At 46.3% G+C, this 461,373-nt stretch carries 411 protein-coding genes, 21 tRNA genes, 9 rRNA genes and 1 other annotated feature (2 of these 442 cut by a window edge); of the genes, 169 read left to right on the top strand and 272 right to left on the bottom strand.

Annotated features, from left to right (window positions below; translation table 11 throughout):
- The 8 genes from hisS to ViNHUV68_RS03210 form a co-directional block, all read right to left on the bottom strand.
- Positions 1-474: the start of a histidine--tRNA ligase gene (gene hisS / locus ViNHUV68_RS03245; RefSeq protein ID WP_038174914.1), read on the bottom strand. The gene continues 795 nt to the left of window position 1, outside the view; 474 of the gene's 1,269 nt are visible here — the first part of the coding sequence; the start codon lies at positions 472-474; its stop codon lies beyond the left edge, outside the window.
- Between the two features lie 45 nt (positions 475-519).
- Positions 520-1,638, bottom strand: a complete 1,119-nt coding sequence (gene ispG, locus ViNHUV68_RS03240) for a flavodoxin-dependent (E)-4-hydroxy-3-methylbut-2-enyl-diphosphate synthase (RefSeq protein ID WP_038174916.1) — start codon at positions 1,636-1,638, stop codon at positions 520-522.
- Between the two features lie 8 nt (positions 1,639-1,646).
- The gene (gene rodZ / locus ViNHUV68_RS03235; RefSeq protein WP_391089289.1) at positions 1,647-2,618 is read right to left on the bottom strand and encodes a cytoskeleton protein RodZ; all 972 of its coding nucleotides are present in this window, start codon (positions 2,616-2,618) and stop codon (positions 1,647-1,649) included.
- A 325-nt stretch (positions 2,619-2,943) separates the two neighbouring features.
- On the bottom strand, positions 2,944-4,071 hold the full coding sequence (locus ViNHUV68_RS03230) for a bifunctional tRNA (adenosine(37)-C2)-methyltransferase TrmG/ribosomal RNA large subunit methyltransferase RlmN (protein WP_038174919.1): 1,128 nt from the start codon (positions 4,069-4,071) through the stop codon (positions 2,944-2,946).
- Between the two features lie 170 nt (positions 4,072-4,241).
- Positions 4,242-4,670, bottom strand: a complete 429-nt coding sequence (gene csdE, locus ViNHUV68_RS03225) for a cysteine desulfurase sulfur acceptor subunit CsdE (protein WP_038174920.1) — start codon at positions 4,668-4,670, stop codon at positions 4,242-4,244.
- A 19-nt stretch (positions 4,671-4,689) separates the two neighbouring features.
- Entirely contained in the window at positions 4,690-5,496 is an 807-nt protein-coding gene (gene tcdA / locus ViNHUV68_RS03220; RefSeq protein WP_038174921.1) for a tRNA cyclic N6-threonylcarbamoyladenosine(37) synthase TcdA, read from the bottom strand.
- 77 nt (positions 5,497-5,573) lie between these two features.
- Entirely contained in the window at positions 5,574-6,677 is a 1,104-nt protein-coding gene (gene mltA / locus ViNHUV68_RS03215; protein ID WP_391089286.1) for a murein transglycosylase A, read from the bottom strand.
- 69 nt (positions 6,678-6,746) lie between these two features.
- Positions 6,747-7,151: a DUF2850 domain-containing protein gene (locus ViNHUV68_RS03210; protein ID WP_038174923.1), complete on the bottom strand. Its 405-nt coding sequence runs from the start codon at positions 7,149-7,151 to the stop codon at positions 6,747-6,749.
- A 211-nt stretch (positions 7,152-7,362) separates the two neighbouring features.
- Here ViNHUV68_RS03210 and argA point away from each other — a divergent pair, with 211 nt between their 5' ends.
- Together argA and ViNHUV68_RS03200 are read left to right on the top strand one after the other, a co-directional pair.
- A complete protein-coding gene (gene argA, locus ViNHUV68_RS03205; RefSeq protein WP_038174924.1) occupies positions 7,363-8,700 on the top strand; it encodes an amino-acid N-acetyltransferase in 1,338 nt (445 codons plus the stop codon).
- A gap of 199 nt (positions 8,701-8,899) precedes the next feature.
- Positions 8,900-9,076 carry a hypothetical protein gene (locus tag ViNHUV68_RS03200; protein WP_169739012.1) on the top strand — a complete coding sequence of 59 codons (177 nt, stop codon included), beginning with the start codon at positions 8,900-8,902 and terminating at the stop codon, positions 9,074-9,076.
- A 26-nt stretch (positions 9,077-9,102) separates the two neighbouring features.
- Here ViNHUV68_RS03200 and recD read toward each other — a convergent pair whose 3' ends face one another.
- The 9 genes from recD to ViNHUV68_RS03155 all read right to left on the bottom strand — a co-directional run bounded on the left by recD (position 9,103) and on the right by ViNHUV68_RS03155 (position 24,790).
- Positions 9,103-11,208, bottom strand: coding sequence for an exodeoxyribonuclease V subunit alpha (recD, locus tag ViNHUV68_RS03195; RefSeq protein ID WP_391089284.1), 2,106 nt, complete (start codon positions 11,206-11,208; stop codon positions 9,103-9,105).
- Positions 11,209-11,210: 2 nt separating this feature from the next.
- Entirely contained in the window at positions 11,211-14,825 is a 3,615-nt protein-coding gene (recB, locus tag ViNHUV68_RS03190; RefSeq protein WP_391089282.1) for an exodeoxyribonuclease V subunit beta, read from the bottom strand.
- Positions 14,826-15,141: 316 nt separating this feature from the next.
- Positions 15,142-18,618, bottom strand: a complete 3,477-nt coding sequence (recC, locus tag ViNHUV68_RS03185) for an exodeoxyribonuclease V subunit gamma (RefSeq protein ID WP_391089280.1) — start codon at positions 18,616-18,618, stop codon at positions 15,142-15,144.
- Between the two features lie 160 nt (positions 18,619-18,778).
- Positions 18,779-20,497, bottom strand: coding sequence for an ABC transporter substrate-binding protein (locus tag ViNHUV68_RS03180; RefSeq protein WP_038174931.1), 1,719 nt, complete (start codon positions 20,495-20,497; stop codon positions 18,779-18,781).
- A 115-nt stretch (positions 20,498-20,612) separates the two neighbouring features.
- Complete coding sequence (locus ViNHUV68_RS03175; RefSeq protein WP_038174932.1) at positions 20,613-20,885, bottom strand: DUF2160 domain-containing protein; 273 nt, start codon at positions 20,883-20,885, stop codon at positions 20,613-20,615.
- Between the two features lie 12 nt (positions 20,886-20,897).
- A complete protein-coding gene (locus ViNHUV68_RS03170; protein ID WP_038175049.1) occupies positions 20,898-21,716 on the bottom strand; it encodes a carbohydrate ABC transporter permease in 819 nt (272 codons plus the stop codon).
- A gap of 16 nt (positions 21,717-21,732) precedes the next feature.
- Positions 21,733-22,596, bottom strand: a complete 864-nt coding sequence (locus tag ViNHUV68_RS03165) for a carbohydrate ABC transporter permease (RefSeq protein WP_038174934.1) — start codon at positions 22,594-22,596, stop codon at positions 21,733-21,735.
- Complete coding sequence (locus tag ViNHUV68_RS03160; protein ID WP_391089277.1) at positions 22,596-23,696, bottom strand: ATP-binding cassette domain-containing protein; 1,101 nt, start codon at positions 23,694-23,696, stop codon at positions 22,596-22,598. The genes ViNHUV68_RS03165 and ViNHUV68_RS03160 overlap by 1 nt, the downstream gene beginning before the upstream one ends.
- 5 nt (positions 23,697-23,701) lie before the next feature.
- Positions 23,702-24,790 carry an ABC transporter ATP-binding protein gene (locus ViNHUV68_RS03155; protein WP_038174936.1) on the bottom strand — a complete coding sequence of 363 codons (1,089 nt, stop codon included), beginning with the start codon at positions 24,788-24,790 and terminating at the stop codon, positions 23,702-23,704.
- 343 nt (positions 24,791-25,133) lie between these two features.
- Here ViNHUV68_RS03155 and ViNHUV68_RS03150 point away from each other — a divergent pair, with 343 nt between their 5' ends.
- The gene (locus tag ViNHUV68_RS03150; RefSeq protein WP_391089275.1) at positions 25,134-27,023 is read left to right on the top strand and encodes a sigma 54-interacting transcriptional regulator; all 1,890 of its coding nucleotides are present in this window, start codon (positions 25,134-25,136) and stop codon (positions 27,021-27,023) included.
- On the opposite strand, the gene ViNHUV68_RS03145 is transcribed toward ViNHUV68_RS03150, so the two are convergent.
- The gene (locus ViNHUV68_RS03145) at positions 27,020-27,994 is read right to left on the bottom strand and encodes a TDT family transporter (protein WP_391089273.1); all 975 of its coding nucleotides are present in this window, start codon (positions 27,992-27,994) and stop codon (positions 27,020-27,022) included. The two genes, ViNHUV68_RS03150 and ViNHUV68_RS03145, sit on opposite strands and share 4 nt — an antisense overlap.
- 104 nt (positions 27,995-28,098) lie before the next feature.
- Here ViNHUV68_RS03145 and ViNHUV68_RS03140 point away from each other — a divergent pair, with 104 nt between their 5' ends.
- From ViNHUV68_RS03140 to ViNHUV68_RS03130, 3 genes are all read left to right on the top strand, one after another.
- The gene (locus ViNHUV68_RS03140; protein ID WP_391089271.1) at positions 28,099-28,989 is read left to right on the top strand and encodes a LysR substrate-binding domain-containing protein; all 891 of its coding nucleotides are present in this window, start codon (positions 28,099-28,101) and stop codon (positions 28,987-28,989) included.
- 102 nt (positions 28,990-29,091) lie between these two features.
- Entirely contained in the window at positions 29,092-29,394 is a 303-nt protein-coding gene (locus tag ViNHUV68_RS03135; protein ID WP_038174942.1) for a YebG family protein, read from the top strand.
- 138 nt (positions 29,395-29,532) lie between these two features.
- Complete coding sequence (locus ViNHUV68_RS03130; RefSeq protein ID WP_038174943.1) at positions 29,533-30,288, top strand: copper homeostasis protein CutC; 756 nt, start codon at positions 29,533-29,535, stop codon at positions 30,286-30,288.
- A gap of 5 nt (positions 30,289-30,293) precedes the next feature.
- Here the strand turns inward: ViNHUV68_RS03130 and phoU are convergent, their stop codons facing one another.
- The 4 genes from phoU to ViNHUV68_RS03110 all read right to left on the bottom strand — a co-directional run bounded on the left by phoU (position 30,294) and on the right by ViNHUV68_RS03110 (position 35,852).
- Entirely contained in the window at positions 30,294-30,992 is a 699-nt protein-coding gene (gene phoU / locus ViNHUV68_RS03125; protein ID WP_038174944.1) for a phosphate signaling complex protein PhoU, read from the bottom strand.
- 181 nt (positions 30,993-31,173) lie between these two features.
- Positions 31,174-31,992 carry a phosphate ABC transporter ATP-binding protein PstB gene (pstB, locus tag ViNHUV68_RS03120; protein ID WP_038174945.1) on the bottom strand — a complete coding sequence of 273 codons (819 nt, stop codon included), beginning with the start codon at positions 31,990-31,992 and terminating at the stop codon, positions 31,174-31,176.
- Positions 31,993-31,994: 2 nt separating this feature from the next.
- A complete protein-coding gene (gene pstA / locus ViNHUV68_RS03115; protein ID WP_391089268.1) occupies positions 31,995-33,641 on the bottom strand; it encodes a phosphate ABC transporter permease PstA in 1,647 nt (548 codons plus the stop codon).
- A 27-nt stretch (positions 33,642-33,668) separates the two neighbouring features.
- Positions 33,669-35,852: an ABC transporter permease subunit gene (locus ViNHUV68_RS03110; RefSeq protein WP_391089266.1), complete on the bottom strand. Its 2,184-nt coding sequence runs from the start codon at positions 35,850-35,852 to the stop codon at positions 33,669-33,671.
- Between the two features lie 196 nt (positions 35,853-36,048).
- Here ViNHUV68_RS03110 and ppk1 point away from each other — a divergent pair, with 196 nt between their 5' ends.
- Complete coding sequence (ppk1, locus tag ViNHUV68_RS03105) at positions 36,049-38,166, top strand: polyphosphate kinase 1 (protein WP_391089264.1); 2,118 nt, start codon at positions 36,049-36,051, stop codon at positions 38,164-38,166.
- Positions 38,141-39,640, top strand: coding sequence for an exopolyphosphatase (gene ppx / locus ViNHUV68_RS03100; protein WP_391089262.1), 1,500 nt, complete (start codon positions 38,141-38,143; stop codon positions 39,638-39,640). The genes ppk1 and ppx overlap by 26 nt, the downstream gene beginning before the upstream one ends.
- Positions 39,641-39,678: 38 nt before the next feature.
- On the opposite strand, the gene ViNHUV68_RS03095 is transcribed toward ppx, so the two are convergent.
- Genes ViNHUV68_RS03095 through phoB form a run of 3 tightly spaced genes read right to left on the bottom strand, consistent with a single transcriptional unit; the run spans position 39,679 to position 42,657 of the window.
- On the bottom strand, positions 39,679-40,629 hold the full coding sequence (locus ViNHUV68_RS03095; protein WP_391090255.1) for a phosphate ABC transporter substrate-binding protein PstS family protein: 951 nt from the start codon (positions 40,627-40,629) through the stop codon (positions 39,679-39,681).
- 8 nt (positions 40,630-40,637) lie between these two features.
- Complete coding sequence (phoR, locus tag ViNHUV68_RS03090; RefSeq protein WP_038174952.1) at positions 40,638-41,936, bottom strand: phosphate regulon sensor histidine kinase PhoR; 1,299 nt, start codon at positions 41,934-41,936, stop codon at positions 40,638-40,640.
- A gap of 31 nt (positions 41,937-41,967) precedes the next feature.
- On the bottom strand, positions 41,968-42,657 hold the full coding sequence (gene phoB / locus ViNHUV68_RS03085) for a phosphate regulon transcriptional regulator PhoB (RefSeq protein WP_038174953.1): 690 nt from the start codon (positions 42,655-42,657) through the stop codon (positions 41,968-41,970).
- A 208-nt stretch (positions 42,658-42,865) separates the two neighbouring features.
- On the opposite strand from phoB, the gene rdgC reads away from it, so the two are divergent.
- From rdgC to ViNHUV68_RS03070, 3 genes are all read left to right on the top strand, one after another.
- On the top strand, positions 42,866-43,780 hold the full coding sequence (rdgC, locus tag ViNHUV68_RS03080) for a recombination-associated protein RdgC (protein WP_038174954.1): 915 nt from the start codon (positions 42,866-42,868) through the stop codon (positions 43,778-43,780).
- Positions 43,781-44,060: 280 nt separating this feature from the next.
- Positions 44,061-45,461, top strand: coding sequence for a tRNA 5-hydroxyuridine modification protein YegQ (gene yegQ, locus ViNHUV68_RS03075; RefSeq protein ID WP_038174955.1), 1,401 nt, complete (start codon positions 44,061-44,063; stop codon positions 45,459-45,461).
- Between the two features lie 2 nt (positions 45,462-45,463).
- Complete coding sequence (locus tag ViNHUV68_RS03070; protein WP_038174956.1) at positions 45,464-45,718, top strand: YfhL family 4Fe-4S dicluster ferredoxin; 255 nt, start codon at positions 45,464-45,466, stop codon at positions 45,716-45,718.
- 57 nt (positions 45,719-45,775) lie between these two features.
- Here the strand turns inward: ViNHUV68_RS03070 and ViNHUV68_RS03065 are convergent, their stop codons facing one another.
- The 10 genes from ViNHUV68_RS03065 to queA all read right to left on the bottom strand — a co-directional run bounded on the left by ViNHUV68_RS03065 (position 45,776) and on the right by queA (position 56,018).
- Complete coding sequence (locus ViNHUV68_RS03065; RefSeq protein ID WP_038174957.1) at positions 45,776-46,768, bottom strand: cytochrome d ubiquinol oxidase subunit II; 993 nt, start codon at positions 46,766-46,768, stop codon at positions 45,776-45,778.
- Positions 46,765-48,102 carry a cytochrome ubiquinol oxidase subunit I gene (locus tag ViNHUV68_RS03060; protein ID WP_038174958.1) on the bottom strand — a complete coding sequence of 446 codons (1,338 nt, stop codon included), beginning with the start codon at positions 48,100-48,102 and terminating at the stop codon, positions 46,765-46,767. Before ViNHUV68_RS03060 ends, ViNHUV68_RS03065 begins: the two co-directional genes overlap by 4 nt.
- A gap of 321 nt (positions 48,103-48,423) precedes the next feature.
- Positions 48,424-49,278, bottom strand: coding sequence for a penicillin-insensitive murein endopeptidase (gene mepA / locus ViNHUV68_RS03055; protein ID WP_084185956.1), 855 nt, complete (start codon positions 49,276-49,278; stop codon positions 48,424-48,426).
- Between the two features lie 25 nt (positions 49,279-49,303).
- A complete protein-coding gene (locus ViNHUV68_RS03050) occupies positions 49,304-49,636 on the bottom strand; it encodes a DUF1904 domain-containing protein (RefSeq protein ID WP_038174959.1) in 333 nt (110 codons plus the stop codon).
- 96 nt (positions 49,637-49,732) lie between these two features.
- Positions 49,733-50,236: a hypothetical protein gene (locus ViNHUV68_RS03045; RefSeq protein ID WP_038174960.1), complete on the bottom strand. Its 504-nt coding sequence runs from the start codon at positions 50,234-50,236 to the stop codon at positions 49,733-49,735.
- Positions 50,237-50,318: 82 nt separating this feature from the next.
- Positions 50,319-51,266 (bottom strand): protein translocase subunit SecF, encoded by a 948-nt coding sequence (gene secF / locus ViNHUV68_RS03040; RefSeq protein WP_038174961.1) that lies wholly within the window; start codon positions 51,264-51,266, stop codon positions 50,319-50,321.
- A 14-nt stretch (positions 51,267-51,280) separates the two neighbouring features.
- The gene (gene secD, locus ViNHUV68_RS03035; RefSeq protein ID WP_084185957.1) at positions 51,281-53,137 is read right to left on the bottom strand and encodes a protein translocase subunit SecD; all 1,857 of its coding nucleotides are present in this window, start codon (positions 53,135-53,137) and stop codon (positions 51,281-51,283) included.
- Between the two features lie 21 nt (positions 53,138-53,158).
- Entirely contained in the window at positions 53,159-53,488 is a 330-nt protein-coding gene (gene yajC / locus ViNHUV68_RS03030; protein WP_391089257.1) for a preprotein translocase subunit YajC, read from the bottom strand.
- Positions 53,489-53,656: 168 nt separating this feature from the next.
- Positions 53,657-54,793 carry a tRNA guanosine(34) transglycosylase Tgt gene (gene tgt / locus ViNHUV68_RS03025; protein WP_391089255.1) on the bottom strand — a complete coding sequence of 379 codons (1,137 nt, stop codon included), beginning with the start codon at positions 54,791-54,793 and terminating at the stop codon, positions 53,657-53,659.
- 163 nt (positions 54,794-54,956) lie between these two features.
- Complete coding sequence (queA, locus tag ViNHUV68_RS03020; protein WP_391089253.1) at positions 54,957-56,018, bottom strand: tRNA preQ1(34) S-adenosylmethionine ribosyltransferase-isomerase QueA; 1,062 nt, start codon at positions 56,016-56,018, stop codon at positions 54,957-54,959.
- A gap of 387 nt (positions 56,019-56,405) precedes the next feature.
- Here queA and ViNHUV68_RS03015 point away from each other — a divergent pair, with 387 nt between their 5' ends.
- On the top strand, positions 56,406-56,846 hold the full coding sequence (locus tag ViNHUV68_RS03015; protein WP_038174967.1) for a CBS domain-containing protein: 441 nt from the start codon (positions 56,406-56,408) through the stop codon (positions 56,844-56,846).
- Between the two features lie 54 nt (positions 56,847-56,900).
- Here the strand turns inward: ViNHUV68_RS03015 and ViNHUV68_RS03010 are convergent, their stop codons facing one another.
- From ViNHUV68_RS03010 to ViNHUV68_RS02990, 5 genes are all read right to left on the bottom strand, one after another.
- A complete protein-coding gene (locus tag ViNHUV68_RS03010; protein WP_391089251.1) occupies positions 56,901-58,034 on the bottom strand; it encodes a diguanylate cyclase in 1,134 nt (377 codons plus the stop codon).
- Positions 58,034-58,501, bottom strand: coding sequence for a hypothetical protein (locus ViNHUV68_RS03005; RefSeq protein WP_391089249.1), 468 nt, complete (start codon positions 58,499-58,501; stop codon positions 58,034-58,036). Before ViNHUV68_RS03005 ends, ViNHUV68_RS03010 begins: the two co-directional genes overlap by 1 nt.
- A gap of 270 nt (positions 58,502-58,771) precedes the next feature.
- Complete coding sequence (gene aceA / locus ViNHUV68_RS03000) at positions 58,772-60,085, bottom strand: isocitrate lyase (protein ID WP_038174968.1); 1,314 nt, start codon at positions 60,083-60,085, stop codon at positions 58,772-58,774.
- A 123-nt stretch (positions 60,086-60,208) separates the two neighbouring features.
- On the bottom strand, positions 60,209-61,852 hold the full coding sequence (gene aceB / locus ViNHUV68_RS02995) for a malate synthase A (RefSeq protein WP_391089247.1): 1,644 nt from the start codon (positions 61,850-61,852) through the stop codon (positions 60,209-60,211).
- A 622-nt stretch (positions 61,853-62,474) separates the two neighbouring features.
- Entirely contained in the window at positions 62,475-63,380 is a 906-nt protein-coding gene (locus tag ViNHUV68_RS02990) for a hydrogen peroxide-inducible genes activator (RefSeq protein WP_038174970.1), read from the bottom strand.
- A gap of 199 nt (positions 63,381-63,579) precedes the next feature.
- On the opposite strand from ViNHUV68_RS02990, the gene ViNHUV68_RS02985 reads away from it, so the two are divergent.
- Complete coding sequence (locus tag ViNHUV68_RS02985) at positions 63,580-64,191, top strand: peroxiredoxin C (protein WP_038174971.1); 612 nt, start codon at positions 63,580-63,582, stop codon at positions 64,189-64,191.
- Between the two features lie 422 nt (positions 64,192-64,613).
- Entirely contained in the window at positions 64,614-65,645 is a 1,032-nt protein-coding gene (dapD, locus tag ViNHUV68_RS02980) for a 2,3,4,5-tetrahydropyridine-2,6-dicarboxylate N-succinyltransferase (protein WP_038174972.1), read from the top strand.
- 83 nt (positions 65,646-65,728) lie between these two features.
- Here the strand turns inward: dapD and ViNHUV68_RS02975 are convergent, their stop codons facing one another.
- On the bottom strand, positions 65,729-65,926 hold the full coding sequence (locus ViNHUV68_RS02975) for a hypothetical protein (protein ID WP_038174974.1): 198 nt from the start codon (positions 65,924-65,926) through the stop codon (positions 65,729-65,731).
- A 117-nt stretch (positions 65,927-66,043) separates the two neighbouring features.
- Here ViNHUV68_RS02975 and ViNHUV68_RS02970 point away from each other — a divergent pair, with 117 nt between their 5' ends.
- From ViNHUV68_RS02970 to glpD, 4 genes are all read left to right on the top strand, one after another.
- Entirely contained in the window at positions 66,044-66,577 is a 534-nt protein-coding gene (locus ViNHUV68_RS02970) for a TetR family transcriptional regulator (RefSeq protein ID WP_391089244.1), read from the top strand.
- Positions 66,578-66,791: 214 nt separating this feature from the next.
- On the top strand, positions 66,792-68,312 hold the full coding sequence (glpK, locus tag ViNHUV68_RS02965) for a glycerol kinase GlpK (RefSeq protein WP_391089242.1): 1,521 nt from the start codon (positions 66,792-66,794) through the stop codon (positions 68,310-68,312).
- 181 nt (positions 68,313-68,493) lie between these two features.
- The gene (locus tag ViNHUV68_RS02960) at positions 68,494-69,261 is read left to right on the top strand and encodes a DeoR/GlpR family transcriptional regulator (protein WP_038174977.1); all 768 of its coding nucleotides are present in this window, start codon (positions 68,494-68,496) and stop codon (positions 69,259-69,261) included.
- A 187-nt stretch (positions 69,262-69,448) separates the two neighbouring features.
- Positions 69,449-71,002 (top strand): glycerol-3-phosphate dehydrogenase, encoded by a 1,554-nt coding sequence (gene glpD, locus ViNHUV68_RS02955; RefSeq protein WP_391089240.1) that lies wholly within the window; start codon positions 69,449-69,451, stop codon positions 71,000-71,002.
- Between the two features lie 57 nt (positions 71,003-71,059).
- Here glpD and ViNHUV68_RS02950 read toward each other — a convergent pair whose 3' ends face one another.
- Complete coding sequence (locus ViNHUV68_RS02950; protein WP_391089239.1) at positions 71,060-72,244, bottom strand: NnrS family protein; 1,185 nt, start codon at positions 72,242-72,244, stop codon at positions 71,060-71,062.
- A 241-nt stretch (positions 72,245-72,485) separates the two neighbouring features.
- On the opposite strand from ViNHUV68_RS02950, the gene ViNHUV68_RS02945 reads away from it, so the two are divergent.
- Positions 72,486-73,046: a gamma-glutamylcyclotransferase gene (locus tag ViNHUV68_RS02945; protein ID WP_391089237.1), complete on the top strand. Its 561-nt coding sequence runs from the start codon at positions 72,486-72,488 to the stop codon at positions 73,044-73,046.
- A gap of 131 nt (positions 73,047-73,177) precedes the next feature.
- The gene (locus ViNHUV68_RS02940; protein ID WP_038174981.1) at positions 73,178-74,176 is read left to right on the top strand and encodes a substrate-binding domain-containing protein; all 999 of its coding nucleotides are present in this window, start codon (positions 73,178-73,180) and stop codon (positions 74,174-74,176) included.
- 61 nt (positions 74,177-74,237) lie between these two features.
- Here the strand turns inward: ViNHUV68_RS02940 and ViNHUV68_RS02935 are convergent, their stop codons facing one another.
- The gene (locus ViNHUV68_RS02935; RefSeq protein WP_038174982.1) at positions 74,238-75,119 is read right to left on the bottom strand and encodes an aldo/keto reductase family oxidoreductase; all 882 of its coding nucleotides are present in this window, start codon (positions 75,117-75,119) and stop codon (positions 74,238-74,240) included.
- Positions 75,120-75,312: 193 nt separating this feature from the next.
- Between ViNHUV68_RS02935 and ViNHUV68_RS02930 the strand changes: the two genes are divergently transcribed.
- A complete protein-coding gene (locus ViNHUV68_RS02930) occupies positions 75,313-76,203 on the top strand; it encodes a LysR family transcriptional regulator (RefSeq protein WP_038174983.1) in 891 nt (296 codons plus the stop codon).
- 48 nt (positions 76,204-76,251) lie between these two features.
- Here ViNHUV68_RS02930 and ViNHUV68_RS02925 read toward each other — a convergent pair whose 3' ends face one another.
- Together ViNHUV68_RS02925 and ViNHUV68_RS02920 are read right to left on the bottom strand one after the other, a co-directional pair.
- Entirely contained in the window at positions 76,252-77,640 is a 1,389-nt protein-coding gene (locus ViNHUV68_RS02925) for a glycoside-pentoside-hexuronide (GPH):cation symporter (protein ID WP_391089234.1), read from the bottom strand.
- 71 nt (positions 77,641-77,711) lie between these two features.
- Positions 77,712-78,782 carry a cellulase family glycosylhydrolase gene (locus ViNHUV68_RS02920; RefSeq protein WP_038174986.1) on the bottom strand — a complete coding sequence of 357 codons (1,071 nt, stop codon included), beginning with the start codon at positions 78,780-78,782 and terminating at the stop codon, positions 77,712-77,714.
- Between the two features lie 213 nt (positions 78,783-78,995).
- Here ViNHUV68_RS02920 and ViNHUV68_RS02915 point away from each other — a divergent pair, with 213 nt between their 5' ends.
- Positions 78,996-80,003: a substrate-binding domain-containing protein gene (locus ViNHUV68_RS02915; protein WP_391089231.1), complete on the top strand. Its 1,008-nt coding sequence runs from the start codon at positions 78,996-78,998 to the stop codon at positions 80,001-80,003.
- Positions 80,004-80,037: 34 nt separating this feature from the next.
- On the opposite strand, the gene galM is transcribed toward ViNHUV68_RS02915, so the two are convergent.
- The 4 genes from galM to galE form a co-directional block, all read right to left on the bottom strand.
- Positions 80,038-81,102, bottom strand: a complete 1,065-nt coding sequence (gene galM / locus ViNHUV68_RS02910; RefSeq protein WP_391090253.1) for a galactose-1-epimerase — start codon at positions 81,100-81,102, stop codon at positions 80,038-80,040.
- A gap of 4 nt (positions 81,103-81,106) precedes the next feature.
- On the bottom strand, positions 81,107-82,267 hold the full coding sequence (galK, locus tag ViNHUV68_RS02905; protein WP_038174988.1) for a galactokinase: 1,161 nt from the start codon (positions 82,265-82,267) through the stop codon (positions 81,107-81,109).
- Between the two features lie 75 nt (positions 82,268-82,342).
- Positions 82,343-83,398, bottom strand: coding sequence for a UDP-glucose--hexose-1-phosphate uridylyltransferase (locus ViNHUV68_RS02900; RefSeq protein ID WP_391089229.1), 1,056 nt, complete (start codon positions 83,396-83,398; stop codon positions 82,343-82,345).
- A gap of 54 nt (positions 83,399-83,452) precedes the next feature.
- Complete coding sequence (gene galE, locus ViNHUV68_RS02895) at positions 83,453-84,463, bottom strand: UDP-glucose 4-epimerase GalE (protein ID WP_391089227.1); 1,011 nt, start codon at positions 84,461-84,463, stop codon at positions 83,453-83,455.
- A gap of 512 nt (positions 84,464-84,975) precedes the next feature.
- On the opposite strand from galE, the gene ViNHUV68_RS02890 reads away from it, so the two are divergent.
- Together ViNHUV68_RS02890 and ViNHUV68_RS02885 are read left to right on the top strand one after the other, a co-directional pair.
- On the top strand, positions 84,976-85,332 hold the full coding sequence (locus ViNHUV68_RS02890; protein WP_391089225.1) for a DUF5329 family protein: 357 nt from the start codon (positions 84,976-84,978) through the stop codon (positions 85,330-85,332).
- Positions 85,333-85,482: 150 nt separating this feature from the next.
- On the top strand, positions 85,483-86,826 hold the full coding sequence (locus ViNHUV68_RS02885; RefSeq protein WP_038174993.1) for an MATE family efflux transporter: 1,344 nt from the start codon (positions 85,483-85,485) through the stop codon (positions 86,824-86,826).
- Positions 86,827-86,871: 45 nt separating this feature from the next.
- Here the strand turns inward: ViNHUV68_RS02885 and ViNHUV68_RS02880 are convergent, their stop codons facing one another.
- From ViNHUV68_RS02880 to ViNHUV68_RS02860, 5 genes are all read right to left on the bottom strand, one after another.
- Complete coding sequence (locus ViNHUV68_RS02880; protein ID WP_391089223.1) at positions 86,872-88,986, bottom strand: alpha-galactosidase; 2,115 nt, start codon at positions 88,984-88,986, stop codon at positions 86,872-86,874.
- Positions 88,987-88,998: 12 nt separating this feature from the next.
- Complete coding sequence (locus ViNHUV68_RS02875) at positions 88,999-92,097, bottom strand: beta-galactosidase (RefSeq protein ID WP_038174996.1); 3,099 nt, start codon at positions 92,095-92,097, stop codon at positions 88,999-89,001.
- Between the two features lie 133 nt (positions 92,098-92,230).
- Positions 92,231-93,457, bottom strand: a complete 1,227-nt coding sequence (locus ViNHUV68_RS02870) for an extracellular solute-binding protein (RefSeq protein ID WP_391089221.1) — start codon at positions 93,455-93,457, stop codon at positions 92,231-92,233.
- Between the two features lie 96 nt (positions 93,458-93,553).
- Entirely contained in the window at positions 93,554-94,405 is an 852-nt protein-coding gene (locus ViNHUV68_RS02865) for a carbohydrate ABC transporter permease (RefSeq protein ID WP_038174998.1), read from the bottom strand.
- Complete coding sequence (locus ViNHUV68_RS02860) at positions 94,405-95,217, bottom strand: ABC transporter permease subunit (protein ID WP_391089219.1); 813 nt, start codon at positions 95,215-95,217, stop codon at positions 94,405-94,407. The genes ViNHUV68_RS02865 and ViNHUV68_RS02860 overlap by 1 nt, the downstream gene beginning before the upstream one ends.
- Before the next feature lie 449 nt (positions 95,218-95,666).
- Here ViNHUV68_RS02860 and ViNHUV68_RS02855 point away from each other — a divergent pair, with 449 nt between their 5' ends.
- Positions 95,667-96,749 (top strand): sn-glycerol-3-phosphate ABC transporter ATP-binding protein UgpC, encoded by a 1,083-nt coding sequence (locus tag ViNHUV68_RS02855; RefSeq protein WP_391089217.1) that lies wholly within the window; start codon positions 95,667-95,669, stop codon positions 96,747-96,749.
- 31 nt (positions 96,750-96,780) lie between these two features.
- Here the strand turns inward: ViNHUV68_RS02855 and ViNHUV68_RS02850 are convergent, their stop codons facing one another.
- Positions 96,781-97,689: a LysR substrate-binding domain-containing protein gene (locus ViNHUV68_RS02850; protein ID WP_391089215.1), complete on the bottom strand. Its 909-nt coding sequence runs from the start codon at positions 97,687-97,689 to the stop codon at positions 96,781-96,783.
- A 106-nt stretch (positions 97,690-97,795) separates the two neighbouring features.
- On the opposite strand from ViNHUV68_RS02850, the gene chrA reads away from it, so the two are divergent.
- A complete protein-coding gene (gene chrA / locus ViNHUV68_RS02845) occupies positions 97,796-98,932 on the top strand; it encodes a chromate efflux transporter (RefSeq protein ID WP_391089213.1) in 1,137 nt (378 codons plus the stop codon).
- A gap of 49 nt (positions 98,933-98,981) precedes the next feature.
- Here chrA and ViNHUV68_RS02840 read toward each other — a convergent pair whose 3' ends face one another.
- The 15 genes from ViNHUV68_RS02840 to ViNHUV68_RS02770 form a co-directional block, all read right to left on the bottom strand.
- A complete protein-coding gene (locus tag ViNHUV68_RS02840; RefSeq protein ID WP_391089211.1) occupies positions 98,982-99,989 on the bottom strand; it encodes a tetratricopeptide repeat protein in 1,008 nt (335 codons plus the stop codon).
- Positions 99,990-100,000: 11 nt separating this feature from the next.
- Positions 100,001-100,945, bottom strand: coding sequence for a type II secretion system F family protein (locus tag ViNHUV68_RS02835; RefSeq protein ID WP_391089209.1), 945 nt, complete (start codon positions 100,943-100,945; stop codon positions 100,001-100,003).
- Positions 100,946-100,947: 2 nt separating this feature from the next.
- On the bottom strand, positions 100,948-101,916 hold the full coding sequence (locus tag ViNHUV68_RS02830; protein WP_038175006.1) for a type II secretion system F family protein: 969 nt from the start codon (positions 101,914-101,916) through the stop codon (positions 100,948-100,950).
- Between the two features lie 9 nt (positions 101,917-101,925).
- Entirely contained in the window at positions 101,926-103,398 is a 1,473-nt protein-coding gene (locus ViNHUV68_RS02825) for a CpaF family protein (protein ID WP_038175007.1), read from the bottom strand.
- Positions 103,399-103,426: 28 nt separating this feature from the next.
- Positions 103,427-104,650 carry an AAA family ATPase gene (locus ViNHUV68_RS02820; RefSeq protein ID WP_038175008.1) on the bottom strand — a complete coding sequence of 408 codons (1,224 nt, stop codon included), beginning with the start codon at positions 104,648-104,650 and terminating at the stop codon, positions 103,427-103,429.
- 12 nt (positions 104,651-104,662) lie between these two features.
- Positions 104,663-105,145 (bottom strand): TadE/TadG family type IV pilus assembly protein, encoded by a 483-nt coding sequence (locus ViNHUV68_RS02815; RefSeq protein ID WP_391089206.1) that lies wholly within the window; start codon positions 105,143-105,145, stop codon positions 104,663-104,665.
- Positions 105,142-105,597, bottom strand: coding sequence for a TadE/TadG family type IV pilus assembly protein (locus tag ViNHUV68_RS02810; RefSeq protein WP_038175011.1), 456 nt, complete (start codon positions 105,595-105,597; stop codon positions 105,142-105,144). The genes ViNHUV68_RS02815 and ViNHUV68_RS02810 overlap by 4 nt, the downstream gene beginning before the upstream one ends.
- Positions 105,597-106,841, bottom strand: a complete 1,245-nt coding sequence (locus ViNHUV68_RS02805) for a pilus assembly protein TadG-related protein (RefSeq protein WP_391089204.1) — start codon at positions 106,839-106,841, stop codon at positions 105,597-105,599. Before ViNHUV68_RS02805 ends, ViNHUV68_RS02810 begins: the two co-directional genes overlap by 1 nt.
- A gap of 15 nt (positions 106,842-106,856) precedes the next feature.
- A complete protein-coding gene (locus ViNHUV68_RS02800; protein WP_038175014.1) occupies positions 106,857-107,123 on the bottom strand; it encodes a hypothetical protein in 267 nt (88 codons plus the stop codon).
- Between the two features lie 8 nt (positions 107,124-107,131).
- Positions 107,132-108,610, bottom strand: a complete 1,479-nt coding sequence (locus ViNHUV68_RS02795) for a type II and III secretion system protein family protein (protein ID WP_038175015.1) — start codon at positions 108,608-108,610, stop codon at positions 107,132-107,134.
- Positions 108,611-108,618: 8 nt separating this feature from the next.
- Positions 108,619-109,362, bottom strand: coding sequence for a Flp pilus assembly protein CpaB (cpaB, locus tag ViNHUV68_RS02790; RefSeq protein WP_038175017.1), 744 nt, complete (start codon positions 109,360-109,362; stop codon positions 108,619-108,621).
- Positions 109,359-110,705 (bottom strand): AAA family ATPase, encoded by a 1,347-nt coding sequence (locus ViNHUV68_RS02785; RefSeq protein WP_391089202.1) that lies wholly within the window; start codon positions 110,703-110,705, stop codon positions 109,359-109,361. Before ViNHUV68_RS02785 ends, cpaB begins: the two co-directional genes overlap by 4 nt.
- A 25-nt stretch (positions 110,706-110,730) precedes the next feature.
- Positions 110,731-111,243 (bottom strand): prepilin peptidase, encoded by a 513-nt coding sequence (locus ViNHUV68_RS02780; RefSeq protein ID WP_038175019.1) that lies wholly within the window; start codon positions 111,241-111,243, stop codon positions 110,731-110,733.
- Between the two features lie 24 nt (positions 111,244-111,267).
- Complete coding sequence (locus ViNHUV68_RS02775; protein WP_038175020.1) at positions 111,268-111,432, bottom strand: Flp family type IVb pilin; 165 nt, start codon at positions 111,430-111,432, stop codon at positions 111,268-111,270.
- Between the two features lie 145 nt (positions 111,433-111,577).
- Positions 111,578-111,757, bottom strand: a complete 180-nt coding sequence (locus ViNHUV68_RS02770; RefSeq protein WP_038175022.1) for a Flp family type IVb pilin — start codon at positions 111,755-111,757, stop codon at positions 111,578-111,580.
- A 441-nt stretch (positions 111,758-112,198) separates the two neighbouring features.
- Between ViNHUV68_RS02770 and ViNHUV68_RS02765 the strand changes: the two genes are divergently transcribed.
- The 3 genes from ViNHUV68_RS02765 to ViNHUV68_RS02755 all read left to right on the top strand — a co-directional run bounded on the left by ViNHUV68_RS02765 (position 112,199) and on the right by ViNHUV68_RS02755 (position 115,761).
- Positions 112,199-112,936, top strand: a complete 738-nt coding sequence (locus tag ViNHUV68_RS02765) for an AraC family transcriptional regulator (RefSeq protein ID WP_038175023.1) — start codon at positions 112,199-112,201, stop codon at positions 112,934-112,936.
- A gap of 127 nt (positions 112,937-113,063) precedes the next feature.
- On the top strand, positions 113,064-114,749 hold the full coding sequence (locus tag ViNHUV68_RS02760) for an AMP-binding protein (RefSeq protein ID WP_038175025.1): 1,686 nt from the start codon (positions 113,064-113,066) through the stop codon (positions 114,747-114,749).
- A 112-nt stretch (positions 114,750-114,861) separates the two neighbouring features.
- Entirely contained in the window at positions 114,862-115,761 is a 900-nt protein-coding gene (locus tag ViNHUV68_RS02755; RefSeq protein WP_391089199.1) for a LysR substrate-binding domain-containing protein, read from the top strand.
- A gap of 2 nt (positions 115,762-115,763) precedes the next feature.
- On the opposite strand, the gene ViNHUV68_RS02750 is transcribed toward ViNHUV68_RS02755, so the two are convergent.
- A complete protein-coding gene (locus tag ViNHUV68_RS02750) occupies positions 115,764-115,970 on the bottom strand; it encodes a DUF1127 domain-containing protein (RefSeq protein WP_391089197.1) in 207 nt (68 codons plus the stop codon).
- A 96-nt stretch (positions 115,971-116,066) separates the two neighbouring features.
- On the opposite strand from ViNHUV68_RS02750, the gene ViNHUV68_RS02745 reads away from it, so the two are divergent.
- Entirely contained in the window at positions 116,067-116,999 is a 933-nt protein-coding gene (locus ViNHUV68_RS02745; RefSeq protein ID WP_038175029.1) for a LysR substrate-binding domain-containing protein, read from the top strand.
- A 75-nt stretch (positions 117,000-117,074) separates the two neighbouring features.
- Here the strand turns inward: ViNHUV68_RS02745 and fusA are convergent, their stop codons facing one another.
- The 12 genes from fusA to trmJ all read right to left on the bottom strand — a co-directional run bounded on the left by fusA (position 117,075) and on the right by trmJ (position 127,773).
- A complete protein-coding gene (gene fusA / locus ViNHUV68_RS02740) occupies positions 117,075-119,162 on the bottom strand; it encodes an elongation factor G (RefSeq protein ID WP_038175031.1) in 2,088 nt (695 codons plus the stop codon).
- A 226-nt stretch (positions 119,163-119,388) separates the two neighbouring features.
- Positions 119,389-119,814 (bottom strand): nucleoside-diphosphate kinase, encoded by a 426-nt coding sequence (gene ndk / locus ViNHUV68_RS02735; RefSeq protein ID WP_038175032.1) that lies wholly within the window; start codon positions 119,812-119,814, stop codon positions 119,389-119,391.
- Positions 119,815-119,871: 57 nt separating this feature from the next.
- A complete protein-coding gene (gene pepB, locus ViNHUV68_RS02730; RefSeq protein WP_391089194.1) occupies positions 119,872-121,170 on the bottom strand; it encodes an aminopeptidase PepB in 1,299 nt (432 codons plus the stop codon).
- 147 nt (positions 121,171-121,317) lie between these two features.
- A complete protein-coding gene (gene iscX / locus ViNHUV68_RS02725; RefSeq protein WP_038175034.1) occupies positions 121,318-121,512 on the bottom strand; it encodes a Fe-S cluster assembly protein IscX in 195 nt (64 codons plus the stop codon).
- Between the two features lie 50 nt (positions 121,513-121,562).
- Positions 121,563-121,901 carry an ISC system 2Fe-2S type ferredoxin gene (gene fdx / locus ViNHUV68_RS02720; RefSeq protein WP_038175036.1) on the bottom strand — a complete coding sequence of 113 codons (339 nt, stop codon included), beginning with the start codon at positions 121,899-121,901 and terminating at the stop codon, positions 121,563-121,565.
- Between the two features lie 11 nt (positions 121,902-121,912).
- Positions 121,913-123,766, bottom strand: coding sequence for a Fe-S protein assembly chaperone HscA (gene hscA, locus ViNHUV68_RS02715; RefSeq protein WP_391089191.1), 1,854 nt, complete (start codon positions 123,764-123,766; stop codon positions 121,913-121,915).
- An 18-nt stretch (positions 123,767-123,784) separates the two neighbouring features.
- A complete protein-coding gene (gene hscB, locus ViNHUV68_RS02710; RefSeq protein WP_038175038.1) occupies positions 123,785-124,300 on the bottom strand; it encodes a co-chaperone HscB in 516 nt (171 codons plus the stop codon).
- A gap of 56 nt (positions 124,301-124,356) precedes the next feature.
- Positions 124,357-124,680: an iron-sulfur cluster assembly protein IscA gene (iscA, locus tag ViNHUV68_RS02705; protein WP_038175041.1), complete on the bottom strand. Its 324-nt coding sequence runs from the start codon at positions 124,678-124,680 to the stop codon at positions 124,357-124,359.
- Between the two features lie 64 nt (positions 124,681-124,744).
- On the bottom strand, positions 124,745-125,128 hold the full coding sequence (iscU, locus tag ViNHUV68_RS02700; RefSeq protein ID WP_038175042.1) for a Fe-S cluster assembly scaffold IscU: 384 nt from the start codon (positions 125,126-125,128) through the stop codon (positions 124,745-124,747).
- 49 nt (positions 125,129-125,177) lie between these two features.
- Complete coding sequence (locus ViNHUV68_RS02695; protein WP_038175043.1) at positions 125,178-126,392, bottom strand: IscS subfamily cysteine desulfurase; 1,215 nt, start codon at positions 126,390-126,392, stop codon at positions 125,178-125,180.
- Between the two features lie 29 nt (positions 126,393-126,421).
- Entirely contained in the window at positions 126,422-126,928 is a 507-nt protein-coding gene (gene iscR, locus ViNHUV68_RS02690; RefSeq protein ID WP_038175044.1) for a Fe-S cluster assembly transcriptional regulator IscR, read from the bottom strand.
- Positions 126,929-127,050: 122 nt separating this feature from the next.
- Positions 127,051-127,773, bottom strand: coding sequence for a tRNA (cytosine(32)/uridine(32)-2'-O)-methyltransferase TrmJ (trmJ, locus tag ViNHUV68_RS02685; RefSeq protein ID WP_038175045.1), 723 nt, complete (start codon positions 127,771-127,773; stop codon positions 127,051-127,053).
- Positions 127,774-127,951: 178 nt separating this feature from the next.
- Between trmJ and suhB the strand changes: the two genes are divergently transcribed.
- Positions 127,952-128,755: an inositol-1-monophosphatase gene (suhB, locus tag ViNHUV68_RS02680; protein WP_391089187.1), complete on the top strand. Its 804-nt coding sequence runs from the start codon at positions 127,952-127,954 to the stop codon at positions 128,753-128,755.
- Positions 128,756-129,099: 344 nt separating this feature from the next.
- Here suhB and ViNHUV68_RS02675 read toward each other — a convergent pair.
- The 10 genes from ViNHUV68_RS02675 to rluD all read right to left on the bottom strand — a co-directional run bounded on the left by ViNHUV68_RS02675 (position 129,100) and on the right by rluD (position 139,517).
- A tRNA-Trp gene (locus ViNHUV68_RS02675) sits at positions 129,100-129,176 on the bottom strand.
- A 34-nt stretch (positions 129,177-129,210) separates the two neighbouring features.
- Positions 129,211-129,287 (bottom strand) — tRNA-Asp (locus ViNHUV68_RS02670).
- Positions 129,288-129,360: 73 nt separating this feature from the next.
- A 5S ribosomal RNA gene (gene rrf / locus ViNHUV68_RS02665) occupies positions 129,361-129,477 on the bottom strand.
- A gap of 88 nt (positions 129,478-129,565) precedes the next feature.
- Positions 129,566-132,456, bottom strand: a 23S ribosomal RNA gene (locus ViNHUV68_RS02660).
- A 314-nt stretch (positions 132,457-132,770) separates the two neighbouring features.
- Positions 132,771-132,846: transfer RNA gene (locus ViNHUV68_RS02655), tRNA-Glu, on the bottom strand.
- 23 nt (positions 132,847-132,869) lie between these two features.
- Positions 132,870-132,945 (bottom strand) — tRNA-Ala (locus ViNHUV68_RS02650).
- Positions 132,946-133,005: 60 nt separating this feature from the next.
- Positions 133,006-134,558 (bottom strand): 16S ribosomal RNA (locus ViNHUV68_RS02645).
- Together the 16S, 23S and 5S rRNA genes with 4 tRNA genes alongside form the textbook arrangement of a ribosomal RNA operon.
- A gap of 562 nt (positions 134,559-135,120) precedes the next feature.
- Complete coding sequence (gene clpB / locus ViNHUV68_RS02640; protein WP_038173966.1) at positions 135,121-137,694, bottom strand: ATP-dependent chaperone ClpB; 2,574 nt, start codon at positions 137,692-137,694, stop codon at positions 135,121-135,123.
- A 111-nt stretch (positions 137,695-137,805) separates the two neighbouring features.
- The gene (pgeF, locus tag ViNHUV68_RS02635; protein WP_038173963.1) at positions 137,806-138,534 is read right to left on the bottom strand and encodes a peptidoglycan editing factor PgeF; all 729 of its coding nucleotides are present in this window, start codon (positions 138,532-138,534) and stop codon (positions 137,806-137,808) included.
- Positions 138,535-138,536: 2 nt separating this feature from the next.
- Entirely contained in the window at positions 138,537-139,517 is a 981-nt protein-coding gene (rluD, locus tag ViNHUV68_RS02630; protein ID WP_391089185.1) for a 23S rRNA pseudouridine(1911/1915/1917) synthase RluD, read from the bottom strand.
- A 134-nt stretch (positions 139,518-139,651) separates the two neighbouring features.
- Between rluD and ViNHUV68_RS02625 the strand changes: the two genes are divergently transcribed.
- The 6 genes from ViNHUV68_RS02625 to yjjX all read left to right on the top strand — a co-directional run bounded on the left by ViNHUV68_RS02625 (position 139,652) and on the right by yjjX (position 146,731).
- Entirely contained in the window at positions 139,652-140,377 is a 726-nt protein-coding gene (locus ViNHUV68_RS02625) for an outer membrane protein assembly factor BamD (protein ID WP_038173961.1), read from the top strand.
- 570 nt (positions 140,378-140,947) lie between these two features.
- Positions 140,948-141,286: a ribosome hibernation-promoting factor, HPF/YfiA family gene (gene hpf, locus ViNHUV68_RS02620; RefSeq protein WP_038173959.1), complete on the top strand. Its 339-nt coding sequence runs from the start codon at positions 140,948-140,950 to the stop codon at positions 141,284-141,286.
- Between the two features lie 111 nt (positions 141,287-141,397).
- Positions 141,398-141,518: a sequence feature (Phe leader region), on the top strand.
- A gap of 13 nt (positions 141,519-141,531) precedes the next feature.
- Complete coding sequence (gene pheA, locus ViNHUV68_RS02615) at positions 141,532-142,710, top strand: prephenate dehydratase (protein ID WP_038173957.1); 1,179 nt, start codon at positions 141,532-141,534, stop codon at positions 142,708-142,710.
- 155 nt (positions 142,711-142,865) lie between these two features.
- Positions 142,866-143,906 (top strand): extracellular solute-binding protein, encoded by a 1,041-nt coding sequence (locus ViNHUV68_RS02610; RefSeq protein ID WP_391089182.1) that lies wholly within the window; start codon positions 142,866-142,868, stop codon positions 143,904-143,906.
- Positions 143,890-146,226: an EAL domain-containing protein gene (locus ViNHUV68_RS02605; RefSeq protein WP_391089180.1), complete on the top strand. Its 2,337-nt coding sequence runs from the start codon at positions 143,890-143,892 to the stop codon at positions 146,224-146,226. Before ViNHUV68_RS02610 ends, ViNHUV68_RS02605 begins: the two co-directional genes overlap by 17 nt.
- Positions 146,192-146,731 (top strand): inosine/xanthosine triphosphatase, encoded by a 540-nt coding sequence (gene yjjX / locus ViNHUV68_RS02600; RefSeq protein WP_391089178.1) that lies wholly within the window; start codon positions 146,192-146,194, stop codon positions 146,729-146,731. Before ViNHUV68_RS02605 ends, yjjX begins: the two co-directional genes overlap by 35 nt.
- 21 nt (positions 146,732-146,752) lie before the next feature.
- Here the strand turns inward: yjjX and trpR are convergent, their stop codons facing one another.
- Together trpR and sltY are read right to left on the bottom strand one after the other, a co-directional pair.
- Complete coding sequence (gene trpR, locus ViNHUV68_RS02595) at positions 146,753-147,049, bottom strand: trp operon repressor (RefSeq protein ID WP_038173953.1); 297 nt, start codon at positions 147,047-147,049, stop codon at positions 146,753-146,755.
- A 14-nt stretch (positions 147,050-147,063) separates the two neighbouring features.
- The gene (sltY, locus tag ViNHUV68_RS02590) at positions 147,064-149,019 is read right to left on the bottom strand and encodes a murein transglycosylase (protein WP_391089175.1); all 1,956 of its coding nucleotides are present in this window, start codon (positions 149,017-149,019) and stop codon (positions 147,064-147,066) included.
- Positions 149,020-149,283: 264 nt separating this feature from the next.
- Between sltY and ettA the strand changes: the two genes are divergently transcribed.
- The 3 genes from ettA to ViNHUV68_RS02575 all read left to right on the top strand — a co-directional run bounded on the left by ettA (position 149,284) and on the right by ViNHUV68_RS02575 (position 152,475).
- Complete coding sequence (gene ettA / locus ViNHUV68_RS02585; RefSeq protein ID WP_391089173.1) at positions 149,284-150,951, top strand: energy-dependent translational throttle protein EttA; 1,668 nt, start codon at positions 149,284-149,286, stop codon at positions 150,949-150,951.
- A 164-nt stretch (positions 150,952-151,115) separates the two neighbouring features.
- A complete protein-coding gene (locus tag ViNHUV68_RS02580) occupies positions 151,116-151,487 on the top strand; it encodes a PilZ domain-containing protein (RefSeq protein ID WP_038173948.1) in 372 nt (123 codons plus the stop codon).
- Positions 151,488-151,497: 10 nt separating this feature from the next.
- Positions 151,498-152,475, top strand: coding sequence for a peptidoglycan DD-metalloendopeptidase family protein (locus ViNHUV68_RS02575; RefSeq protein ID WP_391089171.1), 978 nt, complete (start codon positions 151,498-151,500; stop codon positions 152,473-152,475).
- 52 nt (positions 152,476-152,527) lie between these two features.
- Here the strand turns inward: ViNHUV68_RS02575 and tyrA are convergent, their stop codons facing one another.
- Complete coding sequence (gene tyrA / locus ViNHUV68_RS02570; RefSeq protein WP_391089169.1) at positions 152,528-153,655, bottom strand: bifunctional chorismate mutase/prephenate dehydrogenase; 1,128 nt, start codon at positions 153,653-153,655, stop codon at positions 152,528-152,530.
- A 22-nt stretch (positions 153,656-153,677) separates the two neighbouring features.
- Positions 153,678-154,751: a 3-deoxy-7-phosphoheptulonate synthase gene (locus ViNHUV68_RS02565; protein ID WP_100752428.1), complete on the bottom strand. Its 1,074-nt coding sequence runs from the start codon at positions 154,749-154,751 to the stop codon at positions 153,678-153,680.
- 237 nt (positions 154,752-154,988) lie between these two features.
- On the opposite strand from ViNHUV68_RS02565, the gene ViNHUV68_RS02560 reads away from it, so the two are divergent.
- Both ViNHUV68_RS02560 and btsR read left to right on the top strand, forming a co-directional pair.
- The gene (locus tag ViNHUV68_RS02560; protein WP_391089167.1) at positions 154,989-156,662 is read left to right on the top strand and encodes a LytS/YhcK type 5TM receptor domain-containing protein; all 1,674 of its coding nucleotides are present in this window, start codon (positions 154,989-154,991) and stop codon (positions 156,660-156,662) included.
- 12 nt (positions 156,663-156,674) lie between these two features.
- The gene (gene btsR / locus ViNHUV68_RS02555; RefSeq protein ID WP_038173943.1) at positions 156,675-157,394 is read left to right on the top strand and encodes a two-component system response regulator BtsR; all 720 of its coding nucleotides are present in this window, start codon (positions 156,675-156,677) and stop codon (positions 157,392-157,394) included.
- Positions 157,395-157,438: 44 nt separating this feature from the next.
- Here btsR and nagZ read toward each other — a convergent pair whose 3' ends face one another.
- The gene (gene nagZ / locus ViNHUV68_RS02550) at positions 157,439-158,425 is read right to left on the bottom strand and encodes a beta-N-acetylhexosaminidase (RefSeq protein ID WP_038173941.1); all 987 of its coding nucleotides are present in this window, start codon (positions 158,423-158,425) and stop codon (positions 157,439-157,441) included.
- Positions 158,426-158,526: 101 nt separating this feature from the next.
- Between nagZ and ViNHUV68_RS02545 the strand changes: the two genes are divergently transcribed.
- Complete coding sequence (locus ViNHUV68_RS02545; protein ID WP_391090251.1) at positions 158,527-159,639, top strand: anhydro-N-acetylmuramic acid kinase; 1,113 nt, start codon at positions 158,527-158,529, stop codon at positions 159,637-159,639.
- Positions 159,640-159,647: 8 nt separating this feature from the next.
- Positions 159,648-160,580, top strand: coding sequence for an N-acetylmuramic acid 6-phosphate etherase (murQ, locus tag ViNHUV68_RS02540; RefSeq protein WP_391089165.1), 933 nt, complete (start codon positions 159,648-159,650; stop codon positions 160,578-160,580).
- 86 nt (positions 160,581-160,666) lie between these two features.
- Here murQ and ViNHUV68_RS02535 read toward each other — a convergent pair whose 3' ends face one another.
- Positions 160,667-160,993 (bottom strand): DUF2799 domain-containing protein, encoded by a 327-nt coding sequence (locus tag ViNHUV68_RS02535; protein ID WP_391090249.1) that lies wholly within the window; start codon positions 160,991-160,993, stop codon positions 160,667-160,669.
- 219 nt (positions 160,994-161,212) lie between these two features.
- On the opposite strand from ViNHUV68_RS02535, the gene ViNHUV68_RS02530 reads away from it, so the two are divergent.
- Positions 161,213-162,697, top strand: a complete 1,485-nt coding sequence (locus tag ViNHUV68_RS02530) for a carbon starvation CstA family protein (protein WP_391089163.1) — start codon at positions 161,213-161,215, stop codon at positions 162,695-162,697.
- A gap of 105 nt (positions 162,698-162,802) precedes the next feature.
- On the opposite strand, the gene ispH is transcribed toward ViNHUV68_RS02530, so the two are convergent.
- The 6 genes from ispH to murJ form a co-directional block, all read right to left on the bottom strand.
- Positions 162,803-163,768, bottom strand: a complete 966-nt coding sequence (gene ispH / locus ViNHUV68_RS02525; RefSeq protein WP_391089161.1) for a 4-hydroxy-3-methylbut-2-enyl diphosphate reductase — start codon at positions 163,766-163,768, stop codon at positions 162,803-162,805.
- 23 nt (positions 163,769-163,791) lie between these two features.
- On the bottom strand, positions 163,792-164,223 hold the full coding sequence (gene fkpB, locus ViNHUV68_RS02520; protein WP_038173935.1) for an FKBP-type peptidyl-prolyl cis-trans isomerase: 432 nt from the start codon (positions 164,221-164,223) through the stop codon (positions 163,792-163,794).
- 138 nt (positions 164,224-164,361) lie between these two features.
- Positions 164,362-164,871 (bottom strand): signal peptidase II, encoded by a 510-nt coding sequence (gene lspA / locus ViNHUV68_RS02515; protein WP_391089159.1) that lies wholly within the window; start codon positions 164,869-164,871, stop codon positions 164,362-164,364.
- Positions 164,872-164,935: 64 nt separating this feature from the next.
- Complete coding sequence (gene ileS, locus ViNHUV68_RS02510; protein WP_391089157.1) at positions 164,936-167,764, bottom strand: isoleucine--tRNA ligase; 2,829 nt, start codon at positions 167,762-167,764, stop codon at positions 164,936-164,938.
- A gap of 55 nt (positions 167,765-167,819) precedes the next feature.
- On the bottom strand, positions 167,820-168,767 hold the full coding sequence (gene ribF / locus ViNHUV68_RS02505; RefSeq protein ID WP_038173930.1) for a bifunctional riboflavin kinase/FAD synthetase: 948 nt from the start codon (positions 168,765-168,767) through the stop codon (positions 167,820-167,822).
- 91 nt (positions 168,768-168,858) lie between these two features.
- Positions 168,859-170,421: a murein biosynthesis integral membrane protein MurJ gene (gene murJ / locus ViNHUV68_RS02500; RefSeq protein WP_391089155.1), complete on the bottom strand. Its 1,563-nt coding sequence runs from the start codon at positions 170,419-170,421 to the stop codon at positions 168,859-168,861.
- A 247-nt stretch (positions 170,422-170,668) separates the two neighbouring features.
- On the opposite strand from murJ, the gene rpsT reads away from it, so the two are divergent.
- Positions 170,669-170,929, top strand: coding sequence for a 30S ribosomal protein S20 (rpsT, locus tag ViNHUV68_RS02495; RefSeq protein ID WP_038173928.1), 261 nt, complete (start codon positions 170,669-170,671; stop codon positions 170,927-170,929).
- A gap of 104 nt (positions 170,930-171,033) precedes the next feature.
- Here rpsT and ViNHUV68_RS02490 read toward each other — a convergent pair whose 3' ends face one another.
- Together ViNHUV68_RS02490 and nhaR are read right to left on the bottom strand one after the other, a co-directional pair.
- A complete protein-coding gene (locus ViNHUV68_RS02490) occupies positions 171,034-171,327 on the bottom strand; it encodes a metalloregulator ArsR/SmtB family transcription factor (protein WP_100752441.1) in 294 nt (97 codons plus the stop codon).
- Positions 171,328-171,504: 177 nt separating this feature from the next.
- Entirely contained in the window at positions 171,505-172,395 is an 891-nt protein-coding gene (nhaR, locus tag ViNHUV68_RS02485) for a transcriptional activator NhaR (protein WP_038173925.1), read from the bottom strand.
- Positions 172,396-172,806: 411 nt separating this feature from the next.
- On the opposite strand from nhaR, the gene ViNHUV68_RS02480 reads away from it, so the two are divergent.
- The gene (locus ViNHUV68_RS02480; protein ID WP_038173924.1) at positions 172,807-173,952 is read left to right on the top strand and encodes a Na/Pi symporter; all 1,146 of its coding nucleotides are present in this window, start codon (positions 172,807-172,809) and stop codon (positions 173,950-173,952) included.
- Between the two features lie 138 nt (positions 173,953-174,090).
- Here the strand turns inward: ViNHUV68_RS02480 and ViNHUV68_RS02475 are convergent, their stop codons facing one another.
- From ViNHUV68_RS02475 to rppH, 5 genes are all read right to left on the bottom strand, one after another.
- Positions 174,091-174,942: a thymidylate synthase gene (locus tag ViNHUV68_RS02475; protein ID WP_391089152.1), complete on the bottom strand. Its 852-nt coding sequence runs from the start codon at positions 174,940-174,942 to the stop codon at positions 174,091-174,093.
- A 9-nt stretch (positions 174,943-174,951) separates the two neighbouring features.
- Positions 174,952-175,773: a prolipoprotein diacylglyceryl transferase gene (gene lgt / locus ViNHUV68_RS02470; protein ID WP_038173922.1), complete on the bottom strand. Its 822-nt coding sequence runs from the start codon at positions 175,771-175,773 to the stop codon at positions 174,952-174,954.
- 63 nt (positions 175,774-175,836) lie between these two features.
- A complete protein-coding gene (locus tag ViNHUV68_RS02465; protein WP_157631146.1) occupies positions 175,837-176,601 on the bottom strand; it encodes a sulfite exporter TauE/SafE family protein in 765 nt (254 codons plus the stop codon).
- Between the two features lie 35 nt (positions 176,602-176,636).
- Positions 176,637-178,883: a phosphoenolpyruvate--protein phosphotransferase gene (gene ptsP, locus ViNHUV68_RS02460; protein WP_391089150.1), complete on the bottom strand. Its 2,247-nt coding sequence runs from the start codon at positions 178,881-178,883 to the stop codon at positions 176,637-176,639.
- A 2-nt stretch (positions 178,884-178,885) separates the two neighbouring features.
- The gene (gene rppH, locus ViNHUV68_RS02455) at positions 178,886-179,404 is read right to left on the bottom strand and encodes an RNA pyrophosphohydrolase (RefSeq protein ID WP_038173918.1); all 519 of its coding nucleotides are present in this window, start codon (positions 179,402-179,404) and stop codon (positions 178,886-178,888) included.
- Positions 179,405-180,023: 619 nt separating this feature from the next.
- Here rppH and mutH point away from each other — a divergent pair.
- On the top strand, positions 180,024-180,689 hold the full coding sequence (gene mutH / locus ViNHUV68_RS02450) for a DNA mismatch repair endonuclease MutH (RefSeq protein ID WP_391090247.1): 666 nt from the start codon (positions 180,024-180,026) through the stop codon (positions 180,687-180,689).
- Here the strand turns inward: mutH and ViNHUV68_RS02445 are convergent.
- Positions 180,686-180,997 carry a DUF6482 family protein gene (locus ViNHUV68_RS02445; protein ID WP_391089148.1) on the bottom strand — a complete coding sequence of 104 codons (312 nt, stop codon included), beginning with the start codon at positions 180,995-180,997 and terminating at the stop codon, positions 180,686-180,688. The two genes, mutH and ViNHUV68_RS02445, sit on opposite strands and share 4 nt — an antisense overlap.
- Before the next feature lie 129 nt (positions 180,998-181,126).
- On the opposite strand from ViNHUV68_RS02445, the gene ViNHUV68_RS02440 reads away from it, so the two are divergent.
- Positions 181,127-182,161, top strand: a complete 1,035-nt coding sequence (locus tag ViNHUV68_RS02440; protein ID WP_391089146.1) for an NADP(H)-dependent aldo-keto reductase — start codon at positions 181,127-181,129, stop codon at positions 182,159-182,161.
- Positions 182,162-182,198: 37 nt separating this feature from the next.
- Here the strand turns inward: ViNHUV68_RS02440 and ViNHUV68_RS02435 are convergent, their stop codons facing one another.
- The 5 genes from ViNHUV68_RS02435 to brnQ form a co-directional block, all read right to left on the bottom strand.
- Positions 182,199-182,450 carry a DUF1127 domain-containing protein gene (locus ViNHUV68_RS02435; RefSeq protein ID WP_391089144.1) on the bottom strand — a complete coding sequence of 84 codons (252 nt, stop codon included), beginning with the start codon at positions 182,448-182,450 and terminating at the stop codon, positions 182,199-182,201.
- 502 nt (positions 182,451-182,952) lie between these two features.
- A complete protein-coding gene (vpsR, locus tag ViNHUV68_RS02430) occupies positions 182,953-184,287 on the bottom strand; it encodes a cyclic-di-GMP-binding transcriptional regulator VpsR (RefSeq protein ID WP_038173912.1) in 1,335 nt (444 codons plus the stop codon).
- 328 nt (positions 184,288-184,615) lie between these two features.
- Positions 184,616-186,148, bottom strand: a complete 1,533-nt coding sequence (lysS, locus tag ViNHUV68_RS02425; RefSeq protein ID WP_038173910.1) for a lysine--tRNA ligase — start codon at positions 186,146-186,148, stop codon at positions 184,616-184,618.
- Positions 186,149-186,188: 40 nt separating this feature from the next.
- Positions 186,189-187,287, bottom strand: a protein-coding gene (gene prfB / locus ViNHUV68_RS02420) for a peptide chain release factor 2 (RefSeq protein ID WP_157631141.1) whose coding sequence is annotated in 2 segments (ribosomal slippage) — positions 186,189-187,211 and positions 187,213-187,287 — 1,098 coding nt in all. Because the reading frame shifts where the segments join, the coding sequence is not laid out codon by codon here.
- 172 nt (positions 187,288-187,459) lie between these two features.
- Positions 187,460-188,773 (bottom strand): branched-chain amino acid transport system II carrier protein, encoded by a 1,314-nt coding sequence (brnQ, locus tag ViNHUV68_RS02415; RefSeq protein WP_391089141.1) that lies wholly within the window; start codon positions 188,771-188,773, stop codon positions 187,460-187,462.
- Between the two features lie 317 nt (positions 188,774-189,090).
- Here brnQ and ViNHUV68_RS02410 point away from each other — a divergent pair, with 317 nt between their 5' ends.
- Both ViNHUV68_RS02410 and srmB read left to right on the top strand, forming a co-directional pair.
- On the top strand, positions 189,091-189,798 hold the full coding sequence (locus ViNHUV68_RS02410) for a tRNA1(Val) (adenine(37)-N6)-methyltransferase (RefSeq protein WP_038173907.1): 708 nt from the start codon (positions 189,091-189,093) through the stop codon (positions 189,796-189,798).
- Between the two features lie 88 nt (positions 189,799-189,886).
- Complete coding sequence (gene srmB, locus ViNHUV68_RS02405) at positions 189,887-191,125, top strand: ATP-dependent RNA helicase SrmB (RefSeq protein WP_391089139.1); 1,239 nt, start codon at positions 189,887-189,889, stop codon at positions 191,123-191,125.
- A gap of 207 nt (positions 191,126-191,332) precedes the next feature.
- Here the strand turns inward: srmB and prfC are convergent, their stop codons facing one another.
- A complete protein-coding gene (prfC, locus tag ViNHUV68_RS02400) occupies positions 191,333-192,922 on the bottom strand; it encodes a peptide chain release factor 3 (RefSeq protein WP_038173904.1) in 1,590 nt (529 codons plus the stop codon).
- A 216-nt stretch (positions 192,923-193,138) separates the two neighbouring features.
- Between prfC and ViNHUV68_RS02395 the strand changes: the two genes are divergently transcribed.
- The gene (locus ViNHUV68_RS02395) at positions 193,139-195,190 is read left to right on the top strand and encodes an EAL domain-containing protein (protein WP_391089137.1); all 2,052 of its coding nucleotides are present in this window, start codon (positions 193,139-193,141) and stop codon (positions 195,188-195,190) included.
- A 5-nt stretch (positions 195,191-195,195) separates the two neighbouring features.
- Here the strand turns inward: ViNHUV68_RS02395 and rimI are convergent, their stop codons facing one another.
- The 6 genes from rimI to rlmE all read right to left on the bottom strand — a co-directional run bounded on the left by rimI (position 195,196) and on the right by rlmE (position 201,097).
- Positions 195,196-195,648 (bottom strand): ribosomal protein S18-alanine N-acetyltransferase, encoded by a 453-nt coding sequence (gene rimI / locus ViNHUV68_RS02390; protein WP_391089135.1) that lies wholly within the window; start codon positions 195,646-195,648, stop codon positions 195,196-195,198.
- A 2-nt stretch (positions 195,649-195,650) separates the two neighbouring features.
- The gene (locus tag ViNHUV68_RS02385; RefSeq protein WP_391089133.1) at positions 195,651-196,049 is read right to left on the bottom strand and encodes a DNA polymerase III subunit psi; all 399 of its coding nucleotides are present in this window, start codon (positions 196,047-196,049) and stop codon (positions 195,651-195,653) included.
- 112 nt (positions 196,050-196,161) lie between these two features.
- Positions 196,162-197,502 carry a phosphoglucosamine mutase gene (gene glmM / locus ViNHUV68_RS02380; RefSeq protein ID WP_391089131.1) on the bottom strand — a complete coding sequence of 447 codons (1,341 nt, stop codon included), beginning with the start codon at positions 197,500-197,502 and terminating at the stop codon, positions 196,162-196,164.
- A gap of 27 nt (positions 197,503-197,529) precedes the next feature.
- A complete protein-coding gene (gene folP / locus ViNHUV68_RS02375; protein ID WP_391090244.1) occupies positions 197,530-198,360 on the bottom strand; it encodes a dihydropteroate synthase in 831 nt (276 codons plus the stop codon).
- Between the two features lie 50 nt (positions 198,361-198,410).
- Positions 198,411-200,360, bottom strand: coding sequence for an ATP-dependent zinc metalloprotease FtsH (gene ftsH, locus ViNHUV68_RS02370; RefSeq protein ID WP_038173896.1), 1,950 nt, complete (start codon positions 200,358-200,360; stop codon positions 198,411-198,413).
- 107 nt (positions 200,361-200,467) lie between these two features.
- Entirely contained in the window at positions 200,468-201,097 is a 630-nt protein-coding gene (gene rlmE / locus ViNHUV68_RS02365) for a 23S rRNA (uridine(2552)-2'-O)-methyltransferase RlmE (protein ID WP_038173895.1), read from the bottom strand.
- A gap of 113 nt (positions 201,098-201,210) precedes the next feature.
- On the opposite strand from rlmE, the gene yhbY reads away from it, so the two are divergent.
- Entirely contained in the window at positions 201,211-201,510 is a 300-nt protein-coding gene (gene yhbY / locus ViNHUV68_RS02360) for a ribosome assembly RNA-binding protein YhbY (RefSeq protein WP_038173894.1), read from the top strand.
- Positions 201,511-201,580: 70 nt separating this feature from the next.
- Here the strand turns inward: yhbY and greA are convergent, their stop codons facing one another.
- Positions 201,581-202,054, bottom strand: a complete 474-nt coding sequence (greA, locus tag ViNHUV68_RS02355) for a transcription elongation factor GreA (protein ID WP_038173893.1) — start codon at positions 202,052-202,054, stop codon at positions 201,581-201,583.
- Positions 202,055-202,610: 556 nt separating this feature from the next.
- Here greA and ViNHUV68_RS02350 point away from each other — a divergent pair.
- A complete protein-coding gene (locus tag ViNHUV68_RS02350) occupies positions 202,611-203,672 on the top strand; it encodes a porin (protein WP_391089128.1) in 1,062 nt (353 codons plus the stop codon).
- A gap of 101 nt (positions 203,673-203,773) precedes the next feature.
- Positions 203,774-205,204: a serine-type D-Ala-D-Ala carboxypeptidase gene (dacB, locus tag ViNHUV68_RS02345; RefSeq protein WP_391089126.1), complete on the top strand. Its 1,431-nt coding sequence runs from the start codon at positions 203,774-203,776 to the stop codon at positions 205,202-205,204.
- On the opposite strand, the gene ViNHUV68_RS02340 is transcribed toward dacB, so the two are convergent.
- On the bottom strand, positions 205,183-206,028 hold the full coding sequence (locus tag ViNHUV68_RS02340) for a magnesium transporter (RefSeq protein ID WP_391089124.1): 846 nt from the start codon (positions 206,026-206,028) through the stop codon (positions 205,183-205,185). The genes dacB and ViNHUV68_RS02340 overlap by 22 nt on opposite strands.
- Positions 206,029-206,470: 442 nt before the next feature.
- A complete protein-coding gene (gene tyrS, locus ViNHUV68_RS02335; protein WP_391089122.1) occupies positions 206,471-207,658 on the bottom strand; it encodes a tyrosine--tRNA ligase in 1,188 nt (395 codons plus the stop codon).
- 129 nt (positions 207,659-207,787) lie between these two features.
- Between tyrS and ViNHUV68_RS02330 the strand changes: the two genes are divergently transcribed.
- Positions 207,788-209,074 (top strand): peptidoglycan DD-metalloendopeptidase family protein, encoded by a 1,287-nt coding sequence (locus ViNHUV68_RS02330; protein WP_391089120.1) that lies wholly within the window; start codon positions 207,788-207,790, stop codon positions 209,072-209,074.
- A 57-nt stretch (positions 209,075-209,131) separates the two neighbouring features.
- Here ViNHUV68_RS02330 and ViNHUV68_RS02325 read toward each other — a convergent pair whose 3' ends face one another.
- From ViNHUV68_RS02325 to erpA, 3 genes are all read right to left on the bottom strand, one after another.
- Positions 209,132-212,251 carry an efflux RND transporter permease subunit gene (locus ViNHUV68_RS02325; protein ID WP_391089118.1) on the bottom strand — a complete coding sequence of 1,040 codons (3,120 nt, stop codon included), beginning with the start codon at positions 212,249-212,251 and terminating at the stop codon, positions 209,132-209,134.
- A gap of 10 nt (positions 212,252-212,261) precedes the next feature.
- Complete coding sequence (locus ViNHUV68_RS02320; RefSeq protein WP_391089116.1) at positions 212,262-213,341, bottom strand: efflux RND transporter periplasmic adaptor subunit; 1,080 nt, start codon at positions 213,339-213,341, stop codon at positions 212,262-212,264.
- 255 nt (positions 213,342-213,596) lie between these two features.
- Positions 213,597-213,938: an iron-sulfur cluster insertion protein ErpA gene (gene erpA, locus ViNHUV68_RS02315; RefSeq protein ID WP_038173884.1), complete on the bottom strand. Its 342-nt coding sequence runs from the start codon at positions 213,936-213,938 to the stop codon at positions 213,597-213,599.
- 256 nt (positions 213,939-214,194) lie between these two features.
- Between erpA and hemL the strand changes: the two genes are divergently transcribed.
- Positions 214,195-215,487, top strand: a complete 1,293-nt coding sequence (gene hemL, locus ViNHUV68_RS02310) for a glutamate-1-semialdehyde 2,1-aminomutase (protein ID WP_038173883.1) — start codon at positions 214,195-214,197, stop codon at positions 215,485-215,487.
- Positions 215,488-215,547: 60 nt separating this feature from the next.
- On the opposite strand, the gene ViNHUV68_RS02305 is transcribed toward hemL, so the two are convergent.
- Positions 215,548-215,715 carry a hypothetical protein gene (locus tag ViNHUV68_RS02305; protein ID WP_157631140.1) on the bottom strand — a complete coding sequence of 56 codons (168 nt, stop codon included), beginning with the start codon at positions 215,713-215,715 and terminating at the stop codon, positions 215,548-215,550.
- Positions 215,716-215,764: 49 nt separating this feature from the next.
- Between ViNHUV68_RS02305 and ViNHUV68_RS02300 the strand changes: the two genes are divergently transcribed.
- From ViNHUV68_RS02300 to ViNHUV68_RS02240, 13 genes are all read left to right on the top strand, one after another.
- Positions 215,765-216,850, top strand: a complete 1,086-nt coding sequence (locus ViNHUV68_RS02300) for an AI-2E family transporter (protein WP_038173984.1) — start codon at positions 215,765-215,767, stop codon at positions 216,848-216,850.
- A gap of 72 nt (positions 216,851-216,922) precedes the next feature.
- Positions 216,923-217,945, top strand: coding sequence for a 16S rRNA (guanine(1207)-N(2))-methyltransferase RsmC (gene rsmC, locus ViNHUV68_RS02295; RefSeq protein WP_038173882.1), 1,023 nt, complete (start codon positions 216,923-216,925; stop codon positions 217,943-217,945).
- Between the two features lie 209 nt (positions 217,946-218,154).
- Positions 218,155-221,538 (top strand): response regulator, encoded by a 3,384-nt coding sequence (locus ViNHUV68_RS02290; RefSeq protein ID WP_391089112.1) that lies wholly within the window; start codon positions 218,155-218,157, stop codon positions 221,536-221,538.
- A 654-nt stretch (positions 221,539-222,192) separates the two neighbouring features.
- Positions 222,193-223,875, top strand: coding sequence for an ABC transporter substrate-binding protein (locus tag ViNHUV68_RS02285; protein WP_391089110.1), 1,683 nt, complete (start codon positions 222,193-222,195; stop codon positions 223,873-223,875).
- 172 nt (positions 223,876-224,047) lie between these two features.
- Positions 224,048-225,034 carry an ABC transporter permease gene (locus ViNHUV68_RS02280; RefSeq protein ID WP_038173879.1) on the top strand — a complete coding sequence of 329 codons (987 nt, stop codon included), beginning with the start codon at positions 224,048-224,050 and terminating at the stop codon, positions 225,032-225,034.
- A gap of 2 nt (positions 225,035-225,036) precedes the next feature.
- The gene (locus ViNHUV68_RS02275) at positions 225,037-226,065 is read left to right on the top strand and encodes an ABC transporter permease (protein ID WP_038173878.1); all 1,029 of its coding nucleotides are present in this window, start codon (positions 225,037-225,039) and stop codon (positions 226,063-226,065) included.
- Between the two features lie 2 nt (positions 226,066-226,067).
- A complete protein-coding gene (locus ViNHUV68_RS02270) occupies positions 226,068-227,051 on the top strand; it encodes an ABC transporter ATP-binding protein (protein WP_038173877.1) in 984 nt (327 codons plus the stop codon).
- Positions 227,052-227,093: 42 nt separating this feature from the next.
- Positions 227,094-228,089 carry an ABC transporter ATP-binding protein gene (locus ViNHUV68_RS02265; RefSeq protein ID WP_038173876.1) on the top strand — a complete coding sequence of 332 codons (996 nt, stop codon included), beginning with the start codon at positions 227,094-227,096 and terminating at the stop codon, positions 228,087-228,089.
- Between the two features lie 65 nt (positions 228,090-228,154).
- The gene (locus tag ViNHUV68_RS02260) at positions 228,155-229,873 is read left to right on the top strand and encodes a glycoside hydrolase family 9 protein (RefSeq protein WP_391089107.1); all 1,719 of its coding nucleotides are present in this window, start codon (positions 228,155-228,157) and stop codon (positions 229,871-229,873) included.
- Complete coding sequence (locus ViNHUV68_RS02255; protein ID WP_100752479.1) at positions 229,870-230,745, top strand: N-acetylglucosamine kinase; 876 nt, start codon at positions 229,870-229,872, stop codon at positions 230,743-230,745. Before ViNHUV68_RS02260 ends, ViNHUV68_RS02255 begins: the two co-directional genes overlap by 4 nt.
- A gap of 11 nt (positions 230,746-230,756) precedes the next feature.
- Positions 230,757-232,670 carry a family 20 glycosylhydrolase gene (locus ViNHUV68_RS02250; protein WP_391089105.1) on the top strand — a complete coding sequence of 638 codons (1,914 nt, stop codon included), beginning with the start codon at positions 230,757-230,759 and terminating at the stop codon, positions 232,668-232,670.
- Between the two features lie 90 nt (positions 232,671-232,760).
- Entirely contained in the window at positions 232,761-235,166 is a 2,406-nt protein-coding gene (locus tag ViNHUV68_RS02245) for a GH36-type glycosyl hydrolase domain-containing protein (protein WP_391089104.1), read from the top strand.
- 56 nt (positions 235,167-235,222) lie between these two features.
- Entirely contained in the window at positions 235,223-236,635 is a 1,413-nt protein-coding gene (locus tag ViNHUV68_RS02240; protein WP_038173983.1) for a phosphoglucomutase/phosphomannomutase family protein, read from the top strand.
- 86 nt (positions 236,636-236,721) lie between these two features.
- Here the strand turns inward: ViNHUV68_RS02240 and ViNHUV68_RS02235 are convergent, their stop codons facing one another.
- From ViNHUV68_RS02235 to hrpB, 10 genes are all read right to left on the bottom strand, one after another.
- The gene (locus tag ViNHUV68_RS02235; protein WP_038173871.1) at positions 236,722-237,753 is read right to left on the bottom strand and encodes an ABC transporter ATP-binding protein; all 1,032 of its coding nucleotides are present in this window, start codon (positions 237,751-237,753) and stop codon (positions 236,722-236,724) included.
- Positions 237,753-239,378: an iron ABC transporter permease gene (locus tag ViNHUV68_RS02230; RefSeq protein ID WP_038173870.1), complete on the bottom strand. Its 1,626-nt coding sequence runs from the start codon at positions 239,376-239,378 to the stop codon at positions 237,753-237,755. Before ViNHUV68_RS02230 ends, ViNHUV68_RS02235 begins: the two co-directional genes overlap by 1 nt.
- Positions 239,379-239,542: 164 nt before the next feature.
- Entirely contained in the window at positions 239,543-240,559 is a 1,017-nt protein-coding gene (locus ViNHUV68_RS02225) for a Fe(3+) ABC transporter substrate-binding protein (protein WP_038173869.1), read from the bottom strand.
- A 161-nt stretch (positions 240,560-240,720) separates the two neighbouring features.
- Positions 240,721-241,950, bottom strand: coding sequence for an ammonium transporter (locus tag ViNHUV68_RS02220; protein WP_038173868.1), 1,230 nt, complete (start codon positions 241,948-241,950; stop codon positions 240,721-240,723).
- Between the two features lie 26 nt (positions 241,951-241,976).
- A complete protein-coding gene (gene glnK / locus ViNHUV68_RS02215) occupies positions 241,977-242,315 on the bottom strand; it encodes a P-II family nitrogen regulator (RefSeq protein WP_038173867.1) in 339 nt (112 codons plus the stop codon).
- A 186-nt stretch (positions 242,316-242,501) separates the two neighbouring features.
- Positions 242,502-242,873 (bottom strand): YacL family protein, encoded by a 372-nt coding sequence (locus ViNHUV68_RS02210; RefSeq protein ID WP_038173865.1) that lies wholly within the window; start codon positions 242,871-242,873, stop codon positions 242,502-242,504.
- 127 nt (positions 242,874-243,000) lie between these two features.
- Positions 243,001-245,589 (bottom strand): bifunctional aconitate hydratase 2/2-methylisocitrate dehydratase, encoded by a 2,589-nt coding sequence (gene acnB / locus ViNHUV68_RS02205; protein WP_391089103.1) that lies wholly within the window; start codon positions 245,587-245,589, stop codon positions 243,001-243,003.
- A gap of 276 nt (positions 245,590-245,865) precedes the next feature.
- Positions 245,866-248,151, bottom strand: a complete 2,286-nt coding sequence (locus ViNHUV68_RS02200; RefSeq protein ID WP_391089102.1) for a patatin-like phospholipase family protein — start codon at positions 248,149-248,151, stop codon at positions 245,866-245,868.
- Positions 248,152-248,235: 84 nt separating this feature from the next.
- Entirely contained in the window at positions 248,236-250,596 is a 2,361-nt protein-coding gene (gene mrcB / locus ViNHUV68_RS02195) for a penicillin-binding protein 1B (protein ID WP_391089100.1), read from the bottom strand.
- A complete protein-coding gene (gene hrpB, locus ViNHUV68_RS02190; RefSeq protein WP_391089098.1) occupies positions 250,593-253,046 on the bottom strand; it encodes an ATP-dependent helicase HrpB in 2,454 nt (817 codons plus the stop codon). The genes mrcB and hrpB overlap by 4 nt, the downstream gene beginning before the upstream one ends.
- A gap of 61 nt (positions 253,047-253,107) precedes the next feature.
- On the opposite strand from hrpB, the gene sfsA reads away from it, so the two are divergent.
- From sfsA to panC, 7 genes are all read left to right on the top strand, one after another.
- The gene (gene sfsA, locus ViNHUV68_RS02185; RefSeq protein WP_038173858.1) at positions 253,108-253,815 is read left to right on the top strand and encodes a DNA/RNA nuclease SfsA; all 708 of its coding nucleotides are present in this window, start codon (positions 253,108-253,110) and stop codon (positions 253,813-253,815) included.
- A gap of 139 nt (positions 253,816-253,954) precedes the next feature.
- Complete coding sequence (gene dksA / locus ViNHUV68_RS02180) at positions 253,955-254,401, top strand: RNA polymerase-binding protein DksA (RefSeq protein WP_038173856.1); 447 nt, start codon at positions 253,955-253,957, stop codon at positions 254,399-254,401.
- Positions 254,402-254,473: 72 nt separating this feature from the next.
- The gene (gene gluQRS, locus ViNHUV68_RS02175) at positions 254,474-255,364 is read left to right on the top strand and encodes a tRNA glutamyl-Q(34) synthetase GluQRS (protein ID WP_038173855.1); all 891 of its coding nucleotides are present in this window, start codon (positions 254,474-254,476) and stop codon (positions 255,362-255,364) included.
- A gap of 81 nt (positions 255,365-255,445) precedes the next feature.
- Positions 255,446-256,810, top strand: a complete 1,365-nt coding sequence (gene pcnB, locus ViNHUV68_RS02170; RefSeq protein ID WP_038173854.1) for a polynucleotide adenylyltransferase PcnB — start codon at positions 255,446-255,448, stop codon at positions 256,808-256,810.
- The gene (folK, locus tag ViNHUV68_RS02165) at positions 256,807-257,292 is read left to right on the top strand and encodes a 2-amino-4-hydroxy-6-hydroxymethyldihydropteridine diphosphokinase (RefSeq protein ID WP_038173853.1); all 486 of its coding nucleotides are present in this window, start codon (positions 256,807-256,809) and stop codon (positions 257,290-257,292) included. The genes pcnB and folK (ViNHUV68_RS02165) overlap by 4 nt, the downstream gene beginning before the upstream one ends.
- 22 nt (positions 257,293-257,314) lie before the next feature.
- Complete coding sequence (panB, locus tag ViNHUV68_RS02160) at positions 257,315-258,109, top strand: 3-methyl-2-oxobutanoate hydroxymethyltransferase (protein ID WP_100752495.1); 795 nt, start codon at positions 257,315-257,317, stop codon at positions 258,107-258,109.
- 11 nt (positions 258,110-258,120) lie between these two features.
- Positions 258,121-259,020, top strand: coding sequence for a pantoate--beta-alanine ligase (panC, locus tag ViNHUV68_RS02155; protein WP_391089094.1), 900 nt, complete (start codon positions 258,121-258,123; stop codon positions 259,018-259,020).
- Between the two features lie 94 nt (positions 259,021-259,114).
- Here the strand turns inward: panC and ViNHUV68_RS02150 are convergent, their stop codons facing one another.
- The 3 genes from ViNHUV68_RS02150 to ViNHUV68_RS02140 all read right to left on the bottom strand — a co-directional run bounded on the left by ViNHUV68_RS02150 (position 259,115) and on the right by ViNHUV68_RS02140 (position 262,643).
- The gene (locus ViNHUV68_RS02150; protein ID WP_038173850.1) at positions 259,115-259,885 is read right to left on the bottom strand and encodes an ABC transporter permease; all 771 of its coding nucleotides are present in this window, start codon (positions 259,883-259,885) and stop codon (positions 259,115-259,117) included.
- A 1-nt stretch (position 259,886) separates the two neighbouring features.
- On the bottom strand, positions 259,887-260,804 hold the full coding sequence (locus tag ViNHUV68_RS02145) for an ABC transporter ATP-binding protein (protein ID WP_038173849.1): 918 nt from the start codon (positions 260,802-260,804) through the stop codon (positions 259,887-259,889).
- A gap of 162 nt (positions 260,805-260,966) precedes the next feature.
- Complete coding sequence (locus tag ViNHUV68_RS02140; RefSeq protein WP_391090242.1) at positions 260,967-262,643, bottom strand: SulP family inorganic anion transporter; 1,677 nt, start codon at positions 262,641-262,643, stop codon at positions 260,967-260,969.
- A gap of 400 nt (positions 262,644-263,043) precedes the next feature.
- On the opposite strand from ViNHUV68_RS02140, the gene can reads away from it, so the two are divergent.
- A complete protein-coding gene (can, locus tag ViNHUV68_RS02135) occupies positions 263,044-263,712 on the top strand; it encodes a carbonate dehydratase (protein WP_038173847.1) in 669 nt (222 codons plus the stop codon).
- Between the two features lie 78 nt (positions 263,713-263,790).
- Here can and hpt read toward each other — a convergent pair whose 3' ends face one another.
- Positions 263,791-264,321: a hypoxanthine phosphoribosyltransferase gene (gene hpt, locus ViNHUV68_RS02130; RefSeq protein WP_038173846.1), complete on the bottom strand. Its 531-nt coding sequence runs from the start codon at positions 264,319-264,321 to the stop codon at positions 263,791-263,793.
- Between the two features lie 318 nt (positions 264,322-264,639).
- On the opposite strand from hpt, the gene ViNHUV68_RS02125 reads away from it, so the two are divergent.
- Entirely contained in the window at positions 264,640-265,260 is a 621-nt protein-coding gene (locus ViNHUV68_RS02125) for a LuxR/HapR/OpaR family quorum-sensing transcriptional regulator (protein ID WP_038173845.1), read from the top strand.
- Between the two features lie 115 nt (positions 265,261-265,375).
- On the opposite strand, the gene lpdA is transcribed toward ViNHUV68_RS02125, so the two are convergent.
- The 7 genes from lpdA to xerD all read right to left on the bottom strand — a co-directional run bounded on the left by lpdA (position 265,376) and on the right by xerD (position 276,507).
- A complete protein-coding gene (gene lpdA, locus ViNHUV68_RS02120; RefSeq protein WP_038173844.1) occupies positions 265,376-266,803 on the bottom strand; it encodes a dihydrolipoyl dehydrogenase in 1,428 nt (475 codons plus the stop codon).
- 267 nt (positions 266,804-267,070) lie between these two features.
- Positions 267,071-268,996, bottom strand: coding sequence for a pyruvate dehydrogenase complex dihydrolipoyllysine-residue acetyltransferase (gene aceF, locus ViNHUV68_RS02115; RefSeq protein WP_391089091.1), 1,926 nt, complete (start codon positions 268,994-268,996; stop codon positions 267,071-267,073).
- 12 nt (positions 268,997-269,008) lie between these two features.
- Positions 269,009-271,672 carry a pyruvate dehydrogenase (acetyl-transferring), homodimeric type gene (aceE, locus tag ViNHUV68_RS02110; RefSeq protein ID WP_038173842.1) on the bottom strand — a complete coding sequence of 888 codons (2,664 nt, stop codon included), beginning with the start codon at positions 271,670-271,672 and terminating at the stop codon, positions 269,009-269,011.
- Between the two features lie 55 nt (positions 271,673-271,727).
- On the bottom strand, positions 271,728-272,495 hold the full coding sequence (gene pdhR, locus ViNHUV68_RS02105; RefSeq protein ID WP_038173839.1) for a pyruvate dehydrogenase complex transcriptional repressor PdhR: 768 nt from the start codon (positions 272,493-272,495) through the stop codon (positions 271,728-271,730).
- A gap of 553 nt (positions 272,496-273,048) precedes the next feature.
- On the bottom strand, positions 273,049-274,785 hold the full coding sequence (recJ, locus tag ViNHUV68_RS02100) for a single-stranded-DNA-specific exonuclease RecJ (protein WP_038173982.1): 1,737 nt from the start codon (positions 274,783-274,785) through the stop codon (positions 273,049-273,051).
- Between the two features lie 42 nt (positions 274,786-274,827).
- Positions 274,828-275,571 (bottom strand): thioredoxin fold domain-containing protein, encoded by a 744-nt coding sequence (locus ViNHUV68_RS02095; protein ID WP_038173838.1) that lies wholly within the window; start codon positions 275,569-275,571, stop codon positions 274,828-274,830.
- A 39-nt stretch (positions 275,572-275,610) separates the two neighbouring features.
- Positions 275,611-276,507, bottom strand: a complete 897-nt coding sequence (gene xerD / locus ViNHUV68_RS02090) for a site-specific tyrosine recombinase XerD (RefSeq protein ID WP_038173981.1) — start codon at positions 276,505-276,507, stop codon at positions 275,611-275,613.
- 164 nt (positions 276,508-276,671) lie between these two features.
- Here xerD and fldB point away from each other — a divergent pair, with 164 nt between their 5' ends.
- Positions 276,672-277,193, top strand: a complete 522-nt coding sequence (gene fldB, locus ViNHUV68_RS02085) for a flavodoxin FldB (protein WP_391089088.1) — start codon at positions 276,672-276,674, stop codon at positions 277,191-277,193.
- Here the strand turns inward: fldB and ampD are convergent.
- Positions 277,190-277,741 carry a 1,6-anhydro-N-acetylmuramyl-L-alanine amidase AmpD gene (gene ampD, locus ViNHUV68_RS02080; RefSeq protein ID WP_391089086.1) on the bottom strand — a complete coding sequence of 184 codons (552 nt, stop codon included), beginning with the start codon at positions 277,739-277,741 and terminating at the stop codon, positions 277,190-277,192. The genes fldB and ampD overlap by 4 nt on opposite strands.
- Before the next feature lie 131 nt (positions 277,742-277,872).
- Here ampD and nadC point away from each other — a divergent pair, with 131 nt between their 5' ends.
- The 8 genes from nadC (at position 277,873) to yacG (ending at position 284,856) form a co-directional block, all read left to right on the top strand.
- A complete protein-coding gene (nadC, locus tag ViNHUV68_RS02075) occupies positions 277,873-278,760 on the top strand; it encodes a carboxylating nicotinate-nucleotide diphosphorylase (protein ID WP_038173834.1) in 888 nt (295 codons plus the stop codon).
- A 212-nt stretch (positions 278,761-278,972) separates the two neighbouring features.
- Complete coding sequence (locus ViNHUV68_RS02070; RefSeq protein ID WP_391089084.1) at positions 278,973-279,377, top strand: pilin; 405 nt, start codon at positions 278,973-278,975, stop codon at positions 279,375-279,377.
- Positions 279,377-281,068 (top strand): type IV-A pilus assembly ATPase PilB, encoded by a 1,692-nt coding sequence (gene pilB / locus ViNHUV68_RS02065; protein WP_391089082.1) that lies wholly within the window; start codon positions 279,377-279,379, stop codon positions 281,066-281,068. Before ViNHUV68_RS02070 ends, pilB begins: the two co-directional genes overlap by 1 nt.
- Before the next feature lie 9 nt (positions 281,069-281,077).
- Complete coding sequence (locus ViNHUV68_RS02060) at positions 281,078-282,304, top strand: type II secretion system F family protein (protein ID WP_391090239.1); 1,227 nt, start codon at positions 281,078-281,080, stop codon at positions 282,302-282,304.
- Positions 282,305-282,341: 37 nt separating this feature from the next.
- Positions 282,342-283,211: a prepilin peptidase gene (locus ViNHUV68_RS02055; RefSeq protein ID WP_391089080.1), complete on the top strand. Its 870-nt coding sequence runs from the start codon at positions 282,342-282,344 to the stop codon at positions 283,209-283,211.
- Between the two features lies 1 nt (position 283,212).
- Positions 283,213-283,821 carry a dephospho-CoA kinase gene (gene coaE, locus ViNHUV68_RS02050; protein ID WP_038173829.1) on the top strand — a complete coding sequence of 203 codons (609 nt, stop codon included), beginning with the start codon at positions 283,213-283,215 and terminating at the stop codon, positions 283,819-283,821.
- Positions 283,822-283,855: 34 nt separating this feature from the next.
- Complete coding sequence (zapD, locus tag ViNHUV68_RS02045; protein ID WP_391089078.1) at positions 283,856-284,596, top strand: cell division protein ZapD; 741 nt, start codon at positions 283,856-283,858, stop codon at positions 284,594-284,596.
- Positions 284,597-284,661: 65 nt separating this feature from the next.
- A complete protein-coding gene (gene yacG, locus ViNHUV68_RS02040; protein WP_391089076.1) occupies positions 284,662-284,856 on the top strand; it encodes a DNA gyrase inhibitor YacG in 195 nt (64 codons plus the stop codon).
- Between the two features lie 106 nt (positions 284,857-284,962).
- On the opposite strand, the gene rplS is transcribed toward yacG, so the two are convergent.
- From rplS to ffh, 5 genes are all read right to left on the bottom strand, one after another.
- A complete protein-coding gene (gene rplS, locus ViNHUV68_RS02035) occupies positions 284,963-285,316 on the bottom strand; it encodes a 50S ribosomal protein L19 (RefSeq protein ID WP_038173824.1) in 354 nt (117 codons plus the stop codon).
- Positions 285,317-285,364: 48 nt separating this feature from the next.
- Complete coding sequence (trmD, locus tag ViNHUV68_RS02030; RefSeq protein ID WP_038173823.1) at positions 285,365-286,114, bottom strand: tRNA (guanosine(37)-N1)-methyltransferase TrmD; 750 nt, start codon at positions 286,112-286,114, stop codon at positions 285,365-285,367.
- 25 nt (positions 286,115-286,139) lie between these two features.
- The gene (rimM, locus tag ViNHUV68_RS02025; RefSeq protein ID WP_038173822.1) at positions 286,140-286,688 is read right to left on the bottom strand and encodes a ribosome maturation factor RimM; all 549 of its coding nucleotides are present in this window, start codon (positions 286,686-286,688) and stop codon (positions 286,140-286,142) included.
- 25 nt (positions 286,689-286,713) lie between these two features.
- On the bottom strand, positions 286,714-286,962 hold the full coding sequence (gene rpsP / locus ViNHUV68_RS02020) for a 30S ribosomal protein S16 (protein ID WP_004742593.1): 249 nt from the start codon (positions 286,960-286,962) through the stop codon (positions 286,714-286,716).
- A 207-nt stretch (positions 286,963-287,169) separates the two neighbouring features.
- Positions 287,170-288,558, bottom strand: a complete 1,389-nt coding sequence (ffh, locus tag ViNHUV68_RS02015; RefSeq protein WP_038173821.1) for a signal recognition particle protein — start codon at positions 288,556-288,558, stop codon at positions 287,170-287,172.
- Between the two features lie 209 nt (positions 288,559-288,767).
- On the opposite strand from ffh, the gene ViNHUV68_RS02010 reads away from it, so the two are divergent.
- Together ViNHUV68_RS02010 and ViNHUV68_RS02005 are read left to right on the top strand one after the other, a co-directional pair.
- The gene (locus ViNHUV68_RS02010; RefSeq protein WP_391089073.1) at positions 288,768-289,562 is read left to right on the top strand and encodes a cytochrome c biogenesis protein CcsA; all 795 of its coding nucleotides are present in this window, start codon (positions 288,768-288,770) and stop codon (positions 289,560-289,562) included.
- 137 nt (positions 289,563-289,699) lie between these two features.
- Entirely contained in the window at positions 289,700-290,980 is a 1,281-nt protein-coding gene (locus ViNHUV68_RS02005) for an HlyC/CorC family transporter (RefSeq protein WP_038173819.1), read from the top strand.
- Between the two features lie 92 nt (positions 290,981-291,072).
- Here ViNHUV68_RS02005 and rpoS read toward each other — a convergent pair whose 3' ends face one another.
- The 11 genes from rpoS to folB form a co-directional block, all read right to left on the bottom strand.
- Positions 291,073-292,053, bottom strand: a complete 981-nt coding sequence (rpoS, locus tag ViNHUV68_RS02000; RefSeq protein ID WP_038173818.1) for an RNA polymerase sigma factor RpoS — start codon at positions 292,051-292,053, stop codon at positions 291,073-291,075.
- Positions 292,054-292,126: 73 nt separating this feature from the next.
- Entirely contained in the window at positions 292,127-293,026 is a 900-nt protein-coding gene (locus ViNHUV68_RS01995; RefSeq protein WP_391089071.1) for a peptidoglycan DD-metalloendopeptidase family protein, read from the bottom strand.
- Between the two features lie 2 nt (positions 293,027-293,028).
- On the bottom strand, positions 293,029-293,655 hold the full coding sequence (locus ViNHUV68_RS01990; RefSeq protein WP_038173815.1) for a protein-L-isoaspartate(D-aspartate) O-methyltransferase: 627 nt from the start codon (positions 293,653-293,655) through the stop codon (positions 293,029-293,031).
- A gap of 2 nt (positions 293,656-293,657) precedes the next feature.
- Entirely contained in the window at positions 293,658-294,416 is a 759-nt protein-coding gene (gene surE, locus ViNHUV68_RS01985) for a 5'/3'-nucleotidase SurE (protein WP_038173814.1), read from the bottom strand.
- Positions 294,416-295,459 carry a tRNA pseudouridine(13) synthase TruD gene (truD, locus tag ViNHUV68_RS01980; protein WP_391089069.1) on the bottom strand — a complete coding sequence of 348 codons (1,044 nt, stop codon included), beginning with the start codon at positions 295,457-295,459 and terminating at the stop codon, positions 294,416-294,418. Before truD ends, surE begins: the two co-directional genes overlap by 1 nt.
- A gap of 37 nt (positions 295,460-295,496) precedes the next feature.
- Positions 295,497-295,973 (bottom strand): 2-C-methyl-D-erythritol 2,4-cyclodiphosphate synthase, encoded by a 477-nt coding sequence (gene ispF / locus ViNHUV68_RS01975; RefSeq protein WP_038173812.1) that lies wholly within the window; start codon positions 295,971-295,973, stop codon positions 295,497-295,499.
- Positions 295,974-295,976: 3 nt separating this feature from the next.
- Positions 295,977-296,678 (bottom strand): 2-C-methyl-D-erythritol 4-phosphate cytidylyltransferase, encoded by a 702-nt coding sequence (ispD, locus tag ViNHUV68_RS01970; RefSeq protein ID WP_391089067.1) that lies wholly within the window; start codon positions 296,676-296,678, stop codon positions 295,977-295,979.
- Positions 296,679-296,957, bottom strand: a complete 279-nt coding sequence (gene ftsB / locus ViNHUV68_RS01965) for a cell division protein FtsB (protein WP_038173810.1) — start codon at positions 296,955-296,957, stop codon at positions 296,679-296,681.
- Positions 296,958-297,057: 100 nt separating this feature from the next.
- Positions 297,058-297,861 (bottom strand): undecaprenyl-diphosphate phosphatase, encoded by an 804-nt coding sequence (locus ViNHUV68_RS01960; protein WP_038173809.1) that lies wholly within the window; start codon positions 297,859-297,861, stop codon positions 297,058-297,060.
- 14 nt (positions 297,862-297,875) lie between these two features.
- Positions 297,876-298,364 carry a 2-amino-4-hydroxy-6-hydroxymethyldihydropteridine diphosphokinase gene (gene folK, locus ViNHUV68_RS01955; protein WP_038173807.1) on the bottom strand — a complete coding sequence of 163 codons (489 nt, stop codon included), beginning with the start codon at positions 298,362-298,364 and terminating at the stop codon, positions 297,876-297,878.
- Positions 298,361-298,714, bottom strand: a complete 354-nt coding sequence (folB, locus tag ViNHUV68_RS01950; RefSeq protein ID WP_038173803.1) for a bifunctional dihydroneopterin aldolase/7,8-dihydroneopterin epimerase — start codon at positions 298,712-298,714, stop codon at positions 298,361-298,363. Before folB ends, folK (ViNHUV68_RS01955) begins: the two co-directional genes overlap by 4 nt.
- A gap of 156 nt (positions 298,715-298,870) precedes the next feature.
- Between folB and plsY the strand changes: the two genes are divergently transcribed.
- On the top strand, positions 298,871-299,482 hold the full coding sequence (gene plsY, locus ViNHUV68_RS01945) for a glycerol-3-phosphate 1-O-acyltransferase PlsY (protein ID WP_038173801.1): 612 nt from the start codon (positions 298,871-298,873) through the stop codon (positions 299,480-299,482).
- A 28-nt stretch (positions 299,483-299,510) separates the two neighbouring features.
- Here plsY and ViNHUV68_RS01940 read toward each other — a convergent pair whose 3' ends face one another.
- The gene (locus ViNHUV68_RS01940; protein ID WP_038173800.1) at positions 299,511-300,326 is read right to left on the bottom strand and encodes an alpha/beta fold hydrolase; all 816 of its coding nucleotides are present in this window, start codon (positions 300,324-300,326) and stop codon (positions 299,511-299,513) included.
- An 85-nt stretch (positions 300,327-300,411) separates the two neighbouring features.
- Entirely contained in the window at positions 300,412-301,428 is a 1,017-nt protein-coding gene (gene tsaD, locus ViNHUV68_RS01935) for a tRNA (adenosine(37)-N6)-threonylcarbamoyltransferase complex transferase subunit TsaD (protein WP_038173799.1), read from the bottom strand.
- 231 nt (positions 301,429-301,659) lie between these two features.
- On the opposite strand from tsaD, the gene rpsU reads away from it, so the two are divergent.
- From rpsU to ViNHUV68_RS01910, 5 genes are all read left to right on the top strand, one after another.
- The gene (rpsU, locus tag ViNHUV68_RS01930; RefSeq protein WP_001145625.1) at positions 301,660-301,875 is read left to right on the top strand and encodes a 30S ribosomal protein S21; all 216 of its coding nucleotides are present in this window, start codon (positions 301,660-301,662) and stop codon (positions 301,873-301,875) included.
- Positions 301,876-301,901: 26 nt separating this feature from the next.
- Positions 301,902-302,345 (top strand): GatB/YqeY domain-containing protein, encoded by a 444-nt coding sequence (locus tag ViNHUV68_RS01925; protein ID WP_038173798.1) that lies wholly within the window; start codon positions 301,902-301,904, stop codon positions 302,343-302,345.
- 107 nt (positions 302,346-302,452) lie between these two features.
- The gene (gene dnaG, locus ViNHUV68_RS01920; protein ID WP_038173796.1) at positions 302,453-304,210 is read left to right on the top strand and encodes a DNA primase; all 1,758 of its coding nucleotides are present in this window, start codon (positions 302,453-302,455) and stop codon (positions 304,208-304,210) included.
- A 98-nt stretch (positions 304,211-304,308) separates the two neighbouring features.
- Positions 304,309-306,162: an RNA polymerase sigma factor RpoD gene (rpoD, locus tag ViNHUV68_RS01915; RefSeq protein WP_038173794.1), complete on the top strand. Its 1,854-nt coding sequence runs from the start codon at positions 304,309-304,311 to the stop codon at positions 306,160-306,162.
- A 153-nt stretch (positions 306,163-306,315) separates the two neighbouring features.
- Positions 306,316-306,391 (top strand) — tRNA-Ile (locus tag ViNHUV68_RS01910).
- Positions 306,392-306,516: 125 nt separating this feature from the next.
- Here ViNHUV68_RS01910 and djlA read toward each other — a convergent pair.
- Positions 306,517-307,368: a co-chaperone DjlA gene (gene djlA / locus ViNHUV68_RS01905; RefSeq protein ID WP_038173712.1), complete on the bottom strand. Its 852-nt coding sequence runs from the start codon at positions 307,366-307,368 to the stop codon at positions 306,517-306,519.
- 147 nt (positions 307,369-307,515) lie between these two features.
- Between djlA and lptD the strand changes: the two genes are divergently transcribed.
- From lptD to apaH, 6 genes are read left to right on the top strand one after another with little or no spacing between them, the layout of a single operon-like run.
- Positions 307,516-309,882, top strand: coding sequence for an LPS assembly protein LptD (lptD, locus tag ViNHUV68_RS01900; RefSeq protein ID WP_391089063.1), 2,367 nt, complete (start codon positions 307,516-307,518; stop codon positions 309,880-309,882).
- A 53-nt stretch (positions 309,883-309,935) separates the two neighbouring features.
- Positions 309,936-311,228, top strand: coding sequence for a peptidylprolyl isomerase SurA (gene surA, locus ViNHUV68_RS01895; RefSeq protein WP_391089061.1), 1,293 nt, complete (start codon positions 309,936-309,938; stop codon positions 311,226-311,228).
- Positions 311,218-312,210 (top strand): 4-hydroxythreonine-4-phosphate dehydrogenase PdxA, encoded by a 993-nt coding sequence (pdxA, locus tag ViNHUV68_RS01890; RefSeq protein ID WP_038173708.1) that lies wholly within the window; start codon positions 311,218-311,220, stop codon positions 312,208-312,210. The genes surA and pdxA overlap by 11 nt, the downstream gene beginning before the upstream one ends.
- A gap of 12 nt (positions 312,211-312,222) precedes the next feature.
- A complete protein-coding gene (gene rsmA / locus ViNHUV68_RS01885; RefSeq protein ID WP_391089059.1) occupies positions 312,223-313,026 on the top strand; it encodes a 16S rRNA (adenine(1518)-N(6)/adenine(1519)-N(6))-dimethyltransferase RsmA in 804 nt (267 codons plus the stop codon).
- A 58-nt stretch (positions 313,027-313,084) separates the two neighbouring features.
- The gene (gene apaG / locus ViNHUV68_RS01880) at positions 313,085-313,462 is read left to right on the top strand and encodes a Co2+/Mg2+ efflux protein ApaG (RefSeq protein WP_038173705.1); all 378 of its coding nucleotides are present in this window, start codon (positions 313,085-313,087) and stop codon (positions 313,460-313,462) included.
- A gap of 9 nt (positions 313,463-313,471) precedes the next feature.
- Positions 313,472-314,278: a bis(5'-nucleosyl)-tetraphosphatase (symmetrical) ApaH gene (gene apaH / locus ViNHUV68_RS01875; RefSeq protein ID WP_038173704.1), complete on the top strand. Its 807-nt coding sequence runs from the start codon at positions 313,472-313,474 to the stop codon at positions 314,276-314,278.
- 94 nt (positions 314,279-314,372) lie between these two features.
- Here the strand turns inward: apaH and folA are convergent, their stop codons facing one another.
- The 7 genes from folA to rplU all read right to left on the bottom strand — a co-directional run bounded on the left by folA (position 314,373) and on the right by rplU (position 319,448).
- Positions 314,373-314,864, bottom strand: a complete 492-nt coding sequence (folA, locus tag ViNHUV68_RS01870) for a type 3 dihydrofolate reductase (protein ID WP_391089057.1) — start codon at positions 314,862-314,864, stop codon at positions 314,373-314,375.
- Between the two features lie 18 nt (positions 314,865-314,882).
- Positions 314,883-315,356, bottom strand: a complete 474-nt coding sequence (locus ViNHUV68_RS01865; RefSeq protein WP_391089055.1) for a threonine/serine exporter family protein — start codon at positions 315,354-315,356, stop codon at positions 314,883-314,885.
- Positions 315,353-316,120, bottom strand: a complete 768-nt coding sequence (locus tag ViNHUV68_RS01860) for a threonine/serine exporter family protein (RefSeq protein ID WP_038173700.1) — start codon at positions 316,118-316,120, stop codon at positions 315,353-315,355. Before ViNHUV68_RS01860 ends, ViNHUV68_RS01865 begins: the two co-directional genes overlap by 4 nt.
- Before the next feature lie 107 nt (positions 316,121-316,227).
- On the bottom strand, positions 316,228-317,295 hold the full coding sequence (locus tag ViNHUV68_RS01855) for an FUSC family protein (RefSeq protein ID WP_391089053.1): 1,068 nt from the start codon (positions 317,293-317,295) through the stop codon (positions 316,228-316,230).
- A 111-nt stretch (positions 317,296-317,406) separates the two neighbouring features.
- A complete protein-coding gene (gene cgtA / locus ViNHUV68_RS01850; protein ID WP_038173698.1) occupies positions 317,407-318,579 on the bottom strand; it encodes an Obg family GTPase CgtA in 1,173 nt (390 codons plus the stop codon).
- A gap of 279 nt (positions 318,580-318,858) precedes the next feature.
- On the bottom strand, positions 318,859-319,116 hold the full coding sequence (rpmA, locus tag ViNHUV68_RS01845; RefSeq protein WP_004409945.1) for a 50S ribosomal protein L27: 258 nt from the start codon (positions 319,114-319,116) through the stop codon (positions 318,859-318,861).
- 20 nt (positions 319,117-319,136) lie between these two features.
- Positions 319,137-319,448, bottom strand: coding sequence for a 50S ribosomal protein L21 (gene rplU, locus ViNHUV68_RS01840; protein WP_038173696.1), 312 nt, complete (start codon positions 319,446-319,448; stop codon positions 319,137-319,139).
- A 268-nt stretch (positions 319,449-319,716) separates the two neighbouring features.
- Here rplU and ispB point away from each other — a divergent pair, with 268 nt between their 5' ends.
- From ispB to ViNHUV68_RS01815, 5 genes are all read left to right on the top strand, one after another.
- A complete protein-coding gene (ispB, locus tag ViNHUV68_RS01835; protein ID WP_391089050.1) occupies positions 319,717-320,688 on the top strand; it encodes an octaprenyl diphosphate synthase in 972 nt (323 codons plus the stop codon).
- Between the two features lie 748 nt (positions 320,689-321,436).
- On the top strand, positions 321,437-322,513 hold the full coding sequence (locus ViNHUV68_RS01830; RefSeq protein ID WP_038173692.1) for a TRAP transporter substrate-binding protein: 1,077 nt from the start codon (positions 321,437-321,439) through the stop codon (positions 322,511-322,513).
- A 495-nt stretch (positions 322,514-323,008) separates the two neighbouring features.
- Positions 323,009-324,958: a PTS mannitol transporter subunit IICBA gene (locus ViNHUV68_RS01825; protein WP_391090237.1), complete on the top strand. Its 1,950-nt coding sequence runs from the start codon at positions 323,009-323,011 to the stop codon at positions 324,956-324,958.
- Positions 324,959-325,052: 94 nt separating this feature from the next.
- The gene (locus ViNHUV68_RS01820) at positions 325,053-326,201 is read left to right on the top strand and encodes a mannitol-1-phosphate 5-dehydrogenase (RefSeq protein WP_391089048.1); all 1,149 of its coding nucleotides are present in this window, start codon (positions 325,053-325,055) and stop codon (positions 326,199-326,201) included.
- A gap of 57 nt (positions 326,202-326,258) precedes the next feature.
- A complete protein-coding gene (locus tag ViNHUV68_RS01815; RefSeq protein ID WP_038173688.1) occupies positions 326,259-326,789 on the top strand; it encodes an MltR family transcriptional regulator in 531 nt (176 codons plus the stop codon).
- A 61-nt stretch (positions 326,790-326,850) separates the two neighbouring features.
- Here ViNHUV68_RS01815 and glmS read toward each other — a convergent pair whose 3' ends face one another.
- Together glmS and ViNHUV68_RS01805 are read right to left on the bottom strand one after the other, a co-directional pair.
- The gene (gene glmS / locus ViNHUV68_RS01810) at positions 326,851-328,683 is read right to left on the bottom strand and encodes a glutamine--fructose-6-phosphate transaminase (isomerizing) (RefSeq protein ID WP_038173672.1); all 1,833 of its coding nucleotides are present in this window, start codon (positions 328,681-328,683) and stop codon (positions 326,851-326,853) included.
- An 82-nt stretch (positions 328,684-328,765) separates the two neighbouring features.
- Entirely contained in the window at positions 328,766-329,527 is a 762-nt protein-coding gene (locus ViNHUV68_RS01805) for a DeoR/GlpR family DNA-binding transcription regulator (protein ID WP_038173671.1), read from the bottom strand.
- A gap of 431 nt (positions 329,528-329,958) precedes the next feature.
- Between ViNHUV68_RS01805 and pykF the strand changes: the two genes are divergently transcribed.
- Positions 329,959-331,371 (top strand): pyruvate kinase PykF, encoded by a 1,413-nt coding sequence (pykF, locus tag ViNHUV68_RS01800; RefSeq protein WP_038173670.1) that lies wholly within the window; start codon positions 329,959-329,961, stop codon positions 331,369-331,371.
- A gap of 74 nt (positions 331,372-331,445) precedes the next feature.
- Here pykF and ViNHUV68_RS01795 read toward each other — a convergent pair whose 3' ends face one another.
- Both ViNHUV68_RS01795 and ViNHUV68_RS01790 read right to left on the bottom strand, forming a co-directional pair.
- On the bottom strand, positions 331,446-332,141 hold the full coding sequence (locus tag ViNHUV68_RS01795; protein ID WP_391089045.1) for an oxidative stress defense protein: 696 nt from the start codon (positions 332,139-332,141) through the stop codon (positions 331,446-331,448).
- A 109-nt stretch (positions 332,142-332,250) separates the two neighbouring features.
- Complete coding sequence (locus ViNHUV68_RS01790) at positions 332,251-333,147, bottom strand: ArgP/LysG family DNA-binding transcriptional regulator (RefSeq protein ID WP_391089043.1); 897 nt, start codon at positions 333,145-333,147, stop codon at positions 332,251-332,253.
- 114 nt (positions 333,148-333,261) lie between these two features.
- Between ViNHUV68_RS01790 and ViNHUV68_RS01785 the strand changes: the two genes are divergently transcribed.
- Both ViNHUV68_RS01785 and ViNHUV68_RS01780 read left to right on the top strand, forming a co-directional pair.
- Entirely contained in the window at positions 333,262-333,888 is a 627-nt protein-coding gene (locus tag ViNHUV68_RS01785; RefSeq protein ID WP_391089041.1) for a LysE family transporter, read from the top strand.
- 7 nt (positions 333,889-333,895) lie between these two features.
- Entirely contained in the window at positions 333,896-334,390 is a 495-nt protein-coding gene (locus tag ViNHUV68_RS01780; RefSeq protein WP_038173665.1) for a YbaK/EbsC family protein, read from the top strand.
- A 63-nt stretch (positions 334,391-334,453) separates the two neighbouring features.
- Here ViNHUV68_RS01780 and mscS read toward each other — a convergent pair whose 3' ends face one another.
- The 5 genes from mscS to tkt all read right to left on the bottom strand — a co-directional run bounded on the left by mscS (position 334,454) and on the right by tkt (position 341,338).
- Entirely contained in the window at positions 334,454-335,317 is an 864-nt protein-coding gene (gene mscS, locus ViNHUV68_RS01775) for a small-conductance mechanosensitive channel MscS (protein ID WP_038173663.1), read from the bottom strand.
- A gap of 303 nt (positions 335,318-335,620) precedes the next feature.
- Positions 335,621-336,697, bottom strand: coding sequence for a class II fructose-bisphosphate aldolase (fbaA, locus tag ViNHUV68_RS01770; protein WP_038173661.1), 1,077 nt, complete (start codon positions 336,695-336,697; stop codon positions 335,621-335,623).
- A gap of 169 nt (positions 336,698-336,866) precedes the next feature.
- Positions 336,867-338,027, bottom strand: coding sequence for a phosphoglycerate kinase (locus tag ViNHUV68_RS01765; RefSeq protein ID WP_391089039.1), 1,161 nt, complete (start codon positions 338,025-338,027; stop codon positions 336,867-336,869).
- Positions 338,028-338,181: 154 nt separating this feature from the next.
- A complete protein-coding gene (gene epd / locus ViNHUV68_RS01760) occupies positions 338,182-339,222 on the bottom strand; it encodes an erythrose-4-phosphate dehydrogenase (RefSeq protein WP_391089037.1) in 1,041 nt (346 codons plus the stop codon).
- Between the two features lie 121 nt (positions 339,223-339,343).
- Positions 339,344-341,338, bottom strand: a complete 1,995-nt coding sequence (gene tkt / locus ViNHUV68_RS01755) for a transketolase (RefSeq protein WP_391089035.1) — start codon at positions 341,336-341,338, stop codon at positions 339,344-339,346.
- A 318-nt stretch (positions 341,339-341,656) separates the two neighbouring features.
- Here tkt and metK point away from each other — a divergent pair, with 318 nt between their 5' ends.
- The 7 genes from metK to ruvX all read left to right on the top strand — a co-directional run bounded on the left by metK (position 341,657) and on the right by ruvX (position 347,460).
- Positions 341,657-342,811, top strand: a complete 1,155-nt coding sequence (metK, locus tag ViNHUV68_RS01750) for a methionine adenosyltransferase (RefSeq protein ID WP_038173656.1) — start codon at positions 341,657-341,659, stop codon at positions 342,809-342,811.
- A gap of 273 nt (positions 342,812-343,084) precedes the next feature.
- Positions 343,085-343,882 (top strand): DUF2189 domain-containing protein, encoded by a 798-nt coding sequence (locus ViNHUV68_RS01745; protein WP_391089032.1) that lies wholly within the window; start codon positions 343,085-343,087, stop codon positions 343,880-343,882.
- A gap of 77 nt (positions 343,883-343,959) precedes the next feature.
- Positions 343,960-344,457 (top strand): SprT family zinc-dependent metalloprotease, encoded by a 498-nt coding sequence (locus ViNHUV68_RS01740; protein ID WP_391090235.1) that lies wholly within the window; start codon positions 343,960-343,962, stop codon positions 344,455-344,457.
- 236 nt (positions 344,458-344,693) lie between these two features.
- Positions 344,694-345,425: a 16S rRNA (uracil(1498)-N(3))-methyltransferase gene (rsmE, locus tag ViNHUV68_RS01735; RefSeq protein ID WP_391089031.1), complete on the top strand. Its 732-nt coding sequence runs from the start codon at positions 344,694-344,696 to the stop codon at positions 345,423-345,425.
- Positions 345,426-345,441: 16 nt separating this feature from the next.
- A complete protein-coding gene (gene gshB, locus ViNHUV68_RS01730; protein WP_038173651.1) occupies positions 345,442-346,392 on the top strand; it encodes a glutathione synthase in 951 nt (316 codons plus the stop codon).
- Positions 346,393-346,440: 48 nt separating this feature from the next.
- On the top strand, positions 346,441-347,004 hold the full coding sequence (locus ViNHUV68_RS01725; RefSeq protein ID WP_038173650.1) for a YqgE/AlgH family protein: 564 nt from the start codon (positions 346,441-346,443) through the stop codon (positions 347,002-347,004).
- Positions 347,005-347,037: 33 nt separating this feature from the next.
- Complete coding sequence (gene ruvX, locus ViNHUV68_RS01720; RefSeq protein WP_038173649.1) at positions 347,038-347,460, top strand: Holliday junction resolvase RuvX; 423 nt, start codon at positions 347,038-347,040, stop codon at positions 347,458-347,460.
- Positions 347,461-347,548: 88 nt separating this feature from the next.
- On the opposite strand, the gene ViNHUV68_RS01715 is transcribed toward ruvX, so the two are convergent.
- Positions 347,549-348,655 carry a PilT/PilU family type 4a pilus ATPase gene (locus ViNHUV68_RS01715; protein ID WP_391089028.1) on the bottom strand — a complete coding sequence of 369 codons (1,107 nt, stop codon included), beginning with the start codon at positions 348,653-348,655 and terminating at the stop codon, positions 347,549-347,551.
- Between the two features lie 11 nt (positions 348,656-348,666).
- Positions 348,667-349,704 (bottom strand): PilT/PilU family type 4a pilus ATPase, encoded by a 1,038-nt coding sequence (locus ViNHUV68_RS01710; RefSeq protein ID WP_391089026.1) that lies wholly within the window; start codon positions 349,702-349,704, stop codon positions 348,667-348,669.
- 25 nt (positions 349,705-349,729) lie between these two features.
- On the opposite strand from ViNHUV68_RS01710, the gene ViNHUV68_RS01705 reads away from it, so the two are divergent.
- Genes ViNHUV68_RS01705 through hemW form a run of 7 tightly spaced genes read left to right on the top strand, consistent with a single transcriptional unit; the run spans position 349,730 to position 354,495 of the window.
- Positions 349,730-350,446, top strand: a complete 717-nt coding sequence (locus ViNHUV68_RS01705) for a YggS family pyridoxal phosphate-dependent enzyme (protein WP_038173645.1) — start codon at positions 349,730-349,732, stop codon at positions 350,444-350,446.
- Positions 350,447-350,506: 60 nt separating this feature from the next.
- Entirely contained in the window at positions 350,507-351,325 is an 819-nt protein-coding gene (proC, locus tag ViNHUV68_RS01700; protein ID WP_391089024.1) for a pyrroline-5-carboxylate reductase, read from the top strand.
- 38 nt (positions 351,326-351,363) lie between these two features.
- Entirely contained in the window at positions 351,364-351,921 is a 558-nt protein-coding gene (locus tag ViNHUV68_RS01695; protein ID WP_038173643.1) for a YggT family protein, read from the top strand.
- On the top strand, positions 351,921-352,211 hold the full coding sequence (gene yggU / locus ViNHUV68_RS01690) for a DUF167 family protein YggU (protein ID WP_038173640.1): 291 nt from the start codon (positions 351,921-351,923) through the stop codon (positions 352,209-352,211). Before ViNHUV68_RS01695 ends, yggU begins: the two co-directional genes overlap by 1 nt.
- A 49-nt stretch (positions 352,212-352,260) precedes the next feature.
- Positions 352,261-352,692 carry a DUF4426 domain-containing protein gene (locus tag ViNHUV68_RS01685; RefSeq protein WP_038173639.1) on the top strand — a complete coding sequence of 144 codons (432 nt, stop codon included), beginning with the start codon at positions 352,261-352,263 and terminating at the stop codon, positions 352,690-352,692.
- A gap of 28 nt (positions 352,693-352,720) precedes the next feature.
- On the top strand, positions 352,721-353,317 hold the full coding sequence (locus ViNHUV68_RS01680; RefSeq protein WP_391089021.1) for an XTP/dITP diphosphatase: 597 nt from the start codon (positions 352,721-352,723) through the stop codon (positions 353,315-353,317).
- A complete protein-coding gene (gene hemW / locus ViNHUV68_RS01675; RefSeq protein WP_391089019.1) occupies positions 353,317-354,495 on the top strand; it encodes a radical SAM family heme chaperone HemW in 1,179 nt (392 codons plus the stop codon). Before ViNHUV68_RS01680 ends, hemW begins: the two co-directional genes overlap by 1 nt.
- Positions 354,496-354,552: 57 nt before the next feature.
- Here hemW and glsB read toward each other — a convergent pair whose 3' ends face one another.
- A complete protein-coding gene (gene glsB, locus ViNHUV68_RS01670) occupies positions 354,553-355,473 on the bottom strand; it encodes a glutaminase B (protein ID WP_391089017.1) in 921 nt (306 codons plus the stop codon).
- 139 nt (positions 355,474-355,612) lie between these two features.
- Positions 355,613-356,332, bottom strand: a complete 720-nt coding sequence (trmB, locus tag ViNHUV68_RS01665; RefSeq protein ID WP_391089015.1) for a tRNA (guanosine(46)-N7)-methyltransferase TrmB — start codon at positions 356,330-356,332, stop codon at positions 355,613-355,615.
- Positions 356,333-356,544: 212 nt separating this feature from the next.
- Between trmB and mutY the strand changes: the two genes are divergently transcribed.
- The 13 genes from mutY to ViNHUV68_RS01600 all read left to right on the top strand — a co-directional run bounded on the left by mutY (position 356,545) and on the right by ViNHUV68_RS01600 (position 362,219).
- A complete protein-coding gene (gene mutY, locus ViNHUV68_RS01660; RefSeq protein ID WP_391089013.1) occupies positions 356,545-357,600 on the top strand; it encodes an A/G-specific adenine glycosylase in 1,056 nt (351 codons plus the stop codon).
- Between the two features lie 18 nt (positions 357,601-357,618).
- On the top strand, positions 357,619-357,891 hold the full coding sequence (locus tag ViNHUV68_RS01655) for an oxidative damage protection protein (RefSeq protein WP_038173630.1): 273 nt from the start codon (positions 357,619-357,621) through the stop codon (positions 357,889-357,891).
- A gap of 71 nt (positions 357,892-357,962) precedes the next feature.
- Complete coding sequence (gene mltC / locus ViNHUV68_RS01650; RefSeq protein ID WP_038173627.1) at positions 357,963-359,096, top strand: membrane-bound lytic murein transglycosylase MltC; 1,134 nt, start codon at positions 357,963-357,965, stop codon at positions 359,094-359,096.
- A 106-nt stretch (positions 359,097-359,202) separates the two neighbouring features.
- Positions 359,203-359,278 (top strand) — tRNA-Phe (locus ViNHUV68_RS01645).
- A gap of 56 nt (positions 359,279-359,334) precedes the next feature.
- Positions 359,335-359,410: transfer RNA gene (locus ViNHUV68_RS01640), tRNA-Thr, on the top strand.
- A gap of 7 nt (positions 359,411-359,417) precedes the next feature.
- Positions 359,418-359,493, top strand: a tRNA-Phe gene (locus tag ViNHUV68_RS01635).
- A gap of 12 nt (positions 359,494-359,505) precedes the next feature.
- Positions 359,506-359,581, top strand: a tRNA-Asn gene (locus tag ViNHUV68_RS01630).
- A gap of 293 nt (positions 359,582-359,874) precedes the next feature.
- The gene (locus ViNHUV68_RS01625) at positions 359,875-361,500 is read left to right on the top strand and encodes a methyl-accepting chemotaxis protein (protein WP_038173626.1); all 1,626 of its coding nucleotides are present in this window, start codon (positions 359,875-359,877) and stop codon (positions 361,498-361,500) included.
- Positions 361,501-361,721: 221 nt separating this feature from the next.
- Positions 361,722-361,797: transfer RNA gene (locus tag ViNHUV68_RS01620), tRNA-Phe, on the top strand.
- Positions 361,798-361,850: 53 nt separating this feature from the next.
- Positions 361,851-361,926 (top strand) — tRNA-Thr (locus ViNHUV68_RS01615).
- 18 nt (positions 361,927-361,944) lie between these two features.
- Positions 361,945-362,020, top strand: a tRNA-Asn gene (locus ViNHUV68_RS01610).
- 10 nt (positions 362,021-362,030) lie between these two features.
- Positions 362,031-362,106, top strand: a tRNA-Thr gene (locus tag ViNHUV68_RS01605).
- Between the two features lie 37 nt (positions 362,107-362,143).
- Positions 362,144-362,219: transfer RNA gene (locus ViNHUV68_RS01600), tRNA-Asn, on the top strand.
- Positions 362,220-362,493: 274 nt separating this feature from the next.
- Here ViNHUV68_RS01600 and ViNHUV68_RS01595 read toward each other — a convergent pair.
- The 8 genes from ViNHUV68_RS01595 to mlaF form a co-directional block, all read right to left on the bottom strand.
- Positions 362,494-363,234, bottom strand: coding sequence for a 1-acylglycerol-3-phosphate O-acyltransferase (locus ViNHUV68_RS01595; protein ID WP_038173625.1), 741 nt, complete (start codon positions 363,232-363,234; stop codon positions 362,494-362,496).
- A 114-nt stretch (positions 363,235-363,348) separates the two neighbouring features.
- Positions 363,349-364,608, bottom strand: a complete 1,260-nt coding sequence (gene murA / locus ViNHUV68_RS01590) for a UDP-N-acetylglucosamine 1-carboxyvinyltransferase (protein WP_391089010.1) — start codon at positions 364,606-364,608, stop codon at positions 363,349-363,351.
- 9 nt (positions 364,609-364,617) lie between these two features.
- The gene (gene ibaG / locus ViNHUV68_RS01585) at positions 364,618-364,872 is read right to left on the bottom strand and encodes a BolA family iron metabolism protein IbaG (protein WP_038173622.1); all 255 of its coding nucleotides are present in this window, start codon (positions 364,870-364,872) and stop codon (positions 364,618-364,620) included.
- Positions 364,865-365,194, bottom strand: coding sequence for a lipid asymmetry maintenance protein MlaB (locus ViNHUV68_RS01580; RefSeq protein WP_038173620.1), 330 nt, complete (start codon positions 365,192-365,194; stop codon positions 364,865-364,867). Before ViNHUV68_RS01580 ends, ibaG begins: the two co-directional genes overlap by 8 nt.
- Complete coding sequence (gene mlaC / locus ViNHUV68_RS01575; protein WP_391089007.1) at positions 365,187-365,831, bottom strand: phospholipid-binding protein MlaC; 645 nt, start codon at positions 365,829-365,831, stop codon at positions 365,187-365,189. Before mlaC ends, ViNHUV68_RS01580 begins: the two co-directional genes overlap by 8 nt.
- 10 nt (positions 365,832-365,841) lie before the next feature.
- Positions 365,842-366,321 (bottom strand): outer membrane lipid asymmetry maintenance protein MlaD, encoded by a 480-nt coding sequence (gene mlaD, locus ViNHUV68_RS01570; protein ID WP_038173616.1) that lies wholly within the window; start codon positions 366,319-366,321, stop codon positions 365,842-365,844.
- A gap of 2 nt (positions 366,322-366,323) precedes the next feature.
- On the bottom strand, positions 366,324-367,112 hold the full coding sequence (gene mlaE, locus ViNHUV68_RS01565; RefSeq protein WP_038173615.1) for a lipid asymmetry maintenance ABC transporter permease subunit MlaE: 789 nt from the start codon (positions 367,110-367,112) through the stop codon (positions 366,324-366,326).
- Positions 367,112-367,909 (bottom strand): phospholipid ABC transporter ATP-binding protein MlaF, encoded by a 798-nt coding sequence (gene mlaF, locus ViNHUV68_RS01560; protein WP_391089005.1) that lies wholly within the window; start codon positions 367,907-367,909, stop codon positions 367,112-367,114. Before mlaF ends, mlaE begins: the two co-directional genes overlap by 1 nt.
- 242 nt (positions 367,910-368,151) lie before the next feature.
- Between mlaF and ViNHUV68_RS01555 the strand changes: the two genes are divergently transcribed.
- The 12 genes from ViNHUV68_RS01555 to mgtE all read left to right on the top strand — a co-directional run bounded on the left by ViNHUV68_RS01555 (position 368,152) and on the right by mgtE (position 377,323).
- Entirely contained in the window at positions 368,152-369,123 is a 972-nt protein-coding gene (locus ViNHUV68_RS01555) for a calcium/sodium antiporter (protein ID WP_038173613.1), read from the top strand.
- Between the two features lie 19 nt (positions 369,124-369,142).
- Positions 369,143-370,108, top strand: coding sequence for a KpsF/GutQ family sugar-phosphate isomerase (locus ViNHUV68_RS01550; RefSeq protein ID WP_038173612.1), 966 nt, complete (start codon positions 369,143-369,145; stop codon positions 370,106-370,108).
- Positions 370,108-370,665 (top strand): 3-deoxy-manno-octulosonate-8-phosphatase KdsC, encoded by a 558-nt coding sequence (gene kdsC, locus ViNHUV68_RS01545; RefSeq protein ID WP_391089003.1) that lies wholly within the window; start codon positions 370,108-370,110, stop codon positions 370,663-370,665. The genes ViNHUV68_RS01550 and kdsC overlap by 1 nt, the downstream gene beginning before the upstream one ends.
- The gene (gene lptC, locus ViNHUV68_RS01540) at positions 370,662-371,225 is read left to right on the top strand and encodes an LPS export ABC transporter periplasmic protein LptC (protein ID WP_391089001.1); all 564 of its coding nucleotides are present in this window, start codon (positions 370,662-370,664) and stop codon (positions 371,223-371,225) included. The genes kdsC and lptC overlap by 4 nt, the downstream gene beginning before the upstream one ends.
- Positions 371,206-371,703, top strand: a complete 498-nt coding sequence (gene lptA, locus ViNHUV68_RS01535; RefSeq protein WP_038173609.1) for a lipopolysaccharide transport periplasmic protein LptA — start codon at positions 371,206-371,208, stop codon at positions 371,701-371,703. Before lptC ends, lptA begins: the two co-directional genes overlap by 20 nt.
- Positions 371,704-371,705: 2 nt before the next feature.
- Positions 371,706-372,431: an LPS export ABC transporter ATP-binding protein gene (gene lptB / locus ViNHUV68_RS01530; RefSeq protein ID WP_038173607.1), complete on the top strand. Its 726-nt coding sequence runs from the start codon at positions 371,706-371,708 to the stop codon at positions 372,429-372,431.
- Between the two features lie 50 nt (positions 372,432-372,481).
- Positions 372,482-373,948, top strand: a complete 1,467-nt coding sequence (locus ViNHUV68_RS01525) for an RNA polymerase factor sigma-54 (protein WP_391088998.1) — start codon at positions 372,482-372,484, stop codon at positions 373,946-373,948.
- 24 nt (positions 373,949-373,972) lie between these two features.
- Entirely contained in the window at positions 373,973-374,260 is a 288-nt protein-coding gene (gene hpf, locus ViNHUV68_RS01520) for a ribosome hibernation promoting factor (RefSeq protein ID WP_038173605.1), read from the top strand.
- A gap of 5 nt (positions 374,261-374,265) precedes the next feature.
- Positions 374,266-374,712, top strand: coding sequence for a PTS IIA-like nitrogen regulatory protein PtsN (gene ptsN / locus ViNHUV68_RS01515; RefSeq protein WP_038173604.1), 447 nt, complete (start codon positions 374,266-374,268; stop codon positions 374,710-374,712).
- Positions 374,712-375,575, top strand: coding sequence for an RNase adapter RapZ (rapZ, locus tag ViNHUV68_RS01510; RefSeq protein WP_038173603.1), 864 nt, complete (start codon positions 374,712-374,714; stop codon positions 375,573-375,575). The genes ptsN and rapZ overlap by 1 nt, the downstream gene beginning before the upstream one ends.
- Positions 375,576-375,579: 4 nt before the next feature.
- Positions 375,580-375,855, top strand: coding sequence for an HPr family phosphocarrier protein (locus ViNHUV68_RS01505; protein ID WP_038173602.1), 276 nt, complete (start codon positions 375,580-375,582; stop codon positions 375,853-375,855).
- A gap of 112 nt (positions 375,856-375,967) precedes the next feature.
- The gene (gene mgtE / locus ViNHUV68_RS01500; RefSeq protein WP_391088995.1) at positions 375,968-377,323 is read left to right on the top strand and encodes a magnesium transporter; all 1,356 of its coding nucleotides are present in this window, start codon (positions 375,968-375,970) and stop codon (positions 377,321-377,323) included.
- 69 nt (positions 377,324-377,392) lie between these two features.
- Here the strand turns inward: mgtE and metH are convergent, their stop codons facing one another.
- Positions 377,393-381,070 carry a methionine synthase gene (gene metH, locus ViNHUV68_RS01495; protein ID WP_391088993.1) on the bottom strand — a complete coding sequence of 1,226 codons (3,678 nt, stop codon included), beginning with the start codon at positions 381,068-381,070 and terminating at the stop codon, positions 377,393-377,395.
- A gap of 169 nt (positions 381,071-381,239) precedes the next feature.
- Between metH and ViNHUV68_RS01490 the strand changes: the two genes are divergently transcribed.
- From ViNHUV68_RS01490 to ViNHUV68_RS01480, 3 genes are all read left to right on the top strand, one after another.
- Positions 381,240-382,520, top strand: a complete 1,281-nt coding sequence (locus ViNHUV68_RS01490) for a cation:proton antiporter (RefSeq protein ID WP_391088991.1) — start codon at positions 381,240-381,242, stop codon at positions 382,518-382,520.
- 155 nt (positions 382,521-382,675) lie between these two features.
- Positions 382,676-383,824 carry a diguanylate cyclase gene (locus ViNHUV68_RS01485; RefSeq protein ID WP_391088989.1) on the top strand — a complete coding sequence of 383 codons (1,149 nt, stop codon included), beginning with the start codon at positions 382,676-382,678 and terminating at the stop codon, positions 383,822-383,824.
- A gap of 338 nt (positions 383,825-384,162) precedes the next feature.
- Positions 384,163-385,274, top strand: a protein-coding gene (locus tag ViNHUV68_RS01480) for an IS3 family transposase (protein ID WP_391090223.1) whose coding sequence is annotated in 2 segments (ribosomal slippage) — positions 384,163-384,415 and positions 384,415-385,274 — 1,113 coding nt in all. Because the reading frame shifts where the segments join, the coding sequence is not laid out codon by codon here.
- A gap of 180 nt (positions 385,275-385,454) precedes the next feature.
- Here the strand turns inward: ViNHUV68_RS01480 and ViNHUV68_RS01475 are convergent.
- The 20 genes from ViNHUV68_RS01475 to dusA all read right to left on the bottom strand — a co-directional run bounded on the left by ViNHUV68_RS01475 (position 385,455) and on the right by dusA (position 404,239).
- A tRNA-Asp gene (locus ViNHUV68_RS01475) sits at positions 385,455-385,531 on the bottom strand.
- Between the two features lie 73 nt (positions 385,532-385,604).
- Positions 385,605-385,721 (bottom strand): 5S ribosomal RNA (gene rrf / locus ViNHUV68_RS01470).
- Positions 385,722-385,809: 88 nt separating this feature from the next.
- A 23S ribosomal RNA gene (locus ViNHUV68_RS01465) occupies positions 385,810-388,700 on the bottom strand.
- Between the two features lie 297 nt (positions 388,701-388,997).
- Positions 388,998-389,073 (bottom strand) — tRNA-Val (locus ViNHUV68_RS01460).
- 13 nt (positions 389,074-389,086) lie between these two features.
- A tRNA-Ala gene (locus ViNHUV68_RS01455) sits at positions 389,087-389,162 on the bottom strand.
- 15 nt (positions 389,163-389,177) lie between these two features.
- Positions 389,178-389,253: transfer RNA gene (locus tag ViNHUV68_RS01450), tRNA-Lys, on the bottom strand.
- Positions 389,254-389,255: 2 nt separating this feature from the next.
- Positions 389,256-389,331 (bottom strand) — tRNA-Glu (locus ViNHUV68_RS01445).
- Between the two features lie 89 nt (positions 389,332-389,420).
- Positions 389,421-390,973, bottom strand: a 16S ribosomal RNA gene (locus ViNHUV68_RS01440).
- Positions 390,974-391,403: 430 nt separating this feature from the next.
- A 5S ribosomal RNA gene (gene rrf, locus ViNHUV68_RS01435) occupies positions 391,404-391,520 on the bottom strand.
- A gap of 87 nt (positions 391,521-391,607) precedes the next feature.
- Positions 391,608-394,498: ribosomal RNA gene (locus tag ViNHUV68_RS01430) — 23S ribosomal RNA — on the bottom strand.
- 297 nt (positions 394,499-394,795) lie between these two features.
- Positions 394,796-394,871, bottom strand: a tRNA-Ala gene (locus tag ViNHUV68_RS01425).
- A gap of 43 nt (positions 394,872-394,914) precedes the next feature.
- Positions 394,915-394,991, bottom strand: a tRNA-Ile gene (locus tag ViNHUV68_RS01420).
- Between the two features lie 65 nt (positions 394,992-395,056).
- Positions 395,057-396,609, bottom strand: a 16S ribosomal RNA gene (locus ViNHUV68_RS01415).
- Positions 396,610-397,268: 659 nt separating this feature from the next.
- Positions 397,269-398,045 (bottom strand): phosphoadenylyl-sulfate reductase, encoded by a 777-nt coding sequence (locus ViNHUV68_RS01410; protein WP_038175225.1) that lies wholly within the window; start codon positions 398,043-398,045, stop codon positions 397,269-397,271.
- Positions 398,038-399,774, bottom strand: coding sequence for an assimilatory sulfite reductase (NADPH) hemoprotein subunit (gene cysI, locus ViNHUV68_RS01405; protein WP_038175223.1), 1,737 nt, complete (start codon positions 399,772-399,774; stop codon positions 398,038-398,040). The genes ViNHUV68_RS01410 and cysI overlap by 8 nt, the downstream gene beginning before the upstream one ends.
- Positions 399,774-401,627, bottom strand: a complete 1,854-nt coding sequence (locus ViNHUV68_RS01400; protein WP_391088987.1) for an assimilatory sulfite reductase (NADPH) flavoprotein subunit — start codon at positions 401,625-401,627, stop codon at positions 399,774-399,776. Before ViNHUV68_RS01400 ends, cysI begins: the two co-directional genes overlap by 1 nt.
- Before the next feature lie 126 nt (positions 401,628-401,753).
- Positions 401,754-401,984, bottom strand: coding sequence for a hypothetical protein (locus tag ViNHUV68_RS01395; protein WP_038175219.1), 231 nt, complete (start codon positions 401,982-401,984; stop codon positions 401,754-401,756).
- A gap of 151 nt (positions 401,985-402,135) precedes the next feature.
- Positions 402,136-402,783, bottom strand: a complete 648-nt coding sequence (locus ViNHUV68_RS01390) for a TIGR04219 family outer membrane beta-barrel protein (RefSeq protein ID WP_038175218.1) — start codon at positions 402,781-402,783, stop codon at positions 402,136-402,138.
- Between the two features lie 115 nt (positions 402,784-402,898).
- The gene (pspG, locus tag ViNHUV68_RS01385) at positions 402,899-403,108 is read right to left on the bottom strand and encodes an envelope stress response protein PspG (RefSeq protein WP_391088984.1); all 210 of its coding nucleotides are present in this window, start codon (positions 403,106-403,108) and stop codon (positions 402,899-402,901) included.
- A 159-nt stretch (positions 403,109-403,267) separates the two neighbouring features.
- The gene (dusA, locus tag ViNHUV68_RS01380; protein ID WP_038175234.1) at positions 403,268-404,239 is read right to left on the bottom strand and encodes a tRNA dihydrouridine(20/20a) synthase DusA; all 972 of its coding nucleotides are present in this window, start codon (positions 404,237-404,239) and stop codon (positions 403,268-403,270) included.
- Positions 404,240-404,667: 428 nt separating this feature from the next.
- On the opposite strand from dusA, the gene zur reads away from it, so the two are divergent.
- Entirely contained in the window at positions 404,668-405,129 is a 462-nt protein-coding gene (zur, locus tag ViNHUV68_RS01375) for a zinc uptake transcriptional repressor Zur (protein ID WP_038175214.1), read from the top strand.
- Positions 405,130-405,146: 17 nt separating this feature from the next.
- Positions 405,147-405,608: a chemotaxis protein CheX gene (locus ViNHUV68_RS01370; protein ID WP_004748296.1), complete on the top strand. Its 462-nt coding sequence runs from the start codon at positions 405,147-405,149 to the stop codon at positions 405,606-405,608.
- A 48-nt stretch (positions 405,609-405,656) separates the two neighbouring features.
- Here the strand turns inward: ViNHUV68_RS01370 and cysC are convergent, their stop codons facing one another.
- The 5 genes from cysC to cobA are packed head-to-tail and all read right to left on the bottom strand — an operon-like array spanning position 405,657 to position 411,331.
- Positions 405,657-406,274 (bottom strand): adenylyl-sulfate kinase, encoded by a 618-nt coding sequence (gene cysC, locus ViNHUV68_RS01365; protein WP_391088982.1) that lies wholly within the window; start codon positions 406,272-406,274, stop codon positions 405,657-405,659.
- Between the two features lie 12 nt (positions 406,275-406,286).
- Positions 406,287-408,011 carry an SLC13 family permease gene (locus tag ViNHUV68_RS01360; protein ID WP_391088980.1) on the bottom strand — a complete coding sequence of 575 codons (1,725 nt, stop codon included), beginning with the start codon at positions 408,009-408,011 and terminating at the stop codon, positions 406,287-406,289.
- Between the two features lie 24 nt (positions 408,012-408,035).
- Positions 408,036-409,463, bottom strand: coding sequence for a sulfate adenylyltransferase subunit CysN (gene cysN / locus ViNHUV68_RS01355; RefSeq protein WP_038175208.1), 1,428 nt, complete (start codon positions 409,461-409,463; stop codon positions 408,036-408,038).
- A gap of 31 nt (positions 409,464-409,494) precedes the next feature.
- On the bottom strand, positions 409,495-410,403 hold the full coding sequence (cysD, locus tag ViNHUV68_RS01350) for a sulfate adenylyltransferase subunit CysD (protein ID WP_038175207.1): 909 nt from the start codon (positions 410,401-410,403) through the stop codon (positions 409,495-409,497).
- Positions 410,404-410,461: 58 nt separating this feature from the next.
- Entirely contained in the window at positions 410,462-411,331 is an 870-nt protein-coding gene (cobA, locus tag ViNHUV68_RS01345; RefSeq protein ID WP_038175206.1) for a uroporphyrinogen-III C-methyltransferase, read from the bottom strand.
- A gap of 257 nt (positions 411,332-411,588) precedes the next feature.
- On the opposite strand from cobA, the gene cpdB reads away from it, so the two are divergent.
- From cpdB to ViNHUV68_RS01325, 4 genes are all read left to right on the top strand, one after another.
- On the top strand, positions 411,589-413,550 hold the full coding sequence (cpdB, locus tag ViNHUV68_RS01340; protein WP_391088977.1) for a 2',3'-cyclic-nucleotide 2'-phosphodiesterase: 1,962 nt from the start codon (positions 411,589-411,591) through the stop codon (positions 413,548-413,550).
- 106 nt (positions 413,551-413,656) lie between these two features.
- Complete coding sequence (locus ViNHUV68_RS01335; protein WP_038175203.1) at positions 413,657-414,220, top strand: Crp/Fnr family transcriptional regulator; 564 nt, start codon at positions 413,657-413,659, stop codon at positions 414,218-414,220.
- Between the two features lie 70 nt (positions 414,221-414,290).
- Complete coding sequence (locus ViNHUV68_RS01330; RefSeq protein WP_038175201.1) at positions 414,291-414,743, top strand: GNAT family N-acetyltransferase; 453 nt, start codon at positions 414,291-414,293, stop codon at positions 414,741-414,743.
- The gene (locus ViNHUV68_RS01325; protein ID WP_391088975.1) at positions 414,733-415,635 is read left to right on the top strand and encodes an EamA family transporter; all 903 of its coding nucleotides are present in this window, start codon (positions 414,733-414,735) and stop codon (positions 415,633-415,635) included. The genes ViNHUV68_RS01330 and ViNHUV68_RS01325 overlap by 11 nt, the downstream gene beginning before the upstream one ends.
- Here ViNHUV68_RS01325 and ViNHUV68_RS01320 read toward each other — a convergent pair.
- Positions 415,581-416,156, bottom strand: coding sequence for a LysM-like peptidoglycan-binding domain-containing protein (locus ViNHUV68_RS01320; protein ID WP_038175198.1), 576 nt, complete (start codon positions 416,154-416,156; stop codon positions 415,581-415,583). The two genes, ViNHUV68_RS01325 and ViNHUV68_RS01320, sit on opposite strands and share 55 nt — an antisense overlap.
- A gap of 230 nt (positions 416,157-416,386) precedes the next feature.
- Between ViNHUV68_RS01320 and ViNHUV68_RS01315 the strand changes: the two genes are divergently transcribed.
- Positions 416,387-417,007, top strand: coding sequence for an FKBP-type peptidyl-prolyl cis-trans isomerase (locus ViNHUV68_RS01315; RefSeq protein ID WP_038175196.1), 621 nt, complete (start codon positions 416,387-416,389; stop codon positions 417,005-417,007).
- Positions 417,008-417,107: 100 nt separating this feature from the next.
- Positions 417,108-417,611, top strand: a complete 504-nt coding sequence (locus tag ViNHUV68_RS01310) for a DUF2780 domain-containing protein (RefSeq protein ID WP_038175194.1) — start codon at positions 417,108-417,110, stop codon at positions 417,609-417,611.
- 108 nt (positions 417,612-417,719) lie between these two features.
- Here ViNHUV68_RS01310 and rplQ read toward each other — a convergent pair whose 3' ends face one another.
- The 37 genes from rplQ to kefG form a co-directional block, all read right to left on the bottom strand.
- Positions 417,720-418,100, bottom strand: a complete 381-nt coding sequence (gene rplQ / locus ViNHUV68_RS01305; RefSeq protein WP_004410405.1) for a 50S ribosomal protein L17 — start codon at positions 418,098-418,100, stop codon at positions 417,720-417,722.
- Positions 418,101-418,126: 26 nt separating this feature from the next.
- Positions 418,127-419,119: a DNA-directed RNA polymerase subunit alpha gene (locus ViNHUV68_RS01300; protein WP_038175193.1), complete on the bottom strand. Its 993-nt coding sequence runs from the start codon at positions 419,117-419,119 to the stop codon at positions 418,127-418,129.
- A 23-nt stretch (positions 419,120-419,142) separates the two neighbouring features.
- Positions 419,143-419,763: a 30S ribosomal protein S4 gene (rpsD, locus tag ViNHUV68_RS01295; protein ID WP_038175192.1), complete on the bottom strand. Its 621-nt coding sequence runs from the start codon at positions 419,761-419,763 to the stop codon at positions 419,143-419,145.
- Positions 419,764-419,790: 27 nt separating this feature from the next.
- Positions 419,791-420,180 carry a 30S ribosomal protein S11 gene (gene rpsK, locus ViNHUV68_RS01290; protein WP_001118870.1) on the bottom strand — a complete coding sequence of 130 codons (390 nt, stop codon included), beginning with the start codon at positions 420,178-420,180 and terminating at the stop codon, positions 419,791-419,793.
- A gap of 20 nt (positions 420,181-420,200) precedes the next feature.
- Positions 420,201-420,557: a 30S ribosomal protein S13 gene (gene rpsM, locus ViNHUV68_RS01285; RefSeq protein ID WP_005435100.1), complete on the bottom strand. Its 357-nt coding sequence runs from the start codon at positions 420,555-420,557 to the stop codon at positions 420,201-420,203.
- A gap of 148 nt (positions 420,558-420,705) precedes the next feature.
- Positions 420,706-420,819 (bottom strand): 50S ribosomal protein L36, encoded by a 114-nt coding sequence (gene rpmJ / locus ViNHUV68_RS01280; RefSeq protein WP_000868186.1) that lies wholly within the window; start codon positions 420,817-420,819, stop codon positions 420,706-420,708.
- Positions 420,820-420,858: 39 nt separating this feature from the next.
- Positions 420,859-422,193, bottom strand: a complete 1,335-nt coding sequence (gene secY, locus ViNHUV68_RS01275; RefSeq protein ID WP_038175190.1) for a preprotein translocase subunit SecY — start codon at positions 422,191-422,193, stop codon at positions 420,859-420,861.
- 20 nt (positions 422,194-422,213) lie between these two features.
- Positions 422,214-422,648 (bottom strand): 50S ribosomal protein L15, encoded by a 435-nt coding sequence (rplO, locus tag ViNHUV68_RS01270; RefSeq protein ID WP_038175188.1) that lies wholly within the window; start codon positions 422,646-422,648, stop codon positions 422,214-422,216.
- A gap of 5 nt (positions 422,649-422,653) precedes the next feature.
- Positions 422,654-422,830, bottom strand: coding sequence for a 50S ribosomal protein L30 (rpmD, locus tag ViNHUV68_RS01265; protein ID WP_000201159.1), 177 nt, complete (start codon positions 422,828-422,830; stop codon positions 422,654-422,656).
- Between the two features lie 7 nt (positions 422,831-422,837).
- Complete coding sequence (rpsE, locus tag ViNHUV68_RS01260; protein ID WP_038175186.1) at positions 422,838-423,341, bottom strand: 30S ribosomal protein S5; 504 nt, start codon at positions 423,339-423,341, stop codon at positions 422,838-422,840.
- Positions 423,342-423,355: 14 nt separating this feature from the next.
- Complete coding sequence (rplR, locus tag ViNHUV68_RS01255) at positions 423,356-423,709, bottom strand: 50S ribosomal protein L18 (protein WP_391088968.1); 354 nt, start codon at positions 423,707-423,709, stop codon at positions 423,356-423,358.
- 9 nt (positions 423,710-423,718) lie between these two features.
- Positions 423,719-424,252 carry a 50S ribosomal protein L6 gene (rplF, locus tag ViNHUV68_RS01250; protein WP_038175184.1) on the bottom strand — a complete coding sequence of 178 codons (534 nt, stop codon included), beginning with the start codon at positions 424,250-424,252 and terminating at the stop codon, positions 423,719-423,721.
- A gap of 13 nt (positions 424,253-424,265) precedes the next feature.
- A complete protein-coding gene (rpsH, locus tag ViNHUV68_RS01245; RefSeq protein WP_038175182.1) occupies positions 424,266-424,658 on the bottom strand; it encodes a 30S ribosomal protein S8 in 393 nt (130 codons plus the stop codon).
- 29 nt (positions 424,659-424,687) lie between these two features.
- On the bottom strand, positions 424,688-424,993 hold the full coding sequence (gene rpsN, locus ViNHUV68_RS01240; protein WP_038175180.1) for a 30S ribosomal protein S14: 306 nt from the start codon (positions 424,991-424,993) through the stop codon (positions 424,688-424,690).
- Positions 424,994-425,010: 17 nt separating this feature from the next.
- Positions 425,011-425,550: a 50S ribosomal protein L5 gene (gene rplE, locus ViNHUV68_RS01235; RefSeq protein ID WP_038175178.1), complete on the bottom strand. Its 540-nt coding sequence runs from the start codon at positions 425,548-425,550 to the stop codon at positions 425,011-425,013.
- Between the two features lie 23 nt (positions 425,551-425,573).
- A complete protein-coding gene (gene rplX / locus ViNHUV68_RS01230) occupies positions 425,574-425,891 on the bottom strand; it encodes a 50S ribosomal protein L24 (RefSeq protein ID WP_038175177.1) in 318 nt (105 codons plus the stop codon).
- 12 nt (positions 425,892-425,903) lie between these two features.
- Positions 425,904-426,275: a 50S ribosomal protein L14 gene (rplN, locus tag ViNHUV68_RS01225; protein WP_004410450.1), complete on the bottom strand. Its 372-nt coding sequence runs from the start codon at positions 426,273-426,275 to the stop codon at positions 425,904-425,906.
- A gap of 163 nt (positions 426,276-426,438) precedes the next feature.
- On the bottom strand, positions 426,439-426,693 hold the full coding sequence (gene rpsQ / locus ViNHUV68_RS01220; RefSeq protein WP_038175176.1) for a 30S ribosomal protein S17: 255 nt from the start codon (positions 426,691-426,693) through the stop codon (positions 426,439-426,441).
- On the bottom strand, positions 426,693-426,884 hold the full coding sequence (rpmC, locus tag ViNHUV68_RS01215) for a 50S ribosomal protein L29 (RefSeq protein WP_011078825.1): 192 nt from the start codon (positions 426,882-426,884) through the stop codon (positions 426,693-426,695). Before rpmC ends, rpsQ begins: the two co-directional genes overlap by 1 nt.
- Positions 426,884-427,294, bottom strand: a complete 411-nt coding sequence (gene rplP / locus ViNHUV68_RS01210) for a 50S ribosomal protein L16 (protein ID WP_038175174.1) — start codon at positions 427,292-427,294, stop codon at positions 426,884-426,886. Before rplP ends, rpmC begins: the two co-directional genes overlap by 1 nt.
- Before the next feature lie 11 nt (positions 427,295-427,305).
- Positions 427,306-428,004: a 30S ribosomal protein S3 gene (rpsC, locus tag ViNHUV68_RS01205; protein WP_038175172.1), complete on the bottom strand. Its 699-nt coding sequence runs from the start codon at positions 428,002-428,004 to the stop codon at positions 427,306-427,308.
- Between the two features lie 17 nt (positions 428,005-428,021).
- Complete coding sequence (gene rplV / locus ViNHUV68_RS01200; RefSeq protein WP_038175171.1) at positions 428,022-428,354, bottom strand: 50S ribosomal protein L22; 333 nt, start codon at positions 428,352-428,354, stop codon at positions 428,022-428,024.
- Positions 428,355-428,364: 10 nt separating this feature from the next.
- Complete coding sequence (gene rpsS / locus ViNHUV68_RS01195) at positions 428,365-428,643, bottom strand: 30S ribosomal protein S19 (RefSeq protein WP_004745876.1); 279 nt, start codon at positions 428,641-428,643, stop codon at positions 428,365-428,367.
- A 21-nt stretch (positions 428,644-428,664) separates the two neighbouring features.
- Positions 428,665-429,489, bottom strand: coding sequence for a 50S ribosomal protein L2 (rplB, locus tag ViNHUV68_RS01190; RefSeq protein WP_038175170.1), 825 nt, complete (start codon positions 429,487-429,489; stop codon positions 428,665-428,667).
- A gap of 16 nt (positions 429,490-429,505) precedes the next feature.
- Positions 429,506-429,808: a 50S ribosomal protein L23 gene (rplW, locus tag ViNHUV68_RS01185; RefSeq protein ID WP_038175168.1), complete on the bottom strand. Its 303-nt coding sequence runs from the start codon at positions 429,806-429,808 to the stop codon at positions 429,506-429,508.
- Positions 429,805-430,407 carry a 50S ribosomal protein L4 gene (gene rplD / locus ViNHUV68_RS01180; RefSeq protein WP_038175167.1) on the bottom strand — a complete coding sequence of 201 codons (603 nt, stop codon included), beginning with the start codon at positions 430,405-430,407 and terminating at the stop codon, positions 429,805-429,807. Before rplD ends, rplW begins: the two co-directional genes overlap by 4 nt.
- 17 nt (positions 430,408-430,424) lie before the next feature.
- Complete coding sequence (gene rplC, locus ViNHUV68_RS01175) at positions 430,425-431,054, bottom strand: 50S ribosomal protein L3 (protein WP_038175166.1); 630 nt, start codon at positions 431,052-431,054, stop codon at positions 430,425-430,427.
- Between the two features lie 14 nt (positions 431,055-431,068).
- On the bottom strand, positions 431,069-431,380 hold the full coding sequence (gene rpsJ / locus ViNHUV68_RS01170) for a 30S ribosomal protein S10 (protein WP_004410492.1): 312 nt from the start codon (positions 431,378-431,380) through the stop codon (positions 431,069-431,071).
- A 542-nt stretch (positions 431,381-431,922) separates the two neighbouring features.
- Positions 431,923-432,660, bottom strand: a complete 738-nt coding sequence (gene rlmB, locus ViNHUV68_RS01165) for a 23S rRNA (guanosine(2251)-2'-O)-methyltransferase RlmB (RefSeq protein WP_038175165.1) — start codon at positions 432,658-432,660, stop codon at positions 431,923-431,925.
- A 34-nt stretch (positions 432,661-432,694) separates the two neighbouring features.
- Entirely contained in the window at positions 432,695-435,157 is a 2,463-nt protein-coding gene (gene rnr / locus ViNHUV68_RS01160) for a ribonuclease R (protein WP_391088962.1), read from the bottom strand.
- Positions 435,158-435,382: 225 nt separating this feature from the next.
- On the bottom strand, positions 435,383-436,021 hold the full coding sequence (gene motX / locus ViNHUV68_RS01155; RefSeq protein WP_038175162.1) for a flagellar protein MotX: 639 nt from the start codon (positions 436,019-436,021) through the stop codon (positions 435,383-435,385).
- Positions 436,022-436,300: 279 nt separating this feature from the next.
- Positions 436,301-437,617: an adenylosuccinate synthase gene (locus tag ViNHUV68_RS01150; RefSeq protein ID WP_038175160.1), complete on the bottom strand. Its 1,317-nt coding sequence runs from the start codon at positions 437,615-437,617 to the stop codon at positions 436,301-436,303.
- Positions 437,618-437,758: 141 nt separating this feature from the next.
- Positions 437,759-438,700 carry an isoaspartyl peptidase/L-asparaginase family protein gene (locus ViNHUV68_RS01145; protein ID WP_038175159.1) on the bottom strand — a complete coding sequence of 314 codons (942 nt, stop codon included), beginning with the start codon at positions 438,698-438,700 and terminating at the stop codon, positions 437,759-437,761.
- Positions 438,701-438,795: 95 nt separating this feature from the next.
- Complete coding sequence (gene slyD, locus ViNHUV68_RS01140) at positions 438,796-439,383, bottom strand: peptidylprolyl isomerase (protein WP_038175157.1); 588 nt, start codon at positions 439,381-439,383, stop codon at positions 438,796-438,798.
- Positions 439,384-439,472: 89 nt separating this feature from the next.
- Positions 439,473-439,667, bottom strand: coding sequence for a YheV family putative zinc ribbon protein (locus tag ViNHUV68_RS01135; protein WP_038175155.1), 195 nt, complete (start codon positions 439,665-439,667; stop codon positions 439,473-439,475).
- A gap of 20 nt (positions 439,668-439,687) precedes the next feature.
- On the bottom strand, positions 439,688-441,484 hold the full coding sequence (kefB, locus tag ViNHUV68_RS01130; protein ID WP_038175154.1) for a glutathione-regulated potassium-efflux system protein KefB: 1,797 nt from the start codon (positions 441,482-441,484) through the stop codon (positions 439,688-439,690).
- Positions 441,468-442,058 carry a glutathione-regulated potassium-efflux system ancillary protein KefG gene (gene kefG, locus ViNHUV68_RS01125; RefSeq protein WP_038175153.1) on the bottom strand — a complete coding sequence of 197 codons (591 nt, stop codon included), beginning with the start codon at positions 442,056-442,058 and terminating at the stop codon, positions 441,468-441,470. The genes kefB and kefG overlap by 17 nt, the downstream gene beginning before the upstream one ends.
- 157 nt (positions 442,059-442,215) lie before the next feature.
- Here kefG and ViNHUV68_RS01120 point away from each other — a divergent pair, with 157 nt between their 5' ends.
- The 6 genes from ViNHUV68_RS01120 (at position 442,216) to crp (ending at position 447,693) form a co-directional block, all read left to right on the top strand.
- Complete coding sequence (locus ViNHUV68_RS01120) at positions 442,216-444,138, top strand: ABC transporter ATP-binding protein (protein ID WP_038175151.1); 1,923 nt, start codon at positions 442,216-442,218, stop codon at positions 444,136-444,138.
- Positions 444,135-444,614 carry a TIGR02444 family protein gene (locus tag ViNHUV68_RS01115; protein ID WP_391088959.1) on the top strand — a complete coding sequence of 160 codons (480 nt, stop codon included), beginning with the start codon at positions 444,135-444,137 and terminating at the stop codon, positions 444,612-444,614. Before ViNHUV68_RS01120 ends, ViNHUV68_RS01115 begins: the two co-directional genes overlap by 4 nt.
- 9 nt (positions 444,615-444,623) lie before the next feature.
- The gene (locus ViNHUV68_RS01110; protein ID WP_391088957.1) at positions 444,624-445,601 is read left to right on the top strand and encodes a hydrolase; all 978 of its coding nucleotides are present in this window, start codon (positions 444,624-444,626) and stop codon (positions 445,599-445,601) included.
- Positions 445,602-445,644: 43 nt separating this feature from the next.
- Positions 445,645-445,857, top strand: coding sequence for a YheU family protein (locus ViNHUV68_RS01105; RefSeq protein WP_038175146.1), 213 nt, complete (start codon positions 445,645-445,647; stop codon positions 445,855-445,857).
- 90 nt (positions 445,858-445,947) lie between these two features.
- Positions 445,948-446,817, top strand: a complete 870-nt coding sequence (locus tag ViNHUV68_RS01100; protein ID WP_038175145.1) for a phosphoribulokinase — start codon at positions 445,948-445,950, stop codon at positions 446,815-446,817.
- A 243-nt stretch (positions 446,818-447,060) separates the two neighbouring features.
- On the top strand, positions 447,061-447,693 hold the full coding sequence (crp, locus tag ViNHUV68_RS01095; RefSeq protein ID WP_004410522.1) for a cAMP-activated global transcriptional regulator CRP: 633 nt from the start codon (positions 447,061-447,063) through the stop codon (positions 447,691-447,693).
- 205 nt (positions 447,694-447,898) lie between these two features.
- Here crp and ViNHUV68_RS01090 read toward each other — a convergent pair whose 3' ends face one another.
- The 5 genes from ViNHUV68_RS01090 to ViNHUV68_RS01070 form a co-directional block, all read right to left on the bottom strand.
- Positions 447,899-448,690 (bottom strand): DUF1338 domain-containing protein, encoded by a 792-nt coding sequence (locus ViNHUV68_RS01090; RefSeq protein ID WP_038175143.1) that lies wholly within the window; start codon positions 448,688-448,690, stop codon positions 447,899-447,901.
- A 162-nt stretch (positions 448,691-448,852) separates the two neighbouring features.
- Complete coding sequence (astD, locus tag ViNHUV68_RS01085) at positions 448,853-450,310, bottom strand: succinylglutamate-semialdehyde dehydrogenase (protein ID WP_038175142.1); 1,458 nt, start codon at positions 450,308-450,310, stop codon at positions 448,853-448,855.
- A 15-nt stretch (positions 450,311-450,325) separates the two neighbouring features.
- Positions 450,326-451,345 (bottom strand): arginine N-succinyltransferase, encoded by a 1,020-nt coding sequence (gene astA, locus ViNHUV68_RS01080; protein ID WP_038175141.1) that lies wholly within the window; start codon positions 451,343-451,345, stop codon positions 450,326-450,328.
- A gap of 126 nt (positions 451,346-451,471) precedes the next feature.
- Entirely contained in the window at positions 451,472-452,686 is a 1,215-nt protein-coding gene (locus ViNHUV68_RS01075) for an acetylornithine/succinyldiaminopimelate transaminase (RefSeq protein WP_391088954.1), read from the bottom strand.
- Between the two features lie 401 nt (positions 452,687-453,087).
- Complete coding sequence (locus ViNHUV68_RS01070) at positions 453,088-453,675, bottom strand: aminodeoxychorismate/anthranilate synthase component II (RefSeq protein WP_391088952.1); 588 nt, start codon at positions 453,673-453,675, stop codon at positions 453,088-453,090.
- A 225-nt stretch (positions 453,676-453,900) separates the two neighbouring features.
- Between ViNHUV68_RS01070 and ViNHUV68_RS01065 the strand changes: the two genes are divergently transcribed.
- Positions 453,901-454,269, top strand: coding sequence for a hypothetical protein (locus tag ViNHUV68_RS01065; RefSeq protein ID WP_391088950.1), 369 nt, complete (start codon positions 453,901-453,903; stop codon positions 454,267-454,269).
- A gap of 409 nt (positions 454,270-454,678) precedes the next feature.
- Here ViNHUV68_RS01065 and ViNHUV68_RS01060 read toward each other — a convergent pair whose 3' ends face one another.
- The gene (locus ViNHUV68_RS01060; RefSeq protein WP_391088948.1) at positions 454,679-457,276 is read right to left on the bottom strand and encodes an ExeM/NucH family extracellular endonuclease; all 2,598 of its coding nucleotides are present in this window, start codon (positions 457,274-457,276) and stop codon (positions 454,679-454,681) included.
- 351 nt (positions 457,277-457,627) lie between these two features.
- Positions 457,628-458,149: an FxsA family protein gene (locus ViNHUV68_RS01055; RefSeq protein WP_038175119.1), complete on the bottom strand. Its 522-nt coding sequence runs from the start codon at positions 458,147-458,149 to the stop codon at positions 457,628-457,630.
- 327 nt (positions 458,150-458,476) lie between these two features.
- On the opposite strand from ViNHUV68_RS01055, the gene aspA reads away from it, so the two are divergent.
- The gene (gene aspA, locus ViNHUV68_RS01050; protein ID WP_038175118.1) at positions 458,477-459,928 is read left to right on the top strand and encodes an aspartate ammonia-lyase; all 1,452 of its coding nucleotides are present in this window, start codon (positions 458,477-458,479) and stop codon (positions 459,926-459,928) included.
- Between the two features lie 163 nt (positions 459,929-460,091).
- A protein-coding gene (locus tag ViNHUV68_RS01045) for an anaerobic C4-dicarboxylate transporter family protein (protein WP_391088945.1) crosses the window boundary here: on the top strand, positions 460,092-461,373 show its 5' portion. It continues 26 nt past the right edge of the window; only the first 1,282 of its 1,308 coding nucleotides appear in the window; its start codon is at positions 460,092-460,094; the stop codon falls past the right edge of the window.

Raw genomic sequence — 461,373 nt, 5'->3', positions numbered from 1 at the left:
GTCGATGCCAAGCTCACGCCATAAGCGCGCAGTCATCATAATGAGTTCTGCATCAACGTCAGGCCCATTGAGGCCAAACACCTCAACACCACATTGATGGAATTGACGGTAACGCCCCTTTTGCGGACGCTCATGACGGAACATTGGTCCCATGTACCATAGACGCTGTTCTTGGTTGTACAGAAGACCGTTTTCGATCCCTGAACGCACACAGCCTGCCGTACCTTCTGGGCGCAGCGTTAAGCTGTCACCGTTACGGTCTTCGAAAGTGTACATCTCTTTCTCAACCACATCGGTGACTTCACCAATCGCACGACTAAATAGATGAGTCATCTCAACGATTGGCATGCGCACTTCGTTATAACCGTAAGCGCTCACCACATTTTTTACTGTGTTTTCTAGCTTTTGCCACAGTGGTGATTGAGTTGGGAGACAATCGTTCATGCCTCGAATTGCTTGAATTGTTTTTGCCACAATATTTACCGTAATGTTAATTACTTACCGTAATCTGGGTTGAGATTAATCTTGAACTTTAATGTCGATGCGGTTTTGCTCGTCCATCATTGCTGCTTTGGCGCGAATTCTAGCTTCTAGCTGCGTCACAAGATCGTCATTATCAAAACGCTCTTTCTGACGTTTGCCGTCTTCGTAAAACGCACTTTTTTTATTGCTTCCCGCTAAACCGAGGTGAGAGACTTCAGCTTCACCAGGGCCATTAACCACACAGCCAATAATAGATACGTCCATCGGTGTAATGATGTCTTCTAAACGCTCTTCAAGCGCATTAACTGTGCTAATTACATCGAACTCTTGACGAGAACAGCTTGGACACGCGATAAAGTTTATCCCGCGTGAGCGGATGCGCAGTGACTTGAGAATATCAAAGCCAACTTTGATCTCTTCGACAGGATTAGCCGCCAATGAGATACGTAATGTATCGCCAATACCTTCCGCAAGTAGCATACCAAGGCCAACCGCAGATTTAACCGAGCCTGCGCGTGCTCCGCCCGCCTCAGTAATACCAAGGTGCAGAGGTTGATCAATTTTCGTCGCCAGCAGGCGGTATGAGTCAACCGCAAGAAATACATCCGATGCTTTTACGCTAACTTTGAACTGGTCAAAGTTAAGGCGATCGAGAATATCGACATGGCGCATTGCTGACTCAACGAGTGCTGCTGCTGTTGGCTCACCGTATTTCATCTGGATGTCTTTCTCCAGAGAACCACCGTTAACCCCAATCCGAATCGGAATGTTGTTATCACGGGCACAATCGACAACCGATCGAATGCGCTCTTCGTTACCAATATTGCCAGGGTTGATCCGCAGGCAGTCAACGCCATACTCGGCAACTTTTAATGCAATACGGTAGTCAAAGTGGATATCGGCCACTAGCGGAATGTTGACTTGCTGCTTAATTTGCTTAAAGGCTTCTGCCGCGTCCATCGTGGGTACTGAGACACGCACAATGTCTGCGCCGACATTTTCCAACGCTCTAATCTGCGCAACAGTCGCAGCAACGTCTGTTGTTCGGGTGTTTGTCATTGACTGCACCGCTATTGGTGCACCGTCACCAATAGGCACATCGCCCACGTAAATACGAGTCGATGGGCGACGTTTGATAGGAGATTCGTGTTGCATAGTAATGTCTAAGGTAAGTTGAATCTTGCGACTTTGCCCGAAGTATACCCAGAAAGGTCGACAGGTTCACTCGCTAAAATCATTGAAACGTTTTCAGGGGCACCTAAAATCACGCTGTACGGCATTTCGCCTTCTAAACTAAGTGCTTGACCACCCTTCTTCACGCCAGTTGATAATGTTTTTCCACTGGCATCTTTAACTTGAATCCAGCAATCGTCGCTGAATGTCATTTGTAGTCGATTAGATACACTAACCGCTTGCTCGACCGGCGCGACCACAGATGGCTCGTCAACCTCTACCGGTTGAGGCTCGATGACAGGTTCAGGCTCAACCGATTCGTTGATGATTTCGGTTTCCTGAGGCAATAGCTCATCGTTTTGCTGATCAGCGTCAAGCAGGCTTGGCTCAGCATCAATTGTCGTTTGTGGCTGTTCGCTCTGCTGTGGTTCTTGTTCAGCAAGCGTGGTGAAATTGAGTTCTTGATCAGCTTGCTGTTCAAGCTGCTGCTCTTGTTCGCTAATGGTGGTGAGATCTGTCATCTCTATATCTTGGTTTTGCCACCACCAGACCGACGATATCCCCAGAATAACCAGAAAGATGCCCCAGGTTAGAGTCATGATACGGCTATCGTGTTTTTCCTGTTTTGTTTGACGAGAAAAGCTTTTCATTTGTTGAGGTTGCGGTTGCGTTTCTTGGCAATCGCCAAGCGCCGACAATATCAAGGCTTCATCAAGGTTGACCGCTTTGGCATAAGAACGTAAGTAACCACGAGTAAATGTCGCAACTTGCTCAAAAGAAAAATCATTGTTTTCAATATTTTGGATAATCGAAATGCGTAAACGAAGACGATCAGCAATTTGCTTTTGACTCAAACCGAGCGCTTCACGCTGGTTTTTAAGCAAAGTGCCCGCTTGTACTTGTTCTGCGTCTGCTTGTTTTACGTTCTCGTCGCTGTCTTGAATTGGTTGTTCAGCTGTCATGATTAATATAAATCTCTTCTTGAATAAGCTTGGTTTACCTGACGCTTAATTATGTATTCTTCGTAGTTTGCTCGATAACCAAGGTCTTTAAAAACGAGGAAAATTCCTCATACGATGCAAAAAATCACGCTCCACTTAATAACAGAGAATATTCCCTAAAGCGTTAACCCTTAATTCTAATAGATATCATAGATGAAACAACATAGTGAAAGTGCATAATTTACAGTCAGCTCAAGGTTTTTCACTATTTTGACCAAGAGATCGCTACAAGATGTAAGAAAAAAGCCAGAGCAATGCTCTGGCTTAGACTGAATTGAGATAAAGATTATGAAACTGCTTTAACTTCAATAGTGTCGCCTTTAGAGGCACGTAACACCGCCGTCCGTTTTGTGCGGTCGATCACATCTCCGACTAACTGCCCACATGCCGCATCAATGTCATCACCGCGAGTTTTACGCACTGTGACCGTATGTTCGTATTGCATCAAGGTTTTCTGGAAGCGATCAATACGAGAGTTACTTGGCTTCTTATACGGAGAACCTGGATACGGGTTAAAGGGAATCAAGTTAATCTTGCACGGCGTTCCTTTCATCAACGCCGCCAATTCACGTGCATGGTCCATATCATCATTGACATGGTCAAGTAGAACGTACTCGACGGTTACTTTACCACGGTTAGCGTTTGAAGACGCGATGTAACGACGTACAGAGGCTAAGAAATCTTCGATATCCCAGCGGTCATTGATTGGCATAATTTCACTGCGCAGTTTGTCGTTCGGCGCATGAAGCGAGATAGCCAAAGCTACATCGATTTTGCCAGTCATCTGGTCAAGGCCTGAGACCACACCAGAAGTCGATACCGTAACACGACGTTTCGACAAACCAAAGCCTAAGTCATCGAGCATGATTTCAAGCGCTGGAATCAAGTTTTTCATGTTCAGTAGCGGCTCACCCATCCCCATCATGACCACATTGGTGATAGGACGACGACCGGTCTCTTTCTCTAGGCCAATTTCACGCGCGGCGCGCCATACCTGACCAATGATCTCGGATACTTTTAAGTTACGGTTAAAACCTTGTTGCGCTGTCGAGCAGAATTTACATTCAAGGGCACAGCCAACTTGCGATGAAACACACAAGGTCGCACGATCCTCTTCTGGGATATAGACGGTTTCAACGTCTTGATCGCCGACTTTCATCGCCCACTTAATCGTGCCATCTGAAGAGTGCTGAGCTTGCGCTACCGTAGGTGCTTTAATCTCACAGCGATGCAGAAGTTTTTCACGCAACTTTTTGTTAATGTTGGTCATGTTTTCGAAGTTATCCACACCGAAATGGTAGATCCACTTCATGACCTGATCCGCACGGAATGCCTTTTCGCCGAGCTCATCGGCAAAAAACTTACGCATACCTTGACGATCAAAGTCGAGTAGATTGATTTTTTCAGTGGTCATGTGGCCTCTCAAGCGACGGAACATTAATTAAGGGCGCGAATTGTACAGCCTTTGCGCATTCACAACAAGCGTTGTAAAGCCCTGTCTTTTCTAAGGCGTTAATATCGCAATGGTTATTTTTTAAACAAACTTTCTAGCCGCTAAAATAGCGAAAATGATGGTTAATAAGACTAGACTGCAGTGTGCTTTATTTGCTCAACAATAGCCTTAAGACCGTTGCCACGTGATGGGCTTAAATGCGCGATTAGGCCAAGTTTGTCGAAATAATCATCGACATCAAAATCTTGGATCTGCTGACTGGTTTTGCCATTGAATGCCGCCATCACTAAAGCAATTAAGCCACGCACAATGCGAGCATCAGAGTCGGCGCAAAAGAACCACTTGCCATCAATAAGTTGACTAACTAACCAAACCTGACTTTCACACCCAGCGACGATAATTTGCTCTGATTTGAACGATTCAGGCATTTGAGGCAACTGCTTACCCCACACAATAACCTGACGATAACGGTCTTCCCAACCATGAAAGCCTTGCATGATTTGAGTGATCTCTTCAGCGCAGATCTCGTGACCGAATGGCGAGTGAGGAAATGGTAACATCTTGAACTCCAAATCGTTATTAGCGGTATTTCTGAATCAGTTTTTCGACAATACGCGACACAGCGACAAAACCGAAAGTAGCCGTCACAACCGTTGCTGCGCCAAAACCACTGGCACAATCCATCCGTTTTGGCCCTTCTGCGGTTGATTTCACACCACAGACACTACCATCGGGTTGTGGGTATTTTAACTGCTCCGTTGAGAACACGCAGTCAATGCCAAACTTACGCGCAGGATTGGTCGGGAAGTTGTGGTGACGACGCAGGGTATCTTTAATTTTCTTTGCCAGAGGGTCTTGAATAGTCTTGGTTAAATCCGCGACTTTTATCTGCGTCGGATCAACCTGTCCACCAGCACCACCCGTCGTGATCACTTTGATTTTATTACTACGGCAATAAGCCAATAGCGATGCTTTCGCTTTCACGCTATCAATCGCGTCGAGCACGTAGTCATACTCTTTGCTAAGGTATTCGTGTTGATTATCGGGCGTAATAAAGTCATCAATCAAATTGACCTGACACTCTGGATTGATCAATTTGACTCGCTCTGCCATCACTTCGATTTTGCTTTGACCAACGGTTCCTGACATCGCATGTATCTGACGGTTAATGTTGGTCACGCACACATCGTCCATATCAATCAACGTCAGTTCACCAACCCCAGTACGGGCTAATGCTTCTACTGCCCACGATCCAACGCCACCAATACCAATCACACAAACGTGTGCCCTGCGTAAAATCTCTACCTCACTATTGCCATAGAGACGACGCGTACCGCCAAAACGTTGGTTGTAGTTATCAGAAGCAGGAGTATCAAATTCACGCATATCGGTTTTCCGCTTGGTACAAAAACAAAGAGTGCGATTTATACGCACTCTTAATTAAAAAGTCTAGCTGTGAAGCGCTATTGTAACTTCTCGGGTGGCAACGCCCAAGGTGCTTGCGTTGCACTGCCTTCAAGGCCCAATTTCCATACCCGACCAAAGTGTTTGTAGTGACCAGCTTCAGTGCCAGCGCGCGGTCCCATACCATGATAGAGATCGAGGTGATTCTGCTTCACTGCGCCACCGGTATCTAACACGATCAACAAGCGCAACTGGTGCGCGCCACTCCAAGTGCCATCGGGATTCAGTAACGGAACCTCGGCCAAAATCGGAGTCCCCATCGGGAAAATTGAGCGATCGCCAGCGACCGACGCCATCGCTAACAAAGGTATACCAGCCGAGCCCGTCACGGGGGCATCCGCACGTGGCTCAAAGAACACAAACGAGGGATTTTGTTCCAACAATTCACGCACCGTTTGTTCGTCGTTAGTTAGTACCCAATCTTTAATCGCTTTCATCGACATTTTTTCGCGTGACACTAAGTCTCGCTCGATCAAAACACGGCCAATACTGACGTAGGCTTTGTTGTTCTTACCGCCATAAGCAAAGTACTCTAATGTATCGTCATCTTCAAAATGAACGAATCCACTGCCCTGCACTTCCATCAAAAATGGGTCAATCATGTTGGCAGCAAAGCCGAGCTCTAAGCCCAAACCGTTCAGTGCTCCATCGTAAATTTGCGCACGTGTTGGGCAATCCGCTTCACACTCAGGCTTGGCGTAAACGGGGTATTTAAATGTCTCGTTTGGCTCGTGGCGCAGCTCCATCACAGGCGAGAAATACCCGGTGAAGAGAACATTACCTTGTTTGTCGCCCCCGCCTAACTGCGCGGCTTGAATGCCATAGTTTGCCAACTCGGTCGGTTCACCACTTTGCAATACCCACTCATTAAGTTGCTCATACAGAGGTTGATAGATTCTGGCCATCGAAGGTGAGTTGACCACGACCTGCTCTGCTTGACGATGAAACTCGGTAAAATCGCGGGTTTTATCTGATTCAACAAGTGACGATTTATTCAAAATAGCGTTGAATTCTTGATCACCATATTGCTGCGCGCGATCGGTCGGCTGAGCACAGCCAAACAAAACGCTGGCTGCCGCGAGAGGAAGATATTTTTTAAACACTGATTAGATCCCTGATAAGCGATGTAATGAGGATGACAAACTTAAGCGTATAGCGCAATAACACAGTCGTTAATGGATGTTATCTTGATATTTTCCTGACAAACGAAAAACAGGTCGATAGTGCGGTTCAGAGACCAACTGAATTTCGGTCATTTGCTCGTTAAGAACTTTATAACGGCGAACTTTATCGCCGACATTATATTCAAGGTACGAGCCATTCCAGTCAAAGTGAGTGTCAACCACGCCACCATCGACCGCAACACCTGAAGAGCTAAGCACAAACTTATCGGTGGAATACGCCGCAACGTTCTGCTCGACCCAAATGCCATAGATTGTCGATTTAGGGTAGGCTTTTGCCAGATAGAGATCATATAACTTGTCTGCTAGAACAACCGCCACAACAGCAAAAACCAACGCCACTATCACTATGGTTCGCTCAATGATTTTCTTGTTACTGCGGCTTATAGCGCTCATTTATCTGATACCAATGAACTCGTGAGAATCTCACCTGCTTATTGAGTAATTGTTAACTAAGATGAGCGATTACGCGAGTTTGATTTTATCTCACCAAATTGTCCCCAGCGAAATCCCCACTGCAGCAAGCTATAGATAACGAAAAACACTTGCCGAACAAAGAATAAAATTGCAGTATATTCACATATAAATTCAATCAACGGTCATCAATGTGAAACTCAGAAGTACCGCGCTTGTTAAAGGCTTTAGGCAGTCGGCCCCTTATGTGAACGCTCACCGTGATAAAACCATGGTGATAATGCTAGGTGGAGAAGCGGTTGCTGATGAAAATTTTGCCAATATTATCAGTGATCTAGCATTATTACATAGCTTAGGCGTAAAAATTGTTTTGGTTCATGGCGCACGGCCACAGATAAATCATCTGTTAGATCAGCATCAGTATGCGAGCCCTTATCACAAAGGGGTTCGCGTTACCGATGAAACCTGCCTGAGTTACGTCATGCAAGCCGCAGGACGGTTACAATTAGCCATCACTGCGCAGTTATCGATGAGCCTGAGCAACACACCAATGGCAGGCACTCAACTGAATGTCGTCAGTGGCAACTTTATTATTTCACAGCCTCTTGGTATTGATGACGGCGTTGACTATTGCCACAGTGGAAAAATTAGACGTATTGATACTCAGGGTATCAATCGTATGCTCGATCAAGGCTCAATTGTGCTGCTCGGCCCCATTGCCAGCTCGGTCACTGGTGAATCGTTCAATCTTCTCTCTGAAGAGGTAGCAACTCAAGTCGCGATCAAATTAAAAGCCGATAAACTGATTGGTTTTTGTTCTGAGCAAGGGGTTATTGATCAACATGGCGACGTCTTTGCTGAACTGTTTCCTAAAGAAGCGGAAAAACTGCAAGCGGAACTTGAAAGCGAGAAAACCACCAACTGTGAAAACTCTTCTGGCACGTTACGCTTTTTACGCGCCGCGACCGCCGCCTGTCGTGCGGGAGTGCCACGTAGCCACCTAATCAGTTACAAAGTCGATGGGGCTTTAATTCAAGAGCTTTTCTCGCTTGATGGCATAGGTACACAAGTGGTGAAAGCAAGCTCAGAGCAGGTCAGAGTGGCCGAAATTGATGATATTGGTGGCATTCTTGATTTGATTGAGCCACTTGAACAACAAGGCGTATTGGTGCGCCGCTCTCGTGAACAGCTTGAACAAGAGATCCATCAGTTCACCATCATCGAAAAGGATGGCCTAATCATTGGTTGTGCCGCGCTTTATCCTTATCCCGATGAGAAAATGGCCGAGATGGCGTGTGTCGCCATTCACCCTGAATATCGTGATGGCAACCGCGGCTTGCTGTTGCTCAACCATATGCGCTTACAGTCTAAAGCTCAGGGGATTGAACAAATATTTGTTCTAACTACCCATAGCCTGCACTGGTTCAGAGAGCAGGGTTTTCATGAGATGGAGGTTGAGTCTCTTCCATCGCATAAGCAGAACCTTTACAACTATCAACGTAAGTCAAAAATTCTGGCACTTGAGCTTTAGGTCAATTATTTATCTCATAAATGAGAACAGATTGCAGAAATTTTCTTAAATAGTCGCTTTATTTCATAGTTTAAATTGGTTAAAATTCGAGCTCCTCATTAAAGTGAGGAGCTAGGAATTATTTCTCGACTTAACTGTTTCAGTTAAGCTGCAAGGATTGCTTGAGGTTACTAACAACGTCACTAAGAGCAAACTCTCAATGAAAACAATTATCTGTAACTCTGTTCAGAGTTTTTGGGACATGGCAGACAACGAACTACTAGAAAATCTCGACGTACACTGCGTATTCCCTGTTACAGAAGGCTTAAAAGCGTTCATTTTGAACTATCAAGTGAAATACCGCATCCGCAGTATCTCTTTTTCCACCGCGCTTTAATCATTACCACAGACGGCCACGGAAGGTCATCTGCTACTGGTCAAACGTTGAATCAACCCACTCGCTCGCTGAGTGCGAATCTTAATCGCTCGTTTCAACCCTCGCTCATCGGCATACAAGGTCAAATGCTTTTTGGCGCGAGTAATTCCGGTGTAAATCAGCTCTCGGGTTAAAATTGGCGTAAAGTCTGGTGGCAGGATCATCAAGGTATGTTCAAACTCGCTGCCCTGCGATTTATGAATGGTCATGGCATAAGCCGTTTCATGCTCTGGTACACGACTGGGTAAAACCGCTTTGACGCTACCATCAGGCAGTTCAAAAAACACTTTAAGCTTAGACTCCTGATGTGAATCATCACGTACACACAGACCAATATCGCCGTTATACAGCCCTAACCCGTGATCATTACGCGTCACCATGACAGGGCGGCCGTGATACCAAAGCTCGTCTTGAGTTTTAATCAGTTTACGTGACGCCAGCGCCCGTTCAATTCGCTGATTTAGCCCTTTAACACCAAAATCCCCTTCTCGAATCGCACATAACAATCGACATTGAGCAAACAGGTCGAGGGCGGCTTTGGCTCGTTGTGACAAGCTTTCAGGTTGCTCCTGGTTGTGCTGTGGCTGACGAAGTCGCTGCAGATAATGCTGATATTCCGAGACTAACGTCTGGATCATCTGGTTGTAAGTTTGGCTGTCAATTGGATACTTAGCGATATCAGGAAAATCTCGCTTCCAAACCGCGTCGACTCGAAGCCCGTCCCCCGAGTTAACCGCTTGCGACAGCTGACCTATCCCTGAGCGCGCATCAAAACGGTAACTCTTTTTCAGCATACACAAACTATCTGCAATCGAAGGGTGGGCATTGGCACTGTGAGTCAGACTCGTAAAACCAGTCAAACGCGCAATCTGCCCTGCATGTGCCTGACTAAAACCTTGCGCATTGAAAGAACAGATATCACCAAGCACCGCCCCTGCTTCAACCGAGGCCAATTGATCTTTATCACCGAGTAAAATCAAGCGCGCCTTCTTCGGCAGCGCATCAATCAATTTATACATCATCGGCAAATCAACCATGGAAGCCTCATCAACCACCAAAATATCGACGTGGAGCGGGTTATCATGATTGTGCCGAAACTCGGCACTGTTAGGAATCGCACCAAGCAGACGATGCAACGTACTGGCATCGGTTGGTATCGATTGTTTCAGTTCTGGGCTGACTGGCAGCGCAGACACCGCTTTGCCGATTGATTCCGTTAAGCGTGCCGCGGCTTTTCCAGTCGGAGCGACCAGTTTAATCGTCGGTTGTTGATCATTGGCTTGCGCTTGTTCGATTAAAGCGGCGAGCAATTTAGCCACTGTGGTGGTTTTGCCGGTACCAGGACCACCTGAGATCACCGCAAAACGGCGACTCAGTGCTACCGCAGCCGCGACTTTCTGCCAGTTGATACACGCCGCCAGTGGGACCTGCTCATCAAGTGGGGCTAATTGCTCAATACTTTTGGCCTTGAGAAGCGTTTGGTCTATGGTAGGCCAATCGAGATTATCGTCTGACACGACATCTAAATGATCACAAACCATGCGCTGACGAAGCACCGCTGTGCTAACGCCATCACTGATTGATTTTTCTATATCTTCAAATAGATAGCGGTAGTTTCTTGCAAAAAGATGATCGAGTAACTGGGCCAATTTCTGTTGCTGATCGAGCTTTAGGATCATCGGTGACCCAAAGCTGTTTAAGCGTTCAGCCACCACCACTTCGTAGTGCCAGTAACGATGTAGATACAATCGCTCACCATCGAAAATTAATGGTACAGGTTCACCATTGCGGCCAACTAAATCACTGGCGCTAAGCAGTGCCAACCAATCAATACTGAGTAGTTGTTGCGTTAATTCGCTGGCCTCCTCACCAAACAAACCTAATTTAGCCGCTAAATCTACTGGTTGTCCCTGAGCGTCGAGCAGAGGTAAACAAATATGGCCCTTAGCCAACTCATGGCTCACCACACCAGCAATAAAGGCCAATTCACTGTTTTGAGATTGGCTTTCGATAAAACGCGCAAACTGATAATCAAGCTGTCTAACTTGACCTTTGCTCGCCAGTTGCTTGAGTGTCGAAATAAGAGTATTCATCGCTACAATAACTCCATCTGGCCGGCACTGTTTTGTTTCACATCGATGGCTTGTCCATCAATCAATTTATCCATATCGCTGAGCAACTCTAGACTTGGTTTAGCAGAAAAAATACCGTGTTCGCTGGCGCCGTCCATTCCGCGTAAAAACAGGTAATAGACCCCACCAAAATGAGTATTGTAGTTATAGTTGGCCAAACGACTGCGTAAGAATCGGTGCAGGGCGAGTGCATAAATTTGATATTGCAGATCGTAGCGATGCTCGGCCATCGCCGCCTTGAGTGCATCGCCGTGGTAAAAGCTGACCTCATCGCCAAGATGGTTGGATTTCCAATCGAGGACATAGTATTTGCCTTGATGTTCAAACACTAAATCGATAAACCCCTTCAACATCCCTTGCACCGTATAAAAGCCGAGATCGCCGGCTTTCGCCGACAAAGGATCATGCCGCTGAATAACTCGGTTTAAGGCAGCAGCAGAAAGCACTTCAATCGGCAGCATAAATTCCATTTCGACCAAGCGCTGGCTTGGACTTTTCTGATTGAGTCGCAGCTGCTTTCCGTCGAGCGGGGTATCAAGCACGGTATCAATCAACTGTTGTAAAATACCCAGCCAACTTAGGTCTAATTGTTCACTTTCAAGCAAGCGCGTGATGATGGCTGTATTCTCTTCACTGGTGGCTGACTCAGTAAACTCGACTTCTTCAAACAAGCTATGCAGAAATGTACCTGGCCGAGCACCGCGCGGAAACGTAAAAATTGAAGCTTGCGGCTCATTTTCTTGTTGCTCGTCATGCTCTTGCGAAGAGTCAATATCAAGGTGCATTAAGTCGGTAAAATCATCACCGTGGTGAGCGCCTTGTTTAACCAGTCCAGAGTAACTGGTGATCCGCCAGTTGCGATCAATGGTTTGGCTTAACTCACTGGCGCTTAGCACTTGTTGTTCGCCTGCCTCAGTAATAAGCGGCGCATCGTAGGACTCCGGCAGAGCGGTCAGTTGCACGCACTCAAGCCGCTTCACTTGTTGTTCGATGGCAAGGGTGAGATCGTCAATGCCACCAGGCTGTCCATCTTGTAACAGATAGCCCATCGCACTGTGATGAACTCCGGTGGGCTCTTTGGTTGAGCGACCATTTCGTAGCGGCGCCGCACCAATAAAACAGCCATACACGGCGCGGGTGAGTGCCACGTAGATAAGACGTAAATCTTCCGCCAAGCGCTCTTTGTCGGCCGCCGCGAGCGCAGCATCTTGTCCGGTTATATCGAGAATGGTTCGGTCTTGCTCTGCATCATAGTACTTCGCCTCGCTCGCTTGACGGTAACTCAACACAAATGGCAGAAAGACTAAATCATACTCAAGCCCTTTAGATTTATGAATAGTGACGATTTGCACCAGATTACGTTCAGACTCCAAACGTTGGATCTCGTCATCGCTGCCACCAAGGCCATTTTCAGCGTCGCTGATCGCTTGAGCCAACCAGCGCAATAAGCCATGGTCACTATCAAGTTCAATACTGGCTTGCTGTAATAACTCACCAATATGCATTAAGTCGGTCAATTGGCGCTCACCACCCAGATCGGCCAACAAGCGCTCGGCAATGTGACGTTTACTTATCACGCTGCGTAGCATTGGCAGCACGCCACGTTCAGACCACAGCTTACGATACTCTTTAAACTCATTGATGGCCGCTTCCCACTCATTTTCATCGTTGTTGAGCTTATCGAGTGTGCCCGCATCTAACGCAAAGATCTCTGAGGCCAAACTGGCACGCAGGGCGCGATCATTTTCAGGTGTCAGCACAGCTTGCAGCAAGCGTTGCACGTCTTGCGCGACCGATGAGGTAAAAACACTATCACGATTAGAGAGATAGACGCTGGCAATACCTTGCTTAGCTAATGCGTCTTTGACCAGTCGGCCTTCGCTACCAGTACGGACCAAAACTGCGATATCACCTGCTTGGATAATTTGCTGGCCCTTGTCATTGACGAAGTGTGCTTGCTGGTGCTGCGCGGCAGTCAAGATGGTTTGAATTTGATCCGCAGTGGCCTGCGCCATCGCGTTAAGGTACTCCCCTTTCGCTAGCGGTTTCTCTTGCGTTTCCTGCAGCCAATAGGTCAGCGCGGGTTGCGTTTGGCCTGCCATAGTCCAAATGCGTTGTTCAGCTTTCGGGCTATGTGCTACGGGTAGAAATGGAATATCTTGGTCATAAATAAAAGGGCTTTGCGGCAATTCGAACACTTGGTTGACTGCCGCTACCATCGCCGCGCTGGAGCGCCAATTGGTGCCTAAGGTGAAATGCGAATTGACCTGAGTTCGCGCCTTAATGTAAGTAAAAATATCGGCACCGCGAAAACCATAGATCGCTTGCTTAGGATCGCCAATCATAAACAAGCCGCATTGAGGATTGTTTAAGTAAATACGACTAAAAATGCTGTACTGCAGTGGATCGGTATCTTGGAATTCGTCGATCATCGCGACCGGATATAACGTCCGAATCCGCTCTGCCAGTTGTTCACTATCATCATTGTCTATAGCGGCAGAGAGCTGAGTCAACAAATCATCAAATGACAACCACTGCTTTTGCTGTTTCGCGTTGGCTAGCATGGTTCGACAGTGTTCAATCGCGTGCGCCAACAAGGGCGCTTTAAGGCTAATCGGATCAGTAATAAACTCATCAATCACGCTAAACACCGCATGGGTTGGCGGCGTTCCTTGTGGCGTTTTTTCAATTAACGCTGTCTGAGCAAATTTTTCTAACTGATCTGGATAAGCATAATCGAGGGTTTCACTCGCCGCCCAAGCGTTGACCGTTTCAAGCCAAACTGGTAAAGACTTTTTACTGTAACTGCGTTTATTCACATCAGAGTCACTGATAAGTGCAGGTAAATCATCTTGGTGCTCACGCCATAACGCTTTAAGCTGGTCAATCTGTTGAAGGTTTTGTTGGTGCAACTCACTTAACGACCCACTCATGGCTGGGACTGATAAACTGACTGGCGATCCCGTCAAATAGCGTGATATATCACCGAGTAGCGTGGCGGGAGCACTCCACAATCGACGCACTTCTGCCGCTAAATGAACCGGCAACGGGTAGAAATTACGTCGCCAGTAATCGGCCACTACTTGGGCTTTTAAGTGACTCTCGTCAGTGACAAATTCGTTGTTAAAACGACTACCTGATTCGAACGCATTTTGCGTCAGCATACGTTGGCAAAAACCATGAATGGTGTAGACCGCCGCTTCATCCATCTGGCGTTCCGCTTGGAGTAAGATCTCGGCCGCTTGTTTGTGATCGACCACCTCTGCCAACAGCGGCTTAATGACAGGATCATGGCTTTGACCACGGGCAAATGCCAAGCGCGCATCATGAATCCGAGCTCGAATTCGATCGCGCAGTTCTGCGGTAGCCGCCTCAGTAAAAGTAACCACCAAAATCTGGTCGACCGTTAATGGCACCTGATGCTTGGTTTGTTGGCTGCCATGACCCAATAACAGTCTCAGGTACAATCCGGCAATGGTGAACGTTTTGCCTGTCCCGGCCGATGCTTCAATTAATCGCGCACCGTGCAAAGGAAAAGTCATCGCGTTAAGTGCGGTAACCGTAGACGTTGATGTCATAAAAAATTTGCCCTTTTACTGAAAAACTTAAATCCAAATGTGATCCAGAGTTTAAAACGCTTGTTACTCAGATAAATCGATAAAAAAGTTAGAACTTTCTGCGATCTTTCTCACGGCGCGCCGCTCGTCAAGCCGATAGTATGCGCGCCATGCGTTGAGCAACTGTGGCGAACTATCGCTAATCGCACTTGCAATAGACCAACCCAATTATGGTCCCTCTGACCTCTGGCCGTACAGCGAACGCCCTACACAATAATGATTTACTGGCGGCCAACTACCTTTGCTTATTCTCTGTGTCTATCAAGCAACCCAACCTTTACTGTTTTTCATCGTCACTTGCGACCATCGCTAAACGTGGCGCTTGGATAACTAAGTTGCTCAGCGTGCGGACTTCAGCGGCCAGTTGTTGATTCCAATTTGGCCAGATCCGCGCGATATACGCATTAGTTCCCTCGCCCGCAGCCATGAAGCTATCGTTAAAGGTATCGGCCATTTTCTTCGATGATTTCTCTTCATCATCGACCCAACGACCGCGATTAAACCCAGCCTCAATATTCGCTAATGCCGTTTTGGGGAAATAAGGCAGTGGTTGTGTCATGCCCTGATAAAACAGGCCAACGAGCTCACTGAGTAAAGATTTCGCCGTGGCACTGTCATCCATAGCAGGATAAATCATATGGACAATGCCTTCTTTACGGTCATAACCAATCATATGAGTGCGTTTACTTACGCCCATCGCCGACATGGCTAGATGATCAATCCACGCTGCCAGATAATCTTGAGCGCGCAGCTTGCCCGTGCGAAAACGCACCAATCCCGAGCGGTAATATTGGGTTAGCCATCCACTAAGATGGATCGGCTTTTGTTCACCGAGCAGATCAAAGCTCAGTTTGATTTCCAGATCCTCTTCGCTCGCCGAGCAGACAAACGTTAATCTCTCGACCAACTCTTGAGCCTGAGTACGGTTAGTTGCAAATTCAATATCACCAAACGCACCAACCGGCAGTTTGCCTTGAGCACGTTGATACTCGACGAAGCGCTCAATAACCGCTTGCGCGTCTTGTTCACCGCTCAGTTGATGCTTGAGTAACTCATTCAATAACGCATCACGCATCTGATAGCTTTCTAGCCCATCAAGAACGAACGGCTCATCATCTTGCATCACAGGCAATGGCGGCTCAAAGACCACTTTAAGGCGACGGTTGAAGAAATACTGCACTGGCAAGCGCCAAAAACGTTGCAGTTCGACCAGATCCAATTCGAGCGGATAACTGGCATCAAGTAAGTAGTCAGCTAACTGACGATTAAAGTCGCCACTCCTCTCACCTTGTCGATTGGCCGCCGGTAACCACTCTTTGGCGTAGCTCGGCCGATTGCCGCTAAACGCCAGCTCACTAAAGGGCACCATAGGGTGAGTGCTAAGCAACAGCTCGGTTAATCTCTGGCCAGACTCATCCACCGAGTGGTCTTTGTCCTCTTCGAGACAATAGTTTTGATGGCAATACTCCATCAACTCAGAAACCAGAACTGACGGCACGCGTTCGGTATTGTCTTGAATCGAGCGACCAACATAACTGATGTACAGCGTCTGTTGCGCAGAGAGTAACGCTTCTAAAAATAGATAACGGTCATCATCACGACGCGAGCGATCCCCGGGTTTAGTGCGACCATTCATCAAGTCAAAGCCCTCTGCTGGCATAGAGCGAGGATAAATCCCGTCGTTCATCCCAAGCAGACAGACAGTGCGAAACGGAATCGAACGCATCGGCATCAAGGTACAGAAGTTCACTTGTCCGGCTAAAAAGCGCTGACTAACGCGAGTGCCGGACAGTTTATCTTGTAAATATTGCGTCATGATCGCAGCAGCCAGCGGCTGTTCAAATGTGGCATCGGTCAGTTGTTCTTTGAGGTTGGCTAACGTATCTCGAATCGATTTGAGTACCGCTTCACCTTCAAGCTCGACGGTAAAAAAATCATCCAACAGTGCGGTTAATACTTCACGCCAACTCTCGATCAATTGAGTTTGCGCTAAACGCTGGCGATAGTCGCTCACCGTCTGAATAAAGTGCGCCAGTTTACCCGCCAGTTCAGCGCTAAAGCCTTGCACCTGATTGTATGGCGCTAACTTGCCACTATTAGCGCTAAACAGCCCCGCCGATTCCGACATCGCATAACCAAGTAGCATGCGTTCAATTCCGAATTGCCAGGTATTTTGACCATTTTCTGGTAGATCAAACTCACGACTGGTTTCTGCGTTGAGCCCCCAACGAATGCCCGACTCTTCCACCCACTGTTTGGCCACAATAAACTCCTCTTCGCTCAACTCAAAGCGCGCCAAAATGGCGGGCGTTTCGAGCAATTCAAGCAATTCGGTGGCCAAGCAACGCGTGTTAGGCAAATTCACCAACTGGATAAAGGCATTGAGGATCGGGCTTTCTTGGTCAGCGGTACGGTCTGAAATTGAGTAAGGGATGAAACGTTCCCCAGGAGCATTGCCAAACACTGCCTGAATGGCTGGGCTGTAGGCATTGATATCTGCAACCATGACGATAATATCGCGCGGTTTTAGGCTCGCATCAGCATCAAACATCGCCAGCAATTGATCGTGCAACACTTCGACTTCACGCATCGGGCTGTGGCAGGCATGCAGTGTCAATGAGTGATCATCTCGCTGAACAGTCTTTTTATGCTGACTGCTTTCAAGCTGTTGATCGTCTTGATGTTCTTCGAGATTTAGAATATCAGCCTGCAATTGATGTAGCAGCGAGTCACGCTCAACATCGACAAAGGCTTCAATTTCATGAGACTCAAGTTGCGACAGCAGATACATATTATCGCGCCCCAACTTACCCATCGAGGCCAGTAAACTGTTTCCCACAGCATCAGTATGAAGCTCATCGACCAAATTATCTTCCAGTGTGCCTTTGAGCTGCTCGCTCTCGCCATGCGCTTGTGAATGATCTTGATGCCATACCACATGCTGGCGATGTTTGGCGGCCAGACGAGCAAGAAACTTACGATCGCGCACATCCCCCCAGTAGTAACGACATGGGTTAGTAAACATCAGGTGAACATCAATGTGCTCACCAATGGCTTTTAGCGCATCCATATAACGTGGTGGCAATGAGGTGATACCGAACACAAACAATCGCTTAGGTAGATGTCTAAAGCCGCTTTGATCACCTGTCGACACGACATTCTCTAGTGCATCGATAAAGTGTTGGTAGAGGTTGGCCCTGTGATAAGGCGACTGACCAAGTGCCAGAGTATGATCATACAGTGCCTGCCATAGGATCGGTTGCCATGGGTGTTCGCCTTCGAGTTCAGCGACACTTTGTCCCGCTTCCCAACTGGCGATCCATTCAGGGCGATAGACTAAGTAACCGTCAAATATATCAGCGATTTTTTCTGCGAGTTGATACAGTTTTGAACTGTCGTCGTCATGCTCAAGATAACGCTTCAGAGGAGCAAATTCGTCATGATCGAGTAAGCTTGGCAAAATGAGCATTAACTTCCAAGTCATCGACTCTTTATTAAACGCACTGCGCTGAGGCACATCAGGCAGCACCTCGGTAAACATGTTCCAAATAAAGGTCGCCGGCAGAGGAAATTCGATGTTTGCTGCCACGCCAAACGCTTGGGCCAACTCCATCTTCAGCCACTGAGACATCCCCGGGCTTTGCACTAAGATCTGCTCCGCTTCAAACGGGTTTTCTAGTGGGTTGAGCCGAACCAGCTCAACAAGCAATGATTTTAATACATCGACTTGATTGGAATGGTAGACAGTAAACAAAATGCACTCACGCTATCGTTGCCACAATTAGCCTGAGACTAGCACAACCTGAGCGGTTAGCAGAGCAATATAAGCGCATGATTTGGCTCGAATCAAAATACCCGCTCAAGGGTTGAGCGGGTATGGCTAAGCGTTTATCAATTAGGCGTTAGTGGCCCAATTATTGCGCGATAAGATCTTGGTAGGCGATGGTTTTTCCTTGCGGTTTTTCGTTAGCCAATTTGGCTTTCGGCGCACCCGGCTGTGACAACCAGTATTCGCGATCTTTCTTCGGATTGAGTTTAGGACCACACTCACCTTGCGCACCACTACGCTCTAAACGTTGCATTACACGATCTTGAGCTTGGGCCAACCCATCCAGAGCTTGCTGCGGGGTTTTCTCACCACTGGCTGCTTCCGAAACGTATTGCCACCATAGTTGGGCAAGTTTTGGATAATCTGGCACATTGGTACCGGTTGGCGTCCACTGTTTACGCGCATCACTGCGGTAGAATTCGACCAATCCACCCAGCTTAGGCGCAACATCTGTCATCGCTTGAGAGTTGATATCTGACTCACGAATTGGCGTTAAGCCGACCAAGGTTTTCTTCAAACTGACCGATTTTGAGACCACGAACTGAGCGTAAAGCCAAGCAGCCTGACGACGATCAAGTGGCGTACTGTTGAGGAAAGTCCATGAACCGGCATCTTGGTAACCCAGTTTCATCCCATCTTCCCAGTAAGGGCCGCGTGGTGAAGGTGCCATACGCCATTTTGGTGTGCCATCTTCGTTAACAACTGGCAGGCCAGGTTTGGTCATGTCAGCAGTAAAAGCGGTGTACCAGAAGATTTGCTGAGCAATAGAACCTTGCGCCGGGACTGGGCCCGCTTCACCAAACGTCATACCTTGAGCTTCTGGTGGCGCGTATTGCTTTAACCAATCAACGTATTTGGTTGTGGCGTAGACAGCCGCAGGTCCGTTGGTAGCACCACCACGGGCAACATCCGAACCGACTGGCTTACATCCTTCAATACGAATGCCCCACTCATCAACCGGCAAACCGTTTGGAATGCCTTTATCGCCTGCACCCGCCATCGAGAACCAAGAGTCGGTGAAACGCCAGCCCAATGATGGATCTTTTTTACCGTAGTCCATGTGACCATAAACTGGCTCGCCATCAATCGTTTTTACTTTGTTAGTAAAAAATTCAGCGATGTCTTCATAAGCTGACCAGTTCAACGGAACACCAAGCTCATAGCCATACTCTTTTTTGAACTTCGCTTTCAGATCGGCGCGCTCAAACCAGTCGGCGCGGAACCAGTAAAGGTTGGCAAATTGCTGATCGGGTAACTGATAAATCTTACCGTCTGGACCAGTGGTAAAGTCCAAACCGATAAAATCAGGCAGATCCAAATAAGGGTTGGTGACGCTTTTGCCTTCGCCTTTAATGAAATCTGAAATAGGCACAACTTTACCGTAACGAACATGAGTACCAATCAAATCAGAATCATTGATGTAACCATCATAAATATTACGACCGGTTTGCATCTGAGTTTGCAATTTCTCCACCACGTCACCTTCTTGAATTAGGTCATGGTTGACCTTAATCCCAGTAATGTCATAGAAGGCTTTGGCCAGTACTTTTGCTTCGTACTCGTGAGTGGTGATGGTTTCTGACGCGACATTGATTTCCATGCCTTGAAATGGCTTAGCCGCATCGATAAACCACTGCATCTCTTGCGCTTGCTCTTGCGCTGACAAGGTCGATGGCGTGAACTCTTCACTCATCCATTTCTTCGCCGCGGCCATATCAGCCAGCGCCGCCGGTGAAAGTGCAGCCAGTGCAAAGCTCAACGCTAAGCTACGTGCAAGGTAAGACTTTTTGATATCCTTTTTCATTCTTGTCTAACTCCAGTTGTGAGTATTCTGTTTCTTACGTTATTGATTACACTCATTGCCTAGCGACTATGGCATCCTGTCGAACTCGGCCTGAGTAGATGTCATTCAGTTGTTGTTATCCCCATTTCAAAACCGTACCTAGCCAAATTACCGAGAGGGTAAATGGCACCCAAATAGTCAGTTCAGAGAGCCCAACAAAGCCTAAGTGGATATAAGCCGAGCTCAACAAACCGATAAATAGCCGATCGCCACGTGTGGTGGTGATCGGTAAAAAACCTTTACGCTCAATACACGGTGTGCGTATTTCTCGAATTGTCATTGTTAATAAAATCAACGCAATGCCGAGAAAAAACAGCGCTGAAGGGGTAGTCCATGCCATCCAAGCCATGATTATTTCTCCTTAAACTCGACCTAACGCGAAACCTTTCGCGACGTGATTTCTGACAAACCAGATAACTAAAATGCCCGGTAAAATGGTCAACACACCTGCGGCCGCTAACACGCCCCAATCAATACCTGACGCACTTACGGTCCGAGTCATAACGGCCGAAATGGGCTTGGCATCCACCGAGGTCAGCGTACGCGCCAGCAGCAGCTCGACCCAACTGAACATGAAGCAGAAAAAAGCCGAGACCCCAATCCCCGAACGGATCATCGGCAAAAAGATTTTGATGAAAAACTTAGGAAAGCTGTAACCATCAATGTAAGCCGTTTCATCGATTTCACGCGGAACACTCGACATAAAGCCTTCGAGAATCCATACCGCGAGTGGCACGTTGAACAGACAGTGTGCTAAGGCCACCGCGATATGAGTATCGAACAGGCCCACTGATGAGTAGAGCTGGAAAAAGGGCAGCAAGAAGACCGCCGGCGGCGCCATACGGTTAGTGAGCAGCCAAAAGAACAAGTGCTTATCGCCAACAAACTTAAAACGAGAGAAAGCGTAAGCCGCTGGCAGGGCGACACTCAGGGTGATCACCATGTTCATTGCGACATAGATGATGGAGTTAACGTAGCCCATATACCAACTTGAGTCTGAAAAGATGGTTTGGTAATTCTTAAAGGTCCATTGCTCAGGGAAAAAGCTTAAGCTACCTAAGATCTCTTGGTTCTCTTTAAACGACATATTGAGCAGCCAATAAATTGGCAACATCAAGCAGACAATGTAGAACGCAAGCCCCACTATCTGCGTGTAACGTGTGTATTTTGATTTAGTCATCGCCATGGTTATGTCCTTACTTATTTTCACCGTGGGTCATTGCGGTGTAGAACACCCAACTCACTAAGAGGATGATCAAGAAATAGATGATCGAGAACGCCGCAGCCGGACCGATATCAAACTGCCCCACCGCCATTTGGGTTAAGGTTTGGCTGAGAAACGTCGTCGAGTTGCCTGGTCCACCACCGGTAAGAACGAACGGTTCGGTGTAGATCATAAAGCTGTCCATAAAGCGGATAAGAATACCGATCAAAAGCACGCTTTTGAGTTTGGGCAATTGGATATAGCGAATGATTGACCAAGTTGAAGCACGATCGATATTCGCCGCTTGATAGTACGCATCTGGAATCGCACGTAAGCCCGAGTAACACAGCAACGCAATCAGCGATGTCCAGTGCCACACATCCATAAGGATCACGGTTAGCCACGCATCAAGTGGATTACCCGCGTAGTTGTAATCAACCCCCATGCCATTGAGTGCCCAACCAAATAGACCAATATCAGCACGACCGAAAATCTGCCAGATGGTTCCGACCACGTTGAGGGGAATAAGCAGTGGAATCGCCAGCACAATCAAACAAAATGCTGACCACTTGCCTTTGGTCGGCATCGTCAATGCGACGATGATGCCGAGCGGTACTTCAATCAATAAAATGGTGAAGGTGAAACCGAACTGACGCAGTAACGCTCCGTGTAACCGCTCATCATTTAAGATCTCTCGATACCATTCCGTGCCCACAAAATAGGCGGTATTGGAGTCAAAGATGTCTTGCAGCGAGTAGTTCACCACCGTCATCAGCGGCACAATGGCACTGAACGCCACCAGCGCAAAAACCGGCAGGACTAAAAACCAAGCGCGATTATTAGCAACTTTATCCATTACTCTTCTCCCACATTGACAAGGAATTCATCGACATAAAGCATGGTCCATTGCTCTGGGAAGCTGATGTAAGCTTGATGTTGTGGCACAACTTGGTCCTCCTGAAGACGTGCTTTAATCGGTTTATTGCCCAGTTGCAGCGTGACGATTTTATAAGTGCCTAAATCCTCGACATGCAGCACATCACACAAAAGCGCTGACTCATTGCCCTTCTCCCACACATGGACAAACTCCGGGCGAATACCGATTTTAATATTGCGGCTTTGCGCGTTGGCAATCGCATGGCGGTATGACTCAGAGAGCGGGATTTCGACACCTTCAAATTCAACGCCATGATCTGTGGGCGTCACTTCAAGCAGGTTCATTCCCGGGCTACCAATGAAGTAGCCGACAAAGGTGTGATTTGGCCTTTCGAACAGTTCACGTGGGGTGCCAAACTGAACAATCTGGCCGTTGTACATCACCGCAATTTCATCAGCGAAAGTGGAAGCCTCAAGCTGATCGTGAGTGACGTAAACCATGGTGATATTGAACTGCTGGTGGATCTGTTTAAGCTTGCGGCGCAATTTCCATTTCAGTTGCGGGTCGATAACCGTCAGCGGCTCATCGAACAAAATCGCCGAGACATCGTCACGTACCAGCCCGCGTCCCATCGAGACTTTCTGTTTCTCATCGGCACTCAAGTGTTGTGCCTTTTTCGACAGCACGTTGGTCAGTTCCAAGATTTCAGCGATCTCAGTCACCTTGGAATGGATCTTCGCCTTGTGCACTTTCATGTTACGCAATGGAAAGGCCAGATTGTCATACACCGTCATGGTGTCGTAGATCACTGGAAACTGGAAAACCTGAGCAATGTTACGATCTTGAGGACGGAGCTCATTGACGCGCATATCGTCAAACAGAACCTCCCCTTGAGATGGACTCATCAGGCCTGAAATAATATTCAGCAGGGTCGACTTACCACAACCAGAAGGGCCAAGCAGTGCATACGCGCCGCCCTGCTTCCAGACATGATTCATCTCTTTGATGGCATAAGCCGATGATGAGGTTGGTTTTTTATCATAGGTATGCGCGAGCGAGTTGAGTGTAATTTGAACCATGAGCGCTACCCTCTTACATCACGAGTCGGGGCATGGATAAGCTGGTGATCCATACCGAAGACATAAAATTTGTGGATTGGAATATAGATTTTGATGGTTTCATCAACGTTGTAGCTGTGTACACCAGGCAGATGAAGCACCATCTCAAGATGGGCATTACGCACATGCAGGAAGGTCTCTGAACCACTGATTTCCGCCACTTCAACTTGCACGGTTAACTCAACATCATCATCGTTCTTTGGCAATAGGCTAAGGTGGCTCGGACGAATGCCAAATTGGTACTCACCTTTGCTCAACTTGCTTAAAGACTGATTGAGTGGAAAATGGGCACTTTGATCAAACGTCACTTCATTACTGTTGATATTGCCTGAGATAAGGTTAATCGGCGGCTCACTGAATAACGTTGCGGATTCAACATTATCGGGATGATGATAAACCGCGGCGGTTGGCCCAGATTGAATCACTCGACCTTGGTGTAAAATGGTCGTGGTACCGCCAAGCGCCAACGCTTCATTTGGTTCCGTAGTGGCATAAATTGCGATGGTGTGGCGAGTTTTGAATAGCTCGCGCATTTCTTGGCGTAGCTCTTCACGCAATTTGTAGTCAAGGTTAACCAATGGCTCATCAAACAAGATGATCTCGGCATCTTTGACCAATGCTCGCGCCATGGCAGTACGTTGCTGCTGACCACCAGAAAGCTCTAAAGGGTGCTTTTTAAGGTGTTCAGTGATGCGTAGCATTTCTGCGGTAGCATGCACGCGTTCTTGGATCTCTTTGTTCGCCATCCCTGCCAAACGCAGTGGCGAAGCGATGTTTTCAAATACCGTTAGATTGGGATAGTTAATAAACTGCTGGTACACCATAGAGATGTTGCGATCCCGTACTGAAACGCCCGTCACATCCAAACCGTTAACGAGAATTTTCCCTGACGTAGGGCGATCAAGCCCAGCAATCAGCCTCATCAATGAAGTCTTTCCCGCCAATGTGCGTCCTAGCAACACATTAAACGAGCCGGGCTCAAAGGTGAGATTGACGTCAGAGATATGCATCTCACCGTCAATATATTTGCTTACCTGCTCAAGTGTTAATGACACTAAAAACTCCTTACCATTCGAACTATTATATTTTTTCGATATTGTTCGATAGAGCGAGAGTCGTGCCAAGTTTGTATTTTGTTAACAAATAATTTACAGAACAGTTTCCCAAGCCTGATCCAGTAAGGCAATGTTGACTAAATACTCAGAAAACCTAGGTTATCTCAGCAAATCAACATGTGAGACCAAGCTAACATTTGTTAACAAAATGTGTTCAAAAGATGTTCAAGGTGTTCAGAAGAGTGTTATGTTAATTGAGCGTTTGTGATCATTAACGTTCATTCGCGCAATTAGAATAATAACTTAATTTTATAAAATTTTATCGCTGCCGCTGACCAAAACTATGAATAATAAACACCTATCAATGATCGAAAATTCTTGGCAACGCTGCCGAGAAGCAGGGCTTGTGCATCACAGTCAGCCCATTATCGAAGTCGAAACAGGCCAAGCGTTTCATCACACGCTTGAAGAGCACGCTGGGCTATTGACCACCACCCAACAAAAAGTGTTGCCCTTTTACGACAGTCTTTTGGCTAACAGTAACTGCTTGATCACTTTGGCCAACACTCAAGGTCAAGTATTGAACAGTTGGGGGGAACAGCGCTTTTTCTCTCAAAGACAACCCGACGTTTTTCAAAATGGGGTTCACTGGCAAGAGAGCCTGATAGGCACCAATGCGATTGGGACTGCCTTAGAGACAGGGTCAATTGTTCAGGTGTTTCATGATGAACACTTCTTAACCTCGAACCGTTTTATGACTGGCTCTGCGGCTCCCCTGTTTGATGCCGAACGAAAACTAGCTGGCGTACTGTCTATTTCAAGCGACGCCTATATGCCGACATCGCATACCTTAGGCATGGTCAAGTTGATGTCGCAAGCGATAGAGAATCAACTGATAGTGTCTCGCTTTCAGGCTAACCACTACCTACTTTGGTTTAACACTTCGCCAGAGAACATTGACAGTCAGTGGTCATCAATATTGGTATTTAATGAACACGGCGTTATTGTCTCGGCCAACCGCCGTGCAGAAGTCGTGCTGGGCCAAGAGCTTGCCCTGCAACGTATTGAGCAGGTGTTTGATGTCAAGTTGGATCAGCTGTTATCACATCCGCCATTTAACCCCACGGCACTAACAACCCATTCACGTTTCAATTTCTATGCGTTAATTACCCCACCGAGCACTGCTAAAGGTCGGCAAATCGACTATCGCCAATCCACTGCGAAACCAGCCAATCCAAATAGCAAAGCCCCGCTTGATTTAGAGCGCTTAAATATGGGAGATGAACGACTAGCGAAAGCGATTAATCAGGCCAGCCGAATTCTTAATAGTGATATTCCGATTCTGATTCATGGTGAAACTGGAGTGGGAAAAGAGGTATTCGTTAATGCACTGCATCTGTCTAGCCAACGTAAACACGCCCCTATGATCGCGGTGAACTGCGCCGCCATTCCTGCCGAACTGGTCGAGTCTGAGTTATTTGGTTATGAAAAAGGCGCATTTACTGGAGCAAGCAACAAAGGTTATATCGGTCTAATCCGTAAAGCTGACAAAGGGACCCTATTTCTTGATGAGTTAGGCGATATGCCGCTTAACGTTCAGGCGCGTTTACTACGAGTATTGCAAGAGCGCAAAGTCACCCCGCTCGGATCAACCACCTCATACCCTGTCGACTTTAAACTCGTTTCAGCCACCAACCGCAATTTAAAACAAGATGTGGAACGTGGGACCTTTCGCCAAGATCTTTACTATCGTGTCACTGGCCTTAATCTTTCACTCCCTGCTCTGCGTGATCGAACCGATAAAGAAGCCCTTGTGAGCTACCTGCTGACCAAGTATGCACTCGGCGAGCAAGCGCCAAAAATGAGCCTTGATGTTCTGGCGATGTTTAATACTCACCCCTGGCCGGGTAATATCCGCCAAATGGTGAGTGTGATTCAGATTGCGATAGCGATGGCGGGAGATGAAACGATTCAAATTGAGCATTTGCCTGATGATTTTTTGCATGATCTTGAACAGCATCAACCTACGTTGACGCAATCCTCAAGTCACTCTATTACTCTGGTGTCGCAACAGTCAGCGAAAAGCGTCGGTGGTTTATCACCGAGCGTTCCTGATGAGGATTGGTTGGATGTGTATGAGCAAAGCGGTCGCAATGTTTCAGCGACCGCGAAAGTGCTCAATATTAGTCGTAATACCTTGTATAAACGACTCCGAGAACAGGGATTACGTTAGTGAGAAAGCACCCCTAACCCACGGCTGAATGGTCGGTAGTAAGCAAGGTAACGCAGCGCGACATAGCTAACCACTAGGCTGGCAATGATAAGCTCAAAACCTGCCAACCACTCAACTTGGCTGATGTACTCGCTTGCCATACCAATGCTCTCCATCCAGGCCACTAACTTATACAGTGCCGTTGCACCGATCACCATTGGAAAGGTGAACGCCGCATAGCCGGGACTAAATGGCAATCTTAACAGTTTAAAAAACGCCAAATAGATAATCGCGGTCATCAACACGGCAATGCCGAACAATAAGCCAATAATCACTGGCGATGGCTCAGCCACTACCGTCAAATACCCAGCTAACGATAGGCTTGCTGGCGCGGCCATGATCGCCATGGTCGGTTTTGCCGCATCAGGAATTTGCTCAGTAAACATAAAGCGGTAGATCATCATCGGTAGCATGAGCGCGTAAGCGGTCATACCGAACATTAAGGCAGCATCAGCGACCAGACTGAGCCACGGATTGCCCGAAAACGACACATCCGCCACGATAATCCCCACCGGTGGTACAAACCAACTTGGCACCATGTGGTGTAGTTGAAAGTCTTTAACTCTGTGGTACGCAAAGCTGACTAAGAACAGCAGATGCAAAACCACCGCGAACAGCCACAGACTATCGCCAATCATCGGCCAAAACTGCCCAAGCGAGTTCGACACCACCATGGTCGCCATGGCAAAGGTCGGCACCACACTGCCCACCACCGGATGAGCTAAATCTTCACGTAGTAGATGGCGATGGAACAGAAATTTCACCGCCAGTATTGAGAGCAATACACTTGCAATCGCGGCTGCGCTCCACTGCGCGTAGCCATTAAACTGTGCGGCATTTTCCCAACACCATCCAAGACTGGCAATCCCTAGCGCTAAGCCGGCCATCGGAGTCGGCGCTCCCATCACTTTTGCTTTTGCTGTTCTAATCATAACTGCCTCACAATGTCTCAACTTCACTGCAGTTTACGCTTGCTATTTGTTCAAGAATATCCAATTATTTAAAACACTCGTTCAGTTAATCTAAACAATGAATCATGGCGTCTAATATCTCGTTGAAACAGCTGAAAGTCTTTATTGCCATCACTCAGCATGACACCTTAACCGCAGCGTCAGAAGCGCTGTTTCTTTCTAAAGCAGCGGTGAGTATGGCGTTATCTGAGCTCGAAAAGCAGATCGGTCATTCACTGTTTGATCGGGTCAACAATCGGCTTATTCTCAATCAAGAGGGGCAGAAGTTACTGCCTTTGGCCGATGAACTCATTGAGCGGGCGCAAGATATTGAACAGTTGTTCGATAATGACCAAACGCTATCCGGACTGCTGCGCATTGGTGCCAGTGATACCATTGGCAATCAAGTCGCGCCCTATCTATTGAGTGATTTTCGCCGTGAGACACAACACACCGCGCAAAGTTTGTTGATCTCTAACTCGGCGCTGATTTGCGAAAAACTGGTCGACTATCAGCTCGATCTGGCGCTTATCGAAGGCAAAACCCTCCATCCACAGCTTATTTCAACTCCGTTTAACCAAGATGAAATGTGTGTCGTATGCTCGCCTAACTCTGCGCTATTACAGCAAGCTTTTTCGATGGAGAATTTAGAACGTAGCGAATGGATCTTGCGTGAACCGGGGTCTGGCTCACGGGAATTCTTTTTACGTGTGATCGCGCCACGCATTGAGCAGTGGCACGAAGCCTTTCAGCTCAACACCACCGAATCATTAATTAACAGTGTCTCTGCGGGGCTTGGGTTAGGTTGCCTATCTAAACTCGCCGCACAACCCGCGCTCAATGATGGCCGCATCGTTGAGCTTACGTTGCCGCTCGATATGAAGCGCCGCTACTGGCTTTTAGTTCACAAAGAAAAGTACCAAAGCCCGCTACTGAAGCGCTTCATCGACTATTGTCAGCAATGGCGTAAAGACTAGCCACTTAAGTCGCAGATTGATCTCCTCGCCTAGACTTTAGTGGTTAAAAACTGTATAAAAAGACAGTAAATCCATTCAATAATTTGAGTTAGAGGACCAACCATGGCTGTAATCGTCAAGTACGTGGTAGAACGCAACGGAGAAGAGAAAATGACTTTTACCTCTAAAGCGGAAGCTGACGCATATGACAAAATGCTCGATATGGCAGATGAGCTTTTTGTGCTACTAGGTAAAAGTGAATTGCTAGAGGAAGAAGGCAAGCAAGAAGACTTGGCGATGTTCCTAGCACAAAACAAAGAAGAGGTGCTATACGCACTGGGGGCTAAGCGCAAGCCTGCACCGAAGAAGTCGAAAAAAGTTGCAGCGGTCGAAGACGCTGAACAAGCGCAAGATGACGCGGCTTAATCTAGCACCAGTTCAACACGAAACCTCAGCAACATGCTGAGGTTTTTTTTACGGAAATAAATATTGTTATATTTACCCTTATATCTCATCACCTGACTGCTAGAATAGTTCATCATTCCCCCTAATTAGGCTTAGCGCATGAAATATCATGTTGAAGTTTGTATCGATAACTTAGAATCTCTGCACAATGCCATTGCTGGCGGTGCGACTCGGATTGAACTTTGCTCTTCACTGGCACTCGGCGGCTTAACGCCTAGTTTTGGTTTAATGAAAAAGGCGCGCCAGATTTCAGATCTTGCCATTTATGCAATGATTCGCCCTCGTCAAGGTGACTTCCTCTATTGCCAAGATGATATTGATTCGATGTTGCTCGATATTGAAGCCGCCGCCGAAGCCGAGTTACAAGGCGTCGTTTTGGGCGCTTTAACCGCTGCCGGTGATGTCGATCTAGTCGCGATGCAGCAGTTAACCGAGCGTGCCAAACTGTACGGATTAGGCGTAACATTTCACCGCGCCATTGACCAGTGCCGTGATTGGGTAAGTGGATTAGAACAGGTCATTTCGCTAGGTTGTGAACGTGTATTGAGTTCAGGACAAGCGGCCAATGTTACTCAAGGAAGTGGAACATTAGCCCAAATGGTCACCCAAGCCGATGGACGTATTTCGATAATGGCGGGAGCAGGCTTAAATGACGAAAACGTCGTTGCAATCATCACTCAGACTGGCGTGCGTGAGGTTCATCTCTCAGGTAAAACCACTCGTGCCAGTTTAATGCACGGCGTAAGCCAACAAGCAAAAATGGGCAGTGACGCGATTGATGACTTAGTGATTCCCGTGACCAATCCAGATGCGATTGAGCAGGTGGTAAAAAAGATTAACCAGTGCTGGGATTAAGCGATTTAACGCAGCGCATCATCAATACTTTGTTCGCCCAAGTGGCGAACATCTTTACCTTTCACAAAGTAGATGATGTATTCGCAAATATTTTGACAGCGATCGCCAACACGCTCTATCGCACGCGCAGACCACATCACTTGTAAAATATTGGGGATATTTTTCGGGTCTTCCATCATATAGGTCATTAACTGGCGAATGACAGCCTCGTATTCCGCATCAATTTTGTCATCCAGCTTATGCACTTCTGCAGCGGCATCAACATCCATGCGAGCAAACGCATCTAACACTTTATGCAGCATATCAATCGCTTGTCGACACAGAGGTTGTAACGACACTTGGAACTGACGCTCCTGCGGCGATGGGCTTTCGATCGCCACATAAGCAATCTTGGTCGCGACGTCGCCAATCCGCTCTAAGTCGGTAATGGTTTTGATTATCGCCATAATCAGGCGTAAATCTTTCGCCGTCGGCTGCCTTTTGGCGATAATACGCGTACAGGCTTCATCAATCGACACTTCCATTGCGTTGACTTTATGATCATCACGCACCACCTTTCTTGCCAACTCAATGTCATCATGGTGCAGCGCTTGCATTGCAAACGACAGTTGCTGCTCGACCAATCCACCCATGGTAAGTACGTGGGTACGGATCGACTCTAGCTCGACATTAAACTGGCCTGAAATATGGCGTCCAAAATTCATAGATGAAGTGACTCTCTTTTTTCTGAACAATAGGAAAAAATTAGCGCAATGATTTGTTCTAACTAGTTGGAATTGTAACAAGGCAACAAGAAATTTCAGCCCTATGAGCATAGTTCGTCTATGTGATGAGGGGCAACTTCCACCGTTAACGACGCTACAGTTTCAAATATGACGAAGAAATTTAACCGTATCTACCTGTAATATAGTCTTCGGTCTGCTTTTTCAATGGCGATGTAAAAATAGAATCGGTATCTGAGTACTCGATCAACTTCCCCATATGGATAAAGGCGGTATGGTCACTCACCCTCGCGGCTTGTTGCATATTATGCGTTACGATCACCACGGTATACTTGGTTTTCAGTTCATTGATCAACTCTTCAATCGTAAGCGTCGAAATCGGATCAAGTGCTGAAGTTGGTTCATCAAGAAGTAATACCTCAGGTTCGATGGCTATCGCACGCGCAATCACCAATCGTTGCTGCTGGCCCCCCGACAAACCAAAGGCATTTTCATGCAGACGATGTTTAACCTCATCCCATAGTGCTGCGGCGCGCAATGAACGCTCAACCGCATCGTCTAATGCGCGACTGTTGTTAATGCCTTGCAAGCGCAAACCATAAACCACGTTTTCATAAATCGATTTAGGAAATGGGTTAGGACGCTGAAACACCATCCCTACTCGGCGACGCAGTGTCGCCACATCAACCTTAGGGTGGTAAACGTTTTTAGCGTGCAATTTAACCTTTCCTGCAACCCGACATCCTTCAACTAAATCATTCATTCGGTTGATACAGCGCAGCAAGGTTGATTTGCCACACCCAGATGGGCCGATAAACGCCGTCACCTGTCCTTTGGGGATACGCATTGAAATGTCGTGTAGCGCTTGGGTATTTTGATAGAACAAGTTAAGCCCCTCGATGGCAATCGCGGTTTGCTCATCACTGAGGTTGTTGACATCTAATGGCGCTGGATAGCCCAAGGTTTGGTTGACAGAAAACATGCTTAATCTTGTCCTAGTGTTCGATATTTTTCGCGCAAATTGTTACGGATACTGATCGCAGTTAAGTTAAGCCCAACAATGACAGTAACAAGTAAAAACGAGGTGGCATAAACCAAAGGTCTGGCACTTTCAATATTGGTGGTTTGAAAACCAACATCATAAATATGAAAGCCTAAATGCATAAACTTACGCTCAAGATGCAAGAACGGAAATTGACTGTCAATCGGTAAGCTTGAAGTGAGTTTGACCGCCCCCACTAACATCAAAGGCGCGACCTCTCCCGCCGCACGAGCAATCGCTAAGATCAATCCGGTGATCATCGCAGGGCTTGCCATCGGCAAAACAATCCGCCACATGGTTTCAAATTGCGTGGCGCCAAGTGCCAATGAGCCATGACGAACCGAGTTAGGGATGCGCGTTAATCCCTCTTCGGTGGCAACAATCACCACGGGTAATGTCAATACGGCGAGCGTCAAGGCTGACCATAACAGGCCTGGTGTACCGAAGGTTGGCGCGGGCAGTTGCTCTTGGTAAAACAGCGTATCAATCGAGCCGCCCAAGGTATAAACAAAAAAACCTAAGCCAAACACGCCGTAAACAATCGAAGGTACCCCGGCTAGGTTTATCACCGCGACACGAATCAGCCGAGTAAAGGCGTTATTACCCGCATACTCGTGCAAATAGATCGCAGCAATAACACCAAGTGGCATCACAATCACCGACATAATCAGTACCAACAATACCGTACCAAACATCGCCGGAAACACACCACCTTCAGAATTAGACTCACGGGGGTTTTCAGACAAAAATTTCCACGCCTGTTGCCCCCAGCGCAGTAGCTTTTCTGCGTTGCTCATTTGATTGGGATACCATAAATCCAAAATTTGACTAAGTGGAATCGTAACCCGTTGCCCTGTCATCTCTTCGACCTGCAACCCTTGCCGCGTCAGTTGATCACGAAGGCTGTCCAGTTTGGCTTCTGCGTTAATCAAAGCTTGGCGATATTGCTTACTTTGCTTTTGATATAAATCGCTAAAGGCATCATCTAGAGTGCCATTTAAGCTGTGCTTTCGATGCTCTAATCGCAACCGCTGCGCTTGGGCATTAATGGTACGAATATCGCCTTCAATCAAGTCTTCAATTTGTTGGCGAATCTGTTTGGCAAAGGCTAAACCTTGCGCTAAGTTTTGCTCCACCTCGCGACTAATTTGGCCATTTTCCTTTACGTAACCAATCGGTCGACCAAAAAAGTCACCATCTCGGGTACGCTCAATCACAGCCCAACCCTGTGGGCGCGTCGGTGGATTAAGGTTCACTTCCAGCAACGACACAAAATCGGCAGAATAGAGCTCACGATTGGCCACTTTGATGCTCACTCGCTCAACTAAACCTCTTGCAACGATCTCTTCAGGCAGCTCGACATCCATTTCACGCAAATGGCTGATAGGGATAGATTGCTGCTCATAAATTTGACCAATTAACACCTCACCTTGATCGGTTTGCCATTGATACAGTGGCGCAGGCCAAAAGTAAGAGAGCCCTTTCCAACCGATAAGCAGCAACAGGCCAAGTACAGAAAGCAAGCTGATACTGACCGCACCGCCTGTTAACCATATCCATGGGGAGCCTGATTTAAACCACTTAAACACGTTGTCAATTTCCTACTGTAGAGAGCATTAGAGTGAGCGATACTTTTCGCGTAGGCGCTGACGTACCCACTCGGCTAACGAGTTAACCGCAAAAGTAAACATCAGCAGCAGCAGTGCCGCTAAGAACAAAATTCGATAATGTGAGCTGCCGACTTCTGATTCGGGCATCTCCACCGCAATGGTCGCCGAAAGGGTACGCATCCCTTCGAGAATATTCCAGTCCAGAATCGGGGTATTACCAGTCGCCATTAACACGATCATGGTCTCTCCAACCGCACGGCCGAGCCCCATCATGATCGCAGAGAAAATGCCCGGGCTTGCGGTAAGCAGTACCACATACAATAAGGTTTGCCATTGCGTCGCGCCAAGCGCAAGTGATCCATCAGAAAGGTGTTTGGGCACCGAGAAAATTGCATCTTCCGCAATGGTGAAAATGGTAGGGATCACGGCAAACCCCATCGCAAAACCAACCACAAGGGCATTACGCTGGTCAAAATCGATGCCGTGCTCGGCCAGATAAACCCGCACGTCTCCTGCAAAGAATAACGCTTCGATATTACCGCTTTGCGACAAGATTGCCACACTCACCAAAGCGATACCGGGAATTAAGATAACGGCATGCCAACCATTGGCAAAACGCCCCGTCCATCGGCTAGGCAGCAGATGCCACATCAAACCAATCAGCACAATAGAAAGCGGCATAAATAGCATCAAAGCAACAATCGCTGCTAAATGACTTTCAACGATCGGCGCAAACCACAATCCGGCTAAAAAACCAATAATAACCGTGGGTAAGGCTTCCATCAGCTCAATCGATGGCTTAACCACTCGACGCATACGAGCCGTCATAAAATAAGCGGTGTATATGGCACCAAATACCGCTACAGGAACGGCAAATAACATCGCGAAAGCCGCGGCTTTTAGGGTACCAAAAGCAATGGGAATAAGACTAAACTTGGCTTCAAACTCATCGCTGGCTGAGGTGGTTTGCCACACATAACGCGGCTCTGGGTAGCTTTCGTACCACACTTTTTTCCACAGCGAAGACAATGACACTTCCGGATAAGGGTTATCGACAACCGCAACATTCACTAGGCCATCATCAAACGCGAGTAAATAGGACTCATTGCTCGACATGGCTGCCAATGAAGGCGCTTTGTCGTAAGCACGCTCGAATAGTGCCAATTTCTCACTGGTGGTGTAGTGACTTTGCACCGTGCCATTAATGTAGAAACTGTAAAAGCCTTTACGGTAGGTGTCAGGTAATAAAAATTGCAATTGTGATGCAAGCTTAAACTGACGAATTGGAGTTAATTGGCGCTGATCTTGATTGAGCACATCAAACCATTGCGACACCAAGCCATCTTGATGAGTCACCAGCAGTGAATAGGCACCTGACAGCAGATCGATATGCCAAACGCTGTGCTCTGTGCGCCCTTGGCTTAAATCGACCACCTCTCGCACATCAAATCGCTGCGCACTTTTAGTGGCAATAATCAGTTCTGAACCCGAACGCAAATACAGTGTTTGTCCATCGGGAGTAAGAAGCAACTGGTCAAGCTGGGGAAAACGCTGGGCAAAGGTATAGCTTTTGACGTTGTCGGCTTGCTGCCAACGCACGGTTATCGAACCATCTTGATACCAGCCCACTAGGGTTAAATTCTTTTGCTGGGCAAACGCAAACTGCTTGAGCTGGCTATTGGGTTTATCTAAGCCAAATGACGGCGAAAACTCCAACACTTTCGGTGCAAAATCACGCTGATCTTTATTCAGTGCCGTGGCCAGTTGCGGTTTAAATAAATGGATGGCTCCCTCAGGTGAGGCAAAACCATACCAACCTTGCGCGGCCACCGATTGAGCGAATAGACGATTGGGCTCAGTGAGCGTTTGTGACAGCACTGGCGTATCGCGATCATCATTGAGTGACCAAAAATCGATCTGGCCTTGTTTTGAAATTAAATACGCATGCTGACCATAGTCATCGATTCCCGCCGCAATCACTTGCTGGGTAGACACCGTTTTGCTCAGCGCATTCGGTGTAATTTTGGCATCACTAAACAGCGGTAAAACCATCATCGCCAAATAAACAAAAATCAGTACCAACGCCGCTAAAACGCCAACCCCACCAGCAGATACAGCGAGACGCACCAATCTATCTTTGATTAGCCGTTTTCGATCTCGCTCTCGTAAGGAGAATTGTGCTCTGGTCATCTGATTTACTTACCTATTTTCGTCCTAGGGTATAATATTTCTATTAGGTGACAATTATATTACAGTTCGCAATAAACAACTGAAAACAATGCAATAAAAAAATGCAATAAAAGTGTCATGTAAAGACCTTAAGTTGCTAATCCATGGAGAGGCTTCGGCAGACTTCATATCTTCAAACCAGGGATTGGAGTAAGGGATGAGTACCGAAAAACTGTATATCGAAAAAGAGCTCAGTTGGCTTTCATTTAATGAACGAGTGCTGCAAGAGGTGGCAGATAAGAGTGTACCTTTAATTGAGCGCATCCGCTTTCTCGGTATATTTTCCAATAACTTAGACGAATTTTATAAAGTTCGCTTTGCCGACGTTAAACGACGCATTCTGATCAACCAAGAGCGTGGTGGTAACGATAACTCCAAGCACCTATTAACCAAAATGCAAACCAAAGCGCTCAAACTCAATGAACGTTTTGATGAGTTGTACAACGAACTCATCCGTGAAATGGCGCGAAGACGCATCTTTTTGGTCAATGAAACTCAGTTAAGCGATGCGCAGCAAAAGTGGGTAAAAAAGTATTTTCACCGCGAAGTGTTAGCGCATTTGACTCCCTTGTTGATGCGTGACGATATTGATGTACTGGAATTTCTGAAAGACGAATACGCCTATATTGCCGTTGAACTTAAACAACCACAACATAATCAATATGCGCTGCTCGAGATACCAACCGACCACCTACCGCGTTTCATCATGATGCCTGAGCAGAAAGGCAAGCGCCGCAAAACCATTATCTTGCTCGATAATATTATTCGTTATTGCTTAGATGATATTTTTAGTGGCTTTTTTGATTACCAACAGCTCAATGGTTACGCGATGAAAATGACGCGAGATGCGGAATACGATTTAGGTCACGAAGTTGATCATAGCTTGTTAGAGCAAATGTCAGAGGGCGTTAGCCAGCGCTTAACCGCAATGCCGGTACGTTTTGTTTACCAGCGTGACATGCCGCAAGAGATGCTCGACTTCCTGTGCGGAAAACTGCAGATATCCAACTACGACAGTCTCATCCCCGGGACGCGTTATCATAATTTTAAAGACTTTATTACCTTTCCTAATCTTGGCCGTGATTACCTAGAAAACAAACCCTTACCGCCAATGAAATGTGCCGACTTTGACGGCTTCGCCAACAAGTTCGATGCCATTCGAGCGCAAGATATTTTACTCTACTATCCGTACCACACTTTTGAACACATTAGCGAATTGGTTCGTCAGGCGTCGTTTGATCCTAAAGTCATTAGTATCAAAATCAATATCTACCGCGTGGCCAAAGACTCGCGTTTGATGAACTCACTGATTGATGCCGTACACAACGGTAAAAGCGTGACCGTTGTGGTCGAATTGCAAGCTCGTTTTGATGAAGAGATTAACATTGAGTGGTCACGCATTCTGACCGAAGCTGGAGTGGAAGTGGTATTTGGCGCGCCGGGGTTAAAAATACACGCCAAACTGCTGCTGATTAGTCGACGTGAAAACGATGAGATCATCGACTACGCACACATAGGCACAGGCAATTTCCATGAAAAAACAGCTCGTATCTATACCGATTTTTCCTTGCTCACCGCCGATGTTGATTTAACTCGCGAAGTGCGAAACGTGTTTGGTTACATCGAAAACCCGTATCGTCCGGTGCGCTTCAATCACTTAGTTGTCTCACCAAGAAACTCGCGTAAGGAACTCTATCGCTTGATAGACAATGAGATCGCTAATGCACAAGCGGGAAAAAAGGCCGGCTTAACCATTAAGGTCAATAATTTAGTCGATAAAGGTCTGGTCAATAAACTCTACAGCGCGAGTAACGCCGGAGTGGCGATCAAAATGATTATCCGCGGCATGTGTTCGCTGGTCCCTGGTATTGATGGCGTTAGTGACAATATCAAAATCATCAGCATTGTTGATCGTTTTCTTGAACACCCGCGCGTCATCATTGCGCACAACGACGGCGATCCTGCGGTCTACATCTCTTCGGCTGACTGGATGACACGCAATCTTGATCATCGAATTGAAGTGGCGGCTCCAATACGTGATCCTCGCCTTAAACAGCGCATTATTGATATCGTCAATCTCCATTTTACCGATACTGTAAAAGCGAGATGGATCGATAAAGAGATGAGCAATAGCTACGTACCTCGTGGTAATCGGAAGAAAGTTCGCTCACAAATTGCGATTTACGACTATCTTAAAAATATAGAAAAACAAACTAAGAATCAGAAACGTAAAGAGCAATTGAGAGAAGATGAACCACACACCAGACATCCGTGATGTCGCCGCCATCGACTTAGGCTCAAACAGCTTCCATATGGTTGTTGCGCGAGTTGTCGATCAAGATTTACAGCTCATCAGTCGCCATAAACAGCGAGTTCGCTTGGCGGCGGGTCTCGATGGACAAAAAAATCTCGATAATGCCTCGATTGAACGTGGGTTAGAATGCCTAGCAATGTTTGCCGAACGCCTGCAAGGTTTTGAAGAACAAAACGTCCGTATTGCCGCCACTCACACTTTGCGTCAAGCCAATAATGCTCATATCTTTCTTCAGCGTGCGCGTGAGGTTTTGCCGTTCCCAATCGAAATTATTCCCGGCGTTGAAGAAGCGCGCCTGATCTATCTCGGCGTAGCCCACACTCAGCCCGAGTCTGATTCAAAGTTAGTCATCGACATTGGCGGCGGCAGTAGCGAAATCATTATTGGTCGCGGCTTTGAACCCGAGCTCATTAACAGCAAACAGATGGGGTGCGTCAGTTACAACCGCGAATTTTTTGCCAATGGTAAATTGTCGGAAAAGAATTTTAATCGAGCGACACTCGCCGCCGAACAAAAGCTCGAATCGATTGCTCATCGTTATAAAAAAATGGGTTGGGAAATCGCCTTTGGTTCATCCGGCACAATCAAAGCCATTTGCGAAGTCCTGGTTGGCCTTGGCTATGATGATGAACTGATCACCGCCAAACGGTTAGAAAAACTGATCAGCAAGCTGTGTGAATGGGCCACCATCGACGACATTGAACTGACGGGGTTAACGGCAGAAAGAAAACCTGTTTTTGCCGCTGGCGTTGCCATTTTACACGCGATCATGACCAGTCTTAACATTGACCAACTGCACTTTTCTGAAGGCGCATTGCGTGAAGGGCTGTTGTTTGAAATGGAAGATAGCTTCAAGCGATCTGATATCCGCATGCGTACCACCGAAAACCTCGCCAGCAAACACCTTGTCGATTTAGATCATGCCGCCAAAATTAAAGGCCACGCACGTGAACTGTTTCAACAAATTCATAAAGATGTCGGGATCAAAAAAAGCTCTCAACTGTTTGAATTACTCGAGTGGAGTGCGTTGTTACACGAAGTCGGATTGAGCATTAGCTTGCAAGCCTTTCATCGCCACTCGGCGTATATTTTACGCCATACCTATATGCCGGGTTTCAACCGCGAACAACAACGCCTGCTTGCGGTGCTGGTGCGCTTTCAACGTAAAGCGTTAAAGCTGAATGAACTCGAGCCTTTTACCCTTTATGACCAAGCCGATGTCATCAGCTTGATTCGTATTTTGCGCCTTGCGATTATCCTCAATGGACAGCGCAGCGACGAGTTGATTGAGACGCCCAATTTAACCATTGATGGCGATAAGTGGACTCTGAATTCGAATGACAAAGATTGGTTGGAAAACAACAAATTACTTCACGCCGACTTGCAAAATGAACAAGCCTACTGGCGCAACGCCAACTGGCAGTTAAACATCTAAACCTTAATCTGGGTCAGTAAATCTTAGAGCGTTAAACCTTAGTCGCTATGGGCGGTAATACCGACTTTAGCCAATTCTTGTCGGGCTATTTGCGCCGAGATCGCCACATAACCATCTTTGGCCACCAAGGCTTGCCCCTGAAGAGAATAGATAAAGCGAATAAACTCACGTTCGATCGGTCTTAACGGTTTCGACGGATGTTTATTAACGTAAACATAGAGATAGCGTGATAGTGGGTACTCACCAGATAAAATATTTTCCTGACTCGCTTCAATGTACTCACTGCCCCGTTGTGCAATCGGCAGCAACTTGACATCAGACACTTGATAACCGACCCCCGAGTAACCAATGGTATTAACGGCAGAGCCCACCGATTGAACCACAGACGCCGATCCTGGCTGTTCATTAACGCTATTTTTAAAATCACCGCCACACAGTGCGTGCTTTTTAAAATAGCCATAAGTTCCAGACACCGAATTACGCCCAAACAATTGAATACCTCGCTTAGCCCATTGGTAATCTAAGCCAAGGTCTGCCCAGCGGTTGATTTGCTGTGTCGACCCACAACGCAAAGTGGCAGAGAAAATACTGTCGAGTTGGACAAAATTGAGCCCTTCAATTGGGTTGTCTCGATGAACAAAAATGCCAATCGCGTCGATCGCCACTCTTAATGCCGTCGGCTTGTAACCATGCTCGCGTTCAAACGCTTCAATTTCGCGGTTTCGCATTGGTCGACTCATCGGCCCAAATTGCGCTGTACGTTCGGTTAATGCCGGCGGCGCCGTCGAGGAACCCGACGCTTGCACCTGGCCATTAACACTTGGGTATAACTGCTTGAACTCTTCAACCCATAGCGTCGTCATACCGGCCAATGTATCTGAACCAACACTGGTTAACGTGCCCGAAATACCCGGCACTTTTTGATAATCAGGTAACAGCGTCTGACTTGCCAAGCATGCGCTAGATACGAATAACAATGACGTCAACAGTGGCTTAATCACTTAACCACCAACCTAGACGGTAGAATAAACGAGAACTTACTACCAACACCGACTTCGCTGTGTATTTCTAAACGCGAATCATGATGTGAAAGAGCGTGCTTAACAATCGCCAGCCCTAAGCCACTGCCTCCCGTATCACGCGAGCGCGCTTTATCGACTCGATAAAAACGCTCAGTCAGACGATGTAGATGCTGAGGCTCAATACCATCACCACTGTCTTCCACTTCAAGATGCGCTCCTTGAGAACTCTGGTACCAACGAACATGAATATCCGCACCTGGTGGGGTGTACTTGACCGCATTGTAGACCAAGTTAGAAATCGCACTGCGCAGTTGATCATCATCACCTAATACGCGCAGCTTACTATCGACATCAAAACTGAGTTTATGTTCGGCCTCACCACTTAGACTAACGGCTTCTTTTTCTAGTACCTCAAGCATCGCGGGCACATTCACCACTTCATCCAGTTCATGCATCGGCGCCGCTTCAATTTTTGATAACGTCAGCAACTGATTGACCAAGCTGTTCATTCGATTGAGCTGCTCTGTCATCACCCCATGAGCTTTGGTCCACATTGGGCCCACCACCATATCTGGGTCTTCGGTCATTTCCAGATAACCTTGCAGTACCGTCATTGGCGTGCGCAGTTCATGCGAGACATTAGCAAAAAAGTTGCGACGCATGCCCTCAAGCTGCTTCAACTGACTGACATCCCGGACCACCATCAAGTGTTCACCTTCGGTGTAAGGCACAATACGTAGCTCAAGCATACGTTCAACGTTAAGCGGCGAACGCATCTCTAACGGCTCAGAGAAGTCTTGTTTATTGAGGTATTTGATAAAATCTGGGGTACGAATCAAATTCGAAATTGGCTGACCGGAGTCGTCGGGCCATTTAAAACCGAGCAAATGTTGAGCAAGTTTGTTGCACCACACAATGTTGCCTTCACTGCGAAACACCACCACGGCATCTGGCAGGGATTCAGCACCATTACGGAAACGGCGAATCAGGTTGGTCAATTCTTTACGTTTTTTACGCTGACGCTGCTGCAAACGGTAGATACCATTGAATAGTGACTCCCAATGGCCACTGCCCGATGGCGGTGTTAAACGTTTTTCATCCCACAACCATGCCGATAAGCGCATTTGGTTGTGTAAGTGCCACACAAGCTGCAAAGCCGTCGCCGCCAAAAGCAACCACGGCATAAAACCAAATATCCACCCTACGACGATCCATGGGGTGTAAAAAAAAACCAGCTCCCACGCTAGCTTTTTCCAAGTTAACCGTTCTACCACTTACCTCTCCGTTTGCGCACTCGCAATCCTACTATGCTTTGGTCGAGAAACGATAGCCAGCGCCACGCACGGTCTGGATCAGTTTGTCATGACCAGCGGCTTCAAGCGCTTTACGTAAACGACGAATATGAACATCGACGGTGCGATCTTCAACATACACGTTTGTGCCCCATACATTGTTTAACAGCTGCTCACGACTGTAGACACGTTCTTGATGAGTCATGAAAAAGTGCAGCATCTTAAATTCTGTTGGACCCATATCTAATGGTAGATCGTTAGCCGTCACTCGGTGTGAAACAGGGTCGAGCTTGAGACCTTGCACATCAATCACATCTTCAAGAGCCGTCGGAGTCACGCGGCGAATGACCGCTTTTAAACGTGCCACTAACTCTTTAGGTGAAAATGGCTTGGTAATATAGTCATCAGCGCCCACTTCAAGCCCGCGAACTTTATCTTCTTCTTCACCGCGTGCAGTCAGCATCACCACAGGAATATTTCGTGTCAGCTCTTCGCGTTTCATATGTTTGATAAAGTTGATACCACTGCCACCTGGTAACATCCAGTCTAGTAATACTAGATCTGGGAAGGGTTCAGCCAGTTTCGTTACCGCGCTATCGTAATCTTCTGCTTCAACGGCTTGATAGCCTTTTTGTTCGAGAACAAAGCAGAGCATTTCACGAATTGGCGCTTCGTCTTCAACAACCAGAATCCTTCTAGACATAATCCAGTAACCTTGTATAAGTTGAGTGATTTCGGGCTAGCTGCCCTTGTGCAACGTTAAGCATTATCACTAGCAATTATGACACTTTTGTGACCTTTGAAAACAAATTTTCATATAACTTTCATCCCACTATTGTGTGTTTGCAGTAAGACAAGCGTCGCAAAAGTCTTTATGATTGGCAGCTCAACAAAAGGTATAGAGAAAGAGTATGTGGTTTAAAAACTGTCTGGTTTATCGTTTTAACCGTGATATTGAGTTCAATGCGGACCAACTAGAGAAGCAATTGGCTGAGTTTCGTTTCACACCTTGTGGCAGCCAAGACAAGCAAAAATTTGGCTGGGTAACGGCGATGGGAAAACATGGCGACATGATGACTCACGTATCAGAAGACCGCATTCTGATCTGCGCCAAAAGAGAAGAGAAAATGATTCCGGCTTCGGTAATCAAGGACTCTTTGAATGACAAAGTCGAGGCGATGGAATTACAAGAAGGCCGTGCGCTGAAAAAGAAAGAGAAAGATAATCTTAAAGAAGACATCTTGATTGATCTGTTACCGCGTGCCTTTAGCCGCAGCAACCATACTTATGTGCTGATTTTGCCAAAAGAAGGCTTCATTCTCGTCGATGCCAGCAGCTACAAAAAAGCCGAAGATGTGCTAGCCCTGCTGCGTAAAACCATGGGTAGCCTACCGGTTGTGCCAGCCATTCCAGAAACCGCCATTGAAACTACGTTGACCGAATGGGTCAAAACGGGCGCGACGCCTGCCGGCATTGAAATGCTTGATGAAGCTGAGCTTAAATCGGTACTCGAAGAAGGCGGCGTGATTCGCTGTAAGAAACAAGAGTTGACGGCTGATGAGATTCGCAGCCATATCGACGCAGATAAAGTGGTCACTAAACTCGCCCTATGGTGGCAAGAACGCATCGAGTTCATTTTGGCTGAAGATGGCAGCATCAAGCGCCTCAAGTTCTCTGATGAACTTAAAGATCAAAATGAAGACATTCCGCGTGAAGATCAAGCCGCGCGTTTTGACGCTGACTTCTCGTTGATGTGTGGTGAGCTGAGCGCGTTTCTACCTAACCTATACGAGTGCCTTGGTGGATTGCCTCACCCAAATGCCTAATCAAAACGGCATGGCGTAAGACTTAAGCAACCGATACTGTCGTCACCACGATGATGACGACAGTATCGGTTGGTATCGCTGAGTCTGCTATCACCTCGGCCCATCTTGTCTTAAACATTTCCTTGTTTCAAATTTCAACTCTGCTAACAAAGCACCGAATAGACACACAGTTTGTTTGGATATTCCCCTAGTCACAAGTCACATTTTAACGTAAAATTTGCGCCCCTTTACTTCCACGAGGTGGAAGTAACCTGACTTGAGATCAGACTAGAGAAAAACAATGACTACTGAGAAAGCATTCGTACCTGAGCTACTGTCACCGGCAGGTAGCCTAAAAAACATGCGTTACGCCTTTGCCTACGGGGCAGATGCTGTCTACGCTGGCCAGCCGCGTTACAGCCTTCGTGTACGTAACAACGAGTTCAACCACGAAAACCTAAACATTGGTATCAACGAAGCGCATGCCCTGGGCAAAAAGCTTTACGTGGTCTGTAATATTCAACCGCACAACTCAAAGCTAAAGACCTTCATCCGTGACCTTAAACCGGTGGTTGAGATGGGTCCTGACGCCCTGATCATGTCTGACCCTGGTCTTATCATGATGGTTCGTGAAGCCTTCCCTGAAATGCCAATCCACTTGTCTGTTCAAGCTAACGCCGTCAACTGGGCGACGGTCAAGTTCTGGGCGGCCAATGGTGTTGAGCGTGTGATTGTATCTCGTGAGCTTTCTCTGGAAGAAATCGAAGAAATTCGCGAACACTGCCCAGAAACTGAACTCGAAGTCTTCGTTCATGGCGCACTGTGCATGGCTTACTCTGGCCGCTGTCTATTGTCTGGTTACATCAACAAGCGCGATCCTAACCAAGGCACCTGTACCAACGCATGCCGTTGGGAATACAAGGTAGAACAAGGTAAAGAGAACGACACTGGCGATATCGTCGAAAAGTTTGATCCAGCCGAAGCGCAACCTGTCGAAGTGCAAGACGAGCGTCCTGAAACCACTATCGGTCGTGGTAAACCAACCGATGAAGTGGTGCTACTCTCTGAAGCACATCGCCCTGACGAAAAAATGGCCGCTTACGAAGATGAGCACGGCACTTACATCATGAACTCAAAAGACCTGCGTGCGATTCAACACGTTGAGCGCTTAACGAAGATGGGCGTTCATTCACTTAAGATTGAAGGTCGTACTAAGTCGTTCTACTACTGTGCTCGTACTGCGCAAGTTTATCGTAAAGCGATTGATGATGCGGTTGCAGGCAAGCCTTTCGATGAGAGCCTAATGAGCACACTAGAAAGCTTAGCTCACCGCGGTTACACCGAGGGCTTCCTTCGTCGTCACACACACGATACCTACCAAAACTACGACTACGGCTATTCAGTCTCAGACGCTCAGCAATTTGTTGGTGAATTTACCGGTAAACGCCGTGGTGACCTTGCAGAAGTCGAAGTGAAGAACAAATTCCTAGTCGGTGATAGCCTTGAGCTAATGACCCCTAAAGGTAATGTTGTGTTCACTCTTGAAGCAATGGAAAACCGTAAGTCACAGTCAATTGAAGACGCAAAAGGCAACGGCCACTTCGTGTTTATTCCTGTTCCACAAGATATGGACCTAGAATTCGGCTTGTTGATGCGTAACCTTAATGTCGGTCAGGATACCCGTAACCCAACAGGTAAATAAGCATGGCACTGCTGATCACTGATAAATGCATTAACTGTGATATGTGTGACCCTGAGTGCCCTAATGGGGCAATCTCTATGGGGGAGTCTATCTTTGAGATTGACCCAGACCTTTGTACCGAGTGTAAAGGCCATTACGACAAGCCGACTTGCCAGTCAGTTTGCCCTATCACTAAATGCATTATCACTGACCCAAAGCATATTGAAACTGACGATGAGCTGCTCGAGAAGTTCGTCATCATTCAAGGGTTAGCCTAAAGACAAACGCCGCGTTCAGCGGCGTTTTTTATTATCCTAGATATCGTTTTTACAGACCTACTTATAACTTAACTCGGTCGCTTTACCTTTGAATATTCGATACACCGCAAAGGTGTAGAGCAAGATCATTGGCATCACTATCATCACCCCATAGCCGACAATAATCAGTGTCGCAGGTGATGAGGCCGATTGCTGCGCCGTCATCAACCCAGGCACAACTTGAGGGAAAAAGCTGTACGCTAGCCCTAAAAAGCTCAGGGCAAAAATTATCGTGACACCAAAAAATGGCCAACGGACGCCTAAATCATTAACCATAGGTACTTGGCGAAGGTAGCGGTCAACGACAAAAATAGTGGCTAAGACGATGATGGGGATCGGTGCTAACAACAGAATTTCAGGGAAGCTAAACCAGCGCATTGCCACTTGTTGATTGACGATAGGATTGACGATACTAACGACCAGAATACCCAATGCGGCCACCCAGCCAGCCCGTCGAGACCAACGCGCAGCGCGCACTTGCAGCTCACCTTCCGTTTTAAGCACTAGCCAAGCGCCCCCAATATAAACGTAAGCCGCCGCAACACACAGACTGCTTAAGAGAGCAAAACCATACGCTTGGCCCGAGTCTTCAAATCCCATAATATAGCGACCGACCATGTAACCTTGCGTCAAAGACGCAATCAATGATCCAGTTCTAAAACACCAATCCCAGCGTGGTTTGTGATCCGAGACGGCTTTCGCGCGAAAATCAAACGCGACACCACGCATGATCAGTGCGATCAACATTAACGCCGTCGGAAGGTAGAGTTCGGTCAATATCAAACTGTGCGCGCTAGGGAACGCGATCAATAAGATGCCGACGGCCAATACTAACCAGGTTTCGTTGGCATCCCAAAATGGACCAATGGAGGCGATCATACGATCACGCTGCTGCTCATTGTTACTTGGCAGTAGCATCCCCACGCCTAAATCATAGCCATCTAACACTGCGTACATAAACACCGAAAAGCCGAGTAGCAATAAGTAGATTTCTGGTAAATGATTGCTCATGAATAAACCTCTTGCTGTTGGGATGGCACCTGATGTGCGGCAATATCTTTACGCGCCAAATAGAATAAGGTGTGAATGTAAGCCACCAGCAGCAGCGCATAAATCGCGAGGTACATAAACAGTGAGATCATCACACTGCTACTCGGGACGCTTGTTACCGCTTCAGAGGTTCTCAACACACCACTGACTAACCAAGGTTGACGACCGACTTCAGTGACATACCAACCAGCCAATGTGGCAGCCCAACCTGAGAATGTCATGGCGACAACGGTATAGAGATAAGGCTTAGGTAAAGGCTTACCGCGCATCAAACGCAGCGCCCCGTACCAGCTGACCAGTAGCATCAACACGCCCACTCCGACCATAATTCGAAAACCGAAGAACAGCGGTTTAACCGGGGGATGATCAGGAGCAAACTGGTTAAGTCCGACGATTTCACCATTGAGGTCATGCGTTAGAATTAAACTGGCTAAATTAGGAATGCCAACGGCAAGGTCGTTGGTGCGAGTCTCTTCATTTGGCCAAGCAAACAAGAGCAGTGGCGCACCTTGCTCGGTTTCCCACACCCCTTCCATCGCTGCGATCTTCGCGGGTTGATGTTCTAAGGTATTCAAACCATGTAGATCGCCAATGAAAATTTGCAGTGGGATAAAACCTGCGGCTGCAAATAGCGCAACCTTCAGACCTAACTTCGCCGCACGATGTCCCGGTTGCTTCGTCACTTGATAAGCCGAGATGCCAGCAACCAAAAAGCTTGCGGTTAACGCTGACGCCAACAAGGTATGAGTAAATCGGTAAGGCAGCGATGGATTTAAGATAACGTCTTTCCAACTGGTAACATGAACAATACCATCAATGACCTCATAACCACTTGGCGTATGCATCCAGCTATTCAGCACTAAAATCCAAAATGCCGACATTGTGGTACCAACCGCAACCAGAACGGTCGCCAACGTATGGAACCAATCAGGCACGCGACCGCGACCAAACAACATCACACCAAGGAAGGTCGCCTCCATAAAGAAGGCAGTCATGACTTCATACCCTAAGAGTGGGCCTGCAACATTACCGACACGCTCCATAAATCCAGGCCAATTAGTGCCAAATTGGAAACTCATGGTGATCCCTGAGACCACACCGAGCGCAAACGTCAGCGCAAAAATCTTGACCCAAAAGTAATAGACATCCAGCCAAACTGGCGCTTGACTACGGTTATAACGCCATTTAAAGAAAACCAGCATCCACGCCAAAGCAATGGTGATAGTCGGAAAGAGTATGTGAAAGCTAATATTGGTCGCGAATTGAATCCGCGATAACATGAGGGTGTCTAACATCTTATGTCCTCAAAACACTCGTCTCGCTCTAATGAGCTCGTTGCTGATGTAATTTAATTACGTAGAAAAGGACGAATTGGATTCATCTGAGCTTAATTTGATGAATTCAGTGCATTAAAAATTGATTTATATCAATTTATGAGAAGGAAAGGTGTAAAAGAATCGTCTCAAAATACAATGATATGTATCCAAAGTTTACTAAGTTACGCTATTTGGTGGATAAGATGGCAAACTTGATGTCAATTCGGCCTACCCTTAGATAAGCATCGGAAATTATGGAATTAAATTACACAACATTAACATTCATTGCCCATTAAGCCGTTATAGATGGCGAGTTTGCAGTAGCGTTAAACACTGCTCTGGCATCACCTTTACTCGCTTTTTTTTCGCTTTCGCGACTGTTACCTTGGCTAAATTAGGTTTAGGTTGCGGCTTCCAGCTCGCAAGCTCCGCGCCACAGCCATCACCTTGTGGAGGCTCAGCTTGAGATTGGCAAACCACACTCCCGGGCGGGCATTTAAGACGAACATGCATATGGTAATGGTGCCCCCACCAGGGGCGAACTTTACGCAGCCAAGCCCGTTCATTGCTCTGTTCGCTACGACACAAGGTCTGTTTTATTACCGGATGGACAAAGATCCGCGCGACCTGTTCATCGCTTGCCGCCATTTTAATGAGCTCAAAATGGCGAGACTCCCAGCGCGGCTTAACCAGTTGGTAACGGTCAATATCCACCACACTTAATGGGGTTGGGTTAGCAAGTTGCTGGGTTGATAATCGCGCCTCGGTAAGACGTAACCAAACGTCAATGTCCAAGCCCGTTTGATGGCTTGAATGCCCAGTGGAAAAACGACCGCCTTGCGGTAGTGAGAGATCACCGATCAAAATAACGCTATTGAGTTCACGCTTTGCCTGCTGCGCCAAAGATTGAACAAAGCGAATCGCATTAGGGTGGCCGTAATAACGCGTTCGCTCGCTGCGCAGTACTTGATACCCCTCACCTTGAAGTGGTAGTGGGTTTCCTCCGGCAAGACAACCATTGGCGTAACTGCCAATGGCCTGAGGTGACTGATTAGAGGGGGCTTGGATTTGCTCCCATGGCGTGGCATAGACGCCAACGCTTACCAGCGCGACGAGGAAACAAAGACAAAACCACACCGGATGACTGCGCTGCATTGTATTCCCTCGTTTTGATTATTGCTTAATAGTGCTTGCCATTATCATAGTAGCTGCTGGCATTGAGTGCGGTAAAAATAACCGCGACATCGACATCTTCACCACTCAGCTCACGGACTTGCTGAGTGATAATTTGCGCCACTTTATCTTGGATATCTTGACCGCGATCGAACCATAACACCTCAACAAAAGGGTAAGCCGCACTAACCTCTCCTTCATGGTAAAACGTGGTGTAAACATATTCAAAGGTAAAGTCCTCACGTGGACAGGCCATATGAGGTTGTAACTGATCGATAAGTGGTTTAGATAGAATCTGAACGGATTGAGGCTCAACCGCACGAAAGCGTAAATGAGGCATACTAGGCTCCTGTCGTTATATTGAAATTATGATACCAATGTAATGTCGAATGTCTCGCATGGCTTAACACTAAGCACCCGCTTGGCCAATCTTGTCTTAGTCCTGCGCATCATTATGGTAACGCAAAGTGATCATTTCACCATCACTGGTGAGCTCAACTTGTCTTTGCCCTGCCTGCCAAATCAGTACTCGAGGCGTTGATTGAGAAAATCGGTTAATAAATAGAATCACTCTTTTATCTGCCTCTGGACGAGTTAAACCAGTGAGCAGTGTATTGACATCAAGTGACTGCTGGTCAATGGTAGCTTTGATAAGCTCAAAGCCATCTTTACGCAAACCAAGTTGTACTTGAGATAAGCGGTGGGCACTGTATTGAGCAAGAAGTTCGATGTGTATTTGAGTTTCTTCGACCCGCGCCTCCGCGATAAAACTGTCACGGTAATAACTAAGCTCGTCTTCACACCAAGTCATCTCACCACATGCTTGCCAGCCCGAAACAATCGCTTGTTTTAGCGTGTCATCGTCATCGGAGAAAACAATACTCGCGGCCAACACTGACTGAGTAACGAATAGAGTGATAACACAGAGTGCACGCCACATAACCTTACCTGCAAAAAGAAGCCATACCTGTTAAAAAGAAAAAAGCCGCTGATAATCAGCGGCTTTAATAAGCGAATAAGCCTTATGGCATCTCGTCGAACTCTGCACCCTCTTTTTCAACTTGAGGTGGCATTAAGTGTTCTTTGGTGATACCCAACTTCAGTGCCAGTGCCGAAGCAACATAGATTGATGAGTAAGTACCAACGGTAATACCAAGCAGTAATGCGGTTGCAAAACCATGGATCAGTGCCCCACCTTGAGTGAACAGTGCAATAACCACAAACAAAGTCGTACCTGACGTAATCAAGGTACGGCTCAAGGTCTGCGTAATTGAATTGTTCATGATTTCCGGTGGCTCGCCTTTACGCATCTTACGGAAGTTCTCACGGATACGGTCAAAGACAACAATGGTATCGTTGAGCGAGTAACCAACAACGGTTAACAACGCTGCCACGATAGTCAAGTCGACTTCGATCTCCATCAGAGAGAACACACCCAGTGTGATGATCACATCGTGCGCAAGCGCCAATACAGCACCGGCTGCCAGACGCCATTCGAAACGCACCGATACGTAAAGCAAGATACACAGCAGCGACACGATAATCGCTAAACCACCAGCTTCGGTTAACTCATCTCCGACGTTCGGACCAACGAACTCGATGCGGCGCATTTCAACGCTTTCTCCAGTACCGTCTTTGATCGCGGCAAGAATTTGGTTACCCAAGGTTTCACCAGCAATATTGTCACGCGGACGCAGACGCACCATGACTTCACGCGCGCTACCGAAGTTTTGTACCGTAGCATCGCCAAAACCTTTCGCTTCTAATGCGCCACGAATATCTTCTAGATTGGCAGGTTGTTCAAACCCCACTTCAATAAGCGTGCCGCCCGTAAAATCTAGACCCCAGTTCAACCATTTGGTCGAAAGAGTAAAGATCGACGCACCGATCATCAAAATGGAGAACATAAATGCCAGCTTCGACCAACGCATAAAGTCGATCATTTTTTCTGCTTTTAGAATCTGAAACATACTAATTGCCAGCCTTAGATCGACAGTTTGTTGATGCGTTTACCACCGTACATTAGGTTCACGACACAGCGCGTTCCGACAATAGCAGTAAACATAGAAGTTAAAATACCGATAGACAGTGTCACCGCGAAACCTTTAATCGCACCAGTACCAACAGCAAACAGAATGATTGCGGTGATAAGAGTGGTGATGTTGGCATCGGCGATGGTACTAAAGGCATTGGCGTAGCCTTGGTGAATCGCTTGTTGTGGACTGCGTCCATCACGAAGTTCTTCACGAATCCGCTCGAAGATCAGAACGTTAGCATCGACTGCCATACCGACCGTCAGAACAATACCGGCAATACCAGGTAGCGTCATCGTCGCTCCGGGAATCATCGACATCACACCAATAATCAGTACTAGGTTCGCCATCAGTGCCATATTGGCAATCAAGCCAAACTTGCGGTAGTAGAACAGGGTAAACAGCATTACCGCGACCATACCCCAAATACACGCCTGAACACCCATATCGATATTCTGCTGACCCATAGATGGACCAATGGTACGCTCTTCAACAATCGAAATTGGCGCAATCAAAGCACCAGCACGTAGCAATAGTGCCAAATTGTGAGCTTCAGCGGCAGAGTCAATACCAGTAATACGGAAGTTACGACCTAACGCAGATTGAATCGTTGCTTGGTTAATGACTTCTTCATGCTTAGATAAGATGACGCGACCATCTGGCGTGCGGCGACCACTATCTTTGTACTCTGCAAACACCGTCGCCATAAGCTTACCGATGTTCTTCTTCGAGAACGCAGACATCTTGTTACCACCTTCACTATCAAGTGAGATGTTAACTTGCGGACGACCATACTCGTCAACACTGGAGCTTGCATCGGTAATGCTTGAACCACCAAGGATGACGCGTTTCTTCAACACGACAGGACGACCATCACGATCTTGCTTAATTTCGCTTCCAGCTGGCGCTCGACCACTAGCAGCAGCGGCAAGATCCGCTTTTGAGTCGACTTCGCGGAACTCAAGTGTTGCGGTCGCACCAAGAATTTCTTTAGCGCGCGCGGTGTCTTGAACACCCGGCAACTCAACAACAATACGACTCGCACCCTGACGTTGAACCAGCGGCTCTGCCACACCTAACTCGTTAACACGGTTACGCAAAATAGTAATATTTTGCTCAACAGCATAATTGCGAATTTCAACTAAGCGTTGCTCAGAAAAAGTCGCAACAAGAGCAAATCGACCGTCAGAACCTGATTCAGTAAAGATCATATCTGGGTGATTTTTTTCGAGAAGTTGCTGAGCATCGTCGAGTTGCTGCTGATCACGCAGTAACACTTCCACCGCCTCTTTGCCCGATGGACGAATGGCTCGGTAACGAATTTTTTCTTCACGCAACTCACTGCGGAAGGCTTCTTCTTGCTGACCCACCAACTTTTCCATCGCCGCGTCCATGTCTACTTCCATTAAGAAGTGAACACCACCACGGAGATCAAGGCCGAGTTTCATTGGTGCAGCACCAATAGATTCAAGCCAGTCAGGCGTTGCTGGCGCAAGGTTGAGGGCAACAATGTTGTCGCTACCTAACGCTTCATTGATCACATCACGAGCACTGATCTGAGTATCAGTATCGCCAAAACGTACAAGAATAGACCCATTTTCAAGAGCAATGGATTTATGAGATAAGCCCTGTTTTTCGAGAGCTTGAGTGACAGAATCCAGCGTTGACATATCTACAGAGGCGCCGCGCGCCCCTGTAACTTGAATTGCCGGATCTTCACCGTAGAGATTTGGAAGTGCATACAGCGCAGCGATGGCAATGGTAAACATCACCATCAAATACTTCCATAACGGGTATCGGTTTAGCACAGCGAGGATCCTCTAGCTGTTTTACAGAGACTTAAGCGTACCTTTTGGTAGCACTGCAGTAACGAAATCTTTTTTGATCACAACTTCGTTGTTTGTATTCAGCTCGATAGTGATGTAGTCGTTATCTTCTGCGATTTTAGTAATTTTACCCACTAAACCACCGCTGGTCAGAACTTCATCACCCTTGCCCATCGACGCCATTAAGCTTTTGTGCTCTTTTACACGCTTAGCTTGTGGACGGTAGATCATGAAGTAGAAAATCACCGCAAACATGCCGAGCATGATTAGCATTTCAAAACCACCACCTGCTGGTGAACCTTCTGCTGCTGCGTGAGCTGGAGAAATAAACATTAAAAAATCCTCTATATATTATTTATTGATACTCAAATTGGGCATTCACGGTTTAGATTCAAGTAGTAAAGCGAGCAATAGAGATCGCTCTCTCAAAAATTGCGCGCGTCTGCCTATTTTATTAGCAAAAGCCTTTGGCACAATACCAAAGGCTTTAATTTAAAATCGTTACTGTTGTTTTGCCAATGGTGGTACTTCACGACCACGACGTTGGTAGAATTCTTGCACGAACTGGTCAAAACGGTCTTCATCAATCGCCTGACGGATGCTTTCCATTAAACGCTGGTAGTAGCGTAAGTTATGGATAGTATTCAAGCGAGCACCCAAAATCTCATTACAACGCTCTAGGTGGTGTAAATACGACTTAGAATAATTTTGACAAGTGTAACAGTCGCAATGTGGATCCAGCGCAGTGGTATCTGTTTTGTGTTTCGCATTACGGATCTTGATCACACCGCCAGTCACAAACAGATGGCCATTACGCGCATTACGCGTTGGCATGACACAGTCGAACATATCAATACCACGACGCACGCCTTCAACCAGGTCTTCTGGTTTACCAACCCCCATTAAGTAGCGAGGCTTGTCTTCAGGAAGCTGAGGACAAGTGTGCTCTAGGATACGGTGCATATCTTCTTTTGGCTCACCAACGGCTAGGCCGCCCACAGCGTAACCGTCAAAACCGATGTCCGTTAGGCCTTTCACCGATACATCACGTAAATCTTCGTAAACGCCACCCTGAACGATACCAAACAGGTTGTTCGAGTTGTCGAGTTTATCGAAGTGATCGCGTGAACGTTGTGCCCAGCGTAGCGACATCTCCATCGATTTTTTCGCTTCATCGTGTGTCGCAGGGTAAGGCGTACACTCATCAAAAATCATCACGATGTCAGAGCCGAGATCTTTCTGGATTTCCATCGACTTTTCAGCGTCCATAAAAATCTTGTCGCCGTTGACCGGATTACGGAAGTGGACACCTTCTTCGGTGATCTTACGCATTTTACCGAGACTAAATACTTGGAAACCACCTGAATCGGTCAGAATAGGACCGTGCCAGTTCATAAAATCGTGCAGATCGCCGTGCATTTTCATCACGTCTTGACCTGGGCGCAACCATAAGTGGAAAGTGTTACCGAGCAGAATTTCAGCACCCGTACCTTTCACTTCTTCCGGCGTCATGCCTTTAACGGTACCATAAGTACCAACGGGCATAAATGCGGGGGTTTGAACGGTGCCACGTTCGAAGGTCAATTGACCACGACGCGCCACACCATCTTTTTTCTTGAGATCGAATTTTAACTTCACGAAGCCTCCGGTTGTCAGAGAAACAGTCTGACATTAAGTTCAGAGCATTAAGCTCTATTGAGGAGCGGTCGCCTTCCATGCGAGATACCAACCAGCCTTCTGGTTAGTGTCCTAGCGTTCTGCTAGCACTCGTAAAAACTATGTTTTAAAACGCTGACTAATGTTAGATACAGCTAGTCGTTTTTTTCTTGATGAACATTGAATCACCATAAGAGAAGAAGCGGTACTTATTCTCGACGGCATGCTTGTAAGCATTCATGGTATTTTCATAACCTGCAAATGCACTGACTAACATGATCAGTGTTGACTCTGGCAGGTGGAAATTAGTAATTAAACAATCCACTAGCTGGTATTCGTAACCAGGGAAGATGAAAATCTCTGTATCACCAAAGAAAGGGGCTAATGGTGTGCCCTTGTTCAATGCATCTTGCGCTGCACTCTCTATTGAGCGCACCGAGGTTGTCCCCACGGCAATGATTCTACCACCACGAGCTTTAGTTGCATTGATCGCATCAACCACTTGTTGTGGGACTTCAACATACTCAGCGTGCATATGATGTTCAGTTATCTTGTCCACTTTGACAGGCTGAAACGTACCCGCCCCTACGTGCAAAGTCACGAAAGCAAACTCGACCCCTTTGGCTTTGATTTTTTCCAGTAGCTGCTCATCAAAATGTAACCCTGCCGTTGGCGCTGCTACTGCCCCTGGCTTTTGGTTATACACGGTTTGGTAGCGCTCTTTGTCTGAATCTTCATCTGGGCGATCGATATAGGGTGGCAACGGCATGTGACCAATCTCTTCGAGAACCGTCAAGACGTTCTTGTCGCTGTTAAACACCAGTTCAAACAGTGCATCGTGACGTGCAACCATCAAGGCTGAGTACTCGTCGTTTTCACCGATAAAAATGGTCGATCCCGGTTTGGGTGATTTAGAACAGCGCACATGAGCCAAAATACTCTTGTCATCCAGTACACGTTCAACCAATACTTCGAGCTTGCCACCTGACTCTTTACGGCCAAACATACGTGCAGGAATAACACGTGTATTGTTGAAAACCACTAAATCCCCAGGTTCAACCTGGTCAAGTATGTCGGTAAATGTACCGTCTTGTAGCGCTCCACTATTGCCATCTAACTGCAGCAAACGGCTTGCAGTACGCTCAGGTTGCGGATAACGAGCAATCAGCTCATCAGGTAAGTCAAAATGGAAATCAGATACTTGCATGTCACTAATCTTATGTCGTGTTTTCTTCGGTCGTGATGGAAGTCGAACTGATTCTGTCACAAACAGACGACGAGTTTTTCGCAGCCGACTAGTATATTCTGCATACTCGCAATAGCAAGGAAAGAGATGTGAATTATTGTAATCAAATACGATTTTATCCAGTCAGGAAAACTGGCCGGGATTGAGAGTGCTCAATGAGCAGTGAAACAGTTCATATTTCTCTACTGCAACCATATAAATTAGGATAAAACCCAACCAGATCTCACTATATTGCAGCAAAAGTTACTATATTAATAACAGAGACCGAGTAACCGTCTGGTCAAGCATACCGCTTTCCAATGTTGTCCGTTGAGGTTACCAGGCATAAACAAAAATCAGGAGGCAGTCATGATTAAAGTCGAAGACATGATGACGCGTAGTCCACACACTCTACTACGCTCTCATAACCTAGCCGATGCCAAAAGCATGATGGAAGCACTCGACATTCGTCATGTGCCTATCGTCGATGCCAACAAACAGTTACTCGGCGTCGTATCTCAACGAGATGTGTTAGCAGCCCAAGAGTCTAGCTTGCAAAACATCCCTGAAAACCAATCTTATACTCTCGATACTCCCCTGTATGAAATCATGAAGACAGGGGTAATGACCGTGGCACCGCAAGCGGGATTGAAAGAGAGCGCTATCTATATGCAAAAACACAAAGTGGGCTGTTTACCTGTGGTGGATCGCGGAGAACTGATCGGCATCATTACCGACAGTGATTTCGTTGCGATTGCCATCAATTTGCTTGAACTAGAAGAAGAGTCTGAGCCTGAAGAGACGGAATGAGTCACGTACTTACCTGTATTTGGAGTAAGGGTCATCGTTAGGCAACTTACTCCATTAACAGCAGACTAGGCAATTTCTACCACTGTTTTTGGCTTGATACATGCATTTATCAGCTCGCTTTAACAACTGATGGGGCTTAATCTTCTCAGCATAAACTTCAGTACAGCCAATACTCATCGTCAGTACACCACAAGGAGTACCGGGGTTGCGTAAGTTGAGTTCTTGTACCAAGGTTAACAACCTTTGAGCGATTTTTTTTCCTTGTTCTATATCCATCTCATGAAGAGTCACCACCAGTTCCTCTCCGCCATAACGATATAAATTATCATCATGTCGCAGGGCCATATTTAAGGCTCCAACCACTCTTTTAAGAGCGAGATCCCCTTCAAGGTGCCCCCAGTGATCGTTGTATTTTTTGAAGTAATCGATGTCACACATCAATAAAACAAAGGGCTTATTGTTGGTTCGATGATGTTCAATATAATTAGGCAGATCATCAACCATCGCTCGTCGATTTAGGACTCCCGTTAAACCATCTCGCCGGGCATTATCTTTCCAGCGCTGGGAAGTTTCTTTTTCTTCAATGATAATTCTGGCCTGAGCCATATAAAAAAGCCCAAAAAAAATCACGGCAAAGACACTACCTACCACCCCTCGATAAACAAAGTCATGGTAAGCATTTGTTTTGTCCAACAACTCCCCAACCAGAACGCTTCTGTGGTGTTCCTGCTGCGCTTCTATACTTGAGGTACAATCAATCGCGGCAAATAAGTGCTTGCCATAAGTTGAGGGGGAAAGAGGGGTATTGTCAGATTGATTAATGACTTCACCATTCAGTGTATCTAGGTGTTGCAAAGTCTCATTAGTGCATGGATATGTTGAAAGATAGGAACCAAAATTGAGCAGCGCGTAGGCCATATCTAACTCATAGGCGACCTCATCCACTGATGTATTTCCAGCGATAAGAAGCTCTAGCGCATTCAACATATGCTCTCTAGAGCGGAAGGCAAAAGGGCGTTCAGTAATTTTATCTGAGCTCTCAAAAAAACGCAGCACTTGCTCGGTTTGAGGCCGTATTGCGCCTAAGTACAAAAAAATCAACAATAACAGCACACAACAGCAACCCACACCACCTAAAACAGACCCTTTAAGCAGCACACTTTTAATGTTCTTATACCAAGGCTTCATTAATTAGCTTCTATCCTAACCACCATCCAAATCCAATTATTAAAATTCCTTAGATTGCTGGGGTCTCGCCCCTCATAGCTAGACTCAACCAGCCTGACCGGGCCGTGTTGCCTGAGCGTCAAAGGCTGTCCATTTTCATGTGTCACTAATAACCAGTGTTTTTTCAGCCAATCATCTAACTTAACGGCGTAACCGTCTAACGCCGTTAACGTTATAGAATTAGGCACTGCAGGAAAATGCTTTGCCAACAGATCCTCGACATAAACCCCTTTCATTGCAACGTCTTGACTTCGATAGGGAGCATAAATCGTCATCTCCGTATCAGCTTGCTCTCTCAACTCAGCAACCGAGATTCGAACGATCTCATTGTTGGCCACCAGTTCAATCATCTCAGTCGCGGCGTAACCTTTAATAGAGAATAGTAATGATAATAACAACAATATAGCGCGAGGGGCGAATTTACTCATGTCAAGCACCGTAAGAAAACCGTGTACTAATAACAATAGTCAAATATATTCACGTTTGAAAAGTATATTGATACATTTAAATATAATGTTCATTATCAGTAGGGTAAACAGTACGAATATCAATACTAAATGCAATAAGCCCAAAATAAAAAAAGAGCGGCCTGCACCGCTCAAAAGCATGTCAACGTTTATGCCTAAACAGAATACCAATAGCCAATCACTTGTCAGTTTTAGTCCAACAATGACAAGTGGTGGCTAAGCGGCAAGGGATTAAAATTGGTCTTCTTCGGTTGACCCAGTCAATGCCGTCACTGATGAGTTACCACCTTGAATGGTGTTGGTCATCTTATCGAAGTAACCTGTGCCCACTTCTTGTTGGTGAGCAACGAAGGTGTAGCCTTTCTCCGCCGCTTGGAACTCAGGGCGCTGAACTTTCTCAACATAGTGACGCATTCCTTCTCCTTGCGCGTAATCATGCGCAAGTTCGAACATGTTGAACCACATATTGTGAATACCCGCCAACGTAATGAACTGGTACTTGTAGCCCATGTCCGATAGCTCTTGTTGGAACTTAGCAATGGTGTCTGCATCAAGGTTCTTCTCCCAGTTGAATGAAGGAGAACAGTTGTAAGCCAGCAGTTGATCTGGGTATTCAGCGTGGATTGCCTCAGCGAACTGACGAGCTTCTTCTAGACAAGGCGTTGCCGTTTCACACCAGATAAGGTCTGCATATGGCGCGTAAGCAAGACCACGAGAAATCGCTTGGTCGATACCAGCACGTACGCGGTAGAAACCCTCTTGAGTGCGCTCACCCACAATAAAGTCAGCATCGTAAGAGTCGCAATCAGACGTGATAAGATCCGCTGCGTTAGCATCTGTACGCGCAATCACTAAGGTTGTAGTACCAGCGACATCTGCCGCCAGACGAGCTGCAACAAGCTTTTGCACCGCTTCTTGAGTTGGAACCAATACCTTACCACCCATGTGACCACACTTTTTCACTGACGCGAGTTGGTCTTCGAAGTGCACACCGGCAGCACCGGCATCAATCATCGACTTCATCAGCTCATAAGCGTTAAGTACCCCGCCAAAGCCCGCTTCAGCGTCCGCTACGATAGGTAGGAAGTAGTCAATCGCGCCTTCATCCGCTGGAGACTTACCACCAGACCACTGAATTTGGTCTGCGCGACGGAACGAGTTGTTGATGCGTTTTACTACCGAAGGAACCGAATCCACTGGGTATAGTGATTGGTCTGGGTACATGGTTGATGCAGTGTTGTTATCTGCCGCTACCTGCCAGCCTGAAAGGTAAATCGCTTCGATACCCGCTTTAGCTTGCTGCACTGCTTGACCACCAGTTAGTGCGCCCAGACAGTTTACGTAACCTTTCTTAGCATCACCATTGACCAGTGACCATAGTTTGTCAGCACCACGCTGAGCGATGGTATTTGCAGGTACCATTGAGCCACGTAGTTCAACAACCTCTTCCGCAGAGTAAGGACGTTTTACATTTTTCCAGCGTGGATTGGTTGCCCAATCTTTTTCTAGAGCTTCAATTTGTTGGCGGCGAGTTAAGTTAGTCATCGGTCTATCCCTCTGTTGATGAGCGCTTTTGTGATCGGCGCTTTGTTTTTATTGCCTTTGGCAGTACTTCCTTCTCTGCCATTGAGCATTCACGTTATTGTCAGGTTGTTGAGTTATTATCTGTTAGTCGAGGTAGTCATAACCTGGAATGGTTAAGAAGTTACTCAGTTCATCACTAGTGGTCAGCTTGGCCATCAACTCGGCCGCTTCTGCAAAGCGTCCCGTTTGATAGCGCGCCACGCCGACCTCTTGTTTCACCACCTCGATCTCTTCGGCAAGGTACTGTTCAAACAGCGCATTGGTCACGATTTGACCGTTATCGAGCGCCTTGCCATGTTGAATCCATTGCCAGATAGAAGCGCGAGAGATTTCGGCTGTCGCGGCATCTTCCATCAGGCCGTAAATCGGCACACAGCCATTACCCGAGATCCAAGCTTCGATGTATTGCAGCGCCACGCGAATGTTATGACGCATTCCTTGTTCGGTAATCGCTCCATCACACGGGGCAAGTAGGTCTGCCGCTGTAATGGGTGCATCTTGCTCACGTGAAACATTTAATTGATTGGTGCGCTCGCCTAATGCCTGATCAAATACCGCCATTGCAGTATCGGCAAGCCCGGGGTGCGCAACCCAAGTGCCATCATGGCCATTGCTCGCTTCAAGTGATTTGTCGTTATAAACCTTGTCGAGCACTTGCTGATTGGTCTGCGGGTCTTTGGCTGGGATAAAGGCGGCCATCCCTCCCATCGCGAAAGCGCCACGCTGGTGACAAGTGCGAATAAGCAAACGCGAGTAAGCATTCAAAAATGGTTTGTCCATCGTCACTACCTGACGATCTGGCAGTACTCGTTCAGGGTGTTTTTTCAATGTTTTGATGTAGCTGAAGATATAGTCCCAACGACCGCAATTGAGGCCAACAATATGCTCTTTGAGTGAAAAAAGAATTTCATCCATCTCAAATACTGCGGGCAGAGTTTCAATCAGAACCGTGGCTTTAATCGTACCAGTATCGAGGCCGAAGTAATCTTCAGCAAAATGGAACACATCACTCCACCACTGCGCTTCTGTATAGGATTGAAGTTTCGGGATGTAGAAATAAGGGCCACTGCCTTTATTAAGTAACGTGGTGTAGTTGTTATAAAAATAAAGCGCAAAATCAAACAGAGCTCCCGGGATAATCTCTCCGTTAAATGTGACGTGCTTTTCTTTTAAGTGCAGGCCACGAACACGGCAGACAAGCACCGCAGGATCATCCTTCAACTCATATTGCTTACCGTTTGCTGGATTGGTGTAACTGATTTGCCCTTTTACCGCATCACGCAGATTTATCTGACCATCTAATACTTTGTCCCAAGCCGGTGACATTGAGTCTTCGAAATCAGCCATAAAGACTTTTACATTAGCGTTTAAGGCGTTAATCACCATTTTACGATCGGTAGGACCAGTAATTTCGACACGACGATCCTGAAGATCGTTAGGGATGCCTTGAATTTTCCAACTGCCTTCTCTGATATCTCGCGTATCTTCAAGAAAGTCAGGCAATTCACCAGCATCAATGCGCGCTTGCTTTTCTTCTCGCGCCGCAAGTAGTTGCTCTATACGACCCGAAAACTTACTGCACAACAGAGATAAAAAGGTTTGGGCTTCAACAGGGAAAATCGTTTGATGTTGTGGCGAAAGAGAGCCCGTAACATCAAGTACGCCTTCGGTATGAAAACTTTCGTGATCTTGTGTTGTTTTTTCTCTATCAGGCGTGTTGGCAAGCATAATTTCATCCTTAACTATCCGTAATGGGTACAACAGCGACTTTGGACGTTAACCCAGTTACATTTGTAACTATAAAACAACAATCAAACATCCTTACTGACTGCAATTCGTTTTCGTTTTCCGTTTCGTTGGCTGTTAGATTGACTGAGCTGAACGTGCTTTACAATCTAGACATAAGTCTTACTAAGCCTGCATTTAAACTATACCAACATACGTTAGAGTAAAAGTACTAAAGTAAACAAAACGTTAAATTCGAAGTTTTATTCCGTGGCGGTTAAGTACTTGATTTGGATCACCAAAACGTAACTAGTTACGTAATTTAATTACAGTAAAATTAGGACTGTAAAAACGTTTCAAACGCACGTTTAACTTTTAATAAAACCAGACAAGGCTCAGTGTGGTTGGTCGAAGCGAGGGTTAGTCTATGGGGTATCAAACAGTAGGAGAAATGAGTGTTGTAAAATTCACACTGTGAAATTTCACAATTTAATGAAAGCTTCATTAAGATTTGTTTGTAAAATTTTACAAGTCAAAGTTTACCAACAGCATAAAATGCTAAAAAGCACACTAAAACCAGTGTGCTTTTATAAGAGAAAGCCGCGAGTAGCACTAAGACTTATCGCTAAAGTAACTCTGACACCACATCAGCTAAGTGATTAAACGTATTCACTCGCGATGAGCTTGGCCGCCAAACCAAGCCAATATGGCGATGAGCTTGCTGCCCTGGGGCATCAATAACCACCAAGTTTTGTTTCTCAATCAAACCATGATTAATCGCCATCTGAGGAATAAACGTGGTCCCCATCCCATTCGCAACCATCTGAACCAACGTGTGTAGACTTGTGGCAGAGAATGGATTGATCTTCTCTTTATCGGTTAACTGGCAGGCTGATACCGCATGCTCGGTTAAACAGTGCTCTTTTTCGAGTAAGAACACGAATTCATTCGGCAGATCGGCGTACTTAATCGGAGTACGTATGGCATCCGCTTGATTCTGGCTGATGATCATGCGAAACGGGTCACTACCAACAATACGGCTATCCATACCGTGAATGTCGACTGGCAGAGCAAGAATAAGCACGTCTAACTCTCCATGGCGCAGTGCATCAAGCAAGTTTGTCGTGGTGTCCTCTCTTAGTAACAGATTTAATTGGGGGAAGCGCTGATTGACAACCTGAACTAACTCACACAATAAGAAAGGTGCAATAGTTGGAATACAACCGACTCGCAACTGCCCTTCCATCTCATCGCCCTGACACAAACGACCAAGCTCGACTAAATCTTGCCCTTTCGCCAGCAGCTCTCGGCCTTGTTGAACGACCTGTTCGCCAGCATGAGTGAAAACCAGTGGACTTTTCTTGTCTTTCTTTTCATATAAAGGGCAACCAATCAACTCTTCAAGGTTCTGTATCCCTTTACTTAAGGTCGACTGGCTAACAAAGCATTTGTCAGCGGCATCGCCAAAATGGCGGGTTTCATGGAGAGTAACCAAGTAATGTAACTGTTTGAGGCTAGGCCACTTATTCATAGAAGTATCGATTAATTATAGTGAGATATTGACCAAGTTAATAAAACACGACTTATCGCTTTTCTCGATTAACTTAATCTATTTAATTCGCTTTTTTACATACTACAATGTGTACTATAGTTTGTCGCGTACAAACACGGACCGAACCAATGCCTAATAGGCGGGTTTGGAACAAACCATATATTTTAGGAGCAAGAAAATGGTACTAGTAGGTCGTCAAGCCCCAGATTTTACTGCTGCAGCTGTTCTAGGTAACGGTGAAATCGTTGATAGCTTCAACTTTGCAGAGTTCACTAAAGGTAAGAAAGCGGTTGTTTTCTTCTACCCACTAGATTTCACGTTCGTTTGCCCATCTGAGCTAATCGCATTCGACAACCGTTTCGAAGATTTCAAAGCGAAAGGCGTTGAGGTTATCGGTGTTTCTATCGATTCTCAGTTCTCACACAACGCATGGCGTAACACTGCTATCGAAGATGGCGGTATCGGTCAAGTTAAGTACCCACTAATCGCTGACGTTAAGCACGAAATTTGTAAAGCATACGACGTTGAGCACCCAGAAGCAGGTGTTGCTTTCCGTGGTTCTTTCCTTATCGACGAAGACGGTCTAGTACGTCACCAAGTGGTTAACGATCTACCACTAGGTCGTAACATTGACGAAATGCTACGTATGGTTGACGCACTAAACTTCCACCAGAAGCATGGTGAAGTTTGTCCAGCACAGTGGGAAGAAGGTAAAGCAGGTATGGACGCATCACCAAAAGGTGTTGCAGCGTTCCTATCTGAGCACTCACAAGACCTAGGCAAAAAGTAATTGCCTGACTCATACCCAAGCTCAACGGGTATGAATGGTTGGTAAATATAAAGCTACTATAAGCGCAAAAAGCGCAGCGCCAATCAGTGATAAGTAAAGTCGAGATAAAGAGCCCAAAGTAATCCTTTGGGCTCTTTTTTTATTGCTCGACATTGATGACGCACTGCTGCACTCTCGCACAGATGATAAGCAAAGTTCGAGGACATCATTCCTTGCAGGCTCAAGATCAGACAAACAACGATTATTTGACAAACAATATAGTTAAAAAGACAAAGTGTCGCTAAAGAGACAATGCGTATCGGCTTACAGACTTTATCGTCGTACGCTCTTTAAAGTCTTACGGGCTGTTATTATGATGGCGCTAACTTAATTTAAGACAGAGCAAGCAGGCTCTCTCAGCAAACATAACATGGAGATTTAACATGGCTTACTTTTCTCTCGCCTTTGGTAGCGCGACCAAAAATCGCGATGAAAAAATCATCGAAGCATTTTTTCCAAACCCAGTCCTTAACCCAACGGATGCTCTTGTTGACGCGGTAGCAAAAATTTCGGGTTACGAGCAAGGCAACCAAGCTATCGAGATCTCAGCAGCACAAAGTGCAGAGCTAGCAACAGCATTCGAAGCAAATGGCGATGCAGCCAACGCCTCTTTCGCAGCAAAAGCCGCGCAATCTGCGCAGCCACTGGTACTTGTTGTTCTGGCAACAGATGAAAAACCAGCTTCGGTTGCAGAAGGCTTCCTTAAACTGCAACTTATCTCGAATCGTCTTGTGAAGCCACACGGCACGGTACTTGATGGTATCTTCGGTCTACTGCACAACATCGCATGGACTAACGAAGGCCCAATCGACCTGCCTGAACTTGCTGAACGCCAAATCGAAGCGCGTCTTGCAGGTCGTACTCTAAGCGTCGATTGTGTGGATAAGTTCCCGAAAATGGTCGATTACGTAGTCCCAGCAGGGATCCGTATTGCTGATACCTCACGCGTACGTCTTGGCGCACACGTTGGTGAAGGCACCACTGTAATGCATGAAGGCTTCATCAACTTCAACGCCGGCACCACGGGTGTGAGCATGGTTGAAGGTCGAATTTCTGCTGGCGTGGTGGTTGGTAATGGTTCTGACATCGGTGGTGGCGCTTCTATCATGGGCACCCTATCTGGTGGCGGCACTGTCGTTGTCTCTATCGGTGAGAACTCTCTGCTAGGTGCGAACGCAGGCCTAGGCTTCCCGCTTGGTGACCGCTGTACCGTTGAGTCAGGCCTTTACGTCACCGCTGGTGCTAAAGTTCTAATGCTCGACTCATCAGGTAACGAAGTCGAAGTGGTTAAAGCTCGTGATCTTGCTGGCGTTTCTGACCTACTATTCCGTCGTAACTCAGTGACTGGCCAAATTGAATGTTTAGCCAACAAGACCGCGGTTGAGCTGAACAGCGAGTTACACAGCAATAACTAAACACGCCTGAGAGCAAATACCCAGCCGAACCTAATCAGGTTCGGCTTTTTTGTTTTTAGCTATTACTAAAGCCACGCATATTTTCATAATATACGCTGCAACATTTTGACTAGCTCTGCACGTACTTCCTTGCCACCAATAACGGCCAGAAACACCAAGCCTCCAGGAATTAAAACCAACATCAGTATCGGTCTTAATACATACGAGAAGCACATTAAGCTTGGAATAAATATTAACCATTGCGTCGCTTTCACAACACCTCTTACTAACCAATCTGACATGTTTTTTATCCTAGACTAAAAATGAGCGCGCTCAAATTTATAATTGATCGCGCTCAGTTTGTCAATAAGCAGTGACGGAGGTATTATCCACCTATTGATATTTGGGATGAGAAAAGCATGAGCAAAAGAGAGCAAACTCGAGAGCGAATTTTAAGCGCAGCCTGGCATCTGTTTGAGACTCAGGGTTATCAAGAAACCTCAACTCGTCAGATCGCACGACAAGCAGGTGTTGCGGATGGCACTGTATTTAGTCACTTTGAAACGAAACTCGCGATTTTACGTGAAGGCATGCTAAGCCAACTCACTCGCCTCTCAGAGCAACCTCGACAGGGCTTAGATAGCACTGTAAACAACCAACTCGAGCTGGGAATGCAATTTGCCAACACTTATTACCGCTACTATTTTGCCAATATAAATCTAAGCCGCGCACTACTCAAAGAAGTCATCTGGGACATGAACTATTATCACTCTTTTAACCAAGACTTATTCGACGCCACTGACCTCTCCACCACCATTGTTAAAAAAATGCCCCTTATACTCGACTGTTATTTCATGACTTTAATCACTCATCTAAGTCATGACGAGCCTAAATTAGATGCCGCGCTTAATGATCTAGAAAGTAAGTACCGCTTATTACTCAGCGACGATTAATCTCATCCCCAACTTGCCAGTGACACCTCAATCAAACGATTTCGTTTAACATTTTTGTGACATTTTTATGCTCGAACGCTCATTTTGAGTGTTTTATTGTTTTCGTATTCGCCTGAGTATGGAGAATGTACGCCATCAGCCAATCACAATTTATCGGCTTCCTATCGTATTAACTCGCTAAAATAAACATAGGATGCTTAAAAGGACATTTACTATGACTGAGCAAAAATACATTGTTGCCCTAGACCAAGGAACAACAAGCTCTCGTGCGGTAATACTGGATCATGACGCCAATATTGTCAGTATCGCCCAACGTGAATTTACTCAGATCTATCCTCACTCAGGATGGGTAGAGCATGATCCTTTAGAGATTTGGGCGACTCAGAGTTCAACCTTAATTGAAGTGCTCGCCAAATCAGGAATTAGCAGTGATCAACTGGCTGCGATTGGCATTACTAACCAACGTGAAACAACCATCGTCTGGAACAAAGAAACGGGTAAACCGATCTATAACGCCATCGTGTGGCAGTGTCGACGTACCGCAGAGATTTGTGAAGAACTCAAAGCGAATGGTTTGGAGGAATATGTACGTGAAAGCACTGGCCTACTGCTTGACCCTTATTTCTCTGGCACCAAAGTTAAATGGATTTTAGATAACGTCGAAGGCGCTCGCGAAGATGCCAAAGCCGGTAAATTGTTATTTGGCACTGTGGATACCTGGTTAGTCTGGAAGATGACTCAAGGTCGTGTTCATGTGACCGATTACACTAATGCATCACGAACCATGCTGTTTAACATCAATGAGCTACGCTGGGACCAAAAACTCCTCGATGAACTCGGCATTCCTGCATCAATGATGCCAGAAGTAAAACGTTCATCTGAAGTTTATGGCCAAACCAATATTGGTGGTAAAGGCGGAACTCGTATTCCAATCGCCGGTATCGCTGGTGACCAGCAAGCCGCGCTTTACGGTCAAATGTGTGTCGAGGCCGGTCAGGCAAAGAACACTTATGGTACGGGCTGTTTCCTTTTGATGAATACTGGTAAAGAGAAAGTCAACTCAACCCACGGCTTATTGACCACACTGGCTTGTGGACCTAACGGTGAACCCGCTTACGCATTAGAAGGCGCCGTATTTATGGGCGGTGCCGCGATACAATGGCTGCGTGACGAAATGAAACTGCTCGCCGACGCCAAAGACTCAGAGTACTTTGCCACTAAAGTTGATTCGTCCAATGGTGTCTATGTGGTGCCGGCGTTCACAGGATTAGGCGCTCCATATTGGGATGCCTGGGCACGTGGTACGATTGTCGGCTTAACCCGCGGCGTCAGCTCGAACCATATAATTCGCGCGACATTAGAAAGCATCGCCTATCAAACACGTGATGTACTCGATGCTATGCAGGCAGACTCGGGAATCGAGTTGGCCAACTTGCGAGTCGATGGCGGCGCCGTCTCAAATAACTTCTTAATGCAGTTCCAGTCAGATGTGCTTGATACTGACGTCGTCAGACCTAAAGTAACCGAAGTGACCGCGCTTGGAGCCGCCTATTTAGCGGGGCTCGCCGTGGGCTATTGGGGTAGTATCGACGAATTGAAGCACAAAGCACAACTTGATCGCACATTTAAACCTCATCATGACGAAGAGAAACGTCGCCGCCGCTATAAGGGCTGGAAGCGAGCCGTCAAATGCACCCAAGTCTGGGCAGAAATGCACAGTGCAGACGATGAATAATCCTCTATTGCTCACATTTCACTTTCTGTAACAGCGCCGAACGGCGCTCTTTTTGCGTCTTGCCGCGGATTCTTTGCTTTACTCCCTTCTCTCAACGCGCTAATTCGCGCACAATAACATCAGTAAGCATTTTCGAATTTGGTGTAATGAGCATTGAGGCTGGTTACCCAGGGAGTTATCAGTGAAACAGATCCCACGTCACCAGCAAATTGTTGCCTTGGTGCAAAAACAAGGCTATGTCAGTACCGATGAACTGGTGGAAAAGTTTAATGTCAGCCCACAAACCATTCGCCGCGATCTCAATGAATTAGCGGATGAAAACAAAATTCGTCGTTACCACGGCGGGGCGACGATCCCACTCAGTTCTGAAAATACCTCTTACAATACCCGTAAGAGCATGAACTACAATGAAAAAGATGTTATTGCCGAAGAGGTGGTAAAACACATCCCAGATGGCGCAACACTATTTATCGACATAGGCACAACGCCAGAGGCGATTGCTCGCGCATTAAGTAAGAACCACAAGCAACTGCGCGTGGTGACCAATAACATCAATGTCGCCGCCATATTACTGGCCAACCCTGAATTTAAAGTGATCTTGGCCGGTGGTGAAGTTCGCAATCGTGATGGAGGCATTGTTGGTGAAGCCACGCTCGATTTTATTAAGCAATTTAGGTTGGACTTTGGCATCTTGGGTATTAGTGGCATCGATTTTGACGGATCCTTACTCGACTTTGACTACCATGAAGTGCGCGTAAAACAAGCCATCATCGAAAATAGCCGCAGTGTTTTCCTTGCCGTTGACCACTCTAAGTTTGGCCGCAATGCGATGGTCAAGTTGGGTAATATTTCTCAGCTACACATGCTGTTTACCGATAAACAGCCGCCTAAAGAAATTCTATCGATTCTTAAACAACAATCCATTCCCTTCCAAGTCGTCGAGCGTTAATTTACTCACAAAGCCATTACCAATCGACAACAAAACAAAAACCTTCATGTTCGTATGGAGGTTTTTTTATGCCTAAAACACATAAACACTCAAAAACGAAAATAAATCGTGATCTTAAACGAAAGGTGATATAGGATAATAATTCGTTCCTAAATGCTCGTTCGCTCACTACAAGGTCAAGAAATTTATGGATACCACTTCTAACGCAGTACACACAGATAAAACTTTCGATTTGATCGTAATCGGTGGCGGCATTAATGGCGCAGGTATTGCTGCGGATGCGGCTGGGCGCGGCTTATCGGTCGGTCTATATGAAGCACAGGATTTTGCCTCTGCAACCTCTTCGGCAAGTTCAAAATTGATCCATGGTGGCTTGCGCTACTTAGAACATTATGAGTTTCGCTTGGTTTCGGAAGCACTCGCTGAGCGTGAAGTACTGCTCATGAAAGCGCCACACGTCGCTCAACCGATGCGTTTTCGCCTCCCTCATCGTCCATTCTTAAGACCTGCATGGATGATCCGTTGTGGATTGTTTCTGTACGATCATTTGGGTAAGCGCACCACATTACCGGCCAGTGAAAGTATTGACCTTAGTCAGTCAGGTTTGTTGAAGCCAGAAATGAAAAAAGGCTTTGAGTACTCAGACTGTTGGGTTGATGATGCGCGCTTGGTGTTGCTTAATGTCTTAGCCGCGCAGGAAAACAGCGCAGAAATTCGCAATTACTGCCGAGTAGAAAATGGCCATCGAGTGGGTGATTGCTGGCACGTCACGATTAAAAATGGCATCACGGGAGAAACCTTTACCCGTAAAGCAAAAGCATTGGTCAATGCCGCAGGGCCTTGGGTTAAACAGTTCTTTGATGACGGCCTTGAGCAAGCTTCACCGCGTAACATTCGTTTGATCAAAGGTTCACATATTGTTGTACCACGCATTCACGACGAACCTCAGGCTTATATCCTGCAAAATAAAGATAACCGAATCGTATTTATGATCCCTTACCTTGATAAGTTTTCGATCATTGGGACCACCGATGTCGAATACCAAGGCGATCCACGTAGCGTTGCGATCTCAGCCGATGAGGTTGACTATCTTATTGATATCGTCAATCAACATTTCGTCACCCAGCTCAGCTCAAAAGATGTGGTATGGAGCTATAGCGGCGTACGTCCACTGTGTGATGATGAATCCGATTCACCGCAAGCGATCACCCGAGACTACACACTTGAATTAGAGGCAGAGCTAGACCAAGCCCCTTTACTATCGATCTTCGGCGGTAAACTCACCACCTATCGTAAACTCGGTGAAGCCGCGCTTGAAAAACTCAAGCCGTATCTGCCCCATATGGGAGCGCCTTGGACGGCTCATCACGCACTACCAGGTGGTAATTTTAGTTGCTCTCGAGAACAATTGGCGAACACACTTCACGCCTCCTACCCATGGATGCCCTATTCGTTGCTGCTACGTTACGTGACCCAATTTGGCACTTATACTTGGCAACTGCTTAAAGGCGCAACCTGTACAGACGATCTTGGCAATGAGTTCTCTCAGGCGGCGCAGGGAGTTTATCAGTGTGAGATCGATTATCTTATTGAGCATGAAATGGCGGTAAGTGTTGAAGATATTTTGTGGCGTCGAACTAAGCTCGGCTTATACCTCTGCGAGCAAGAACAGCAAGCGCTAGCGAAATATGTCGAAAGCCGACAAGCAAAGCCTTTAGTTCAACTGTCTGAAGTTGGCTAAAGCGGAAACTCAATCAGGCTTGGTCGTCACTCCAAGCCTGATTAAACCAATGACTGTTTAACCGGGGTGCCCATCCACGCGTGGCTCAACGAGCATTTTGCCAAACTGAGCAAGGTAGAGTGCAAACGCCAGTACCCACAAACCACCACTCAATGTAATCAATTCCATCCAATAACTTGGCAACCAAATGACACCGACACTGCGCACTAACGCTGCGAACACAATCGCCATAAACGCAACGCTCATGTTTGGTCCTTGATAAATGGCTCTACCAGTATGGCCCATTGTCACGCGAGTTATCATGGCTAATATCACTCCACCTAACGCCCCTATCGCAAATAAATGCACCATGTTGTGACTTGCAAACGGATCAGACATCGCCCCGCGGAGTATCAAGCTGAGCGGAATACACAGATAAGTAGCATGCAGAGACCAAACCAGAGGTTCACTTAATGTGCGCCACGGCTGCCAACGCATCACACGAACTAAATGAGCGACACCAGCCAACAACATAAGTCCAGAGCCTAGCTGAGCAAAGGTCATGGGGAAGAAACTCAATAGGAACAGCGCAACCAGCGGGAAGTTGGCGGCCGCATCTAGCCAGACCAAAGGTTTTGCTTTATCAAAATTGAATCGTCTGGCAGTAAAGAAAGGGATCACGCGTCCACCCATCACCGAGAGTAATAAGGTAAACCACCACAACATAGCTTGCCAAACTGCGCTAGAGGGGAAAGGAGGCAGCCCTTTTATGGTCGCATAACTGGCGAAATTGGCGCCTATCGCCAATAAAAACAGTGGTACAAAGAACAGATTACGCCACCCTTTCGCTTTAATCACTCGACTGCCAACTTCATAAGCCGCACAAGCAATAAACAGTGCTTCAATTGAGGCCGTTACCCACAGCGGAACTGGTGTCCAGAGCAATATTCTTGGCGCGATCCATAACGCGACCAACCCTGCCAGTCGATGGCTTTTAGTCCCATTGATCCCGGTCCAGTTTTGTACCGCAGTTAACACAAAGCCCACCACGATCGCCATGGCAAAACCAAACAACATTTCATGGACATGCCACCAAAGGGCAGGAACCTTTAACGCGGCCGGCTGACCTGTCTGTAGCATCCAGATCCACAGTACGATTGAAAGCGGTGCGTAAATAGCGCCAAGTAAAAAGAAAGGTCGAAATCCTAAACGTAATACCGGCGCTATCGCTTGTTCTACTTTGTTGTCAGTAATATTGAGCACTCAATGACTCCTAAACAAAATCAGCTAATAAAAACAAACTCTTCTATCGCAAGAACCATTCCACTTTATCAACCTACGTCAATCAAGGGTTCACGACTTTACAATGGACTATTCGAGTCATTTTGACTTAAAGTTAACAAGTCATTTTGACTCATTAATGATTATTTACATCGCGACGGTTTGCAAACCCGCTCGCTTAGGTTACAACGTTAAGTCAGCACGCCACGATAAAGGAGACAATATGGCGAACTATATCTTTGGTTACGGCAGCTTGATGAACTCCGCATCTCGCCAGCTTACCGGACAAACCTCACAGGCGACGCCTGCCACGGCCCATGGTTTCAAGCGCTATTGGGGCAAAGTCGATGACAGTTATATCTTGTCCCCTCTGGTCGTCAACAAAGGCCAAGGGCAGGTCAATGGCGTTCTACTTGAAGTCAGTGACCGTGGTCTCCTAGAGTTCGATGTTCGTGAACGAGGTTATCATCGTGTGGTGATTGAACCAGACCAACTTGATGCGCCACTCTCGTTATGCTCTAGCGATCAAGTTTGGGTCTATATCAAAGATAACCCACAGCCCCCGTGCTCGCTGAGTCCCATCATGCAAACTTACGTTGATACTGTCCTCGCAGGTTGCTTAGAAATTTCGCAACACTTCGCCGAGCAGTTTGTACAACACACCGTAGGTTGGCATTTCCCGCTAGAAAATGACCGTCACCAACCTAAGTACGGCAATCTTGCAGGTGTCACCCCAGCTGATCATCCGACCATTGACGCTCTAATTGCCGACGTAATAGGGTAACGTTTACACCTACTGCAAACACTTATACAGCAAGTGTTTAACTTCGCAAATTGCACACGTCACTGCTATATAAATTGCCTTATTTACATTATCGATGTTAAATAGCAACAGCAGTCAATTTCGAGGTTAATATGGCCACTATCAAAGACGTCGCCAAAGAAGCAGGCGTCTCTATCGCCACCGTTTCGCGCGTGATCAATAAATCGCCGAAAGCGAGCAAAGCATCCGTCACATCGGTGACTCAGGCAATGGCCAAACTCGGTTATCGCCCTAATGCGGCAGCTAAGGCTTTGGTCAGTCAAAGCAGTAATACCGTTGGCGTGTTAGTTGGCGATGTCTCCGATCCTTTCTTCGGTACGTTAGTCAAAGCCGTCGACAATGTTGCCCATCAACATGGTAAGCACATCTTAATCGGCAATGGTTACCATAGTGCAGAAGAAGAACGTCAAGCGATTGAATTACTGATCAACAACCGCTGTGATGCACTGGTGATTCATTCCAAAGGCTTGTCTGATGAAGAGCTCATCAGCTATGCAAAGGAAGTCAAAGGGTTAGTTTTTATTAACCGCTATATCCCGCAGGTGGCTGAGCGCTGTATTGCACTTGATAACCACAAAGGGGCCTACCTTGCAACTGAGTACCTGATTCGTCATGGTCATACTAAGATTGCGTGTGTTGCCTCATCGCACCAAATTGAAGACTCAGACCAACGCATACAGGGCTACTTGGCCGCCCTCAAAGATAATCATATTGAACTGCCATCAAGCTATATTGAATATGGTGAACCAAATAGCGATGGTGGTGAAATCGCCATGACCAATTTGCTAACCAAGTCGCTAGAGATGACCGGTGTCGTCGCCTATAACGATTACATGGCAGCAGGCGCCCTCTCTGTTTTGGATGAAAATGGCATCAAGGTGCCGGATCAAATTTCCATGCTCGGCTTTGACGATGGTTTGATTGCACGTTACATCAGCCCACGCCTGACAACCATTCGTTATCCTATCGCGATGATGGCAGAACGCGCTGCACGACTGGCATTGAGCTTGGCGAAAGAGCAAAACAACCATGAAGAAGCGTTGATGTTTACCCCGACCTTAGTAAGACGAAATTCAGTCGAAAAACGCTAAATAAGAGCAGAAACAACAAAAGGCATGATTTCTCATGCCTTTTGTTATTATCCATTTGGCTTTATGCCACGCCGTGGCCTTTCGAAGCAACCCAGATGCGATACCACTGTTCATGAGTCAGAGAAAGATCTAGAGCACCTGCCGCTGCGCGTACACGCTCAATGTTACCACTGCCAATGATCGGCACTGGCTTCGCAGGTAAACGCATCACCCAAGCAAAGATCACTTGGTCAATTGAGCTTGCGCCAATCTCTTCCATTACCTGAGCTAATGTTTCACGTAGACGCGTCATCTGCTCACTATTTTCAGTAAAGATACGTCCGCCAGCCAAACATGACCAAGCCATCGGACTGACTCGCATGCGTTGCAACTGATCAAGAGTGCCGTCTTCCGTCACCTGTAGGTTAACCGGGTTGATTTCAACTTGATTGGTCACCAAAGGCTGATCTAGGCGAGATTGCAATAACTCAAACTGAGTCGGGGTAAAGTTAGACACACCAAAGTGCTTCACCTTACCTGCCGCACTGAGCTCAGCAAAGGCCTCAGCGGCATCATCGGCATCCATTAGTAGGTCAGGGCGGTGCAACAGCAGCACATCAAGATGATCAGTGTTGATACGTGACAGCGACTCATCAACCGAGGCAATGATCGCCGCTTTACTGCTATTGTAGTGGTTAACGGTTTTACCTTCACCACGATAAATACCACATTTTGATACGATTTCTATCTGATCACGCATACTGCTATCAAGAGCGAGAACCTCACCAAACATACGCTCACAAGCCGAGTCCGGGCCATAAACCGGGGCATGATCGACCGTGGTAATCCCCATTTCAACGTGCTGTTTAAGAAACGTGTGTTGTTGCTGAGTGGTCATTCCCCACTCCGCCATGCGCCAATAGCCTTGGATCAGCGGAGAAAAGACCGGATGTGATTTTTGCATAATGAAACCCTTTAGTGATTCTGCCGTCGTCTGATAACGCGCCAGTGACTTAACCTCAGTATACTCACTCCTTATAAGGTAATTAAACACATCAAGGCGAAAAGATAATTCGTTATAGAGCACAATTTATCAGGTTTAATTTTCTATATTGAACGATATACTCAGGCAATCCGCCTTCTATTGAGATTTCCCCATGCATAAAAAACACAAACGTTTCGAGCGCTACACGCTTTTTGGTGAAGTGGCGAAACAACTGAGTTTTTCTAAAGCAGCGGATACTTTGGGCATCTCACGAAGTTATCTCTCTTCGCAAATCAATCAATTGGAACAAGAGTTAAACACGAGCCTATTGATACGCTCAACGCGCAGCGTACGTTTGACGGCTGCTGGTGAAAAAATACTGGCAAAAATGCACATCATTAATGCCTCAATTGTGGAGCTGGAGAAAGAGTTAGAGCACACCAAAAGTGATGTCAGTGGGCTACTGAGTATTACCGCCCCAACCATTTTTAGTCACCGTTTTCTGATCGATATTTGCGCCGAGTTTCAAGCACTGCATCCACAAATAGAATTCGACTTAGACATTGGCTACAACCGTCAAGACTTGACCAAAAGCCCTTTCGATTTAGCTATTCGCGCCACCAACACACCACCTGAAAATATGGTGGCCAAAAAGTTGATGCCCTATCAGCATCTTTGCTGTGCCTCGCCACAATACATCGCCAAGTATGGGGCTCCGAGCCACCCTAATCAGTTAGTCTCGCACAACTGCTTATCTGACCCTCATTTACGTCATTGGCAATTTGAAGCGCAGCAACACATTATCAATGTCGAGACAAGTGGTAATCTCTATATCAGCGATAACCTACTGCTACTCAAGGCGGCGGAACAAGGCCAAGGTATCATCAAAATGCCTTGTTATTTGGTCACCCCTGCGCTAGAAAGTGGGCGTTTAGTGCGCTTATTACCTGACTACCAACTGGCGCAAAGCCAAATCTATCTGATTTTCCCGCCTCAGCTGCGCCGCAGTACTAAAATGATGGCGTTTGTTGATTTCGTTCAGCAATGGTTTGCCCGCAGCTAGAACGAAAAAAGCCCGCGAACAGTGCGCGGGCTTAATGGCTAATTCAGATTAGCTCATGACTTGTTGAGGTTTAGTCGGCTCAACATCCACGCCTTCAGCAAATTCACCGCGCTGCAGTTTTTCTCGCAAAATGGCATGTTGATCTTCAGTAAAGGTGTAACGAGACATAATAAAGATACGTACTATCGCCCCCAATGCTGGTAGCAATGCAATACAGAAAAACATTCCGCTCAGTACAGTGTCAGTTTGCTCAACGTTAGGCACATAGCCAATCGTCGTTAAAATAACCCCCGTCAAGCCACCAGCAACCGCGACCGACAATTTGCCAGTAAAGGTTTGACCAGAGAAAGTAATTGCCGCGGTACGCTTGCCACTGTGATAGTAAGAGTACTCAACCGTATCTGCGATCATTGCTGAAATAAGCGGATTGGTCATCATAAAGATCGCGGTAATCACCGCCAGCCAGATCATCACCGTGGTTGGATTGTCATAACCAGTCAAGTAGAAGCCGATACGAGCAATAACTTCGAGCACACATAAGGCGATGAAAATATCACGTTTCTTAAAACGCTTAGTGAGCATTGGCGTCGCTAAACATGCAATCGCACTGACCAAAGTAATGGTACCGATGACCGAGACCAGCCCTGCATCGCCCATGTTGTAGGTGAAAAAGAAAATGTACATGCCATTAACAAGGTTAAAGAACACATTCATAAAGAATGCCGCCAAGATAAAGAACAGCGGCTTGTTCTTGCGTACAGCTTGGAAGGTCTGCTTAAGCGTGACTTTTTCACAGTTGGCCGTCGAGATGCGCTCCTTAGTGTGATAGAAACCGTTAAGCATGAACAATAAACCAGCAATCATGAGTACGATTACCGCGGGTAGATAACCTTGATCGGTGCGGCCATCGGCAAAAAAGGCGCTCAGTTTTGGGAAGATAACCAAAGTCGCACCGATACCCGCATTGACGCCCAACATGGCACAGGTTGCCGCCTTAGCACGCTCTTGCGGTTCATCGGTCATCACTGAAGACATTGACCAAAACGGCACATCCGAGATGGTATACAACGTTCCCCATAAGATGTAAGTAATACCCGCGTACATCACCTTAGTCGACATGTCCGCATCGATACTATAAAACGAAGCAATCGTTACTAGCACGATTAAGAACGGAGTAAACAGCATGTAAGGGCGGAATTTACCAAAGCGTGATTCCAACGTATCCATGTAGCCTGCGATAAGCGGATCGTTGACCGCATCCCAGACACGCGCAATCAAAAAGATACCACTCGCCGCAATCGGAGAAATGCCTAAAATATCGGTGTAAAAGTAAAGAATAAAGGAGCCGACCAGGCCAAAGCTAAAGCACTGGCCTACCCCGTAGCCGAAGTAAGACATCAGCTCCTTGTTGGTTAATCTGTTGCGTAGAGTAGTCATAAGTTCACGTCTCAATTAAATTGATTATAGATTGGCTGCCGACCTATGTCTTTAGGCCGGCTCACAAGCAATTAATCCACTTCTGCGAGTGTTTTGATTAACTGCACTTCGCTCGGATCATAGGGTTGCCCTTGCTCATCCAGCAGGTCGTGGAACCACTGACTGGCATAATTTTCATCATTGCGTTTAATTTCTGGCCAAGGCAGGTGAGTCTGGGTTTTACCTTTAACTAGCCCCCACTGGTAGCAGCCAATATTTTTCTGTTTGAACAGTGGCAGTTGTTCATGAAGATGAGACTGGGCGTGACGCGCTAACCACTCGGTACACATCATCGGCCGGTTGTGCGCCTCTACCACTTCCAATGCTTTATGGAATAGATCAATCGGTAAGTAAGCGTGGAAGGTAATAATGTCAGACAGTTCCATTGCTCGGCGATCAGTCGGATGCTCAAAAATAGGTAAGCTGCGGTCAAGAATGCTAGGGCAATGCCATGCACCGACGGTTAATGGCTGAGTTGGGTTCACATCACGTGCCCATTCAAAAGCTTTTTCCATCAACTCATGGCTGAATGTTTCCATCTCTTGGTCATATGCCAATTCACCAGTGGTGGTGAAAATCATCCGGTTGGTTGGCTCATTGTAGAGATCCCAAATCACGATGCGTGAGTCATTTTGGTAGCTCGAGATGATATCGCGAATATAAGCTTCAACTTCACCCCACTGCGATTTATCCATCACCACATTTCGACCAGGGCTCGCAGCGGCCTGGCTATTATGCAGATCGGGAACTGGCGCTTTTTGCTCGCCAAGGAAGGGATGGTCGCCTGAGAATCCACAGTCATCCATCGGTGTCATCATCACCTTGATATCGTTACGCTCACAGATATCTAAAAAGTGGTCGATGCGAGCGTGCAAACCATCACGGTCTGCTTGCCAAACAATAAACGGCAGGTTGGTGCGCAGTGTGTTGTAACCCACCTGCTTTGCCCACGCTAACTCTTCTTCCATGATTTCTGGCGCAAAACTGTCTGCTTGCCACATTTCGTTCCAGTTAACCGCCGTCCTTGGTAAGTAATTAAATCCACGTAGCCAACCGTGCTGTTTTTGCCACTGCCACGTTTTGTCTTCTGACCATCTACCCATCTTACTTACCTCAAAACTAATTTATTAACTAATATTATTAGCTAATAATATTTAAATCTCTGTTGTTGGCTAGGAATGAAAAGGGAAAGCGTGCGAACAATCACAACAATACGATGAGTGCGACGAACTTTTGTGATCTTAATCTTTAACAGATGATCAAAATTCGATAATTAGCTAATATCTTTAGTTAACGAAATTAGGTTGAAATTCAAGATGGCTAAAAAAATAACCATGAGTGACATTGCCGCAGCAGCGGGGGTGTCTCAATCAACGGTATCGCTGGTACTCAATGGCTCAACGTCAGTCAAAATTGCGCAAGCCACTAAACGAAAAGTGCTCGATAGCGCCGAATCCCTTGGTTACAACAACAAGAAAGTGGCTCATGCATTAGGGCTGCCAAAAAAAATTGCGATAGTGATCAACGGATTAAGCAGTTATGACCCCTTCATAGATGCCATCAATGCAGCGCGTGAAGAAGCGTGGAGCAATGACTATATTTTGGCCACGTTTAACTACGGTCATGATGAAGTGATGGCGAGTAAGATTGAATCTGAGATTAATGGTGGCGACTATGCCGGTTTGATTTACGCATCAAGCATGACTCGTGAACTGAGCCAACAACGGGTTAACACTTCACTCCCTACGATACTGCTTAACTGCACCAACGAAAGTAACTCGGACACACCGAGTATTCTGCCGGCCGACATGATCGGAGCTTACAAGGCGGTCTCGCATCTGACCAAACAAGGTTACCGTCGCATTGCGATTTTATCGGGTGAGAATTGGATGCTGGCCAGTCAGCAACGCAGTGAAGGTTATCGTCAAGCATTGATCGACGCCGACATTTTACCTAACGACGACTATTGTCGAGAAGCAAACTGGTCGTTAAAAGAAGCGCACCAGCAAACCTTAGATTTGTTCCAATTAGCCCAACCTCCACAAGCAATTTTCTGCTGCAGCGACTTTATGGCGATGGGATGCTATCAAGCCATCGCCGAATTGGGTCTAAAAATCCCACAAGATGTCGCAGTAGTTGGCTATGACAATCAACAAATTGCCTCAGAAAGCTTTCCGGCACTCACCTCGGTCTATCTGCCTTATTCGGATATGGGCAAACTGGCGGTTGAGTCTTTGTTAGCACAGATGGAAGATCAGCCTCTGCTTTCACATCGGCGTAAAGTGGAAGGTGAATTGATCGTTCGAAGCTCGTCTAGCCAATAAAAAAGGTGGGCATCACAGCCCACCCAAATGCTATCTAACATTCAAACTGATAAACGGTTTGATGCTGATAGCTTCCCCCTGGTGTCAACACCCCACGGTTGACACCCCAATCTGGCTTGTTTGGCCCATCGGGAAAAAACTGGGTTTCCAACGCAAGACCATCATACAACTCATACGTTTTACTCAACCCTGGCGTTTCCGCTAGGAAGTTACCTGAATAAAATTGCACCGCTGGCTTGGTGGTTTTGACCTTCATCGTCACATCTTGCTGTGGTGAACGCAAAATGGCGGCAACGGTTTGACCATCTGTTACTTGAGGCTCAAACACAAACGCGTGATCGTAGCCACCTGCGGTTTTCTGATCAGGCTCAGTTAGAAACTCACTACCAATATTCTTAGGTTGAGTAAAATCAAAACTGGTGCCCTGCACGGCTTTGATTTCACCACTAGGAATTAACCCACTGTCGGTAGGCAGATATCCCTCAGCATTCAATTGGAGTTGATGCTCTAAGCTCTTAGCCCCACTTCCCTCACCCGCTAGGTTAAAGTAGGCATGGTTGGTTAAGTTGACCGGACAGGTTTTATCCGTACTGGCTTGATAACCAATCACCAGTGCGTTTTCATCCGTTAACGTATAAGTCACGCTCACATCGAGATTGCCCGGATAGCCCTGATCACCATCGGCAGAATGGAGGCGAAATACCACATGATTGGCACTGTGTTCGGCCACCGCCCAGCGACGTTTGTCGAAACCATCTATCCCGCCATGTAGGGAGTTTTCGCCGTTATTAACCCCGACTTGATACTGCTTTCCTTCAATTTCAAACCGACCAAGTGCGATCCGGTTAGCAAACCTGCCAACAATGGAACCAAAGTACGCACTCTGCTTAATGTGCTCAGCCATGTTAGGCGAACGCAGCAGAATCTCTCGTGACTCGCCCTTGACTGGCAAGGTACAACTTAACCAAGTTGCACCAATATCCATAAACGAGACCGTCATACCATTGTCATTGGCTAAATGGATAAGCTGCGCGACTTGACCATCAAATGAAGGGGTTTGACCCATCGATTGTTCGAGCTGTTCAAAATGACTAGCCATCATACTAAATAACCTCGACTAAGCCTGCGCCATCTTTCGCTTGGCATACGTAAATCGATTCTTTCAGTCCTGTTGCTGCCTGATATTGCGCTTCGACAGCGGCTTTAACAGGTTCAACAAGTTGCGGAGGCATCACAGCAACAATACAACCACCAAAGCCACCACCTGTCATACGCACACCGCCTTGATCTCCAATCACTTGCTTGACGATCTCAACTAAGGTATCGATTTCTTGCACGGTAATTTCAAAGTCATCGCGCATCGAGACGTGTGACTCGGCCATAAGCTCACCGATACGTTTCATGTCATGGGCACGCAGTGCCTCTGCCGCTTCAAGCGTACGATCATTCTCTGTGATGACATGACGAGCACGTTTTGCCACCATGCTATCTAATTCAGACACTTTCTCATTGAACTGTTCAATCGTCACATCACGCAGGGCTTTGACGCCAAAAATGCGCGCCGCAGCTTCACATTGCTCACGACGAGTGTTGTATTCACTATCAACCAAACCACGCTTTTTATTGGAATTGATGATCACCACCGACATCTCTGCGGGCATCGAAACCGCTTGAGTCTCTAAGCTTCGACAATCCAGTAACATGGCGTGATTCTCTTCGCCCTTCGCTGAGATCATTTGATCCATAATGCCGCAATTACAACCAACAAATTGGTTTTCGGCTTGCTGACCGTTTAAGGCAATCTCAGCCTGAGAGATGTTTAGGTTGTAGAGCACTTTGAATGTCTGACCAATCACCACTTCGAGGGCGGCCGATGAGCTTAGACCTGCGCCCTGTGGAACGTTGCCACTCACCGCTATATCTGCCCCTTTAAAGTTATATCCGCGAGCAAGTAAGCACTTAACCACACCGCGAATATAATTCGCCCACATTTTATCTGATTGAAAAGTAATGTCGCTTGTGATGTCGAATTCATCCACGGCGTTATCGTAATCCACAGAGACAACACGAACGATATTGTCATCACGCTGAGTCGCAGCGACAACGGTTTGGTAATCAATCGCACATGGCAAGACAAAACCATCGTTGTAATCGGTATGCTCACCGATCAGATTGACCCGACCCGGAGCTTGGATGATATGAGTCGGTTGGTAGCCCAACAGCTGCTCAAAAGAGGTTTTTACCGCTTGAATTAGTTCAGACATAATTAAATCTCACGCTCAAAATTGGTTGAGACTCCAAAGCTAAAGCTAAGGCTCTGGAATCAATAAAATCTATCGTTATTTTTGCTCTTTGTAGTGAACATCACTGAGTTGACGAAGGCGCTGCGCCGCTTGCTCTGCGGTCAAATCACGCTGGCTTTCCGCTAACATTTCATAGCCGACCATAAACTTACGCACACTCGCGCTACGCAGCAGTGGTGGGTAGAACAAGGCATGCAATTGCCAATGATCGATGTCGCTACCTTGTTCAAAAAATGGCGCATAGTGCCAGCCCATTGAGTAAGGGAATGAACATTGGAAGAGATTATCGTAACGACTGGTCAGCTTTTTGATTGCGACAGCAAGATCATCACGCTGCTCTTCACTGAGCTCACTCATACGGCGGATGTGAGTTTTAGGCAGCAACATGGTTTCGAATGGCCATGCGGCCCAATAAGGAACCAGCGCTACCCAGTGATCGGTTTCGACAACTATTCGCGAATCATCCTTTAGTTCAGCTTGCACATAATCCACCAGCAAGTTAGTGCGGTTTTCTTGGTAGTACGCTTTTAGGTAGTGCTCTTTACGTTCAATTTCATTGGGTAAGAAACTATTAGCCCAGATTTGACCATGTGGATGAGGCTGAGAGCAGCCCATGGTTTCACCCTTATTTTCAAACGCTTGAACCCAAACGTACTCTTTTCCTAACTCTTCAATTTGGTCGTTCCACGTGTCGATCACGCCGCGGATTTTCTCAACCGGCAGTTCAGGCAGTGTTTTGCTGTGATCTGGTGAAAAACAGATCACTCGACTTAAGCCTCGCGCGCCCTGCGTCTTGAACAGTGGGTTGTCAGATTGCGGCGCATCTGGTGAGTCGACCATCAATGCCGCGAAGTCATTGGTGAACACATAAGTGCCTTGATAATCAGGATTAACATCGCCAGAAATGCGCTCATTCGTTGGGCAAAGAAAACACTTCTCGTCATAGGGTGGTAATTCCGCTGTCGCGGGCTTTTCATCAGCGCCACTCCAAGGACGTTTGGCACGGTGTGGTGACACTAATATCCACTGACCAGTTAACGGGTTATAACGACGATGGGGATGATCCACAGGGTTAAATTCAACATTCGACATCTAAATTACTCAACGGTTTAATATGGTAAATTCGCGTCTTAAGACGCTAAAAAATTAATATCCCTGCGGGTTTTTCGACTGCCATTTCCAAGTATCGGCGGTCATTTCTGCCACGCTGCGGGTCGCTTTCCAGCCAAGTTCTCGCTCAGCTTTATCGGTACTCGCCCAACACTCAGCGATGTCGCCAGGTCGGCGTGGGCATATCTGATAAGGAACAGCGCGACCAGATGATTGAGCAAAGGCATTGACCATTTCTAGAACACTGGATCCTTTGCCTGTTCCTAGGTTGTAAATGTGCAGCCCCGCTTGTTGGCCAACCGCATTAAGTGCTGCGACATGCCCATCAGCTAAGTCCATCACATGAATATAGTCACGCACACCAGTACCATCTGGCGTGGGGTAATCATTGCCAAACACCGACAGCGATTCACGTCTGCCCACCGCTACTTGAGCAATGAATGGCATGAGATTATTCGGTATTCCTTGCGGATCTTCGCCCATGGTGCCAGAAGGGTGAGCGCCGACTGGGTTGAAGTAGCGAAGTAGCGTAACGCTCCAATCATTTTCTGCGTTAAACAGATCGCTTAAACATTGCTCGACCATGTATTTACTGCGGCCATATGGGTTGGTGGTCGCCCCTGTTGGTGAGTCTTCAGTGATCGGCACAACGTCAGGGTCACCGTAAACCGTTGCCGATGAGCTAAATACGATACTTTTCACGCCCGCTTTACGCATACTGCGCGCCAGCACTAAGCTGCCGTTGACATTGTTGTCATAATACTCCAGCGGCTTTGCGACGGATTCACCGACCGCTTTCAGTCCCGCAAAGTGGATCACGGCGGCAATATTATGCTCAGCAAAGACACCATCAAGAAAAGCTTGGTCACGAATATCGCCCTGATAAAATCGCGGCTTGTAGCCAGTGATCGCTTCGATACGATTCAATACTTCTTGTTTGGCATTTGAAAGATTATCAACAATGATCGGATGCATACCGGCTTTGATCATCTGCACGCAGGTATGGCTGCCGATATACCCCATTCCACCTGTCACTAGTATTTCCACGTTTACCTCTCCCAAATTTATCCGCTGCACTCGAAGTGAGCCCGGGCTTGCTTGTCTATGTTTAAAAGTCTACCAATCAATATAGCTCAAGATCCGTGATCAAACCCTCATAGTGTAAACGTTTCCACAAAATATTACACTTAGCACCAAAAATAAACCAAGTGTGCAATGTTTAATAAAGGGTAGCTGCGGGCTAAAACAGGTCAACTTACAATTAAAAACAAAAACTTAACCATAAAGTCATTGTAAAAAAAAAAGAATATGGATGCTATGAAGAGTGGGTAGTAAAGAGTGTCATTAGCTGCCTACCTGACCTAATCTCCCTATTTTAGGTCGGTAATTACTTGGAAAAATCGCGCTTAAAACGCGATTGGATTCGCGTCCCCCTGACTTTAATGTAAATGTTTTCACTTAAAAAATATAAGCTCAAACCGCACTGAAATGGGTTCGCTGAGGGAACTTGCCAAGCAACCAACACTCAAACTTGGTGAAACTGACAATAAGGAACGGCAATGAGGCTTGGCACGATTTTCCTGTTCATCACACTGACAAGCTTTGGCGTGATAGCAGGCGTACAACAAGATGTGGATCTGCTGATCAGACAAATCGAGCAATCACCTTGTACTTTTATTCGCAATGGCCAAGCTTATACGCCCCACCAAGCGGCAGAACATATGCGCACTAAGTGGGATTACGCTCAAGACAAGGTGAACGATATCGAGGTGTTCATTGATAAAGTCGCCTCAAAAAGCTGGTTTAGTGGCAAACCCTATATGGTCGAATGCTCCGATGAGCGAATAACCAGCGAGCAATGGCTAACGTCCCTGTGGCAGCAAGCGCAACGCGCTCCCTCAAGCAAAGCGCCCTAATTCGCGCAGCCCATAGACTGAAAGTACTGGCGAGTTCTATTGACCTTATCCAAGACCTCACCAAACTAAATTGTCATAAAACGAAAAATTCATACCCACATTCAGTACAAGGCTATACAATCAGCGACTTGCTTTTGTATGGTGGTGCTGATGTCTACTTCAACCAATTCTATCGATAAACGGATGAACATCGTCGCTTTGACATGGCCGTTATTTGTCGAAATTTTGCTACGGACAGCACTTAACACCAGTGACGTTTTCATGCTCAGTGGCTATTCCGATAAAGCCGTCTCTGCGGTCGGTGTTATCGCGCAACTGTCATTTTTTCTGATCATCGTCTCTTCTATGGTGAGCAGCGGTACGGGAATTTTGATCGCCCAGTACAATGGTTCAGAGCGCGCTCAAGAGTCGAGCTATGTCGCTGTCGCCAGTATTGCGCTTTCGTGCTTAGTCGGTGTGTTACTTAGCTTGATTGCCGTGATTGGCGCCTACTCCTTTTTGCCCCTGTATGGCCTCGAAGCGCAAGTCGAACAGTATGCTCAAGAGTATCTGTTGATCAGTGGCGTAATGACCTTCAACATTACCCTAGGCATCGTCTTCACGACTATCTTGCGTAGCCATGGCTACTCGCGCTCACCGATGCTGGTCAACCTGTTGAGCGGTGTGATTAATATTATCGGGAATTATATTGCGCTCTATCAACCGTTTGGTTTGCCAGTGTACGGCGTGCAAGGGGTAGCCATTGCAACGGTGATCAGCCAAGTATTCAGTACGATTATTTTATGGCAGGTGTTAAAACGCAGCGATATCACTTTGCCGTTTAAACAGTATCGAGCAATCCCACGGCTTATCTACTCGCGTATCATTAAAATTGGTGCGATGAATGCCGGAGAAGTGCTGTCGTACAACATGGCACAAATTTGCATCACCTTCTTTATCGTGCAGATGGGCACCGCCTCTTTGGCAGCGTTTACCTATGCGCAAAACATTGCTCGTTTGTCATTCGCGTTTGCATTAGCGCTCGGCCAAGGCAGCCAAATTCAAGCCGGTTACTATATTGGCCGCGGATGGATTGATTCGATTCTAACACGAGTACAGCGCTATTTTGTCATCGGCTTTGTGGTCTCGACAGCAGTAACCGTGATGATCTACTTGCTGCGCGACCAAGTGATTAACCTGTTTACCCAAGATCCCAAAATCGCGGCGCTGACCGCAAGTTTGATTGCCGGATCTATCTTGCTCGAAGCTGGCAGGGTGTTTAACTTGATCTTTATTTCCGCGCTCAAAGCCGCAGGAGACATCCAATTTCCGGTCAAGATGGGGATTGTTAGTATGTGGGGATTGGGCGTGGGGATGAGCTATCTATTTGGAGTTTATTGGGGCTACGGCGTACTGGGTGCGTGGATGGCAATCGCCCTTGATGAGTGGTTTCGCGGCATTATTATGGCGCGTCGCTGGCGCTCGAAAGTGTGGACCCGCTATACCGTGCAATAAGTAAAATCAGCAGGGGCAATACGCACCCTGCTGTCGGTTTGATAATCAGATCTTCTCAACTTTAATCAGCAAGCACGACTCTGGGTCAAGCAGCGGCAGGCTCAGACCAAGTTGCATTAACCACTCACCTGAGGCATTGATACTTCCTTCTTGCCACCAGCCTTGGCCCTCTTTCATCAATTGAGTGCTTGATGGCGGGTAATCGAGCAAGGTTACTCGATAGTGACAATCTGCTTGGAGATAATCTAGTTGTAACGGTTCGGGCAGTGCATAATCTGGCATCGCGAGTTGACATACGGTGAGTAGCATTTGACTGCCATCGCTGACTCCATAAGCGAGGCGTCTATGATCGAGACCGTCTAAGTAAAACATGTCACCACTGTGCAATAACGGACGGTAAGCTTTGTGCAAAGCGATGTACTTGGCAAAAGCTTGCTTCTCTTGTTCACTCTCCTTGACCGGATCAAGCTCAACCCCCATGTGGCCAGCTAGCGCGGTCAATCCGCGTAGATTGATAGCATGAGTGCGTCGAGTGGTATGACTATGGTAGGGTCCAATGTGTGTTCCCATTACCTCAGGAGGGAAAAAGATCCCCATGTGCTTTTGGATCGTTTGGCGCTCAAGCGCGTCATTGCAGTCTGAAGTCCAGAAACGGCATGTTCGTTTAAGAATCTCGTAATCTACTCGCCCACCACCGGATGAACACGATTCAATTTCAACCTCAGGATGCGCAGTGGTGAGCTTATCTAACAAACGATAAAGTGCCTTGGTTTGGCCATGAACAGCGCCACGACCATTATGGATTGGTTGAACGAGTTCACGGTTCATGTCCCATTTTAAATAGCCAATATGATGCTCACTAAGCAAAGTATTTAAACAACGGTACAAGTAGTCAAAACAGTCCGGATGTTGCAAGTTCAGAACATACTGATAACGCCCAGTCGGCGGTAGATACCCCTCAGCCGCAAGCAACCACTCTGGGTGAGCGCGAAACAGATCCGAGTCCGGGTTAACCATCTCTGGCTCAACCCAAAGACCAAATTCCATTCCAAGCCGATTGACATGATCGATAACAGGGCTCAGTCCGTCTGGGTATTTTTCACGATCTAACACCCAATCGCCGAGAGAAGATTTATCATCATTACGGCCTTTAAACCACCCATCATCAATGATAAAACGCTCAACGCCGATCGCGGCAGCTTGAGTTGCCATCTGACAAATGTAATCAGGATCATGTTCAAAGTAGATCCCTTCCCAAGTATTGAGATGAACCGGCCTTACTTTGCTACGAGCAAAAGGGAGCACTTGCTCACGCACAAAGTGGTGATGACAATAACGCAGTCCATTGATACCTTGAGTACTGAAACTTGCCAATAACTCAGGTGTGGTATAGCTTTCACCACCAGTAAGCTCAACCTCGCCAGGTAATAACCACTCACCCGATTGAACAAAACGGCGTCCATCGCTTTTCACTTCGGCGCGCCACTGATGGTTACCACTCCAAGCAAGGTGAAAACCCCACACTTCACCATGCTGATCGGAAAAGCCCCTACTCCCCAGCAAACACCCCGGAAAATATTCATGCGAGGTACGACCGCGCCGGTTCTCCACCACCCATGCCCCATGATGGAGGGTCTGTCGATGCACTTGAAATTCGCGGCTCCAACGACCGTGATAACTCTCAAGTTCACAGGCGCGATGAGGAACAGGTAGCGTCATCACCAACCTATTAAGTGTATAGGTTTGCTTGGCTAGGTTGGTGACGGTCACCCTCTGACGGAGTACACCGCTAACGTCCAGTTCAAAGCAAAAACTCAACCCAAGTTGCGCCTGTTGATCCTGACATTCAATAACAACCTGATTGTCGCTCTGAGTGTGAGAGACATAATCAAATATTGGCATACTGGCTAAGCCACTGCGGTGTCCTTCAAGGCCAGAAGCCCCAAAACTGCCTCGCCCGAGCTCTGGACACAGCGTTAAAGGAACATCGCAATCCAAACGCGCTTGCGGTACCGCGCGCTGCTGACTTTTCTGCAGGGCCTCAAATTGCTCAGATGAAAGCGGCGTTATCGCCCTGCCCCAGTGAATCACTTCAAGCGCTGGGGTTAATTGAATCACCAGCGACACGTCGCCGCGGTGCAGTTGAACAAACTGACCCATAGTTATCCCCCCTTAAAACTTGATCATCAATTGATAGTGATAGCGTGGCTCACTGAGTAGGTATTCTTTGTGGACACTTGGCGTCCATGAATCATCGCCACCAACCCCCATATGAAACCCATCAACCCGAACAAAAATAGCGTTTTCCCTGACCAACTCATTGCTGTGTTTTGCCTGTGCTAAATTTGCTTGGCTATACTCGCTGACAGAGAAATGGAAGCGTCCATTGAGCTCAAGCTCACCAATCTGAGCCTGAGTGACATCGCAGCGCAAACCGTTTTCTGAAGGGAAAATATAGTCGGTGTGCATCTCAGCCAGCGATAATTGATAACGACCAATATGTGCCGACTGTTTTCTATCAGGATAATTTTCGTGCGGGCCACGACCAAACCAACTCACCGTCTGCTGATGTTCTTCATCATGATCATATAAGGCTAGCTCGAGTCCGATACGCGGCAAAGGTGGTAAACCATGTGCAGGCTCAATATCGATATCAAGCGCCACCTCACCTTGGTCACTAACCAGATAACGCCAGGTCGAGATCAACATACACGCGCCTTGATAATGGTAGGCAATTTGCGTCACCACTTGCAGCCCAGCTTTGGTTTCAAACCATTCAAATTCAAGCAACTCTCGCTGCCACTGCTCTAGACCGATAGATTGCCAACGCGCGAACCAAGAGTTAGGGTCGAGCTTATCGGCTTCGCTGGTACCAATGTCATTATCGAGCGGTGCGCGATAAAAATTATCTAAAATTGGCTGACTCAGTTTTTCGTTACCATTGATTTGCCAACTAACAATCGCGGCGAGTTTTTTATCGAACTCAATAGCAAAAAGATCACTGTAGACTAAAAGCTTATCAGGACTATCCGAGCTATTGGCCTGCCATGATCCTTTTGATTTTGGCAAGACTAAATTCGGCGTTACCGCCAGTTCAAACTGTTCACTGGCCGTAATGTGCCCAGCCTCAGCCCAAGCCGTTGCATGACGAAGAACCACCTCAATGTTAAGATGATAACGAGCGCCCGTCTGATTGAGCGGGTAGCTATTGTCTATCACGACATCAATGCATTGCTCACTGCCGATCAATAAGTCAATGTCACCACTATTCACCACCATGCCCTGCTCGAGTAGCGACCAGCGCAAAACTTCGCCTTCGCTGTCAGTGAACAGTTTTTCACAATTTATCTGCACGGTGAGCGGTTGTTGATCAATCAATTTAAATTGATAAAACTGCTGAGCTTTTTTAACTTCCATAAGTGTTGGATGAGGACGCCTATCGGGGAAAATTAGGCCATTGATACAGAACTGACGATCGTTAATCTCATCACCAAAATCACCGCCATAAGCCCAGTAAGCAACACCGTTATCGTCCACTTTAGTTAGCCCCTGATCGACCCAGTCCCAAATAAAGCCACCTTGTAGACGCGGGTGATCGCGAAAAGCTTGCCAGTAATGGTTAACACTCCCCAGGCTGTTGCCCATCGCATGGGCATACTCACATAGAATAAGCGGCCGATGCTCGCCAGGTAGAGCGATGGCTTTTTTTATACCAACGCGCGGCGTGACGTGAGGCTGGTGCTTAACTACTGGTAAGTCCCAATCAACCCTAGCGTACATAGGGCAGATGATATCAGTCGCTGCGGTCATCGAGCCGCCACCCTCATATTGCACCGGCCGAGAAGGATCTCGCTGTTTGACCCATTGGTACATGGCATGATGATTGGCACCAATCCCCGATTCGTTGCCCAATGACCAAATGATCACTGAAGGATGGTTCTTATCTCGCTCGACTAAGCGAGTCATACGGTGCATGTAGGCGTTGAGCCAATCACTATCGTCGGAGAGTCGGCACATAGGAAATTGACCGTGAGTTTCAATATTGGCTTCATCAACCAAATACAAACCATACTGATCACACAGCTGATACCAAACAGGATGATTGGGATAATGAGCAGTGCGCACAGCGTTAAAGTTATTTTGTTTTAGTAACTTGATGTCATGCAGCATATCGTCATATGTCATAACATGGCCAAGCTCAGGGTGGTGTTCATGACGATTGACGCCACGAATCAGCAATGGCTTACCGTTAACCTTGAGCTGACCGTTGCTAATTTCAACCTGTCTGAAGCCAACATCGTATGCTTCACAATCGAGCAATTGTTCATGTTCATCAAGCAAGCTGACCACCACTCGATAGAGCGTCGGAGACTCTGCGCTCCAAAGCTCTGGTTGATGAATCGCGATCTTGTGCTCAACTTTATCGCACCATGGCCCTTTCTCATCGACAAACGGATGCCCTGGCACTTGTCTTTGCTCAGCAACTAACTGTTTATTCACGTCAAAGAGTGCCACATCAACATGGTGAGGCAGATTTTTTTCCGACAAAATAGTGGTTACGCTAAGCTGTGCATCGCGATAACTGCTGTCCAAGTGCGTGATGACCGCGACATCTTTAATATGAATCTTCGGCTTGGTAATCAAAGTGACATCACGGAAAATGCCGCTCAACCACCACATATCTTGATCTTCTAAATAGGAACCATCACTCCAACGCAACACCATTACACTGAGCTGATTAGTGCCTTGTTGCAGATAGTCGGTTAAATCGAATTCTGCCGCGAGTCTTGAGTCTTGTGAATACCCGACCCAGCGACCGTTACACCACAAATGGAAAGCACTATTTACACCATCGAACACAATGCGGGTTTGCCCTTCACTTGGCAAAAAATCAAAGCTTAACCGATACAATCCTGTCGGATTATGTTGTGGTACATACGGCGGTATATCGGCAAACGGGTATTTGACATTGGTATAAATCGGCTTATCAAAACCTTGTAATTGCCAATTGCTCGGCACAGAAATTGAAGACCAGTCACTGTCATCAAAACTCTTTTCAACACACGCCTCATTGACCATTTCGGGTTGATCAAACAAAGTGAAACGCCACTGACCATTCAAACTGCGCCGATTGCTCGAGGGTGATTGGTTGAGTGCGTCGGTTTGATTGCAGTAGGCGTATAGAGGAGCGTGCGCGGGTAAGACATTATGGGCAACGACATGTTGGTTTTCCCACTCACGCGCCGCTATGATCTGGGCAAAAGTTCTCATCACAGTCCCCTTGTGAAACTGTACAAAAAAAAGCGCAGCCGCTTAGCAAGGCAGCGCTCGAAAGATAGGGCGCTCCATTGATTGGCAAAGTGGCGCCAATCAATAGAGCGTTAGCTTACAGGTTCAGTCTCACTTACTTAAAAGTACGCGCACTGACCTTATCCAATTGCTTCAAGATTTTATCGATACGATCTGGGTGAACCATGAATTGTTGAAAACCTTTCATGCCTTCTTTCGCCATCGCAGGATCCGTATCGCGATCGTAGAACTGCGCGGTGCCCGAAGCGGTATTTAGCATCTCAACGCCTTTATTGAGGAACGGATCATCCTTCACTTCCGCTTTGTTGTTGGTCGGTATTTGCAACATCATCTGGTTGATAAGCTGCTGATTTTCTTTACGAGCAACAAAAGCGAGGAATTTACGTGCGTCGTCTTTGTTCTTCGCTTTGGCAGGAATATGGATGGTATCCATCGGTGCGTCTTCGGCCTTAGGAATACTTGAGTCGATAATCGGGAACTGGAAGAAACCCATTTTATCTTTAACATCATCAGGGAAGTTAGCCGTTAGGAAGTTTCCCATCAAATACATCGCCGCTTGACCGTTGTAGAGGAAAGGTTGCGCTTCTTGCCACGAGTATGAAGCGTGGTTTTCGAGGAAATAACCAGGTTCAACTAGTTGCGCCCAGTTAGCAAAGGTCTTTTTAACCCGCTCATCGCTATAAGGCACTTTGCCATCCATCAACTGAATATGGAAATCTAAGCCATTGGTGCGCATGTTGATGTAATCGAACCACCCTGCAGCCGTCCATAAGTATTTAGTACCTATCGTAAACGGCGTTACCCCGTTGTCCTTTAACGTTGCAGAGGCTTTTAGTAGCTCATCCCAAGTTTTGGGCTCACCAATACCATATTTATCGAAAATATCTTTTCGGTAGTAGATGCCCCATTGGTAGTAGGTATAAGGCACACCATATTGCTTATCTTTAATCGTCATCGCAGGCTTGGCAGAGGTAAAGTCATCGTACATAACATTTTGTTGCCAAATGTCGGTAACATCTTCAAACAAGCCTCGATCAACAAAGGTTTTCATGCGGTTTCCAGCATACCAAAACACCACATCTGGTGGCGAAGTCACTAACCAGTTACGAATAGTGGTCTTATATGCTTCGTGATCATAGAGATTGTACTTAACGGTAATATCTGGGTATTCCTGCTCGAATCGTTTAACGATTTCACCCCATGCTTGTTTTGGCGCTGGATCAGAGGCGTCAGAGTTGATCACCAACGTCCCCGCCCATGAAGCGGTTGATAGTGTTGCCCCGAGAATCGCGGTAGCAGCGAGATGTTTCACGTATTTCATATTCAGGTCCTTGTTAGTGAGCCAAAGCTCATGGGTCCGATTGTTATATTTATTCACTTACCTAAATAGCGAACCAAAGAAAGCCCGCAATATTGATTAACCTTTCGTTGCACCAAGTGTTAAGCCCGCAATAAAGTGACGCTGCATAGTAAAAAACAGTACCACTGGTGGAATCGCAGCAACAATGGCGCCAGCTGACATCAACTGCCATGAAGCAAGCCATTGCCCTTGCAGTGAACTTAGGCCGGCCGTGACAGGGCGCACTTCATCACTTTGCACCAACACCAAAGCCCAAAAAAAGTCGTTCCAAATAAAAGTAAACACCAGTACCGCCAATGCGGCTAATGCTGGGCGCACTAAAGGCAAGACCACATGCCAGAAAATTTTCCATTCACTGACACCTTCAACACGTGCGGCCTCAATCAGAGCATCGGGGATGCCAACAATAAAATTGCGCATAAATAAGGTGCAAAAACCCGCCTGAAAAGCGATATGGAAAAAGATCAACGCCAAGTGGGTATCGTAAAGACCAAAACTGATGGTCAAGTCGCGCACGGGGATCATTAAAATTTGGAACGGGACAAAGTTACCCGCGATAAACATGGCAAAGATCCAGACATTAGCCTTGAAGTTATATTTGGCTAATGCAAAGCCTGCCAGAGTCGACAATGCGACAGCGCCAGCCACCGCTGGTAGGGTGATAATCAAGCTATTGATTAGGTATTGGCCCATGGCTGTCGACATGAAAACTTGAGTGTAGTTTTCAATTAACTGAATCTCGCTCGGCCACCCCCAATAGTTACCAGTGTTAATGTCTTCCATACCTCGGATCGAGGTCATCATTACTGCGATCAGTGGCAGTAGCCACATCACAATAGAAATCGGTAATGCTACTCGATAGCTGATATTGGCAAAGCGTCCCGCTTTTTGAATCGGTTGTGGGTACATTATTTCTCACTCCTCAACATACGCCATAAGAAGTACGCGATATACACGTCCATGATGAGGAACAACACAACGGAAACTGCCGCGCCATAGCCCATTCGATAGTTGAAAATTGACTCTTCGTACATTTGATAAGCCAATACCGTTGAACTGCCCCAAGGCCCGCCTGCGGTCATCGTGGCGACGAGATCAAAGGACCGCAGCGCCCCAATTACAGTAACAACAATGGCAATAAAGGTTGCCGGACGAAGTTGTGGGATCACCACATACCAGAGCATGCGCCATTTCTTGGCGCCATCAAGACGTGCAGCTTCGAGCTGTTCAGGATCGAGATTATTCAACCCTGTTAAGTACAAGATCATGCAGTAGGAGATTTGTGGCCAAAGGCCTGCGGCAATAATACCGTAAGTGACATAGTCTTCATCGGCGAGAATCGAAATCGGCTCAATGCCGAAGGCGCCAAGTACGATGTTAAACAAACCAAATGAGGGATCGTAAAACCAAGCGAATACTAAGCCTACCACCACCTGTGAGATAACAAACGGGAAAAAGAATAACGACTTAACGACACGAATGCCTTTCACCTGCTGATTCAAGAACAGCGCAATCGCAAGTCCAATCGGTGGTGCAAGCATAAAAAATACCAACCATAGGGTGTTATTTTTTAGTGAGGTATAGAAAGCGTCTGAATCAAACAGCTCACGATAGTTTCCCAACCCGACCCACACTTTTTCTCCGAGTCCATCCCATTGATAGAAACTAAGCCAGATACTATCCATAATTGGGTAGATAACGTAAACCGAAAAAATGAGCATTGCAGGGGCCAAAAATAGCCATGGCGAAAGCTTAGCACTTACCCTTGCCTTACGCCTTGCCGAAGGAAGGCGGTTTTCTGGGTATATCGTTTTCACAGATTGCTCCATTTTGTGTGACTCCTTGTCACATCTTCCATTCTTAACCTCGATAAATACTTTAATAAAAGTAGCCGAAAAAAGAACATAAGATGAAATTTTGTCTAATCTACAGCCATATATTAATAACTATGCTAATTAAATACACAGAGATGAATTGATTTTGTAAACGTTTCCACAAAATTCACACTTTATCCGTAAATAACCATGATCATGATCAACAATTTTTCTACACTCTCTAACAAATTCTGATTAAACGCGTATGTTTTATAGACAAGACGAAAACAATAGCGAATAAGTGAGCGCAAACTGCTCACAAATGCGTTTTTTTAGCCATAAGGCAAGGAGTAGGTATGGCTGACATCAGCTTAAAACAGGTCATCAAACGCTTTGGTGATGTCCAAACGATTCACAGGGTCGACCTTGAGATTGAGAATGGTGAGTTTGTCGTCTTTGTCGGGCCATCTGGCTGTGGTAAATCAACTTTATTGCGCATGGTCGCAGGCCTTGAAGAGATAACATCAGGTCAGATTCACATTGATCATCAATTAGTCAATGATGTTGATCCTGCTGAGCGCGGCGTTGCCATGGTATTTCAGTCATACGCACTTTATCCGCACATGACCGTAGAAGAAAACATGGGATTTGGCCTAAAAATGAATGGCCAGCCAAAAGAACTCATTCAAAAGCAGGTGCAAGGCGCCGCAAAAACCCTACAACTTGATCAACTGCTCAAACGTAAACCCAAAGAGTTATCTGGCGGTCAACGCCAGCGCGTTGCCATCGGCCGTGCGATCGTCCGTAACCCAAAAGTATTCTTATTCGACGAGCCGCTCTCGAACTTAGATGCGGAGCTTCGTGTTGATATGCGTTTGCAAATAGCCAAGCTGCACCAAGATCTGCAAAACACTATGATTTATGTCACCCATGATCAGGTCGAAGCCATGACGTTGGCCGATAAAATTGTTGTGTTACGTGATGGTCGAGTTGAACAAGTTGGTTCGCCACTCGCGCTTTACCACAAACCACAAAATGTGTTTGTCGCCGGCTTTATCGGGTCTCCTAAGATGAATTTTATTCCTACCCAGGTGGAATCGCATAATGAGCAAGGTTTGCAACTTGTCAGTCAAGATGGCTCACTGTTTAACCTTCCCTCGGTCAAGCAACCGCTCAACAGTGGCGATACGATTACGCTAGGCATTCGCCCAGAACATTTGGCGATTGATCTCTCTGGAGATATTCACTTAGGGTTCCAAAGTGAAGTTGTCGAGCGTTTAGGCAATAGTACCTATATGTTCGGCCAGGCTTGTGGTGTAGATGGTTTTAAGGTTCATTTGCCTGGCGATCAAGAAGTGACTAAGTTTCAGCAACTCAAACTGAGCTTTCAACACCAAGATTGTCACTTATTTGACCATAATGGCTTAAGAGTCGAGTGATGATTGAATTGATCGCTAGTAACTTTGGTTACTAGCGAACCACCGCCTTAACTTGTGCTCGCATGAAGAGACTCTTCTCTTCATGCTGATTGGCTTTAAGATAGAGTAAACTGATATCAAAATCAGGGATCTCGAGCGGTGGGCAAATCGCTTTTAACCCATGCGCCTCAATTTCCATCTGCGCAAAACGCTTAGGCACGATACAGACTAAGGCTCGCCCTAACAACAAACGGCGTACGGTGAGAAAGTTTCGTGAAGCCACTTTAACTTGACGCTCATAGCCTAGTTTATGCAGGCGCTTATCCACTTGGGTTTGTAAACTGCCATCGGGGCTAACCAACGCATGTTCATAACCGACAAATTCATCTAAGCTCATCGCGTCATTGGTCGTGATCACTTGCGGGTCAAACAGACACAAGTGTTGCTCAGTATAGAGATGCTCACTTAAAAAACGTCGATTGATATTCTCAATACTGCCAATGACCACATCGAGATTTTCTTGCTCGACGATATCGACATAGTTACTGCGGTTAACGTTATAAAAGCTCACCTGTGCCAGCGGAGAAGCTTGTTTTATCGAGTCATACAGAGCCGGAGCAAACAGTTGCTCGGCATAATCTGTTAAACCAATCTTCCATACGCCAGAGTACTCTATCGGTGAAAAATGTTTCTTGACCAATAGATCGCATTGAATACTCATGAGCAAAGAATCTATAACCGAGGCGATATCTTGAGCATGCTGAGTCGGCTCCATTTGACTACCAACTCGCTCAAACAAAGGGTCATCAAACAGCAATCGCATCCGTTGCAAAGTATGGCTCATGGCACTTTGACTGACAAAACAGCGCTGCGCGGCAAGGCTGACACTATGGGTTTGATAAAGCGCTTGAAACGCCACCAGCAAATTTAGATCGACCCCTTTCCAATTAAACTCTTTCATCAGCCAACCCATTTAATTCATAGTTAATATCAAGACTATTAATTTGAATCATCCTATCGCATTCCGTAAATTATCGGCACTGTTTATTGAATAAGAAGCCAACGCCATGTTGTCTATTTTTAAAACCTTTTTCTGGCTAGGGTGGATTAGTTTTGGTGGCCCTGCCGCTCATATTGGCTACTTTCGTCATACTTTTGTTGAGAAGCTAAAATGGCTTGATGATCAAGAGTATGGACAAATCGTCGCTCTGAGTCAGTTTTTGCCGGGGCCTGGTTCTAGCCAAGTTGGTTTTGCATTAGGGTATAAACGCGGCGGCTTGGGCGGTGCGTGTATGGCGTTTTTAGGCTTTACGCTTCCTTCCATTGTGATCATGCTGGCACTCGCCGTGTTAAGCAGTCAATTGACTGACACTAACGCGTTTCACAATGTCGTTCATGGCTTAAAACTGCTGGCGGTGGTGGTGGTTGCCGATGCGGCTTGGGGAATGTATAAAAACTTTTGCCAACAGCGCTTATCTGCCAGCTTATGTGTGTTCACTGCAATCGCTTTGCTGCTTATTCCTAGTATCGCAACGCAAATAACCGTACTGATCATTGCCGCGTTGATTGGCGTTCAATGGCTAGGAAATAGTGACCACCGCGATTGCGCCCCATTCAAGCCCTCTGTCTTGCCGCTGGCGATCTTTTTAGGTTTGTTGCTTGGTCTGCCAATTGCGGCGCAGGTAATACCACAACTTGGGCTATTTAATGACTTCTATCAAGCGGGAAGCTTAGTGTTTGGTGGTGGTCATGTTGTTCTGCCATTGTTGCAAAATATTGTCGGTGACCAACTTAGCCAAGATGCTTTTCTAACCGGCTATGCCGCCGCTCAGGCAGTGCCCGGGCCAATGTTTACCTTCGCAACTTACATCGGTTATCAATTACTGCCAAACGCACCGATCTTAGGCGCCATAACGGCCACTTTAGCGGTGTTTCTTCCTGGCTTTTTGCTGCTGCTTGGGGTACTAAAAAACTGGCAATCTTTAGCTCAAAATCCCAAAGTGTCTGGCGCGGTAAACGGTGTCAATGCTGCTGTGGTTGGTCTGCTAATTGCGGCTCTTTATCAACCAGTTTTTGTTAGCGCTGTATTCGAGACGACCGATATCGCCTTGGTTCTATTCGGGTTCTACCTACTCAAACAACACAAATTACCTATTATTTGGATGGTGGCATGCTTCATCTTCGCAGGACTGCTGAAAGGCTAGACAGACCACGCCACTAACCAACAGCACGTGAGGAGAGCAAGACTCTCCTCTATTTTGCTTGTTTTTGCTGCTCTTCTCTGACCATCGCAAGCGCCTTTTCAAGATTTTCATTCGCCACTTTATAGTAAGTTGCTTTAGCACTAATCGCCTGCTGCAAATAGGGAATCGCTTGTTCGGGCTTGCCTTGTAAGGTAAGAAAATACCCAACATTATTTAGCGCTTCTGGTCTGCCCATATGTTGGTTAAAAACGTTCAACGCGCGATTAATTTCACCTTTACCAAGGTAGATTAAGGCTAAGTTGTTGAGCGCTTTTTCATTGCTTGGATCTTTGTCTAGTGCCTGTAAAATAAAGCGTTGAGCTTTGCGGTAATCCCCATCCATATAAAACGAATAAGCCACGTTAGTTAGCGTTTTGATTGAATTAGGATCAATGCTAAGCGCTTGTTTATAAAAGGCCTGTGCAAGTGCGTGCTGTTTATCAAGATCCGCGACAACCCCCAACCCCATATACGCATATTCTGGTGAATATTGATCAACTTTCAGCTTAAGCACCGACTCCACCGTCATTAAGTCAACTCCTTGCAACGTCTCACCTGAAGCGAAACGCAATTGATCAGCGTTGACTGCGCGTAAGAAGTAGCTTTTACCTTGGGTGATATCGCCATTACGACTGTATAAAATCCCTAATTGTTCGAGTACTTTGGTGTTATTAGGATTTTCTTCCACTGCAATTAAGTAGGCCTTTTCAGCTAAGGCAAAGTTGCTTCGTGATTGGTGAATGCGCCCAATATTGAACAATGCTTTATCTCTGAATTGGCCATTTTCAAACGACAACGAGCGAATGTATTCATACAGCGCCAAGTCCATATTGTTACCACTGAGCGCCAGATCACCTCGAGATATTGCTTCTTGCTCAGTCTTAGGAGGCTCATCGAGTGACAAGGTGTCTATCGGCTTACCATCATAAAGAGAGGTGTCCAACTGAGGCTTGGTATTAGAGCAAGCAACCAGTAACGAAATACATACCAGTAACACGAAATAGCGTAATACTTTCATAATAGCGTTCCTTACTTCCCTAGCGTGGCCGTTAGAGAGAGCATTGAGGGTCCAAGAGCGACAATAAAAAAACAAGGCCAGATGAATAGCAGTAACGGGAAAATCATTTTAGTCGGTATTTTCGCTGCGATTTCCTCAACTTCTTGATTGCGCCTATCACGAAAATCTTCGGTATACTCACGTAACGTTTGCGACAAACTGCCGCCAATTCGCGAAGCATGAGACAACATCGTCACCAACCCAGCGATCTCTTTGACCCCCGTTCTTTTGACCAGATCATTGAACGCATCCGACATTTCCACCCCCGCTTTAATTTTGCCACATACGGTATCCAACTCATCGGCAAAGTCAGGGTGAGAAATCATCAACTCGTCGGCAACTCGACGCAATGCTGCATTAAAACCCAGACCGGATTCGGTACACACAACCAACAAATCAAGCGCATCTGGCACCCCGCCACGAATTCGAGATTGACGCTTATCAACTTGAAGTTTTAACACCACATTCGGTACATAAAGCCCAGTCGCAACACTGGCCAACATAAAAAGATTCAACTGAGACAAATTAGGCAAGAAAAAATACATCGCGGCAGCCATCGAGAAACCAATCAGCACGGTGACCCCTTTTAAGGCATAGAAAACCGTGAGGGCATTGGCATCGTGATAACCCGCATGCATTAACTTAGCGCGTACCGACTCAGTTTCTTTGCTATTGGATGGCTGCATTACCGGTGCTAGTGACTCTAGAGTGTTATCTAAACGACGGCTTTTCTTTAATCGCCCACTGCCAGAGCTTTTACGTATCTCTTCGAGCTTACTGGAAAGTGGCGATTTGGAACTGAGCAGCAACAGAAAAGAAGTGAAGATAATCAATACCGTTGCAATCAGAATCAGCGCTAAAAATGCGGTTTGCTCATCAATTCGTAACTCGTTAATAATTCGAATGAGGTCTTCCATGGTCATACCTCAAAGTTGATAATTTTTCGAATCCACATCGAACCGATAAATAAACTGACGACCCCAAGGCTGACTAAGTCCATACCACGAGGATCTGTGTATAAAGGTTCAACATATTCTGGATTAATGAAAGTGAGAAAAAGGAACAAAATAAACGGCGACAACACCAATATCCATGCGGATAACCGACTTTCTGCCGATAGCGTTTTTATTTTACGTTGCAGTTTGAATCGTGCCCGCAGCACCCGAGACACTTTCTCTAGATTTTCAGATAAGTTGCCTCCGGTCTCTTTTTGCAATAACACCGCACTTGAGAAAGCCAACATCGAGACGGTTGGCGTTCGTTCTGCCATTTGCATGATGGCTAAGCGCATATCGTAACCGTAATTGAGCAAATTAAAGGTGTTTTTGAACTCGACACCAATCGGTGCTGGCATCTCAGAACCGACTTCGTTGAACGCTTGAGTGACAGGCTGGCCAGCTTGTAGCATACGGCGCATGATATCGAGCGCTTCGGGTAATTGCTCTTCAAAGGCAGACAGACGATCTGAGATTTTTTTGTTGAGCCAAAAATAGAGAATAAACCAAATGCCGATGGCGGCGACAACGCCGACATAAAGTGGCTGACCAAGTAACATGGCGCCTAAAAATAGCAGCACTGAACAGAGTAGCGTAACGGACAATGTTTGACTTAAGCTCCAATCATAACCGGACAGTTCTATCAGCTTTTTCAATGATGAAAACGCGGAGAATTTCACCAAACGGCGATCAATAGGCGTTAAACTCTTCATATAGTGATCGTGTAATAACGATCTGGCTTCTTCATCAAGGTTAGTTTGGGATTCTTTTAATCGTTGTGACAGCTCTTTGTGTTTCGCTTTACTGCCCGCGGCAGGAAGAATTAAGGCTTGTGAAATAAACACAACCGCAAAAAAGAGTAGAACAAAAAATAACGTCGCATCCTGCTGCATAATGCCCCCTTATGAGTAAGTCTCATTGAAGATGTCAAAAGGAAGATGCAACCCCTTTTTGGCTAATTGGTCGTGGCACTGAGGCACAACCCCCGTAGCAGTAAAGTAGCCTAATACATTGCCTTCTTCATCCATCCCCTGACGATGGAAACGAAACAGTTCTGACATGGTAATAATTTCACCTTCCATGCCATTGATCTCGCAGATACTGACCATACGCCGCTTACCATCCTCTTGACGCTCCATTTGCACCACTAAGTGAATAGCAGAGGCGATCTGCGAGCGAAGGTTTTTGGCCGACATATTCCAGCCCGCCATGGCGAACATATTCTCTACCCTTGATAACGCATCTCGTGGAGTATTGGCGTGAATTGTCGCTAATGAACCATCATGACCGGTGTTCATCGCCGCCAACATATCAACCGCTTCAGCACCACGTACCTCACCAAGCACAATTCGATCAGGGCGCATCCGTAGTGAGTTTTTCACTAAGTCACGTTGCGTGATCTCGCCTTTCCCTTCTAAATTAGCCGGACGAGTTTCGAGCCTGACAACATGTGGCTGTTGCAGTTGTAGCTCTGCTGAGTCTTCGATGGTGACGATGCGGTCATCTGAGGGGATAAAGTTAGAAAATATATTCAAAGTGGTGGTTTTGCCTGAACCAGTCCCTCCTGATATCAAGACGTTTAACGCACCAGTGACCGCGGCTTCAACAAATTTAGCCATCTCTGGAGAGATTGAATTGAACTCAATTAAGTTGTCCATTTTGAGCTTTTCGACCGCAAAACGACGAATAGACACCGAGGCGCCATCTAAAGCCAGTGGCGGTATGATGGCATTAACACGTGAACCATCAGCAAGGCGCGCATCAACCATCGGAGAAGCCTCATCAATACGTCGACCAACCTGACTGACAATCCGGTCAATGATGTTACGTAAATGACGTTCATCAAGAAACGTGTAAGGGGTGAGTTCGAGTTTGCCTCGTCGCTCTACAAATACATGCTTAGGTCCATTGACCAAAATATCCGAGACAGTGGCATCGTGAAGTAGCGGCTCTAACGGCCCTAGACCAAACACCTCATCTTCAATTTGTTGGATCACGCGCTTGCGCCCTTCGGCACTGAGTGCATGAGTCTGGTCATCTGCCATCAACTGGATAATGGCATCATGTAAATCAGCCTTTGCCCTATCAGGCTGAAGGCTTGCCAAAAGTCCAAGGTCTAAGGTTTCGAGCAGTCTTTGGTGATAATAGTGTTTGACCTCTTGTTCTTGAGTGAGCTGCTTACGCGTCTCATCAACTACCTTTTCTTTTGCATCATGCTCGTTTTTTTTTCTTTCTTTCAGCTGGTTAGAGTCAAGTTTTTGCTCCGAGTCACTATGTTCTCCCGGCTCATTAAAGCGATTAGTTTGCTGCTGTAGCTCAGAGGCAGCTACCTTTTCCTGCAATTCAGGATTTAAGTTTTTACGTTTAAAAAACATGCTAGCTCTCTTTCATTTCTGTTCAAATTTAAGAAAACAATCGTCTTAACCAGCTTTTTTTGCTTTCAGGTTGAGGAGTCAATGTCTCAACAAATCGAGTAATCGACTTGGCAATAGCGCTACCTTTTTTGCTTTCGATGAACGGCTTACCAAGATTGGCACTTTCAAGTGCAACCTTAAATTCGTTCGGCACCGTGTGTAGCGGCAAGTCCCCTAGCGTACCTTGGATATCTTTGAGCCCAATTGACTGGCGTTTTTCATAACGATTAATCACCACTTCCATTTGATCTTTGTTTAAGCCAAATTCAAACGACAACAACTTGATCATTTGCGTGGTATTTTTAATCGCGACTAAGTTTTGTTGCGCGATCAAATAAATCTTACTGGCAGGCGCAAGTACCGGAGCAAAAAGTCGGTCTAAACCACGCGAAAGATCAACAATCACAAAGGGGTAATGCTCTCTTAGAAGCGGCAGTAACTTGTTTAACTGTTTGGCTTTCTCATAGTTTTCATGACTATTTTCACGTTTAAATGACAGAACATGTAACCCCGACTTATGCTTAGTCACGAATGTCCCTAAAGAAACCTCATCTAAATCCGACACATTGGCCAACGCATCCGTCATGCTGTACGTCGGATGAATACTAAGATAATCGTTGACGACGCCAAACTGAAGATCAAGATCGAGCAACAAGACTTGATCAGTATGCTGACTGGCCATTTTGATCGCAGAGTTGAGTGCGATAGTTGACGCACCAGAGCCCCCCTTGGTATTCATGAACACTAGTAGCTCGCCCAAATTACGACTGGCCACTTTCTCTTCTGCGACATTCTTCAATAACGGAATCAAGTCATCAATCTGCGCCGTATTCGATACAAAATCAGCCGCACCGATACGCAATGCAATTTTTAACGCGCCATTATCACTTTCATTGCCAAAGACAATTAACGACGCTTCATGACTGTCCTGATTGATATCAGGCGCTTCGTAATGCTGCAGCTCAACAATCTTCTGTGCCCAGTTAGGGCCGGTCTCCACGAAAATCAGATCAGGTGGTGAAAAGTGCGCAAGGTTCGCCACCACAAGGCCATGAAACGAGATCATTTCATAACTAATGCTCTGGCATTTAGAAAGCTCATGGCTAATGTGAAGATGAAAAGCATCTGACGAGTAAAACACCCAGATCGTCAGATTGGTTTTCAGTCTTATTGGGCTTGCGCCGCTTGGTGCTATCTTCACCGCCTCTCCCATATATGTTGCCTCCTAGCAATCAGAACTGCTCTCGGTGCCATCAGAGCGTCGATGGTGACCTAAATTCTCTCTTGGCCGGATGGTTTCAAACTCAGGAACCTCCAGCAAGCCAGTTAAATTGATGAAGCTTAATAACCCTGTGAATTGATAACTAAAATTAACCACTCTCGCCCTGACATATCTAATTGTAGAAAAGACATCGTCATCTGTCAGAGTTCCTGTCACCACGTTGCCGCTCTCATCAAGGTAATCAATAACAATATTATCAACACTCAATCCTCCCGGCGCATAATCAGGAATAGCCAAAGCGGGAATGTCATTTCTATCTTCAACACGGCAAACAGTCGCAAGCCGTGCCGCGACTCGGGCGATTTCGTTGATGGTCTGCAAAGAGTAGACATAACGCCCAACCTCAATCACAGAGAAGATGATCAACATTAGCGTGGTCGCGATCAGGGTGAACTCGATAATCGTGACACCTTGTTGTTTTCTCATGCTCCTGTCCTCATCACTGCTGAAGCGATAAGCGGCACATTAAACGATGTCTCAGAAGAGAAAGAGCCAATAACTGGCGTGTACTGATGATTAATCGTAATGGTGACGTATTTGCCTGTGCAGCTCATAGTGACGTCCTCAGCCGTTACTCCATCCATAACAAGGTTAGCATTCGCACTCACTGTTCGCCCATAGAGCACGACACTCATGGTATCGGCTACCGTGGTCGCGTTGTTACAAGGCACAGTACTCCCTGTTCCTAGAATTTCAGCCGTGGCATGCCTTACTCCATTTTGCGCCATCTTATTTAGCGTGTTGTACTGGATAAATGCATTACCAAATTCGGTAATCGCCAGCAAGATAACCACCAATATCGGTACCGTTATCAGCATCTCGACCGCAGCCAAACCGCTTTGCTTGAATGTTAATGGCGTCTTGATTGGCTTAATCATCACGATTCCCTCCGATCAGGATCGTCATACAACACAATCAGATAAGGACCTTCTGCGTCCGAGTTCTGCCCTGGCGTACCACCATAGGCAGAGCAATCATGCAAAAATTCACCAAATACCGCTTCTTTGCCGCTATTCGATGTTGGCGCTTGTTGCAACAAAAAGAAGCAGCCCAAAGCGGTAACGGTAAAGGTGTTGGTCCCGCCGCTTGCGCCAGAGCAATCAACAATGGGAATGACTAATATACGCCGATCAAACTGTCCTCCAGATTCGATTCGACAAGCACTGTCTCCGGTACACGGCATCGCGCTGTCGTAATCTTGATGACTCCAACCTTGACCATCAGCACCTGAAGTATCGTTGTAGACTATATTGCCGTTACTATCTAACGTCGCTTTTGAAACGGGTTCTTTGACATAAACATCCGTTGGATGCTCCGTTGCAGAGAGTCCGCCGCCACTATAGTCACCAAAACGCGTGTTAAGCCCCTGTCCTACAGGACCAACAGTATTGCCGGGTTTAGTGACGACGGTATCACCAATACCAACTCGCCCTTCAAAGCCCCCCGCAAGAGCGCTACGTACTGTATCGGCCCCTGAGCCAAAATCGAGTAGTTGATAGTTACCCGCTCCCATCTCCGTTTGATTGAGGTCGGCAATTTTCAAGGCGTATAGTTTTCCCGTGTCGTACCCTTTGCTGCCGGTCGCCGATTCGTCCTGACAAACCGCCATCGGCACAACGTTCACCGCAGGGGCACTCGGGCTTGGGCCCGCCGCCGCCGAAACATTTAACGATTTATCAATACCAAGCCAATCTGCAAAATAGTTTTCTAATTGATAGTTACTGATGATCACTCTGACAAAGGTGTCTTGGCTATCATCAAACCCTGCGCTCTGAATGGCTGGCGGAGTGGGAAAGGAAGTAGGGTTATTAGTAAATTGCACTATCACCGAACCGGCATCAAATGACATTTCGCCATTACCGGTGGCATTGGCAATATTGGTGATGGTGTTATTCGCAGCGGTCGTGGCATCTAAAACAGAGCCATCACTATCTATGACGACGGCGGCGGCAAGTGCGGCGGCATCAGCGCTGTTTTGCAAGCGTGACTTATTCATCATTGCGTGGTTAACGTCAATAGATAGCGCTGCGACGCCTATCAGAGCAATCATCGTTGCTGTAACCAGTACCAAGACTAGACCTTTTTGCCGATTCAATGATCGACAACCTTGATTCCGATTCATAGTAGCTCCTTGAGTTTAGTTACTAAACCCCTCTAAGAATTGACTATCAGTACCTTTCAACTCTGAGTCTTGTTTACCCGTATAGACTTGATAGGCACCTTCCATTCGCTCACCACTACCTGACGGAACGACACCAAGATTGTCTTGAGTTGCGTTCGGATTGTATGTTTGTTCTGTTTTAAGTTTTGCTACGTGAGCACCAAGACTATCGGCATTGTTTACACAGCCGAGCATCGATATGGCCAAAGAGAACACGCTCATGGTTATAATGATCTGTTTCATGTTATCTCCTAAAGACTGTGTCCAAATGTCCCTTCAGTCCCACCCTTAGAGCGGTCAACGTATTCGGGTTCATTGTCTTGTTGCACTGGCACCATATTATTGGGCGACGCAATATAGGCGCCACGACCGAGTAAGTAATATTCAAAGTCATTCGGCTGAACGTAAAAATCGGTTGGTAACGTGATTCGGTTCCTGTCGACGGGTTGAGCTAATCTCGGCGTGACCAAGATGACCAGTTCCGTTTCACCCGAAATATACTCTTGGCTATTGAACATTTGACCCAAGATGGGGATATCACTAAACCCAGGCATTTCTTGCACAACATCTCGCACGTTCTCGCTGATAAGACCTGCGATACCAATGGTTTGACCATCGGCTAGTTCTAAAGTGGATGAGGCACTACGGCGAGTGATAGGTGGTATCACATAGGTGCTGTTTGTTCCACCAGGTGCCAGAGTTAATGAAGAGGTATTGGCAATTTCACTCACATCGACTGCGAGGTTGAGATTGATTTTCTGATCCGACAAAACGGTGGGGATAAACTTCAGACCAACGCCATACTCTTTATATTCAATGGTAATGCCGTTTTCATCAGGAACTGGAATAGGGAACTCACCACCCGCTAAGAACTCTGCTTTTGAACCACTTAATGCCGTTAAGTTTGGTTCAGCAAGTACTTTGGCTGTCCCATTTTGCTTGGCGATATCCAACGCAAAAGAGAACAAAGTATTACCATCAATAAAGGAGCCGAGAAATCCGGTAGCATCTATAGATGGCGCGTTAAAAATAGGGGTAACAGAACTAGGAGGACCTATCGCTGTCGGTAAGCCACCACCGGCAGAAGTGCCACCCCATTTAAACTCAGAGCCACTCGATTGGAAAAACTGAAAGTTAGCATCGAACTTTCTCACTAAGCTTCGTTGTACCTCTGCGACCGTCACTTCCAGCATCACTTGCTGAGCGCCGCCGATCGTCATCAGGTTAATCACCCCAGTTTTGTCAACTTGCTCACTGAGAGATTTATTCTCTTCATCAGCTTCACGACCTGCGGAGTAGGTTTCTGCCACTCTTAGCGCAATATTCATCGCTGATTGATGACTGATTTGTCCACTCAAAATTAAACGATTTTGCGCGCTGTGCACTTCAATTGTTTCGTTAGGTAGAAACTCATACAGCTTAGCTTTCAAACTATTTAGATCGTGAGTAACTTCGATATCGATCGATTCGATTAAACGCCCTCGACTGTCCCATGCCATTAAGTTAGTCGAACCGAGCTTTTTACCAATAAGAAACACTTCATCCGACTTAAGCATCACAATATCGAGCACATCCGGGTCACCCAATGACACGCGCTTAGCCTTCCCTGCCAAGGTAACATGCGTCGATTTATGATGAGGCACTTTGACCACTTTGCCAGATTGAGTCGCAGCCTGAACATTAAAAATCATAAAAAACAGAAGACTTGAAAAAACGAATAGTGTGCGCATAGTTCACCTCAATCATTGACTCTGATATTGCTTTTCTCGGTTCCCTTGAGAATCGTGACACTAGGAGCAACATATCTTTTGATCACTTTTTCTTCCGCATGGGGGTTACGTAATGTCAGCTGTATTTCGCCTTTACTGCGGGCGGACAACAGTTTTTCCGCTTCATTGGGGGAGACCTCTAGCGTCACTGCTCTGACAATAACCGGCTTGTTCTCGGTACTTCTTGCGGTCTGATCCACGGCAAGTACTTTAATATTTTTCAACACCGTTAGCGTTCTGGCTGAGGTTCTGCTGTAACTTATCGTATTGAGCACATCGACCCTATTGCCGGGTAATAAAAACCCAGCCACACCAATAACGTCATTTACCCGGATGGTAACCGCACGCTTGTCTTCGGGAATCAAGGCCGCCAATGTCGACCCTTCACCAGAATTGGCCAGACGGTTTCTATTGATGATTTCCCCTGGGTAAATTGTCGTCGCGGCCACTTCACCAAGTATTGATTCTTCAGTGATAAACTGCGCTTCATCTCGCCACGCGACTTCAAGTAACTTGGCCGCTATATGTTGCTGCTCAATAATGCTCCCGGAAGGAATCTCTTGCGCCGCAACCATAACAGGTTCACGTTCAACCACTTCAACTTCAGTTTGCGGGGTTAACTGCCTGTCCATCCATTGCTTAGCAAAAAACACCGCCCCTAAACCAAAAGCGATAGAGAGTAAAAATAATAAGATAACTTGGCTTCGACTCATCGGGCACCTCCACCTTTACCATCCGCTGTAAAGTAGACATCCCAAGCTCGGGCAACGATCTCTGCGGTAATCACTGGTTCGTTTTCTTCGAAGACAATGATGTCACGGCTGATACCGACTAAATCTTTGGGAATACATGGGAAAAAACCCACACTGTGTTGCTGATGCAAGTCCAATAATGTGGGGAAACAGCTCTCTGCGAGTTGTAAATTTCGTCCTTGAGAGAGCTTGTCCCATAACTGGCGATACTCTAATTCCAGCAAGGGACCAAACTGAATTTTGTAACCTAATCTGCGCAAAAAGGCAGGATCACTGATCTTTTCTGGGTCTAAGTTAGTAGAGAAAGCCAGGGTAAGAATAAAAGGGATCGTAATTTGTTGGCCATTTGGCAACGAGAGGTAGTCGTAGAAATATTCCATCGGCACTATCCAGCGATTAAGCAAAGTGGCGACTGGCATGGTTTGGCGACCTAAATCATCAATAATGAAAATACCATTGTTGGCCATCATCTGCAGCGGCGCCATCCAGACACGATTATGCTCACTGTGATTAACCTCAAGCATATCCATCGTCAGCTCCCCCCCAACTTGGATACTGGGGCGTTCGCATAGACACCAACGTCGATCAAACTGCTCTTTAAAGGCTATCGATTGGATTTCTGAACTCGTAACCCGCTTATGGTGCTGAGGAGAAAATACTTTAATGATGTTACCTGCCGCGTAAACCGCGTACGGAATATAAACGGAGGTGTTGAGAGAATTGAGCAAGCGCGTCGCAACAAACGTTTTGCCGGTTCCCGCATCTCCGTATAGCAACAACGCTCGACCAGAGTTAATGGCAGGTCCTAAGCTAGCGATCATCCGTTCAGCGCCTAAAACATCGCTTAATGCATAAGTGACGTCTTGACGGTTGACCATCTGTGCTCGGACATCTTGCGCTTTTACCATCGCGTCATAGCTGGTGAGTGAAACGGGCACAGGTCCTAGGTAGGCATCTTTTACAAAAGCGCTATCGGCTTCTTGCACTCCTTGCTCAGAAAGACCGTAACGGATATGCCCTGTGCTGGTCGTTTGAAAACCAGCGCTTTGGGCCTGAAACACTTCGACCAAAGATTTTGCACGCAAGTCACCTAACATCTCCTCAATCATGTGGCTGTTGATGCACATTAATTTAGTCAGTTGCAAAAGATCTGACTTAGGGTATGCGGCAAGGTGCTTAACCAGTAAGTTTTCTAATACTGCTTTGGGCAAACCTAGCGCATCGAAAGAAGTCGGCACAGATGGAGCATCAGCTTGAGGCGTCAGTTCGATCCTGTGTTTTATTTGCGCTGTCGCTTCAACCATAGTGACTCCTTGTCTTCTTTGTGATTTAAAAGTAATGGAACATGGCAAGACCAATTACAACGACAGGAGCAAAAGGCATCCGAAGTTTTTTCTCGATGCTTCCACCATTGGTCATCACTAAGCTCGCTTGAGAGCCATAAGCGAGCATCATTGAATATTTTTTAATAAGCTGTTTGAGCGTAGAGCCGGTTTGAACTCGATTAAATAACGCATACAACAGACCAACCACCACGCTTGATAGCGCAATCCAGACTGTCGCATTGAGTAATTGCCCCCAGCCAAGCCAGAAACCGACCACACCCAATAATTTGACATCACCTGGAGCCATAATACGAATGAAGTGGAGCAGAAGTGCGGAAACAAAGAAAATCGCACCGCCTGAGAGAGAGTTGAGAAAAACGTCCAAGGGGTCAGGTTGAAAAAAACCGTTGATGACACATACAAGCAGTGTAATAAGCAAATAAACATTGGGGATGCGATGCTCACGCGCATCCGTAACAGCTATAACAACTAATCCGAACCAAACTAAGTAATTCATATTAGACCTTGTTTAAGCTAAAAGTTAGCCCTCAAAAATTGAGCTTAATTCTGATGTAAGGGAGTCGCTAAAGGCGACAAAAACACCGGAAAACACAATGACCATCAATCCTGCACCAACGACATACTCAACAACCGTAAGGCCACTCTCATCGTTTAAAAAAGCTTTAACACTCGTCCATATTTTCATGCTGTCCCCCTAAAAACATTTAGGCTTGTAAAACTATGGTTGAGTCTTACAAGCCTAAAATTAATAATAGTCGGGATTTGAGTTATTTCCTATTTACATTTATATCAGCAAAAAATAACTCCGCACACGATGGTATTTGATGGTGTTAGCCTGCCGCTGGTTCATCAAAAATAGTCGCGAGTTCTCCTTGTAATAAGGTGCCTAAATTGTCAAATACCGCAGCCAATGCGATAACAATCAGCCCGGCGCCGACAACATACTCGACGACCGTTAGACCTTCTTCATCTTTGATAAATGCAGTGATGTTTTTGATTAGCTTGCTCATGAGGTGTCTCCTTCCAAAGTTCATTAAGCTATGCGCTTATTGATAAATTTAGAGATAAACGGAAACAAGCGTTAGGACTTTGTTAGTCATCATTGGTACTTTTTTGCCACCTAACCATTCATTAACCAGATGGATTAGAACGACACATATCAAAATTTGACTAATTTAAACTAATAGCTCTAACTAAGGATAAATATAAAAACTTATGAAACAGCAAGTTATTTAACCACTAATGTTAATAATTCAGCCAAACGGACAAATGAGCACCATTTCTCACTTTTGATACTTGACGAACTTTATATAAAATGAAAATGAGACTTTAGTTCAAATAACATCCACTATAAACATAACAACACTCAATAGTCACCTTGCCGTTGTCAGCGATATACGACTAAGCTGATGGGTAGATTTCCTTTACGGCAAATAGGTCTGGAATATATCGTGGATGTGCTACACAAAGGGTATTGGCTTGGAAAATCAGCAACTTACATACCAAAAGACACAGTTCGTTCGCTAGAGCGATATTTCCATCTTTGGGATTATGGCTACGACGTGTCAGTGCTCAGTGAACCCAGCATTCATTTCTGTTTTTTCTATTATGACGACTCTTTTCATTCGCTCTTTCTTACCGCGACTAAACTATGCCAAAACCTAGATAAACGCTTGGTCGTCATCTACAACGAAAGACTACCTGCAGAGATCGAACATTTAGAGGTGGTATTTTCAACCTTCAATTTAGGTTCTGATGATATGCATACTTGGGCTGAAGAACTTAATAAACAAATCATCTACCAATTCACCAAACATCAAGACATCCTCGATATCCATAAGCTCACTCAAGTCCACTCGCACAAACATATCAGCAAAGACTTAGTTGAAATGCTCCGATACATCGAAAAAAATCTATCGCGAACCATACGTGAAGAAGACGTTGCCGAATACTGTCACTATTCCGTGACCTATTTTTCTAAGTTTTTCCATAAAACTATTGGGGTCAGTTTTCGAGATTATTTAACTCTTAAGCGGATCAATTTAGCCAAACAGTTGTTGATCAACGCGCGAAAAGAGAAGATCTCATTCATTGCATTTCAGTGCGGCTACAATGATGTCTCTTACTTTTCACGTATTTTTAAGAAAAAAACGGGGATTAGCCCTGCAATCTACCGTCAACTACACTAACAGTGTCATGGTCACAAGATGAACGCAAACTCTCGATAATTGCTTTCATCCCTTTTAGTGAGCATGTTAGAGTTAACATTCTATTAACAATAAATATAATATTTTGCCAATAACACGGAGTTAGAGAATGATTCAGCCTAACGAGTTAAGCAAACCACACTGTGCTCTCCCCCCGCCGAATGAGATGATCTTAAAATGGGCGCAAGAGCGCCCAGACCAGGTCTATTTGAAACAGACTATTAATCGCCAACATGTCGAGTTCACTTACGCGCAAGTCGCTGACCAAGCTCTAAAATTGGTAAGTGTGTTAAATGAACTGGGTATCCAGCCAGGCGATAAAGTCGCATTGGTTTCAAAAAACTGTGCCGAATGGTTTATTTGCGATTTGGCCATGACACTTGGTGACTTTGTCAGTGTACCGATTTTCCCTACTGCGGGAGCGGACACCATTGAATACTGCTTAACGCACAGTGAAAGCAAAGCGCTTATCGCGGGTAAGCTCGACGACAAAGCAGCAACACAGCAAGCCATCGATTCAATTAGCGAGCTGATTACGATTTCACTGCCTTATGACTCGGCGCCAAACTGTCAATACCAATATTCTGAGCAGATAGCCAAAGCGATACCGACGACAAATCGCCCAGAACACTATGACGATAAACTGATGTCTATCGTATACACATCGGGAACATCAGGATTACCGAAAGGGGCGATGCTCACTTACGGCGCATTTAGTTGGTCAGCTCAGCAGCTGATCAATCATATTGGTATCGAGAAGAATGACCGTCTTTTCTCTTACTTGCCGCTCGCTCATATCACCGAGCGTGTTTACATTTTTGGCTCTTCTATAATGGGCGGTGTGCAAACCGCTTTTCCAGAGTCTCTCGATACCTTTATCGAAGATGTTAAGATGCAGCGTCCGACGCTGTTCATCTCAGTACCACGCTTGTGGACACTATTCCAACAACGAATCCAAGATAAACTTCCGCCGAAAAAACTTAACTTACTGCTCAAGATCCCGTTCGTTAACTCATTAATCAAGAAGAAGCTCGCAGAAGGGCTTGGGTTGGATAAAGCTCGAGTGCTAGGTTGTGGCTCGGCGCCAGTGTCTCCCGCTCTGCTTGAGTGGTATCACAGTGTGGGCTTACACATTACTGAAGCTTGGGGGATGACCGAATCTTTCGCTTACAGCACCCTAAACTACCCATTTAGAGCCGACAAGATTGGCAGTGTCGGTAACGCCGGGCCAGGTATCGAATTAAAAATTGCCAATGACCAAGAGATCATGGTTCGCAGCAAGGGGATGTTCTCCGGCTATTATAAAAATGATATTGCCACTCAAGAGTCATTTGACGCTAATGGTTGGCTCCACACTGGCGATATCGGCGCGATCGACAGCGAAGGATATTTGACGATTCAAGGGCGTAAAAAAGACACCTTCAAAACCGCAAAAGGTAAGTTTGTCGCCCCTGTACCGATTGAGAAAAAACTGTTTGAGTACAGCCGCGTCGAGATGATGTGTCTGATCGGACTTGGCTTACCCGGGCCGATTTTGTTAGTCGTACCGCATGACTTCCCTAATTTTGATCGCAAACGTTATGAACGAACCACGAACAAAGTCATTGCACGAATGAACTCTGAACTTGAATCTCACGAGCAAATCAAAGGCGTGCTGATGATCAAAGACCCATGGACGATTGAAAATGGCATTTTGACACCTACGCTAAAAATTAAACGTCACGTCCTTGAGCAAAAGTATCACGAGATGGGACAAAACTGGCCTAAAGGCCAACTGGTCGTTTGGGAAGAATAGCTTTCTAGTCAACTATCAACACAACAAAAAGGAGAGCAGCGCTCTCCTTTTTGCATTTTCAACTAAAGCGATTATGATGCCAAGATAAGGGATCAATAGTTAGGGATAAAATATGGATGCAAGGCTGCATCATTTACCGGGATTGCGCTACTTTGAAGTAGCCGCTAGGCTCAACAGCTATAGTCGAGCTGCAAATGAACTCTGTATTAGCCAAGCGGCGGTCAGTCAGAAGATTCGTCAACTTGAAGATGGCCTTGGTTGCAAACTGTTTGTCCGCGATGGTAGAGAGATGCGCCTGACAGAGGCTGGTAAGATTCTCTTTCGTCATGTCTCGCTTGGTTTTGATCACATCATCACAGGTTTAAATCAGATCCAAAATGAACCTGTTGAAGGCCTACTATGCGTAAGTTCAACGCCTTCTTTCGCCTCTCGTTGGCTACTGCCTAGGTTGTGGAAATTCTCGATTCAGCACCCAGGTATTCCGATCCGAATTATTACCAGTTGTGATGCTCCTAAACTTAAACAAGGTGATGCTGATGTCGCAATCTGGCAAGGTGACGAGCTTGATCTCACTGGCGAACAACAGCTCAATAAACACCTTCTGTTCGAAGAAACCATTTATCCTTTTTGCTCGCCCCATTTAGCTGATTCAATCCAACTGACTTGCCCCGAACAGCTACTCAATTGCTGGCTGATCCACTATGAGTCTGGTGGCTACCCTTGGCAGACCTGGTTTGCTCAAGCGGGCGTCAGTATGAACAAAGACTCGGTTCAATGGATGGATGTAAGCACCTTTGACCATGCTATGAACGCGGTCATAGCAGGTCATGGTGCCTGTTTGGCGAGTGACTCACTGGCGAGTGATTATGTCGAACGAGGCTTACTCATCAAACCATTTGATATCGGCATGACGCCGGGGATTCAGTTCAATCTTTTTTATGATGAGAAGTCACCTCGTCGGAATCGTATCGCCGCGTTCGCCAACTGGTTACAAAGTGAGGTTGTCGAGTAACGCTATTTATCCCAAAAGTGTCGAATACTTTCTTGCCTCGCTTGCTCTCGCCCCACACCAATATCTTCTAAAAGATGTTCAGATAAGTTTGCGAGATCTTTTCTCGTCCGATAGTTTCGCCACCATTTACTCACATTAGTTAAGATTTTCTTATTCCAAGTAAGTGTGTCGGTTAGTTTTACTTTATATCCAAACTCTGACGTTTCCATAATCTATACTCAAGTTGCATTTGATGAGTAAATAATCGACTATCACGTAAGTTCTCTCAAACGATACTACCTGACACTCAGTTAAGGAAATCTTAAGTGAAAGAAAAATTACCGCCATTACAAGGACTTTATTACTTCTATACCGCAGCAAAGCTAGGCAGCTTTAAGCTCGCTGCTAGTGAGTTGTTTGTTACTGCCGCAGCGATTAGCCAACAAATAAGGCAACTAGAGGAAACTCTGGGAACCGAACTATTTTTACGTCAACACAGAAAAGTAACGTTAACGATGGAGGGCGAATTGTTGTTCGCCCAATCGCAAAAAGGCTTCGAACATCTTCATCAAGGCATTAGACAAATCAACCAAGATCCAAACCCAAACCAACTGTCTATTTCGACTTTACCGTCTTTCGCTCAACATTGGTTAGTTCCTAGGATCGGTCACTTTAGGGAGCTAAATCCCAACCAAGAGTTGATGATCGAACCGACAAACAGACTGGTTGATTTTCAAAATTCGAATATCGATTTATGTATTCGCTATGGACCAGGTCAATACCCTAACGTCACAAGCAAATTGCTAATGGAAGAGTTACTCTATCCTGTCTGCCATCCAATTTATCAACAACAGCATGGCATCTATCAGCTAAGTGATTTAACGGCAGCAGATTTAATTGAAGATTACTGGCCAGATCTGAATTGGGGAGCTTGGTTAGAAAATATTGGCTATGCAGCGCAAAAACCGACACTTAAGTACAACGGTTCTCATTTTGTATTGGAGGGTGCTCTTGCGGTACAAGGCGTGGCACTGGCCAAACATAGTCTTGCCAATAGGTATATCGAAGAAGGTAAATTAGTACGAATTGGCCACGTTGCTCAGCGTACGGACTACAATTATTTTATCTGTGCTCCTAAATCCTACTTTAAGCGTGAGAAAATTCGTCGCTTCTGCGAGTGGATATTTAATCAAGTCGATGAAAGCCGTACTTATTGTAAACTAGATTGTGACATCATCGACACACGCAGTCCTCAGTAAACTAAACGACCAATAAAAAGCCCCTGAAGTTTTCACTTCAGGGGCTTTTTTAAGCTATCAAGCTAACAAAAAGAATTACTTCTTAGCGTTACGCTCTTTAACTTCAGCAATAACTTGCTCAGCAACGTTTGCTGGACAAGGTGCGTAGTGTGCGAACTCCATAGAGAACTGACCACGGCCTGAAGTGATAGTACGTAGGTGACCGATGTAACCGAACATTTCTGAAAGAGGAACGTCAGCTTTAATACGAACACCAGTAGCACCAGCTTGTTGGTCTTTGATCATGCCACGACGACGGTTAAGGTCACCGATTACATCACCAACGTTGTCTTCTGGAGTGAACACGTCAACTTTCATGATAGGCTCAAGAAGCTGTGCGCCCGCTTTAGGCATAGACTGACGGAATGCACCTTTCGCTGCAATTTCGTAAGCGATAGCTGAAGAGTCAACTGCGTGGAAACCACCGTCGAATAGTTCAACTTCAACGTCTAGCGTTGGGAAGCCAGCAAGAACACCCGTTTCCATCATAGAACCGAAGCCTTTCTCAACTGCAGGCCAGAATTCTTTCGGTACGTTACCACCAACAACTGATGACTTAAACGTGTAACCAGAGTTTGGCTCACCTGGTTTGATACGGTAGTCGATTTTCGCGAACTGACCAGAACCACCAGACTGTTTCTTATGCGTGTAGCTATCTTCAACAGGTTGAGTGATAGTTTCACGGTAAGCTACCTGTGGAGCACCTACTTCTAGCTCAACGCCGTAAGTACGCTTAAGGATATCTACCTTGATGTCTAGGTGAAGTTCACCCATACCTTTCAGGATAGTCTCGCCTGAATCTTCATCAGTCTCAACTTGGAAAGATGGATCTTCTGCAACCATTTTACCGATCGCGATACCCATTTTCTCAGTAGAACCTTTATCTTTAGGTGCAACTGCGATTGAGATTACTGGTTCTGGGAAGATCATCGCTTCTAGAGTACATTCATGCTTAGGATCACATAGTGTGTGACCTGTTTGAACGTTCTTCATACCAACAATCGCGATGATGTCGCCAGCTTGAGCTTCAGTTAGCTCGTTACGCTCATCCGCCTGCATTTCACACATACGGCCGATACGTTCAGTTTTACCTGTTGCAGAGTTAAGGATGGTATCACCCTTCTTCATGCGGCCAGAGTAAATACGGATAAAGGTTAGCGCGCCGAAGCGGTCATCCATAATCTTAAACGCAAGTGCACGTAGAGGCTCATCTACTGATACTGTAGCAACTTCGCCTGTTGGCTCACCTGTTTCTGGATCAGTTAGTGGCTGAGGATCAACTTCTGCTGGCGCTGGTAGGTAATCTACAACTGCGTCTAGGATAAGCTGCATACCTTTGTTTTTGAATGCAGAACCACAGTAAGTTGGGAAGAACGCTAGGTCACGAGTACCTTTACGGATACAACGTTTTAGGTCTTCGATAGAAGGCTCTTCACCTTCCATGTACGCTTCCATTAGGTCGTCGTCTTGCTCTACAGCAGTTTCAACTAGCTCTTCACGGTACTGTTCAAGCTCATCAACCATGTCTTCTGGGACATCTTTGATTTCGTAGTTTTCTGGAAGGCCAGTGTCATCCCATACGTAAGCTTTACGGCTTAGTACATCAACAACACCGATAAAGTCATCTTCACGACCGATAGGTAGTGTCATAACTAGTGGGTTTGCACCAAGAACGTTCTTCACTTGATCAACAACGTTAAAGAAGTCTGCACCCATACGGTCTAGCTTGTTAACGAAGATCAAACGAGCAACTTCTGAGTCGTTCGCGTAGCGCCAGTTTGTTTCTGACTGAGGCTCAACACCACCAGAACCACAGAATACACCGATACCACCATCAAGAACTTTAAGAGAACGGTATACTTCTACTGTAAAGTCAACGTGTCCCGGAGTATCGATAACGTTTAGACGGTGACCATTCCACTCACAAGTTACCGCTGCTGATTGGATTGTAATACCACGCTCAGCTTCCTGCTCCATGAAGTCGGTAGTAGACTCACCGTCGTGTACTTCACCCGTTTTGTGGATTTTACCAGTGAGCTTTAGGATGCGCTCCGTAGTGGTCGTTTTACCCGCATCAACGTGCGCGAAAATACCAATGTTTCTGTACTTTGATAAATCTGCCATTGTCTTACTCTGTTTATAAGGTATAAATTGCGCGCAGAGTATATCACAATCTGTCAAGACTGATACCCTTGCGTGTGTTTGTGCTCAAAAAAACTTGTCCTTCCAATACTAGCAGGAATTACTCATCAGTCTTAACAATGATCTGCGAACAAGCTTAATATTTTGCTATTAGAAATGCTGCTTGATAGTACCAGCAGCACCAATAAGTTTCGTGTTCGTTAGGCGATTAACGCGGACAAATTTCCGAACTCGGAAAAAAGAACTCGATCTCACGCGCAGCCGACTCGGGGCTATCTGAACCATGGACTGAGTTATGACGCATACTAAGCGCGTAGTCCGCTCGAATCGAACCACAAGCGGCTTGTTCTGGGTTAGTTTTACCCATCAACTCACGGTAGCGTGCGATCGCATTTTCACCTTCAAGTACTTGAACCATCACTGGTCCCGAAGTCATGTACTCTTTCAAAGCAGGGAAAAATTCTTTGCCTTCGTGTTCTGCGTAAAAAGCACTCGCCTGTTCTTCAGTCAAATGTACCATTTTAGCAGCAATAATTCTCAAACCTGCTTTTTCTATACGGTGGTAAATTTCACCAATAAGATTACGTTCTACTGCATCAGGCTTAACAATAGAAAAAGTTCTTTCTAGAGCCATAAGGGTATCCTTTCGTTTTCTTTGTTGTAATGAAAGAGGCTCTACGGCCTCTTGATATTATTTTTCTGCTTGTTGAAGTAATAATCCCGCTAAAGTGCGTACACCAACACCGGTCGCACCTGCCGCCCACTTGTCTGTTGGCGCTTTGCGATAGGTCGCAGCACAGTCAAAATGCAACCAACCTTTTTTGTAATCTTCAACAAAATATGACAAGAAAGCCGCCGCTGTGCTGGCTCCTGGTGCGTAATCGCCGCTGCTAATGTTCGATAAATCAGCAAAGTTTGATGGTAGCATTCCACGGTGAAAATCAGCCAAAGGAAGCGGCCACAAGCCCTCTTTCTCTGCATGTGCTGCCGTTAGTGCCTGATGTGACAGTTCATCATCAAAACTCATTAATGCATGATAGTCATTGCCTAATGCATTTTTTGCCGCACCAGTAAGAGTTGCGCAGTCGATAATAAGTTCAGGTTTTTGTTCACTGGCGTACATCAGGCCATCTGCCAATACTAAACGCCCTTCGGCATCAGTATTCATAATCTCAACCGTTTTACCATTTTTATAGGTGATAATATCGCCTAATTTGAGAGCTCGGCCCGAGATCATATTCTCAGCACAGCAAAGAATCAGTTTCACACGCTTATTTAATCCACGCATGATAGCTAGACCAAGACCACCAGTAATGGTACCTGAACCGCCCATATCCGCTTTCATCGAAGTCATAAAATTAGAAGGTTTAATGCTGTAACCACCAGAATCAAAGGTGATACCTTTACCAACTAAACAAGCAAAAACTGGCGCGTTTTCATCGCCTGTCGGATTAAAATCAAGTTGTAGCATCGCTGACGTACGCTCTGAGCCACGTCCTACGGCGTAGATGCCCTGCCACCCTTCAGTTAATAAATCTTTATCTTTGACGATACGTACCGTGACAGAGCCTTCAGGTGCCACTGACTTGATGAACTCCGCCGCCATTGAGGCGAGTTGACGCGGGGCGACTTCTTCTGCCGGTTTATTGATGATATCTCGAGTAAAATCGGTTGCAGTGATACGCGCACTCAGCTCTGCCTGTTCGGCGTCAGCAAGGGGTTGCCAAATCATCTGGTTGACTTGCTTCGGTCCACGATAACCTTGATGAAAGGACCAGATATTTTCTAAATCCCAACCTTGACCTTCAAGCGACACACTGAGGATCCCCTGGCTATCAAGTTTACGTGCTGCGCGCTGAATCGCGCCAAGATCATCGCTACCCTCTAGATGGATAGTCGCATTATTGTCTGAAAAAGAAACGATCGCCTTGTCACCCCATTGCGCTGCTGCCGGTGACTGGCTTAGAAATACTGACATCTGTGTAGACATGGTTTCTCCTTGTCTTTTCTGGCGTTGCCTACGCCTTTCTAGTTACTGCTGGATGTTAACACTTTAAAGTGAAATTAATAAAAAACGGACCAAAAGGTCCGTTTTTTTTCGTAAAATTTGTTAACTATGATGGGTTTCCCATCAGGGTTAGTCCATTTCATCCATCCAACAAAGAATAATCGCTTCTAAAATTTTTTCGTTAGAACGATTAGGCTCGTCATCAAATTCATCAAGTTCTGTTATCCACTGATGCAGATCGGTAAAACGCACATTCTTAGGATCAATATCAGGAAACTTGTCACATAGCTCAATCGCAATGTCACGAGAGTCGGTCCATTTCATACATTACCTTCCTTTTATATTATAACTAAGTAACCTTGCCTGAAAGTCGATTAATGATCTTCAGAAGCGTGGTTTAATGTGTACTTAGGAATTTCAACCACGAGATCTTCATCGGTGATTCGAGCCTGACAACCTAGTCTCGATTCCGGCTCCAGACCCCAGGCTTTATCAAGCATGTCATCTTCAAGTTCATCGCTCTCATCAAGAGAGTCAAATCCCTCACGGATAACCACGTGGCAAGTCGTACACGCACATGATTTTTCACAAGCATGTTCAATGCTGATGCCATTTTTAAGCGCGACATCAAGTACAGTTTGACCCGGCTCAGCTTCTAATACCGCACCTTCTGGGCACAAGTCTTCATGCGGAAGTACAATAATCTTAGGCATATCTTTATCTCTTAAATATCATTCACGGATTGACCTGCCAATGCAGCTCGAATCGATTTATCCATACGACGTGACGCAAACGCTTGGCTTGCCTTGTCTGTGTCTTTTATTCCTTGCTCAATAGCGTCGGCATCGCCGCTATTGCGCAGTTCAATAAGCGCTTCAATCGCGTTAACCAGTTCAGCTCTCTCTTGTTCAGAGAGTAGATCATCGCCATCTTGTTGCATGGCAACAATCAGGCCTTCGATGACACGATCGGCCTCTACACGCTGTTCAGCGAGCGCTCGTGCCTGCATATCATCTTTAGCATGCGTCATTGATTCACGCAGCATGTTAGCCACTTCATCATCGCTCAAACCATAAGATGGCTTGACCTGTATTTCAGACTGAACACCGGTGCTTTTTTCCATTGCAGTGACAGATAACAGACCATCTGCATCAACTTGGTAAGTCACACGAACATGGGCCGCACCAGCGGTCATTGGCGGTATACCTTTCAGTGAAAAACGGGCAAGAGAACGGCAGTCATCGACCATCTCACGCTCGCCCTGCACAACATGCACACTCATCGCCGTTTGACCATCTTTGAACGTGGTAAACTCTTGTGCTCGCGCCACTGGAATCGTCGTGTTACGGGGAACAATTTTTTCCACCAAACCACCCATAGTTTCAATACCGAGTGACAGTGGAATCACATCTAATAGCAGCATTTCTGAATCAGGCTTGTTACCGACAAGAATATCAGCTTGGATCCCCGCGCCAATCGCAACCACTTCATCAGGATTAATACTGGTTAATGGCGTACGACCAAAAAACTCACCAACCATTTCACGGACTAAAAGCGTACGAGTTGAACCTCCAACCATAACGACTTCTAGTACTTCATTTGCATCAATATCAGCGTCTTTTAAGGCCCGTCGACAAGACATCAAGGTTTTCTTAACCAGCGGGCGAATAAGATCTTCAAACTCAAGTCGTGTGATTCGGCCTGACCAACCTAACAGATCCACATTCACTTCATCTTGTTCAGAGAAAGCAATCTTTGTCTTCGTGGCTACATTCAGACTAACTCGATTTTGCTCCGCCGTTAACGGCGTGCTAATACCAGCTTTATCTACTAGGTATTCTGCTAACAAGTGATCAAAATCATCACCGCCAAGTGCAGAGTCCCCCCCCGTAGCTAATACTTCGAATACCCCTTTAGATAAACGAAGGATAGAGATATCGAATGTACCGCCGCCTAAGTCATAAACAGCAATCACCCCTTCTTGAGCCGAATCTAGACCATAGGCAATAGCCGCGGCCGTCGGTTCATTCAATAAGCGAAGTACATGTAAGCCTGCAAGCTTAGCCGCATCTTTTGTGCCTGCACGCTGCGCATCATCAAAGTAAGCCGGAACAGTAATCACAACCCCTGCAAGCTCACCACCGAGCGTCTTTTCTGCTCGCTGACCAAGGGTACGCAAAATATCGGCAGAAACTTCAATCGGGTTTTTCATTCCCATTGCCGTTTCAAGTACTGGCAGTCCGTTATCACTGGTCTTAAAGTTATATGGCAAGCTTGGGTAACGCGTTTGGATATCACTTAAAGAACGACCTAACAAACGCTTAACCGAAATAATGGTGTTCACCGGATCAACTTCGGCTTTAGCTTTCGCACTGTAACCAACTTCAGGTGCATCGCCCGAATAGTTCACGACGGAAGGTAATAGACTCACACCTTGCTCGTCATTGAGGGTTGTAGCCTCACCACTGCGTACGGATGCAACCAAAGAGTTGGTTGTACCTAAGTCGATACCTGCAGCAAGTTTATGCTGATGAGGAGCCGAGCTCTGGCCCGGCTCTGCAATTTGAAGTAGTGCCATGCTGATCCTTGTTGTTGACTAGCCGAGGAGTTTCTCTTCCACTAGCTCGATTTGATGTTTTAATTTGGCAATAAATTTAAGTTTGCGCACTCGATCCGCCGCGTGTGACCAATCGCTATCGTTGAGCTCTTGCTCGACACTCACTAACTGCTGTTTAAACATTTTTGACACCTTAGTGTCAAAGTCGAACAATGCACTTTCAGGATCGTCACTGGCGGCGATGTCTTCCAACTCTTCACGCAACTCCATTTGTTCCATCAAGAACATAGGGTCTTGCATCGTTTGTTGCTCACCACGCAGCTCGACACCGTTTTCGGCAAGCAAGTATTCAGCGCGAGAAATAGGGTTTTTGAGTATTTGGTAGGCGTCGTTGATCTGCGCCGCTTTTTGAACCGCCATTAATCGATCACGTTCAGACGCGGTAGCAAATTTATCAGGATGAAACTGCGTTTGCAGTTGACGGAACTGAGAAGCAAGAAGGCTACCATCCAGCGCAAACTGACTTGGTAGCCCAAATAATTCAAAGTAATTCATGTTGAATTCGGTCCCTGGTATTTTACCAGCAAGCCAAAGCTTACTGGTGCTATCAATTAAACGTTGAAGCTTTCACCACAACCACATTCACCCTTCGCATTCGGGTTGTTAAACTCAAACCCTTCATTGAGACCTTCTTTAACGTAGTCAAGCTCAGTACCATCGAGATAAACCAAGCTTTTCTGATCAATAATCACTTTGACATCTTCATGTTCAAAGACTTGATCTTCTTCATTAAGCTCATCAACGAATTCCAACACATACGCCATACCAGAACAGCCCGTCGTTTTAACACCCAAGCGTAAACCGATACCTTTTCCTCGGCTGTCTAGGAATGATCTAACGCGATTTGCCGCGGTTTCTGTCATTGTGATGGCCATACTGCACCTTAGTCTCTTTATTGCGAATGAAATGGGAGGAAGCCTCCCATTATATACGGATTACTTATTGTTGGTGTTTTTTCTTGTAGTCTGCGACCGCTGCTTTAATTGCGTCTTCGGCAAGAATTGAGCAGTGGACTTTTACTGGTGGTAGTTCCAACTCGTCAGCAATTTCCGAGTTTTTGATTGACGCAGCATCGTCAATACTCTTACCTTTCACCCATTCGGTGACGAGAGAGCTTGATGCTATCGCACTACCACAACCGTAAGTTTTAAACTTCGCATCTTCGATAATGCCTTCTGGCGTGACCTTGATTTGAAGCTTCATTACGTCCCCACAAGCCGGCGCGCCAACCATGCCGCTACCGATTGATGGATCTTCTTTATCAAATGAACCAACGTTACGTGGGTTCTCGTAGTGATCAATTACTTTTTCGCTATATGCCATGATATTTACCTCGAATCCTCTATCTCTATCCTTGGAATGAAATGTTCGATTAGTGGTGTGCCCACTCAACCGTACTTAGATCAATTCCTTCTTTATACATATCCCATAGAGGAGACATGTCTCGCAGCTTAATCACTGCAGTACGAATTTGTTCGATTGCGTAGTCGATTTCTTCTTCAGTGGTAAAACGACCAAACGAGAAACGCACTGAGCTATGTGCTAACTCATCGTTTAGACCAAGAGCGCGTAATACGTAAGATGGTTCTAGGCTGGCAGAAGTACATGCACTACCTGAAGACACCGCTAAGTCTTTCAATGACATCAGCAATGACTCACCTTCAACAAAAGCAAAGCTGATGTTTAGGTTGTGTGGAACACGTTGCTCAAAGTCGCCGTTAACCGTAACTGCTTCTAGATCTTTTACACCATCAAATAGACGATTACGCAGCGCTAAAGCGTGCTCGAAATCTTTTTGCATATCTTCTTTTGCGATACGGAAAGCTTCACCCATACCAACAATTTGGTGAGTCGGCAGCGTACCAGAGCGGAAACCACGCTCATGACCACCACCGTGCATTTGCGCTTCTAGACGAATTCGTGGTTTACGACGAACATAGAGCGCGCCAATACCTTTAGGGCCGTAAGCCTTGTGTGCAGAAAGAGAGATAAGGTCAACTTTCATCTCTTGTACATCAAGAGGCAATCGACCTGCTGACTGAGCTGCATCAACATGAAAAACGATCTTACGTTCACGACACAGTTCGCCAATTGATGCAATATCTTGAATCACACCGATCTCGTTATTTACGTGCATGATTGATACAAGCACAGTATCTTCACGCATAGCAGCTTCAAGCTTGTTTAGGTCAATAAGACCGTTCGACTCTGGCTCTAAGTAAGTAACGTCAAAACCTTCACGCTCAAGTTGGCGGCAAGGATCGAGTACTGCTTTGTGCTCAGTCTTACACGTGATGACATGCTTGCCTTTCTTCGCATAGAAGTGCGCAGCACCTTTAATAGCTAGGTTGTCAGACTCAGTCGCACCTGAGGTAAATACAATCTCGCGTGGATCAGCGTTGAGCAAGTCAGCAATCTGTTCACGCGCAGTATCAACCGCTTCTTCTGCCTGCCAACCGTAACGATGTGAACGTGACGCTGGGTTACCAAACGTACCATCCATGGTCATGTACTGAACCATTTTTTCAGCCACACGTGGATCTACTGGGCAGGTCGCTGAATAATCAAGATAAATAGGCAGTTTCATTCTTTACTCCAATGTAACAAGCAGACCGCTTAAGAGCGGACGTTCACACCAATGGGTGCAGTGTGAGTATTTTTATTAGCGAACCCATTATTTACAACAAGCTCTAAGTCTTGTCGTTCGGTAATTTCTAGCACTTCATTATCTTTCATCAGCTCACCGAGCGTAATGTTGTTTAAGAAGTCGCTGATACGTGAGCTTAAGTCACGCCATAGTGTATGTGTTAAGCAACGAGAGCCGCCTTGGCAGTCTCCTTTACCGTTGCATTTGGTGGCATCGACTGATTCATCCACCGCTGCAATCACAGTACCGATTGCAATCGAGTTTGCATCTTCACCTAAACGGTAACCACCGCCTGGCCCACGAACACTCGTGACTAAACCAGCTTTACGCAATTTAGAGAAAAGCTGCTCTAGGTATGATAAAGAGATACCCTGTCGCTCTGAAATATCCGCAAGAGGCACAGGAGTTTGTTGTGAGTGTAGAGCCACATCTAACATGGCTGTCACTGCGTATCTTCCTTTAGATGTAAGTCTCATAGAACACCATATCCACATCGTTTATGTGGCATCAATTCTTTCATACCCGACTAAAATGGTCAAGTATTTAATTGACTAAAACAGTCAAGTATTTAACCACTCTAACCTCATGGGTACTATTGTTAGGAAATACGCTTCTCTATTGCAGTTAAAATACCACGTAGAATATTAATCTCTTGAGCTTCAGGACGAGCACGGTTAAACAAGCGACGAAGTTTATTCATCACTTTACCAGGCTGTTCTTCACTAATGAATTGGGTCTGTTTAGCCACTTTTTCAAGGTGCGTGAAAAACATTTCTAGCTCTTTGTGACGTGGATACTCGACTTGATCTTCTAAAACAAACTGGCTTTGTTGATATTCAAGATAAGCCATTCTTACTTCATAACTCAGTGTTTGCACCGCCATAGCTAAGTTGAGAGAGCTATACTCAGGGTTGGCGGGAATACAGACGTGATAGTGGCAAGTTTGCAGCTCTTCATTGGTAAGCCCAGTGCGCTCGCGGCCAAAAACTAACGCCACTGGTGCAGCCTGACCTTGTTCCACAAATTTCTGACCACACTCTCGTGGCTCTAACATTGGCCATTCTAGCGTACGAGAGCGTGCACTAGAGCCGACAACGAGCGAGCAATCCGCAACAGCATCATTAAGAGTATCGACAATCGTCGCGTTCTGAGCGATGTCTGCTGCACCTGCTGCTAAAGCAAGTGCTTGGTCATCAACACTGCATTGAGGGTCAACTAGAACTAAATTCGTCAATCCCATCACTTTCATGGCACGCGCTGCCGAGCCAATATTTCCAGAGTGAGAAGTTCCAACCAGAACCACTTTGACGTTGTCGAGCATGATAAAATCCTAACACTAAAATCGAAGCTGCAAGATAGTATCATATACCTGAGTAAAATGGTCAGACCCTTACAGGTTATAAAACCAAAAGTGCAAAAATTAACCACTTCCATTTGGCGATTTATCTGATATACTCTCGGCCGTTTTTCTGTTCTTTAACATCCGTTGGGAAATTATAATGCATCCAATGCTTAATATCGCTATTCGTGCTGCACGAAAAGCTGGCAATCACATTGCTAAATCTTTAGAAAATGTAGAGAAGATTGAATCTACTCAAAAAGGCACGAATGACTTTGTTACTAACGTAGACAAAGAAGCGGAAACGCTCATTATCGAAACCATTAAAGCGTCTTACCCTGAACACTGCATTATTGCAGAAGAAAATGGCGTCATTGAAGGTAAAGATACAGACGTACAATGGATCATTGACCCACTGGATGGCACCACAAACTTTATCAAAGGTTTACCACACTTTTCTGTCTCTATCGCTGTTCGCTTCAAAGGTAAAACTGAAGTGGCATGTGTCTATGACCCAATGCTCAATGAGCTATTTACTGCACAACGTGGTTCTGGCGCTCAACTTAATAATGCACGCATCCGCGTCAAGCAACTTAAAGATCTACAGGGCGCTATTATTGCTACTGGCTTCCCATTCAAGCAAAAACAACACTCAGAGTCTTACTTTAAGATAATGTCTGCGCTTTTCGTCGACTGTGCTGATTTCCGTCGTACGGGCTCTGCAGCTCTTGACCTATGTTATCTAGCGGCTGGCCGTGTTGATGGTTTCTTTGAGTTAGGCCTAAAACCTTGGGACATCGCAGCTGGTGAACTTATTGCTCGCGAAGCAGGGGTTATCGTTACTGATTTCGCTGGTGGTACTAACTACATTAAATCTGGCAACGTTGTAGCTTCAAGTGCTCGTGGTGTGAAAGGTATGCTTAAACATATCCGTGAAAACGGTAATGAAGCAATCCTAAAATAATATCGAAACTCCGTCACAGCTGATATTTAGCCCACTCGAAAGAGTGGGCTTTTTTGTACCTGAGATCTCAACTCTAAAGAAATCAATTTGCACCGAAAGGCTCTAGTGGCGAGTACACAACGAGCCGCTTCCCTAGTTAAACCAGGGGCATGCTAAGCATTTAAATCTCCTAGAGAGAGATGACTATTACTGATAGAGTCCTAATAACAAATAGCGCAGAACTGGTGATAGTAGGTGTTGAAATAACAATAAGTACACCTACTATTGGTTAACGAAAGACTTAACCAATCATGCAAATTCTAGAAATGAAAAAGGCTCTAGTCTTTCGACTAGAGCCTTAAATATGGCAGGGGTGGAGAGATTCGAACTCCCAACACGCGGATTTGGAATCCGCTGCTCTGCCAATTGGAGCTACACCCCTATTTTCAGTTTAAAGAGCTGAAACTCTGAATAAATGGCGGAGTGGACGGGACTCGAACCCGCGACCCCCGGCGTGACAGGCCGGTATTCTAACCAACTGAACTACCACTCCGCAGTGGCGTACTCGCGTTCGCAAGTGTCCATTTTTTGTCTTCACCTTTATAAAAGGCAAACACTAAATTAAAGCCTGGCGATGTCCTACTCTCACATGGGGAGACCCCACACTACCATCGGCGCTAATTCGTTTCACTTCTGAGTTCGGCATGGAAATCAGGTGGGTCCAAATCGCTATGGTCGCCAAGCAAATTCTTAAAATTCGGAAAGCTATAAAAGTTCGTCACACATTCAATATTCTTGCTTTGAGTCCAATCAAAACCCTTTGGGTGTTGTATGGTTAAGCCTCACGGGCAATTAGTACAGGTTAGCTCAATGCCTCGCAGCACTTACACACCCTGCCTATCAACGTTCTAGTCTTGAACAACCCTTTAGGACACTTAAAGTGCCAGGGAAGACTCATCTCAGGGCTCGCTTCGCGCTTAGATGCTTTCAGCGCTTATCGATTCCGAACTTAGCTACCGGGCAATGCCACTGGCGTGACAACCCGAACACCAGAGGTTCGTCCACTCCGGTCCTCTCGTACTAGGAGCAGCCCCCTTCAATCTTCCAACGCCCACGGCAGATAGGGACCGAACTGTCTCACGACGTTCTAAACCCAGCTCGCGTACCACTTTAAATGGCGAACAGCCATACCCTTGGGACCGACTTCAGCCCCAGGATGTGATGAGCCGACATCGAGGTGCCAAACACCGCCGTCGATATGAACTCTTGGGCGGTATCAGCCTGTTATCCCCGGAGTACCTTTTATCCGTTGAGCGATGGCCCTTCCATTCAGAACCACCGGATCACTATGACCTGCTTTCGCACCTGCTCGAATTGTCATTCTCGCAGTCAAGCGGGCTTATGCCATTGCACTAACCACACGATGTCCAACCGTGTTTAGCCCACCTTCGTGCTCCTCCGTTACTCTTTGGGAGGAGACCGCCCCAGTCAAACTACCCACCAGGCACTGTCCTCACCCCAGATAATGGGGCTAAGTTAGAACATCAACACTACAAGGGTGGTATTTCAAGGTTGACTCCACCGATACTGGCGTACCGGTTTCAAAGTCTCCCACCTATCCTACACATGTAGGGTCAATGTTCAGTGCCAAGCTGTAGTAAAGGTTCACGGGGTCTTTCCGTCTAGCCGCGGGTACACTGCATCTTCACAGCGATTTCAATTTCACTGAGTCTCGGGTGGAGACAGCGTGGCCATCATTACGCCATTCGTGCAGGTCGGAACTTACCCGACAAGGAATTTCGCTACCTTAGGACCGTTATAGTTACGGCCGCCGTTTACCGGGGCTTCGATCAAGAGCTTCGACCTAAGTCTAACCCCATCAATTAACCTTCCGGCACCGGGCAGGCGTCACACCGTATACGTCATCTTACGATTTTGCACAGTGCTGTGTTTTTAATAAACAGTTGCAGCCACCTGGTATCTGCGACTCTCAATAGCTCCATCCGCAAGGGACTTCACCGTCAAGAGCGTACCTTCTCCCGAAGTTACGGTACCATTTTGCCTAGTTCCTTCACCCGAGTTCTCTCAAGCGCCTTGGTATTCTCTACCCGACCACCTGTGTCGGTTTGGGGTACGATTCCTTACAATCTGAAGCTTAGAGGCTTTTCCTGGAAGCATGGCATCAATGACTTCACATCCGTAGATGCTCGACATCGTGTCTCAGCGTTATGAAAGTCCGGATTTACCTAAACCTTCCGCCTACGCACTTGAACCTGGACAACCGTCGCCAGGCCCACCTAGCCTTCTCCGTCCCCCCATCGCAATTGTAAGAAGTACGGGAATATTAACCCGTTTCCCATCGACTACGCCTTTCGGCCTCGCCTTAGGAGTCGACTTACCCTGCCCCGATTAACGTTGGACAGGAACCCTTGGTCTTCCGGCGTGGAGGTTTTTCACCCCCATTATCGTTACTCATGTCAGCATTCGCACTTCTGATACCTCCAGCAAACCTTACGATTCACCTTCAACGGCTTACAGAACGCTCCCCTACCCAATACAGTAAACTGTATTGCCGCAGCTTCGGTGTATAGCTTAGCCCCGTTACATCTTCCGCGCAGGCCGACTCGACTAGTGAGCTATTACGCTTTCTTTAAATGATGGCTGCTTCTAAGCCAACATCCTAGCTGTCTAAGCCTTCCCACATCGTTTCCCACTTAGCTATACTTTGGGACCTTAGCTGGCGGTCTGGGTTGTTTCCCTCTCCACGACGGACGTTAGCACCCGCCGTGTGTCTCCCGGATAGTACTTACTGGTATTCGGAGTTTGCAAAGGGTTGGTAAGTCGGGATGACCCCCTAGCCTTAACAGTGCTCTACCCCCAGTAGTATTCGTCCGAGGCTCTACCTAAATAGATTTCGGGGAGAACCAGCTATCTCCAGGTTTGATTGGCCTTTCACCCCTAGCCACAAGTCATCCGCTAATTTTTCAACATTAGTCGGTTCGGTCCTCCAGTTGATGTTACTCAACCTTCAACCTGCCCATGGCTAGATCACCTGGTTTCGGGTCTATATCCAGCAACTCGACGCCCAGTTAAGACTCGATTTCTCTACGGCTCCCCTAGATGGTTAACCTTGCTACTGAATATAAGTCGCTGACCCATTATACAAAAGGTACGCAGTCACCCAACAAAGTGGGCTCCTACTGCTTGTACGTACACGGTTTCAGGTTCTATTTCACTCCCCTCACAGGGGTTCTTTTCGCCTTTCCCTCACGGTACTGGTTCACTATCGGTCAGTCAGTAGTATTTAGCCTTGGAGGATGGTCCCCCCATATTCAGACAGGATATCACGTGTCCCGCCCTACTCGATTTCACTGATTATGATGTGTCGGTTACGGGGCTATCACCCTGTATCGCGAGACTTTCCAGACTCTTCACCTGCATCATTAAAAGCTTAAGGGCTAGTCCAATTTCGCTCGCCGCTACTTTCGGAATCTCGGTTGATTTCTTTTCCTCGGGGTACTTAGATGTTTCAGTTCCCCCGGTTCGCCTCATTAACCTATGTATTCAGTTAATGATACGTGCTTATGCACGTGGGTTTCCCCATTCAGAAATCCCAGACTCAAAAGGTTGTTACTACCTAATCTGGGCTTATCGCAAGTTACTACGTCTTTCATCGCCTCTGACTGCCAAGGCATCCACCGTGTACGCTTAGTCACTTAACCATACAACCCGAAAGGGTCTTTGTTAGCAACCAAAGTTGTCTGCATTTTTATACATGTGCAGACACGATTTTGCCGGACTCAAATATTAAACATCACAACGTATTGCGCTGTTTCCAAGAACACTTGAATGTGTGTTGGTACCTAAATCACCTATATTTCAAAATAAGTTAGGATTTGAGAACTTTTATTGAACAACAACTAATCACAGTCGTTGTTCGTCAGCTTTCCAAATTGTTAAAGAGCAATGTACTTCCGAAGAAGTCACCATTTTTAAACACACTGAACTTTCTTAAAAAAGAAAATACGTTTAAAGATGGTATCCCGTAGGGGAGTCGAACCCCTGTTACCGCCGTGAAAGGGCGGTGTCCTAGGCCTCTAGACGAACGGGACACTAGAATTCTTAATAAAAGAATTGGTGGAGCTAATCGGGATCGAACCGATGACCTCTTCGCTGCCAGCGAAGCGCTCTCCCAGCTGAGCTATAGCCCCATTACGCTCTAAATAAGACATATCAATCTGTGTGGACACTCATCGTGAGTAATCATCGTATAAGGAGGTGATCCAGCCCCAGGTTCCCCTAGGGCTACCTTGTTACGACTTCACCCCAGTCATGAACCACAAAGTGGTAAGCGTTCTCCCGAAGGTTAAACTACCTACTTCTTTTGCAGCCCACTCCCATGGTGTGACGGGCGGTGTGTACAAGGCCCGGGAACGTATTCACCGTGGCATTCTGATCCACGATTACTAGCGATTCCGACTTCATGGAGTCGAGTTGCAGACTCCAATCCGGACTACGACGCACTTTTTGGGATTCGCTTAACATCGCTGTCTCGCCGCCCTCTGTATGCGCCATTGTAGCACGTGTGTAGCCCTACTCGTAAGGGCCATGATGACTTGACGTCGTCCCCACCTTCCTCCGGTTTATCACCGGCAGTCTCCCTGGAGTTCCCGACATTACTCGCTGGCAAACAAGGATAAGGGTTGCGCTCGTTGCGGGACTTAACCCAACATTTCACAACACGAGCTGACGACAGCCATGCAGCACCTGTCTTACAGTTCCCGAAGGCACACCTGCGTCTCCGCTGGCTTCTGTAGATGTCAAGAGTAGGTAAGGTTCTTCGCGTTGCATCGAATTAAACCACATGCTCCACCGCTTGTGCGGGCCCCCGTCAATTCATTTGAGTTTTAATCTTGCGACCGTACTCCCCAGGCGGTCTACTTAACGCGTTAGCTCCGAAAGCCACGGCTCAAGGCCACAACCTCCAAGTAGACATCGTTTACGGCGTGGACTACCAGGGTATCTAATCCTGTTTGCTCCCCACGCTTTCGCATCTGAGTGTCAGTATCTGTCCAGGGGGCCGCCTTCGCCACTGGTATTCCTTCAGATCTCTACGCATTTCACCGCTACACCTGAAATTCTACCCCCCTCTACAGTACTCTAGTCCGCCAGTTTCAAATGCTATTCCGAGGTTGAGCCCCGGGCTTTCACATCTGACTTAACGAACCACCTGCATGCGCTTTACGCCCAGTAATTCCGATTAACGCTCGCACCCTCCGTATTACCGCGGCTGCTGGCACGGAGTTAGCCGGTGCTTCTTCTGTCGCTAACGTCAAAGAATACCGCTATTAACGATACCCCCTTCCTCACGACTGAAAGTACTTTACAACCCGAAGGCCTTCTTCATACACGCGGCATGGCTGCATCAGGCTTGCGCCCATTGTGCAATATTCCCCACTGCTGCCTCCCGTAGGAGTCTGGACCGTGTCTCAGTTCCAGTGTGGCTGATCATCCTCTCAGACCAGCTAGGGATCGTCGCCTTGGTGAGCCATTACCTCACCAACTAGCTAATCCCACCTGGGCATATCCTGACGCGAGAGGCCCGAAGGTCCCCCTCTTTGGCCCGTAGGCATCATGCGGTATTAGCCATCGTTTCCAATGGTTATCCCCCACATCAGGGCAATTTCCCAGGCATTACTCACCCGTCCGCCGCTCGACGCCCAACAAATCACCCGAAGGGTCAATGTTGTCGTTTCCGCTCGACTTGCATGTGTTAGGCCTGCCGCCAGCGTTCAATCTGAGCCATGATCAAACTCTTCAATTTAAGTTTTTTCGGCTCAATGAATACTGACTTCAAAACTGCGCTTACTCGAAAGTAAACGGTAATTTTAAAGCTATTATCATTCCAACAGAATGATAATGAATTGACTGTGCTAAATAGCTACAAGTAGCTATTCGTATTGGTCACTCAGTTCATTGAACCCAATGTGTTTCCGAAGAAACTGTTATTGCTTAAGCAATAACGTATTGGATTATCATCAACGAGTGCCCACACAGATTGATAGGTCTATATTTTTAAAGAGCGTTGTTTGAGCCTTGCTCAAAACGGACGGCTATTTTATCGAGATAACATTCAGTGTCAAACACTTTTTTTGCTATTTCTTCGAAAGTTATTGCTTAACTTCACCGTCTTGGTTGTCATTACTTTTCAGCTCGGTTTCCCGTGACAACGGAAGCGGATTATAGGCAGTTCTCGACAAAGCACAATAGTTAAAATAGAAAAAAACGTTCTTTCAAGCTCGTTTGCTCACTAAACCACCAAGCCGTCTAAAAAGAAAACAAAAGGGCTCCTCTCGGAGCCCTTAACTATGGTTTAAAGAACGCTATTATTGGTGCGCTAAGATTTGATCGTTGCTCACCACAAGTTTGACTGGTTTGTCAGGAACAATCGTTCCGGAGAGAATCTCTTTCGCTAGAGGGTTCTCTACACTATTTTGAATTGCTCGTTTTAACGGCCTTGCACCATAGACAGGGTCAAAACCAACTTGAGCAATTAATTCAAGTGCTTTATCTGACACCTCAAGAATGTAGCCTTTTTCTTCCATGCGCTTAGCCAATCGCTGCAACTGAATAGAAGCAATCGACTTAATGTGGTCTTTAGCTAGCGGATGGAATACCACACTCTCATCAACTCGGTTGAGGAACTCTGGACGGAAATGTTGACTCACCACTTCCATCACTTGTTCTTTCATACCGAGATAGTCAACCGTCCCAAAACTTTCCTGGATTCTCGCTGACCCCAAGTTCGATGTCATGATCACCACAGTATTACGAAAGTCTACCGTACGACCTTGACCGTCAGTTAAACGTCCATCATCGAGCACTTGCAGTAAGATATTGAACACATCTGGATGTGCTTTTTCTATCTCATCGAGCAAGATAACTGAATAAGGTTTACGTCTCACCGCTTCGGTCAAGTAACCTCCCTCTTCATAGCCGACGTAACCCGGAGGCGCGCCAACCAATCTAGCCACTGAATGCTTCTCCATAAATTCCGACATATCAATCCGCACCATGGCGTCTTCGCTGTCGAACATGAAATGAGCCAGTGTTTTGCACAGTTCAGTTTTACCGACCCCAGTTGGCCCTAAGAACAAGAAGGAACCAATCGGTTTATTCGGATCGGATAGTCCAGCTCGGCTACGACGAATGGCATTGGACACCACTTCAACAGCTTCAGCTTGTCCAATCACTCGGTTGTGCAGCACATTTTCCATGCCAAGCAGTTTCTCTTTTTCTGCTTCAAGCATTTTCGAGACTGGTATCCCGGTCTGCTTTGATAACACTTCAGCAATTTCGTTATCAGTGACTTTATTGCGCAGCAATGTCATTTCTTGCATCTCTGCTTGTGTTGCCAAGTCCAGTTGCTTCTCGAGTTCAGGGATACGACCGTATTGCAGTTCTGACATTCGGTTCAAATCACCTGCTCGGCGAGCGAACTCCATATCCATCCTCGCCTGTTCGAGTTCAGACTTGATATGCTGAGTACCAGACAATGCTGCTTTCTCGGCATTCCACACCTCTTCAAGTTCCGCAAACTCACGCTCTTTCTCGGCTAGCTCTTGGTTAAGCGTGCTTAAACGCTTTTCACTCGCTTCATCGTGTTCGTTACCTAACGCTTGTTGCTCGATTTTAAGCTGAATGATCTTACGTTCCAGCTTGTCGAGAGACTCAGGCTTCGAATCTATCTGCATGCGAATGCTCGACGCGGCTTCATCGATTAAGTCGATAGCTTTATCGGGCAATTGTCGATCCGAGACATAGCGATGAGATAAGCTCGCCGCAGCGACAATCGCCGGGTCAGTAATTTCAACGTGATGATGAAGTTCGTATCGCTCCTTCAAGCCACGTAAAATTGCCACGGTATCTTCGACTGTAGGCTCATCCACCAGCACTTTTTGGAAACGACGCTCCAATGCCGGATCTTTTTCAATGTATTGGCGGTACTCATCTAAGGTTGTAGCACCAACACAATGTAACTCACCGCGGGCTAATGCAGGTTTAAGCATGTTACCTGCGTCCATTGACCCTTCGCCTTTACCAGCGCCAACCATGGTATGAATCTCATCAATAAAGAGGATAACATTGCCCTCTTCTTTTGATAGTTCATTGAGCACCGACTTTAAGCGCTCTTCAAACTCACCACGGTATTTAGCACCCGCAATCAAGGAGCCCATATCGAGCGACAACACTCGGCGGCCACGCAAACCTTCTGGCACCTCATTGTTAATGATGCGTTGTGCTAAACCTTCTACGATCGCGGTCTTACCCACACCCGGTTCACCAATAATGACTGGGTTGTTTTTAGTCCGGCGTTGCAAAACTTGAATTGTGCGGCGAATTTCATCGTCGCGACCAATAACCGGATCCAACTTACCTTGCTCAGCCCGCTCGGTAAGATCGATAGTAAATTTCTCAAGCGCTTGACGTAACTCTTCCGCATTCGGGTCATTCACCGTCTGACCACCGCGAATTTTGTCAATCGCTCCACTTACTTTGGCTTCCGTTAAACCCAGCTCTTTAAGTAATGCACCGAGAGGCCCCTTGTCTTCTAGGGCCGCTAATAAAAACACTTCAGATGAGATGTAAGCATCTTGGCGCTTTTGAGCTACCTTATCGCATAAATTGAACAAAGTTCCCATTGAGCCAGATAGCTGTACATCCCCACCGATACCACTGACTTTAGGCAATCGGTCAAGCATTTCACTTAGCTTAGAACGTAGATGTGTAACATCGACATCCAGCATAGTTAATAGAGGGCGAACTGGACTACCATTTTGGTCCATGAGCGCCACCATTAGATGCACAGGTTCGATATATTGATGATCGCGTCCCAACGCCAACGACTGAGCGTCGGATATAGCGATTTGAAATTTACTGGTAAATCTATCAAGACGCATATCTACCTTCCTACCTCAACTGAGAAAATGAACTAATCAGTATGAAAGATGGATACGCTGAAGGGGATTTTCAAGGGAAAGATGAAGAATAAAACAATCGAAATGGAGCGACTAGTTGTCTATCCAAATAAAACTAGCTTGTCGGCCAGTGACGCCATCGCGGCGGTAAGAGTAAAAACGTTGTGAGTCTGTGTAGGTACAAAGGTTGCTGAAGTAAACCTGTTCAACTCCTGCACGGTTAAGTCTCTGTTGAACAAGTAGGTTCATGTCGGCTAACCACTTCCCTTGTTTGCTGGTCAAAGTAAAGGCTTTGTAAGCTTCAGGGTGAGCGGATACAAATGCGTCTAGCACATCTTTACCAACTTCAAATGCACTAGGTCCTATCGCAGGCCCAATCCACGCCATGACTTGCCCATCAAACTGTTCAAGTGCATTTTCAATAATACCATTGGCCAATCCACGCCAACCTGCATGCACCGCTGCCACTTGCGTGCCTTGAACATTAGTCAGCAACACAGGTAAGCAATCCGCAGTCATCACCGAACAAACCACACCTGGAATATGGGTAGAGACACCATCAGCATCAAGTACCTGAGTTGTTAGCTCAGATTGTTCAACGACCAACGTAGAATGAGTCTGATTAAGCCAAACAGGGGCCGATGGCATGTCGGACTGTCGGGTCAACCAATCACGATTCTTCTGCACTGTGCTTAAGTCATCCCCAACATGGCTACCTAGGTTAAGCCCTTGATATACACCACGAGAAAAGCCATCGCATCGTGTCGATGCAAACGCTTTGATCGTTTTAGGTGCGGGCCAGTTGGGGATAATCACCTGCATGATTAATATTCGTCTTCCAAGCCGTGCTCTTGCGTGTCTTGACGCAGCGCTTCGGCCATTTCAACCATATCGTCAGGGACTGGCGCGTGAAACTCAACCTCTTCGCCAGTTATCGGATGCTCAAATTTAAGCATCACAGCGTGCAACGCTTGACGATCAAAGCCACGAATTTTCTCTGCCAGCTCTTCGGTTGCGCCACTTGGGATGCGCGCTCGGCCACCGTACGCAGTGTCACCTAGCAGCGGGTGCTGAAGGTAAGACATATGAACACGAATCTGGTGCGTACGCCCCGTTTCTAGACGTAAACGAATACGCGTATGTTCACGGAAATGTTCTGCCACACGGTAGTGGGTAATCGCAGGTTTACCCATTGGGCTGACTGCCATTAGAGTGCGTTTTGTCGAGTGTCGACCAATAGGCTGCTCAATGCGACCACCCGCCGTCATCCGACCGATTGCGATCGCTTCATACTCACGAATAAAGTTACGCTTCTTCTGAAGAGCACGTACTAAACGCGTTTGAGCAGGTACTGTTTTCGCAACAACCATCAAGCCAGTTGTATCTTTATCCAAACGATGCACAATACCAGCACGTGGCACTTCGGCAATGTTTGGGTAATGGTATAGTAATGCATTGAGCACAGTGCCATCTGGCGTGCCGGCACCAGGGTGAACAACAAAACCACGCGGTTTATTGATCACCATAATGTCGTCATCTTCAAACACTATGTTTAATGGAATATTTTGCGCTTCCCAACGCTCTTCATCTTCAAGCTCTGCTTGCAGAATAATTTCCTCACCACCCATAACTCTGGTGCGAGGCTTGGTAACCACTTCGCCGTTTACTCGAACCTTCCCTTCCACTAGCCACTCTTTGAGTCGCGAACGTGAAAAATCGGCAAATAATTCGGCAATAGCCTGGTCTAGGCGCTGGCCTAATTGGCTATCTTTTACTGTATTTGTTAATTCAATCTGCTGAGCCATATCGAACTTTTTTAAAAACCGTGAGACTAATTGTCTCTACTGTGGAAAAATATAATATCGAGCATTGTATCCGTTACTGGATAGAAAGTAACGAGAGCAACAGAAATATTTATCTCAAGGAATCGAACCCTGACATGAAAAAGCACACTTTATCTAGCTTGTTGGCACTATCTGTACTGGTTGGCTGCTCAAGCAGCGAAGAGATTGTTCCAGACGTGCCACCATCTGAGCTTTACTCAGAAGCACAGATTTCGCTTCAAAGTGGTAATTGGCTGACAGCGATCGAGAGATTAGAAGCGCTGGACTCTCGTTATCCATTTGGCGCCTATTCAGAGCAAGTACAACTGGATTTAATCTACGCATACTACAAAAACGACGACTTGGCGCTCGGGCTTGCAACCATTGAACGCTTTACACGCTTGAACCCAACCCACGAAAAGCTCGACTGGGTTCTGTATATGCGCGGGCTCACTCATATGGCACAAGATCGCAACTTTATGCACGATTTATTTAATGTAGATCGTAGTGATCGCGATCCCGAGCCGGTCAAAAGCGCCTTTAGTGACTTTAAAAAGTTGCTAGAACGCTACCCGGCGAGTCCATACGCCCAAGATGCACAAAAACGTATGTTCGCTTTGAAGAATCGTTTAGCTGAATATGACTTAGCTACTGCAGATTTTTATCTGCGTCGCGAAGCTTGGATTGCGGCAATTAAGCGTACTCAAGAGTTGCAAAAAACCTATCCGGATACTGAAGCCGCGCGTAAATCGCTCGAGATTCAACTCCAAGCTTACCAGCAGCTAGGTTTAGAAGATGCCGTAAAACGAACTCAAGAACTGATCGAACTCAACCCTAAGTAACTCATTGTTAAAAGTAAAAAAACGCCTTTTTCTAGAGGCGTTTTTTTATATCTTAACGTTTGATAAAACAACTATTTTGCCACGTCATTTAAAACAAATAGGATAAAGCGATGTATGATGCGGAGCATTTTGCAGCGCACATGTCTTGAATCTTTATCGGTACGTTCGATTATCTATCAAACCATTTATATATTCGACAAAGTAAGGGACGGGTAAACTCTCGTTCTAGTAGTGATCGAACGGCAATAAGTGGTAGGAAAATAAAATAGTGCCGATTGAGATATTCCATTCACATTTTATTGCAGCTTAAAAGCTAAGCAATTGTTTTGTTAGGTCGTAACTAGGCTCTAAAAAACGATTGAATTTTAGTGTGTTACCTCTACCAATCTAATCTGTTTTCAGCATGATACAAGCTTTTTCGTGACTCATTTCACTGACTCTTTGAGTTGGATCACGTTTGAATTTAACTCTCAAACACACCCACAAAATAGTGATTTAGATCACATTATTTTAGCCATGGATAAGTAATCTGAACGTAACCCATGAGGGAGAAAACAGAGGAAATTATCTATGAAAGTAAATATCACAGGCAAAAACATCGACATCACCTCTGCAATTCGCACTCATATAGAGAGCAAGTTTCAAAAACTAGAAAAGTGGCAAGTGGACATTATCGGTTGTCAGGCAAGCTTCAGCGAGGAGCCAAACAAACAGAAGAAATTTGAAGCTGTGATTACTGTGCCAAAAGGACAACTGGTTGCATCTGCGACTCACGAAGATTTATACGCTGCCGTCAACGAGGTAGAACAGAAACTAGAACGTCAGCTAAACAAATTGCGTCATAAGCCTGAATCACGTCGTACTGACAAGCCAGAGCTTGAAGATGAACTGCAAGATGAAGTTGAGTAGTCAATAAGTACTCAGAGTAAAAATAGCGCTGCAAGGCGCTATTTTTTTGCTTGACGCCCCATAGTGGGTTGCTTATTGTGTTTAAGGATTGATAACTAAGTAGATAACTATGCGCACACCTGTCCTGTTCTTTTTCGACTTATTTTTTCTCCACTAAACCGGAGAGGCGCTCTCGTTTTCGAAAGATAAGTCAAAAACGAACAGAAAGCCTCCCTCGGGAGGCTTTTTTTATGAGGAATATTAGGATGACTGACCAAAAATACTCACTTGAACAAATTCGACTTCGGCTAAACGAGCTTGATGACCAATTACTCCAGCTTTTGTCTGAACGTCGTCAAATGAGTATTGAAGTGGCGAAAAGTAAGGTAAAAACCTCTAAGCCAGTACGTGATGCCACGCGTGAGCAGCAACTGTTGGTTAAACTTATCAATAATGGCCACGATAAATACAATTTAGACGCTCAGTACATCACCAAATTATTCCATACCATTATTGAAGACTCTGTTTTACTGCAGCAATCATATTTGCAAAACCTTGCCAACCCAGAACTGAGTCGCAAACCTTTAGCTCGAGTTGCTTTCCTCGGCTCAAAAGGCTCCTACTCACACCTTGCGAGTAGAGAATACTTCAGCCGTAAAAACACTGAGCTGATTGAACTTAACTGCGAACATTTTAAGCAAGTCACCAATACCGTTGAATCTGGCCATGCTGACTATGGTGTATTACCGATTGAAAACACCAGTTCAGGTTCAATCAACGAAGTCTACGATCTACTGCAACACACAACGCTCTATATCGTTGGTGAGTTAACGTTACCAATTGAACACTGCTTAGTCGCCACATCAGAAATTCGTCTCGAGGCGCTCAAAACACTCTATTCTCACCCTCAGCCGCACGCTCAGTGCAGTGAGTTTTTGAGTAAGCTTGATGGGGTTAAGCTTGAATCCTGTCCGAGTACCGCCGATGCCATGCTCAAAGTGAAGCAGATGAATCGAGACGATGTCGCAGCCATTGGTAATGCTTCAAGCGGTAAGTTGTATGGATTGCAGCCAATACAAAGCAACATTGCTAACCAAACCGAAAACCACACACGTTTTATTGTGGTCGCACGTAAACCGGTTGAAGTGTCCGCCCAGATCCCTGCAAAAACAACCTTAATCATGTCGACTTCCCAACAGGCAGGTTCACTGGTGGAAACCTTGCTCGTGTTGCAACGCTACGATATCAACATGACCAAATTGGAATCTCGCCCTATTATGGGCAACCCTTGGGAAGAGATGTTCTACGTTGATTTGGAATCTCACCTCGACTCGCAACAGATGCAACAAGCCCTTGCTGAGTTAACCAAGATCACCAAACACCTGAAAGTACTTGGTTGTTACCCGAGTGAAAATGTGAAGCCGACCCAAGTTAAGTTACAGTAATTAAGTTAACTGGCTCAAATAACCGTCACTAACTAGCTGACACTATTAACTAATATCCATACTATTAAAAGCAATAAGTTGCATATTGGTTTCGGTGTCAGCTCACTCATACTCTGATACGCATTCTACTTCCGATAAGGTATTTGTTAGTCAGTATGAGAGCTTTATTCCTATTTCTTTTGTTTCTCATTCCTTGTGCTGTCCACGCAGACCATCCATCACTTAATGTCTTCATGTGGGAAGATACCCTAGCTCCTGTTGTTCTCCAGCAATGGCAATCAGAGGCTGGAAGTTCAGTGTCTCTCTCCCATTTCGACAATGACGACGAACGTAGCTTATTGATGATGAACAACCCTCAACTGCCCTTCGATGTCGTGGTATTAGACAATGTTTCAGCGCAAATATATGGCCGTTTAGGCGCATTCGAGGATCTTTCCACGCTGAAAGGACGAGAGCACAATGCTCCCATGTGGAATCAAGCCTGTGGTGACTATGCAGTGCCCTATTTTTGGGGTTCAGTCGGCATCGCTTACCGCAAGTTGGCTATCGATACGCCCCCCACCTCATGGCAAGAATTTCTGGATCTTTCCTCTTCAATGAGCGGCCGAATCGGGATGATCAACGACAGTACTGAAACATTTTTACCCGTGTTGTACAGCTTAGGTTTATCGCCCATAACGGATGACCCCAAGCAACTCAAGCATGCCTACCCTAGCCTGATTGAGTTTAACCAGCATGTTCTTAGCTATGATTATGTTTTGAGTTACGTCCGCAGCCAGTCTGATGCATCACAAATGGATATGGCGCTCGCTTACAGCGGCGATCAATATTCACTCAACCGCTTCTACCAGCAAGACCAGTGGGATTTTGTCATTCCTGACGGAGAACTGTTTGTGTGGGTCGACTGTTTAGCCATCAGTCACTATTCACAGCATAAGCCACGGGCAAAAGCATTTCTTGAATTTCTTATGCGCCCGCAAGTTGCTGCAATCAATGCAAAAAATATCAAAGCTGCAACACCTAACTTAAGTGCTATGAAACTATTGCCCGATTGGTATGTGAATGATGCATCATTATTCCCTGAGCCTGAGCGCATAAAAAAAGCTCGTATAGATAGCGAACTCTCGGCAGATAACATCGCCCTGCGAGCGAAAATAATTAATCAACTACTGAAACGTCATGAAGCTAAACACTAGGGTTTTATTACTGGTCGCGCCCGTTGTTTTGCTCAGCGCCATCCTATCTAGCTACAGTATTTATATCAGTCAGAAGGAAGCATTGATCAAGCGCGAGCAAAGTTACCTCCAACTTTCGATGGAAAAGCTGGCGGGTCACTTTCGCCAGTCTGTTGCATTGATTAACAGCTATTCGTTAACCTTGACCAAAAGCGATATCATTCGCCACTACTTTCATCAGCTAGACAACCCATATAGGGAAATGAAGCTGATTGAGGCCTTACAGACCACTATTCGTAGCCTACAGCCCAATCAAAGAGATGACATTAGTATTGCCATTGTCGATGGTGAGCAACACGTTCGCTTCTACTCTGATAATCAAAGCGATCCTTTTTCGACGTTAGACCAAAATGTACTCAACTACATTCAAACCACCTATCAGACAACAGGCGCGACTTCTCATACCGGGTATACCAAAAGCTATCAGGGGCAGAGTATTCTGATTCGCTACGATGTATTAGATAACCATACCTTAGCCTCACCGCTTAGCTACAATCGCGACCAAGTATTCTTTGTTGTGGTTTCACTGTCACTCGAGCAATTCGATCAGATCAAACGTATTCTTGAGTTCGATAATGACAGCAGTATTTTCTTTTCCAAACAGCCAATAATGACCTCCGGACTCGCTCAGTCGGTTGAGCTTCAGCCTGATTTACATGCCGTGCTCGATCCCGCACAATACTTGATCACGCAAAAACTATCGCAAATAGAGCTGCACCTTCTGCTCGCGTTTGGACTCTCATCGTTGGCTACGGTTTTAATTCTTCTTTTCTTGCTTCGCCGTCATGTCATCAAGCCGATCACTCAGCTCGATGGGCAACTGCGCGAAGTTGAATTACGTCAGCGCTCTAATATTGAGCGTCTCGGCAGCAATAATGAAATAGGCCGTCTTTCCGCTCGCTTTTATGATATGTACCAAGAGCTTGACTCTAGCTATCAAAAAACCAAGGCGATGGCAGAAAACGATCATTTGACACAACTTCCCAACCGCTATCAGTTCCAGACCTTTGTTGAACGTAAGCTGATTCAAACCCCTTACGCTTGGATACTCTATATTGATTTGGATAACTTCAAGTACGTTAACGATAAGTACGGCCATCAAATTGGCGATGCTTTACTGGTAAATTTTGCTCGCCATATCACAGCGATTACTCAAAAAATGGCACACACACATTCCATTCAATGCCTCGCGTCACGCCTATCAGGCGATGAGTTTGCCATTTTTGTTGCCGCACAACACAGTAAAACTTATGCCGATGAATTGGCGGATTTAGTCTTGGCGCCAATTCAAAACCATACCGCTGAAGTGATTGGTAATTTTCCGATCACTGCCAGCATCGGTATTGCGACTTACCCATTAGATGGTAGAGATTTAACTAAACTATTATCACGTGCCGATACTGCAATGTATCAAGCTAAGCGAGCTGGAAAAAATCAGGTTGCCCATTACTCAAGTGAGTTAGATGCGATCGTATTTCGCCGCACACAAATTGAACGTGCACTACGTAGCCATGATCTGACCAAACAGTTTACTTTACTTTATCAACCTTATTTTGACGCAAGCGGTCTGCAAGTGGTTGGCGTTGAGGCTCTACTTCGTTGGAATTCACCGGATCTTGGCAAAGTCACTCCCTGTGAGTTCATCCCCATTTCAGAACAAATTGGCCTGTTTGGTACCATTGATCGTTGGGTAATCGAACAAGCCTTTAAAGATTTCGCCGCTGTTCAACGTAATTTTACCACCCCGATTCAGATCTCAATCAATTTGTCTTCGGCCGAGCTTGACTCTGTACAGCTTGCGCGTGATATTCACCAACTGATGACCCAGTACCCGATTAACCCTGAATGGATTGATTTCGAAATCACCGAAACTTTCGCTTCTGACTCGCAAAGTCATCCACTGCTCTATGAGCTATCTAAGATCGGCTTTAATTTAACGATTGATGATTTTGGTTCTGGCTACACCTCAATTACTCAATTGTTTGAATACCCAGTGCAAAAAATCAAATTTGATCGCCAGTTCTTGGAAACCTTACTGCGAACTGGGCACCATCAAGTGGTAAAACCTTTGGTTGATTTATGTCATTCACAATCGATGTTAGTGACCGCAGAAGGCATCGAATCGGAAGAGATGCAACACTGGCTAGCCTCAAACCAATGTGATTACCTGCAAGGGTTCTATCTTTCACCGCCGCTGACGTTAACTGAGTTACAATCAAACATCAGTCAGACAAAAGGAAATCGAAATGTCCATGAAGAAGGTTATTGTCGCTTCGCTTAATCCCGCCAAAATACGCGCAGTACAAAGTGCATTTTCTGCGAGTTTTGCCCAGCAATCGTTTGAATTTATTGGCGTGGATGTCGCCAGTGACGTTGCGGATCAACCTATGGGTAATGAGGAAACTCACTTAGGGGCACTCAATCGGGTTAAAAATGCTAAGGCATTAGAGCCAAACGGCGACTTTTATGTTGGCCTAGAGGCGGGCATTGAAGGTCATATCACCTTTGCTTGGATGGTCATCGAGTCGCACACACATCGGGGTGAATCTCGTTCGGCAAGTCTGATGTTGCCACCAGTGGTGTTAGAAAAGCTCGAGTACGCCAATGAACTCGGCGATGTGATGGACCAAGTATTTGCTACTGAGAATATTAAACAAAAAGGCGGTGCGATCGGTTTGCTTACTCATAACTTACTTACGCGCAGCTCGGTTTACCACCAAGCCCTTATTTTAGCCTTGATTCCTTTCCTCAATCCCGACCACTTTCCAGCCAACCTACCGCAATAAAAAATAGCATGCTCAAGCCGCCTATTTTTTATCCAGTAGTTGAGCAATTTGCTGCTTATCACTGTCGCTTTTTGATTTGAGTTCGTTAGAGCCGCGCGTAATCGTTGCAATCCCGACCCCGAGCATCTGACTGATTTGGCGCTGCGACAAGTCGCCCTTGAGTAGCTCGCGAAAAATATTCACGCGCGCCACCAGAGCATCGCGCTCATCTGGGGTTAATAACATCGTCAACAACATCTCATGCTGCTCTGATTCAGTGCTATGTTTTATCAGATCGAGGATCTGCTGCCACTCTTGATACTCAGGTTGTAAAGACATCTACACATTGCTCGTTAATATTTAGTCTTCAGCTCATGCTGATTCAAAAACGCTCCATCGACGCCTAATACCTCTCGATAGTAGGTTTCAAACATCAAGATATTCTGCACATAACCGCGAGTCTCTTTAAACGGAATCGACTCAATAAATGCATAAGCGTCTAATTTACCTTGGGTTCTTTCTCGCCAAGTTTTTACTCGATTTGGCCCTGCATTATACGCAGCTAAGGCAAAAATTCGATTGTTATCATATTGCTCAAGTAAACCATTGAGGTAATGACTACCGATCTCAATATTTTTTCCTACTTCATATAAGTCATCACTGCTTTGATAACTGAGTTTATATTTACGCGCGGTATATTTGGCGGTTGAGGGCATAATTTGCATAATGCCTCGCGCACCAACGGGTGAGCGGGCCTCAATATCTAGCGCACTTTCTTGACGCGCCAGTGACATCAAGGTGATCGGATCAATGCTGTGTTTATCGGCAAAAAAGTTAAACCACCAACGATGGGCAACTGGGAAGCGAATTTGCAGGTTATCCCACATCCGAGCTTGGATACTGGCGGTCACCGTCAGGTTATGCCATCCCATAAAGGAAGCATAAGCTGCCAACATCTCTTTTTGGTTACCACTGGCGCGCCCAAGTAACCAGCGCCACTCACTTTTCGCGGCAGCAATTTTATCCCGGTCGACCAACTCTTCAATCCGAACTAATTCTTGGTGAAATGACTGTATCTGCGATTTATCTAAACGGATCTCAGTGGTCGGATATTGAATCGAGCGCTTGAGCTCTTTTGCCGCGGCAACACTGTAAAAATTGCGTTGACCGATGATGGCTTCAAGACGTTGCTGGCCAGTAACGCTTTGGCCTAGCTCCATTTCACTGCGGCCAAGCCAATACTGCCAACGTAACTCCTGCTGGTTACTTGGCGGTAATTTAGCTATCCAATCGACGACTTGCTGCCAATCGGCAGATTGAATCGCTAAGCGTACCCGACGCTCAAGCAATGCCGTACTCGCGGTATTGGCTATCTGTTTGTCACGCCAGCGTGCTAATGATTCCGACTCAGTATTGATCAAACGGAAAGAGAGATAATCAGCCAAATTCTGTCTTTGCGACGCCGAAAACTGTTGCGCTTTGACGACGGGTTCCAGTATCTGCTGCGCTTGCTCGACATCTTTACGTGCCAGCTTTTGTAATGCTAACTCGACTTGTTTTTGATTAAACGCGCTCACTGAGTGCTGCTTAGCAAAGGTAGCAACGGCGTCGGGGTTTGCAAACAGTTGCCGCATTTCGCTCGCTTGACGCTTCGCTTGCTCTGTACTGAGCTGCTTTTGCAGATAACGCATCAAGCTGTCGTTACGCGCTTCAAATGCCAAAAGCATGCGATCCAAGACCAGTTGTTCGGTTTTTAATCCTGCCTCACCCCAAGCTGAAAACAGTGGCTCACACGCATCAGCAATACTATGACCAGACAACCACAATTGCTCAGCGCCACGATACGCTAACGCTTTATCACCACGCTGTGAGTGCGCATAATAATAGTGACACTGGTAAGTTTCGCCACGCGGTTCAGTGGTCTGAAATTCTAGTAGCCGTGTCCAATCTTTTTGCTTTGCTAACTCGTCAATGTAAGGGGCACGAATCCGCCCCGAAAAAGGAAAACTGGTATGCTGATCAATAAACTGTTCGACCTGTTGTGGCGTTCGCTCACCGATGTCGACCAAAAAGCTCCGGTAATCGACATAAGGCGTTAACGGGTAATCGGCGATTTCTGACCTTAACGTTTGATACTTTTCGACCTGTTTATCATCCAAAAGCTGTTGTGCTTGGTCGTACAAGTCTCGTTGTTGTTGTATGTCAGCCGCCACGCTCATCGTGGCAAAACTGGCGCTGCAAACCATCGAAGATATAACAAGTAACGATGAAGGAATGCGATGCAGCGACTTGATAGAAGTCAACGTCATATAAGTCTCATCCTGAGATTAGCAATCTTTAATTTAGATTTCCCTATTAATGATCATTGTAAACAGCCGTGTAAAGCAGACAGATGTAAATAATAATAAATTCACATAACTGTGACATCTCGCTAGCTACCACCGCACCTTTGCTCATTTATTCATCATTAACACACACGACAAATGACAGAGTGTGTTTCTCTAGTAACAAACTATGCTCAGTTAGTATAAAATAGCTTGCTACGTGAATTGACAATTTAGGAACGATCGGCGATGGCTGAATACGTATATACCATGTCGCGAGTGAGCAAAATTGTGCCACCAAAGCGACAAATCCTTAAAGACATCTCTCTAAGCTTCTTCCCTGGCGCTAAAATCGGCGTTTTGGGTCTCAACGGTTCAGGTAAATCGACCTTGCTACGCATTATGGCAGGTATTGATACTGACATCGATGGTGAAGCACGTCCACAGCCTGGCCTTAAGGTTGGTTACCTGCCTCAGGAACCAGTGCTTGATGAGTCAAAAACCGTTCGTGAAATCGTTGAAGAAGCGGTATCGGATGTGGCTGGCGCCATGAAACGTCTGGATGAAGTATACGCAGCATACGCAGAACCTGATGCAGATTTCGATGCACTGGCCAAAGAGCAAGGTGAACTCGAAGCCCTGATCCAAGCCAAAGATGGCCACAATCTGGATAACGCTCTAGAGCGTGCCGCCGACGCACTTCGCCTGCCCGAGTGGGATGCCAAGATCGAACATTTATCAGGCGGTGAACGCCGCCGTGTGGCTATCTGTCGTCTTCTGCTTGAACAGCCGGACATGCTACTTCTCGACGAACCAACCAACCACTTGGATGCGGAATCAGTCGCTTGGCTAGAACGCTTCTTGGTTGACTACGCGGGGACAGTGGTTGCGATTACTCACGACCGTTACTTCCTCGACAACGCTGCTGGTTGGATTCTTGAACTTGACCGTGGTGAAGGTATTCCATGGCAAGGAAACTATACTTCTTGGCTTGAGCAAAAAGACGCGCGTCTACAACAAGAATCGTCACAAGAGAAAGCTCGTCAGAAAACCATCGAGAAAGAACTTGAGTGGGTACGTCAAAACCCGAAAGGTCGTCAGGCGAAATCGAAAGCGCGTATGGCACGTTTTGAAGAACTACAAAGCGGCGATCACCAGAAACGTAATGAAACCAATGAACTGTTCATCCCACCTGGTGAACGTCTTGGTGACAAGGTTATTGAAGTTAACAATCTAACCAAATCATTCGATGGTCGTGTTTTGATTGATAACCTATCGTTCAGCATGCCTAAAGGGGCGATCGTCGGTATCATCGGTGCCAACGGCGCGGGTAAATCGACCCTATTTAAGATACTAAGCGGTGCCGAGCAACCTGACTCTGGCACGATTGAGATGGGTGACACGGTTAAACTGGCTTCAGTTGATCAGTTCCGCGACTCTATGGATGACAGTAAAACCGTCTTCAAAGAGATTTCTGAAGGGGCGGATATTATCAAGATCAACAACTTTGAGATCCCTGCTCGCGCTTACTGTTCACGCTTTAACTTTAAGGGTTCAGATCAACAGAAGATCATCGGTGAACTATCTGGTGGTGAACGTAACCGTGTCCACCTTGCTAAGCTACTAAAGGCTGGCGGCAACGTTCTATTGCTCGATGAGCCAACCAACGATCTCGACGTCGAAACGTTACGTGCTCTTGAAGAAGCACTACTCGAGTTTCCTGGCTGTGCCATGGTTATCTCGCACGACCGTTGGTTCCTCGATCGCATCGCGACCCACATCATCGATTACCGCGATGAAGGTCAAGTCAACTTCTACGAAGGCAACTATACTGAGTATATGGATTGGTTGAAGAAAACCCTTGGTCCTGAAGCTGCTGAGCCGCATCGCATCAAATACAAGCGTATTACTAAGTAATATTGCTTGAAATTTGTTCAAAGGCCGCTACCATTAGCGGCCTTTATTATCGAGCTCACACTGCGAATAAGTTTTGCTAGTGGCAAGCGAAGAATGCGAACAACCGCGCATAGTGGCCGCTTTGGTTTTGTTACTCTTATGAGTTGGAATTAAGAGAGAAAGTTATGATCGAACGTCGTCGTTTTTCGCGTATTGTTTATCAAGCAAAAGCAGTACTGACTCAAGACTCAACAGAGGTCAACGCCTTAATCTGTGACCTGTCGCTGCACGGGGTGTTAGCAACCAGTGAGCAATTTGGCCTATTGGACACCGATAAACAAGTCAATGTTACCTTCTCGCTCCCAGACAGTGATATTACCCTCCAACTTGTAGCCAATGTTGTTGGTCTACATAACAATGTGATACGTCTGAGTATTGATCATATTGATATTGAGAGTATTGGTCACCTGAAGCGATTAGTTGAATTGAATGTCGGTGATGATGATCTGTTACACCGAGACATCGAACACTTATCTGACCTTGGTGAGTACACCTAACTAATATTCTATGTCGAACAAAATTACTATTTCTATCCCTGACAAATCAGGGAGACAGACCTTCCACGTATCGAGAAAAGCGCTCATTGTCGCCCTCAGTTTGTTCAGCGTCAGTATCACGTCTGGCGTTGGCTACTTTGGTTATCATTGGCAAAATAAACTTCAAGCACTTGAAGTGCAAAAAGAACAACTAGAGCAACTCTACGCCGAGCAAATTGATACCGCTCATACACTGTCACAAGAACTCGAGCACAAACGCAACCAGATCACCATGCTAGGTAAGCGCGTGTATGATGTTGAATCGGTACTGGGCCTTGCGGACGAAAGTTTGCCTGAAGATTACAGTCTTGAAGATCGCCTAGATGCTGCCGCCGTCGACTCTGCTGTGCGCGCCACCATGTTTCGTATGATACCCAATGATACTCCGCTCAATTACCAGCGTATCTCCTCTTCTTATGGCAGAAGAACAAACCCGATTACTGGTAAGCGTCATACCCATACGGGGATTGATTTGACCTGTAAGCGTGGCGAACAGATTTATGCCCCTGCGGACGGTGTTGTAGAGACAGTGCGCCCGAGTTCAAAAGGGTTTGGCAACTTCCTTACCGTGCGACATTCATTTGGTTTTATGAGCTCTTACGCTCATTTAGCAAAGTTTAAAGTACGCAGTGGTCAATTTGTCAGTAAAGGTGATTTGATCGCCACTTGTGGTAACTCAGGTAACTCGACTGGGCCGCATCTTCATTACGAAATCCGTTTTTTAGGCCGAGCTCTCAATCCGCAATACACTATGGATTGGACACCAGAAAACTTCCACTACCTATTTGAGAAAGAAAAAAAGGTCAAGTGGGCACCTTTGGTAAAATTGATTGATGAGACCGTCAGGTTACAAGTGAACCTTACCAATCACCCATTCCAAGATCATTCCGTCAACACGGTAAAAAATGAAAGTGAATCGCAGCAAAGCGATAGCATCACGGTGCAATAACAAAAAAGAGCGACCTCAGGTCGCTCTTTTTATAACACAACAGCCAGCTCACCTAGCCACGATGAATCGAATCATTGGCCTGTTTAAGTAGCTTCTGACTTTCGTCGAGGAACTGCTGCGAGTAATCGCCAAACCAGTCACTCACTTTGTCAAAGCTGGCAACAAACGCTTGCTTATCTTTGCTATCGAGTATTGCTAGCGCCTCACCAAAACAGCGATGAAAACGCTTAATCATATCAATATTCTCTTGCGACGAGAGGATGATATCACCGTATAAATTAGGGTCTTGTGCAAACAAACGCCCAACCATCGCAAGCTCTAGGCGATAAATTGGCGAGCTCAGTTGTAACAGCTTATCAATGTTAGGATTTTCACGGCTCAAATGAAGACCGTACGCGAAAGAAGTGAAGTGACGTAACGCCTGAATCAAGGTCATACCATGATCATGTTCAGCCGCATCGATCTGACATAAACTCGCGCCCCAAATCGAAAACTGCTTCAATAGCCATTGGTAATGCTCTTCTCCGCGACCATCGCAGTAAACAATCACCTGTTTAGCCAGACTTGGCACATCTGGGCCAAACATCGGGTGTAAGCCAACAACCGGCCCCGAGTGAATGTTCATCATCGTCGCCAGCGGTTTAGACTTTACTGACGTGAGATCACACAAAATACAATCTGGTGGCAAATTGCCAAGTTTTGCGATCACCGCTTCCGTCAAATGAATCGGTACCGTCACTACCACCATACCGGCATTGGCCAGTAATTGGTCTGCGCGATGCCAATCTTGACTACCAAGGATATTAACCTCGTATCCTGACAGGGTGAACATGCGACCAAACAAGCCACCTAGCTGACCATTACCACCGACAATAACCACCGAACGCAATTCGGGATTAAGGCACTTAAAGCCGGAATCTTTTTCACTCGCGTAAGACTCACGCATAGTTCGACGCAGAATGTCTTCAATCAGTTGCGGAGGCACGCCAATTTTTTCCGCCTCATGGCGACGAGAAGCAAGCATTGCGGCTTCGCGATCGGGGGCGTAAATTGGCAAACCATGCTCACTTTTCACCTCACCAACTTGTTCAACTAATGCCAATCTTTGGGCTAACAAACTCAACATCTGTTTGTCTACTGCGTCAATCTGATCACGCAAATGGTTTAATTCTACGGCCATTGATATTCCTTGTACTCTTTACTTAGCCTGGTAAACGGTCTTGTAAAAATGGGACCAGCTCTTGATGGGCATGACGTAATAGTGCCTCAGTTGTATCCCAATTGATACACGCATCGGTGATAGACACACCATATTGCAATTCGTTGAGAGCGATATCAGATGACTGGCTTCCTTCGTTAATATGACTCTCAATCATTAAACCAATAATCGACTTATTGCCTTCACGAATTTGATGGATCACATCTTCAGCGACCAACGGTTGACGACGGTAATCTTTGCGCGAGTTCGCATGACTACAGTCGATCATCAATGAGGCGTCTAACCCAAATTTAGCCATATCTTGTTCGCATTCAGTGACAGAGACTGAATCGTAGTTAGTCTGTTTACCGCCACGTAAAATCACATGACCGTTGGCATTTCCCTGAGTGGTTAACAGTGCCACTTGCCCTTCGCGGTTGATGCCCATAAAGCGGTGGCTTGAAGAGGCAGCCTGCATCGCGTTAATCGCAGTGGCCAAATTGCCATCTGTGCCGTTTTTAAATCCAATCGGCATCGAAAGGCCGCTAGCCATTTCACGGTGAGTTTGAGACTCTGTGGTACGTGCGCCGATGGCCGCCCAACTAAAGGTATCAGCTAAATATTGCGGGCTGATTGGATCAAGCGCTTCTGTTGCTAGTGGAATTTCCATTTCAGCCAGATCAACTAAAAGCTCACGACCAACATGCAGACCATGCTCAATATCAAAGCTGCCATCTAGGTGTGGGTCATTGATTAGGCCTTTCCAACCCACCGTGGTGCGCGGTTTTTCAAAGTAAACACGCATAACAATGTACAGTTGATCGCTCAGTTGCTCAGAGAGCGCTTTTAGTCGCTTGGCGTACTCTTTTGCAGCGTCGATATCGTGAATAGAGCATGGGCCACACACCACCAGCAAGCGGTGATCCTTTTTATGAATAATATCGGCAATCGTTTGACGAGATTGTTGTATAAAATGGCGTGCGTTATCGCTCAGAGGTAGCTTGGCTTTCAGTTCTTCAGGCGTAATCAGAACCTGCTCATTACTAATGTTTACGTTGCTCAATTCACTTTTTTGCATAATCATAACCCGTCTAAATATGTGTACACCCAGAACTTATCATCTTGCCTCTGGCTTAATAACTATAAAATAACAGGCTAAAAAAAGATTTCAAGGTGTAAATTATAAAAAACACAGGTGTAATAATTAATTTACACAAAGATATTTAACACGTTTATTATCAGAAACATGAGATACGTATGTTTTCTACAACGTTTCTTAACTAAAATAGACCTAAAGTTCGCCATTAAGATTGTTATGGATCTGATCCTCTCATTACTGCAACAGATGTGTGTCTATTTAGTACTGGCGTATATGCTCAGTAAGACGCCGATCTTTCTGCCTTTGCTCAATATCTCTAGCCGCATTAGCCACAAAGTCAGTGTCTATGTGCTGTTTTCGCTGTTTTGCATTATGGGCACCTACTTTGGCCTACAAATCAACGATGCGATTGCCAATACCCGTGCTATTGGCGCGGTCATGGGGGGATTATTTGGCGGGCCGATTGTTGGTTTTTTTGTCGGGCTAACTGGCGGTTTACATCGTTACAGTTTAGGCGGATTTACCGATCTCGCCTGTGCTATCTCCACCACCACAGAAGGCTTAATCGGTGGGCTGCTGCATATCTACTTTGTGCGTAAGGGCAAGTCTTCACAACTTTTTAACCCAAGCGTGGTGTTTTCTATCACCTTAGTGGCTGAAATCGCTCAGATGGCGATCATCTTGCTGGTCGCTAAGCCGTTTGATCAAGCCTATGTCTTAGTCTCTGCGATTGCCGCCCCAATGATCATCGCCAATTCCGTCGGCGCGGCGCTCTTTATGAGTATTCTTCATGACCGAAAAACCATTTTCGAAGAGTACTCTGCCACCTTCTCGCGCCGTGCTCTCAACATTGCTGAGCGTTCCGTCGGTGTTTTAGCTTCTGGCTTTAACAGTAACAATGCAGAGAAAATCGCTCGAATTGTTTACGAAGAGACCAACGTCGGCGCGGTTTCCATTACTGATGACACCAAGATATTAGCCTTTGTCGGCATTGGCGATGATCACCACAAACCAAATACGCCAATTTCTTCACAAAGTACCTTAGATGCGATAGAACAAAACGACATCATCTATCTCGATGGTAAAGAGAAGCCCTATCAATGTTCCCTTTCCCGCGACTGTAAACTCGGCAGCGCATTGATCATTCCACTGCGCACAGGCGATAAGGTGATAGGCACCATTAAACTGTATGAGCCAAAGCGGAAGTTGTTTTCAACCATCAATATGTCGATGGCGGAAGGGATCGCACAGTTACTATCGAGCCAAATTCTGTTTGGAGACTACCAACAAAAACAGACGTTACTGTCGCAAGCCGAAATCAAACTGTTACATGCGCAGGTTAACCCTCATTTTCTCTTTAATGCACTCAATACTATTAGCGCCGTGATTCGCCGAGATCCACTTAAAGCGCGCGAATTGATTCAGCATCTGTCGCACTTTTTCCGCAGCAACCTCAAGCAGAACATCGATGTGGTTACACTCAAAGAGGAACTGGCTCACGTTAATGCTTACCTGACCATCGAAAAAGCACGCTTTACTGATCGTCTTGAAGTGACCATCGATATCGATGAGTCACTGCTTGAACGTCGGATTCCGACTTTTACCCTGCAGCCACTGGTAGAGAATGCCATCAAACATGGTATCTCACAGCTGTTGGCGGGAGGAGAAGTTCGCATTTATAGCCAAGCCGTTGAAGATGGCTATCAGATCGTGGTCGAGGACAATGCTGGCAGTTATCAAGCGCCGCAAGCGGATCATGTGGGATTGGGGATCCAAATCGTCGATAAACGCCTAACCAACAAATTTGGCCGCGATGCTGCGCTCAATATTGACGTAGCCCCCAATCACTACACCCGAATGAGTTTCCTCATTCCCAGTCACCCCTGTTAATAAGGTAAAAATATGCTTTCCGCGTTAGTCATCGATGACGAACTGTTTGCTCGAGAGGAACTCACCGAGCTATTGGAAGAGACCGGTCATATCGAGGTGCTTGATCAAGCGAGTAATGCCGTTGAAGGATTAAAGAAAATCAATCTGCTTAGACCTGACGTGGTTTTTCTCGATATTCAAATGCCACAAATTACTGGGATAGAGCTACTGGCGATGCTTGATCCAGAGACCATGCCAAAAGTGGTCTTTGTCACCGCTTATGATGAGTTCGCGGTACAAGCGTTTGAAGACAATGCCTTTGATTACCTACTCAAACCCGTTGATACCTGCCGCCTCGAAAAAACGGTTAAGCGATTACTCAAATCTCAGCAGACAAATCGTCAGCACTTCGCTGCGATTGCCCCCCAAAGCTTAGATCAAGTTCCATGTATCGGTTTGAATCGCATTGTGATCATCCCTACTCAAGATGTTGAATTTGCCTACAGTGATATTAGTGGTGTCCACGTGCAAACCCATGAGCAAAAAGCAACCTCACAACTGACCTTGAAAGTACTGGAAGAGAAAACGCCACTGGTTCGCTGCCATCGCCAGTTTTTAGTCAACATCAAAGCGATCAAAGAAATTAAGTTACTGGACAATGGTCTGGCTGAAATCATTACCGTCAGCTCCCATCCTCTGCCAGTGAGCCGCCGCTATCTAAAAACCCTTAAAGAGATGTTGGGTTTTCATTAACCGTTGAGAGCAAAAGAGCCGCAATCTGCAGCTCTTGTTATTGGTTAAGCTTGGATAAGCGGTTTCATCGCCTCTGATGCCCGTTTCCACTGCTCGCTGCGTTGCAGCTCTGACAATGTAAAGCTCTGCTTTTTCAGCAAAGTCTCAGCTTGTGGCGTTTGCATAACGGGAAGATTATCCAGCACCTCCACTTGGGCATCACGCTGATTACACACCAACAGCATATCGCAGCCGGCAACCAGCGACTGATGAGCACGTTCAGCAGGGCCACCCATAATGGCCGCCCCTTCCATGGTTAAATCATCAGAGAAAATAATCCCTTTAAAGCCCAATTGTTCGCGCAGTATTTGTTGCAACCAATATGGTGATCCACTCGCAGGCTGATCGTCATAATGAGGATAGACCACATGAGCGGGCATCATCGCATCAAGAATGCCGCTTTCAATCTGCAGCTTGAATACCTGCATATCGAGTTCAAAAACGGTATCACGGTGATCATAAGGCGTTTCTAGATGGGAGTCAGCAATAACACCGCCATGGCCCGGAAAGTGTTTACCCGTCGTCGACATTCCGACCGCTTTCATGCCTTGCATATAGGCGCTACTATGGCGAATGATGCTCTCGATATCGTCACCAAAGGCACGGCTGCCAATCGCTTTACAATCAAAGCCTTTATCAAGCACAGGCGCAAAGCTTAGGTCAATGTCATGAGCAATCAGCTCTGCCGCCATCAACCAACCGCCTTGTTTGGCTAACTGCTCACCATGGTCGAATTGTGCATATTGCTGAGCAGCAGGAATGAGAGAGAAACCTTGTCTAAAACGCTGAACTCGGCCGCCTTCTTGGTCGACCCCAATCAAAATTGGCCGCTTCGCCGCTTTGCGAATCGATTGATTCAACGCCAGTAACTGCTCACTGTCATGATAGTTACGCGCAAACAAAATTACCCCGCCAACCGTTGGGTGCTCAAGAATCTCTTTGTCTTCGGCAGTCAGTTCACAACCTGCGACGTCTAACCATAACGGTCCCATAATTTCTCCATCCTAACGCCATTTTGCTATGCTACCGAGGTTATTAGGATTATTCTCTATTTACAATCAATTACCCACGACTGTTGACGAATTTGAGCATGATGACAAAACAACTCTACATTGGCGTAATGTCGGGAACCAGCCTTGACGGTATCGACACAGCTTTAGTCGAAATAGACCAAGGGCAAGTGCGCTTGTTAGCGAGTCATCAAAGCCCGATGCCTGAGACGCTCAAACAACAAGTTTTGGCGATTTGTCTTGGTCAAGCAACGGATCTGGTAACCATTGGCCAGATTGATCACCAACTTGGTGTACTCTACGCTCAAGCAGTTATAGCGCTGTTAGATAAAAGTGGTTATTCAGCTGAGCAAATCACTGCCATCGGCAATCATGGACAAACGGTTTATCACCAGCCACAAGGCCCAATGCCGTTTTCCACTCAACTTGGCGATGCCAATATCATCGCGGCAATGACTGGCATCGATACCATTGCCGATTTTAGGCGTAAAGACATTGCTCTGGGTGGGCAAGGGGCGCCTCTGGTGCCTGCTTTTCATCACTGCCTATTTCACTCACACGCCGACAGTGTGGTGGTGCTCAATATCGGTGGTATCGCCAACATATCAGTACTTAGACCCAACCACGCCGTGGTCGGCTATGACACTGGCCCTGGTAACATGCTGATGGATGCTTGGTGTCACAAACATTGTCATCAACCATTCGACAAAGATGCTCTGTTTGCTCAGCAAGGTCAGGTTGACCAAACTCTGCTAACCAAATTTCTTAGTGAGCCCTACTTACAGACGCAAGCACCGAAAAGCACTGGCCGCGAGTTATTTAATCTGCCTTGGTTAGAAGCGCTCTTAGCTGACGATTGCCTATCACCTGCCGACGTACAGCGCACTTTATGTGAATTTAGCGCCCAAAGCATTGCCAATGAAGTCCGACAGTATCAACAAGGTGAACAACCAGAGTTACTGGTGTGCGGCGGCGGTGCACATAACCCTCTGTTGATGCAGCGTTTACAAGCCTTATTGCCAGATTGGCAGGTCATGTCGACTGACGATAAAGGCGTCGACAGCGATAATATGGAAGCGATGGCCTTTGCTTGGCTCGCCTATCGCCGCATGCACAATTTGCCAAGCAACTTGCCTGAAGTCACCGGAGCCAGTAAAGCGGTTTCTCTGGGTGTGATGTATTTTGCTGATAAATAAGGATAACTATGACTAATGATGCTCTGATCGCCGCGCTATCACACCTGGTTTCTGAAGGCCGTAACCCCGAGACAATGGATATCGATTTATTGTCTTCTCTTGAAATCGTTCAGCGAATCAATCAACAAGATCAACTGGTCCCTGTTGCGGTTGAAAAGGTGTTGCCTGAGGTTGCTCTGGCAGTCGATAAGATCACCTCAGCATTCAAAGTCGGTGGGCGACTGATTTATATCGGCGCCGGCACCAGTGGTCGCCTTGGTGTATTAGATGCCTCGGAATGTCCGCCAACCTTTGGCGTTTGTGATCAAATGGTGCTTGGGTTAATCGCTGGCGGGCCAGACGCCATGTTCAAAGCCAAAGAAGGCGCGGAAGATAGCCCAGAACTGGGTGTCAGCGATCTCAAATCAGTCAATTTTAGCGCCCAAGATGTCGTGGTCGGTATTGCGGCAAGCGGTCGAACGCCATACGTCATTGGCGCTCTCGATTATGCCAACGCTCTTGGCGCCACAACCGTTGCCTTGTCTTGTAACCCAGACTCTACCATTGCTGAGATTGCGGATATTGCCATCAGCCCGGTGGTTGGCCCCGAGGCATTAACCGGCTCAACTCGCCTAAAATCAGGCACTGCGCAAAAGTTAGTGTTGAACATGCTGACAACAGCCAGCATGATTCGCCTCGGTAAGAGCTATGAGAACCTAATGGTCGATGTAAAAGCGACCAATAAAAAGTTGATTGCTCGTGCGGTGCGTATCGTCATGCAAGCCACTGAGTGTGATCAAAATGCCGCTGCCAAGGTGCTTATCCAGACCGACTATGATGTTAAACTGGCGATTTTGATGTTACTGACTGGAATGGACGTCGACAAAGCTAAGCATCACCTCGCAAGACAAGATGGATTTCTGCGTAAAGCGGTTCAGCTTCATCAAGATAAGCCGCATTAAGATCCGACAAATCTACAAATCTACAAAAGGGAGAGCCCAACTCTCCCTGATACTGATACCAATCCACCACTTCGTATCATCAAGCATTAATTCTGATGCTCATTCCAGCCACGTTGCCATTCCATTCGAAACTTCTGCGCTTGATCAGTGCCTTCACACACGCCTTGGTAATACTGACCTGATACCCCCATCTGATAGGCAAAGTCAGGATTACAATATTCTGTAACCCCTTCAAGATAACCTTGGTCGTAATCCGATTGTTTAACACTGCCTAAACTTGATAGCTCTTTAAAGCTGCGTGATGTGTGGCCACTGATCCCATCTTGATAACCAATTTGCTGCCAATCACCTTGTTGTGCCAACTGCTGCGGGCTACTCGCACAGGCAACCAACAATGACACTAGCGCGGTCATAATTAACTTTCTCATTGTTTTTCCTTGTTTTTTTCGAGTCAGACTATCAAACCACTAATCACGCCCGATTACCACTTAGCCGAGTTCAAAACCACTCAGTTTCTCTATCAACCACTCATTTCACTATACGACCACTCACTGCATAAGCGAATGCTGATTGTCTCTGTTCAGCATAGTATGCATGGTGAGCTTATCGAATTTTATAAAGGAACGAGTGCTATGTTGTGGTTTTTAACCTGTGTTGCAGCCCTAATCGGCGGCTACTTTATTTACGGAGCTTTCGTTGAGAAAGTTTTTGGCATTAACGAAAATCGTCAAACCCCCGCGCATACTAAAGCCGATGGGGTTGATTACGTCCCAATGTCGACCAAAAAAGTATACCTAGTTCAACTCCTCAACATCGCCGGTGTCGGCCCTATTTTTGGTCCGATAATGGGGGCGCTGTACGGTCCTGCTGCGATGCTATGGATTGTTATCGGTTGTATTTTTGCTGGCGCGGTGCATGACTACTTCTCGGGTATGTTGTCAGTTCGTAATGGCGGAGCCTCAGTTCCGACGATTACTGGCCGCTACTTAGGCAATGGCGCTAAACACTTTATGAATATCTTTGCCATTGTTCTTTTGTTGCTTGTTGGTGTGGTATTTGTTTCGGCGCCTGCAGGCATGATCACCAATCTAATCAATGATCAAACTAGCCTAAATGTCAGCATGACAACCATGGTTATCGCAATTTTTGCTTACTACATTATCGCGACCATTGTTCCTGTCGATAAAATCATTGGTCGTTTCTACCCACTGTTTGGCGCCTTGCTGATTTTTATGTCCGTTGGTCTAATGACTGCCGTTGCCTTCTCAAGTGAGCATACGGTAATGGGCGATTTTCAAGTCAGCGATATGCTCAGTAATTTAAACCCTAATGATATGCCGTTATGGCCTGCCCTATTCATCACTATTGCTTGTGGTGCGATTTCTGGCTTCCACGCAACGCAGTCACCTCTAATGGCGCGCTGTATGCAAAATGAAAACAACGGTCGCTTTGTCTTCTATGGTGCAATGATTGGTGAAGGTGTTATCGCGCTGATCTGGTGTGCGATTGCGCTCTCTTTCTTTGGTTCACTCGAAGGCTTATCTGAAGCGGTGAAAAATGGTGGCCCTGGCAATGTAGTTTACAGCGCTTCATTTGGTCTACTGGGTGTGTTTGGCGGCATCATTGCTTTCCTAGGCGTGGTTATCCTACCGATTACCTCTGGTGATACCGCGTTCCGTTCAAGCCGTTTGATCCTAGCTGAATACTTCAACATGGAGCAAAAAACAATGCGTAACCGTCTGCTGATGGCAATGCCACTGTTCATTATCGGCGGCGTGTTGACTCAAGTAGACTTCGGCATCATCTGGCGCTACTTCGGTTTTGCCAACCAAACCACGGCAGTGATGATGCTGTGGACCGCATCGGCTTACCTGCTGCGTCACAATAAGCTTCACTGGATTACTACCGTTCCAGCCGTATTCATGACGACCGTATGTGCAACCTTCATTCTGAATAACCACACACTAGGTTTTGGTCTACCTATCGAAATCTCAACCACAGCAGGGATTGTGTTCGCACTGGCAGTAGCAGGTTACGTGATTAAAACATCAAAAGGCAAAGGTGATACCGACTTTGCTGATGAAGAAAAACCTCAAGCCGTAACAGAGACGGTTTAACACCCGCGGCCATAAAGGCTCCTTGAAGAGCCTTTATTCCAACAAAAAAACCAGCGCCATCGCGCTGGTTTTATCATTGAGAGTCAGACTCATCAGAGAAATAAACTAATCGACTTGCCTAATTTGCAGCTCTTTAGGGACTTCGAAAAACATGTTCTCTTCGCGACCTTGAAGCTCTTCTACGCTATCTGCGCCAACCAAAGTTTTAATCCGTTCAAGAATCTGGTTGACCAGCTCTTCTGGTGCTGATGCCCCCGCTGTCACACCAACCTTTGCTTTCCCGTCAAACCACTGTGATTGAACATCTTCAGGGCAATCGGTCAGATAACCCGGCGTACCTAATTTTTCGGCCAACTCTTTGAGTCGGGTCGAATTAGATGAGTTTTTCGAGCCAACAACAATCAGCACATCAACATCTTCTGCCATTTCACGTACCGCATCTTGACGGTTCTGCGTGGCGTAACAGATATCATCTTTACGTGGCCCTTGAATATCGGGAAAGACGCGGCGCAGTTCATCAATCACATCGGCGGTTTCATCAACAGACAGTGTCGTTTGACTAACATAATGCAGGTTACTTGGGTCTTGGACTTGCGCTTTTAGTGTGATTACATCAGCTGGAGTCTCGACTAAGTACATCCCACCTTGTTCGCTGGCGTACTGCCCCATGGTTCCTTCGACTTCTGGATGACCAGCATGGCCAATTAGAACCACTTCCATATGCTTGCGACTGGCTCGTGCGACTTCCATATGCACTTTAGTCACCAATGGGCAGGTCGCATCGAATACCGTCAGAGCACGCTGTTTAGCCTCTTTACGTACCGCTTGAGAGACGCCATGAGCAGAAAAGATAACGATATTGTCATCTGGCACTTCATGCAGCTCTTCGACAAAGATAGCGCCACGTTGCTTGAGCCCTTCGACAACAAAACGGTTATGTACCACTTCGTGACGCACATAAATCGGTGGTTGATACATTTCTAATGCACGTTCAACAATGCTGATCGCACGATCAACACCCGCACAGAAACCGCGTGGATTCGCTAACAGGATTTTCATTTCATTGCTCATCGAGTCGTTATCTTCTGGGTCGCTTATTCTACTGACAAAATTTCAACTTCAAAAGTCACATCTTGCCCTGCTAATGGGTGGTTAAAATCAACCGTGACAGAATCACCAGCGATCGCTTGGATAATACCAGGGATTTCCATGCCATCCGGACCAGAAAAGGCCATCACAGTTCCCACTTCAACTTCGGCATCTCCAACAAATTTGGTCCGATCCATATAATGAATATGATCAGGGTTAGGCATACCGAACGCATCTTGGGCCTGCAGTTCAATCACTTTGCTTTCACCTGCAGTAAGGCCAAATAAGCATTGCTCAAAATTGTCACTTAAACTGCCATCACCAATCACTAATTTGGCTGGCTTGCCCATATTATGGGTACTATCGGCAACAGAGCCGTCTTTCATCTTGATGGTAAAATGCAGAGTTACTGCGCTATTTTGGCCAATAGTGGTCACGTGACTGCTTCCTTGTTTTTTGGATTATTCAGCGTTTTTACGTGTGGTTGCTGTAATACGCTAATTTGCGCTTCAACATAATAAAAAGCGCCCTCCGAATCAACGGACAGCGCCTAAGGTTATTCGCTCAATCACGCTTTATGCCGTGGTTTGATCTTTTTTTCGAAAACCATCGAGGATGATCATCGCTGCGCCAATACAGATCGTAGAGTCAGCAAGATTAAAGGCAGGCCAGTGATACGTTCCCCAATAGAAATCTAAGTAATCGACCACAAAACCATGAACCACACGATCAAAGACGTTGCCCACCGCACCACCAATGATCATGGCATAAGCGATATTGTTCCACTTCTCTTTGGCGGGAAGTTTGCTCATCCAGTAAGTCAGCATAGCGGTCACAGCAAAGGCAATCGCGGTAAAGAACCAACGTTGCCAGCCTGCTTGATCACTCAAAAAGCTGAATGCAGCGCCATAGTTGTGGACATAAAGCAGATTAAAGAAAGGTAAAACCTCAATACGGTTCGCCCAACCATAGCCCATACTGTCCATCACAAACAGTTTAATACTAATATCCGCGACAAAAATGACGACCGCTAGCCATAACCAACGAACACCTGATTGTTTAAGAGTTAATTCTTGCTCACTCATTTCTTTACCTAAAAACAGCCCCAGTAAATACTGGGGCTGTTAAAACTAACGAAAGTTCAATGAATTATGCGAATTTACGCGCTTCACCTTCGCCATCGATATTAGACACACAACGGCCACAGATTGTTTCATGACCAGCGATGGTACCGACATCAGCGGTATGGTGCCAACAACGGTCACACTTCTCGCCTTCCGCTACGACAACCTCTACCAACAAGCCATCAATGTCTGTTGCTTGCGCTGCCTCTGTTTTTTCACTCAGTGGCTTAACCGCCGCCGCAGAGGTCAACAGAACAAAACGCAGCTCATCTTCAAGCAAGTTAATTTTCGCCGCAAGAGCTTCATCAGCGTAAAGTGTTACTTCTGCCTGTAGAGCGCCACCGATGGTTTTCTCGTTACGCGCCGCTTCAAGCAGTTTGTTTACACTGCCACGAACCGCTTGGATTTCTGCCCAGAATTCGTTATTCAGCTCTTCGCCTTCAGCCAGACCGAACAGACCGTCAAACCATTCACCAGTAAACACGAACTTGTCACGATCACCTGGCATTTCATTCCAGATCTCGTCGGCAGTGAACGACATAATTGGTGCCATCCAACGAACCAGTGCTTCTACGATGTAGTAAAGCGCCGTTTGACAGCTACGCTGAGCGTGGCCACCACGTTTCGCGGTGTACTGACGGTCTTTAATTACATCAAGGTAGAAAGAGCCCATTTCGATTGAACAGAACTGCATGAGACGCTGAGTGACACCATGAGTGTTGTACTCTTCGTATGCTTTAACAATCTCTTGCTGCGCAGCTTGTGCACGACCAACAGCCCAACGATCTAACGCCACCATTTCATCCGCCGCAACGATATCTGTCGCCGGGTTGAATCCATTAAGGTTGGCAAGGAAGAAACGCGCGGTATTACGGATACGACGATACGCATCAGCAGAGCGTTTTAGGATCTCATCAGATACCGCAACTTCACCCGTGTAGTCGGTTGAGGCAACCCAAAGACGCAAAATATCAGCACCAAGCTTGTTAGTGACATCTTTTGGTGCAACAACGTTACCGATAGATTTCGACATCTTACGGCCGTGACCGTCAACAACGAAACCATGGGTTAACACTTGCTTGTATGGTGCTTCATCTTTCATCGCAATCGATGAGATTAGCGAAGACTGGAACCAACCACGATGTTGGTCAGAACCCTCTAGGTAGAGATCCGCACTGTTGCCGTTGTACTCTTCGCGCGCATCAACCACAGAGTAGTGTGTCACACCAGAATCAAACCATACGTCTAGCGTATCGAGCACTTTTTCGTATTTGTCTGCGTCTTCACCTAGTAGATCTGCAATTTCAGCATCCCACCAAGCCTGAATACCTTTCTCTTCAACCAATAGAGCAACTTTCTCAATCAGTTCAGAAGTATTTGGGTGCAGTTCTGATGTCTCTTTATGGACAAACAGAGCAATAGGAACACCCCATGTACGTTGACGAGAGATACACCACTCAGGACGGCCTTCGATCATACCTTCGATGCGGCTTTGACCCCATTCAGGCATCCACTCAACACTCTTGATTGATTCAAGCGCTTTGGCACGCAAGCCCGCTTGATCCATTGAAATGAACCATTGTGGTGTTGCACGGAAAATGATTGGCGTTTTGTGGCGCCAGCAGTGTGGGTAGCTGTGCTCGTACGCGTGATGATGGAGCAAAGCGCCATGCTCTTTAAGCGTTTCAACAACCGAGTCATTGGCTTTAAACACGTGCTGGCCAGCAAACAATTCTGTATCGGGTAGATAAACACCGTTAGACCCCACAGGGTTCGCCACTTCGAGGTTGTATTTCTTACCTACCGCGAAATCTTCTTGACCGTGACCAGGCGCAGTGTGTACCACACCCGTACCCGATTCAGTGGTCACGTGATCGCCAAGGATCGCTGGCACAGTGAAGTCATAAAATGGATGGTTAAACTGAGACAGTTCAAGGTCGCTACCTTTGGCAAAACCAAGATTGTGGAAGTGCTCAATACCAGCGCGATCCATTACTGATTTAGCAAGGTCAGAAGCGACAATGATACGCTCTTTCGCGTCACCTTCGACTTGGATCAATACGTATTCAAGATCATCACGTAGACAAACTGCACGGTTTGCAGGCAGTGTCCATGGTGTGGTCGTCCAGATAACGATTGAGATATCGCCTTCGCCTTGATGACCTTCGTTTAGTGCGAACTTCGACAGCAGTGCTGCTTCATCTGCCGCTTTAAAGCGAACATCGATCGACGGAGAGACTTTGTCTTTGTACTCAACTTCAGCTTCAGCCAATGCTGAACCACAATCAGTACACCAGTGAACCGGTTTGAAACCTTTGAGTAAGTGACCATTATCAGCGATTTGGCCTAGTGCACGGATGATGTTTGCTTCGGTTGCAAAATCCATTGTGCGGTATGGTTTATCCCACTCACCCATAATACCCAAGCGCTTGAAGCTCTCTTTTTGGCCTTCAACCTGACCTGCCGCGTACTTACGACATTCAGCTCGAAACTCAGCCGCAGAGATTTTCTGCCCAGGTTTGCCTTTTTTCTTTTCTACCATTAGTTCAATTGGTAGGCCGTGACAGTCCCAACCAGGAATATACGGCGCATCAAAACCAGAAAGCGTTTTGGATTTAATAATAATGTCTTTAAGAATCTTGTTTAGTGCGTGGCCAATATGAATATCACCGTTCGCGTATGGAGGACCATCGTGTAGAACGAAAGATTTTTTGCCTTTCTTCGCTTTACGAATTTCGCCGTAAAGGTCTTCTTTGTACCAACGCTTAAGCATTTCTGGCTCTCGATTGGCCAGATTGCCGCGCATCGGAAACCCTGTATCAGGAAGGTTCAGGGTATCTTTATACTCACTCATCGATTCTTAATTCCGTTGTCTTGGGTGACAGTTAGACATTATGCCAAGCAGCGAACTAAACCACTTGGGCTGGCTTTCGCTGACGCAGCCACACCCTTGCTGCTTCAGCATCCAATTCAATTTGTTGTTTCAGCGCGTCAAACGATTCAAATTTATGTTCGTCGCGGATTTTATCTAAAAGCACGATCTCTAACTGCTTGCCATATAAGTTGGCTTTAAAGTCAAATAAATGCACTTCTAGTTGCTGGCGTATGCCATTTACCGTTGGTCGATTGCCAATGTTTGCAACACCACCAAAAGCTTGTTCACCAAGGCCCAACACTTCTACGGTATAGACACCGGAGACAGGCGAGACACAGCGCTTTAACGGGATATTTGCGGTGGGAAAACCTATCGTTCTACCCAGTTTTCGCCCATGAGACACTCGACCGCTAATGCTATAATTACGCCCCAGCATTTTGGCGGCGTCATCAAGCTTATTTTGTGCTAATGCTTCACGAATCGCGGTGCTACTTACGCGCAATGTCTGAAGGCAAAAACTTTGTGTGCTAACGACTTCAAAGCCTAACTCACGTCCCGCCTTCTCTAACATGGCAAAGTTACCTTTGCGCTGTTTACCGAAGCAAAAATCATCGCCCACTACGAGAAACTTAACACCCAAACGCTCGACCAACAAGTCACGAATAAAGGACTGTGGCGATTGATTTGCAAACTGATGGTTGAAGTTAACACACAGCAACCTTTCAATATCGAGCTTGCTCAATTGAACAAATTTATCGCGCAAACGCGTTAAGCGTGCTGGTGCTTTATCTTTTGCAAACAGTTCCAACGGCTGAGGATCAAACGTCATGACCGTTGATGGTAAGTCAAGCTCCTTTGCTCTCGCAGAAACTTGGTTTAACACTTCTTGATGGCCAAGATGCACACCATCGAAGTTTCCGATCGTCAATACACATCCTTTATGATGTGATTTGATATTGTGAATACCTCGAATTAATTCCATTGGAGACTGCTAAAAACCTATCAATTTTTGTTAAACACTCAAATAATGAGTTTACCTTGCGTGAAACCGACGGATTATATACCAATCTTGCTCACTCTGTCGCTGCTTTTAAGTCTTTTAAACGTACGCCCAGTATAAGTAACGTTAACAGGTAAACCCCCGCACCCAAGCCAATTAAAGCCGCTAGTGTTGTTCCTCGTTCAAGCAAGGTCCAAGACAGCCATACATCCATTGCTTCAAGCTGTGACAAAATCGCTGCGACCATTAATCCACCAGCAACCAGTAACTTCATCATAAAGACAATGGTTCGTTGGGTTAATTGATAAACACCAGCTCGGTGTAATCCACGATACAAAAGCGACATATTGACCAACGCCGATAGTGCGGTGGCAATCGCTAAGCCAACATAACCATAAAACCATGCAAAAATGGCGTTAAAAACCATATTCGTCACCATAGCGATAATGCCGTATTTCACTGGTGTTTTAGTATCTTGACGCGAGTAATAGCCCGGGGCAAGTACCTTAATCAGCATAAAGTTAAGCAAACCTGAGGCATAAGCCATCAATGACATTGAGGCAAACTGCACGTCTTGCGCGGAAAATTCTCCGCGCATGAACAGCACCATCAGCATCGGCTTAGCCAGCACCATCAAGCCGAGCATCGCCGGGACACCAAGTAAGGTGACCATGCGAACGCCCCAGTCCATCGTTTGAGCAAAACCATCATTGTGCGCATCAATATGTTTACGAGAGAGCGCAGGTAATATCACTGTCGCGATCGCGATACCAAACAGTCCAAGGGGAAATTCAAGTAACCGATCAGAATAATACAACCAACTGATTGACCCCGTTTGAAGAAAGCTGGCAATAAAAGTATCAAACAACAAGTTAATCTGGCTAACCGAGACACCAAACAAGGCCGGTATCATTAAGGTGCGAATTTTAACCACGCCAGGATCGCGCCATCCCCATTGGGGCTTTACCATGACCCCAGCTTTGATTAAGAACGGAATTTGAAATAAGAATTGCACTAAACCGCCAAGAAAAACCCCAATCGCTAAACCAATTTCTGGCTGGTCAAGCTGCGGGGCGATAAACCAAGCCGATAGAATGATCATCACATTCAAAAAAACTGGCGTAAAAGAAGAGACCGCGAACTGACCTAGGGTGTTGAGAATGGCACCAGACAGAGCAACAAAGGTGATAAACCATAAATAAGGAAAGGTGATTTTGAGAATAAGACTGGCTAGCTCAAATTTCTCGGCCGATGGACCGCCGTTGAGCCAATCTAAAAACCAACCAAAGCCAAACAGAGCGGTGACCACACCAGAACCTAAGACCCCAAGAATGGTGACGATAGAGACAATCACGCCTAGCGTGCCCGCCGCCCGTGCGATTAACTGACGCGTTTTATCGAGATCTTTACTGGCGTGATATTCAGTCAGTACGGGGACAAAAGCTTGTGAAAAAGCGCCTTCTGCAAACAAGCGACGCAGAAAATTAGGAATTTTATTGGCAAAAAAGAACACATCAGCACTTGCGCCTGCGCCCATAAGATTAGCAACAACGACATCTCGAACTAAACCTAACACTCGAGAGATCAATGTCATGGCACTGACAATCATGCCTGACTTGAGCAGACGTTTACTCACAATTACCTCGGAAATCAAAACTTTTGCCCTACTTTACATCAGGAATGTCATAAGCAGAGCAGATTAGTATTAGCAATGAAAAAAAAATACTGTTAGAATCCCCGCCATCTTAACCGTGAAGACCTTTCAATCCAAAGTTTGTTTGGCTCGATTGGTTTTTGCACAAATCATTTGACAATTAAGCGCAAATGAGGGATATTCCTCGCCCTTAAATTGTCACCGAACTAAGTTTTTGGGAGTTAGACCCTTGGCAAATAGTAAATCTGCTAAGAAGCGCGCTATCCAAGCTGAGAAACGTCGCCAGCACAATGCTAGCCGTCGTTCTATGATGCGCACTTACATGAAGAAAACTGTTGCTGCTATCGAAGCAGGCGACAAAGCTGCTGCAACTGAAGCATTTGCTACAGTTACACCAATCCTAGACCGCATGGCGACTAAAGGCCTTATTCATAAGAATAAAGCTGCACGTCATAAGTCTCGTTTCACTGCGGCAATCAAAGCTCTGTAATAGAACTCTGATTTCCAGTGAAAGAAAAACCGGCCTTGGCCGGTTTTTTTATGCCTGTCTTATTTAGAGGTTGAACGACCCTCCTCTAAATAAGACAAACTCAGCTAAGAGCAGTAAAGTGTATGCAACAATTGAATCATTGCTTTCACTTCTTGGCTACTTAATGTGTAATAAACGGTTTGAGCTTCTTTGCGCGTGTTGACCAAGCCATCTCTTCGCAACCAAGCTAAATGTTGAGACAAAGCAGACTGACTCAACTCCAACTTATTACATAACTCTCCCACCGATAGCTCCTGATTGTGCAGCAAGCACAATATTTGTAAGCGACGTTCATTTGCCATCGCCTTTAGTAGCACTACCGCCTGCGCAGAGTTTTTTTCCATCTCTTGTAGGTTCATCTGCCACTACACCCCTTGATACCACAGCAACTTCTACAACAATTGGCCATTAAAAATGCTTATTGACCACCAACTTTCAACCAATTCACTTGATATTTAATTTTTTATGCAGTGAATTATTTTGAATATTAATCGAAATGTAACAATTAATCTATTTATTAGGCTGAAAAATAACCTCTAATTAAAAAGGTTGGTAAAGTCAGCGTCACAAACATTTTTAACCGCGGGATGTTGAATCATACGTTCAGCAAAGATGACGTAATACTCCTCTTTCAACTCATCAATATGACCAATTAATTGTAACGTTAAATCACTATCGACTTCAGAGACATAGATCGAAGGAGCTAGAAATATGACGTCGTGGTGATAACGAGCGAAAGCTTTCATCAATGCCACATCATCAAACTCGCCTAAAATGTTAGGCTGCAATCCTTGGCGATCAAACCATTGCAACACTTTGCGCCCCATCGCCGTTCGGCTACCTGGTATCAAGAGCTTTCTTTGTTCTAAAATCGCAGGAAAACTCACATTCGTCACATTACCAGAACAAAAGAAGCTCGTGTTCGATTCACCCAGTTTCTTGCTATATAAGCCTGGGCTTTGACTCGAATCGACCGGGCAGTCAGACAAAATCATATCAAGCTTATGTTGCGAGAGTTGTTCCAATAGCATTTCATGCGTAGATTCAAAACAGCGCAAATGGAGACTGTCATCATCGGGGACGGTCGTGAGTAATATCTTACTTACTAGACGCTTAGACAGTGCGTCGGCGACACCCACATCAAATAAAATATTAGATCGCTGGCTATAGTTAACAATGTCGAGCATTTCATAGCTCAAACCAAACATTCTATCGGCGTACTTGAACACCAGCTGACCTAACTCTGTCGGCTCAACACTACGTCCATTCCGTTTAGTTAATTTACCGTCCATGCGCTCTTCTAACGCTTTAATTTGGCCAGTGACCGTTTGCGGAGTAAGAAAAAGGGCTTCTGCCGCCTTAGTAACAGAACCTTGTTTGCACACCATCCAGAAATAATAGAGATGGTTATAATTTAAATGTGACATCAGAACTCACTCAACAGAGGGGGAGAATGGTTAGGTTATAACAAATGAGTTCAATGACAACAATAGTTCGCTAAAACCATGCAATCAAACAAGAAGCCTATACTTTTAACGAAGTGTTATTTTTAATTACGCCACTCACCATTGATAAATAGCGTACTGAGAGGCAAATTTTTATGTTTTTTTCGACTTTAATCACAGCAGAGAACACGGCGAAATAACGATAAATATTTATTATAAATTAACACCTTACGATACTTGTAAATCTATCATTACACTCCAGAATCCTCTCTCACAATAAAAACAGTCGGGTTACACATAACTGTCATATTACTGAAATATTTCGACTCTACCATCAGCCTCAGACTCAACAACAGACCTCAACTTACTTTAATAGGTCCACGGAGAAAAATTATGAACCAAGCTACTACTACAGCGGCGCCGATTTCGAGTACGACTCGTTGGTTGCGTTGGGCTAACTTGGCGTTCATGTTGTATTTGCTACTTCTAGCAGTATCTATGGTAGGCAGCGGCTTTAAATGGGCAACTGGCGATCAAGCTAAAGTTTTATTTGAATTCGCTTCACACCCAGTAGCTGGTTTGATGATAGGTTTAGTGGCAACCGCTCTAATCCAGTCGTCAAGTACAGTCACCTCTATTATTGTCGGCCTTGTCGCTGGTGGTCTGCCAGTCGAAACCGCGATCCCAATGGTTATGGGTGCCAATATTGGTACCACCGTGACCAACACCTTAGTGTCTCTTGGACACGTTCGCTGTAAAGAAGAGTTTAAACGTGCGTTTGCCAGTGCAACCATTCACGACTTCTTTAATCTGCTGGCCGTGGCTATCTTCTTACCGCTGGAAATGATGTTTGGCATCCTTGAAAAAATCTCACACTGGTTAGTGTCTCCATTCTTGGCGACAGGTGATATGAGTATCAAAGGGCTCAACTTTATCAAGCCAATAACTAAGCCAGTTGTGAGTGCGATTAAAGAGCCTCTAGCAACATTTGGTGACACCATGGGTGGTGTGCTACTTATTGTATTGGGTATTGCGACCATCTTCGTTGCGATTACGGTAATGGGTAAGCTAATGAAGAGCTTAATGGTTGGCCGTGCACGTGAGATTTTGAAAAACGCGATTGGTCGTGGCCCTATTCACGGTATCGTGTCTGGTTCAATTGTGACTGTTTTGGTTCAATCGTCGTCAACAACGACAAGCTTGATGGTTCCTCTTGTCGGTTCAGGTGTTCTCAAAGTACGTGATGTTTACCCTTTTACGCTAGGCGCAAACATCGGTACTTGTATCACCGCTCTACTGGCGGCAACAGCGGTATCTGGTGAGTTTGCAGTGTTTGCACTGCAGATTGCTCTAGTCCATTTAGTGTTTAATATCATGGCGACAGCATTTATCTTTGGGATCCCTTTCTTGCGAGAGCTTCCGATTAAAGGTGCGGACTTAATCTCAGATATGGCGGTGAAGAATAAAGCCGTAGTTGCAGGTTACCTATTGTCAGTCTTTGTTGTACTACCTGGTGCAATCCTAGCGCTGACAACGTAATCACAGCACCATCGTTTTGCTAAGCCCGCACCTCTTCGGTTGCGGGCTTTTTTATTTGAGATTAGCGAGTATTCCTCTACCTGCTGGGCATAAAAAAACCGCCTAACGATAGGCGGTTTAGACAATATAACTCAACAGTTACACTGAGAACGGGTACCGAATAGGATCATGATGTTGGTAACCTTCGACCCAAAAGTCATCCAAAGTAACCCAAGTTTCTAAGTCTTCAAGAGACTTTATCTCTGGGTTGATATGGAAGGTTGCCGCTTTAAGAGGTTCGCGTTGCAACTGGACATCACGCATCAACTCAAGCTGATCTTGATAGATGTGTGCATTAACAATCTTATGATAGGCCTGCCCAGGCTTCTTACCTGTAATCTGAGCCATAATCGCAAGGAAAACGTAAACCTGAACCATATTAAAGTTTAAACCAAGCGGGACGTCACACGAGCGCTGAGTACTGTTCAGGTATAACCTATCCCCTAATAGGGAGAAGTGGTGGCTGTACATACAAGGGCGTAAACACCCCATGTGGAACTCACCTGGGTTATAGAAGTTTAAGATCTCACCGCGATCATCGACACCACGGGTTAAGTCATCAACAATTTTACGGAGTTGATCGACATGACCACCATCAGGCTTAGCCCAAGCACGACCTTGTACCCCATAAACTCGGCCCATATCGTCATCACCTTTACGGTAAGGATTATTTAACCATGCTTGGTTGAGGTTTGCGTTAGCGTCCCAGGTTTTGGTACCTAATCGGCGAAAATCATCGGCATTGTCATAACCACGAATATAACCGAGTAACTCGGCAACCGCCGCTTTCCAGAAGCTCTTACGGGTCGTCACTAAAGGAAACTGATTGTTGGCCACATCGTACGTTAGATCGGCATTAATAACCGTTAGGCAGCGCTTGCCAGTACGCTCGTTTTCAATCCACTCACCGTGGTCAACGATACGCTGACAGAGATCTAAATACTGTTTCACACCAATTCCTTACTTCGTTTGTTGTGGGAGTTCATCTTTATAATGACCGCGTTTGTAGGCCCAAATCATCATCAGTATCCCGATAATGACCATTGGCAGTGACAAGATTTGTCCCATTGAGATAAAGCCGCCAAACAAGCCCAAATGCGCGTCAGGTTCGCGAACGTATTCTACTAGGAAACGGAAGGTTCCGTAACCCGCTAAGAACATCCCTGAAACCGAACCAAGTGGACGCGGTTTTTTAATAAACCAGTTAATGATGAAGAATAACACCACCCCTTCAAGCATCATCTCGTACAGCTGCGATGGGTGGCGTGGAAGCGGACCGCCATTTGGGAAAACAAATGCCCATGGCACATCAGTCACACGCCCCCACAACTCACTATTCATAAAGTTACCTAAACGTCCCATGCCTAAACCAAACGGCACAAGTGGCGCAATAAAATCAGCAACCCCAAAGAAAGTGCGGCCATTCTTCTTGGCATACCAAGCCATTGCCGTGATCACACCAAGTAAACCACCATGGAATGACATTCCACCAGTCCACACTTTAAACAGGTACAGCGGATCTTGTAAGAACAGGTCGAAGTTATAAAACATAACGTAACCAACTCGCCCACCAATAACGACACCTAGAAAGCCAGCAAATAGCAGATCGGAAACCTGTTCGCGTGTCCAACCACTACCCGATTTATCCGCACGTCGGTTGGCAAGCCACAAAGCGAAGACAAAACCAACCAGATACATCAAACCGTACCAACGGATGGAAAGAGGACCGATTGATACCAAGATGGGATCAATGTTGGGGAAAGTTAAATAACCTTGAGACATAGGAAGACTACTCTTATCTTATGAAATTTTTTAATTGTTACGATGCGTATAGATCAGAGTGTTTTACAGCAACATAGTTCCTGCAACAAACATTAAAAACACCGCAAATATTTTTTTAAGCGTCTGTGTGGGAAGTGACGTTGCTAATTTCGCGCCAATGCGTGTCGTCAACATCGAAGTAGAGGCGATTGCAACCAACGCAGGCAGGTAAACATAACCAATGCTGTAAAGCGGCAAATCCTCAACCTGATAACCATGGAGAATAAAACCTAACATGCCTGAAATGGCAATCATGCAACCACAAACAGAGGATGACCCGACGGCTTTACGCATCTCGATCCCATGGCGATTTAAGAAGGGCACTGATAGGGAACCACCGCCGATACCTGCGAGACTCGATACTACACCGATGCCAGTACCATAGACCATAGTCACGGCGGTGCCTGGCATCACTTTGGTCGTTTTACCTCGAATGGAAAACAGCATCTGAATGGCAAGCAGCAAAACAATCACGCCAAACACCCTCGGTAAGTACTGTGAGGGTATCCACTCGGCTAGATTGGCACCAAAGAAACCGCCAATGATCACACCAGGCATTAGCCACTTAACTACAAACATATCGACGTTGCCGAGCTTAAAGTGGTTCAATGCCGACGAACCTGACGTGGCAATAATACTCGCCAGTGACGTCGCCAGTGCTATCTGCATACTAACACTAGCATCAATACCGGCCATCGGTAGCAGCAGCAGCAGCGCAGGCACAACAATCAACCCTCCACCAATACCAAGCAAGCCTGCCATGACTCCAACGAACGCACCGAGCAGCATAAATGACAACAGTAATTCTAACGACACATTAACCCTTATTTGTTACCCGCACGAATAAAGCCCGCAAAACCTTTATCTTCGAAAAATGACTGCATCATAGTATATATGCCCTTGCCGTAAGCTTGCATCAGTGCTTTGTCAGCAAGGTGGCGTAGCTCGTCGATTTCGGTATGGCGCAGTAAATATTTCACCTTTGCTACGTTGGAAGTGTTCATACTTAAACTACGATAGCCAAGCCCGACCATAAGCAGTGCCCCGATAGGATCACCGGCCAGCTCTCCACAAATACAAACGGGTAGATTGAGCTGTTGGCAGCTCTGATGAATGTGGCGCAGTGCCATGATCACAGACGGATGCAACGATTCATAGACATCAGCCACTCGGGCATTATTACGGTCAACCGCGAGAAGGTACTGGGTTAAATCATTGGTCCCAATCGAGACAAAATCGACCTTATCGGCAATTAACGGCAACAAGTAGATCATCGAAGGGACTTCAATCATCACGCCAAGCTCTGGCATTTTGACTCGTGAGTCTTGCTCAGAGACCTCATGATAAGCCCTTTCAATCAGTTCGATGGCGTCATCCAATTCTTGCGCTCCCGAGACCATCGGCAACAAGATACTTAAATTTTGATGCTGAGCACTGGCACGTATCATGGCGCGAATTTGCATCAGGAAGATGTCAGGGTGATCAAGGGTGAACCGAATGCCTCGCCAACCTAAGAACGGATTGTCTTCTTCAATGGGCAAATAAGGTAGCGCTTTATCACCACCGACATCCAAGGTACGCATCACCACTCGTTTGTCTGGATAGCTACCCAGGACGGCTTGATATTGCTGTGTTTGTTCTTCTTCAGATGGAAAACGATGTTGAAGTAAAAAAGAGATCTCGGTACGGTACAACCCAACCCCATCAACCCCTAGGTTAATGGCAATGTTGGTATCCGCGCTGAGCCCGGCATTGAGCATCACTTCGATACGTTGGCCATCTTTAGTGAAGGCTGGCTGCTCAATGCGAGAGTTGACCATGTTCGCCAGATCTCGCTCTTCATCAGCTAAGGCGCGGTACTCACGTAACAGTTGACGGCTTGGAGAAACAAAGATTTTACCGCTGTAACCATCAACGATCCCTTGCTTACCATTGACTGCCTTAAGATTGAAATTGGCTCCCATAACCGCAGGAATGCCTAACGCACGAGATAAAATCGCGGCGTGTGAGTTAGCGGCCCCTTCAAGAGAAATCACCGCTAACAGCATGTCTTTGGGGACCGACGCAAGCAGTGAGGCCGTGAGCTCACGCACGACTAAGATCACTGGCTTATCGAGCACCTGACGATCTTGTTCGGTATTGTGGAGGAAAAAAAGTAACCGCTGACCAAGTTCACGGATATCTTGCGCTCGTTCGCGTAAATAGACATCGGACATCCGCGCAAATCGGTTCGAATAAGACTCGACGACTTGTCTGAGTGCCCAATCTGCCCGATCGCCTTTCTGGATTTGTGCTTTGAGATCCTTACGCAACATAGGATCATTAAGTAAGTGAGTAAAGAGATCAAATATCGCTAACGCGTCTTTGTTGATTTCACTATCGAGTTTTTTCCGCATACGACGAAAATCACCCAACGCCTCTTCAATCGCCAGCAGTAACCACTCTTGCTCACGCTCAACATCTAAGGTAGAAGCAGGATAAACATAGGCGAGATCGGGTTGAGTATCGTCCCACCACAACTCGCCAATCGCGACCCCAGATGAGGCAGGAACACCTTTAATCGCTTGCTGTTTTTTTTCTAGTCGCCAGTGACCTTGAGTTTGCGCATGGGCAATAATAACCGCCAATTGCGCGGCAAGAGTGACGAGAAACGACTCTTCCATCTCGTTAAACTGGCGCGGCGTTTTTTGCTGGACGACCAACACACCTAACACTTGCTTGCGATAAATGATGGGGGTGCCTAAAAAGCTCTGATAAAGCTCTTCGCCTAGCACAGAAAAGTACTTAAAGTTTGGGTGTTTTGAGGCCTCGGCCAGATTAAGAGGCTCTGCGCTGCGTTTAACTAAGCCGACTAAGCCTTCGTTAAAGCCGATATGAATTTTGTCGCCTTTAAAGCGCAGCCCCTGAGTTGCCATTAACTCTAGGCGCTGCATCTCTTCATTTGCTAAATAGACAGTACAACATTCAGTGTCCATCGCACTGCATGTTTGTTTTACCAAGATGTCTAATGCCTGATGAACTTCATCGACCTTAGAAACTTGTTCAACTATTTCCCTTAGTTGAGAAAGCATGTCTACCCTCTTCGGTGTTTACGTTTGCCTTTTGTTCTGCGTTCTTTGAATGGCATTGCCATTGAGGCAAACTCTTTCATCGCTCGACGGTACACATCACGCTTGAAAGAAACCACTTGTCTGACAGGATACCAATAACTTACCCAACGCCAACCATCAAATTCAGGGGAATTACCACGCTGCATGTTGATACGAGATTCATCGCAATCCAAGCGCAATAGAAACCATTTCTGTTTTTGGCCAATACAAACCGGTTTTGAATCCCAACGAACAAGGCGCTTTGGTAACTTATATCTTAACCAGTGACGACTTGTCGCGACGATTTTCACGTCTTTTTTGGTCAGGCCAACTTCTTCATATAGTTCCCTATACATAGCCTGTTCTGGGGTTTCCCCCTCATCAATCCCACCTTGGGGAAATTGCCAAGAGTGTTGTCCGTATCGTTTTGCCCAGAAGACCTGACCATGGCTGTTACAGATTACAATACCGACATTTAAGCGGTAACCGTCGCCATCTATCACTGGCCAACCTCTAATAAAATCTTTAATTACAGTGATTTTTCCACATATCCCCAATATGAGCAAACTTACTAGTGTGACTCACACAGAAAATATGACTATACACAGCTATTATGGATAACTTTTAATCAAAACCTTGGTTACTCACATAAGGATGAGACCTAGTCCACATTTATTCACCTTTTCTGTGTATAACCATGTGAAAAATACGCGCGCAACTGATCATTTAAACATCATCGTTCTTTTTTAATTCTAACACCGCACCAAGAAGGTTATTATTTTTATTTTATTTTCATAATGTTATCGTAAAACCCTCATGAACATCAGGCAAAAAATCACCAGAAATAATCCCCACCCACAGATCGGTCAAAGATCCACCACGCTTGTATTTATCCACACCACCACATCAACCCTGAGCTTAAAATCGAAATTTCAACCACTTTTCACTACAAAAACCACTGTTAATTCATACATACTCGGTTTTTTTTCCTTTATAACGTCATTATCTTGTGGATAAGTCGCTGGTTGATGATCTTTTCTCCACTATGATCAATATCTCTTCAGTCGATATTTACTCAAGTTAGGTTACAATAGGCGCCAGCACTATGAGTTATCAATGATCATGAAGACTGAACCCCAATCAGAGCAAGAACTACTAACACGAGCGAACAGTATCGCTGGCATCAGCTTTCAAGAGCTCGCCGATGAAGCTAAAATTGATGTCCCGCCCGATTTACGCCGCGATAAAGGCTGGGTGGGCCAGCTGCTTGAATGGCATTTAGGGGCGAGCGCAGGAAGTAAACCACAGCAAGATTTCGAACAGCTCGGAATAGAACTAAAGACCATTCCTATCAGCTACAGTGGTAAACCCCTTGAAACGACCTTTGTCTGTGTCGCGCCATTAATTGGTGTTCACGGATTAACATGGGAAACCAGTCATGTGCGCAATAAACTGTCTCGAGTGTTATGGGTACCAGTCGAAGGAGAGCGAGAGATCCCTCTTGGAGAGCGATGTGTTGGCTCTCCACTTATTTGGTCTCCCACTCAAGAACAAGAGCAGCAGTTAAAAGCAGATTGGGAAGAGTTAATGGAAATGATCGTGCTTGGGCGTGTTGAACATATCAACGCCCGTCACGGTGAGGTCATGCAATTGAGGCCAAAAGCGGCCAATGGCCGAGTGTTAACTGAAGCTTATGGCGCGAGCGGTAAACCAATAAAGACGCTGCCAAGAGGGTTCTATTTAAGAACCCAATTCACCGCGCAGCTATTAGAGCAAAACTTTGTTTAATGAGTGGTTATTGGCAATTCTAGATCATGGAACATCGGACCATCGCAAGCCCCACACTCATCGTAAGCGTTATGCAGCCTTAGGTATGCCCGCTCGACACCGAGACGCTGTAGTTCTTCTTTGACCCGTTCTAGAGATTCAAAGTGAACGGGTTTATCATCGACTCGAATCGGTTCGAGTTTGTGCTTGTACTCCACCGCAAGCAAGTAGTGTGACAGGTCAGAACAGCTGATAACAAACACCTTTGGTGGTTGATAACTTTCCTTATGTTGACCATGGATCCATTTGTCTAACTGACTTTTTTGCATAGTTCACCTCCACTATTGAGTATTAGCCAACCCTAAGCATTTTGCGAATTTGTTGCACAAGCCTCTTTTCATCTTCTACTTAAATCCCCTATAGTGGGATCACTTGAACTGTTACGACAAGGAAGATCTATGCAATACAACAAGTTACCTCACTCAACATTGGAAGTGAGTAAGATCTGTCTTGGCACCATGACTTTTGGTGAGCAAAACACGCAACAAGAAGCCTTTGACCAGCTTGATTATGCGTTGGAACGTGGGGTCAATTTTATCGACACCGCAGAGATGTACCCAGTTCCACCAAGTGGGAAAAGCCAAGGGCTAACCGAACAATATATCGGCAACTGGTTGGCCAAATCCGGCAAGCGCGAAAAAGTGGTACTGGCAACAAAAATCGCTGGCCCACGTAATGTGCCTTATATTCGCGACAACATGAGTTTAGATCGGCGCAATGTTCATCTCGCCATTGATGACAGTCTCAAACGTCTGCAAACCGACTACGTTGACCTCTATCAATTGCATTGGCCACAACGTCAAACCAACTGCTTCGGTCAACTCAACTACCCATACCCTGATGAACAGCAAGAAGTAACCCTGATTGAAACATTAGAGGCGTTGGCAGAGCTTATCAAGGCGGGAAAAATTTGCTATATCGGTGTATCAAATGAGACACCATGGGGCGTGATGTCTTTACTGCGTTTAGCCGAAAAACATGACCTTCCACGTATCGTTTCTATCCAAAACCCATACAATCTGCTTAACCGCAGCTTTGAAGTTGGGCTATCAGAAATTAGTCACTATGAGGGAGTACAACTGCTCGCCTACTCTCCGCTCGCTTTCGGTTGCTTAAGTGGCAAATATTTAAACGGAGCAAGGCCAAAAGATGCACGCTGCTCGTTGTTTGAACGTTTTGTGCGCTACTTTACTCCGCAAGGGGAGCAAGCTACCAAAGCGTACGTGGATTTAGCGAAAGCTCATGGTCTTGACCCGGCACAAATGGCTCTTGCCTTTGTCAACCAGAGACCATTTGTCGCCGCCAACATCATTGGGGCGACAAATCTGGATCAGCTTAAAGCCAATATTGATAGTTTAGATGTCGTATTGTCAGATGAGTTGCTTCAAGGTATTCAAGAGATTGGTACGACGTATTCCAACCCTTGTCCTTAGATGATACGGGGCAGGTGAAGCAACCTGCCCCTTGAGATTACGTCGGTATTCGCGCACTCAGCACTCGACGAAGATGACGAACACGACGCTTGGCTTTAACGATGTCAGGTTCAGACGTGCCGATTGGACGACCATCTTGTTCAAGGCCAATATCTTTTAGTAGATAAGCATTGTTCCAAGGGAGCTGGTAAGCATCACGTCTTATTTTGCGTTTCCATTGACGATCTTCACGACGTAAATCAGCCTTAATCAATAGTGTGGCAAGTTTTAGATATACAGAATGACTCATGGTTTTTCTCCAGTTGGATTGAGACTGGGAAAAGACAACGATTACGAGCTTATCAAAACACTTTTAATTCGCTGCTTTTCCGCAGCCAATTAAAAATAAAAGGATACGGGCTAATTACATGATTTATTTAACTTACGATCAGACATGGCAGACGCGAATTTATTCGCAGCCAGCGCAATGATGAATAGATCGTGAGAAGCGCAAACTGTAGTTTGAACGGTGAAGTGGTTCATGGTGCGCCTCCTAAGCTAAAATGTAATTAATCCGAAGTTGAATGGGTATGAGCCTTTAGCTCATGGTTAAATTCTAACCTCAGCGATGATTTATTCAACTGCTTTATCATCAATATAACCAAAACGACGAGATCAACTAAAATCTCGCCAGGTAACTTAAACAAAATAAGATATTCACCTTGGTTATATGTGGATATTGGTGAATTATTTTTAGATATAAAAAAGCCACAAATAGCAATTTGTGGCTTTTTTAACTACAAAACAATCAATTACACAGCAATGTCTGTGATCAGATTGTGCTTGTTTAATAATCGATACATGGTGGCACGCGAAACACCTAACTCTTTGGCTGCCATCGAAACCTGCCCAGAGTGGGACTCCAAAACCAACAACAATGCATCACGCTCACTACGTTCACGAATGCTTTTAAGACTACGTCGATTTTCACTGCGTTTTGGCAAGTCTAAATCACACTCGTCGAGCATTACCGTTTCTGACATCAACACTACTCGTTTGATCTGATTCATCAGTTCACGGACATTGCCTGGCCAATGATAACGAGCCAGCGCACGACTGGCTTCTTCGGTAAAACTGCGAGCCTGAGCATTGTACTCTTTGGAATACTCTTGCAAGAAATGGCGTGCGAGTATCGTTACATCACCTGATCGTTCTTTTAGACTCGGTACACTGATGCGTAAAACATTAATGTAGTGGTATAACTCTTCATTAAAGTCACCATCTATCAATGCCTTTTCAATATCGGCTGAGTTTGCCGCCAATACACGTACATCCACTTCTTTTCGCCCCGAGGGCGTGTCAACCATCCCCTCTTGCAAGAAGCGCAATAGATTGTATTGCTGCGAGCTCGGTAGTGTCAAAATGTCATTAAGCAAAATCGTTCCGCCATCGGCTTTCTCGAGAATCGATGGCTCGCTGTGATCTTCACGATTAATACCAAATAGATCACTTTCAATCCGGCGCTCTGACATTGCACGGCAGTTCACCGAAATAAACTCTTTATTTGCTCTTGCCGATGTACGATGCACCGCCCGTGCCACCGTCTCTTTACCTGTGCCGCTCTCGCCATAAATAAGAATGCTGACATCAGTTGGTCCAATGCGTTTCACTTGATCGCGTAGACGTTTGACTGGCATAGAGTCACCGATAAGCCCCATATCACTCTGATTGCCATAATGTGGCCACACTTTCTTTTCTAGTTTGAGCATACCAAGCTGGTGACCAATGGTGCTGAGCAGTTGTGCATCAGGAATTGGCGCTGTAAAGAAATCGATACAGAAGTTAACGATAAACTGACAGATGGTATCAGAACTCAGTTGAGACTCACGAATAAAAGCTAACCAGCGCACTTGCTTGTGCTTACTCACCAAGTTAGCAATGCCATTTAAACTGAATTCATCATGGCTGAGATCGACAATGCCGATGCAGGGCCCCGTTTCAGTGAAGAGAGCATCCGCTTTACGTAAATCACCGCATTGAGTACATCGCCACCCAACCTGTTCTAGTACAGAAAGCCATGGTTCGTAGGTCCCCCCTACCACGACCAAAGAACCGGGAACGGAGTCCATTCGGAATTGACTACGCATGACGCTTGTTCCTTATTATTTATAATGTCAATGCCATACCTACTTAGGCATAGTCTCTGTGATGTTGTTACATTATAGAGACTGGACTCAAGAGTCTGTCTCAATAATAAGACTAGTGACGAAATTGCCTTTTTTCCATACATAGAGAAAAACACGACAACATTTTTTGCGGCTAATATCGCACTTTAAAACACATACCAAACAGAGTTCGATAAAGGTTGTTGGATAGGATTTCACAAATCGGTCAGATTGCCGCTCTATCGCTTAATAGCAGAAACGAAAAAAGCCATCCGAAGATGGCTTTTATTATAGTGCTTTCACTTAAGACTTAAGCTTGTGGACGCATCGCTGGGAATAGGATCACGTCACGAATAGTATGCGTATTAGTAAACAACATCGCGAGGCGGTCAATACCAATGCCCTGACCAGCTGTTGGTGGCAAACCATGCTCAAGAGCGGTGATGTAGTCGGCATCGTAGTACATTGCTTCGTCGTCACCAGCATCTTTTGCGTCAACTTGCGCTTTAAAGCGCGCGTCTTGATCTTCGGCATCATTAAGCTCAGAGAAGCCATTCGCCACTTCACGACCACCGATAAAGAACTCAAAACGGTCGGTAAAGAATGGATTATCATCGCTACGACGTGCCAGCGGCGAAATGTCCGCTGGGTAGCCAGTAATGAAGGTTGGCTGCATAAGCTGAGGCTCAGCGGTTTCACCAAAGATCTCTTCGAGCAATTGGCCGCATGTCCAGAATGGTTCTACGTCAACATGGACTGATTTCGCAATCGCAACCATCTTCTCACGGTCTTGTAAGTCCGCTTCCGTTAACGCTTGGATTTCTGCATGATCAGGGTTGTAGTGTTTGATCGCTTCAAACATGCTCATACGCGCGTAAGTACCGCCAAACTCAACCGTCTCTTCGCCGTAAGGCATCGACGTTGAACCAAGCACTTCCATCGCCACTGTGCTTAGCATTTCTTCAGTTAGATCCATCAGATCTTTGTAGTCAGCGTAAGCTTGGTAGAATTCCATCATAGTGAATTCAGGATTGTGACGCGGAGAAAGCCCCTCGTTACGGAAGTTACGGTTGATTTCGAATACACGATCAAAACCACCAACCACCAAACGCTTGAGGTAAAGTTCAGGCGCAACACGCAAGAACATATCGATATCGAGCGCGTTGTGATGAGTGACAAATGGACGCGCTGTTGCACCACCAGGAATCACGTGCATCATTGGCGTTTCAACTTCTAGATAACCTTTTGAGCTCATAAAGTTACGAATCGCTGAAACCAACTTAGAACGAATGATAAACGCGTGACGTGAGTCTTCGTTGACAATCAGATCAACGTAACGCTGGCGATAACGCATCTCTTGGTCAGTCAGGCCATGGAACTTCTCTGGCAGAGGTCGCAGCGCTTTGGTCAGCAGCTCATACTCTTCCATGTTAACGTAAAGATCGCCTTTACCTGATTTATGTAGCGCACCTTTAACACCGATGATGTCACCGATATCAAGACCTTGATACTGCTCTTTGAGCGCTTTCTGAACATCTTTTGCTGCATAGGCTTGAATTCGGCCAGATGTCTCTTGAATAACGAGGAATGGACCACGCTTTGCCATGATACGACCAGCAATCGCCACCACGTGGTTAAGCGCTTCTAGCTCTTCCTTACTCTTGTCACCGAACTCTTTTTGCAGGTCGCCCGCCAATGCGTCACGACGGAAGTCGTTTGGGTGGCCGTTGGCTTTACAGCCCTTGCGAATCTCGTCCAGTTTCGCGCGGCGTTCAGCAATCAGCTTATTCTCTTCAGGTGATTGGGCTTCTTGTTCGGTGTCGTTTTGAACAGCATCAGTCATTTTCGATGTATCCTGTTTCGCTTGAGTGTCGGTGAAAAGCTTAAAGACCTGATTTCAGGCTAGCTTCGATAAATTTGTCTAAGTCGCCGTCAAGAACCGCTTGAGTATTACGGTTTTCAACGCCGGTACGTAAGTCTTTGATACGTGAGTCATCCAGAACGTAAGAACGGATCTGGCTTCCCCAGCCTATATCAGACTTCGCATCTTCATTGGCTTGCTTCTCGGCATTCTGTTTTTGAATCTCAAGTTCAAACAGTTTCGCACGAAGCTGTTTCATTGCCTGATCTTTGTTTTTATGCTGAGAGCGATCGTTCTGACATTGCACCACGGTATTGGTCGGTACGTGAGTAATACGCACAGCAGACTCAGTCGTGTTGACGTGCTGACCACCAGCGCCCGAAGCACGGTATACGTCAATACGTAAATCAGACGGATTAATGTCGATGTTGATGTTGTCATCAATCTCTGGATAAATAAACGCAGAAGCAAACGAAGTATGACGACGACCACTTGAATCAAACGGAGACTTACGAACCAAACGATGTACGCCAGTTTCAGTACGTAGCCAGCCGTAAGCATACTCACCAGAGACCTTCACCGTGGCACCTTTTAGGCCCGCGACTTCGCCTTCAGAAACTTCAATCACTTCAGTTTTGAAGCCTTTCGCTTCAGCCCAGCGTAAATACATCCGCAATAGCATTGAAGTCCAGTCTTGCGCTTCTGTACCACCAGAACCTGACTGTAGATCGATATAACAATCCGATGAGTCATGGTCACCAGAGAACATACGGCGAAATTCCAGCTTTTCGAGCTTAGCTTCAAGTTCAGCAAGCTCAGGTTCAACTTCATCAAACGTTTCTTGATCTTCTTCTTCAACAGCAAGTTCGAGTAGACCTTCAACGTCTTCAACACCTTGCTCAAGCTGATCAATGGTTTCAACAACCGCTTCAAGTGAAGAACGTTCTTTACCTAACGCTTGCGCGCGCTCAGGTTCGTTCCATACATCGGGTTGCTCTAGTTCTGCGTTGACTTCTTCTAAACGCTCTTTCTTGGCGTCATAGTCAAAGATACCCCCTCAGGACATTAGTGCGCTCAGACACGTCCTTCAGGCGGTTTTTAATAGGATTGATTTCAAACATGTTTGCTCAACATTTATGAGTAGAATTTAACCGGAGAATTGTACTGAAAAGTGTGATGAAGATACAGGAATTTTTTAAACGTCAATGAAAATCCATAGCGACAAAAAATCCCCTGCCACGCCTGACGTGAGAGGGGATTTTTCAGTATTGCTACAAGACGCTACAAGACGAATTATGCGTTGTCCTGAGCCAGTTCTGGTTGCTCCACTTTACCAACGAAGAACATCGCAACAATGGCAACCGTCGTTGGCAGTAACCAACCCATACCGATATCAAATAGTGGCAACATCGAAAGTGCCGACACGTCAACACCCGCAACCTTGGCAGCATCAATCAGTGCGAACAATAAAGAGACCAGAATAACCACACGATAAGCCGCTTGTGGATTTGGCATTTTTGGACGTAAGAACGTCAAAGCAACCAAGGCAATTGCCACAGGATAAAGCGCAAATAACACGGGCACAGAGAGCGAGATCAATTGAGAAAGGCCAACGTTCGCAACCACCGCGCACGCAACACCGTTAATGACCACCCAACTCTTATACGAGATTGGCGTCAGTGAACTGAAGTAATCAGAACATGCTGAGATCAGGCCAATCGCCGTTGTTAAACAGGCCAATAGCACAATGATTGACAATACGATTTGACCGTATGGACCAAACAGTGATTGCACGTAAAGGCTCAGCACCACACCACCGTTGTCCGCACCTGCAGCAACAGCAGCGCTCGTCGCACCTAAGTAGAACAGTGAAATATACACAAACGCAAGGCCAGTCGCTGCAATACACGCAGCGCTAATCAAGTATTTTGAGGTCGCTTTTTGATCAGTAATGCCTTTTTGACGCAGCGCATCAACAATCAATACACCAAACATTAGTGAACCAAAGGTATCCATGGTGTTGTAACCTTCAAGGAAACCTTTTTGCAATGGATGCGTTAGATATTCACCTTGTGCAGCAATCATTTCACCTTGTGGATCAACAAACACCGCAACCGCTAAAACGATCAAGCCAAGAAACAGCACAGGCGTTAACACTTTACCAATCACATCAATTAATTTGCCTTGTGACCAAGCAAAAAACATCGCGACAGCAAAAAAGAGCATCGAAAAAATCGTTAAGTGAGACTGCGCAGCATCAATGAAGAAAGGTTTAACCGCCATTTCATAAGCGACCAAGCCAGTACGTGGCGCAGCAAACGCTGGACCAATGATAATGAAGATCAACACAGCCATGATGGTTGCACCGCGTTTTGGTAGATCTTTGGTCAAATGCTCCCATGAACCACCCGCAACGGCAATGGCAATAATAGTGACAAGTGGTAGGCCTACCGCTGTCACTAAAAAGCCGCTCATCGCAGCGAGTAAATTATCCCCTGCGAGTTGTCCTGCAAGTGGTGGAAATATAATATTACCTGCACCTAAAAAGAACGCGAAAAGCATAAAGCCTACCGCAATAATATCTGTTAGTTTTAAAGTCTGATTCACTGTCGACCCTTTTATTTATAATTTAATTGATGTTGTGTTGCATGAGTGTTGAGACATAGCGCACACTCTTAAAAAATAGGCGCGCATGATGACGAAATCCTCACCAAGTCGCAACCCAAAGGCGAAAAACGCCATATAAATTTATAAATAAGTCAAAAAAGCAGTGTATTTATCTAGCTTTTCAAAAATAACCAGACCAATAAACTAATCAAATTTGATTACAAACAGCCAACAGGCAGTACAAATCACCACACAAACAATTAACAACAGATCAAATAACTCAATATCCCATTATTAGCCGACGAACGTATGTAGAAATGAAAAAAACCAAAAGCTTTGAGTTCAAACAATTTAGAATCGATGGCGGATATTCTGGCATGCCGGTGAGCACTGATGGCGTCTTGCTTGGTTCTTGGGTCAACCTTACTCAGGAGGGCAATCTACTCGATATCGGCACTGGCACTGGCTTACTGAGCTTAATGTGTGCCCAGCGCTATCCACAATGGTCAATTGAAGCGATTGATATCGATCCGCACGCCCTTGACGCCGCTCAGATTAACTTTTCTCAGTCAGCATGGGCTAAACGTTTAAAGCTACATCAAGGTGATGTCCTCAATTTTCCATGCGATAAACTTTTTAGTGCGATTATTTGTAACCCACCTTATTTTAACAACGGCGCAAAGGCGCAAGACCACTCGCGTGCAACCGCAAGACATACTGTTACGCTTGACCATCAAGCGCTACTGGATAAATGCTGGCAGTTACTCGCCGCCGATGGCAGTGCTCACTTTATTCTGCCGATCACGGAAGGAGAGCAATTTATTCAAGCGGCATTAACGTGTGGTTGGCAGCTAAAACGTCGCTGCGACGTGCAACCAAATCAACATAAACCTGTTCATCGCTTACTGATAGAATTAAGTAAGCAAGCAAGTACACCCGAGTATCAATCATTGCTCATTTCCGATAATGACGGGTACAGCGCAGACTTTATTCAATTGACCAAAGCGTTTTATCTTAATATGTAGAAAATAAGGTGTGATCCTTGTCACCGATCACTCTATAATACGCCCCTTGTTTTATTGCTCATCCCAACAGGCTTGTGGAGACATCATAGTGATCAAAAATTTTGCCGAATTAGAGTTAGACCCTAACCTACTTCTCGCGATAGAAGAAATGGGTTATGACCGCCCAACACAAATTCAGGCGGAAGCGATTCCACAAGCGCTAGATGGTCGAGATATCTTAGCTTCAGCGCCAACAGGAACCGGTAAAACAGCGGCATTTATTCTGCCTGCTCTGCAGTTTTTACAAGATTTCCCGCGCCGTAAGCCTGGGCCTGCTCGTGTACTGGTTCTGACACCTACTCGTGAATTGGCGATGCAAGTTGCCGATCAAGCACGTGAGTTGGCAAAACATACGACCCTCAACATCTTTACCATCACCGGCGGCGTTCAGTATCAAGAACATGCCAACATTCTTGCGACTACGCAGGATATTGTCGTGGCAACGCCAGGGCGCTTGATGGAATATATCAATTCAGAGCGCTTTGATTGTCGAGCAATTGAGTGGCTGATCCTTGATGAAGCCGATCGCATGCTTGACATGGGCTTTGGTCCAATCGTCGATAAACTATCGCACGAATGTCGCTGGCGTAAACAGACTCTGCTATTTTCTGCCACCTTAGAGGGCAAAGGTGTAGAGGGCTTTACTGCAGACCTACTCAAGAACCCGGCTGAACTTGATGCAGAACCATCACGCCGTGAACGCAAAAAAATTGCACAGTGGTACCACCGTGCCGATGATATGACACACAAACTTGAGCTGTTAAAAAAGATTCTGACAGATCAAGCAGAGCGCTCAATTGTGTTTTTGAAAACGCGAGAGCGTTTGGCTGAACTGCGTATCGAATTGGAAAAAGCGAATATAGCTTGTGCGTGGATCCAAGGTGAAATGCCACAAGATCGACGTAATAACGCTATCAGCCGCTTCCGTGACGGCAGTGTCAATGTGTTACTCGCCACAGATGTTGCGGCGCGTGGTATCGACCTCCCTGACGTGAGCCATGTGATTAACTATGATATGCCGCGCAGTGCCGATGTCTACTTGCACCGTATCGGTCGTACCGCTCGCGCAGGTAAAAAAGGCTGTGCAGTCTCACTTGTCGAAGCGCACGATCAACCAATGATTGACCGCGTGATACGTTACACTAAAGAAGAGATCAAAGAGCGCTTTATTAAAGAGATGCGTCCTAAACACAAGAAGCCAGTGTTTAAGAAGAAGAACAAGAAAAAAGAAGACAGCAAAAAGACGCCCGCTAAAAGTAAAAAGAAAAGCGCGAAAAAGAAAAAATAGCGAGAAAGTTTCTAGGGTTGGTACATTGTTCCAACCCTTTTTTTTAATCATCATTAGAGTACAACGAGAGCCACAACTGCCCACAACTTTTGGCTCATTTATCAACATGACCGCTGATTGAGCGAAGCCCGTTCTCATCTCCAAACAAAAAAATACCGCCTTAACAAAGACGGTATTTACATTATTTATCTTCAAAGCTGAAGAAGATTAGTGTTCGCGAGTCGCACGGAACTCCACTTCTGGAAAACGCTCTTTGGCTAAGTTCAAGTTGACCATGGTTGGCGCAATGTAGGTGAGATTATCACCACCATCAAGGGCAAGGTTAGCTTGGTTCTTGCGTTGGAACTCATCAAACTTCTTACCATCTTCACAATCAACCCAACGTGCTGTAGCAACGTTAACCCCTTCGTAGATCGCTTCTACGTTGTATTCCGCTTTCAAACGAGCCACAACCACATCAAACTGAAGTACACCTACCGCGCCCACAATCAGATCGTTGTTTTGCAGAGGACGAAATACCTGCACGGCGCCCTCTTCTGACAACTGCACCAACCCTTTAAGCAGCTGCTTCTGCTTCAGTGGATCTTTTAAACGAATGCGACGGAACAGCTCTGGCGCAAAATTGGGGATACCGGCAAACTTAAGCTCTTCACCTTGAGTAAAGGTATCGCCAATTTGAATGGTTCCATGGTTGTGCAGACCAATAATATCGCCCGCGTAAGCTTTTTCAGCGCGAGAACGATCACCTGCCATAAAGGTCACCGCATCAGAGATACTGACGGTTTTGCCGAGACGAACATGGTTCATCTTCATACCTTGAGTGTATGTACCTGATACGATTCGCATAAAGGCAATACGGTCACGGTGTTTTGGATCCATGTTGGCTTGAATCTTGAAGACAAAGCCAGAGAACTTCTCTTCTGTTGCTTCGACCGGACGCTCATTCGCTTGACGAGTTTGAGGCGCTGGTGCCCACTTGGTCAGGCCATCAAGCATATGGTCAACACCAAAGTTACCTAATGCCGTACCAAAATAAACTGGCGTTAATTCACCGGCTAAGAACAGCTCTAAATCAAACTCAGGGCATGCCCCCATCACCAGTTCTAACTCTTCACGGACACTTTCGGCCAAATCAGCACCAACAGCGACATCAAGTTCAGGGTTGTCTAACCCTTTAATAATGCGAACGTCTTGGATTTCGTGACCATGACCAGACTCATACAAGATAGTCTCATCGCGGTGGATATGGTAAACCCCTTTAAATTCTTTACCACAACCAATCGGCCATGAAATTGGCGCACAAGCCATGCCGAGCTCGCTTTCAACTTCATCCAGCACTTCCATCGGATCACGTACATCTCGATCCAATTTGTTCATAAAGGTGACGATAGGCGTATCACGAAGTCGAGTAACTTCCATTAATTTACGAGTACGATCTTCGACACCTTTTGCCGCATCAATCACCATCAGACATGAGTCTACTGCTGTAAGAGTACGATAAGTATCTTCAGAGAAATCCTCGTGTCCCGGAGTATCAAGTAAGTTGACCAAACACTCGTTATAAGGGAACTGCATTACCGAGGTTGTTACCGAAATGCCACGCTCTTTTTCCATCTCCATCCAGTCAGATTTAGCGTGCTGCGCTGAACCACGACCTTTTACGGTACCGGCCGTTTGGATCGCGCGTCCGAACAATAGTACTTTTTCAGTAATAGTGGTTTTACCCGCATCCGGGTGCGAGATAATAGCGAAAGTCCTACGTTTAGAGACTTGGTCAAGAAAAGGAGTATTGGACATCAAAAGGTCTTCTTCTGTCTTTGGGCTAGAGGAGACGAGCGCTTGATTCTAGCTCTAGCGGTTCGATTCGAATTTGCGCGGTATTCTCGCTTATATTGGCTTAATGGGCAACTTCACTGTGCAAAATGACTTAAAAACACGCGCTATTTTTCTATAGTTTAAATTATCAATAAAAATGAGCTATAACTAAAGAAGTAGAGGGAGCCGCTTGAAACTATGAAACAAAGCAAAAAAGTCAACTCATTAGCTTTTCGCCAAGCAAAAACGGTGTTTCTAGTTTCGGTTATTCTAGGCATCTGTTTCAGCTTGTATCACATTTTGGTGGATCTCCATCAGGAGCAAAAACGCATTCAAGAACACTACCAATTTAAGCTGTTACAAAACTACTCGAATGCCAGTCAAGCGGCCTACCATCTTAACCAGTTGCTCGCTAAGCAAGTGGCGTCGAGCCTGATGATGGACAATGCGGTGTATAGCGTAGAGATTGTTGATGACTTTGGCGATGTATTGACCGCCCAAAAGCGTGATATCTCGACCAAAAACAGTTTTATTGAGGCACTCTCTTCGTACCTTACCCCAACCACGCCGACGTTCACCTCTGAATTACATCAACCCAATTCACATGTCGTCGTCGGTAGCCTTACGTTTTCCGTTAATGGCGCACATATCGCGCAAGATTTTATTAATAAAACCACCCGCATTTTACTGTTTGATTTACTGCGTAATATTATTCTTACCACGGTTCTGCTGCTGTTTTTTTACCAGAAGCTTTCTAAACCGCTAGTGACCTTGATTGACTGGGTTCGCTCACTGCAAGGGGCAAGCAAAGATATTCCACCGCCTACTCAATACCGTGACGACGAGCTGGGGCAATTAGCTAAGACCTTCCATACCCTGTGGCAAGAGCGTGAGGCCGCTGAAGTTAAGTTAAACCAGCTAGCCTACTACGACTCGTTAACGGGGCTAGCCAATCGTAGTCTACTGCTACAAATGCTAGGGAAAGCGATTGACGATAGCCGTAACAGCCAACTTAGCGGTGCGTTGTTTTACCTCGACCTTGACCGTTTTAAAACCATCAATGATTCTCTTGGCCATACCATTGGCGATAACCTGATTAAAGCGATTTCGATGCGAATTGAAGCTTGGATAAAAAGTGACTACACCGCGGCACGCATCGGTGGCGATGAGTTTGCCCTATTGCTGCCCAACGTCGACAGTGAAAAAGCCGAAGAGTTAGCCAAGCAACTCTTGGCGTTAATTTCCAACCCTTACTCTATTGACGATCACCAACTGTACTGCACTGTCAGCGTTGGCATATCCCTATTCCCAACCACAAGTTGCACCAATATCGATCTCCTTCGACAAGCCGATACTGCGCTCTACCGCGCCAAAGTGGCTGGTCGTAATAAATACACCTTTTACGAACCCGAGATGCAAGCTCAGGTAGAATCATTCCTTGAGATAGAAAAAGGGCTGCACGAAGCACTCAATAAAGGTCAATTAGAGCTCTACTACCAGCCTCAGGTGGATGCACAACATCGAATTATTGGGGTCGAAGCATTAATCCGCTGGAACCATCCAGAAAAAGGGCTACTACCGCCAGGGCTATTCATGCCGATAGCCGAAGAAACCGGTCAAATTCTGCAAATTGGTAACTGGATTATTGAGCAAGCTTGCTATCAGTACGCTCACTGGCTCAAACAGGGGATATTACCAGACACGTTTCGCCGATTAGCGATCAATATCAGTCCGTTGCAGTTCTCGAAAAGCTCTTTCGTTGAGCATATCGTCGACTCGTTGGCTCAAGCTGGCATTGATGGTCATCATATCGAATTGGAAATTACTGAAAACTTACTGCTAGAAAATGTCGAGGCCGCAATTGAAAAAATGACCGAGTTAAAACAACACAACTTAAAAACGTCGATTGACGATTTTGGTACCGGTTATTCGTCCTTACGATATTTGAAGCACCTTTCGGTCGATGTGCTTAAGATTGATCGATCTTTTGTCACCCAACTGCATTTGGATGAAAGCGACCAAGCGATCGTCGATACCATTATTATGACCGCACAACGCTTAAACTTAGAGGTCATCGCCGAAGGAGTAGAGGATGTGTTTGAACTTCGAGCACTCAAGCAACTAGGTTGTGAGCAGTTCCAAGGTTATCTGTTTGATAAACCCTTACCAGCGAGTGAGCTGAATTCACGCTTTGAGAGAAACTTCTACGATGTGGAAGACCCAAGTGTGATTAAAGCAATGCCCAAATAGCCTAACTAGTAAAACAACAAATAACTCATGATGATAGCGTCCTCTTTGCCAGTTGCGGTGGGGTAATAGTTTCGACGACGATCCACCTCATTGAACCCGAGTGTTTGGTATAGGTGAAAAGCGCTGACATTGCTTGCCCTAACCTCAAGCCAAACACTTTCGGCTTTGCTCGCCTCACACTGTTCAAGCAAGCCATTAAGTAATTGCTTGCCGAGTCCTTGGCCTTGGTAGTCCGTTGCTATCGCAATATTGAGCAAAGTGACTTCACCGACAATATTTTGCGCATAGTAGTAGCCGACAACCGTATCGTTACTATCGATCAAAACATGGTGACAGCCACCACGGCTGTTTAAATCACGAATCATATTTTCAGACCAAGGATGGCTATGTGCGGCGCGCTCGATAGCCCAAACTTGATCAAGGTGTTGCTTCGCTAAAGGGATGATTGAATATGTCATAATTATTGATACGAGCAAATTTGTTGCCACAGCGCTCGGCGCTGTTGGTTATTGCCAACAATGTCACTTAAGCGTGGAGAAACTAGCGCCTTAGCACTAATCGACTCGTCAACTTCGCATCCTGCAAACCAAACCCACTCAAGGTTATGTTGAGTCACTAGACTGAGTTGATTCGGTACGAGATAGCGCGCATCGGCCAAAGTCAAATTGATACTGGAGAGTACTCTCTCAAAAAGCTGTGCACTTTTTTCACTGGGACATTGGGGGGCAACCAGTAACAATCGACAAGATGGATCTATCGTGATCGATGGAGCCTGGTAACCTTGCAATCTTTCAGGGTGGTCCAATTGGTAGTAGTCAATGCCCATTTCATGTAGCAAGGGTAACTGATCTATTTGCATACAATTTGCCATTACTTAGAAGAGCCGAATACTAGCATAAAATCGTGATAGATGGGCAAACGTGGCCTAATCAGTAAACCGCCACCGAAGTGGCGGTAAAGTGATACTACAATTAGAAACTCGCTTTTACTGCATCAGCGATCTTGAGTGCAGAAGATTGTACCAATTGAGCATCTTCGCCTTCTACCATCACGCGAATCAGAGGCTCTGTGCCCGATTTACGTAACAACACTCGACCTTTATCACCCAGCTGTGCTTCTACTTCAACCACAGCGGCTTTGACTGCGTCAGCTTCTAGCGGGTTAGAGTCACCGGAGAAACGAACATTCTCAAGAACTTGTGGGTAAAGCGTCATACCCTGAGAGAGCTCATGCAATGACATGTTGCTATCAATAATCGAAGCAAGAACCTGAAGCGCAGCCACAATCGCGTCCCCAGTAGTGACTTTGTCTAGTAAAATCACATGACCCGAGTTTTCGGCGCCGATCTTCCAGCCCTTGGCGATCAATTGCTCCATCACATAGCGGTCACCAACGGCGGCGCGAACGAATGGAATACCCAACTGCTTTAGGCCGTTTTCCATACCAAGGTTGGTCATCAGTGTACCAACAACACCACCTTTCAACTCACCACGGCGCAGTGCGTCACGCGCGATGATGTAAGCGATTTGGTCGCCATCGACCTTGTTACCTAAGTGATCCACCATAATGATGCGGTCACCATCACCATCAAACGCTAGGCCAAGAGCCGCTTGCTCTTCAACAACGCGCTTTTGCAATGCACGAACATCAGTAGCCCCTACTTCAGCGTTAATGTTGATACCGTTCGGCTCAACGCCCATCGCAATGACATCTGCACCTAGCTCGCTAAACACCGCTGGCGCAATGTGATACGTCGCACCATGAGCACAGTCAACCACGATTTTTATGCCCGCCAAACTCAACGCAGATGGGAACGTGCTTTTACAAAACTCGATATAACGACCAGCAGCGTCGTTGAGACGACTGGCTTTACCTAGCAGCGCAGATTCAACGCACTCAATATCTTTGTCTAACTCAGCTTCAATCGCCAACTCAATATCATCCGGCAATTTAGTGCCTTCTGACGAAAAGAACTTAATACCATTGTCATAGTATGGGTTGTGTGACGCAGAGATAACAATCCCCGCTTCAGCACGGAAAGTCTGCGTTAAGTAGGCAACCGCAGGAGTCGGCATTGGGCCAGTAAATGTCGCCTTAAGCCCCGCAGCAGCCAATCCTGCTTCTAAGGCAGATTCAAGCATATAGCCTGAAATACGTGTATCTTTACCAATAATGACCTTCTTTGTGCCTTGTTTAGCCAAGACACGACCAGCAGCCCAACCCAGTTTTAATACAAAGTCTGGCGTAATTGGGTATTGACCCACCTTGCCTCGCACCCCATCTGTACCAAAATAACGTCTTTTCGTCGACATAGTGATTCCTTTATCTTTTTTCTCAGCTCAACGGTTAGCGTTAACCATTGAGACTATTTTTATCGCATCAAGCGTTTGTTCAAAATCGTGCACGCGAATAATCTGCGCCCCTTTCATCGCGGCGATGGTTGCGCAACTGACACTGGCCGCGACACACTCTGCCGGCTTTTTATCGAGCAGCTTAAACAGCATCGATTTACGTGACATCCCCGCTAACAGGGGGAGACCGAATTGATGAAACTGCTCAAGGTGGGCGAGCATATGATAGTTATGTTCAAGCGTTTTACCGAAACCAAAACCTGGGTCTAGGATCAGTTGCTGGCGATGAATACCGACCGCCTCACACGCCTCTATTCGTTGTTGTAAGAACTCACCGACCTCGGCAAGTAAATCATCATAATGAGGGCTGGCTTGCATGGTTCTTGGCTGCCCTTGCATATGCATCAGACAAATAGGCACACCGGCTTGAGCCGCAACCTCAAGTGCTCCTGGCTCTTGCAGTGCGCGTACATCATTAATCAGGTCTGCCCCGGCGTTAACCGCTTGACGCATCACTTCGGCTTTACTGGTATCAATCGAAATCCACACATCAGACTGAGCTCGAATCGCTTTGATCACCGGAATCACCCGCGCTAGTTCTTGCTCAAGTACCACATCGGGTGCGCCTGGTCGCGTTGATTCGCCACCAATATCGATAATAGTGACGCCAGCGTCAATCATGTGCTTAGCTTGGGTGAGGGCATCTTCTAAACGGCAATATTGACCACCGTCTGAGAAAGAGTCTGGGGTAACGTTAACAATACCCATGACATGGGTTTGAGAAAGATCGAGGGTTTTATTATTAGCAGTAATTTTCATCATAAACGCAAAAACCCCGAGTCGCCCCGGGGTTTAATCATAAGACTTAATTATTCAGAGTCTTTTTTCTCTGAAGGCTCAACAGTGGCGTCGTCTTGAGAAGCTTCTGGCTCTTGCTCTTGACTCGCTTGCACTGATGTATCATCGCTTTTTGCCTCTGGCTTATTGCTCGGGTTATCACCCCAACCAGCAGGCTGACGAATCTCTTCTTTACGTTCCATCAGGTCGTCTATCTGACCGGCATCAATGGTTTCATATTTCATCAACGCATCTTTCATCGAGTGCATAATATCCATATTTTCTTCAAGGATTTTCTTTGCACGCGCATAGTTGCGATCGATGATACTGCGAACTTCATCATCAATGAGTTTAGCCGTGTCGTCTGACATATGCTTAGTTTGCGTTACGCTACGACCAAGGAAAACTTCACCTTCATCTTCAGCGTATAGCAGTGGACCGAGCTTTTCAGAGAAGCCCCATTGCGTCACCATCTTACGTGCAATATCAGTTGCACGCTCAATATCGTTAGAAGCACCTGTAGACACTTTGTCGGCACCGTAAATCAACTCTTCAGCAAGACGACCACCGTATAAACTAGAGATCATCGACTCAAGATGCTGACGTGACATACTGACACGGTCTTGCTCTGGTAAGTACATCGTCACACCTAACGCACGACCGCGTGGGATGATCGAGACTTTATACACAGGATCGTGCTCTGGAACCAAACGACCAACAATTGCGTGGCCCGCTTCATGATAAGCCGTTGACGCTTTGGTCTCTTCAGACATCACCATTGAACGGCGCTCTGCACCCATCATGATTTTGTCTTTCGCCAGTTCAAACTCGACCATAGAGACGTTGCGCTTGTTACCGCGAGCAGCAAATAACGCCGCTTCGTTAACCAAGTTCGCAAGATCTGCACCAGAAAAGCCCGGTGTACCACGTGCAATCAATGATGGTTCTACATCACCAGCCAAAGGCACTTTGCGCATGTGGACTTTTAAAATCTGCTCACGACCACGAACATCGGGTAATCCAACCACAACTTGACGGTCGAAACGACCAGGACGTAATAACGCCGGGTCTAGAACGTCAGGGCGGTTAGTTGCCGCGATAACGATAATGCCTTCATTACCTTCGAAGCCATCCATCTCAACCAGCATTTGGTTTAGTGTTTGTTCACGTTCATCGTGACCACCACCAACACCGGCACCACGCTGACGACCGACGGCATCAATCTCATCGATAAAGATAATACAAGGTGCCGCTTTCTTCGCTTGTTCGAACATGTCACGCACACGAGATGCACCAACACCGACAAACATTTCAACGAAGTCAGAACCAGAAATAGTAAAGAATGGCACCTTGGCTTCACCAGCAATGGCTTTTGCAAGCAAGGTTTTACCCGTACCCGGAGGACCAACCATCAAAACACCAGTCGGAATTTTACCGCCCAGTTTTTGGTATCGGCTCGGATCACGTAGGTAATCAACCAACTCTTTAACGTCTTCTTTCGCTTCGTCACAGCCAGCAACATCGGCAAAAGTCGTCTTTATTTGCTCTTCGCTCATCATACGAGCTTTGCTCTTACCAAACGACATGGCGCCTTTGCCACCGCCGCCTTGCATTTGACGCATAAAGAAAATCCATACGCCAATCAGTAAGATCATAGGGAACCAAGAGATGAAAATAGTTCCCAACAGACTCTGCTCTTCAGGCGGAGTCCCTTGTACTTTCACATTTTGATTAATGAGGTCATCAAGCAGCTTCTGGTCATAGACTGGCATGTAAGTGACAAAACGTCCGCCACCGCCACGACGAGTGAAGGAAATTTCACCATCTTTAAAAGTTGCTTCCTGAATCTGGCCTTGGCCAACTTCCTGTACAAACGTGGTGTAGTCCACCGCTCTGCCATTGCTCTCTCCAGGGCCAAAGCTCTGGAAAACCGACATCAACACGACGGCGATAACAAGCCACAGAATTAAATTTTTTGCCATGTCACTCAAGGTGTCAGCCTCTCGATAACTAATTGTAATTAAAGGTAGGGTACTACAGTTCATAACCTGTAGCTATAGTGTTAACTGACCTATCAAGGCTTAAATAGTTAACCTTTGTAACCGGTGGCTACAACAAAGACCTCTCTTGAGCGAGCTCGCGAGGAGTCTGGTTTTCTCGTTTTTACGACTTTAAATTCGTTTCGGACTTCTTTGACGAATTGATCAAACCCTTCGCCTTGGAAAACCTTGACCACAAAGCTACCATTAGGCGCTAGAACTTGTCGACACATATCTAAAGCCAATTCAACCAAATACATTGCTCGAGGTTGATCGACCGAGTTGTTACCCGCAATATTGGGCGCCATGTCAGACATCACCACATCAACCATTGACGGCTGAATGCGTTCAAGCAGTGCTTCTAAAACCGCCTCGTCACGAAAGTCACCTTGTAGGAAACTGACGCCCGCGATTGGGTCCATCGGCAGTAAATCACAGGCGATGATCTGGCCTTGTTCCCCTACTATCTTAGCAGCATATTGAGACCAACCACCTGGCGCAGCACCTAAATCGACCACTGTCATACCAGGTTTTAGTAGTTTATCTTTGTTTTGGATCTCTTCGATTTTGAAATAAGCACGCGAACGATAGCCTTTTTTACGAGCTTCATTAGCATACTTATCATCAAAATGTTCTTTCAGCCAACGGCCTGAGCTGGCTGAGTGTTTTTGTTTACTCATTCGTTTCCTAATAGAGAGAGGGAGCAACTAACCCAATAAATTATAGTCTTCAGGGTTAGATGGCGCTAAAATGGTATTTTTCAACCCTAATAGTATAGAAAATTGGCCGCGTAATGAACCTAAGCACGAAACAAAAGCAGCATCTAAAAGGCCTAGCGCACAGTCTAAAACCTGTTGTGCTTATGGGCGCAAATGGACTTACTGAAGCTGTTCTAGCGGAAATCGAAATTGCTCTTGATCATCATGAACTGATCAAAATAAAAGTTGCCTCTGAAGATCGCGACACCAAAAACCTGATTATCGAAGCTATCGTGCGCGAAACTCGCGCAGAGAAGGTCCAAGTAATCGGTAAAACTTTGGTACTGTTCCGTCAATCAGCAGACCAGCGTAAAATCGAGTTGCCACGCAAGTAATTGTACTGCAATGAGCAATAAAAAAGGTCGCCAAGGCGACCTTTTTTAATATCTGTGCACTCGGGAGTACTTAGATATATTCGACACGGTCGATTTCGAAGTCGCGGTCGCCACCTGGCGTCGAAATTACGACTTCATCACCTTCCATTTTACCAATCAGGCCACGAGCAATCGGTGAGCTTACCGAGATACGGCCAGCTTTAATATCTGCTTCGTCTTCACCAACAATTTGGTAAGTCTTTTCTTCTTCGGTATCGCAATCAATCAAGGTCACTGTCGAACCAAAAATGATCTTGCCCGTGTTATCCATTTTAGTAACATCGATAACCTGAGCAACAGAGAGCTTGTATTCGATATCACGAATTTGCGCTTCACAGATACCTTGCTCTTCGCGAGCAGCATGATACTCGGCATTCTCTTTTAAATCACCGAGCTCACGGGCTTCAGCGATTGCTTCAGAGATCTGCGGACGAAGCTTTAATAGTCGTTCAAGTTCGGTACGTAGCTTTTGTTCGCCACGCAATGTCATAGGGACTTTTTCCATTTTATACCTCATTCCAAAGCTTTCTTTGGACAAAACAAAACCACCCAACCGCAGGGATTAGGTAGTGTTATAAGCTAACCAATTTTCTCTAGTGTAAACAAAGTTAGCACTGAAATCACCTTAAATCCATGACAACCCGTTTTCTGCTTTATAATTGTTAAGTCAATACTTTTATTAAATTAGCACATGCTAATTCACATTCACCGCACTGATAGAACCCCCATCCCTTCATCAAAAAAAAACTAAAACATGCGTTATTTACACACCACTCACTAAATAATAAAAACCACTTAAAATCATAAGCTTGATGTTTTTTTTGAAAAACAAAACAGTGTTCAATAATCTGATTTATATCGTTTTACTACCATTGGCTGGAACTTTAGCGGTACAACATTGGTCACCAATTGCTCGAAAGATGATTCTTGGCTGCTCATGTATATGATTACGATCTTACATATGAGCATTGATTCACTTGAGTAATCGTTAGAGGATACCTCTTTGTGGGGTGTCACTCGCATAACAACTATTTATGGACAGTAAATTTAGGACTAATAAGATGAACAAAACTCTGATTGCTCTAGCAGTTGCAGCTGCAGCAGTGGCAACTGGCGCTAACGCGGCAGAAGGTATTCAAGCAGGCGGTATCGAAGGTACTTCTGTATACAGCTCAAACGGTAACTCTCTAGAGATCGGTGGTCGTGCTGAAGCACGTCTATCTCTTAAAGATGGCAACGCTGAAGACAAAACTCGTGTGCGTCTAAACTTCCTAGGTAAGACTCAAATCACTGATAGCCTGTACGGTGTTGGTTTCTACGAAGGTGAGTTCAACACAGCTGAAAACGGTAAAGGCACAGACGAATCTGGTAGTGACCTAACTAACCGTTACGCTTACGCAGGTATCGGCGGTAACTTCGGTGAAGTAACTTACGGTAAAAACGACGGTGCACTAGGTGTTATCACTGACTTTACCGATATCATGTCTTACCACGGCAACTCAGCAGCATACAAAATTGCTGTAGCAGACCGTACTGATAACATGGTGTCTTACAAAGGCCAATTTGCTGACCTAGGTCTTAAAGCAAGCTACCGTTTCGCTGACGCTGAAAACAAAGAAGTTAACGGCTACGATAATAACGATGCGGACGGCTACTCTCTATCTGCTATCTACGCAATCGGTGACTCTGGCGTTAAGCTAGGTGCAGGTTACGCTGATGGTAACCAATTTATCGAAGACGTATTGAATGAACGCAACCAGTACATGCTTGCAGTGTCATACGCAGTAAGTGATTTCTACTTTGCTGGTACATTTGTTGACGGTCAAGACAAAGTAAAAACAACTGGTGATAAAACAGATCTAACTGGTTACGAATTTGCTGCGGCTTACAAACTAGACAAAACTGCTTTCACTATGACTTACAACTACCTTGAGTCTAAAGAAGCTGGTATTAAGTCTGATGATGCTGACAACCTAGCATTCGATGCAACTTACTACTTCAAGCCAAACTTCCGTACTTACATCTCGTACAACTTCAACCTACTTGATGAAGATGCAGCGAAAGGTATTACTAAAGCCGATGCTGAAGACGAGCTAGCACTAGGTCTACGTTACGACTTCTAATTTGCTGACTCTACGTCACCAATCTAAACCGCCTGCTCTCTAGTAGGCGGTTTTTTTAATCGCTATACTAGGGTTAACCTTCACTGACCCGTAATCTTCCCATGCTGTTTTATCGCTATACTTTGCTAACCGCTTTTTGTTTGACGCTATTGACTTCCCAAGCGTTGGCGAGCCTCAGTGTCGAACTATTACCGCAAGGTAGCCGAGTCTCCACTCGAGTAGAAAGCTTAGAGCAGTCGACGGTTTATCAACAAACCGACAATCAACAACAACTCTTTCCACCCGCCAGTACACTAAAATTAGTCACCGCATTAGCCGCTAAGCTTGAGTTAGGCGACACGTTTCGTTTTGAGACTCGACTTGAGCAATCAAATCAAGACATCGTAGTACGTTTTTCCGGCGACCCAACGTTATCAAGTGATGATCTTCAACGCTTATTAGCTCAGCTAAAACAACAAGGTATCGACGCCATTGAAGGAAATTTATGGCTCGATAACAGCGCCTTTACTGGCTATGATCGTGCGGTTGGTTGGCCTTGGGACATACTCGGCGTCTGTTACAGTGCACCAGCGTCAGCGATATCGCTTGACGGTAATTGTGTCCAGGCATCGATTTACACCGAGCAAGAGGGGAAAACCCGCGTCTACGTGCCTGAGCATCAACCTATTTATGTCACAACCTCGGCCAAGTCGGTGTCAAAAATAGAGCAAGAGAGCACCCAGTGCGATTTAGAGCTGCTGTCATCACCAGATAACCACTATCAATTACAAGGGTGTTTGCAAAGCAGAAGTAAACCACTCCCGCTTAAATTTGCAATTCAAGACCCCGCGCTTTACACCCAGCGTATCGTGCACACTTTTCTTGCTCAGCTCGGCATCACTTTACACGGTGAAATAAAGATTGGTCCGGCGCCTTTTGCCACTCGCCCACTTGCCAACCATCAATCTGAACCACTACCAAAGTTGCTAGAAACCATGTTAAGACAATCTGACAATCTCATTGCCGATAACTTAACCAAGGCCTTAGGCGCAACGTTTTATATTCAACCTGGTAGCTTTGCTAATGGCACCAAAGCGATCAAACAAATTGTCTTCTCGCATACGGGCATCAACCTCGATTCGCTGCCACTCGCGGATGGCAGTGGTCTGTCACGCAATAACCGTTTTAGTAGCCAAGAGATGGCCGACGTTCTCCGCTATATCTGGCAACACGACAGTGAACTTGATCTGATCGCCTTGATGCCGACTTCAGGCACCAATGGCACACTAAAATATCGCCGCAGTATGCGTAAATCACCGATTAAAGGTCAGTTGGTCGCTAAAAGCGGCTCTGTGTACGGCAGCCATAATATGGCCGGTTTTGGTTTAAACCCACAAGGGCAACCGAGCACTTTGTTTGTCCAGTTTGTGGCGGATTATCATCCAGTCAAAAAAAGCAGCGATGCCCCTAAGACCACCGCTCCCATTACCCAGTTTGAAACCTTGTTTTATCAAGATGTGATCAAATTTAGTCAGGCAATACCTAAGAAATAGTTAACCACATTAAAGTAGATCCACATCCCGGTGATATCGACTATTGATGCCAATACAGGGCTGACCAATACCGCCGGGTCGAGTTTAAACGCACGCGCTAAAATCGGTAGTAGCCCTCCTAAAGTCGTCGACATCGTCACTTGGATAAACAGCGCCACAGCAATCGCTAAGGCAATGATATCTAAGTTAAAGCCACCAGCACTGTTTGCATCACTGAACAGCAAGATTCGCCCAATCATCACGAGCGCAATCGCAAGTGCGAGACAAACAGCTACGCGGCTCTCTTTCCAAAATACCGCTAACCACTGCCGCTTACGCAGTTCACCGGTCGCTAAGGCGCGAATCACCAAGGTGGCCGCCTGAGTTCCAGTGTTTCCCCCGGCCGCCGCAATCACTGGCATATAAACCGCCAGCAGGACCAATTGACTCAGAATATCTTCATATTGAGCAATGATTAAGCCCGACACTATGCCCAATAAGGCCAACGCGATAATCCACCCAATACGCTGTTTCACATGCTCAAGTACCGACGTTTCAAGATAACTACTTGATGTTTCTACCTCTGAATGAATAAAGCCTAACTGGTGCGCATAATGGCGCGCCTGCTTGTCATAACCCTCATGCTCCAATGCTGAAATAAGTTGTTGCACATAGCCAATCGAACAATGATTGAGTATCGCAACCGCCTCTTCAACTGGCATAACGGTTAATAGGTGTACTTGTTGATTTTGCTCATATTGCAAAAAAGCATTACGAGCTGCACCGATCTCTTGCTGAGAGAAGTGTTGGTTGTTTTCAATGTATGTATTGCTCATTACCGTCATGGCGAATCTCCCGATTGGCAAATGGTAACGACCATCGAATACAGCGACAGCAGTAGCTAACAACAGCAGGCATTATTAAAAAAAGGGCACACTGTTTCACGGTTGACGCTGAATTGAATTCTAGAATTTAAAGGAGAAAAACGTGAGGATTCACATTAAAGAGAGAAGACTCTACCACTGAAGTAGAGACGTGAGACGACAATACCGAGGTGGTTTATTTTTCCCCTTTCATACTAGGAGGATGGTCGATATTGTTCATAAAAGTCTCCGAATAAACCGCCTAACTGGCAGCGCGGCGATAATAGCAAAAGTGCTAAGAAAAAACAGTCAAAATCGTACAGAAAACCTGATTTTTCATTACGCTATGTTTTACCAACGGTAGTAATAAAAAAAGCGCCCAAAAGGCGCTTTAATTCAGATTAATTTCAGTTACTTAACATTACTATTTGATAGTAATGCGGGCAAATTTTCGCTTACCCACTTGGAACACATAAGTGCCCGCTTCAGGCGCCAATTTAGAATCGCCGACTTTTTCACCATCAATCTTCGCTGCGCCTTGTTTTACCATACGCATCGCTTCAGATGTTGATGCACAAAGACCCGCTTCTTTTAGCAGGTTACTCACTGGTAAGCCTGAGTCAAAATCAAACTCTGGCATCTCTTCAGGGATTTGATTCTTCGCAAAACGGTTAACAAACTCTTGCTCTGCGGCATCAGCGTCGGCCTGTGAGTGGAAACGAGCGATGATCTCTTTCGCTAGCGCAACTTTGACGTCACGTGGGTTGTTACCAGCGGCAACATCCGCTTTCAGTTGAGCAATTTCTTCCAACGGGCGGAAAGAAAGTAACTCATAGTAGCTCCACATTAGATCGTCAGAGATTGACATGATCTTACCGAACATTTCACCTGGCGCTTCGCTTATTCCGATGTAGTTGTGAGCAGACTTCGACATTTTCTTTTCGCCATCGAGGCCAACAAGAAGCGGCATCGTCAGAACAACTTGCGGTTTCTGGCCGTGTGCTTTTTGCAATTCACGTCCCATCAGCAAATTAAACTTCTGGTCAGTACCACCTAGCTCAACATCCGTTTCCATTGCGACTGAGTCATAGCCTTGTAGGAGTGGATACATAAACTCATGGATAGCAATTGGCTGGCCACCTGCGTAACGCTTTTTGAAGTCGTCACGCTCAAGCATGCGAGCAACCGTTTGGTTAGCGGCAAGACGAAGCATTCCCTCTGCACCTAGCTCAGAAAGCCACTCAGAGTTAAATTGAATCTTAGTCTTTGCGGGATCAAGAATCTTAAACACCTGCTCTTTATACGTTTCTGCGTTACGCAAAACGTCTTCACGAGTTAGCGGCGGACGAGTGGTGTTCTTACCCGTTGGGTCACCAACCATGCCAGTGAAATCACCGATGAGGAAGGTCACATCATGACCTAGTTCTTGAAAAGCGCGCAGCTTGTTCAAAATAACGGTATGGCCCAGATGAATATCAGGAGCGGTTGGATCGGCACCTAGTTTAATGCGTAAAGGACGACCTTCTTTTAATTTAGCAATCAGTTCGTCTTCTGGAATTAGCTCTTCAACACCGCGCTTAATCTCGGCTAGTGCAGCTTCAATGCTCGCCATTCTTGTTCACTCCCACAGATTTGGCAAAAATTTGATATTTTGCCATCTTACTTGAATAGCGATGCTTTTTGAAACCAGTTAGACTAAACAGCTATGCTTTTTTAACGATTTTTTTAGAACGGACATACGATGTTGTCTCTTTTTGCTCGCCTGCCTTGGATTCATCGAGCTCTTATTGCTTTTTTCAGTGCTTTTATGGTGATCGCGCTGTTATTACCCGCTCCTCAAGAGCTTCGCCAACATGAGAGCTTCTATCAGGTTGGCAAGGCGTACCCTTTATCGATTGATATCGATGCCCTGATTCAGCAACAATCGGTTCCTCAGTTAGTGTTCTTGCGCTGGGAAAAGCACACTATTGGTTCTGGCGATAGTATGGCGCTGCTGTTTCAGCGGGCCGGACTCTCTTCTCGCTTGCTCTATCAACTCACATCGACTAGCAAAGAGATAGAACGCCAACTGACCCGAGTTAGACCTGGTGACTCCTTCCAACTAGGGTTGGATAGCGACAACCAATTGGTTCAAATTGCTCGTCAAATCAACCCGTTCGAAACCTTCCTGATCACGAAATCAGAAGATGGCTATGTTTCGTCGCTGGATAAAAAAGAGGTCAATTATCAATATAATTATGCCGAGGCGATGATTACTTCTAATTTCTGGAATGCAGCCGCCTCTGCGGGCCTTACTCCGAATCAGATTATGGAATTAGCCGGGATTTTTGGTTGGGACATCGATTTTTCGCTCGATATTCGCAGCGGAGACTCTTTTAAGATTCTCTACCAAGAGAAAGTGGTTGAAGGCGAAGTGGTTGATCGCGGCAAAATTATCGCCGCCACGTTTACCAACCAAGGTGATACCTTTAAAGCCATTTTGGATGACAAAACTGGCAGCTATTATGACGAAAACGGACGCGCAATGAAGAAAGCGTTCCTGCGCTCTCCACTCGATTTTCGTCGTGTCAGCTCGAACTTCAATCCAAGCCGTCGTCATCCAGTCACTGGAAAAGTACGCGCTCACCGAGGTACCGATTATGCCGCTCCCGTGGGTACCCCTATTTGGGCGGCAGGTGACGGTATAGTGCAAAAATCGAGCTACAACCAATTCAATGGTAATTATGTGTTCATTAAACACAGCAATACCTACATCACCAAATACTTGCACTTAACCAAGCGTACTGTAAAAACAGGCCAACGCGTCAAACAAGGCCAAACCATTGGCACATTAGGCGGCACTGGCCGGGTGACAGGCCCTCACCTTCACTATGAATTCTTAGTCAATGGCGTACATAGAAACGCGCGCACGGTCAAACTGCCACAGTCCAAATCGCTAACTGGTAAAGCTAAAACCACCTTTATCGCCAATGCAAAGTTGCGTTTAGATAAACTTGAGCGATACGGACAACTGCTCGCTACCCCATAAACCCAAAAGACCCGCTTCAAGCGGGTCTTTTGGTTAGGCCGATGATTCAAGCGTCAATCACTGGTCAACTTCAATCACTTGGTTAGCCTTATCTTCCACTTTATGCACTCGGCCAAGCATCAACAGACAAGGCGTAAGAACCAGCGTCAGAACGGTGGCAAAGGCCAAACCTCCGGCCACCGCAGTGGCTAACTGTGACCACCACTGGGTACTGGGCGCGCCAAACTCAATTTTCTGATTGATAAGATCAACGTTCATTTCAAGTACCATCGGCAGCAAACCTAAAATGGTCGTGACTGTGGTTAACAATACCGGTCGCAAACGTTGCACCCCGGTGCGTAAAATCGCTTCACGCTTATCTAATCCGCGCCGTAGCAGTTGATTATAGGTATCAATCAGAACGATATTGTTATTAACCACAATCCCTGCCAAGGCTATAACACCGATGCCTGACATCACGATACCGAACGGTTTTTGGAACACCAACAAGCCAACAAATACTCCGACGGTCGAAAACAGCACCGCACTTAAGATCAAGAAGGCTTGATAGAAACTATTGAACTGGGTGATCAAAATAAGCGCCATGACCACCAGCGCAACTAAGAAGGCATTTTGTAAAAATGCCGACGAGTTTTCCTGTTCTTCATTTTGGCCACGAATTTTAAACTCAACACCTGGAGGCAGATCGAGCTCGGCAACCGCTTGCTCAATCTTGGGTAGTTCAAGCGCTAAGTTATACCCCTCTTTAATATCTGCCATAATGTTGATCACACGATGACCATCAATACGACGAATGGTGTCCTGCTTATGCTCTGGCACAATCGTGGCAAAATTGGTGATCGGCACTAAGCCTGCAGGTGTTTTGACACGCAGTTGATCAAATCGGCCAATATCTCGCTTATCAGCCGGATAGCGAACTAAAATATCGACCTCTTCGTTTGAGTCATCGGGTAGGTAATCACCGATCTTCAATCCATTAGTCACAAACTGTACCGTATTGCCAACCAAGGTCGCATCGGCCGCAAAACGCGACGCGTCATCACGACGAATATCGATTTGCCAATCAATGCCTTCTTTACTCGAGGTATCGCTCAAGTTGGTAAATGCTGGATAACTATCAGCCCATTGGCGCACCTGTTTAGCAGACTCGTCAAGCTGGTCAGGAATACGTGCTGACATTTCAATGACTAAGTCATGTTCGACTGGCGGTCCCGCGTCTGGGAACTTGTACTCTATCTCGACACCAGCGTATCCATCGGTCTGCTGTTTCAGCTCTTCAATGATGGTTTTGACAGGGCGGCGATATTGCCAATCAACTGGGGTGATTTGAATCTGACCAATTTCGTCATCTCCCCCGGTGCGAGTGTAGACACTTTCAAACTCTTGATGACCGAGCATGACCGCTTCAATATCACGAATAATAGTGTCTTTTTCATCCAGTGACAGATCACCGTAAGAACGAACTTTAACCGTAAAAAACGGCGGATCGACTTCCGGGAAGAATTCGGCGCCTAATCCCGCTTTGGCGTAAGTAAAGCCAACACCAATCGCCAGTAAAATCGCGCTGAGTAAAATCTTAAACGGGTGCTTGAGCGCAATATCTAAAGTCTGGAAGTAGAGCTTAGTAATCCCGGTCGCTTTAGAAAAGTCGCCATCGTGCAGTGCGACCATTTTTTCACGCTGTACTTGGGTCACATGCTGTGGTCGTCCAATCACACTGCCGAGCACTGGCACAAATAAGAGCGCCATCATCAAAGACGCACTTAACGTTGCGATTAAGGTCAAGGGCAGAAACTTCATGAACTCGCCCGTCACATCCGGCCAGAACAGCAAAGGAGCGAACGCGGCTAATGTGGTCGCCGTTGACGCCGTGATCGGCCAAGCCATACGTTTGGCCGCATCACGATACGCTTGTTGTCTTGAAATACCCTCTTGCATGCGCCGATCGGCAAACTCAGTCACAACAATCGCACCATCAACCAGCATACCCACCGCCATGATCAACGCAAATAACACGATGATATTGACCGTTAAGCCAAATACCGATAACACCAGCAAACCCGTTAAGAAAGAGCCTGGAATCGACACACCGACCAAAAACGCGGTTCGCACTCCCAAAATAGCGATGATCACGATCACCACTAAGATAATCGCTGACAAGATATTATTTTGCAGATCGTTAAGCATCATCTTAACGTCTTTAGATTGATCCCATGTGTATTTAACCAATAGATTGTTAGGCCAATCATCACGTTGCTGCGCTTGCGCGATGACCTCTTTGACCAAGGCGACCGTCTCAATACTGTTCTCGCCTGCACGCTTTTTCACGTCGAGCACCACGGCCGATTTACCATCTAATCGTGCATAACTTTCAGGATCGCGAAACGCACGCTTCACCGTGGCAACATCGCCAAAAGTGATCACTTGCTTTCCATCCACTTTAACTGGCAGTTCTAACACATCTTTTAAGGAATCAAACACGGAAGGAACTTTGACCGAAAAACGCCCATAGCCAGTATCAACAAAACCGGCAGCAACCACTCGGTTATTCAAGGCGATCAAGTTATAGATATCGCCTTGATCAAGACCGTAGCTTTCCATCAACAGCGGATCAACAATGATCTCGATGATATCTTCACGATCGCCAGCAATATCAACTTCAAGTACTTGCCGGAAACCTTCGAGCTTGTCGCTAAGCTGACGGGCAATTTGAACTATGGTTCGCTCAGGTACCGTCCCATAAAGTACCACCGACAAAGCGGGTTCTTCTGACGCAAGGGTGACTTCGTTAACCGTCGGCTCATCACTGTCACTGGGCAATTTAGGCTTAGCCAAATCGACCGCTTCACGCACATCGGCCATGGCTTTGTTAAGGTCAACGCCGACACTGAATTCTAGCATCACTGACGCATGCCCTTCCGCCGCCGTTGAGGTCATCTCTTTTACGCCCTCAATAGAACGCAGCTCTTGTTCAATCGGACGAACTAATAATCGCTCGGCATCGGTAGGGGAAATGCCTTGGTGGCCGACAGAGACATAAATGATTGGAATGGTAATGTCTGGACTCGACTCTTTGGGGATGGTGATGTACGTCCCGACCCCAGCGATGAGAATAAACACCAATAGCACCATCATGGTGCGCGTACGCGACAGCGCGGCATCAATTAAGGCAAACATATTCGTCTCCTTATTGCTGTCGTACGGCGAGCACAGGGTCACCATCACGCACAAAACCTTGTCCTGTGGTAATAATGTCTACTTGCTTACCGAGACCTGTGAGCCACACTCCATCTTGCTCTGCTTTGACCAGTTTGATGGCAATAAACTTCACTCGCTCGTCGACCAAGGTTTTTACTCCTAAGTCTCCGGCTTCATTTAACGCCAGCATCGCCGGAGTGATCTTGATAGCCAATTGCTCTTTAAGATTAAGTGCCACTTCGGTGCTGATCCCCGCCGGAATACGCTGCTGTGGGTTAGGCAGTTCAACTTCAATCGGAAACGTATTGGTCGAAGTAGAAGAGACGCGCGATATATAACGCACAGTTCCCGTGGTTTGTTCGTCACCAATAAACCGCACCTGCGCGGGTTGATTGAGGCGCAGATTCTGAATATGACGCTCGCTGACGTCTGCTTCGATGACAATTTTGCTTAGGTCGAGCAAAGTAGCAACCGGGTCACCAATAGCAACAAAATCGCCTCTTTCAACAAATAAATGGTCAATGACACCCGCAAACGGTGCTAAAACTTGAGTATTAGCTAATGCACGCTTGGCATTACTCACCATTGCTTTGGCTTCAACCAAATTGGCCTCAGCATTGGTAAAAGCCACCTCACCTTGCAACCCTTTGCTTTTTAATGACTGCGCCGCTTTGTACTCTTGCTCGCGGACTTTGCGCATCGCCTCAGCGCGCTGTAATTGAATCTCTAAATCCCCTTTGTCTATCAAGGCGATCGCCTGCCCCTTTGTCACGACATCGCCTTTTTGCACTTGCAAAGCGACGACCGTTCCAGCAATTTCAGCGCCGAGTCGAGCCTGCTTATTCGGTGCAGTTCGTCCATAAAGTTCAAGAGTTTGATGTGTCGACTCGGCAACAAACGTGCGGAATGCCACTTTCGCCAAAGGAATGGGCTCAGCACTGTTTGGCGGCGCAGAATCATCGGCATTGAGCATGCCAACACCTAACCAGACAGTGAGAATCACAACGATAAAAAGTGAAACGATATAAGGTCTAACCGCGATAAATCGCAGTGGAGAGAATCTAGCCATAACTATCCTTAGTGTGTCTCTATCTATCCAAATACTGATTGCGAACGACAAATGACGAGCAAAAAGTTGAAGATCTAGCACTTACTGACCATTGCAGTAAATTTGAACAACTAGGATATAAATTAATCAAATAAAAATATAGCTGTACGGACAACTATTTAGCAGGATTCTCAATACAGAAATAATTAGCAGGGAAAAATCGTGATATGACAATGAAATGACTAGGCTGCAGTGGCTACAGCCTAGTGATTAGAACTACACGCTAAATGAAGCACCACAACCACAAGTCGTCGTGGCATTGGGGTTATCAATGAAAAAGCGCGAGCCTTCAAGACCTTCGGTATAATCGACCTGACCACCGACAAGGTATTGCAAACTCATTGGGTCAACGACTAACGTGACACCGCTGTTGACAATCGTGGTGTCGCCTTCATTGACGTTCTCGTCAAACGTGAAACCGTACTGAAAACCGCTACAGCCCCCACCCGTGATATAAACGCGCAGCTTCAAGTTCGGGTTTTCTTCCTCTTCAATCAGAGTTCCCACTCGTTTAGCGGCTGCATCAGAGAATGTTAATGGAATATTTACTTCGCTCACGATGACCTCTCTCAGTCGTCGGTCTTCAAATGAATCACTCCATTTGAAGCCTTATATTTAGAATACTAACCGTGATTATCTAATACCTGAGTGAAGCGTTCAAGTATTCACCACCTTTGTAAGCAACTTTTCAGCAAAACTAACGTTATTCGCTACCAAAGTGCTGATAATGTGGCGCAAAGCGTTTTATTCGATCGAGTTCGACAGGTACAATGCCTTCCCAAATTGGTCCGAGCAATCATAAAGAGGATATCCTATGACCAAATCAGCAGACTTATTTGAAAAAGCACAACATAAAATTCCTGGGGGAGTGAACTCTCCAGTACGTGCTTTCAACGGCGTAGGCGGCGCCCCGATCTTTATTGAACGCGCCGACGGTCCATTGATTTTTGATGCTGATGGCAAGGCGTATATCGACTATGTAGGCTCATGGGGTCCAATGATTTTGGGTCACAACCATGCTGTCATTCGCGAAGCCGTCATTGATGCTGCGCAACGTGGTCTCAGTTTTGGTGCGCCAACGGAGATGGAAATTGCGATGGCTGAACTGGTTTCTGAACTGGTGCCATCAATGGAGCAAATCCGCATGGTCAGCTCAGGTACCGAAGCGACCATGAGTGCAATTCGCTTGGCACGTGGCTACACCGGTCGCGACAAAATCATCAAATTTGAAGGCTGCTACCACGGCCATGCCGATAGCTTGTTAGTAAAAGCTGGCTCAGGCGCCCTTACGCTTGGTCAACCGAGCTCTCCGGGTGTACCCGCGGATTTCGCCAAGTACACATTAACCGCTACCTTTAACGATTTAGACTCAGTGCGTCAATTGTTCGCGGCGAACAAAGGCGAGATCGCGTGTATTATCGTTGAGCCAGTCGCGGGCAACATGAACTGTATTCCGCCAGTTGAAGGCTTCCATCAGGGGCTGCGTCAAATCTGTGATGAAGAAGGCGCACTACTGATTTTTGATGAAGTAATGACCGGTTTCCGCGTCGCTCTTGGCGGTGCACAAAGTTATTACAACATCAAACCAGATTTGACCACACTTGGTAAAGTGATTGGCGGCGGCATGCCTGTTGGCGCGTTTGGCGGTCGCAAAGATGTGATGCAATACATCGCACCAACGGGTCCGGTTTACCAAGCAGGTACTCTCTCTGGTAACCCAGTCGCAATGGCGGCAGGTTACGCGTGTTTGAACCTGCTAAAAGAAGAAGGCAACGAAAAACGTTTGGCCTCTAAAACCAAACAGCTCGCCGAAGGCTTTAAGTCACTCGCGGATGAGCACGGAATTCCATTGGTGGTCAACCAAGTGGGTGGGATGTTCGGCTTCTTCTTTACTGATCAAGAGAGTGTAACGCGTTACGAAGAGGTCGCTAAATGCGATATCGAACGCTTTAAGCGCTTCTTCCACTTGATGCTAAAGCACGGTGTCTATCTCGCCCCTTCTGCGTTTGAAGCGAGCTTTACTTCACTGGCTCACGGTAGCAAAGAGATCGAAGCGACGTTAGAAGCCGCCGCTCGCTGTTTTGCCATCCTCGCTGACGAGGCGTAAAACCTTAAGCCAATACAGACAATCAAAGGCTGCGCACTGAGCAGCCTTTTTTGGTCGCGGCTATCGCCAGTTAACGATCACCAATACGGCCAATAAGCCGAGTAACAACCCAAACCACGGAATACGGCGCATCGACGCTTTAGGTGTCTGGCAGCTTTTCTCTTTGTTACAGCAGCCCATCGATTTCTCTCCTATGGTTAACTTTTTGATTTTACGTTGATGTCTCACTGGTTTGACGCCATTATACAAGGACATGTCAAACATTTGGACAATGGTTGTGTCAAATAAAATCAAAATTACTTCCAGCCACTGGGTGTTGGTTGTCGCCTTATTGGTCGCAGCCTTTGCCTGTTTTCTATTGGTCGAGCCTTATATTAACTCGATTGTGATGGCGTTTATTATTTCACTACTGATGTTTCCTATACATCAATGGTTTGAAAAAACGCTGCCAAACCATGCCAATATTGCCTCGCTGCTCTCTTGTGTAGTGCTGACATTTATCATTGTCGTGCCGTTACTGTTTGTTTTTGCAGCCATTGTTCAACAAGGGTCGACCTTTTCACAAAATCTCTATCAATGGGTCACCCATGGGGGCATCCAGACGATTTTTGCTCACCCTTGGGTCGTCAAAGTACTTTCGATTGCGAACACTTATTTGCCGTTTGATAGCATCGAACCGCAAGAGATTGCACAAAAAATCGGCCAGTTTGCGACCTCGTTTGGCAGTAACCTAGTCGGTATCAGCGCCAAGATCTTAGGTGATGCAACCAATTTCCTAGTCAATTTTTTCTTGATGTTGTTTGTGTTGTTCTTTTTGCTACGCGATCACGACAAAATAATCAGTGCGTTACGCCATATCTTGCCACTCTCACGCAGCCAAGAAGACAAGCTGCTCGATGAAATAGAACAAGTGTCGAAATCGGCAGTGATGGGATCGTTTTTAACCGCCATTGCACAAGGCTTAGCTGGTGGGATTGGGATGTGGATTGCAGGATTCCCTGGCCTGTTTTGGGGGACCATGATGGGGTTTGCCTCGTTTATCCCAGTGATCGGAACGGCGCTTATCTGGATTCCTGCCGCGATTTATCTGTTCTTAATTGGCGACACCACTTGGGCTATTTTCCTGACCATCTGGAGTATTGTGATTGTCGGTTCCATCGACAACTTGCTCCGACCTCTGTTAATGCAAGGTAGTGGCGGAATGAACACCTTGATGATCTTCTTCTCTCTTTTGGGCGGTCTGCACGTGTTCGGCTTAATCGGTTTAATCTATGGCCCGCTTATTTTTGCCGTCACTATTGTACTGTTTAATATTTATGAAGAAGAATTCCAAAGTTTCTTGGATCAACAAGATCGCAGTTAACGACTAAGATTGGTTTATGATCAGGGAGGATTATGCGAAAATCCTCCCTTCGTTTTTTATACTGAGACCGTTATGTCCGCCTATATTGCGCCTAGCCAAATCGCTCAAAGACAACTTGACTATTTTGCTGGCAAACATGTTCTGGTTGCTGGTGAAGCTGAAGACTTATTCCCCGTTGAGTTATCTCAACACTGTCTTTCTGTGACTGTTTTCACTACCCATTATGGCTATCACCGCCAGCTGCAAGCCTACTCTCAAGTTAACAGTGTTTTTGGCGCTGAATTTGATCGTCCAACTCAGGCTGATATGGTGCTGCTCTATTGGCCTAAAGCCAAAGCCGAGGCGGAATACCTTCTGGCGATGCTGATGGCAAAACTCGGCAGTGAAACAGAAATTGTCATCGTCGGTGAAAACCGCTCAGGGATAAAAAGCGCAGAGAAGATGTTTGCACCTTACGGATCAATCAAGAAATATGATTCTGCGCGGCGCTGTTCTTTCTATTGGGGCGTCTGCCAACACGCACCTGACAGCTTTAATATTGATCAGTGGTACAAAAGCTATACCGTCCACTATCGAGAATGCGAATTAACCATTAAGAGTCTGCCTGGCGTGTTTAGCCATGGCGAATTCGATATTGGCAGCCAATTATTGCTCGACACCCTACCACCACTATCAGGGACTGTACTTGATTTCGGCTGCGGTGCTGGCGTGATTGGCTCTGTGATGGCCTCACTCAACCCTGACATCAAACTGGAAATGTGTGACATTAGCGCCCTTGCGGTCGCGTCTAGTCGTGCCACATTGGCGGCCAATGGTCTCAGCGGCAAGGTGTTTGCTTCTGATGTCTACTCCGATAGCGGTGATCAGTATGACTATATCATCAGTAATCCACCTTTTCATTCAGGCCTAGAGACAAGCTATAGCGCCACCGAGACGCTATTAGCCCAAGGACCAAAGCATCAATCAGCACGTGGTGAGTTGTTTATTGTTGCCAATAGCTTTCTGAAATACTCACCGATCATTGAGCAAGCGTACAGTAATTGTGAGACGCTAAATAAGACCACTAAATTCGTAATTTACCACGCGAAGAAGTAACTATTCACGCCTACTCTTGACCTAAGATTAGGCGTTACCCCGCCCATCAAGTTGAAAATTGCGCCTCTCTGCACGCTTTGCTTGCAACTTACTTGTCAAAGTAAAAAAACTCGTTAGTTTTGTCATATTAAAAATAACGTTTTTGTCTTGCTTGCTAGTACTCACGACGTTCTGGTAAGCCGCATTCGCACGGAAAGTCTAGAGAAATCATGTTTAAGTTGTATCGAAAGCAGAAATTTAAGCGTCTGCAAAGTACGTTAATGTGGGCGTTTTTGGTCTTGAGTATTACCCCACTTACCATCATTGCGATCTTTTTCTTGCAGTCCCATACCAAGGATCTTCAAGAGCAGAGCACCTCGCACCTAGTGTCAGTGCGCGACAGCAAGCAGCAGCAGGTGATTGATTACTTATATGCCAAAGAATCTGAGGTGATGGGCTTCGTCCGCTCTGAACTTGCGTATGCCAGTGGTGGTCGTTTCTATGGTTTGGTCAATGCGTTTAGTAATTTAGGCTTAGATATTGAACAAGCGCGTAAAAACGCTCAGCAGCGCTACATCCAAGGCTCAGGGGACCAAATTAAAACCTCGATACTGCCACAATCGAGCGTATTTAATGGTACAGAACGCTACCGTTTGTTGCACAAACGCTACCATTGGGCCTATCTAGAACTGCTCAAACGTTCTGACTTTGATGACGTCTTACTCGTCGATCGCGATGGTAACGTAACTTACTCCATCTACAAGCATGACAATTTTGCCACCAATCTACTTACTGGCCGTTATAAAGATAACAACCTTGGTCAAACCTTTGCCAAACTGCGCAATCTTGTTAATGAAAAACGTAAGACCAACGAAGATTTCACGCCAGTGATCATCTCTGACTTTTCAGCCGAAGACGGTAAATCGGTCGCTTGGCTTGGCGCCCCAATCATTCAACAAGGTTACCTGCACAGTTTTGCCATGTTCCGCTTACCAAACAACGGCATTACCAAACTCATCGCCGATGATCCGAATAATCCCAAACGCACTTTATTGGTTGGCAGTGACCATCAATCGCGTTCGCTTGCTTATCAGCAGCAAGATATTGATAAGAGTAAAGCCGTCATTGATTTAGCGCTATCAGGCCTGACCAATGTGGGGACCTATTCGAATACTGACAATGAGTCTATCATTGCGGCCTATAGCCCGATTTCCGTCAAAGGCATTGACTGGGCGATCGTCGTCGAAGTGCCAGAGAAAGTTGCCTTTGCTCGTGTGCACCAACTTGAAACCGTGTTTGTCTTTGCCATGCTTATTGCTATTTTGCTGGTTGTGATGGCATCACACTACTTATCTAACTTTATTACTTCTCCTTTGCTCAAATTAACCTGGGCTGCAGAGAAAGTCTCGGCGGGCGATCTTGATGCCGATATGATCAACACCCAGCGTAAAGATGAGATTGGCCGCCTAGCGGTCAGCTTTGAACGTATGCAGCGCTCTATCCGAGAAAAAATCCTGCTCATCAAACAACAAAACAAAGAGCTAGAAAGTAACATTAAGTTGATTCAAAAGCAGAATGACGAGCTGCAACTGGCCAATAAACTCAAAGATGAATTCCTTGCGACCACCTCGCACGAGTTACGTACGCCACTGCACGGCATGGTGGGAATTGCTGAAGCGTTAGCCTCTGGCGCCAATGGACCAATAACAGCCGAGCACAAATATCAACTCGACATTATTATTAACAGTGGCCAGCGTTTGGCGACCTTAGTTGACGACTTACTTGATTATCACAAAATGCGCTATGGCAATTTAGACATCGAAACCTGCGCCGTTGATCTAGCCGGATCGACCCGCTTGGTTTTGGAGCTATCGTCACACCTACTGGGTAATAAGCCCATTCGAATAATCAACCAAGTGCCAAAAGATCCCGTTTGGGTCAGCGCGGATCCGCAGCGTCTTGAGCAAGTGCTGTATAACCTGGTTGGTAATGCGATCAAATACACCAGTGAAGGCAAAATTGTCATCTCTGCCGGTGTGATCGATGATCAAATCCGCGTGCAGGTGGTCGATACTGGCCAAGGGATTCCCGCCGATCAACTTGAGAACATCTTTGAACCCTTAATTCAAGCGGGCAATGATTCAACCCGTTATCGTCAAGGAGCGGGGTTAGGTCTGTCCATTAGCCGTCAATTGATCGAATTAATGCAAGGCTCATTGTATGTGAGTAGTCAGCCAATGGTTGGCACCACCTTTAGTTTTACACTACCGTTGGCTACGCAAGAGCAAATCCAAGCAACTCACCACTATGAAGCGCCGCACTTTAAAGTACCAGAAAATAACGACATCGAGTTCGAAGAACCAACTAACTTACCAGAGAACAGTAACGGCCCACTGCTACTGGTGGTTGATGACGAACCCGTAAACCTACGTGTCCTTGATAGCTTCCTACGCCTTGAAGGGTATCGTGTTCGCACCGCTAAAGATGGTTATGAAGCGCTTGAGGCGATCAATAAGGAAAAACCTGAACTGATGCTGCTCGATATCATGATGCCTGGCATGAGTGGCTATCAAGTGTGTGAGACGCTACGTCAAACCTATGATCACGCTGAGTTACCGATCATCATGCTTACCGCGCTAAATCAGACCGATGACCGTGTGCGCGGATTCAGTGTTGGCGCAAATGACTATTTGCCTAAACCATTCAATAAACAAGAACTAGCGGCGCGTATCGTTGCTCATCTCACGGCGAGCAAAGCCGAGCAACGCCGTATTGAAAATCAGCAGCTACAACACGAACTCAAGCAGCGTGCAATGGTAGAAGCGGGCTTGCTTGAAACTCAAGGCCGTCTGCTCGAGCAATTAGAGACAGCACCTGAAGCGATTATTTGTGTTCGCGACGATAACAAGATTCGCTTTGCCAACGAAGCCGCCTCGAAACTGTTCAAACGTTCTACAGAACAACTCAAACGCTCAACCGCTGATGAGATCATCGCTCCTAAGTTCCTCAATGTTGAACAAGAACACTATTGTGGCCAAATCGATATCTATGTTGAAGATGTCAGACAGCACCTCTCGGCAGATATTCTCAAATTACCCCCGGGCTCTGGATTACGCTCAATGTATATCTTTAATGTCGGCGGCGGCATTAATATGAACCGCATCAACAACCTCGAAACCGCAATCGAAGCGCTATCCAGCTTTGCATTTGAAGGCGACCGAGCGAAGCTACAGGAATTGAAAGAGCTCGGCGGTGAGTTTACCCGTTTGGCTGATCGTGTCGCGGGTGACAACAAATCCAAGCAAGAAGTGATGCGTGAGGTACTGGTTGATGCGATGACCAGCGCTTTGGATTACTGGGAGTCGGTGACAGGACAAACCAAATTTGCCTTTGCTGAGCAAAGTGGTCTGTGGCGCGTTTATCTTGATCGCAGTACCTTACAAACAAGAACGCTCGACAAATACCTTCGACCAGAGACGCTACCAAAAACCCCACGCTGGCGAACGGTGCTTAGCTCTCTCGATTACATTCTTGAGCATTGCAATGAGCAGAGCCCTGAGCGCGCCCACATCGAGGCGCTAAAAGATAAATTACAGCACTTACTGACGAGCTAAGTCCGAACGAGTCAACACGATGAAGCCCGCTTATGCGGGCTTTTTTTATCCCATCGCTAAGCGTAACTTCACTGACGAAAGAGTTAATACGCTACGTAAAACAACCTATATTCCTACAGTATAACCACCGCTTAAATTACGCCCATTTAAGCTTTGCCAGTGGTGTTTTGATGCTAAAACTGGCACAAAGAACTCAGATTGCGATACCAATCACAACAAGACGGCAGTTTTTATTTAACCACGAGAATTAATCGTCAAGACCACACGTGACTTAGATCTCACCCAAAGACTAACGCCAAAAAAAAACATTTAAATAAAGACCTGAAGAGTAAGTAAGCGCTCACACCAATAAGCTTAAAAAAAGCATTGTGCGACCGAGTTCAAAGCCAGTTTTTGGTGCAAAAATTAAACACAATGACGTTTTTTAACAGTATTGACGTGGAATGGCGCAGTTTTTACGTTTTTGACGGGAATAGCGATTGCGTATTTTAACATTAAGGTGTCTTCTTACCCTTGCCTAAGGACTACAGGCCACTCTCGAAATTAAATCTCCTCCGATTTGATTTTAACGATAGAGGTAGACCTTAGTGAGTGTTTATCAATTGATGACATTCCATCCATTAGTGAAATGAAAGCAAATAGTAAGGAACAGCTATGCTTGCCAACATAAAAAAAACAGCACTAGCAACAGCAATTATTGCTACAGCAACAACAGGCTTTGCCTCTGTTGCAACAGCAGCTGAGCGCAGTGAATTAACTGTACACCCTAAAGAATTTACGACTTTTGTACGTAACTTTAACCCGTTCTTGGGTGCAACCAACCTGCACACAACAACAGACTTTATGTATGAGCCTCTTGTCGTGTTTAACGAAATGCACGGTAACACTCCAGTATTCCGTTTAGCAGAAAACTACAAAATGTCTGACGACCTAATGAGTGTTACTTTCGACATTCGTAAAGGCGTAAAATGGTCAGACGGTGAAACATTTGATGCAAACGACGTAGTATTCTCATTCAACTTAGTTAAAGAGAAGCCTGAACTGGACCAAAGTGGTATTAACTCTTGGGTGACCAGTGTTGAGAAACTCAATGACTACCAAGTTAAATTCCGCCTAACAGAAGCGAACTCAAACGTTCCTTACGAAATTGCCAAAGTACCCGTTGTACCTCAGCACGTATGGAAAGATATCAAAGATCCTGCGTCATTTACTAACGAAAACCCAGTAGGTTCTGGTCCTTTCACTGAGATCGATACGTTCACAGCGCAACTTTACATCCAGTGTGCCAACCCAAATTACTGGGATGCAGACAACCTAGATATTGACTGTTTACGTGTGCCACAAATCGCTAACAACGACCAGTTCTTGGGTAAAGTGGTTAACGGTGAAATGGACTGGACTTCTTCATTCATTCCAGACATCGATCGTACTTACGCAGCATCAAGTCCAAACCACCAGTACTGGTACCCGCCATCAGGCACTCAAGCATTCGTCGTGAACTTCAAAAACCCAGACGCAGCGAAGAACGAAGCACTGACTAACGTCGACTTCCGTCGTGCATTCTCTATGGCGCTTGACCGTCAAACTATCATTGATATCGCTTTCTACGGCGGCGGTACAGTGAATGATTTCGCTTCTGGCCTTGGTTACGCATTTGAAGCTTGGTCTGACGAAAATACCCACGGTAAGTACAAAGGTTACAACACGTACAATGAAGAGGGTGCGAAAGCGCTGCTTAAAAAAGCCGGCTTTAAAGATGTCAACAACGATGGTTTCGTTGACACTCCATCAGGTCAGTCATTTGAGCTTCTGATTCAATCACCAAACGGTTGGACTGATTTCAATAACACAGTACAGCTTGCGGTTGAACAGCTTGCAGAAGTAGGAATCAAAGCGAAAGCTCGCACTCCTGATTTCTCTGTCTACAACCAAGCGATGCTAGAAGGAACGTATGACGTAGCGTACACCAACTACTTCCATGGTGCCGATCCGCATACCTACTGGAACAGTGCATATAACTCGGCATTACAAGCGGGTGATGGTATGCCTCGTTTCGCGATGCACTTCTACAAGAACGACAAGCTAGATGGTCTTCTTAACAGCTTCTACAAAACCGCTGATAAGAATGAGCAGCTAGAAATCGCTCACGGCATCCAGCAAATCATTGCGGCTGACCAAGTTACGATTCCAGTGATGTCTGGTGCTTACATGTACCAATACAACACAACTCGCTTCACGGGTTGGTGGAACGAAGAGAATCCACAAGGTCGTCCAAATATTTGGGCTGGTATCCCAGAACGTCTACTGCATGTACTGGACCTAAAACCAGTTCAATAAGTCGTTGTTCAATCTTGCGGCGCATTTTCTGTGCGCCGCTCAATCCCCACTCTTTAGCTTGTTTAAAGTATGACGCCCGTCGTCAGGGGATTTTTCGCTCCAAATTTGTAGTTTAGCTAGGAGCGACCTGAAACCAGAAACAGGGAAAATCTGGGTAAGTAAGGTGTGAGTTATGGGTTATTTTTTAAGACGTTTGTCGTTCTATTTTGTCGCGCTGTTAGTTGCTGCGACTTTAAACTTTATTATTCCTCGGGCAATGCCAGGTGATCCAGTCACCATGATGTTTGCTAATGCATCCGTTCAGGTAACGCCAGAACGTATCGCGGCAATGAAAGAACTGCTCGGCTTTGTCGATGGTGGCCTGTTCGTACAGTACATTGCCTACATGAAAAACATTCTGAGCTGGGAATTGGGGACTTCAATCCAATTTTACCCTCTTTCAGTTAATACGCTTCTGGGCGGCGCATTTGGTTGGTCACTCTTCCTTGCAGGTAGTGCTGTTATCCTCTCTTTCTCTATTGGCTCTACGCTAGGTATCTTTGCCGCTTGGAAACGAGGGAGTAAATACGATGCGTTTGTAACACCTGGCATGCTGATTATCCAAGCTGTCCCTCAAGTGGTTATCGCAATGCTAGCGCTGTTCATTTTCGCCATCGGCTTGAAGTGGTTCCCAACTGGCTATGCCTACACCGCTGGCACCACACCAGACTGGACAAGCTGGGAGTTCTATAAAGACGTCGGCTACCATGCCGTGTTGCCTCTCTTCTGTGCCTCTATCATTCAAATCGGCGGCTTCTTGGTCAACATGCGTAACAACATGATCAACTTACTGGCCGAAGACTACATCACGATGGCAAAGGGCAAAGGGCTGAGCGAAAACCGCGTGGTATTCAACTACGCTGCGCGCAATGCACTACTACCAAGTGTCACCGCTCTGTCGATGTCACTTGGTATGGCTATCGGTGGTCAGTTGATCATTGAAATTATCTTTAACTACCCAGGCCTTGGCACTGTGTTATTGAATGCGATTCACGCACGTGATTACCAAGTTCTTCAGGGCCAGTTGATCATCATGACGCTATTTATGCTGTCGTTTAACTTAATCGCCGACATGCTTTACGTTGTCCTTGATCCTCGCTTGCGTAAGGGAGGGAAATAATTATGAAATCTCTATTTAAACTCATCTTAGGTAATGCCTACGCTCGTATTGGCTTAGCCATTGTCTCGCTATTTATTTTCATGGCAATCGCGGCCCCGTTGATTACTAAACACGCTCCAGACAAGCGCACCGGTAATCCTCATGAATACCCTGCGTCAGTCGTAAAAGCGGCGCAAGCGAATCCAACGGGTTGGGTCGCAGAGAACTTAGCGACTGACCGCCGCACAATGATCATGTCGAAAAAGGCCGATCATACATTAGGTACCAGTCGCATGGGCCGCGATATATGGTCTCAACTGGTTTACGGCGCACGTATCTCTCTTGGTGTCGGCTTCGGCGCGGGTTTGACAGTGTGTTTCTTAGCCACCGTTATCGGAATTTCTGCGGGTTACTTTGGTGGACGGGTTGATGACATATTAACCGCCGCGATGAACATCATGTTAGTTATTCCGCAATACCCACTACTGTTTGTTTTAGCGGCCTTTATCGGTGAGGCTGGGCCTCTAACCATTGCCATTATTATCGGCTGTACCTCCTGGGCGTGGGGAGCAAGGGTTATCCGCTCACAGACTCTTGCCTTACGTGAAAAAGAGTTTGTTAAAGCGGCGGAAGTACTGGGTGAGTCTTCATTCCGAATCATCTTCGTTGAGATTTTACCTAACTTAATTCCTATCGTTGGCGCGAGCTTTATCGGCTCGGTGATGTATGCCATTGGTATGGAGTCGATCATTTCATTCCTTGGCCTTGGCGACCCAAGTACCATCAGTTGGGGCATCATGCTGTACAACGTTCAAACCTCTTCAGCAATGCTGATTGGCGCCTGGTGGGAAGTACTTGCTCCTTGTGTCGCATTAACCATTCTTGTTACTGGCCTTGCTCTGCTTAACTTTGCCGTTGACGAAATCGCCAACCCTCAGCTTCGCTCTCATAAGGGTATGAAGCGTTGGAAAAAACTGGCTCAACAAGACAAGCAACAGCGCAAACCAGATCAACTAGCACCACAAAATGCACTTTGGAGCGGAGATAAATAATTATGACGAATCCACTTATTTCGATCCGCAATCTCTGCGTTGATTATATTACCGATGCTGGCGACGTGCGCGCCTGTAACAATGTCAGCTTCGATATTGCTCCAGGCGAGGTTTTTGGCCTTGCCGGAGAGTCTGGTTGTGGTAAATCGACGGTTGCCTTCTCGCTGATGCGCTTACATAAGCCGCCCGCGTATATTAGCGGTGGTGAGGTCATCTTCAACGGCGAAAATATCCTCCAATACAGCGACGAAAGAATGCAATCTTTCCGCTGGAGTGAAATGTCAATGGTGTTCCAGAGTGCGATGAATGCGCTTAACCCAGTCTTGACCATGGAAGATCAATTTTGTGACGTCATCATGCGTCACACCAATATGACTCGTGAACAGGCACGTAAGCGTGCAGAAGGTCTGCTGGAAATCGTTGATATCCACCCAAGTCGTTTAACCGACTACCCGCACCAATTCTCTGGTGGTATGCGCCAGCGTTTGGTGATTGCGATTGCGTTAGCACTGAATCCAAAAATGATCATCATGGATGAGCCAACAACGGCACTGGATGTAGTGGTACAGCGCGAGATTCTGCAAAAAATCTACGCTTTAAAAGAAGAGTTTGGCTTCTCTATTTTGTTCATTACCCATGACTTGTCACTGATGGTCGAGTTCTCAGACCGAATTGGCATCATGTACTCGGGCGAATTAATCGAAGTCGCACCTTCTAAAGAGATTTTGCAAACGCCTTTCCACCCTTACACCAAAGGGTTGGGCAGTTCTTTTCCTCCATTAATCGGCCCAAAAACCAAGTTAACCGGTATTCCAGGCAACCCTCTCAACTTGTTGGAAATTCCGCAAGGTTGTCGCTTTCAAGCTCGCTGTGACCGCGTGCATGAAGCCTGTACTAAGGTACCGACCGCGTTAAGACAAGTTGAGCCAAATCGTTTCTCAAATTGCCATCTTTACGGTGAAACCATTGCTCAAGCCAAGCTCTAGCAATTGATTGATAAATAAGAACGAATATTACTGGAGAGAATTATGAGCAAAGCATTTGGCGAACTACTGATTGAAGGCAAAAATCTAGTCAAAGATTTTCCAATCAACAGTAACGCACTAAAACAACCTCTGATGCGTGCGATCAACGACGTATCATTCAAAATGTACAAAAGCCGCGGTCTTTCTGTGGTGGGTGAGTCAGGATCTGGCAAATCAACCACGGCGAAAATGATCGCCAAGATGTACGCCCCAACCGATGGCGTTATCGAGTACAAAGGTCGCGATATTCAAGATATCACAACCAAAAAAGAGCTCATGCACTACCGCGAAGGTGTGCAAATGGTATGGCAAGACCCGTTCGGTTCATTAAATCCAACGCATAATATTTTTCACCATATTGCGCGTCCTTTATTGATTCACCACAAGGTGTCTCCGAGCAACAAAAAAGAGCTCGAAGAACGCGTCTATGACTTGCTTGAACAAGTGGGATTAATTCCACCAAAAGAAACCGCGCAGAAGTTCCCACATCAACTTTCCGGTGGTCAACGTCAGCGTGTCAATCTCGCACGTAACATTGCGGTTGGCGCCGAAGTGGTTCTTGCTGATGAGCCAACCTCTATGCTGGATGTCTCGATTCGTGCTGGTGTATTGAACCTGATGGAAGAGATGAAGTTTGAGAAACAGATGTCTCTGCTTTACATCACTCACGATATCGCCACGGCTCGTTATATCGCCGAAGATCTTGCCGTTATGTACGTCGGTCATATGGTTGAATGGGGCGACACCGAAGAGATCATTCACGATCCTCAGCACCCCTACACTCAACTGCTGGTTTCGGCAGTACCTGATCCAAGTAAGTCGATCCACGAGAAGCTCAAGGGCAATAAAGGGGAAATTCCACTTTGGACCCCCGCTTCTGTTGGCTGTCCGTTTGCAGGTCGTTGTCAGCAAGCTAGCGACAAGTGTCGTGAGAAATTACCTGAGGTGACTCAGTTGTCTGACAACCACTTTGTACGTTGCTACTTATACGAAAATTAACCGACAGAGCCAAGAGTGCGCTCTTGGCTCAATAACAATAATGAATAAATGTTTCGGAGAGTTTAATGCTGCTACTTACTAACCATATTGGTTATGAACCCCTTGGGCCAAAGCAGGCTGTTTTGATGACTCGTAAAGCGCGTCTATCTTCTACCACTGCACTGTTAGTCTGTGCCGATAGCCATCAAACTGTCGCGACTTTTGCCATTGAGAAAGGCACTAAGGTTGCACATTGGCACCAAGGGTATTTTTTTCGCATTGATTTCTCGCACTTTGAACAAACGGGTAACTACTACCTTAAGGTAGACAACCTTCGCTCAGAGATTTTCTCGCTCGTAACTGGGCTGTTGTTTAACAACACTTTTTCCGACGTGTTGCACTACTTTAAATCACAGCGTTGTGGTGGCCGTTTTGACAAACAAGATCATCATATTCCTTTATTGGGCAGTGACGAACAGGTCGATGTCCATGGCGGCTGGTATGACGCCTCCGGTGATATCAGTAAGTATCTCAGCCATCTCTCATACGCCAATTATCTCAACCCACAGCAGACTCCGATGGTGGTTTGGAACATGCTTTCTGCACTTGAGCTATTAGCCCAAAGCGCAGATGTCGCGGCTTTCACTCACGTGCGTTTAATCGAAGAAGCGCTGTTTGGCGCCGACTTTTTAGTCCGAATGCAAAACCAAGCTGGCTTTTTCTACATGACGGTGTTTGATAAGTGGTCAAAAGATATCAACCAACGTGAAATTTGCGCCTATCAAACCCAACAAGGTGATAAAACAGCCGACTATCAAGCTGGGTTTCGCCAAGGTGGCGGGATGGCAATTGCAGCCCTTGCCGCCGCAGCGCGCCTTGATGAAAGCGGACAATATACTCAGACCGACTACCTCAATGCAGCCCAAACCGGATACAGGCATCTCAAACAGCACAATCTTGATTATCTTGATGATGGTCAAGAGAACATTATCGATGAATATTGCGCACTGCTTGCAGCGGTCGAGTTATATCGAACCACCCGCAACGACGACTATTTAGCAGAGAGTCGTTACTGGAGCGAACGCCTCCAGCTACGTCAATGCAGCGATGAACAACAAACGCATTTTTGGTCAGCCAATCACGATGGCAGCCGACCTTACTATCACGCTGCAGAAGCAGGCCTGCCGGTGATTGCGCTATGCCAATACTTAAAGATCGAAACAGATAGCGATAAAGCGGCGGTGGCAAAACAGACCATTGCTCGCGCCGTCGAGTTTGAACTCAGCATTACCACCCAAGTGGCCAACCCATTTGGTTACCCACGTCAATATGTTAAAGGGCTAACTGAAGCCAAGCGCGACGCCTACTTCGTTGCGCATAACAATGAATCTGGCTACTGGTGGCAAGGTGAAAATGCCCGTTTAGGGTCTCTTAGTGCCATGGCCTTTTGTGCCTTACCTTATCTTCAACAGACCGACACGCAGCAACGCTTACTCAAGTTTAGCCAAAACAGCCTTAACTGGATTGTTGGCCTTAATCCGTACCATATGTGCATGCTCGACGGCCACGGGCATAACAACCCAGATTACTTGCCTCAGCTGGGTTTTTTCAACGCAAAAGGCGGCGTGTGTAACGGTATCACTGGTGGGTTTGAGGATGAGCAAGATATCGCTTTCAATCCTGAACCACAAAAAGAGGACATGTTGCAAAACTGGCGCTGGGGAGAGCAGTGGATTCCTCACGGCGCATGGTACTTACTCGCCATTTCTCATCAGTACCACTACTTTAAGGGGTGTCAATCATGAGCCAGTATCTAGTCGGAATTGACGGTGGTGGCACCTCTTGCCGTGCTCGCATTCGAGATCAACATGGTCAATTAATTGGTGAAGGCAAAAGCGGCAGCGCCAATATATTACTCGGTGTCGAAACAGCCATGACATCAATTGTTGACGCGATTACGCAAGCCGCCGCTCAAGGCGGTTTAAGTGCGTCAGCTTTTGCCGACATGGATGTAGGGCTTGCACTTGCTGGCGCAGAGCAAAAAAACGCGTGGTTTGAATTTATGCAAGTCGCGCACCCTTTCGCTTCGATAGTCCTTAATACCGATGCTTATGGCGCCTGTGTGGGTGCACACCAAGGCGATGAAGGCGCGATTATGATCGCCGGCACCGGATCGTGTGGTATCTATCTCGCAGATGGGCAACAACACGTTGTTGGCGGACGCGAATTTCCTATTTCCGATCAAGGCGGCGGCGCTGTCATGGGACTGCGCTTGATTCAACAGGTGCTGTTGGTTCAAGACGGAATTGGTCAAGCAACACCGCTCACAGAGCACGTAATGCAACACTTCAACCATGACATCGACCAAATTGTTAGTTGGTCTAAACACGCACTACCGCGCGATTATGGCCAATTTTCACCGGCTATTTTTCAACACGCAGCTCAAGGGGACACTCTCGCCATTGCCATGCTCAAGCACACCGCTGCCGATATTGAAATGTTTCTCGTAGCGCTCAATCGCCAAGGGGCGACGCGTATCTGTTTAATGGGCAGTATCGCCGAGCGCATCAAAGCTTGGTTATCGCCTCCTGTTCAAGCTTGGATTGTTGAGCCGCAGTATGACGCTATTGAAGGCGCCTTAATGTTTGCTGGCAAGCCTGAACACAATTTGTATTAAGGAATACGAATATGAGCTATCGAGTCGAACTTGCCGTACTTGCCGAGAAAAAGCATTTTTGCCGCTTTGGTTTGACACTGCACAATCTCAGCGACCAAGATCTCACAGACTGGCACCTCCAGTTCATTATCGACCGATTTATTCAGCCCGACAGTTTTACTCACGGCGCTATCAAACAGACTGGCAGTTTCTGTTGTCTAACGCCTGACCGTGCAGTGCTGCCTGCCAATCAACACTATTATTGCGAATTTAGTATTAACACGGCGCCGCTGCGCTTTTACACCGATGGATTAAAAGACGCGCTGATTATTGCTGATGGCGGTGCGACTCAGCACACGGTGACGTTAACGCCGATAATGCTGGCCTCACCCTATCGTGAAAAAAGCGAACTGCCCTCCGTTGAGCCTGCGGCGCTCGCGGTGATCCCCAAGCCAAACCGAATCGAACTGCTTGATGGCAAGTTTCACTTAACCACTTCGAGCCAAATCACGCTCCAAGCTTCACTGGCCGAGCATGCCGCGACGTGGTTACAACAAGAGATCGAACGCCTCTATCAGTTTCGCGCCCAAACGGTCGGTCAAAGTGACATCATCTATCGTAACAACCCAACCTTAGACGAGGGTGAATACCAAATCAGTATTACTGGTTCTGGCGTACGGCTTGAGGCGGGATCACGCTCAGGGTTTGTTCATGCCAGCGCAACTTTATTGCAGCTTATCGATCATGATGAGGACCTCAGTACACTCACCCTACCTTATGTAAAAATTTGCGATAAACCACGCTTTAAGTACCGCGGTATGATGCTCGACTGCGCCCGTCATTTCCATTCGGTCGACATGGTTAAGCGTTTAATCAACCAATTAGCACACTACAAATTTAATACCTTCCATTGGCACCTTACCGATGACGAAGGCTGGCGACTCGAAATCAAAGCCTTTCCACAACTGACTGAATGTGGCGCCTATCGTGGGGCTAATCATCCACTTGAGCCTCAGTTTAGTAGTCTCGCGCATACCTACGGCGGCTATTACACGCAGCAAGAGGTTATCGAGGTGATTGAATACGCGAAACAGCGTGGGATTAACATTATTCCTGAGATCGACATCCCAGGTCACTGCCGCGCGGCGCTCAAATCGCTGCCTGATCTGCTTGTCGATCGACAAGATTCCTCTCAATATCGCAGCATTCAACATTACAACGATAATGTGCTTTCTCCGGCGCTACCCGGCACCTATCAGTTTTTAGACAAGGTACTTGAAGAGGTCGCAGATCTGTTCCCTTCCCCTTGGATACACATCGGTGCTGATGAAGTGCCCGATGGTGTTTGGTTAGAAAGCCCAGCTTGTCAGCAATTGATGCAACAGCACGGCTACCGCTGCGCTAAAGATTTGCAAGGTCACCTGCTGCGCTATGCAGAGAAGAAGCTTCGTTCTTTAGGCAAACGCATGGTCGGTTGGGAAGAAGCACAGCATGGTAACAAAGTCAGTAAGGATACCGTTATCTACTCTTGGTTGAGCGAAGAGGCGGCCCTCAACTGCGCCAAGCAAGGTTTTGACGTGGTCTTACAACCTGGCCAATCAACCTATCTCGATATGACGCAAGACTACAGACCTGAAGAGCCAGGCGTTGATTGGGCGGCAGTGATTCCACTTGAAAATGCTTACCGCTATGAGCCTTTAGCGCAAGTCCCCGACAACGACCCTATTCGTAAACGTATTTTAGGTATTCAGTGCGCGCTGTGGAGTGAGATTGTCACTCACCAGTCACGCCTCGACTATATGATTTTCCCTCGATTAACCGCATTAGCGGAAGCTTGTTGGACAGAAAAATCACAACGCAACTGGCTCGACTATCTGGCGCGGTTAAAAGGTCACTTGCCGCTGCTCGATAAACAAAAGATTGAATATCGACCACCTTGGAAATAACCATCACCGCGAATGACCATCATTCGCCGTTTTCACTAGCTTTAAACGTTTTGGCTACCAAAGTGGTAGCTTGGTAAAAAGGAAATTAACATGAAATACGGCTATTTCGATAACGACAATCGTGAATACGTCATCACACGTCCTGATGTCCCTGCGCCATGGACCAACTACTTGGGTACCGAGAAGTTTTGCACGGTTATCTCACACAATGCTGGCGGTTACTCTTTCTATAATTCACCAGAATATAACCGAGTCACTAAATTTCGCCCTAATGCGACGTTTGACCGCCCAGGCCATTACGTTTACCTGCGTGATGACCAAAGTGGTGATTACTGGTCTATTTCATGGCAGCCGGTGGCAAAAAGTCTCGATGAAGCCAGCTACGAAGTCCGTCATGGCTTGTCTTACTCTAAATTTAAGTGTGACTACAACGGCATTGAAGCGACCAAGACCCTGTTTGTCCCTAAAGGTGAAGACGCAGAAATTTGGGATGTGGTGATCAAAAACACATCAGATAAACCGCGTACGATTAGCGCTTTCTCCTTCGTTGAATTTTCATTTAGCCATATTCAGTCAGACAATCAAAATCACCAGATGTCGCTCTACTCTGCGGGGACCTCATACCGCCAAGGGGTGATTGAATACGACTTGTATTACAACACCAATGATTTCGAAGGTTTCTACTACCTAGCATCAACATTTGACCCAGATTCATATGACGGTCAGCGCGATAGTTTCCTCGGTCTCTACCGCGATGAAGCTAACCCTATCGCCGTTGAACAAGGCCAGTGCTTCAACAGTGCGCAAACTTGTTACAACCATTGTGGTTCACTGCATAAACAGTTCACTATCCAACCAGGAGAAGAGGTGCGTTTTGCCTACATTCTTGGTATTGGTAAAGGCAATGGTGAACGTCTGCGCACCAAATACCAAGATTTGGCCAACGTCGATGCGGCGTTTGCAGGTATTAAAGCTCACTGGGATGAGCGCTGCGCCAAGTTCCAAGTTAAGTCGCCGAATGAAGGCCTCGACACCATGATCAATACGTGGACCCTCTACCAAGCAGAAACCTGTGTGGTTTGGTCTCGATTTGCTTCCTTTATCGAGGTGGGTGGCCGTACTGGTCTGGGTTACCGCGATACCGCGCAAGACGCTATCTCTGTACCACATTCTAATGCGGCAATGACACGCAAACGCTTAGTCGATTTACTGCGAGGTCAGGTCAAAGCTGGCTACGGTTTACACCTGTTTGATCCCGACTGGTTCGATCCAGAAAAAGCCGATGTCAAACCGTCAAAGTCTCCGACTGTGGTACCGACTCCTTCAGACGAAGACAAGATCCACGGCATTGAAGATACTTGTTCAGACGACCATTTATGGTTGGTGCCGACCATTTGTAAGTACGTGATGGAAACTGGTGAGCACAGCTTCTTTGATGAGATGATCCCATACGCTGATGGCGGTGACGCTAGCGTTTATGATCACATGAAAGCTGCGCTTGATTTCTCGGCTGAATACGTGGGTCAAACGGGCATATGTAAAGGCCTTCGCGCCGACTGGAACGACTGTTTGAACCTGGGTGGTGGCGAATCATCGATGGTTTCCTTCCTACATTTCTGGGCACTACAAGAGTTTATCGATTTAGCTAAGTACCTAGGTCGCGATGCCGATGTTGAGAAATACACACAAATGGCAGCCAACGTGCGCGAAGCGTGTGAAACGCACCTGTGGGACGACGAAGGCGGTTGGTACATTCGTGGTCTGACTAAAAATGGCGACAAGATTGGCACTGCGCAGCAAGAAGAAGGCCGTGTTCATCTTGAGTCAAATACGCTCGCGGTACTCTCTGGCGCAGTCTCTCAACAGCGCGGTGAACAAGCGATGGACGCAGTAGATGAAAACTTGTTCTCTGAATATGGTCTGCATCTCAATGCGCCTTCTTTCGCGACACCAAACGATGATATCGGCTTCGTCACGCGCGTTTACCAAGGCGTCAAAGAGAACGGTGCTATTTTCTCACACCCTAACCCTTGGGCTTGGGTTGCAGAAGCTAAATTGGGCCGCGGTGACCGCGCCATGAAGTTTTACGATGCCCTTAATCCATACAATCAGAATGACATCATCGACAAGCGTATTGCTGAACCTTACTCATACGTACAGTTCATTATGGGCCGCGATCACCAAGATCATGGTCGTGCAAACCACCCATGGTTAACGGGCACCTCTGGTTGGGCTTACTTTGCTGTTACAAACTTCATTTTGGGTGTGCGAACTGGTTTTGATGGCTTAACGATTGACCCATGTATTCCGACCAGCTGGCCAGGTTTTGAAGTATCACGCCAATGGCTAGGTGCGACCTACAACATCAAAGTCGAAAACCCAAGCTCCGTTAGCAAGGGCGTTAAATCAATCACTGTCAATGGCGAGTCCATCACCGGCGCAGTTCCAGTTCAAGCTGAAGGCAGCGTCAACGAAGTTATCGTTGTTCTAGGTTAATTGACCAAGCGCGAGCCTCGCTAGAGGCTCGTAACTTGGATTAAAGGATGATCAATATGATTAAATTTGGAACAGGCGGCTGGCGTGCATTTATTGGTGAAGAGTTCACCAAAGACAATGTTCGTTTAGTGGCGCAATCCTTAGCGAACATCATCAACAACGAACAAGTTGCGGATAAAGGCTTTGTTATCGGTTATGACCGTCGTTTTCTTTCAGACAAAGCAGGACGTTGGTTTGCTGAAGTTCTTGCGGCGAATGGCGTTACTGTCAGCTTTATCGATAAATTTGTCCCAACACCGATCGTTATGTTTAAAGCAAAAGAGATGGGCTGCGCTTACTCGGCTTGTATTACCGCTTCACATAACCCTGCAGATTATAACGGCGTTAAAGTGTTCATTGAAGGTGGACGCGATGCCGATGAAGTCATCACAGAGAAAATTGAAACTCAAATCGCAGCGCTAACTCAAGACCAAGTTAAATCTGTCGACTTTGAGCAAGCTATTGAAGATAAGTTGATCGAAGTGATCAACCCTATGAACGAGTTTGTCGACTCCATCATCGACTTTATTGATATTGAAGCGATCAAAAAAGCCAACCTTCGCGTATTAATCGATCCGATGTTTGGCGTGGCCAAAAATGCGCTGCAAACCGTACTGATCAATGGCCGCTGTGATGTCGATGTGATTAATGATGGCAAAAACCCCGACTTTGGCGGTTTGATGCCCTCACCCAATGCCGCGACGCTTTATCGTCTCAAGCACTTAGTTGCAGCAGAAGGTTACGACATCGGTATTGGTACTGACGGCGATGCTGACCGCTTAGGCATCATCGATGAAAAGGGTAATTTCATTCACCCAAATGAAGTTTTGATCTTACTCTACTACTATCTACTCGAATACAAGGGTTGGAAAGGCTCCGTCGTACGTAATATCGCGACCACACATCTACTCGATAAAGTCGCGGCCGATCATGGCGAAAAGTGCTTCGAGGTTCCGGTTGGCTTTAAACACATCAGCTCACAAATGGAAGCAGACGATTCATTAATCGGCGGTGAGAGCTCTGGCGGTTTAACCATTCGTGGTCATATCAAAGGGAAAGATGGCGTATTTGCTTCAAGTTTATTGGTCGAAATGATTTCAGTGACAGGCAAAAAGCTCTCTGAGCTGCTGGATGAGATCTATGCCAGATATGGCTATGCCTATACTGCAGAAGGCGATTGTACCTTTAAACCAGCTCAGAAACAGGCGCTTTACAACCGTATTTATGTAGAGAAACAGTTGCCAGAATTTGAGTTTGAAATAGACAAAGTCAGCTATGAAGATGGCGCTAAAGTTTACTTCAAAAATGGCGGATGGGTGATTGCTCGTTTCTCAGGCACTGAACCTTTGTTGCGCATTTTTGCAGAGATGGCCGACAAAGAGACAGCAGAATGTGTTCTTCAACAAGTGAAAGCGTTTTTGCAACTATAACTGCGCTCTTTTACCCTACCCTATAGGTGAGAACACTTGCCCGGCATCACTGCCGGGCTTTTTCTTCTTTGGCCAAAGCGTTCAACTTAAAACGCCAGCACGCCTTGGGTTTCGACTTTGACCGACACTTGTTGTCCTATCGTCAGAGGCTCTGGCGAACTGGCCAATAGACGTTTGCCACCCGCATCAATAACGTAACGACAATGATCGCCCATAAAATGCTGCTCTAGAACCGTAACACTGCTCTCTTCGGCGGCAGCAATCTGTACATGTTGGGGACGTAATAGTAATTCACATTGGCGGCCAATCTCGATGGTTTGCTGAGCTTTGGCTTCTATCGTGCCTAGCTCAGTTTGGTATTCACCTGCCGAAAGTCGGGTCGCCGGAAGGTAGCTACCGCCACCAAGAAAGTCGGCGACGAATTTACTAGAAGGGCGATAGTAGAGCTCACTGGCCGAACCATATTGCTCTATGACTCCATGGTTCATCACCGCCATTTTGTCAGCAAAAGCGAACGCCTCTTCACGACTATGGGTGACAAAGATCGCGGTTACGCCTTGGTTTTTAAAAATCTTGCGGATCTCGCCAATCAATTCATGACGAACTTGAGTGTCTATATTGGAAAACGGTTCATCAAGTAACAATAGATCGGGTTTGTAGGCTAAAGAGCGCGCAATGGCGACTCGTTGCTGCTGACCACCTGAGAGTTGATGCGGATAACGCTGTTCAAAACCGGCCAAATGAACCAAATCTAGCATTTCAGACACTTTTTGCAGCTTTTGCTCAGCGCTCATATCACGCAAGCCAAAAGCAACGTTTTGCGCCACAGTCAAATGAGGAAAAAGTGCATAATCTTGAAAAATCATGCCGATATTGCGCTGCTCTGGTGGTAACCAGTTATCCCCATCATCTATTAACATGCAGTTGAGACTCATGGTGCCAGAACTTAATGGCAGCAGACCCGCGATCGCTTTCAACAGCGTGGTTTTTCCACAGCCACTGGCACCCAGCAGGCAGACAATTTCGCCCTGCTCCACTTCTAATGAGAGCGACTCAAGCACCGTGGTTTGTTGATCGTACTTGCAGGTCAAATTATTGATCGATAATGCACAGCTCATTAGTGGGAATGCTCCAGTGAACGGTTAACAATAACTAGCGGAATTAAGCCGACAAACACCAGCAGAACCGCCGGTAAGGCTGCCAGTTCAAGATGCTCGTCAGAGGCAAAGTTGTAGACATAAGTCGCGAGCGTTTCAAAGTTGAATGGACGCAAAAGCAAGGCGGCATTGAGCTCTTTCATTGATTCAATAAACACCAACAACCCAGCGATCAAGGCACCACGACGCACTAAGGGGAAATGCACTCGCCACAGCATGCGATTGCCATTACAGCCCATGGTGCGCGACGCCATATCCAGTGATGGGGACACTTTACTCAAGCTACTTTCGATACTACCAATCGCGACCGCTGAAAAACGCACTACCATAGCAAAAATCAGCGCAAACATTGAACCTGAGAAAATCAGTCCCGGCCTGCTCCACTGCATCGCTTTAGCGATGTCGTTGACTAAATGATCCATAAACAGCACGGGAACCATCACACCAATCGCCAACACGGTACCAGGCACTGCATAGCCCATCGATGATAAACGCATCATGGCTAAACTATAACGACTTGGCGATAAACGCTGACAAAAGTTGACAGTGATGGCAACCAAAACGGCAATCACTGCTGCGACCAGCGAAACATAGAGGCTGTTTAACGCATATGCTCGGAATTCACCCGTCCAGCTTTGTGCGAAATATTTATAGGCGTAGATCAGTAACTGACCAAGAGGAAATAAGAAAGCGACGCAGACTAAGCCCCAACACCAAATGAGGGCCAACCACTTTTTCCAACCAGTGAGGTCATAGCGAAAATCTTCACGGCTACTAAATTGGTTTTGAAATAGCTTTTGCTTACGGCGGCTATAACGCTCACTGCTGAGCAATAAGATTACAACCACCAGCATAATGGCTGAAATTTTTGCCGCGGCAGTTAAGCTCGAATAGCCGAGCCAAGTGTCGTAAACCGCCGTAGTTAAGGTGTTGACGGCAAAATAACTCACGGTTCCGAAATCGCCTAAAGTTTCCATAGCAACTAGAGACAACCCGACCGCCACCGAAGGACGCACTAATGGTAATGAGATGCGGCGAAAGCTATCCCAAGGCGAGCACTTGAGTAACCTCGCGGATTGCAGCAAAGAGATATTTTGCTCCATGAATGCTGCGCGGCATAACAAGTAGACATAGGGGTAAAGTACCAACGAAAGCACAATAATCGCGCCAGTAAGAGTGCGAATGTCGGGAAACCAATACTCTCCCGCACTCCAACCAGTTAAATCTCGTAATAAGATTTGGATCGGACCAGCAAAATCAAACCAGTCAGTAAAAATATAGCCAATAATGTACGCCGGCATCGCTAATGGCAGCACCAAAGCCCATTGCAATACACGCTCACCCGGAACACGGCACATCGCCATCACCCAAGCTGCTGGAATCCCCAGTAACATTGATAACAACATGGTTCCGGCCACCAATACCACGGTATTGAAGGCGTAAGTCGGCATAACCGTTGACAGCAAATGAGCAAACAACTCATCTGTTTCGCCAACAGCGGTAGTGAATATGGCTAAGATCGGCAAAACCAGTAGCAGGGCTAACGCTCCACTACTGGTTTTCCATAAGTAATTTTTTTCTTTCATCGCCTAAATACAACGAGGCTGTATGAAACATAAATGCGTTTGCAAATAAATCTCATATCCCTTTAATAGATTAAGGGTATTTATACCTGTATAAATCAATAACCTCAAGTCACCCTAGCAAAAGAGCGACTTGAGGCTATCTCAATTCAAGCTGTGAGTTTTGATTACAGATCAAACTTCACTTCGTCAAGCAGCTTGATGGCCGCTTCGTGATGTTCAGCGATTTGATCTAGAGAGATAGTATCAGCTTTAAAGTCACCCCAAGACGCAACCAACTCAGAACGCTTAACACCCTCTTTAACTGGGTATTCATAGTTTACTTCTGCGTATAGGCTTTGCGCAGCATCGTTTGATAGGAATTCCATCAACTTAACAGCATTGTCTTTGTTTGGTGCGTATTTCGCCATTGCCATACCAGAGATGTTAACGTGCGTACCCGTGGTCTCTTGGTTAGGGAAGTTAATGTATACCGCGTCAGCCCACGCTTTTTGCTCAGCGTCGTTAACCATCTTACCTAGGTAGTAGCTATTACCCAAAGACACGTCACATAGACCTTCTTTGATCGCTTTCACTTGTCCGCGGTCATTACCTTGAGGCTTACGGGCTAAATTAGCCTTAACACCTTCTAGCCACTGCTTGGTTTCAGCTTCACCTTTGTGAGCAATCATCGATGAAACCAAGGAGACGTTGTATGGGTGCTTACCACTACGAGTACAGATTTTGCCTTTGAATTCTGGTTTGGCGAGATCAGCGTAAGTAAAATCAGCACCTAAACGACCAACACGGTCACGCGAAGAGTAAACGCTACGTGTACGCGTAGTCAGTGCAAACCACTCATTGTTGGTGTCTTGGTATTGTGCTGGGATATTTTTCTCAAGCACTTCACTGTCAACGGCTTGAACTAGACCTTTTTCAGTTAGTTCAGCAAGACGAATGATATCAACGGTTAGAAGTACATCTGCTGGACTGTATTCACCCTCTTGAGCTAGCTTTTCAGCTAAACCTGTTTTGGCAAACTTAACGTTTACTTTAATGCCGGTCTCTTTGGTAAATTCGTTAAGCATTGGCTCAACAAGGAAAGGCTGACGGTAAGAGTATACGTTCACTTCTTCTGCAGCGATGGCAGCGGTAGGCGCAATTGACGCACATACTAAAGCAGAAAGAGTTAGCAGATTTTTCATTGGTGCAATCCTTTAATATCGAAATGATAATGTCTATCAGTTGCGTTATTATATTCATCTGGATTTTGAAAACAATGATGTGAAACAAAAAAACCTGCTCATTTGAGCAGGTTTTTGATAATTTTCTTTGTAACTAAATGTTAGGTCACATTTAGAGTAAATTACTTAACCGTAACAAACTCAGGGTACGCGCCGACACCACAGTCGTGCATATCCATACCTTCCATCTCTTCGTCTTCTGTAACACGGATACCCATGGTTGCTTTCAATACCGCCCAAACCACTAGGCTTGCACCGAATACCCAAGCAAAGATAACTGCTGCGCCGAGAAGCTGAGCACCAAAGCTAGCATCACCATTACTTAGTGGCACAACCATCAGGCCAAAGAAGCCACATACACCGTGTACTGAGATAGCACCGACTGGATCGTCAATCTTAAGCTTGTCTAGACCGATGATACTAAACACCACTAGCGCACCAGACACACAGCCAATCGCGACAGCATAAAGTGGTGATGGTGATAGTGGGTCTGCGGTAATCGCGACCAGACCAGCCAAGGCACCGTTCAAAATCATGGTTAAATCAGCTTTGCCCCAAGTGGTCTTACACACCAACAACGCTGCAATCGCACCAGCGGCTGCCGCTGCATTAGTGTTAAGGAAGATTTGACCGACTGCCGTTGCGTTTTCGAAGTCAGAAACCATCAACTGAGAACCGCCGTTAAAACCAAACCAACCGAACCACAAGATGAAAGTACCTAACGTCGCCAGTGGCATGTTAGAACCAGGAATCGGGTAGATTTCGCCATTCTTACCGTATTTGCCTTTACGAGCACCAAGTAAGATAACCCCCGCTAACGCCGCCGCAGCACCAGCCATATGGACAATACCTGAACCAGCGAAGTCACTAAAGCCTGCTTCCGATAGGAAACCGCCACCCCAAGTCCAGTAGCCTTCCATTGGGTAGATAAATCCAGTCAGTACCACAGAGAAAATCAGGAATGACCACAGCTTCATACGCTCAGCAACCGCACCCGATACGACTGACATCGCTGTCGCAACGAACACGACCTGGAAGAAGAAGTCTGATTCTAGTGAGTGATCGGCGCCTTCACCTTGGGTGCCAATCAGCGCACCAAAAGAAGGTAGCCAACCGCCTGAGCCGTTATCGACATACATGATGTTGTAACCCACAACCAAGTACATAGTACAAGCAATGGCGTACAAGCAGACGTTTTTGGTTAAGATCTCCGTGGTATTCTTTGAGCGAACTAAGCCTGCTTCTAACATTGCGAAACCGGCTGCCATCCACATCACTAACGCACCTGAAATGAGAAAGAAAAAAGTGTCTAGTGCGTAACGTAATTCTGTTACCGTCGTTGTTAATTCCATTTTATTGTCTCCAATCCTTTGAATTCTTAAAGCGCTTCATTGTCCATTTCGCCGGTACGAATACGTACTGCTTGACTGAGGTCGTAAACAAAGATTTTGCCATCACCAATTTTGCCAGTGTGGGCCGCCTTTGATATAGCTTCGATAACGCGGTCTACGTTTTCAGCCTGTGTCGCGATTTCCAATTTCACTTTCGGTAGAAAGTCGACTTGGTACTCCGCTCCACGGTAAAGCTCGGTATGGCCTTTTTGACGACCAAAACCTTTAACTTCCGACACCGTCATCCCCTCGATACCAACATCGGCGAGAGCCTCACGTACATCATCCAATTTGAACGGTTTGATAATTGCATTTATAAGTTTCATCGTATCCTCTCTGAAGCTGTCATCCTTTTGTTCTATATAATCCAAGGTACGTGCCAACTTTTTAACTTATTGATTTATATAAAAACAACAAGTTTTCAATGCGCAGAAACCAATAAGGCGCACCAAAAAGGTGCGCCTTATTCACAAATTTAAAGCAGTCCTGCCTTACTTCACCATATAAGTGCATTATCGGGTGGTCAAAAAAGTCTTCCACTGTACGATAAGGTCATCAAAGTCTTCGATTCCACAACAAGCGGTACTTTCGCAATCGTAAAAGTCAAACTCACTTTCAAGTTCCACTTGGCTATCATGGCTGAGTACATTTTCTTGAACGGTTACTTCATCTCCATGAATAGTAAGAGATATTTCAGCACCATATAAATTGAACTCTTGCTGTGGTGCACATTTAGCTTGTTGAGCCAGCGCCTCAACTTGCTCAATCTTGCACCAATCTTTACCAATTTCTTCTTGCAGCCAACGAGCGATGATTTCATGCCCCATACTGGACTTGACGTAATATTCGCCCATCAAGGTATTTCTAATAAACTCAAATTCCATCGTGCTACTCGTGGGTTGCAAAAAAATAGGACGCGAGTATATCGCCAAGAGCTAGCAAGTACAAAATCAAGAGATAAAAAAACGCCTACTCAATGAGTAGGCGTTTCGTTAGACGTTGACAACCAAATTACGCTGGTTCTTGGAAAATCACTTGGTCGGCTTTCTTAGTGTACTGCTCCATACGATGGAAGTTGAGGTAACGGTAGGTATCTGCTGCCGTTGCATCAATCTGCTCCATGTAAGCAAGGTACTCATCTTTAGTTGGGATTTTACCAAGAATTGCACCAACGGCTGAAAGTTCAGCTGAGGCCAAGTACACATTTGCTCCCGTACCTAAACGGTTAGGGAAGTTACGCGTTGAGGTCGACATCACTGTCGATTTATCAGCAACACGCGCTTGGTTACCCATACACAGTGAACACCCTGGCGTTTCGATACGAACCCCAGCGCGACCATAGATGCCGTAATAACCTTCTTCAGTGAGTTGATCACGATCCATCTTAGTTGGTGGGGCGACCCACAAACGAGTATCAAGCTGGCCATTGAACTTCTCGAGCAATTTACCTGCAGCGCGGAAATGACCAATATTGGTCATACATGAACCGATAAACACTTCATCAATTTGAGTGCCTTGAACGTCTGATAACAGACGCGCATCATCAGGATCGTTTGGCGCACATAGGATTGGCTCATTGATTTCAGCAAGGTCAATCTCGATAACATGCGCGTACTCTGCATCCTTATCCGCTTCCATCAACTCAGGGTTTGCCAACCACTCTTGCATTGCGGTAATACGGCGTTCGATAGTACGGCGGTCACCGTAACCTTCCGCAATCATCCACTTAAGCATAGTGATGTTTGAATTGAGGTACTCTTCAACGGACTCTTGAGACAGTTTAACCGCACAACCGGCTGCACTACGCTCTGCTGAAGCGTCTGAAAGCTCAAACGCTTGCTCAACCGTTAAGTGCTCAACCCCTTCAATTTCAAGCACGCGGCCTGAGAATTCATTGATTTTGCCGGCTTTCTCTACCGTTAACAGGCCTTGCTTAATGCCGTAATATGGGATGGCATGAACTAGGTCACGCAGGGTAATACCTGGCTGCATTTTGCCTTTGAAGCGCACCAGAATTGACTCTGGCATATCCAGTGGCATCACACCAGTCGCGGCCGCAAACGCAACCAAACCAGAACCGGCAGGGAACGAAATACCGAGAGGGAAACGAGTGTGTGAGTCACCACCAGTACCGACCGTGTCAGGCAGAAGCATACGGTTTAACCATGAGTGGATAACACCATCACCCGGACGCAATGACACACCGCCACGATTCATAATGAAATCAGGTAGCGTATGGTGAGTATTAACATCCACTGGTTTTGGGTAAGCCGATGTATGACAGAATGATTGCATCACTAGGTCTGCTGAGAAGCCTAGACACGCCAAATCTTTCAGTTCATCACGAGTCATAGGGCCCGTTGTATCTTGAGAACCAACTGTTGTCATCTTAGGTTCACAGTACTGACCGGCACGAACACCTTCTACGCCACACGCTTTACCGACCATTTTCTGAGCCAGTGTGTAACCTTTTTCAGAAGCTAAAGGATCCGTAGGTTTGGCAAACAGATCGGTTTCTTCCAATCCCAGAGAGGCACGAGCGCGACCAGTTAAACCGCGACCAATAATCAGAGGGATACGACCACCAGCACGCACTTCATCAAGCAGAACATTGCTCAATTTGAAGCTTGAAATTTCAGCGCCGTCTTTACGTACCACACCTTCGTACGGGTAAATGTCGATAACATCACCCATGTGCATGTCTTGAACATTCAGTTCAATCGGCAATGCACCTGAGTCTTCCATTGTGTTGTAGAAGATTGGTGCGATCTTTCCACCTAGGCAGATACCGCCTGTGCGCTTGTTAGGTACATAAGGAATATCATCACCCATGAACCAAAGCACTGAGTTGGTGGCTGATTTACGTGAAGAGCCCGTGCCGACAACATCACCAACATAAGCCAGTGGGATGCCATCTTTTTGCAGCTGTTCAATTTGGCTAATTGGACCAACACTACCTGGTTGATCTGGGTTGATACCTTCACGTTCCATCTTAAGCATCGCTTTCGCATGGACTGGAATATCAGGACGAGACCAAGCATCAGGTGCTGGAGATAAGTCATCGGTGTTGGTTTCACCGGTCACTTTAAATACTTTTACGGTAATTTTTTCCGCGACTTTTTCTTTCGAGGTAAACCACTCGGCATCAGCCCAAGATTGCAGCACTTTTTGTGCATGGGCATTGCCTGCCTTAGCTTTTTCTTCTACATCGAAGAATGCATCAAACATCAGTAGAGTGTGAGACAAGGCTTTAACGGCGATAGGCGCTAACGCCTCATCATCGAGCAGACTAACCAGCGGTTGAATGTTGTAACCACCTTGCATGGTGCCGAGCAATTCAGCAGCTTTTTCACGACTGACCAGTGGTGATTCCACTTCACCTTTTGTCAGCGCAGTTAAGAAACCCGCTTTAACATAAGCGGCTTCATCAACACCTGGTGGGATTCGGTTCTCTAATAGGTCAAGAATAAAGGCTTCTTCACCTTGTGGGGGATTTTTGAGAAGTTCAACTAGGCCGACGACTTGCTCAGCGTCTAGTGGTTTAGGAACAACTCCTTCAGCAGCACGCTCTTCGACGTGTTTACGGTAGGCTTCAAGCACGACTTTTTCCTCTCATTGCGGTTCCTCCCTTTTATTACTCGTTATTCATAAAATAGGGAGTGAACATCCTTGGAAACTTGGCTCTCCATGCCGTATTTTTCATTCAATGCTGATTGAGAAACAGTGCCAGAGAGGCCAAACTGTGGGCGGTAGGATAGCAAATTTAACCTTAAATTAAAATCTCATCACTTTGACCAACATAGCAACTTAAGACTAAAGTTCTATGATTTTGTTTATAAAATCCGTTCATTTACCACCAAATGAGACAACCGCAGATTATTTGAATGTCGTACCAATAATGAGATAAAACGAATCGAAGTTTTGCTCAGTCCGACCATAACCCAACATGACAGGACCAATCGGTGAATCGACCCCAGCAAACAATGAGCCAGCGGCATACAGCGGCGCCTCGTCTATTTTGAGATCAGGGTCAGACCATACGCCACCATACTCTAACGATGCTCCGACATAGAAAGGGGACTTAAATAGACCAAAATCATTGTCAAACCAACGATAGCGATAAACCAGTCGACTAAACACTTTATTCTGACCAATCAAGCTATTTCGAGGGATGCCAGAAAGGTTCAAAAATCCACCAATTTCCTGTGGATCAATCGGCAGTGATGACTTTTTACTTTTAACAACGCCTAAATCGATATTTGCGACCAAAGTATGGCGCGAAAAGGTATGAGCGGCGATCAGTTGGGCCCCCACTTCATAAACGGTATCTTCCCCCACGTCATCAATCAGAGCACTATAACCAACGCTATCATCGTGTGAGATAAGATAATCAAGGTCAAGATAGAAACCTTTAAGCGGAAGACTATAGTTATCGAGTGTATCGACACGGTAATTGGCAAAAGCACCTAAACGTTTAAATTGTACATCCCCTAGGCTTGGCAGGGTCGAGAATTGCCCTTCACCATCGGTATAACGCGCACCAATCTTAAAGCGGCGCCACAAGGTATCTTGATAACCCAGCGCCCATTCCGTTTCCCACTTATTGAATGTTACCGGGAAGTAGTTTTTTGTCGCCTCAAGGCTGGTATCATCAAAGCCTGAAATTGGCGCATTTCGCTTCTCATTACTGTAGGTGACCCTCAGTGAGGTGAAGGTTTTTTGACTGGAAAAAAAAGGCGAGTGAAACTCGGCCTCAATTAGCTTATCAGTACCAATTTCAAAATTCGTTCTTAACTCTGCGCCATGGCTATTGAGATCAGTGAAATTGCTCGACATTCCAATTGAATATTGACTATCGGTGCTAAAGTCATCTTCAAGGAAAAAGCGAAAATTAACGTAGTTTGGTCCCCAAGATTTCTCATCGACATCAATCACCAAGCTGTCTTGGCCATCAATAACATCATAGCGATAGGTGACTAATTCGAAGCGATCTAAGGCGTATAAATCTTGAACACTTTGTTCAACTTGTTCTAGGCTGTACTGTTTGCCTGGTGATAAATCCAAACGGTTTTCTAGTAGTTTTTGTGAGTAGTGAGTGTTGTTATTAATGATGATGTTTTCGACACGAATTTCGTCCCCATAGCGAAGTTGACGACGAGCCTCTTCCTTAGCATCAATATAATCTTGATATTGAGCAGAAGAGAGACTGATGGCGGCTAACTGAGCTTTATGTGCTATCGCCGTTTGATACCCCGTCGCGAACGCTTGCGGCATCCTATCAAACTCGGTCGTTTCCATATCCCCAACTTCAGGGCGTAAAAGTACATCCTTGTCGCTCAATAACTCTGCTTGGTGGTTGGTGGTATTGCGAACCAAATAGTTAGACAGTTGATCGGCCACCGTCAAGAAGGTCTTAAAGTCCTCTTCACTTTTGTATTCGGTACTAATATCGACGGCAATAACAATGTCTGCGCCAAGTTCGAGCGCAATATCGACTGGCATATTGTTGGTCACACCGCCATCGACCAACAGTCGTCCATCAAGTTCATAAGGCGGTAACGCGCCTGGCACAGACATACTCGCCATCATGGCATCAATCAAATAGCCTTTGTCGAGGATCACAGGTTCCAATGCAATGATGTCAGTCGCGACCGAACGATATTGGATAGCGAGTTGGTCAAAAGAGTCAAACGGCGGCAGGTTCCCAGTGGTTTCACGCAATAACTTAAGCATGCCCTGCCCCTGAACCAGACCGCGCTTACCTTTAATTTCTCCCCAACCGAGTCCTAGGTCCGTTGTCAGCTGATACCTATCTTCGTATTCTTTGTCTTGCACTCTGCGCTGACTGCGGTCAACTCGGTCGCGATAACCACTATTCCAATCAACCGTTTCGATAAACGACTCAATTTCACTCGCACTCATTCCTGTCGCATACAAACCACCGACATAAGCACCCATACTGGTGCCAGTAATAATGTCGACAGGAATTTTGAGTTCCTCTAAGGCTTTTAGAACACCGATATGCGCCGCACCTTTAGCACCACCGCCCGCCAGTACCACAGCCACTTTAGGACGAGACTCTGTTTCTGTATTGCTGACAGTGGCCGCATTTAGCGCACTACTGGCGACAAGACACAACAATATACTTATCCGTTTCCTCACGATAACGATCCTTTTTCTCGCCGAATGACTGTTTATACTGAACGCGGACTACGCGGTAAAGCATTAATATTCAACATAATAACATTACCAACTAAATAGTTTCTTCAGCCACTGTTTAGGTTGGTTGTCACATTGCTGTTGCAGAGCGTTATTAACGTCCCAAACTGGCAATGTGAATTCACTCCCACACTTGAGACTTAAGCTACCTTGCGTGGTTTGTGCAAAACCAAGAGTGTTTATTCCCTGCGGCCAAGGCAGAGATAACTTCTCAGGAATACGATGCTTGAGGTATTCCGCATACACACGTAGCGCACCACTTGAACCGGTCAGCTTGGTCGACTTGTTGTCATCACGTCCAAGCCAGATGGTCGTCACTTCACGACCATCAACGCCAACAAACCAACTGTCTCGCGTATCATTACTGGTCCCCGTTTTTCCCGCTAGCGCCGCCCATGCGAACTGGTTATTTAAGTAGCGTCCTGTCCCTTCCATCACCCCACGTTTCATGGCATAGGTTGTCAGCCAAGCCGCTTGCTGATCAACGGTTTGGGTTACTCTTGGCAGAGATTGATAAAGAATATTACCCTCGAGATCAATCACCGATCGCAGCGCAGACAGCTCGGCACGTTTGCCTGAGTTAGTCAGGGTTTGATACATCTGCGCCACTTGAAATGGCGTCAGGGTAAACGAACCTAAAAACATCGAAGGCACAGGGCTAATTTCATTTTCATCGACACCTAATCGCTCTAGTGTTTTGACCACATTTGCAATCCCTACTTGCATCCCCAGCTCAACAGTAGGCACATTGAGCGATTTAGCTAACGCGATATAAAGCGGCACATCACCACGGAACTTTCGATCGTAATTACGCGGCGACCAGACATCCCCTTTGCTGCCTTTGAGACTTATCGGCTTATCGTGTAACGTTGTGGCTAAGTTATATTTCTCTGGCTGCTGTAATGCCGTGAGATAAACAGCAGGCTTAGCTAGCGAGCCAATTTGGCGACGAGCATTAAGCGCCCGATTAAAGCCATCGTAGCCAGTACGCTTCCCGCCCACCATCGCGCGAATTTCACCACTGTGACGATCCACCGCTACTGCCGCGCCTTCGAGCTCTTTTCCTGCCACACTGGCTAATTGAGGGATCTTATTGGCCAATGCGCGCTCAAGTTGCTGCTGCGAGACAGGATCCAGAGAGGTAAACACACGTAGCCCGCTATCTGCCTGAAAAGCATCACCAACTTTTTGTTTTAGCTCGATACTAAGTTGTTGAAAATAGGCTGGCTGACGACTCGCGGTTCGAGGGTTATCTTGAATATCCAGCGGACGACTCGCCGCCATATCATAGTCGCGAGCGGTTAGGATGTCGTGCTGCATCATCAGCCTTAATACAAGATCGCGGCGCTGCTTTGCGCGTTCAGGAAAACGCACAGGGTTGTAATACGATGGTCCTTTAACCATCCCAACGAGCAGAGCAAGTTGGTCAATACGTAGCTCTTGAATCGGTTGACCAAAATAGAACCGCGCGGCTAATCCAAAGCCGTGAATCGCTTGGCCTTGACTTTGGCCAAGGTACACTTCATTAAGATAGGCCTCGAGGATACGATCTTTGCTGTAACGATAATCCAAAATCAGCGCAATGTAAGCTTCACGTATTTTCCGCCATAAGGTTCGGTCACTAGAAAGAAACAGGTTTTTCGCCAATTGCTGGGTTAAAGTACTGCCCCCTTGTACCGTGCGTCCCGCTTTAATGTTCGCCACCATCGCACGTGCAATGGCTAACGGTGACACACCATCATGCTGATAAAAATTGCGGTCCTCGGTGACCAATAGCGCATCAACGATCACTTCTGGGAATTGATCGCGACGCAAAAAAAGACGTTGCTCACCTTGGTTTTTCTCTAGCATGCCAAGCATCTTAGGTTCAATACGCAGGTAGCCTAACTCACCGCGTTGTTCTAGCGATTGAATGCGCTCTATACCTGAAGAAGAGAAGTGCAGCATCACGCGGCGATCAGGCTCAGGCCCATCACTAAATTCAAACGGACGACGGATCAGCTCAATTTTCGTTGCAGAAGATGAGTACTCTCCTGGGTAATGAGGTTGACGTACCTTGCGATAGTTAAGTACATCTAACTCGTTACGCACTTCTTGAATACTGATATTATCACCGGGCGCCAAATTAAGAATCCGTGCATAAACCACGGTCGGCAGATCAAACAGTTGCCCTTCAAAGCGTTGCTTCACGACGCTATCGAGGTAAATCCCCACCACGACGAGTATCGCGAACACCGCCAAACCGAGCTTCCAAGCGACACTCCACACGGTTTTTAACCAGCGGCGTTGCGGCGACTTGGTGGCACGTTTTGTTGATGATGCACGAGGTTTACGCGGCGCTTTTTTGGTCGTCTTCGCTTTGTTATTACTGGGGTTTTTCTTGGTCATTTATCTAACTGTCGCTTGGTTTTAGTCGTGGCGGTATGGTTGGCTGGGTCATCAGGCCAAACATGCTTGGGATAACGGCCCTTCATCTCTTTTTGCACTTCTCGGTAAGCACCAGCCCAAAAGCTGGCTAAGTCGCGAGTCACTTGCAATGGCCTTTGCGCGGGAGATAGCAGCTCAAGTACTAAACGTTTACGGCCTTGAGCAATCTCCGGAGAGCTTTGCTCGCCAAACACTTCTTGAAGACGAACCGATAACACGGGCTCTTGGCCTTGTTGATAACGAATTTTCTTATTGCTACCTGTTGGTACTTGATAATGCGTTGGCAGCCACTGATTAATCTGTTGGTTTAACGGCCACTCCAAATACGCGAGTAATGCTGCGTGTAAATCCACCTTGGTTAACGCTTTGGCTGAATTAATGCCGTTTAAGTAGGGAGCTAACCACTGTTCTAAATGTTCAAGTAACCCTTGTTCATCAAGCTCTGGCCATGATTGCTCTGGCAACCACTCACGCCCACAACGTAATCGTTCGAGCAGCTCGCGGCTATTTGGCGTCCAATGTAATACACTCAGCCCCTTACGACGAATATAGTTAAGTAAAGCTTGAGTCATTTTTTCGCTAGAGGGCTCCGGCAAGGCTTTGCGCTCGATAACCAGTCGGCCGAGCTTCGTCTGCTGCTCTGCCACTAAGCGCCCCTTGTGTTCATCCCAATCCACGACCTGTACGCTGTCAAACAACGCTGGAAAGCGCGTTTGCAAAACAGCGATATCCACGTCGACCGCGCTAAAAATCATTGAAGAATCAGAGTGACTACGCATCAGATCCAGCACGACTAGATAATCACTCGCGGCTAACTTTTCACTGTCTTGCAGTTCGGCGCCATGACCATTAGCCAAAACAAAGCGGCCCAATTGATTAGATCGAGCCTGAGCAATGCGGTCGGGGAAGGCGAGCGCCAATAGCCAAGCGACCGACCCTTCATCCACCTCGCAAAGACGAAATTGCACGCCCATCCGACGGGCTAAATTCTGGGCTCGCATCAAAACGAGCTTTTGTCGGTTGTGCTGCCCCTGTTTAAAGCGTTGTACACTATGGACAAAATTGATCATCTGTCGCTCAGGCTCTTCGAGTAACGCCGCCACGGCCAACGCGGTGGTTACCGCTTCACCCGCCTTAGCTAGCATCGCTGACATTCGTGGCTCAAGCCCTAGCTGGCCCGCTAATTTTCCTGCATCACTGAGTGAACCTTTCGCATCGAATAAGCCAAGCTGGGTCAATAAACCACGCGCTTGATTGACAGCGGCAGAAGCAGGGGCATCGAGCCAAGACAATTCGCTCGGGTCTTGTGCTCCCCACTGCGCTAACTCCATCACTAAATTAGCTAAATCACTATGCAAAATCTCTGCTTGGGGCACATAGGGTTGCTGCGCTAACTGGCTTTCACTGTACAAACGCACACACAAACCCGGCTCAACTCGGCCCGCTCGCCCGGCGCGCTGCTCAGCCGAAGATTGCGCAATACGCACCTGCTCCAATCGAGTCACACCACTTTTAAGATCAAACTTGGCCACCCGTTCATAACCACAATCCACCACCAGACGAATCCCTTCGATGGTCAATGAGGTTTCAGCTATGTTGGTCGCCAGCACCACTTTCCTCTTCCCGGCAGGAGCAGGCAAAATGGCCGCTTGTTGCTGGGCAAAGTCTAATTGACCGTAGAGTGGGCAAACCTCAATGTCTGCGCTTAAACCATCAAGTCGTTGTGCAACCCGTTTAATTGCCGCAACCCCCGGAAGAAACGCCAGCAGCGATCCAGACTCACTGGCCATCAAGCTCAGTATCTGCTTGGCCATTAACTCCTCTAAGCGCTGGTTGGGCGATGGCGCCACATAGCGATACGCCACCGGATAGCTGCGACCTTGTGATTCAATGTAGTGTGCCTGCGGCATCAAACGAGACAAGGCGTGTTGATCGAGCGTTGCCGACATCACCACCAATTTCAGATCATCACGCAGAGCCTCTTGGATCTCTAAACAAAAGGCCAATGCCGTATCGGCATGAATGCTACGCTCATGGAACTCATCAAAGATCACCACATCAATGCCTGTTAGCTCTGGATCCGACTGGATCATTCGAGTCAGCACCCCTTCAGTGACGATCTCAAGCTGTGTGTCATTACTGACTCGGTTTTCCCCGCGCACTCGATAACCGACGCGCTGACCGACGTCCTCTCCCAACTGCGTGGCCAAATAACGAGCAATATTACGCGCGGCTAATCTTCTTGGCTCAAGCATGATCATCTTACCTGCGACTACCTTTTGCTTGAGCAGTTGCAACGGAAAGTAGGTTGACTTACCCGCGCCAGGCGCCGCTTTAAGGATCAATTGCGAGCAAGTGCGGACAGCAGAAATCAATTCTGATATCACGCCTTCAATAGGCAGTTGTGACAATGGAGAAACCTTGTGGTGTAATAATGGAAATATTGTACATAAAAACAGTAGCCTGTCCCTAATGAAGTTTGAACCCTCCCTTGAATCCGCCGTTTTGATCAAGCGTTATAAACGTTTTTTGGCCGACATCACCCTACCGGATGGCAGTCAACGTACCATTCATTGTGCCAACACAGGCGCGATGACTGGCTGCGCCGAATCGGGCAATAAAGTCTGGTATTCGACATCGGATAATCCAAAACGTAAGTACCCCAACAGTTGGGAGTTGAGTGAAACCGAGCAGGGCCATCAGATTTGTATTAATACCGCTCGGGCCAACCAACTAGCCGTTGAAGCGATCGAAACTGGCGTCATTGACGAGCTGCAAGGTTATCAACAACTGCAAACTGAAGTGAAATATGGCAATGAAAATAGTCGGATTGATATCTTGCTCAAATCACAAAGTAAGCCAACATGTTATATAGAAGTAAAAAGCGTCACTTTATTAGCTGCCAATGGACAAGGTTATTTCCCAGATGCCGTCACCACCCGTGGTCAAAAACATTTGCGTGAACTGACCGAAATGGCTCGATCTGGAAGCAGAGCAGTACTTTTATTCACTGTTTTACATTCAGGGATTGAAAAAGTCTCTCCGGCACACCATATAGACGCCGAATATTCACAATTATTAAAAAACGCGCAAGAACAAGGAGTGGAAGTTTTGTGCTACAAGGCGCAGCTTTCAAGCAATGAGATGAGATTAGTCAAGTCACTCAAATTTAGTCAATAACGACAAAAAATGATGTGACCTTCACATTGACAATAAGTTTACTCTTCAGTATTTGCCTCCAATGATTCTTTTTGCTATAGATAGCCGCCTTAAAATTGACTGCGAGCGCAGTTGACTAGGTATTAGTAGGAGATGCTGCATGCCAGAATCAAAGAAAAAAGCGCTAGGCATCCTAGCCACTGCAGGGGTTGAGCCATACCAAGCGAAAGCGGGTGAAGAGTACATGTCACCTGAACAACTGGCTCATTTTACAAAAATTTTATCGGCTTGGCGCAACCAGCTCAGGGAAGAAGTTGATCGCACTGTGCACCATATGCAGGACGAAGCAGCAAACTTTCCCGATCCCGTTGACCGTGCTTCTCAAGAAGAGGAGTTTAGCTTAGAACTACGTAACCGTGATCGCGAACGTCGTTTAATCAAAAAGATCGAAAAAACACTAACAAAAATCGAAGAAGACGATTTCGGCTTCTGTGAATCTTGTGGTGTCGAGATCGGCATTCGTCGTCTAGAAGCTCGTCCTACTGCGGACCTTTGTATTGACTGTAAGACACTTGCAGAAATCAAAGAAAAGCAGATGCAAGGTTAATTCAACCTTTGCCATAACTATTGAAGGGAGCTTTGGCTCCCTTTTTGGTTTGTTAATGCTAAATAAAACGCTATGAGTTATATTGGTCGCTTCGCGCCTTCACCATCAGGCCCACTTCACTTTGGTTCGCTGCTCGCGGCCCTAGGAAGTTATTTCCAAGCTAAATCACACCATGGCCAATGGTTAGTACGTATTGAAGATCTCGATCCCCCTCGCGAAATGCCTGGTGCAAGTTCGTTGATCCTCAAGACCCTAGAGGCGTATCATCTCTACTGGGATGGCAACGTCGTTTATCAAAGCGAACGTCACTCGTTGTATCAAGCACAAATAGAGCAATGGTTGGCCTCGGGGCAAGCCTATTATTGTCAGTGTACACGTAAGCAGATAAAAGCATTAGGGGGATTCTACCCTGGCACCTGCCGAACGCTGACACTAACCAATCATCATGAGTGTGCGATTCGACTCAGAATGACACACCCTGTCTATCAGTTTGAAGATAGACGTCATGGGGCCTTAACCATCCCTAACGCGCTGGCGGATGAAGATTTTATTATAAAACGCCGTGATGGATTGTTTGCTTACAACCTCGCGGTAGTATTGGATGATATCGACCAAGGCGTAACAGAAGTGGTACGCGGCGCGGACTTAATCGAACCAACAGGACGGCAAATAAGCTTGTACAAAATGCTTGATGTCGCTCCGGTGAACTATTTACACCTACCACTCGCACTCGATGTGAATGGTCAAAAGTTGTCTAAACAAAACCACGCAAAAGCGCTCGACAACGACCAGCCTAAGCCGGCTCTACTTGACGCAATGCAATTGTTAGGTTTTGATTTTGATAAAGAAATTAGCGATTTGCCAATTGGTGAGATCATTCAATGGGGCGTTGATAATTGGCACTTATCCCAACTACCCGCATCGACGAAGATCACACCAATATTCTCAAACCGCTCGCTGTAAGCTATTATTAGCCGCAAATTCGCCCCGATAGGGCCTAAAAAATTAATTTAAAGCAAGGTTGGCTCAACCAACTATTGCCAGATGCACATGAACAAAATTGATGATACTGCAAGCGAAGCCAAAGTGTTTACTGAGCTCGCTCTAAATACTATTACTCGCCAAGAGCATAACATCTCGCGCAAACAGATCAGCGATAATGCATTGAAGGTACTATACCGTCTCAATGGTGCAGGCTTCGATGCGTATCTTGTTGGTGGCGGCGTGCGTGACTTGCTCCTTGGCCAACAGCCGAAAGATTTCGACATTGCAACCAACGCGACACCTGAAGAAATTCGTCAGCTATTTAGAAACTGTCGTTTGATCGGTCGTCGTTTCCGTCTTGCTCACATCATGTTTGGACGCGACATAATCGAAGTGGCGACCTTCCGAGGCCATCACCAAGAGCCAAGCAAGAATGTCGCTCAGCAGTCAAAAGAAGGCATGTTATTGCGTGACAATGTCTACGGCACCATCGATGAAGATGCAGAACGCCGAGACTTTACGGTCAACGCAATGTACTACAGCATCAGCGACTACGCGATTCACGATTACGCGCGCGGAATGGAAGATCTCGAAGATAAATTAATTCGTCTGATTGGCGATCCAGAAACCCGTTATCGCGAAGATCCTGTACGTATGCTGCGTGCGATCCGCTTTGCGGTAAAATTGGACTTCGATATTGAAGAAGACACTGCTGCGCCGATTGAAGAACTCGCGACGCTGTTACAAGATATTCCTGCTGCTCGCCTGTATGAAGAGTCGCTCAAGATGCTTCAATCTGGTCATGGATTGGAAACTTACCACCTAATGCGTGAGTACAATCTTTTCCAACAGCTGTTCCCGATCATTGCAGAGCACTTTACTGAAGACTACTCTTCACCGACAGAGCAAATGCTAGACCTAGCGCTGGACTCTACCGATCAACGTATTGAAGAAGGCAAACGCATCAATCCGGCCTTCATGTTTGCCGCTATGTTGTGGTATCCACTGCAAGAGCGAGCCAAACTGTTGATGGAACAACGTAAGCTCTCTTTCTACGATGCCATCATGGAAGCAAGCAATTACATTCTTGATGAACAAGTACGTACTATTGCGATTCCACGTCGCCACACCGCGACCATTCGCGAAATCTGGCAACTGCAGCTGCGCTTACCTCGCCGTAATGGCAAGCGCGCCTTCCGCTTAATGGAACTAAATAAGTTCCGCGCAGGTTTTGATTTCCTAGAAATGCGTGGCGAAGTTGAGCAAGGAGAAACAGCTCAATTAGCTAAATGGTGGCAGGTGTTCCAAAGTGCCGCGCGCAATATGCGCCAAGCCATGGTTGCAGACCTTGATGACAGCGAAGGGCAACCAAAGCAACGCCGTCGTAAAAACAGTCGTAAGAAGAAGCCTAAGGCCTCATCATGAGCCAGGTCTTTATTGCACTGGGGAGCAACCTTAGCTCCCCTGTCGCACAAGCACACGCAGCCATTGATGCTTTAAAACAATTACCTAAGTCAGAATTTGTCCGTGCCTCATCGCTGTACAGCAGTACACCGATGGGACCACAAAACCAACCTGACTACATCAATGCCGTGGTTGAAATCTCGACAGAATTAACGCCACTTGAGCTACTCGATTGCACCCAAGCAATTGAGCTAGAACAAGGGCGCGTCCGTAAAGAAGAGCGCTGGGGGCCAAGAACCCTTGATCTCGACATCCTTCTTTACGGCAATGAGGTGATCGATTCCGAGCGTTTAACCGTTCCACACTATGGAATGAAAGAGCGTGAATTCGTGCTCTACCCGCTAGCAGAAATTGCACCAAATTTAACCCTCCCATGTGGGACCAGACTAGAAGACTTATTGCAAGTCGTTGAGCAAAACGGTCTGCGTATTTGGCAATCATAGCCAACTCCTGTAAGGAAAAATCATGAAAAAAATTACCATCAATGATCTGATGACTTGGAAGCAAGAAGGTCGTAAATTTGCTACCTCGACCGCTTATGATGCGAGCTTTGCTCAGTTGTTTGAAAGCCAAGAAATGCCAGTTCTGTTAGTCGGTGACTCTCTGGGTATGGTACTGCAAGGAACACGTGACACATTGCCAGTTACCGTCGAAGAGATTGCTTACCACACACGATGTGTGCGTGCAGGTAGCCCTAACTGTCTACTGATGGCCGATATGCCATTTATGAGCTATGCAACCCCAGAGCAAGCGTGTGAAAACGCGGCTACGCTTATGCGCGCTGGGGCCAATATGGTTAAAATTGAAGGTGGTGACTGGTTAGTCGACACAGTGAAAATGCTCACAGAGCGCGCGGTTCCTGTCTGTGCTCACTTAGGTCTGACACCACAATCTGTGAATATTTTTGGTGGTTTTAAGGTTCAAGGTCGCGAGCAAGACAAAGCTGACCGTATGGTTCGTGATGCACTCGCCCTGCAAGAAGCTGGTGCGCAGATTATCTTATTAGAATGCATACCAAAAGAACTGGCCGCGCGAATCACTGAAGTGTGTGAGGTGCCAGTGATTGGTATCGGTGCGGGTAATGTGACGGATGGCCAGATCTTAGTAATGCACGATATGTTTGGAATTGCAGCGAACTACATGCCAAAGTTCTCGAAAAACTTCCTTGCTGAAACAGGGGATATGCGCGAGGCCGTGACCAAGTACAAGCAAGATGTTGAAAGTGGCGCGTTCCCTGACGACGCTCATACCATCGCTTAAGGATAACTGCCATGCAAACTTTTGCTGAAATTGCGCTACTGCGCGAACAGATCAAACAGTATAAACGTGAAGGACGCAGTATTGCTTTCGTCCCTACCATGGGTAACTTGCACGAAGGTCATTTGACCTTGGCTCGCAAAGCGCGTGAGCACGCTGATATTGTCGTGGTGAGCATTTTTGTCAACCCGATGCAGTTTGATCGCGCTGATGATCTCAATAGTTATCCCCGTACACTTGAAGATGACTTAAGCAAACTCAACGCCGAAGGAGTAGAACTGGTCTTTACCCCTACTGCTGACGTAATTTATCCTCAAGGGGTCGAAAACCAAACCTCAGTCGAAGTTCCTGGGCTATCAAGCATGCTTGAAGGCGCCTCTCGTCCGGGCCATTTTCGCGGCGTTGCGACCGTCGTAACCAAGCTATTTAACATCGTTCAACCTGATGTGGCATGTTTTGGCGAGAAAGACTTCCAGCAACTTGCCGTGATCCGCAAGATGACTGACGATCTGGCGATGGATATCAACATCATTGGTGTTGCCACTGTGCGCGAGATGGATGGTTTGGCGATGAGTTCACGTAATGGTTTACTCACCCTTGATGAGCGCCAACGTGCGCCTGTGCTGGCTCGTACCATGCGTTGGATTAGTAGTGCAATCCGTGGCGGTCGCGACGATTACGCTTCTGTGATTGAAGATGCCAGCGATCAATTACGTGCCGCTGGTCTTCATCCCGACGAGATCTTTATTCGAGACGCCCGGACACTGCATGCGATCACAGCAGAAACCACCCAAGCGGTAATTCTGATGTCAGCGTTCTTAGGTCAGGCGCGCCTGATTGATAACCAAGTGGTTGATCTGGCCATTGAAAGCAAAGAAGAAGAGAGCACTGAATCTTCTTCAGAGACAGAATAGACAGCAAAATAAAATAAAGGGTTGGCGCGAGAGCACCAACCCTTTTTATTTTCTTGTGATCGTCAAATGACGATCCTTATCGCCGCAGGCAGCACTAACTTCTTAAACCAATGCCCTTGGTCACCAAATAATGCGCAATCGCGTACAGCACCAACACAAACACCGTTAACACACTAAATGAGGTAACAATGCCGACATCTGACACCCCTAAGAAGCCATAGCGGAAAGCGTTAACCATATAAACGATTGGATTAATCTTTGATACCCCTTGCCAAAATTCAGGCAGCAGACTAATCGAGTAAAATACCCCGCCAAGGTAAGTCAATGGCGTCAACACAAAAGTCGGAATGATCGAGATATCGTCAAAGGTTTTGGCATAAACCGCATTGATCAAGCCGCCTAAAGCAAACACGACCGAAGTCATAAACACGGTGGCAATGATAATCCCCCAGTGCTCAACCTGAAGATCAACAAACAGCAGAGAGACAAACGTGACGATGGTGCCAACGAGTAGGCCCCGAGTCACACCGCCCATCACATAACCCGCAATAATCACATAGTTAGGTACTGGCGCTACGAGCAACTCTTCGATATTTTTTTGTAGCTTGGCACTGAAAAACGACGACGCCACATTAGAGTAAGAGTTAGTGATCACCGACATCATAATCAGACCCGGAACGATGTACTCCATATAACTGAAGCCGTTCATCTGGCCAATTCTCGAACCAATCAAGTTACCGAAAATGATAAAATAGAGCGTCATGGTGATCGCAGGCGGCACTAAGGTTTGCACCCAAATACGGGTAAAACGATTGATCTCTTTGCCTAATAAGCTGCGAAAAGCGACCCAATATAGACGATACATATTACTTGTCCCCTTCACGAACAATACTAACGAACAACTCTTCCAATCGGTTGGCTTTGTTGCGCATCGATAACACTTTAATGCCTTGCTCTGATAACTGAGCAAAGATGTCATTGAGGCCCTGCGTCTTGTCAATTTCGATCTCAAGCGAGCCCGCGACCATCTGTTGCTTGGTTACGCCTTGAAGTTGCGGCTGTTGTGCGCCCTCTTCGAGATCAAGAATAAAGGTTTCCACTTGTAGCTTACTGAGTAAACTTTTCATGGAGGTATTCTCGATCAACTCACCTTTGTTGATGATGCCGATATTACGGCACAACATTTCTGCCTCTTCGAGGTAATGCGTCGTCAAGATGATGGTAATGCCAAGTTCAGAGTTAATCTCTTTAAGAAACGTCCACATTGAGCGACGTAGCTCAATATCCACACCTGCGGTCGGTTCATCAAGAATCAACAACTGTGGTTCATGCATCAGCGCGCGAGCAATCATCAAGCGACGTTTCATACCACCGGATAGGTTTCTTCCTCGCTCGTCGCGCTTTTGCCACAAATCGAGTTTTGTTAAGTATTTTTTGGCGCGCTCTTTGGCGAGCGATTTAGGCACACCGTAGTAACCCGCTTGCTGCAAGACAATCTGCTCAACCGTTTCAAACTGATTGAAATTAAACTCTTGAGGGACCAGACCTAAATGCTGTTTTGCCTGTTCTAGGTCGTTATCGATGTTGTAGCCAAACACTTTCACTTGGCCCGAGGTTTTATTCACCAGTGAAGAAATAATCCCAATCGTCGTCGACTTGCCAGCACCATTTGGCCCTAATAGCGCGTAAAAATCGCCTTTAGCCACATTCAAGCTGATGCCTTTTAACGCTTCAAAACCACCAGCATAGGTTTTGCGCAGCTGTTCTATTTCTAATGCGTACATAGATAGTATTGCCATTGCTCAAACTAAAACGTCAATCAGTTTATCGTTGGGATACCTTGATTACAATTAAACCTTTCGAATGTTTTGGAAATAATATTTTCGCCTTAACCAAGAATAAAACAGCGCCTTGAGATGACTCCCAAGGCGCTGTTTTGGGCCAGACTAAGCTAGTAAGTCTGCAGGCTGTGGCAATTCACCATTAACATGCTTAATCGCCGCATTGAGCGCTTCATAACGGAACTTGAAACTGTTGTGGCTTGAGATAAGATCGATCACATGAAATTTCTCTAGCTGCTGACGTGTCGTCTCGTTGGGACACAAGAGATAAACCTGACAATTGGCATCCTGCGCATCTTTGATCGCGTTTTCTAAAGCCAGACCTACCGTAACATCAATCATAGGCACATCGGTTAAATCCAAGATCATCACTTCATAATCACTAATCCTTGAGTGCTGACGTGAAATCGCTTTCGAAACACTGAAGATCATTGGCCCGGAAAGATAGAAAAACAGCACCTTACCGTTGGCTTTATCCAATAAGCTACGTTCACTGTCTGTCAACGGCACATCATTATCATCGGCATCACTGATCGCTTTAACCTGGCGAGCCTGCTCGCGACTTAAGCGCTCAATGATAATGATATTAGAGATAAACACCCCTAAACCGACGGCCGCGATAAGATCCACGAACACCGTCAGCAACATCACCCCATACATGATCGCCATGCCAGAGAAGCTGACACGATGGGCGCGCTGAATAAAGCTCCAATCAAGAATGTTAAAACCGACATAAACAGCAATACCGGCCAGTACCGCCATTGGAATCGGCTCGGTTAAACCGCCTGCGACCAACACGACCAGTGCCAGCACCAACGCACGAATAACACCGGAGAGAGGAGAACGCGCGCCAACTTGAATATTGGTGACCGTTCCCATGGTAGCGCCGGCCCCTGGTAGCGCGCCAAACAGACCGGAAATCATGTTCGCAAGCCCCTGGCCTCGCAGCTCTTTATCTGAATCGTGCTCTTTTCGTGTTAAAGAATCGCCAATAACTGCGGTGAGCAAGGTATCAATACAGCCCAACGTACCAAGCACTAAGGCATCAATCACCATCTCAGTAAATATTGCACCGTCAAAATGAGGAATCACCAATGATGGCAAACCAGCAGGGATCTCACCAATACGACGAATCGAATCAGTATCGAAGATAATCACCGACAATAAGGTAACCGCAACCAGTGCCACCAACTGGGCAGGAACGTACTTGCGATACTGTTGCGGGAAGAAAAACAAAATGCCTAAGGTCAATAAGCCAAGAAACAACTCGCTAAACTTCATATTACTGATAATGTCAGGAATTGCAGAGAGCGTCCCCGTGACGCCTCCTGGCGGCGCAGGCTGACCTAACAAAGGCGAAAGTTGTAAGATGATTAAGATAACGCCAATACCCGACATAAAGCCAGACACGACACTGTAAGGCATCAGTGTCACGTATTTACCGAGCTTGAGTGTGCCGAGTAATATCTGAAATGCCCCCGCCATCATCACCACGGTAAAGGTCATTGCCATGCCCGTTTCTGGGTACTTGGCCATCATACTGGTCAACACTGCCGTCATGATCACCGTCATAGGGCCAGTCGGCTCTGAAATCAGCGTATTTGAACCACCAAACAACGCGGCAAATAAGCCGACCATAATCGCGCCCCACAAACCGGCTTCGGCCCCTGCCCCCGATGCAACCCCAAAAGCTAAGGCTAACGGCAGAGAAATGATCGCTGTGGTAACCCCACCAAACGCATCCCCTCGTAGGTTAAAATCTTCAAAACGACTTGTGAACACAGCAATACTCCATTCCATTTGATGTCCGAACACGCGAGTTGGCTATGACGCTTCCTCATCACTAGGCGTGTTGCGACACAATAAACAACATCTTAGTTTTAACTTATTTTAATTGGATTGGTTAGTGTGGCGAAATAACCATAAATTTTTTAGTAAAATGTAATCGATTTGCTAAAAAACCCACTAACTTCATCACTCTACCAAATGACATCTGCACCAGATAAGGGTTAATTACGCCACATAATTCATACGTTATAACTATTGGTTAGCATAATCGCTAAGTTTATGATTTTTTTAGTTCAAACACGTCAGATGAGTCGCTATCAGACCATTTTAAACGCGACCAAAATTGTAACATTGTGTATAGTCATTCAAGTATTTTTGAAGGACCGCAACTAAGATGCCAGAAATAAAACAGCTATTTGAGAATAACTCTAAATGGTCTCAATCAATCACAGCAGATCGTCCCGAGTACTTTACCAAACTGGAACAGGGTCAAAGCCCAGAGTTTTTGTGGATTGGTTGTTCCGATAGCCGCGTTCCCGCTGAACGTTTAACGGGTTTGTACTCTGGAGAACTGTTTGTTCATCGGAACGTCGCCAATCAGGTGATACATACTGACCTTAATTGTCTTTCCGTCGTGCAGTACGCTATCGATGTATTAAAAATTAAACATGTAATTGTCTGTGGTCACTACGATTGTGGAGGCGTGAATGCCGCAATCGATAACCCTAAACTCGGCTTGATCAATAACTGGTTACTGCATATTCGCGATTTATACTTCAAGCACCGTGAATACCTTGAGCATATGCCAGCCCAAGATCGCGCCGATAAGCTGTGTGAGATCAACGTCGCCGAACAAGTGTACAACTTGGGCAACTCAACCATAATGCAAAATGCATGGGAACGAGGGCAGGATGTAGAGATTCATGGTGTCGTATATGGTATTGGCGATGGTAAACTGCAATACCTCGGTGTTCGCTCCCACTCACATGATTCGGTTGAAACCTCTTACCACAAAGCGATGGAAGCGATCCTTAACCCTCAACACCGTTTGTTGTGTCGCTGAGTTAATCATGCAAAACGCCCGCAAATGCGGGCGTTTTTATCGTCAGAACACGACCAATGATAGTCGTAGCACGAGACATTACTCTTGTGGCACCACTTTGCCGATATACGGTAGATGACGATACTTTTGTGCATAGTCGATTCCAACCCCAACGACAAACTCGTCTGGGATTTCAAAACCAATCCACTCTACTGGCACTTGTACTTCGCGACGCGTTGGTTTGTCGAGCAGTGAACAAATTGCAATCGATTTAGGCTCTCGCAAAGATAGGATCTCTTTGATTTTGTGCAGCGTATTACCAGTATCGATAATGTCTTCGATAATTAATACGTCTTTGCCTTTGATGTCATCATCAAGGTCTTTCAAGATACGCACATCACGCGAGCTTTCCATCGTATTGCCGTAGCTAGAAGCGGTCATAAAGTCCACCTGATGCGTCAGCTCAATACAGCGTGCCAAGTCAGCCATAAAGACAAAAGAGCCACGTAGCAAGCCCACCAAGACTAAATCTTCACTACCTTGATAGTGTGCAGTGATCTGCTTACCTAATTCACGTACGCGATCCTGAACCTCTTGCTCAGAAATCATCACTTCTACTGTATGTTTCATACTGATCTCTTTTTTCACGTTAGCCGTATCTTAAGCGGTATTGTCTTTGCTCAAGTACTGTCTGATGTTTGAGGCGCGTAGTCTAACATTACACAGCGATGAGAAAAACGTTTGCCTAAAAATAAACACAGAACAACAGGATTTTCTATGTTCAGGTTTCATAACATATTAATAAATCTGATTATAAAATAAACGTAAATCGTTGACCTTCTTGATATGCACCATTACACTCATAGGGCGTCAAGCAATACATATAATACTAATTAGGGCAAAGCCCAATAAATACTATAAACAAGTCATTTGGCAAGGAAATTAACTATGGACTCTATAGCGAAAAGACCGCGTACGCGGCTATCTCCGCAAAAACGTAAGCAACAACTGATGGAAATTTCTGTCGAAGTCTTTGCCCGACGAGGCATAGGCCGTGGCGGCCACGCAGACATTGCAGAAATTGCACAAGTTTCGGTTGCAACCGTGTTTAACTACTTCCCGACTCGCGAAGATCTAGTCGACGATGTACTTAACTACGTTGTACGTCAGTTCTCAAACTTCTTATCTGACAATATCGATCTTGACCTTCACGCCAAAGAAAACCTTAGCAACCTGACGTCTGCAATGATCGAATTGGTCATTAACGATTGTCACTGGCTGAAGGTATGGTTCGAGTGGAGCGCATCGACTCGCGACGAAGTTTGGCCACTGTTTGTGACCACTAACCGCACTAACCAATTGCTGGTACAAAATATGTTTGTTAAAGCAATTGAACGTGGCGAAGTGTGCGATCAACATTCACCAGCAGAGCTTGCAACCTTGTTCCACGGTATCTTCTACTCACTGTTTATCCAAGCAACACGTACACATGATGAAGAGATGATGAAGAAGCTCACGACAAATTACTTAGACATGCTGTGCATCTACAAGCACGCAAAAAATGGCTAATTAATCACGTCTGAATCAGGCCCACTTTACCAGTGGGCTTTTTTATTGCTGTATTTCAGCCAATAAAAAACCGCTGACTTAGCAGCGGTTTTTAACATTCAATCACCAGTGATGATTACTTTTTCTTTTTCGCTTTAGGGTTTGGCAGGTCAGTGATCGTACCTTCAAACACTTCAGCCGCAAGACCAACAGATTCGTGCAACGTTGGGTGCGCGTGGATCGTTAGTGCGATATCTTCTGCATCACAACCCATCTCGATGGCAAGACCGATTTCACCCAGCAGTTCACCACCGTTAGTACCCACGATAGCACCACCAATAACACGGTGAGTGTCTTTATCAAAGATAAGCTTAGTCATACCGTCAGAACAGTCAGAGGCGATCGCACGGCCCGAAGCAGCCCATGGGAATGTCGCTGTTTCGTAGTTAAGACCTTCCGCTTTTGCTTCTTTTTCTGTTTTACCAACCCAAGCCACTTCTGGCTCAGTATAAGCAATTGAAGGAATCACTTTCGGGTCGAAGTAGTGCTTCTTACCTGAGATAACTTCTGCAGCAACATGGCCTTCATGCACACCTTTGTGAGCAAGCATTGGTTGGCCAACGATATCACCGATGGCAAAGATATGCGGTACGTTTGTACGCATTTGCTTATCAACGTTAATGAAACCACGCTCGTCAATTTCTAGACCCGCTTTTTCACCGTCGATAAGTAGACCATTTGGTACACGGCCGATAGCAACAAGAACGGCATCATAGCGCTCAGCTTCTGCTGGTGCTTTTTTGCCTTCCATTGAAACGTAGATACCATCTTCTTTCGCTTCAACTGCCGTTACTTTCGTTTCTAGCATCAAGTTGAACTTGTTCTTCACACGCTTAGTGTAAACTTTAACAATGTCTTTATCGGCTGCTGGGATAACTTGGTCGAACATCTCAACCACGTCTACTTTAGAACCAAGAGATTGGTAAACAGTACCCATTTCTAGACCGATGATACCACCGCCCATAATAAGCAGTTTTCCAGGAACTTCTTTCAGCTCTAACGCGTCAGTCGAATCCCAAATACGTGGATCTTCATGTGGGATAAACGGCAGTTTGATTGGGCGAGAGCCCGCAGCAATAATAGCGTTATCGAAATTAACTGTTGTTGATTCGCCTTCACCTTCAACAAGGATAGAGTTAGGGCCAGTGAATTTACCGTAACCGTTAACCACGTTAACTTTACGCATCTTCGCCATACCGCCAAGACCGCCAGTCAGTTGGTTAACAACTTTCTCTTTCCAGATACGAATCTTATTGATGTCAGTTTGTGGCTCACCGAATACAACGCCGTGGTCAGCCATCGCTTTCGCTTCTTCGATAACTTTAGAAACGTGAAGCAGTGCTTTTGATGGGATACAACCCACGTTCAGACACACACCACCTAGGGTGCTGTAGCGCTCAATAAGTACAGTTTCAAGACCTAAGTCTGCACAACGGAATGCCGCTGAGTAACCAGCAGGACCAGAACCAAGTACAACAACTTGGGCTTTAATTTCTTTGCTCATTGTGACCTCTTGTAGTCATTATCCCTAACAGGCTGAGTGGGTATTGATTTATTTGTTCAAGTCGATTTGTTTTAAACAGTTATTTTTCAGACCGCCAACAGTTTACAGAGATGTTAATGGAGTGAAAAGTAAATCAATTTAGCCTGTGAGCTAGACAACAATTCGATTGTGAAAACCTTATTTTATCTAAAGTCTCGCATCAAATTGTTCAGTAATTATTTGTAATAGAGGCGGCTCACTTGCCGCCTCTTTATCATCTAGTCTCGATTAAAGAACAAGACGACGAATGTCTGATAGCGCACCATTTAGGAACGTAATGAAACGTGCACCTTCCGCACCATCGATCACACGGTGATCGTATGATAGAGACAGTGGCAGTTGTAGGCGCGGTTCAAATTCTTTACCGTTCCATACAGGTTTCATTTCAGACTTAGACACACCAAGGATACCAACTTCTGGTGCGTTGACGATTGGTGTAAATGCCGTACCACCAATGCCACCAAGGCTAGAGATAGTGAAACAACCACCTTGCATGTCAGCCGCAGTCAGCTTGCCCGAACGTGCTTTCTTAGAGACAACCATCAGCTCTTCAGATAGCTCGTAAATGCCTTTCTTGTTCACGTCTTTAAATACCGGAACAACTAGGCCGTTTGGCGTATCAACAGCAATACCTACGTTAACATACTTCTTAAGAATGATGCTTTCGCCATCTTCAGACAGTGAAGAGTTAAACGCTGGGAAGGCTTCTAGCGCTTTCGCTACTGCTTTCATGATGAACACAAGAGGCGTGATCTTCATACCAGTGTCTTTCTTCGCTTCGATAGCATTTTGTTCTTTACGGAATGCTTCTAGCTCAGTGATGTCAGCGTTATCCCACTGTGTAACGTGAGGGATCATTACCCAGTTACGGTGTAGATTTGCACCAGAGATCTTCTTGATCTTCGATAGTTTCTGAACTTCGGTTTCACCAAACTTACTGAAGTCCACTTTTGGCCATGGTAGTAGACCAAGAGCAGAACCGTCACCGCCTTTGCCAGATGCTGCCGCACCAGACTCTAGACGCTTAAGCGCTTCTTTAACGTAAGACTGAACGTCTTCTTTAAGGATACGGCTCTTACGACCAGATCCTTTCACCTTAGAAAGGTTGACGCCAAATTCGCGAGCAAGACGACGAACAACTGGAGACGCGTGAGCGTACTCATTGTTTTCTTGGAAGTCGCTCGCTGCTGGAGCAGACTCTGTTTTGGCTGCTGGAGCCGCCGCAGGTGCTGCTGTTGGCGCTGGCGTTGGAGCTGTCGCTGTCGCTGCCGCTGCCGGTGCTGCTACTGGCGCTGCGCCTGCAACCTCAAATACCATGATAAGAGAACCCGTTGTAACTGAGTCACCTTCAGCAATCTTGATCTCTTTGACAGTGCCTGCGAACGGCGCTGGAACTTCCATCGACGCTTTGTCGCCTTCCACAGTGATTAGAGATTGCTCTTCTTCTACTGTGTCGCCAACTTTAACCATGATCTCAGTAACTTCTACTTCGTCACCACCGATATCTGGCACGTTGACTTCTTTGTCAGCCGCTACCGCAGGAGCCGCCGCAGGTGCTACTGGTGCTTCTACAGCTGCAGGAGCCGAAGCCGCGGCGCCAGAGCCAGCCACTTCAAACACCATCACTAGAGAGCCCGTAGAAACTGAGTCACCAGAAGCGATCTTGATCTCTTTAACGATACCCGCGAATGGTGCTGGAACTTCCATTGAAGCCTTGTCGCCTTCAACAGTAAGAAGAGATTGCTCTTCTTCTACTGCATCGCCAATTGCAACCATGATTTCAGTAACTTCTACTTCATCACCGCCGATATCTGGCACGTGAACTTCTTTCAGCTCAACAGCCGCGGCAGGAGCGGCAGGAGCGGCAACTGGTGCTGCTTCAACTGCTGGAGCTGCCGCAGGAGCCGCTTCTGCTGCGGCACCTTCAGCTTCGAAGATCATGATTAAAGAACCAGTCGAAACGCTATCGCCTTCCGCTACTTTGATCTCTTTTACGATACCCGCCTGAGACGCAGGAACTTCCATTGAAGCTTTGTCGCCTTCAACAGTGATCAGTGACTGCTCTTCTTCAACCTTGTCACCAACGTTGACTAGAATCTCAGTTACTTCAACCTCATCAGCACCGATGTCTGGTACATTAATTTCGATTGTCATTGTTTTTCTACCTTATGCGTATTGCGGGTTAGTTTTTTCAGTGTCGATGTTGAACTTAGCAATCGCTTCAGCCACTACAGACTTGTCAACATCACCACGTTTAGCCAATTCAGTTAGCGCAGCAACGACAACATAGCCAGCGTTCACTTCGAAGTGACGACGCAAGTTCTCACGGCTATCTGAACGACCGAAACCGTCAGTACCAAGTACTTTGTAAGACTCAGTTGGCATGTAAGCACGTACTTGCTCAGCGTAGTTCTTCATGTAGTCAGTGACCGCGATTGCAGGCTCACTTCCAAGAACCGTCGTGATGTACGGTACTTTCTCTTCAGCTTCTGGGTGCAGCATGTTGTCACGCTCAACCGCTTGGCCGTCACGAGTCAGCTCGTTGAACGAGGTTACCGAGAATACGTCAGATGCAACGCCGTACTCTTCGCTTAGAATTACCGCCGCTTTACGTGCTTCGTTCATGATAGTACCAGAGCTCATTAGTTGAACTTTGCCCTTGCTACCTGCGTGAGATTCAAGCTTGTAGATACCTTTACGGATGCCTTCTTCAGCGCCTTCCGGCATTGCTGGCATTGCGTAGTTCTCGTTCATTACTGTTAGGTAGTAGTAAACGTTCTCTTGCTCAGGACCGTACATGCGACGAATACCGTCTTGCATGATTACCGCTAGTTCGTAAGCGAATGTTGGGTCGTAAGAGATACAGTTCGGGATAGTGTTCGCTTGAATGTGCGAGTGACCATCTTCGTGCTGTAGACCTTCACCGTTTAGTGTAGTACGACCAGCCGTTGCACCAAGTAGGAAACCACGAGCTTGTTGGTCGCCTGCTAGCCATGCCATGTCACCAATACGTTGGAAACCGAACATTGAGTAGTAGATGTAGAACGGGATCATTGGTAGATCGTTAGTGCTGTATGACGTTGCCGCCGCAACCCATGAAGCCATTGAACCTAGTTCATTGATACCTTCTTGAAGAACTTGACCAGACGTTGCTTCTTTGTAGTAAGAAACGATGCCTTTATCTTCAGGTGTGTATTCTTGACCTTGTGGGTTGTAGATACCAACCTGACGGAATAGACCTTCCATACCGAAGGTACGTGCTTCATCACAGATAATAGGAACAATGTTCTTACCAATGTTCTTATCTTTAAGCAGGATGTTCAACGTACGAACGTAAGCCATCGTAGTTGAGATTTCACGCTTCTGAGCACCCAATAGAGGAGCAAACTCTTCTAGTTCAGGTACTTTGAATTCTTGAGTGAACTTAGGCAGACGAGTTGGAGTGTAACCTTGCAGCGCCTTACGACGAGCATGAAGGTATTCGTACTCAGCAGTGCCTTCTTCCAGTTTCAAGTAAGGAAGTTCAGCCACTTTCTCATCAGAAAGAAGATCTTGTAGGCCTAGACGATCACGCAGGTATTGAACATGCGTCATGTCCATTTTCTTAACACCGTGTGCGATGTTCTTACCTTCTGCGGCGTCACCCATGCCGTAACCTTTAACGGTCTTAGCTAGGATTACTGTCGGCTTACCATTAGTCTCTTTGGCATTGTTGAATGCAGCAAAAAGCTTAGATGAGTCATGACCACCACGCTTAAGAGCGAAGATTTCGTCATCCGTCATATCGGCAACGAGTGCCGCTGTTTCTGGGTACTTACCAAAGAAGTGCTCACGTACGTATGCGCCATCTTTAGATTTGAATGTTTGGTAGTCACCATCAACGGTTTCGTTCATCAACTGAAGCAGCTTACCAGTGGTATCTTTCGCCAGTAGTGCATCCCAGTTACTGCCCCAGATAACTTTAACAACGTTCCAACCTGCGCCTTTGAATAGGCCTTCAAGTTCTTGAATGATGCTACCGTTACCCATTACAGGGCCATCGAGACGCTGTAGGTTACAGTTGATTAGGAAACATAGGTTATCTAGCTTCTCACGTGAAGCGAAAGAGATAGCACCACGTGATTCTGGCTCATCCATCTCGCCGTCACCTAGGAACGCATATACGCGCTGAGCGGAAGTATCTTTAAGACCACGACCTTCTAGGTACTTAAGGAAACGCGCTTGGTAGATCGCAGAAATTGGACCAAGACCCATTGATACCGTTGGGAACTGCCAGAACTCAGGCATCAGTTTAGGGTGCGGGTATGATGGGATACCTTTACCGTCGACTTCTTGACGGAAGTTATCTAGCTGCTCTTCCGTTAGACGACCTTCAACGAATGCACGAGAGTAGATGCCTGGAGAGATGTGACCTTGGTAATAAACGAGATCGCCACCGTCCGTCTCATTTGGAGCACGGAAGAAGTGGTTGAAACAGACTTCGTAGAATGCAGCCGCAGACTGATAAGAAGCCATGTGACCACCTAGGTCTAGATCTTTCTTAGAAGCACGCAATACAATCATGATTGCGTTCCAGCGAATGATCGAGCGGATACGGCGCTCAAGCGTTGTGTCACCTGGGTAAGCTGGCTCTTGTGTTGCTGGAATGGTGTTAATGTAGTTTGTGTTGATGCCGGTTGGCATATCAACGCCGTCTAGACGTGCTTTTTCTAGTACGGTTTCTAGTAGAAACTGTGCACGTTCTACACCTTCTTCACGAACAACTGATTCAAGGGCTTCTAGCCAGTCTTGAGTTTCCAGTGCGTCTACGTCATGCTTCATGTCAGACATGGCGATCTATCCTTCTGTTGGTTGGATCTACTTATTTAAGTAACCGTTTCTTGTGTTAAGAATCGTTACCTTGCTGAATTCGACGTAAAGAACGCTTTCTTCGCGACTCTTCACGCGTCAAATCCAACAATGTCTCTTCAATATAAGCTAAATGTGAATGTGACATTTCACGCGCCTTTTCAGGCTGTCCAGAAACAATCGCATCGACAATGTTAGCTCGGTGTGTACTTACTTTATCGACCACTTCATCGCGGCGATGTAAGAGCTTTAAATTCTGTAAGATATTTTGCTCAAGCAGAGGACCAAGACTGCGAACAATGTGAAGTAACACAACATTGTGCGCCGCTTCGGTTAAAGCAATCAGAAACTGCATCACTGCAGCGGCCTCCGCTTCAACATTCTTGTTAGTTTGCTCTTCGCTGATGTTAGTCAGGCAAGCCTGAATACGTGCAAAATCTTCCTCGGTACCACGAACTGCTGCAAAATACGCTGCAATACCTTCCATCGCATGACGCGCTTCAAGTAAATCCAGCTGAGTTTCAGAGTGACTAGACAATAAATTTAGCAGAGGATCGGAAAAACCTGTCCAAATACTCTCACTAACAAATGTGCCACCACCCTGACGTCGAGTAAGAAGACGTTTCGCTTCTAGGCGTTGTATCGCTTCACGGATTGAAGGACGCGAGACATCAAATTGCTTCGCTAACTCTCTCTCAGGAGGCAACTGCTGCCCTGGAGATAGTGTTCCTTCCACAATCAGCCTTTCTAACTCTTGCTCAATAACGTCTGAGAGTTTTGGCTGACGAATCCTTTGATAAGCCATAATTGTTTTTCTTCTACTCTGTACGCAGTCAATTGGTAATACCAATTCTAAGTTGGCGAGAAAATTAACATAATTAAAACGCAAGTTCCAGTCAAAAATTGACCCAAATCATAGAACGAGCCTAACACCAACACTTTGATAACAATAGATGATTAAAACAGCAATCTAATTGGTCTGACCAATTACAAAATGTATACAGATGGGAATAAAACGTGCTAGCGATCACGGTTTAATTGATCAGTTTTAAAGAAATATGAAAGGTTATTAGGGGATGCGATGAAAAAAGCGAGAGATTAAGAACATCAGGGCGTCATTCTGAACTGTGAGGTACGAGCGTGATTCAGAATCTAATCAAAGTGATCGTTGACAATAGATTCCAGATAACTCATCCCTCGTTTCTGGAATGACAATGTATCTAACAAACCATGTAAAGCAGCGTCATCCTTAAGAACGAGGGAAGCACGAGTTGAGGAGCTCTTGAAGCAAGCAGAAAACCTTTAGAGATTCCCTATTCGCTCCCTCGACGTTCTATTCAATGACACAAGTTAAGGCACTACCTCGCCTCAATATGATCAATCATCAACTGCAACGACTGATTGCCACGAAACTCATTAATATCAAGTTTGTAGGCTAAGCGAACGGTTTTGACAGAAGCATCAGGCCAACGGCGCAGATCAACATTAAACGCGATCCCATCGATCATAATGTTGGTCGGATGGCCTTTATGCAGCGGCTCTAGCATCAATTTGAGGTGCTTCTCGCCGACCAATTTTTGGTGTAAAACTTTAAATTCGCCGTCAAACAGAGGCTCCGGAAACGCTTGTCCCCATGGCCCACCTGATCGCAGTAACTCTGCGGTGTGCATCGAAAATTCTTCAGGCTTTAGCTCACCATCAGAAAGTAATACCCCTTTGAGCACCGCTTCATCTAAATCCTGTTTGACAGCTTGATCAAACAGCGTTGCAAAGCGAGTAAAGTCTTGTTCTAAGATGGTCAAACCTGCCGCCATTGCATGACCGCCAAATTTAACAATCAAACCTGGGTTTTGCGTATCAATACGATCAAGCACATCACGCATATGAACGCCCGCAATCGATCGACACGATCCTTTGATGCTCCCTTCCCCACCATCGGCAAAAGCAATTACAGGACGGTGAAATTTGTCTTTGATCCGCGAAGCTAAAATACCGATCACACCTTGGTGCCAGTCACGCTGGAATAACACCAAACCATGGGGCATGTCTTGTTCACCAAACTGCAGGCGCTCACAAAAAGCCATCGCTTCTTGTTTCATGCCCTCTTCAATCTCTTTACGCGTTTGGTTAAGACCATCGAGCTCACTCGCCATACGCCGTGCTGCATAAATATTGGTGCTCATCAGCAGTTCAACGCCAAAAGACATATCATCCAAGCGACCTGCTGCATTAATACGTGGACCGAGCGCAAAACCAAAATCAGACGCCACCAAGCGACGTGCATCACGCTTAGCAACTTCAATCAATGCTTGAATACCTGGTCGCGCCTTGCCAGCGCGAATACGTTGCAAACCTTGATGGACCAAAATGCGATTATTCTCATCCAGCGGCACAACGTCAGCCACTGTGCCGAGGGCAACCAAGTCAATCAACTCCATCAACTTGGGCTCTGCCATGCCTTTATCTACAAACCAGTTGTGCTTACGCATGTGAACACACAACGCCATCATCAGATAGAAAGCCACGCCAACGCCAGCCAAGGCTTTAGAGGGAAAAGCGCACTCTTGTAAATTAGGATTGACCATGGCATCGACTTCGGGCAGTTCATGGCCGGGAAGATGGTGATCGGTGACCAAAACCTGTAACCCCTGCTGCTTGGCGTAACGAACCCCTTCAATGGAAGAGACACCGTTATCAACCGTCATGATCATTTGTGCACCAAGCGCGATAGCTTGATCGACCACATCAGGGCTCAAGCCGTAGCCATCTTCAAAACGATTCGGCACTAAGTAATCGACATTGTTCGATCCCAGCATGCGTAGCGCCAGCACCGACAGCGCCGAACTAGTAGCGCCATCGGCATCAAAATCACCGACCACAATAATGCGTTTGTCGGTTTGAATCGCCTCAAACAGCAGCGTAACGGCGGCTTCAATTCCATGCAATTTTTGGTAAGAGTGCAGCGCTCGCGCAGCGGTATCTAGTTGCTCCACATGGTGAATACCACGCGCAATATAAATGCGTTTGAGCAGTGGTGCGATGGTGTCGGGAAGAAGGGTTAAATCAACTTCAGGTCTACGTTGAATTTCTATCATAAAGGGCATCAGAGCCTCAAATGAGGCTCTTCATCAAGTTAATTAAAGTTGCTCAAGACGCTGAGCAAGCTGTTCTGGCGGTAGGTAACCACCAATCATCTCACCATTTGGCAAGAAAATCGCAGGAGTACCGCTGATACCAAGCTCACGGCCTAGCGAGTAGTGTTGTTTGATGATCTGTTGGAACTTAGCGAAATCGTCACCCGTTTTAGGGAATTGACGATTCACTTTACCGTCATGCATTGCCGCTTGCGGATCTTTCGCGCCCCATACTGCCGCCATTTGATCAGCGACCATGCCTGTTGCACCTTGACGAGGGAAAGCCATATAACGCACCGTAATACCGAGATCATTGTAGCCTTGCATCTGACTGTGAAGTTTCACGCAGTAGCCACACGTAACATCGGTAAAGACTGTCACGACGTATTTCTCATCGTCGGCTTTAAATTCAATCATGCTGTCTTTAAACGCAGCGATTTTCGCCGCGTTAATCGGTGCTTGGCGCTTAGCCAGTACATCTTGATATTGGCCGCTTTCATCCAACTGGTATAAGGTTCCCGCTAAGAAATAATCTCCGGTTGGTGACGCAAACAATACCCCACCACTGGTGTTCACTTCGATTAGGCCATCAATATCTGCGGCAGTAATATCTTTCACTTCTAAACCCAGCTTGGCAAAACGTGCCTCTAGCTGTGCTTTGTCAAACTTAACCTCATTGGCCGATACGGTTTGCGCCGCTAACAGCAAAGGTAAAGTCAGTAGGGTCATTCGGCGTAATACGCTCATTCAAGCCACCTTAAATTCGATTGGTTGAGCCAAAAGCGATTACGCTCTTGGGTGGTGTTCACTGTGTAGCTGCTTCAGACGCTCTGTTGCTACATGAGTATAAATTTGTGTGGTCGACAAGTCACTATGCCCCAGTAACATCTGCACCACACGAAGATCCGCACCATAGTTAAGCAAGTGGGTCGCGAAGGCATGGCGCAGGACATGGGGAGACAGTAATTCCGTCTCAATCCCTGCCAATACGGCATAGCGCTTTATACGGTGCCAGAATGTCTGGCGAGTCATTTGCCGCGCACGTTTACTGGGAAAAACTACATCAGAAGTATTATCCCCAAGTAACTCAGACCTACCTTGTTGGAGAAAAGTTTCAATCCAATCGACCGCATTTTCGCCCATCGGCACCAAACGCTCTTTACCGCCTTTACCCGTTACGCGCACAACCCCTTGACGCAGACTAATATTTTCCATCGTTAAACTGACCAATTCAGTCACGCGTAGACCCGTCGCATAAAGCAGTTCTAACATCGCTTTATCCCGTAACTCTATCGCATCATTCGGATCCGGAGCATCAAGCAGTGCTTCCACTTGCTCTTCACTAAGATCTTTCGGTAAACGTTTGGGCAATTTAGGGCTAACCAACAGCGCACTCGGATCATCCGCGCGGACTTTTTCTCGGTGCAAATATTGGAACAGTCGCCGGATGGCCGACAACATCCGCGCACGTGATGTCTGCTTGTATTGTTGGTCTACCAGCCAGGATTGATACTCTTGCAGGCCAGATAAGCTGATAAAGTCGAGTCGATAATTGTTGGCCGCCATCCACTGTAATAGTTTAAACAGATCATTGCGGTAAGATGAAAGCGTATTTTCAGATAATCCTCGCTCCATCCACATCGCATCTAAAAACAGCTCAACAACCCCTTGATCGGGTGACATTTGTTCTGACACAGCTAACCTCTTATTTTTGTTCTGCGCTCAAATGTAAGGGGCACAAGCGAATAATGCTATAAAAAATCGTCTTTGAGTCGGATATTGACTGCAAAGCTGGTCATTTTGTGGTTAGAATTCACCATCCATTTTGCAATAGATAAAAGCATATTATGAAGATCGGTCTGTTTTACGGCTCAACCACTTGTTATACCGAAATGGCAGCAGAAAAAATCCGCGCTATTCTTGGTGAAGACCTTGTTGATATTCACAACGTTAAAGAGTCGCCACTCGCTTTGATGGCAGATTACGATTTTCTTATCTTGGGTATTTCGACTTGGGACTTTGGTGAAATCCAAGAAGATTGGAATGAAATATGGGATCAAATCGATGGCGTAGCGCTAAATGGCAAAACCGTCGCACTATTCGGCTTAGGCGATCAAGAAGGTTATGGCGAATGGTATCTGGATGCGATGGGGTTGCTCCACGACGAACTGAAGAAGACCGGAGCTAACATCATCGGTTACTGGCCCAATGATGAAAACTATCAGTTTGAAGCCTCCAAAGCTCTCACGGAGGATGGCAGCCAGTTTGTTGGCTTAGCTCTCGATGAAGACTCCCAATATGAACTGAGTGATGAGCGCATCGCCAACTGGGTTGAACAGATCTTACTTGAGTACCAAGAGACACTTTAGCCCGCAGCGAGCAGCGCACGCCTATATTTGGCCCAATCAAACACCAACCCCGGATCCGTTTTACGCAGCGGCGCTATATATTGGTGGCCTGTAATACGCGGGATGGTGATCTTCGGATAGCGACTTTGTATCGACTGAGTCAACGCGGTTAGCGCAGCGTATTGTGCATCGCTGTAAACCACATAGTCGCTTCCTTCAAGTTCAATGCCAATCGAGTAATCATTGCACTTATCACGTCCAGCAAAGCTTGAGCTCCCCGCATGCCAAGCTCGCTGAGCAAAAGAGACAAACTGCACCACCTCTCCATCACGCCGAATCAAGCAGTGCGCCGATACGCCCATTTTATGAATGACAGCAAAGAATGGGTGCGTGTCAGGGTTAAGCTGACCGGTAAAAAACTGTTCGATATAAGGGCCGCCAAATTGACCGGGCGGCAAGCTAATATTGTGCACCACCAGCAAAGAGACATCTTGCCCTGGCGGCCTTTGATCAAAAAAGGGCGAAGGAACGTGGCGCGCAGCGCAATACCAACCGTTGTCATCTATCATTTTAAGGCTCACTGTTTTCGTCTTGTTATGATTTTATCCCTTTGACCATGAAATGCGAGATTAATGGCTGAATTTCGCACTCAGTCAGCGTATCATGCCCACCTCTTGTTCAACTGCGTATTAGATTTGCGATGAAAAACACACATAATAGCCAACAACGTCTCGAATATTTGAAACAGCAACTGCCTCTTGAGATCAGCCGCGCCGTGGCTGACACCATCAGAGAAGATCTGGGTGGCACGCTCGACCCAGCGGCTGATATCACTGCAAGTCTAATCCCTGCCAATGCGCACAATGAAGCCACCATCATCACCCGAGAGCACGGCGTGTTCTGCGGCAAAGCCTGGGCCGATGAAGTGTTTAAGCAGCTTGGTGGCGAAGTCAACATCGATTGGCATGTCAACGATGGAGACCACGTTGAACCAAACCAAGTGTTGTGTACCCTTTCGGGTCCTGCACGCGCTTTATTGACCGGTGAACGTAACGCGATGAACTTCATCCAAACGCTGTCAGGTTGTGCCACTGTTGTTGCCGAGTACGCCGCTAAAATTCAAGGCACTGGTTGTCGCCTACTCGATACGCGTAAAACCATTCCTGGGCTGCGCAGCGCACTCAAATACGCCGTGGCTTGTGGTGGTGGTTTTAATCACCGCATTGGTGTCTTCGATGCGTATCTGATCAAAGAGAACCATATCATCGCCAACGGCGGCATTACTCAGACCATTAAAACAGCGAAAGAGCTCAACCCTGGTAAACCGGTCGAAGTAGAAACCGAAAGCTTGCAAGAGCTACAAGAGGCCATTGACGCCGGCGCTGACATCATCATGTTAGATAACTTCACCACCGAGATGATGCGTGAAGCCGTCAAGATCAACGCTGGCCGCGCGGCGTTAGAAAACTCAGGTAATGTCACGCTCGAAACGATTCGAGAGTTCGCAGAAACTGGCGTAGATTATATTTCCGTCGGCGCACTAACCAAACACCTTAAAGCAATGGATCTTTCAATGCGCTTTAAGTAGCCATCACTGAGCGATTTAACTAACGGAGGCTGTGCGCCTCCGTTATTGTTTCTAGGGTGAGAAACTCAGATCCAGTTCATACTTTATTGAATCATCACAGTGACGCACAGTTAACCCCACCTAATCAGATCTCACTTTCACACAATTCGTCTCCACGCTAACACTCGCGACCACTAGTCTCTCTAGTCCCATTCAAACCGTTCGAAGAGACTATGCACCCACAACGCCAGCGCCATGCCCTCGGTTTCACACTGATTGAACTCATGATTGTCGTTGCGGTAATCAGTCTGCTGTCCGCCGTAGCGATTCCTCACTACCAAAGTTACGTAAAGAAGGCGGCATTAAGTACCGCCCTTGCCTCCGCGAGTGCGTACAAAGTGATTGTTGAAGATGCCATTGCTTTAGAAGGGCGCTTTCCTGCTATCTCACAAACTTTTGCGATTGGGACCATTCGCGCTGAATCCGCGCCATTAGCCACTGACAACGCCACCAATGATTTAGTGGTCGCGATAACCCAAGGATCAGGCTCGGGTCAAAGCATAACCTTAAAACGTGATGCCAATGGAGCCTGGCGTTGCAGTGCATCCAGCAGTGTCTCTCTCGCCGGGTGCTCTTGATGCAAAGCGAATTACTCAGCCTACTCGTTCAACTGCAACTCGTAAGCAAACAGCAGCAGCAACGCGCCCAAGCGAGCATCGACGAACTTGGCCAGCATCCGCTCACAGCCCTTATCGAAGATGGGGTTATCAGTGACACCGAGTTAGCTAAACAGCTGGCCGAACACCTTGCGCTGCCCTTGATTCAACTCACCGAATTTGATTATCAAGCGCTCAGCCTTCCGTTCGACCTGCGGCCATTAATCGATCGCTTCCAAGCCGTTCCTGTTCGCCTTGAGCAGCAAACATTACAACTGGCCGTCGCTGACCCTTGCCAACACGAGATAGAAAATGAGTTTCATTTTGCTACTGGGTTCGCGATTGAATTGGTGATAACCGAATACAGTGCACTGATTAACGCCATAGAGCGGCTATCACAGCATGATTCAACGCGCTCACCTCTGACTGACAGCCCTGCTATCAATGACCATCAACTCACCCAATTAGTCACCTTGAGTGCCGATGAACAGCGTGAGCAAGATGACCTTATTCATGATAAAGCGCCCGTCAGTTGTTACATACAACAGATCTTGTTAGATGCCGTCTCCCGCCACGCCTCTGACATTCACTTTGAACCATACGAACAGTCGTATCGAGTCCGTTTACGTTGTGATGGTCTATTAATTTCCGCTCAGCAACCTTCACATCAACTCAGTCGCCGTTTAGCCGCTAGGCTGAAAATATTGGCCAAACTTGATATTGCCGAGCGCCGCCTACCGCAAGATGGCCGAATCAAGCTGCGTTTAAATGACACCATGGCAGTGGATATGCGCGTATCCACCTTACCGACATTGTGGGGAGAAAAAATCGTCCTGCGTATTCTCGATAATCGCGCCATTGCCCTCGCTATCGATACTTTAGGTTTTAACCCTGAGCAACAACACATCTACCTATCAGCGCTGAAAAAACCTCAAGGGATGATACTGCTCACCGGCCCAACCGGCAGTGGTAAAACCGTCTCGCTTTATGCGGCGCTCAATCACTTGAACTCACAGCATGTTAATATCTCAACGGCAGAGGATCCGGTCGAAATTAATCTTCCCGGCATCAACCAAGTACACATTCACCCTGAAATTGGCCTCGATTTTAGCCACACATTACGCGCGTTTTTACGCCAAGACCCAGACATCATCATGCTCGGCGAAATCCGCGACCTTGAGACAGCAGAGATCGCGATTAAAGCCGCTCAAACCGGCCACTTGGTACTGTCTACCTTGCACACCAATTCGGTGGTACAGACCATTACTCGCTTAGCCAATATGGGGATCAACCACTTTAATATGGCCTCTTCGCTCTCTTTACTTATCGCACAGCGCCTAGTCAGGAAACTGTGCCGGCACTGCAAACAAAGCATCGCAACTCCAACTCTTGTCGCTGAACAGTTTCATCTCGCACCGAACTCGAATATGTTCATCGCCACCCCAGCAGGTTGCCCGCACTGTCACAATGGTTATCTCGGCCGAATAGGCATCTACGAGCTGTTACCAATCAATGCCGAGCTTGTTGAAGCGATTTCAAATCAGGCCACAGCCGAGCAATTGGAAGCGATCGCGATAGAAAATGGTATGCAGAGTTTAATCCAATCTGGGATCGAAAAAGTGCGCGCAGGGGTTACCAGTATTGATGAGTTACAACGCGTACTCTACTTTTAGCGCTTAATGATGATGTTACCCTCGCGCACGCCATTAAGTCATTATCACTGGAAAGGCATCAACACCGCTGGCAAACGTTGCTGCGGAAAAATGCTCGCCAGTCACGAGAGTGACATTCGCCACCACTTAAAAAACAACTCGATCACCTTGCTGAGCCTCAAACGACGCAACAGCTCATTACTATCTCGCTGGCAACATAAAGCTCGCCCACAAGACATCACTGTCATGACACGCCAATTAGCCACCATGTTAGCCAGTGGCGTGACGCTAGTGCATGCGCTCAAACTGATTAGCCATAACCAGCGTAAAGCCGAAATGAGACTGCTGATAACGCGCATGAGCGCTATTGTCGAATCTGGCACACCGATTTCACAGGCGATGGGGCAAACAAGCGTACTGTTTGATGACTTCTATCGCGACCTGATCAAAGTCGGCGAACAGAGCGGTCGACTCAGCGACGTCATTGAGCGCCTGGCGACTTATCGTGAAAAAAGTCAGCGCTTAAAAGCAAAACTTAAAACCGCCTTGATCTATCCCACTTTGGTTCTTGCCACCGCCATCATAGTCAGTTATTTGATGCTGGCCTTCGTGGTCCCACAATTTGAAGCTATGTTTGCAGGTCTTGGCGCTCAACTACCATGGTTTACCCAACAGGTACTAAAGGTGTCAAGATTCATCCAAAATTACACTGGCTATCTGCTGCTATCGATTGGCACTGTTATCTGGGGCTGTCGTAAGCTAGTTTCGGTCTCGCCAATAATGCAGCTGCGCCTCAGCTCTTGGGTGTTAAAGCTACCGGTGGTTGGCAGTGCGATTGAGAAGGCGGCCTTAAGCAAATTTTGCCGCTCTCTATCGACCAGCGTCAGTGCAGGCGTAGCGATACATCACGGTTTAGCGAGCGCGATAAAAACCACACCTAATCACTATTACCAAGAGGCAATACAGCACGTTTTTGAACAAACTTTAGCGGGTATGCCGATCTACATTGCTTTGCGTGAAAGAGGCGCTTTTCCAGCGTTAATGGTCCAAATGATCATGGTGGGTGAAGAGTCTGGCCAACTTGATGACATGCTGAGAAAAGTGGCGGATATTTACCAATTGGAAATCGACAATCAAATCGAAAACCTCGAGAAATCGCTCGAACCCTTAATGGTCTTACTACTCGGCACGATAGTCGGTAGTTTAGTGGTTGCGCTTTACTTACCTATCTTTAACTTAATGAATGTCTTAGGATAGTATATTGAGCTTACACTTTTCCTGCGTACCTAAATAAATGGAACTATTTAACGATTACCCTTGGCTGTTTGCTGCCCTCGCAAGTGTGTTCGGTCTGATCATTGGCAGCTTTTTGAATGTTGTTATTCACCGCTTACCTTTGATCATGGAAAGAGAGTGGCGGCAAGAGTGCGCAGAAAGCTTTGCCGAATACCATATCGAGCCACCACAAGGAGAGTTTAACCTTAGTGTGCCGCGCTCACGTTGCCCCAAATGTCAGCAGCCTGTGGCAATAAAAGATAATATTCCACTATTTAGTTGGTTACGCCTGAAAGGGCGATGTCGTCACTGCTCTGAATCGATTAGTATTCGCTACCCTCTGGTTGAACTGCTAAGTGCGGCGCTCTGTTTGGCCATTGCCTACCAACAAGGGTTCAGCTATTTTTCCGTCGCTTTATTGTTTTTCACTTTTACTCTGATCGCCGCGACCTTTATCGACCTCGATACCATGCTGCTCCCCGATCAGCTAACTTTGCCCTTAACGTGGGCGGGCATTGCCTTAGCGCTGCTTAATATCAGCCCACTCTCTTTGCAAGACTCAGTCATTGGGGCGATGGCGGGTTATTTATCGCTCTGGTCGGTTTATTGGTTATTTAAACTACTCACCGGAAAAGAGGGCATGGGTTATGGCGACTTTAAACTGCTCGCGGCGCTTGGGGCCTGGCTTGGCTGGCAGCATCTCCCACTGATCATTTTACTCTCCTCTTTAGTCGGATTAATCTTTGGCCTAATTCAGTTACGCCTCAAGCAGCAAGGCATAGATAAAGCTTTTCCCTTCGGTCCCTACCTAGCGATTGCCGGCTGGATAAGCATGATGTGGGGCGAGTCGATTATGGCTTGGTATTTCAACCAATTCTTGGGGATGTAACATGGCGGTTGTGATTGGCTTAACAGGCGGCATTGCGAGCGGAAAGACCACAGTGGCAAACCTATTTCACCAACAGTTTGGCGTTGAGATTGTTGATGCTGATGTGATCGCCCGAGAGGTTGTCGAGCCTGGCAGTGAGGGATTAGCAGCGATTGTCGAACACTTTGGAGCGTCGATCTTAACAGCTCAAGGAACACTTGATCGCACACAGTTGCGTGAGCTTATCTTTACTCAACCAGCTGAGAAACATTGGTTGAACCAGTTACTGCACCCGATGATTCGTCGCCAGATGTTGCAGCAATTAAAGCAAGTCCAAACCCCCTACGCGTTATTAGTTATTCCGCTGATGGTCGAAAATAATTTACAAGCACTTGCCGACAAGGTTTTAGTGGTGGATGTCGAGCCAGAAATACAAATTGAACGCACAATGGCGCGCGACAAGGTCAGTCGTGAACAAGCCAAATCGATCCTTGCGTCACAGGCATCGCGAGAGCAAAGATTGGCAATTGCCGACTATGTGATTAAAAATAGTACAGCAAACCAAAAACTTTTGCCTCAAATCACAGAATTGCATCAAAAGTTCCTAGAAATGAGTAGGGAAAATCTGTGAGAATAAAGACTGAATCATTCAGAGCTGCATATTAATGACCACGCATCACTTCGAACATCCACTTAATGAGAAAACGCGTATTTACTTGAGAGTAGAAGCCCTGCTCAATCAACTAAATATTGCGGCTCAATTTGGTGATGATATGCAGCATTTAATTTTCTATCGCTCACTGTTTGATCTGCTCGAAATCTTCGAACAGATCCAGCTCAAAAGTGAATTGGCCAAAGATATCGAAAAACAGCGCCTCGCGTATCGCGCCTGGTCAAATGTTGACGGTGTCGATCAAGAGATGCTGAGCGCGATTTTGAGTGAAGTCGATCAGGTACATAGTGACTTAATGGCAGCAGAGCGTTTTGGCCAAAGCTTGAAAGAAGATCGCTTCTTAGGTGCGATTCGTCAGCGTTTCAACTTACCCGGCGGCTCTTGCTGTTTTGACTTGCCAGCGTTACATCATTGGCTTCACCTGCCACTGGATAAGAAAAAAGCCGATGCTCAAAAATGGCTTAGCTCATTAAGCCCGTTAGCCAATGCATTAACTTTATGGCTAAAGCTGACTCGCGAAACAGGCCACTTCCGTTCGATTCAAGCTCAGTCAGGATTTTTTCAAAGTGATGCTGAAGACGCGAACATTCTACGCTTAGAAATTCCAATGCAATATGGTGTGTACCCTATGATTTCAGGTCATAAAAACCGTTTTGCGATTAAATTTATTGAGTTTGGCTCAGGGCAAGCATCGGTAGCCAATATTGAGTTTCAGTTGGCCGTGTGTAGTTAGCCATACACTCAAGCACTTGCCGCGGTATCGAGTCAATCAATCCCTTTCCTTGTAAGAGAGTAACCATGTCAAAAATAACCATTGTAAAATGCCCACAATGTGGCACTGACGTCAAATGGGGCGAGCAAAGTTCTTATCGTCCTTTTTGCAGCAAACAGTGCCAAATGATCGATTTTGGCGAGTGGGCCGATGAGGAAAAAGCCATTGCTGGAGCACCAGACATGTCAGACTCGGATGGCTGGTCAGAAGACCAATACTAAAGAAGCAAAATGTCTTTAGCCGATTAAAAGAGCAAACCAAAAACCTCAAATAAAAAAGCGGAGGCCTAAGGCCTCCGCTAATACTATGAGAACGCTAGTTATAGCATTACTTCTTAGCAAGTTTCTCTTTAATACGAGCCGACTTACCAGAACGCTCACGTAGGTAGTACAACTTGGCACGACGTACTGCACCACGGCGTTTAACTTCGATGCTATCAACAATTGGAGAGTGTGTTTGGAACGTACGCTCAACACCTTCACCGTTAGAAATCTTACGTACAGTGAAAGCAGAGTGTAGGCCACGGTTACGGATTGCGATTACAACGCCTTCAAAAGCCTGTAGACGCTCACGTTCACCTTCTTTTACCTTAACTTGAACGACAACAGTGTCACCTGGTGCAAATTTAGGTAGGCCTGATTTCATTTGCTCTTCTTCAAGAGCCTTGATGATGTTACTCATTTTATAAATTCCTAGAATAAACTGATACTAAATTAAATAGGTTACTGCTTACTTTTCACCATTGCGATGTGCTTTGATAAATTCGGCCAGTAATTGTTCCTGTTCGTCAGTCAGAGCTAGGTTTTCCAGGAGCTCTGGTCTTCTCAGCCAAGTTCGGCCTAACGATTGTTTAAGTCGCCAGAGACGAATATCCTTGTGGTTACCAGACTTAAGTACCGCAGGTACTTCTCGACCGTCTAATACCTCAGGGCGCGTATAGTGAGGGCAATCTAACAAACCATTGGCAAAAGAGTCTTCTTCTGCTGACGCGAAATCTCCTAGCACTCCCGGAACAAACCGCGAAACAGAATCTATCAACGTCATGGCTGGTATTTCACCACCCGTCATCACAAAATCACCGATTGACCATTCTTCGTCAACTTCGGATTGGATGATACGCTCATCTACCCCTTCATAGCGGCCGCAAATAAGAAGCAAGTTCTCATTGGTTGCCAACTCTTCAACTCCTTGCTGGTCGAGTTTACGACCTTGAGGAGAAAGGTAGATGACTTTCGTCTTTCCCGGTGCTGCTTGCTTGGCAGTATGAATAGCGTCGCGCAAAGGCTGAACCATCATCAACATGCCAGGACCACCACCGTAAGGTCTATCATCAACAGTGCGATGCTTGTCGTGCGTGAAATCACGAGGATTCCAAGTCTTAATCGACAAAAGACCTTTTTTAACCGCTTGACCTGTTACTCCAAAATCAGTAACGCTGCGGAACATTTCTGGAAATAGGCTAATTATGCCAACCCACATTGTTCAATCGCTCCGTTACTTGGAGTTAAAATCCAGGATCCCAGTCAACTTCGATCCGTTGAGCTTCACGATCAATGTTTTTGATCACTTGCTCTTCAAGGAACGGGATTAGTCGTTCCTTTTGCCCGAAAGCATCTTTAAGATTTGCTTTAATTACCAAAACATCGTTGGAACCTGTCTCAAGCATGTCAGAGACAATGCCGAGATCATAACCTTTATCAGTCACGACTTGCATTCCAATCAAATCACGCCAATAGAATTCATCTGATGGCAATTCTGGTAAAACCGCAGGGTCAATTGAGATTTCAAAATTGGTCAGGATTTGTGCATCTTCACGCACTTCCAGACCTTCAAGTTTTACCACCAAACCTTTGTTATGGCGCTTCCAACTTTCAGCTTTGTACTCAACCCACTTTCCACCTTGATTAATGTACCAAGGGGTGTAATCAAATATGCTTTCAGCATCGTCTGTATAGGACAAAACTTTAAGCCAACCACGAATGCCGTAAGAAGCACCGAACTTACCCACAACAATCTTGTCTTCGCTCATCGTTTCATTACCTTTCATCGACATAAGCTAATTTCTTCTTTATCAAGAATTAAGCCGCTTTTTGAGCGTCTTTAACTAGCTTAGCAACGCGGTCAGATACAGATGCGCCTTGACCAACCCAATGGTTAACGCGATCTAGGTCTAGACGTAGACCTTCTTCTTGACCTTGAGCCGTTGGGTTAAAGAAACCCACTTTCTCAATGAAACGGCCAGTTGCTGCGTTGCGGCTATCCGCAACTACGATTTGATAAAATGGACGCTTTTTAGCGCCGTGACGTGCCAAACGAATGGTTACCATGTCGTCCTCTTTGCTTTCTCAAAAATAAAATTAACCCCAAGAACCATTTATCGCTAAATAGTTTGGGGCTCGTGCCAAAATAAAGCTCCGGAATTTTACTCTTATTCCGGATCATTGCAAGGTCTTTAGCTACTTTTTCACCAACATAAAAATCGCTCTAAGTTTGTGACGTAGCTAACACCTTGAAATTTTTGTCGCAGTTTGGATTTAACGGCCAAATGGATTGAAGCCACCGCCACCCATTCCGCCCATGCCACCCATCATGCCTTGCATGTTGCGCATCATACCTTTCATGCCACCCTTCTGCATTTTTTTCATCATTTTCTGCATCTGAGTGAACTGTTTGAGCAGGCGGTTTACATCTTGTACCTGAGTACCAGAACCTGCCGCAATACGCTTTTTACGTGACCCTTTGATAAGCTCTGGGCGTTGACGCTCTTTCATCGTCATTGAGTTAATGATCGCTTCCATTTGATGGAACATCTTGTCATCAACTTTATCTTTAACATTATCTGGTAAGTTGCTCATGCCGGGCAGCTTATCCATCATGCCCATCATGCCGCCCATGTTTTGCATTTGACCTAGCTGCTCACGAAAGTCTTCAAGATCAAAGCCTTTTTTCTCTTTGAACTTTTTCGCAAGTTTCTCAGCTTGCTCGGTATCGACATTACGCTGCAGATCTTCAATCAAAGACAGCACATCACCCATACCAAGGATACGCGAGGCAACACGATCAGGGTGGAATGGTTCTAACGCGTCAGTTTTTTCACCAACACCGAGGAATTTAATCGGCTTACCGGTAATATGACGTACAGACAGTGCCGCACCACCACGAGCATCACCATCTACCTTGGTCAGGATCACACCAGTTAGAGGCAGTGCATCACCAAACGCTTTGGCCGTGTTCGCTGCATCTTGACCTGTCATTGCATCAACAACGAATAAGGTTTCAACCGGGTTAATTGCCGAGTGAAGATCTTTGATCTCCCCCATCATCTGCTCATCAATTGCTAAACGACCAGCCGTATCGACAACCAACACGTCGTAGAATTTCTTCTTGGCATGATCAATCGCTGCATTAGCAATATCGAGCGGCTTTTGATCCGCTGAAGAAGGGAAGAAATCAACACCAACATCTGATGCCAATGTTTCTAGCTGTTTTATCGCCGCAGGACGGTAAACGTCAGCAGAAACAACTAAGACTTTCTTTTTGTCTCGCTCAGTCAGTAATTTAGACAGCTTACCTACCGAGGTTGTTTTACCCGCACCTTGTAAACCTGCCATTAAAATCACAGCCGGTGGCTGCGCAGCCAGATTCAACGCTTCATTGGATTCACCCATCACGGCTTCAAGTTCATTTTGAACAATCTTAATGAACTCTTGACCTGGAGTGAGCGATTTAGAGACCTCAACACCAACTGCCGACTCTTTTACACGCTTAATAAAATCACGTACAACCGGTAGTGCCACGTCGGCTTCAAGAAGCGCCATACGCACTTCACGCAACGTCTCTTTGATATTATCTTCGGTCAAACGACCTTTTCCGCTGATGTTTTTCAGCGTTTTGGATAAACGATCCGTTAAATTCTCAAACATCTTACTCTCTTTACCTTGACGGTGTTTAGGGAGACTCGCCGTGTCATTTCGGCGACAAATTACTACAAGTATACCTTAGCCAAACCAAGCTTGACACTGCCTAGATAACTTTTGATATCTCATGTCACGCAAATGAAAGTGATAAGTCATAGCTCAAGCCGTTGATGCAGGGTATAATTTGTTAAAAATCCACCAGCTTATAGAGACTAATGGATAACCTAATCGCCATCGTTGCTGCAATACTCTATCTATTAGCGATTGCTACCATAGTTCCGGGACTTGTTCACCAGACAGGCATCCGCGTTAAAACTGTGTTTGTCAGTGCTTTTCTTGCGCTGGCTTTTCATGCTTGGCTACTTAGTGATCTGATATTAGGCAGTTCCGGACAAAACCTCAGTATTCTCAACGTCGCCTCGTTGATAAGCTTTATTATCTCTTTGGTGATGAGCACCGCGATGCTCAAAACCCGTTTGTGGTTCTTACTGCCTGTGGTTTATAGCTTTGCCGCCATTAACCTCGTTGCAGCCGCGGTATTGCCGAGCACCTTTATTACCCATCTCGAGCAAGATCCGAAACTACTGATTCATATTTCGTTTGCCTTATTTTCGTACTCAACACTGACCATTGGTGCATTGTACGCGCTTCAATTGGCTTGGCTTGACCACAAACTGAAAACCAAGAAAGCGCTAGCCATTAACCCCAATTTGCCGCCACTGTTGATGGTTGAACGTCAGCTATTTAATATCATTTTAATTGGCACCCTTCTTCTGACTGGTACCTTATTGACCGGCTTTTTCTTTGTGCAAGATATGTTCGCCCAAGGCAAAGCGCATAAAGCGATTCTCTCTTTTATTGCTTGGATTGCCTACTCTGTACTGCTTTGGGGTCACTATCAAAAAGGCTGGCGCGGACGTAAAGTGACATGGTTTACGGTCGCAGGGGCAACCTTATTGACTCTGGCCTACTTTGGCAGTCGTTTTGTGCGTGAAATCATTTTGCGTTAACCGGTAAAGATAAAATTTCCGACATAAGGTGCATCATGAGCACCTTTCTTTTACACTACGCAGTTCCCTATTTGAAATTGACTTCAATGACAATTTAGGTCATAAATTAATCAAACCTAACAAGGAAAAGATAAGCTTTGGACGACATATCAACGGGTATCTTATTTGCGCTACTCGCGTGTCTTATTGTTATTTCAGGATATTTCTCTGGTTCCGAGACAGGCATGATGGCTCTGAACCGCTACCGTCTCAAGCATCTCGCCAATAACGGGCACAAAGGCGCACAGCGCGTCGAGAAGCTGCTCGACCGACCAGACCGACTCATTGGTCTTATCTTAATCGGTAATAACCTCGTTAATATTCTCGCTTCTGCGATTGCCACCATTTTAGGTATGCGTCTGTATGGCGATCTGGGGGTTGCTATTGCTACTGGCGCTCTTACCTTAGTCGTCCTAGTGTTCGCTGAGGTCACACCGAAAACCCTGGCCGCGCTTTACCCTGAGCGGGTCTCATACGCTAGCAGTATTCTACTGACCATTTTAATGAAACTGTTGTCACCGCTAGTGATGTTTATCAATATGATCACTAATGGCTTTATCCGTTTATTAGGTCTTAAAGCCGTACACGGCGGAGATGATCACTTAAGTTCGGATGAACTAAGAACCGTGGTCAACGAAGCAGGCAGTTTGATCCCTCGCCGCCACCAAGACATGCTGATTTCGATTCTCGACCTCGAACATGTCACCGTCAATGACATCATGGTGCCACGTAATGAGATCACCGGCATCGATATCAATGATGACTGGAAATCGATTGTACGCCAGTTAACGCACTCTCCTCATGGCCGAGTCGTGTTGTATCGCGATCAAATTGATGAAGCGGTAGGGATGTTGCGCCTACGAGAATCTTATCGCCTGATGTTAGAGAAGAATGAGTTCACCAAAGAGACGCTATTGCGCGCAGCCGACGAAGTGTACTTTATTCCAGAGAGCACTCCTCTCAACGTACAACTGCTCAAGTTCCAGCGTAATAAACAACGTATTGGCCTGATCGTTGATGAATACGGTGACATCATTGGTCTAGTGACTCTAGAAGATATTCTCGAAGAGATTGTCGGAGAGTTTACCACTTCGATTGCACCAAGCTTGTCGGATGAAATTACTCCGCAAGGTGATGGCAGTTTCTTGATCGAAGGCAGTGCCAACATTCGCGATATCAACAAAGGACTTAAGTGGAAGTTACCTACTGATGGGCCACGAACACTCAATGGTTTGATCTTAGAGCACCTAGAAGAGATTCCTGAAAGTCATCTCAGTGTTCATGTTTCCGGTCACCCGATGGAAATCGTCGAGCTGGAAGAGAATCGAATCAAGCTGGTCAAGGTTTTTCCTATTCTTAAGAAAGCGAAGTCGGCTTAAGCGTCCGCTGTTTTTATATCGTCCCATAAAAAATGTTGTCCAACAAAAAAGCCTTGGTTTCAAACCAAGGCTTTTTTTCAACTTAGACAGCATTAATCTTCCGTTACGCTGAACAGGTTCTCCATATTCAAACCCTGTTTGATTAGGATTTCACGTAAGCGACGTAGACCTTCAACTTGAATTTGACGAACACGTTCGCGAGTTAGATTAATTTCACGACCCACTTCTTCAAGTGTTGATGGCTCATAGCCGAGCAAACCAAAACGACGCGCTAGCACCTCTTTCTGCTTCGGATTTAACTCATCGAGCCAATGGATTAAAGAATCACGAATGTCATCATCTTGAGTTGACACTTCAGGATCAGAGTTGTTGATGTCAGGAATGATATCCAGCAATGCTTTTTCGCCATCACCACCAATCGGTGTATCGACTGAGCTTATACGCTCATTGAGGCGCAACATTTTGCTGACATCATCAACGGGTTTATCAAGCTGTGTTGCGATCTCTTCCGCGGTAGGTTCGTGGTCAAGCTTCTGTGATAATTCACGTGCAGTACGCAAGTAAATATTGAGCTCTTTAACGACATGAATTGGTAAACGAATGGTGCGAGTTTGGTTCATTAACGCCCGTTCGATCGTTTGACGAATCCACCAAGTAGCGTAAGTAGAGAATCTAAAACCGCGCTCGGGATCAAATTTTTCGACAGCGCGAATAAGACCAAGGTTGCCTTCCTCTATGAGATCGAGCAGAGCCAAACCACGATTACTATAACGACGGGAGATTTTAACCACTAAGCGCAGGTTACTTTCAATCATGCGTTTACGCGCCGCTTCGTCTCCGCGTAACGCTCGACGAGCATAAAGAACTTCTTCTTCTGCGGTGAGTAGTGGAGAAAAACCAATTTCGCCCAAATAGAGCTGTGTGGCATCGAGACTTTTCGTGGACGCATCAAACTCTTCTTTAGCATCGACGGTTTTGGTGGGTTTAGTAGAATTCTTGGTTCGAAGCGATTCCTTTGCTTCGTTGGCCATATCGAACTCTTCGACTTTCGTTGCTGCATTGCTGATACTCATAGCGCCTCCCCCTGGCGAGCTAGCAAGACATTACTACGTCTAATGTCGCCATATTACTATAATAAGTAAATTTTTACGGTAAGTAGCGATTTGGATTCACTGACTTACCTTGATAGCGAATTTCAAAGTGCAATCGAATACTGGACGTTCCTGAGCTGCCCATTGTCGCAATCTTTTGGCCGGCTTTTACACTCTGTCCTTCGTGTACGAGCAACCTATCATTGTGTGCATATGCACTGAGGTAATTGTCGTTATGTTTGATTATCACGAGATTACCGTAACCACGTAGCGCATTGCCTGAATAAACGACGGTGCCACCTGCTGTTGAGACGATGGATTGGCCTCGCTGTCCTGCGATATCAATCCCTTTGTTCCCTTGGTCTCCAGCAGAAAACTGTTTGATTACTCTCCCTTTCGTTGGCCATAACCATTTGGAAATTTTATTGTTATTCTGTTTAGGCTCACTGACGTTTTTGTTAACATTTTGTTTACCATTAACTCCAACATACTCTTTTGATTTCGATTGATCAACCTTCTTTATTGATTCTTTTTTGATCGGTTTTTGGGTATTTTTTGTACTACTTATGCTGGTTTTCTGAGTGGTTTTTTTACTTGGTGTTGATGTCGCAGGTATCGCCGCCGCCGCTACGACGCCACCCGCACCAGTTCCACCAAAGGCTGGCGGATTATAGGCAGGCTGCCACAACTTTAGCTTCTGACCTGGTTTTATCGTGTAAGGCTTTTTTAAACCATTGTAACGAATCAGATCATTTACATCTTTGTCTGTGACGTAAGCGATAAAATAGAGCGTGTCGCCCTTTTCTACCTGATAATAACTGCCGCGATAGCTCCCACGAGCAACCGAGCTGTAGTCTTTCTTTAACCCTGAAACTGGCGCAGGTGAGTGGGCAGCGCAGCCAACCAGCACACTGGAGAACACCACCAATAATAACGGCAAAGAAAGAAACTTCATGGCTACGCGAGGTCACCTGCAATTAAAGGAACGAATCGAACCATTTCAATTAATTCAGATTGGTACTCATCACCATGACGCGTGATCTTATACAGATTTTGTTCAGCGGTTCCGACAGGAATCATCATTACTCCGCCCTCACTTAGCTGTTCAAGTAGCGCTGAAGGCACCGATTCGGCAGCCGCAGTCACAATGATCGCATCAAATGGCCCTTTCGCCGCCCATCCTTGCCAACCATCACCGTGCTTGGTTGAAACATTGTAGATATCAAGCTGCTTAAGACGACGCTTCGCTTCCCACTGCAGAGCTTTAATTCGTTCAACCGAATAAACATGGTCAACTAACTGAGCGAGAACCGCCGTCTGATAGCCTGATCCAGTACCAACTTCCAGCACTTGGCTCGTTCGGTCTAAACCAAGCATCTCGGTCATTTTAGCCACAATGTATGGCTGAGAAATCGTCTGTCCTTGTCCGATCGGCAACGCGTTATTATCATACGCTTGGTGCATCATTGCCTGAGAAACAAATTGTTCTCGAGGCAAACGATAGATGGCATCTAACACTTGCTGATCTTGAATGCCACTCGCGACAAGAAAGTCGATTAATCTGTCCGCATGTGGGTTTGCCATTGTTATTTTTCCTTTAACCAATTATCCATACTTGAAAGCGATTCGTGCGCGGTTAAATCAACCTGTAGTGGTGTAATCGAGACGCTGCCGTGCTCAATGGCATAAAAATCAGTCCCTTCACCAGCATCTTGCTCTTTACCCGGAGGACCTAACCAATAAATATCATGGCCTCGCGGGTCTTGCTGCTTAATCATCGCTTCTGCGTGATGACGCGCACCCAATCGAGTGATCTGTGTCGGTTTGAGATCTGCCAATGCTACATCAGGAATATTGACGTTCAACAACCGATTGGTTGGTATCGGCGATACAGAGTGTTGAGACACCAATTGACGAGCCACTGCTGCAGCCGTCGCAAAGTGCTGTTTGCCAACCAGTGAAAAAGCCATCGCCTGTACGCCAAGAAAGTGGCCTTCCATTGCTGCCGCCACCGTTCCTGAATAGAGCACATCGTCACCGAGGTTAGCGCCATGATTGACGCCAGCCAATACCAAATCAGGTAAGTTATCTTTCATCAATTCATTGAGCGCAAAATGGACACAGTCTGTCGGCGTGCCCTGCACTGAATAGACATTAGGCGCAATTTGATTAACTCTCAATGGTTGCTCTAAAGTGAGCGAGTTGGAAGCGCCAGAGCGATTTCTGTCAGGAGCTACAATCGTCACGTCGGCCATATCTCGCAGGGAGTCAGCCAAGGCATGTATCCCCTCGGCATGCACACCATCATCATTACTGATGAGTATTTTCAATCGTTTATCGCTCATTAATAGTGACGCTCCACGGCGATTTCTTCGATAAGCTCACGTACAATCGCCGTGGCAAAACAGCCTGCATCAAGCGCAAACTGTAAGCAAATTTCATCACCCGAGACTTGCCAACTCAATTGTTGAGGAAATAATGCCACTTCACGGCGCTCATGGCGCATACGATTAGAACAAATTAAGGCCATTAAATCCGGTTCAGCGTCTAGGTGCGGCTGCTCAATTGCGAGAGCTTGCTCTGTGGTTGGCAAAGCATTGTCCCCTGCAAGCGCCGCCGTTAAGCTTAACTCACGCTGCAAAAGTTGCTGATTGATCGACTCTAACGAGTCTGCAGTCACTGGCAATTGCTCAGCTTGCTTCACCACCACATCACCGACAACCGCCTGAGTAAACACCGTTTGCTCAATACGCGCCGAAACGATGGCGTTAAAGATCCATGAACGTGCCGCCGAAAGGTACAAGCTACGCTGGTTCTGGTTACGAGTGCGAACATTGTCACGTCCCCAACGTCTCGCCTCTACAAGGTTATTGCCGTTGTTACCAAAACGCTGACTACCAAAGTAATTCGGTACACCGTTTTGCTTAATCAACGCCAAGCGCTGAACCACATCTTCCACGTCTGAAACTTCAGACAACGTCACGACAAATTGGTTACCGACTAAGTCACCAGGACGGAGCTTTTTATTATGTCGGTCAGTGGCTAGGATTTCGATACTTGGGTACTGAGCGAGGAAGGCTCTAAAATCGGGTGTTTCCCCTTTCGGCAAATGCACACTTAGCCACTGCTCAGTCACAGCATGGCGATCTTTCAGGCCGGCCCAACTCACATCTTTGGATTTTACGCCACAAACTTTAGCGAGTTCATTAGCAACAAAGCTGGTGTTTTCGCCTGTTTTGCGAATGCGCACCATCAGGTGCTCGCCTTGACCAGTAAAGTCAAAGCCTAAGTTTTCGCTAACTTGGAAATGCTCAGGCTTGGCTTTGAGCTTACCTGTTGCGCTTGGCTTACCATGGAGGTACGCCAGTGATGATAAAAGATCAGACATAATTCAGTTCCGTGCCACAAACAGAGGGCAACTCAAGTTATTTTTTAATGAGCAACACAACCGCTTCGGTTGCAATGCCTTCTTTACGGCCAGTAAAGCCAAGTTTTTCAGTGGTGGTGGCTTTGACATTGATGTTACCGAGTTCGGTATCTAAATCCTCAGCAATGACTTGGCACATCGCCTCAATGTGCGGTGCCATTTTAGGCGCTTGAGCGATAATGGTGATATCCGCATTACCCAACTTATAGCCTTGTTCACGCACACGACGATACACATCCCGAAGTAGAGCGCGGCTGTCTGCCCCCTTCCATTTATCATCGGTATCTGGAAAATGACGGCCAATGTCGCCAGCGGCAATCGCGCCTAACAAGGCATCACACAACGCATGCAACGCCACATCGCCATCAGAATGCGCGATAAGACCTTGCGTATAAGGAATGGCAACTCCGCCGATAATGACGGGGCCTTGACCACCAAATTTGTGGACATCGAAGCCGTGACCAATTCGAATCATGAGTTATCCTTTGTTTTTGTTGAGATAAAACTCAGCCAACGCCAAATCTTCCGGTTGGGTTATTTTGATATTGTCCGCTCTCCCTTGGACCAGTGCAGGACAATGGCCTAGCCACTCGATAGCCGAGGCTTCATCGGTAATGGCGACGCCTTGCGCTAATGCGCCAGATAAAGCATCAAAGAGCATTTGAGTTTTAAACATTTGTGGCGTCAGTGCATGCCATAGTGCTTCCCTATCAACGGTATGATCGATCTTTTGCTGACCATTGGCACGTTTCATCGTATCTCGCACGGGGGCAGCAAGAATAGCGCCATTCGCGTTTGCTAGCGATTGATCGATTAAGTTGTCAATATCGGCCAAAGTGATACACGGCCGGGCGGCATCGTGCACCATTACCCACTCTGACGTTTGTTGCGCTTGCACATAGTTAAGCGCCGATAACACCGAGTCAGCGCGCTCTTTGCCACCTGAAACTTGGACCACATCGGGACGACTTGCTAGCGATAGCTCAGCAAAATAGGGATCACCATCGGTCACTGCAATGACAACTTGCCCAACCTTAGGGTGCGAAAGCAGTTTCTCAACGGTATGTTCGAGAACCGTTTTACCTTCGATAGTAAGATATTGCTTAGGTCGATCCGCTTTCATACGGCTACCGACCCCCGCAGCAGGAACAATCGCAACCAGTGAAAAAGGCGTTAGCATTTAATTATCCTCACCGATAATTCGATAAAAGGTTTCACCGTCTTTGACCATTCCAAGTTCGTGCCTTGCTCGCTCTTCAATCGCGTCGAGCCCTTGGCGCAGATCGTCAATTTCAGCGAACATTTCATCATTACGTGTTTGAAGGTTGCTATTCACTTGATGCTGAACTTGGGTTTCAGCATTGACCGCTTGAAAATCGACAATACCATTTTTACCTAGCCACAATTCATATTGTAGCCAGCCTAAAATCAGGGTTAATAACAGAGCAAAAATTCGCATATCGTCAATCTAAGCAGAGAGAATAGAAAGACCACATATATATCACAATGTCACTGCTGGCGCGAGATTGCACTGTGTGGCCTTGGTTAAGATTATGCGCTTAATTGATCAATAGGAACGCAAACAAAGCGCCACCTAATATCAAACGATAAATCACGAATGGCGTCATCCCCATTCGCGAAATCAGCTTAAGGAAAAAGTGAATACAAATGTAAGCACTAATAAATGACGTCACGATCCCTGTCATGAGAAAGCCAATATGAATCGGTTCTCCGCTGGTGACCAATTTAAGGCCAAGATACCCTCCCGCAAGAAGGATAATAGGGATCGACATTAAGAAAGAAAAGCGAGCGGCAGCCTCGCGAGTAAAGCCAAGATACAGCGCAGCGGTGATGGTGGCCCCAGAACGCGACGTGCCAGGGATCATCGCGATGGCTTGGCTGATACCAATGAATAACGCTTTTTTCCAATCCGCTTGATACTCATCATCGGTCAGCGTGGCTTTCTTATCAACGTACCAAAGCAATAAGCCAAATACGATTGTCGTGGTGGCAATCACCCACGCACTGCGCAGATAAAGCTCTATGAAATCTTTCATCAACAAGCCAAATACACACGCTGGAATGGTGGCCAATAGGATCATCCACGCCAACTTGGCTTCTTTGCTCCGATCGCCATTAAATATCGACGCAAAAAACGCCCGCAGTAAACTCACCACTTCATGACGGAAATAGATCATTACCGCCAACAGAGTACCGACATGAACGGCAACATCAAACGCTAAGCCCTGATCTTCCCAACCTAAGATCGCCGAAGGCAAAATCAGGTGGGCAGAGCTAGAAATGGGCAAAAACTCGGTTAGCCCTTGAATTAAAGCAAGGACAAAGGCTTCAAAATAACTCATCACAATCTCATTAATTAATAGCTAAACCACAGTGGAACTGGAGTGAGGGTGGTATCAAAATTCGTTTGTTGCCTGATTTGAGCGATATTGCGTCCATCTGCGGGGACTACCCGTTGTGGACAAAGCTCGTAGAGTGGCTCAAGCACGAAAGCATAGTGAAATATGTCACTACGAGGCAGCTCTGGTTGCGATGCACTCACTTGCTCGCCAAACAGAATAATATCGAGATCTAAGGTTCTCGGCTCAAACTTGCTGGCATTGTCAGCCCGCCCCAATTTCTGCTCGATAGTACGTAACTGCTTGGCAAATTCGGCTAAGCTCAGTGGCGTTTTCATTTCAACAACGAGGTTATAAAACGCTTGGCTGTCAAAACCGACTGCCTCACACTCAAATATCGTCGAAAGACGCAACTGCTCGCCGATCCCACTGAGTTCATCAATAGCAGCTGCAATGTGTTTACGCCGTTGTATGTTTGACCCAACCCCAATATAGGTTGTGATCATAGCTGACCTCGCTCGATGACAACCCCAACCCCTTTGGCTTGTGGTACCGCGCCTGGTTTGGTCAGACGAATTTTAATCCAAGGCACATTAAAGCGCGTCATGATAAGCTCTGCCACCTCTTCGGCGACTCGTTCAACCAATAGAAAGCGACCTTGTTCGATGTGACTCAGTACCGCTTGGCTGACCTGCGAATAATCGAGAGCATCAACAACATCATCACTTTTACCCGCTGGTCGGTTGTCGTGAGCCATTTCTAAATCAAGCACTAACTTTTGCTTAATCTGTTGCTCCCAATCGTAAACACCAATGGTGGTAATGACTTCTAATTGCTCGATAAATACTTTATCCATGTGTGTCTTCCTTTACAGGTCGGATACCCAAGAGGGGTAAAAAGTCGTACTATTTGTTGCTCAAACTCGGCCACTGCCATGGTTTGAGAGTGTCAGGCGCGTTATGATATCAGTTACTTGCTTGGCTAACACCTGTTTCAGACGAGTTACTCTACTATGACCCCATTAGCACTGATCATGATCATTTTCGCCTACCTCTTGGGCTCGATCTCAAGTGCGGTATTGATCTGTCGGGTACTACGCTTACCCGATCCACGTGGTGTGGGCTCAAATAACCCTGGCGCAACTAATGTGCTGCGAATTGGTGGCAAAAAGGCGGCCGTCGCAGTGCTGCTGTGTGACATGCTCAAAGGCACAATTCCGGTCTGGGGCGGCTATTTTTTAAATATTGAACCAATCATTTTAGGCATCGTCGCCATCGCGGCCTGTTTGGGCCACATGTATCCGATTTTTTTCCATTTTAAAGGCGGGAAAGGTGTGGCAACCGCACTCGGTGCAATCGCGCCAATCGGGCTCGATCTTAGTGCGATGATCATTGCAACTTGGATTGGGGTGGCGTTTTTATTCCGCTACTCATCGTTGGCTGCGATCATCACGGTGTTACTTGCTCCCTTTTACACTTGGATGGTCAAACCGCAATACACGCTTCCCGTCGCGATGTTGTGCTGCCTGATTGTCTTTCGCCATCATCAAAATATTAAGCGGCTGTTTGAAGGGACTGAACCTAAGGTTGGCGCCAAGAAAAGCGGATTAAAAAAAGCCTCATAGCAAGGCTTTTGTTTTACATCGACATCATCTACGCGTAGACACGTGTCAAAAAGCGCTTAAGCATCTGAGTGACAAATTCAGGCTGCTCGAGATTAGAGATGTGCCCTGCTTTAGGGATCTGAATCAGCTCTGAGCCTGAAATACAATCATGCATCAGATAAGACTCAAGCACTGGGCGTGGTTTATCTTCTTGACCAACCGCTATCAATACTGGCAACGCAAACTTTTCAACCTCGTCAATCTGATCGCGACGACCAAACACCATTCGCCCCACACGCGCGACTTCGACCGCACTCTCGCCTTTTAACTCTGCCAATTGTTGTGCAAAGCGCTTGGCAAGCTGCGGGTTATCTTGCTCAACGTTATTGGCGAAAAACAGTGGCGTGATTGCCGCAACCATCGGCTCAGGAACGGCCTGTAGATCAGAGATAGTCTCTAGCATTGAAAAATACTTGGCGTGCGTCACCTCTGGTTCAAGACCGACAAAGGTGTCCATTAAAACCAGTGATTGCACTCGCTCAGGCGCTAACGTCACCAGCTCAGTGCCCCACATGCCGCCGACTGACAGACCAACCACTGAGAAGTTTTCAATGCTTAAATGGTCGAGCAAGGCAAGTACTTGCGCCGCATAATCCTGTAGTGAACGTGTTGTCGCAGGACAATAATCAGACTGACCATGAGCCCACAGTTCTGGCACGATACAGCGATAATCTTGACTCAAGGCTGCAACTTGTGGTGCCCACATTGCACTATCCCAAAGGTAGCTATGGCCAAATACAACCACGGGGCCTTGCCCTACATCTAGGTAGGCCATTTCGCCTCCATCAACGGCAAACTTATTCATTTCTTCTTTCACTCATTTCATCTGACGGTAACGCTAAGCGTTAAAAAGTCGCCATAAAGGCGACCCTATTTATCATGACAACCGATTAACCAATCGGCTCCAACTGGTCAATTGGCCAACGTGGCGTTGCTTGTACAGCAAGATCGGCCACTTCACCATTTTTCAGACGTTGCATACCTGCATACGCAATCATTGCACCATTGTCGGTACAAAATTCAGTGCGCGGGTAATAGACTTCACCACCAATTTTCTTTGCTAGCTGCTCAAGGTCAGAACGCAGACGACGGTTAGCACTCACCCCACCAGCAATCACGATGCGCTTAAGGCCAGTTTGTTCTAATGCACGCTTACATTTAATGGTTAACGTGGCACAGACTGCCTCTTCAAACGCTAGTGCAATATCTGCGCGCGTTTGTTCGCTATCATCATTGGCAGCAATCGTATTGGCCGTAAAGGTTTTCAGCCCCGAGAAGCTCATATCCAAACCAGGACGATCTGTCATTGGGCGTGGGAATTTAAAGCGACCCGGAGTGCCTTTCTCAGCCAACTTAGATAATAACGGGCCACCGGGGTAATCTAGCCCCATCAGCTTAGCGGTTTTATCAAACGCTTCACCGGCCGCATCATCAATCGACTCACCTAAAATTTTGTACTCACCAATGCCTTTAACTTCCACCATCATAGAGTGGCCACCCGACACCAAGACCGCAACAAATGGAAAAGGCGGCGGATTGTCTTCAAGCATTGGAGCCAACAAATGCCCTTCCATATGGTGCACTGGTACTGCCGGCACGCCCCATGCGTAAGCAAGGCTGCGACCAATCGTTGCGCCAACTAACAAGGCACCGACCAAGCCAGGTCCTGCGGTGTAAGCGACACCATCGATATCTTGCGGCGTTAAGTTCGCTTGTGCCATGGCCGCCTTAATAAGAGGGATGGTCTTTTTAACGTGATCACGGGAAGCCAGTTCCGGGACTACACCGCCGTAGTCAGCGTGCAGCTTTACTTGACTGTAAAGCTGATGGGAAAGTAAGCCTTTCTCATCGTCGTAAATGGCAATTCCTGTTTCATCACAAGAGGTTTCGATACCAATAATGCGCATGGTTTACCTTGGATGTTTCTGTGTTTAATTCAAAATTGGCGCAATCTTACCGCGCCTTTGCTTTGCAAACAAATTTTGTGCAAACTCTACCCAACAAAATACTTTACAAAGCTAGTGTGATCAGATTAAAATTCCGCACCATTTTTGATCAAGCTGGTTATGACTGAAAAATATTTAGTTCAGTCCACTAAGTTACCAGCGTTAACGAATAACCCCTGAGGTGAAAGGCATATGCCAGTAGTTAAAGTACGTGAAAACGAACCGTTCGACGTTGCACTACGTCGTTTCAAGCGCTCTTGCGAAAAAGCAGGTATCCTTTCTGAAGTGCGTCGTCGTGAGCACTATGAAAAACCAACTACAGTTCGCAAACGCGCTAAAGCAGCAGCTCAAAAGCGTCACGCTAAGAAGCTTGCTCGCGAAAACGCTCGTCGCGTTCGCCTGTACTAATAACTAAGTCCAAAAGGATTATAGTTATGGCTCTTATTGACAAGCTCAAAGAAGAGCAAAAATTAGCGATGAAAGCCAAGGACAAAATGCGCCTTGGTACTATTCGTTTAGCCTTAGCAGCGATTAAGCAACGTGAAGTCGACGAACGGATTACTCTGGGCGATGACGACATTCTTGCCGTGCTGACTAAAATGGTTAAACAACGTCGCGATTCTGTCGCTCAATATGAATCAGCGAATCGTCAAGATTTAGCCGATGCTGAGAAAGCAGAAATTACGATACTTGAGGACTTTATGCCTCAACCACTTAGCGAAGAAGAAGTCGCAACACTCATTGACAGTGCAATGACTGAATCTGGCGCAGCGGGCATGCAAGACATGGGTAAAGTAATGGCTATTCTCAAGCCTCAGATTCAAGGGCGTGCAGACATGGGTAAAGTAAGCGGTTTAGTTCGCGCTAAATTGGCTTAACCTCCCAACCCAATTGCAACAAGCCGTGCTCTCCTTTGGAATGCACGGCTTGTTTGTATCTACCCTTTCGATGTTTTTTGATAGTTAGTGCGTTTTTCTAAGGTTTTATGGCAGGACACATCCCTCGAAGTTTCATTGATGACCTCCTCGCTCGACTTGATATTGTCGACATTGTCGACGCTCGCGTAAAACTTAAGAAAAAAGGCAAGAACTACGGCGCTTGCTGCCCTTTCCATAACGAAAAAACACCATCATTTAGTGTCTCGCAAGAAAAACAGTTCTACCATTGTTTTGGCTGTGGTGTGCACGGCAACGCCATCGACTTTATGATGGAGTACGAACGCCTTGATTTTGTCGAAGCCATTGAAGAACTCGCCTCATTTCTAGGGCTTGATGTTCCTCGTGAGCAGCGCCAAGGTGGCGACTTCAACACGAACCAACCCCAAGTCAATTCCGAGCAGAAACGAAATCTTTACGACTTGATGGGCAGCATTGCACAGTTTTATCGCGATCAGCTTAAACAACCGAACAGTAAGGTGGCCATCGAGTATCTAAAACAACGCGGCCTTTCTGGACAAATTGTGCAAAAGTTTGGCATCGGTTATGTGGCGGATGAATGGGATCTGGTACGTAAGAACTTTGGTCAAACCCCACAGACGCAAGAGATGCTCGTTTCCGGCGGTATGCTGATTGAAAACGACAAAGGCAATCGCTATGACCGTTTTCGCGGTCGGGTGATGTTCCCGATTCATGACCGCCGCGGCCGAGTGATTGGTTTTGGTGGCCGCGTGATTGGCGATGGCACACCAAAATATCTTAACTCACCTGAAACACCGATATTTCACAAAGGCAAAGAGCTATACGGCCTGTATGAAGTGATGCAAGCGCATCGCGAGCCGAAACAGATTTTAGTCGTAGAAGGTTATATGGATGTGGTGGCGCTGGCGCAATATGGGGTCGATTACTCCGTGGCTTCACTGGGCACCTCAACAACGGGTGATCATATCCAGCTCTTGTTCCGCCAAACCAATACGGTCGTGTGTTGCTACGATGGTGACCGAGCGGGTAAAGAAGCGGCTTGGCGAGCATTAGAAAATGCGTTGCAGTATCTTAAAACTGGTAACACACTCAAGTTCCTTTTTTTGCCAGATGGCGAAGATCCTGACAGTTATGTGCGCCAACATGGAAAAGAAGCTTTCGAACAACAAATAGAGCAAGCAACGCCACTCTCGAACTATCTGTTTGATAACCTGATTGAGATTCATCAACTGAATCTTGGCAGTAACGAAGGTAAATCGGCTCTTCGCGCACACGCGAGTGCATTGATCGAGAAAATTCCCGATCCGTACTTCCAAGAGCTATTAGAGAAATTGCTTGATGAGCGGACAGGCTTTGATAACCGCTTACGCCAGTCACGCAACAAACACGGCGTAACTCGATCTCAACCGCACAAAGAGATCAAACGTACACCAATGCGACAAGTGGTCACTTTGCTTATTCAAAATCCGAGCTATGCTGAAATGGTACCAGACCTCTCTAGCGTAAGAGAATTATCAGTACCAGGATTAAGTTTATTTGTGGAAGTGCTTGAATATTGTCATCAGCATCCCAATATCACTACAGGCCAGTTACTTGAGTATTGGCGAAATAGTCGCCACGAAGCACTAATGTCGCGTCTTGCAGGGTGGGAAATCCCCCTCGACGACGACAACGAGCAAGATATATTTTTAGATTCATTGGACAAGATACTTGCCCAATGCGTTGAAAAACAAATTGAAAACCTGCAGGCCAAAGAAAGAAGTGTCGGTTTATCAACCGAAGAGAGAAGGGAGCTGCTAGCACTAATGCTAGATTTAAAAGCGTAACCCTGTTCGATTAGTCAGCAATAAATAAATTTGTTATGATGTGTGGTTTGCAACTCGCATACTAATTCCTTCACCAGATACTAAGTTGGATACCGTCTATGGATCAAAATCCGCAGTCACAGCTAAAACAACTTGTCATTAAAGGCAAGGAACAGGGCTATCTGACATACGCAGAAGTAAACGATCATCTGCCGGCAGAAATTGTCGATTCAGAGCAGGTCGAAGATATCATTCAGATGATTAACGACATGGGCATCCGAGTAGTAGAAACTGCTCCTGACGCCGATGACCTAGCACTGAACGATGACGATACAATCACCGATGAAGATGCGGCCGAAGCGGCTGCAGCTGCGCTTTCAAGCGTAGAAAGTGAAATCGGCCGCACCACTGACCCTGTGCGCATGTACATGCGTGAAATGGGTACAGTTGAGCTATTGACTCGTGAAGGCGAGATCGATATCGCCAAGCGTATTGAAGATGGTATTAACCAAGTTCAAAATGCGGTTGCGGAGTATCCGGGCACTATCCCATATATTCTTGAACAGTTTGATAAAGTTCAAGCCGAAGAGCTACGCCTTACTGACCTTATCAATGGCTTTGTCGATCCTGATGCCGATGAAACTGCAGCACCAACTGCGACTCATATCGGTTCGGAACTCGCTGAGTCTGATCTGAAAGATGAAGATAAGGAAGAGGAAGATAAGGAAGAAGACGATGAGGATGAAGAAGAGGAAGATACAGGTATCGATCCTGAGCTTGCTCTTGAGAAATTCACATCGCTGCGTAACACATTCCAGAACTATCAGTTAGCGTGCAACGAATACGGTAGAGAAAGCCCGAAAGCGCAAATCGCGCACGAGCTTGTTATTGACGTATTTAAAGAGTTCCGTCTAACACCAAAACAGTTTGATTACTTAGTAAACGAGCTGCGTAAGTCGATGGAACGTGTCCGTACCCAAGAGCGCCTGATCATGAAGGCGACCGTTGAGTACGGTAAGATGCCGAAGAAATCATTCATTACCCTATTCACTGGTAATGAATCGAGTGAAGCTTGGTTAGATGAGATTCTTGCATCGGATAAACCGTATGCAGAAAAAATCCGCCGTAGCGAAGAAGATATTCGTCGTTCAATCGCCAAACTGAAAGTGATCGAAAAAGAGACGTCTTTAACGGTACAAAACATTAAAGACATCAGCCGTCGTATGTCTATCGGTGAAGCGAAAGCTCGCCGTGCGAAGAAAGAGATGGTTGAAGCGAACTTACGTTTGGTTATTTCTATCGCTAAAAAGTACACCAACCGTGGTCTACAATTCTTGGATCTGATTCAAGAAGGTAACATCGGTCTGATGAAAGCGGTAGATAAGTTCGAATATCGTCGTGGTTACAAGTTCTCGACCTATGCTACTTGGTGGATTCGTCAGGCGATCACGCGCTCAATTGCAGACCAAGCACGCACCATCCGTATTCCGGTGCACATGATCGAAACGATCAACAAGCTCAACCGTATCTCGCGTCAAATGCTACAAGAGATGGGACGCGAGCCGTTACCGGAAGAACTGGCTGAGCGTATGCAAATGCCAGAGGATAAGATCCGTAAGGTCCTGAAAATTGCTAAAGAGCCAATCTCTATGGAGACACCTATCGGTGACGACGAAGATTCGCATCTTGGTGATTTCATCGAGGATACCACTCTAGAACTGCCATTAGACTCCGCGACTTCAACCAGTCTCAGAGTGGCAACCAAAGACGTTCTAGCGGGTTTAACGCCTCGTGAAGCTAAAGTACTGCGTATGCGTTTTGGCATCGATATGAACACTGATCATACTTTGGAAGAAGTAGGTAAGCAGTTCGACGTAACCCGTGAACGTATTCGTCAAATCGAAGCAAAAGCACTGCGTAAGCTTCGTCACCCTAGCCGCTCAGAAACTCTGCGCAGCTTCCTTGACGAGTAATCACAGCTTGTGATTTAGCACAATTGATTAAAAGGTGAGCAACAGCTCACCTTTTTTGTCTCTATTAGATTTAAGTGGATAAAATCTAAGCGCATTTACCCTATCTACTGGCTAGACAGCTAGATCCTCATCCCCTATAATCAATCCCCTAACGGCCCCTTAGCTCAGTGGTTAGAGCAGTCGACTCATAATCGATTGGTCCGCAGTTCAAGTCTGCGAGGGGCCACCAAATTTAAAAAGGCGCAGCAGGTTAACTCCTACTGCGCCTTTTTAGCTTTCATCGCCCTATTTTATCTTTATCCCTAACAAGACATAAAAACGTTCACGCTCGTGATGCGTTACTCAAAACAGACGCTAGAAGTTCTTACTTTTCTTTATCAAATCATATGCATTTTGAATTTCTTGTGCTTTCTCTTTCGCGACGTTCATCATCTCTGGAGGCAGACCTTTGGCCATCAGTTTATCAGGGTGATGTTCATTCATAAGCTTGCGGTAAGCACGCTTAATCGTTTTTGCATCCGCACTACTATCAATGCCAAGTGATTTATAAGCATTACTCAACTGGTCAGCGCTCGTTGCCTGTTGCCAACCACCATTCGACTGATGAGACTGGCCTTGCCCCGATCCAGAAAAACCGCCCTGTTGGAAACGAAATGCGGCTTCTTGCATGCGCAAACGCTGCTCTAACTGATCAGATGAAAATCCCAGTCCGCGTGCAATCTTATGCAGTACATTGCGTTCGCTCGGATGCAGCTCACCATCAGCAAAAGCGGCTGATATCTGTAGTTCTAAGAAAAACTGGATTAAGTCAAAACGACCACTTGACGAAATGCGTACTCGCTCCAACACGGTTTCCAATGGAAAACCAGACTCTTTTCCTTCACGAAAAGCCTCTTGAGCGGAACGACGCTGTTCACCATGCAGGTTCATTCGATCCATCATCATGGTTGCAAGCTGAATCTCTTCACGAGTCACTTGGCCTTTGGCTTTAGCCACATGCCCCATCACCGCAAACGCTGCTTTAAAGAACTCTTCCTGACGCTCGGTTTGGCTCGGGCCACCACCAAATCCAGAATTAAAACCCGCTTGACGCAAGCGACGTGCTTTATCGAATTGGTGACCAATAAACAGGCCGAATAATGCACCCAACGGCCCACCCAATAGTAAGCCAAAAAATGCGCCAAGAATTTTGCCAAAAATATGCATTATGTGCTCTCAATCTATGAATTTTTACATCGTAACGCGGTCTGATAGTGCTGTTAGCTACAAATTACTTTATGATAAGGACCGTTTTATTTTCATTCGGTCACCTATTCACCGGATATATCAAGTTCAACAGGATAGTAAAACTCGATGTCACTTTTTCCTCGCACCTTGTTAGCCGCTTCGATCAGTGCTGCATTTTTAGTGTCTCAGACTCAAGCTGAAACTATGTTAGATGATAGTGTGCAGGAACTGCCCGCTATAGATCAATGTTTGATCAACGAACCTGAGCCAGAAAACCCAAATCAACTTCCAGTCAATGTCGAAGCGGACAGTCTAGAGGCGATTAATGGAGATAAGGCAACCTACCGCGGTAATGTTGTGGTGGTGCAAGGTAAAAAACGCATGCAAGCGGATTACGTGACCATGCATCAACAAGAAAACATTGTTGTCGCTGAAGGTAATGTGGTGTTCAGCGATGGTGAAGTCAAGACCATTTCTGACAAAGCGACCAACAACCTTAATACCGAAGAAGTAACACTTGAGAATACCAACTATCAATTTTTGTGCGAGCCTGGACGCGGTCAAGCCGTCTATGTCGCGAAAACGGGCAAAGCCGTTTATGAAATTGAAGATGGTACAATTACCTCGTGTCCTGAAGGTGACAAGTCATGGCGTATGCGCGCTTCCAGTATCGATATCGATCAGAATGAAGAAGAAGCGACGTTCTACAACCCACGCTTTGAAATTGCCAATGTCCCGATATTCTATTTGCCGTTTTTAACCGTTCCAATTGGCGACACTCGTAAAACGGGCTTCCTATACCCAACCGTCTCTTACGGCTCCAGTGATGGTTTCGAAATGGAAGTGCCGGTTTATTGGAACTTGGCACCCAACTACGATTTAGAAACCACCTTCAAATATATGCAAGAGCGCGGAACCCAGTTAAATAGTGAATTTCGCTATCTGTCTGATTTGGGTTACGGCAACATAAAATCCGAATACTTACAGGACGATAAGAAGTACCCAGAACTCGGCGATCGTTGGGGTTTTCAATGGCAACACTCGGGGATATTTCAACAAAACTGGAAATTTGAGGGCGATTATTCCAAAGTCAGTGATATACGCTATTTCTCAGATATCGACTCAAGCATTGGTAATCGTGAAGATGGTCAACTGGTGCAAGAAATGCAAGCGACCTACCGCTCTGCGAACTGGGATGCTTCGATTCTTGCTCGTGACTTTCAAGTACTGACAAGCAGTAATAATTTACCTTATCGATTGCTGCCTCAGCTTGAGTACAATTACTACGCACCAGAGCTAATGCGCTATCTTGACTTTGATATGGTCAGTCATATCTCACGTTTTGATACTGACGCCAAAGGCAAGCCCTCTGCGACTCGGGTACATATCGAGCCAGGATTGACGGCTCCTGTTGGCACCACTTGGGGCACATGGACCACAGAAGCGCGCTTACTAGGTACCTATTATCAACAGGAGTTAGATGGCGTTGATACCTCGTTTATTGATAATAACCATGACGGGACTAACGATAACCCATACTATGGCCTAGAAAAAAATGTCTCACGTGTCATTCCCGAGTTTCGTTCGCATGCGGGGATTGTATTAGAACGTGATACTGTGGTGTTTGATAACTATACCCAAACCCTAGAGCCTCAGGTTCAGTATCTGTACGTACCGAAACAAAACCAAAGCAATATTGCCAAATACGATACCACCTTGCTGCAGACCGATTACTACGGTTTATTCCGGAGTCGCAAATACAGTGGCGTCGATGAAATTGCCGCAGCCAACCAATTTAGCTACGGGGCATCAACACGCTTCTTTGATGACGGATTTAAAGAGCGCCTAAACATTTCGTTTGGCCAGATTATCTACTTAGATGTGACAGAGCGTATTGACTCACAGAGCGACTCTCCTTCCAATTACTCGGCGTGGGCGGTAGAAGTTGACTTTAACTACGATGACTACCTGTTTTACCACGGTGGTATCCAATACGACATTGATAGCAATGAAGTCCAATTGGGTAATAGCACCTTAGAGTACCGCTTCAATGGTGGTTATGTGCAAGGTAACTACCGCTATGTCACTAAAGAGTACATCGATAATACGGTCGACTTTAATATTGACAGTATTACACCAGAAGGGATTTCGCAGGCTGGTCTTTTGGCGGGCTACCAGATATCAAGAAACTGGAATGCGAGCGCTCAGTATTTCTATGACCTGACCACAGATGAAGCCCTTGAATGGCTAGCCCGTCTCAACTACACCTCTGATTGTTGGTATATCGGCTTTACTTACAGCAATCAGCTCCAGAGTTGGAATGGTGACTACATTAATACCACCACAGCAACACCACTGTACGAGAATAACTTTAGCCTTAACTTCGGTATTATTGGCTTTGGTACTCAGATTGGCGCTGGCTCTGGTTTAGCAGGATTAGATGGTGCCGGGAACTCTTTAGGTTACGGCCGACCTTTCTTCTTAAACAACTAATGACGATACTTGCTGTCTATATCAGCAGGTAAGATAGATTTATAGGATTCTCAATGAGATTTTGGAAACAGACTTTAGTGGCTTTATTTGCGCTCAGTGGCCTCACCACTGCCTACGCTGAACCCGTGGCGCTAGATAAGATCGCAGTGATCGTCAATGACGGTGTGGTTTTACAAAGCGACATCAATGCATCGATTCAGACCCTTAAGGCCAACTCGAAAAAGAACGGACAAGCTTTGCCTGAGGAAGACATACTCCGTGAGCAGGTCATGGAAAAACTGATTGTCGATACCATCCAGCAACAGGAAGCCGATCGTATTGGCGTGCGAATTGATGACAATCGTCTCAATGATGCGATAAACGAAATCGCCACCAATAATCAGCAAACCGTTGAGCAATTAAGCGCTTCAATTGAGCAAGAAGGGCTGAGCTACGCTGAGTTTCGTGAACAAATTCGTAAAGAGATCGCGGCGAGTGAAGCACGCAATGCCTTAGTCAGACAACGCATTAATATTTTACCTGCCGAAGTTGATAACTTAGCCAACTTATTGGCTCAAGAAACCAACGCTACGGTGCAATACAAGATTGGCCATATCCAATTACGTGTTAATGATGGTGACAATAAAGAAACGATCCAAGCTCAAGCACAAGAGCTAGTTAGCAAACTCAATGATGGTGCAGACTTTAGCACTATGGCCTATACCTACTCGAAAGGTCCAAAAGCGCTCCAAGGTGGTGATTGGGGTTGGATGCGAAAAGAAGAGATGCCGACCATCTTTGCAGATCAAATCAAACTACAAAATAAAGGCAGCATCATTGGTCCATTTCGCAGCGGCGTTGGCTTCCACATTCTAAAAATTGAAGATGCTAAAGGGCTAGAAACTGTCGCGGTGACTGAGATCAATGCACGACATATACTGATCAAGCCTACGGTTATTCTCAGTGACGACGGCGTCAAAAAAGAACTCAACGAGATCATTGCGCGCATTAGCGCAGGCGAAACAACCTTCGCTGAAATGGCGCAACAATACAGCCAAGATCCTGGCTCTGCTGCGCAAGACGGTGAACTCGGTTACCAAACCTCCGATCTGTACGTGCCTGAATTTAAGCATCAGGTTGATACCTTACCCGTCGGGCAAATCAGCGAACCATTTAAAACAGTCCATGGCTGGCACATTGTTGAAGTACTCGATCGCCGAGAAGTCGATAGAACCGATTCCGCCATGAAAAACAAAGCCTATCGCATTTTGTTTAACCGTAAGTTTAACGAAGAAGCGAGTGCTTGGTTGCAAGAAATGCGTGCCAGCGCCTTCGTTGAAGTTGTGAGTGATGAAGATGAGCGTTAAACGTATTATCGTCACCGCAGGTGAGCCCGCAGGTATTGGTCCAGATCTCGTCCTCGCGCTTTCAAAAGAAAATTGGACACATCAAATCGTTGTCTGTGCCGATAAAAACTTGCTTGCCCAACGCGCCCAACAATTGGGTATTGACGTCGAACTGCTTGATTACCAAGCCGATAGCGCAATTACGCCGCAAAAAGCGGGATCACTGGTTGTTGATCATGTTGCGCTAACCTCTGCCGTCACTGCTGGCGAGTTGGATGAAACCAACGGTCACTACGTATTAAAATCCCTAGAAAGAGCCGCTTTAGGCTGTATGAATGGTGAATTTGATGCTATTGTCACCGGCCCTGTGCATAAAGGGGTGATTAACCGTGCAGGGGTTGCCTTTAGTGGCCACACGGAGTTTTTTGCTGAAAAGTCCAATACCCCACTTGTGGTAATGATGCTAGCAACAGAAGGGCTACGCGTCGCTTTGGTGACCACTCATATTCCGCTGGCTTATGTATCCAAAGCGGTGACGGCGGAAAGACTTGAAAAAGTCATCGACATTCTCCATCAAGACTTAGTCGATAAGTTTGCAATTCCATCACCAAGAATTTATGTGTGTGGGTTAAATCCGCATGCAGGTGAAGATGGCTGCTTAGGCAAGGAAGAGATAGAAACCATCACACCAACGCTGGAAAAAATAAGTCAGCAAAAGGGCTATAATTTAATTGGCCCACTTCCTGCCGACACCATCTTCAACGAAAAATATCTTGAAGAGGCAGACGCTGTACTCGGGATGTACCACGATCAAGTACTTCCTGTATTAAAATATAAAGGTTTTGGGCGCTCTGTGAATATCACTTTGGGTCTACCATTTATTAGGACCTCCGTTGATCACGGCACCGCACTCGACCTTGCAGGGACTGGCAATGCGGATACAGGAAGCTTCAGAACGGCTCTAGCTCATGCGATTGAGCTGGTCGATAAGAAAACCAATTAACTTGAGAGTATTATGAGAAACGATGTCCACTTAGGGCACAAGGCGAGAAAACGCTTTGGTCAAAACTTCCTGAATGATCCTTATATCATTGATGGTATTGTCTCTGCAATTAACCCAAGACCTGGTCAAAACTTAGTTGAGATTGGCCCGGGCCTTGGCGCCATTACCGAACCTGTCGGTAAAGAAGTCGATAAATTTACTGTTATCGAGCTTGACCGTGATCTTGCTGAACGCTTGCGTAATCATCCAGATTTAGGCAACAAGCTAACGATTCACGAAGGCGATGCCATGCGCTTCGACTTTACTCAATTGGTTCAGCCAAACAACAAGCTGCGTATTTTCGGTAACTTGCCGTACAATATTTCTACCCCTCTAATGTTCCACCTTTTTGAATTTCATAAAGACATTCAAGATATGCACTTTATGTTGCAAAAAGAGGTGGTCAACCGTTTAGCCGCAGGGCCGGGAACAAAAGCGTATGGCCGTTTAACGGTTATGGCGCAATATTTCTGTAAAGTCGTGCCAGTGCTTGAAGTGCCACCAACCGCCTTTATACCACCACCAAAAGTTGACTCTGCGGTGGTACGTCTTGTGCCTTATGAAGTACTTCCACACCCAGTCACTAACTTCAAGTGCCTCGATCGTGTCTGTCGTGAAGGCTTTAACCAACGCCGTAAAACGATCCGCAACTGTTACAAAGGCTTAATTGCCGCTGAGACACTGGAAGAGTTAGGTATCGATCCTGGAATGCGTCCTGAAAACCTGACACTACAACAGTTTGTCGCCATGGCGAACTGGTTAGACGCCAATCAATAGAGAGAGAGGTGATAGGTCGATGGCTTATCACCTTTTTTGACTTTTCATAGGAGTTTACATGACAACTACCCCTTGCATAAAAGTCCAAGTACACAGTAAATACATCCCTGAACAATCTCACCCTGACGCTAAACGCTACGTTTTTGCTTACATCATCACGATAAAAAACCTCAGTCAACAAACCGTGCAACTGCTTAGTCGCCGCTGGTTAATTACCGATGCCAACGGCAAACAAATGACCGTTGAAGGTGAAGGGGTTGTCGGCCAACAGCCTCACATTGACGCTGGAGACGAATACACTTACAACAGCGGTACCGTGATTGAAACTCCTGTCGGCGTAATGCAAGGTCAATACATTCTGCAAGACAGTGAAGGTAATGAGTTCATCGCTGAGATCGATCCCTTTAGACTCGCCATTCCCAATATTCTTAATTAGGTACACGCCGTGGCAACATATATTGTAGGCGACCTACAAGGTTGTCTGGACGAACTGCTCTTACTGCTGGATAAAGTCAAATTCAAGCCCAAAAAAGATACCCTTTGGGTTGCAGGGGATTTGGTCGCCAGAGGACCAAAGTCACTCGACGTACTGCGTTACCTCAAGTCGCTCGGAAAAAGTGTCAAAATAGTCTTGGGTAACCATGATCTTCATTTGCTCGCGGTCTCTTTAGGCTTGTTTAAAGCCAAAGACAAAGATCGAACTGCTGCAATTTTGTCAGCTCCGGACAAAAAAGAGCTGCTTAAATGGCTACGTAAACAACCGCTACTTGCAGAGCATGAGCAGTTTGTGATGTGTCATGCAGGGATTTCTCCGCAGTGGTCATTAGACCAAGCACGTTCGGCCGCCAAAGAAGTTGAAGCAATACTGCATGGTAAAGAGTGGCGTTGGCTAATTGAAAACATGTACGCCAACCAACCTGATCGTTGGCATGATAAGCTCAAAGGCATTGAACGCTATCGCTATATCATTAATGCTTTTACCAGAATGCGCTTTTGCGCCGCCGACGGCCGCTTAGATATGGCGTGTAAACTACCGCCAAATAAAGTCAAAGATGAAGGCTTACAACCTTGGTTTGAAGTGGAGCAACGCATACCGCTGACCAAAACCGTCATTTTTGGTCACTGGGCGGCGCTCGAAGGTTATCAAAATAACGATGTGATTGGACTAGATACGGGGTGTGTTTGGGGTGGCAGTCTGACGATGCTACGTTGGGACGACAAAACTTTTTTCACTCAACCCGCGCTGGTATAGCAGCGATAGGTGAGAGTCGTATCAGGGTTGGCGGTAGTACGCCAACCCTTTTTCATATCACCAAGAAACCCAAATCCGTGACAACGAGTGAGTGCTAAAGCGTGTCTATTCTCTCTAAGACGACAAAGCGCATATTGAACGCGTTATTTTGATCAGCCGTATAGTGTTCACAATAAGTCTCTGTAAACTCATCGCCCCACTCAGGGAATTGTGTATCACCCTCAATTTGAGCATCGATAAAAGTCACATACAACTTACTCGCTTGTGCTAAACAGGCTTGATAGATGGCGCCACCACCAATGATCATAACTTCTTCAACGTCACCAGCTGCCAGTAATGCTTGCTCAATCGACGTGACGGTGGTGACGCCATCAATTTCAAGCGTCGCATCTCGGCTAATGACAATGTTCTGGCGTCCTGGTAATGGACGACCAATCGACTGGTACGTTTTTCGCCCCATCACCACAGGTTTGCCCATCGTACAGCGTTTAAACCATGCGAAATCTGCCGGCAAATGCCATGGCATCTGATTGTCTTTGCCAATAACACGATCTTGTGCCATAGCGGCGATCATACTGATGATCATCTCTTTACTCCTAAGGGCTTAAACTATCGGTTTACGGCGATAGAATAACAATCCCGGCATTGCTAAGCCAACCGCAAGCCCTGCAATAATAAACATCGCCTTCAAAAAGTTTTCCATCAGCATCGCCACCAACTCTGGGCTGTATCCAACATGATTTAGCTCTACTAAGGCAATCATCGCTTTGTAAGCAAATACCCCAGGAATCATGGGAATTAAAGAAGCGACAGTAAATACTTTAGGGTGTGCCAGAAAACGGCGAGATAAATGTACACCAGCCATACTCACAATGATGGCTGCGAAGAAAGTCGCCCACTCGATCGGGATACCAAAATGCATCATAAGATAGCGTGAACCATGCCCCAATGCTCCGCCAAATGCACAGTACAGTAAAGCCTTTTGCGGCACATTAAAAACCAGTGCAAAACCAACCGCAGGAATCGCAGCAAAGAACATGTCGTGGATTAAACCTAGGAAAAGATCGAAAAAACTCATATTACCCACTCCCACACGTCCGCTAGGTTCATTGCTGCAACAATTCCCAAGCTCGTCGCAAACACCAATAAGCTCGCCATAACAAAACGAGATATTCCGATGTTCACATAGCCTTTTAACATATCCGCAGCAGCGTTAATCAATGGAAAGCCAGGAACCAATAGCAGGACTGAAGAGGCCATCACTAAAGAGGGAGAATTGCCAATACCGTACTTGACGGCTTGCGATGCCACTAACGTAGCGACAAAAGCCGTAACCGTGAAATTAAACAAAGGGTTAAAATGGCGATGCGCGATTTCTTGTCGGACCACCATCGCAATAGCAGAGGCAACAAAGGTCATCACAAAAATCATCCAGTCTCCACCAGCCAGCCGGCTGAATGATGCACAGGACAAGCCAATCATTACCACGACAAGCCAACGGTTATAGCGTTCTGGACTGATGGTGTTTAGTCTCCGCTGCGCCATTTCGTAATCGATAATTCCGCGCTCTAATAGAATGCAAGTCCGTTGAACTTGGGTCACCACTCGCATATTAATGCCCTTATCCGAGCAACGCCGAGTGGTTGTGATGCAAAAACCGTTGGCGACTGTCGTCACGACCAATGAACTGGCCGAGAGCGAGACCTCAACTTCGTCCATATCCGCTGCAATACCAAAACGGTGCATTAGCTCCCCTACCAAAGTACTCTCAGCACCATGAGCTAGCAACATTTGTCCCGCTTGAGCAATTAAGCGCGAGACTGCTCGTTGTTTTGATTCCATTCTAATCTGAGCCATTTTGAAAAGTAATTTACTAGTTTATGTGTTTTTAAATCTAGGATGAATAGAAATCTCAGCGTCTATTGATTAAACGCAAATAGTGTACAGACTCATTTTATACTCTGGCTTTGGGAGAGGTTGAGTGAATAAATCAGCAAACGGCGCAAGTTAATTAAATCTTCCATCAATTTGCAGTTAAGCCATATGTAACTATAAACACTCATTTGCTCACCGGGAATATTCGGTAAATGGTCAGTTAACTGCGCCAGCATCTCGCTAATATTATCTGTTGGTGGCAACTCATGCTCAGCCCCTTTCGTGATTAAATTTGCTAACGATTCAAGCTCTTGTTCAATACTTTGCTGACAATCCGCTAAGGTGTCGGAGTACAGCATATTCAAATGAGTACTTCGGTCACTCCAATAAGAACGGTGCAAAAGTTCAATCGAATAGAGTGTGTTTCTTAGCTCTGCGACCACACTGGCAATCAAGGCGCTACTCAGTTTCGATTCTTTTATCGATGGCGCACTAAGCTTATCCATACGAGCAAGTTCACCAATCACCCGCCGCTGCTGCTTAGAAATATCTGGCTGTTCAACCAAGTTGGGAGAGCATGAGATTCGGTACATCTTTGCCATCTGGTTTAACGTATTGCCCACAGTCATACGCCAATGAATAAAGGCACGCTGTGGATAAATTAAACAAAAGAGAACGGCTAAAATACAACCGACGGTGACATCTAGGCCTCGCCACAGTGCAATAAACACATCATGTTTGCCGCCACCTATCGTTACAGAAAGGGTTATGCCAATCAAAAGTCCGACATAAGGGCGTTTTCCGAGAGCAAAATACGCACTGAGAAACATAATAAGCGAGCACCATAGGTACATGGCAACCTGAGAATACTGACCGATAAAAATCGCAGCAATACCCGATAGAGCCCCAATTAAGGTTCCCATCGTGCGGTGCCAAGCACGAGGTAGTACATTACCTAAATAAGAGATAGGCGCCATCACTACCACTAGGGTAATTAAGATCCATGTACTTTCTGGCAGTTGTAGATAGTTGGTGAAGGCTAGAGTTATAACAAAAGCGAGTGCAATTCTAATTCCATGAACGATTCGATAATTCTGAAATATCAACGTATCAACACGTGATATGGTTCGACTCAAATTCATCTGCCACTTCGCCTTAGCAATAAAAACATTTAATCATTTATAGGGGTCTATGGTTTAACATTGACACAAAAAAGCCGCAATTGATATTGCGGCTATGGATATTATTGTCGATTATTCACGAACGTAGATAACGTGCCCGTCATCTTCTTCATCATCCCAATCGTCGTCGTCATCTTCGTCTTCAGTGATCACGTCTTTACCAGCGATAGCGTCTTTATGGTAGTCATCCCACATAAAGTCGACTTTATCTTCTTCGCTGATCTCTTCAGTTTCGCGCGGAAGACTTTCCATAAAGTCAGCCAGTTTATAACAAAGCTCTTTAGTGCCCTGTTTATTGACCGCTGAGATTTTATAGTATTCGTCTTCCCAACCTAACGCGTCCAGAACCCCTTGAATCACTTCATTGACTTCTTCTTCTGGCATCAAGTCCACTTTGTTGAAAATCAACCAACGCGGCTTTTGTGCCAGTTTTTCACTGTATTGCTCCAACTCATCAATGATCGTCAGCGCATTTTCAATCGGATCCGATTGATCAACTGGCATAATATCGATCATATGCAGCAATACACGACAACGCTCTAAGTGCTTGAGGAAACGAATTCCCAAACCGGCACCATCCGCTGCACCTTCAATCAGTCCAGGAATATCAGCGACGACAAAGCTTTTCTCTGGAACCACACTCACGACACCCAAGCTTGGAATCAGTGTGGTAAATGGGTAATCAGCCACTTTAGGCTTGGCAGCTGACACTGAACGAATGAAGGTCGATTTACCCGCATTTGGTAAACCTAACATACCGACATCGGCCAGCAGCAGTAACTCTAAACGAATTTCACGAACTTCACCTTTGGTGCCTAAGGTTTTTTGACGAGGTGCCCGGTTCACTGACGATTTAAAACGCGTGTTACCTAAACCGTGCCACCCGCCTTTTGCCACCATGATTTTTTTGCCGTGCTCGGCAACTTCCGCAACAATTTCATTGGTGTGAATATCTACCGCACGAGTACCAACCGGCACGCGTAGTACTTTGTCTTTACCACGCTTACCAGTACAGTTACCACCGCGACCATTCTCACCACGTTCCGCTTCATAGAAGCGCTGAAAACGATAATCAATCAGGGTGTTTAGGTTTTCGTCAGCTTGGATATAAATATCACCGCCATCGCCACCATCACCACCATCGGGGCCACCTTTCGCAACGAATTTCTCACGCCAGAAACTCACTACACCGTTACCGCCATCACCGGCTTGAACTTTAACTACCGCTTCATCAACGAATTTCATCTCTTACTCCGCCCTATTGCTACTTCAGTAGCTGCGTTGCAAATATCATCTCAAGCTCCACCAATGGTGAAGTGAATGATATAAATTCTAGCAGATTCCGCTTTCAGATCGATCACCTTGATCTTCGATCGTTCTACTACTTAGGAATATATAATGAGGGACTTTTTTCAAAGTGCCTTAGTATCTATTCCAGCATTACTAAATAAAAAACCCCGCCGAATCGGCAGGGCTTTTGAATTCAGCTTGAAAGCTATTTAGTCACTCAGCAAATTGCTTGAATTACTCAGCTTCGATGCTAACGAATTTACGGTTTTTAGGACCTTTCACTTCAAATTTCACTTTACCTTCAGTAAGAGCGAAAAGAGTGTGGTCTTTACCGATACCAACGTTAGTACCAGCGTGGAACTTAGTACCACGTTGACGAACAATGATGTTGCCTGCAAGAACAGACTCACCACCGAAACGCTTAACACCTAGACGTTTGCTTTCTGAATCGCGGCCGTTACGAGTAGAACCACCAGCTTTTTTGTGTGCCATTGTTAAACTCTCCTAATCGATTAAGCGTTGATACCAGTGATTTTCACTTCCGTGAACCACTGACGGTGACCTTGTTGCTTACGAGAGTGCTTACGACGACGGAACTTAACGATTTTAACTTTATCGCCACGACCGTGTTGTACTACTTCAGCAACTATTTTACCGCCCTCTACTAGAGGAGCACCCACTTTAATTTCTTCACCGTTAGCAACAAGAAGAACTTTATCAAATTCAACAGTTGCGCCAGTTTCAACGTCTAATTTCTCTAAACGAAGAGTTTGACCTTCGCTTACACGGTGTTGTTTACCACCAGATTGGAAAACAGCGTACATATCTTACTCCGCTTTTTCCGCACAGCCGTATGCTTTCTAAGCACTAAGGGTGTGCGCTAAACTAATCATCAATAGGGCGCAGATTCTACAGAAAGGTCGCACCTATGACAAGCCATATTTTGAAAAAATTGGCGAAAAGCTAATCGCCAATGAAAAGTGCCGAGATCATGCCCTTTAACCATGTATTAATCAACGTTTTTTAGTGTATTATTCAGCGAATAAACTAGATAAGAATACCTTACAAGTACTAACCTCAGCCGGATTTACAATGGATTTTAAAGCTATCCAAGCCCTTACTGCCGATGACATGGCAAAAGTGGACGAAACAATTCATGCGCAGCTCAACTCTGACGTCTCTTTAATTAACCAATTGGGTTTTTACATTGTCAGTGGTGGCGGTAAACGTATTCGCCCACTTCTAGCCGTGCTTTCTGCACGCGCTCTTGGCTATCAAGGTGAGGCACACAACACTGCCGCGGCTTTTATTGAATTTATTCATACGGCCACTTTGCTACACGACGATGTGGTCGATGAATCAGACATGCGCCGTGGTAAAGCCACTGCTAATGCGGCATTTGGCAATGCGGCCAGCGTACTGGTCGGTGACTTTATCTATACTCGTTCATTTCAGATGATGACAGAGCTAGGATCATTAAAGATCCTTAAGCTAATGAGCGATGCTGTAAACGTGATTGCCGAAGGCGAAGTGCAACAGTTAATGAACTGCAACAACCCAGATACCAGCGAAGAAAGCTACATGCAGGTTATCTATTCTAAGACGGCTCGTCTGTTTGAAGCAGCAACCCAAATTGGCGCCATTCTTACCGAGGCGCCTGCAGAGGTTGAAGTTGCACTGCAAAATTACGGCAAATACCTTGGCACCGCTTTCCAACTTATCGACGATGTGATGGATTACACTTCCGATGGCGAAGATATGGGTAAAAACGTTGGTGACGATTTGGCCGAAGGTAAACCAACATTGCCACTTTTATACGCGATGCAACATGGTAGCCCAGAACAAGCTGCGATGATTCGAGAAGCGATTGAGAAAGCTAACGGTATGGAACGTTTAAATGAGATTCTTGCCGCGATGGAACAAACCGGCTCGCTAGAATATACCCGTAATAAAGCATATCAAGAAGCTGACAAAGCTATTGCTCAGTTAGCGGTATTAGAAGAGTCAGACTACAAACACGCTCTCGTTACCTTGGCGCACATGTCAGTAAATCGCACCAGTTAATTCGAGCGCTTCAATTGATACAACAACGGGAACCAAATGGTTCCCGTTTACCTCTTTAATAGAGGCCTTTCCCAGATCAGCAAAACGAAGGCAACTTGACGAACGATTGGCTCTACAATCTAACGCTGTTAGCCCCAATCGCCGTTACCCGCATTTACTACGTTAGCAACAATACTTATTCTGAGAGGTGAAATTAGTATATTTTGTGAGCGATCTATTTTTATAGTTTATAAAAATATCATTGTTGCAGTTAGGTCTATCATTCTTCTCGAGAAAATAGCGCCTGTCACTTTAACGTCATCCGTTCGTCATCCATTTCTCATTTAACTGCAGCCTAGCTGTAACTCAGCGTTGATCCTTAATTTAACCATGCCCCGATGGGTTGATTGTGGTCGATGCTAGGCAAGTGCCAATAAAAACCTTGGCTCGTTATCTGAGCGTCGCCCAAGCGACTGAACAGCTAAAAAAACAGCATCACGACATCTGATCCACAAAGGCAATCTCGTGCTGCGTGACCTACTCAGCACTTTTACTATCAAAATTATGTACTTGTTAAGCTAGATAGCTCGCCAAATTCGTCTCAGGGTCTCTCTAGATAAGCAGCGTGATTCACTAGTGTTTACTTGTATATTAGTCACACAAGCTAAATACCGATCTCGATGTAGCGAAAAATTAGATTGACGAAAAAATAGCCAGAAGAAATGCTAGGTAGAAAATATCATCACAACAATAAGGAAGTTACCTAGACATGCTGCCCTTTAAAATACAACTACGCTCAATAATAGCCACAACATTAACGCTATCACTCGCAGTGAGTTCTTTTGCCACGTTAGCGGCCGATAAAGTTTATCGTTTAAAACTGGCCGAAACTTGGGGACCAAATACCCCCATTCTTGGTGATGCAAGCAAAAACATGGCGAAGCTCGCCGAAGAAATGTCCAATGGTCGCTTAGTTATTCGCATCGATTCTGCCAATAAGCATAAAGCGCCGCTGGGTATTTTTGATATGGTCAAATCTGGCCAGTACGATCTTGGTCACTCAAGCTCTTACTACTGGAAAGGTAAAGTCCCCAACACGCTCTATTTCTCCTCAATGCCGTTTGGCATGATCTCGACCGAGCAATACGCATGGTTTTACCGTGGTGGTGGGATGGAGTTAATGCAAAAAGTCTATGCCCCGCATAACCTGTTGTCATTCCCAGGTGGTAATTCAGATATCCAAATGGGTGGCTGGTTTAAAAAAGAGATCAATTCGATTGATGATTTGAAAGGTCTCAAGATTCGTATTCCAGGCTTTGCTGGTGAAGTCATGGCTCGGGTTGGCGCAGCGCCGACCAATATCGCTCCAGGAGAGCTTTATACCTCATTAGAGCGCGGAACTATCGATGCACTTGAATGGGTAGGTCCTGCATTTGATTTAAGAATGGGCTTTCAAAAAATCGCGCCTTATTACTACACCGCATGGCATGAACCAGGGTCAGAGACGCAGTTTTTGGTCAATAAAAAGACTTGGGAAAAGCTACCCGCAGACTTACGAACAATTCTAGAGACCGCGTTTAGAGTCGCTGCGTTTGATATGTATACTCAAGCTATTGATGCTAACGCCAATAGTTGGGCAACCATGAGCGCAGAATACCCAGATATCAAAGTTCGAGACTTTCCGCCACAAGTACTCGAAGCGATGCAAACCGCGACTGAAGAACTACTCGCAGAGCAAGCGAACCAAGATCCTTTAGCCAAAGAGATCATTGAGTCGCAAAAGCAGTACTTAACCAAAGTTCGCGCTTGGACTGATATCTCCTCAAAAGCCTACTTAAACAATTAGTCAACACAATTGGCAGAAGGCGACTTCTGCCAATTATTTCCCTATACGGCCGCGCAATAAACTTATCATTCAAACTGTCATTAAATTTCATGAAAAATCAATTTGTGATAGTCATCGGAAAAGCATTTAAATCAACCACAATCAAATAGTGATCAAAGTCACTCAATAATCATTGATAAATTAATTTAAAACCAAATAATCGATCTTGATCACAATTTAATTTTATATTGATTTTTTGTATATGTGATTTTTATCAATTAATATTTATTGACATATTTGATAAATGCATTTTGTTGTAAAATTACAATGTCAAGAAGTGAATTAGATCACGGGAATTTACTTTGGCGTGGGAGTTTATGCAGTTCTGATCACGAAAAACCCGTTGTCAGTTCTTAATTGAATTTGTGTGGTAGATTGATTGGGTACTAAGCAATCAACGGTTTTGGCGAACCGTACTACGACACCATTCATCAGAACATCAAACGGGGAAATATGATGATATCACCAGATACCAAGATCAAGATACAAAATTTTGGTCGTTTTCTATCAAACATGGTAATGCCAAATATTGGCGCGTTCATCGCGTGGGGCTTTATTACCGCATTATTCATTCCAACTGGCTGGCTGCCTAATGAGACACTAGCGGCCATGGTTGGGCCTATGATTACTTACTTACTTCCTCTGCTTATCGGCTATACCGGCGGTAAACTCATTGGTGGTGACCGCGGCGCTGTGGTTGGTGCAATCACCACCATGGGGGTAATTGTCGGGACCGACATTCCAATGTTCATGGGGGCGATGATGGTTGGCCCATTAGGCGGCTGGGCTATCAAAAAGTTTGATCACTACATTGATGGGAAAGTGAAAAGCGGTTTTGAAATGTTGGTTAACAACTTCTCGGCCGGCATCATAGGGATGGTATGTGCCATTATCGCTTTCTTCTTTATCGGTCCATTTGTCAAAATGCTCTCCGGTGGTCTTGCTGCAGGCGTTCATTTCCTAGTTTCAGCCCACCTTTTACCTTTGACCTCTATCTTTGTTGAACCAGCGAAAATTCTATTCCTCAATAATGCCATCAATCACGGCATTTTTTCACCACTGGGTATTCAACAAGCCAATGACATGGGTCAATCGATCTTCTTCTTAATTGAAGCTAACCCAGGACCTGGTTTGGGGATTCTATTGGCATACATGGTGTTTGGTAAGGGCACGGCACGTCAAACTGCAGGCGGAGCATCGATCATTCACTTCTTTGGCGGTATTCACGAGATTTACTTCCCATACATTCTGATGAATCCACGTTTAATTCTGGCGGCTATTGCTGGCGGCATGACAGGCGTATTCGTGCTAGTGCTTTTTAATGCAGGCCTAGTGTCACCAGCATCTCCTGGTTCTATTTTTGCCGTTCTACTGATGACACCTAAGGCATCGATTGTTGGTGTGCTTGCTTCAATTGCGTCAGCCACTGGTGTGTCATTCATGGTTGCTTCGCTACTGATGAAAACGCAAACATCAAGTGAAGAAGACGGCGATGAAGCGGCCCTTGAAAAAGCGACTTCACAAATGAAACAGATGAAGTCTGCGCCAAAAAGCTCTGCATCAGTCAACCGCGCAAGTAAAAGCAACCTTGACCTCGCCAATCTACACAGCATTATTGTCGCTTGTGATGCTGGTATGGGCTCAAGTGCTATGGGTGCCAGTATGCTACGTAAGAAAGTGCAAAGCGCAGGCCTAAATATTAATGTGACCAATTTGGCAATTAACAGTTTAACTGAAAGTGCGGAGCTCGTAATAACGCACAAAGACTTAACTGACCGCGCGCGCCAGCACGCTCCAAATGCACAACATATTTCTCTGAGTAACTTTTTAGACAGCGAAATGTACAATCAACTAGTAACTAAACTATTAGCCGCGCAAAAATCCGCAGCCAATGACGAACAAGCACTCAAGGTGTCAGTTCTCGCCGCCAATGACGATCACTACCAACCTCAACCAACTTCAGTGTTCAAAATTGGCGAAGATAACATTCACTTAGGATTAAGCGCTGCCAATAAAGAACAGGCGATTCGCTTTGCTGGCAACAAATTAGTTGAAATGGGTTACGCCGAGCCAGAGTACGTCGATGCTATGTTTGAGCGTGAAAAGCTCGTCCCAACCTACTTAGGCGAGTTTATCGCTGTCCCTCACGGCACCATTGAAGCAAAAGATAAAGTCAAAAAAACCGGCATTGTGATTTGCCAATACCCCGCTGGGATTCAATTCACAGATGACCAACAAGATGTAGCAAAACTGGTTATCGGTATTGCCGCAAAAAATGATGAGCACATTCAAGTGATCACTACCATTACCAACGCACTCGATGATCCGGAAGCAATCGAGAAGCTAACTAGCACCAATGATGTTGACGAGATACTCCGCATCTTAGGTCGCTCACAAGCTGCTTAATATTTTGCTCCTGAGCAAAACTGAGGTCAGCTGTCCCCCTTTATAACGGTTGACCTCACCCTAGAGTCGTTATTTTTATATTGGTAGGTAAATTATGAAAAATGCAGTTCATTTTGGTGCGGGTAATATTGGTCGTGGCTTTATTGGCAAATTACTAGCCGATGCCGATGTTTCGGTCACTTTTGCCGATGTCGATACCCCTTTGGTTGATCAACTCAGTCACAAACAAGAATACAATGTCAAAGTCGTAGGCAGCGAGTGCCAAACAGATACCGTGACTCACGTAACGGCCGTCAACTCAGCCAGCGACGAAGTAATCGAGCGTATCGTTAGAACTGACTTGGTCACGACCGCTGTTGGGCCCAACGTGTTGGACATCATTGCAAAAACAATCGCGACCGGCATTGCAAGACGTTTCGAGGCGGGTAATAAAGCACCGCTGAATATTATCGCGTGTGAAAACATGGTGCGCGGGACTACGCATCTGAAAACTCAGGTGTATCAACACTTAGATCAAGCATTGCACGCAAAAGCAGACGAGTTGGTTGGTTTTGTCGATTCAGCAGTTGACCGGATTGTTCCACCAGCAGAAGCGGCCAACGATGATCCTCTTGCTGTCACGGTGGAAAGCTTCAGTGAATGGATTGTCGATGAGCAGCAGTTTAAAGGAGACATCCCTAATATTCCTGGGATGGAAAAAACCGATAACCTGATGGCTTTCGTCGAACGCAAACTATTTACCCTTAATACAGGGCACTGCATCACAGCTTACTTAGGTTGTTTAAAAGGGCATCGTACCATTCGCGAGGCCATTAATGATCCAGAGATCCAAGCCGACGTCAAACAAGCAATGCATGAGAGCGGCGAAGTGTTAATCCGACGCTATGGCTTTGATCGCGAGTTGCACAACGCCTATATCGATAAGATCTTGAGTCGCTTTGCCAATCCCTATCTGGTTGATGAAGTGGATCGTGTGGGCCGCCAACCAATTCGTAAACTTGGTCCAAACGATAGATTAATCAAGCCATTACTAGGTACAATAGAGTATGGCACTAAAAATAGCGCCCTTTTAAAAGGCATTGCTGCCGCACTGAAATATCAAAATAGTGATGACCCACAAGCTGTTGAACTGCAAAGTTCACTCACAGAAAAAGGCATTAGCAGCACCTTATCTGACTATACAGGGCTTGACACTAACAGCCAGGAAGTGGCTGAAATAGAGCGTATTTTCAATACGCTCTAACCAACAAACCAGGGGGAGTCAACGCTCCCCTTTCTAATTAATTATTTAGTTCAGTATATGGCAGACAAGATTAACGAAACAGAGATTATAGAGCAATTAAACAACGCCCCTTCGGTGCGAGGTTTCTTTATTGCTGCCGTAGATGTTTTTACCGACTCTATTGATGCACTCATGCAGCGAATTTTTCGCAAAGATAATTTTGCCGTACAGTCTGTTGTCGGGCCTCTGCTTGGTGACTCAGGTCCGTTAGGCGATCTTTCTGTCCGCTTGAAACTGCTTTATGGATTAGGCGTGTTGCCTGACCAGATCTATCACGACATTGAAGATATCATCAAACTTAAACATAAACTCAATAGCGATGCGACCGACTATGAGTTTACCGATCCTAATATTCTTGGCCCGATTAAAAATCTCAATTTAGTTCAGAAAATGAGTATGGTTAATCTTGAAGTTAGCGAACCTGATGACGATATCGATCTCGATTTTTATCAGTTACAACTGCAACGCCAGCAACAAATCATAAAATCAGGTCTCTCTCTTGCCATCGTTGAAATCTGCAATGAACTGGGTAAAGAGAGCCCTTTTTAATTGTTAGGTCGCAAAAAAAAACCGAAGATTTCTCTTCGGTTTTTTTGTCTTTTCCTATCGGCTACTCAACCGTCACCGCTTTGGCTAGGTTACGCGGTTGGTCAACATCGGTGCCTTTGATCAAAGCCACATAGTAAGAGAGCAACTGCATCGGAATCGTGTAGTAAATTGGCGCGGTGATTTCACTTACGTGAGGCAAAGTGATGATCTTCATCGTTTCATCCGCTTCAAAGCCAGCATCGGCATCAGCAAAGACATACAGCAGACCACCACGCGCACGCACTTCTTCAACGTTCGATTTCAACTTTTCTAGTAATTCGTTGTTTGGTGCTACCACTACCACCGGCATGTCAGCATCAATCAACGCTAAAGGACCATGTTTGAGTTCGCCTGCCGCGTATGCTTCCGCGTGGATATATGAGATCTCTTTAAGCTTAAGAGAGGCCTCCATCGCAATGGGGTAAAACTCACCACGACCTAGGAATAAAGTATGGTGTTTATCGGCAAAATCAGTGGCTAGCTCTTCAATGTCTTTTTCAAACGACAAGGCTGATTCAATCTGCTTTGGTAGCGCATGAAGAGCAGTAACGATCTCTTTTTCTTTCTCTTTACTGATACGATTTTGCTGTTTACCTAATGCCGTCACTAACATCAATAAAGCAGCAAGCTGCGTGGTAAAAGCTTTGGTTGACGCAACACCAATTTCAACCCCAGCTCGGGTCATAAAGGCAATGTCAGACTCACGAACCAGTGACGATCCTGCGACGTTACAGATAGTCATTGCCGCCATATAACCTTTTTCTTTCGCCAAACGCAGTGCTGCCAACGTGTCCGCAGTTTCACCCGATTGAGACAAGGTAATCAGTAAACTATTAGGCCGTGTAACAAATTTGCGATAACGGAACTCAGACGCAATTTCGACATCACAGCTAACACCAGCAATATCTTCGAACCAGTAACGCGCAGTCATACCAGCATTGTAAGAGGTACCACACGCGACAATTTGCACGTGCTCGACTTTACTCAAGATGTCTGTGGCGTTAACACCGATCGCTTCTGTCACCACAGAGTCACCTGTAATACGGCCTTCCATCGTATTGATCAGCGCCGTTGGCTGCTCGTAAATCTCTTTTTGCATAAAGTGGCGATATTGACCTTTGTCACCGGCATCATGCTCTGCATTTGATTCAGTGATCTCACGTTCAACACGTTCACCTTGCTCATCAAAGACACTCACTTCACGACGAGTGATCTCTGCAACATCGCCCTCTTCTAAGTACATAAAGCGGCGAGTGACGTTTAACAGTGCGAGTTGATCAGAGGCCAAGAAATTTTCACCAACCCCAAAACCAATCACTATCGGGCTGCCAGAACGGGCAACAACAATACGGGAAGGATCTTTACGATCCAACGCTACCGTACCGTACGCACCTTCTAGTTGTGCTGCCGTTTTTTGCAAAGCTTCCACTAACGTTTCAGAGCTACGCAGTTCCCACTCCACCATATGAGCAATCACTTCGGTATCGGTTTGCGATTCAAATACATAACCACGTGATTTCAGCAAACCACGTAATTCTTCGTGGTTTTCGATGATGCCGTTGTGCACAACTGTAATGTCACCAGACATATGTGGGTGAGCATTGGCTTCAGATGGCTCGCCATGAGTTGCCCAGCGAGTATGTGCGATACCAGTACCACCAATAACCTGCGCAGAGTCCACGGCATCGGCCAGTTCTTGCACTTTCCCTAGGCGACGTACACGAGTCAGGTTTGATTGACCATCAACCACTGCCACACCCGCTGAGTCGTAGCCGCGATACTCTAAGCGGCGTAATCCCTCGACTAAAATTTCAGCCACATCTCGTTGTGCTACCGCACCGACGATTCCACACATAAGTAACTCCAATATTTCATTCCGATTGGCAGCAAGCAAAGGCCCGATTCGGAGTAGTTAAGATTAAAACGTATATTCTGTGTTATGCACAAACCACTTTGATACCATGAGACTGGATGATTTTTTTTGTCTCTGGATCTAAGTCTTTATTGGTAATTAAGATGTCGATTGCATCCCAAGCCAACTCTAGGTTAGGTATTTTGCGACCAATCTTTTCTGATTCGACCATGACGATCACTTCTCGCGAGACTTCAGCCATCACTTTGCTCAGACCGACCAACTCATTGAAGGTCGTGGTGCCACGGTCTAAATCCACCCCGTCCGCACCAATGAATAGCTGATCGAAGTCATATGAGCGTAGAACAGATTCAGCCACCTGACCTTGAAATGACTCTGAGTGCGCATCCCAAGTACCGCCTGTCATCAATAAAGTCGGTTCGCTTTCAAGCTCATTAAGTGCATTGGCAACATTCAGGGAGTTGGTCATCACCACCAATCCACGCATACCATCTAACTGCTTGATCAATGCGCCCGTAGTGCTGCCACTGTCGATCACGATACGATTGTGCTCACGAAGCAATTTGGCTGCAGCCTGAGCCAACTCATTCTTTCGAACCGAAACACTTGCACTCAATTCGTCATTGACCACCTCTTTGGGTAATGCAATCGCACCACCATAACGACGCAGTAGCTGGCCATTTTTTTCTAGGGAGGCTAAGTCCTTTCTAATTGTGACTTCAGAGGTTTCAAACTGGAGGGATAACTCTTCAACACTGACTTCACCCTTGTCATTGACTAAGTTAGAAATCGCGTGTCTTCTCAATTGAGTGTTTCGTTTCGACATTAATTATTCAACTACAAGTTTCATTGTGAAACTTATTATAGCCAAAACGAAACTTTTACGTCCATTTATTTCGATCCAAAAAATTAATAAATAGCGCAGAAACCTTGTTCTAAGACAATTCTTAAGCAGTGATATTAGAGTGATTCGGTGGTAGAATTCGCATCCGAAAAGAAAATAAATTACAGAATTGACCGCTATACTGTGTGTGTTACGTCAATATATTCCCGTGACATCACAGAAATAGCGCCTGAAATCCCAACAAGTTGGTCATAAAATGACTAAACTTTGTGAAAGACTTTCAGTTCTGAAGCCAACTGAATGTAGCGCTGTCTTAGTAAGTTGGCAGGCACAAAATGCCGAAATGACAGCCTTGGTTTCAGACCAATAACCGACTTTCAAATTGTAACTATATTGACCGGAGAGACTCTTCCATGAAAAAGACCAAAATCGTATGTACGATTGGCCCTAAAACTGAATCTGTAGAGAAGCTGACTGAACTTGTAAACGCAGGCATGAACGTAATGCGCCTTAACTTCTCTCACGGTGACTTCGCAGAGCACGGCACTCGTATCGCGAACTTCCGTAAAGTAATGGAAAACAATGGTGAACAACTTGCTATTCTTCTAGATACTAAAGGTCCAGAAATCCGTACTATCAAACTTGAAGATGGTAACGACGTAGATCTAGTAGCAGGTCAAGAGTTCACTTTCACAACTGACGCAACAGTTGTTGGTAACAAAGACGTAGTAGCTGTAACTTACCTAGGTTTCGCTAAAGACCTAACCGTGGGTAACACTATCCTTGTTGATGATGGCCTAATCGAAATGGAAGTTATCGCAACGACTGAAACCGAAGTTAAGTGTAAAGTTCTTAACAACGGTGCTCTTGGCGAAAACAAGGGTGTTAACCTTCCAGGCGTTTCTGTTCAACTACCTGCACTATCTGAAAAAGACAAAGCTGACCTTAAGTTTGGTTGTGAGCAAGGCGTTGATTTCGTTGCTGCTTCTTTCATCCGTAAAGAAGAAGACGTTAAAGAAATCCGTGAGCTTCTAAACGCTAACGGCGGCGAGAACATCCACATCATTTCTAAGATTGAAAACCAAGAAGGTGTCGATAACTTCGATTCAATCCTTGAAGCTTCTGACGGCATCATGGTTGCTCGTGGTGACCTAGGTGTTGAAATCCCAGCTGAAGAAGTAATCTTCGCGCAGAAGATGATGATCGAGAAATGTAACCGTGCACGTAAGATGGTTATCACAGCGACACAAATGCTTGACTCTATGATCAGCAACCCACGCCCTACTCGCGCAGAAGCAGGTGACGTTGCGAACGCCATCATGGATGGTACTGATGCGGTAATGCTTTCTGGTGAAACGGCTAAAGGTAAGTACCCAGTTGAAGCTGTTACTATCATGGCTCAAATCGCGAACCGTACTGATTCAGCGCTTAAAGCTGAACTAGGTTCTCGTCTAGACAGCCCACGTCTACGTATCACTGAAGCAGTATGTAAAGGCGCGGTAGACACTGCAGAGAAGCTAGCGGCTCCTCTAATCGTGGTGGCAACTGAAGGCGGTAAGTCTGCACGTTCAGTACGTAAGTACTTCCCAACGGCAAACATCCTTGCTCTAACAACCAACAAGAAAACGGCAGCTCAGCTTGTACTGACTAAAGGCGTTAAACCAGTTCTTGTTGACTCTATCGAGAGCACAGACGCGTTCTACATCAACGGTAAAGAAATCGCGCTGCAATCTGGCCTAGGTAACAAAGGCGATATCGTTGTGATGGTTTCTGGCGCTCTAGTCGCTTCAGGTACAACCAACACAGCATCAGTACACGTTCTTTAATCGAACTCGATACTGAAATAGAAAAGAGGGCTTCGGCCCTCTTTTTTTGTTTTTACCTCCGATTAGCGCATGGCTTAATCGAGCTGGTAAATCACATCCACTCGATCACGAATCACGATGGTTGAGTCTTGATAAGTATTCGATTCCACTTTGGCATCCATCGCCATCGAACGCATCAAGACCGGCTGCTGACTTTGCATATTGTAATCAATACGCCACACATCTTTGACTGCTTTACCGAAACCTTGCGCAAGCGACTGTGCTTTTTCGTTGGCATCTCGAATCGCCGCCATGCGCGCTTGTTGCTGATATTGAGCTTGGTCACGAACCTTAAGCTGAATATTGTCGACCTGATTAATCCCTGCATTTAGCGCTAAATCGAGATACTGATTAAGATCGGCAAGATCATTGACCGTTACAGAGACACTGCGTGTTGCACGATAGCCAACTAACTCTGGCTTGCCTTTTTTCGGGTAATGGTACTGAGGCGTGATATAAAGGTTAGAACTGCTGATATCTTGCGCCTCGACACCTTGTTGATTAAGCGCATCAATTAATGCCTTGACGACTTGATCAACTGACTGTTTAGCTTGCTCAGCCGTCATGGTTGATTCAACCACTTTAACCGAAAATTCAGCCATATCAGGTTTGGCGATGACTTCACCATAGCCTGCCGTCACCAAGTGAGGAAAATCTGGTGTGTTGGCCAAAACCGCCACACTGACAGTAGACAAAGAGAGTGTGGCAACCAGTGTCGGAATAAACTTCATATTTAGAATCTCTTGATAATCAATTCATAACAGCATAGACAGCGAATAAGAATAGCCCAAGCACAACAAACACTTCTGACAGAGAATTAACCCAACGAGTGAGTGCAAATCACTTTGGTAATAATACGTGACTATGGCTTATGATCGCCTGAGTGATTTTCTTCAGCAATCCTGTTTCTAACTGCCAATGATGCCAATAGAGATTAAAGCTCATAAAAAACCCCGGCATCAAATCGACTAATGTCCCTGACTCAAGCTCTTTCTCTATCTGAAGCTTGGGAATTAGACAGTATGCGCAGCTCATCAATGCCAGATTAACAAACGCCTCAGAGCTTGCGACGTGATGATGAGCAATAGCGTCGGGCGGGATATTAAAGTTCTGCTGCAGAAAGTCTCGGTGCAATTGATCGTATTGATCAAATGAAACGGCTGGGGCTCTAAGCAGAGCGTCTCGACTGACACCTTGTGGAAAGTGCTGTTGGGCAAATTCAGGACTGGCGACGCAGACGTAATCCATACGGCCAAGGTATTGAGCATCACAACCGACGATCGCCTTAGATTCAAGACTTAACGCCCCTACGACTTCGCCATTTTTTAGCTTATCTAAGGTGCGCGCTTCAGCAAATACCGCCAAGTTGAATTCCACTTGATGTGACTTCATGACGGGTGCCAATGCAGGTAATAACCAGGTAGCTAAACTATCGGCGTTGGTTGCAATTGATACCCTTTGCACTCGTGGCAATGTTTCATTACCTAGCTCTGGTATTAAATCACTTTCAAGCAACTGAACACGCTGATAAAAACCAAGTAATTTCTGGCCGATTAGCGTAGGCCTTGGTGGTTGCTCGCGAATTAACACTGGCTGAGCGAGAAACTTCTCGAGCTGCTTTATCCGCTGGGACACCGCTGACTGTGACACAAACAGCAGCTGCGCGGCACGCTCAAAGCCGCCCATGGTAATCACCGCTTCCAACGCTTCAATCCACCGATAATCTAACCCACGCATACTTCTCTCCGACACACCGACATTAGAATAACTAATATATCATTATCATTATTAAATATACTTATTCTTGTGATCTGCTTATCTTGAAGCCAAACAAAAGTTAAGGAGCAACCAATGAATAGCTGGTTATTACTGCAAGGTTTTGGGCTCGGAGCGAGCATGATAATACCGATCGGCGCACAAAATGCGTATGTGCTCAACCAGGGAATTAAACGCCATCACCACCTGACAACGGCCACCATCTGTAGCGTTCTAGATATTGCCTTTATCTCAATTGGTATCTTTGGCGGTGGCGCACTGTTGGCGAGTAATCAAAACTTGTTGTTACTAGTGACGTTAGGAGGTATCACTTTTTTGAGTTTTTACGGTTATTTATCGCTAAAAAGTGCTTTTAACATCGATCAATCTACCACAGAAAATAGCCAAACTTTCCGTGGTCGCAAAGCCGTGATTATCGGGGCACTCGCAGTCACAGTACTCAACCCTCACCTTTATCTAGATACTGTCGTCATTCTGGGTTCAATTGGTGGGCAATTTACGGGCCAAGATCGTATCGCGTTCGCGTTAGGCATGATGTGCGCCTCTTTTGTGTGGTTCTTTAGCCTATCGATTGGCGCCGCTAAGCTGGCCCCGACATTATCACAACCGCGGGTAAAGCAAGGAATTGATATTGCGGTTGCGGTTATGATGTTTGTGATTGCACTGTTACTTACTAAGCAATTGTTGAGTCAGTTTGTATAGGTTAGCTATGAATAAGTTAGATGAGATTTATCGGTTCAATGTCGAGATGCTTACGCAACTTAAGGTGTCGTATAACGAATGGCAGCATGAGCCAATTTTGGATTTTGCCACCGACGTGTTGGTCGCCAAGCGATTAGGCTGGACAGGGACGCACAGTAAGAGTCTATTTTTAAAACTGAAAGGGGCTGGCTATGCACTGCTGCTCACAGATAAAGACTCGCGGCTCGACAGTAAAGCAATCAAAGCCCTGACAGGCAAGCGACCTTCAATAGTGAATGATCAAGAGATGAATGAAGTAACGGGCTGCCTACCCGGTGCCCTCTGCCCATTTGGTTTACCACGCGAGATTCTCATCATTGTTGATACCAAGCTTTACCAATATCGAGAAATCTTATATACCCCAGCAAAGCCTGAGTATACTTTTGGTGTCGCGGCAAAAGAGTTGCCAACGATTCTCGCCAGTTTAGGCAACCCATTACTTGAAATAGAAAGTTCGCTATAGAAAAGCTAAAAACACAAAAAAGCGAGGCACTGCCTCGCTTGTTATATTCGATCAATGACGACGTTAGTCAGCCTTGTTCAAATGAACATCCATTTGTGGGAATGGAATTTCAATACCTGCCGCATCAAGCGCTTCTTTAATGCCTTGCATCGCATCAAAGTACACTCCCCAGTAATCTTCTGTTTTCACCCACGGGCGAACGACAAAGTTCACGGATGAGTCGGCAAGTGCAAGCACACCAATGGTCATATCTGGGTCTTTGAGAATGCGAGGATCCTTCTCTAAGGTCTCACGGATCACTTGTTTGGTTTGCTTAAGATCCGCTTTATAAGAAACACCAATAACCAGATCGACACGGCGTGTCGCGTGACGAGAGTAGTTCGTAATTGGACCACCAATTACGCCCGAGTTAGGCACAACCACCATCTTGTTGTCAGGGGTTTTTAATACTGTTTGGAAGATCTGAATCGCTTCAACACTACCAGCGACACCACCAACTTCAACATAATCACCAGACTTAAATGGACGGAAAGCAACAATCAGCACCCCCGCCGCAAAGTTTGATAATGACCCTTGTAGTGCTAAACCAATCGCTAAGCCCGCGGCACCGATAACCGCAACAACAGATGCGGTTTGAACACCAACACGACCTAATGCGGCGATAAGTACGATAACGAATAGCAGATAACGAACGAGACCATGAATAAACTCAACAACTGCCTTATCCATGTTTTTCTTTTCTAACACTTTAGAAACGCTGTTAGCGACTGCTTTAACGATAATGTTACCGATAAACAGGATCAGAACCGCTGATATGATGTTCACACCGTACTGAACCAGTAAATCAGAATTATTGGTTAGCCATTTTTCCGCATAACTTAAACCATCAACGAGAGGGGCTTCAATCCCAACTGACTCACCTGACATAAATGTATCCTCTTTTTATTAAAGACTGCATGAATCGAACTGCTTATCACCACAACCTAACTGCATGACTCATGCATTCACTGCAGTAATGTCACTTTTTTGGCACGATAACGCACTTTTGACTATTCTCAAAGTTAACTTTTTGCAAATAGCGGTTAAATAAAGACTTATTCAGCTCCAAGATTAAGCAACCCGAATAGGTTTCGCCACATTTATCTTTATTTAGTGCGCACAGATTTCCGATACAAACAAAAAAGCCCGCTCATAATAAGCGGGCTTTAACATCAATGATGTAACGACGAATTATAGTACGTCTACTGCGTTTAGGTCAGCAAAAGCTTTCTCTAGACGTGCAACCATTGAAGCTTGACCAGCACGTAGCCATACGCGTGGATCGTAGTACTTCTTGTTTGGTGCATCTTCGCCAGTTGGGTTACCGATTTGACCTTGTAGGTAGTCATGGTTTTCAGCTTCGTACTGACGGATACCGTCCCACGTTGCCCACTGTGTATCTGTATCGATGTTCATTTTGATCACACCGTAACCGATAGACTCTTGGATTTCAGCTTCAGAAGAACCAGAACCACCGTGGAATACAAAGTTTAGAGCGTTAGGTGCAATACCAAACTTCTCTGCACAGTATGCTTGAGAATCACGTAGGATAGTTGGAGTAAGAACAACGTTACCTGGTTTGTAAACGCCGTGTACGTTACCGAAAGACGCTGCGATAGTGAAACGTGGGCTAACTGCGCTTAGCTTCTCGTACGCGTAAGCAACATCTTCAGGAGAAGTGTATAGCTCAGAAGCGTCCATATCAGAGTTATCAACGCCGTCTTCTTCACCACCAGTACAACCAAGTTCGATCTCGATTGTCATGTCCATTTTAGCCATGCGCTCTAGGTACTTAGCACATGTTTCAATGTTCTCTTCTAGCGGCTCTTCAGAAAGATCTAGCATGTGAGAAGAGAATAATGGCTTACCAGTTTCAGCAAAGAACTTCTCACCAGCGTCTAGTAGACCGTCGATCCATGGTAGAAGTTTCTTAGCTGCGTGGTCAGTGTGTAGGATAACTGGAACACCGTAAGCTTCTGCAACAGCGTGAACGTATTTTGCACCAGCTACAGCGCCAAGGATTTGTGCACCTTGACCTTCAAGTTTAACGCCTTTACCAGCGAAGAATGCTGCGCCGCCGTTAGAGAACTGAACAACAACAGGAGCTTTAACTTTAGAAGCCGCTTCTAGAACACCGTTGATTGAATCAGTGTTAACTACGTTAACTGCTGGAAGAGCAAATTTATTTTCTTTTGCTACTTCAAAAACTTTCTGTACGTCATCGCCAGAAATAACACCTGGTTTTACAAAATCGAAGATCTTAGACATGGATTTAATCCTATTTAACCGTCATTTAGAAAAAGGGTCGTTTTAAATATAAAACTTGTTAAGTTCAAATTTTGGCAAACGATTGCTCACAACGTGCGCTATTCTAGCAAAAAAATGTGATGTGCAGCAAACGACAAAGCGGGAGACATTCGCTCCCGCTTTTATTTAATTACTTAGCGCGCTCTTCAAGCATAGCTACTGCTGGAAGTACTTTACCTTCAACGAACTCAAGGAATGCACCACCGCCAGTCGAGATGTAAGAAACATCTGCTTTGATACCGAACTTGTCGATAGCCGCTAGCGTATCACCGCCACCAGCTACAGAGAAACCTGCAGACTTAGCGATTGCTTCAGAGATACCTTTAGTGCCCGCTTCGAAGTTTTTGAATTCGAAGACGCCAACAGGGCCATTCCAAAGAATGGTTTTTGCGTTCGCGATGATGTCAGCAAGTACCGCTGTTGAATCTGGACCAAGGTCGAAGATCATGTCGTCATCTTGAACTTCAGAAACGTGTTTGATTTCAGCTTCTGCGTTCTCATCGAATGCTTTCGCACAAGCAACATCGGTCGCCACTGGAATAGAACACTCTTTCATTAGCTTCTGAGCAGTTTCAACTAGGTCAGCTTCGTATAGAGACTTGCCTACGTTGTGGCCTTCAGCGGCGATAAATGTGTTGGCGATACCACCACCAACAACAAGTTGGTCAGCGATTTTAGAAAGCGATTCTAGAACAGTTAGCTTAGTAGAAACTTTAGAACCACCAACGATAGCAACTAGCGGACGCTCTGGGTTATCCATTGCTTTACCTAGTGCTTCAAGTTCAGCAGCAAGTAGAGGACCAGCACACGCGATAGGCGCGTTCATGCCAACACCGTGGGTAGAGGCTTGTGCACGGTGAGCCGTACCAAATGCATCCATAACGAAGATGTCACACAATGCTGCGTACTTCTTAGAAAGTTCTTCTTCGTTTTTCTTCTCGCCTTTGTTAAAGCGAACGTTTTCTAGAACAACAAGCTCACCAGTGTTGAGTTCTAGACCGTCTAGATACTCTTTTGCCAGCTTAACGTCACAATCTAGTGCGTCGTTGAGGTAATTTACAACAGGTTGTAGAGAGAACTCTTCTGCGTACTCACCCTCTGTTGGACGGCCTAGGTGAGAAGTAACCATCACTTTCGCGCCTGCTTCTAGGCAGTGCTTGATAGTTGGCAGAGATGCTAGAATACGTGCATCAGAAGTCACTTTGCCTTCTTTTACTGGTACGTTTAGGTCAGCACGAATAAATACACGTTTACCTGCTAGTTCCAGGTCAGTCATCTTGATTACAGACATGATGTGTCCTCTCAAATTTTCAATAAGTAAAGTTTTTCAGTCACCCGGCAACCCTTGCCAAGCTCAATAATTCTTCAAACTGGTCTTAATATGGAGAAGTTGCAGATTTATTTCAAGGTGAAAAATAAATCTTTCTCCACTGCTGCTCTACGGCTTATTCAGCAGCTTGCATTGCGAGCGCAGTATCCAGCATACGGTTCGCAAAGCCCCATTCATTGTCACACCACACCAGCATTTTTACCAAACGCCCATTACTGACTCGAGTTTGTGAACCATCGACAATCGCGCTATGGGGATCATGATTAAAGTCGATGGAAACGAGCGGCGCTTCAGTATAGTCAACAATGCCCTGTAATGTACACTGAGATGCGTTAACAATGGTTTGATTTACGTCATTAACTTTCACATTTGTATTAATTGTGACACTTAAATCCATCGCAGTGACATTAACCGTTGGCACTCGGACTGAAATCGCTTCAAATTTGTTAGAAAATTTCGGGAATATTCTTTCAATACCCTTATGCAATTTGGTATCGACAGGGATGATCGATTGGCTCGCAGCACGTGTACGGCGCAAGTCAGAGTGGTAGGCGTCGATAACCTGCTGATCATTCATCGAAGAGTGAATGGTCGTAATGGTGCCAGAGTCAATTTCAAACGCGTCGTCGAGCGCTTTAATGATGGGAACAATACAGTTGGTGGTGCAAGAGCCATTTGACACAACATTATGGTCAGCTTTAAGGGTTTGATGATTTACGCCATAGATAATCGTATTGTCGACATCATTTGCCCCTGGATGGGAAAACAGTACTTTCTTCGCACCAGCTTTAATATGCTCTTGACCATCCGCTTGGGTACCATACACCCCGGTACAATCGAGCACTAAATCGACGTCAAGATCTCGCCACGGAAGCAGTTCAATGTCAGCAAGATGGAGGATACGAATCGAATCAAATTCACCGGTCCCCTGATGAGGAGCATTATGATGAATGTAGATATGCTCTTGATCATGTGAGATTTTTTTTGCAAAACGACCATGACTGGTATCGTACTGAAGTAGATGAGCCATGGCATCGGGTTGAGCCAGCTCATTCACAGCAACCACTTTTATCTGTTGGTTCTTGCCACTCTCATACACCGCTCGCAGCACATTACGACCGATACGGCCAAATCCATTGATCGCAACCTTTAGCATGCTTCCTTCACCCTAGAATTATCTCGTGCCACAGATAGTACCCGATCACTTTCTCTGACGCATCCACAAATAAAAAGCCGGATCATAATGACCCGGCTTGATGGTTGACTCAATCGATGATTTACGCCAATAGTTCGTGTGCTGTTTTGACTACGTTTTCAGTAGTAAAACCGAACATCTTGAATAGCTCGCCTGCTGGTGCAGATTCGCCGAACGTTGTCATACCGATGATCTTGCCACCGAAGCCAACGTACTTGTACCAAAAATCTGCGATGCCTGCTTCTACTGCGATACGCGCGGTAACATCAGATGGCAGTACAGACTCACGGTATTGTGCGTCTTGCTTGTCGAATGCGTCCGTTGCAGGCATTGAAACAACGCGTACCTGTTTACCTTCAGCGGTTAGCTGCGCGGCTGCTTCAACAGCAAGTTCAACTTCAGAGCCTGTTGCAATAAGAATAAGCTCTGGCTTGCCTGCGCAATCTTTAAGGATGTAACCACCCTTAGCGATGTTAGCGACTTGCTGTGCATCACGCTCTTGCTGAGCAAGGTTTTGACGAGAGAAGATGAGCGATGTAGGGCCATCTTTACGCTCGATAGCCAGTTTCCAAGCCACTGCTGATTCAACTTGGTCACATGGGCGCCATGTGCTCATGTTTGGCGTTAGACGTAAAGAAGCGATCTGCTCAACCGGTTGGTGAGTCGGACCATCTTCGCCTAAGCCGATAGAGTCGTGTGTGTAAACTTGGATGTTCTGAACTTTCATCAGCGCTGCCATGCGCATGGCGTTACGCGCGTATTCCATGAACATCAGGAAGGTTGCGCCGTACGGGACGAAACCACCGTGTAGAGCGATGCCGTTCATGATTGCTGTCATACCGAATTCACGCACACCGTAGTGAATGTAGTTACCAGAGAACTCATTCGATTCTAGCGACTTAGAGCCCGACCACATGGTTAGGTTAGACGGTGCTAGGTCAGCAGAGCCGCCCAAGAATTCAGGTAGCATAGCGCCGAATGCTTCTAGGGCATTTTGCGATGCTTTGCGTGAAGCGATGTTGGCAGGGTTAGCTTGAAGATCAGCAATGATGGCATTGGCTTTCTCTTCCCACTGCGCTGGCAGGTCGCCATTTACGCGGCGTTTAAATTCGGCAGCAAGCTCTGGATGAGCGGCTTCATAAGCGGCAAGTTTTTCATTCCATGCGGCTTCTTTAGCAGCGCCCGCTTCTTTTGCATCCCACTGTGCATAGACATCTTGTGGGATTTCAAATGGACCATGTTCCCAACCAAGCTGCTTGCGTGTTGCGGCGATTTCATCAGCGCCTAATGGTGCACCGTGACAGTCATGTGAACCAGATTTGTTTGGTGACCCAAAGCCGATAACGGTTTTAGTACAGATAAGCGTTGGGCGCGGATCCGCTTTAGCAGCGATAATCGCCGCGTTGATTGCGTCAGCATCGTGACCATCAACAGCAGGGATAACATGCCAGCCGTACGCTTCAAAACGCTTAGGTGTATCGTCAGAGAACCAACCTTCGACGTGACCGTCGATTGAAATGCCGTTGTCATCCCAAAAAGCAATCAGTTTGCCCAGACCAAGTGTACCCGCTAAAGAACACGCTTCGTGCGAAATACCTTCCATCAGACAGCCATCACCCATAAAGGCATAAGTGAAGTGGTCAACAATGTCGTGGCCAGGTTGATTAAATTGTGCCGCTAACGTCTTCTCGGCAAGTGCCATACCAACAGCATTAGTGATGCCTTGGCCTAGCGGTCCTGTTGTCGTTTCAATACCTGGTGCGTAACCGTATTCAGGGTGACCTGGAGTCTTTGAGTGCAGCTGACGGAAGTTTTTAAGGTCGTCAATTGATAGCTCGTAACCGCTAAGATGCAACAGTGAATAAATCAGCATCGAGCCGTGGCCATTTGACAGTACAAAACGGTCACGATCCGCCCACTCTGGGTTTACTGGGTTATGATTTAGGTGAGAGCGCCAAAGAACTTCAGCGATATCAGCCATGCCCATAGGGGCGCCTGGGTGGCCAGAGTTAGCTTGTTGTACACCGTCCATGCTCAGGGCACGGATAGCATTAGCGAGGTGTTGACGAGAAGACATTTCAGCTCCTGAATGCGTTAAGCGAATCAAAAAAATTGGACGATAATTCTCTCAAAGCCCCGCTAGCTGTGCAAACGATTTCCATCGGATTTGTTCTCGTATAACGGATATTTTCGTCTACTTTAATCAATAAGCCGATATTTTTATGAATATTAAGCAAACGATTAACTTGTGTGGTGCGTACAAAAAAGGCTTGTAATTCACACAAGCGAATTTAGAATAGACGTCTAGATGTAGATACACCTACAAACTCAAGTATTATTTTTCGGTGTTCTGAACTCGAATCGGAACCCTAATGTAAATTAAAGTGGAGCTCACATGGCTAAGCACCTGTTTACTTCTGAATCGGTATCAGAAGGTCATCCGGATAAAATTGCAGACCAAATTTCTGATGCTGTTCTTGATGCGATTTTAGAGCAAGATCCTAAAGCGCGTGTTGCGTGTGAAACCTACGTCAAGACCGGTATGGTCATGGTCGGTGGTGAAGTCACAACATCTGCATGGGTCGATATCGAAGAATTGACTCGTCAAACTGTGCGTGACATCGGCTATGTCCATTCAGACATGGGTTTCGACGCTGACTCTTGTGCAGTCCTGAACACTATCGGTAAACAGTCACCAGACATCAACCAAGGTGTTGATAAAGCAGATCCAAAAGACCAAGGTGCTGGTGACCAAGGTATTATGTTCGGTTACGCGACCAACGAAACTGAAATTCTGATGCCTGCGCCAATCACTTACTCTCATCGCCTGGTGCAAAAACAAGCGGAAGTCCGTAAGAACGGCACCCTTCCTTGGCTACGTCCAGATGCAAAATCTCAGGTTACGTTCCAATACGACCAAGGTAAAATCGTTGGCATTGACGCAGTAGTACTTTCAACTCAGCATTGTGATTCAATCTCGACACCAGACCTTCGTGAAGCGGTAATGGAAGAGATCATCAAGCCAGTACTGCCTTCAGAGTGGATCAATAAAGAGACTAAATTCTTCATCAACCCAACGGGTCGCTTTGTAATCGGTGGTCCTATGGGTGACTGTGGTCTAACTGGTCGTAAGATTATTGTTGATACCTACGGCGGCGCAGCTCGTCACGGTGGTGGTGCATTCTCTGGTAAAGATCCATCAAAAGTTGACCGCTCAGCAGCATACGCCGCGCGTTACGTAGCGAAAAACATCGTTGCTGCTGGCCTAGCTGATCGTTGTGAAATACAACTTTCTTACGCTATTGGTGTTGCTGATCCAACGTCGATCATGGTTGAAACGTTTGGCACAGAGAAAGTGTCTCAAGAGATCATCATCGAAGCTGTGCGCCAGCACTTCGACCTACGTCCATATGGTCTGCAAGAGATGCTGAATCTGCTTCAGCCAATCTATAAGAAAACAGCTGCATATGGTCACTTTGGCCGTGAAGAGTTCCCTTGGGAAGCGACTGACAAAGCTGCGCAACTACGCGAGTTCGCAGGTCTTAAGTAATCTCAGTAAGCCCTAAGCCAACTAACATTCCAAGCGCCTGACCTGTCAGGCGCTTTTTTTATCTGCGCAAAAATGCATTAAGAAATTTGTATTTTCTCACCAAGCGGTCAATAGTTAAAAATATGTTAACGAAAGCAATCGATGTTGCGTTTCCATTCGTAAACAATTATTAACTGATGCACCGCTTATGACGTCGCCAAGCCGGGCATCGAGTTTCGTTCACTGACAACTTAAATCTGTTGGTGTAGTTAGAGAATCGATCAAGGAGGATGTATGCCTCGTACGGTGAATCCAGATAATTTCGACGCTAAGCAAGACGAAGTGAAAGACACAGAGTACGCTCGCACGGTTCAGTGTAATCAAGTCAGTATCTCTGCCCCGTTTCATTGGCTATCACTTGGTCTGCATGACTTTGTGCGTATGCCGCTCATCAGTGCCTTCTACGGTTTGTGCTTTATGGCAGCCGCGATCGGCATCGTTTTATTAGTCCAATGGCAAGGCACCCATCTAGTGGTGATGCCAAGCCTGGTTGTTTACATGTTAATTGGGCCTTTCCTAGCACTAGGTTTGTATGATGCGAGTTGGGAAAGAGAAAAAGGCCACAAACCAAGTTTGCTGCATTCGATGAAAGCCATTGGCCGTAACTCGACGTCGCAATGGGCCTTTGCCGTGATGTTGGCGGTCTGTATGATTTTTTGGATGCGGATTGCCGCTTTGCTTCACGCCCTATACCCCTCGGTGCAAGGTGCCCCTCTGACTGACTTTATGCCCTTCTTAGTCATTGGCTCTTTGGTCGGATTAATCTTAGCTTGTGTCGTATTCAGCATTTCAGCCTTTTCCATTCCTTTGATGATGGAACGACGCGTTGATGTGATGACTGCGGTTTTCTCAAGCTTCAATGCGGTCAAATCGAATATTTCCGCCATGATTGTCTGGGCTGCGCTTATCTGTGGCGGTATCTTGGTCGGCTTTGCCACTTACGGTATTGGCATGCTATTTACTATGCCAATTTTAGGTTATGCCACATGGCACGCGTACCATGAAATCATTAAAAAGAAGCATCACCCTTAAGTCGCACTGAGGTTTAATCCGGTATATGATTCGCCCCTGATAACGATGATTAGGGGCGATTTTTTGTGCAGCCAACCATAGATCAAGAATTGGAGTATCGGGCAACAAAGGTGATTGCTCGCTGTATTGCAACCGCTCAAATAACATTTAAGCGCACTTTTGCCGTCCCTAGCCTAAATTTTAAATTACGCGGCAAAACTGCAGGCAAAGCGTATCTGCAACTCAATCAGATTCGTCTTAACCCCATTTTATTTACTGAAAATCAAGCGGCATTCCTCGATGAGGTGATCCCGCATGAAGTCGCCCACCTGATTACTTACCAAGTATATGGCCGCGTAAGACCGCACGGTAAAGAGTGGCAAGGCGTGATGGGAACAGTTTTTAATCTACCAGCAAAAACCACTCATGACTTCGAGGTGGCTTCTGTACAAGGCAAAACCTTCGAATATCGCTGTCACTGTCGCCATCACCCATTGTCGATCCGACGTCACAATAAAGTCATGCGCAATCAAGCCAGTTATCACTGCCAGCAGTGCCAGAAATCCTTGAGCTTTACTGGCAAGCAACTCTCCTAATCCATACTGACTTGGAACCGACCATTTTTGCTCATTCAATCCGTGTGCGAACACGAAAAACCTACTTTTGTCGTACAACGCAATCGCAACCGTTATGGCGCCCTAGGGGGCCTAACGTTATAACACCAAATAGAGTTTGCAATTCTTAACTGGAAACGCAGTTGAACCCTTGTTTTTTCACGACAAAGCATCCATGTTAGAGGGTAATCAATTCTCTTGCTGGAAATCGAAAAACAATGCGAATCCCTCGAATTTATCACCCACAAATCCTCTCCCAATTGGGTAAAGTTATGCTCAGTGATGATGCAGCCGGACACATCGGACGCGCGTTACGCATGAAAGAGGGCCAACAAGTGTTGTTATTTGATGGCAGTGGGGCAGAATTTCCAGCAGTGATTAGCGAAGTCAGCAAAAAGTCGGTTGAAGTAGAACTCACAGAGCGCATCGAGCGCAGCAGCGAATCCCCGCTTGATTTGCATTTAGGCCAAGTGGTTTCACGCGGCGATAAAATGGAGTTTACTATTCAAAAGTCGGTCGAGCTTGGTGTAAACACGATTACGCCTTTGATCTCAGAGCGCTGTGGCGTCAAGCTAGATCCAAAACGCTTTGAGAAAAAACTCATCCAATGGCAAAAGATCGCCATCAGCGCCTGTGAACAATGCGGACGCAACACGGTACCCGTGATTCGCCCTATCATGCCGCTCGAAGAGTGGTGCAGCGAAACATTCGATGGACTAAAGCTCAACTTGCATCCTCGGGCCAAGTATTCGATCAATACACTGCCGACACCCGTTGAAAAAATTCGTCTCTTGATTGGTCCTGAAGGGGGATTATCCAGTGAAGAGATCGACATGACGCAAGACTATCAATTCGAAGAGACGCTACTCGGCCCACGCGTATTACGCACTGAAACTGCGGCTCTGACAGCAATTACCGCCCTGCAAGTTCGCTTCGGCGACCTCGGCTAAACGGAGAACACATAGAATGATCAAACTAGGCATCGTAATGGACCCTATCTCGTCCATTAACATCAAGAAAGACTCAAGCTTTGCCATGATGCTTGAAGCCCAGCGCCGCGGCTACGAAATCCATTACATGGAAATGAGCGATCTTCATCTTGATCAAGGTGTGGCGATTGCCGATACCAAAGTTGTTGAGCTTAAAGAAGATCCAAACGGCTGGTATCAATTCAAATCAGAACAAACCATCGAACTGTCTCAACTTGATGCAGTATTAATGCGCAAAGATCCTCCTTTTGATACCGAGTATATTTACGCCACGTACATTCTCGAGCGTGCAGAAGAACAAGGTACGTTGATCGTCAACAAGCCGCAAAGTTTGCGTGATTGCAACGAAAAGCTGTTCACGGCGTGGTTCCCTGAACTCACTCCAACCACCATAGTGACGCGTAAAGCCGAAAAAATTAAAGCATTCCGTGAAGAGCACGGTGATGTGATCCTCAAACCACTCGACGGCATGGGCGGCGCATCTATTTTCCGCGTTAAAGAGAACGATCCTAACGTTTCGGTGATCATCGAAACCTTGACCAATCACGGCCAAAACTACGCGATGGCGCAAACTTTCGTCCCTGATATCAGTAACGGTGATAAGCGTATTCTGGTGGTTGATGGCGAACCTATGCCCTACTGCCTAGCACGGATTCCAGCGAAAGGCGAAACCCGCGGCAATCTGGCGGCTGGTGGCACAGGTGAAGCGCGACCATTAAGTGAGACAGATAAACAGATCGCTGAGGCTGTAGCGCCTACACTTAAAGAAAAAGGACTCATTTTTGTAGGTCTCGACGTTATTGGTGACAAACTGACAGAAATCAATGTGACCAGCCCAACTTGCATTCGTGAGATTGAAGCTGCATTTGATGTGTCAATTACTGGCAAGTTAATGGACGCCATCGAGCGTCGCTTAAAAGCCAAATAATGATTAGGGCAACGTCAATAGTTGCCCTTACTTTCTGCGGGAGTCTCTATGAATTTAACCAATCATTTTTTAGTGGCTATGCCAGGGATGAAAGATCCCTACTTCCAACGTAGCGTTATTTATGTGTGTGAACACAATGAAGAGGGCGCTATGGGTTTGATGATTAACACTCCCATCGATATCACCATCGGTAAAATGTTAGAGAAAGTCGACGTAGAGTCGGCGCATCCTAAATTACTCACCGAGAGCTTAGACAAGCCGGTCTTGAACGGCGGTCCTGTTTCTGAAGATCGTGGGTTTATTCTCCACCAACCGAAAGATGAGTATGAGTCGAGCATTAAAATGACTGACCAGATATTTGTCACCACCTCAAAGGATATTTTGGGCGTGTTAGGCACAGAAGCAGAGCCCAACCATTACATTGTGGCGCTTGGCTATGCAGGGTGGGAGCCAGGTCAATTAGAGATTGAACTGTCAGAAAACTCCTGGCTTACCGTTGAAGCGGATCCCAATGTGATGTTCGATACTCCAATCAATGAACGTTGGCAAAAAGCAGTGCAAATGCTCGGCATTGATGTCGCACAGTTGTCGAGTCAGATTGGTCACGCTTAACCAGCAGCCACGTTAACTACAAGAAAGAAGACAATGTCTAGAACAATTATGGCTTTTGACTATGGCACAAAAAGCATCGGCAGTGCCATCGGCCAAGAGATCACTGGGACGGCTTCGCCACTGAAAGCGTTTAAAGCCAACGATGGCATTCCAAACTGGGATGAAATAGAAAAACAGCTCAAAGAGTGGCAGCCTGATTTAGTAGTCGTCGGCTTACCCACTGATCTACATGGCCGCGATCTTGAGACGATTACGCCGAGGGCAAAAAAGTTTGCCAACCGCCTTCATGGTCGCTTTGGCGTGTCGGTAGAGCTACACGATGAGCGCCTCTCTACCACAGAGGCACGTGCTGATCTGTTCGAAATGGGTGGCTATAGGGCGCTCAGCAAAGGTAATGTTGATTGCCAATCTGCGGTGGTCATTCTGGAAAGCTGGTTTGAGGCGCAGTACGGTTAGCGAGAAATGTTTGAAGGGTTGACATGACTGTCTACCCTTCTGTTTTACCATCAATTAAGCCTCGCAGTACAGCGTTCTGTTATATGACCTAATCCATATCGATTTTCACATCGGCTAAACTCCCCGACGAAAAACCTGTCCCGCGCTGAGTCTTAATCATCATGCGCAAATCATTGGCCGAGTCGGCGCTGTGCATCGCCTCTTGTTCGTCAATCTTACCCTCGATTACTAGCTGATACAGCGCTTGGTCAAAAGTCTGCATACCACTTTGGGTCGATTTTGCCATCGCAGCTTTCAGCTCATGCAGATCACCACGACGAATTAAATCGGCCATCCGCGGCGTATTCAGTAACACTTCAAATACACCGTGACGACCTTGCCCTTGGCTATCACGAATCAATTGTTGGCCAATCACACCACGTAAATTCATCGACAGATCAAACAAAAACTGCTCTTTTTGCTCTTTGGGCACCAAATGGAGAATACGCTCTAAAGCCTGGTTGGCATTGTTGGCATGCAACGTCGCCAAACAGAGATGGCCAGTTTCGGCAAACATCATCGCATACTGCATGGTTTCACGACTACGGATCTCACCAATCACAACCATATCTGGCGCTTGGCGCAATGAGTTTTTTAGCGCCACCTCATAGCTTTCGGTATCAAGCCCCACTTCTCGCTGGGTCACAATGCACTGGTGATGCGGATGAACAAACTCTATCGGATCTTCCACCGTCAATATGTGTCCGCTGCGACTTGTATTACGGTAGCCCGTCATAGCAGCCATCGTGGTTGACTTACCTGACCCGGTTGCGCCCACCACCAGCACTAATCCTCGCTTGGCGAGCGCAAGATCCTTGACCACTTGTGGCAATTTAAGCTGCTCGATCGTCGGAATGGTGGTTTCTATCCGACGAATCACCGCACCGGGCAACTCTCGTTGAAAAAAGGCTGACACTCGGTAACGGCCGTAATCACGCACAATGGCAAAGTTAGCTTCACGAGTGGTCACGTAGTCATGTTGACGCTGATCATCCATCATAGTGTTGAGCAGCGCCTCAAGCTGTGTTTGATTGAGAGCTTCACCTTCAGCGCGCAACTCACCATCAATACGATACAAAATAGGCGCTCCAACTGTTAAATAAAGATCCGAAGCTTTATCATCGTTCATTCGTTGCAGGCAGGTATCAATATCCATCTTGGCCTCTATCAAAACATGCTCGATTCAATATCGATTTTTTTCGCCACTTCGGTTTGTTCAACCATACCTTGAGCGATCAACTTTTTGGCATTTTGCTCCATCGTTTGCATACCATGTGCTGCCCCCGTTTGAATAACGGAGACCATTTGCGCGACCTTATCTTCACGGATCAAGTTACGAATCGCAGGGGTCGCCATCATGATCTCATGACAGGCGATCCGGCCACCACCAATACGTTTAATCAGCTTTTGCGCAATGACCGCTTTAAGAGATTCAGACAACATTGAACGCACCATCTCTTTGTCGCTACCAGGGAAGACATCAATAATTCGGTCGATGGTTTTCGCCGCTGAACTGGTATGCAACGTGCCAAACACTAAGTGGCCCGTTTCCGCCGCCGTCAACGCCAGACTGATCGTTTCTTGATCGCGCAACTCACCCACGAGGATCACATCCGGATCTTCACGCAGTGCACTGCGCAATGCATTGCTGAAACTGTGCGTGTCTCGGTGTACTTCACGTTGGTTAATCAAACATTTATTGTTGCTATGGACAAATTCAATCGGATCTTCGATGGTGAGGATGTGCTTATTATGGTTACGATTGATGTAATCAACCATGGCCGCTAACGTCGTCGATTTACCCGATCCTGTCGGCCCCGTAACCAGCACTAACCCTTTCTCCATATTGGCAATATTTTCAAAAATTTGTGGCGTTGCCAGTTGCTCTAAGGTAGGAATTTCGGTTGGGATAGTACGAAACACCGCCGCGCAGCCGCGTGATTGGTTGAACGCATTGACGCGAAAACGTCCGACATCTGACAGTTCAAAGGAAAAGTCAGCCTCAAGACGTTCTTCAAACTCACGACGTTGAGCATCATTCATGATATCAAACACTAAACGGTGCACGTCTGAATGGCTAAAAGGTGGTACACCAAGCTTGCGAACTTCCCCATCAATCCGCACCATAGGAGATACTCCAGCAGAAAGATGTAGATCTGACGCATTATGCTTTACACTAAAATCCAGTAACTCAGTGATATCCATTTAAAATCCTTAAGTAAAATCTGCTATGACTAGTATTCAACAAAACATTGAACAGATCACCTCACAGATTGAAAGCGCACAACAAAAGTGTGGACGCAGTCTAGACACAGTGCAACTTCTCGCGGTGAGCAAGACGAAACCGGTGGAGGCAATTCTCGAGGCCGCTCAAGCAGGTCAACGCGCCTTTGGCGAGAATTACGTCCAAGAAGGGGCCGATAAAGTGGCTTACTTCAATCAACACCACCCAGAATTAGCATTAGAATGGCACTTTATTGGTCCGATTCAGTCGAATAAATCACGCCATGTGGCGGAAAACTTTGCTTGGGTCCATACCGTGGACCGCGCCAAGATAGCGCAGCGCTTAAATGACCAACGCCCACAAGGGATGCCGCCACTACAGGTGCTTATCCAAGTCAACACCAGTGGTGAGACGTCGAAATCAGGTATCAGTGATAATGAAATCTTTCAGCTTGCAGAGTTGATTTCTTCTCTGCCAAACCTCACGTTAAGAGGACTGATGTCGATTCCTGCCAATGTGGGCAACTATCAGTCACAGCTGGCAGCATTCAATCAATTGGCACAGTTAAAACATAAGCTGACTCAGCACTTCCCAGAGCAAAATATCGATACACTATCGATGGGGATGAGTGGCGATATGCAAGCAGCGATTGAAGCGGGCTCAACCATGGTGCGTATTGGTACCGCTATTTTTGGTGCTCGTGACTATTCGAGCGCGAACTAATAGAGTCTGGTGCAACGAATTGAGCAACAAAAACCTAAGTAATTAAGGATAGAGTCACCCATGGAACACAAGAAGATTGCCTTTATCGGTGCAGGAAATATGGTTAGTGCGATTGTGTCTGGCCTCGTTTCTGATGGATACCCAGCAGAACTCATTACTGCCACGGCGCCGTCTGAAACGCGACGTTTGCCGCTTGAGCAGCAGCTTGGTATTAACACCACCAGCGACAATCTACAGGCTGCACAACAAGCCGATGTGGTGGTTCTCTCCGTAAAACCGCAGATGATGGCCGATGTGTGCAAACCGCTGCAAGCTATCGATTTTAGCAATAAACTGGTCATTTCAATTGCAGCGGGTATCAACTGCGAACGATTGAATCAGATGCTGAATGGCCAGCTCAATCTGGTGCGCGTGATGCCAAATACCCCTTCTCAACTGGGTTTGGGGATGAGCGGACTGTTTGCTCCGGCGCATGTCGCAGAGCAAGACAAATCATTTGCAGCGCAACTGATGCAAGCAGTAGGTAAAGTGTGCTGGGTCGAGCACGAATCAGGAATTAACAATGTGATTGCCGCAGCCGGCAGCGCACCAGCGTATTTCTTCCTATTTATGGAAGCAATGCAAGCTGAAGCGATTGCACAAGGCTTTGACCAACCGACGGCGCGCCAGTTAGTGCAACAAGCCGCGCTTGGCGCAGCGAGTATGGTGGTTGAGAATCCTGAGACAGAATTGTCGACGCTGCGTGAAAACGTGACGTCTAAAGGCGGAACAACCGCCGAAGCACTAAGAACATTCAACGATCATCAACTTTCGGATATAGTCGCTAAAGCAATGCAAGCTGCAGTGGCACGCGCCGAAGAGATGGAAAAACTATTTTAATTGTCAGAGCATGTTGCTCTAGAAAATAAGGGTCACCTATGAATTCAATGAGTTTTCTGATATCCACCCTGTTTGATCTCTACATCATGGTGGTGATCTTACGGATCTGGCTGCAAGCGGCTCGGGCTGATTTCTACAATCCGTTTTCTCAGTTCATTGTCAAAGTCACACAACCCGTGGTCGCTCCGCTGCGCCGCGTGATCCCATCAGTGGGAAGTCTCGATTTGGCCACAGTATTGTTCGCTTACGTCTTGTGTGTGCTTAAATTTGTTGCCCTTATTTTGATTGCGTCGAGCGGTTCGGTTTCATTCAGTGCCGACTTTTTACTGCTCGGCATGCTTTCATTGCTTAAAGCCGCCGGCGGGTTACTATTCTGGGTATTATTGCTGCGCGCAATTTTAAGTTGGGTAAGCCAAGGTCGCAGCCCAGTTGAGTATGTTTTCCATCAACTGACTGAACCGATGTTAGCGCCAATTCGTCGCATCCTTCCGGCGATGGGCGGTTTTGACCTCAGTGTCCTAGTGCTGTTTATTGTATTGCAGTTTGCCAACTTCTTAATGGGCGATTTGATCGGCCCAGTTTGGCATCAACTATAATGTCTCAAGCGGCTTGGTTTGATGGCGATGATTTAGTACTTCGCCTCTATATTCAACCGAAAGCCAGCCGAGACAAAATCGTTGGTGAGCATGGCGAAGAGCTCAAAGTCGCCATCACCGCACCGCCGGTAGATGGCAAAGCAAATGCTCATTTAAGTAAGTTCCTCGCCAAGCAATTTAAAGTGGCCAAAGGGTTAATCAACATAGAAAAAGGTCAGCTAGGACGGCATAAACAAGTCAGGATTAGCTCACCAAGTACGATTCCAGCAGAGATTAAAGCCATCCTATGATGGCTTTTCTTTTGGCATCTCCCATAGCAACGCAACACAAGGAAATCCCATGAAACAATGGTTGGTATTATTGCTAGTCACAACGCTGACACTGCCCGCATGGGCAGGCCAATTCAAAACAATCAAAGATGTCGAGGTCCACTACTCGGCATTCAACTCGACGTTTTTAACCGCCCAAGTTGCCCGCAGCTATCAACTTAAACGCAATGGCTACTCGGCGATTCTGAATATCAGCGTGCTCGATAACTCTCAAGTAGGCAAACCTGCAACCACAGCGACCATCTCTGGCAGCAGCAAAAATCTCATTGGTCAAACTCGCCAACTGAGTTTTAAAGAAGTCAAAGAAGGTGACGCGATTTACTACCTCGCCGAGTTTCCTATCTCTGACGAAGAACGACTGACCTTTGATATCGATGTTAATGCTGGCATTAAAGGCACGGGAAGATTAAAGTTCAGCCAGAAATTTTATGTAGAAGAGTAATGCCGCGCGCATTAGGAGATGAATCCCCATGAGCAAGATTGTTTTAGCCACTGGTAACCAAGGTAAAGTTCGTGAAATGGCCGGCTTATTGGCCGATTTTGGTTTTGATGTCGTGGCGCAAAGCGAGTTCAACATTTCTGAGGCCGCTGAAACTGGCACCACCTTTATCGAGAATGCCATTATCAAAGCACGCCACGCAGCACAGCAAACCGGCTTGCCAGCGATTGCCGATGACTCAGGTCTTGAAGTCGACGCCCTGAATGGCGCACCAGGTATTTACTCGGCGCGCTATGCAGGAGAAGACGCGACCGATCAACAAAACCTCAATAAGTTGCTTGCAGCAATGCAAGATGTACCTGAAGAGAAACGTACAGCGCGTTTTCACTGCGTGTTGGTTCTGATGCGCCACGAAAACGACCCGACACCGATTGTGTGCCATGGTCAGTGGCAAGGCCGTATACTCACTGAGGCACACGGCGAAAATGGCTTTGGCTATGATCCTGTGTTTTATGTTTCTGAAGACAACTGCGCTTCTGCCGAGCTCGAACCTGCGCGTAAAAAGCAGCTATCACACCGTGGTAAAGCGCTACAACAGTTGTTTGCGATCCTTGCCGAGCAACAATAATGGGCCAGCTAACTCCCCCTGATTTGAGCCTTTATGTACACATCCCGTGGTGTGTACAAAAGTGCCCCTATTGTGATTTCAACTCACACGAGCTCAAAGCGGAGATTCCAGAACAAGCCTACATCGCTGCGTTACTGCAAGATTTAGATAATGACATTGAACGTTACCAATTAAATGCGAACTCGCGCCCACTGCACTCCATTTTCATTGGTGGCGGAACGCCAAGCCTTATCTCGGCTCAAGGTATTGAAGATCTGCTACAAGGCATTGAGCAGCGCATCCCGTTCAAGCCCGCAATCGAAATCACCATGGAAGCCAACCCTGGTACCATCGAAGCAGAGCGTTTTGCAGGTTATCGCCGCGCTGGAGTGACACGCATCTCTATCGGTGTACAGAGCTTCGAGCAACAAAAGCTTATCAGACTAGGTCGGATTCACGGTCAGGAAGAAGCCGTCAATGCGGCCAAATTAGCCCATCAAATTGGCTTAAACAGCTTTAACCTCGATCTTATGCACGGTTTACCGGATCAATCGGTTGAACAAGCGCTAAGCGATTTAGACCAAGCGATTGCACTCAATCCTCCGCACCTCTCTTGGTATCAGTTAACCATTGAGCCTAATACCCTGTTCTATTACAAGCAGCCGACTTTGCCTGATGACGACGACTTATGGGATATTTTTGAACAAGGGCATCAAAAACTGGCGGCGGCTGGTTATGTGCAATATGAGATATCCGGCTACAGCAAACCCGGTTATCAATGTCAGCATAATCTCAACTATTGGCGCTTTGGTGACTACCTAGGCATTGGTTGCGGGTCGCACGGAAAGCTGAGTTTCACTGATGGGCGCATTATACGAACCACCAAAATCAAACACCCTAGAGGCTACCTCGCAGCGTTTGATAATATGGTCAAGCCATACCTAAATAGTGAGGTAGAAGTTGCGGCGCAAGATAGGCCTTTCGAGTTCTTTATGAACCGCTTTCGCCTGATGGAAGCCTGCCCAAAACAAGATTTTCTTGACACGACTGGGCTTGAATTTAGCTCGATTGAGCCGACCATTAACTGGGCAATTGAGATGGGATACCTCAATCAAACCAAGACACACTGGCAAATTAGCGAGAAAGGTAAACTGTTTTTAAACGACTTGCTCGAAGCCTTTATGGCGGAAGAAGAGTAAGATCAAAGTGATGAGATAATAACGCTGCGCAAGCATCTGCGCAGCGTTCTCTTCAGGCTAAAATATCGAGCGGCCGATACGCTCGGACAATAGCTCTAACGCTTTGGTACCCGCCAATGAGTTGCCTGATGGGTCAAGCTCTGGTGACCAAACCGCGATGGTCATTTCACCCGGAACGATGGCTATAATACCGCCACCGACGCCTGACTTACCCGGCATACCGACACGATATGCAAACTCACCAGCACCATCATACAAGCCACATGTCGCGAGCAAGGCATTAAGCTGCTTAGTTTGCGTTGCGGTAATCACGGCTTTACCCGTTTGTACCGACGTTCCTTTGTTGGCCAAGTAACTAAAGGTTTTCGCCAGATCAACACAGCTCATTTTCAGCGAGCAGGCATGAAAGTAATTATTCAACACCGGAATGACTTCATTTTCAAAATTACCAAACGAGCGCATCAAATAGGCAATCGCCGCGTTACGGTCACTGTGCATCATTTCTGAGGCTGCCACGGTTTTGTCGTAGCAAATATGAGTATCACCAGAAAGCTGGCGCACAAACTCTAACAAACGCTGACGCGGCGCAGAAAGGCGACTATTGAGCAAGTCAGCCACCACAATTGCCCCGGCGTTAATAAACGGATTGCGCGGGATGCCTTGTTCCATCTCAAGCTGAATTAATGAGTTAAACGCTTGACCAGAGGGCTCTTTCCCCACTCTCGACCAGATCTCTTCCGGCTTATACAAGCCCAAGGCAAGAGTGAGGCTGAGCGCTTTCGAGATCGACTGAATAGAAAATGCTTCATCAGCATCGCCCGCTTTTATCACTTGGCCTTGGTTAGTAAACACCGCGATAGCGAGTTTATTCGCCGGCACTTTCGCCAAAGCAGGAATATAATTAGCCACTTTTCCGTGACCAATTAACGGCCGCACTTCGTTGAGAATATCAGCAAGAATTTCTGGTGTTGGTTTCATTATCAACCTTAAAAATCAATTAGTTATTATTATTTTCTTCTAGGGTCAAAAAAGCCAACATCAAGTGTTGGCTTTCGCAATCATCATTTAAAGCGCTAAGTTACTGCAAACACAGCGGCGCGGCTACCACAAGCGTCGTTTATTTTACGCGCTTGTATTTGATATCCCAAACACCGTGACCTAAACGATGCCCGCGAGCTTCGAATTTCGTCAGTGGGCGCTCTTCAGGGCGAGGGACAAAGTCACCGTCTGGCGCAATATTCTCGAAGCCTGGCGCTTGGTTCATCACTTCAATCATATGCTCAGCGTAATTTTCCCAATCAGTCGCCATATGGAAAATGCCTTCACCAACAATGAGCTTTTGACGCACCATTTCGGCAAAATCGAGCTGAACAATACGGCGCTTGTGGTGACGTTTTTTGTGCCAAGGGTCTGGGAAAAACAGTTGCAGCGTTGCAAGACTGCTGTCTGGAATCATGTGAGCAAACACTTCAACCGCATCGTGGCACATCACGCGTAAATTCGTCACGCCGGCTTCACGAGCGTCAGAAAGGCACGCACCCACACCTGGGCTGTGGACCTCAATACCCAAGAAGTTTTTCTCTGGCGCATTCTTCGCCATTTCAACCAGTGATGCGCCCATACCGAAACCAATTTCAAGCACCACGGGATTGTCGTTACCAAACACTTGTTGCCAATCAAGCAGCGTGTCTTGGTAATCAATTCCCATTGTCGGCCAACATTCATTCATCGCATTTTCCTGACCTTTGGTCAGACGACCTTCGCGTCGAACAAAGCTGCGAATTTTGCGTATCAGTTTACCGTCTTCGTTGTATTCGTTAGTGGTCACTTCACTCATGATTTTGCCTGTTTAAAAATTGGTCTCGCCTGAAAGGGATTGTGATTATCCAAAGAATCGTCATTGGTGCAAGTATTTTAGCGCAATTCGCCGCTTATTAGCCTTGGCTCACAAACTTTATTACGTTTATCCTTACTGTTTATCGGTTGTACTTTACCCAATATTTGTGGTGCAATTTTGTCTGACTAAAAATATAAAATGTTGAGCAGACCGTGACTCCTTTCGCTAACGCCATTTTACAGTGGTATGAAAATTATGGGCGTAAAAGCCTACCGTGGCAGCATAATAAGACCGCTTATAGTGTATGGCTGTCGGAAATTATGTTGCAGCAAACTCAAGTAACAACGGTTATCCCGTACTATCAACGATTTCTTGAGCGCTTCCCAACTGTGGTCGATCTCGCCAATGCAGAGCAAGACGAAGTGTTGCATTTGTGGACCGGACTCGGCTATTACGCTCGGGCGCGGAACCTGCACAAAGCCGCCAAGACCGTTGCTGAGCAATATCACGGCGAGTTTCCACTCGATATCGAGCAGATGAATGCCTTACCGGGTATTGGTCGTTCAACAGCGGCGGCGATTCTGTCATCGGTCCATAAACAACCACACGCTATTTTAGATGGCAATGTCAAACGTACCCTCGCGCGCTGCTTTGCCGTTGAAGGTTGGCCAGGACAGAAGAAAGTAGAAAATCAACTCTGGCAACACGCAGAAAACCATACGCCTCAGGTCGATGTCGATAAATATAACCAAGCCATGATGGATATGGGCGCCATGGTCTGTACGCGCAGCAAACCTAAATGTACCTTATGTCCGGTAGCAACGTTATGCCAAGCGAATAAACAAGGCAATCCATTGGATTATCCGGGGAAAAAGCCAAAAAAAGACAAACCGATTAAAGAGACTTGGTTTGCTATGCTGCACTACAATGGCTACGTTTGGCTTGAGCAAAGACCGCAAACCGGGATTTGGGGTGGGCTGTTTTGCTTTCCTGAAAATCAGCACGCTGATTTGTCTCATCCTCTCGAAATGCGTGGCGTCACCTCTGCAACGATCAAGCGTCAAACACAACTGATCGCCTTTCGCCACACTTTCAGTCACTACCACCTCGATATCACACCTATTTTGCTAGACCTATCAAAGCAACCCGATGTGATAATGGAAGCAAGCAAAGGTCTTTGGTATAACTTATCTCAACCAGAAGAGATCGGTTTGGCTGCACCAGTAAAACAACTGCTGCAAAGCCTACCCCATGAACTTCACCGTTAATTATTTTAAGGAATCGTTATGAGCCGCACTGTATTTTGTACCCGACTACAAAAAGAAGCCGAAGGTCTCGACTTTCAGCTCTACCCAGGTGAGCTAGGAAAACGTATTTTTGACAACATTTCTAAACCAGCATGGGCTGAGTGGCAACACAAACAGACTATGCTGATCAATGAAAAGAAACTTAATATGATGGATCCTGAGCACCGTAAGTTGATCGAAACCGAAATGGTCAACTTCCTATTCGAAGGCAAAGACGTTCATATCGAAGGCTATACACCACCTAGCGAGTAAGGTTAGGTCCAAGAGAAGCACAACCGAAATGACATCATTGTCCGCAGTGATGTCATTTTTTTAGGAAACCTATGAGAAAGTTAACGTACCTGTTGATGGCGTTTGCTCTGACTGGCTGCAGTCGTGAGTTTATTGAAAACATTTATCGCGTTGATTACGAACCCACCAATCGCTTTGCTAAAAATTTGGCTCAATTGCCTGGTCAGTTTGAAAAAGACACTGCCGCTCTTGATTCATTAATCGGTAGCTTTTCTGGCAATATCGAGAAGCGATGGGGGCGAAATGAGATCAAATTTGCCGGTAAAAGCAACTACGTCAAATACATCGATAACTATCTCAGCCGATCTGAGGTTAACTTCGACAAGGGCTTGATCACGATTGAGACGGTCTCTCCCACCGATCCCAAAGCACACCTGAAAAACGCCATCATCACAACGTTACTCACTCCAGACGATCCTGCTAATGTCGATTTATTCTCGTCGAAAGAGATTACTTTGGAAGGCCAACCTTTTCTCTATCGTCAAGTTGTCGACCAAGATAACAAGGCAATTCAGTGGTCATGGCGCGCGAATCGCTTTGCAGACTATCTGATTGCCAACAAACTCAAAGTGAAAGATGTCGACTTCAAGAAAGCCTACTATGTCGAAATTCCGATGGTGGCTGAGCAATTCGAAATTCGTAGTTACCAATACGCCGACATCGTTCAACGTGCATCAAATAAATATGGCATACCAGAAGATTTGATCTACGCGATCATTAAAACCGAGAGCAGTTTCAACCCCTACGCCGTCAGCTGGGCCAATGCCTATGGACTGATGCAAGTTGTACCGAAAACTGCTGGGCGTGATGTTTTCGAGTTAGTGAAAAAGAGAGCTGGACAGCCAAGTCCTGAATATCTGTTCAATCCAGAGAATAATATTGATACAGGCACCGCTTATTTTTACATCCTGAAAAATCGTTACCTTAAGGATGTCAGTAACCCAACATCACTAGAGTACAGTATGATTTCCGCCTACAACGGCGGCACTGGTGGAGTACTGAATACGTTTAACCGGAGTGACCGTAAACGTGCCATGCGCGATCTTAACTCACTGCAGCCAAATCAGGTTTATTGGGCGTTAACCCAAAAGCACCCGAATGCAGAAGCGCGCCGTTACTTAGAAAAAGTGACCAAATTCAAAAAAGATTTCAATTCAGGTAAGTAATAACCACCCATTTTGCTTAAATAATCAGCACTTGGCCACTTTTTTGAATTTTTTGCTAAAAACAAGTTGACGGCAAAGAGGAAAATCCGTTTAATAGCGCTCCGTTGCCCGGATAGCTCAGTCGGTAGAGCAGAGGATTGAAAATCCTCGTGTCGGTGGTTCGATTCCGCCTCCGGGCACCACAATTTAATTGTTGGTGTCTTTAGACAGCAACAGAATAAGCAAAGAATATTAGTGTGCCGACTTAGCTCAGTAGGTAGAGCAACTGACTTGTAATCAGTAGGTCACCAGTTCGACTCCGGTAGTCGGCACCATTCTTTTGCCTCGATAGCTCAGTCGGTAGAGCAGAGGATTGAAAATCCTCGTGTCGGTGGTTCGATTCCGCCTCGAGGCACCATATAAAAATAGTTCCTCCTTAGCTCAGTTGGTAGAGCGACGGACTGTTAATCCGCAGGTCGCTGGTTCGAGCCCAGCAGGAGGAGCCAATTTCAAAAGCCAAGTCTTCGGACTTGGCTTTTTTTGTTTTCCAGCATGTCATCGAACCTCTACTCTAATTGACCTTACCTTTTCGTTGCCCTTATTCCAGCTCAGATCGTGCCGTTACTCGTATGTGAAAAATGTAAAAAATACTTTTTTCGACCTTAAAATTTAATCCTCATCATAAAACAAACCCTGTTTGCTATTTACTAGAGAGGTTCTACATTAAGATGACAGCAAGATGAAATGAGTCAAAAAAGAACTCAACCAAGTGTAATGTGAACTAATTGTGAGCGATTTTATGAAACTAAAGACACAAGCTTATTTATTGTCGGGAATTATCCTCATCGCATTACTTGCTTTAACGGCTACAGGTCTGTGGACCTTACGTGTTGCAAGTAACTTAGATAATAAAGCACGCGTAACCGAACTGTTTAACAGTGCCTATAGCATTTTGACCGAAGTCGAGAAAATGGCGGCGGATGGTTCTTTAGAGGAGCAGCAAGCCAAAGCACTGGCTACTCGTCTACTACGCAACAATATCTACAAAGACAATGAGTACGTTTACGTTGCCGATGAAAACATGACCTTTGTCGCGACACCGTTAGACCCACAATTACACGGCACCAGCTTTCACGACTTTAAAGATGGTAAGGGCAACAGCGTCGGTCAATTAATTCAAGACGTTATCGGACGTAAAACGGGGCAAGTGGTCGAGTATACCTGGACGCAAAAACAAGCCGACGGCAGCATTGAAGAAAAACTCTCGATTGCACAAAAAACACCACGCTGGAATTGGGTGGTGGGAACAGGGATTGGCTTTAATGAAGTCAATGCTCGCTTCTGGGCTACCGCACAATGGCAGCTGTTACTGTGTTTAATTATTGCTTCCGCTATTTTAGCCATTCTAATTTTGTCGATTCGCCGCATGCTAGCTCTACTTGGTGGGGAACCACAAGATGTCCGTCGCGCCGTACAAGAAGTGGCCAATGGTAAAATACAGACTTCATTTGAACATCAAGCCCCGCAAGGCAGTATCTATGAGGCAGTCCAGCAGATGAGTCGCTCCTTAGCTCAATTGGTCGACAACCTCGATGGCTCAATGCACGCTCTGCGTAATGAGCTTGCCAGTGTTGAAGAGCGCTCAAAGAGCATCTCTCAACTAACGGACTCTCAACAGCAATCCACCGCGATGATAGCAACGGCAATGACCGAAATGGCCTCTTCTGCCAACAATGTGGCGGATTCAGCTGGTGACACGGCGCGCAATACTGATGAAGCCGACAAACAGAGTCAGCATACTCAACAACTCATTCATAACACCGTCGACAATATCCAAGGCCTAGCGAGTCAACTCGGTGCGGCTAGTAAAGCGGTAGCCGAGCTCGATAACAATGTTAATAGCATAGTGAAAGTTCTCGATGTAATTGGTGGTATTGCCGAGCAAACCAACTTACTCGCACTCAACGCTGCCATCGAAGCCGCACGCGCTGGTGAGCAAGGGCGCGGCTTTGCCGTAGTTGCTGACGAAGTTCGCAACCTAGCAGGTCGCACTCAAGACAGCACCAAAGAGATCCAAGAGATGATCACTAATCTACAACAAGGCTCTCGCAACGCCATCCAGACAATGGAAGTCTGTGCCGAAACCAGCGAAAGTACTGTCGTAGAATCACAAAACGCCTCGGAAGCACTGCAACAGATCGTTATCGCTTTAGAATCAATTTCTCAGATGAGCCATCAAATTGCCACTGCAGCCGCTGAACAGACTCAAGTCAGTGACGATATTTCGCAGCGTATTAACTTAATCGAGGAGAGCGGTAACCAGCTCAGTGGTGTGGTGACTCAGAGCCACAATAGCACCCAAAGCCTAACTCAACTCGCCAACGAACTGGAAAGCTGGGTAAGTAAATTTACTGTTAAACACTAGACGCTCTTGGAGCCGCAAAAGCACGCCTTTTCGCGTGCTTTTTTGATGTTCAAAGCAAACTATTTGCTTAGTGATGAGTTATCAGTGCTACTGCCCTTTATACACTTCTTAGTCAAAATGGATAAAAACAGCCCATTAAGTATAGAAAAACAACAAACGATATTTTTTTTTGCATTTTAGTGTTGACCTAAAACACGAAAAGCATTTTAATACACCTCGTTGCCCGGATAGCTCAGTCGGTAGAGCAGAGGATTGAAAATCCTCGTGTCGGTGGTTCGATTCCGCCTCCGGGCACCACAGTTTATTAATTGTTGGTGTCTTGCACGAACAATATAGCAAAATAATAGTGCGCCGACTTAGCTCAGTAGGTAGAGCAACTGACTTGTAATCAGTAGGTCACCAGTTCGATTCCGGTAGTCGGCACCATTATTTAAAAAGAACAATTCCTCCTTAGCTCAGTTGGTAGAGCGACGGACTGTTAATCCGCAGGTCGCTGGTTCGAGCCCAGCAGGAGGAGCCACTTTTAGTGTGCCGACTTAGCTCAGTAGGTAGAGCAACTGACTTGTAATCAGTAGGTCACCAGTTCGACTCCGGTAGTCGGCACCATTTCTTCTTTTAAGAAGAAAGCTCGCAAACGAATAATTCCTCCTTAGCTCAGTTGGTAGAGCGACGGACTGTTAATCCGCAGGTCGCTGGTTCGAGCCCAGCAGGAGGAGCCACATTCAAAGCCAAGTCTTCGGACTTGGCTTTTTTTGTATCCACTGATTGCCATCGCCCTACTCTTAATTCCGTTAATAAAAGTCCTGTTAATAGAAGTCCAGTTAGTCAAACCTGAGTACGGTTAATAGAGTCGGCAAACAGCGCTCAACCAATCACTTGTAGCACCTCACATCTTTATGGCCTCAAATAGGCAATAAAAAGCCCCAGTCTTTCGACTAGGGCTGTAATCCGTGTTTATAAGCTAAGTATTCGCCGTAGTTTAAAGCTCCCCTCCTACGCCTTCACACCTTGCTGTTGATTAAGCATCGCGACTTCTTTGTCTAACGCTTCTAGCTTATCTTTCATCTGCTCACGGCAGAGGTTCGCTAGGGCGCGAACATTCTCTTTACTGTAGCCTTCTACAGAGACTGGTGGCAGCATTTCAACAATAACATGACCATTGTTCCAACGGTTGAGCTTAATCCCTGCGGTCGAGCTACATACAATAGGAATAATCGGTAGTTTAGCCCCAACCGCCGCGTGGAAGGCGCCGGTTTTAAATGGCAGTAAGCCACGCCCGCGTGAACGGGTTCCTTCAGGGAACATCCACACCGAGACATCACTGCTGTTCAAACTGTCCACGACTTGGTCTATCGTTCCTTTTGCCTTGGAGCGATTGCCACGATCAATTAAGATATTACCTGTTAGCCAGTAAAGCTGGCCAAATAGAGGCATCCAAGCGAGGCTTTTTTTACCCACAGTCACCACTTTAGGTGTCACTGCAGAAGAAACGGTAAACAGGTCCCAGTTATTCTGGTGGTTAGCAACATAAACATGCTGACCGCGTTGGTAGGCGTCTGGTGGAATACGTAGTTCAAGCTTAATCCCGAATACTCGCGACATCTTGCCAAAGAGGCGGCCAAAGGTAAAAACGTGCTTAGGGTTGCGGGGGCTTAACAAACAGTAGCCGCAACCAAACACAAACATCACAATTGCAAAAATCGCAACAGCCAATACACGTAATAGTGCAATCATTGGGGTCTCCAAGAACAGAGAGGATCAATCGTTGGTCGGAACTCTAACTGATCGGATAGTCATAAAAAAGCCGAAACTCGCGTTTCGGCTTACAAGCGTTAGCTCATTTTATCGTTAATCGCGAAAACGTTCAATCTTTGCGCCAAGAGCCGACAATTTATCTTCGATTTTATCGTAACCACGATCGATATGATAAATACGATCAACAATGGTTTCGCCGTTAGCAATGCAGCCAGCAATAACCAAGCTGGCTGAAGCACGAAGATCGGTTGCCATCACTTGTGCACCACTGAGCTCTTCAACATCACCACAAATCACGGTATTGCCTTCAATCTCGGCTTTCGCTCCCATACGCATAAGCTCAGGAACATGCATAAAGCGGTTTTCGAAGATGGTTTCAGTGATGACACCGCCACCTTTAGCCATCAGGTTCAACAAGGTAAACTGCGCTTGCATATCCGTTGGAAAACCCGGATGAGGCGCAGTGCGGATGGTCACCGCTTTTAGCTCGCGATCGGTCATATCAACCGAAATCCAGTTTTCTCCAGATTCCACCAGCGCTCCGGCTTCTTCTAACTTTGCCAGTACCGCTTCTAGTAGATGCGCCTTAGTGTTACGGCACGTCACTTTGCCACCAGAAACCGCAGCCGCAACAAGAAAGGTTCCGGTTTCAATGCGATCAGCAACAACGGAATGCTGCCCACCACCTAAACGTTCTACACCTTCAATGGTGATGGTATCAGTACCAGCACCCGTTACTTTCGCGCCCAGTTTATTGAGGAAATCAGCGGTATCAACAATTTCAGGCTCACGCGCTGCATTATCAAGTACCGTAGTACCCTCAGCCAACGTCGCTGCGCACATCACTGTAATCGTCGCACCAACACTGATTTTGTCCATCACGATGTGTGCGCCTTTAAGGCGACCATCAACGTGCGCTTTAACATAACCATCTTCTAGTGTGATCGTAGCGCCTAATTGCTCTAGACCATGAATATGCAGATCAACCGGACGGGCACCAATCGCACAACCACCTGGCAATGAGACTTGACCTTGACCAAAACGTGCCACAAGAGGACCAAGAGCCCAAATAGAAGCTCGCATGGTTTTGACTAAATCGTATGGCGCACAGAATTCATTGATGCTACTGGGATCAACATGCACTGAACCATTACGCTCAACCTTGGCACCAAGGCGCTTTAACAGCTCCATCGTGGTGTCAATGTCACGCAAACGCGGTACGTTGGCGACTTCTACTGGCTCCTCAGCCAATATTGACGCAAACAAAATAGGTAGGGCGGCGTTTTTTGCACCTGAGATGGTGACTTCACCCACTAAAGGCTTTTTAGAGCCAATTACTCGAAACTTTTCCATTCTAAAACCTTACAGTGACATCAACTTCTTATCACGAGCCCACTCATCTGGAGTGTAAGCTTTGATAGAAACAGCGTGAATGTCATTTCTTTGGATGTATTCCATCAGTGGTGCATAAATTAGCTGTTGTTTCTTAACGCGACTCATTCCATCGAAACAAGCATCAACAGCAACTACTTCATAATGGCTGCCTTCACCTTTGACATGTAACTCTGCTAGATGCAGAGCATCATTCAAAATCTGTTGTACTTTTGCGTTATCCACAATTCACCCCTGTTGTATTCTTTAAATGCTCAGCAACGAACTGTTCAACATTGCTCAACTGAAATAATGTGTGCAGTTCATCCGGCACGAAACTGAGCATTATATGACAGTTTTGTTTTTTTGCATGCTCTATTAAATGAATCAGCATAACCATACCCGCAGAGTCGACACGAACTACCTGATCCAGCGACACGACGACCTCACCTTGGGGAAAGGTTTGCTGTTTAAGAATCCGCCATAACGCAGGGACACTATTGCGGTCTAAATCACCACTGAGCAGATAACGATGCTGGCCACTTGTCTGCCATTGTGAATTACTCATCACTCTTTTTCTCGAAACGAATCGGTTGCTTAGCCAATTGTTCAAGTTCATCAGCTACGGCAACAATTCCATCTTGACGTAACTTAGTACTCCACTCAGATTGCTTGCTCGACAGTAGGCTAATCCCTTCCGCAATCATATCGAACGCTTGCCACTCACCGGTATTTTTATCACGGCGCAGTTTAAACTCCAGCTTAATATTCGGTCGAGGTGCATCAATGATATCGACCTTGATGCTTGTGATACTCTTATTTGGATCAAGTTTTGGTTCAGGGGCGAACTCGATCACCTGGTCGCTATATTGAGTCAACACCTGAGCGTAGGACGTCACTAAATAAGCGCGAAAGGCGACAATAAATCTCATCACATCTTCGCGCTTAGCGCCTTTTAAATTCGGACCTAACAGCTTAAGTGAGGCGTACTTTTCGTTAACATACGGCATCAACTCTTGCTCTACGATCACCTTTAAATATTCAGGGTCTTGATGGATACGTTCTTGCTCGGCCTTCAAACGTTGAAACGCTTGCTCGGCAACCGTTGTCATCATCTGGTACGGCTGCGTTTTGTCAACCTCTTGCGCTCTAATACCAAATGCCACCAACAAAGTAAAAAGAGTAAGCACTAACTTCTTTAACATATATTGCTCCTTATTCACTGTCCGAGCCACCAACGCTATATAGTACTTGTCCAATCAAGTCCTCTAATACTAACGCCGACTTGGTATCTTCAATGTAGTCTCCATCGACCAGCATCTGCTCATCTTCAAACACAAAGCCTGGAATCAAACCGATATACTGTTCACCAATCAAACCTGAAGTAAGGATCTTGACGCTTGATGTTTCTGAGAACTGATCGTAGCGACGGCTAATTGCCATCGTCACCACAGGTAACAGTGACTCGGTATTGAGTCCGATATTAGTCACACGGCCAATAACAACACCTCCGACTTTCACTGGAGAACGAACCTTTAGGCTGCCAATGTTATCGAACTCGGCATTGAGGGTGTAAGTATCACCAGATCCAAGCCCTTTAACGTCAGCGACTTGAAAGATCATCACTAGAATTGCGCAAATTCCAGCAAGTACAAAGCTACCAACCCATAATTCTGTTTTTCTTGTTTGTTGCATGATTAGTTCCCAAACATCAATGCAGTTAGTACGAAGTCTAGACCAAGTACTGCCAATGACGAGTGAACGACGGTACGCGTCGTTGCTCGACTGATTCCTTCTGAGGTTGGAATCGCATCATAACCGTTAAATAGTGCGATCCAAGTGACCGTAATGGCAAAGGCAAAGCTCTTTATCATACTGTTACCAATATCTTGGCCGAGCTCAACCGAGGCTTGCATCGCAGACCAAAAGCTCCCGTAGTCAATGCCTTTCCAATCGACACCCACCAATTGACCTCCCCAAATGCCCACCGCGGTAAAAATCATCGCCAGCAGTGGCATCGAGATTATCCCAGCCCAAAAACGCGGGGCGATCACGCGTTTCAATGGGTCAACCGCCATCATTTCCAGACTCGACAGCTGCTCAGTGGCCTTCATCAAACCGATTTCAGCCGTCAAAGCTGACCCAGCTCGCCCAGCGAAAAGCAAAGCCGTAACCACCGGGCCTAGCTCTCTTAACAAAGACAGCGCCACCATCTGACCCAATGCCCCTTCGGCACCAAAATCCACAAGGATAACGTAACCTTGTAGGCTCAATACCATGCCAATAAATAGCCCTGACAAGACAATAATAAGTAACGACTGTACTCCAACGCTATACAGTTGCTTTACGAGTAACGGGAAATTTTTAACGGGCTGTGGTCGACTAGATAAAGCGCCAAACAACATTAAACTGGCGCGACCAAAGGACTCACAGACTGACATGGATCGACGGCCAACAGAGGCGACGATATCAATTAAATTTACCATTATGAAAAGAGATCCTTAGCGAGCGGCTGGGCTGGATAACGAAATGGCACAGGTCCATCCGCGTTGCCTTTAAGAAACTGTTGTACCTGTGGGTTTAGATTGTCACGTAACTCGTCTGGCGTCCCACACGCCACCACCTTTCCGTTGGCTAGAATGTACACCCAGTCAGCGATACTCATCACCTCAGGCACATCGTGAGACACGACAATAGCCGTTACCCCCAGAGCTTGATTCAACTTATGAATCAACTCAACCAGTACCCCCATAGTGATAGGGTCTTGGCCAACAAAAGGTTCATCAAACATAATAAGGGCGGGATCAAGGGCAATCGCGCGAGCTAACGCAGCACGTCTTGCCATGCCGCCAGATAGCTCACTCGGCATAAGCTGCGCCGCGCCGCGTAGTCCAACAGCTTCAAGTTTAAGCAGCACTAAAGTGCGGATCAACGCTTCATCTAACTCAGTATGCTCTCGCAGTGGGAAGGCAACGTTGTCAAACACTGACAGGTCGGTAAATAACGCCCCTGACTGAAATAACATGCTCATTTTTTTGCGTTCTTGGTAGAGCTTACGCCGACTCAACGAGGGAATGTTATGACCATCAAACCAGATTTCACCTTGCTGCGGATAAAGCTGTCCACCAATCAAACGCAACAGGGTGGTTTTTCCTATCCCTGATGGGCCCATAATCGCGGTCACTTTTCCTTTTGGCACACGCAAATTCACGTCATCAAAGACTTTGCGCTCTCCGCGAGAAAACGTTAGCTGCTTTACCGTCACTAAGTCTTCAGATTCCATGTTGAACTCTTATTCGTTCCAGTAACAATGGGCAATCATAAGCACATTAATGCAGAATTTAAAGCATGGCGCAATTAATTGTGAGGCAATCAAATATTAGCACTTTAATATATAGCGACTTGCTTTCCATTGACTTGTTATCATCGCATAACAATTAATTGAATGAACTGCTTCCCTTTTAATAGCCAAACCGTCAAAATTAACGGTTAAATTCTCTCGAAGTATATGGATTAGGAATTATCATGCTCGAAGCCGTTGTGTTTCTCATTATTGGATTAGTCTTTTTAGTTTGGAGTGCTGACAAACTGGTATTTGGTGCTGCCGCACTCGCACGCAATATTGGTATCTCTCCTTTAGTTATCGGTATGACTATTCTAGCGATGGGCTCCTCTGCACCCGAAATGATGGTTTCCGCGACAGCAGCACTGGAAGGCAAAACCGACACGGCTGTAGGCAATGTGTTAGGTTCAAACATCGCCAATATTGCACTGATCTTAGGGATTACTGCGCTGATTAAACCTTTATTAATCAGTTCGGCGGTACTGCGCCGTGAACTGCCTTTAATGATTGGAGTGACCATTCTGGCTGGCGTCTTATTGTGGGATAGTCACTTAGGCTTCTACGAAGGCGTGTTGTTGTTTGTCTTGTTTGCCGCCTTTATTTTGGCAATGCTCCGCATCAGCCACAAAGAAAAAACCAGTGGCATCGCTGATGCAATGCTTGAAGAACAAGCATCTGAAGTGCCTGATGGCGTAAGCAATATTAAGGCTGCAGTGTGGGTTGTGATTGGCCTGATTATCTTGCCCTTTTCGGCTTCGATGTTAGTCGATAACTCGGTGATTATTGCCCAGTACTTCGGTATGAGTGATCTGGTGATTGGTCTCACGATCATTGCCGTTGGCACCAGCTTGCCAGAACTGGCAGCTTCAATTGCTGGAGTCATGAAAGGCGAAGATGATATGGCCGTAGGGAACATTATCGGCTCTAACGTATTTAATATTCTCGCCGTAATGGGCATCCCTGGCATCTTGAATCCCGCTATTTTGAGTGAATACGCTATGGGGCGCGATTTCTGGGTGATGCTCGGCGTATCACTGTTACTAGTGGTGATGGCATTAGGCAAATCACGCAGCGTGAATCGACTGGAAGGTGGCGTACTATTGTGCTGCTTTTTTGCCTATCAAGGCTACCTGATCATGAATATGACCGCATAATCTGAGTTTGGAGTTGTGTATGTTTGATTATCGTTCAACAGCCCTTGAAGTGCTCAACACTGAGGTCGCCGCTTTACAGCAGCTAGACCAGTACTTTAATGACGACTTTATTAACGCCTGTGAGGTCATTCTTACCAATCAAGAAGGCAAAGTTGCCGTCATGGGGATGGGAAAATCGGGCCATATCGGCAAAAAAATCGCCGCGACATTGGCCAGCACAGGCACCTCGGCATTTTTTGTTCACCCAGGTGAAGCGGCCCATGGCGACTTAGGCATGATCGCGACTGGCGACATCGTCTTAGCCATCTCTAACTCAGGTGAATCTGCAGAAATTCTTGGTTTATTTCCCGTACTCAAACGGCGCAATATAACGATAATCAGCATGACGGGCAAACCTAACTCCAACATGGCAAAGCTGGCAGATATTCACCTGCAAATTACGGTTCCTCAAGAAGCGTGCCCACTGGAGCTAGCCCCGACGTCTAGCACCACGGCGACCTTGGTGATGGGCGATGCGCTCGCCGTATCTTTGATGCAAGCACGCGGATTTACCGCCGAAGACTTTGCCCTCTCCCACCCTGGTGGCGCTTTAGGTCGTAAACTTCTGCTCAAGCTCGCCGATATCATGCACACCGGAGAGAACTTACCTTTGGTAACGCCAACAACCGTGGTACGCGATGCGCTGCTTGAGATCAGCCAAAAAGGCTTAGGGATGACAGCTGTAGTCGATGACCACCAGCAGTTGGTGGGCATTTTTACCGATGGCGACTTGCGTCGAATTCTCGATAAACGTATTGATATCCATACCGCACTGATTGGCGATGTGATGACGATTAACCCCGCAACGGCAGAACCGAACATGCTCGCGGCAGAAGGCTTAAATCTCATGCAAGAGAAAAGCATTAATGGCTTAATCTTATGTCAGCAAGGCGTCGTTGTTGGCGCACTGAACATGCATGATTTATTAAAAGCGGGAGTGATGTAATGAGCGTTATGGTCGACACTTTATACCAGCCAGTAGACTCTGCCATCTTGGCCATTGCTCAACAGATCAAATTATTGATTTGCGATGTTGATGGGGTTTTTTCCGATGGGCTTATTTACATGGGCAATCAAGGCGAAGAGCTGAAAACCTTCCATACCCGTGATGGTTATGGCGTTAAAGCCCTAATGAATGCAGGTATTGAGATCGCCATTATTACTGGTCGTCGCTCGCAAATTGTCGAAAACCGCATGAGGGCACTCGGCGTTTCACTGATTTATCAGGGTCAAGACGATAAAGTAAAGGCGTATCAAGATATTTGCGATAAACTCAATATCGCACCACAACATACAGGTTATATCGGTGATGACTTAATCGATTGGCCCGTAATGGAAAAAGTAGCACTTAAAGTTTGTGTAGCGGATGGACACCCGCTACTGGCTCGCCGAGCCAACTATGTCACGGCAATTCGCGGCGGCTATGGGGCAGTAAGGGAAGTCTGTGACCTGATCCTCCAAGCACGAAACGAACTCGATGTTCATAAAGGTCTAAGTATATGAGTCTTTCTCGTATTGGTTATCTCATTCTGGCTTTCATTATTTGCTGGTCTGCTTACTATCTTTTCGAGCAGCAGCAGAGTTATGATATCCAAGTAGAGCCAGATACCGAGTTACCGATGTTTAGCGGCGAGGGGTTAATCAATACCTCATATAACGAAAGCGGTGTCCGCAGTTATGTGATTACCTCCGTCAAGCTCGATCACTACGCCAAAAGCGGTGATACGATTTTTGCTAATCCAGTATTGAAAGTGTTTAAACAAGGCTCCATTCAAGAATGGGAAATCACTGCTGTACGCGGCGTGTTGACCCAAGACCACATTCTGACGCTTTATGACGATGTATTGGCCAACAACTTATTACCTGATTCAGGTTTTGATACGCTGTCCACCGATATCATGAACATCCAATTGGATAGCAGAGACTTTTGGGCAAACAACCAAGTGGTAATGGTTGGCCCTCAATTTGAAACAATAGGACAGGCGATGACGGGCAACTTTGCTGATAATCACGCCACTCTATATAACCAAGTACAAGGTAGATATGAAACTCTCACACCTTAGTCTGATTTCTTGTTTATTCCTGTCTAGCCAAGCGTTAGCGCTATCGACAGACAGAGAGCAACCCGTCTACATCGATTCTGATAGCCAGCAGCTTGATATGCAGAGCAATAAAGTGACTTTCCTTGGTGATGTAAAACTCAAACAAGGCAGCATTAACATCAATGCTGATAAAGTCATTGTTACGCGTAATGCCACTGATGGCGCCATTCAAGAAATTGAAGGTTATGGCGATCTGGCGACCTTCTCTCAGCTCACTGATGATGGCAAAACTTTGTATGGCGAAGCAAAAGAGCTGTACTACAAGATGGTCGACGATCAACTGACCATGATCGACCAAGCGATGCTATCTCAAGATGACAGCGTGATTCGCGGTACTAAAATTCGTTACCAAATCTCTTCTCAAAAGCTCATTGCGGATGGTAAAGAGAAAGGCGACCGCGTTTCGACCGTTCTTCAGCCACAAGCAGTACAAGAATAATTATGGCGATACTAAAAGCGCAGCACTTAGCAAAAACTTACGGTAACCGTACTGTGGTTAGCGATGTCAGCCTGCAAGTTGAATCAGGTCAAATTGTTGGTCTACTCGGTCCTAATGGTGCTGGTAAAACCACATCTTTTTATATGATTGTTGGCCTAGTCGCTCGAGACCAAGGCTCGATCACGATCGACGATAATGACATCAGCATTTTGCCTATGCATAGCCGCTCTCGAATGGGAATTGGCTATTTACCGCAAGAAGCTTCTATCTTCCGTAAATTGTCGGTCGAAGATAACATTATGGCCGTTTTGGAAACTCGCGAAGAAATGACTCGCGAAGAGCGCCAAGACAAACTGGAAGATTTGTTGGAAGAATTCCACATTCAGCACATTCGCTACAGTGCCGGTATGGCATTATCAGGTGGAGAAAGACGTCGAGTTGAAATTGCCCGTGCTCTAGCGGCAAACCCTCAATTTATTTTGTTAGACGAACCTTTTGCCGGGGTTGATCCTATTTCGGTGATCGATATTAAAAAGATCATCGAGCATCTACGAGATCGTGGCTTGGGAGTATTGATCACAGACCACAACGTACGCGAAACTTTGGATGTGTGTGAAAAAGCTTATATTGTTAGCCAAGGTCACCTAATTGCAGAAGGTACACCTGAGCAAGTGCTCAATAACGAACAAGTTAAACAAGTTTATCTCGGCGAACAATTCCGTCTATGATTAAGGGAAAGAACGTTAAGATTCTCCAGCATTAAGGCAAATAAGACTGAATGAAACCCTCATTACAACTCAAGCTAGGACAGCAATTAGCGATGACACCTCAGTTGCAGCAGGCGATACGCTTGTTGCAATTGTCGACGCTCGATCTTCAACAAGAGATACAAGAAGCCTTGGATTCAAATCCTCTGCTTGAGGTTGAAGAAGCCAGTGATGAGCCAACAGCAGAAGAAAACCGCCAAACTGAAGAAAAAGAACCCACGGTCGAGCTGACCGAAATGGCAGAGCCTGACGTCAAAGACAGCTCAGAATTGATTGAAACATCAGAAATCAGCAATGATCTTGAAATTGATACCACTTGGGATGACGTTTACAGTGCCAATACGGGTAGCACGGGGATCGCCGTCGACGACGATATGCCAGTCTACCAAGGCGAGACCACTCAATCATTGCAAGATTACCTACTATGGCAACTGGATTTAACCCCTTTTAGCGACAATGATCGCACGATTGCGCTGGCCTTAATCGACGCCATTGACGACTACGGTTATCTCACTGTCACAACCGAAGATATCCTCGACAGTTTCAACAACGAAGAAATAGAGCTTGATGAGATTGAAGCGGTACGTAAACGCGTGCAGCAATTTGATCCGCTTGGTGTTGCCTCTGTAAACCTGCAAGATTGCTTGCTGCTACAGCTCGCGACGTACCCTGAAGACACCCCTTGGCTCAATGAAGCTAAGCTTGTATTGAGGCATCATATCGATCAACTTGGTAATCGTGACTACAAACTGATCATTAAAGAGACTAAGCTCAAAGAGACAGAGTTGCGTGAAGTGCTGAAGTTGATCCAGCAGCTTGATCCAAGACCAGGGAGCCGCATCTCGTCTGAACACGCAGAATATGTCGTCCCAGACGTGTCCGTTTTTAAAGAGCACGGTAAGTGGGTCGTGACGATCAACCCAGACTCTGTACCCAAATTGAAAGTGAATCAGCAGTATGCGGCGATGGGAAAAGGCAACAGTGCCGACAGCCAATATATTCGCAACAATGTTCAAGAAGCAAAATGGCTGATCAAAAGTTTAGAAAGTAGAAACGAGACCCTGCTCAAAGTTGCTAAGTGTATTGTTGAACATCAGCGTGATTTCTTTGAGTATGGGGAAGAAGCGATGAAGCCAATGGTGCTCAATGATGTCGCTCTCGCGGTCGAAATGCATGAGTCAACCATTTCAAGGGTAACGACACAGAAGTATATGCATACCCCGCGTGGTATTTTTGAATTGAAGTACTTCTTTTCTAGCCATGTCAGTACAGACAATGGTGGGGAGTGCTCATCGACTGCAATTCGCGCGCTGATTAAGAAGCTGGTCGCTGCCGAAAATAGTGCCAAGCCTCTCAGTGATAGCAAGATTGCAGCTCTACTCGCTGACCAAGGGATTCAGGTTGCTAGAAGGACCATCGCAAAGTACCGTGAGTCATTAGGTATTGCCCCTTCCAGTCAGCGTAAACGCCTACTTTAGGCCAATAACCGAGAAGGAAAGTCTATGCAAATCAATCTAAATGGACATCACGTTGATCTCACCGATTCAATGCAAGACTACGTAAATGAAAAGTTTCAAAAGCTAGAACGCTTCTTTGAGCACATAAATAGCATTCATGTAGTACTAAAAGTTGAAAAAGTTCGTCAAATCGCAGAAGCTACCCTTCACGTAAATCAAGCTGAAATTCATGCCTCATCTGAAGATGAAAATATGTATGCAGCCATTGATTCCCTTGTCGACAAATTAACTCGACAACTCAATAAGCACAAAGAAAAGCTAAACGCCCACTAATTACCATGCAATTAAGCGAAATCCTAACATTGAACTGCGCCAAGAGTGCAGTTCAATGTACTAGTAAAAAACGAGCCCTTGAGATGATCAGTGAACTGGTTGCCGAGCAGACAGGGCAAAACTCTACCGAACTTTTTGAGTGTATGCTCAGCCGTGAAAAAATGGGCAGTACTGGCATTGGAAATGGGATTGCCATTCCCCATGCTCGTATGCATGCCAGTGATAAAGCCGTGGCCGTTTTGCTGCAATGCGCATCACCAATTGAATTTGATGCTATCGATAATCGCCCGGTCGATATCTTGTTCGCTTTGCTTGTGCCTGACGCTCAGTGCAAAGAGCACCTTAAAACGCTCTCTAGCATGGCCGAACGCCTCAACAATAAGCAAGTATTGAAGCAATTACGTAAAGCTCAATCTGACCAAGAACTCTACGACATTATGGTTAATCAATAATGCGTCTTATCGTCGTCAGTGGTCAATCAGGAGCGGGAAAAAGTGTCGCCCTTAGGGTACTCGAGGATCTCGGTTACTACTGTGTCGATAACCTGCCGGTTGATCTTCTCGAAGTGTTTGTCCAATCGGTTCAGTCTAGTAAACAAAACGTGGCTGTGAGTATTGATATTCGCAACCTGCCGACAGAGCCAAACTTGGTTGAGGATGTGTTGCTCAAGTTGCAACAAGCATCCGACGTAAGCGTACTGTTTCTAGATGCCAATAAAGAGACCTTGCTTAAGCGCTACAGTGAAACCCGTCGTATTCATCCGCTGACTCTCAGTTTAGAAAACACCTCACTTGAGCAAGCTATCGAGAAAGAACGGTCAATACTATCGCCGCTTAAAGAGCGAGCTGATTTAGTCATTGATAGCAGTAACCAATCACTGCATACATTAAGCGAAACTGTTCGTATGCGTGTTGAGGGGCGTGAGCGTAAAGATCTGGTGATGGTCTTTCAATCATTTGGGTTTAAATATGGCCTACCGAGCGATGCCGACTACGTATTCGATGTGCGTTTCTTACCGAACCCACACTGGGAACCCGACCTGAGACCTTTAACTGGCCTAGATGCGCCAATCAAGTCCTTCCTCGAAAGTCACCCAGAGGTGATGGAACTCAAACAACAAATCCAGAAGTTTATTGAAAACTGGCTGCCATTGTTGGAAAAAAACAACCGCAGTTATCTCACCGTCGCGATTGGTTGTACTGGCGGTAAGCATCGCTCCGTTTACTTAACCCAACAAATTGGTGAGTACTTTGCCGAAATGGGTCATCAAGTCCAAATCCGTCACGCTTCACTTGAGAAAAACCACAAGGAATAGTGTTATGCAGCAGAGCCGCACAGTGTTAATTCAAAATCGTCTCGGGCTTCATGCTCGCGCTGCGGTAAAGCTGGTTGAACTGGCACAATCCTTCCAAGCTATCCTCACCATCCAAAATCATGAAGGCAAAGAAGCAACCGCAGATAGTGTGATGGGCTTATTGATGCTCGAATCCGCGCAAGGTGAATACGTGACCATTAGTGCAGAAGGAAGCGATGCAGAACCAGCACTCGACGCCGCCTGTCATCTGATTGAAGATAAATTCGACGAAGAAGAGTGATCGTCTTACTAGCCACAACTAAATGTACATCAGCCACATTAACTTATTAAATCCATTCTTAAATTAAGTTACTATGCTTAGCATTGTAACCACGATGAGTTAGGAGGAATTAATGGCAGAGCAAATAGAGTTCGATCAAGCTCACCAGGCCCTCCAAGAAGTGACTGAAGCCCTCGAGAATGGCCGTTTCGTTCATGTCCGCCGCCAATTGCAGGACATGGAACCGGAAGATATTGCTCATCTACTCGAAGCCTCCCCCCGTAAAAGCCGTGAAGTACTTTGGCAACTCACCGATCCAGAAGATTATGGTGAAATCCTTGATGAACTCAATGAGGATGTCAAAGACGCCTTAGTGTCAAAAATGGCACCAGAGATGTTGGCTGAAGCGACCGAAGGCATGGAAACCGATGACGTCGCCTACGTTCTGCGAAGCTTGCCAGATGACATATCGCGTGAAGTATTGGCGCAGATGGACTCCGCTGAGCGTTTATTGGTCGAGGCCGCTCTCTCTTACCCTGAAGACACCGCCGGTAGTTTAATGAACACCGACGTCATTACGATTCGTGGTGATGTTGATGTTGATGTTGTGTTGCGTTACCTACGTATGAAAGGTGAACTTCCCGATGCAACCGATGCACTGTATGTGATTGATGATCAAGACCGCCTGATTGGTGAGCTACCGATCACAACCCTTATCACCACGCAGCCTGATGTCAGAATTGCTGATGTGATGGAAGATGCGGATGAAGCAATTGATGTCACCATGAGTGACTCTGACATCGCTAGTCTGTTTGAGCGTCGTAACTGGGTTTCTGCACCAGTTATCGACGAGAATCAACACCTTGTTGGTCGCATCACCATCGATGACGTGGTCGATGTTATCCGTGAAGACGCCGAGCACTCAATGATGAGCATGGCTGGTATGGATGACGACGAGGACACCTTCGCACCTGTAGTCAAATCAGCACGCAAACGGAGTATCTGGCTTGGCGCCAACGTACTAGCAGCATTAGCGGCAGCCTCGGTCTCCAACATGTTTGAAGCGACACTCGATCAAATGGCAGCCATCGCGGTGTTGATGACGATTGTCCCGTCGATGGGCGGCGTAGCAGGTAACCAGACCGTTGCTTTGGTGATCCGTGGCTTAGCGCTCGGTCATATTGGTGACTCAAACAAACGAGAGCTATTGATGAAAGAGGCCGCGATCGGCTTACTCAATGGCGTTATGTGGGCTTTCATCATTGGTGGTATTGTTGTCGCTTGGAAAGGCAACTGGATGCTTGGTGGGATTATTTCAGCAGCGATGCTGACCAATTTACTTGTCGCAGGTATCGCCGGGGTAACTATCCCTATCTTCTTAAAAAAATTGAATATCGACCCTGCTTTGGCGGGAGGCATGGCCCTGACGACAGTAACCGATGTAATTGGTCTATCGGTCTTTTTAGGTCTTGCGACCATCATGATTTAGCGATCAATTCAAAACAAAAAAAGCGCCACTTTTTACCAAGCGGCGCTTTTTGCTATTTAGAGCGGGAGCCTAGTTAAGATTTGGCCCTAACCATCTTTCCGCTTGCAAACTATCCCAGCCTTTACGCTTTGCGTAACTTTCAGCTTGATCGCGTTGGATCTGGGCGATGGCGAAGTAGCGAGAATCAGGATGAGAGAAATACCACCCCGAAACTGAAGCACCTGGCCACATTGCATAGCTTGAAGTCAGTGACATATCGATCGCTTGTTCGACGTTCAGCATCTGCCATAACGTGCCTTTCTCAGTATGTTCAGGACACGCCGGATAACCGGGTGCAGGTCGTATGCCTTGGTATTTTTCACGAATAAGATCATCATTTGACAAGTCTTCGTCAGCCGAATATCCCCAAATCTCTTTTCTTACCTGTTCATGTAAGTATTCAGCAAATGCTTCGGCAAGGCGGTCTGCAACGGCTTGTATCATGATCGCATTGTAATCATCACCAGCCGCTTTGTACGCATCAGCCAATTCGCGCTCGCCAATACCGCCAGTGACGGCAAAGGCACCAATCCAATCTTTCTTGCCTGATTCTTTAGGGGCAATATAGTCAGAAATACAGTAGTTAAATCCTTTTGGTTTCTCGGTTTGCTGGCGTAAGTTATGCAATACATGAGCAACTTGGCTGCGTGACTCATCAGTATAAACTTCAATGTCATCACCAATACTCGCAGCAGGAAACAGGCCGCAAATACCACGCGCCTTTAGCAAGCCTTCACGCTCAACACGATCAAGTAACTCATTGGCATCTTTAAATAAAGACTGCGCCTCTTCACCGACCTCTTCATGCTTAAAGATGGCAGGGTACTTGCCAACCAGCGACCAAGTCATAAAGAAAGGCGTCCAGTCGATGTATTTACGCAGCGTTGCGACATCAAAATCATCAAAAACATGCACACCTGGCTTAGCTGGCACAGGCGGGGTGTAGTTGTCCCAATCAATCGCGACTTTGTTGGCGCGCGCTTTCTCTAACGTCACAGGCTTAGTGCGCGGACGTTTACGGGCATGCTGATCACGTACTACATCATAATCTGCTTGAAGCTTCTCAACAAAGCCAGGCTTTTGCCTCTCAGACAGCAGCGCCGAACAAACGCCAACTGCACGTGAAGCATTATTTACATACACCACTGGGTGTTGATAGTTTTGTTCAATTTTAACCGCGGTATGCGCTTTTGATGTGGTTGCCCCACCAATTAAAAGAGGTAAATCGAAATCGAGACGTTGCATCTCTTTAGCAACATGGACCATTTCGTCCAATGACGGCGTAATCAGACCCGACAAGCCAATAATGTCGACGTTCTCTTCTTTGGCGACTTTGAGAATTTTCTCGCACGGTACCATGACGCCAAGATCGATGATTTCATAGTTATTGCACTGGAGTACCACACCGACAATGTTCTTACCAATATCGTGCACATCGCCTTTCACTGTCGCGAGTAAAATTTTACCATTGGTTGAACCTGCTTGTTTCAGCGCGTTGATATAAGGCTCTAAATGCGCGACGGCCTGTTTCATGACTCGAGCGGACTTGACCACTTGAGGCAAGAACATCTTACCTTCACCAAACAGATCACCAACCACGTTCATACCATCCATAAGAGGGCCTTCAATCACCTCTAGTGGTTTGCTCGCATTAAGTCGAGCCTCTTCGGTATCCTCAACAATAAACTCTGTAATACCTTTGACCAAAGCGTGCTCTAGGCGCTTTTCAACTGGCCAAGTTCGCCACTCAAGTAGACTAGGGTCCTCTTCTTTGCCCACGCCTTTGCTGGCATATTCAGCGGCAATATCAAGCAATCGCTCTGTGCCATCATCTCGTCGGTTGAGCACGACATCTTCTACCGCCTCACGCAGCTTTTCAGGCACGTTGTCATAGATTTCTAGTTGCCCCGCATTAACAATGCCCATGTCCATTCCGTTGCGGAAACAGTGGTAAAGGAACACGGCATGAATCGCTTCACGAACATAATTATTACCACGGAACGAGAACGAAACATTCGACACACCACCAGAGATCATCGCGTGCGGTAAGTCACGCTTAATGTCGGCCACAGCGTCAATAAAGTCGACGGCATAGTTATTGTGTTCATCAATACCCGTTGCGACCGCAAAGATATTCGGGTCAAAAATAATGTCTTCAGGTGGAAAGCCGACTTCATCGACCAAAATACGGTAAGCCTTGGTACAAATTTCGATCTTGCGCTCACGTGTATCGGCTTGGCCAATTTCGTCAAAGGCCATCACGATCACTGCTGCGCCATAGCGACGAATCAGTTGAGCTTGGTTAACAAAGATCTCTTTACCCTCTTTGAGAGAGATCGAGTTAACAATACCTTTACCTTGAATACATTTCAGACCCGCTTCAATCACGTCCCATTTAGAGGAGTCGACCATGATCGGCACTTTGGATATTTCAGGTTCTGATGCACAAAGATTAAGGAAACGGACCATACACGCTTCGGCATCAAGCATCCCCTCATCCATGTTGATATCGATGATCTGAGCGCCATTTTCGACCTGCTGACGTGCAACGTCTAACGCTTCATCGTAAAGCTCTTCTTTAATTAAACGCTTAAAACGTGCAGAGCCAGTGACATTCGTTCGTTCACCCACATTGACAAATAATGAGTCTTTTTCGATGGTTAATGGTTCTAGACCAGATAGACGACACGCTACAACAAGTTCGGGGATAGCGCGTGGCTTTACGCCCTCAACGACATTTGCCATCTGACGGATATGTTCCGGGGTAGTACCACAACAACCACCAATCAAATTAAGGAAGCCACTTTCGGCCCACTCTTTGACATGATCAGCCATCTCTTCTGCACCGAGATCATACTCACCAAAGGCATTCGGTAGGCCCGCATTGGGGTGAGCAGAGACAAAAGTATCTGAGATGCGTGACAGCTCTTCTACATACGGACGCAATTCATCAGGGCCAAGCGCACAGTTAAGACCGAAAGAGATCGGCTTGACGTGACGTAAAGAGTTATAGAAGGCTTCTGTCGTCTGACCCGATAATGTTCTACCTGACGCATCGGTAATCGTACCGGAGATCATGACTGGTAATGTGACCCCTAGCTGCTCAAAAACGAGATCAACCGCGAACGCACATGCTTTGGCGTTTAAGGTGTCGAAAATGGTTTCAATAAGAATTAAATCACTGCCGCCTTTGATTAAAGCGCGAGTTGACTCGGAGTAAGCAGTCACTAACTCGTCAAAGCTAACGTTGCGGTAACCAGGATCGTTGACGTCGGGTGAGATGGAACATGTTCGGTTTGTCGGACCAAGGACCCCAGCAACAAAACGTGGTTTATCGGGCGTCTTTGCTGTCCATTCATCAGCGGCTTCTCTGGCAAGCTTGGCGGCGGCGAAGTTAATCTCTTCACTCAAGCTTTCCATTTCATAGTCAGCCATAGCGATTGGGGTTGAGTTGAAGGTGTTGGTCTCAAGAATATCTGCACCTGCCGCTAAGTATTCGAGATGAATATCTTTAATCAACTGCGGCTGAGTTAGAACAAGTAAGTCATTGTTGCCTTTGACATCACACTGCCAATCTGCAAAACGTTCGCCTCGATAATCCTGCTCTTCTAGTTTATATCCTTGGATCATGGTGCCCATACCACCATCAATCAGCAAAATGCGTTGCTTTAACTGAGCTTCAATCTGTTGCCTTACATTACTTCCCACGGTACAGCCTCATTCCTTTAACTATCTCTCCATCCTATCACAGTTCATTCAGGAGTCTAGACGTCTAAACAATGAAATTAATGACCAATCAATAACAAAAAAGTGTTTGCTATTTGAGCATAGTGATCCGAAAATCCTTATTCACAATTTGTTACAATCTGAGATTCTAATGTCGGTCTATTACACACTGTGCTTTTTATCCGCAGCGGCCATGCTGATTGCTTTTGTAAACAGCAAGATAGGTAAAATGCAAACCACCATCGCGATTACTGCAGGATCAATGATGCTCTCTCTATTGATTCTCATTGCGGGTCAAAACGACTGGTTTCATTTAACAGAGATTGCTTCTAAGACTGTCTCCAGTATTAACTTTGAAGATTTTCTCTTAAAAGGCATCTTAGGCTTTTTACTTTTTGCTGGCGGACTAGGCATTAAATTGCCTAACCTCAAGGATCAAAAGTGGGAAATCACTGTACTCGCCTTAGCAGCGACACTGTTCTCAACCTTCTTCATCGGCTTTGTTCTGTATGGCTTTTGTCAGTTAGTAGGCATTCACTTTGATTTGGTTTACTGCTTACTGTTTGGTGCTCTAATTTCTCCAACCGACCCAATCGCAGTACTTGCGATTGTAAAAAAACTCGACGCTCCAAAACGGATTTCAACTCAAATTGAAGGCGAATCACTGTTTAATGATGGTTTTGGTCTGGTGATCTTCGTTACTCTATTTACCATTGCCTTTGGTCATGAAGCACCTACGGTTACCAGCGTAACGTTACTCTTCATTCAGGAAGCGCTCGGGGGGATAGTTTATGGATTCGCACTTGGCTTACTCTTTCACTTTTTAATCAGTTCAACTGACGACCACTCAATGGAATTATTACTTACCATAGGAATTCCAACCGCTGGTTATGCTTTCGCTGAGGTGTTGCATGTTTCTGGGCCTCTTGCCATGGTGGTCTCAGGGATTATGATCGGAAACTGGACACGCTTTATCGGCTTTTCGAAAGAGAGCGAAGACCATCTCGATCATTTTTGGGAGTTAGTAGATGAGTTTCTCAACGGCGTTCTGTTTCTTTTGATCGGTATGTCGATGCTGCTATTTAAATTTCACGAAGAAGACTGGATTGTAATGGCTTTCTCGGTACCCTTAGTCCTCGCAGCCCGGTATCTCAGCGTATTTATCGCCTACATCGGTTTTAAACGCTACCGTAGTTACAACTCGTGGTCAGTAAAAATATTAACTTGGGGTGGATTACGCGGCGGTTTAGCCTTAGCCATGGCACTTTCGATTCCTTCCGGAATCTGGGTAATCCAAGATAAGCTCATCGATGTAAAAGAAATTATTTTGGTGATGACCTATTCAGTGGTGGTATTCTCGATTTTAGTACAAGGTTCAACGATTACCCCGATGATTGAAAAGGCCAAGAAAGAGGAAGCAAGTCGCCTATAATCAACGATACTAATGCTAATACGCCGAATATTTCCCATTGTTATGACGCTATTAGCATTTTTATATTTTTTCGATACCCCTACAGCCTAACCTCAGTCACAATCAACAAACTACTATTTTGTCAACACTCGTTGTAGTACTGACTAGGCATATCAATGGATGAGCTAACCCTAGATATAAGAACACTTAACTTTACCGTTATCATTTTTTCCTTCATTTATTCTGTTGGGCTTTTTCTTTATCAAACAAAACAGAAAGAGTTAGAAGGCCTAAAAACACTCGCAATTGGTGTGTTTCTGATTGGGCTCGGACCAGCATTACTTGGCTTTCGCGGTAAAGCCCCAGATTGGTTAACTATCGTTATTGCGAACAGCCTGATCATGCTCGGCTTCCTCTATTTACTCTACGGCATTAGCTATGTAAGAGACTACTCTAGTCGTTTATTGCATCTTCTCGCTATTTCATTGGTGGGCTGTTGTGTCCTGTTCTATTACTTCACCTATCTCGAGCCATCGATTAATGCACGAGTCATTGTACTCAGCGCCTTTATCTGCGCCACCTGCCTCACTAGTGCTTGGGCCTTGATAAAAGGCAAACGTGATGACGCACAATTCCCACTACTGTTGATGGCGATACCATTTGTGGCTTATGGGCTGTTTATGTTTGTGCGAGCTATTGTTGGTCTTTCTGAGCCACGTATAACCGACTACATGCACGCAGGATTCATCCATGCCTTAACGTATCTATTTAGTCTCATTCTGCTGATCACTCTCAGCTTAAGTATGTTATGGCTAAATAACGCGCGTTTGCTGCGCTCCATTCATCAATTGTCGCTCAAAGACCCATTGACAGGCTTGTATAACCGCCGAGTGCTTGACTCTGTCATTCCAGACCTTGTTTTAAAGGCTAGTGCTCAAGCCAAGCCAGTGAGCCTGATAATGACTGACATTGATAACTTTAAGCAGATTAATGACGAACTTGGCCATATTATCGGTGATGAAACAATAGAACGAGTAGCGCAGGTCCTCATCAACACACTTCCTCAGTCAGACAATGTTTTTTTGGTGCGCTTTGGTGGCGATGAATTTATGATTCTACTGCTCGATAGCGATCCGAACAGTGCGTACTTAGAAGCAGAAATGCTCAGATCAAGCGTTGCAGAAAACCTTAGTGACCATAGGTGCACCATGAGTTTTGGTATTGCAGAGTTGACTAACGGTAACTTAGACGACGCCCTAACTAACGCGGACGCCGCTCTCTACCAAGCCAAGCATCGTGGTAGAAACCAAGTCGTAATGGCCTAAATAAACAGATGTGATTAATAGAAGGAGGGTTGATGTGAACGCATCAATCTTTTTTTTGACCTGATGGCATGAGATTGAAAGACTGATCGCCACAAGGGTACTGTAAGATAAATCAGTAAATGTCTATTGCTAAAGACATTGATATCATCTCCACGATTTGTCGACAGGCTGACAACGTTTTTGAACCGCATACTTACGAGAGTAAACTTCGGGTATCTTTAGCAATACCTATTATTGATTGGTCCGAAGTGACTATTACTAATGTAACCCTCCCCAAAAAACTGGTCATTAGCTATTAGAGTTTTTCCGTTTACACTGAAACAAACGGAGAACGCATGATGAAAAAATCACGCTACACAGAAACGCAAATCGTAAAGATCCTGAAGGAAGTCGAAGCAGGACGAAAGGTTAACGAAGTCTGTCGTGAATATGGCATCTCTGATGCGACATACTACAACTGGAAGTCCAAGTATGGTGGTATGGAAGCGTCAGATGTTAAACGGCTCAAAGAGCTCGAGGATGAGAATCGGAGGCTCAAGCAAATGTTTGCAGACCTCAGCCTCGAGCACCGTATCGTTAAAGATATCCTGGAAAAAAAGCTGTAAGGCCAGCGGTTAAACGCGAGCTCGTCGATTACGCTCGCAAACACTATCAGGTCAGTTTGCGAATGGCCTGCCGCGTAGTTGGCATTAGCGACTCAGTCTATCGCTACCGACCAGAGCCTCATCGAGATGATGAGGTTATCGCTAAATTGCAAGAGGCAGTAGAGCGGTACCCTGCATACGGTTTTAGCAAATTATTTAAAGTACTTAGGCGCTGGGGACACCGATGGAATCATAAACGAGTCCATCGAGTGTACTGTTCGCTCAAGCTAAACCTACGGCGCAAGGGCAAAAAGCGCCTACCTAAACGAAATCCAGCGCCACTGGTATGCCCAGAGTCGATCAACAGTTGCTGGTCTATCGATTTCATGAGTGACGCATTGCTCTGCGGCAGACGCTTTCGTACGTTCAATGTCGTGGACGATTTCAACCGTGAGGTGCTAGCGATTGAAGTAGATCTCAATCTGCCTGCACCACGCATTATAAGGGTGCTAGAACGCATTATTGCCTGGCGAGGGTACCCCAGTAAGCTGCGCATGGATAATGGCCCTGAATTTATCTCGACCACTCTGGCTGAATGGGCTGAAGAAAACGCAGTTGAACTGGAATTTATTCGCCCAGGCAAACCAACGGAGAACTCCTATATAGAGCGATTTAACCGAACTTATCGGACAGAAATACTCAACATGTACGTGTTCAAAACCTTGAGCGAAGTCCGAGACCTGACAGAAAAATGGATGAAGGAATACAACGATGAACGCCCTCATGATTCACTCGATGATCTGACTCCTTGGGAGTATTTAGCAAGGCATGAAAGTAGGAAAAACTCTAATTTAGAGTGCCACTAAAACAGGGAGGGTTACACTAAAACACAACTTATACAGCTAAGAAACTTCCTACAGAAGCGTTCGGTAGAAGATTCCTTAGAGTGCAGAGCACTTAATCCATTAAGTAATGGTTTAAGTCATTTCCGTATATTTTATACCGACGTAAAAAAGCCCAAGTCTTTCAACTTGGGCTTAGTATAATGGCGGAGTGGACGGGACTCGAACCCGCGACCCCCGGCGTGACAGGCCGGTATTCTAACCAACTGAACTACCACTCCGCAGTGGCGTACTCGCATTCGCAAGTGTCCATTTTTTGTCTTCACCTTTATAAAAGGCAAACACTAAATTAAAGCCTGGCGATGTCCTACTCTCACATGGGGAGACCCCACACTACCATCGGCGCTAATTCGTTTCACTTCTGAGTTCGGCATGGAAATCAGGTGGGTCCAAATCGCTATGGTCGCCAAGCAAATTCTTAAAATTCGGAAAGCTATAAAAGTTCGTCACACATTCAATATTCTTGCTTTGAGTCCAATCAAAACCCTTTGGGTGTTGTATGGTTAAGCCTCACGGGCAATTAGTACAGGTTAGCTCAATGCCTCGCAGCACTTACACACCCTGCCTATCAACGTTCTAGTCTTGAACAACCCTTTAGGACACTTAAAGTGCCAGGGAAGACTCATCTCAGGGCTCGCTTCGCGCTTAGATGCTTTCAGCGCTTATCGATTCCGAACTTAGCTACCGGGCAATGCCACTGGCGTGACAACCCGAACACCAGAGGTTCGTCCACTCCGGTCCTCTCGTACTAGGAGCAGCCCCCTTCAATCTTCCAACGCCCACGGCAGATAGGGACCGAACTGTCTCACGACGTTCTAAACCCAGCTCGCGTACCACTTTAAATGGCGAACAGCCATACCCTTGGGACCGACTTCAGCCCCAGGATGTGATGAGCCGACATCGAGGTGCCAAACACCGCCGTCGATATGAACTCTTGGGCGGTATCAGCCTGTTATCCCCGGAGTACCTTTTATCCGTTGAGCGATGGCCCTTCCATTCAGAACCACCGGATCACTATGACCTGCTTTCGCACCTGCTCGAATTGTCATTCTCGCAGTCAAGCGGGCTTATGCCATTGCACTAACCACACGATGTCCAACCGTGTTTAGCCCACCTTCGTGCTCCTCCGTTACTCTTTGGGAGGAGACCGCCCCAGTCAAACTACCCACCAGGCACTGTCCTCACCCCAGATAATGGGGCTAAGTTAGAACATCAACACTACAAGGGTGGTATTTCAAGGTTGACTCCACCGATACTGGCGTACCGGTTTCAAAGTCTCCCACCTATCCTACACATGTAGGGTCAATGTTCAGTGCCAAGCTGTAGTAAAGGTTCACGGGGTCTTTCCGTCTAGCCGCGGGTACACTGCATCTTCACAGCGATTTCAATTTCACTGAGTCTCGGGTGGAGACAGCGTGGCCATCATTACGCCATTCGTGCAGGTCGGAACTTACCCGACAAGGAATTTCGCTACCTTAGGACCGTTATAGTTACGGCCGCCGTTTACCGGGGCTTCGATCAAGAGCTTCGACCTAAGTCTAACCCCATCAATTAACCTTCCGGCACCGGGCAGGCGTCACACCGTATACGTCATCTTACGATTTTGCACAGTGCTGTGTTTTTAATAAACAGTTGCAGCCACCTGGTATCTGCGACTCTCAATAGCTCCATCCGCAAGGGACTTCACCGTCAAGAGCGTACCTTCTCCCGAAGTTACGGTACCATTTTGCCTAGTTCCTTCACCCGAGTTCTCTCAAGCGCCTTGGTATTCTCTACCCGACCACCTGTGTCGGTTTGGGGTACGATTCCTTACAATCTGAAGCTTAGAGGCTTTTCCTGGAAGCATGGCATCAATGACTTCACATCCGTAGATGCTCGACATCGTGTCTCAGCGTTATGAAAGTCCGGATTTACCTAAACCTTCCGCCTACGCACTTGAACCTGGACAACCGTCGCCAGGCCCACCTAGCCTTCTCCGTCCCCCCATCGCAATTGTAAGAAGTACGGGAATATTAACCCGTTTCCCATCGACTACGCCTTTCGGCCTCGCCTTAGGAGTCGACTTACCCTGCCCCGATTAACGTTGGACAGGAACCCTTGGTCTTCCGGCGTGGAGGTTTTTCACCCCCATTATCGTTACTCATGTCAGCATTCGCACTTCTGATACCTCCAGCAAACCTTACGATTCACCTTCAACGGCTTACAGAACGCTCCCCTACCCAATACAGTAAACTGTATTGCCGCAGCTTCGGTGTATAGCTTAGCCCCGTTACATCTTCCGCGCAGGCCGACTCGACTAGTGAGCTATTACGCTTTCTTTAAATGATGGCTGCTTCTAAGCCAACATCCTAGCTGTCTAAGCCTTCCCACATCGTTTCCCACTTAGCTATACTTTGGGACCTTAGCTGGCGGTCTGGGTTGTTTCCCTCTCCACGACGGACGTTAGCACCCGCCGTGTGTCTCCCGGATAGTACTTACTGGTATTCGGAGTTTGCAAAGGGTTGGTAAGTCGGGATGACCCCCTAGCCTTAACAGTGCTCTACCCCCAGTAGTATTCGTCCGAGGCTCTACCTAAATAGATTTCGGGGAGAACCAGCTATCTCCAGGTTTGATTGGCCTTTCACCCCTAGCCACAAGTCATCCGCTAATTTTTCAACATTAGTCGGTTCGGTCCTCCAGTTGATGTTACTCAACCTTCAACCTGCCCATGGCTAGATCACCTGGTTTCGGGTCTATATCCAGCAACTCGACGCCCAGTTAAGACTCGATTTCTCTACGGCTCCCCTAGATGGTTAACCTTGCTACTGAATATAAGTCGCTGACCCATTATACAAAAGGTACGCAGTCACCCAACAAAGTGGGCTCCTACTGCTTGTACGTACACGGTTTCAGGTTCTATTTCACTCCCCTCACAGGGGTTCTTTTCGCCTTTCCCTCACGGTACTGGTTCACTATCGGTCAGTCAGTAGTATTTAGCCTTGGAGGATGGTCCCCCCATATTCAGACAGGATATCACGTGTCCCGCCCTACTCGATTTCACTGATTATGATGTGTCGGTTACGGGGCTATCACCCTGTATCGCGAGACTTTCCAGACTCTTCACCTGCATCATTAAAAGCTTAAGGGCTAGTCCAATTTCGCTCGCCGCTACTTTCGGAATCTCGGTTGATTTCTTTTCCTCGGGGTACTTAGATGTTTCAGTTCCCCCGGTTCGCCTCATTAACCTATGTATTCAGTTAATGATACGTGCTTATGCACGTGGGTTTCCCCATTCAGAAATCCCAGACTCAAAAGGTTGTTACTACCTAATCTGGGCTTATCGCAAGTTACTACGTCTTTCATCGCCTCTGACTGCCAAGGCATCCACCGTGTACGCTTAGTCACTTAACCATACAACCCGAAAGGGTCTTTGTTAGCAACCAAAGTTGTCTGCATTTTTATACATGTGCAGACACGATTTTGCCGGACTCAAATATTAAACATCACAACGTATTGCGCTGTTTCCAAGAACACTTGAATGTGTGTTGGTACCTAAATCACCTTTATTTTAAAGTAAGTTAGGATTTGAGAACTTTTATTGAACAACCACCAATCACGGTCGTTGTTCGTCAGCTTTCCAAATTGTTAAAGAGCAAAGATTTCTATCGAAACCATTTCTAAAGACACTATCGCTAATGCGCTTAAAGATGGTGGGCGATACCGGGCTCGAACCAGTGACCCCCTGCTTGTAAGGCAGGTGCTCTCCCAACTGAGCTAATCGCCCATCGAATCAAGAATGGTGGAGCTAAGCAGGATCGAACTGCTGACCTCCTGCGTGCAAGGCAGGCGCTCTCCCAGCTGAGCTATAGCCCCAATATCTTGAGAAAATGGTGGGTCGTGCAGGATTCGAACCTGCGACCAATTGATTAAAAGTCAACTGCTCTACCAACTGAGCTAACGACCCAATGGTATCCCGTAGGGGAGTCGAACCCCTGTTACCGCCGTGAAAGGGCGGTGTCCTAGGCCTCTAGACGAACGGGACACTAAGTTGAACACCTTGGGGGGTGCTCTATCTCTTAAACTACATAAACCATCAATCTGTGTGGACACTCATCGTGAGTAATCATCGTATAAGGAGGTGATCCAGCCCCAGGTTCCCCTAGGGCTACCTTGTTACGACTTCACCCCAGTCATGAACCACAAAGTGGTAAGCGTTCTCCCGAAGGTTAAACTACCTACTTCTTTTGCAGCCCACTCCCATGGTGTGACGGGCGGTGTGTACAAGGCCCGGGAACGTATTCACCGTGGCATTCTGATCCACGATTACTAGCGATTCCGACTTCATGGAGTCGAGTTGCAGACTCCAATCCGGACTACGACGCACTTTTTGGGATTCGCTTAACATCGCTGTCTCGCCGCCCTCTGTATGCGCCATTGTAGCACGTGTGTAGCCCTACTCGTAAGGGCCATGATGACTTGACGTCGTCCCCACCTTCCTCCGGTTTATCACCGGCAGTCTCCCTGGAGTTCCCGACATTACTCGCTGGCAAACAAGGATAAGGGTTGCGCTCGTTGCGGGACTTAACCCAACATTTCACAACACGAGCTGACGACAGCCATGCAGCACCTGTCTTACAGTTCCCGAAGGCACACCTGCGTCTCCGCTGGCTTCTGTAGATGTCAAGAGTAGGTAAGGTTCTTCGCGTTGCATCGAATTAAACCACATGCTCCACCGCTTGTGCGGGCCCCCGTCAATTCATTTGAGTTTTAATCTTGCGACCGTACTCCCCAGGCGGTCTACTTAACGCGTTAGCTCCGAAAGCCACGGCTCAAGGCCACAACCTCCAAGTAGACATCGTTTACGGCGTGGACTACCAGGGTATCTAATCCTGTTTGCTCCCCACGCTTTCGCATCTGAGTGTCAGTATCTGTCCAGGGGGCCGCCTTCGCCACTGGTATTCCTTCAGATCTCTACGCATTTCACCGCTACACCTGAAATTCTACCCCCCTCTACAGTACTCTAGTCCGCCAGTTTCAAATGCTATTCCGAGGTTGAGCCCCGGGCTTTCACATCTGACTTAACGAACCACCTGCATGCGCTTTACGCCCAGTAATTCCGATTAACGCTCGCACCCTCCGTATTACCGCGGCTGCTGGCACGGAGTTAGCCGGTGCTTCTTCTGTCGCTAACGTCAAAGAATACCGCTATTAACGATACCCCCTTCCTCACGACTGAAAGTACTTTACAACCCGAAGGCCTTCTTCATACACGCGGCATGGCTGCATCAGGCTTGCGCCCATTGTGCAATATTCCCCACTGCTGCCTCCCGTAGGAGTCTGGACCGTGTCTCAGTTCCAGTGTGGCTGATCATCCTCTCAGACCAGCTAGGGATCGTCGCCTTGGTGAGCCATTACCTCACCAACTAGCTAATCCCACCTGGGCATATCCTGACGCGAGAGGCCCGAAGGTCCCCCTCTTTGGCCCGTAGGCATCATGCGGTATTAGCCATCGTTTCCAATGGTTATCCCCCACATCAGGGCAATTTCCCAGGCATTACTCACCCGTCCGCCGCTCGACGCCCAACAAATCACCCGAAGGGTCAATGTTGTCGTTTCCGCTCGACTTGCATGTGTTAGGCCTGCCGCCAGCGTTCAATCTGAGCCATGATCAAACTCTTCAATTTAAGTTTTTTCGGCTCAATGAATACTGACTTCAAAACTGCGCTTACTCGAAAGTAAACGGTAATTTTAAAGCTATTATCATTCCAACAGAATGATAATGAATTGACTGTGCCAAATAGCTACAAGTAGCTATTCGTATTGGTCACTCAGTTCATTGAACCCAATGTGTTTCCGAAGAAACGGTCATTGCCTAAGCAACAACCTATTGGATTATCATCAACGAGTGCCCACACAGATTGATAGGTTTATATTGTTAAAGAGCGTTGCTTTTCAAGGCCTTAACCTCTCAAGCGGATGCGTATAATACGCCATTGACTCTGTAAGTCAACATAAAACTCTAAAATAATTTAGAACTTTATGGTGACTTGCTTAGTAAATAAGCAAAGTCGCTATTTTGTCTTCACCTTTATAAAAGGCAAACACTAAATTAAAGCCTGGCGATGTCCTACTCTCACATGGGGAGACCCCACACTACCATCGGCGCTAATTCGTTTCACTTCTGAGTTCGGCATGGAAATCAGGTGGGTCCAAATCGCTATGGTCGCCAAGCAAATTCTTAAAATTCGGAAAGCTGTAAAAGTTCGTCACACATTCAATATTCTTGCTTTGAGTCCATCAAAACCCTTTGGGTGTTGTATGGTTAAGCCTCACGGGCAATTAGTACAGGTTAGCTCAATGCCTCGCAGCACTTACACACCCTGCCTATCAACGTTCTAGTCTTGAACAACCCTTTAGGACACTTAAAGTGCCAGGGAAGACTCATCTCAGGGCTCGCTTCGCGCTTAGATGCTTTCAGCGCTTATCGATTCCGAACTTAGCTACCGGGCAATGCCACTGGCGTGACAACCCGAACACCAGAGGTTCGTCCACTCCGGTCCTCTCGTACTAGGAGCAGCCCCCTTCAATCTTCCAACGCCCACGGCAGATAGGGACCGAACTGTCTCACGACGTTCTAAACCCAGCTCGCGTACCACTTTAAATGGCGAACAGCCATACCCTTGGGACCGACTTCAGCCCCAGGATGTGATGAGCCGACATCGAGGTGCCAAACACCGCCGTCGATATGAACTCTTGGGCGGTATCAGCCTGTTATCCCCGGAGTACCTTTTATCCGTTGAGCGATGGCCCTTCCATTCAGAACCACCGGATCACTATGACCTGCTTTCGCACCTGCTCGAATTGTCATTCTCGCAGTCAAGCGGGCTTATGCCATTGCACTAACCACACGATGTCCAACCGTGTTTAGCCCACCTTCGTGCTCCTCCGTTACTCTTTGGGAGGAGACCGCCCCAGTCAAACTACCCACCAGGCACTGTCCTCACCCCAGATAATGGGGCTAAGTTAGAACATCAACACTACAAGGGTGGTATTTCAAGGTTGACTCCACCGATACTGGCGTACCGGTTTCAAAGTCTCCCACCTATCCTACACATGTAGGGTCAATGTTCAGTGCCAAGCTGTAGTAAAGGTTCACGGGGTCTTTCCGTCTAGCCGCGGGTACACTGCATCTTCACAGCGATTTCAATTTCACTGAGTCTCGGGTGGAGACAGCGTGGCCATCATTACGCCATTCGTGCAGGTCGGAACTTACCCGACAAGGAATTTCGCTACCTTAGGACCGTTATAGTTACGGCCGCCGTTTACCGGGGCTTCGATCAAGAGCTTCGACCTAAGTCTAACCCCATCAATTAACCTTCCGGCACCGGGCAGGCGTCACACCGTATACGTCATCTTACGATTTTGCACAGTGCTGTGTTTTTAATAAACAGTTGCAGCCACCTGGTATCTGCGACTCTCAATAGCTCCATCCGCAAGGGACTTCACCGTCAAGAGCGTACCTTCTCCCGAAGTTACGGTACCATTTTGCCTAGTTCCTTCACCCGAGTTCTCTCAAGCGCCTTGGTATTCTCTACCCGACCACCTGTGTCGGTTTGGGGTACGATTCCTTACAATCTGAAGCTTAGAGGCTTTTCCTGGAAGCATGGCATCAATGACTTCACATCCGTAGATGCTCGACATCGTGTCTCAGCGTTATGAAAGTCCGGATTTACCTAAACCTTCCGCCTACGCACTTGAACCTGGACAACCGTCGCCAGGCCCACCTAGCCTTCTCCGTCCCCCCATCGCAATTGTAAGAAGTACGGGAATATTAACCCGTTTCCCATCGACTACGCCTTTCGGCCTCGCCTTAGGAGTCGACTTACCCTGCCCCGATTAACGTTGGACAGGAACCCTTGGTCTTCCGGCGTGGAGGTTTTTCACCCCCATTATCGTTACTCATGTCAGCATTCGCACTTCTGATACCTCCAGCAAACCTTACGATTCACCTTCAACGGCTTACAGAACGCTCCCCTACCCAATACAGTAAACTGTATTGCCGCAGCTTCGGTGTATAGCTTAGCCCCGTTACATCTTCCGCGCAGGCCGACTCGACTAGTGAGCTATTACGCTTTCTTTAAATGATGGCTGCTTCTAAGCCAACATCCTAGCTGTCTAAGCCTTCCCACATCGTTTCCCACTTAGCTATACTTTGGGACCTTAGCTGGCGGTCTGGGTTGTTTCCCTCTCCACGACGGACGTTAGCACCCGCCGTGTGTCTCCCGGATAGTACTTACTGGTATTCGGAGTTTGCAAAGGGTTGGTAAGTCGGGATGACCCCCTAGCCTTAACAGTGCTCTACCCCCAGTAGTATTCGTCCGAGGCTCTACCTAAATAGATTTCGGGGAGAACCAGCTATCTCCAGGTTTGATTGGCCTTTCACCCCTAGCCACAAGTCATCCGCTAATTTTTCAACATTAGTCGGTTCGGTCCTCCAGTTGATGTTACTCAACCTTCAACCTGCCCATGGCTAGATCACCTGGTTTCGGGTCTATATCCAGCAACTCGACGCCCAGTTAAGACTCGATTTCTCTACGGCTCCCCTAGATGGTTAACCTTGCTACTGAATATAAGTCGCTGACCCATTATACAAAAGGTACGCAGTCACCCAACAAAGTGGGCTCCTACTGCTTGTACGTACACGGTTTCAGGTTCTATTTCACTCCCCTCACAGGGGTTCTTTTCGCCTTTCCCTCACGGTACTGGTTCACTATCGGTCAGTCAGTAGTATTTAGCCTTGGAGGATGGTCCCCCCATATTCAGACAGGATATCACGTGTCCCGCCCTACTCGATTTCACTGATTATGATGTGTCGGTTACGGGGCTATCACCCTGTATCGCGAGACTTTCCAGACTCTTCACCTGCATCATTAAAAGCTTAAGGGCTAGTCCAATTTCGCTCGCCGCTACTTTCGGAATCTCGGTTGATTTCTTTTCCTCGGGGTACTTAGATGTTTCAGTTCCCCCGGTTCGCCTCATTAACCTATGTATTCAGTTAATGATACGTGCTTATGCACGTGGGTTTCCCCATTCAGAAATCCCAGACTCAAAAGGTTGTTACTACCTAATCTGGGCTTATCGCAAGTTACTACGTCTTTCATCGCCTCTGACTGCCAAGGCATCCACCGTGTACGCTTAGTCACTTAACCATACAACCCGAAAGGGTCTTTGTTAGCAACCAAAGTTGTCTGCATTTTTATACATGTGCAGACACGATTTTGCCGGACTCAAATATTAAACATCACAACGTATTGTGCTGTTTCCAAGAACACTTGAATGTGTGTTGGTACCTAAATCACCTCTATTTCAAAGTAAGTTAGGATTTGAGAACTTTTATTGAACAACCACCAATCACGGTCGTTGTTCGTCAGCTTTCCAAATTGTTAAAGAGCAAAGATTTCTATCGAAACCATTTCTAAAGACACTATCACTAATGCGCTTAAAGATGGTGGAGCTATGCGGGATCGAACCGCAGACCTCCTGCGTGCAAGGCAGGCGCTCTCCCAGCTGAGCTATAGCCCCATCAGGTGTTGATACTGTGTGCCAATTCCCTTAACAGGAAGATTGGTGGGTCTGAGTGGACTTGAACCACCGACCTCTCGCTTATCAGGCGAACGCTCTAACCACCTGAGCTACAGACCCAGTATCGTCTTTAAAACTAATAAACCATCAATCTGTGTGGACACTCATCGTGAGTAATCATCGTATAAGGAGGTGATCCAGCCCCAGGTTCCCCTAGGGCTACCTTGTTACGACTTCACCCCAGTCATGAACCACAAAGTGGTAAGCGTTCTCCCGAAGGTTAAACTACCTACTTCTTTTGCAGCCCACTCCCATGGTGTGACGGGCGGTGTGTACAAGGCCCGGGAACGTATTCACCGTGGCATTCTGATCCACGATTACTAGCGATTCCGACTTCATGGAGTCGAGTTGCAGACTCCAATCCGGACTACGACGCACTTTTTGGGATTCGCTTAACATCGCTGTCTCGCCGCCCTCTGTATGCGCCATTGTAGCACGTGTGTAGCCCTACTCGTAAGGGCCATGATGACTTGACGTCGTCCCCACCTTCCTCCGGTTTATCACCGGCAGTCTCCCTGGAGTTCCCGACATTACTCGCTGGCAAACAAGGATAAGGGTTGCGCTCGTTGCGGGACTTAACCCAACATTTCACAACACGAGCTGACGACAGCCATGCAGCACCTGTCTTACAGTTCCCGAAGGCACACCTGCGTCTCCGCTGGCTTCTGTAGATGTCAAGAGTAGGTAAGGTTCTTCGCGTTGCATCGAATTAAACCACATGCTCCACCGCTTGTGCGGGCCCCCGTCAATTCATTTGAGTTTTAATCTTGCGACCGTACTCCCCAGGCGGTCTACTTAACGCGTTAGCTCCGAAAGCCACGGCTCAAGGCCACAACCTCCAAGTAGACATCGTTTACGGCGTGGACTACCAGGGTATCTAATCCTGTTTGCTCCCCACGCTTTCGCATCTGAGTGTCAGTATCTGTCCAGGGGGCCGCCTTCGCCACTGGTATTCCTTCAGATCTCTACGCATTTCACCGCTACACCTGAAATTCTACCCCCCTCTACAGTACTCTAGTCCGCCAGTTTCAAATGCTATTCCGAGGTTGAGCCCCGGGCTTTCACATCTGACTTAACGAACCACCTGCATGCGCTTTACGCCCAGTAATTCCGATTAACGCTCGCACCCTCCGTATTACCGCGGCTGCTGGCACGGAGTTAGCCGGTGCTTCTTCTGTCGCTAACGTCAAAGAATACCGCTATTAACGATACCCCCTTCCTCACGACTGAAAGTACTTTACAACCCGAAGGCCTTCTTCATACACGCGGCATGGCTGCATCAGGCTTGCGCCCATTGTGCAATATTCCCCACTGCTGCCTCCCGTAGGAGTCTGGACCGTGTCTCAGTTCCAGTGTGGCTGATCATCCTCTCAGACCAGCTAGGGATCGTCGCCTTGGTGAGCCATTACCTCACCAACTAGCTAATCCCACCTGGGCATATCCTGACGCGAGAGGCCCGAAGGTCCCCCTCTTTGGCCCGTAGGCATCATGCGGTATTAGCCATCGTTTCCAATGGTTATCCCCCACATCAGGGCAATTTCCCAGGCATTACTCACCCGTCCGCCGCTCGACGCCCAACAAATCACCCGAAGGGTCAATGTTGTCGTTTCCGCTCGACTTGCATGTGTTAGGCCTGCCGCCAGCGTTCAATCTGAGCCATGATCAAACTCTTCAATTTAAGTTTTTTCGGCTCAATGAATACTGACTTCAAAACTGCGCTTACTCGAAAGTAAACGGTAATTTTAAAGCTATTATCATTCCAACAGAATGATAATGAATTGACTGTGCCAAATAGCTACAAGTAGCTATTCGTATTGGTCACTCAGTTCATTGAACCCAATGTGTTTCCGAAGAAACGGTTATTGCCTAAGCAACAACCTATTGGATTATCATCAACGAGTGCCCACACAGATTGATAGGTTTATATTGTTAAAGAGCGTTCTTCTTTGTGACTTACGTCACTTCGGAAGAGGCGGCCATTCTAGCGAAATAATCTTTAGTGTCAAACACTTTTTTGCTTTTTATTTCACTTTTAAAAAGTGAAGGCAAATAACTATTTCATTTCTTTCTGACCTGTCTGACTGGCTTTAAACTCTTATGAGCCCTTGCCCTGTCGACGAGGAGGGATTATAGAGATCACGCTCACATTGGCAAGCGTTATTTTGAAAAAATTGCAAAAATAGCGTTTAAACGCTGACTTTTCGCTCAAAGCCTTATTTATCCAACTTTACCCCAACAAAGCGAACATAATACCCACAGAGTTATCCACAGTTGCTGTTTTTCAGGCAAAAGAAAAGGCCGCATTGCGACCTTTCTTCTTATATATAGGAGAGCGGACTAGATACCTGAACCGTCCTGTTCATTAGACTCTTCGTGTAGCCCACACTCTCTTTTTAAGCCAAAGAAACGTGTTTCTTCCTCGCTCATGCCTGGCTGCCACTTTTTGGTTGTATGAGTATCCCCAACTGAAAGATACCCCTCATCCCAAAGAGGATGATAAGACAAACCATGTTGCTCTAGATAGTAATGCACATCCTTATTAACCCAATCGATCACTGGCAGAAACTTAAACACACCATTTTGGATAGATAAAATCGGCAAGCTAGCTCGTGATTTAGATTGCTCGCGACGTAACCCCGAAAACCAAGTCCCTACTTCTAGTTCATCCAAGGCTCGGCGCATTGGCTCGACTTTGTTTATCTTATTGTATTTCTCAATACCCTCTATACCTTGGTCCCATAGTTTGCCGTAGCGCGCTTCTTGCCAATTGGCACTTTCTTTAGATCGATACACTTTAAGGTTTAGGGTCAGTTGTTCACTTAATTGGTCAATGAAACGATAAGTCTCGGGAAATAAATACCCAGTATCCGTCAAGATAATCGGTATGTCAGGTCGCTGCTGAGTGACTAAATGGAGCATAACCGCAGCTTGAATACCAAAACTAGATGAGACCGCAAATTCACCCTCTAAGTTCTCTAACGCCCAAGCAACCCTTTGTTGCGCCGTAAGCTGCTCTAACTCAACATTGATTTGAGCAAGACGAATCACTTGTTCCGTCTTGGTCAATGTAAGCAGCTCACCTAACTTCGGTTTAGAAGCCACTGAATCAAGCATATAAATCCCTCTTAGAAACTTTGACTTCTTGGATAATTCCAGCACGAATCATGAAATCACCAAACCCTTCACTTGCTTCACGCTCTTTTGCCCAGCGACCAACTAGCAGATCGATCTCTTCAAGGATCTGTTTATCAGTAATGTTCTCTTTATACATCTTCGGTATACGAGTACCCGCTCTATTGCCACCTAAGTGTAGGTTGTAACGACCTGGCGCTTTACCCACCAGACCAATTTCTGCCAACATCGCACGACCACAACCATTCGGACAACCAGTCACACGTAAAATGATATTGTCTTCTTCAGGCAATCCATGCTTTGCCAGTATACCTTCGACATCGGTGACGAAACCCGGTAAGAAGCGTTCTGCCTCTGCCATTGCAAGTGGGCAGGTTGGAAAGGCCACACACGCCATTGAGCTTTTACGTTGCTCACTCACCGAGTCGTCGATTAAGCCATGTTGACGAGCAATCTTTTCGATTGTCGCTTTGTCCTTTTTGGCTACACCAGCAACAATCAAGTTTTGGTTGGCCGTCATGCGGAAATCGCCTTTATGAATTTTGGCAATTTCAGCAACACCAGTCTTAAGCGGTTTGCCCGGATAATCGAGTAAGCGACCATTTTCAATAAAGAGTGCTAAGTGGTGTTTACCATCGATACCTTCGACCCAACCAATGCGATCGCCACGGTCAGTAAATTCGTATGGTCGGCTGTCAGCAAACTTCACGCCCGCGCGTTTTTCTACTTCCGCTTTAAAGACATCAATACCGACACGATCTAGCGTGTACTTGGTTTTGGCATTCTTACGATTTGAACGGTTACCCCAATCGCGCTGAGTCGTCACTACTGCTGCTGCGACCTCGAGTGTTTTCTCTAGCGGGACAAATCCAAAGTCATCTGCACGACGCGCGTAGGTAGAGGTATCACCGTGCGTCATTGCAAGTCCCCCACCAACCAGTACGTTAAAGCCCACCAGCTTACCGTTATCACCAATTGCGACAAAGTTGAGATCGTTCGCGTGCACATCAACATCATTTTGTGGCGGGATTACCACGGTGGTTTTAAATTTACGTGGTAAGTAAGTACTGCCTAAAATTGGCTCGTCATCTTCCGTCGTTTCGACCTTTTCGCCATCTAACCAAATTTCAGCATACGCTTTGGTTTTAGGTAGCAGGTGCTCACTGATTTTCTTAGCCCACTCGTACGCTTCTTGATGAAGTTCAGATTCAATCGGGTTAGTGGTACATAGTACGTTACGGTTTACGTCTCCAGCGGTGGCAATTGAATCAATACCAATACTGTTAAGCGTTTGATGCATTAACTTGATATTAGGTTTTAGCACACCGTGAAACTGAAAGGTTTGACGTGTAGTCAGGCGAATACTGCCATAAAGCGAATGCTCAGTAGCAAACTTATCAATCGCCAGCCACTGCTTCGGCGTAATGACTCCACCCGGCATACGGGCACGCAACATCACATTGTGTAATGGTTCGAGTTTTTGCTTAGTTCGTTCGTTGCGAATATCACGGTCATCTTGCTGATACATGCCATGGAAACGAATCAACTGGAAGTTATCTGCAGTAAATCCACCCGTGATACGGTCTTGCAAATCTTGCTCTATGGTACCGCGCAGAAAATTACTTTGAGTTTTAAGACGCTCATTATCAGAAAGTGGCCCTAGCTCTTCGCCTAATACAACTTGGTTCTTGTTTTCAGTAGCAGCACTCATTAGTAAACATCCCTTTGATAACGTTTCGCTTTACGTAGTTCATTAATAAATTCTTCCGCGTCATCGCGAGAAAGCTGGCCTTGTTGCTCAACAACATGCACCAAAGCTTCATGTACATCTTTCGCCATACGTGTTGCATCGCCACACACATAGATGTAGGCGCCTTGTTGAATCCACTGCCACACTTGCTGTGCATTTTCTAAGATACGATGTTGAACGTAGACCTTTTCTCCTTGGTCGCGACTAAAGGCGACATCCAAACGGTTCAATACCCCGGACTTGAGGTACTTTTGCCACTCGACTTGATAAAGAAAGTCTTGAGTAAAGGTGCGGTCACCAAAGAACAACCAGTTCTTGCCTTGTGCATCGCGATTATCGCGCTCTTGAATAAAGCTGCGGAAAGGCGCGATACCTGTACCTGGGCCGATCATGATCACAGGCGTATTGTCGTCTTGAGGTAGCTTAAAGTTATTGTTGTTCTCAACGAACACTTTGACTTCACCGCCCTCTTCTAAGCGATGAGAGAGATAGCTTGATGCGCCACCAAAGCGTTTTTCATCACCCTGATCGTATTCCACCAAACCGACTGTCAGGTGCACTTCGTCATCGACTTCCGTTTGACTTGAGGCAATAGAATATAGACGAGGCGTTAAACGACGTAATAAGCTAACCAACTCATCGGCAGATAGTTTGGTCTTTTTCTCCGCGAGCACATCGACGACTTGAGTGTTACTCGCATACTCACGCAGCTTATCTTTATCTTCCACCAGCTTGAGCAGTTTTTTGCTTGCTGACAGCTCAGCGAATTTTGTTACCAGTTGCGGATTGGCAGAAGTAATTTCAAATTTGTTAACTAAAGCACTGTGAATAGAAAGGCTTTCACCGTCTACCTCAACGCTTTCGACGCCAGACAGTCCCACTTTAGCGAGAATGGCATTCGCCAACTGAGAGCTATTTTCAAACCACACCCCAAGAGCGTCACCCGGTTGATAAGAGAGTCCTGAACCTTCAAGATCAATCTCAATATGACGAACGTCTTTACCTGAATCTCGACCCGTGATCTTTTGGCTCGTCAACAAAGTTGCCGTATACGGGTTTTGCTTATTATAGAGAGAATGGCCTGCAACAGCCTGACCGACAGGTAACTGCACGATGTCAGCCTCAGAGCCCGAAGCGAGTGCTTGCTTGACAGTATCTAACGCTTTGCTGCGCCATTCAGAGACGGATGCATCGTAATCGACATCACAGTCGATACGGTCAATAAAAGGTGTCGCGCCCAATTTAGCCAGGAAGGCATCAAAGTCTTTACCCGTTTGGCAAAAGAACTCGTAGCTTGAATCACCTAACCCAATCACACCATATTGAAGATTGACTAATTTAGGGGCTTTCTTCGATTGAAGAAACTCGTGTAATTCAATCGCATTATCTGGCGCTTCACCTTCACCATTGGTTGAGGCAACGATAATAACGTGGGTTTCTTTCGCTAAGTTTTTACCTTTGTAGTCACTGGCATCAAACAACTCAGCGGTAATACCTAGCGCTCTGGCTTCTTGCTCTAGCGCTTCAGCAACGCCTTTAGCATTACCAGTCTGGGAAGCGTATATAATTGATAACTTACCCGCAGGCTTAGCCGCTACTGCAGCCACAGCTTGACTAACTGAGCCTGAAGCCGCCGCGGTTTGTGTTTGTGATAATCCCCAGAAGTAGCCACTTACCCATGCTAACTGCTGAGGAGATAGATCGGTCATACTCTGCTGCAAAGCGCTCAACTGCATATCATTGAGCGGAGCAGCGATAGATGGTAGTTCTTGTGGCGTGTTTCCTTGAGAGGACACGTTCTTGTTTAAAGACATGGTCTCGACATCCCTATTCATTGCGTGATGATAGATTAACCACTCTCTTTAATAACAAGAAAGAATAGAAGTGAATGTTTTATAACTTTTTGAATTAAAGAACGGAGAAAAAAACCGCAGCAGACACTATTTCGCTTCGACACGAACTTGTTTAAAGCCCACCGCCATCGCTGATTTAGACGCAAGATCAAGGTCTAAATAATGACACTCTTCTCCGTTAGAATCGGTTAATAGCACAAAACCACCACGCGCGTGACGAAATTCAACAATCCAATGCCCTTCCTGTGCGGAAGGCTCGATGATGGCCTCAACTAACTGTTGTTCTCGATATAAGTTTCTTAATTCAGTAATAGTCATGAGATTCCTTTCTCGAGCTGATAGACGTTCCCTTACTAAGCATGGCTAAACACGAAAAAAGTGCTAAATGAAAATCGACCGATATAACAAATAGATATAAAAAAACGCCGCATTATATTGCGACGTTTCTGTTATCAAACAATTGAACCAGTTAAAAGGCGAACTCAGCACCAGCAAAAAAGCCATTGGCAAACACGAAAGGACCACCAATGGTGTTAGGAAATGCTTCAGATTCCAAGTCAATGACTCGGTAGCCACCACGAATCGCTAGCGTATTACTGCCTAACGGTAGACGATATTGCACACCCGCCATCAAGTCGGTGCTCTTGATGCCGCTACTGTCACCAAAATTCATTTCACCAATAATATCGACATTCGTATTGGGGACAGTTAACTCTGCATAGCCATACCAAGCCCAAATGGTTTTATCAAACGTCGCACGAGCGCCATCTTCTGGATTGAGGTATTTAGTATTGGCCAAATCACTGAACGTAAGACCAGCATCAAAGTGCATTAAATCATGCTCTAACACGCGGTAGTAAAGAGTCAGGTCTAACTTATCGAACGCAGTGTAATCTGCATCCACTTTAGAGTAACGAATACGTGCGTCCGGCGCATAACGAACATCATGCTCAATTGCCACAAAGACGCTACCTGTCGTATCTGCTTTTTTCCTCACACCATTCACTTTAGTATCTGGTAACCACACTTCAGCGCCGACTTTGGTTGTTAAAGATGACTCTGCATACGCTGATGCCGAGACAATAGCCGCTAAAGCAATGGTGGTTTTTAAACCCATCAGATAGATTCTCCAAGTAGTGTATAGCGCCGCAAACCCCGCGACGCTAAAGACGGATAGATACGATTTGGTCACAATTCTATCATAGTCATTACGTTAGCTCGTACGTTTTTATCTACCTTGATTGGGCAACATGGTTCTTGAAAAACCAAATACCGATAGCGATAACAATCAACCACGGCAACAACTTGAGTGCCACACTGAGCATTCCGAGTAGCACCATCACAACTAGAGAAAATGCAACGCCAGCAATCACGGTCACCATGGTAACCCCTGTTACTAACAAGGTTGCGCCAAATATCAATATAAAGATCAATTCAAACATATGATTCTCCTTTGTTTGATTAACTTATATCAGGATATGTGCCAACTTAGAGGAATCTTCAAGATACTGAAAAGTAACAATAAAAAAAGAGCACTAACAAAAAAGGTGCTCTTAATAACCATTCTGAGTGGTCAAAAATACTCACTACGTAGGTATTTTTTACACATCTAACTGTTGCGGGATTTTCGCCAGTGCCGTTTGAACCACTTCAATACCCGACCCCGGTTTGTGTGCATTTTCACTAATGTAACGACGCCATTGGCGCGCACCCGGCATGTTTTGGAACAGTCCCAACATATGGCGAGTAATGTGGCCAAGATAAGCACCTTGAGTCAGTTGTTGTTCGATGTATGGATACATCTCTTCCACCACTTGGCGGCGCTTCTTGACGGGTTTATCTAAACCAAAGATCAACTGATCCACTTCCGATAAGATGTATGGATTTTGATATGCTTCACGGCCAACCATAACACCATCTAAATGCTCTAAGTGCGCTTGAGTATCGGCTAATGTTTTCACGCCGCCATTGACCGCAATCGTCAGGTGAGAGAAGTCTTTCTTCAACTGATAGGCACGCGGATAATCCAACGGTGGGATTTCGCGGTTCTCTTTCGGGCTTAGTCCGGATAACCACGCTTTACGCGCATGAATCGTAAACTGATCGCAACCACCCTGTTCTGAAACGATAGAAACAAAGTCAGTTAAAAACTCGTAGGAGTCTTGGTCATCAATACCAATGCGGGTTTTAACCGTCACCGGCACATCAACCACTTCACGCATCGCAGCAACGCACTCCGCCACCAGTTTAGGGTCTGCCATCAAGCATGCACCAAAGCGACCATTTTGCACTCGGTCAGACGGGCAACCGACATTAAGGTTAATTTCGTCGTAACCACGTTCAGCGGCAAGTTTGGCACAGGTTGCCAAGTCTTGAGGGTTTGAGCCACCAAGCTGCAACGCCACGGGATGCTCTTCTTGGTTATAAGCGAGAAAATCACCTTTACCGTGGATGATCGCACCGGTTGTGACCATCTCGGTATACAACAAAGTTTCGCTGGTCAGCAAGCGATGAAAGTATCGACAATGACGGTCGGTCCAATCGAGCATCGGGGCAATGGAAAAGCGCTGCATCGGAAATGGTTGTTTAGATTCAGTGTTAGACACCAAGCTACCTCTACACAGTCAGTACCGCTCGTTAAAATCTATATAGCGTGCGCGGTATCAAAAAATAATCGCGCGATTATACACCGCAATAGTGAAAGATTCAGGACAAATCTCGCCCACATCGACGCTTGAGGCTTAATGGCTCTTTTATTGTTTAACTAAACTTAAGGACTAGATAGCATCTGTTGCGATGCTTTAGAGCGCAGGTTTCGCGATGAGATACGTGTAATCCATGCTTGTTGGTATCGTTTTGATTGTAGATAAGGTAACTTATGGCTCTTCAACCGACTTAGGTATGTCGATTGCATACAGAGTAACATACTGACGCGGTTGTCAGAATTTGCCTACCGAGCGACGATAAACCTCGATAAATGGTATATTATTAGAAATGTCCAATGGTAACGGTGACAAGTTTGGATCAACAGTTAGTAAAACAAGTTGAAGAGATATGCACAACAAGAGGGGTTAGGTTAACCACTCAGCGCAAACGAGTATTTGAACTTATTTGTGCTAGCCCTAAAGCCTCAAGTGCCTATGAACTGTTGGAAGAGCTCAAGTTGAGTGAACCTCAAGCAAAACCGCCAACCGTGTATCGCGCTTTGGACTTTTTGCTTGAGCAAGGTTTTATTCACAGAGTGGAGTCAACCAACAGTTATATCCAGTGTGGCTCTTGTAACGCACACAAACATTATTCGCACTTGCTGATTTGTGATAAATGCAGCAACGTTATTGAACTACAAGATGATAGTTTGATAGCCTTACTAGCAGAAAACGCTCAAGCTCATGGCTTTACACCCAATAATCATGTAATTGAATCACATGGTATTTGCCAGTCCTGTTCGACTGAAATGAAATAAAGATATAGAAGAAGATTATGCGCGCTGAATTTGTAAACCCGTTTTTAGCTTCATTGATGAACGTATTAAAAACGATGGCCTCACTGGAATTGAAGCCACAGAAGCCTCGTGTGAAGAAAGATGAAATTGCACGCGGTGACGTATCAGGTTTAATAGGGATGGTTGGCACTCAAAGCCGCGGCTCTATGTCTATTACATTTGATGAAAGTCTGGCATTGGAAATCATGCAAAACATGCTGGGTGAAAGACCTAACGGTTTGAATGATGAAGTGACCGACATGGTGGGCGAAATCACCAATATGGTGACAGGCGGAGCCAAACGAATCCTTGCAGAAAGTGGTTTTGATTTTGATATGGCCACACCTGTAGTGGTATCAGGTAAAGGCCACACGATTCGTCATAAATGTGAAGGTTCGATTATTATCATGCCTTTCACTTCTCAATGGGGTAACGCCTTCATCGAGATCTGTTTCGAGTAAACTCGAACCAGACACTAAAAACGCTTCCAATGGAAGCGTTTTTGCGTTTTAGGCGATGACGCTTTTCTCGCGGAGCACTTGCAGACAATCTTCCACCAGCGCATCAATCGACTTTTCTCCCGCTAGCAAGTCAATCTCTGGATTAAGTGGCGCTTGATATTCTGAGTCAATGCCAGTGAAGTTAGTGATCTCCCCTGAACGGGCTTTTTTATACAAACCTTTCGGGTCGCGCTGTTCGCACACCGCTAATGAGGTGTTAACGAACACTTCCATAAACTCATCGTCAGCCAGCATGTCACGCACCATCTGTCGTTCGTTGCGATGTGGTGAGATAAACGCAGATAGCACAATTAAGCCCGCATCAGCCATCAACTTAGCTAGCTCTCCGATACGGCGAATATTCTCTCGTCGGTCTTGCTCGGAAAACCCTAAGTCACTGCATAGACCATGGCGTACATTGTCACCATCAAGCAGGTAAGTATGATGGCCAAGCTCGGCTAAACGCGCTTCAAGTGCGCCGGCTATGGTGGATTTCCCCGCACCAGATAAGCCAGTAAACCACAGCACGACTGGTTTTTGCTGTTTTAAGCTAGCACGAAAGTTTTTATCGATAGCGTGCTGATGCCACACGATGTTTTCATCTTTGCTTGGCGTTTCCGCAGTCATAGTTCAGTCCTTTTAAAACGGGAAAAAGAGTGGAATTAGCGTTAACACCAAAGCGGAGTAAACGATAGAAATGGGAATTCCAACTCGAACATAATCGGTTAATGTGTAATTGCCAACGCTGTACACCAGCAGATTGGTTTGATAGCCATAAGGCGAAATAAAGCTAGCACTAGCACCAAACAACACAGCCATAATAAAAGGCATAGGATCAACGCCATACCCTAGCGCCATACTATAGCCAATAGGGAACGCAAGTGCCGCGGCGGCATTATTGGTGACAAGCTCGGTCAAAATCAAGGTGAGCAGGTAAGTGGCAACCAAGGCGCCAAAGACCCCCCAGCCGTTAAACGCTTCGATAAACATTTGCCCTAGACTGACCGACAGACCAGACGACAACATTAATTGAGCAATCGACAGTGCTGAGCCGACAATAACGACGATATCCACCGGAAAACGACGACGCAGTTCACCAAGTTGAATCACTCCGCACAGCAGTGCCGCAAGTAAAAATACCGACAAGCCTTTAATCAGCGGAACAAATTCAAGCAGTGCTAAGGCAATCACCACCGAAAAGCCCATCAATACTAGAGCCGATTTAGTGGTATCAAGGCGAGCGCTCGAGTCTAGGTCGTTAATTTGCACAAACTCTTTACGATGCGCTTGGCGCTCTTGCTCAAAGCGTTTACCCGGCACGACGACCAAAGTATCTCCCGCATTGAGGGTGATATTGCCAAGGCCACCTTGCAAACGTTCATGACCTCGGCGAATCGCAACAACAACGGCATCAAAACGATCGCGAAAATGGCTCGACTTTAAAGTCTTATTACAGAAACTTGCCGATGAGCTGACCACCACTTCGACAAACCCTTGGCCATTAAGATGGTGCTGACCAAATAAGGTTAAGCCTTGGATCTCTTGGAGAGTCGCGACGCTTTCAATATCACCACAAAACAGTAAGCGATCGCGCGCTTGCAAGACAAAGTCTGGGTCAACCGACGGGAGTGATTGCCCATCACGCACCACTTCAGCTAAAAAGAGCTTACGCAGCGCACGCAGATTGTTTTCGCTAATGCTGCGCCCCACCAGAGGCGACCCCGGTTCAACTCGAGCTTCAAGAAAGTAAGGCAAATCATCTTGGCTATTATCGTCGTAATTAGGCAGCAGGTAGCTCAGTGGAATCAAAACCAACAGCCCACCAAACAGTACCGACAGACCGATCATCGTCGGAGCAAAAAAGCCCAAACTCGGCAGTCCAGCATCTTCAACAAAGCTATTGATGATCAAGTTGGTTGAGGTGCCGATCAACGTTAGCGTGCCACCTAAGATCGCCGCATAAGAGAGCGGGATCAATAAGCGCGATGGCGCATGTTGTTGATTACGTTTGATGGCGCCAATCAATGACACCACAACCGCGGTATTGTTTGTAAATGAGGACAGTAACGCCGTCGAGAGACCTAATTTCGCGACCGCAATCCCTAAACAACCGTTCGACAATGATCGGCTTACCCAACTGATCAAGCGGGTTTTCTCTAACGCGGCTGACGCTAAGATCAGCAGCACCAAGGTCAATAAAGACGAGTTAGTGAAGTTAGTGGCAACATCACCCAGCTCAATCATCCCGGCAAGAAAAGCGATAAACGCCGCGCCTGCAAAAATAAAACTGGGTTTGATTCGCGTGGTCAATAAGCAAGTCACGATCCCCAGTAACATTGCCAATACTAAACCTTGTTGCCACATATACTTCCCTATCGCCTTCGCGGACTATTTCAGTAGCTGGCTAATATCTTTGCTTTCCCAGTGTGGGAAATGTTTGCGCACTAGGGCATTGAGCTCTAGTTCAAACGCCGAGATATCTGTCGCTTTTTGTTCAACCTGAGACAGACTTTCACGTACTAGCCCAGCGCCAACCGTCACATTAGTTAAGCGATCGATAATGATAAAGCCGCCCGTGTCTTGGCAAGCCAAGTAGTCATCTAGAGCCACAGATTCGGTTAGCGTCCACTCACACAGACCAATACCATTAAGTGGCAGCTCGGCTGCGCTATGTGTCGAGAGGTTGTTAATATCGTACTGGTGGCGAATCGCTTCCACTCGACCAACCGTCTTCTTACCGGCTAACTTGATGTCATACTCACGGCCAGGTTGCAGTGGTTGCTCAGTCATCCATACCACATCCGCAAGTAGATGATTACTTGACTCAACACTGGCATTTTCAAGCACAATCAAATCACCGCGACTGATATCAATTTCATCTTCGAGTGTCAGCGTCACCGCAAGGCCAGCTTGGGCTTGGTCAAGGTCACCATCAAAAGTAACAATTCTCGCCACTTTTGATGCTTTGCCAGAAGGTAAGGCTTTAACCGCATCACCGACTTTGACACTGCCTGACGCAATCGTGCCAGCAAAGCCACGGAAATCGAGATTTGGTCGATTAACGTATTGCACAGGGAAGCGGAAATCACCGACTTTTTTCTCGTAGTCGACATCAATGTTTTCTAAGATCTCTAACAAAGGCGGCCCTTCAAACCAGCTCATGTTCGAGCTTGGTTCGACGACGTTATCCCCTTCTAGCGCTGACAATGGCAAGATCTGAATGTTGATCTCTCCATGAAGGTTTTTTGAGAACTCAAGATACTCATCGCGAATCTGTTCAAAACGGCTTTGTGAGTAGTCGACCAAATCCATCTTGTTGACCGCAACCACAAAGTGCTTCAGACCAAGCAAGTTCGAGATGAAGGAGTGACGACGCGTTTGATCAAGCACACCTTTACGGGCATCAATTAAGATCACGGCCAGATCACAGGTAGACGCCCCTGTTGCCATATTACGCGTGTACTGCTCATGCCCTGGAGTATCCGCAATAATAAACTTACGCTTTTGGGTCGAGAAGTAACGGTACGCCACATCAATGGTGATACCCTGTTCGCGTTCAGCCTGTAGTCCATCAACCAGCAGTGCTAAATCAGGACGCTCCCCAGTCGTACCAACACGCTGGCTATCATTGTGAACCGCCGCTAACTGATCTTCATAAATCTGTTTTGAGTCATGTAATAAACGACCAATTAGAGTACTTTTACCATCATCAACCGAGCCACAAGTTAAGAATCTAAGCATTGACTTGTACTGGTGCTGTGTGAGGTATCCTTCGATACCAAGCTCTTCAAGTTGAGCTTCAACTGCGCTATTCATTTTCTTTCCTTAGATCTATAGGCCAATGGCCCTAAAAGTAACCTTGACGCTTTTTCAGCTCCATCGATCCTGACTGATCGTGGTCGATCGCTCGCCCTTGACGTTCACTCGATGTTGCAACCAACATCTCTTCGATGATGCCGGTTAACGTGTTCGCTTCAGATTCAATCGCTCCAGTGAGTGGATAGCAGCCCAAGGTACGAAAACGTACGCTCTTATGTTCGATCTGCTCACCCGGTTCGAGTTTCATACGTTCATCATCAACCATGATCAACATGCCATCGCGCTCAACCACTGGACGAGTGTCCGACAGATAAAGCGGAACAATTTCAATATTTTCTAGGTAGATGTATTGCCAGATATCAAGTTCAGTCCAATTCGACAGAGGGAAAACTCGGATGCTCTCACCCTTGTTGATCTGACCGTTATAGGTGCGCCATAGCTCTGGTCGCTGGTTTTTCGGATCCCAGGTATGGTTCTTGTCGCGAAATGAGTAGACACGCTCTTTGGCGCGAGACTTCTCTTCATCACGTCGCGCACCACCAAAGGCAGCATCAAACCCATACTTGTTTAACGCCTGCTTTAAGCCTTGCGTTTTCATGATGTCAGTGTGCTTTGATGAACCATGAGTAAACGGGCTACACCCCATCGCAAGACCTTCTGGGTTCTTATGCACCAAAAGCTCAAAGCCATATTTTTTGGCGGTACGATCGCGAAATTCGATCATCTCTTTGAACTTCCAATCGGTATCGACATGAAGTAGTGGAAATGGAATCTTTCCTGGGTAAAAAGCTTTACGTGCCAAATGAAGCATGACCGATGAGTCTTTACCGATCGAGTACATCATCACAGGATTATCAAACTCGGCGGCCACTTCACGAATAATGTGAATACTCTCCGCTTCGAGTTGCTTTAAATGGGTTAAACGTTCTTGGTCCATGTTAGTTGCTTCCTTTACAGCTCTATGAGCCTGTGGCTAATCTAAATAATGGCGTGAGTTAGGCTGACTGACGCTGCTTGGGATTCACGTGCGGCTGTGGCTCAAACCAAGCCAATTTATCCGACAGTGATACCACTTCACCAATCACAATCAGTGACGGTGATTGAGCGTCTTTGGCAAGGTCAGCGAGTTGAGATAACTGACCTTTAAACACTTTTTGTTGGCGCTGGGTGCCGCGCTCAATGATCGCGATCGGTGTATCGACTCGGCGACCGTGCGCAATCAACTGGCTTTGAATATATTCCGACTTCATCAAGCCCATGTAGATCACCAGTGTTTGCTGACCACGAGCGAGGGTTGTCCAATCCATTTGATCGCTTTCGGCTTTAAGGTGACCAGTAATGAACATCGCTGATTGGGCGTAATCACGATGAGTGAGTGGAATACCAGCGTAAGCGGTCGCCCCTGCCGCTGCGGTAATTCCTGGCACAACATGAAAAGAGACGCCGGCTTCAGCCAAGACTTCTAACTCTTCACCGCCGCGACCAAAGATAAACGGATCGCCACCCTTGATACGCACGACTCGATAGCCCTGTAGAGCAAAATCGAGCAGCAGTTGATTGGTTTTTTCTTGAGGGACACTATGGTGGCCAGCGCGCTTACCCACACAAACTAAAATGCTATCGCTTGGCACCAACGACATGATCTCATCAGCAACGAGATAGTCATAAAGCACCACGTCAGCTTGCTGGAGAAAACGCATCGCTTTAATGGTCAGCAATTCGATATCACCCGGGCCTGCACCAACCAGCGCCACTTCGCCTTTAGCCAGCACACTCGCGCCAATGGCGTTAAAGTCGGTTTGATTGCTACGTTGTGCACGCTGATTACTCACAGGAAATTGAGAAATCGTATCCTTGCTCGCCATAATGTCATCCTTCATCGTTTATGTTGGCATTATGGCGCCCTTGACATATTACCTGAAATTCTAAAATTTCATTTTTTATACCTTTTTATGATAAGAGAAAGTCATCACGATTTTCTCGCTGAGCGTTTTTGAGAGATTATCGACAGATCAGTTCATGTGCGGCGCTTCACGTCACACTTTATCGCTGAGTGAAATCATTGTTTCATTAAGTTTTGTTACATTATGCAGCGTCTAACTAAACGCTATCGGAGCTCAAAATGAAAGTAGCAGTGAAACCTCTGTCTCTTGCCATCCTCGGCGCAATGCTGACCATGGCTGGTCCTGCAATGGCAGATACGATCAAACTTCGTATTGTCGAAACGACTGATATTCACACCAACGTAATGGATTACGACTACTACAAAGACAAACCATCGCAAAAAATCGGTCTTACTCGCGCCGCAACACTCGTCAAGCAAGCTCGTGCTGAAGTAGAAAACAGTGTCTTGGTTGATAACGGTGACTTGATTCAAGGCAGCCCAATGGGAGACTACATCGCAGCAAAAGGCATCAAAGCTGGCGAAGTTCACCCAGTCTACAAAGCGATGAACCAATTGAGCTACGACGTCGGTAACATCGGTAACCACGAATTTAATTACGGTTTAGAGTTCCTCGCAGAAACCCTTAATGACGCAGATTTCCCATACGTCAATGCCAACGTATTCGATAAAAAAACTGGCGAGCACTACTTCAAGCCTTACATGATCAAGTCACACACCTTCAAAGACGTTGACGGTGCTGAGCACGAAATCAAAGTGGGTTACATCGGCTTTGTACCACCACAGATCATGGTTTGGGATAAGAAAAATCTCGAAGGCAAAGTGTTTGCAAAAGACATCAAAGAGACGGCTGAAGAACTTGTCCCTCAGATGAAAAAAGAGGGGGCGGACGTTATCGTTGCGATCCCACACTCTGGAGTCGCTTCTGAACCACATAAAGTGGGTGCCGAGAACTCAACCTACTACCTAGCAGAAGTCGATGGCATCGATGCGATTGCTTTTGGTCATTCCCACGCGGTGTTCCCAGGTAAAGGCTTTGATAATATCCAAGGCGTCGACAACCAAGCAGGCACTATCAATGGCGTCGCGGCTGTCATGCCTGGCCGCTGGGGTAGTCACGTTGGTGTGATTGATCTTGAGCTTAAAGAGCAAGACGGCAAATGGACAGTGGTTAAGAGCCAATCGCAAGCACGCCCAATCTTTGATAAAGCCACCAAGAAACCGCTAGTTGACGCCGATGCGGAGATGGTAAAAGTACTTGAAGCCGACCACAAAGGCACGCGTGATTTTGTTAATCAACCGATTGGTAAAGCCAACGATGTGATGTACAGCTTCTTGGCCTTGGTGCAAGATGATCCAACGGTTCAGATCGTTAACTTAGCGCAAAAAGATTATGTCGAGCGCTTTATTCAGGGTGACCCTGACTTGGCCGATATCCCAGTGCTCTCCGCCGCCGCACCATTTAAAGCGGGCGGTCGTAAGAATGATCCAGGTAACTTTACCGAAGTTGAGTCTGGTCAGTTAACTTTCCGCAACGCTGCCGATCTTTACCTCTACCCGAACACGCTTGTGGCGATGAAGGTAACAGGTAAAGAAGTCAAAGAGTGGTTGGAATGCACCGCAGGTCAGTTCAAACAGATTGACGTGAACAGCAGCGCACCTCAACAACTGATTGATTGGGATGGTTTCCGTACGTACAACTTTGATGTTATCGATGGGGTCAACTATCAGATTGATGTCACTAAGCCTGCTAAGTACGATGGTAACTGTAAAGTCATCAACCAAGATGCCGAGCGTATTGTTGATCTGACTTACCAAGGTAAACCTATCGATACCAAGCAAGACTTCATTATCGCAACCAACAACTACCGCGCTTACAGCAACAAGTTCCCAGGAACTGGCTCTGACTTTGTCGCGTTCGACTCACCAGATGAAAACCGCTCCGTTATCGCAGCTTACATTAGTCGTGTTAGCCAAGAGAAAGGCCAAGTCACACCAAGTGCGGATAACAACTGGTCATTTGCACCGATCCAATCAGATAAGGCTCTCGATATTCGCTTTGAAACCTCACCGAGCGACAAAGCAGCACAATTTATCGAGCAAAAAGGCCAATATCCAATGAAGCGCGTCGCCACTGACGATGTCGGCTTTGCGGTCTACCAAATTGACTTACAAAAATAGTCTTTAAGTACGCCAAAAGCCGCGACTCTGTTCGCGGCTTTTTTATCTTTCTGCTGGCATAAAATCGGTTAGAATCAGTTCACCTTCCTCCAATCAGACTGCAACCATGTTAGACGGCTTTAAGCAGCAACTCTCAGAATACGGTTTTAACTCATGTGAAATAAACCAACTGTGCCAATCTGCCCAGCTTATTGAGCTCCCCACTCGCCACATTTTGCTTCATCAGGGACAAATGGCCCAAGAGATCTATTTCTTACTTGATGGAATTTGTCACTCCGCTTACCTGACCGAGAAAGGCAAAGAGTTCAGCAAAGAGTTTTATTGGGAAAACGATTGGATTATTGGTTTCGAAAGTTTAATCAAACAGCAGCCCTCCCCCTATTTACTTGAGTCTTTAACGCCCTGCTCGATGATCGCTTTACCACTTGAAACGTTACGAATTTGGCGCGCTGAAAAACAGAGCCTGTATCTTAAGTTACTCGAAACTCAATTAATGCATAAAGAGAACAAAGAACGCTTTATGTTGCTTTACAGTCCGGAGGAACGTTATGCACTGTTTTGTCAGCACTTTCCTCATCTACTCACTCGGCTCAATGACTATCAAATTGCCGCTTACTTGGGAATTACATCGATCAGCTTGAGTCGTATCAAAAAGCGCGCTCAAAGTTAACAATTGTTAATGTCGAACTTGAAGTGAGTTGCTACATTCGCGCTAAACACAGCAGTAAGGCAAAGCAAACATGATCGATTGGCAACTCATTCCTTTTTCACAGCTTGACACCACTCAGCTCTATCAGCTACTAAAACTCAGGGTCGATGTTTTCGTCGTTGAGCAGACGTGCGCCTACCCTGAGCTTGATGATAAAGATCATCAAGCAGGGGTTTACCATCTTCTTGGCTACCAAAATCAACAATTAGTCGCATGTGCGCGTTTACTACCTAAAGGCGTTAGTTACCCTAGCAGCAGTATTGGTCGTGTCGCGACACTGGCGAGCAAACGCGGCGGCGGTTTAGGTCACCAACTCATCAAACAAGCCATCGCAAGCTGCCAAACACTTTGGCCAAATGAGAGCATTGAAATCGGCGCACAACAACACCTCGCTAACTTTTATCAACGGCATGGTTTTGTCCAAACGTCACAGATGTACCTTGAAGATGATATTCCCCACATCGACATGAAGCTTGAGAAATAGCGTGGTTGCCTCAGCGACTTATAGCGCCATTCTGCTATTGGTGGTTGGAAACTTGGCTGCATCACTGTCAGATGTAGCCGTTAAGTTGCTTGATGGCCAAGTCTCTACGTTTCAATATGTGTTTCTGCGCCAATTGATTTCCACTGCAGTGATTTTTCCTTTGTGGTGGCGACAAACACCAAGCAACAAGCGACTGCATAGCCCCAAACTTAATCTATTTCGCGCCCACCTGATCATCATCGGTAGCGCTTGTATGGTGGTGGCGATTACTCATCTAACGTTAGCGACCGCCAATGCAGTGTTCTATGCAGCGCCACTATTGATGTTGCCGTTGGCCGTATTGCTACTGGATGAAAAAACGTCGCTACAACGCTGGGTCGCCTCCATCTTTGGCTTTATCGGTGTGATTGTGGTCTTGCGTCCTTCAGAGTTCCATTGGGCCGCCCTATTTGCTTTGGGCACAACGCTGACGCTAGCACTGTTTAACCTGACCGCACGTAAACTGCCCAGCGATCAGGGCGTGATCAGTACCCTTTTCTGGACATCGCTACTTTCATTGCCCGTGTCAGCCCTGCTGGCTTTTATCTATTGGACACCGATTTCACTCGCTCATTTGACACTTATCGTCGCCAGTGCGAGCTTAATATTAGTTTACAACGGTCTGGCTGTGATGGCTTATCGAAAGGCGCCTGCTGGCCAGATTGCGATAGCAGAAAACTCAGGGCTAATCTTCATAGTGTTATTTGGCGTGATTGGGTTTGATGAGATTCCAGACTGGATGACGGCACTAGGGATAACAATGATCATTCTCCCCCTAATGCCTTGGCAATTTCTGGGTTACTTGCTGCGACCAAAACCGCCGTCTGACAAGCGGAAAAACATCACTGACTGATTGTTTTTTTCAAGCTGCAGAATATCGAGCTGACCATCATCCGCCAACTTAAATCGCACCAGCTGGCCTTGTTTGATGTAGCTTAACGGTTTATCAGAACCTTCAACTTTAACCAGTGCGTTTAAGTCTGCCATTGCTAATCCATTACTACGGAAAACCTGCGCTAAGGTATCGCCATTTTGCACTTGATACTCTTTCCACGTATCAGCTGAAGCCTGTGACTTTTTTTGATCACTGTTTTGCTCGCTCAAACTGCGGGTGTTGATATCCACATTGACACGCTGAGTCGCTAATGGCTCAGGAGAATTACTGGCAGCACCAGGTGTAGGTGCTGGAATTATCAGTAAAATAACCAATATCGGTATCAGAACCATTAATGCACGCTGATGAAGTTTTGGTAGTGTCTGCCACTTCTCTATGACACGCTGCTTGGTAGTTGACCAGTCAACTGAGTTGAGCTTTGCCTTTACCATCTCAACGTAATCCACTTTCTGTTGTCTGTTCTTCTTTCTGCGGTTCATCGCACCTTGTCTCCAAATGGGCGTTGTTCTAAGTATAAAAACCAAGCCGCTATCAGTATAGGAATTTTATTGATTGATAGTGATAGCGCGGTCAAATTTGGCCGAAACATGGTTAAAAAGAGAGACGGATCTCAGCCTGTAACACCCCACTCGAATGCCCAACGACCATTTCATCATAAGCCCATAACTGGTATCCTTGACACTTTATACACCATAAATAGAGAGACACCATGTCTGAAGTAAAATTTGACACTGTAGAGCAAAAAGCAAGCTACGGTATCGGTCTACAAATGGGTCAGCAACTGGCTGGTTCTGGTCTAGAAGGTCTTAACGTTGACGCTATCGCAGCAGGTATCGCAACCGCACTTGTTGGTGAACAGCCAGCAATTGAAGTGGATGAAATCAACGCTGCACTTCAAGAACTTCACACTCGTATGGAATCATCACGTCAAGAAGCCGCTAAAGTTGCAGCAGCTGACGGTGAAGCGTTCCTAAAAGACAATGCTCTACGTCCAGAAGTAACGGTTCTTGAGTCTGGCCTACAGTACGAAATGATCACTGAAGGTACTGGTGAAATCCCAACTTCAGACAAGCAAGTTCGCGTTCACTACCACGGCGAACTAACAGACGGCACTGTATTCGACAGCTCTGTTTCACGTGGTCAACCTGCTGAGTTCCCTGTAACAGGTGTTATCAAAGGTTGGGTTGAAGCACTTCAACTAATGCCTGTAGGTTCTAAATGGAAACTCTACATCCCGCAAGATCTTGCTTACGGTGAGCGCGGCGCAGGTGCAGCAATCCCTCCATTTGCAGCTCTTGTTTTCGAAGTAGAGCTACTAGACATTCTTTAATTTACTGATTAATTAAAGCAATAATCAACGGCGATACTTTTGTATCGCCGTTTTTTGTCTATGATACTCACAGATGTTGATAAAACGATAGGGACGAATAATGAATAAACGCATTTTACTGGGCAGTTGCCTCACTTTAGCTCTGCTCGGTTGTCAAAGCACTGGCACGCAAGGTGATACCACGCAAGCGAGCAACACTAACTACAATCAATTGGCAACAGCAGCGCTCACGGGTGCTTTACAAGTTTGGGGGCAACAGTCAGGAGCCGCTAGCACTGACTTAGCGTCGACGGTACAACAAGCGTCTGGCGTTACCTCAGAACAAGCCGTTGGAGGGATTGGTTCGATGCTGGCGCTGGCACAAAGCTCATTAGGAAGTAGCCAAAGTAGCGAGCTCGCAAATCTTATACCAGGCTATGAGTTGCTTGAAAGCAGTGGACTTTCTTCGATGATAACCAATAGTGGCGCAGTAGACAGTGCCTTCGCAGCACTGGGAATGGACCCAGCAATGGTGAGTACCTTCGCACCACTGATCATCAACGCCCTTCAAAGCCAAGGAGCAAGCTCTGCGTTAATGCAGGGGCTATCGAGCATTTGGCAATAGTACATACAATAGTACATACGCTGTAATCGTGTAGTAACGATGTTGCACTTTTCTACAGGCACAAAAAAACCGAGCTAATGCTCGGTTTTTTCGTTCATACGAACCTGATTACTCAGCAGCTTCTTCAGCAGCTGGGCGATCTACAAGCTCAATGTAAGCCATTGGAGCTTTATCGCCAGTACGGAAACCAGCTTTTAGTATACGAGTGTAACCGCCCTGACGAGCAGCAAAACGTGGACCTAGTTCGTTAAATAGTTTTGCAACTACTTCGTTGTCACGAGTACGTGCAAATGCTAGACGACGGTTAGCAACGCTGTCAGTCTTAGCTAGTGTAATCAAAGGCTCAACTACGCGACGTAGCTCTTTTGCTTTTGGCAATGTAGTCTTGATAACTTCATGACGTACTAGAGAGCTAGCCATGTTGCTAAACATCGCTTTACGATGTGAGCTGTTGCGGTTGAGTTGACGACCACTCTTACGATGGCGCATGACCTAATCCTTCTAACTATTATCGATTAATCTTCAGCGATAGACGCTGGTGGCCAGTTTTCTAGGCGCATACCCAGAGACAGACCACGTGATGCAAGTACGTCTTTAATCTCTGTAAGAGATTTTTTACCAAGGTTAGGCGTTTTAAGTAGCTCAACCTCAGTACGCTGTACAAGATCACCGATGTAGTGAATCGCTTCTGCTTTCAGACAGTTAGCAGAGCGAACTGTTAGTTCAAGATCGTCTACAGGACGCAGTAGGATCGGATCGAATTCTGGCTTCTCTTCCTTCTCCTCAGGTACACGTACATCACGAAGATCTACGAACGCATCCAATTGTTCAGCTAGGATAGTAGCTGCACGACGGATTGCTTCCTCAGGGTCTAGCGTACCGTTCGTTTCCATATCGATGACAAGCTTGTCTAAGTCTGTACGCTGCTCTACACGAGCCGCTTCAACAGAATAAGCAATTTTATCCACTGGGCTGTACGTAGCGTCAACCAGTAGGCGACCAATAGGACGCTCATCTTCTTCAGTATGGATACGAGCTGAAGCCGGAACATAACCACGACCACGTTCAACTTTGATACGCATTGCGATCTCAGCGTTGTCATTAGTTAGATGACAAATAACGTGTTCAGGGTTAGCGATCTCTACATCACCATCATGGGTGATGTCACCTGCAACCACAGGGCCCGAGCCTGATTTATTCAAAGTAATGAACACTTCATCTTTGCCTTCGGCAACGTGTACAGCCAAACCTTTAAGGTTTAGTAGGATTTCAAGAATATCTTCTTGAACGCCTTCTTTAGTGCTGTACTCATGAAGTACGCCTTCAATTTCTACTTCTGTTACAGCACAACCTGGCATAGAAGATAGAAGAATACGGCGAAGTGCATTACCAAGAGTATGGCCAAAACCACGCTCTAATGGCTCAAGAGTTACTTTTGCGTGAGTCGTGCTGACTTGTTCGATGTCAACAAGACGCGGCTTAAGAAATTCTGTTACAGAACCCTGCATTGTGTCCTCTCTTTAGTTTAACCTTACTTAGAGTAAAGCTCGACGATCAATTGTTCGTTGATGTCAGCAGACAGATCTGAACGCTCAGGCATACGCTTGAATGTTCCTTCCATCTTACTACCATCTACTTCAATCCAAGTTGGTTTTTCACGTTGTTCAGCAACTTCTAGAGCAGCCTTAATACGAGATTGCTGTTTAGCTTTCTCGCGGATAGAAACAACGTCATTAGCCGCAACTTTGAAAGAAGGAATGTTTACAACTTTACCGTTAACTAGGATAGCTTTATGGCTAACTAGCTGACGTGCTTCTGCGCGAGTTGCGCCAAAGCCCATGCGGTAAACCACGTTATCAAGACGACCTTCAAGAAGCTGAAGTAGGTTCTCACCCGTGTTGCCTTTAAGGCGCGCAGCATCTTTGTAGTAGTTACGGAATTGTTTTTCTAGAACGCCGTACATACGACGTACTTTTTGCTTCTCACGAAGCTGAACGCCATACTCAGATAGACGACCGCGACGAGCGCCGTGTACACCTGGTGCGTTATCAATTTTACACTTGGTATCGATCGCGCGTACACCAGACTTAAGGAATAAGTCAGTACCTTCGCGACGGCTAAGCTTCAGCTTAGGACCCAAATATCTTGCCATGATCTTTCTCCAGTGTTCTAAAAAACGTTATACGCGACGTTTCTTAGGTGGACGACAACCGTTATGAGGGATTGGTGTAGCATCAACGATGTTAGTGATGCGGAAACCAGCAGCGTTCAGTGCACGAACTGTAGATTCGCGACCTGGACCTGGACCCTTAACCATAACTTCCAAGTTCTTTAGACCGTATTCTTTAGCCATTTCAGCACAACGTTCAGCAGCAACCTGTGCAGCGAACGGAGTAGACTTACGAGAACCACGGAAACCTGAACCACCGGCAGTAGCCCATGCAAGAGCATTACCTTGACGGTCAGTGATGGTTACGATTGTGTTATTGAAAGAAGCATGGATGTGCGCTACGCCATCTGCTACTTGCTTGCGTACGCGCTTACGAGCGCGAGTTGGTTGTTTAGCCATTGTACTCTATACCTTCCCGATTATTTCTTGATCGGCTTACGCGGACCCTTGCGGGTGCGAGCATTGGTTTTAGTACGCTGTCCACGTAGTGGTAGACTGCGACGATGACGAAGACCACGGTAACAACCAAGGTCCATAAGGCGCTTGATGTTCATTGATACTTCACGACGTAGATCACCTTCTACAGTGTATTTAGCTACACCATCACGCAGTTGATCGATCTGCTCTTCAGTTAGTTCACTGATCTTAACATCTTCAGCAATACCCACTTCAGCTAGAATAGCTTGAGAGCGAGTTTTACCGATGCCGTAGATTGACGTTAGTGCAATCACAGCATGTTTTTGATCAGGAATGTTAATGCCTGCTATACGGGCCATTATTCACTCCATAGTGTTTCATAAAAGAATTAGCCGCAGCAAAGCCCGTTTAGGATACGCTGCGGAGTACTACTTCTTTTGCACGCAAAAGGTAGGCCGGGGAATATACTCGACACTACCTTATATTTCAAGTAAAAATTTCTGCTTATTAGCCTTGGCGCTGTTTATGCTTTGGCTCACTGCAAATCACGCGAACGACACCGTTACGCTTGATAACTTTACAGTTACGGCAGATTTTTTTAACGGAAGCACGAACTTTCATTGCTAAACTCCGTAGATGAAATCTGAGACTACTGTCGGATTAACGACCGTACCCTTTCAGATTTGCCTTCTTCAACACAGAATCATACTGTTGGGACATCAGATGAGTCTGTACCTGTGCCATAAAGTCCATAATAACAACCACTACGATAAGTAGTGATGTACCGCCGAAGTAGAAACGTACGTTCCACGCGACCATCATGAACTCAGGAATCAGACAGATAAAGGTAATGTAAAGCGCACCCGCTAGGGTTAAACGCGTCATTACTTTATCAATATACCTAGCTGTCTGTTCACCTGGGCGGATGCCGGGTACGAATGCACCTGACTTCTTCAAGTTATCTGCTGTTTCACGCGGGTTGAATACCAACGCCGTGTAAAAGAAACAGAAGAAAATAATCGCTGCTGCATAAAGCATTACATACAGAGGTTGACCTGGGCTAAGAGCCAAAGACACGTCAGTTAACCAACCGAACGCGCTGCTCTCACCATTTTGACCAAACCACTGCGCCAGTGTTCCTGGGAACAGGATAATGCTTGATGCAAAGATTGCTGGAATAACACCTGCCATATTAATTTTAAGTGGCAAGTGAGTGCTTTGCGCAGCAAATACTTTACGACCTTGTTGACGCTTTGCGTAGTTAACGACGATTCGACGTTGACCGCGCTCCATGAACACAACGAAGTAAATAACTGCAAAAGCAAGTACACCAATCAACAACAGAAGAAGTACATGCAATTCACCTTGACGCGCTTGCTCGATTGTTTGACCGATTGCAGATGGCAATCCAGCAACAATACCTGCAAAAATGAGTATCGAAATACCATTACCGATTCCGCGCTCTGTAATTTGTTCACCTAGCCACATTAGGAACATGGTACCGGTTACTAAACTTACGGTTGCAATAAGCGTAAACATGGTTTGGTTGATAACAACCAGATTATCGACCATGTTTGGTAGGCCTGTTGCAATACCAATCGCTTGGAATGTTGCAAGTACAAGCGTGCCGTAGCGTGTATATTGGCTTATCTTACGACGGCCTGCTTCACCCTCTTTTTTGAGTTCAGCTAACGCTGGATGAACTACAGTTAGCAGTTGGACAACAATAGATGCCGAAATATACGGCATGATGCCCAACGCTAATATAGATGCACGCTCAAGAGCACCACCGGAGAACATGTTAAACATTTCTACGATGGTACCTTTTTGCTGTTCGAACAAATCGGCAAGTACAGCTGCGTCAATACCAGGAATCGGCACGAAAGAGCCTGCTCGGAATACTAAAAGTGCACCAATTACGAATAATAAGCGCGACTTTAGCTCACTTAAGCCGCTCTGAGCACTACGAAAATCTTGTCCTGGTTTCTTAGCCATCTGTACCTCGTTCCTCGAGATTATTCCTCGATTTTGCCGCCTGCAGCTTCGATTGCAGCTTTAGCGCCTTTAGTCACACGTAGACCTTTAACAGTCACTGCTTTGTTAATTTCACCAGATAGAACAACTTTTGCAAATTCAATGTTCTTAGTGATAACGTTCGCAGCTTTAAGGCTGTTTAGATCTACAACGTCACCTGTTACTTTCGCTAGCTCAGCTAGACGAACTTCAGCAGACACTAGGCTCTTACGAGAAGTGAAACCGAATTTAGGTAGACGTTGTTTTAGAGGCATCTGACCGCCTTCAAAACCTGGACGGACAGAACCGCCAGAACGTGACTTTTGACCTTTGTGACCGCGGCCACCAGTTTTACCTAGGCCAGAGCCGATACCACGACCTACACGCTTAGCGGTAGTTTTAGCACCAGCTGCTGGTGATAGAGTATTCAAACGCATTCTGATTACTCCTCAACTTTAACCATGTAGTAAACCTTGTTGATCATGCCGCGTACACACGGAGTATCTTCAAGTTCTACTGTATGATTGATTTTACGAAGGCCTAAACCGCGCAAAGTAGCTTTGTGCTTAGGTAGGCGACCAATTGAGCTTTTAGTCTGAGTTACTTTAATAGTTGCCATGGTGTTCTTACTCCGAAATAGATTCAACAGTTAGACCACGTTTAGCAGCAACCATGTCAGGTGACTTCATGCTACCTAGAGCATCGATCGTAGCACGAACGATGTTGATAGGGTTCGTAGAACCGTATGCTTTAGATAGTACGTTGTGTACACCAGCAACTTCTAGTACTGCACGCATCGCACCACCTGCGATAACACCAGTACCTTCAGCAGCAGGCTGCATGTAAACTTTAGAGCCCGAATGGCGACCTTTCACTGGGTGGTGAAGGGTACCTTCGTTAAGCGCGATCGTAGTCATGTTACGACGTGCTTTTTCCATTGCTTTTTGGATCGCTGCAGGTACTTCACGAGCTTTGCCGTAACCGAAACCTACACGACCATTACCGTCACCAACTACTGTTAGTGCAGTGAAGCTCATGATTCGACCACCTTTAACCGTTTTAGAAACGCGGTTAACGGCGATTAGCTTTTCTTGCAAATCATTCGCTTGAACTTGTTGTTCTTTAGCCATCTTCCAACCCTACCTTAGAATTTCAGACCAGCTTCGCGAGCAGATTCTGCTAGCGCCGCCACTCGACCGTGGTATTGGAAACCAGAACGATCAAATGCAACTGCTTCTACGCCTTTTTCAAGAGCGCGCCCAGCAACGGCTTTACCCACTGCTTTAGCTGCATCGATGTTACCAGTGTTCTTAACTTGCTCACGGATCGCTTTTTCTACAGTAGAAGCTGCTGCGATAACCTCAGAGCCATTAGCTGCAATAACCTGAGCGTACACGTGACGAGGAGTACGGTGTACTACTAGGCGAGTTGCACCCAGTTCTGCAATCTTACGACGTGCGCGTGTAGCACGACGGATGCGAGATGCTTTCTTATCCATAGTGTTACCTTACTTCTTCTTAGCTTCTTTAGTACGCACATTTTCATCTGCGTAACGAACACCTTTACCTTTATAAGGCTCAGGCTCACGGTAAGAACGAATGTCAGCCGCAACCTGACCAACAAGTTGTTTGTCACAACCAGTGATCACGATTTCAGTTTGGCTTGGACATTCAGCTTTAATACCCGCTGGCAACTCGTGCTCAACTGGGTGTGAGAAGCCTAAAGTTAGGCCTACAGCGTTGCCTTTGATAGCAGCACGGTAACCAACACCCTTAAGGGTTAGCTTCTTAGTAAAGCCTTCAGTAACGCCAACAACCATGTTATTAACTAGAGCGCGAGCAGTACCTGCTTGTGCCCATGCGTTAGCAACACCTTCGCGTGGACCGAAAGTAAGATTGTTTTCTTCCTGAGCAACAACTACTGCGTCGTTAAGAACGCGAGATAGTTCGCCTTTAGCACCTTTTACAGTAACTTCTTGGCCGTTTAGTTTCACCTCTACGCCAGCTGGAATAGCGACAGGTGCTTTAGCAACACGAGACATAGTCTACTCCTTATTAAGCTACGTAACAGATGATTTCACCGCCAAGACCTGCTTTGCGTGCAGCTCGGTCTGACATCAGACCCTTGGAAGTTGAAACGACGGCAACACCAAGACCACCCATTACAGAAGGAAGTTGATCTTTCTTCTTGTAAACACGTAGACCTGGACGAGAAACACGTTTGATTTGCTCAATTACCGGTTTAGCTTGGAAGTACTTAAGAGTAACTTCTAGCTCAGGTTTTGCTTCGCCTTCAACAGCGAAGTCAACGATGTAACCTTCAGCTTTTAGTAGTGCAGCAATTGCAACTTTAAGCTTTGAAGAAGGCATTTTAACAGAGACTTTGTCTGCTGCTTGACCGTTACGAATGCGGGTCAGCATATCCGAAATCGGATCTTGCATGCTCATATGATTTACTCCAAATGATTAAGTGGCAATTACCAGCTAGCCTTACGAAGTCCAGGAATCTCGCCTTTCATGCAAGCTTCACGAACTTTAATACGGCTTAGACCGAACTTACGTAGGTAACCGTGTGGACGACCAGTTTGGTTGCAACGGTTGCGCTGACGTGATGCACTTGAATCACGTGGAAGAGATTGCAATTTAAGCACTGCATTCCAACGATCTTCTTCAGATGCGTTTACATCGCTAATGATAACTTTAAGCGCAGCACGCTTTTCAGCGAACTTAGCTACAAGTTTCGCGCGTTTTACTTCGCGCGCTTTCATTGAATTTTTAGCCATAACAGTAACCCTTCACCTTACTTACGGAATGGGAAGTTAAAGGCAGCCAGCAGAGCTCGGCCTTCCTCATCAGTACCAGCAGACGTCGTAATAGTGATGTCTAGACCGCGTACTTTATCAACTTTATCAAAGTCGATTTCCGGGAAGATGATTTGCTCGCGAACGCCCATGCTGTAGTTACCGCGACCGTCAAAAGACTTAGCGCTAACGCCACGGAAGTCACGTACTCGTGGAAGAGCGATATTAATTAAACGCTCAAGAAAATCCCACATACGTTCGCCACGCAAGGTTACTTTACAACCGATAGGGTAGCCTTCGCGGATTTTGAAACCTGCAACAGATTTACGCGCTTTAGTGATAAGTGGCTTTTGACCTGAGATCGTTGCCATATCACTTGCTGCGTTTTCTAGCAGTTTCTTGTCGTTGATTGCTTCACCAACACCCATGTTTAGGGTGATTTTCTCGATTCTAGGGACTTGCATGACGCTTGTGTAGCCGAACTCTTTGGCAAGTTCAGCGACTACAGACGACTTGTAGTAATCATGCAGTTTCGCCATAGTAGAACTCCAAATTACTTCTATTAGTTAGAAACGATTTCGTCGTTAGACTTAAAGAAACGAACTTTCTTACCATCTTCGAAACGGAAACCGATACGGTCAGCTTTACCAGTAGCTGCGTTGAAAATAGCAATGTTAGAAACGTCAATTGCTGCTTCCTGCTCAACGATACCGCCTTGGATACCTAGAGCTGGAACAGGTTTTTGATGTTTCTTAACAAGGTTAATACCTTCAACGATAACTTTACCGGTTGCTAGAACCTTAGTTACTTTACCTTTCTTGCCTTTATCTTTACCAGCAAGAACGATTACTTCGTCATTACGACGGATTTTAGCTGCCATCTTACGTGCTCCTTACAGAACTTCTGGAGCCAGTGAAACGATCTTCATGAACTTATCGCCACGAAGTTCGCGAGTCACAGGACCAAAGATACGTGTACCGATTGGTTGCTCAGTATTGTCATTCAACAATACGCAAGCATTACGGTCGAAGCGAATGACAGAACCGTCTGGACGACGTACGCCTTTACGGGTGCGAACTACCACCGCCTTCAGAACGTCACCTTTTTTAACTTTACCGCGAGGAATTGCTTCCTTAACAGTAACTTTAATGACGTCACCGATATGTGCATAACGGCGGTGAGAGCCACCCAGAACCTTAATACACATTACGCTGCGAGCGCCTGAGTTATCAGCTGCGTCCAGCATACTTTGCATTTGGATCATGTTAGTGCTCCGCTAATATATAAAAAAACTAGACCCTCACGGGTCGGGCTGCCTCTTTAAAAGGGACGCGAATTGTACCACCCTTTTTTATGATTGGGTAGTCAAAAAATAAACGGCCCCAAAAATATTTTTTGGAGCCGTTCTAGCTATAGAATAGAGAAGATTACATCTTCGCTTTTTCTAAAACTTTTACCAAAGTCCAAGACTTAGTCTTAGACAGTGGACGACACTCTGCGATTTCAACTTTGTCGCCTAGGCCACATTCGTTGTTCTCATCGTGTGCGTGTACTTTAGTCGTGCGTTTTACGAACTTACCGTAAATTGGGTGTTTTACGAAACGCTCGATAGCAACAGTGATAGACTTATCCATCTTGTCGCTAATAACACGACCTTGTTGAGTACGTTTTACTTCGCTCATTATGCGCCTGCCTTTTCAGTCAAAACAGTTTTCACACGTGCGATATCACGGCGTACAGCTTTCAGAGTATGAGTTTGCTGTAGTTGACCAGTCGCAGCTTGCATACGCAAGTTGAACTGTTCACGCAACAAATTCAATAGCTCAGAGTTAAGCTCTTCAACGCTCTTCTCGCGTAGATCTTGTGCTTTCATCACATCACCTGCTTAGTTACAAATGTAGTTTTGAATGGCAGTTTACGAGCCGCAAGGCGGAACGCTTCACGCGCCAATTCTTCAGGTACACCACCCATTTCGTACATCACCTTTCCAGGTTGGATTTGGGCTACCCAGTACTCAACGTTACCTTTACCCTTACCCTGACGAACTTCAAGTGGTTTTTCTGTGATAGGCTTATCTGGGAACACACGGATCCAGATTTTACCTTGACGCTTAACGTGGCGTGTCATTGCACGACGTGCCGCTTCGATTTGACGAGCAGTCAGACGACCACGGCCAATAGCTTTAAGACCGAATTCGCCGAAGCTTACATCAGTACCTTTAGCTAGACCACGGTTACGACCAGTCATAACCTTACGGAACTTAGTACGTTTAGGTTGTAGCATCTGTCGACTCCTTACTTACGGCCTTTGCGCTGCTTCTTAGGCTTGTCGCCTTTAGGCTCTACAGCGTTAGCTGCTGGCATGCCGCCTAGAATCTCACCTTTGAAGATCCAAACTTTAATGCCGATTACACCGTATTGGGTGTGAGCCGAAGAAGTTGCGTAATCAATGTCAGCACGTAGAGTGTGTAGAGGCACACGGCCTTCACGATACCACTCAGCACGTGCAATTTCAGCGCCGCCTAAACGACCACTTACTTGTACTTTGATACCCTTAGCACCTAGACGCATTGCGTTTTGTACCGCGCGCTTCATAGCACGACGGAACATCACACGACGTTCTAGTTGAGACGCGATGCTGTCGCCAACAAGCTGAGCATCTAGCTCTGGCTTGCGTACTTCAGCGATGTTGATCTGTGCTGGTACACCTGCAATTTTAGCTACAGCTGCGCGTAGTTTCTCTACGTCTTCACCTTTCTTACCGATAACAACACCTGGGCGAGCAGTGTGAATAGTCACACGGATGCTCTTAGCAGGACGCTCGATAATGATACGTGAAAGAGATGCTTTTTTCAGTTCGCTTGTAAGGAACTGACGTACCTTGAAGTCGCCGTCTAGGTTGTCAGCGAAATCTTTGGTGTTAGCAAACCATGTAGCATTCCAAGGCTTAACGATGCCTAGACGAATACCATTAGGATGTACTTTTTGACCCATTGCTTACTCTCCTAGTCTCAAGCGTCTGCTACAACAACAGTGATGTGGCTTGAACGCTTCAAGATACGATCCGCACGACCTTTAGCACGAGGCATAATACGCTTCATGATAGGGCCTTCATCTACGAAGATTTTTGCGACATTTAGATCGTCAATATCTGCACCTTCATTGTGCTCCGCGTTAGCGATAGCAGACTCTAGAACTTTCTTGATCAGGTCAGCAGCTTTTTTGTTGCTGAATGTCAGGATTTCTAGAGCTTGGTCTACAGATTTTCCACGAATTTGGTCCGCAACTAAGCGAGCTTTCTGAGGCGAAATGCGAGCAAAGTTATGTTTAGCTAGTGCTTCCATCATCTACTCCCTAACGCTTCTTAGCTTTCTTATCCACGACATGGCCGCGGTAAGTACGTGTTGGTGCGAATTCGCCCAGTTTGTGGCCGATCATTTCTTCGGTTACAAAAACTGGTACGTGCTGACGACCATTATGGACAGCGATGGTCAAACCGATCATCGTAGGGATGATCATTGAACGACGGGACCAAGTCTTAATAGGCTTTTTGTCTCCGCTTTCCACCGCTTTCTCTACCTTCTTCAGCAAGTGTAGGTCAATAAATGGACCTTTCTTGAGAGAACGTGGCATGGCGATTCCTCTTTATATAGATTACTTATTACGACGACGTACGATGTACTTGTCGGTGCGTTTGTTCTTACGAGTCTTGAAGCCTTTAGTAGGCTGACCCCAAGGTGATACTGGGTGACGACCACCAGAAGTGCGGCCTTCACCACCACCGTGTGGGTGATCTACTGGGTTCATTACCACACCGCGAACGGTAGGACGAACACCACGCCAGCGGTTTGCGCCAGCTTTACCAAGTTCACGTAGCATGTGCTCAGAGTTACCAACTTCGCCGATTGTTGCACGACCTTCAGATAGAACTTTGCGCATTTCACCAGAACGTAGACGGATAGTTACGTATGAACCGTCGCGAGCAACGATTTGAGCATACGCACCAGCCGAACGAGCTAGCTGACCACCTTTACCAGGCTTAAGTTCAACGTTATGTACAGTTGAACCTACTGGGATGTTACGCATTGGAAGTGCGTTACCAGCTTTAATCGGTGCATCAGCACCTGACTGGATAGCATCACCCGCGTTAACACCTTTAGGTGCTAGGATGTAACGACGCTCACCGTCTGCGTACAGAACTAGAGCGATGTTAGCACTACGGTTTGGATCGTATTCTAGACGCTCAACTTTCGCTGGAACACCGTCTTTAGTACGTTTGAAGTCAATGACACGGTAGTGGTGCTTATGACCACCGCCGATGTGACGTACTGTAATACGACCGTTGTTGTTACGACCACCATTCTTAGAGTTTTTCTCTAGAAGAGGTGCGTATGGCTTACCCTTGTGTAGGTCAGCGTTAACAACTTTAACAACGTGACGACGACCAGGGGAAGTCGGCTTACATTTAACAATAGCCATTTCTCAACTACTCCTGTTATTCCGCGCCGCCAACGAAGTCAAGATCTTGACCTTCTTTCAAAGTAACGTACGCTTTCTTAACGTCGCTGCGGCGACCTTGGCGTAGACCTTGACGTTTGGTCTTACCCTTAGTGATAAGGGTATTTACTGACTTAACTTCAACTTCAAATAGCTTTTCTACAGCTGCTTTGATCTCTTTTTTAGTAGCATCTTGAGCTACTTTGAAAACGATAGTGTTCGCTTTCTCAGCGGCCATAGTCGCTTTTTCAGAGATGTGCGGTGCACGTAGAACTTTTAGGATACGCTCTTCAGTGATCATGCTAGCATCTCCTCAACTTGTTTAACTGCATCAGCAGTCATTACAATTTTGTCGAACGCGATTAGTGAAACTGGATCAATACCAGCTACGTCACGAGCGTCAACTTTGTATAGGTTACGAGCTGCTAGGAATAGATTTTCATCTACTTCACTAGTCACGATAAGCGCATCAGTTAGCTCAAGCTCTTTCAGCTTAGCTACAAGCTCTTTCGTTTTTGGTCCTTCTACTGAGAAGTTATCAACAACGATTAAACGCTCTTGACGAACTAGCTCAGACAGAATGCTCTTCATAGCACCACGGTACATTTTTTTGTTTACTTTTTGGCTGTGATCTTGTGGTTTCGCAGCAAAAGTAACACCACCTGTACGCCAGATTGGGCTACGGATTGTACCAGCGCGCGCACGGCCAGTACCTTTTTGACGCCATGGCTTAGCGCCACCGCCAGAAACTTCTGAACGTGTTTTCTGAGCACGAGTACCTTGACGAGCACCTGCAGCAAACGCTACAACTACTTGGTGTACAAGAGCTTCGTTAAACTCACGTCCGAAAGTAGTTTCGGAAACAGTTAGTGCATCAGCACCTTTAACCATTAGTTCCATTACTTACTCCTGAGACGTTATGCTTTAACAGCTGGTTTAACGATCACGTTGCCACCTGTTGAGCCTGGTACTGCACCTTTAATAAGAAGCAGATTGCGCTCAGCGTCAACACGTACGATCTCTAGGTTTTGAGTCGTTACACGCTCAGCACCCATGTGACCTGCCATTTTCTTGCCTTTAAATACGCGACCTGGAGTTTGACATTGGCCAATTGAACCCGGAGCACGGTGAGACAATGAGTTACCGTGAGTCATATCTTGAGTACTGAAGTTCCAACGCTTGATAGCGCCTTGGAAACCCTTACCTTTAGATGTACCAGTAACGTCTACTTTCTTAGTTTCGTTGAATAGTTCTACTGTTAGTTCAGCACCAACTTCGAACTCTTCGCCGTTTTCCAAACGGAATTCCCAAAGACCGCGACCAGCTTCAACACCTGCTTTAGCAAAGTGACCTGCTTCTGGCTTAGTTACGCGGTTAGCTTTCTTAGCACCAGTAGTTACCTGGATTGCTGCGTAGCCGTCTGTATCAAGTGTTTTAACTTGAGAAACACGGTTAGCTTCAACCTCAACAACAGTTACTGGGATAGAAACGCCTTCTTCAGTAAATACGCGGGTCATGCCCACTTTACGACCGATTAGACCAATCATTCTTCTAATCTCCCTTAACCTAGGCTAATTTGAACGTCAACGCCCGCAGCAAGGTCTAGACGCATTAGAGCATCAACAGTTTTGTCTGTTGGCTCAACGATGTCGATTAGACGCTTGTGAGTACGAATTTCGTACTGGTCACGTGCTTTCTTGTTAACGTGCGGAGAGATAAGAACTGTGAAACGCTCTTTACGAGTAGGTAGTGGGATTGGACCACGAACCTGTGCGCCAGTGCGCTTAGCTGTTTCAACGATTTCCGCGGTAGAAGCATCGATTAGTTTGTAATCGAAAGCTTTTAGGCGGATACGGATACGTTGGTTCTGCATGAGACAGAGCTCCAAAATTAAATATTACACAAACAATATCGCCACTCAAACTCGTCAAGACGAGAGAATGCCGATTGATTTATGTGAAACCGTAGCATCCAAGATTAGGACGCATTGTCAGTTAATTTTCGATCAACTACCCCTATGTGGCAGAGTCACCTCTGGGAATAGTTATTCCGAAGAATAAGTAGCTAATTGTATTAACCGCGAACATAAGCTGAGTTTACATTACCTGAAAAATCAAAAAGATAATTCAGCTCCTCGTTACTCATTGGTTCACAACTGGCTTAACCAGTGCGCTGCATTATACAGATCACAGTTTTACTTGCAAGGGGCGGATGAAAAATAAACGGCGCGACTTTTAACGATAAACGCCAAAAAGCGGTAAGAAGTTGGCAACTTGAACTCGATATACTTTAAGTTGTCAGTTGCGATTGATTAAATTGATACTTGAAATTGTGCTGCTATTACAAAAAATAAAACGCAGATTGAGTCAGCAACCTGCGTTTTATTTTACGTTATCAAAGTGCAGTCGCGTTCGATTACGCCATGCGCTGACGTACCGCTTCGAACAAACACACGCCCGATGCCACAGAAACATTCAAACTTGAAACTGAACCTGACATCGGGATCTTAATCAAATCATCACAGGTTTCGCGAGTAAGACGGCGCATACCATCGCCTTCTGCACCCATGACAATCGCCAGCGGTCCTGTCAGCTTAGCTTGATAGATATCGTGCGTTGCTTCGCCAGCCGTTCCGACAAACCAAATCCCCTGCTCTTGCAATGCGCGCATAGTACGAGCCAGATTAGTCACACGCACCAATGGAACGGTTTCCGCCGCGCCACAAGCCACTTTACTCACTGTGGCAGTAATATTGGCTGACTTATCTTTGGGTACGATTACCGCCGCGACTCCCGCCGCATCAGCATTTCGTAAACACGCACCGAGATTGTGTGGGTCTGTCACCCCGTCTAACACCAACAAAAGTGGTGATTCTTGTTGGGCAATGATGTCGTCTAGATCGTTTTCGTTAAGCTGCTTGGCCGGTTTAACTCGCGCCATGATCCCCTGATGATTAGCACCACGTGCTTTGTCGTCGAGAGTTTTGCGCGTCATCTGTTGAATCGACACACCACACGTTTGCAGATCATTTAAAATCGGCATTAAGCGGTCATCTTGACGACCTTTAAGTACGAACGCTTCAATAAAGCGTTCAGGTTCGCGTTCTAATACCGCTTTCACAGCGTGAATGCCGTAGATAAATTCGTTACTCATTAATCAAAACCTATTGGTTGTTCGCTACCGCTAATTACGCGTCGTCCGGACTGCGTTTGCTTGTTTTTGGCTTACTGTGCGGTTTCTTCTTGCGCGCTTTTTTGACCTTGGGCTTTTTCGCTTCACCTTGACCTGCGACTTTATCCGATCGTTTAGTCGGTTCCACTTCCGGCGTAGCTCTTAAGGCCGCTTTGCCTCCTTTGCTCGCCGTACGCTTTTTTTCCTTGGCTTTGAGTTGCGCTTCTACCGCTCGTTTTTTGGCTGTTTTGCCTTTGCCGCGTAGCTTACGGCTTGTTCCAACTAATTCAAAGTCAATTTGACGATCATCTAAGTTGACGGACAGCACTTTAACTTTGACCGCATCGCCAAGACGATAGATAGCACCAAAGCTTTCGCCAATCAGTCTTTGTCCAATCGGATCAAACTGGTAGTAATCATTGTCTAACGCAGAGATATGCACTAAGCCATCAATGTGCAGTTCACTTAGACGAACAAAGAAACCAAAACCGGTGACATTGGCAATCACACCATCAAGCTCTTCACCGACATGATCTTGCATGTATTCACATTTAAGCCAATCCGACACTTCACGTGTTGCATCATCAGCACGGCGCTCAGTCATCGAACATTGCTCGCCGTAGAAGTCCATATCATCAAATGAGTAGTGGTAACCTCCGGTTGGCGTCCAACGATCTTGGTTACGCCCCTGCTCTTTTGCAATCAAATATTTAATTGCACGGTGAAGCAACAAGTCTGGATAACGACGAATCGGTGAAGTGAAGTGGGCGTAGCGTTTCAGTGCCAAACCAAAGTGACCACAGTTATCTGCATTATACACCGCTTGTTTCATCGAACGCAGTAGCATGGTTTGGATCAGCTCTTTGTCTGCACGCTCACCAATCTGTTTAATGAGGTCGGCATAGTCAGTTGGTGAAGGCTCTAAACCACCATTGAGGTGCAGACCCAGCTCGCCTAAGAAATCGCGGAAACCTTGTAAACGCAGTTCACCGGGTGATTCATGAATACGGAACAGTGCTGGCTCTTTGGCTTTCTCGACCAAAGATGCCGACGCAATATTGGCTAAGATCATGCATTCTTCAATCAGCTTATGCGCATCGTTACGAATCACAGGTTCAATACTGTCGATTTTACGCTCAGCATTAAAGATAAACTTAGTTTCGATGGTTTCAAACTCAATTGCACCACGATGTGCACGTGCTTTTTTCAGCACCTTGTACATATTGTGCAACTCTTCTAGGTGCGGTACCACAGGTTCATAACGGCTACGCAGTTCTTCATCCCCTTCAAGGATGTCATGCACCTTGTTATAAGTGAGTCGAGCATGCGAATTCATTACCGCTTCATAGTGCTTATAACCCGAGAGCTTGCCGCTGTCTGAGATGGTCATTTCACATACCATACACAGACGATCAACTTGTGGGTTTAACGAACACAGGCCATTCGACAATACTTCTGGCAGCATTGGTACAACCTGTGATGGGAAGTAAACCGAGTTACCACGGTTGATGGCTTCTTTATCGAGCGCTGTACCTGGGCGGACATAGTAGCTCACATCAGCAATCGCGACCCAAAGGCGCCAGCCGCCGCCTTTTTTCGCTTCACAGTAGACCGCATCATCAAAGTCGCGCGCATCTTCGCCATCAATAGTCACCAACGGCAATTGGCGCAAATCAACGCGATCCACTTTAGCTTCTTCAGGAACTTCCTCGCCCAAATCGGCAATCTGCTTAGTCACTTCTTCCGGCCAATGATGCGGAATTTGGTGAGTACGGATCGCAATCTGCGTCTCCATACCAGGGGCCATGTTTTCCCCTAACACCTCGATAACCTTACCCATCATGCCACGTGAGCGTGAACCACGGTCGGTAATTTCAATCACCACCACATTGCCCATACGCGCACCGGCGCGGAGATCGTTCGGGATCAAAATATCTTGGTGAATACGCGAGTCATCTGGCACAACATACGAGTAGCCGTATTCCATAAAGAAGCGGCCAACGATTTGTGTTTGACGCTCTTCTAAAACGCGCACCAGTCGACCTTCCTTACGGCCGCGCTTAGAATTATCAGTCGGTTGTACTAAAACAAAATCACCGTGGATGATGTTTTTCATCTGGTGGTGTGGCAAAACAATATCGTTATCTTTGCCGACACTTCCTTCTGGACGAACCCAGCCATGACCATCTTTATGACCAATCACGTAGCCTTTAACCATCTCTAGTTTTTCTGGCAAGGCGTAACACTGACGACGAGTAAAGACTAATTGACCATCGCGCTCCATGGCGCGTAGACGACGGCGCAGACCTTCGTAGTGTTCCTCTCCTTCAAGCTTTAATGCTTCGAAGATATCGTTACGATTCATCGGTACGCCAGCTTGGTTTAGAAATTCTAAGATAAATTCTCGGCTCGGGATCGGATTTTCATAATTTTCCGATTCACGAGCGGCAAATGGGTCATTATGGGTGTTGTCTGACATAGGCACGCCTATTAGTAGAAGGAAGGTAGTTAAAACTAGTATATCTGACTCATAGAGTAAGCTACAGGTAAGTCGAGTTAAAAACGAAATTTTTAATCGTTTTCATCACTTAGCATAATTCTATTGGTAGAAAAGTGTGTTAATAGAAAAGCAAAAATGCCCAGCATTCGCGTTGGGCATTAAGTCGAGTCGCTAACCAGAGTGCAGTATGGTTAGCGAAAGGTGTTACCAGAAAGTGTCGCGTTTTTTAGCGCGCGCAATGATGTTTTGCGGCATTCGGCGCTCTAAACCTTGGCGTAATACATTGATTCGTTTGTGCGTGCGTTGATCAGCCGTCACCGAATTATAAAGCCAACGATAGGCGTCTTCGTAATCAAGTGGACTACCATAGTCACGCAACAAAAGTTCGGCAAGATGAATGCGAGCATTGAGGTTACCCATTGCGGCGGCTTCGCGCAGATAAGGAATCGCGCGTTCTTTGTCTTGTTGGACTAACGTTCCGCGTGAATAATAACGACCAATTTGCTCAAGCGCTGCTGGCAAACCTTGGTGCGCAGCATTCTCCATATAATAGAGCCCGAGTTCGACATCTTGATCGACACACACGCCCCAAGCAAGCATATCACCGTAAAGAAACTCATACGCTGGCAAGCTGATGCGTGTCGCACGGGCAACAATGTCTTCGATCAACTGGCAATTGTCCGCTTTTACGCGTTCAAGATGTTGATTGTCATTAATCAGTTTAATTAGTTCGGCTTCGGTATAGATAGGTACAGGCTCACCGATTTCAGGCAAGGTATTCGCCTGTACCACTGAGGCACTCAACGCCAGTACCATCGAAGCTGCTAACTGTCTTAGCTTCATGTTCTGCACTCTTAACTTCGACTAAAGATACCTCGATACCACTCTCAATAAACGCTTAAACGTCTCAGCCCTTATTGAGAGTAATATTGAGCAGCATCCTGATTTGCCACTAAAGCGGCAAGCTTGATACTAGTATCGGCAACGGCTGCTAACTCTTTAATCAAAATTGCCGTCACATGGCAAATTGTTGCCGTAACCGCATGAGATTTCAAGAAAAATGGTCATAAAAAAACCAGCGACTTAGCGCTGGCTTTATAACTATTTGAAATCAATCAGAGATTAAGATTCGAATGGATGAACCTTGATGATTGTTTCATTACGATCTGGGCCCGTTGAGATGATATCAACAGGTACACCCGTCAGATCTTCTATACGCTTGATGTAGTCAAGTGCCGCTTTTGGTAGCGCATCAATTGACGTCGCACCGAAGGTGTTTTCAGACCAACCAGGCATGGTTTCGTAAATTGGCGTCGCTTCTTCAAAGGCTTCAGCAGCCATTGGTGACACTTCTAGAATTGAGCCATCTTTCATCTTGTAACCAGTACAGATTTTTAGCTCTTCTAGACCGTCGAGAACGTCAAGTTTGGTCAGACAGAAACCAGAAAGCGAGTTGATTTGAATTGCACGACGCATCGCTACGGCATCAAACCAACCAGTACGGCGTAGACGACCTGTTGTCGCACCAAACTCATGACCAACAGTACCTAAGTGCTTACCTACTGGGTCTTGCTTGTCTAGACCATCGTAGAGTTCTGTCGGGAATGGACCTGAACCAACACGAGTACAGTAAGCTTTGGCAATGCCAAGGATGTAACCGATATGACGAGGACCAAAACCAGAACCTGCTGCAACACCACCTGCGGTAGTGTTAGAAGAAGTTACATACGGGTAAGTACCGTGGTCAATGTCAAGAAGCGTACCTTGTGCGCCTTCAAACATGATTTTGTCGCCACGCTTACGTGCTGAATCTAGCTCGTCGGTCACGTCAATAACCATTGAAGTCAACAGTTCAGCATAACCTTTGGCTTGCTCTAGAACGTCATCGTAACTTACTGGCTCAGTTTTGTAGAAGTGCACTAGTTGGAAGTTATGGTATTCCATCACTTCTTTAAGTTTCTCAGCGAACGCTTCCATATCGAATAAGTCACCAACGCGTAGACCGCGACGAGCAACTTTATCTTCATAAGCAGGACCGATGCCGCGACCAGTCGTACCAATTGCTTTGCTACCACGAGCAAGTTCGCGCGCTTGGTCCATCGCAATGTGGTATGGAAGAATCAGTGGACATGCTTCAGAAATGAAAAGACGCTCACGTACTGGAATGCCGCGCTCTTCAAGAGGCTTCATTTCTTTCATTAACGCTTCAGGTGAAAGTACAACACCGTTACCGATAATACATTTGATATTATCGCGCAGGATACCTGATGGAATTAAATGAAGAACGGTTTTTTCACCGTCAATGACTAGAGTGTGACCTGCGTTGTGACCGCCTTGGTAGCGAACCACATACTTTGCATCTTCAGTTAAAAGGTCAACAATTTTACCTTTACCTTCGTCACCCCATTGGGTGCCTAGAACGACTACGTTATTTCCCATCTTTCCAGTTCTGATTGCTAATTAAAAATGGATTCTAGCACTGAATCACACTTCTTGCAGTCATTTTTTAAACACACCAACCCCAGTCAAGACTAAATTATTGACCTAGCATAATTTAAGCGCAATTTTTCTACGATTATTCTATTCGTCGGCGTAAATTTTAATGCTTAGCTTGCCAGCAATATCGATACAAGCGCGATACATTCCAGAACTGTTCATCGCAAAGTGAACCTCACCTTGGCTATCAATCGCGATTAAACCGCCTTCGCCACCCATTGCTTTAAGCTCACCCTGGATAACACTTTCACTTGCTACATGAACATCTTGCTGTAAATAGCGCATCCGCGCAGCCACATCGCTCGCCACCGTTTTTCGAATAAAGAATTCGCCCATGCCTGTGGTCGACACCGCCACATTGCCATTTTCGGCATAAGTGCCAGCACCGATAATGGCTGAGTCACCGACACGGCCATATTGCTTATTGGTAATGCCACCAGTACTGGTCGCCGCAGCAAGGTTACCATCTTGGTCAAGAGCTACCGCACCGACAGTACCAAACTTTTTGTCGTCGGGGTATTTCGATTCAGAGAGCGCAAACAACCCCTTTTGTTTCATCGATTGCAGTTGCTCATAACGTCGGTCAGTAAAGAAATAGTCTTGCTCTGTAAATGCATGACCGTGCTCGAAAGCAAACGCCTCGGCACCTTCGCCAATCAGTAGCACATGATGACTTTGGTTCATCACATCACGGGCCAGTTCAATCGGGTTCTTAATATGGCGTACGCCAGCAACCGCACCGGCATCAAGCACTTTGCCATGCATCACAGAGGCATCCATCTCAACCATCTCTTTGTTGGTCAAAACGGAACCTTTACCGGCATTAAAATTGGGCGAGTCTTCTAGCACTTTTACTGCGGCAACCACCGCATCTAACGCATCACCGCCCTGCTCTAACACCTGATGACCACGACGAACCGACTGCTCTAAGTCATCTAAAATAGCGGCTTTCAGCTCGTCGCTCATCTGCTCACGTAAAATTGTCCCTGCGCCGCCATGAATTGCGATGGCAAAAGGTTGCGTCATAGTGTCTATCTCGATAGGAAAACGTCACCCATAAATAACAAAAAAGGCGCCCCTCGCATAGCAGGAAGCGCCTTTTTCAGTCACTCACTAAGCGATTAGTGAGAGCCGCAGCTACCGCCACCGCAGCAGCCTTCTTTTTTCTCTTCACCATGGTCGTGGCCTTCGCCACCACAACAGCCACCTTCGTGGTCATGGTCATGATCGTGACCACAGCCGCCTGCTTGATGCACATGGCCGTGTTCGATCTCTTCTGCTGTTGCTTCACGAAGCGCAATCACTTCAACATCAAACGTCAACGTTTGGCCTGCTAGCATGTGGTTACCATCGACAACCACTTCATCGCCGTCTACTTCTGTTACTTCAACAGGGATCGGACCTTGGTCAGTATCCGCAAGGAAACGCATGCCAACTTCGATTTCTTCAACGCCTTGGAATACTTCAGCAGGAACGCGCTGTACTAGAGCATCGTTGTGCTCACCGTACGCTTCTTCAGGAGAAACAGTCACAGAGAACTTCTCGCCCGCCTCTTTGCCTTCAAGTGCGGTTTCAAGACCTGTGATTAGGTTGTCGTTGCCGTGCAAGTAATCAAGTGGCGCGTCCACTGTCGATTGATCAACAACCGCACCGTCTTCAAGTTTTACTTGGTAAGCAAGACTTACAACTACGTTCTTTTCAATTTTCATATTAACTCCAAGGAGAATTAGGACCCTACTTGATTAAGGTCTGCAAACTTTCTATCGGGGTATTATGGGGATGATTTATAGAAACACAATCAATCTGGTTTAAAAATCCCGATCATTGTTTGTCCGCTGTGTTCGGTTTTATCGACAGTTTGCGGTGTGCGTTGGTCTTGGTGATGACACTCAACACACTCAACTAATTCAATATTATTCTCTATCCACCAACGTAAGGTGTCTTGTGCTGCACATTTAGGGCAACGTGCTCCGGCAATAAATCTTTTTTTCATGTTACAACTCTATTATTGGACTAATCCCAGAAGTTTTTAGCTTGTCGATCGCTTTCTAATTCACGACCGAAAATCTCTTCTAGTTCTTTACGGGCTTCTTTGGCTCTTGAGGCCAATTGTTTATCATCATTATGCTGAGGAAGTAACTCTTTAAGCATCGCATTATCTAATTTTCTGAAGTGCGCTTCTGCACGCTTAGCTTGATAAGGGTGCATGCCCATACTGACTAATGCCTGACGACCTAAGTCGAGCGCGCCTAAGAAGGTTTCTCTTGAGTAATTATCTACCCCATGACTTAACAGCTGATACGCTTCTACGCGACTGCGTGCACGAGCGAGCAATTTAAGTTGCGGAAAGTGGGTTTGACACAGTTCGATGATTTTCATGATTTCATCTGGTGAGTCGGTACAAATCACCATGGCTTCGGCTTTATCAGCACCCGCCGCACGCAGCAAGTCTAATTGAGTCGCATCACCATAAAAAACCTTGTAGCCGTATTTACGTAACAGCTTAATCTGGCTGGCATCACTCTCTAATACTGTGACCTTGATTTTGTTGGCGTACATTAAACGGCCAATGATCTGACCGAAGCGACCGAAACCGGCAATAATCACGCGTGGCTGCTTGTTGATAACATCACTTTTCAGTTGTGTTTCTGTCTCAATGTTCAGCCGTCTTGCATACCATTTACTTTGCGCCATTAACAGCAGTGGCGTCGTCACCATCGACAAGCTGACCACAACCAATAAAAATGCCGTTTGTTGCTCATCAAGCAGACCTTCGCTGCTTGCGGCGGTAAAGATCACAAAGGCAAATTCCCCGCCTTGACTCAAAATCGCCGCCATTTTGCTACGAGCTTTGTCTCGACTACCGGCGAGCCTTGCCAACACATAAAGAATAAAGCCTTTCACTGCAACCAAAGCAAAGACCGCTGACAGTACCGCGACTGGCTGCAACGCCAGCAACCCTAAGTTGACCGCCATACCAACAGCAATAAAAAACAGCCCAAGCAATAACCCTTTGAACGGTTCAATCGCAATTTCAAGCTCGTGTCGATATTCACTTTCCGCCAGCAGCACACCCGCTAGGAAGGTCCCTAAAGCCATTGATAAACCGATGCGCTCCATCACCAGAGCAATACCAATCACCAATAACAGCGCCGCCACGGTAAACAACTCACGTACACCGCTCAGCACCACATAGCGAAACAGCGGGCGCAGTAAAAAGTGACCACCGAACAGTAAACCGACAACCCCAGCTAGCATCCACAATGCATCTAACCAATCGCCCGCGGTATTCCCCGCCAGTACGGGCAATACCGCCAACATTGGGATCACCGCGATGTCTTGGAACAGCAACACCGCAAAGCCTGACTGACCCGTTTCACTGCCGGCCAAACCTTGTTCATCAATCACACGTAAAGCAATCGCCGTTGACGAGAGCGCCAACCCCATACCAATCACTAAGCTGGTTTGCCACGATGTCCCGACGGCATAAGCAATGCTCGCGAGGACTAACGTGGTGATCACCACTTGGGCGCCACCTAAACCTAAAATAGGCCCCTTCATTTGCAGCAGTTTTTTCGGGTTAAGCTCCAAACCAATCAAGAACAGCAGCAGCACCACGCCAAACTCAGCAAAATGGAGAATCGCCTCCACATCGCGAATTAAACCCAGCCCCCACGGGCCAATTGCGATGCCAGCTAATAAATAACCGAGCACCGAGCCCAAACCGAGACGCTGAGCTATCGGTACAGCAACGACTGCTGCAGTAAGAAAAATAACACTACTTTGGAGAAAATTACTTTCCACTACCATGAGCTTCTCCTTGTGCCGATTCAAATACCGCCAATGGGTCAAGCAACCAGTGCCGATAAGCCTCCGCGTGTTGATAACGTTCCACTTCATCAACATTGCGCGCCCAATAGAGCACCAGAGGTTCAATCCAATGCATCTGACATAGCGCTGCAGTCAATTCGAAAGGTTGCAGAATTTCGGCCAAGGGATAGCGGTTATAACCACTGCGGCCAAACGCCTCTTGTTTGCCACCGGTAGTAATGACACTACGCCAATATTTGCCTTTTAGTGCTTCCCCTTTACCAAAGGCGAACCCTTTGCCAAGCACTCTGTCGAGCCACTCTTTCAACAGCGCGGGGCAGGAATACATATAGAGAGGGTGATGAAAAACTATCACGTCATGGCCATCAAGCAACTTTTGCTCAGCGACAACATCGATAAAAAAATCGGGGTAATGCGCATAGAGGTCATGCACAGTAACATGCTCAAGAGACTCTATTTTCTTGATCATCATCTGGTTAGCAACCGACGCCTGTGGCTCAGGGTGAGCGTAAAGCACTAGCACTTTCGGTTTATTTGCGGCTGTCGTCTCCATTCCTTCGACTGCAATCCTTATCTTACTTATATGACTAAGATGATTTTCATCGTTATCAGATTGTTATACGTGGTTCACCAGAATAACGCAATAATCGACATAGTGAGCCAACTGCCCTACTATTCGACCCATCACGAGCAAAGATATAGCAAACATTATGATAACCTTCTCTGGCATCCAACTGCTGCGTGGCGGAAAACCTCTGCTTGAACAGGCCTCAGCAACTATTCAACCGGGCGATAAAGTTGGCCTGGTCGGGAAAAACGGCTGTGGTAAGTCGACCTTATTCGCCCTAATTAAAGATCAACTCTCCATTGATGCTGGCCATTTTTCTAAGCCCGCTCATTGGGAACTGGCTTGGGTCGCGCAAGAAACCCCGGCAATAGAGCGTAGCGCGATTGAATACGTCATAGATGGTGATCGTGAGTACCGTGGCCTCGAAGCGGATCTTGCCAAGGCAGAACAGCAAGACAACGGCACTTTAGTCGCAGAAATTCATGGCAAAATAGAAACCATTGGCGGCTATAGCATTCGTGCCCGTGCAGCAGAACTGCTTGATGGTTTAGGTTTCAGTCAACAGCAAATGAGCTGGAGCTTAACTCAGTTCTCTGGGGGGTGGCGTATGCGTCTCAACCTAGCTCAGGCTCTACTGTGTCGCTCCGACTTATTGCTGCTCGACGAACCTACCAACCACTTGGATTTAGACGCGGTAATGTGGCTTGAACGTTGGCTACAGAACTACCCGGGCACGCTTATCTTGATCTCGCATGACCGTGATTTCCTTGACCCGGTCGTCAACCGTATCATCCATGTTGAAAACCAGCTCCTCAATGAGTACACCGGCAACTACTCGTCTTTTGAAGATCAACGCGCCCAGAAACTGATGCTACAACAAGCAACGTTTCAGAAGCAGCAAAAGCAAATGGCGCACATGCAAAGCTACATTGACCGCTTTCGCTACAAAGCATCCAAAGCACGCCAGGCGCAAAGCCGCATTAAAGCGCTCGAACGGATGGAAAAAGTGCTACCTGCACAATTTGATAATCCGTTTAGCTTTGAGTTTCGCAAGCCCGATGCGTTGCCAAACCCGATCATTATGATGGATGAAGTCAGCGCTGGTTACGATGACACCCTGATCTTAGAAAAGATCCGCCTTAATTTGGTACCCGGCAGTCGCATTGGTCTACTTGGTCGCAATGGCGCTGGTAAATCAACCTTAATCAAAATGCTCTCACGCGATCTCAAACCACAAGGTGGCGATCTCACTTATTCGCAAGGGGTTAAGATTGGTTACTTTGCTCAGCATCAACTTGAGACACTGCATCCAGAAGAGACGCCGTTGCAACATATGATGCAAATCGCCCCCGATAAGAATGAGCTGGAATTACGCAACTATCTAGGCAGTTTTGGGTTCCAAGGTGAAAAAGCACTTGAGAAAGTCGCCCCATTCTCGGGCGGCGAAAAAGCGCGCTTGGTTCTGGCACTGATCGTGTGGCAAAAACCGAATCTATTGCTGCTCGATGAGCCAACCAACCACCTTGATCTCGACATGCGTCAAGCGCTGACTTTCGCTCTGCAAACCTTTGAAGGGGCAATGGTTATCGTCTCGCACGATCGCTATTTACTGCGAGCCACTACCGACGACCTCTACCTAGTCCATGACCGTCAAGTCGCGCCCTTTGATGGTGACCTTAACGACTACTATAAATGGCTAACTGAGCAGCAAAAGCAAGAGCGTCGCGACGCCCAAGCCGATCTACCTGAAAAAGACTCAACCAATAGCGCGGCGGCGAAAAAAGAGCAAAAACGCCGTGAAGCTGAGTTTCGTAAACAAACGGCACCAATTCGCAAGAACCTGACAAAACTGGAAGCGAAAATGGATAAGTTAGGGGCAACATTGGCCGAGGCTGAAACTCAGCTCTCTGACAACTCACTTTATCAAGCCGAAAATAAAGCTAAACTTAATCAAGTACTCGCGAGTCAAGCCAACAGTAAAAGCGCGCTTGAAGAAGTCGAGATGGAATGGATGGCAATCCAAGAGCAACTAGAACAGATGGAACTGGAGTTCGATAATCAATGAGTTCAGAGCACGTTAAAATTTCTCTAACACTAGAAAGGCTATGGCAATTCAGCTTGCAATACTACAGTGTGCGAGAAGTAAAATCAGCGTGCTTAACTTTACAAAATCAGTACAAAGGTAACGTCAATCTGCTGCTCCTTCTAAAATGGCTTGATGAGCAGCAGGTGAGTTTTTCAGAGCACGATTGGCACCATCTTGAAGAGTGTCTTGGGCGCAGTGAAGCGTTATTGCTCAACTATCGTGAACTGAGGCGAAAGCTTAAATTTCACCTCCCTGATACTCTCTACCGCGAATCACTTCAATTTGAGTTGCAACTCGAAAAGCAGCAGCAATCTGATCTGGTCGATTGCGTTAACAGTATCACACTGCAGGTTAATCACAGTGAACCGTTAGCCCTGCGCTACTGTCGTCAACTTGGCGGAGAACCGCTCTATTCAGTGTTCGCTCAACCTGTCGATAAACGAGCTAACCCCTAGAGAAACCACATGACTCAATTTGTTGCGGCTAAAGGATTAGCCAACCCGCACCTGCAAACACTCGCCCCGCGCTTTATTCGTAAAAAGGCGTTGTTTGAGCCCGTGTGGCAAACCTTAGATACTCCAGATGGGGACTTTCTTGATATCGCTTGGAGCGAACCGATGGCCTCACAAGCGTCCCAACACAAACCTCTGTTTGTGTTGTTTCACGGTTTGGAAGGATGTTTCTACAGTCCGTACGCTAACGGCTTAATGAACGCCTTTGCCCAGCAGGGTTGGCGTGCGGTCATGATGCACTTTCGCGGCTGCGGTGGTAAACCCAATAAGCTTGCACGCGCCTACCACTCGGGCGAGATAGAAGACGCGCGTTTCTTCCTCGAATACCTTGATGAGCTTTTCCCGCACCAGACTAAAATAGCCGTGGGCATCTCTTTAGGCGGCAATATGTTGGCCAACTATCTGGCTCAATATCGAGATGAACCACTGCTTGATGCGGCAACCATCGTCTCAGCGCCATTAGATTTATCCTCTTGTTCAAAGCGCATCGAGCAAGGCTTTTCTAAGCTGTACAAAAACTACTTACTCGCTTCGCTGAAAAAGAGCGCGCTACAAAAACATCATCTGTTAAAAGGCGAGCTTGGCCTTAGTTACCAACATATCAAGCGAGTCACTAAACTGTATGAGTTTGATGATCTGATCACCGCACCACTGCACGGGTTTAAAGATGCCCAAGACTACTACCAGCAGTGTTCAGGTATTCATCGCCTCAAACAGATTCAGCTGCCAACCCAGATTATTCATGCCAAAGACGATCCGTTTATGACCGAGGCGGTCATTCCTAAATACGTGCTGCCAGAAAACATCGACTATCGGCTTTTTGACCAAGGCGGACATGTCGGATTTGTCAGCGGCAGCGCACTCAAACCGCGCTTTTGGCTTGAAGAGGCTCTGCCCGCCTACTATCAAAGTTTGGCAGTTTCAGCATAATCGCGCCTTATTCCATTTCCGAGCATAAAGTAACGAGGTATTTATGATCGTTCCATGGCAACAAATCGATCCACAAACGCTAGACAATCTTATCCGTGAGTTCATCTTGCGTGAAGGCACAGATTACGGCGATGTGGAAATTTCTCTGCAAGACAAAATCGACCAAATCAAAACCCAGCTTGAATCCGGCGAGGCCGTTGTGGTTTTTTCAGAGCTGCATGAAACGGTTGATATTCAACTCAGACGCCAACTTTAGCTTTTAAAGCACATCATACCGTGACGCTAAGTTAAAGCATGGTATAGTGGTAAGCGTATACAGGATGGTTATTTACAGACAAGGTTTGTCATGTCAGCAAAACACCCAATTATTGCCGTAACTGGTTCCTCCGGAGCTGGAACGACAACAACATCAGAAGCGTTCCGTAAAATGTTCAACATGATGAGCATTAAACCCGCTTGGATTGAAGGGGATAGCTTCCACCGTTTTACCCGTCCAGAGATGGACGTCGAAATACGCAAAGCACGTGAACAAGGTCGCCACATCAGCTACTTTGGCCCACAAGCGAATGATTTTGGTGCCATCGCCGAGTTCTTTCGTAAGTATGGCCAAGAAGGGATAGGCCAGATGCGTCGTTACCTGCATACCTTCGATGAAGCAGTGCCTTATAATCAAATGCCCGGCACCTTCACCCCTTGGCAAGATCTTCCGGAAAATTCAGACGTTCTCTTTTATGAAGGTTTGCACGGTGGCGTGGTCGATGGTGAAGTCAACGTCGCGCAACATGTCGATTTCCTAATTGGAATGGTGCCGATCGTCAACTTAGAGTGGATTCAAAAGTTTGTTCGTGATACTCGCGATCGCGGCCACTCACGAGAAGCGGTGATGGATTCGATTGTTCGTTCAATGGACGACTATCTGAACTACATTACTCCGCAGTTTTCGCGCACCCACATTAACTTTCAACGTGTCCCTACGGTCGACACCTCCAACCCGCTCAACGCTAAAGGCATTCCAAGTTTAGATGAGAGTTTTGTCGTCATTCGATTACGTGGTATCAAGAATGTCGACTTCCCTTATTTACTCGCCATGATTGATGGCTCATTTATGTCACGCCATAACACACTGGTTGTGCCAGGCGGTAAAATGAGTTTCGCCATGGAGCTAATTGTCAGGCCGATCCTGCAACAATTAATTGAAACTGGAAAAATTGGCTAGAGCTCACAGCTAAAACACGATTACTTTTCATACCGTGATCATGTGCACATTTTTGTATAGTAAAACCTTATCCGGACCCGATTAAAATCAAGAAATCGTTTTCGAAAAAGGATACTATTTGTTACCGAAACACAAGTTGGCTTGCAGCATTTATAAAGTGCTCTTATCCTAGCAAGTCTTAATCTAAGGCTTAGCTACAACATGGAAAGCAGCAAGCATACCCTGCAGAGGAAGTGAGATATTATGGTTCTAGGTAAACCTCAAACCGATCCAACATTAGAATGGTTTCTTTCACATTGTCATATTCATAAGTACCCATCAAAAAGCACGCTGATCCATGCGGGCGAAAAAGCAGAAACTTTGTACTACATCGTAAAAGGTTCTGTGGCGGTACTTATCAAGGATGAAGAAGGTAAAGAAATGATTCTTTCTTACCTCAACCAAGGCGACTTTATTGGCGAACTTGGCTTGTTCGAAGAAGATCAAGAACGTACCGCATGGGTTCGAGCAAAATCTCCTTGTGAAGTCGCGGAGATTTCATTCAAGAAATTCCGTCAGCTAATTCAAGTTAACCCAGACATCTTAATGCGTCTGTCAGCGCAAATGGCAAGTCGTCTACAAGTGACAAGCCAAAAAGTCGGTGACCTTGCGTTCCTAGACGTTACTGGCCGTATCGCGCAAACGCTACTTAACCTTGCAAAACAACCTGATGCGATGACTCACCCAGACGGTATGCAAATCAAGATCACTCGTCAGGAAATCGGCCAAATTGTTGGCTGTTCTCGTGAGACTGTAGGTCGTATCTTGAAGATGCTTGAAGAGCAAAACTTAATTTCTGCCCACGGCAAAACTATTGTTGTGTACGGCACACGTTAATCTCAATTAACGTTTAGAAATGTTAAAAGCCATCAATGTTTCCATTGATGGCTTTTTATTTTTTTGGACTCATGTCATTCCAGAAGTAACGGACAAGCTCTACGGAATCTGGGCTTTGAGTGTGTGGTGATTAGATTCTGAATCACGCTCGTGCCTCGCTGTTTAGAATGACACTGGCTATCACGACTTATTGATAGCAGAATGACTAGCCATTCGTACTCTCGAAAATCTTATCAGCTGATGCCGCAACAAACCCCGGGTAAAGTTCACCATTGCTCATCGGATAGCGCTTAGCAAACTCATAGAAACCGCCCGGTATCACTTGAGCGCCATCGGCAAAGTCGACCGACACTTTGTCAGCCATGGTCGACGATTGCTCAAGAAGTACTTCTGGAGAGCCTTTCACTTCACCGCCAAATTCATTAATAGTGAAGCCCGATTGACGCAAATGGTCATTGACCGCCGTCACTTCATCAAATGCCTTCAACTGATTAACGCTGACAGTAAAATGATTGGCACCATATCCATGCGCGGCCAGCCATGAGGCATACTCACTCTCAGTCGCAAGCGTTTGATAATCGGCAAAACTTAAATCCCATAAACGCCCACCATACAAGAACTCATGACCTTTTAGCTTACTGTGATCCAATTGCTCAACCAGCTTAGCCACGATCGTTTGCAGCGACTCAGAACACTCTTCTACTTTCAACTCACTGATAAAGACCTTAGGCTGTTTTGGGTCAGGATGTTCAAAGTGTTTAGCCACCAGCTTTTTACTTTCAAACAGGTAGTCACCACACGGCGTATAACCGATATCCAAAAATGGCTGCGCTAGCGTTGCAATGCCCAAAGGCGCAACATTAAACGTTCGCAGCGCAATATGATCGTTGATCAATGCTTCGTCTTCTTGCAGCAATTGATGCACTTTTTCAGCAGATGGACACAAGCGTTGAATATAGTCATTCCATAACGATTGGAATAAAACATCTGGCGTCATAACGCCTCCTTGTTGGGGTTGTTTACGTTGTGAGTATCAATAAAAAAAGGCTATCGGACCGACATGTCCAGCGAGTCAATCCGATAGCCTTGAGCCTGTGACGTTGTAGGCCCCGATATCGGGGCAACAAGGGAATCCCTTATTATTAATATTATTATGGAGTTACAGTTCAACACCTGGGCTCAACGTCGCGGGAAGCACGGTCGCCTCCCCTTCCATTGAAGCCATAGGGTAAGCGCAGTAATCCGCGGCGTAAAAAGCACTAGGGCGCAAATTACCTGACGCACCCGGACCGCCAAATGGCGCGTCACCGCTTGCTCCCGTAAGTTGACGATTACGGTTAACAATCCCAGCACGAATATGATCGACAAAATAATCCCACTCGCTATCTTGGGTTGAGACTAAGCCTGCAGACAGACCAAAACGGGTATCGTTGGCAAGCTCGACCGCTTGTTCAAGCGTCTGATAACGAACCAGTTGCAGAAGTGGACCAAAGTACTCTTCATCTGGCAGTTGCTCAATCGCCGTCGCGTCAATGATGCCAGGAGAAACAAACGCCGCTTCGCCCGCTTTCGCTTCCACTAAGCTTACGCCACCAAGCTGTTGTAAATTCGCTTGGGCATTGAGAATAAAGTCTGCGGCCGCTTTAGAAATTTGTGGACCCATAAAAGGGGCAGGTTCAGCGAATGGCTGATCAACACGAATTTTCTGCGTAGCTTCGACCAACTTGCTAACTAGGATATCGCCTTTTTCACCAACCGGAACATACAGTCGACGAGCACAGGTACAGCGTTGACCAGCACTGATGAAAGCTGACTGGATAATGGTGTAAACCGTCGCATCAACCTCACCATAATGTTCAGAGATTACCATCGGGTTATTGCCGCCCATCTCTAGTGCCAACATCTTATCCGGTTGACCAGCAAATTGGCGATGCAAGATATGCCCCGTATTAGCACTGCCGGTAAACAGCACGCCATCGATACCTTTGGCGTCAGCAAGCGCAATACCGGTCTCTTTGGCGCCTTGAACTAGGTTGATAACCCCTTTAGGCAGGCCGGCTTGCTCCCAAAGCTTCATGGCAAACTCACCGGTTAACGGCGTTTGCTCAGAAGGTTTAAATACCACGGTATTACCCGCAAGCAGCGCTGGGACAATGTGACCATTAGGTAAGTGGCCTGGAAAGTTATACGGACCAAATACCGCCATCACCCCCAGCGGACGGTGGCGCAGTACAATTTGATTGCCCGCCGCTTCACGCTGTGACTCACCAGTACGCTCGTGGTAAGCACGGATCGAAATCGCAATTTTTCCGGCCATTGCTGCCGCTTCAGTGCGCGTTTCCCAAATCGGTTTACCCGTTTCTTTGGCAATGATTTCAGCGATATGTTCGCTGTTGTTTTTTACTTGTTGTGCAAAGGCCAGTACCACGGCTTCACGTTCTGCGAAGCTGAGTTTTTTCCAACTCAAAAACGCTGTACGCGCAGCACTGACTGCGGCATCAACTTGAGCCGGAGTGGCGCTGTCGCCTTGCCAAACCACCTCATTGTTGTATGGGCTTAGTGAATCGATTGGCTCGCCTTGTCCTGCGACCCATTCTCCTGCAATCCAATGTGTCATTACTCTATCCTTTGTTTACTGAGGCAACATACGCACGAAATCACCATCACTGACGTGCAGCGCTTGAGCTACCGCTGGTGAGATAATCACAGAGCCAGACTCTTTGTCATACGCGGCTTTGGCTGCGGTGGCGCGGAAGTTTTCAAATGAAGTGTTTGAGATCAGGCAGTCTTGCGAGCTACTGTGCTCAGCCACGGTGACTTTAGCGCGGATCGAGTGACGCACCGACTCGATATGACGCACATCACACTCAACCGTTGGGCCGCCATCGAAGATGTCGACGTAGTTACGACAGGTGAAGCCTTCTTTTTCTAACAGTCTCAGTGCCGGTTTGGTGTTGTCATGTACTTGACCAATCACCGCCTGCGCCTCTTTGCTCAGCAAGTTGATGTAAATCGGTAGTTTTGGCATCAAATCAGCAATAAAGCCTTTCTTACCAATTCCGGTCAAATAGTCGGCCATGGTGAAATCAATCGAGAAGAAGTGCTCTTGCAGCCACTGCCAAAATGGCGAGTTTCCGTCTTCATCAGAGACACCACGCATCTCCGCAAACACCGTTTTCGAGAAGCGATGCGGGTGCTCTGCCATCATCAGGAAGCGACATTTCGACATCAAACGGCCATTTAACCCCTGACGAAATGAAGGGCGTAAAAACAGGGTGCAGATTTCACTGCAACCTGTGTAGTTGTTACCAAAAGTCAGTAGCTTGACCGTGTTATTAACACCCAATTTGGCTGACGAGTGCACGATGGTGCTAATGTGGTACGAATAGAAAGGGACGTCCCAGCCTATTGACGCTTCAATGCCAGTACAGCCAGCCACCTCATCGGTTTCGCTGTCATAACCGACCATAAGGTAACCTTCGTCCCCTGGTTGACTCACGTTCGGCTTGGCGAAACTGTATTCTGAATGAGTAATACGATTGGTTAACAGTTCTTCGTTAACCGGTAGAGATGTGAATCCGTGACCAGATTCAACGGCACATGTGTGCAGCGCGTCGTAATCCGACAGTGCGATAGGGCGAACAACCAGCATCGATACTTCCCTCCTGATGCAGGATACCAATGCGACCGTTCATCTGCTCGTCCTTGCTGAACACATGAACGGTAGCACTGGTATAGGGAGGCTTATTAAATTATAAGCCTCCGATATTGTTATTAATTATTCAACTAGCGTTGCTAGAGCTTTATCTAGACGAGCTAATCCTTGTTGGATTTCTTCTTTGGTGATCACCAGTGATGGTGTGAAACGAACCACGTTTGCACCGGCAACCAGTACCATCAAACCTTCTTTGCCCGCCGCGACTAATACATCACGGGCGCGGCCTTGCCATTGTTCGTTGAGCGCGGCACCTAATAGCAGGCCTTTACCACGGATTTCAGCAAACATGCTGTATTTATCATTAAGCTTAGCCAGACCTTCGCGGAACAGAGCTTCACGCTCAGCAACGCCCGCCAGCGTCTCTGGGGCGCTAACGATATCGACGACAGCTTCAGCCACAGCACAAGCCAGTGGGTTCCCGCCATAAGTCGAGCCATGCGTGCCTACTTTTAGGTGCTCAGCCAGTTTCTCTGTCGTTAGCATAGCGCCAATCGGGAAACCGCCGCCAAGCGATTTTGCTGTGCTTAGGATATCTGGCGTGATGCCAAGACCTTGATAGGCATAGAAATGCCCCGTACGGCCGTTACCGGTTTGCACTTCATCAAAAATAAGCAGTGCATTGTGTTTGTCACATAACTCACGCACGGTTTGCACGAATTCATCCGTCGGGGCAATGATGCCACCTTCGCCTTGCAGCGGTTCCATCATAATGGCACAAGTGCGATCCGAGATGTGCTCACGCAGCGCGTCAACATCGTTGTAAGGCAAGTGAGTCACGTCACCCGGTTTCGGACCAAAACCATCAGAGTAAGTCGACTGACCACCAACCGTTACAGTAAAGAATGTGCGGCCATGGAAACCTTGTTGAAAGGCGATAATTTCTGATTTTTCAGGGCCAAATTTGTCAACCGCATAACGGCGAGCCAGTTTCAAAGCGGCTTCGTTCGCTTCAGCGCCAGAGTTCGCAAAGAACACTTTCTCGGCAAAGCTGATTTCAGTAAGTTTTTTCGCAAGACGCAGCGCAGGCTCGTTAGTCATGACGTTACTAAGGTGCCAAAGTTTGTTGCCTTGCTCAGTTAAAGCGTTAACCATCGCAGGGTGACAATGACCCAAGCAGCTCACGGCAATACCACCAGCAAAATCGATGTATTCGTTACCTTGCTGGTCCCAAACGCGAGCACCCTCGCCTTTTACTGGGATCATTTCCATTGGGTTATAACAAGGTACCATTACCTCATCAAACAAACCGCGTTCTACATTCATTTCTACAGTCATTGCACATTCCCTCTCGATACCGCATGCATAGCGAATATGGTGTCCTTACTTCGATTCAATGAAATAAGATATTGTTTTGCTTGTTAGCAATTACGGCATTGTATTTACATTTAATTAACCATTTCAATAGTGATTTGTTCTTTTTGGCAACCGCTATGAAGCCGAATAACCACCACCGTTGAGTATTTATGCATCATGCCATCGCTTTTATGAAGCAATATATTCTTATAACAAAGATAAGCTTAGGTTAATCATAGTCTCAATAAGGGCTTGAGCGTAGGCGTCACAAACTCTGCGCATACTTTTTCACAAAATATCCGCCAGCTGAATTATGAAAGAAATGTTAAGAAAGGTGATCTTGCTCAGGCTTTGTCGCCCACCGAAAACTTACAAATGCTGTTTTAAAGCGCGCTTCGAGCGATAAAGTTGGCAAGGATTTGGTGGCCCTGCTCTGTTTTAATCGACTCTGGATGAAACTGAACCGCATCAATGGGTAAGGTTTTATGTTGGTAACCCATAATTTCATCCATCGAGCCATCAGCCAGTTCCGTCCAAGCCGTCAGTTCGAAGCAATCGGGTAACGTGCCATTTTTTACCACCAGTGAGTGGTAACGGGTGACCGTCAGCGGATTATTCAGACCAGCAAAGACACTGCGATTGTTATGGCGAATCGGTGAGGTTTTACCATGCATCACTTGGCGCGCTCGCACCACTTGACCACCAAACACCTGTGCAATCGCCTGATGGCCCAAACAGACGCCAAGAATCGGCAATTTACCGGCAAAATGTTCAATCGCGGAGAGTGAAATACCAGCTTCGTTAGGCGTACACGGCCCAGGAGAGATCACTAAGTGACTGGGGTTAAGTTGGCTGATGCCGGCAATATCGATCTCATCGTTGCGCACCACTTTGACCTCTGCACCTAACTCACAGAAGTATTGATAAAGGTTGTAAGTAAACGAATCGTAGTTATCGATGATTAACAGCATGACATCACAACAGGTGTTGATAAATTTCCATATAGGGACGGTATTGTGCAATACAGGACAAGAAAGGCAAGCATTATCAAACAGATAATTTCACCTTCAACTGTCAAATCGCAATCGATAAAACACACAAATGTTTAATGATTTTATATACATAAAACACATTTATACTATCATGCACCTGCTCGATATGGGCTAGGTCTATTAAAATACAATTAAGAGGTACAAATGAAGCTAAAAGCATTACTTGCTAGCGTAGTTTCTGCACTGCTACTAACTGCATGCCAAAGCACATCAGATAAAGGTCTTATTCCGACTGCAAATCAAGAAACGATCGAAGAAGCTCGCAAGGTCCTATCTTCTAACGAAGAAATCAAAGTTGACGAAACTGGTGTAATCTCGCTCGTTCAAGAGCTACCAAATGGTATGATGTGGGATAGAACAGTCACTAAGAAAGTAGGTCGTGAGCTCTCATGTGATAATCTGCGCTACTTTGTAGAAAAAGGCATGATTGTCAGCATACACTTTAAAGGTCGCCGTGGTCGCTTTGATCAATTTGATGAGAATCGCTGTCTAGAAGAAGATCAGTACCTATAATACTAAAACCGCCACTTGATGTGGCGGTTTGTTGTTACACACGGCTATTTTTAAACGTATAAACGCAGCATTCTGACAATAACTTCCTTGATAGACTTTGTTGCGTAATTCAGACAGAAAAACAAACTTCCTAAAATTGAATAACTCTTAAAAATGACTCTTAAATAAGATGCTTAGTTTCAGGCATTCCGTTTTCCACGCTTATTGGAGCTGAATTACTGGCCTAGGAAAGTTCGCATCACGACTTAATATCACTCCATTCGCCTCGGAAGTTTTGGTGAAAAAATGAGTTCTCTTATCAGCGATAATGAATGGCTGCTGTACTGGCTTTGAATCACTAAAGAAAAAGTCAATGTAAAAGGGTAGGTGTATATTCACCTACCCTTTTACTCTTAATTAAATTCGGTCACTACTTACGACGGCGCCACAGCGCGAGGCCGAACAGTGACATCATGGCGCCAAAGCTAAATGAGCCAGCCATGTTCAGTTCAAGAACCGCCGGATCGTGGTCTGATGAACGGAAGTGGTCGTTGTACTTAGGCAGGTCACCTTTGTACTCATCGTTGTAATCAAACAGCGTCGATTCACCGCCATTGATGTGCCAGTCGGTGGCATCAACAAAGTGCTTCTCAAGACTTGGACTGATCAACAGATGATCCAGTGCGCCAACCTCATCGTTGAATGAGTAACTCCAACTGTTTGGATGCGCTTTCGCCACCGCGTTGATGTAGCCGTAGTTGTGATTAATCACCGCTCCTTCATCACCGTACTGAGCCTCGCCACTAATATAAGTGTTACGTGCTGCTTTGATGGTTTTGCCGTATTTCTCTTGGCTGTAATCCGTTAGCACCAGCATTGGGTCTTCCATGCCGTATGAGTTCATATCACCCAAGATCACTTTATGACCGTCGATCTCTTTTAATGCATCCCCCAGAGCGACTGCCGCGGCAACGCGGAAGTTCTCACACGAGCCTTGCTTATCGAGATCTTTGCCCCCTTGACCGCCTTGATCAATCGGTGCGGCGTCTTCCCAACACTTCGAACCTTTCGATTTAAAGTGATTAATCGCAACCGTTATGGTCTCTTTGCTGCCTTTGACTTTAAACGTTGGTGCCAGTGAATCACGTTGGTAGTTCTTACCGTCTTCGATCACTTTACCTTTGTCGTCTAGCACCTCTGGGGCTTGTTGGCTTGGCATCGCGATCACACGTGACTCTTTAAGCTTGACCACTTTAGGACGGTAGATCACGCCAGTGGTGATCACGTCAGTACCGATAGAGTCATTTTCATCCGCCACTTTATCGCCATTACTGTCGACGCTGACAAACGCGTAGCGATCTTTCTTAGCATCAATCTGTTGGTTAAGCTGTTCAACCAGTTGGCGAATAGCGCCGCTGTCACCAAAACCGTTGTTCTCGATTTCCATCAAGCCAATGATATCCGCATCAAGACGTAAGATGGCGTTAACAATCTTAGCCTGCTGTACTTCAAATTCTTCAAAGCTATTGGCACCACGGTTATTACCATGTTGGTTAGCATCACCACCAAACGGCGAGTTGAAGTAGTTTAATACGTTGAAGGTTGCGATACGTAAATCGCCCTCTTTCATCTCGATCTCATCCGTACGAGGATCGTTGCGAACAAAACTTTCACTGGTCAACGTATTGGTTGGGATAAGACGATAATCACCGTAACTGTAGGTGATCACCCCTTCGAGGCCAACAATGGTGTCGTCGACACGGATGTAGTCTTCGGTTGAGCCGTCTTGATCAATGTCGCTGCGGCCAAATTGTGGGTAGTAAGGAATTTGACCATTGGCCGCTTTCGCATCTGACTCAACGTATAGGCGGCGCTGTGCGTTCTCGATACTTTGCAGTTTTGCCAGTTCAGAGCCTGCGGCAAAGTTCTGGTTTGGCTGCATGCTGATACGACCTTGTGCCAATACCATGTTGTTGCGACGCGACGCGTAATCGTAGCCGAAAGTGCGAGTGACGCGCATATCAAGCGCCTCTGTCGTACGGACTAACATCCCTTCGTAGCGCTCTAATGTGCGATCAAAGTTGCTATCGGTCGCGAGCAGTTCAATATCGGTTGCGCTTGGCGCTGCTTGCTCGCCTTGCTTAAGCCATTGGTTATTTTCAGCTTTTAGCTGTGTATGATTGTAGTATTCCTGCACTTTACCTTTCACACACACCACATCACCCGCTTGTAGCTCAGAGCTCGATTGATTAGTGTGGACGAACAAACCTTCAGAGGTCTCTGGGTTGTAATCATCGGTCAGTGCTTGCAGGTAGAAACCTTTGGTTAAGCCTGTTGTTACGGCACTTACGACGCCTTTAACAAAGAACTCTTGATCGGTAATGTATGGGTAACCACTGATGAAGGGCGAGCTATCCCCTGCACCTTGAATATCTTGAATTGAAGTAAAGGTTGGCGTTTGGCCATCTTGGGTACAAGCAAACGGCTCGGGCGCTGTGCCGCCATCGAGTGTGCCTAAACCTTCAATGCTGTCTTTAGCCAATGATGACCATTGCGCTAGATTGTGAGAAGAAGAAGGGCTCATCGCATCTGAATTACGCACGAGCGTGGTGTCTTTAGCGAAATCCGCCCCGCCCATATCACCTAACAGGTCATGCACTGCGCCATCTTTGAGCAATGCCACCGGATCATTGCCGTTAAAACCAGCCACTGCACCATTCAGAATATCGGCCACCGCTTTGATGTCATCATTGGCGCTGGTGTGCGCAACAACCAGCACACTTTGCGCTGCCAAAACTTGACCATTGAGCGACAACTTACTGCCCCACTCACCGTTACCATTGGTCGATTTAGCCAGCTCATAGCCATCAAGAGAGACCGAGCTATCACCCGTATTGGCAATCTCAACCGCTTTGTTGTTGCTGCCACCTTCTACATATTGAGAGATGATGATGTCCGCCATTGCTGGAGACGAAAGCGCACCGGCGATCACTGCCGCGAGTAGCGTTGGAGTTAATTTTTGTTTCATGTTATCCACCCTGCATCGCTTCCAATGTTGAACAACAACCAGAAAGCGTGTTCCAAATCACTTTTCGTGTGATTACTTATTAAAAAACCATGCACAGTGTTGATGTTTTTTATGAAACTAAAAATTACATTCAGTGACAGTGAGATTTCGATCTCATAGATATGGTGAATAATTGAAGCGTGGTCAAATTTTCAACATTTGATGATAACAGAAGTATTAAATTTAAGACTATCACCTTGAATTAATTAAGCTTTAACTAATAAATAGAGTCTTTACTCAGTCTGTGGTTTTATTCTCGCGATCAAAAAAGGCGCATACTATGCGCCTTAAATGACTAGCAGAAATTATCGACTAGTTTAAGCGGTTACGCTCATCGTCGTCTTTATCTTTATGCTCATACTCCCCTTCAAAGGTCGACCCTTGATTGGAGTTATCACGATCAAATGGGTTTTGTTCAAACGGACGTTGACCAAATTGCTCACCATGAAAGCTGCCGTGAAAACCACCACCGACCGATTTCACCACCATTTTACTCATCAAGTATTTGGCGATCGCGGCGCGAGGTGCTGGCAGTAGCACTAACATACCCAATGCATCAGTCATAAAACCTGGCGTAAGCAGTAACACACCAGCCACCGCTAACATCACGCCTTCAAAGATCTGCTGCGCGGGCAACTCCCCTTGCTGCATCCGAGTTTGTACCGACATTAAGGTTTGCAAGCCTTGGCTGCGGACCAACGACGCACCGGCAAACGCCGTGAGCAAAACTAAAGCGATGGTAGGCCACAGCCCCAAATAACCACCGACTTGAATAAATAGACCTATTTCAATGATAGGAACGAAAATAAATAGCAAAAGTAAGATAGGAAACACACGCCCTCCTTTGTTGAACTCAGTGTACGTGCTCTGGGTAATGAGCTCAAATTAAAGCGGTAAAAATTCGTGTCGACAACGCAATCATAACGTTCGACATGAATACCACTAAAGGGTTATTCGTACCCTGTTCATAGTTTGCAAATCTTTCACTAAATAAAAGCAAAAAAGGTGATCAAGTTACTATTTTTATGCGCTAGGTACAGTATTATGTGCCACATAAGTCAGGACGGATTATACAGCCAAAAATTCTGCCGAATGGATTCTTAAACTACAGAATGGCTAGAAGCAAACCTTAATATCAGAATAAATCTCTAAGGATCCTGTATGGCTACCCTAACTGATGCCCCTAAAACGGCGAATCAAGCGACTCGTATTGAAGAAGACTTACTCGGCCAACGTCATGTCCCTGCTGACGCTTATTACGGCATTCATACGCTCCGCGCGATGGAAAACTTCAATATCTCCAACATGACCATTTCCGATGTACCGGAGTTTGTCCGCGGCATGGTCATGACTAAAAAAGCGGCTACGCTGGCCAATAACGAACTCGGCGTGATCCCAAAAGATGTCGCTCATTATATTCTTGAAGCGTGTGACCTGATGCTTGAAACAGGTAAGTGCATGGATCAGTTCCCTTCAGACGTTTTCCAAGGCGGCGCTGGTACTTCGGTCAACATGAACACCAACGAAGTCATTGCGAACCTAGCACTTGAGCTGATGGGCAAAGAAAAAGGCCAATACCAGTTCATCAACCCCAATGATCACGTCAACAAAAGTCAATCAACCAACTGTGCTTACCCAACTGGTTTCCGTATTGCGGTATACAACAGTGTCGCCACACTGATTGAAGCGATTGAATACCTTAAAGGTGCTTTCGAACTGAAAAGCCAAGAATTTAAAGGCATCTTGAAGATGGGTCGTACTCAGCTACAAGATGCTGTGCCTATGACCGTTGGCCAAGAGTTCCACGCTTGGGCGGTGACTTTAAACGAAGAGATTCGTGCCCTTGAATACACGTCAAAACTACTGCTTGAAATCAATCTAGGTGCAACAGCAATTGGTACTGGCTTGAATGCGGCGCAAGGTTACCAAGCCGCGGCCGTCAAACATCTTGCACAAGTCACTGGCTTAGATGTGGTCCCTGCAGAAGATTTGATTGAAGCGACATCAGATTGTGGCGCTTACGTAATGACCCACGGCGCACTAAAACGTCTCGCGGTAAAACTGTCTAAAATCTGTAACGACTTGCGCCTACTCTCTTCAGGTCCTCGCGCGGGTCTCAACGAACTCAACTTGCCAGAACTGCAAGCCGGTTCTTCTATCATGCCTGCCAAAGTCAACCCTGTGGTTCCTGAAGTGGTGAACCAAGTGTGCTTTAAGGTTTTGGGGAACGACAACACAATTTCATTTGCAGCTGAAGGCGGTCAGCTCCAGCTTAACGTGATGGAACCTGTCATTGCGCAAAGCATGTTTGAGTCGATCTCAATCCTATCGAACGCTTGTGTCAACTTACGTGACAAGTGTATCGACGGCATTACCGTTAACAAAGAAGTGTGCGAAAACTACGTTTACAACTCTATCGGTATCGTCACTTACCTTAACCCGTACATTGGCCACCACGAAGGTGACATTGTCGGCAAGATCTGTGCTGAAACGGGTAAGAGTGTGCGTGAAGTGGTTTTAGAACGCGGCTTACTGACGGAAGAAGAACTCGATGAGATCCTTTCCGTTGAGAACTTTATGCACCCAACCTACAAAGCGAAACGCTACGAGTAATTGTACGGCTTGGTTTAAAGGGTCCTTGCGACCCTTTTTTAAGCGCCAAGGCGATTAACCACGCTCATAACATGGCTTTAACTTTGCCATTCCTATTATCTAACTATTTAGCTCCTGAATGGTTAGATAATCAGAATCACAATTCACATCGAGAGGTATCAATATGGTTGCAATCGAACTCATCGTCGTTCTGCTCTTTATCTATTTAGGAGCAAGAATTGGCGGCATTGGCATTGGCTTAGCAGGTGGCGCTGGGGTTATCGCCCTATCTTTGGTTTTAGGCGTACCGACTAGCCAAGCGTTTATTCCGGTAGACGTTATTCTTATCATCATGTCTGTAATTACCGCGATTGCCGCAATGCAAGTGGCCGGTGGTATGGACTGGTTAGTTCAACTGGCAGAAAACTTCTTGCGTAAGCACCCCGAGCGCATCACCTTTTATGCGCCGATTGTGACTTTCCTAATGACGTTAATGGCGGGCACAGGCCACACTGCGTTTTCAACCCTACCTGTCATAGCCGAAGTAGCAAAAGGCCAAGGCGTGCGTCCTTCTCGCCCATTGTCGATAGCGGTTGTCGCTTCACAAATCGCGATCACCGCTTCGCCGATTTCTGCTGCTGTGGTTGCTTTTGCTGCGATGCTGGCACCAATGGGTGTCGATTACTTAACCCTACTTGCCGTGTGCATCCCTACCACTTTTATCGCTTGTATGATCGGGGCCTTTGTTGCCAACTTCATGGGCGGTGAGCTTAAAGATGACCCTATCTACCAAGAACGTCTGGAACAAGGCTTAATCAAGTTAAGCACTCAAACTCAGCGTGAAATCTTACCAAGCGCAAAAACAGCGACTTACATCTTCTTAGCCGCAATCGGTTTTGTTGTCTGCTACGCGGCAGCGATTTCAGGTTCAGTCGGTCTAATTAAAGATCCCGCACTCGGTCGTAACGAAGCCATCATGACGGTAATGCTCGCCGCTGCCGCCGCGATTGTGCTATTTACCAAAATTGATGCCGCCAAAATACCATCAGCGGCGACGTTCCGTTCAGGCATGACCGCTTGTGTCTGCGTACTTGGTGTGGCTTGGTTAGGCTCAACGTTTGTCAATGCACACGTTGATAGCATCAAAGAGGTTGCAGGTGAACTACTGTCTGACTACCCGTGGATGCTCGCCATGGTGCTATTCTTTGCGTCAATGTTGCTGTACTCGCAAGGCGCAACCACCGTTGCTTTAATGCCAGCAGCACTGGCGATTGGAGTGGCTCCCCTCACTGCCGTCGCCTCGTTTGCCGCGGTCAGTGCGCTATTTGTATTACCAACTTATCCGACTCTGCTCGCCGCAGTAGAAATGGACGACACGGGATCAACTCGTATTGGCAAATACGTATTTAACCACCCATTTTTTGTTCCTGGCGTGGTCACCATCGCTTCAGCAGTCGCGCTAGGCT

Source organism: Vibrio sp. NH-UV-68 (genome assembly GCF_042940635.1).
GTDB lineage: Bacteria > Pseudomonadota > Gammaproteobacteria > Enterobacterales > Vibrionaceae > Vibrio > Vibrio pacinii.
Note: the sequence above shows the minus strand (reverse complement) of the source record. Positions and strands in the feature narration are given on the sequence as shown.

Excerpts from the sequence above, each read along its gene's own strand:
- ViNHUV68_RS02970 (WP_391089244.1), top strand. The coding sequence starts at position 66,044 with ATGAGCAAAAGAGAGCAAACTCGAGAGCGAATTTTAAGCGCAGCCTGG.
- lptD (WP_391089063.1), top strand. The coding sequence starts at position 307,516 with ATGTCACTTTTTCCTCGCACCTTGTTAGCCGCTTCGATCAGTGCTGCA.
- ViNHUV68_RS02975 (WP_038174974.1), bottom strand. The coding sequence starts at position 65,926 with ATGTCAGATTGGTTAGTAAGAGGTGTTGTGAAAGCGACGCAATGGTTA.
- hpf (WP_038173605.1), top strand. The coding sequence starts at position 373,973 with ATGCAAATCAATCTAAATGGACATCACGTTGATCTCACCGATTCAATG.
- trpR (WP_038173953.1), bottom strand. The coding sequence starts at position 147,049 with ATGTCTTTACAACCTGAGTATCAAGAGTGGCAGCAGATCCTCGATCTG.
- ViNHUV68_RS01780 (WP_038173665.1), top strand. The coding sequence starts at position 333,896 with ATGAATAAGTTAGATGAGATTTATCGGTTCAATGTCGAGATGCTTACG.
- mepA (WP_084185956.1), bottom strand. The coding sequence starts at position 49,278 with ATGCAGCGCAGTCATCCGGTGTGGTTTTGTCTTTGTTTCCTCGTCGCG.
- ViNHUV68_RS03170 (WP_038175049.1), bottom strand. The coding sequence starts at position 21,716 with ATGACTAAATCAAAATACACACGTTACACGCAGATAGTGGGGCTTGCG.
- ViNHUV68_RS01725 (WP_038173650.1), top strand. The coding sequence starts at position 346,441 with ATGAATTTAACCAATCATTTTTTAGTGGCTATGCCAGGGATGAAAGAT.
- ViNHUV68_RS01075 (WP_391088954.1), bottom strand. The coding sequence starts at position 452,686 with ATGACTGTAGAAATGAATGTAGAACGCGGTTTGTTTGATGAGGTAATG.
- ispF (WP_038173812.1), bottom strand. The coding sequence starts at position 295,973 with ATGATTCGAATTGGTCACGGCTTCGATGTCCACAAATTTGGTGGTCAA.
- ViNHUV68_RS02530 (WP_391089163.1), top strand. The coding sequence starts at position 161,213 with ATGTTGTGGTTTTTAACCTGTGTTGCAGCCCTAATCGGCGGCTACTTT.
- ftsH (WP_038173896.1), bottom strand. The coding sequence starts at position 200,360 with ATGGCAAAAAATTTAATTCTGTGGCTTGTTATCGCCGTCGTGTTGATG.
- ViNHUV68_RS02275 (WP_038173878.1), top strand. The coding sequence starts at position 225,037 with ATGAAATCTCTATTTAAACTCATCTTAGGTAATGCCTACGCTCGTATT.
- ViNHUV68_RS01110 (WP_391088957.1), top strand. The coding sequence starts at position 444,624 with ATGACTCAATTTGTTGCGGCTAAAGGATTAGCCAACCCGCACCTGCAA.
- ViNHUV68_RS02125 (WP_038173845.1), top strand. The coding sequence starts at position 264,640 with ATGGACTCTATAGCGAAAAGACCGCGTACGCGGCTATCTCCGCAAAAA.
- ispD (WP_391089067.1), bottom strand. The coding sequence starts at position 296,678 with ATGCTAACGCCTTTTTCACTGGTTGCGATTGTTCCTGCTGCGGGGGTC.
- ViNHUV68_RS02280 (WP_038173879.1), top strand. The coding sequence starts at position 224,048 with ATGGGTTATTTTTTAAGACGTTTGTCGTTCTATTTTGTCGCGCTGTTA.
- gshB (WP_038173651.1), top strand. The coding sequence starts at position 345,442 with ATGATCAAACTAGGCATCGTAATGGACCCTATCTCGTCCATTAACATC.
- glpK (WP_391089242.1), top strand. The coding sequence starts at position 66,792 with ATGACTGAGCAAAAATACATTGTTGCCCTAGACCAAGGAACAACAAGC.
- plsY (WP_038173801.1), top strand. The coding sequence starts at position 298,871 with ATGACCCCATTAGCACTGATCATGATCATTTTCGCCTACCTCTTGGGC.
- aceE (WP_038173842.1), bottom strand. The coding sequence starts at position 271,672 with ATGTCTGACATGAAGCATGACGTAGACGCACTGGAAACTCAAGACTGG.
- ViNHUV68_RS01105 (WP_038175146.1), top strand. The coding sequence starts at position 445,645 with ATGATCGTTCCATGGCAACAAATCGATCCACAAACGCTAGACAATCTT.
- csdE (WP_038174920.1), bottom strand. The coding sequence starts at position 4,670 with ATGTTACCATTTCCTCACTCGCCATTCGGTCACGAGATCTGCGCTGAA.
- astD (WP_038175142.1), bottom strand. The coding sequence starts at position 450,310 with ATGACACATTGGATTGCAGGAGAATGGGTCGCAGGACAAGGCGAGCCA.
- ViNHUV68_RS02235 (WP_038173871.1), bottom strand. The coding sequence starts at position 237,753 with ATGAGCTGTGCATTATCGATCAATAATTTGACCTGCAAGTACGATCAA.
- ViNHUV68_RS02890 (WP_391089225.1), top strand. The coding sequence starts at position 84,976 with ATGAGGCTTGGCACGATTTTCCTGTTCATCACACTGACAAGCTTTGGC.
- rpoD (WP_038173794.1), top strand. The coding sequence starts at position 304,309 with ATGGATCAAAATCCGCAGTCACAGCTAAAACAACTTGTCATTAAAGGC.
- glmS (WP_038173672.1), bottom strand. The coding sequence starts at position 328,683 with ATGTGTGGAATCGTCGGTGCGGTAGCACAACGAGATGTGGCTGAAATT.
- ViNHUV68_RS02210 (WP_038173865.1), bottom strand. The coding sequence starts at position 242,873 with ATGGAATTTGAGTTTATTAGAAATACCTTGATGGGCGAATATTACGTC.
- ViNHUV68_RS02150 (WP_038173850.1), bottom strand. The coding sequence starts at position 259,885 with ATGTATCGTCTATATTGGGTCGCTTTTCGCAGCTTATTAGGCAAAGAG.
- ViNHUV68_RS02220 (WP_038173868.1), bottom strand. The coding sequence starts at position 241,950 with ATGGAATTAACAACGACGGTAACAGAATTACGTTACGCACTAGACACT.
- ViNHUV68_RS03070 (WP_038174956.1), top strand. The coding sequence starts at position 45,464 with ATGGCACTGCTGATCACTGATAAATGCATTAACTGTGATATGTGTGAC.
- dapD (WP_038174972.1), top strand. The coding sequence starts at position 64,614 with ATGGCTTACTTTTCTCTCGCCTTTGGTAGCGCGACCAAAAATCGCGAT.
- truD (WP_391089069.1), bottom strand. The coding sequence starts at position 295,459 with ATGTCTGATCTTTTATCATCACTGGCGTACCTCCATGGTAAGCCAAGC.
- ViNHUV68_RS01100 (WP_038175145.1), top strand. The coding sequence starts at position 445,948 with ATGTCAGCAAAACACCCAATTATTGCCGTAACTGGTTCCTCCGGAGCT.
- ViNHUV68_RS02545 (WP_391090251.1), top strand. The coding sequence starts at position 158,527 with ATGACAAAACAACTCTACATTGGCGTAATGTCGGGAACCAGCCTTGAC.
- secY (WP_038175190.1), bottom strand. The coding sequence starts at position 422,193 with ATGGCTAAGAAACCAGGACAAGATTTTCGTAGTGCTCAGAGCGGCTTA.
- ViNHUV68_RS01370 (WP_004748296.1), top strand. The coding sequence starts at position 405,147 with ATGCGCGCTGAATTTGTAAACCCGTTTTTAGCTTCATTGATGAACGTA.
- rplQ (WP_004410405.1), bottom strand. The coding sequence starts at position 418,100 with ATGCGCCATCGTAAGAGTGGTCGTCAACTCAACCGCAACAGCTCACAT.
- epd (WP_391089037.1), bottom strand. The coding sequence starts at position 339,222 with ATGCTAAAGGTTGCGATCAATGGATTTGGCCGTATCGGTCGTAATGTG.
- ViNHUV68_RS01765 (WP_391089039.1), bottom strand. The coding sequence starts at position 338,027 with ATGTCTGTAATCAAGATGACTGACCTGGAACTAGCAGGTAAACGTGTA.
- rplV (WP_038175171.1), bottom strand. The coding sequence starts at position 428,354 with ATGGAAGCACTAGCTAAACATAACTTTGCTCGCATTTCGCCTCAGAAA.
- rplC (WP_038175166.1), bottom strand. The coding sequence starts at position 431,054 with ATGATTGGTCTAATCGGTCGTAAAGTGGGCATGACCCGCGTATTTACT.
- ViNHUV68_RS02610 (WP_391089182.1), top strand. The coding sequence starts at position 142,866 with ATGAGAGCTTTATTCCTATTTCTTTTGTTTCTCATTCCTTGTGCTGTC.
- ViNHUV68_RS01360 (WP_391088980.1), bottom strand. The coding sequence starts at position 408,011 with ATGTGGCAACAAGGTTTAGTATTGGCAATGTTACTGGGGATCGTGACT.
- ViNHUV68_RS01135 (WP_038175155.1), bottom strand. The coding sequence starts at position 439,667 with ATGAAAAAAAGATTTATTGCCGGAGCACGTTGCCCTAAATGTGCAGCA.
- rsmA (WP_391089059.1), top strand. The coding sequence starts at position 312,223 with ATGAGAAACGATGTCCACTTAGGGCACAAGGCGAGAAAACGCTTTGGT.
- ViNHUV68_RS03230 (WP_038174919.1), bottom strand. The coding sequence starts at position 4,071 with ATGACCACTGAAAAAATCAATCTACTCGACTTTGATCGTCAAGGTATG.
- rpsP (WP_004742593.1), bottom strand. The coding sequence starts at position 286,962 with ATGGTAACCATTCGTTTGGCACGTCACGGCGCTAAAAAGCGTCCATTT.
- rpsD (WP_038175192.1), bottom strand. The coding sequence starts at position 419,763 with ATGGCAAGATATTTGGGTCCTAAGCTGAAGCTTAGCCGTCGCGAAGGT.
- ViNHUV68_RS02880 (WP_391089223.1), bottom strand. The coding sequence starts at position 88,986 with ATGGGTCAGTTTGTTCAACTGCACCGCGGCGACGTGTCGCTGGTGATT.
- ViNHUV68_RS01695 (WP_038173643.1), top strand. The coding sequence starts at position 351,364 with ATGAATTCAATGAGTTTTCTGATATCCACCCTGTTTGATCTCTACATC.
- glmM (WP_391089131.1), bottom strand. The coding sequence starts at position 197,502 with ATGTCGACGAAAAGACGTTATTTTGGTACAGATGGGGTGCGAGGCAAG.
- ViNHUV68_RS02985 (WP_038174971.1), top strand. The coding sequence starts at position 63,580 with ATGGTACTAGTAGGTCGTCAAGCCCCAGATTTTACTGCTGCAGCTGTT.
- cobA (WP_038175206.1), bottom strand. The coding sequence starts at position 411,331 with ATGGCGAGCAAGGATACGATTTCTCAATTTCCTGTGAGTAATCAGCGT.
- coaE (WP_038173829.1), top strand. The coding sequence starts at position 283,213 with ATGGCGGTTGTGATTGGCTTAACAGGCGGCATTGCGAGCGGAAAGACC.
- ruvX (WP_038173649.1), top strand. The coding sequence starts at position 347,038 with ATGTCTAGAACAATTATGGCTTTTGACTATGGCACAAAAAGCATCGGC.
- ViNHUV68_RS02535 (WP_391090249.1), bottom strand. The coding sequence starts at position 160,993 with ATGACCGCGCTAGTGTCATTGTTGGTTGCCTGTGCGAGTAGCCCGCAG.
- ViNHUV68_RS01120 (WP_038175151.1), top strand. The coding sequence starts at position 442,216 with ATGATAACCTTCTCTGGCATCCAACTGCTGCGTGGCGGAAAACCTCTG.
- ViNHUV68_RS03200 (WP_169739012.1), top strand. The coding sequence starts at position 8,900 with ATGAAAACAATTATCTGTAACTCTGTTCAGAGTTTTTGGGACATGGCA.
- ViNHUV68_RS03140 (WP_391089271.1), top strand. The coding sequence starts at position 28,099 with ATGGCGTCTAATATCTCGTTGAAACAGCTGAAAGTCTTTATTGCCATC.
- ViNHUV68_RS02440 (WP_391089146.1), top strand. The coding sequence starts at position 181,127 with ATGCAATACAACAAGTTACCTCACTCAACATTGGAAGTGAGTAAGATC.
- ileS (WP_391089157.1), bottom strand. The coding sequence starts at position 167,764 with ATGAGTGAGTATAAAGATACCCTGAACCTTCCTGATACAGGGTTTCCG.
- rplP (WP_038175174.1), bottom strand. The coding sequence starts at position 427,294 with ATGCTACAACCTAAACGTACTAAGTTCCGTAAGGTTATGACTGGTCGT.
- rplE (WP_038175178.1), bottom strand. The coding sequence starts at position 425,550 with ATGGCGAAACTGCATGATTACTACAAGTCGTCTGTAGTCGCTGAACTT.
- rplB (WP_038175170.1), bottom strand. The coding sequence starts at position 429,489 with ATGGCTATTGTTAAATGTAAGCCGACTTCCCCTGGTCGTCGTCACGTT.
- rnr (WP_391088962.1), bottom strand. The coding sequence starts at position 435,157 with ATGTCAGACAACACCCATAATGACCCATTTGCCGCTCGTGAATCGGAA.
- ViNHUV68_RS01825 (WP_391090237.1), top strand. The coding sequence starts at position 323,009 with ATGATATCACCAGATACCAAGATCAAGATACAAAATTTTGGTCGTTTT.
- ViNHUV68_RS01550 (WP_038173612.1), top strand. The coding sequence starts at position 369,143 with ATGTTTGATTATCGTTCAACAGCCCTTGAAGTGCTCAACACTGAGGTC.
- ViNHUV68_RS02070 (WP_391089084.1), top strand. The coding sequence starts at position 278,973 with ATGCACCCACAACGCCAGCGCCATGCCCTCGGTTTCACACTGATTGAA.
- ViNHUV68_RS03130 (WP_038174943.1), top strand. The coding sequence starts at position 29,533 with ATGAAATATCATGTTGAAGTTTGTATCGATAACTTAGAATCTCTGCAC.
- ViNHUV68_RS02290 (WP_391089112.1), top strand. The coding sequence starts at position 218,155 with ATGTTTAAGTTGTATCGAAAGCAGAAATTTAAGCGTCTGCAAAGTACG.
- can (WP_038173847.1), top strand. The coding sequence starts at position 263,044 with ATGCCAGAAATAAAACAGCTATTTGAGAATAACTCTAAATGGTCTCAA.
- ppk1 (WP_391089264.1), top strand. The coding sequence starts at position 36,049 with ATGAGTACCGAAAAACTGTATATCGAAAAAGAGCTCAGTTGGCTTTCA.
- recB (WP_391089282.1), bottom strand. The coding sequence starts at position 14,825 with ATGACATCAACGTCTACGGTTACCGCACTTAACGCGATGACTTTTCCT.
- ViNHUV68_RS02795 (WP_038175015.1), bottom strand. The coding sequence starts at position 108,610 with ATGCGCACACTATTCGTTTTTTCAAGTCTTCTGTTTTTTATGATTTTT.
- ViNHUV68_RS01505 (WP_038173602.1), top strand. The coding sequence starts at position 375,580 with ATGCAGCAGAGCCGCACAGTGTTAATTCAAAATCGTCTCGGGCTTCAT.
- rplW (WP_038175168.1), bottom strand. The coding sequence starts at position 429,808 with ATGATCACTGAAGAGCGTATCCTAAAAGTTCTACGTGCACCGCACATC.
- ViNHUV68_RS01990 (WP_038173815.1), bottom strand. The coding sequence starts at position 293,655 with ATGGCAAACCCACATGCGGACAGATTAATCGACTTTCTTGTCGCGAGT.
- rluD (WP_391089185.1), bottom strand. The coding sequence starts at position 139,517 with ATGGCTCAGCAGATTGAATTAACAAATACAGTAAAAGATAGCCAATTA.
- ViNHUV68_RS02240 (WP_038173983.1), top strand. The coding sequence starts at position 235,223 with ATGATTAAATTTGGAACAGGCGGCTGGCGTGCATTTATTGGTGAAGAG.
- ViNHUV68_RS02775 (WP_038175020.1), bottom strand. The coding sequence starts at position 111,432 with ATGAAAATATGGACGAGTGTTAAAGCTTTTTTAAACGATGAGAGTGGC.
- ViNHUV68_RS02945 (WP_391089237.1), top strand. The coding sequence starts at position 72,486 with ATGGCGAACTATATCTTTGGTTACGGCAGCTTGATGAACTCCGCATCT.
- ViNHUV68_RS02935 (WP_038174982.1), bottom strand. The coding sequence starts at position 75,119 with ATGCAAAAATCACATCCGGTCTTTTCTCCGCTGATCCAAGGCTATTGG.
- lptA (WP_038173609.1), top strand. The coding sequence starts at position 371,206 with ATGAAACTCTCACACCTTAGTCTGATTTCTTGTTTATTCCTGTCTAGC.
- pdhR (WP_038173839.1), bottom strand. The coding sequence starts at position 272,495 with ATGGCTTATCAAAGGATTCGTCAGCCAAAACTCTCAGACGTTATTGAG.
- ViNHUV68_RS02145 (WP_038173849.1), bottom strand. The coding sequence starts at position 260,804 with ATGTACGCATTAGAAATAGAACAGCTGCGCAAAACCTATGCTGGTGGT.
- rplF (WP_038175184.1), bottom strand. The coding sequence starts at position 424,252 with ATGTCTCGTGTTGCTAAAGCACCTGTCGCTATTCCAGCTGGCGTAGAG.
- rpsE (WP_038175186.1), bottom strand. The coding sequence starts at position 423,341 with ATGGCTAAAGAACAACAAGTTCAAGCGAATGATTTGCAAGAAAAGCTA.
- ViNHUV68_RS02860 (WP_391089219.1), bottom strand. The coding sequence starts at position 95,217 with ATGCTCATTTTTTCGGTTTACGTTATCTACCCAATTATGGATAGTATC.
- rplR (WP_391088968.1), bottom strand. The coding sequence starts at position 423,709 with ATGGATAAGAAAGCATCTCGCATCCGTCGTGCTACACGCGCACGTCGT.
- lgt (WP_038173922.1), bottom strand. The coding sequence starts at position 175,773 with ATGTCTCAAGGTTATTTAACTTTCCCCAACATTGATCCCATCTTGGTA.
- rsmC (WP_038173882.1), top strand. The coding sequence starts at position 216,923 with ATGTCCGCCTATATTGCGCCTAGCCAAATCGCTCAAAGACAACTTGAC.
- ViNHUV68_RS03150 (WP_391089275.1), top strand. The coding sequence starts at position 25,134 with ATGAATAATAAACACCTATCAATGATCGAAAATTCTTGGCAACGCTGC.
- mlaD (WP_038173616.1), bottom strand. The coding sequence starts at position 366,321 with ATGCAACAAACAAGAAAAACAGAATTATGGGTTGGTAGCTTTGTACTT.
- ViNHUV68_RS01715 (WP_391089028.1), bottom strand. The coding sequence starts at position 348,655 with ATGGATATTGATACCTGCCTGCAACGAATGAACGATGATAAAGCTTCG.
- folB (WP_038173803.1), bottom strand. The coding sequence starts at position 298,714 with ATGGATAAAGTATTTATCGAGCAATTAGAAGTCATTACCACCATTGGT.
- galK (WP_038174988.1), bottom strand. The coding sequence starts at position 82,267 with ATGTCTGAACTAATTCAAGCGGTAAAAACCTCTTTTGAGCAGCTGTTG.
- ViNHUV68_RS02830 (WP_038175006.1), bottom strand. The coding sequence starts at position 101,916 with ATGCAGCAGGATGCGACGTTATTTTTTGTTCTACTCTTTTTTGCGGTT.
- ViNHUV68_RS03110 (WP_391089266.1), bottom strand. The coding sequence starts at position 35,852 with ATGACCAGAGCACAATTCTCCTTACGAGAGCGAGATCGAAAACGGCTA.
- ViNHUV68_RS01855 (WP_391089053.1), bottom strand. The coding sequence starts at position 317,295 with ATGAATTTGAGTCGAACCATATCACGTGTTGATACGTTGATATTTCAG.
- ViNHUV68_RS02900 (WP_391089229.1), bottom strand. The coding sequence starts at position 83,398 with ATGTCGAATGTTGAATTTAACCCTGTGGATCATCCCCATCGTCGTTAT.
- surE (WP_038173814.1), bottom strand. The coding sequence starts at position 294,416 with ATGAGCGATAAACGATTGAAAATACTCATCAGTAATGATGATGGTGTG.
- mlaF (WP_391089005.1), bottom strand. The coding sequence starts at position 367,909 with ATGGAATCTGAAGACTTAGTGACGGTAAAGCAGCTAACGTTTTCTCGC.
- chrA (WP_391089213.1), top strand. The coding sequence starts at position 97,796 with ATGTTGTCTATTTTTAAAACCTTTTTCTGGCTAGGGTGGATTAGTTTT.
- metK (WP_038173656.1), top strand. The coding sequence starts at position 341,657 with ATGGCTAAGCACCTGTTTACTTCTGAATCGGTATCAGAAGGTCATCCG.
- iscX (WP_038175034.1), bottom strand. The coding sequence starts at position 121,512 with ATGAAATGGACCGACTCTCGTGACATTGCGATTGAGCTATGTGACAAG.
- ViNHUV68_RS01390 (WP_038175218.1), bottom strand. The coding sequence starts at position 402,783 with ATGGGTTTAAAAACCACCATTGCTTTAGCGGCTATTGTCTCGGCATCA.
- secF (WP_038174961.1), bottom strand. The coding sequence starts at position 51,266 with ATGTTTCAGATTCTAAAAGCAGAAAAAATGATCGACTTTATGCGTTGG.
- ViNHUV68_RS02825 (WP_038175007.1), bottom strand. The coding sequence starts at position 103,398 with ATGTTTTTTAAACGTAAAAACTTAAATCCTGAATTGCAGGAAAAGGTA.
- rimI (WP_391089135.1), bottom strand. The coding sequence starts at position 195,648 with ATGACATATTCAATCATCCCTTTAGCGAAGCAACACCTTGATCAAGTT.
- ViNHUV68_RS02060 (WP_391090239.1), top strand. The coding sequence starts at position 281,078 with ATGATGTTACCCTCGCGCACGCCATTAAGTCATTATCACTGGAAAGGC.
- ViNHUV68_RS02330 (WP_391089120.1), top strand. The coding sequence starts at position 207,788 with ATGTTGTCTCTTTTTGCTCGCCTGCCTTGGATTCATCGAGCTCTTATT.
- mgtE (WP_391088995.1), top strand. The coding sequence starts at position 375,968 with ATGGCAGAGCAAATAGAGTTCGATCAAGCTCACCAGGCCCTCCAAGAA.
- fdx (WP_038175036.1), bottom strand. The coding sequence starts at position 121,901 with ATGCCTAAGATTATTGTACTTCCGCATGAAGACTTGTGCCCAGAAGGT.
- kefB (WP_038175154.1), bottom strand. The coding sequence starts at position 441,484 with ATGGTAGTGGAAAGTAATTTTCTCCAAAGTAGTGTTATTTTTCTTACT.
- rplX (WP_038175177.1), bottom strand. The coding sequence starts at position 425,891 with ATGGCAGCTAAAATCCGTCGTAATGACGAAGTAATCGTTCTTGCTGGT.
- fldB (WP_391089088.1), top strand. The coding sequence starts at position 276,672 with ATGAAGATCGGTCTGTTTTACGGCTCAACCACTTGTTATACCGAAATG.
- ViNHUV68_RS01595 (WP_038173625.1), bottom strand. The coding sequence starts at position 363,234 with ATGATTGCACTATTACGTGTATTGGCTGTTGCGATTTTTGCAATTGTG.
- pheA (WP_038173957.1), top strand. The coding sequence starts at position 141,532 with ATGACTGACCAAAAATACTCACTTGAACAAATTCGACTTCGGCTAAAC.
- ppx (WP_391089262.1), top strand. The coding sequence starts at position 38,141 with ATGAACCACACACCAGACATCCGTGATGTCGCCGCCATCGACTTAGGC.
- ViNHUV68_RS02320 (WP_391089116.1), bottom strand. The coding sequence starts at position 213,341 with ATGGCTAGATTCTCTCCACTGCGATTTATCGCGGTTAGACCTTATATC.
- aceB (WP_391089247.1), bottom strand. The coding sequence starts at position 61,852 with ATGCTTGCCAACACGCCTGATAGAGAAAAAACAACACAAGATCACGAA.
- ViNHUV68_RS02225 (WP_038173869.1), bottom strand. The coding sequence starts at position 240,559 with ATGAAAAATCTGCTAACTCTTTCTGCTTTAGTATGTGCGTCAATTGCG.
- rlmB (WP_038175165.1), bottom strand. The coding sequence starts at position 432,660 with ATGAGTAACGAATTTATCTACGGCATTCACGCTGTGAAAGCGGTATTA.
- murQ (WP_391089165.1), top strand. The coding sequence starts at position 159,648 with ATGACTAATGATGCTCTGATCGCCGCGCTATCACACCTGGTTTCTGAA.
- iscA (WP_038175041.1), bottom strand. The coding sequence starts at position 124,680 with ATGGCCATCACAATGACAGAAACCGCGGCAAATCGCGTTAGATCATTC.
- ispH (WP_391089161.1), bottom strand. The coding sequence starts at position 163,768 with ATGAGCAATGAAATGAAAATCCTGTTAGCGAATCCACGCGGTTTCTGT.
- ViNHUV68_RS01070 (WP_391088952.1), bottom strand. The coding sequence starts at position 453,675 with ATGCTGTTAATCATCGATAACTACGATTCGTTTACTTACAACCTTTAT.
- rpmA (WP_004409945.1), bottom strand. The coding sequence starts at position 319,116 with ATGGCACACAAAAAAGCTGGTGGTTCTACTCGTAACGGCCGCGATTCA.
- pykF (WP_038173670.1), top strand. The coding sequence starts at position 329,959 with ATGAAAAAGACCAAAATCGTATGTACGATTGGCCCTAAAACTGAATCT.
- rpsS (WP_004745876.1), bottom strand. The coding sequence starts at position 428,643 with ATGCCACGTTCTCTCAAGAAAGGTCCATTTATTGACCTACACTTGCTG.
- rpsQ (WP_038175176.1), bottom strand. The coding sequence starts at position 426,693 with ATGAGCGAAGTAAAACGTACTCAACAAGGTCGTGTTATTAGCGACAAG.
- glpD (WP_391089240.1), top strand. The coding sequence starts at position 69,449 with ATGGATACCACTTCTAACGCAGTACACACAGATAAAACTTTCGATTTG.
- ViNHUV68_RS01115 (WP_391088959.1), top strand. The coding sequence starts at position 444,135 with ATGAGTTCAGAGCACGTTAAAATTTCTCTAACACTAGAAAGGCTATGG.
- ViNHUV68_RS01145 (WP_038175159.1), bottom strand. The coding sequence starts at position 438,700 with ATGACGCAACCTTTTGCCATCGCAATTCATGGCGGCGCAGGGACAATT.
- nhaR (WP_038173925.1), bottom strand. The coding sequence starts at position 172,395 with ATGTCACATTTAAATTATAACCATCTCTATTATTTCTGGATGGTGTGC.
- ViNHUV68_RS01625 (WP_038173626.1), top strand. The coding sequence starts at position 359,875 with ATGAAACTAAAGACACAAGCTTATTTATTGTCGGGAATTATCCTCATC.
- ViNHUV68_RS02695 (WP_038175043.1), bottom strand. The coding sequence starts at position 126,392 with ATGAAACTGCCTATTTATCTTGATTATTCAGCGACCTGCCCAGTAGAT.
- ViNHUV68_RS02885 (WP_038174993.1), top strand. The coding sequence starts at position 85,483 with ATGTCTACTTCAACCAATTCTATCGATAAACGGATGAACATCGTCGCT.
- ViNHUV68_RS01925 (WP_038173798.1), top strand. The coding sequence starts at position 301,902 with ATGGCTCTTATTGACAAGCTCAAAGAAGAGCAAAAATTAGCGATGAAA.
- ptsN (WP_038173604.1), top strand. The coding sequence starts at position 374,266 with ATGCAATTAAGCGAAATCCTAACATTGAACTGCGCCAAGAGTGCAGTT.
- ViNHUV68_RS02940 (WP_038174981.1), top strand. The coding sequence starts at position 73,178 with ATGGCCACTATCAAAGACGTCGCCAAAGAAGCAGGCGTCTCTATCGCC.
- cpdB (WP_391088977.1), top strand. The coding sequence starts at position 411,589 with ATGAAAGTAGCAGTGAAACCTCTGTCTCTTGCCATCCTCGGCGCAATG.
- queA (WP_391089253.1), bottom strand. The coding sequence starts at position 56,018 with ATGCAAGTATCTGATTTCCATTTTGACTTACCTGATGAGCTGATTGCT.
- rpmD (WP_000201159.1), bottom strand. The coding sequence starts at position 422,830 with ATGGCAACTATTAAAGTAACTCAGACTAAAAGCTCAATTGGTCGCCTA.
- sfsA (WP_038173858.1), top strand. The coding sequence starts at position 253,108 with ATGAAGTTTGAACCCTCCCTTGAATCCGCCGTTTTGATCAAGCGTTAT.
- ftsB (WP_038173810.1), bottom strand. The coding sequence starts at position 296,957 with ATGCGAATTTTTGCTCTGTTATTAACCCTGATTTTAGGCTGGCTACAA.
- djlA (WP_038173712.1), bottom strand. The coding sequence starts at position 307,368 with ATGCATATTTTTGGCAAAATTCTTGGCGCATTTTTTGGCTTACTATTG.
- ViNHUV68_RS02875 (WP_038174996.1), bottom strand. The coding sequence starts at position 92,097 with ATGAGAACTTTTGCCCAGATCATAGCGGCGCGTGAGTGGGAAAACCAA.
- dnaG (WP_038173796.1), top strand. The coding sequence starts at position 302,453 with ATGGCAGGACACATCCCTCGAAGTTTCATTGATGACCTCCTCGCTCGA.
- ViNHUV68_RS02755 (WP_391089199.1), top strand. The coding sequence starts at position 114,862 with ATGGATGCAAGGCTGCATCATTTACCGGGATTGCGCTACTTTGAAGTA.
- rplN (WP_004410450.1), bottom strand. The coding sequence starts at position 426,275 with ATGATCCAAATGCAAAGTATGCTGGACGCAGCTGATAACTCAGGCGCT.
- ViNHUV68_RS02095 (WP_038173838.1), bottom strand. The coding sequence starts at position 275,571 with ATGAGCGTATTACGCCGAATGACCCTACTGACTTTACCTTTGCTGTTA.
- ViNHUV68_RS02445 (WP_391089148.1), bottom strand. The coding sequence starts at position 180,997 with ATGCAAAAAAGTCAGTTAGACAAATGGATCCATGGTCAACATAAGGAA.
- rpsJ (WP_004410492.1), bottom strand. The coding sequence starts at position 431,380 with ATGCAGAACCAACGTATCCGTATCCGCCTAAAAGCTTTCGATTACAAA.
- rimM (WP_038173822.1), bottom strand. The coding sequence starts at position 286,688 with ATGTCGATGAAAGGTAATGAAACGATGAGCGAAGACAAGATTGTTGTG.
- cysI (WP_038175223.1), bottom strand. The coding sequence starts at position 399,774 with ATGAGTGCTGCTACTGAAAACAAGAACCAAGTTGTATTAGGCGAAGAG.
- ViNHUV68_RS01485 (WP_391088989.1), top strand. The coding sequence starts at position 382,676 with ATGGATGAGCTAACCCTAGATATAAGAACACTTAACTTTACCGTTATC.
- glsB (WP_391089017.1), bottom strand. The coding sequence starts at position 355,473 with ATGAAACCAACACCAGAAATTCTTGCTGATATTCTCAACGAAGTGCGG.
- cysN (WP_038175208.1), bottom strand. The coding sequence starts at position 409,463 with ATGAATAGCGCAGTTGAAGCTCAACTTGAAGAGCTTGGTATCGAAGGA.
- lptC (WP_391089001.1), top strand. The coding sequence starts at position 370,662 with ATGAGTCTTTCTCGTATTGGTTATCTCATTCTGGCTTTCATTATTTGC.
- ViNHUV68_RS01795 (WP_391089045.1), bottom strand. The coding sequence starts at position 332,141 with ATGAAGTTTATTCCGACACTGGTTGCCACACTCTCTTTGTCTACTGTC.
- rpsM (WP_005435100.1), bottom strand. The coding sequence starts at position 420,557 with ATGGCCCGTATAGCAGGCATTAACATTCCTGATCAAAAACATGCTGTG.
- rplS (WP_038173824.1), bottom strand. The coding sequence starts at position 285,316 with ATGAGTAACATCATCAAGGCTCTTGAAGAAGAGCAAATGAAATCAGGC.
- ViNHUV68_RS02840 (WP_391089211.1), bottom strand. The coding sequence starts at position 99,989 with ATGAAAGTATTACGCTATTTCGTGTTACTGGTATGTATTTCGTTACTG.
- ViNHUV68_RS02010 (WP_391089073.1), top strand. The coding sequence starts at position 288,768 with ATGGATAACCTAATCGCCATCGTTGCTGCAATACTCTATCTATTAGCG.
- rpsK (WP_001118870.1), bottom strand. The coding sequence starts at position 420,180 with ATGGCTAAACAACCAACTCGCGCTCGTAAGCGCGTACGCAAGCAAGTA.
- ViNHUV68_RS02835 (WP_391089209.1), bottom strand. The coding sequence starts at position 100,945 with ATGGAAGACCTCATTCGAATTATTAACGAGTTACGAATTGATGAGCAA.
- ViNHUV68_RS02865 (WP_038174998.1), bottom strand. The coding sequence starts at position 94,405 with ATGTACCCACAACCGATTCAAAAAGCGGGACGCTTTGCCAATATCAGC.
- ViNHUV68_RS02815 (WP_391089206.1), bottom strand. The coding sequence starts at position 105,145 with ATGAGAAAACAACAAGGTGTCACGATTATCGAGTTCACCCTGATCGCG.
- phoU (WP_038174944.1), bottom strand. The coding sequence starts at position 30,992 with ATGAATTTTGGACGCCATATTTCAGGCCAGTTTAATGTCGAGCTAGAG.
- clpB (WP_038173966.1), bottom strand. The coding sequence starts at position 137,694 with ATGCGTCTTGATAGATTTACCAGTAAATTTCAAATCGCTATATCCGAC.
- ViNHUV68_RS01960 (WP_038173809.1), bottom strand. The coding sequence starts at position 297,861 with ATGAGTTATTTTGAAGCCTTTGTCCTTGCTTTAATTCAAGGGCTAACC.
- ViNHUV68_RS03045 (WP_038174960.1), bottom strand. The coding sequence starts at position 50,236 with ATGTGGCGTGCACTCTGTGTTATCACTCTATTCGTTACTCAGTCAGTG.
- vpsR (WP_038173912.1), bottom strand. The coding sequence starts at position 184,287 with ATGCGTAGTCAATTCCGAATGGACTCCGTTCCCGGTTCTTTGGTCGTG.
- ispG (WP_038174916.1), bottom strand. The coding sequence starts at position 1,638 with ATGCAACACGAATCTCCTATCAAACGTCGCCCATCGACTCGTATTTAC.
- lspA (WP_391089159.1), bottom strand. The coding sequence starts at position 164,871 with ATGAGTGAGCAAGAATTAACTCTTAAACAATCAGGTGTTCGTTGGTTA.
- apaG (WP_038173705.1), top strand. The coding sequence starts at position 313,085 with ATGACAACTACCCCTTGCATAAAAGTCCAAGTACACAGTAAATACATC.
- yacG (WP_391089076.1), top strand. The coding sequence starts at position 284,662 with ATGTCAAAAATAACCATTGTAAAATGCCCACAATGTGGCACTGACGTC.
- ViNHUV68_RS01680 (WP_391089021.1), top strand. The coding sequence starts at position 352,721 with ATGAGCAAGATTGTTTTAGCCACTGGTAACCAAGGTAAAGTTCGTGAA.
- kdsC (WP_391089003.1), top strand. The coding sequence starts at position 370,108 with ATGAGCGTTATGGTCGACACTTTATACCAGCCAGTAGACTCTGCCATC.
- ViNHUV68_RS01860 (WP_038173700.1), bottom strand. The coding sequence starts at position 316,120 with ATGGAATCAAAACAACGAGCAGTCTCGCGCTTAATTGCTCAAGCGGGA.
- aspA (WP_038175118.1), top strand. The coding sequence starts at position 458,477 with ATGGCTACCCTAACTGATGCCCCTAAAACGGCGAATCAAGCGACTCGT.
- pdxA (WP_038173708.1), top strand. The coding sequence starts at position 311,218 with ATGAGCGTTAAACGTATTATCGTCACCGCAGGTGAGCCCGCAGGTATT.
- recD (WP_391089284.1), bottom strand. The coding sequence starts at position 11,208 with ATGAATACTCTTATTTCGACACTCAAGCAACTGGCGAGCAAAGGTCAA.
- ViNHUV68_RS02255 (WP_100752479.1), top strand. The coding sequence starts at position 229,870 with ATGAGCCAGTATCTAGTCGGAATTGACGGTGGTGGCACCTCTTGCCGT.
- ViNHUV68_RS01150 (WP_038175160.1), bottom strand. The coding sequence starts at position 437,617 with ATGGGAAATAACGTAGTCGTTCTAGGCACCCAATGGGGTGACGAAGGT.
- ViNHUV68_RS03005 (WP_391089249.1), bottom strand. The coding sequence starts at position 58,501 with ATGAGTAAATTCGCCCCTCGCGCTATATTGTTGTTATTATCATTACTA.
- xerD (WP_038173981.1), bottom strand. The coding sequence starts at position 276,507 with ATGTCACCCGATCAAGGGGTTGTTGAGCTGTTTTTAGATGCGATGTGG.
- proC (WP_391089024.1), top strand. The coding sequence starts at position 350,507 with ATGGAACACAAGAAGATTGCCTTTATCGGTGCAGGAAATATGGTTAGT.
- ViNHUV68_RS02770 (WP_038175022.1), bottom strand. The coding sequence starts at position 111,757 with ATGAGCAAGCTAATCAAAAACATCACTGCATTTATCAAAGATGAAGAA.
- tkt (WP_391089035.1), bottom strand. The coding sequence starts at position 341,338 with ATGTCTTCTCGTCAACACCTCGCTAATGCTATCCGTGCCCTGAGCATG.
- ViNHUV68_RS01820 (WP_391089048.1), top strand. The coding sequence starts at position 325,053 with ATGAAAAATGCAGTTCATTTTGGTGCGGGTAATATTGGTCGTGGCTTT.
- ViNHUV68_RS02565 (WP_100752428.1), bottom strand. The coding sequence starts at position 154,751 with ATGCAAAAAAGTGAATTGAGCAACGTAAACATTAGTAATGAGCAGGTT.
- ViNHUV68_RS02055 (WP_391089080.1), top strand. The coding sequence starts at position 282,342 with ATGGAACTATTTAACGATTACCCTTGGCTGTTTGCTGCCCTCGCAAGT.
- ViNHUV68_RS03160 (WP_391089277.1), bottom strand. The coding sequence starts at position 23,696 with ATGGTTCAAATTACACTCAACTCGCTCGCGCATACCTATGATAAAAAA.
- greA (WP_038173893.1), bottom strand. The coding sequence starts at position 202,054 with ATGGAAAAAGTCCCTATGACATTGCGTGGCGAACAAAAGCTACGTACC.
- ViNHUV68_RS01300 (WP_038175193.1), bottom strand. The coding sequence starts at position 419,119 with ATGCAGGGTTCTGTAACAGAATTTCTTAAGCCGCGTCTTGTTGACATC.
- rplD (WP_038175167.1), bottom strand. The coding sequence starts at position 430,407 with ATGGAACTAATGGTTAAAGGTGCTGATGCACTAACTGTTTCCGAAACT.
- folA (WP_391089057.1), bottom strand. The coding sequence starts at position 314,864 with ATGATCATCAGTATGATCGCCGCTATGGCACAAGATCGTGTTATTGGC.
- glnK (WP_038173867.1), bottom strand. The coding sequence starts at position 242,315 with ATGAAACTTATAAATGCAATTATCAAACCGTTCAAATTGGATGATGTA.
- astA (WP_038175141.1), bottom strand. The coding sequence starts at position 451,345 with ATGCTGGTTGTTCGCCCTATCGCACTGTCGGATTACGACGCGCTGCAC.
- ViNHUV68_RS01940 (WP_038173800.1), bottom strand. The coding sequence starts at position 300,326 with ATGAATAAGTTTGCCGTTGATGGAGGCGAAATGGCCTACCTAGATGTA.
- trmJ (WP_038175045.1), bottom strand. The coding sequence starts at position 127,773 with ATGCTCGACAACGTCAAAGTGGTTCTGGTTGGAACTTCTCACTCTGGA.
- ViNHUV68_RS02435 (WP_391089144.1), bottom strand. The coding sequence starts at position 182,450 with ATGAGTCATTCTGTATATCTAAAACTTGCCACACTATTGATTAAGGCT.
- cgtA (WP_038173698.1), bottom strand. The coding sequence starts at position 318,579 with ATGAAATTCGTTGATGAAGCGGTAGTTAAAGTTCAAGCCGGTGATGGC.
- ViNHUV68_RS02270 (WP_038173877.1), top strand. The coding sequence starts at position 226,068 with ATGACGAATCCACTTATTTCGATCCGCAATCTCTGCGTTGATTATATT.
- ViNHUV68_RS01330 (WP_038175201.1), top strand. The coding sequence starts at position 414,291 with ATGATCGATTGGCAACTCATTCCTTTTTCACAGCTTGACACCACTCAG.
- fusA (WP_038175031.1), bottom strand. The coding sequence starts at position 119,162 with ATGGCAGATTTATCAAAGTACAGAAACATTGGTATTTTCGCGCACGTT.
- ViNHUV68_RS03165 (WP_038174934.1), bottom strand. The coding sequence starts at position 22,596 with ATGGATAAAGTTGCTAATAATCGCGCTTGGTTTTTAGTCCTGCCGGTT.
- kefG (WP_038175153.1), bottom strand. The coding sequence starts at position 442,058 with ATGGAGACGACAGCCGCAAATAAACCGAAAGTGCTAGTGCTTTACGCT.
- ViNHUV68_RS01525 (WP_391088998.1), top strand. The coding sequence starts at position 372,482 with ATGAAACCCTCATTACAACTCAAGCTAGGACAGCAATTAGCGATGACA.
- mltC (WP_038173627.1), top strand. The coding sequence starts at position 357,963 with ATGAGAAAGTTAACGTACCTGTTGATGGCGTTTGCTCTGACTGGCTGC.
- ViNHUV68_RS02350 (WP_391089128.1), top strand. The coding sequence starts at position 202,611 with ATGAACAAAACTCTGATTGCTCTAGCAGTTGCAGCTGCAGCAGTGGCA.
- zur (WP_038175214.1), top strand. The coding sequence starts at position 404,668 with ATGGTAACGGTGACAAGTTTGGATCAACAGTTAGTAAAACAAGTTGAA.
- ViNHUV68_RS03060 (WP_038174958.1), bottom strand. The coding sequence starts at position 48,102 with ATGTTAGACACCCTCATGTTATCGCGGATTCAATTCGCGACCAATATT.
- yggU (WP_038173640.1), top strand. The coding sequence starts at position 351,921 with ATGTCTCAAGCGGCTTGGTTTGATGGCGATGATTTAGTACTTCGCCTC.
- ViNHUV68_RS03065 (WP_038174957.1), bottom strand. The coding sequence starts at position 46,768 with ATGAGCAATCATTTACCAGAAATCTACTTATTGCTACTCGGCTTTTCG.
- ViNHUV68_RS01865 (WP_391089055.1), bottom strand. The coding sequence starts at position 315,356 with ATGAGTTTTTTCGATCTTTTCCTAGGTTTAATCCACGACATGTTCTTT.
- cysC (WP_391088982.1), bottom strand. The coding sequence starts at position 406,274 with ATGACTGCGGAAACGCCAAGCAAAGATGAAAACATCGTGTGGCATCAG.
- phoB (WP_038174953.1), bottom strand. The coding sequence starts at position 42,657 with ATGTCTAGAAGGATTCTGGTTGTTGAAGACGAAGCGCCAATTCGTGAA.
- pgeF (WP_038173963.1), bottom strand. The coding sequence starts at position 138,534 with ATGCAGGTGATTATCCCCAACTGGCCCGCACCTAAAACGATCAAAGCG.
- ViNHUV68_RS01705 (WP_038173645.1), top strand. The coding sequence starts at position 349,730 with ATGACTAGTATTCAACAAAACATTGAACAGATCACCTCACAGATTGAA.
- panC (WP_391089094.1), top strand. The coding sequence starts at position 258,121 with ATGCAAACTTTTGCTGAAATTGCGCTACTGCGCGAACAGATCAAACAG.
- ptsP (WP_391089150.1), bottom strand. The coding sequence starts at position 178,883 with ATGCTTTCTCAACTAAGGGAAATAGTTGAACAAGTTTCTAAGGTCGAT.
- rpsN (WP_038175180.1), bottom strand. The coding sequence starts at position 424,993 with ATGGCTAAAAATTCAATGAAAGCGCGCGAAGTAAAACGCGCGAAACTT.
- ViNHUV68_RS02560 (WP_391089167.1), top strand. The coding sequence starts at position 154,989 with ATGGATCTGATCCTCTCATTACTGCAACAGATGTGTGTCTATTTAGTA.
- ViNHUV68_RS01060 (WP_391088948.1), bottom strand. The coding sequence starts at position 457,276 with ATGAAACAAAAATTAACTCCAACGCTACTCGCGGCAGTGATCGCCGGT.
- aceF (WP_391089091.1), bottom strand. The coding sequence starts at position 268,996 with ATGACAATCGAAATTAATGTACCAGACATCGGTGCTGATGAGGTTGAA.
- ViNHUV68_RS02260 (WP_391089107.1), top strand. The coding sequence starts at position 228,155 with ATGCTGCTACTTACTAACCATATTGGTTATGAACCCCTTGGGCCAAAG.
- ViNHUV68_RS02285 (WP_391089110.1), top strand. The coding sequence starts at position 222,193 with ATGCTTGCCAACATAAAAAAAACAGCACTAGCAACAGCAATTATTGCT.
- ViNHUV68_RS01400 (WP_391088987.1), bottom strand. The coding sequence starts at position 401,627 with ATGTCTTTAAACAAGAACGTGTCCTCTCAAGGAAACACGCCACAAGAA.
- ViNHUV68_RS01090 (WP_038175143.1), bottom strand. The coding sequence starts at position 448,690 with ATGACGCCAGATGTTTTATTCCAATCGTTATGGAATGACTATATTCAA.
- trmD (WP_038173823.1), bottom strand. The coding sequence starts at position 286,114 with ATGTGGGTTGGCATAATTAGCCTATTTCCAGAAATGTTCCGCAGCGTT.
- tyrA (WP_391089169.1), bottom strand. The coding sequence starts at position 153,655 with ATGGCCGTAGAATTAAACCATTTGCGTGATCAGATTGACGCAGTAGAC.
- pepB (WP_391089194.1), bottom strand. The coding sequence starts at position 121,170 with ATGTCTACACAGATGTCAGTATTTCTAAGCCAGTCACCGGCAGCAGCG.
- ndk (WP_038175032.1), bottom strand. The coding sequence starts at position 119,814 with ATGGCTCTAGAAAGAACTTTTTCTATTGTTAAGCCTGATGCAGTAGAA.
- ViNHUV68_RS02580 (WP_038173948.1), top strand. The coding sequence starts at position 151,116 with ATGATCGAACGTCGTCGTTTTTCGCGTATTGTTTATCAAGCAAAAGCA.
- hemW (WP_391089019.1), top strand. The coding sequence starts at position 353,317 with ATGGGCCAGCTAACTCCCCCTGATTTGAGCCTTTATGTACACATCCCG.
- ViNHUV68_RS02990 (WP_038174970.1), bottom strand. The coding sequence starts at position 63,380 with ATGAATAAGTGGCCTAGCCTCAAACAGTTACATTACTTGGTTACTCTC.
- ViNHUV68_RS03145 (WP_391089273.1), bottom strand. The coding sequence starts at position 27,994 with ATGATTAGAACAGCAAAAGCAAAAGTGATGGGAGCGCCGACTCCGATG.
- rsmE (WP_391089031.1), top strand. The coding sequence starts at position 344,694 with ATGCGAATCCCTCGAATTTATCACCCACAAATCCTCTCCCAATTGGGT.
- hpf (WP_038173959.1), top strand. The coding sequence starts at position 140,948 with ATGAAAGTAAATATCACAGGCAAAAACATCGACATCACCTCTGCAATT.
- ViNHUV68_RS02820 (WP_038175008.1), bottom strand. The coding sequence starts at position 104,650 with ATGGGAGAGGCGGTGAAGATAGCACCAAGCGGCGCAAGCCCAATAAGA.
- ViNHUV68_RS01555 (WP_038173613.1), top strand. The coding sequence starts at position 368,152 with ATGCTCGAAGCCGTTGTGTTTCTCATTATTGGATTAGTCTTTTTAGTT.
- galM (WP_391090253.1), bottom strand. The coding sequence starts at position 81,102 with ATGGCTAGTCATTTTGAACAGCTCGAACAATCGATGGGTCAAACCCCT.
- iscR (WP_038175044.1), bottom strand. The coding sequence starts at position 126,928 with ATGAGACTTACATCTAAAGGAAGATACGCAGTGACAGCCATGTTAGAT.
- tsaD (WP_038173799.1), bottom strand. The coding sequence starts at position 301,428 with ATGCGCATTATTGGTATCGAAACCTCTTGTGATGAAACAGGAATTGCC.
- ViNHUV68_RS01790 (WP_391089043.1), bottom strand. The coding sequence starts at position 333,147 with ATGCGTGGGTTAGATTATCGGTGGATTGAAGCGTTGGAAGCGGTGATT.
- dacB (WP_391089126.1), top strand. The coding sequence starts at position 203,774 with ATGCTGTTTTATCGCTATACTTTGCTAACCGCTTTTTGTTTGACGCTA.
- ViNHUV68_RS01320 (WP_038175198.1), bottom strand. The coding sequence starts at position 416,156 with ATGAACCGCAGAAAGAAGAACAGACAACAGAAAGTGGATTACGTTGAG.
- trmB (WP_391089015.1), bottom strand. The coding sequence starts at position 356,332 with ATGAGTGAAGTGACCACTAACGAATACAACGAAGACGGTAAACTGATA.
- yegQ (WP_038174955.1), top strand. The coding sequence starts at position 44,061 with ATGACTACTGAGAAAGCATTCGTACCTGAGCTACTGTCACCGGCAGGT.
- ViNHUV68_RS01315 (WP_038175196.1), top strand. The coding sequence starts at position 416,387 with ATGTCTGAAGTAAAATTTGACACTGTAGAGCAAAAAGCAAGCTACGGT.
- ViNHUV68_RS02920 (WP_038174986.1), bottom strand. The coding sequence starts at position 78,782 with ATGGGTAGATGGTCAGAAGACAAAACGTGGCAGTGGCAAAAACAGCAC.
- lpdA (WP_038173844.1), bottom strand. The coding sequence starts at position 266,803 with ATGAGCAAAGAAATTAAAGCCCAAGTTGTTGTACTTGGTTCTGGTCCT.
- rodZ (WP_391089289.1), bottom strand. The coding sequence starts at position 2,618 with ATGACAGCTGAACAACCAATTCAAGACAGCGACGAGAACGTAAAACAA.
- pilB (WP_391089082.1), top strand. The coding sequence starts at position 279,377 with ATGCAAAGCGAATTACTCAGCCTACTCGTTCAACTGCAACTCGTAAGC.
- ViNHUV68_RS02750 (WP_391089197.1), bottom strand. The coding sequence starts at position 115,970 with ATGGAAACGTCAGAGTTTGGATATAAAGTAAAACTAACCGACACACTT.
- ViNHUV68_RS01785 (WP_391089041.1), top strand. The coding sequence starts at position 333,262 with ATGAATAGCTGGTTATTACTGCAAGGTTTTGGGCTCGGAGCGAGCATG.
- ViNHUV68_RS02410 (WP_038173907.1), top strand. The coding sequence starts at position 189,091 with ATGAAAAAAACCAAAAGCTTTGAGTTCAAACAATTTAGAATCGATGGC.
- rpoS (WP_038173818.1), bottom strand. The coding sequence starts at position 292,053 with ATGAGTATCAGCAATGCAGCAACGAAAGTCGAAGAGTTCGATATGGCC.
- ViNHUV68_RS02230 (WP_038173870.1), bottom strand. The coding sequence starts at position 239,378 with ATGAAAGAAAAAAATTACTTATGGAAAACCAGTAGTGGAGCGTTAGCC.
- mrcB (WP_391089100.1), bottom strand. The coding sequence starts at position 250,596 with ATGACCAAGAAAAACCCCAGTAATAACAAAGCGAAGACGACCAAAAAA.
- ViNHUV68_RS02575 (WP_391089171.1), top strand. The coding sequence starts at position 151,498 with ATGTCGAACAAAATTACTATTTCTATCCCTGACAAATCAGGGAGACAG.
- ViNHUV68_RS02480 (WP_038173924.1), top strand. The coding sequence starts at position 172,807 with ATGAACCAAGCTACTACTACAGCGGCGCCGATTTCGAGTACGACTCGT.
- lysS (WP_038173910.1), bottom strand. The coding sequence starts at position 186,148 with ATGACTGATGCTGTTCAAAACGACACCGAACAAGAAGCCCAATCACCT.
- gluQRS (WP_038173855.1), top strand. The coding sequence starts at position 254,474 with ATGAGTTATATTGGTCGCTTCGCGCCTTCACCATCAGGCCCACTTCAC.
- hemL (WP_038173883.1), top strand. The coding sequence starts at position 214,195 with ATGACCAAATCAGCAGACTTATTTGAAAAAGCACAACATAAAATTCCT.
- ViNHUV68_RS01395 (WP_038175219.1), bottom strand. The coding sequence starts at position 401,984 with ATGACTATTACTGAATTAAGAAACTTATATCGAGAACAACAGTTAGTT.
- rplO (WP_038175188.1), bottom strand. The coding sequence starts at position 422,648 with ATGCGTTTGAATACTCTATCACCAGCAGCTGGTGCTAAAACTACCGCT.
- ViNHUV68_RS01815 (WP_038173688.1), top strand. The coding sequence starts at position 326,259 with ATGGCAGACAAGATTAACGAAACAGAGATTATAGAGCAATTAAACAAC.
- dksA (WP_038173856.1), top strand. The coding sequence starts at position 253,955 with ATGCCAGAATCAAAGAAAAAAGCGCTAGGCATCCTAGCCACTGCAGGG.
- ViNHUV68_RS02850 (WP_391089215.1), bottom strand. The coding sequence starts at position 97,689 with ATGAAAGAGTTTAATTGGAAAGGGGTCGATCTAAATTTGCTGGTGGCG.
- pspG (WP_391088984.1), bottom strand. The coding sequence starts at position 403,108 with ATGTTTGAATTGATCTTTATATTGATATTTGGCGCAACCTTGTTAGTA.
- cpaB (WP_038175017.1), bottom strand. The coding sequence starts at position 109,362 with ATGAGTCGAAGCCAAGTTATCTTATTATTTTTACTCTCTATCGCTTTT.
- rapZ (WP_038173603.1), top strand. The coding sequence starts at position 374,712 with ATGCGTCTTATCGTCGTCAGTGGTCAATCAGGAGCGGGAAAAAGTGTC.
- ViNHUV68_RS02395 (WP_391089137.1), top strand. The coding sequence starts at position 193,139 with ATGAAACAAAGCAAAAAAGTCAACTCATTAGCTTTTCGCCAAGCAAAA.
- rpsC (WP_038175172.1), bottom strand. The coding sequence starts at position 428,004 with ATGGGTCAAAAAGTACATCCTAATGGTATTCGTCTAGGCATCGTTAAG.
- yjjX (WP_391089178.1), top strand. The coding sequence starts at position 146,192 with ATGTCCATGAAGAAGGTTATTGTCGCTTCGCTTAATCCCGCCAAAATA.
- ViNHUV68_RS01685 (WP_038173639.1), top strand. The coding sequence starts at position 352,261 with ATGAAACAATGGTTGGTATTATTGCTAGTCACAACGCTGACACTGCCC.
- folK (WP_038173853.1), top strand. The coding sequence starts at position 256,807 with ATGAGCCAGGTCTTTATTGCACTGGGGAGCAACCTTAGCTCCCCTGTC.
- lptB (WP_038173607.1), top strand. The coding sequence starts at position 371,706 with ATGGCGATACTAAAAGCGCAGCACTTAGCAAAAACTTACGGTAACCGT.
- ViNHUV68_RS03050 (WP_038174959.1), bottom strand. The coding sequence starts at position 49,636 with ATGCCTCATTTACGCTTTCGTGCGGTTGAGCCTCAATCCGTTCAGATT.
- dusA (WP_038175234.1), bottom strand. The coding sequence starts at position 404,239 with ATGCAGCGCTTTTCCATTGCCCCGATGCTCGATTGGACCGACCGTCAT.
- slyD (WP_038175157.1), bottom strand. The coding sequence starts at position 439,383 with ATGAAAATTGAAAAGAACGTAGTTGTAAGTCTTGCTTACCAAGTAAAA.
- ViNHUV68_RS03175 (WP_038174932.1), bottom strand. The coding sequence starts at position 20,885 with ATGGCTTGGATGGCATGGACTACCCCTTCAGCGCTGTTTTTTCTCGGC.
- cysD (WP_038175207.1), bottom strand. The coding sequence starts at position 410,403 with ATGGACCAAGAACGTTTAACCCATTTAAAGCAACTCGAAGCGGAGAGT.
- hpt (WP_038173846.1), bottom strand. The coding sequence starts at position 264,321 with ATGAAACATACAGTAGAAGTGATGATTTCTGAGCAAGAGGTTCAGGAT.
- ribF (WP_038173930.1), bottom strand. The coding sequence starts at position 168,767 with ATGGAATTAATTCGAGGTATTCACAATATCAAATCACATCATAAAGGA.
- ampD (WP_391089086.1), bottom strand. The coding sequence starts at position 277,741 with ATGATAGATGACAACGGTTGGTATTGCGCTGCGCGCCACGTTCCTTCG.
- ViNHUV68_RS02800 (WP_038175014.1), bottom strand. The coding sequence starts at position 107,123 with ATGAAACAGATCATTATAACCATGAGCGTGTTCTCTTTGGCCATATCG.
- ViNHUV68_RS02490 (WP_100752441.1), bottom strand. The coding sequence starts at position 171,327 with ATGAACCTACAAGAGATGGAAAAAAACTCTGCGCAGGCGGTAGTGCTA.
- nagZ (WP_038173941.1), bottom strand. The coding sequence starts at position 158,425 with ATGGGACCGTTATGGTTAGACGTCGCAGGTTGTGAACTGACTGCCGAA.
- folP (WP_391090244.1), bottom strand. The coding sequence starts at position 198,360 with ATGAAAATTACTGCTAATAATAAAACCCTCGATCTTTCTCAAACCCAT.
- ViNHUV68_RS02325 (WP_391089118.1), bottom strand. The coding sequence starts at position 212,251 with ATGTTTGCCTTAATTGATGCCGCGCTGTCGCGTACGCGCACCATGATG.
- tyrS (WP_391089122.1), bottom strand. The coding sequence starts at position 207,658 with ATGGCGAGCATTGAAGCTGCACTAGCCGAGATTAAGCGCGGTGTTGAA.
- mlaC (WP_391089007.1), bottom strand. The coding sequence starts at position 365,831 with ATGTTAAAGAAGTTAGTGCTTACTCTTTTTACTTTGTTGGTGGCATTT.
- rlmE (WP_038173895.1), bottom strand. The coding sequence starts at position 201,097 with ATGAGTAAACAAAAACACTCAGCCAGCTCAGGCCGTTGGCTGAAAGAA.
- ViNHUV68_RS02855 (WP_391089217.1), top strand. The coding sequence starts at position 95,667 with ATGGCTGACATCAGCTTAAAACAGGTCATCAAACGCTTTGGTGATGTC.
- mscS (WP_038173663.1), bottom strand. The coding sequence starts at position 335,317 with ATGTCAGGTGAGTCAGTTGGGATTGAAGCCCCTCTCGTTGATGGTTTA.
- yhbY (WP_038173894.1), top strand. The coding sequence starts at position 201,211 with ATGAACCTAAGCACGAAACAAAAGCAGCATCTAAAAGGCCTAGCGCAC.
- btsR (WP_038173943.1), top strand. The coding sequence starts at position 156,675 with ATGCTTTCCGCGTTAGTCATCGATGACGAACTGTTTGCTCGAGAGGAA.
- zapD (WP_391089078.1), top strand. The coding sequence starts at position 283,856 with ATGACCACGCATCACTTCGAACATCCACTTAATGAGAAAACGCGTATT.
- ViNHUV68_RS02385 (WP_391089133.1), bottom strand. The coding sequence starts at position 196,049 with ATGCAAATAGATCAGTTACCCTTGCTACATGAAATGGGCATTGACTAC.
- aceA (WP_038174968.1), bottom strand. The coding sequence starts at position 60,085 with ATGACTAACTTAACTCGCCGCCAACAAATTGAAGCTCTAGAAAAAGAT.
- ettA (WP_391089173.1), top strand. The coding sequence starts at position 149,284 with ATGGCTGAATACGTATATACCATGTCGCGAGTGAGCAAAATTGTGCCA.
- ViNHUV68_RS03180 (WP_038174931.1), bottom strand. The coding sequence starts at position 20,497 with ATGAAAAAGGATATCAAAAAGTCTTACCTTGCACGTAGCTTAGCGTTG.
- yajC (WP_391089257.1), bottom strand. The coding sequence starts at position 53,488 with ATGTTTATTTCTCCAGCTCACGCAGCAGCAGAAGGTTCACCAGCAGGT.
- ViNHUV68_RS01830 (WP_038173692.1), top strand. The coding sequence starts at position 321,437 with ATGCTGCCCTTTAAAATACAACTACGCTCAATAATAGCCACAACATTA.
- ViNHUV68_RS01805 (WP_038173671.1), bottom strand. The coding sequence starts at position 329,527 with ATGTCGAAACGAAACACTCAATTGAGAAGACACGCGATTTCTAACTTA.
- hscB (WP_038175038.1), bottom strand. The coding sequence starts at position 124,300 with ATGAATTACTTTGAATTATTTGGGCTACCAAGTCAGTTTGCGCTGGAT.
- ViNHUV68_RS02760 (WP_038175025.1), top strand. The coding sequence starts at position 113,064 with ATGATTCAGCCTAACGAGTTAAGCAAACCACACTGTGCTCTCCCCCCG.
- ViNHUV68_RS02930 (WP_038174983.1), top strand. The coding sequence starts at position 75,313 with ATGCATAAAAAACACAAACGTTTCGAGCGCTACACGCTTTTTGGTGAA.
- pstB (WP_038174945.1), bottom strand. The coding sequence starts at position 31,992 with ATGTTTTCTGTCAACCAAACCTTGGGCTATCCAGCGCCATTAGATGTC.
- rpsU (WP_001145625.1), top strand. The coding sequence starts at position 301,660 with ATGCCAGTAGTTAAAGTACGTGAAAACGAACCGTTCGACGTTGCACTA.
- ViNHUV68_RS01065 (WP_391088950.1), top strand. The coding sequence starts at position 453,901 with ATGAAGCTAAAAGCATTACTTGCTAGCGTAGTTTCTGCACTGCTACTA.
- ViNHUV68_RS03015 (WP_038174967.1), top strand. The coding sequence starts at position 56,406 with ATGATTAAAGTCGAAGACATGATGACGCGTAGTCCACACACTCTACTA.
- ViNHUV68_RS02245 (WP_391089104.1), top strand. The coding sequence starts at position 232,761 with ATGAAATACGGCTATTTCGATAACGACAATCGTGAATACGTCATCACA.
- rpmC (WP_011078825.1), bottom strand. The coding sequence starts at position 426,884 with ATGAAAGCACAAGATCTACGCGAGAAGAGCGTTGAAGAGCTTAACTCT.
- crp (WP_004410522.1), top strand. The coding sequence starts at position 447,061 with ATGGTTCTAGGTAAACCTCAAACCGATCCAACATTAGAATGGTTTCTT.
- mutH (WP_391090247.1), top strand. The coding sequence starts at position 180,024 with ATGAAGACTGAACCCCAATCAGAGCAAGAACTACTAACACGAGCGAAC.
- ViNHUV68_RS01655 (WP_038173630.1), top strand. The coding sequence starts at position 357,619 with ATGAGCCGCACTGTATTTTGTACCCGACTACAAAAAGAAGCCGAAGGT.
- ViNHUV68_RS03135 (WP_038174942.1), top strand. The coding sequence starts at position 29,092 with ATGGCTGTAATCGTCAAGTACGTGGTAGAACGCAACGGAGAAGAGAAA.
- nadC (WP_038173834.1), top strand. The coding sequence starts at position 277,873 with ATGAAAAACACACATAATAGCCAACAACGTCTCGAATATTTGAAACAG.
- ispB (WP_391089050.1), top strand. The coding sequence starts at position 319,717 with ATGGATTTTAAAGCTATCCAAGCCCTTACTGCCGATGACATGGCAAAA.
- ViNHUV68_RS02805 (WP_391089204.1), bottom strand. The coding sequence starts at position 106,841 with ATGAATCGGAATCAAGGTTGTCGATCATTGAATCGGCAAAAAGGTCTA.
- ViNHUV68_RS01410 (WP_038175225.1), bottom strand. The coding sequence starts at position 398,045 with ATGCTTGATTCAGTGGCTTCTAAACCGAAGTTAGGTGAGCTGCTTACA.
- ViNHUV68_RS02780 (WP_038175019.1), bottom strand. The coding sequence starts at position 111,243 with ATGAATTACTTAGTTTGGTTCGGATTAGTTGTTATAGCTGTTACGGAT.
- prfC (WP_038173904.1), bottom strand. The coding sequence starts at position 192,922 with ATGTCCAATACTCCTTTTCTTGACCAAGTCTCTAAACGTAGGACTTTC.
- surA (WP_391089061.1), top strand. The coding sequence starts at position 309,936 with ATGAGATTTTGGAAACAGACTTTAGTGGCTTTATTTGCGCTCAGTGGC.
- ViNHUV68_RS02925 (WP_391089234.1), bottom strand. The coding sequence starts at position 77,640 with ATGACTACTCTACGCAACAGATTAACCAACAAGGAGCTGATGTCTTAC.
- murA (WP_391089010.1), bottom strand. The coding sequence starts at position 364,608 with ATGGAAAAGTTTCGAGTAATTGGCTCTAAAAAGCCTTTAGTGGGTGAA.
- ViNHUV68_RS01745 (WP_391089032.1), top strand. The coding sequence starts at position 343,085 with ATGCCTCGTACGGTGAATCCAGATAATTTCGACGCTAAGCAAGACGAA.
- ViNHUV68_RS02625 (WP_038173961.1), top strand. The coding sequence starts at position 139,652 with ATGAAAAAGCACACTTTATCTAGCTTGTTGGCACTATCTGTACTGGTT.
- ViNHUV68_RS01490 (WP_391088991.1), top strand. The coding sequence starts at position 381,240 with ATGTCGGTCTATTACACACTGTGCTTTTTATCCGCAGCGGCCATGCTG.
- ViNHUV68_RS02785 (WP_391089202.1), bottom strand. The coding sequence starts at position 110,705 with ATGGTTGAAGCGACAGCGCAAATAAAACACAGGATCGAACTGACGCCT.
- ViNHUV68_RS02605 (WP_391089180.1), top strand. The coding sequence starts at position 143,890 with ATGAAGCTAAACACTAGGGTTTTATTACTGGTCGCGCCCGTTGTTTTG.
- ViNHUV68_RS03210 (WP_038174923.1), bottom strand. The coding sequence starts at position 7,151 with ATGAGCGCTATAAGCCGCAGTAACAAGAAAATCATTGAGCGAACCATA.
- ViNHUV68_RS02915 (WP_391089231.1), top strand. The coding sequence starts at position 78,996 with ATGGCTAAAAAAATAACCATGAGTGACATTGCCGCAGCAGCGGGGGTG.
- panB (WP_100752495.1), top strand. The coding sequence starts at position 257,315 with ATGAAAAAAATTACCATCAATGATCTGATGACTTGGAAGCAAGAAGGT.
- motX (WP_038175162.1), bottom strand. The coding sequence starts at position 436,021 with ATGAAGCTAAGACAGTTAGCAGCTTCGATGGTACTGGCGTTGAGTGCC.
- fbaA (WP_038173661.1), bottom strand. The coding sequence starts at position 336,697 with ATGTCTAAGATCTTCGATTTTGTAAAACCAGGTGTTATTTCTGGCGAT.
- ViNHUV68_RS02870 (WP_391089221.1), bottom strand. The coding sequence starts at position 93,457 with ATGAAATACGTGAAACATCTCGCTGCTACCGCGATTCTCGGGGCAACA.
- ViNHUV68_RS01335 (WP_038175203.1), top strand. The coding sequence starts at position 413,657 with ATGTTAGACGGCTTTAAGCAGCAACTCTCAGAATACGGTTTTAACTCA.
- ViNHUV68_RS01995 (WP_391089071.1), bottom strand. The coding sequence starts at position 293,026 with ATGAAGTTTCTTTCTTTGCCGTTATTATTGGTGGTGTTCTCCAGTGTG.
- hscA (WP_391089191.1), bottom strand. The coding sequence starts at position 123,766 with ATGGCACTACTTCAAATTGCAGAGCCGGGCCAGAGCTCGGCTCCTCAT.
- ViNHUV68_RS01580 (WP_038173620.1), bottom strand. The coding sequence starts at position 365,194 with ATGAGTAATTCACAATGGCAGACAAGTGGCCAGCATCGTTATCTGCTC.
- ViNHUV68_RS01310 (WP_038175194.1), top strand. The coding sequence starts at position 417,108 with ATGAATAAACGCATTTTACTGGGCAGTTGCCTCACTTTAGCTCTGCTC.
- ViNHUV68_RS02340 (WP_391089124.1), bottom strand. The coding sequence starts at position 206,028 with ATGACGGTAATGAGCAATACATACATTGAAAACAACCAACACTTCTCT.
- ViNHUV68_RS02465 (WP_157631146.1), bottom strand. The coding sequence starts at position 176,601 with ATGCTGCTCGGTGCGTTCGTTGGAGTCATGGCAGGCTTGCTTGGTATT.
- tcdA (WP_038174921.1), bottom strand. The coding sequence starts at position 5,496 with ATGCGTGAATTTGATACTCCTGCTTCTGATAACTACAACCAACGTTTT.
- rpsH (WP_038175182.1), bottom strand. The coding sequence starts at position 424,658 with ATGAGCATGCAAGATCCGATTTCGGATATGCTGACCCGCATTCGTAAC.
- ViNHUV68_RS02265 (WP_038173876.1), top strand. The coding sequence starts at position 227,094 with ATGAGCAAAGCATTTGGCGAACTACTGATTGAAGGCAAAAATCTAGTC.
- ffh (WP_038173821.1), bottom strand. The coding sequence starts at position 288,558 with ATGTTTGAGAATTTAACGGATCGTTTATCCAAAACGCTGAAAAACATC.
- iscU (WP_038175042.1), bottom strand. The coding sequence starts at position 125,128 with ATGGCATATAGCGAAAAAGTAATTGATCACTACGAGAACCCACGTAAC.
- pcnB (WP_038173854.1), top strand. The coding sequence starts at position 255,446 with ATGCACATGAACAAAATTGATGATACTGCAAGCGAAGCCAAAGTGTTT.
- sltY (WP_391089175.1), bottom strand. The coding sequence starts at position 149,019 with ATGACGTTGACTTCTATCAAGTCGCTGCATCGCATTCCTTCATCGTTA.
- suhB (WP_391089187.1), top strand. The coding sequence starts at position 127,952 with ATGCATCCAATGCTTAATATCGCTATTCGTGCTGCACGAAAAGCTGGC.
- ViNHUV68_RS02810 (WP_038175011.1), bottom strand. The coding sequence starts at position 105,597 with ATGATTAAGCCAATCAAGACGCCATTAACATTCAAGCAAAGCGGTTTG.
- ViNHUV68_RS03010 (WP_391089251.1), bottom strand. The coding sequence starts at position 58,034 with ATGAAGCCTTGGTATAAGAACATTAAAAGTGTGCTGCTTAAAGGGTCT.
- rdgC (WP_038174954.1), top strand. The coding sequence starts at position 42,866 with ATGTGGTTTAAAAACTGTCTGGTTTATCGTTTTAACCGTGATATTGAG.
- recJ (WP_038173982.1), bottom strand. The coding sequence starts at position 274,785 with ATGATAGAAATTCAACGTAGACCTGAAGTTGATTTAACCCTTCTTCCC.
- ViNHUV68_RS02250 (WP_391089105.1), top strand. The coding sequence starts at position 230,757 with ATGAGCTATCGAGTCGAACTTGCCGTACTTGCCGAGAAAAAGCATTTT.
- mlaE (WP_038173615.1), bottom strand. The coding sequence starts at position 367,112 with ATGGTAAATTTAATTGATATCGTCGCCTCTGTTGGCCGTCGATCCATG.
- rplU (WP_038173696.1), bottom strand. The coding sequence starts at position 319,448 with ATGTACGCTGTTTTCCAATCTGGTGGTAAACAACACCGTGTAAGCGAA.
- rpmJ (WP_000868186.1), bottom strand. The coding sequence starts at position 420,819 with ATGAAAGTTCGTGCTTCCGTTAAAAAAATCTGCCGTAACTGTAAAGTT.
- folK (WP_038173807.1), bottom strand. The coding sequence starts at position 298,364 with ATGATCACAACCTATATTGGGGTTGGGTCAAACATACAACGGCGTAAA.
- ViNHUV68_RS01710 (WP_391089026.1), bottom strand. The coding sequence starts at position 349,704 with ATGGATATCACTGAGTTACTGGATTTTAGTGTAAAGCATAATGCGTCA.